Below are 461,373 nucleotides of genomic sequence, written 5' to 3' on the forward strand. Positions count from 1 at the left end.
GTTGAAGGTATACCGTAAGGAGTGCTGGACTGTATTCAAGTGAGAATGCCGGTATGAGTAACGAAAAGACAAGTGAGAATCTTGTCCGCCGAAAGCCTAAGGGTTCCTGAGGAAGGCTCGTCCACTCAGGGTAAGTCGGGACCTAACGCGAGGCCGAAAGGCGTAGTGGAAGGACAACAGGTTCAAATTCCTGTACCACCGTAAACCGTTATGAGCAATGGGATGACGCAGAAGGGCAGTGACGCGGACTGATGGAATAGTCCGTCCAAGCAGTGAGGCTGATGAGTAGGCAAATCCGCTCATCGTTAAGGCTGGGCTGTGATGGGGAGCGAAAATTACAGTAGCGAAGGTCATGCACTCCGGCTGCCGAGAAAAGTCTCTAGCCAGGTGAAGGTGCCCGTACCGCAAACCGACACAGGTAGGCGAGCAGAGCATGCTAAGGCGCGCGGAAGAACTCTCGTTAAGGAACTCGGCAAAATGACCCCGTAACTTCGGGAGAAGGGGTACCTCGGTAGGGTGAATAGCCCGAGGGGGTCGCAGTGAAAAGGCCCAAGCGACTGTTTAGCAAAAACACAGGTCTGTGCGAAGCCGTAAGGCGAAGTATACGGGCTGACGCCTGCCCGGTGCTGGAAGGTTAAGGGGAGCGGTTAGGAGCAATCCGAAGCTGTGAACCGAAGCCCCAGTAAACGGCGGCCGTAACTATAACGGTCCTAAGGTAGCGAAATTCCTTGTCAGGTAAATTCTGACCCGCACGAATGGCGTAACGACTTGGGCGCTGTCTCAACGAGAGATCCGGTGAAATTTTAATACCTGTGAAGATGCAGGTTACCCGCGACAAGACGGAAAGACCCCATGGAGCTTTACTGTAACTTGATATTGAACTTTGGTACGATCTGTACAGGATAGGTGGGAGCCGTAGAAGCATGAGCGCCAGCTTGTGTGGAGGCGACGTTGGGATACCACCCTGATCGTATCGGAGTTCTAACCTAGGACCATGAAACTGGTTCGGGGACCGTGTCAGGTGGACAGTTTGACTGGGGCGGTCGCCTCCTAAAATGTAACGGAGGCGCCCAAAGGTTCCCTCAGAATGGTTGGAAATCATTCGGAGAGTGCAAAGGCATAAGGGAGCTTGACTGCGAGACCTACAAGTCGAGCAGGGACGAAAGTCGGGCTTAGTGATCCGGTGGTACCGAATGGAAGGGCCATCGCTCAACGGATAAAAGCTACCCTGGGGATAACAGGCTTATCTCCCCCAAGAGTCCACATCGACGGGGAGGTTTGGCACCTCGATGTCGGCTCATCGCATCCTGGGGCTGAAGTAGGTCCCAAGGGTTGGGCTGTTCGCCCATTAAAGCGGTACGCGAGCTGGGTTCAGAACGTCGTGAGACAGTTCGGTCCCTATCTGTCGCGGGCGCAGGAAATTTGAGAGGAGCTGTCCTTAGTACGAGAGGACCGGGATGGACGTACCGCTGGTGTACCAGTTGTTCCGCCAGGAGCACCGCTGGGTAGCCAAGTACGGACGGGATAAGCGCTGAAAGCATCTAAGCGCGAAGCCCCCCTCAAGATGAGATTTCCCAATTAGTAAGACCCCTTGAAGACGACGAGGTTGATAGGTTCGGGGTGGAAGCGCAGCAATGCGTGCAGCTGACGAATACTAATCGGTCGAGGGCTTATCCTAATAACACGCTAAAGTTTCATGACTTGTCTTTCGCATCCAGTTTTCAGGGTAGCAATACCTTGTATGTAACGCTTTATATTCCCTGATAGCTCAGTTGGTAGAGCACTCGACTGTTAATCGAGTTGTCACAGGTTCGAGTCCTGTTCGGGGAGCCATTATAGAGAGGTGTCCGAGTGGTCGAAGGAGCACGATTGGAAATCGTGTAGGCTCTAACCGGGTCTCGAGGGTTCGAATCCCTTCCTCTCTGCCATACTTACTTAAAGTATGTTGGTAGAATTTTAAGATGGCCCGTTGGTCAAGTGGTTAAGACACCTCCCTTTCACGGAGGTAACAGGGGTTCGAGTCCCCTACGGGTCACCAAAAAAACTTTTAAAAAACACTTGCAAAACGCTTGAAAAAGTGGTAAGATATAAAAGTCGCTTAAACAACACGGAGGCTTAGCTCAGCTGGGAGAGCATCTGCCTTACAAGCAGAGGGTCGGGGGTTCGATCCCCTCAGCCTCCACCATATTGCTTTTACGATGACGCGGGGTGGAGCAGCCCGGTAGCTCGTCGGGCTCATAACCCGAAGGCCGCAGGTTCAAATCCTGCCCCCGCAACCAAACTTTACCTTCGGAATGATCCGAGAATATGATGTGGAGCTGTGGTGTAGAGGCCTAACATGCCTGCCTGTCACGCAGGAGACCGCGAGTTCGAATCTCGTCAGCTCCGCCATTTAAAACATCTGGCTCGGTAGCTCAGTCGGTAGAGCAGAGGACTGAAAATCCTCGTGTCGGCGGTTCGATTCCGTCCCGAGCCACCATTAAGATGATTGGTAAACATAAGATTGTACCATGCCGTTGTAGCTCAATTGGTAGAGCAACTGACTTGTAATCAGTAGGTTGGGGGTTCAAGTCCTCTCGACGGCACCATTCATGGAGGATTAGCGAAGTGGCTAAACGCGGCAGACTGTAAATCTGTTCCTTCGGGTTCGGTGGTTCGAATCCATCATCCTCCACCAGTTTACCTTAGGGGCATAGTTTAAGGGTAGAACAACGGTCTCCAAAACCGTTGGTGTGGGTTCAATTCCTGCTGCCCCTGCCAATCAAAACTGAACAATATAATATGGCGGTCGTGGCGAAGTGGTTAACGCATCGGTTTGTGGATCCGACATTCGGGGGTTCAATTCCCCTCGTCCGCCCCATTATTGTTCAAACTAAAAAATACTTAATTGTTGGGGATTAGCCAAGCGGTAAGGCAACGGACTTTGACTCCGTCATTCTCAGGTTCGATCCCTGAATCCCCAGCCATTCTTTTGCGGACGTGGCTCAGTGGTAGAGCATCGCCTTGCCAAGGCGAGGGTCGCGAGTTCGAATCTCGTCGTCCGCTCCATCTTTATGGCGCCATAGCCAAGTGGTAAGGCAGAGCTCTGCAAAAGCTCTACCCCCAGTTCGAGTCTGGGTGGCGCCTCCACAATTTCATAGTGTGTGCCCTTAGCTCAGCTGGATAGAGCGTTTGACTACGAATCAAAAGGCCAGGAGTTCGAATCTCTTAGGGCACGCCATTATTCTTTAAAACGCCGGCGTGGCGGAATGGCAGACGCGCGCGACTCAAAATCGTGAGGGAAACCGTGGAGGTTCGAGTCCTCTCGCCGGCATATAAGAAACGAAGGTTTTACGGTGATTTAAACGCTGATTGCGCGCATGTGCAGTCGGCGTTTTGCGTTTAATAATGCGCGATAATAAAGCGCGGTGATATTACGCAACGCGCACGACTATAATCGTATTTTACCGTATTCTCCAGCGTATCCCTCGACGAATATCTCGACGGAGGAATTACGAAATGGCTAGACGAAAGAATGCGTTAGATCAAACGGACTTGTTACCGAATCACGCGCCTATATATGCGGTGGACGATTGGGATAGTGCTGTCGATTTATTTTTACGCGACGGGAAGATACGTAATATCAGTAAGCATACAATCGGGTTTTACCGTCAGGAACTCGGTAAGTTTAAGCGGATACTCGACGAACAAAAAATATCTACCGATCCGAATAAGATTACAGAGGAAATAATTAAAACGAACGTCATCCTATACCTTCTTGATGACGAGCAGAAGGCAACGTCAATTAACTGTGTGCTGAGAGCCATTCGGACTCTGTTTAATTTTCTTGTAAAGGAAAGCTATTTACTACGCTCTCCGATGACTCGGGTAAAGCTGCTGAGTCAAAAGAATACTATTATCAAAGCTTTTTCTACTGAGCAGATACACCGCCTTTTTGCGCAGCCTGATCAAAAGACTTTCGTTGGAGTGCGCGATCTTACGATAATGATGATATTTATGGAAACGGGAATACGTCTGCGTGAGCTTGAGGATCTGACATTAGATGATATTGTATGGCGTGAAGGTACCGTACTAGTGAACGGTAAGAATAATAGTCAGCGGCTCGTGCCTATCCAAGCGCTGATGAAGAAACAGCTTTCGAAGTATGTAGCATTACGCGGTCAACTCGAACACAACTCTCTTTTTGTGACGATCGATAATACACCGATAACCAAACGTCAAGTACAGGAACAGATCGCGTTTTACGGGCGCAGAGCCGGTCTTACAGACGTCCGTTGCAGTCCTCACACCTTCCGCCATACGTTCGCTAAAATGAGCGTACAGAACGGCGCAGACGTGTTTGCGCTTCAGGCCGTATTGGGACACGCTACGCTTGATCAAGTACGCACGTACGTTAATTTATTCAGCTACGAAATACACAATAAACACCGCAAATTTAGCCCGATTGAAAAAATGTTTTAATTGGAAAAACTGCGTCCTTCTGCGATAATATACGTATTACCTAAAAAGGAAATCGCAGGAGGATTACGCAATGCTAGAAGCCATCCGGTTATTATCCGTTGTAGCAGTAATTATGTTCGTAGTAGCGATATTTGTTCCGAAGTATATTCCGCAATACACACGCCAAAAGAAGATAGGGATAGTAATTTCCGCAGTTTTTGTTTTCCTACTTTCAAGCGCCATTATTATTTACGACGGTAAGCCAGAAACAAAATCGGCTTCAACCGCGCCAGTGTACAAGCAACAGCCCGTAAGTCCAAGCCCTAGCCCGTTATCTGTAATGTTCGCATCGCCAGGCGAAGCTACCGCATCTAGCACGCCGGCTCCAACGCCTAAGCTGCCGAGTGTTGGCGAAAAAGCAACGGTAGGTAAATTCGACTTAACAATTAACGGACTGAAGACGGCCGCTGAGTTTCGCGGAGAAACAACGGAGGGACAGTTCGTTATTGTGACCGTATCGATTACGAACAATGACAGCGATCCTCGCGACATTAGCTCGAATATGTTCAAATTATCTGATGGAGACGGCAAAACATACGGAACTTTTGACGGTATTTTCTTTACGCGCCAAGGTGAAACGGAAGACCTCGTATACGAAACGGTTAATCCAGGCCTTACCCGTAAGCGCATAGTCGTATTCGAGACTCCGAAAGACATAAGCGGGCTTCGATTATCCATTGCGGACGGAGTAGCGCTCAAAGCAACGACAACGATTGATTATTCGCTAGAATAACGCACGCCAAACAGCGGTCATTCCTTACGGGGAGTGGCCGCCTTTTTTTATTTTACGAAAAGTGTGCGAAAGTGAATCGGCGAACGACTACGTAAGTATAAGGCGAAATGAATTTGGGGAGGGCGCATATGGCAAGTCCACAGAAAGAAGCGCTATTTGCGTTAATCGACGAAATGATTGACGCAGAGGTAGACGTAACTAAGCTTCGGCAGCACTATCCTGAGTTGAAATGTAACGCGATCCAGAAAAGGTTCGTACGGACTTTCGGGAGTTATCACCAAGGACTCGTCGAGTACGGACTATGCGCTAGTAATGGGGTACCTACAGACGTAGAGATTGCACGCTGCTTCGAGATTACGGAAGATTACGCCGTCATTACGAATGAGTATCAAGCAGCGTCTCTACGCAACCTGTACGCGTTAACCGAGGTGGAATTCGTTCGCCTCAGTCGACCGATCGTTGACGCTTTGTGGACTGACGCGATAGACGAGATGTACCGCGATCATTTTCCGTTTGAAACGATTTCTGCGGAAGGTTTGGCGCAACAGTTTCCCCACTTACGGAAGCACATCGAAAGGAGGTACGGAGCCTTCAAAAAGTTATTATCGGCATACAAAACACCGTACGATCGCTTCATTAGTCGTGAACATTGCGGTAAGGCTGCGCGAATGGGACGCGATTTTGAGCGTAAGCTGGGCGTAATACTAACTGCTATATACGGACAAACTGCCGTAGACGAAGATTTCCGCTTCAACGGTTGTTTACCGGATTTTGTAGTAAACGGCCGTGTCTGGATCGACGCTAAACTAAGCCGTGATACTGTACGCGACAAACGCTGCAAGACGATCGAAAAATACAGACCGTACGCGAAATCTTTACGTATTTATTACGCCCGTGGATCACTTGAGCCGCTAAACATTTCCGGAGTTGCTATTCAGCACGTATCCGTCCTTTACCCTTTACTTAAACGTGCAGGAAGGCACGAATTAGTTGAGGATATGGAATCATTCGTAGAGCGAGTGCAGACGGAATCGAGATATTGGCGCGTTGCTTGACGAAAGGAGTTAACGCAAATGAGCGGTATATTCGTAAAGCTCTACGTGGACGCGGTACGCTCCGGCATGATAGCGGATATGGGCGCGGAGAAGCTACAAACATTGCTTGTACTCGCATCGTACATGGACGCTCACGGCCGCTGTTATCCGACGCAATGGGCGATCGCTGAAGCGCTAGGCGTGGCGCGTGAGACGGCTAACAGGCGGGTAGCCGCGTTGTTACGTTATAGATGGCGCGGAAGTCCGATTGTGACGGCGGAAAGGCGGCGCGATCCTACTGTACAGACGTGGGCTAATACGGTGTATACGATATTGCCGGAGAGTCATATGCGGATATTCGATACGTCGTAAACGTCACATGGCTACCGTCACACGGCAAACGTCACACTAACTAGAACCATAGTAACTAGAACTATAATAACTAGAACCATAAACATATCGGCGCGATAAATCACACCGAAACGATAACATATAAGGAGTAGATATCGCGTATACAAGACGACGCAAGGAGGATTGTACAAGGAACGATAGTGACGCGTTAGTATCCAACTAAGTTCGCGTTGACTTTCTAAAGTCTACGTGAACAAACGCTATAAACGAAAACGCTAAAAGAACGCTAATAAGGAGGCGATATCTTGACGAATAATACACGCGATTGGGCGGATGATAAACGCACATGCGAAGTGGCTACGGCAGGACCTTGGGAAGCGCGGAGCTGGGCGACTGATGGCGCGGATAAATATTTCGTAACACAAGCGGTATCAGGCGGAAAGGAAGTCGCAACTGCGTGGAAGGGGCTGCGTTACATGGGAGCGCCGATGATAACGGACGAAGAAGCTGCGGCTAATGCGTGCTTTATAGCGTCGGCACGTACCGGCTGGCCCGCTGCACTTGCGGAGATAGACCGCTTGCATGACGAAGTAGGATCATGGTACGCCAAAACGATAGCGGAAGCGGTGCGAGCAGATACTGCGGAGCAACGCGTGCGGGACTTGGAGGCGGAGGTAGAGCGGTTACGTAAGGGGTTCCGGCGTATTACTACGTTAGCAAAAGCGCCAGATGACCCGCTAGTCCGCGTTCTACTCATGGCAGATATCGCGAAGAACACGTCAGCGAGCGAAGGAGGGACGCGCGATGACGAAGAGTAAAAAGCCCGCAGCTAAACGTATCACCGCCGAGCAGCGTAAAGACTGGCGCAACCTACCGACGGTCGACTGGAACGTACGTACCTTCCACGTCTATTTCGCGGATATGAACGCCGAGATATTCGGAGCCGCGCCTTACTTGCCAATGCGCAATTGGGCGTTTGAGCAGGCGCAAATCAAGCGGGCGATAGAGGCGTATGGACCGGACATTCTCCGCGCGGCATTCGACGAAGCGTTCCGTACGTATAGGCCAACGCGGGAATATCCGTTATTGACGGCAGGCTTTGCGTGCAGCTATCGGATTAACGCGATTATACCGGCGCTGATGGCGGAAAGAGCGGATAAGGAACGAGCTGCGGCGGAGAAGGCGAACGCTGAAGAAGCGGATTATAGTGGAATGGAGGCGTGGTTGTAGTGGCGGATAAGATGCGGAAATATCCGGTTGTCAGCGAGCGTGGTAACGCGTATGAAGCGACAGTCGAACGCCTTAACTACGGATGGGTTACGTGCTGGGAAGTAACCGTTTATGCGTACGTAAGGAAGCGCGGTCTATTCGGTCGAATGAAGACGAAGCGCGAGCGCATTTATCAAACGCGTTATAGCGACATTCGAATCGAATTTACGTACGTAGTTCAGTTCGCGATTCGTGATTACGAAGAAGACTTGGAACGTGAATATCGGTTACGGAAGTTGCGGGAGATAGTCGAATTTAATAAGTAAAGGGGCGGATATGATGGCGGCAAAGGACACGTTATCGAAAGCGGTATGCGATAAATGCGGACAAATCGAGAGTAACTACTATCTACGGTCTAAACACGGTTACTCCGCCGAATCATGCGGAGGGACTTTCGTTAAGAAGGACGTTGAGCGCGAAGTAATTAGCGGAGAGTTTACGGTTGAAAGTTCGTCAGGGAATCGCGTTAGCCTTAAGCATACGAGGTCCGTACGTCCGACTTCATTCGTGTACTTATCGGACGTCCGATCGGCGCGTTGAAGTTGACGGAAACCAGGCGCGGCCAGGAACCGAGCTGGAAGGCGGAAGAGTTATGACGTTAGGTGACGCGCTAAGAGCGCTTGACGCGGGCAAGTCCGTTGTATCAAACGTAGGGAAGACGTATAGGCGTGAAGATGTTGCGCCAATTAACTGGATCGGAGAATACGCGGCTAGCTTCAGGAGCGCGGGAATGACGGAGGGCGAGCGGAGAGGTACGTTTAAGAATGCGGATCAATGATCAAAGTTCCGTATTTGTCTAGTGTTTTATCCGTGCGGCCAAGTAGAAAGTCGGTCGTTACTCCGTAAAAGTCAGCAAATGCAATAACTGTCTTAAGCTTTGTTGATTTAGCGTATCCGGTTTCGATATTGCTGTAAGTAGAAGTTGATAGTTTTACGCCCTCCGCTACTTCTGCCTGCAATAAATCGTGCCTTTCGCGGAGAAGTTTTACGCGGCTAGCTAGTGTTTTTTCGTACGACAAAATTAATTCATCCTTTCTGTTGACAATACGGAAAATCCGTAGTACGATAATACCGTAATCAGATACGGAATAACCGTAGTCACTAATACACCTTACGTACTGTATTATACCACAGTTATGATACGTATGCTAAGAATACGCAACATAATCCTTCGCAACAAACTGCCTCATCTCCGCAGTATCCCGCACGAACAACGGAAACAGCGCCCGCTGCTCTGACGTTCACCAATCCACGTAACAACCTCCGCAAAGTAATCGGTAGCCTGGCGTATCCTCTACGCAGAGCTGACGAAAATTGTACGCACCCCAAACGTACAAAACTGGCGCGAGGCTTTTCGCGTCTGAGTATACGCTAAATTACGAAGGAGCTGACGAAATGACTTACGTAAGCGGTTTTGATTTAGTACAAGCTCGCGCTGAGTGTCGTGCGAATCTTACGAAAATTAAGAGCTTAGTTCGGAATGTGACGATTAACTTTAGCGCAGCTAAGCGCGTAGAACCGTTCCCTTACATCTCGCCGCCTATCGTTATGTGCGGAAAAAGCGCATGGACTGGACGTAGAGACAAAGCTAATTAGAAAGAAGCCAAGAGGTGATATATTGATAACAGCAAAAAGCTACTTTAGCGGAGCTGGTGGTATGGATTTAGGGATGTCCGACGCTGGAATTGAAGTCATCGAATCATACGAAATTGACCGTGCTGCCTGTGGTACACTTCGCGCTAATTTTAGTCACAAGGTAAACGAAAGTGACATTACACAAATCACGGTACTGGACCAGCAAGATGCCGATGTTTATATCGGTACATTCCCTTGCACGAAATACAGTACTATAGCCGACATTCACGGGACTCGAACAGGCGATGACTTATTTCTACACTTTTTCCGACACGTCGCATTGGCGCAGCCAGAGGCGTATGTCATCGAAAATGTCCCTGGCATGAGAAAGTTTCAGGTTGTCATGGAGTGTCTGACGAAGTTGCCGAATTACTACGTCCGCGTGGAGTGTCCGGTAAATGCGAATATGTGGCTTCCGCAGGAACGTAAGCGCCTGATTGTAATTGGAACAAAGAAGCCGTTCGATACACTACGTTACCCGGAAGGCTCACCAGTATCGATGCGGGATATCATCGACGTTGGGGCAGAAGTATACACGCCGGATTATGTTCAGAAGAGATTGGACGGTAATTATCGGGACAAACCAATCATAACAGATTTAGACGGCAAGGCGCCTACATGCGTCGCGCATTACGCAAAAGATCGTTCCACACGTTTGATTGACGACGGCAAAAGCGTACGGCCTTACTCGGTGCGTGAGTACGCAAGATTACAAGGCTTCCCGGACTGGTTCCACTTTGCAGGGACGGACAACGACGCATACAGGCAAATCGGAAATGCCGTAGCTGTACCAATGGGTAGGTGGATCGGTAATGAACTTAGGCGATACTTTAGCGCGTAGTCAAGTATATTCAATCAACGAAAGGACTGACGCTATATGAACGCAGTATTAACGAAAACACACGCAATTAAACCGACGCTTTCCCAATCGCTAAAACTCGGCGCTCACCTCAAACACGTACGTGACGCTGGCCTAGCGGACGCAATCGGAGGCTTCAACGAATGGATTGCGCTATGCGGCCTAACGCGGCAGCGGGCCGACCGCCTTATCGTGTTATGTGAGCGCGTTAACGGGAGACGCCTGTAATGACTACGGAAGCCAAACGCGATAAGCACGCTGCCGAGTACGCGAAAACTCCGCATTTGATGCTGCTCGATCTAGCGGAGATAGCGGCGGGTAACGATCGGCTGCGGCGCATGTGGCTCGGGAATTATTTCCGTGTTGCTGACGAAAGAAAACGTAGAAATCGTAAATTTGCGAGAGGAGCGAACGCAGTATGAAACGTAAAGAAGTAGTAGAGAAGTGGTGTACGTTGAGAGCGAGCGAGCATGACGCGTGGGTTGCCTCCGCTGTTATGGGTGCGGAAGTCATTGGAGGCAATGTTGAGAAAATACCGGAGGGGTTCCGGCCTGTACCGCGCTATACAGCGAGTATCTCCGAAGCCTGGAAGGTTGTTGAGAAAGTGCGTGAAGACTGGATTCTTCAGCTACTGGATGGAGCGGGTTGGTGGAGCGTAGTCTTACTAAGTGACTGCGAAGATCGCTCTGACATCGACCCAGTCAACCTACCCACCGCATCTGAGGCGATATGTCTCGCAGCTTTAATCGCAAAACTAACGAAGGAGTGACGAAGTTATGGCGCAAATTAACCGCGATAAAACCGCCTGCTTTACCGGTCACCGTCCGAATAAAATCGGCGGCTACAACGAAAACAATCCGCAACGCAGGGCGATTAAGCAGCGGCTACGTACGGAAATCATCAACGCGATACTTGCCGGTTACGATACGTTCATCAGCGGGCTGGCTCTCGGCATCGATACGGACGCGGCAGAAATCGTAATCGAGCTGCGTGAAACGGATTATCCGGAGATTAAGCTTATCGGCGCGGTACCGTTCGCGGGCCAGGAAAAAGCGTGGCCGTCCGCTTCCCAAGAACGATGGCGGCGAATCGTTGAACGCTGTGATACCGTTCACTACGTCAGCGATTGCGGATTCGCTTCGTGGAAAATGCAGCGCCGGAACGAATGGATGGTCGATTACGCTTCACTAGTTATCGCGGTATGGGACGGTACGAGCGGCGGAACCGGTAACTGCGTAGAGTATGCGCGCAAAGTAACGCATCAGCCGCGAGTCCTACAGATTAATCCGAAGGAGGGAACTAAGTGACCGTTAAATACGAAGACTTACCAAAAGGGTTGTACGCAGCATACAATCTACTGACTTCTGAAGTAGTCGGTTTCGTTAGAGCTTATGATAATATGGCGGCGCACGGTTTAGCTGTGAAGCACTACGGCGCAAATATCAACGTACGCTCCGTAATAAAAGTCGTCGAACAGGAGTGATTACGATTACACACGCAGACAAATGCCTTCTTCAGGCGCAATGTTCGGCGGCTGGCTCCGTAAGCTGCTCGCGCCTATGTACGTCATATATCGCGATGCACGGACTTAACGGCGCAGGCGGGCGATCAGCGGCGGCTAATGTTCCGAGCGCGTATCGTTCAGTGACTTTAGCTACGAGTAAAGCGCGGATAAGTCAGCCGGAGATACACGTATTAGCAGACCGATACGCGTCTACGTTCGGCCGCCAATTCGGACCAGATGCGGACGGTAATACGCAAATTAAATCGCTTTACCTCTATAGCAGCGAACCAGGAACGGGCAAGACTACAACAGCGGTCGCGCTACTTAATGCGTACTTGATCGCGCATTATATCGGCAGTATTAAGCGCGGACAGGCACCGGTAGAGCGGCCCGCATATTTTCTTGATGTGACCGAATGGCAGGCGGATTATAACGCGTTTAACAGACCACGCGTCCCGGAAGAAGTAGCAGCGCCCGCCGCCGTCCGTTTTTACGCAGCTCAACGTATAGCGGCGACTGTTCCGTTCCTTGTTATGGATGAAATCGGTGTACGTGACGCGACCGACGCATTTCGCACCGACTTGCATACGGTAATTAACGGACGAGTGTCAAATGAGCTTCCAACCGTATATACATCCAATATTACGCTCAAGGAAACCGTAGCGTTATTTGACAAGCGAGTGGCTGACCGGATGCGTGACCAGTGCGGAGAATTAACGTATAAAGGCGAAAGTAAGCGCGGTATGCGTTAATATGTGGAGCTGCGATTTAAGGAGATATCGTGAGAATGACGGAGTTGTGGATAACCTAACCAATATAATACTTACAGAAAAAAGTTGGGAATATCCCTTCTCACTAGGAAGATAACTGTAACGAGTACGGTGAAAGCCGTATAAAAATCGGTTATTAGCGTCATTAATTAATTTCCGCATTTTGGAGCGATTCGCGTTTTGCGGAAGTTGCGAAAAATTCCCGGCGAAAATATAATACGGAGGAGGCGGAACACATGAGCGTTACCGAAACGCTTTTATCGAAAATCATTGACGCTAACGACGTTCCGGCACTGGATAGATTCGCGATTACTGCGGACATGTTCCAGACGCAAACGGAACGCGAAGCGCACGATTTCATACGCAAGTACAGCGCAGAGAATCGCGGCCAATCTCCGTCATACGCAACGCTCGTTTCGAACGTGCCGGACTTTACTTATATTCCGGCAGTTACGGATTCGTACGAATACCTGGCGCGTAAGCTTAAAGAGACGTACGGCAAGCGTGCGGTAGCGGACTACTTCGAGAGCGGTGAGATTAACGCGCGGTTCCAGGACGTAGGCAAGACGCTGACGCTCGACGATTTCGTCGGTGTACTGACCGCCAAGCTTGAAGAGATACGCGTACGAGCGTCTGTCCGAAATGTAATCGGAATCGACGTAAAAGCTGGCGCGGCTAAGTTTCTCGCGGAATACCAGGCGCGTGCTGCCGGTTTATCAAGCCGCATATGGGCGTCGAAGTTTCCATCCGTTAATGAAGCGCTTGGTGGCGGTTACTATTCGTCGAACATGTACGTCGTGTACGCGAGGTCTGGACGCGGTAAGTCGATTCTTACGATGGAGGAGGCGATAGAGTTTGCGTTTCAAGGCGCGTTCGTACTCGTATGGGCGCTAGAAATGGGTTGGTTCGAGTGGATGGCGCGATTCTTCTCGTCAGTTAGCGCACGCGACGGAATGACTACGGCGACGGTCGACGGTATTGACTATACAGCGGGCTTCAATAACCGCGATCTTCAAGCAGCTCGCCTTGACGCGGAATATGAAGCGGCGTTCACGCAGTTTATTACGGAAGTTAACGAGATCGTGCCTGGCCGAATCATTCTCCGATCGACGGACGAAGAAGGCTTTACCGAACGCAATTTAGCGGGCCTGTGCGCGGACATTATCGAGACGAAAGCGGACGTTGTTATCGTTGATCCGTTCTATTACCTCGATTACGAAGCGAACACGTCGAAAACGGCAGGCGGAGACGCTGCGGCAACATCGCGTAAATTGCGTATCATGACGGGCGCGCTCGGTGTATTGACATTAGCAATAACGCAAGCGGACGAAGACGCATCCGAGAAGAACGAAGATGGAGTCCGCGAGTTGAAGCCGCCTAAGCGATCGGAGGTTAAGAAGACGAAAGCGCTACTCGAAGACGCGGCCGCACTCATCGGAATTGATACGCTAGCCCATGAAGGACGCGGCGTTATTGAGATCGGAAAGGGACGCAGCGGCGGTGAGGATACGCGCATTGAAATCGTGTATTTGCCGAATTGGGGGATCGTCCGCGAACCGGACCATACGGACCAGGCTGCGCAATTTTCGGGAACGTTCTAATGCAGCGGTATTTACACTAGCGAAATACGAACGTATGTGCTACTATATTCTCGTGAGGAGGGAGCGATAATACCGCATGATAGACGTACGAGCCGAGCTTGAGGAGTACGAATTTAACGCAGCAACGTGGACGGATACGCGCTTACTCGCAGCTTCGCCGTTTAGATACGACCGTCATCCGTCCTTTTACGTAATCCTGGACGCTGATGACGAGGCTTACGGATGTTGGGGCGATAGCGGCGCGAATGATCCGGAATGGCAACGCGGCGGCTTCGTAATGTTGCTCGCATTTCTACGCAATGAAACATCGGAAGAGGCGCGCGAATACCTTGACACTAAGTACGGCAGCGGACCGGAGATTGACTCGGCCGAGATTACGCTACGGCTGCCGAAGCTGAAGGAGGACAAGCCTCGGATAACGCGGATTGACGAACGGATACTCGACGAATATAAGTTCCGCCATCCGTATCTAGAGCGGCGAGGCATTTCCGAACCGGTTCAGCGGCTTATGAACGTGGGATATGATCGCGATAGGCAGGCGATTACATTACCGTGGTATAACGCTGATGGGACGTTGGGTAACGTGAAGTACCGGCGCATCGACAGTAAAACGTTTTGGTACACTAAGGGCGGCCGACCTATACGCGAAATGTTGTACGGGATTCACATTGCGTACGGACAGAAGCTGCGGAAAGCTGCGCTAGTTGAGGCAGAGATCGACGCGCAAACGTTAATGAGCGCAGGCATATTCACGATCGCTACGGGCGGCAGCGCGTTTACGGAGGCCAAGCGGGATTTATTATTGCGGTCGCCTATCGAAGAGGTGACGTTATGGCGAGATAATGACGCGGCCGGTCGCAAATGGCGTAATAAGGTAGCAACGGAATTGAACGGGCATATTGACGTGAAATTGGCGTTAATGCGCGGAAAATATAAGGACGTAAACGAATGCGCTTGTAACGGAGGCAATATTCGACAATTCAAAACGCGTAATTGTCGAAATTTATCGGTAAATTTACATTGCTGTCAGGCGTAGGAACTAGTACAATATGGGAACGGCTGTGTCGTTTCTACAGAACGTAGAATTTCACGGTAGGCCGAGCGCTTATTTCGGCTTAATCTCGTAAAGGTCGCGCGGACTGATATCCAACGCATCAGCTAAACGTATTGCGACGAGTAAAGACATGTTCTTGCGGCGATTAGTCGCGTAGAACGATATAATCCCCTCATCTACGCCGGATCGTTCGGCGAGCTGGCGTTGTGTCCAGTTGCGTTCTACGAGTAAGTCTTTAATAAGGCAGCGGCCGACCGAAATCGGCATCGCGCAAACCCTCCGTAAAACATTTATAAAATTATTTTACCGCAATTGTGCAGAATCTAAACGGCTAACGACTAAGTATATGTAAGGATGATAACTGATAACGAGGTGACGCGATTGAGTAACGTAAAACTAAATATGCTACACGCTAAATACCTAAGTTGCAGCGTTGAAGAAAAGAACGATATCTTTTCCGAAATCTACGCAGCTACTACTAAACAGCGTGAAATGAACAGGGACAAGATTGTTTCCCAAGGCTACGGAGATCATGACGACGCGCTAACGTTGTTTGATAACGTAATCTGGGATATGGTAAGCGACGCGAGAATTACAGATTTCGAACGGACGTTAAACGCAAGGCTGCGAAAGAGAAGGATTGATGCTCTAAGAAGTAACGTACGCAGGAGATCGCGGCAACGATCGCTTGATACGATGATGGATGACGGAGATATCTCAGACGCTAACTTGCGAAGTGATTACGCAATTGAAACCGAAGTTTTAACGAAAGAAGCCGACCACCGGCAAGTGATCGACTCTATCGTTGACCCATCCCAGGTCGATACCGTTACGACGCTAATCGTAACCGCATTTCCCGAATACAAATCCATTGCGGCGCTCGCTAAAGCGCTAGGATTGCACCACGAGGTTGTTAAACGTAAGTTGCACGCTTTGTCACGCAGATACGACGCTAATCGTTTCGGTGACTATCGCGATTACCTCGCCGTCTAACATTACCATTATACCACACGTCTTGAAACTTGAAAAATAAGTAAATTTTAACGTTTGCTCTGGCGAGTAGGCATATCGCCAAAAACGACCGTTACAATCCACACTATAGGTCTGTCCATTGGTGTTGTTGGTTAAATATTACATTGCCAATAATACCTCAACAAAAAGATACTGTCAATATCTTTTCAGTAAATAAACGGAGGTTACACGTATGATTAACGTAAAAATACGCAAGTCAGACGCAAATTGTTCACATATTGCGCGCCTTCATCTCGATTATAACGGAGCGCTTCCACTATATATGGATTCGGCCGATCTTATACCGCGCCATCTTTACGTAAAGGCGGTGCGCGTCGGATGAGTAACAACGTAATAGCTGCGATCGATCCGGCTGCGGGAACGCACTTTACCGGCAAAATCTTCGTAACGCCGCACGCACTGGATGAAGCCGTTAAGGATTTCGGCGTCGAACGGGCTAAAGCGCCTATGTACGTAATGGACAACTTACGCCGCGCCGCTTTTATAGCGCATATCGTAAACGAGGACGGTCGACCTTCGCGCTTGTTCGGGTATAGGCGCATGGCATTCGTCGTCGCGCCGGATACTGCAACTGTAATTACGGTTTATCCGCGTCATAATGTGAATCCGACGCTTGCAGAATCGGTTCAGCGCGTGCTAATCCGCTCGCTGAAGGCTGCCGCCCGTAAGGAGCGCGCCGAGTCAAAGCGCACCGCCGTAGCAATAGCGACACTAAACGTAGAATATGCGGAATGTGAGCTGCGAAAAGTACGGTCAAACTCCGTTAAAACAATCGAATCTATGACGGTTCGGCAAACGGAAATTAAACGAGAAATTAACGTTATGGAACGCGACCTACTCGAATTGCGCCGCGAGAATACGAATCTGGCGAATAGTATCATCGTCTATCTGTAGGAGATTTACGCGGGACTTGATCCTGCGTCGTCTAGGCGGTATTAATGCGGTTCAGACCGTTAATACCGTCCAGCGGACGCAGGATAGGCGCGATCCGAAAATAACCCGAAAAGGAACGTGATTGAATGAGTCAATTTACGAAACGTGGTTCGGCGGCAGTAGAGTCCGCAACAGCAGAGAAGGACGCAACAACTTCGTTACATGTACCGTTCCCGTCCGGCACTACGTTGAAAGTACGCATCAAGTCGGCCGAGGACAGCGCGGAATACTATGCACACGGTATCTTCGGAAAGGTAAATACGTTTGTACCGAAAGTACCCGCTGAGCGTAACGCAAAAGGTTACGTAACCGCTAATCATTCCGTATGGGATCGTGCGGCCGACTTGTTGTATGCCGACGCGAAAGCTGCGAAGGACGGCGGCGACGAGAAAGGCGCGGAAGAAATCCGCAAACAAGCGTACTTGCTTAAGTCGAAAGCGCGCTACCTCGTAGGCTTCGGAAATCTCGAAACAGGCGAAGACGGCTTTGTTGACTTGACGCCGAAACAGGCGAAAGGTGTATTTGCGGCCATCAATAAGTACGCGAAACGTCTCGATAAGATCGCGTTCGAGCTGACGAAATCCGGATCATCTACGGATACGGCCGTAACTTTGTCGCCTATTATCGACATGGACGAAGACCTGACGGACGTTGAACGTGAGAACTTCGCTAAGACAGGTGAGTCTCCGTTCGATTTCGCAGCTTTCGAAGGTTTCCTCTTTGAAGCGGACGAAGCGGAGCAAACGAAGAACCTCGTAATTGCCGGTTTCGATATCGCACGCCTCGGCCTGTCGATCGGAGCGGCAGCAGCTTCAAGCGCGCCAGCCACGGACGAATCCGCGCCAATCTCGGACACAGACGCTCCACCGGTCAATTTCTAACGCGTTGGTCGCGTTGATCACACGAAAATCAGCTCGTCAAATACGAAAGGGGAACGAATATGAACCGATTTAACTCGAAGCTTAACCGTATCAACCGCGCGTCTAACAAAGCCCTAGCACAGTTTACGTCAACTATGCGCAGCCTTATCCGCCAAAACGAGAAGCTTGACGCAGTAATCGACGAATCGGACGCGGAGATCAACGCGCTAGAAGAAACGCGCAACCTCGCCGTCATCGCACGCAACGAGAATCGCGCGGTCATTAAGTGGATTGATGCGCTCGTTAACGGAAGTGTCGCGGAATGATGAATTTCGGACCTCCGCTGTGGTATATCGTGCTTTTCGTAGTCGTCTTCTTAGCCTTAGCCGCGCTTATTATATTCGGCTTGGCAGCGGCAATCACGTTTATAACCGGTTGGGATATCGGATTCTGGCGTACGGCTTTGCTTTACTTACTAATCGTTCTGTACGTAAACTGGACGCGCCGATAGCTCAAGTAAACGAAGGGAGGCGCACTTAATGGCGGCTAATAAACGCGTAATATTCCTCGGCATCAACGTAAAGAGTGCGGCCAGCTTGCCGAAAGTTGGCGCGTATCTCAACGCGTTTCTGGCTGCGGTAGAGGAACACGCGAGGCCTGCGGACATTGAGCTGACGGTTAACGTGGGCGGTTACGTAAAGGCTCCGCCGCCGCCCGTCAATATCACGACGATTAATCACGGAGATTCTGATTACGACGAGGAGGACGTAACTTGAGCGCGACAGCAACGTTAGAAAGACCGCAAACAACCGCCGGAGGTAGCGGAAACAGACCGCCTACGGACGTCACTGTAACGACAGGTTTCGGAAAGGAGCGCGATTAACACGGCACATATAACGGAAATTACGGGAAAGTATTCGGAAATGGCCGCAAGACTGGCGTTGCTGGCAAACGGATGGACGCCGCATACGTCGGAAACAGACGAGGCTTACGACATTTTGGCTACGGAGCCGCTGACGGGCCGACACGTTAAGGTGCAAGTTAAGACGATTCGACGGCGCACGGACAGAGAGCGCAGTAACGGTATCGCGGACTTAGTCGTATATGCGCGGAAAGGGAACGGAACAACGTACGACCGCGCCGACGCTGATTACATTATTGGCGTGTGGGCGGAGAATGGCGAGATACCGCGCGTGTATATGTTCGAAAATCGGATGCAAACGGAGTATTGGGCGTCAGAGGCTCGCGCATCTGAACGTTGGGTAGAGCTGTCTATCGCGCTAGATCGGAGCATGGCCGATGGAACAACGTGATTCAGCAGAAGCGGCGGTAGTAGCTGATTGCGCGCAATGTCGCGGCGAGATTTACGTCGGCGACGATGTTAGGCGGATAGACGATAGCGGCGATTATGTACATGCCGGTTGGGGACGGGACTGTGCGGAAAAATACGCCATGGAACGCGTCTACGATGCGGAAGGCGTAATAAACGATAAGGGAGCGATTTATTAATGGCGAAAATTAACGTGGTAATTCCGGCAACAAACGTAGAGTACGAAGGTGTAACTTACGAGCAAGTTAACCGTAAGGCGCAGGCGGGCGATATCGTACGTCATGACGCGATCGGCTATAGCTTTCTTCCGAAAGGTGCGTTCTATGGCGTATTTATTGACGAGGGCGGTGACGCTGCAATTCGAGATGAAGACGGCGACCTTAGCGGAATCAACGGTGATTTTACCGTATTCGCGCCAATTAAAACCGCCGAGTCAGCGCCAAAAACGGACGAAATCACGTACGAAGGCGCAACGTACCGCAAAGTCTACCGTTCGGCGCGTAAAGGTGACGTAATCGTGTTCGAAGAGGCTCCGTCCTTCACGCTCACCTCGGGCAAGACGTATCCGGTAACCCGCCTCGATTACGACTATGACGCGCAGATTACCAACGACAACGGAGGTGAGTACGATACGTGCGGCGACTCGTTCGAAGTCTACGAAAAAGTGACGGAGCCAATCGTTTATACGGAGGTCAAACGTAAAGCTGCGGAAGGCGAGCGTATTCGTATTGTTGATACGAAAGATAGTCGCTGGAAGAACGGTGACGAGTTCGTAGTTGCGCGATTAGATGCTGCGGGCAGCGTATTCGTAGACCATCAGCTAGGCCTCGATAACAAGCAGGCCACCGTGTGGCATCGCGAATACGTCGTACTCGAACCGGTCACTAAAGCGGAACCAAAGTCGGAGCCTGCGCGTCCTGAACGCTTGAAAGTCGGTGAGTATGCGAAGGTTACGGAAAAAGACGGTTCGAGCTTCCATAACATAGGTGATATCGTCAAGATTACGGAAGATGACAACAGTTGGATTCCGTTCAAGTTGGAGCATCTTGACGGTAAATACGCAGGCTGGACGGAAGAGGGCGTACTTGTCCGCGCTACTGACGAAGAAGTCGCAGCAGCTCGTAAATACAACGTTGGCGATTACGTCCGAGTTACGAAGCGCGGCTGCGGTCACAACTATGACGTAGGTGAAATCGTTAAGGTTACGCATAAACATTTCGGAAGCAGCTTCTGCGGAATCAAAGCGTCTACCGGAGCGGAAGGTAACACAATGCTTCCGGAACACGTAGAGTCGGCGACCGAAGCGGACTTCAACGCGATTTACGATCCGCGCAGACAATTCGCGGCTGGCGATAAGGTGCGGTTGGTTAGCGGTGGCGATGTATACCCGTTGATTGGTTTCGGGAATGGCGTTGTTTACGAAGTGAAAAACGCGTTATACCCTACGCACGGTGGTAACCGTATCGAAATTTCGGGCGGAAAATACGACGGTTACGCACTTCCGGAACAGCTCGTTAAACTTACGGAGGAAGAAGCGGCCGAACTCGAAAAGGCTGCGGAAATTAAACGTAAATGGGACGCAATCGGGCGCAAGGTTGACGAGTATAAGGACGGAGATATCGTGCGATTTACACAGAGTACGGGAGCTGACGGATACCCTAACGATTCAATCGTTATTATCAGCGACGTGGAAGGCGAAGATTTCCGTTTTGGCGGAATCGGCAATCGACAATTTCTCGGTGACACTACGTGGTGCGTACTCATTACGCCGGTAGAACAACGCTTTGACCGTTAGGAGGCGGCTAACACGGAGATTAAACTAACGTTAAACACACGCAATAAAGACGTTGAAGCCGCCACAGATAATGCAGTCAAAGCGGCCGTGTCACGCAAGAAAGCGGCTGAACCGGAGACGGCAACGCAGGCTTTCGACCGTATCGGAGCGATGTCGTTATCCGATAAGGAGCGCGCACAATACGCAGCAGCTCGCCAGGCGCACGAGGATGGACGAATAGGCAACGTTCGATCCGATAATGCGAGGTGGACGAAGGCGGACGTATTGGCGGCAGGCGCGCGGATATTGCGTGAGAAGTCGGAGAACGAGAGGGGCGCGAGGATTGCGGAAGTTCTCGCGTCCAAGCCTCCGAATTACTTCATCTTAACGCGTGACTCCGAGTTGCCCGCGTTTGTGGAGCGGTTGCGCACCGAATGTCAGCGGCAAATGGCAGAATGGCGCGACCGCTTCCGGATTCTCGGCGTCGATACGATGACGGCGGGCGACTTTGAGGGAACCGGCGTTGATACGTATATCGACTTATCGATCGGCTTCAGCGTGTGGCTTCCGTTACTGGACGAAGGCTACTATCTTCCGTACGGACACGTCGACATGCGCGGTGTTCCAGGCTTCGAGTTCCTGACGGACGACAGCGCATTTAAGGCGTCAGATTCGCAGCTCACGCGTTCAGTGGTTATCGCGGCCATATCGCCGTATTTATCGCGGAGCAACCACGGTAAAACGTTTCATATGGGATCGGCGCGTTACGACTTACACGTCGCGATTAAGGACGGCTACGAAGTGAGAGGCTGCGTTTGGGACACACTCGACGCGATGAACTTAATGAACGAGCATGAGGCAGCGTACGGTTTGAAACCGTTAATCGCGAAGTACGGACCGCTATTCGGCGTTAATGGTCCGATATATACGTTCGAGGATATGTTCGGCAACCGAAGTCCGGCGCCATTTAACGTAGAACTCGTCGGCATATACGCGATTAAGGACGTACTCTACGGCTGGCGCATGTTTGAGTGGCAATACGCACAAATGGCGCTAGCGGCCAGCGCAGACGGACGCGGCAAACTCCTCGAATGCTACGCGTTAATTGACTCGAAGCTGCCGGAGACTGACGTATTCATGGCGCGCTGCGGCTTCGAGATCGATACGGAGGGATTGGCGCGTTTGGCAGCCGACTTTAAACCGAAGCTAGAGGCGGCGCGGGCGGCCGTGTTCGAGTCGTACGGAATTGACGCAGATTTCGTCCGTAAGATGGATCGCGTCATCAATGCGAAGAAAATTGCGGATTGGATAGTGGCGCAAACGAAGCGCATCGCGAAGCACGCCGAAACACAGGCGAAATGGCGCGCACAGGCTGCGGAAGATGAAGCGGCAGGAAAGACGCACCTTAAACGCTATAAGGACGCAGTCGAACGTATAAGGGCGCTAGAGGCGGAAGCATTATCGCCAGCCGACGAAGAACATGCGCCGTTATATACGGATGAGTTTTCGATTACGAACGGAAATCATCTCGCGTATCTCATTTACGACTACCTCGGCGTACGTGACCGGACAGGCCAGTTTAAACGCGGTAAGGTGCGTTCTACGGCGGCTGATGTTTTGGACGCGTATTACGAAGAGGAAGAAGCGCTGAAGCCGTTGGCGACCGTTGCTGCGTACGAGAAGTTGCTTAATACGTACGTCGAAAAGATACCGGCTGCGGTCGAAGGTGACGGGCGGTTGCATAGCGACTGGAAGGCTGGTGGCACGTCTACGGGACGCTACAGTTCAAGTGGTTATAGAGGACGGCCGGTCGATATATTAAGCGAATTTGAAACGGAGGAATAGCTGTGTATTATACATTCATTCAGAATAATTCCGGAGGTTACTTCGATAGTAACTCTGACGTATGCGAATACGTAATTATCGAAGCAAATAACGCTAAACATGCTAATGACCGCGCTACAGAAATCGGCCTATACTTTGACGGAGCTGGCGACTGCCCTTGCTGCGGTAATCGTTGGGACGAACAATGGGATGACGCAGAAGGAACCGAAACGCCGCTCATCTACCGCGAGTCTGTCTACGAATTATTTAAAGGGATTTTTAGAGCGAAATGTATCATACACCGTCTTGATGGCAGTAAAGAGGCGGTTGAATTTAAGTGAGCCTTGTAGTAACTGACGCCAATTACCACGAAATCGTCCGTAAGCTCATCGCAGACGAGCAGAAAATACCGAAGGGAACCAACTGTCAAAATTTACCGTCGAAAGGCGCAGGCACGCTCGTCCGTAACTGCTTCGTCCCACGCGCTGGCTCTACGTTCGTCGGCGCTGACTTAGGCGCGATCGAACCGAGGATACAGGCGCATATCATGTATACGCGTTATGGCGATAATTCCATGCGTCAGATATTTCTAGAAGGAGGTAAGCTCTACGAAGCAATGGCGATGAAGACGTTCGGTTTCCCGCTGGAAAACTGCGTAGACGGCGCGTACGATCCGACCGGCACATTTCAGCCTCGTAAGATGATGAAAACCGGTCAACTAGCGGTATCGTATGACCAATCGCAGAAATCCTTCGCGAAAAAAATGAACGTAAGTGAAGAGGTAGCGGAGTTCTTCTTCCGTAACTTCGACGAAACGTTCCCGTCATTCCGCTTAATGGTAGCCGACATACGTAACTTCATGCGCAAGAACGGCTACGTTGAGACGCTATTCCATCGTAAGCGCCGCTTTCCGGATTACGCTTCGGTAGCGGCCGCCCAACAACGGAATGAACAGCGTTTAATCCGTCTATACACCGAACGCAAGCAGCTCAACGCAAAGTCGCCGCAATCACCGCGCGATGCTCAACGGTTACTCGCGGTACAGGATGAAATCGACGTACTTGCGGAGAAGCGCGGCCTTATCGGCTATTGGGAGCGGGCGGCCTTTAACGCGGTCATTCAAGGAACCGGCGCGGATATCCTGAAGATGAATGGTAATCGGAACGCGCGGGTATGTAAGGAACGCGGGTGGGAGTTTAACGCATCCATCCACGACGAAATTAAGAACAGCGTACCGAACGCGGACTTGACTCCGGATACGATTGCGCTAATTGACGACATCATGACGCAGACGGTCGAGCTGAGTGTTCCGCTTGTGACCGACATCGTCATCGAACCACGCTGGATGCAGGAGTACGCGCCATCCGAATGGGACTTCGCAGCCTGTCGTCCGAAAGCGGAGTATGCGAATAAATACGAATAATAGACGAGGAGCGTGCGAAATATGAGCGTTAAGATGACGGTGCGTGAACTGCTCGATTTATGGCGCGAAGATGATTTCGTAATAAACGGAGTAACGTACACAATTGTTGAATGTGGCGATTGGGACGGAGCAGGCGAGAAATACCAATCACTCTACGTCATCTTCACGAACGGTGAGCGGAACTATCGCGGTACTATTACGCGCTCCGGATCGTACTTTAGCGATTGGCATTACGAAGATTACGGAGACGCAGATATCGAAGAGGTCCGCAAAGTAGAGCGAACATATACGGTTGAAGAATGGAGGGCGGTCTAGTGGGCTATTGTACGCATTACAGCGTCGCTATTCTTCCTGACTCGGAAGTTATCCGCCACATAATCGAAAATGACGATAACCTTTACGCAATACACGAAGACGCGGATTCCTACAAATGGTACGACCATGAGTCGGACATGCGCAATTTCTCCGCGAAGTTTCCCGACTATACGTTCCAGTTGAGCGGAGAAGGCGAGGACTCAGGCGATATCTGGCGTAAATATTTCTGTAACGGTAAAATGCAGCATTGTCCCGCGCAGATTACGTATGAACCGTTTGACGAATCGAAATTACAATAGGAGGCGGTTAGTTGAGTCATTTCACACGCATTGGAAACGTAGCCCAAACGCAATCAGAACGGTCACTCGCAGAAAAAATCGCAGCCGATTTCCGTACGTTCCTCGACGCATGGCATTCGCGTCCTGAGACGTACGACAACGCACTCGACGCGCAGATTCACCGCTGGTACACGGAAGTCCTAACAAACAAGGCGCGCCAGGTATGGCCTCCGCGCAATATTCCGTATTTTAGTCCGTCAGCAGCCAATGCCGATGCACGCGGCTTATACGAAAAGTTACGCGGCGCTAAACGTGATGGCGGCGGCCAACCTCCGTATCAAGGACGTTGGACGCGTATTGGTACGGCGATAGGTGATATTATTCAACGCGATATTTTGTTTGCGGAGAAGCATACGGAGAGTCCACGCTTCACTTTTGAGCGGAATGAGCGCGGCGAGCCGATGTTCGAGGATTTCGCCAAAAAGTCGGCGATTCTGACGCATCGCGGTAAGACTTTCGCACTCTACGGAACAGGTGACGGGATCATGCGCTATGTTGCGGAAGATGGCTCCGTTATCCGCGTCGGACTCGAAGTGAAATCGAAGCAAACTACGGCGGCCCAAACGTCCGATTACAGCACGCGGAACGGTCCGAAGGAGGATCACGTTAAGCAATGCGTCTGCTATTCGTTGATGTACGGGACGGTGGCCGAACCGCTCGATTATTACGTCATCCTCTACGTTAACGGCTCGAAGAAGTCGTGGCAAATGAGCGCCGAGGATTACGCGAAGAATCCGGACATTAAAGTATTCGGTATCGAAATCACGAACGATATGCGGCGCGAAGTGCTTGACCGTTTCGCGAATATCGTCGAAGCGGCAGACGCTGGCGAACCTCCTGCGCTTGATATCGGTAACTGGACGTTCAACAACTTCAAGCGCGCGATTGCTTCGACAATATCGGACGAAGAGTACACGCAGATTGAACGTCAAGTAGCCGCGATTCAGCGGTCCGGCCTGAAGGATTTCGAGAAGCGGAATTATGCGGAAGCGTTCGGCCAATTAACGGAGTTACGAAGGGAGACGCGATAAATGGAGAAGGCGCAGATTATTAAGGACTACGTTACGGCAGCGGCGTTCATCGCGTTATCTGAAGATAGCGGTATTGACATTGACGATATTGTTACGCCGGAAATCGCAGCGAAATTAGAAACGTACTTTCTGCGTGAACTCAATGGCGACGCGGATAGCGAAGAAGCCGGTACTATTCTCGTACGTGAATCACTGCGCGAGGCTGTCGAACGGTTGCTGAAGGAGGTGACTCAACCTGGCGAAAAATAAACCGGCCATTACGCGTTATCTCGGGCTTGACTTATCGTTATCGCCAGGCCTCGCCGTCATCGACGTTAAAGAGCGCATTCCCACGCTCATTTACGCAGGCTCGGTCGCTACCTCGACGGATGATAACGATGCGGTTCGCGCTTCAATAGTAGAGTCATTCGTAGCGCACAACGTTTACAGATTCCGACCATTCGACCGTATCTTGCGCGAGGACTTTACGTCTGGACGCAATAAGCGCGCAACGCAGACGATATTTAGCGCATGGGCAGCGGCGGACAAAGCGCTCCATACGTACGGATATGCCGCTGAAGACGGCAAGCCTGCGTTGAGTCCGACGTCGGTTAAGAAGCTCGTAACCGGCAATGGAAAGGCGGAAAAGGACGTAGTAGCTGCGCACGTCCGGCGGCTGCTCCGGCTGGCTGCGGAATATCCGTTCGCGAAAGGATACGACGATTCTGACGCGGCCGCCGTGATACTGGCGTACTTACTACGAGAGGGGCTGATCGACGTTGGGTAAAGCGGACCGCAAGCGGTGGGACGGAAATGTTCGGTCAATGGCTATTATTGCGAAGCCTGATGCGGAGATTACCGAGGATGACCGCGAGTTTTTACGCCAGAACTACACGTCAGCGGGCGGCCTTCTTCCGAATGCGTATAGTGGCGGCGCGTTCTTCACTCCGACGCACGTAGCGCGCTTCATAGTCGAGGCGTTACGTGGTCTATGTGGCGGGACGTTTCCGGAAGGATCGCGTTGGCTTGAACCGTCATGCGGTAGCGGCGTATTCCTCGAACACATACCGGCCGCCGCGAATACAACCGCGCTAGAGTTAGACGAAACATCGGCGCGTGTATCATCGCTGCTTTATCCGTCAGTTAGCGTAATTCAAGGCGATGCACTCACGCACGGCCTACGCAATTATTACGACTTCGTTATCGGAAATCCTCCGTATGGCGTTTCAATTGACGTCGATGCGGGAGATTTACCGGACGATTTCGTAACGTTGAGGGCGGCGAAAGGACGAGCGAAAGGGAAGTCGGAGTTGGCGTTTATTGAACTCGCGGTCAAAGCGGCAAAGCCTGGCGGTTACATCGCGTTTGTATTACCGCACGGAATCAATTACGCCAACTACGCGGAAAAGCTGCGCGACCTATTGTATAGAACGTGCTGGCACGTAGCGACAATCGGACTGCCTGGCGAGACGTTCGCACACGTTGGGACGACGATCGAGACGCAAATACTTATTGTTCGCAAAGCGCCGCCCGGTACTCCGCTTATTCCTGCCGTGACTACGCGTTGGGGATCGAATTTCAAACGAGGAGGATACGAAGATATAACGCAATTTGACGCTAAGTTCCTCGCAGGCCAGCCGCCAGCTTACTTCGCAAAAATAACGGACATCGGCTACGACAAACACGGCAAGTCAACGGATAAGTGGGGCGGCGGCTTAACGCAGCTCGACGAATTACTGGCGGATTTTATAGACGGTAACCTGACGCGTGAGAACTTGTATCCGCATATACCTTCGTGGCATAGCGTCAAGGATGTATCCGCGTTCATGTTCTCGCACGGTAACGGGGGCTGCGACGGTCAAAGAGACGCGAGCGCGACGTACAGCGACGGGCCTTACCGCTGGAATGAATTAACGCTCGGAGCTGGTGTCGAAATAGAATGGCGCGGCGAGATGGTAAGTACGTTTGATTTCGGCTGGCAAGATCGCGTAGTAGCGGAATGCTAATCGTCTACTATTCGCTGACCGGAAACGTGGTACGTTTCGTTGCCAAAACGAAGCGGCGCGCGCTTCAGCTTCCGTTAGACGAACGCATTAACGAGCCGTACGTAATCGTAACACCGACAACCGGCTTCGGCTGCGTACCGGCGCAAGTTGAGCGATTCTTGGGCGAAAATAGCGCGCTTCTTCGCGGAGTTGCTGCGTCCGGCAACGTCAACTGGGGCGCGAATTACGGTAAAGCAGCCGACATCATAGCCGCGAAATATCACGTTCCGATTATCGGCCGCTTCGAACTGGCAGGGACGGACGAAGACGTACGCAAATTTAACGAAGGAGTTGACGCTTTATCACGAAGTCACATATCGAACTAAATAATGAAATCATGCAACGCGGAGCTGACGGTTATTACCAACTGGAAAAAGACACGGAGGCTGTCGCGGTATTTATGGAGGAGGTTTCCGCTAACACGAAGAAATTCGATGAGACTACCGAGCGCTTACAGTGGCTAATCGATAACGATTATTACGAAGACGTAATCGAAATGTACGGCGATGCGGAAGCGGCTGAAATCGTCCACCTATGCGAATCCTACGACTTCCGCTTCGCTTCGTATATGGCCGCGTCCAAGTTTTACAAGGATTACGCGCTGAAGACGGACGACAAGGCGCAGTATCTCGAATCTTACGCGGAGCATGTCGCCATTGTCGCGTTATATCTCGGTCAAGGCGATTACGAACGCGCTGAACGGCTGGCTCGCGCAATGATGGAGCAGCGGCTGCAACCGGCCACGCCGACGTTTATGAACGCGGGGAGAGCGAGGCGCGGCGAAATGGTATCGTGCTTCTTACTCGAAATGGACGATTCGTTAAACTCGATCAACTACGTACTCGGAACGTGTATGCAACTATCGAAAATCGGCGGAGGAGTCGCGGTGAATCTATCGAAGCTGCGCGGTCGCGGTGAACCGATTAAGGGCGTAGATGGCGCGGCTAAAGGCGTTATGCCGGTGCTGAAGCTGATGGAGGACGCCTTCTCCTATGCGGATCAAATGGGACAAAGAAAAGGGAGCGGCGCGGGCTACTACAACATATTCGGATGGGATGTCGTAGAGTTTCTCGATTGCAAAAAAATTAACGCGGACGAAAAAGCGCGCATCAAAACGCTATCAATCGGCCTTATTATTCCCGCGAAATTTTACGAGCTGGCGGCGGGCGGCGAGGATTTGTACGTATTTGGCGGCCACTCCGTTTATAAGGCGTACGGCACGCATCTCGACGATATGGACATGACGGAGATGTACGACGTTCTTCTCGCGAATCCAGCCGTCAAGAAGCGTACGCAAATGAGTGCGCGCGATATGATGACGCTAATTGCATCTACGCAGCTTCAGTCCGGTTACCCGTATATATGCAACGTTGATAACGCGAATAAAGACCATGCGCTGGCTGCGGTTGGCTCCGTAAAAATGTCAAATCTTTGTACGGAAATTTTTAACTTGCAAGAAACGTCCTCAATCGCAGACATCGGCGAAGAAGGAACGGTTTATCGCCGCGACATCTCGTGTAATCTGGCGTCGCTCAACATCGTCAACGTTATGGAATCGGGCAAACTCCGCGAATCCGTACACGAAGGAACCGAAGCGCTGACGGTCGTATCGGATTTATCGCGCATCCCTAACGCTCCAGGCGTACGCAAAGCGAATGAAGAGCTGCATTCCGTTGGTCTTGGCGCCATGAACCTGAACGGCTATCTCGCGAAGAATAAGATTCCGTATGAGTCGGAAGAGGCGCGCGATTTCGCCCGTACGTTCTTTGCCGCGATGAACTTCTACTCGTTGGAAGCTTCGATGCTTATTGCGAAGGAACGCGGCGAGACGTTCAAGGATTTCGATAAGTCGACGTATGCGGACGGCACTTACTTCGAGCGATATCTAACGGAGAGTTTCGCGCCGAGAACGGAGCGCGTGCGTGAGCTTTTCGCGGGATTCAAGTTGCTTACGCCTGCGGACTGGTACCAATTGCGCCTTGACGTAGCCCATTTCGGACTTTACCATGCGTACAGGCTCGCGATTGCGCCGACGCAGTCTATATCGTATATCCAGAACGCTACCAGCTCCGTTATGCCGATCGTGGAGCATATCGAGACGCGGACGTATGCGAACTCGACGACGTATTACCCAATGCCTTTCCTAAGCGCTGAAACGCAATGGTTCTATAAATCCGCGTACAATATCGATCAATTTAAGCTCATCGATTTAATTGCGGAGATTCAGCCGCACTGTGACCAAGGCATATCGACGATTATCCACGTAAACAGCGACGTTAATACGCGAACGCTCGGGCGGATTTACGCTTACGCGAATCATCGCGGGCTTAAGTCGCTTTATTATACACGGACGAAGCGTCTATCCGTCGAGGAGTGTACTTCATGCGCAGTCTAAACGAAGGAGCCAACGTAAATATGACGATGAACGCAGTTAACTGGAATAAGCCGGAGGATTACGTAAACGTCTTCTGGCAGCAGAACTTAGCGCAATTCTGGACGGACGAAGAGTTCCCCGTTTCGGACGATATCGGCGACTGGCAGGCGTTGACCGAACCGGAGCGCCGCGCCTATAAACGCGTACTCGCGGGCTTAACCGGATTGGACACGCAGCAAGGCGGTGAGGGCATGCCGCTTATCGCAATACATACGGAGGACTTGCGTAAACGCGCGGTCCTTACGTTTATGGCGATGATGGAGCAGATTCACGCGAAGTCGTATTCGACGATATTCACGACGCTCACGACTGCGGAAGATACGCGGTATTTGCTCGAAGATTGGGCGCCGAATCAGCGCAACCTCGTATATAAGGCGCAGCGGATCGGCGACTATTACCGTAAGCTTCTGCGTCCGAATGCGTCACTGTATGACGTATACATGGCGTGCGTAGCGTCCGTCTTCCTCGAATCGTACCTGTTTTACTCCGGATTTTACTATCCGCTGTACTTGACGGGGCGCGGCCTCATGACGGCGAGCGGCGAAATCATCCGTAAAATCCTCATCGACGAGAGTATTCACGGTGTATTTGTCGGCTTCATCGCGCAGGAGCTGCGTGAGCTACTTACGGAAGCTGAACGCGAACGGGCCGCCGAAGAAACGGATATCTTACTCGCGGATTTACACGCGAATGAGGCGGAGTATACGCGCGAAATTTACGGTGAGATCGGACTAGTTGACGATGTGCTGCGGTTTGTCGAGTATAACGCTAATAAAGCGCTGATGAATCTCGGCCTTGACGCGGCATTTTCGCCAGCTCCGTTCAGTGCGATCGTCGAGAACGGCTTATCGACCAGTACGCAGCATCACGATTTCTTTTCGAAAAAGGGCGACGGTTATGTAATTGCGCTTAATTCCGATCCGATGACGGATGAGGATTTCGTATTTTCTTCGTAAATAGTAACGTTAATAATCCGCTGCCTATTCGTAGGTTAGCGGATTTTTTTTTATTTTACGGAAAGTGTGCAGAACGGAAAGTGGCGTCGACTAGGTATACGTAAGGCGCAGTTGAGCGCGAAACAAACGAAGGAGGCGACGCTGTTTGAAACACGTGTTGATCGTTGAAGTAACCACGAAGGACGTTTTTGATGCGGAAATGGAGGAGATATACGCTGTGTTAACGCCGGAGCAGCGAGCGGAGCGCATTGGCGTAATGAAAGCGGAAGTAGTTCAACTATTCGCGGATGAATTAGATAGCGAAGAAATCACCGTAACTGTCCGCGTTGAAGAAATCCCAGAAGAGGTGACGCCAAATGAACGTTAAAATCCGCTTACTCACGCCAGCCGCGAAAGTCCCGACGTACGCAACCGACGGAGCCGCAGCGTTCGACCTGTACGCAGCCGAGGACGTAATCATCGCGCCAGGCGAGACGGCTAAAGTTCCGCTGGGCCTAGCGATCGAGATTCCGACTGGCTACGAAATGCAGATTCGGCCGCGCTCCGGTATTACGCTTAACACGAAGCTGCGCGTAGCTAATTCGCCTGCGACTATCGATTCGGATTATCGCGGGGAAGTAGCGGTGTTGCTTGATAACTTAGAACCGCGCTCGACTAGCGCTAGCCGCGTCGTTCTTTCGCTGAACGGTGGCTACGCAATATGGGACATCGGAGAACGATGTCAGATCGGAACATACCTCATCCGCGCTGGTGACCGCATCGCGCAAGGAGTTATCGCGCCAGTTACTCGCGTTTCATTCGCGGAAACAGACGAAGAATTAACGCAAACGGAACGCGGTAATGGCGGTTTTGGACATACCGGAACAGGAACGGAGGCGGAGAAGTGACCGTTGAAGTAATCGAAGCAATCGGTAAGTTTATCGTAATACCGCTAGTCATTGCCGCGATTATCGGCATCATCGCCTGGTCGCTGCGTGATTAAAATGAAGGAGGACGCCAATTGAACGGAAATAAAATCGACGTACTTGATAACGGATATGTCCGCCTAGTCGACGTAATGGGATCGGACTTGACGGTCGTAAACGCAGCTCGCGTTTCTTACGCGAAAGAATCGACCGAACTTACGGACCGCGACCGCCGGTTAATCGCGTTTCTAGCGCGCGAAGGCCATACGTCACCTTTCCGCCACGCAATCTTGCAATACGAAGTGTATGCGCCGTTGATGGTCGCGCGCCAGTGGTGGAAGTACGTTATAGGTTCCGCGCATTACGAAGGTACTGGCGATAGCTTGGACGCGTGGAACGAAAGTAGCCGTCGCTACATTACGGAGGAGCCGGTATTTTATATACCGCAGGCGGACGAGTGGCGCAGCGCTCCGGACAATTCGAAACAAGGCAGCGGCGGCAGTGTCGCGTTTGAAATCGGGCAAGAGGCGATGGAACGGTTAATAGGCCTCGTCGATCGCGGAGTACGGAATTACGAATGGGCGTTGTCGGTCGGTATTTGTCCGGAGCAGGCGCGCCTATTCCTTCCAGCTTACGGAATGTACGTCCGTTGGTATTGGACGGCTTCAGTCCAGTCGGTCGCGCATTTCCTATCGCAACGGCTCGCACATGACGCACAGGCGGAGATTCAAGCGTACGCGAAGGCGATCTTAACGTTTGTTGAAGCGAAGTTTCCCGTCGCAATCAACGAGTTATTAACGAAAGGGGACGATTTAGTATGAAGACGGCAGAGTTGTTGGCGCAGAAGCGCGCCGAGGTAGCGGAGTTAGAGGAAAAGCTGCGCCAAGAAGAAATCGGCAGCATCGCGATCGTTCTCGAAGTAGGTTGGCATTCGGACGTTGCTCCGGGAATGCTCGTCAGAATCACGAATATAGACGACGATGATGAGACGGGCGAGTATCGAGGCGACTGTGTCGAAACTGGCGAATGGGACAGGTTCCAACGTCAGGATATCCGAATCGTAACGCAAGAAGAGGCGCGTGCTCATTTGTATGCGGAAGCTGATCGGATGCTCGCGGAAGCATTTCCTAAAACGGAAGGGAGCCGATAATATGGCGCAATTAAACGGAATTACAGCGGTATCTGATAACGAAATTATTTACGAAGGGCTGACGTACAAAGCGCATTCCGGCGCGGTACAGGCTGGCGACATTGCGCGATGGGACGGTATTGATTACTCGGCTAAGCCCGCCGGGGCCTATTTCCGAATCATTGAACTGGATTCCGATGATGACGGCATATTTACAGACAGCGAAGCTGACGTGGATTATATTTCGACGCATGACGCAGATTGGACGATCTTCCGTCTCGCCACCACAACCGCGCAGCTTCTCGACGCCAAACGTAAGGCAGTCGAAACTCTTACGGAAGAGATTTCGCAGCTCGAAGCGAAACTGTCCGAAGAAAATACGCTGAAGGTCGGGGACTATGCGCGGTTTGTATCTGGCGACGAATATGCCGTAGGAACTATCGTAGTCGTTAATCTTATCGACGAACTCGAACCGCACTGGCCGTATGGCGTTCGCTCCATTCTCGCAACTAACGAATGCCGTCCGGAAGATTCCGTAAAGCGCGCCCAAATCGAACGCCTCACGCCCGCCGAAGCTCGCGCTGCCCTTCTCACGCAGATTGACGAACTCATTCCGTCGGAGTCCTTATAGTTAACGTAATCAACGCGCTCATAACGCTAGCGATCGTAGCGGCGCAGCTTAGCGGAGTCCAGCCGAAAGTAGCCACGCCAGAACCGCCCGTAATCGCGGAAGTAGTGGCCGCTAAGAAATCGGAATGGCGAACGTACCTAGCGACGGCATACACGGCGCGCTGCACCGGATGCACGGGCGTAACCAAGTCCGGAATTGACGTAAGACACACGCAATTCGACGAAAATGGACGCCGCATAGTCGCAGTTGATCCGCGTGTCATTCCGCTTGGTACAGCGCTGGAAATACGGCTAGCGGACGGTACGGTTATTGAAGCGGTTGCGGAGGATATTGGCGGCAGCATCAAGGGCGCGCGTATTGACGTGCTGCACGCAACGAAGAAGCAGGCGGACAAGTTCGGGAAGCAGGACGTAGAGGTACGTGTTAGTGGCTCGTAATTAACGAAAAGGGAGCGGATTAAATGGCGAACATTAAACGTAAAGCTAACGTAGGAGATCGCATTAAAATCGCGGACGCTAGTTCCTCTTTCGGCGCTTACGGAGTCGGCGAGGATTTCTCCGTTACGAAAGTCGATAGTATCGGCGTTAATGTTGATAAACACGCGGAAGTTTGGGGTTCGAATGGAATTTACGTTCCTCATGGCAAGTATGACGTAATCGAAAACGCTAAGGAGGCGGTTGTATTGGACGAAAAAATTACGGTACTTCCTGACGAAAAGCTTGGCGGTATTCAACGCGAGTACAACGAGGTTAAACGCAAGGCGGCGGTTGGTGAATGTATTAAAATTGTGGCAGCGGTGAACGCGTTAGGTCATTACGCTAACGGCGACGTGTTTACCGTTACTGAGTCGAGAAGAGGTTCGGCGCGCTTTAATGTTAAGCCTACGCCCACGTGTCAAGACGGTGTGTTCTTCGCATTCGACCACGAATACGTCGTACTTGAGCCGACCGATATCGTACGCATTGACGGCGAGCGCTTCCGTATGGTCGATCGCAAAGCGGCGGTGGGCGAGCGTATTATTGTTACGGACATTGGCGGTAAGTCTTACGCGAGTGGCGGTTATTTCTTCCGGCTCGGAGACGTAGCTGTTGCGCTGTATGGCGGCGATAATGATATTTGCGCAAATTTTCACGGCGGCGAACGGTGGGTAGCTAATTGCGCATATAACGTACTCGAACCGTTAGCAACCGTCGCTACTCCGACAGTGACTACCGGAATCCCACTCACTGAATTGTCCGCGAAGGTAAGCGCACTCGAAACGCAAGTAAGCGGCCTAACCGATGCGCTCGCGAAAATGACCGTCCAGCTCCGCGTTGTACGTGAGGACATCGTCCTTATCGAAGAGGGCGTAACAGCGGACATTAAGCGGTTGGACGCGACGAGCGGAATCGTTAGTTATACGCCTACAGTAACGCGTGACGATATCGTTGAGCGCGCGAAGGCTGATATTGACGGACTGCGCGGCGGCAGTCGGGAATGCGGAAAGTACGTCTATAACCACTACGGAGTTAATGCGGACTTTATCGTTAATCGCGAAAAGAGAACGGTCGTATGCCTTTTGCGCGGCTACCAAAGCGGTGATATTTACGCGAAGGGCATCGCCAAATGTGCGCCAGGCGACGTATTTAACTCGCATATCGGACGCGCTATCGCGTTGCGCCGTGCGCTTGGACTCGAAGTACCAGCGGAGTATTACAACGCGCCGAAGCCGACGGAGGTTCGCGTAGGTGATGTCGTAGAGTACGAAAACGCATCGTTGGAGGTGCTTCCTAGCGGGGACTACCGCGCACTTTGGCCGAGCGGTACGGCTACGGTAGATAGTTACGTAGCTAGACACGCGGTGTTAGTAGACGATTCACGCGAAGCACACGAATCTAGCGAAGAGGTGACGAAGTAATGGCGGTTTCTAACGCGCTACCTAATATCGCGCTCACTGGCGGACTCCGCGCGGGCAAGGATGCCGTTGCCGCCTACCTCACACAAAAATACGGTTACACGCGGTTCGCGTTTGGCGACGGCATCCGCGAAGTAACACGCCGCTTGTATCCGGAAATGTACGCTAACGGCGAAAAGCCCCGCGCTTTATTGCAGGGCTTCGGTCAAATGGCGCGCGAGTTCGATCAAAACGTATGGATTAACGATATGTACCGGAGGATTGAGGTCGCGCAAATAGACTGCGATAACGATAACGGAAACTACTCGTATCCATTCCGCGCCGTAATCTCCGACCTACGCCAGCCTAACGAATACGCCCGCTGTCGCGCCGAAGGTTACGCAATCATCCGTGTAAATGCTCCGGATAGCTTACGCATTCAACGCGCAGTAGACAGCGCCGATACGTTCCAACTTTCGGATATGACGCATGATACGGAAAGTCACGCTAATGGCTTTGCGGTAGATTACGAGGTGGAGAACGGCGGCACATTGGCGGACTTATACGCGAAGATTGACGAGATTATGGCGGAGATTAACGGAAGTAACGCGTAAAATAGGCAATTACGCGTTTTCCGTTCTCCTCGGCCGTCCTCTTCTGCGGACAGGTTCGGTTGTAGCTGGCGCCTTTGTCGCTGCTTCCTCCGCTATAAACACGAGCCAGCCGTCTTGTGACGCAGTATATGCGTAACGCAAACTTTCCGCGCTGAGCTGCGTTTTACGAAAGAAGCGCGCTGACGAAATATAACCGCGCTTGTCGATATTGGCTGCGGTAGGATCGGACGGCGTTGCCTGACGTATAGCAATCGCGCGGTTCTCCGCATCATAGCCGAGCGCAACGCGATTGCCTGCGTTCAACGCAAACATGTCGATTATATCCGCAGACAGGCGCAATCGCCGCTGCTTATCCGTCGCAACGTACAGGTTGACGAGCGGAATTTCCTCAATGTTAAAACGTTTATCCATGCGGATGTTCCTCCGATCATTTAACGTACTTTTGACGAGTATTATACGCTTAATTTAATGCAAATTCAACGTAAAGGGAGCGATTTTTATAGCGTTCAAATATATCGAGTTATTCGCGGGCATTGGCGGCTTTAGGCAGGCGTTAGATACGTTAGGAGGCGAGTGCGTTTTCGCGAGCGAGCGTACAAGGCGCTGTATAGCGGAGCGCCAGAATTACACGGAGATATCACGCAAATTGATGCTGCGAATATACCGGATCATGACATTCTAGTTGGCGGCTTCCCGTGCCAGGCGTTCAGCGTCGCGGGTCAGCGTAAAGGCTTCGAGGAGGCGCGCGGAACGCTATTCTTCGAAATTGCCCGCATTGCGAGCGCAAAACAGCCGCGCTTGATGCTGCTAGAAAACGTTAAGGGCTTGTTATCGCATGACGGCGGCAAAACGTTCGAGACGATGTGTGTTGTACTCAACGATATTGGATACGCAATAGATTTCCGCGTCCTGAATAGTAAGCACTACGGCGTACCGCAGAACCGCGAGCGTATATTCATCGCTTGCAGCCGTGATGCGGAACATTCTGATTGGATCGTGAGTGGTAGCGGTGTTGAAGCGAAAGCGAAGCGGCGGGCGCAAGAATTGGGCATTCGGACGTTTAATTTCGATTGGCCTACGAATGATACCGTGACAAAACGGCTGCGCGACGTGCTGGAGGACGGTGTAGACGAACGGTACTACTTGTCGGAGGAAAAGACGGCGAAGTTGGTAGAGCAGCTTGAGGAGCGTGGAAGTGCGTCAGATTCCGGCGATTGCGAAATGGTCGGTCATGTAAGCGGAATTAACGGTCACGACATATGTAGGCGCGTGTACTCGCCGACCGGCGTAGCGCCGACAATCCCGACTGGATCGAGCGGGGACACTACACCGAAAATAGCGGAGCTTCAACAATATTCGAACGGCACCGGCTTGGCGTCTACTGTATACGCCAACTACGCGAAGGGTACGTCGCCTGGCGATATCGGTAAGGGTCGGCGTACACACGTCTTGGAAGTGCGCCCAGTCCTCACACCGGATCGAGCAGAGAAGCGCCAAAACGGACGACGCTTCAAAGAAGACGGAGAAGAGGCGTTTACACTTACGGCGCAGGACAAGCACGGTATTGCAATCGGGACATACCCGCGCTATCGTATCCGCAAGCTCACGCCACTCGAATGCTGGCGACTGCAAGGATTCTCGGACGCTGCTCATGATGCAGTTAAAGCAGCGGGTGTATCCGACTCGCAGCGGTATAAGCAGGCGGGTAATGCCGTGACGGTGACGGTAATCAGCGCAATAGGCAAGCGTTTGATTCCGTTATTACTCGAATCTAATACGAAGGTGGCGGTTTAGTGGGCGGAACAAACGTAGATTTAACGCAAGATACACGCAAATATCAGCAGAAATACGCGCTTAACTCGGCGGAGGGCGTTAAGGCGCTACTTCGTGACCGGCACCGGATAGCAGCGCGCCGATTCAAGGGAGACACGGCTGCGTCCGACATTATTATCGACCTACACAGCGCGATCGAAAGCAGCGGCATGACGGATCGGCAAGCGGAAGCAATTGCGTTGGTTTACGGGCTGGACGTGACACAAGCAGAGGCAGCGCGCGTTATGGGAATCGCGCAAAAGAACGTTAGCGAACACTTAGATGGCGCGGCAGAAGCGATTAGCGCTGTATACACGCGGTGGAATTACGAAGAGATTACGGTAGAAATCGAACCAGTTGACGAAGGAGCTGACGCAGAATAGTGGATATTACGCAGATTGTATACGAGATTGAGTCGAACACTAAGCAGCGGAAGGTACACGAAAGCCTGCGTTACGCTTACGAAGGACAGACGTATGATTTAGGCGACCGCAGGCAGCGTATGGCGCTTATCGACGTTGTAACGAGGGCGTACGTGCTTGGCGCGGTTAAAGTTGATACGGCGCTGCTAGAACGCCTAACAGACGCGATACTAGACGAGGAATTGACGGACACGCATCCGGATAAAGTTACGAATACGGAATACCCGTTCATGTCCGATTGGCAGCTCGACTTAAGACGCGATAAAGAAACCGGCCTAAAGGCTGCGGAGGAAATCGGCACAGACGGTCGCGATTATCGTAAGCCAACGAAGCGCCGACGCACTAGTTACGAGAATTGGCGCGTTGACCGTGACGCGAAAGGCGGTAACACCGAGCGTCAGGCGCAGTATAAGCGTGATACAGCGGCGAGCGCGCTTACGGTATACAACGTTAACGAAACCGGCGGCGAGCTTACGGAGCAGTTCGTAGCGGCTCAAAACGTAGCAAAAGCGTGGCGCGAACGTCTCAGCTCCGTATATACGTAACTACTCGGCCGCGATAACCTCGTTTACGAAAAACCACTCGCCGTCTACTCGCACGCGTTTGTTGATAGCGTCAATGCGCTCAATTACGCCGATGACGCGCGTGTCTTCGTAACGGTCAAATAGAACGAGCGTAATCGAGATTTTATGTTCGTATGATTCCGATATTCTTGCGTAGATGACTTCGCGCTCATCTTCGTAGAGTATCGGTTTCTCTTTTTCCGCTAGTTCGCGGTAATGGTCGAGTATGCGTTCGCGATGCTCCGATATTATCATACGGCTGCTTTCCCATATACCGTTATCGCTTAATTTCTTACTCATGCGGAATCACCTCGCGCTTATTATACGCGAACAAACGTTCCTTCGTCAATTCTCTTCAACGACGATGAATAAGTCCTCGATAGTTAATCCGAGTGCGCGCGATATAGCGACTAAATGGGCGGATTCGTGGCGCGAGTTCTTGTCGAAGCGTGATATTGAGCCTTGCGGAACGCCGGACATTTCGGACAGCGTGTTTTGCGTCAGGCCGCGTTCGGTTAGGATTTTTCCGAGCTGTGGAGTAACGGCGTATTTCATGTATAATCACCTCGAACTTTATTATACGATATCGAATATTTTTCGTCAAGTCTATTGACAAACGTAATACGATATCGTATAATAAGAATATAAGGAGGTGAGGGAAATGCAAGATTGGATGAACTTTTCAATGTCGGTTATGAACTTAGTAACAGCCGCAATCGTATTGACTACGGCGTTACTAACAAGACCGAAAAAGAAAAAAGGTACAAAACGACGCGCCCCACGCAAACGTTAATGTACCGAGGGAGGGGACGAAAGTCCTCTTCCTACAAATCCAATCTTAACATATTCAAGCCGTACAATACAATAATAGGAGGTTACCGCCATGCTACAAACCGTTACATTCGTTATATCTGCCGCTGCGTTAGTCATCTCCGTCATCGCACTAGTCACCACGATTAAACGCCGCAAGTAACCGCATAAGCATCCGTACAGCTAAATTGCGCGTCTAGCGGTAGTTAGCGGCCGCCATAATCGGTATTTTACTAACTACCGCTATCTCGCGTAAGTAAACGTACAATTATCGCGCATAAACCATTCATCGCCTATTCTAACGGTTTCGTCCGTTACTTCCTCGATACGTCCGCTGCCGATCAATTCACCGTCCTGGAACGCGAGTATGGCGGTTTGGTCGATGGCGGCCGTATGGAAGTGTACCGGCGCTGTTAATTCGCGGAATCCCTTGTGCTTCTTCGTCATATTTCGTCACCTCTACGAAAATAATTCGCTAAATTTACGGAAAATCCTCCGTTTAGGGGTATATTTTACGCCCTCAGTTACCTATACGTTATAGACGATACTAAACGCTATCTCATTCGCGAGATGGCGTATTTTTTGCGTTTTCAAATACGAAAAGAGAGCGGTGATTGTGCGTGATTAAATACAGTTTCGGACGAGATACCGCGTATTCCGCAAAAATAATACTCGAACAGATCGGTTACGATTTCGCGGAGCTTCAAACGCTTTCTGCCGATGATAAATTCGATTTCTCTATCGCTGTGATTCCGGAGATTCAACGATGGTTTTCTGAGCTGCGTTCGTCCATCGAGTCACCAACGGTAGCACGCTTTATCGCTCATGCACTCGACTTTCGCGAGGAGGTAGCACCGAATGAATAACGGAATCGCGAAACACTACGACGACGAGACCGGCCGTACGCTCCTAGTCGTTGACGAAGCGGAATACAGCGTAATGAGTCACGAACAACTTTCCGCGATTCAGGACGCAAAGAGGCGTAAGGCTGCGATGGAAACGGTAGGAGGCGGGCGTAATTACGTTGTCGCTTATCACGTCCCTGTACGCAAGCTGAACGATATTCTTAGCCTCAACGAGATTGGAGCGGTCATGAAGCTGATTCCGTATATGCGGTTCGACCGTAACGGCGAGCTTCGGTACGCGGCTAAACGTATGGGCATCGAAGAGATAGCGCGTGCAATCGGTAAGGCTCGCCGCTGGACGGTTACGCTCGTTAGCGGACTTGTTACGGCTGGCGTACTAATTGCGGAGAAAGACGGCAAGCGAAACGTTTATAACGTCTCTGAGGCGTACCATACGATCGGACGCGCGATTAAAGGCACGACATTCACGCGGATATACCAAACGAAGACGCGGACAGATATCGCTAAAGTTTCGATTCAGGCAGCGGGCTTCTTATACAAGATGATTCCGTATATTCACTACGAATATATGTATCTTTGCTGTAATCCGAACGTTAGGCACAGCGATGAAATTCGTCATTTATCGCAAGCAAGATTCGCTTCGGAGGTCGGAGTCGATGACGAAACAGCAAGCCGCTGTATGCGTGAGCTTATCGTAGCAGGCTTCGTAATGAGGTCGGAAGCGTTCGGCGCGAAGATTATACGCATGAATCCAGACGTTATGTATCGGAAGAAGCCACGTGCTGAAAACGATGAATACACGGAGTTCGTACGTAACGAGTTTAAGCAGGCGCTGAGAGCGGAAGAGTGCGGAGATAAAGGCGTTGTAGAGGTTGATGACGCGGCTTATCCGTATTAAAAACGTCCCATATACTGCACAGCAAACGGCTATTTCATCCCATATACTGCATAGTTGCGAAGTGGCTTAACGCTTAGAGCCACGCGGGATTGCGGCGTTTTTACGCGTTTCGTCCTCTTATTCTTAGGGATAGCGCGGCATCAACGCCGCTTACGTAATACGGAGGTTCGCGCAGGCTTTGAAGCCAACGGGAACGTTAACGCGTCGTCACTACGTTCCTAGCGACATTTCGGTTTGACAAAAGCGTGCCAAACCTCATGTACTAATACATTTTGGACGCGATATCTTTTGTCGCGGACAAGGCAAGGAGCGCAGCGACGCGGCAGGCTCTTAAGCTCCCGTAGGCTTTCTAAAGCCACCGTGAGCAAACGTACAAGAATGGAGCTGATACGATTGTTAACGTTAGTAACCGCTATCCTATTCGTTCACATTGCGCTAGTAACCGTAGCTTTTATTTGCACGCTGAAGTCTCCGTATAGAGCGGAGATATTCACGGACGTTTGTAGTATTGCGTTTGTTTGCGCATGTCCTACGTTAGTAATAGCGCTGTACGTAATTAGCAGACGCTGTCCTGGCGGAATTTTATAGCGGAAATAGAGGCGATGTAAAGTTCGTAAATGTGCGTGATTTTACCGCTATATAATGTAGCGAAAATATACGGTAGCTTTACGTAGCTTTACACCGCTGCGTATACGAGGGGCTTCCGCACTTGCAGGCGCCTCTCTCCGGACGAGGCTCCGAAATCTCACGGGGTAGCGGAGGCACTGGCGCCTGCATAACGATGCATAAAACGTGCATAAACGGTGTATAAAACGTTTCTGAGCGATTCGGCAGACGAGCGAAAACGTAAGAATCCAGTAACGGCGCGGGTTTGCGGCGATTAGACTTGTGTCCATAATATGAGTTTTGTACATATGCCAACGCGTTAATGCGGTGAATTGGCGCGATCCCCCAAGGCCCTAGCGCCGCCACCCGGATCAACCGTACGGAACTCGCGCACAATTTTTTGAACTCGGAGGGTAACGAAAGGAGGGACGTAAATGTCAACGAAAAAGCAAGCGTTAGAGGCTCGGCTAGATGGACGCCAACGAACCGCAGCTCTCGCGTGTGCGGAGCGTGAGTTTGCGCCAGAAGATGAGCGGAAGTCTTACGACGAAATCGCGGAAGAAGTCGGAATCACACGCCAAGCACTGTATCTATGGCGTACGCAGAACAAAACGTTTATTGATTACGTTAACGCGGTCGCTGACGACTTCCTCGCGGCTAAACGACCGATCGTATATCGTCGCCTTATGCAGCTCATCGACAGTTCGCAGCCTTCCGTTAAGGCGCTAGACCTGTTTATGCGGCGTGAGGGCTTGATTACGGCGCAAGTATCCGTAGAAACAAAAGACGCATCAGCACCGAAGACTGACGCTGAAATCGCGCAAGAGATCGAAGAAATCGACGCTTTACTCGCGGAAGAATAACGAAGGAGGTGCGCTATGGCGTACGTTGACGGTAATTGGCTCGACCGTGACGAACGGACCAAGCGCATCGAACTCGTAAAGGAGCGCGGCAGGAAGCTTCATGCGCTGATTAAGGCGGGCAAGGCTGCGGAATATCACGTAGAGAGTTACCGGCAGTCAGTCGCGGAGCTACGGCAGCTCATCCGTATCCACCGCGCGGAAGTTGATGTCGCCTATTTCGCGTATGAATACACGTCAGACGGCGGCAATCCGGAGAACGAAGATAACGTAATTCGTAACGCGGAGGACGGTACACCACACGATGGTATCGAAGACATTGCGCCAATTCACCGCGAGTTCTTCGACCTATGCGATTACGTAAACAACGAAGAACGCAACGCGCGGTTAGCGATCGCAGCAGCTCGCGGACACAGTAAGTCCGGCGTGTTCTCGAATGGAATGCCGCTTCATCAGCTTGTGTTCAGAAAGCGCCGGTACATTCTCGTTATTTCGGAGACGGACGGGCTCGCAAAGAAGCTTATCGGATGGGTAAATAAGCAACTTAAGTTTAACGCGAAATTGCGGGCGGACTTCGGACCGCTTTTGCACGAACGAAACACGCAGAATGAACGCGATAATGAAGAAGCTTTCCTAACGCTATCAGGTGCGCTTGTCGAAGCGTCATCGTCTGGTAAACAGCTTCGGGGTAAGCGTCACGGCTCGTACAGGCCCGACCTGGTTATCGTAGACGATCCGTCATCCGCGAATAACGAAGGTACGAAGGAAGCGCGTGAGAAGCTCGTACACTGGTTTAATTCCGTCGTCGTACCTATTGGGACGAAGGCGACCGCGATTGTACTCGTCGGTACGATGGTTAGCGCGACCGGCCTACTTAATCACGTACTGAAGCGTAAGGATTTCAAATCCTCGTTTCACGGCGCGGTTATAAGCGAACCGGATAATCCGAAGTTGTGGGACGATTACCTCGAACTATACGGACGCAGTGAGAGCCAGGCGGAAGTAGACGAGTTTTACGAAGCCAACAAAGACGCGTTGGAGTCCGGCGTTAAACTCGCGTGGCCGTGGCGTTGGTCGTACCGCGCTTTGATGCACGAAAAATTCAACATGGGAACACGCGCATACAATTCGGAGTTTCGTAACCTAGCGTTTTCGGAAGACGAGCAGTATTTCTTTCCGGAACAATACGGTTACTACCGATTCGAATACGTAGGCGGTCGCAAGTTCATCCGTTACGAGGAAATGCGTATTCCAGTCGAGGAACTTACAATTAGCGGGGCGTGGGACATTGCGCAAGGTAAGAACGCGCGGAGCTGTTACAACGCGGTATTGACGGTCGGCCGCTACGAAAAGACCGGCCACATCTTCGTGCTTGACGAGTATGCGTCGAAAGAGCAGCCGCACGTTTATATCGACCTCATCGTCAGCCGCATAAAAGAGTGGAAGCACCACGTATTCAGCGTCGAGACGATTAACGCGCAGCACGAATTTTATCGGCAGCTACAGGAAGCTTTACGAAGAGAGGGCGCGCCACGAACGAGGCTCAACGATATCAAATCGCACAAATCCGGCAAGGAGGAGCGCATTGAATCGTTGGAGCCTCTTTGTCATAACAAAACGCTGATATTCAACCGATCGCATACGATGCTGCTCGACCAAATGGCGCAGTATCCGCACGGAGATTACGTTGATTCAGCCGATGCGCTTCAGCTCGCGGTCGAGAACGTAGCTCGCGCGAAGAAAGTAGTACGCGAAAAGCCCGCGATATTCTACCGCTAATTGAACGAAAGGAGGACGCAAACCAACTATGACACGCAAATTTTACACTGGCGCACAGTATCCGCCAGCAGCCGATATCGAACGAATCAGCAAGTATTATCGCGGGAAAGCGATATTTGCCGGACGCCAAGCGGAGATATACGACCGCGCAACGGAGCTACTTAAAGGCACGCCGCACGAACCGCAGCTCAAATCGCTGTTCATCGCGGTTAACTTAATCGACGTATTGCTCACGAAGCCAGCCGATTTAATGGTTACGGAGCCGCCCACGTTCGATAGCGGTAAGGCGGGCGACAGCGCGGAGCAGACGCGGCTAAACGCAATCGTCGAAGAGAACGACTTAACGCAGCTCATTCACGAATTAGTTATCGGGGCTGGCTATCGCGGCGATTCGTTCGTTAAAACGTACTATGCTTCGCGCGCGGACGTAAGTGAGACGGAAGAGCTACGTAAGGAATATGCAGACATCACGCTTCCAGCAGCTCCGAAAGAACCGATTATCGAATCCGTAGACGCGGCGATCGTATTTCCGGAGTTATCGCGGGGCAGCCGTAAGAAGTTCCACGCAATTAATATCGCGTGGATTGAGTGGGTTGAAACGTATTCGATACTCGGCGGTAAGTCCGAGCGTCCGTATCTCAACGTCGAGCGCCACGTACCAGGCTACATCGTGTATGAGCGTTATGAAGCGTCAGAGTCAAGCGTCGTCAATACGTACGGCTATCCAGTTATGACGTTTAACATTGGTGAACGAGTGTCGACGAGCCGCGAAAGTAACATCGAAGCATCCGGCGTACCGCAACTGCTCGTACATCACATCCCGTACAAGACGACAGACGACGATTGGCGCGGAATTAGCGGAGTCGAGAAGGTTGAGTCCGTATTGGCCGCGATTAACGACCGGCTCGTACAGATCGACTACATCCTATGGAAACACAGCGATCCTATCGCGTATGGTCCGGATATCGATGGAGACGATGGCGTACGTTGGGGCGGCAAGTATATTCCCGTTAATAAGGACGAGGTTGCGCCAGGTTACATGGTGTGGGAAGGCCAATTGGAGGCAGCGTTTAAGGAACTCGATATCCTACTCGGCATCCTCTACCAAATGAGCGAAACACCGCAATGGTTGTTTGGCACGACGCTCTCGGCGGACAAAGGTGGTAGTGGCACGTCACACACGGACGGCGGCGCAATCAAAGCGCGCTTCATGCCGATCTTGACGAAGGTGACACGTATTCGTAATCACGTTGACCGCGCGATCCGTGACGCACTATGGACGGCGATGCAGCTCGAAAACGTAGCGAACGATGGCGTAGAAGGCTACGAAGCGTACGAAGCCGTATATCCGACGATTACCTGGCGCGATGGCATACCGAAGGACGACAAGGCCGAAGCGGAGGTTTACTCGATCCGTACTGGCGGTCAAGCGACAATCGACGTTAAGTCTGCCATTAAGCGGTTGGATGGCGTTAACGACACGCAGGCCGAACAGGTGCTTGCGCAAATAGGCGCGGACGACGAGCGCATTAACGGAACCGTAGAATCAACGGTGTTTAACGATGAGTGACATAGAGAAGGACGTAGCGGAGATTACGAAGCTTTACACCGACGCGGTTAAGGACGTTAAAGCCGAAATGGATCGCGTAGACGTCGCGAATCTTACACGCAAATCTGGCGACGGATTATTTAAGAAGCTCGGCAGCATCTTCGGACGCACACGGACCGGCGCCGCCGATTGGATTACGCGGACAATACCAAACGCAATTAAGTCCGGCATCGATCGGGCGTTAAACGCGCTCGGTATCGGCAGCATCAACCGTACGCCGCTTAATCGCGCTAATCAGGCGGCAGGCGCAGCGTTTAAGGACGACACATATGCGGACTTGCTCGCCGTCACGCAAAACATGGAGCGGCGTACGAAAGCGGCCATCCGTAAAGCGATAGCGGACGTTATGCGCGAACAAATGGCGGCAGGAGTTAACGGACGGAAGACGATTAACGCTGCGACAATCGCCCGTATTCGCGCGGACCTCGGAGCTGCGGCCGATAGCGCGATCGTGGACGCAGGTGGGCGGCGCTGGAAAGTTGGAACGTACGTCGATATGGTTACGCGTACGAAGCTTATGCAGGCGCAGATTAACGGAACAATTAATGAGGCGCTAGGACGCGGAGTCATGTACGCGACGATATCGAGCCATGGCGCGAAGGATGCTTGCGCGAAATGGGAAGGCCGGACGATTAAGCTTACGCCGGACGCTCCGGGTGATTATCCGTATATCGGTGACTTGCCGAGGCGCGAGATATTCCACCCGAATTGCAAGCACGTAATAACGCCGATAAGAAAACCGTAATAACGAGAGGGGACGAGTAATGGCGAAAGCACTAAAGGCATTCAGCGGAACAGCAACGAGTACAATCAGCATGCCTAAGATAATGAACGAACTCGTAATTTGCAATGATGGCGCAGCTAACTTGACGTTTACGGTAAGTGGAGAGACGTTCACGCTGCGTCCTGGTTACACGTTTGACGAAGAGTTAGAGCCGTTTAAAGAAATCACGGTAACAGCAACGGACGCTTACTTCGGCTATGCGCGCCGTCAAGGAGCTGAAACACGGTGAGTAGACGCGGACTAACGAAGAAGCCGGGCAGCGGCGGGAGTAGTGGCGGAGTGTCGACCGCTCAACTAGCGAACTTAGTTTACGGACAAGCATTGCGCGAGCAGGCGCAGCAAAGTAAGGGCGACGGCATCGGCATCGGGAACAAAGCGTCATTCGCGATTACGTTCGATGACTCAACGTATTGGCTAAAGCAGGACATGATCACGGAAATGCGATCGCGGAAATTGCCGTTTACAATGGGACTAATCGCTAATCCAGCGAATGACAACAATCAAGGCGTCACAACAGCGGACTTGCAAAAGTGGAGCTGGCGCTGGGGCATGGAAACGTGGTCGCACGGTTACGACCATAACACGCCAAATAACGTATCAGACTTGGAGCGCGAGGTAATCCAGTCGAAAACAACGATTGAAACGACGCACAAGTTGAAATGCCAAGGGTTTATTCAAGTAGGCGCAACGCCATCAGGCGCGTACAACAATCTCGATAAAGACAAGCTGCTGACGAATATAAAAAGCGATGCGGGACGGATTATTTACGAGAATCACGCGCATTATTCTGCGTACATCGGCTCAATTACGCGTCGACCGCCTACCGGCAACTACTTCGGAGGCTCACGCTATACGGTTACGGCAATGCCGCCAGGCAAGACGAGCGCGCAACATCTTGCGGATACACTCGCGCAAATTGATCTTTGCGTCAAGAACGGATGGCAGCTCGCGCTTCTTATTCATCCGCAGCAAATTGACCGAACTAACGCAGGCTCGACGAATCAAATGTATTGGACGCACGTAATGCAAATTCTTGACGCGCTAGTCGCCGCACGCGATGCGGGAACAGCCGAGATTCTGACGCTATCCGGACTTTACTACGTCAATAAATCGAGTGTCCGCCAGAATTTAGCGACGGATAACGGCATTACCTTCGCAGGCGTATCGCAAGCAACTCCAGGCTTTTGGTCCGTTACTGACGCGTCATATTGGGGAGATAAGACGTTCCATGCTGCCGATCCCGTTTGGGGTACGCCGAGCTTCGAGCAGTCTAATTTATACGACGTTAACGGAAATAAGAGCCTCGTTGGACGTATTAACAACCTATTCGCGTTCGCAGGCGAGACGTTTGAGATTCGCTGCCGAGTGCGGTCGACAACGGCGCAACAACAGCGCATTAAGCTTCAACTAACGGGATCGTCCGGCTTGTTCCTCGATATTCAAGCGGGATCGACGAACGAAAACTTGTGGGGCGAATTTTACGCGCAACCAGGCGAAGGCTCCTTTTTACGCGTTCCGTTTACATTACCGTTTGATACGACGTTCTTGACAATCGCACTCGGACGCGGAAATGGCGCTGCGAACTCAGGTAACGGTTTGGCTTGGACGGATTTCCAAATCGTCAAAATTTAACGCAATTGTCCGATACGCCTATGACGCTAAACTGCGCGGCTGTATTAAACGATAGCCGACGGGCTTTAAACGGTTGGAGGACGTAAAATGAACGATATTAAACGTAAATATAGCTTGCCACTAAACCTTCAGTTATTTGCGGAGGGCGACGACGATTCAGGCGCGGATGACGATAAGCCGAAGAAGCTCGAATTTACGCAGGAAGAACTAGACGCGCTAATTGGTCGCGAAAAGGGCCGCGTGAAAAGTAAATACGCCGATTATGACGAACTGAAGGCGGAGCGTGACCGTTTGAAAGCTGAAGAGGACGCGCGTAAAGCTGCGGAATTGACGGAGACGGAGCGGTTGCAGGCGGAGAAAGCCGAAGCGGAACGCAAAGCGGTAGAGGCGTCCGAGCGCGGCGACAAAGCGCTGAAGGCCGCTAACGACCAAGTTATTCGCGCAGAGTTCCGCTTGCTTGCGAAAGAGGCTGGCGTAAGGGCTGATGCGATAGATGACGCGTACAGGCTTGCGGACTTGAGCGGTGCGTCCGTAGACGATGACGGTAATGTAACCGGCGTTGATGACGTTGTGACTGCGTTGCTGGCCGCGAAACCGTATTTGGCCGCCGAGGCGAAGAAGGAGCCGCGTTCAATTGGCGGAGGTTCTGGCGGTAATGAAGAGAACGCGAAGAAAACGAAGGAACAACTTATCGCGGAAGCTGGCGAGAAAGCGCGTAAATCTGGCCGTATTGAAGACCGCATGGCTTACGCCGCGCTTAAAGACGAACTGAATAACTAATCCAGGGGCCGGGCAATTGGGCCTTTTTGTTTTGCCCAAAAACCAACATAAAGGGGATATTTAAAAATGGCTAAGGTATATAACGCATCTCTAATCGGTAAACGTGAATCGGTAGTAGACGAAATCCTGCTTCTTAATCCGCATCAAACTCCGTTGCTTAACGCGCTAGGTTTCTCGGAAGCAGTAACCGCAGTCGAGCACGTATGGTTCGAAGACGAAATGTTCGCGGATGAGACGGTAACAAGCGCGTCGGCTCTCGTAGGTGCTACGGACGTTGTAGTCGTATCCGTTGAACCTTTCCGCGTAGGTCACGTAATCAAAATCGGCGAGGAACTGCTATACGTATCCGCGATTAACTCCGGTACTAAGACGTTGACGGTAACGCGCGGTTACGCATCAACCACGGCTGCGGCTATCGCTTCTGGCGCGAAAGTCGAAGTTCTATTCGTCGAAGGTCAAGAAGGAGCTGACGCACGTTCTGCACGGTTCAAACCGCGTGTACGTAAGTCGAACTTGACACAAATTTTCGACGACTCGATCGAGATTTCCGGTACAGCGCAGGCCGTTGCTCAATACGGGATCGACAACCAATATGAGTACGAGAAGCAGAAGAAGCAACTCGAACTTGCGCTTCAACTTGAAAAGGCGCTAATTAACGGCGTGCAGTACGAATCCGGACAAATCCGCCAAATGAAAGGTATTCGCCAGTTTATCCAAACAAACGTAACCAACGTAAGTGGTGCGCTTGCCCTGACGCATATTAATACTCTGGCGCAGCAAGTTTACGACGCTGGCGGCTTCGCGACTGGCGGTGACTACCAAATCATGGTCGCAGCTAGACAAAAAATCGCATTGTCCGCGCTTGAGGCGGATAAAGTCGTATTGACTCGTGCTGAAAATAAACGCGGTCGTGTAGCAGATTTCATCGTTACGGATTTCGGAGAATTTGAAATCGTATTGAATCAGAATCTAGCTGCGGACGAACTGTTCCTGACTGACGCTAATCGCATGGCTATCAAACCGCTTAGAACGCGCGAGTTTGGACATACGTACCTCGGTGCAAAAGGCGACTACACGACCGGGATGATTGTCGGTGAGTACACGTTGCAATTTGAACAAGAGAAGGCGCACGGTCGACTGAAAGGCCTGTCGTAATATGCCAAAATACGCATCGCCGCGCTATCCTGAACTCGGATTTTACGTTGACGGGAGCTTCTGCAGATTTTGCGGAGGCTTCTTCGTTGCGGAGTCCGAGGCGGAAATCGCGGTACTAGACGAATTGGCGGACGTTGTTCGCGTTGACGAACCGGAGGAAGTAACAGCGGATAAAGCGGAGAAGCCTGTTAAGGCGCCTGCCTCGCGTAAATCCTCCGTAAAATAACAAACGGAGGAGGGCGCGGAATGGCGGCAAATGTAACGGAAGCAGACGAATATATCGGTGCGAATTGTATCGTTATTGAGGATTGGACGGACGCGGACGAAGCGAGTAAAGGACGCATACTGAACGTCGCTGGACGGACGCTAGCCCGTAAATATCCGAAATATACGATACCCGACGCGGCGGCTTACGAGTTTGCCAACGTACTCGCAACGGCTTATAACGACACGAATAAACTAGCGCGCCAGGGCATTGAGGACTTTGCGCTCAACCTTACGGTAACAGTCGGATTTAAGGCGGACTTAGTCGTCGGACCTGACGCCGACCTTGCGGCACTGATTCCGCAAGTAGCGCTCGATCTTATAGGCGCGGAGAACGGCGTCGTTATCTCGAAGCGCGGCGTTAAATGGACGGTGTTGTAATGGCGATCCTACCGCTGAAGCAGACGGTTACAATTACGAAAGCTGGCGTATCGGACGGTTGGGGACGCACAGCGGCGGCCGAAGTGATTACGTTAAAAGCTCGCGTTGAAGAGACGACGAAAGTAGTCACGAATCAAGCCGGAGAGGAGGCGGTCGCCGATATGCGGATATTGCTCGATAAATTAGCGGCCATTGCGTACGACGACGTAATAACGTATGTAAACGAATTAGGCGTAACGATCGAACGCAGACCGATTAAGATACGGCCTATTCGCATGTTCAGTGGCCGCGCTATCTTGACGGAGGTGTACGTATAATGGGCGCGAGTAACAGAATAACGGTCAATATCGATGGCCGCCGAAACATCGTACAGCGCGTTCTTGGCGCGTTCTTCAGGCGTTGGGACCAACGGTTAGACGACGCGTTGGATGAAGGCGCAGTCGTTGCGGCGCACGACGTTATGGACGAGTGGAAGCGGAAGGCGGTTGACGTGGCTCCGCTCGATAAGGGACATTTGCGGCGCAGCATCAAAGTCGATACGGCCAAGGACGGGGATAACGTTACTGGTACGATATCGGCTAGCGTAATCGAGACGCACGGTGCGCGTAAACGTGACTATGCCGCGTACTTACACGACGAGTATCCGATTAAGCATGGCGATAGGTTCCGTAATCCGACGACGCCCGGAACGATTCCACGATTCATAAGCGAACCGTTGGAACGTGAGGGCGCGAATTGGGCGGCGCAAATGGAAGACGATATAAAAGCGGAGCTGCGGCGAAGGGGGTTCCGAATTGGGCGTCGTTAATGAACTCGAATCGATAGAAACTTTCGTCAAAGCCACGTTTCCTGACGCGATGACCGAGAAGCAGATTGTACCGCGCGAACCTTACAGCGGTCTATTCGTCATTCGGTTAATTAACGATGGGCGAACGACTGAGACGTTTCAGCATTACCGCGCTGACCGTGATTATCAGGTTATATACTTCGGCGCACAGGTGGCGGACGTCCTGGCGAAGATGGACGCGCTAAGCACGGCACTGTACGACCGTAATTTAATACCGATTAACGCCTCATCGCGATATATACGTGTTGGGGCGTTTTCTTTTGCGCAACCGTTCGAGACGGACGGCGATTTATTCGCGTCAATTGGCGTTTTGCGCGCGCAGGTACGCGAAAGGCGGACGCAAGCAGACGTGCCATTAATCGCGGAAGTTCGAACGGAAATTACTACGAAAATATAAGGGGGCTTTACATTGGCGGGAGGCACATGGATTCCTACGTCTCTACCTACGCGACCAGGCGTCTACATCAACTTTGTACAGGCGGCAGTAGCAGCAATCACGGGCGGTGAGCGCGGCGTCGTTGCGTTATCACTTAGTACGTACGCAGGTACGGCAGTAGAGGAACGTTATTACGAAGTTGAGACGGTAGCTGACGCAGAAGCGCTATTCGGCGTTGATAATATCGGTCCGATTACGCTCGCGTTTCAAGGCGGAGCTGCATCCGTACTTGTTTATACGCTGCCAGACGAAGCGGTAACAGCGGATTACACGGCGATGCGTGCGGGCTTTGATACGCAATTCTTCAACGTCTTCGTCGCGCATGAATACGACGTTACGGAGCAAGCAGCGCTGAAAACATGGACGATCGCTAATCGCGCAGACGGTAAGCAGTACGCACTTGTCATTGGAGGCGACGCGACAACTGACGCTGATCCGGCGCTCGGAAACGCACGCTCCTTACTTAACGAAGACGACTACATCGTCAACGTAATTAACGGAGCGGTTATCGGCGACACTTCATACAGTTCGTCCGAATACGCGCCATTTATCGCAGGTCTTATCGCAGGCACAGCGATTAACGCGTCGATTACTTACGCAACTACTACGGCTAATGACGTGACGAAGCGCCTGTCCAACGCGCAAACAAACGCAGCTCTAGCAGCGGGTAGTCTCGTGTTAACCAACGATGGCAAGCGCGTAAAGATCGAGCAAGGCATTACGACTTCCGGCGCTAAGATTCGCAGTATCCGCGCAAGGCAGGCGGTTATTGACGACATTCAGACGACTGCAAACGAATCATACATCGGTAAGTTACCGAATGACGATGACGGTCGGGCAGCGTTAATTGCGTCGGTTACGAAATACCTCGAAACGCTCGCGGATAACGGCGTCCTGTCCGATCCTGTTGTCGCGCTTGACCCGAACAATCCGTCGACTGGCGATAAAGTGTTCCTCGCGATTTCGTACGTTGAGATTGATTCGATGGAACGTATTTTCATGACCATTAACGTATAAGGAGGCGAAGAAAAATGACGATGGACCCAACGAAAGTAATAAGCGGACGATTCGGCAAGTTATTCGACGCGGACGGTAATTGGCTTACGAACGTTACGACCGTTAACGCGACGATTAACTTCGATAAAGAGGATATCAAAATCGCGGGCACGCGCTGGATCGGTAAAAAGGTAACGGGCGTAAGCGGTAGCGGCGACTTCAGCGGTTACCTTGTTACAAGCGAGTTGATCGAGAAAATCGGCCAAGGTACGGATGATGCGAAGTCCGCGCTTGTGACGGAGCTGATTTATTCCGTTACCGATCCGGATAACGGCGGCACGTATCGCGTACGTCTTAAAGGCGTAACGTTCGATAGCATTCCGCTGATTACGTCGGACGTCGGCTCGATGGTCGAGAACGAGTTTCCGTTCACATTTACCGGCCATCAAATCATGACGCCGCTACGTAGTAACTAACGCTTAATGCACGCAATAAAAACGGAGTAGTACGCAATCAAACGCGGCTACTCCGTTTTAATTTAACTAAACGGAGGAATTACGAATGAAAACGAAATCTAACGCACTTCAGGCGCTGCTTGGCGCTAATAAATACGTTACACGCGACGTCCCGATGGCGCGGCTAGGCGTTAATTTTACGGTTAAGGCGGTTGACCGCGATGTTATCGAGCGAGCGCGCCAGGAATCGACGTTCGGCAACGGTAAGGGCGGCAAGGAACTGAATGCGGATATGTTTGCGGCAAATCTCATCGTTAAAACGTGCGCGGAACCGGACTTTTCCGACGCAGCCTTGATCGAACATTACGGAGCTGAAGACGCAGCCGATTGCGTGAGTAAGGCGCTATTGGACGGCGAGATTAAACGCCTATTCCAGAACGCGCTAGAAGTTAACGGTTACGGCGACGCGGAGGTCGACTTCCCAAACTAATTCGCGGCGACGATGAGGCGTTTTTGCTGCACGTCATATTCCAGCGGCACCATATTCCGCCTCACGTCGTGTATCAGCTTGATAAACGCGAAAAACGCTTTATGTACGAATCCATGCGCTACCAACTCGAAGAAGAAGCGCGCGAACGACGTAAAGCAGAAAGGAGATAACGCATGGCATTCGATTTAACGGCACATTTACGCATAGTCGACCAGGCTACGCGTCCTTTGCGTGGGATTACGTCTGCGCTGATGGGAACGGTCGGCAAGTTCGGGGCGCTTTCCGCTGCGGCGATCGGCGTATCTGGAGCGTTTGCGGGCATTTCCGTAGTAACGGACTCATTCAAGAAGGCGATGGACTTCGAGGCGCAGCTGTCGACGATTCAAGCGTTGACGGGCGCTACTGGCGAAGAGATGGCGGAAATGCAATCGCTCGCGTTGAAGATGGGCGCCAGCACGAAATATAACGCGATGGAAGCGGCGCAGGGTATCGAGGAGTTGTTAAAGTCCGGTTTATCGCCAGCAACCGTAAAGGCAGGCGGTCTAGAAGCGGCGCTCAACTTGGCGACTGCGGGCGGACTCGGATTAGCGGACGCGGCGGAGATTATGTCGACCGCGCTTAATGCGTATAAGGACGATAATATGAGTGCGGCGGACGCGGCTAATATACTAGCCGGTACGGCTAACGCTTCGGCTACTGGCGTAATGGACTTGCGGTACTCACTTGCGGCAGTTTCGGCGGTTGCGAGCGGGATCGGCATGTCGTTCCAGGATACGAATATCGCGATGGGCTTGTTCGCCAATAACGGACTCAAAGGTTCGGATGCGGGTACGTCGCTGAAGACGATGCTGATGAATCTATCGCCTGCTACGAAAGCCGCTCGGAGTGCGATGAAGGAACTTGGCATCATTACGAAGCAAGGAACGAATACGTTCTTTGACGCGAACGGCGAGTTAAAGGATCTAGCGAGTATTTCCGGTATCCTTCAGAAGGCGCTGAGCAAACTCAACAAGCAACAGCAGCAGGATTATTTGCGGGAGTTGTTCGGTTCTGACGCGATACGCGCCGGTAACATCTTGCTTAAAGAGGGCGCGGAAGGTGTTGCGAAGTTTCAGAAGGAAATGTCGAAGGTAACCGCGCTGGACGTTGCGAAGAAGAAGATGGACAACGCAGCGGGAGCGGTCGAACAATTTAACGGCGCATTGGAAACTTTGCAAATTTCTGCGCTTATGCCGACTATGCCGATAATTAAAGACTTCGCAATATCAGCCGCTAACATGGTCGAAAAGTACTCGCCAGCAATTACGGCGGCTGTACAGAAGGCGGTTGATAACGGTAAGAAGTATATTTTCGATAACTTCACGAATAATCCCGCTTTTAACCGGTTGCCTACGTTCAAGAGTAAGGTGGAATTCGTATTTGATACGGTACAGGCCTCGTTTGACGCATGGTGGGGCAGCTCAGGCCAATCCGCTTTTGAAGGCTACTCCGAAAAGATTACGAAGACACTCGTAGATTCACTCGAAGGCTCGTCCGAACAAATCGCAAGCGTCGGGCTAAGCATCGGAAAAAGCCTGATGACCGGTATTATGGACGGCATGCGCGAGTCGGAATACTTCGGATGGCTTATTAAGACGATTGATTTCGGCATGGCGTTTGATCAAGGCATGACTGACGTAAGTAAGGGTTTTTGGGACTTGGCGCTTTACCAGGAGTTAGGCGCAGGCGACGCAAAAGCCGCTAGGCGAGCGGAGAAAGAGCGAATTCAAGCGGAGTACTCAGCGTCACCTAAAGTTAGCCTTAATCCGATTGGCGGATTCAATTCCGGCGGATTGTCTGACCTGAAGAACGCCTATGCAACGAAGAATCCGTTCACGCAGCCAATGCCTGTTACGAATAATACGACAGTCACCGTAAATATGGGCGGCGCTACGATCCGCGAAGAGGCGGATATCGGTAAAATCGCGCGCAGTTTGTATACGATGATTTCTGACGCTAACAATGCGAACGCGAAGCCAGGCGGAAAACGGTTAGGAGGGGCTAGCGAATACTAATGGCGAAGAATCCGATACAGTTTCACCTCAGTTTTAATAACGGAGCTGAGCGTCTTCAGCTTCCGGTCAATCCCGAATCAATTTCCGTCTCTACTTCGCACGGTTACACGGACTTGGACGCAGCTCAGTTCGGCGAGTACACCGTCATCGGCCAGCGCCGACAAACGGAGTTCCGCTTCAGCTCGTTTTTCCCGCGTGACTACAACGCTACTTATTGCGCATATTCACCGTTACCTAAGCCGTGGAATTGCGTACACAAGATTCAACGCTGGATGCGGTCGGGCGAGCCGCTGCGTTTAACGGTAACAGGGACACCAATCAATCTCGCGGTAACGGTGCGCGATTTTACCTACGAACCGGAGCGCGGCGGCAATCCTGGCGATATCTATTTCGACTTATCCCTGCGCGAGTACCGGTTCGTAAGTTACCGCAAACTCGGTTACGCTGACGATAAGACGACGGTTACAACGGCGAGCGTAGGCCGAGCGGACACTGGCGAAAAGGTATCGAATTACACCGTAGCACGTGGCGATTCGCTGTTCAAAATCAGCGCGAAATCGGAAGTGTACGGAAACGGCGATAAATGGCGCGATATATACAACGCGAATAAGAAGCTAATCGGAGCGAATCCGAATATGATAACGCTCGGCCAAAAGTTGGTGATTCCGCGATGAATGTACCGCAGGACTTGCGCGTCCTCTATAACGGAGGCAATGGCGATATCTACATCGAAGAAATCACGCAGTCAGTCGAATGGTCAGGCGACGTTAAGCAGGCGTACCGTACGCTTCAGGTGACGCTTACTAATACGCTTGACGGCGTGAAACCTATCGCGGAGTTCCAGCTCGGCAAAGACCTCCGCTTGTTTTCGGATGGCATCGAGCTATTTCGCGGATTCATCTTCCGCCGCCAAACGGACCAGTCCGGTTCGATGACGCTTGTTGCGTACGACGAGAACGTATACCTCACAAAAAATGAGGACACGAAGAAGTTTATGAAGATGGCCGCGAGCCAAATTATCCGGAAGCTCTGCGTCGAGTTCGGAATCGCCATCGGCACAATCGCGGAAACGCCGTACGTCATTCCGAAGCTTATCCTGCGTGACATGACGCTATGGGATATGATGACAACGGCGCTGACGGTCACACGCAAACACGGAGGCGGGCGCTATTTCATCTATGCCGCGGACGGAAAACTCCACCTCGCGAAACGGACGGATCGGAAAGCCGCGTATATCATCGAGTCAGCTACGAATTTACTCGAAGCGTCCTATTCGCAGTCAATCGAAGACATGCGAAACCAAGTCCGCATTGTCGGCGGAGACGAAGAGAAAAAGCCAATTATAGCGGTCGCATCCGACCAAGCTTCAATTGAAGGTTACGGACTCATGCAGCATTTCGAGACGGGCGATTCCGACGCAACACAGGCGGAGATTACGAAGCTAGCAGCGGACAGACTCGCGGAACTCAACGTAATCGACGACGAAGCTGTCGTTACTGCGGAAGGCTACGACGACACGTACGCGGGCGTATCCGTTTATGTACACGATGAGATGACGCAGATTGTCGGCAGCTATTACGTGAGTAGCGACGTCCATACGTGGGCAGCCGGTATGCACAAGATGGTACTTACGTTGTCGGCGACGGACGATCTTCCGGAGTTGGAATACACGCCGCCAGCCGAGACGACGAAGAAAAAGACGAAAACTAAGAAGACGGAGGAGGACGCGGAATGAAACCAGAGGGAAGCGTAGCGCAGAAGCTACACGATGTTATACGGCAGATCGGCGCTAACAAGAATACGCAAATTGAACTCGGTACGGTCACGGCCGCGTCGCCAGCGTTTACCGTTCAGATCGACGGAACAAAGCTCGAACTTGATGCGGACGATTGCGTCGTAACAGTACGCGTCGCCGAAAGCGGGCTCGCCGTCGATGATCGCGTTATCCTAACGGAACTATCAGACGGCCAAACTTACGTAATCCTCGATCGATTGGGGGCGTTCTGATGGCGCTGAAGCCGTTTAATACGACGAGCGACCGCGTAATCACAGCAGACGTCACGCCGGAGCCAAGCCGTACTTACGATATCTTCGAGCAGCAATTAACCGCGATGATAGACGGTGAACAAGCGCTCCGCCAGTTTATACGCAAAGCGCTCGTAACGGCGCGCGATCAGCATCTCATATACGACACAGATTACGGTAATGAAATCGAATCGTTAATCGGACAGAACGTTAACAACGAACTATTTGACGCGGAAATCACACGCATCATCCGCGAAGCACTTATATACGATGACCGCATATTAAGCGTCGATGACTTCGTTATAACACGGAGCGCCGACGCTTGTTTTATTACGTTCGCAGTTGAGGCGGTTAACGGCGATATCATAACGGAAGGAGTGACGCTTTAGTGTACGAAGATCAAACGAAGGCCGCGATACTTCAACGAATGCTTGACGCGAGCCCTGCGGAGATAGACAAGCGGCAAGGTTCGGTTACTTACGATTTATTGTCTCCGGCAGCAATCGAAATGGCGCTCGCATACATCGAAATGGACAACGTTCTCAACTTCGGCTTTGTCGATACGACATACGGTCAATATTTAGACTTACGCGCGGCCGAATACGGATTAACGCGTAAGGTATCGGCTAAGTCTACCGGTACATTAACGTTTAGCGGAGCTGGAGGCGTAACGGTGCCGGTCGGAACTCGCGTCCAAACGTCAGCAGCAGGCGAGGAGCCGGTTTATTTTACGACAACCGCATCCGGTACGCTTACGGGACGGCCTGCGACTGTTACTGTTCCAGCGGAAGCTGACGAAGCAAGCGCGTCCGGCAACGTAGCGGCTGGCGCGATTAACACCGTTTTAGGCGGCTTGTCCGGCGTCGTTACCGTTACAAATAACGCAGCCTTTACGGGCGGAGCGGTTGGTGAGACGGAGGAAGAGTTTCGAGCGCGCATCCTCGAACGGGCGGCCAAGCCTGCGACGAGCGGTAACGCGAATCAATACCGTCAGTGGGCGCTTGAGGTTAGTGGAGTTTCGGACGCGCAAGTTATTCCGGTGTGGTCCGGTCCGGGCACGGTTAAGGTCGTATTACTCGCAGCAGATAAGACAGCGCCGGACAGCGGTACAGTGACGGCAGCGGCTTCGTATATCGAAAGTCTGCGTCCGATCGGCGCAACGGTTACGGTAGTAGGCGCGACTGAGATTCCGATTAACGTTTCGGTATCCGTCACACTCGCGCCAGGAGCAACGATAGAAGCCGTTGAAGCGCAAATAACGGAAGGCGTAACGGCTTACCTCGCGTCGATTGCCTTTAACGATAACCTCGTAAGGTATACGCGGATTGCTGCGGTCATTCTCGACCTTCCGCCAGTTGTGGATTACGAAGACTTGACGGTCAACGGCGGCATCTCGAACGTACTGATTAGCGCAGGCCAAGTCGCAGTACCTGGAACGGTGGCGGTAACGGAATGAGGACGCTAACGGAGATTCAACGCGATATGCACGATTATTTGCCGCGCTATTACGAGGATGTTCCGATCGCAACGAATATCATCAACAGGGAAACCGCCGAGGCTGCGCAGATTAATGCGGACATATACGACGTACTGGCGCAGTTTTTCGTTGATACAGCAACTTGGGCTTTACCGCGATGGGAGCGTAACTTCGCGCTGAAGACGGACGAAGCTAAGCCGGTTGAGCAGCGGCGAGCAGCGCTAAAGTCACGTATTCGCGGAGTCGGTACGGTGACTGCGGAGTTAATCGAATCTATCGCAGAGGCTTACGCCAACGGCGAAGTTGAGGTCGTTGAGGATAACGCGAATTATACGGTGAAGCTGACGTTTGTATCCGCGCTTGGTCAGCCGCCTAATTTCGCGGACTTAGAAGCTGCGATAAGAGACGCTATGCCAGCGCACTTGGCCGTCGAGTACGTGTTCTTGTATACAACGTTTGGCGCATTGGAAAATTACGCAGTTACGTTTGGCGATATCGAGACGGCCGGACTTACATTCGCGCAATTAGAAATATGGGAGGGACCGTAATATGCAGACGCTACCAAGCGGCATTAAAAAAATAGAAGCGTCCGATAACGCGACTATCGTTAATTTTAACGTCAACGCGGATTTATTGGACGCGAAGATAGCGGAGTTAAGTGCGTTAGGAACGGAAGTAGACGGAATAGGTGCGGACTTGACTGCGCATAAAGGATCGGGCGGAACGGCTCACGCATTAGCTACGACTGGCTCCGCTGGTTTTCAGAGCGCGGCGGATAAAACGAAGCTTGATACGATCGCAACGGGCGCTAACAACTACACACACCCATCAACGCACCCACCGTCTATCATCGTACAGGACGCGGGCAACCGCTTCGTAACTGACGCGGAAAGGACGACTTGGAACGCGAAGGCGTCAACGGCGGTTGCTTCTGCGGCCGTTAACGGACTCATGAGCGCAACCGATAAAACGAAGCTGGACGGAATCATGGCGGGGGCTGCTTATGTGGCGGGTACGTATACTGGCGATAACACAGCATTACGAGATATAGCACTCCCATTTACGCCTAGCGCCGTTCTTGTCATATTGAGTACGCTGTTCGGTCGGGTAGAGTACTGCGGATTCGCTATTGCAGGAAGTCCGGCATATAACGGAGCGCCTACGTACGGGCCCATCGTGCAGACGGCAACAAACGGCTTTAAGGTCGCTTACCGCGACGTAGGCTCGGTAAACTCACTTTACACGAATACGGCCGGAGCTGTGTATCACTACATCGCGTTCAGATAAGGGGGATAACGTATGATCGTACATGCAAACGGTAGCTACGAAACAGGCGAATGGCTGACGGCTGACACGTACCCGAACGCTTACTATATCGCAGACGATTCGGAACTAGCCGCAAAGGTTCGGACGCTGTATCCGTATTACACGCTCGTTACCGAAAACGGCGCGCTAATTGACGTAACGGAACGCGCCAAAACGCCGGAAGAAGAGGCGGCATTGTTACCGCAGAAATCACCGGAGGAGCTGCGAATCGAATCGCTCGAAGCGGATAACGTCGCGCTTATGACGGCGCTCGCGGACGTATATGAGCAGCTTATAGCGATACAAACAAACGAAGGAGGCGGCGCTTAGTGGCGTACGTATACTGCCGACTAATTAAGCTCGGCTTACGCAAATTGGAGGACGTACCGCAGCGGGATCGTGCCGCAGTCGAGACGTTACTTAACGCAGAGGAGGCGTCCGAATGAGCGGACAGATCATATTAAACGGAGGCGCTGGCGTAGCTGGCGCTTTTATTGCGTTCGCTTTCGGAGGCTGGACGGAGGCTCTCACGTTCTTATTAATCGCGATGGTGGCGGATATTATTACGGGCATCAGCGCTTCATTCAAAGAGGGACGCGGACTCAACTCCGCTATCGGTTCGGTAGGTGGCGCGAAGAAAGGCCTTATGCTTCTCGTCATCATCTTAGCGCACCGTATCGACGTGCTGCTCGGACTCGACAACGTAGCGATAACGGCAGCGACGTATTTCTATATCGCGAATGAGTTAATCTCCATAACGGAGAATTACGGTCGGTTAGGACTTCCCTTACCGGACAAGTTTCGCGAGATGATCGATGTTTTGAAGCGTAAAGGAGGCGTAAAGTAATGGCGACGTTAACACTTTCGGAAGTGAAAGCGAAGTCGGCAGCGCGGTTAAGCGGATTGTTGCCCGTTGTGAAAGCGGCGGCTGAAGCGTTAATTGAGCGGAGTTATAAACGCGGCGTGCCGATCGTTATTACACAAGGGCTACGAACGTATGCGGAGCAGGACGCTTTATACGCGCAGGGGCGTACGAAAGCTGGCTCGATTGTCACGAATGCACGCGCAGGGTACTCGTACCACAATTTCGGCGTAGCGATAGACTTCTCGCTGCTTTCGGAAGACGGCCGCTCCGTTTATTGGGATACGAAGCGAGACGCTGATAAGGACGGCATTGCGGACTGGAACGAAGTTGTAGCGGAAGCTAAGGCGCTAGGATTCGCATGGGGCGGCGATTGGACTTCGTTCAAAGACTATCCGCACTTCGAGATGACATTCGGGCTCTCAACGGCTCAACTACGCGCAAACATCCGTCCGACAGCGGCGCAGACTAGCGCGGTATTAGCGAAGGTTAACGCGATTATGAAGGAGGAACCGGAATTGAAAGTCGAAGATGCGAACGCGATTATCACGTTTCTGAAAGCGGAGTGGGCAGCGGCTAATGCGAAGAAGGACGAGCCGCGCAAGAAAGAAGCGAATAGGCTGGCGAATGTGCTGCGCGTGGCTAGCGGGCAGGAAACGCAGTAACCTGATATATACGAAACATATACGAGGTATCAAAAAAAAGGCGCTTACGTACGACCAAACGGAATGAGTCCGTAAGGTTTACGTAAGCGCCTTTTTCTGCGTTCATCTATTCGCAAGCTATTCCGTCTCGGTCACGATCTAGCTTCGTGCTGTATCCCGGATCACCTTCGTAAAGAGGCGCAGCTCCGGCCGCTCGGACAGCGGAACAATTCTTGTAATATACGAACTCTTCGACGGGTTCTATCGTAGGTTCAGGCGTTGGTTTCTCCGTCGGTTTAACAGTAGGTTTCGCGGTAGCTTCAGGCGATTCCGTCGGTTTAGCGGCTGATGACGCTTTAGCGGACTCTTTCGGCTCCATTACAACGAATTTAATACGCTTACCATCCGGATATTCTTCGAGCTGATTACCGACCCATGATCCGGCCCCGCGATTATCTTTCGGAGTTACATACGCGATATCCGCGCCTTCTCCGCCTTCTGCGCACATAGCCATCGGCCACTCGTCGCGGTCATATCCGTCTTTCGTATCAATGCCGCGTAACGATGCGTCGCGGTTCTCGTCGGCGCCGTTCCGGTCGATCGTACAAATAGCGGAATGGCCTGCGTTAATAGCTGCGATAATGTGGCGCGCCGTCTCCGGATAACGGTTGGACGGAAACGCTAATTCAACGTCAAAGTCTGCATCCGATTTCTGCGCGAGTGGCTCCGCTGTTGGTACGTTACTTGCTACCGGACTTTTCGTAGGTACGGACGCAGCCGTCTGCGCTTTGTCTTCGCTGCTTCCTCCGTTAATGATGCCGCAGACGATAAAGAATCCGATAACTACTCCGATAATTTTACCGCGCGTTGACTTCCTCATACATAATCCCCCTCTGTAATATACGTCACAAATATACTACATATGGCGCATTTTGGCGATATGTGGAAACGATAATTCTTGCGAAATTCGTGCGTATATATTATAGTAGAAGCACGTCAAGGGTGCGTACTATTTTGGGTGCGTACGACTGGTTTACGCCTGATTTACCGTATGATTGCACGTAGTCGTACGGGGAGAAACGAATAATACGCGGTCATAGTGCGTACAAATAGCGTTGTTACGCGGTTCTTTCGATTTAGGCAGACGCGCGCGACTCAAAATCGTGAGGGAAACCGTGGAGGTTCGAGTCCTCTCGCCGGCATTATATAAAAAAGCTCTTAAGGATTTTTAATCCTTAGGAGCTTTTTTATTTGTTTGGAAAGAAGCAGCTGCATACGTTTAAGTTTGACTTATTATATTTTTAGTGCTACTCTTTAGACACAAAAGACCCAAAAACGATAACTGCAAACCATAATGCACTTTAAGTATTATTTTCTCTTTATGAATAGTTTTTTGGTCTTTTGTGTATTTTAATGAAATAAAACAAATTAGATAAAGGAGTTGTTTACAGATGAAAGATACAATTAACAAAGTAGTTGCTTTGGCAATGGGGATTGCTGTTACAGGCAAGGAGCAGGTGGAAAAAACAATTGATGAATTAGTACAGAAAGGGCAGGTTAGTAAAGAAGAATCAAAAACATTAACTGAATCGCTTGTTCAAAAAGGGGAAGAGATGCGCCAGAGGATGGAGGAGCTTGCACAAGAAAGGGTAAAAGCGATTTTAAGTGAAAAACAGATAGCTACAAAAGATGATATTCAGCGAATTGAAAAACGGTTGGATGCTTTGGAACAGCAGCAATGATCGGCAGTGAACAGGAGGCTGGAATAGCTTGCAGCGAGGAAAACGAATCCGTCAATTACAGCGTTATCGAACGATTGCAACTACGATTGCCCGAAGCGGCTTAGGTTATGTATCGGATGGGATAGGCATACAAGAGAAGAATTGGTTTTTACGCAATCCTGAACGGGCAGAACTGCATACTAAAAGTATCGGAGAACGTATCCGTCTGTTATTGGAGGAATTAGGGCCTACTTTTGTAAAGCTGGGGCAACTTGCAAGCACAAGGCCCGATTTAATTCCTGCAAATATTATAGTTGAATTGGAGCGGCTTCAGGACGATGTCCCACCATTTCCTTATGAAGATGTTCAAAGAATTATTGAGGCGGAGCTTGGAGACTCCATTACTAACTTGTTCAGCTCCTTTTCCATTACACCAATTGCAGCAGCCTCCATTGGGCAAGTTCACAAGGCTACTTTAAGGGATGGAACCGAAGTAGTCGTTAAAGTACAGCGTCCAGGCATTCAAAAGCTGGTTGAAACGGATTTAAATATATTGGCTGACGTAGCTAAAGTAAGCGAGGGAGCATTTGAGCTTGCGCAGCATTACCGGCTTAATGAAATTGTCGAGGAATTGAGCAAGGCGCTTCGCCAAGAAATGGACTATTCCATAGAGGCACAGAGCACAGAAAAATTTATGATTAACAGCAAGAAACTGCCTTATATTTTTGTCCCGGTTGTTTATTGGGATTATTGTACGAAGCGTGTGCTTACTACAAGCTATGTTGATGGAATTAAGCTATCAGATCGAAAGCAGCTTGAACAGCTAGGTATAAATACAAAGTTGGTTGCGGAACGGCTGGCAACCGTGATTTTTCACCAAATTCTAATAGATGGGTTCTTTCATGGGGATCCGCATCCTGGCAATGTTATGGCGCTTCCTGATGGCCGGCTGGCATTGCTCGATTTTGGAATGGTAGGGCGACTATCTCCTCATACGAAAAAGCATTTTGCTTCACTCGTCATTGCTTTGCGTAATCAAAGCTCTAAAGGCGTCATCCGGGCGATTTCCTATATGGGTGTTATTCCAGACGAGGTGGATCAGGCCAAATTATATGCCGATGTTGATGAAATGAGAGAAAAGTATTACCAGGTGCCGCTTAATCAAATAAGTTTAGGAACAGCGATCAGGGATTTATTTTCGGTGGCAAATCGGCATCATATTCGAATCCCATCGGAATTGACGCTGTTGGGGAAAGCTTTGCTGACGATGGAGGGTGTAACTGTTGCACTCGATCCGAAAATTAGCATTTTCAATATTGCGGAGCCCTTTGGAAAAAAACTATTTATGGAGCAAATGGACCCAAGAGAAATATGGAAAGGACTGCTCGAGGATGCCCCTGATTATTTCGAGTTGGTGAGTGATATTCCAGCTGCCTTGAAGCAGCTTTCACTCGTTATCCGAAAAGGCAAATTGCGAATGGAAGTGGAGTCTCCCCAATTGGATACGTTGATGAAGAAAATGGATCGCATCAGCAACCAGTTATCCTTCAGCATCGTTCTACTTGCGCTCAGCCTCGTTATGGTCGGCTTAATTGTTGGAGCCGCACTCAATCACTCGCAATCGCTATTTTGGGGTTTGCCGGTTATTGAGATAGGCTTCGCAGTGACCTTGGCGATGTTTGTATATGTTATATACGCCATAATACGTTCAGGACGCTTCTGAATGCAGTGTCTGAACGATATGAGCAAAATCAGCTTTCGGCTTTCTGAGGGCGATTGTTGACGTTAAAATGAAGGAGTGATAGCATTAATAGTGTTTGTTGAAAGTGGAGGTAGGTTTATGGGGCTTACAAAACGCCGATTGCAATTTTTGAACCAACTGATGGAGCTTTACCAACGTACTCGATTACCTATACACTATGAAACTTTGGCTAAAGCTTTAGGCGTAAGCAAGTGGACAGCCTATGATATGATGAAAGAAATGGAAAAAACGGGCTTTGTATCGCGAAGCTATGAGGTAAACGATAAAGAAACGGGAAGGTCGCAGGTTGTTTTTGCGCCTACTGTCAAGGCGGCAGAATTGTTTCGCCAGGAGCGCTCTGACTTAGTAAATCCAGGCGACTGGGAAGCAACCGCCAATAAAATTAAGCAATTGCTAAACAGTATAAATCATATGAGTATTAATGAGCTGCTTCGAAAAATAGTAGATGAGATTCCTAGCAAAACAACGAATATTGAATTTTGCGGTTATATTACTGGACTGCTGTTAGCCTATTTAAGAAAGCTCGGAGGTAAGTCAGAGAAGCTTATTCATATTGTTGTCAATAAAACGCCGAGTGACCAGACAAGGCTGCTTCTATTTGTCGGCACCGTTATGGGGACGATTATTCAGACGGTTCAAGAAGAGCTTAGTCACGAGATTGCGGATCTGGTTACGGAATTTGTAGATATGATTCATAAGCTGGCGAGCAACGAGCAGCGTATGCTGGCTGATTTTGTAAAGGAGGCGTTCGCTTAATACGAGCTGCCTCCATTTTTTTGGTCTTTTGTAGAAAAAAAATTAGTAGTGCAGGATACAGGCTGGCGACAAAAGGAATAAGGTAACGGCTAGCGGCCTATCGTTAATAATCCAGCTGACGTTAGCTTAGACCGCCCATAACGGGATGTGGAACGTAAGGCTCCTCCAAGGCGGCAATTTCCTCAGCCGTTAATTTAACATCCAGGGCGGCTACAGCATCCGTCAAATGATGGGGCTTCGTTGCACCGACGATTGGAGCGGTAATCGAGTCTTTTTGCAGCAACCAGGCAAGCGCGACCTGCGCTCTAGGAAGTTCTCGTTTTTCGGCGATTTCAGCTACTTTATCTACAATTTTTCGATCGGCTTCTGCGGTTTGGACATACAAGGTTTTGCCGAACTCATCTGTCCTTGAGCGTTCGCTCTCCTGCTCCCAATCCCGAGTCAGGCGGCCGCGGGCAAGCGGGCTCCACGGAATGACACCGATCCCGTCTGCTTTGCAAAGGGGCAGCATTTCCCGTTCTTCTTCGCGGTAAAGCAGATTGACATAGTTTTGCATCGAGACGAAGCGGGTCCAGCCGTTCCGCTCCGCAGCCTGCTGCATTTTCATAAACTGCCAGGCATACATGGAGGAGGCGCCAATATAGCGGGCTTTTCCGGCCTTTACAACATCGTGGAGCGCTTCCATCGTTTCTTCAATCGGCGTACCATTGTCAAAGCGATGGATTTGATACAAATCGATATAATCGGTGCCAAGCCGCTGCAAGCTGTGATCAACCTCCGCCATAATGGCTTTGCGCGAGAGGCCTGCTCCATTGGCGCCGGGACGCATGCGGCCGTGAACCTTGGTTGCGATTACGACGTCGTCGCGGCTAGCGAAATCTTTTAAAGCCCGGCCGACGATTTCCTCGCTTGTCCCATCTGAATAAACGTTAGCCGTATCAAAAAAATTAAAGCCCAGCTCAAGCGCCTGCTTAATGTAAGTTCTGCTCGCATCCTCACCTAAAGACCAAGGATGCATCCCGCGATCAGGAGCCCCATAGGTCATACAGCCAAGCGCAAGCCGTGATATTTCAAGGCCTGTTCGTCCAAGTTTCGTATATTCCATGTTCTATTAAGCCCCTTTCGGATTAGAAAATCACTCGATTTGAAAAAAAACCATTTTCCATAAGAGGCGTTGTTGCGCAGCTCTAGTGGAAAATGGTCTTTTGCGAATTGATTTAGAAATGATTCCAATGTGTAACGTCATTAACATCCAGACGGGTAGTCGGGTGGCCAGCCTCGGATGCTTTGCCAAGGGCAATCAGCATGACATTCGTATATTGGTCAGGCACATTCATCAGCTCGCGGAACTTCGCTACGTCGTAGCCAGCCATCGGTACGGTATCGAAGCCTTTGGCACGCGCAGCCAGCATCAGCTGCATTGACACAAGACCGCCGTCAACGAGTACAGAGGAGAGCAGACGTTCAGCAGGAGCATTAGAATAGAAGCCTGTCATATTCGTTCTGAGCTTGTCGGCAGCTTCACGAGTCATATAGCCAGCTTCAATTGATTTTTCATAGATGCGCTCGGCATGTTTATAAAACTCCAAATCGGCCATAACGGCAATGACAGCAGAAGAAGTTACAATTTGCTCTTGGTTGAAAGCAATAGGAAGCAGCTTTTGCTTCGTTTCCTGATCCGTAATAACTAGAAAACGCCAAGGCTGCAGGTTGCTTCCGGATGGCGCAAGAACCGCATCAGCGATAATATCGTGAATTTCTTCCTGCGTCATTTTAACAGTTGGATCATATTTGCGAACCGAACGGCGCTCGCGGATAACCGTGCTGAATGAACTTTCAGAATTAGACAAGAGTGACACTCCTCTTCGCAGATCAAATGCGTTCATCATTCGGCATGAAACTGCCAAAAGAGAACGATGAACTGTACTATTTTTATGTACAGTATAATTGTCGGCAGAGCCGATTGTCAATTGTTATTCTAAGCCGTTCTCTTCACGGATTTTGTACAAGCCATGAACGAGCGGATCTGCTGGGTCGCGATTCATTAAATGAAGCGTGAGCAAGTAGGCGAAAGGCATCGCACATACATTGTTGCCATCCGTAATTGCAGGGAATCCGGCTTCGATAACCGGGCCAATTTGCTCATTCATGTCCAAATCGACATAAACCTGCTCAGGACTGAACTCTTCCCGAACCGACTTCGCGCAATGCGGCACGATATATTCGTCGAACAGCTTCTTGGTGTCATCTTCGGTTTGGGGAGGCGTCTGAAGCGGCTTGCTGTTACCGCTGTCAATCATATCGATATAGAAGGAAGCGAGCCATTGGCTTGCCCTCTCAGCATCCTTATGCTTTTCAAGCAGTTCATTAATAAAGAAGCCGCAAGCATATTCCTTATCGGTATCCGCCTCTTTCAAGCGGTAGGCAAACAAAGGCCCGTAGTTGGGATTGTTAATAATCTGTCCCTCAACCTGATAAGCATCAAACTCGGCTTGAAGCATTTGGAGCGTGCGAGCATATACCGCCAAAATAATTTGTTTCGCTTCTTGCTCTTGTGGGTTCTCGCTTTGTTGTTCCTCTTCGCTTACTTCGTTTTCTGTGGTCATAATTGACCTCCTTCCCAGTTCCTATTTTACCATTTCTAAGAGTTTGGTTTCCACTTATTGTTGTGCCAAATGATCAGGCGTTTGTTTCCAGTTGCGGTAAGCGCGCGGAGAAACGCCATAAACCTTGCTAAACTGCACTGCAAAGTGATTATAGTTTTGATAGCCTACGTCAAAAGCGATTTCAGAAGCGCTCCGTTTCGTATGCTCCAGCAGCAGGGCTGCTTGACGAACACGCATCCGGTTATGCATATCGATGATCGAATAGCCGGTTGAAGCTTTGAATAGATGGGATAATCTGGATGGAGAGAGCCCGATCGTATGAGCCAGCTCTCCAATAGAAAGCGGCTGAGTCATATGAACGGCGAGCAAATGCATCGCTTCTTCAATACGGGCATCCGCTGTGCTGTTTATCTGCTGGGCCAGCAGCAGCAAAATTTCGCGCAGCGCATTTTCGCATAAAGATTCGCCATATAGGCTGCTTGCCAGCGAGTCGGTCAATATCCGCCGAAAAGCCCGATAAATTCGTTTGCCCGCTGAGGGCTGGCGAATCGGACAGGAAATCAGATTGGTGGCGGGGAGCAGACCCGTTTCAGCTATCACATCGGGAAAATGAACCCACACAAACTGCCACGTGTTGCCCGCCGCTGTTCCATATTCATGCATGCAGCCTGGCCGAATGAGCGTCAGCTCGCCCGGCAAGCAGCGCTGGCGCGAAGCATCGGTCAGTGCAAAGCCTTCGCCTTGCAGCGTATAAAACATTAGCCAGTCGCTTCTGCCGTGAGGCCGCACCGTATGATAATGATCGTTTTCCGAAAAATGGCCTGCAAAAATAACGGACTGCTCGGCAGCATCCTTGCTCTGGCGTCTGTCCCAATCGTTTCGCTTCATGGCGGCTCCATCCTTTCCAAAACAGCTTTGCAGAATACAATTAGTTTACCTTTTTGCTGCCGTCTTGGCTATTGCTCTGAAAACCAGCTAGTAGAGCGCAAATAAAGTGGGGAAAAAAAGTGGCATAAACGCTCTTATTTTTAAAATAGCATAATTGATGTAGTTTTCAGTATGATTGTTCATTCCTCCATGAAGCGTTCTCGCCCTATACTTGTTTTATCAAGCAGCACCCATTAAACCTTAAAAATCAGGCACGACACAGTGCCGCTATGTGAAAAAGGAGCGAGGCCATATGACATTTGGTGCCCTGACATTAACGGCTGAACAGCTGGAGCAATACCGTCGTGACGGGTATGTAATCGTCAAAAATTTATTCAGCGAGCAGGAGCTTGCCGAAATCGATTCCACCTTTGAAGGGATTAGCAAGCAGAGCGTTCCCGGTTATTTTGAGCCTGATCTGAGCGAGGAGGCGACCGATCCGCTGAAGCGTTATCCTCGGGTCATGCATCCCCACCGCTTCAATGAGACGGCAAAAAAGTATATGCTGCACCAGCCGGTGATGGATGTATTGAGGGATTTATATGAAGAAGAGCCTATCGCCGCGCAAAGCATGTTCTATTACAAGCCGCCTGGCTCGCGGGGGCAGGCGCTGCATCAGGATAATTTTTATTTAAAGGTGGAGCCGGGCAATTGTATTGCGGCATGGACGGCGATTGATGCGGCGGATGAGGAAAATGGCGGCATGCTTGTCGTGCCGAAGACGCATGATTATGAGCTGTCCTGCCCGGAGGAGGCGGATGTGACGGAGTCGTTTACACGGCATTTTGTAAAACCGCCGAAGGATAATAAGCCGGTTCCAGCAAGGATGGAGCGGGGAGATACATTGTTTTTTAACGGCAATCTTATTCATGGGTCGTACCGCAACAAAACAAAGGATCGGTTTCGGCGCGCTTTTATATGCCATTATGCGAATGAATCTGCGACGCATATTAGCCATTTTTACCGCCCGCTGTTTCGTGCAGATGGCAGCATGATCGATCGGGAGAACAATCCGGACGGGGGGCCGTGCGGCATTGAATATGAAGCCAATTACCCGCATTGACCGGAAGCTGAGCGTTCAGATGTCCTGGTGGGGCATGGAGCAGGTGCCTGATTTTGCTGCCGATACGACAGCGGAGAAAATAAGGCGCATTGCAGGCGCCGGATTCGACGGCATAAATGGTTTTATTCCAGAGCCGGAGCATGTGGCGGAGTGGAAAGAGCTGCTGCCGCAGCATCAGCTTGAGCTTAGTGTTAATGCGTATCCTGCAAGCGCAGCGGAAATGGAGAGCTTTTTGGAAAAAGCGGTGCGCTTTGGCGGCATTTCTTTCATTAACGCACAGGTCATGACGCCATTCGTAACGGGAACAGAAGCCGAAAGCTTGCTTGGCGCGATTAAAAAGCTGTCCCGTCAAGCGGGCATTCCGGTTTATGTCGAGACCCATCGGGGAACGATTACGCAGGATTTAATTCGCACTGCACGCTATGTGCGAAATTTGGGGCAGCTGGATCTGACGATTGATTTTTCCCATTATGTGCTGGCTGGCGAAATGCGGAGCGTTCGGCCTGAGGCCGAGGAACTGCTCCAGGAACTGCTCGTGCATACGAGCAGTATTCATGCCCGCGTGTCGAATGGGGAGCAAATCCAAATCGGCATGGAGCATGAAGAGGCGAAGGCGATGCTGCCGCTTTTTGAGCGCTGGTGGCGCAAAGGGATGGAGCAATGGCTCCTGCGTTCGCAGACAGGGGACAGCTTTCCGTTCGTCTGCGAGCTGGGGCCGCCGCCTTATGCGATGACCTGTCACACAGGAGAGGACAGAGGTGAGGGGACAACAGTTGAGCTAAGCGACCGCTGGCGTGAATCGCTGCTGTATGCCGAGCGGGCGCGCAGATTGTGGGATTCCTTAGCTTGAGCCTAGGGTGCGGCGTGTTGTTGCAGCAATATAATGAAAAAGCGTCGGTACAAGTAGAAATACTTGCTGTACTGACGCTTTTTGTATGCTGTTTAATGACCTTATTGTTAACAATGAAGAAGTTGAATCATATGTTTGCTTGTGAAGTGCGTCGATATAATAAATAGCAGAGAACCTATCGCCTGCTTTTCGAGAAATATGCTACATGGATAGATTGGTTTCCAAAAGCGGCTTATTAGGATCGGCGATGCTCAGTTGCGTAATATGCTCAAGGTGCGAGTACAAGTACAAGTACAAGTACAAGTACAAGTACAAGTACAAGTACAGGTGCAAGTACAAGTGCGAGTGCAAGTGCAAGTGCAAGTGTAAGTACAAGTACAAGTACAAGTACAAGTACAAGTACAAGTACAAGTACAGGTGCAAATGCAGGTGCAGGTGCAGGTCCAGGTCCAGTTAGAGTTAGAGTTAGAGTTAGAGGTTGTTATTTCGAATAACAGTCCTCCTTCGGTAAAATGGATCACTCTGAACTTTGTTCGAGGACTGTAGATCCGCTATTTCTGCGATTTTGTTCATTTGGGAGCGCATGCGGACAGGAAAGTCGTTATTGCCTGAATAATCGAGTAAATACTAGCAATTTGCAGCTATTAACTGCTCCTGAGTCCGCGAGCACCTTCATAAACCGTTGATTTTAAAAAATAGCGGCCCCTGAGTCCGAGTCCGCCGGAAGTCAGGATGATAGCGTGTCCTGCTTATTTTTTAATTAAAAGCGAAGCTTGTAAGTACGGGCACGCAGTTGACCGCTTGCTATGTCCATTATTTGAAGCTTAACAAGTTCATGCAGGATACGTCTGGCCTGTCGGTCACTTACCCTAAGATGGCTGGCGAGTTCCAAAGGGGATATTGGACGCAAAAGGCGGCGAGCAAACCGAACGGTTTCGGCTTCAAGCCAGGATAATGTTGAAGGAACGTCGGTGGCAATAAATTTCCCGATAAAAGCTAGAACGAGCTGCTGGCACTGTTTTGGCTCATCGACGATAGAAGGATAAGCAATCGGAAGAAACGTCCACCCATCCAGTGACAGCAGGCAATGGCGTCGGCATAAATCTTTAAAGCGTCTTACATCAAGATCTCTGGCATGAGGGCCATACCCTTGAATTTCTATTCCGCCTTTTGCGCCACCGGGCATATAGGCAAGATCCAGATAACGGTAGCCATTGCTGAAATCACGCACCTCCCACTCAGGAAGCAAGTGATTAAAATGACCGACAGCGGGAAACCACACGTGCCGAAGGAACTCTTGCGTACCATGACCGAGCCCTTTATGAAGAAGCTCCAGCCTGCGAGGGTTGGTTTCATTTTCAAGATTATTCTGCATCCAATCATGATATTGCTGCTCAAAACGCGGCATTGTGTTTTCCTCCTTTTTGCTTGAATTAGATTTGTTAATTGGTAACTCTACGCATTAAAAACAAAAGCCGCCTCCATACAGACCATCCCAATTACTCAATCAGGATGTTCAATGTATGGAAGCGGCGTGTTCTTCACGATCTATATGCTGTTATTATATCGTGAGCCTTTCAAATGAACAATCCATCATTTTTCCTCAATCACGGTTTCTTCAAGCTCGGGCCATAACCGCATCATTTGCTCGACATTCCAAAATGCTGCTTCAGCAGCCTTTCATAGTCCCCCATATCGATCTGCTCTTTTGTTAAAACGCCGTCCTTCCATTGCGTGAAAGAAGTGTCGGTCAAAGTTACGCTTCCATCATCTGTTATTTGTGTAATCAATGGCTGCTTATTAAATCGGGATTCGGGATGCTCAAATACAATTTGGCGGATGTCATTACATTCCGTTAAGTCAGCCAGCTGTTTTTGAGAATCGAAGGCATAGCCGACTTTCCAATCGGTATCTTTATGCTTCAGCTTCATTTCAAGAAGGTAGTCTCCATGCTCGCTATCTTCTTTTTTTATGCGAAATTGGCCGTTGCTTGACGTTAGCGTTTCGCCTGTTAAAGGAACAGGCTTTAACGGCAAATTTCCTCCAAAGCCCGAATCTAAAAGATAGGTTTGCTCCTCATAAGTAAGCAAAATCGTTAAATGCGTCCTTCCCAGCGTGAAATACGCTTGCGTATCATGATTGTAGACAACCCCGCGCGCCAAAACCGCGTTAAATCCATTTTCGATCAAAAAAAGATAAAGCAGCGCATTTATTTCATAGCAAAGCCCGCCTTCTTGATCCTTTAGAATTTTTTGAACGACGTATTCTTTCGTTATAACAGCGCTGCTTTTTCTAATTATATTTAAATTTTCAAAAGGCACGGTTTTTGCCAGTCTCTCAAGCACGTAGGCTAAGCGATCGAAAGTAATAACCTCGCTTTCTGGAATCCCTACTTTTTTGCGAAATAAAGCGTTCAGTTCACTCATCGTCCACGCCTCCAAAAGGTTTCTCAAGCCGCAGCGCAGCTTGGAAATGTGGGATTAGGCTCACGAGCCTTAATCCGTTATTTGAAGGATAAACCGAAATCGCAGCCTGAACAATGTGGAATGCTGAAAACTGTATGGATACAGTTTTTTCTGGATTCGCAATGTGCCATAACTGTCCCTATACTTATAGGTTAATAGATGGAGCGTAAGCTTAGAACACGTTGGCAAGGAACTCGCTGACTACTTGATAAAAACGATACGGATCATCCGAATGGACACCGTGGCCACATGGTTCAAAAATTTCAAGCTTTGTGTTTGGTCTTCGCGATACCATCCGTTCGGCTTGGTCTGCGTTTAATACGAAGCTTTTTTTACCATGAATAAGTAAAATAGGACAACGGGAAGCTAGCCAGTCGTCCCACCAAACCCCATTCAAGTTTTGCTGAGAAATGACCATTCCTTTTAAATCGCAGCGGAAGCCCCAGCCTCTTTCATCCTCAAACACGCTTTCTGAGAAGTAATCAATTGCCTTAATGCCAGCATGCTCAAGCGATTTTCTCAGTTCCTGCAGGGATGAGGAGCGCGTGGGGAGTGCCTCGGCAAAGGACAAGTCGGCGTTAATTTCGACACCGATGTCCTCGACAATAACAGCATGGACAAGCTCAGGGTAGCGTGCGGCAAACTGATAAGCGTTAACTCCGCCTAAGGAATGGCCCAATAGGGTGACCGGTTGTCCGCCAAGCTCTATGCGAATCAGGTTCAGAATATCCTCCAAATAGCTTTCCCTTGAATAATCCTTATCCTGAGGATGCTCACTCCAGCCATGCCCACGTTGGTCTAAACCGATAACTCGCCAATCCGTGCATTTGGACGCCAGCTCCGAATAGGTTCTAGCATCATTCATATGCCCGTGCAAAGTGAGCAGGATATGGCGGCTCTCTCCGCCAAAGTCGAGATAAGAGAGCGTATGATTGCCCGATTTGAAATATTTTCTTGCCGCCGTATCCATGTCCTGAAAATGTTGCATGCTATTTCCTCCTCGTATTTTTTTGGATAGCAGTCCACTTGATTTCACATCAACGATAACAGATAATAGTGACAACTATTGTCATAATTAAATAATCGGAGTGTTCGAATGGCTAAATCCAAAAGACTTATGGAATTAATGATGGCTGTCAATCACAAACGCAAGTTTACCGTAAAGGAGCTTTCTCAAGAGTTTGGCGTCTCGCAAAGAACGATATTAAGGGATTTGCAGGAATTGAGCGAATTAGGGGTACCGTTATATTCGGAGGTGGGGCCTCATGGCGGCTACCGTGTGCTGAAGGAAAGAATATTGCCGCCGATTGCCTTCTCCGAGGAGGAAGCCGTCGCAATCTTTTTCTCCATTCATGCCCTTCGCCACTATTCATCGCTTCCATTTGAAGCCGATGCTTCTTCGGCATTGCGAAAGTTTTACCACTATATGGCCCAGGATACCCGGGAACGTATTGATCAAATGAAGAGCCGTGTTGATTTTGTATCTCCTGCGAGGCAGGCCCAATCCCCGTATTTATCGATGCTGCTCGATGCAGCTATCCAGCAGCAAGTGCTGCTCATTGATTACGAGTCCTCGGAAAAACGATCAAGCCGCGAGGTACAGCCAATTGGCATCTATACAAGGAACGGTTTATGGTACTGTCTCGCCTATTGCTTCCAGAGCGATGATTTCCGTTTGTTTCGCTGTGACCGAATGGTTGCTGTGGTAGCTTCAACAGTAGAACCGCGGGATTTTAGGCATGTTCACCTTGAAAATAGGCAAGCGAAGGGCGTAATAGAGCAGGATGCTGTGGCACTTTATGCCGAACTTACGAAAGAGGGGGTGCAGATGTGCGAGGCGGAGCCTTGGCCGGTGCCCAAGCTTCACATTCGAAGCGATGGAACCGGCTGGCTGGAGGGCAGTATCCCGAGATGTGACCTGCTGTTTTTTGCCAAGTTTTTCATCAGCTTGGGACATGTTGTGACGATTAAAAATTCGCCAGAGCTGTTGGATTGTATAAAAAGAACCTTATCTGAGCTGATGGCCAAATATGATTAAAATGAGCTTTCCTAGTTCAACTTATATAGCCAGTAACCAGAACAAGTTCAACCGGTTTTTGAAGGGTCGCACTCAATCAGCCCCTGAAGCATGGCAAGCCTCCATTATATGTTTACGAGACAGGCCTCTGTCGTTAGGGCCTGTTCCTGTCGGATGATACACTTTGGTGCACAGCTCGATGCTTTCTCGGCGAATAACTTGCAGCGCTTGTCCGAGCACCGCTTCTGCCCTCGTCTCCGAATAAACATCCGCTGTGTCGAACGTCGTAATTCCCGCATCCCATGCAGACAGGAGCGCTGCGTTCCGGCAGGACCAGCTTACGGGCTTGGCACAGCAAACATCTATCATCTATTGGATTGACGATGCAGGAAGGCGATTATTATAATTGAGCTATGATAACCCCAATATTGGCTACAAAACTATATATACCGGTGCCGCGCTCGAACGCTGTACTGCGCCCCCGTCTAATTGAACGGCTAAATGCAGGCTTGCACCGCAAGCTGACGGTCATCTCGGCTTCCGCGGGCTTTGGCAAAACAACGCTCGCCAGTGAATGGGTCAGAAGCTGCGGAAGGCCCGCATGCTGGCTGTCACTGGATGAAGGGGACGACGATCCGCTCGCTTTTATGCTTTATTTGCATGCTGCTTTGATGACGGTCGCGCCGAATTATGGCGTTGGCCTGCTAAAGCTGCTCCAAGCTCCCCAGCCTCTGCCCATTGAAACGTTGGTCAAGGCGCTGCTGAGCGAAATCGCCTCGATTACTCACCCATTCCTGGTTGTACTTGATGATTTTCATAAATTAGAAAATAAGTCGATTTATCAAGCGATCACTCTTCTTCTTGAACACTTGCCGCCACCTATGCATCTTGTAATTGTCACCCGTGAGCTTCATCACTTGCCTATGGCCCGCCTGCGTGTGCGGGACCAGCTAACCGAGGTGCGCGCTGCCGATTTGCGCTTTACGCTGCCCGAGGCAAGCGAATTTTTTGAACAGGCGATGGGGCTGAGCCTGACGACCGAACAAATGGCCATGCTGGAGAAGCGCACAGAAGGCTGGGTGGCAGGAATGCAGCTCGCTGGACTATCCATGCAGGGGCAAACGGATACGTCCGGCTTTACTGGCTCATTTACGGGCAGCCATCCGTTTGTGCTGGATTATTTGGTTGAAGAAGTGCTGCAGCAGCAGCCTGCAGCCATTCAGCATTTTTTGCTGGGCACCTCCATGCTCGACCGTTTTTGCGGCCCGCTTTGCGATGCTGTGCTTCGCCCAGAAAACGGGGAAAGGGGCTCATTTTTCGAAACCAATCCCGAAGCCGATTCCCAAGCAAATGGGCAAACGACTTTAGAATATTTGGAGCGTGCTAATCTGTTTATCGTCCCGCTGGACAACGAGCGGCGCTGGTATCGCTATCATCATCTGTTCGGCGATTTGCTGCGGCAGCGGCTTGCCCAGGAGCAGCAAAGTAGCTCTTCTGTGGGTGCGGCAAGCGAGGGCGTAAATGAATCGCATCGGCGGGCAAGCAAATGGTATGAGCTTAACGGCTTTGTACTCGAAGCCTTTCACCATGCAGCAACCGCTCAGGACATTGAAGGTGCTGCGAGACTGCTGGAGGGAGATGGCGTCTCCCTTATTTTTCGAGGGATGGTCACTCCTGCGCTGAAATGGCTGGATTCGCTGCCGGAGAAGGAGTTTGCGGCACGTCCCTCCCTATTCGTGCTCTATGCTTCGGCACTGCTGATGACGGGACAATTAAGCGGTGTTGAACAGAAGCTGTTAGCTGCTGAACAGCTTTTGCAAGCAGATGCCCGCCAAGATGCGAAAACCCGTGATTGGATCGGTCATACAGCATCGATTCGCGCCACGCTTGCGGTGAGCAAGCACCAGCCAGACATGATTTTGGCTCATTCTCGGCGTGCGCTCGACTATTTGCATCCAGATAATCACCCTGTTCGCACTGCTACGACGTGGACGCTCGGCTATGCGTATCAGCTTCAGGGAGAATATGGCGCTGCGGGCAGGGCTTATGCTGAAGCGTTGGCCAGCAGCAAGCGGATCGGGCATGTCATCATTTCGTTTATGGCGGCGATTGGCCTTGCAAGCATTCAAGAAGCGGAAAATTTGCTTGATACGGCGGCAGGGACTTATCGTCATGCGCTTGAATTGGCGGGAGAGCCGCCGCTGCCCGCAGCAGGCGTAGCCTATTTGGGCTTAGCCCGCATTTATTACCAATGGAACGAGCTGAATACCGCTGAGCAGTATGCCCAAATAGCCCTTCCACTTACGCAGCAGCTGGAGCATACAGACCGTGCCATTGAGGTCGAGGTATTTCTTGTACGCTTGCTGCTGGCGAGAGGAGACGTCGGCGGTGCGGCTGCACTGCTGGCAAAGGCGGAGCATGCAGCACGCCAGCATCAGCATTTTTTGCAAATGCCGGCCATTGCAGAGGCGCAGGTGCTAGTGCTGCTTCGCCAAGGCAGCACCGAAGCGGCCGCCCGGCTAGCGGCAAAAAATAAGCTTGCGATCAGCGAGGCAAAGTGTGAATTAGCCCAAGGAAATCCAGCCGCTGCGCTTGCGATTTTGAAGCTGTGGCGGGAGCACGCAGAAGCGAAGGAGCTGCCGTATGAACGGCTCAAGGCAAGTGCGGCACAAGCCGTCGCTTGGTATGAACATGGCGATAAGGCCAAAGCCACGGCCATGTTGACCGAAGCGCTGGTGCTTGCTGAGCCCGGCGGCTTCGTTCGAGTTTTTGTCGATGAAGGGCTGCCTATACTCAAGCTGCTGCGGGAGGTCGTTGTCCGAGGAACTGGCTCAAGCTATCGGAGTCAGGTACTGGCTGCTTGTGAAGCCGAGGCGAATATAGGCAAACTAAGCCAGGCAATTCCGTCAGGCCAAGAAGGCAAGGAAAGCAAAGAACGGCTGAAACACGCCTCTGAGCCGCTTATTGAGCCATTAACTGGAAGAGAGCTGGAGGTGCTGCAATTGATTGAGCAAGGGCTCTCGAACCGCCAGATCAGCGAGCGGCTTTTTCTCGCCCTAAGCTCAGTCAAAGGCCATAACCGCAACATATTCGACAAGCTGCAGGTCAAGCGGCGAACTGAAGCGGTAGCCCGCGCCCGCGAGTTAGGACTATTTTAATGAAAAATAAAATCGTTTGGTGTAATGCCGCTATAGCAGCTAACTATTTTTCAATAGGCGCTCGGCAAGCGATGGGAACCAGCGCTGGATAGTCTTTAGCCATTTCACTTTGCCAATCGGCACCTCCAAGCGATTATTTTGAAAATAATCCATAAATTGCGAGGCTAACTCATCTGGCGATATTTTGTTTTTCCCTCTGCCTTTTGTCATTGCCGTATCAACGATAGGCGGGATGATTTCGAATACTTTTACGTTCGTATTTTCCAGCTGATAGCGGAGGGATTGGGAAAATAGATGCAGCCCCGCCTTCGTCGCGCAATAAACGGGAGCAGATTTTTTCGGAACGAGGCCTAAACCAGATGAAACGTTAACAATTGCGGCCTCATGCTGGCGGGCAAGCAGCGGCAGCAGCTTGGAGGCAAGAACAATATAACTGCTCGATTAAAGCCCGTCCCAGCCGTTCCCAACAAATATGACGGTCATACAACGATTGAAAATCCTTATACGGAATAATTATTAATTCGCTATCCATCAATGCCTGTATGGAAAAAAAAGCAGGGACAATCTCCAGCAAAGAGCTGTAAGCCGCGATAAAATCATTGTTAGCGCAAAAGCTTTTATTGAACTCCACTCCGTCAGGCGTTGTATAATACAATCGAAACAGTCCGCTGACGCATATACCGATGCAGTCTGCCTGTTCTCCTTCTCGAATAAAATGGCTGTTTTTTGCAATGGATTTGTGCACGGCTAACCGCTTGAAGGCTTGCTCTTCCTCTTCAGGAATAGGCGAAATTTGTTGCAGCCTGGTAAATATAGATTCCCACCTATGCGTCATAAAGAAATGGCTCCTTGCTAAAATGGAATGATTGTATACAGCGATCATATAAAGCTATAAAGAGATAAATGGTTTTATGCTTTCTTTTAATGAGGTGGATGGACGACCGATTAGCTGCTCCAAATCGTTGGAGGTGGATGAAGCATCGATTTTGCGGAGAAAGCCGTATATCCAATTTTGGATGGTGGCGTCTTGCTGCAAGGAAACAGGCCTGCGGGCAAGCTCGGCCATCGCAGCAGTCAAATCGCTGAACGACCATGGGCTGGATGCCGTAAGCTCGTAGGTTTTGTTCAAATGGCCGGGTTCAGCAAGAACGGCCGCAGCAGCTAGAGCAATATCTTGCCGCGGAATGGAATTAAACAGCCAATCTCCGGGAGGCACACGCAATTCTCCGCGTTCAATAGCCGTCTTTAAATCAAGGGTGCCAATAAAATCGATATACAAGGCATTCCGTAAAAAAGTATAGGGGATACCTGTGGCTTGAATGGCATGCTCGGTAGCTAAATGCAAGTGAGGGAGCGGAATCGAGCTTTTTTCCGGAAAAGCAAAGCTGGTATAGAGCAGCTGCTCGACCTTTGATTTTTTGGCTGCTTCAATGACATGGGTATGCTGGCGCATACGAATCGTATCATCAGGATGGGAGCTTGAAATGAATAGCAGCTTGGATGCGCCTGCGAAGGCGGATTCAAGAGAGTCGGGGCGATCATAATCGCAGTAACGTACCATAATCCCCAGCTCCTCATAGGGCATGGCTGTTTCGCGAGATCGAACGCATGCAATGATCTGGTTCATTGGAACTTTGTGAAGCAGTTGATTTAAAATGAGAGTCCCCAGCTTGCCGCTTGCTCCTGTTATGACGATTGACAAAAATACCACCCTCTCCTATAGAAAGTTAAGCCCTTAACTAAATGGGCGAAAAGAGCGTTAGCCCTTTTTCAACTTCGTTAATAAAGCTAAAAGCTGATGTAATTCATGCTCCTCCAGCGCTTGCATTTTTTCGGCAATTCCTTGCCGGTTCTCGGGCAAATATTGCAGCAGCAGGCTCTGCCCCTCATTGGTTATCGAGATGACGGATTTTCGGCCATCCTTGGGATGAGGCTCCCGGCGAATGTACCCATCGCTCTCCATTGGTATGAGCAGCAGGCTGATATTCGATTTGGTGACGCCGATTTTGGCTGCAAGCTTGGAGGGAAGGATGGTGCCCCCTGCTTTCATGATTTCAACTAAAAGGCGCATCCTGGCTCCATTAAGTCCTTTGGATTGCCAATATTTCTCCGATACCTCGACTAGCCTCGCCGTTGTTTCAACCAATGAAAAAAACACCGAATTATGAAGCGGCAAATCGAGTACATATTGCTGCAAGTCTTTCATAGAATCACCTTCACGGAATATGGTTAAGTACTTAACTAAATACAACGTACTATATTGAAGGATAGATGTCAATAAAAGAAGAATCAGGCTAGTTGGTTGTACAACCGTACCGCCCAGCGTTATTTTAGATACCCTACTTAAGTAGCTACATGACGGATTACCATGCATCTATACTTAGGTCATATAAATGCACGCAGGAGGATGCCTATATGAAACCGTTGAATGCAACGAATACGATGAAAGCTGTATTTTGCACAAAGTATGGAGCACCGGAGGTTTTACAGGTTAAGGAAGTAGATAAGCCGGCTCCGCAGGACGATGAAATTTTAATCAAGGTGCATGCGACCTCTGTTACATCAGGGGATTGCCGAGTCCGCGGCTTTAAAAGCCCATTTTTATATCGGCTCCCCATGCGGCTCTTCCTCGGAATAACTAAACCAAGACAGCCGATTTTAGGCGTGGAGCTTACGGGAGTAGTTGCAGCGGTCGGCAAAGACGTCAAAAAGTTCAACATTGGCGATTCCGTCTATGCGTTCACGGGCATGCGTTTTGGCGCCTACGCCGAATATGTCTGCCTCTCGGAAAAGGACTTGGTCACGCATAAGCCAGCCAATATTTCTTATGAAGAAGCTGCTGCTGTTCTATTCGGCGGAACGACGGCGCTGCATTTTTTTCGCAAGGGGCCTTTGCAAAGCGGCCAGAAGGTGCTGATTTATGGAGCATCCGGGTCAGTAGGCGCTTCCGCAGTCCAGCTTGCCAAGCATTTTGGAGCAGACGTTACGGGCGTATGCAGCACCTCTAATGTGAAATGGGTAGGGGCACTCGGCGCAGATCATGTTATTGATTATACACTGCAGAATTTTGGGGAAACAGGCGAGCGTTACGATATCATCTTTGATGCGGTAGGCAAAACTACGAAATCCCATGCCCGCAAGGCGCTGGCGCCGAATGGGAAATTTTTAACGGTCGATGGACAGGGCATCGCGAAGGTGTCTGTGGAGGATTTGCTATTTCTGAAGGAGCTGATTGAGCGTGGCGAGCTCAAGGGCGTGATAGACCGGAGCTACACGCTGGAGCAAATCGCAGATGCGCATCGCTATGTGGATCAAGGGCATAAAAAAGGCAATGTGGTCATTGCCGTGCACTAGGCGGATTAGCAAGCTTTCCGTGAGTACTAATCGCACGTAACACATAAAAAAAATCGTTTTTTCACAGCTGGGGGCGAACGCATCCCTTGTGCGAGAAAACGATTTTTTGGCTTGAGCCAACCTTTGGACATCCAACATCCGAAAACCTGTCGTTAATTACTGAGAGCACGCTCCTTGTTCCCATTCAACGCTACAAAAGCGGCAAACAACAGCAGCACAACTCCGGTAAACATAAACCCTTGAAGCGTATTGAAGGGCAGCCAGCCTAACAAGGAAGAGCCTACAACTACACCTAACGAGAAACAGGCATAAAAATAACCGTACGCTTTACCGCGCAGCTCTGCTGGCGTTGCATTAATCAGCATCGTATTAATCGATGGAAACAGGAAGGCAAAGCCGATCCCATATAGACCGAGCACGCCATAAAGAGTAAGTGTCGTCGTCGATTGGCTAATGAGCAGCTGGCTTAATCCCATTAAGCCTATGCCGAGCGCCAGCGTTTTGGCTGGGGCAACGCGGTCAAAAATACGATTGGTCGGAAGGACAAAGATGAGTACGGCAATAATGCCAAACGTGCTCATTAAAGTGCCGCTTAACCTCGAATCATATCCTAAAGCCTGCACGTGCAAAGGCAGCAAATAAGCGATAACGCCTTGGGAAAACATTAAGAAGAAAGCACCGCCATATGCTTTGATCACGCCAGCATTAAAAATCGAGCCTGCTGGCGAAGAGGCAGCATCGTGCTTCTCTTTTTTGGCCATTTTATATTTGCTGAGAAAAATGGCCGATAAGATGGCAAGGGCAAAGCCCATCACGGCGACGCAGGTGAACACGAAGGGCACCGACGTTTTGCTAGCCATAATGCCGCTGAAAGCAGGCCCGATAATGGCGGCCAGCCCAACGAAGGTGCCGGTGAAAGCGACTTTTTTCCCTTGCTGGCCATTAATCGTCGTGTTTGCCGAAAAGGTAAATGCTGCGGGAACAATTAATCCGGCAACAAAACCATGAATGATTCGAACGATGATCAATAATAACGGCTCTTCTACAAAATGATAGAGCAGTAGAGCGCTGCTGGATAGCACCAGCCCCATCATTAAAATCTTGAAGGGCCCGATCCGGTCCGTCATAATCCCCGATAAAATATTGCCGAGCGTATTGGATAATGAATACAGCCCAATGACAAAGCCTACAATAAATGAGCTGGCGCCGACGGAGGCTGCGAACGTACTCATGACCGGAAGCTGGGAAAATAAATCGAAAAAGGAAAAAAACACAATGCTGTATACGAGCACCGCGTAGTTGAAAGTCCGTAAGCTATAATTCGCCTGCACCTTCTTCAGCTTCCGATCCAGCACAAAGTTGCCGAATGGCACAAAAGCGGCGATGGCAGCTGCGGCAGACCAAAGCAGGCTCCACTTCACCCGAATTGCGGCATAAAGGATAGCTGCTGCATATAAACAGAATATCCCCCCGTGAATGCTCCCTACTATCGTTACCGCTTTATCGAACCCCCAAATATATTTCAAGGGCATCGCGATGCCTAGCAACACTAATAAAGAAATACCATCTAGCAAACCGGCTATACGTAAAAAATAAATTGGATGTGACCGCACTTGTTACGCTCCTCATTTATATTTTGAAAGGAATACTCTATTCTATCACTTTATGAGGGCAGTGAAATAGGATAGACACTAAAGATTCAAAATTGGAAAAGAGGAGCGCAAGAGGCAACTCAAAGCGGGTCAACGCTGCCTCCGCTCCAAATCATCCACATAATTTTTGGCTTCCTTGAGGCCAACACCGCTTATTTCCCGGTATTCCTTAATCGCTTGAATCCTTTTTTCTGTGGCGATCAGCATAAGCAATCGTTCATCTATATTTGCCGCTTGATTGGCAGGCGGCCTATCCGGCGATGGGAGGGGCGTCGTTCGATTTGGCTGAGAAAGCGAGGGCATTCCCTCCCGGCTGTTCGCGCATTGAAGCTCCGATTTGATTTCATTAAGCTGCCTTTGCAGGCCGATTACTTTCAGCAGAAGCAGAAGAGACAGAATTAAAGCGCTGACAGCAATGATCTCTACAGTGTCCACTTGAAATCCCTCCTTCTTAATAGGATGGTTCATTATAACACAACATTTGGCCTGCTCATGCTTTAAATAAGGGGGCTGTGCTTAGCATATTTCACTTGCATTATAATCCACTTATTGGGTAAAGCTAACTTCGATTATTCTCAAATATTTGCAGCGTAAGGGGGTGGCCATCATGGCGAATGACACGAAGCTGTTCGAAGAGCTTCACCATAATGTGAAGGAATTGAGAGAGCGGATCGGGCATAGCCCGGACGTGGTCATTCGCTCGTTCATGATGGGCCGTTTGGGTTTTCAGGCTGCGCTAATCTATATCGATGGCTTGGTCGACAAGCCGATGATTCATGAGCAAGTGCTCAAGCCGCTTTTGCATCTGGAGAAAAACGCTGCCGGATATGACAGAAGGGCGACGGTAGCCGAGGCGATTATTTCGGCAGGCGAGGTGAAGGAGCAAACTCTACTTGATGCTTGTGTCATGGAGGTGTTGTCTGGCAACACCGTATTGTTTTTGGATGGGACAGATACGGCGCTCGTCATTGACACTCATGGCTGGGAGCGCCGCTCGATTGAGGAGCCGGTTTCGGAAGCGGTCGTGCGCGGCCCGCGGGACGGCTTCACCGAAACGTTGCGCAGCAATACAGCCATGCTCCGCCGCCGTATCAAAGACCCGAGCTTCACGATGGACATGTACAAAATCGGCAGGCGCTCCCAGACCGATATCGCTTTACTGTACATTAAAGGGCTCACAGATGAAGCGCTGGTGGAAGAAACCAGAAGCAGGCTGAAGCAAATTGATATTGATGAGGTGCTGGAATCCGGTTATATCGAGCAGCTCGTTGAAGACAATGTGATGTCGCCATTTCCTCAGGTGCAAAATACCGAACGGCCTGACCGGGTGGCGGGTGCTTTAATGGAAGGACGGGTTGCTATTCTTGTCGATGGAACCCCGATTGCCCTCATTGTGCCCGTAACGTTTGCGATGATGATGAGCTCGCCAGAGGATTATTATGAGCGCTGGCTGCCTTCCTCGCTCATTCGGCTGCTGCGTTATGGAGCGGCTTTTATCGCTCTGTTCCTGCCTTCGCTGTATATTGCTCTTATTTCCTATAACCATGGACTCATTCCAACCAAGCTGGCCATATCGATTGCGGCAGGCAGAGAGGGCGTGCCATTTCCCTCAATTGTAGAAGCGCTCATTATGGAAATTACGCTTGAAATTTTGCGCGAGGCGGGGCTGCGGCTGCCAAAGCCGATTGGACAAGCGGTTGGCATCGTCGGAGGACTTGTCATTGGTCAAGCCGCGGTACAGGCTGCAATTGTCAGTCCGATTATGGTTATCGTCGTGGCGCTGACGGCGATATCCTCGTTTGCTTTTCCACAGTATGGGGCGGGTCTGGCGATTCGCATTTTGCGCTTTGGCATGATGATGGCGGCTGCGGTATTGGGCCTTTATGGGGTCATTTTATTTTATATTTTGATTACCGTTCATATGATCAGGCTTAAAAGCTTCGGCGTTCCTTACCTCTCGCCGTTTGTGCCAGCGCGCCCTTCGCAGTGGAAGGACCTTTTCCTCCGCTTTCCGCTCCATATGTTGAAACGGCGTCCCGCCATGGTCAGCCCTCAGGACGATAAGCGGCAGAAATAGAGACAAGGGGAATGCAGCATGAAGACAAAGGATAGGAGCAAGGAAGCGATTACCGCTACTCAAGCCGCAATGATGACGGCAAAAGCAATGATCGGCACAGGCATTCTTGTGCTGCCGCAAAGCATTGGCAAAAGTGTGGGAACGCCTGACGGATGGCTGTCTGTTCTGCTTAGCGGCATGTTGGCTATGATGTTCGGCTTCATTATTGTAAAGCTTAGCCAGCGCTTTCCCGGCAGAACCTATTATCAATACAGCCAGGAAATTGTGGGTAAGTGGATCGGCTCCTGCGTTGGGGCTATGATGTGCCTGTATTATATTTTTTCCTCCGGCTACTTGCTGCGTGTCATGGGGGAGGTTGTGCGCATGTATTTGCTGGATAAAACGCCGATCACCATTATCATGCTGACGTTTATGGGGGTTGCCATTTATATGACGACAGCGGGGATTAATGCGATCGCGCAGCTTATCGAGATTTTTTTGCCGATTATTGTCCTGATTATGGTTGTTTTTATTATTTTTAGCTTCGGTGACTTTGAGCTGGACAATTTGCGTCCGATATTGGGGGAAGGCATTGCGCCGCTGCTGAAAGGAATTGAGCCATCGATTTTATCCTACAGCGGGTTTGAAGTGATGCTGTTTGTGACGGCCTTCATGACGGATGCCAACAAGGCGCTCAAGGCGACCTTCGCCGGAATCGGCTTGACGGCGGTGTTATATACGCTGATTGTTGCGGTTGCGATTGGCTCCTTAACGGTGGAGGAGGTGCAGACTGTAACGTGGCCAACGATGTCAGTCGCGATGAATATTGAGCTGCCCGGCGGATTTTTCGAGCGATTCGAGTCTTTGTTTACCGTCTTGTGGGTTATATCGATGTTTACAGCCTTCGTGATGTACCATTATGGAGGAAGCTTGGGGTTTGGACAGCTAACGGGCAAAAATTTTCAGCTATATGCCTATTTGTCTTTGCCTTGTATTTTTTTGATTGCCATTTGGCCGAGCAATTTGAACAAGCTGTTTAAGCTTGGCGACTATATTGGTTATGCTTCGTTTTTCATGTTCGGCACCATTCCCATTATTTTTTTAATAGTGGCGGCGGTGAGGAGGGTGGGGCATGGAACTAAAAATAAGCGCGCGTAATAGGTCTGTTGTGCTGCTCATGCTCGTCATTCCTTTGCTGCTGACGGGCTGCTGGGATCGTAATGAAATTGAGGAAACGGGCATTGCGCTTGGAGTTGGCATTGATTTTCCCGATGGACAAGAGGAAGGGGCCAGGCCAATTATCGCCATGACCCATCAATTTGCCTTGCCCAACCAGTTTTCGGAGAGCACCAGCAGCAAGGTGCAGAAGGATTATGTCAATATGTCCAGTGCTGGGCCAATCGTCTTCGATAACATTCGAGCGCTGTCAACCCGATCTGCAAGACCACCTAATTATGAGCATTTGCAAGTCATTGTGATTAGCGAGAAAGCGGCTCGGGAGCTAGATTTGAAAAATGTCATTAACTTTTTTCTGCGCAATACCGAAACTAGGCGTTCCATCCGCGTCGTCATTTCCCATGGAAAGGCGAGCGATATTTATCAACAGCAGAAGAGTACGAAAACCCCGGCTCTGGAGCTGCGCGAGCTAACGGACAATTATCGCAAGACGCTGCGTATCCCTCCGGCGCTAACGCTTGGCAATATGTCGGAGCATTTGACCGGCCAGTCCAGCTTTGTCATGCAAGGCGCAGCCAACTCGCCAGAAGGGGTGAAGCTCACGAGCGCAGCAGTCATTAGGGGTACGACAGCCCGGATGATCGGCTTTCTCAGTGAAATCGAGACGGTGGGGCTGAACTGGCTGCTTGGCAACAATCACTCTAATGGCATTGTGGAGGGGATTGAGCCGGACAGCGGCGCCATGCTTGGTTATGAGGTACGGAAGATGACGTCCAGCATTCAGCCAATCGTCCAGGGGAACGAAATTTCTTTTCAGGTGAAGATTAAGACAACGGGCAAGCTGCGAGAGGATTGGGCATTTCCTGGCGACGCATTTGATGTTGATTTCATCGATCGTGCAGAGAAGGCTACGGCGGCCATGATTAAGCAAATGGCGGAAAAAGCGCTCGCCAAGACGCAGCGCCAGTACAAGGTTGATGTAGCGGGTTTCGGCAAGCGCCTCAGCATTAAGAAGCCGGCGGTATGGAAACGGGTGAAGGATGGCTGGGAGGATCGCTTTAGCCGAGTGCCTGTTTCTATTGAGGTGGAAGTTGATATTCAGGAGTTTGGTACAAGAGGAACGAAGCGAAATTAGACTGCGTTGAAGACTAGGAGGATATAGTCGACAGCGCGGTATTTACATTGTAAGAAATAGAATGAAAATATAAATTCCCCTATTTCTTTATGGTAGAATTGTCAAGAATAATGCTATTTAGCTTATGTAATGGTGCCTAAAGCGCTAGAATCTATCATTATTTTTAGCGATACAGTTATAGCGATATTATAGAAGGGGATTTTTACGGCCATGGACAATGGAGCAACTGTGACGTTCAAGGAAGTGAAGCCAGGCTTTAACTCTGCCCTTGCCTTGGACACGGGCGGCATGCAGCAGGGTTTATTGGCTAGGACGATTCTAAAACGTTTCATAATAACGACTAGGCAAAAGGCATCTGTATCTTGCAGGTGTCTTTTGCTGTTTTGAGATGAACTGAAACGTCCAGCAGGGCAGGAAATAAGATGAATGATGTCGAATCATTTTAAAGGCTTGATTGGATCTGTAAGTGCTTGTGCAGCTGAATGATTCCTCTCATTTTATATTGTATAAACTTAATATCGTACAAATTTGCAACGCTTGGTGTCCCGAGCGTTTTTTTTGCATGCAAAAGAAAAACATGCGCGAAGCAGCGCCTTTTTTCCCTATGCCCATAAATTTTCAAGGCTATAGCTATTTTTTTATATAATCGGGATAATAGTGGTTAGTATAATAGAAGGTCCATAAATAGATCATATCGGGGGGCTGTTAGGATGATTCATGTTGAGTTGGAGTGGGCGGAGTCTCATTTTCCACTATATGCGGCTGCCAGCATCCATTCGCTGTACAGCACTTCAAATATGCCCATATATAAAATAAACGAGAATGCAGCCTCGCTCCTGGGAATTGCCAGCGGGAAAGGCACGCTTATGATGAACGATCAGACGTATGAGCTGACAGAGGGCAGTGTTATCGTCCTCCCAGCCCAAAGCCACGTCGCTTTAGTAACTAGCTCGGTGCAGCCGCTGCATGCCTATAAGCTGGTCATTGGCACCATCGAGCAGCAGCGCTCTTTATCTGCGGGTGCCGTCGTACGGAAAAGCGAAATCGCTGGCGGCCTGAATAGCCTTTTTATTCTCCATGCGCCAGCCGTTGTCTCGCAGATGGAGGAGCTGTATGTCCATCGACTGCCTGCACATGAGGTACGTCATATGCAAAATCAAATTTTATTTCACCAAATTCTGCTGTACTTGCTGGAGCAGATGGACGCCAAATATGCTACGAGCGACAAACCGTCAATGGAGCGAAGCGTCGCATATTTAGAAAACCATTTTAATGAAAAAATAACACGTGAGCAGCTCGCGGCAATGGCTGGGGTAAGTCCGTCGCATTATTCGACCTTGTTTAAGCAGCTTAACGGCTTTTCGCCTAATGAATATTTGTCACGGCTGCGCGTCCACCGCGCCAAGGAGCTGTTAATTACCGGTTCCGGCACGCTTAGGGAAATTGCGCTTAAAGTAGGCTATCATGATGAGTTTTATTTGAGCCGGCGCTTCAAACAGCAGACGGGTGCTGCTCCTTCAGGATACAGCCGAGACTCCTTGCAGCATGTAGCCGTGCTGCTCCTTCCTTACGCCAGCCATTTAATGCTGCTTGGTCTGGAGCCTGCCGTTACGATTACAGAAAGCAGCGAATTTGTGAGTACCGCAAATATGCCGCCCCCGCAAACGATGCGCTTCATCCATGCCGAGAGCTCGCCTGAACAGGTGAAATCGGTATTGCTGGACGCCAAGGTGGAGCTCATTATTGCCGCGAAGCAGCATTTGCAGCAGTATGGGCTTAGGCCTGAGCAACTGAGAGCGATAGCGCCTGTCGTAGAAATTTCGTGGATGGACATGGGGTGGAAGGAGCATTTGCGGCTCATAGCCCAAGCGGTTCAGCGAGTGAGTGTGGCCGAGCAGTGGCTGCATACGTTTGAGCAGGAGGAGCAGGAGGCGCGTGCTCTCGTCCAGCAAAGCCCCGCCGCGCGCGAGATCATTACCATACTGGTCATTAAGCCGGAGCGGCTGCTCATATACGGGGCGCGGAATGTAGGGTATGTGCTGTATCAATCTCTAGGCCTGCGGCCGCCTACCCGAATTGCGGAGGAAATGGACAAGCTGGGAGAGCAATTTCATTCTGTGCCGATTGAGGCAGCGGAGCTTGCTGAATATGCGGGGGACCGGATCATCGTCATTGCGTTTCCAGATGAGAAGGGCTCAACGCTCCATGCGCAGAAAACGTTTGAGTCGCCGTATTGGCTCAGCCTTCCCGCAGTGAAGCAAAAGAAAGTCCATGTGCTGGATAAGGACGAATGGGTGCCATACAACCCGATTTCGATTAGGCTGCAGCTTGGACGTGCGGTAGCTTTATTTACGGGCAGCCAATAGTCCAAGCTATTTTTCAAACAAAAAGGCATGGCTTGGCGCATAGGTGGCCTCTATAATGATGAAAGCAAATGCGAATGATTTTCATAATCACAAGGTGAAACGGCTGTCGCCGTCCATTGATGGTGCAGCGCGTTTACCTATATTTCAAGCGTAAACGGACGAAACCCGTTCTCTGGCGGCAAAGCTACCGTTACGCGGTGAAATATAGAGAAAGGATAGAAAAATTATATGCATTTTTATATTTTCAAAAAGGGAGAGAGTCATCTTATGAAAAAGCTTTTTATTCCGCTTCTACTTCTTATGGCGGTTGCACTTAGCGCTTGCGGCGGAAATCAAGCAGGCAATGCCGGAGCTGCAGGCAATGCGGGAAACAGCAGCAATACGGGCAATACGAGCGCGTCAGCTGCACCTTCGGCAGAGGCGGAATCTGCAACGTTTACGTATCAATCCGAGAATGGTCCAGTCGAGGTGCCGACAAATCCGCAGCGCGTCGTCGTGCTGACGAGATTTTTGACGGGCAACGTCATGGCTCTGGATGTACCTTTAGTCGGTGCGGATGAAATGTCCAAGGCGAACCCGAATTTTGAAGAGAGGCTAAAGGATGTTGAGGCGGTTTCCGATGAAAGTGTTGAAAAAATCATCGAGCTGCAGCCTGATCTGATTATCGGGCTTTCCGACATTAAAAATATTGATAAATTCAAGCAAATCGCGCCTACGGTTACTTTTACTTACAACAAGGTCGATTATTTGACGCAGCAGCTTGAAATCGGCAAATTGCTCAATAAAGAAAAAGAAGCGCAAGCCTGGGTCGATGATTTTTCCGCAAGAACGAAAAAAGCGGGCGAAGAAATTAGAGCGAAGGTCGGCGACAATGTGACGGTTTCGGTTATCGAAACGTTCAATAAGCAGCTGTACGTTTACGGCTACAATTTTGGCCGCGGCACTGAGCTGCTTTATGGCGATCTTGGTCTTGGCATGCCGGAAAAAGTGAAGGAAGGCACGAAAACGGACGGTTATTTCGCCGTATCGACGGAAGTTCTGAAGGATTATATGGGCGATTACGTCATTTTCAGTAAAAATGCGGATGAAGACAACTCATTCCAAAATACCGAAATTTACAAAAGCGTCCCTGCCGTCGTCAACAACCACGTATTCGAGGTCGATGCGAAAGGGTTTTATTTCAACGATCCATTGAGCTTGGAATATCAGCTTGAGTTTTTCAGAAAAAGCTTTCTCGGACAATAATCCTATCCCATTTGAAGAAAAGATGAGATTGAATTGAAAAAGAAACAAGGCGCAATTTCGTTTTCCTGGAAGCTGGCCGGCAGCGCACTGCTGCTGGTCGTTTGCTTCATTCTTTCGCTTCTATTAGGAGCGAAGGAAATTCATTTGCAGGACTTATGGCTCGCCATCGCAACCGATTCCAAGGCCGACAATCTTCTCGTCCTGCGTGAAATTCGGGTGCCGCGCGAGCTGGCCGCTATTCTGGTTGGAGCGGCTTTTGCTGTATCTGGCGCGATCATGCAAGGAATAACCCGCAATCCGCTCGCTGATCCGGGCTTGCTAGGCTTAACCTCGGGTGCGAACATGGGTCTGGCGCTGACCTTTATATTTTTGCCAGGGTTAGGTTACTTCGGCATGATGATTGCCTGCTTTTTAGGCGCGGCTTTGGGGGCCGCTTTAGTGCTCATCCTTAGCTCTATGCGCCGGGGCAGCCTTTCTCCAATGCGGATCGTGCTGGCGGGCGCGGCGATTTCAGCTTTTCTCTACGCCATTTCAAGCGGTATCAGTCTGGCTTTCAAAATATCCAAGGATGTGTCCATGTGGACGGCTGGCGGCTTGATTGGCACGACTTGGGGACAGCTTCAAGCGATCGCTCCGGTTATTTTGATCGGCATGCTGGTGGCGCTTATGCTCTCGAGCCAGCTGACGATTTTGAGCCTAAGCGATGATGTGGCGGTTGGTCTCGGGCAAAAGCTTGTACAAATCAAAGCGATTTTGTTTGTTCTTATCATTATGCTTACGGGGGCGGCGGTTGCGCTGGTTGGGAACATTGCTTTCGTAGGCTTAATGATTCCCCATATCGTTCGCTTGGTCGTTGGAACCGACTATCGGTATATTATGCCGATTTCGGTATTTACAGGCGCTTCCTTTATGCTGCTTGCCGATACGCTTGCCCGTACCATTAATGCGCCTTATGAGACGCCAATGGCCGCGATTGTGGCGATGGTGGGCTTGCCTTTTTTCCTGATTGTCGTGCGTAAAGGAGGCAAAGCTTTCTCATGATTCCACGTACACTAGCTCGTAAACAACGTTTGATTTTGCTTGTCGGCTTAGGCTTAATAGCCGTGGTTGCGGTTGTGAGCATGGGCTTAGGCTATGCTTCCCTGTCCTTTGACAGGCTGCTTCCCGTTTTGCTTGGGCAAGGCACATTTAAAGAGGAGTTTGTGCTGTTTTCGGTACGGCTGCCGCGCATCTTTATTACCTTGCTTTCAGGAATGGCGCTCGCTTTATCCGGTTCAATTTTGCAAAGCGTAACTCGCAACGAACTGGCGGACCCGGGCATCATCGGCATTAATTCAGGCGCAGGCGTAGGCATTGCGATTTTCTTTCTATATGTTCCGGTGAGCGTCGGATCGTTTGTGTATGTTTTGCCGTTAGTTGCCTTTATCGGGGCATTGCTTACGGCTGCATTAATTTATGCTTTCTCGTACAGCAGAAGCCGCGGTCTTGATCCGATACGTCTGGTGCTGGTCGGCGTCGGTTTTTCTCTGGCGCTGTCTGGTATTATGATTGTCATCATTTCCGCAGCGGAACGCTCCAAGGTCGATTTTATATCCAAGTGGCTGGCAGGAAACATATGGGGAACGGATTGGCCATTTATTTGGGCACTGCTACCTTGGCTCATCCTGCTTATTCCATTCACTCTGTATAAAGCTCAGCGGCTCAATCTGCTCAGCTTGAACGAGGAGTCGGCGCGGGGTGTCGGCTTGAATCTTGAACGTGAGCGTCTCATGCTGATTGTCACTGCCGTAGCCTCTGCTGCTGCTGCGGTATCAGTGACGGGCGGCATCGCCTTCGTGGGGCTAATGGCTCCGCATATTGCAAAGACGCTGGTTGGGCCGCGCAATCAGCTGTTTATTCCGGTCGCTGTGCTGCTCGGAGGGCTGCTGCTGCTGCTCTCGGATACGATTGGCCGCAACATTGTCGATCCTGATGGTATCCCGGCTGGCATCATGGTATCGTTGATCGGCGTACCGTATTTTGCATATTTGCTTTTGAAAAAATAGCGTGGCTTCAGCACGAAAAGCCCTGCCCCATGTGGAAGAAGTTCCACTGGAGCAGGGCTTTTTCTGCATGAATCTATTCAAATTTATTTACACGTTCATCTTCAAAATTTCTTCAATGATAATAGCTGGATCGGTAAACATGACGAGATGGCCGGAATGGGGAGCTTCGACAAATTTGCCGCCCGGCAAGGAAGCTGCGGTTTCGCGATGGGCAGCTGTAATAGCTGTTCTTATTTTTTGTTCCGAGCGTATCGGCTTCCTTTGACCATATAATGCAGCTTTCGTCCATCGCCAGTGTTGGCATATGCACTTGTTCCAAATGAATGTGGGGGTGTAGGGATCATGTCCATGAATACCTCCATTTAGTGAGCCGATTCCATTTGCGAAAAGTAGGATAGGGCTGACCGCATTAGCTGAGCAGCTTCATTTCCTTCGCCTGAGCGACTGCTTTTGTGCGCCGGTTGACCTTGAGTTTAGCAAAAATATTTTTCACATGCACCTTTACCGTGCTTAGGGCGATAATGAGATGCTCAGCAATCTCTTTGTTGGATAGGCCAGAGGCGAGCAGGGCAAGCACCTCAAGCTCGCGCTCCGTAAGCGGCTCGGCGATCATGTCCGGCAGTGGCTGCACAGCTGATTCCTTGCTGCTTTGAGATTCGGGCTGCTCCGGCAAGCTTTGCAGAACACACATTAATAAGCCGTATGATGCCATAGCGAGCAGTACCGGTGTGCGATCAGCTGTGAACACGCCGCTTGCCAGCTTATTTTCAAGATAAAGCACGCCGAGCATGGTGCCATGAACAGAAACGGGGATGCATATAACCGATTGGGGCTGATGCTTTGCCATGTAAGGGTTATGGATGAGCCAACTCTCTTCTGTTCCAGCATAATGAACCTTCTCCTGTGTCCGAAGGACATAACGGATAATGCCTTCCGGTAGCAAGGAGCTGTCATTCAGCTCGAAAGGGCAAGGGGCATTCGGATTCTCCAAGGCGGCATAGACCTGAACATAAAGGGCATCGTTGCTGCCTGTAAGCAAGGCCCCTTTGCTTGCACCGGCATGCTTCAATATCGTTTTCATAATTTCGGCAAGCACGGCGTCCATATCGAGCGGGTTCGCGATTGCTTCTGTGGTTTGTAATATAGCGGCAAGATCAAGGCTTTCCGTTGACAGCGTTTCGCTGCTGCGGAAGCTGATTGAGGCGGCTGGCTGTTCTTTTTTACTACCGTCTGCCTCTACAGCTGTGGTGAAAAAGGATATTCGAGGAGAAGCGCTGCCTGCCAGCTGCTGCTCTTGCCGCTGCAAGCCTAGCAATTGCTCCTCTAATTGCTCTGATTTTACGTAAACCTCCCACTGTCTATACCCCTCGAGTGCGGTCTGTAAATAAAATAAAGCGATCTTGTTCATGGATCTAGCCGTGTAGAAACTTGCTGCGAGCTCCGCTGCCAGGCTTATTGCCTGTTTGTCGCCCAACTCCCTGGCTTGGCGCAGCGCTTTATCATAAAGCTCCTCAGCCAGGCTTTGCTCATTGCAAGCGCGAGCATATTCAGCATGAAGAATGTCGGAACGGGCCTGATAAAAATCCGGGCTCCATGCAGCCCATTTTCGATAACGCCCAAGATTGCGAAGCAAGTTTTTTCTAATAATACGATGCCTGCGCAGCTCAGGATAGACTGCAATAATAGCTAACGATTCATAAAACAGGCATTCGGGCAAATGAGGCAAATGAGTGGCGTAGGCTTCATGCGTTTTTGCTTGATGGGCCCACCCAATTGCATCCTCATAGCGTCCCAGAAGAAAGCATAGCTGCGTTTTATAGGTGCAGAATTGAAATAAGGTTGTCGCTGCGGTTTCCTCTTGCCTGATTTGCTTTAAAAAATGCTCCTCATCAAAGTCAGCTCCGCTGAATGAATCTGGTGCAGCCGTTCGCCCCTGCAGGGCGAGAAAAAACTGCTGATAGAGGAAAAAATTTTGGCGCACAAATTCATCCTTCGTTGTATCCAGCACGACCATATATTCGGCTATTTTGCGGTTTACATCGCTTAATGGGGCTCGCGCATACAAGGCGTTGATGTGGGCGCCAATCGCATAGCTGGCAAAGACGTAATCGCCGGAGTCCATGCCGTAGCGCATCGCTTGAGACACGTAGGCTTCGCCCTCACCGGCTTTCCCGGCAAATTGGCACAGCACGCCGCCGTATATCGTATAGGTTGTGCTTTTAATGGAAGGACTGTTGTAAATCTCGGATAGCTCAACGCCGATTTTTCCAATCGCGTACCCCTTGTCGAACTGGCCCCTAGTATTGCCTAAAATCATTCCGTAGGCCGAATAGACAGCTGCCGACACCGGCGTATTTCCATGCTTAAGCGACAGCTGAATGGCCCGGCAAATGAGCTGGAAGTAAATCTTTTTATCCGTAAAAAAGGTAGAGGGCACTACAGCAAAAATCAAATTCATTGCCGCAATGTAGTCCGGGTCCGTCATTTCCTTAAGCTGGAGCAGCTTGTCGTAGCGGTTGCGCAGCAGCTGTTCTATACGAATGCCTTCTAGCATCAGCATGAAGCTGCCGGGATTAGGGTCAATAATAATTTGAAGCTCCCTCAGACTTTGCAGGCCAAGCGCAGTGCCTTCCGAATACTTGCCCTGATTGATGAACTGCATAATTCGAATCATAAATACTCGGCTTCGTTCGGCTGGGCCGCGCGCATAGCTGAGCAGCAGCTCAAGATCGCTGTCTGATTGCGCATGATTGCCGCACATATATTCACATTCCGCCTTCTGGGCGTACAAATTAAAGCAAAGCTCAAAGGACGAGTTCCAGCCCTCCATGCCAAGCAGCAAAGCCCCCTTGTGAAAATATTGGACAGCTACATCAAAGGCAGAGGAAGCTTTAGCGCGGCTCCCTGCCTCTAGATTAAGCTGCGCGAGCTCAAGCCGCTCCTCCTTGTCCGCAATTAAAACAGCGCCTCTGTTCATATGGTTAACGGCCTCGAAGGCATGCTTGCCGTCTTCCATGCTAATAGCGTCTCCGGCAGCTGCTTCTGCCTGGTGCTGCCGGTTCAGAAAACGCCCGATGTGCAGATGCAGCGCCTGCTTGGCTGAATTCTCCAGCTGGCCGTAAATCAGCTTCTGGATGCTGTCATGGGCAAAGCGGTAAAGCCCCTTGTGAACGGGCAAAATAATGCCTTCGCCTTCAATGGCCGACCATTGCGCGGCTAGCGCTACGCTATTCTGATTAGCAGCCTGGGCTATGAATTGCGGGGAAAAGGAGCTGCCTACACATGCGGCAGTCTGGAGCAGCTGCTGCGCTTCGGGCGCAAGACGGCTCATTCGGTAGGCCATCAGCTCTTGAATGGAAAAGCCCGGCTCGCGTTCAAGCATCTGCTCCCAATCCCACTGCCAGCCATGCTTGTCAGCGCTGTATCTCAGGGTGCCGTCATCCTGCATGCGGAGCAGAATTTGCTTGAAATGAAACGGGTTGCCGCCGGATTTATGGTACAGCAGCTCCGTCAAGTCCATCGTGGTGCTGGCCGGGCTGTTAAGCGTCTCCATTACAAAGCGGTTCATATGCGCCATGTCGAGCGGCTCTAAATGTAGATGGCGGACGACCGCCTGCTTGGAAACACTGCCATCCGGCTCATAGCCGGGAAGCGTGCGCGCATCGGTTTCCCTATGGCGATAAGCGCAGACGAACAGCAAATACTGGCATTCCGGATCGCATACCAGGGCATGAATGAGCTGAAGAGACGACGAGTTTGCCCATTGCAAATCATCAATAAACAGCACGATGGGATGCTCCTTGGAAGCTAGCGCTTGAACAAATTTGCGGAAAGCATAAATAAACCGTTTATGCGATTCATAGGGCGGCAGAACCTCCACGGCTGGCGCTTCGCCAAGCAGCACGGCCGCCTCGGGAATAATCGCGGTTATAATGCCTATGCTCGTTCCTAGAGCCTCTCGCAGCCGCATGCTCCAAAGCTCGGCTTTGTCCTTGTGTTCGCCAAGCAGGTGGCGAATAAGACCGCGAAAGGCTTGGATGATTGGATAATAGGGGCTTTCATTGGCGAGCTGCTCGAATTTGCCGGTTATGTAGAAAAATTCGCCTGCTTGCGGCTGGTTTCGAAACATTTTATCCATGAGGCTCGTTTTTCCGATGCCGGCCTCCCCTGATATATACACCAATTCCGTAGAGCCGAAGCAGACGGAATAGAGGGCTTGGGTGAGCACGGAAAGCTCATACTCCCTGCCGTGAAAGCCAGGCTCCAGTATAAAGGAGGGAGGCGAGTGGCCGATATTATTTAAGTCTGCCTGCAGCAGAAGCGCACTGGAATAGCGTTTATCCGGATTTTTTTCCAGCAGCTTCATAATGATAGCCTCCAGCCCTTCAGGCCATTCCATATGCGAATTAGTCATGGGAGGGACGCTTTTTACCAAATGCAGGTATACCCATTCGAGCGGATTATCCGCTTCAAAGGGCAAACGTCCGGTGAGCATTTCGTAAAAAATAACGCCAAGCGAATAAAGATCGCTCCGCTCGTCGACCGTTCGCAGCATCCGGCCGGTATTTTCCGGCGAGCAGTAGGGCAGCGTCAAGTCGTTTGCCAGCTGCCCGTCAGGGCGAACATAGCGTTTGTCCGTCCGTTGAACAGCTAATCCGGCATCCGGCACGGACGATTGATTATGAGCGGGAAAAACATGAATTCGCTCCGGCCGCAAGTCGAGATGAATGATATGCTGTTGATGAAGCTCCGCTACACTTGCAGCAAGGGAGCTTGCCAAAGGCAGAAATTGCTCTGGAGGCATCCCGCTCCATTCAGCTAAATAATACCTCAGGGAAAGCTCAGGGATAGGCAAATCCGGCCCCGCAGGGCCAAAAGCATTCTCAAAGTTCATTGCGGACATGACCAAAACACCTCTAGCATCAAATTACTCTTTCATTCCTACTATTATAATAAATGGAAGCCTGTTTCCGCTCGTTTTAAATGAAAAATACTTCTTTATAGGTATAGGGTTAGCCCCTCGTTTTGTATTAATTTAAATAGAGAATTGAACAGCAGAAAGGCACGGGTGGGCGTCAATATGGAAAATGCATTAATTGTTCTGGTTACCATCTCAATTATAGCGGTTGTTGTTTTTGTTAAGGTGTGGTGGGATGGCAATGGCATGAGTTGGAGATTCATCAAGTGGTATTTCGGTATTTTTCTGATTTTGGCGGTAGCGGGCAGCACCGTGACTTTTTTTATGAGCAAGGGCCTATCTTAGAGCAATCGGGCAGGTTAACATAATGGTAGAATCAGGTTATGGAAAAAAGCTGCGAGATGCATGTAAGAATTGGTTAAAAGATAAGCTCTAATAAATAGTCTATTACGGGGGATTGCAATGATCACATGGAATTGGAACAAGCGCTGGATTGCCCTATTGCTGGCAGCGGTATTATTGATGGAGCTTTCAGCAGTCAGGCCGGCGCAAGCGGCGGGAGCGGCTGTATTGGATCAGGAGAGTGCAAGCTATTCGGGATATGTATGGACAAATGCTGATTATCCGCGATATCAAACCTTTACGCCGGCTATAACGGGCTATCTGGATGCCATTGAGCTTAATATTACGGCAACAAACAGCCCTGATCTCCTCATCATTAAAGTTTATAAGGATGATGATCTTACGACACCACTTGCATCCGCTCAAACATCGTCTATCGGAACAGGCTGGTCATCTGTTGATTTTTCCGGAACATCGGCTTATTTGACGAGAGAAACCATGTATCGAATGGTTGTATCTACAGAAAATGCTGGATCATCCGGAATTGGGTGGAATATAAGTTCGACTGATTCCTATACCAGAGGCTATTCGATCGTTAACGGACACGATTTTACTTTCAGGACGTATATGATTGGCGACTATTCGCTCTCCCCAGCCTTAAGCACCGTTTCGGCTGGTCAATCGAGCCTGACCGCAGATGGAGCAAGCCGTACAACCGTAACTGTGCAGATGAAGGATAAGCAGGGTACGAATCTAGCGGCGGGTGGAGAAAACGTGACCATCTCGTCTACACGGGGCACGGTCAGCATGGTTACGGATAATGGCGATGGCACCTATACGGCGACGCTGACGTCTTCGACTACAGCGGGGACGGCGACTGTGAGCGTGACAGTAGGAAGCCAATCGCTCACATCGACGGCGAGCGTGCAGTTTGAAGCGGGAGCGGCGTCGGCTGCGACGAGTATAGTGGAAGTAGCGAACGCCTCCCTGACGGCCGACGGTGTAAGTCAGACGATGGTGAGCATCAGGCTGAAGGACATGTATGGCAATGCGTTAACAAGCGGAGGAGGGTCGGTCACGGCATTAGCGACGGCTGGCTCAGTCAGCAGCCTTATGGATAACGGCAACGGCACGTATACAGCAACGCTGACGGCGCCGACGAGGGCGGGAACGGGAATTATTATCGCTACGGTGCAAGGCCAGACGATCACATCGCAGCCGAGCGTGGAGTTTGTGCCGGGAGCGGCATCGACGGCAACGAGTACAGTAGAGGCGAGCCCAGCAACGCTGACGGCTGACGGAGCGAGCCAATCGACCGTCAGCATTACGCTAAAGGATGCGTATGGCAATGCGTTGACAAGCGGAGGAGCGACCGTCACGGTATCTGCGACGACGGGCACGGTGGGCGCCGTCACGGACAACGGTGACGGCACGTATACGGCGACGCTGACAGCTCCGACGACGGTGGGAACGGCAACCGTCAGTGCGACGGTAGGAGGCCAGTCGATCACAGCGACAGCGAGCGTGCAGTTTGTGCCGGGAGCGGCATCGACGGCGACGAGCACAGTGGAAGCAGCGGATGCGTCCTTGACCGCTAATGGCGCGAGCCAGACCACGATCAGCGTAAAGCTTAAAAATGCGCATGGCAATGCACTGACTAGCGGAGGATCGGCGGTCGCGGTATCGACGACGGCGGGGACGGTAGGCGCCGTTACGGACAATGGCGATGGCACTTATACGGCGATGCTGACGGCGTCAACAACTGCGAGGAACGCTATAGTCAGCGCCAGCGTTGGCGGGCAGGTCATAGCGGCAACGGCAAGCGTCTCCTTTTTACCGGGAGCTCCCTCCGTATTAACTAGCAGAATTCTAGTGTCGGATGGGACTTTAACCGCTGACGGAGCAAGCCAGACAACGATTCGTGTAAGGCTGAGCGACGCACAGGAGAATAGCTTGACAACCGGCGGAGCGACGGTAGCCATTGCTGCAACGCTAGGAACGGTTAGCGCGGTAACGGATAACGGTGACGGCACGTATACAGCAACGCTGACTGCCCCGACTGCGTTAGGCAATGCGATCGTGAGCGCAACCGTTAACGGGCAGACGCTACAGACGACGGAAGAAATCGAATTTGTCGTTGGGGAGATGAGCCCCGCCCAATCAACCGTCACCGCGAGCGAGGCAGTCGTTCGGGCAGATGGCGGCAGCGTCCTGATCTCCGTAAAGCTGATGGATGACTTTAACCATCCGCTTGAAGGGCAAACGATGCGGCTTCAGGCAAGAGGCGGGCATTCCATCATTGCTCAGCCTGCTGCAGTAACGGGTGCAGATGGAATAGCAAGCTTCACAGTGAGCAATACGACCGCAGAGGACGTTACTTATTTTGCCCAGGAAGAGGCAAGCGGAGTTGAACTGGATCAAACGGCAGAGGTGTCGTTCGTCTACGATCAATCTCCAACGATTGCTCTGCAAGCTGATCCCTCAGCGGCAACCTTTGGGACGGTGACCGTACATGCGACGGCAGCGGCTTTCGGGGAATTCAACCGCATCGCTTCGATAAAATGGGCGGAAGGAAGCCGTTCCGTCTCCTATTTTGCAACAGCTGGCGAGGTCATGACGAGCCAATTTACCGTACAGGCGAACGGAGTGTATACCGTCTATGCGCTAGATGCTTCGGGCAATGCCGCTGTGGCTACGATTGATATTCAAAATATCGTACCGTTAAGCAGCAATGCGAATTTGTCTGGGTGGGAGCTAGAGGGAGCCGGAGGGGCAGTGAGCTTCCGGTTTGATCCGGCCATTGCGAATTATACGGTCCAAGCAGGCCACTCGACAGCTGGTTTGAAAATGAAGCTGACCTTATTGGACGCCTACTCCAAAGTTTACGTAAACGGTACGCAGGTTGCGAGCGGCGTACAAACCGGGGAATATTCGCTTGCTGCGGGAAACAATACGTTTGAGGTTCAGGTCGAGGCACAGGACGGCACGATTAAAAAGTATGAGTTGAACGTTATTCGTGCCGTACCGCCTGCTCCTAATACGGGAGGCGCTTCAAGTACGCCTGCCGCATCGGCAGACACGCCGGTTGTCATCCAAATTAATGAAAAAGACATTGAAGGGGCTGCCTTCCTTAAGCTTGGCACCGATAAAACCAAAACCATTTATGCCCATTTGGATGCCGCTATACTCAGCAAAGTGCTGGGTTCTGCCACTGCTTCGGAAAAACAAAATATTTCAATATCTATTGCTGCGGAAGCAGACGTAGTTGAAGTACAGCTTTCAGCTGACGCTGCGCAAGCTCTCATCAAAGCCGCTGCGGTTGTGACGCTTAAAACGATATATGGAGAGCACCGGCTGCCTATAGCTGAGCTGGCCAAACAGCAGCCTGAATGGAGCGCCGCGGCGAAAGTGCGCATTACTATTGGGCTGGAGAAGGGGAGTGCTGCAGCAAGCCTGCAAAAAGCAGCAGAAACAGGCGGTTTGCAACTAATTGGCAGCCCCGTATATTTTAAAGTGGAGACGATTGGAACTAGCGGCATTAGTAGGGTCTCCAGCTTCAGCCGTTATGTGGAAAACGTCGTTTATCTGCCTGCAAATGCAGCTATCACGGCTACAACGGCTGCCCTGTGGGATGAGAAGCTGGGTCTGCGCCCCGTTCCTACTTCCTTTATAGCGAAGGATGGACGAAAATTGGCCGTTATTCACAGCTTGACGGGCGGTGCCTTTGTGCTCGTCACCCATACGTCTGCATTAACCGATATTAAAAATCATTGGGCGGCTGCCGAAATTGAAACTATGTACAGCAGAATGATTGTAAACGGTCAGGCTGGCAATCAATTTAAGCCAGACTCCGCCATTACCCGTGCCGAAGTCGCAGCCTTGCTTGCCAGGGCGCTAGGCTTGCCGAGCGCTGGAAGCCGTACCGATTTTCATGACGTTAGCGATGCAAATTGGTACAGTAGTGCCGTGGCGGCCGTACAAACTTATGGCATTATGGATGGCTATAAAGACGGAACGTTTCGGCCAAATGAAGAAGTTTCCAGACAGGAAGCCATCGTAATGGCCGTTCGTGCGCTGAAGCTGGCGGGTGCAGAAAGCGATTCAGCAGGCGCTGCAGAAGTGGACTTATCCGCATATGGCGATCATTCGAAAATTGGCAGCTGGGCGGAGGAGGCTATGCAGATAGCGATATTAAAAGGTTTGGTGAAGGGCTATGGAAATGAGCTGCAGCCGCAAAAACCACTGACTCGCGCCGAAATGACCGTACTCATTTATCGAATGCTCATGCAAGCGGGGCTCATTCAGTAGAGGCGGCTAAAAGGTAAGATCAACCTTGGGAAGCTACTGGAAAGGAGTGATTTTAACTATACGATACACAAGGAAGAGCGTTATTATATTTGCCCCTATAGGGGTGTAATATAATAACGCTCCCCATACTCACTTTGTATGGACGGCGAAAACCGTTTACGCTTGATACCCCTTTAATCATTTCTACGTAAAAAATGGTCAGCAGCGTTTGTACAAATGCTGCGGCATCCCCGATTAGTCTATGAATTCGGCAGGCTTGTCATTAAATTTATAGCCGACGCCGCGAATGGTGCGGATATAATGCGGCTTTGCCGGATTTTTCTCCAGTTTTTTTCGCAAATTATAAATATGTACCATGACCGTATGCGTATCTCCCATATGGACATCATCCCAGAGCAGCGAAAACAGCTGCTCGTTTTTGTATACCCGGTTTGGATTTTTAGCGAGATGGAACAGCAGCTTGAATTCCTTGGCTGATAGGGAAACGGGTTTGTTGTCCACAAGCACAAGGTGGGTGGCGGGATCAATGAGCAATTGATCAAACTTTAACGTTTTGTCGGTTACTTCTTCGTGTTTATGCAGCAAATTGCTTCTGCGGATATGCGCTTTAACTCTGGCGATTAGCTCAATCGGGCTAAACGGCTTTGAAATGAAGTCATCCCCTCCAAGGCCCAGCCCCAGCACTTTATCAATATCCTCGTCCTTGCAGCTGACGAACAAAATCGGCACATTGCTCGTTTTGCGAATTTCGCTGCAAATTTGAAAACCGTCCATGCCCGGCAGCAGCACATCAAGCAGCACCAGATCAGGAGCATGCTCCTGCGCCGCTTTAAGCGCATCGACGCCATTGTAGGCCGACAGCGTATGAAACCCTTCCCTTTTCAGAGACATGGTCAGCAATTCATTAATTTCATGATCATCATCCACGATCAAAATCGTATTTTTAGAAGACATATGATAGCCATTCTCCTCTTGTATAGCTTGCTGGTTGCGAGCGAGCAGATTTCTCTTCTCTCGCAGCGGCATACCCTGCCGAAAGTCTCAAAATTATCCTATTTTAAGTATCTCATGTTCGCAAAAATATGTCGATTGGATAAATCAGATTTTAAATGAAATTGAGGTTATCTTGACTTTGAATTGATGGTTTAACATTTTGGGCTATTTTATAATGTAGGGCAGTAGGACTTGATAGGTATAAAGGTTTAGTCAGGTTTAGTTTTGAAGGGAGATAGCCTAGTGAATGTTATTGGGGGAACACGCCGAAAGGGGCTGTTATGGAAAATCGCACTGCTCGGAATCGCGCTGACGATAAGCGGATGCGCTTCGTCCTCCGAACCGGATCAAGCTCGGGAGCGGGCGCTTAGCGGCTCGTCTAACGAGGTGGTCATTGGAGTGGTATGGCCATTTGAGCAGCAGAACGATCAATTTCATGAAGGGCTTCAATTGGCGCTTGAGCAAATCAATCAGGAAGGCATTCTGGGCGGGAAGAAAATCAAGCTGATGGAAATGGATGATGAAGCCTCTACGACAAAAGGCATGGCGATTGCACAGCAATTTGCGGATAATCCAGCTGTCAGTGCGGTCATCGGTCATCGTGGTTCTTCCGTCACGGTACCAGCGTCACGCATTTATGCGCATGCGGGCATTGTGCTGCTGACGCCGGCATCAACATCACCGAAGCTCACTGATGTGAACAGCTCTTATATTTTCCGCAATATTCCTAATGATAATCAGCTTGGACAGGCGCTTGCCATGTACGCTGGTGGAACGAAGCACCGTAATATAGCGATTTATTATACGGATGACGAGTATGGTAGAGGACTGGCGAATGCTTTCGAAGATCAGGCATCCCAGTCTGGGCTGCGCGTCGTTGACCGTTTGTCAGGCTATAAGGATACGGCTGATATTTTGCGCATTGTCGATAAGTGGAAAACGCTCGATAGCGATCTTATTATGGTGGCCGCGAGGGCAAGCGAAGGAATCTCCTTCGTAAAAGCCATTCGCGCAGCTGGCATGGATATTCCCGTCATTGGCGGCGATGCGCTGGATTCGGCGGAATTTGCCAAAGCGGGTGAAGCGGTGGAAGGAACGATTGTCGCTTCCGTATATTATGAGCTTGGACCTTCCGAGCTTAATCAAAGCTTCCGGCAGCAGTATATCGACAAATATGGGAAGGAGCCGGGCAAATGGGCGGCGCAGGCCTATGATTCGCTCAAGCTGCTTGCTGACGGCATCGAGAAAGCGGGCTCCCGCAGCCCGAAAGCGATATCTGCCGCGCTGTCTGAGCTCAAGGGCTGGGAAGGGGTCACAGGCCAGCATTCCTTTGATGCCCATGGCGACGTTCAGGGCATGAGCATCGTCATGAAAAAGCTGGAGGCAGGAACCTTCAAGCGTCTGGATGAGGTGCTCCTTCCGAATCCATTGTAAGGCAGTGTTAGGCTTCAACACTTGGGAGGTAGCGATGAATAATCATGTTTTTCGTAAAGTGGCACTTGAGCGGTTGTCTTCCCCGGAGCAGCTCGACAATTTGGTTCGGGTAACCTCGCCTCGCGGCTGGCTTATGCTCACGGGTGTAGGTTTGCTCATTGTCGCCGCCTTGTATTGGGGGATATTCGGCACGATGACCGTCAAAGCGGATGGGCCGGGCGTGCTTATTCGCCCAGGCGGACTGAAAACGGTTCATGCCTCTGCGGCTGGAGCGATGTCTGATATTCGTGTGGTCGAAAATGACACGGTGAAGCAAGGCGAGGTCATTGGCCGGATGGAGCAGCCGGAGCTGCTGGAGCAAATGAAGCAGACTAAGCTTGCGATTGCGAGCCTTGAAGGGGCGACAGCTGAAGACAGGGCCGGCCGTGTAGCGGAGCTTAAAAGCCTGAAGCAGCAGCTCGAGCAGCAGCAGCTCGGCTATGAATACAGCACAAGAGTGATAAGTCCGTACACGGGCAAAGTGAAAGAGGTATTGGTGAAGACGGGCAATTACATTGGGGATGGCTCCGATATTATCAGGCTCGAAACGTATGGCGTGCAGACGGATGAGCTGATTGCCGTGCTGTATGTGCCGGTCAGTCAGGGCCGGCAGCTGCTTCCGGGCATGGAGGTGCGCGTCTCGCCAGGCTCGATTAACCGCGAAGAGTTTGGCTCGCTGATTGGGCAGGTCGTCTCGGTATCCGAGTTTCCAGTAACGGTGCAGGGAATGATGTCTACGCTCGGCAATGAAGGTCTTGTACAGCAAATGGCGTCGCAGGGCGTATCGCTTGAAATTCGCGTCAATCTCTCCCCTAACTCCGAGATGGCAAGCGGCTACAGCTGGACGACAGAGCAAGGTCCGCCCGTTCGGCTAAGCAGCGGCATGATGGTCGATGGTTCCATCACCGTCAGCTCGCAGCGCCCGATTGCGACCGTCATTCCATATTTTAAATAAAAAAAGCATGGTGAAAAAGGCGCAGCGGAATGAAAAGATTAGGCAGAGAAACGCGGGGTGTTCGCTTTTAGCCTTGAATTTCCCCGTACGCGGGTTTATTCATAGAAATTCAAGGCTAATGGCGATCAGTTGCCCAATCTTTTCATGCAGCGCAGCCCTTCTTCACCAAGCCTAACGGAGGAGAGCGGATTCGTGGCCTCAAAAAGAGTAAAGACGCCAACCGTATTGCAAATGGAGGCCGTAGAGTGCGGAGCGGCTTCACTTGCTATCGTGCTCGGTTATTATAAGAGCTTCATTCCGCTTGAGGAGCTGCGGATTGCCTGCGGTGTCTCCCGGGATGGAAGCAAGGCCAGCAATGTGCTTAAAGCAGCGCGCCAATATGGCATGGAAGCGAAAGGGTATCGCAAAAATCCGGAAGACTTAAAAACGATGGAATGGCCGCTGATCATCCACTGGAATTTCAATCATTTCCTTGTACTGGAGGGCATTCAAAACGATCGTGTGTTTTTGAATGATCCGGTCACGGGTCCCCGTGAAATTACATTCGAGGAGTTTGACCAATCCTTTACCGGCGTTGCGATTGCAATTAAGCCATCCCCTACATATGTCCGTCAAGGGAAAGCGCCAAGTGTGCTGAGCTCGCTGTCCAGCCGAATCAAAGGGTCGGAAAAGGCGCTCATCTTCGCCATAGTGGCTGGATTATTTCTCGTATTGCCGGGCCTAGTTATTCCGGTGTTCAGTAAGGTGTTTATTGACCAAGTATTGCTGGGCAATTTGAAAAATTGGCTGTTCCCGCTGCTTATCGGCATGGGGCTGACCGCTTTGCTCCGGGCGTTCCTGACGTGGCTGCAGCGCTATTACTTGCTCAGGCTGGAAATGAAGCTTGCTCTAAGCTCATCCAGCCGTTTTTTCTGGCATGTGCTGCGGCTGCCGATTGAGTTTTTCTCCCAGCGGTTTAGTGGAGATATTGCGGCAAGGGTTGCCATTAACGACCGCGTTGCCCAACTGCTGTCCGGGCAGCTTGCTGTAGCGGCGCTCAACTGCGTCATGATTGTGTTTTATTTGCTGCTGATGCTGCAATACAGCGTAGCATTGACTGGCATCGCTATCGGGGCTTCCCTGCTTAACCTTGTCTTCATGCGGTTTATTACTCGCAAACGCAACGACCAAAATTTGCGCCTGCTGCAGGAGGCCGGCAAGATGCAAGGCGTATCCATGAATGGCCTTCAAGTCATTGAGACGTTGAAATCGAACAGCTCCGAGGCGGATTTTTTCGTCAAGTGGTCGGGCTATCAGGCGAAGCTGCTCAATTCTACCCAGCAGTTTGGGGTATCGAACCAGTTTCTAATGGCTATTCCTGCTTTGCTGACGAGTCTAAGCGCCATTGCGATTTTGTTTCTCGGCGGCTTTCAGGTTATGGATGGGGCGCTGACCATCGGCTCGCTGGTTGCCTTTCAAAGTCTTGCCGCAAGCTTCAGTCAGCCGGTCAACGAAATGGTTGCGCTGGCGGGCACGATTCAAGAAGCGGGAGGAAGCATGAAACGGCTGGATGATGTGCTGCAATATCCGATTGATAGGCAAATGCAGCAAAATCAGGAGCAGGCTTCTGAGTCGCCTGATATGGCGAAGCTATCGGGGCAAATCGAAATTAGCAATTTGACATACGGCTACAGCAAGCTGGAAGGTCCGCTGATTGACCGGTTTAATTTATCGATTCAGCCGGGAATGAAGGTCGCATTGGTTGGCGGCTCCGGCAGCGGAAAATCGACGATTGCGAAGCTGATTGCCGGCATTTATGAGCCGTGGGACGGGGATATCCGCTTCGACGGGTTAAAACGCGATGAAATTTCCCGCAATCGGATGGGCAATTCGCTTGCCGTTGTCGATCAGGACATTGTGCTGCTGGAAGGAACGATTAAAGAGAATATTACGTTTTGGGATTCTACCATACCGGAGATAGACGTCGTTCGGGCTGCAAAGGATGCGGTGATCCATGATCATATAGCGGAGCGCAGCGGCGGTTATGAGCATATGATTTCGGAAAATGGCGGCAATTTCAGCGGGGGACAGCGCCAGCGTCTGGAAATTGCAAGGGCGCTGGCTGGCAATCCATCGATTGTTATTTTGGATGAGGCGACAAGCGCGCTGGATCCGGCAACGGAGAAAAAGGTAGACGATAGTCTGAGGCGCAGAGGCTTGACCTGCATTACAGTGGCCCACCGGCTCAGCACTATTCGGGACGCGGATGAAATCGTTGTGCTGGAGCGCGGAAAGATCATCGAACGGGGCACGCATACTTCTCTTATGGAACGAAATGGCTATTATACCCGTCTCATCCAAAATCAGTAGACATGGTGCGAAAAGGAGGTGGAAAAGTGGCTGTAGCAATAAAATCCAACCTGCATTCATTTTTTGAAGGGTACGGTACTTGTCATGAGGTGGAAGGCAACAGGCCGATTCTAATAACCGATCAAAATGATGTATGGTATGTCGATTCCGGTTATGTGGATATTTTCGCCGTGACCGTTGAGCTTGAAAATGGCGGGACGAGAAACAAGCGGCGCTATTTATTCAGTTTGGAGGAAGGGGCTCTCCTATTCGGTTTTGAGGATGATGCAGGAGTAGAGAAAGCGGGCTTGCTGCTGACAGCATCCTTGGGTACGAAAGTATTCCAAATGAACCGGGATATATTCATGAGCCATAGAGCGGAATACAGGCTGAACGACGAGCAGCTTGCCCCTTTAATTGATCAATGGGTAGGCTGCTGGTCAGCAGCGCTGAGTGTACGAAATGCACCGCCGGAGTTTGAGCTGCTGGAGCAAAGCGAGCATCTTGTGCTGGCAGAAGGTCAAACCTGGCGGTCTCTGCAAACGGTATGGGTGAAAATACGTGACGGCGTCGTCTACTGGGTATCCGAACATCCGATTACAGCGGAGGAGCCTTATTACATACCCGTGACCTCCTCCAGCTGGCTGGAAACGAGGCAGGCTGCGGAGCTCGAATTGCGGAGCACGCTCGTTTGGCTGCAAAATGACCAGCAGCTGCAAGGCTTATATGCGTTTCATCAATTCATCGCAAGCCGCTTGGCTGTGCTGTTGACGAAGGAGCGGCTGCAGGAGCATGAACGCCTGCTCCGGCGAACAGAGCATGACGATTCGCTAATGGATCATGCGCTCAAGCGATTGCTTGCCGTTACAGGACCGGAAGATCAGCGAGCTGCTGCTTTCCATTCAACCGATCCGCTGTTTATGGCCTGCCGCATCGTCGGCGAATATGCCAGCATCGTCATCAGGCCGGTGGGCAGAAAGCTAAAAAAACAGTCGCAGCGTTCACCTATTCAAGAACTGGCTGAATCCTCTGGCGTCCGCTCCCGCAAGGTCGTACTCAAAGGGGAATGGTGGAAGGAGGATAACGGGCCGCTGGTCGCGTTCATGGAATTATCCCGTGAGCCCGTCGCCCTGATTCCGGCTTCTGCCGGCTCCTACACGTGGGAAAATCCGCTTAGCGGCGAAAAAGGCATCGTTCATGCCGATATGGCGGCTGGCCTCGAGCCGATGGCTTATATGTTTTATCGGACCTTTCCAGCTCGTGTGCTCGGCATAAAAGACATTTTGCAGTTTGGCACGCATCATTCGATTCGGCGGGACCTCATTATGGTTCTGCTCATGGGTGCGTTAGCCGGCTTGCTCGGCATTATGCTGCCGGTTGCTACCGGCATATTGGTAGATACGATTATTCCGGAATCGTATCGCGGACCGCTCGTCCAGATGGCGCTGATTCTCGTCTCTGCCGTCCTGTCGATTGCCTTGTTCCGGCTGGCGGGGTCGCTCGCTTCGATGCGAATGGAGGGACGGGTAGAAAGCACGATTCAGGCGGCAATTTGGGATCGGCTGCTGAATTTGCCGGTATCCTTTTTCCGCAACTATACCGCTGGTGATTTGGCATCGAGAGCGAGCAGCATAAATACGATCAGGCAGCTTTTATCAGGGGCGGTTTTGGGCTCGCTGCTGACGGGTGTATTTTCTATTTTTCAATATGCGCTGCTGTTTCGTTACAGCCCGAGTCTTGCTTTGGTGGCCGGGGGCCTTGTGCTCATTTCCATGACGTTTACGGTTACCATTGGCTTGCTGCAAATTCGTTACCAGCGTAGGCTGCTGGATATTCAAGGCCGTATTTCCGGCACGGTGCTCCAGCTGCTGAACGGCATTAGCAAATTTCGGATGGCGGCGGCGGAAAACCGCGCTTTCTTCTTATGGGCAAGAGCGTTTGCGGAGCAAAAGAAATTGTCCTTCAAGGTTAGAATGCTGGATAACTACTCCAGCGTGTTTCAATCCTTTTTCCCCTTGGCCACCTCCATGGTGCTGTTTTATTTGGTCGTTTCCAGCAATTCCGCGCTGTCGGCGGGACAATTTATCGCTTTCTTCTCCGCCTTCTCCAGCTTTCTAATGGCGATGCTGGCGATGGCTTCCGCGCTGCTGTCGGTCGTGCATATCGTGCCGCTGTATGAGCGGGCGAAGCCGATTTTAAAGACGCTGCCCGAAATGCATGATCAGCTGGAAGATCCGGGCGAAGTGAGCGGGTCGATTGAAATTCGCCATATCCAGTTTCGCTATGCTGAGGATCAGCCGCTCGTGCTGAATGATCTGTCGATGAACATTAAAGCAGGGCAGTATGTCGCCTTCGTCGGCGCTTCCGGCTGCGGCAAGTCCACGCTTATGCGGCTATTGCTTGGTTTTGAGCAGCCTCAGGGCGGCTCGGTTTATTTTGACGGACAGGATTTGCGCTCGCTTGATGTGGGATTGCTGAGGAGCCAGTTTGGCGTTGTTTTGCAAAACAGCAAGCTGATGTCCGGCGATATTTTCACCAATATTATTGGAACCTCCGATTTGACGCTTCAGGATGCTTGGGAAGCAGCGGAGATGGCGGGCTTTGATGACGATATCCGCAGCATGCCGATGGCGATGCATACGGTAATATCCGAAGGCGGAGGCACGCTTTCCGGCGGGCAGCGCCAGCGCCTAATGATTGCTAGGGCGATTGCCAAGCGGCCGAAAATTCTCTTTTTTGACGAGGCTACGAGTGCGCTGGACAACCGGACGCAAAGCATCGTCAGCCAAAGCTTGACCAAATTGCAGGTGACGAGGATCGTCATTGCCCATCGTTTGAGCACGATTACGCAGGCTGATCACATTTATGTGTTTGACAAAGGGCGGATTATTCAATCCGGCACTTATGAGGAGCTGCTGCAGCAGAAGGGCTTGTTCGCGGAGCTTGCCAGCCGCCAATTGGCGTAACAATTGAACTAAAATTGACTGAAAGTTGAAGGCAGCTTGAAGCTGGGCTTTTATTCTAAAAGGTGTAAGTACAAATGGAGAATATGGGAGGAATTGAAACATGAGCTGGACGCAGGAGCAGTTTAATGAAACGGTGCACGCCGTCATTGCGAAAGCGAATTCGGATGCAGAGTTTCGCGCACTTGCAGTAAGCGATATTTATGCAGCCATCAAAGCGGCAACCGGGCATGAAGTACCGCAGCAATTTAAAATCAATATCGTCGACGCAACAGGCTATCACAGCACAATCGTATTGCCAGAAGTGCGCAGAGCGGCAGACGAGCTGACAGAAACGGAGCTTGAAGCCGTTGCTGGCGGCAGCAAAACAGGGTTCCCAGAGGGTGTTACGCCATTCATTGAACCCCCTTTTCGTGATGCAGCCCACCCCGTTGGCCCAATTACATCACTTCCTGTGAATGGCGGCATCATTACAAAATAATAGAAGCAATATTTGAACTAAAATTGAACGAGAGTTGAGAGCAGATTGAAGCTAGGCTGTTATTCTAATACCTGTAAGAAACAAAACTACATTATTGGAGGAATTAAATCATGAGTTGGAATGAACAGCAAGTTACGGATACGGTAAATGCAGTAATCACGAAAGCGGCTTCGGATGCAGAATTCCGCGCGCTTGCAGTAAGCGACATCTACGCAGCAATTAAATCAGCAACAGGACATGAAGTTCCACAAGAATTTAAAATCAACATCGTTGATGGAACGGGCTACCACGCGACAATCGTACTTCCAGAAGTACGCGGCGCGGCTGATGAGCTGACAGAAACAGAACTCGAATCCGTTGCTGGCGGCAGCAAGCAGGGCGCTAACGACTTCTTCAATGGCGTAGGCTCGATTGCTGAAAATGCAGCTAACACGGCTATCCGCGTTGGCGAAAATATCGGTAATGCAACAGCTGACCAAATCAGAAACGCTTAATTCCATTATTTCTTTCATACTTAAATAAAGCTTGCATTGGAGTGATATCCGCCGCTGAGGCACGATGTCGCTCCAAATTTATAGAGAAGCGATGAGAGGGACAGCTGCTAGCCAACGATTGCCCGCGGTTTCCAGCGGAAGCTGCTTCGTCGCAATGCCTAACAAGAGGGTGCTTGTGTGTCGGTTGTGTCTGTTCTGTCATTCAAATGGGTCAAGTCTTTCTGGATGATTATGCTGTGCATGGTGTCGGGTATAGCTACTGGCCTCTATGCGCCAAATATCGCTCATTCGGTAGCGGATTTCGGCGATCTTTATTTATCCTTTCTTAAAATGTGTGTCATTCCGATTATGATGACCGCCATTATTTCCAGCATCGGCAGCTTATTCATCAAAAGCGGCGCCATGAAAACGATTGGACGCATGTGCCTCGTCTATGCCGCTGCACTCGTCATTTCCGGCGTATGCGGGCTGGTATTTGGGGAAATCGGACATCCGGGGGCCGGATTGCCGGAGCAATCGAAGCAGGTGCTTGGTGCGATCGTCAACGACTCCAGTACAAATGGGGCAGCAGTGGAAGAGGAGAAATCCCAAGGCATTTTATTGTTTTTGCTCGACATGATACCATCGAATATTTTTACAGCACTGATGGAAAACAATACGCTGCAAATTTTGTTCTTCTCCGTTATCGTCGGCGTAGCTGTCGGCATGATGCGAACGAGGCAAGGGGAAGATGTGCTGCAGCTGGCGGACGTTTTGTTTCGTGCTTTTCAAAAGGCGATTTCCTGGTCGATGTACGCGCTGCCGTTTGCTTTGTTTTGCATGATGGCTGGTCAGTTTGCCACGTTGAACTTGGACATTTTGCCCGCCATGCTCAAGCTGATCATGATGTTTTATCTCGTTAGCATCGTTTTAATTATCGTCTCTGTCGCCGTATTATCATTGCAATTGCGCCAGCCTGTCAAGGTGGTCATCGGCGCTTTAAAGGAGTCGCTTATTTTAGCATTTGGCACGCGAAACAGCATTGCTACCGTTCCATCCTGCATGCATGCTTTAAGCAAAGAGCTGAATTTGCAGCCGCACGCGATTCAACTGGTTGTACCGATCGGCATGATTATGTGCCGTTACAGCATGGTGCTTGTCTATACGCTAGGCATTGCATTTACCGCTCAATTGTATGAATACGACTTTACGATGATGCAGTGGATGCTGGTGCTGGTCGGAGCTGTATTGACTTCTATCGCAGGAGCAGGTTCGCCGGGCGTCGTATCGATTGGCATGATTGCGATTATAGCAGGGATGCTGAAGCTTCCGGCTGAAGTGACGATCATTTTATTGCTGGCGATTAACCCGATTATCGATCCCATTATTACGGCGGCTAATGTATCTATTAACTGCGCTACGGCTTCACTTCTGTCAGCCAGAAAGGAACCTCATGTACAAGATAAAGAGATTAGCGCCTAATGACAGATTGAAATACAAGCCGCTCATGTTTCAGTGGCTTTATTTGCAATTGGAGCAGAGCGAGAGGAGCGGTCAAGGGCAAAGCCGCTTTATGCTGATTGGGGCGGAAATGGGAGATGAGCCGGCAGGCTTGGCTGTGCTGGAGCTGCGGGAAGGGGCAGGGGCGCAGCATGCGATATTGCAATGCCTGTTCGTAGCGAAGCCATGGCGCAGGAAGGGGATTGCCTCCTCCATAATGAGAGAAGTGCGAAGCCTATGCCTTGAGAATCAAATGGCAAGCCTTGAAGTTTATTATTATTCCGGAAAGTCTTCTACGGAGACGATAGAAACGTGGCTGCAAAAAGAAGGCTGGACACAGCCGTTATGCGACGCGGTTGTTTTCCATATAAATAGCGATATCGCCCGCGCAAGCTGGCTGCGGGAACGTGCTTTGCCAAGCGGCTTGGAGCTATTTCTATGGGCGGATAAGAAGGAACAGGAGCTTAAACAATCGATTGAAGCAGCAGCAGCTGTCTTTCCAGATTTTCTGTCGCCATTCAAAACCTTTGCGCCTTTGGAGCCGAGCAACAGCCTTGGGCTAATGTCGGAGCAGGGGATTAAGGGCTGGTCGATGACGTATCGGTTGACCGAGGATACGATATTGTATGATGCGGTCTACATAGCACCCGAATATCAGCAGGTAGGCTTAGCTTTCCACATGCTGGCGAGGTCGATCCGGCTTCAATTGGAAGCGGGCATTCCTTACGGCATTTTTACAGTGAACCGAGGGACCCCTGTCATGATGAAGCTCGCGCAGCAATGGCTTGCGCCTTATTCATGGAAGACGAGCGAGAAGCGGATTAGTTATTTGCCATTGAAGTAGGGATTTGGGGGAATGAACATGAAGGACAATGAACGCACCCATCGTATTGCGGTAACAGGTATAGGCGTATTGTGCGCGCTGGGCAATGAGCCTCAGGCCGTCTTTGAGCGAATGTTCGCGTCAGAGACAGGAATTGGGACAGTTACCCGTTTTAAGACGGATACATTGTTAAGCTCGCTTGCCGGACAATTGGACGAATCGTGGCGGGAGGCGGCACTTGCACATACGGCAGAACAGTCGATGGACTGGTGTGCGCGGTATGCGATTGCGGCTGCCAGGCAGGCGCTCCATAGCAGCGGCCTTGCCATTGAACAAGGAGATGCCGCAGCGCAAGCATATGCAGTGGATTCAGCAGATGGTGCTGCATCTGAAACTGCTGCTGCGCATCAGATCCCAGCCTCAAGAATTGGGCTGTCGCTTGGAACGTGCAACGGTGGCATATTATCGCTGGAGAAGCAGTGGGATTTGTCGGCGCTGGATGTGGAAAATACAGCTAATTATCCGTTTTACCAGCAGGGGGATGATACTGCGCGGCTGCTGGGCGTGCAGGGACCGGTGGCGACGTTAAATACGGCATGTGCCGCTAGTGGCAATGCAATCGGCTATGCCAGCGATATGATTCGCTGGGGATATGCCGATGTCATGCTCGCAGGCGGTTCAGATCCGCTGTCGCATAGTGTATATGCCGGATTTAATGTACTCCGGGCGCTTAATCCGCTGCCATCCTCGCCGTTTGGCAGCCGCTTTGGCCTTAATCTGGGCGAGGGAGCGGCATTTGTCGTGCTGGAGCGGCTCGATGCCGCCGCTGCGCGCGGAGCGACCATCTATGCGGAGCTATGCGCCTATGGGCTGAGCAATGATGCCCATCATATGACGGCGCCGCATCCGGAAGGCGCAGGGATGCAGCGGGCGGTAGATATGGCCCTGAGCCTTGCGCAGGTGGCCAAACAGGATATTGAATACGTGAACGCGCATGGCACCGGAACGCAGGCGAACGACCGCGCGGAAATAAGCGGTTTGAAACGCAGCTTTGGCGAGCAGCTTACCATTCCGGTCAGCTCAAGCAAAGCGTATTTTGGGCACAGCCTAGGGACCGCTGCTGCCCTTGAGCTTGTCACTTCGCTTTATGCGATCAAGCAAGGCTATGTGCCGGCAACGCTGCATTTTGACACGGCGCGCGAAGGCTGCGAAGAGGCGGACATTATTCAGCACAGCATGCGCCCGATGCGTCCAAAGTATATCGTCAGCAATAATGCCGCCTTTGGCGGACACAACGTTTCATTAGTACTGCGGACGGATGATTTGAATGATGCAGCGCTGCTGCATACGGAAAGCATAGCCCCGCTCGCCAAGCGGCGGGTTGTCATTACCGGGCTTGGTGCTGTTGGCGGCGGCCATATTCATCAGGGCAGCATCCTGAATGGGCTTGCAGATGACGCTTCCTCAGAAGCAGTCGGCGCATCCTCTTTTTCCCTGAAGGAATATGACAAAAGCAAATATGAGCGCCGAATGAATCAGCTGTCGCAAAATACGATCGGAGCAGCCCTTGCTGCACTGGGGGACGCGCAAATAAACGAGGCGGAGAAGGAAGAGCTCGGCTTTATTTTTGGCACAGCCCGGGGCAGTACAGATAGCATTTCGCAATATTTGGAGTCGGTATTTGTGAAAGGGCCGGAATATGCGAGCAGCATTTATTTTCCGCATACGGTCATTAATTCAATTGCCGGGCAGACGGCGGAGAAGCTGAAGCTGCTGGGCTTCAACAGCTCATTCAGCACAGGAGGCAATGAGGGCCTGACGGCAGCGCTGTATGCTGCTGGAAAAATCCGCGAGCGTACGTTGTCCTCCTGCCTTATTGGAGCGGGAGATGAACGCTCGGCGCTGTCGAGCGACATAGACCGTGCGAAAGGCTTGCAGGCGAGCCGCTTTCGGATGGTAGAGGGCAGCGTCTGCATGGTGCTTTGTGGCCTGGAGCAGGCGAGGCAAAGGCAGTCCGGCATTTATGCGGAATTAAGCGGCTTTGGCACCGCCTTTGGAACAGCGGCAAATGCTTCCCAGCAGGAAGCGACGCTTTGCAAAGCGGTAACCGAAGCATTAAATGAAGCGGGAATGGGCATTACGCAGCTTGATCTGATTTTGCTGAATACGGTCGGCAGGCCTGACGAAACAGAAGGCGAGCATCGCGCATTATCTTCATTGGCCGCCCATGGCCAGACACCGCCCATTATCAGCTTTAATGAAAGCGCCGGGTTTGGCGAATCCTACAGCTCGATGCTGCACCTTGCTGCGGCTGCGGAGCTTGTGAGCGGTAAAGCCGCAAGTGAGATGGCGAGTGGCGCTTATGTCCATCTGGGTATGCCGCAGCAAATGGCTCAGCTTCAGCATGTGTTAGCGATAAGCTCGACGGTCAACGGCAGCTACTGCGCGGCAGTTGTTAGCGCATGGAACGATTGACAGGCGCTTGCATGAGGCACTATTTCACGCTGCAAAAAAGGTTAATACACAAGGAGGCGCATACGTATGAGCGCAGAGCAGATTTTAGACATGGAAACGATTAAACAGACGGTTAAGCAGCAGCTGCTAATTGACAGGCTTAAGCTTGAGGATATAACGGCGGAGGAAATTACTGACGATATGATTTTATTCGGCGATGGGCTGGGCCTGGATTCGGTAGAAGCGTTCGAGGTTATGGTAGGCATGGAGGAATTGTACGGGGTAATGGTGGAGCAAATTCCGGCCGATGAATTAAAAATCCATTTGAAAAATGTCCAGTCCATAGCCGAGCTGATTATGGCAAGCCAGCAGAAGGGGACCGAAGGGCCATGATCTTTCGTGATCACGTCATCTTGATTACTGGCGTAACACGCGGCATTGGCCGGTCCATCGCCCTGCGATTTCTTGCAGAAGGAGCTGTCGTTGCCGGCATATATGTGCGGGATGATGAAGCGGCGGAGCAGCTGCGGGGCGATGCGGAGGAAGCTGGCGGACGGATTAGTTTGTACAAAGGCTCTGTCAGCGATCATCATTTTGTAGCAAATGTAATGAAGGACGTTTTCGATACGTATGGCCGTCTGGATGTGCTGGTCAACAATGCAGGACGTACGAATGACCAAATGGCGCTATTTATGGAAGAGCAGCAGTGGAATGAGGTGCTGGATACGAATTTTATCGGCACCTGCTGCTGCTCGCAGGAGGCGGTCAGCTATATGCTGCGCCTGGGGAAGGGCGCCATTATTAATATGGTGTCCGTCAGCGGCATTTACGGACGCGAAGCCCAGACGAATTACGCCGCTTCCAAAGGCGCGATTATGGGCTTAACGAAGCTGTATGCCCGGCTTTACGCCTCGCGGAACATTCAAGTGAGCGCCGTTGCGCCAGGCATGATTGAGACCGAAATGGCCCAAGGGGTGCCAGCGGAGAAAATGGCTGATTTTTTAAAGCATACGGCAGCCGGGAGGCTTGGCTCAGCTGAGGAGGTGGCCGAAGCGGTTATGTATTTGGCGGGACCTCTAGCAAGCTATCATGCAGGTCAAACGTTGAAAATAGATGGCGGCTTTTTGCGTTAAGCTGGATTGGGTTAGAAGGGGGAATTGATGATGAAAACCGCATTTTTGCATCATGCCGAAAGTGCTTCGGGCACAGCGATAGCGCTATATTTGCTGCAGCGGGGCATCCGGGTTGCGGCGAGCTTCCAGACGCCTGAGCAGGCGGAGCGGTTTACGGCAGAGCTGACGCCTCCGTTGCAGGAGCAATGTCAGACGATTGTTGCACCAGACGTTCAAATGAAAGCTGTCGAGTCGGCGATAGCGGGCATAGCCGAGCAGATGCAAGGGCTTGACCTGTATATTCATGGCCATGATTGGGTGGACGAGCTGGAGGCGCTGCTGCATGATCCCGCCGAGTTCGCCTTGAAAAGCTACAGCCTTCTGAGCGAGCTGTTTTTGTACAGCCGGGCGGCAGGAAGCGTGATGGCCCGCAAGCAGCGGGGGCAGATCATCGTGCCGATGCTGGCAGATTCGCTGCATTACGACGGCTTCCCTTCATCCCCGGTATATAACCAGGGAGCGCTCGCTTTTGTCAAAAGCTTCGCCAAGGAGCTGGCGCCGTTCCGCGTAACTGTAAATGCACTGACATTTGGGTATTTTCGCAAGGAGAAGCAAGCAGCTGCTGGCCGAAGTAATCGCAAGCCGTTTGATATTTATGCATTAAAACCGCCAGTGCCGGAATTGGAAGAGCTCGCCCACGGGCTCGGCCTGCTTCTTGATTATGGTCATGGCATGAGCGGTCAAAATACGACATGGGGTTACGGTGTTCAGTCTGTTCTCTAGCAAGGACATGAGAGCGCGGCTTAAGGTAACCTTTGAAAGAGGCGGGGCATATGGGATATCAGCAGCAGGCCGAGAACGATCAGAAAAAGGAAAATGGGCAGGCTGATGAGCTGTTGGAGGAAGAGCTGGAAGAGGTTGTTGGAGGCTTGGCGACCGTCTCGATTCCACGCTGCAAGCTTTGCCATGTTCGTATCGCTGTGTATGACATGACCGTATGCGCAGTATGCTTTCGCACAACTCAAGTTTCGCATGGAGGGGAGGATGGCCAGCAATGATCGGCAAATACGATCGCTTGGCCTTCTGCTTGTTTTTGGTGTTGGTAATAGGCTTTATTACAGCATCATGTGCAAGCATGTCACAGCAGGCCTATCAATTGAAATCAGACAAACAAGCTCATGCAGCAAGTCCAGCCGCCTCCAGCCCATCTCCCGCAAGTTCTGCCGTTCCGGCTGCTAAAGCGGGGGTGGGGGAGAATGCTGGAAGCAAGGCGGAGCTTCCGGTTTATACAGAGGAGCAATTAAAGGCTTACCCGGAGGACATCCGGGACATTTTGAGCAGAGGCAAGCTGAGGGTAGCCCTCTATAAGGAGGACCGCTATCCATTTTTTTATGTAGATGATCAGGGAGTGCTTCGCGGAAGCGATGTTGAGCTTGCAAACGACATCGCTCTTAAGCTTGGTGTACAAGCAGCATTTATACGTACGGCTGATTCTTTTAATGAAGTGATTAATCAAGTATCCCTAGGGGAGGCGGATATCGGCGTTTCCAAGCTGAGCATTACCTTGGAGCGGGCGAAGCGGGTATTATTTTCCGATGCCTATTTGAATTTGAAACAAGCGCTGTTAATTAACCGTATGCAGCTTGCCGCAATTACTGAAAAAGGCGATGCTGCTGATCCGCTTGCCCTCATCCAAGGCCGCGGGGAGCAGGTGGGCATTGTCGGAGGCACCTCTTATGCGGGCTTTGCCCAGGAGCTTTTTCCAAATCAAAGCCAGGCGAGCTATCCGAATTCGGCCGAGCTGTTTGATGGCGTAAGGCAAGGGGATGTGCTGGCAGTCGTCTATGATGCCTTTGAAATTTCCCGTTATTTGAAAAAATACCCTTCGTATTCGCTCCAGCTGCAATTCGTGCAATTGGACGATCACGATGATGATATTGCCATTGCCGTCGATCCGCAGCGCTATCATCTCCACCAGTGGATAAACACCTATCTCCATATGGAGCAGAAGGAAATTCAAAAACGGCTTGAAAACTTTGATATATAAGAGAAACGGCTGTCGCCGTCCTTTGACGGCAAAGCGATGTTTCGCGTTGAAATATAAGCCATTACAAGTATGAAACTTATAGATTTTTATTTTTCAAAAAAATGATATGGTATGATGCATAGGCGAGCGTTACTGCTCCGGCCATCATATTTTGCAATAAAAAGGGGTAATCAGCGGTGAAGCTTTCATGAAGAAACGTGTGCCTTTCCTCTATTTTTTCGTTCCGATAGCGCTGGCTGCATTTATATTCATAATACTGATGACTTTTAATTCTGCTTTGGATAAGAATAAACCAGAAGCGAGTAGGGGGAAGCTGTCGATTACAGCACAGGATCAGATTGCGGGTAATGGCAGCTCGCTCGATGGCGAGTGGGAATTTTACTGGAATCAGCTGTTGGAGCCTGATGATTTTACAGCGGGGAACGCCAGCGAGGCTGGCTACATAAAAGTGCCCAGCTCATGGAGCAAGCATGAAGTTGACGGACAAAAGCACACAAGCAAGGGCTATGCCACCTATCATCTTGTCGTACAATTGCCGAAGACGGACATCGAGCTGGGCCTGGTTGCTAAAGGGATAACATCCGCCCACCGCATGTGGATCAATGGCAAGCTCGTTTCTGAAAGCGGAGTTGTAGGCCGAAGCGAGGCGGAGGCGACACCCTATATGATGCCGTCAGTGCTTCGGTTGGAGGCAGGGCAGACGCAGGCAGACATTGTCGTTCAAGTGTCCAACTACACGCAGCGCAAAGCAGGCCTGTTTGCTTCTTTAACTTTGGGAGAATACGACAGCCTGGATCAATATATGAGAAAAAAGCTCGTATTTGAGAGTATGCTAATTGGCTGCATGCTCATTATGGGACTCTACCACATCGTTTTATTTATCCTCTTGCGTAAAAATTGGGAATCTTTATTTTTTGGCCTTATTTGTGTTTTGCTGGCTATGAAAAACAGCTCCCAATCCCAATACACGTTATCCGTCTTATTTCAAAGCTTAAACGATAATGTTTTAGTGAAAATTGAATATTTAGGCTTTCTCGGGAGCGCCCCGCTATTTGTGCTGTTTTTCTATTACAGCTTTCCAGGCCAAGTGACAAAACGGATGCGAAATATACTATGGATTCCGGGCGGGCTGCTTACCTTGTTTATTATGGTGACGCCGGTTCAAGTGTTTACAAAGCTGGCAATTGTCATGCAGGTTTATGCGATTGTGATTGGCTTTGTGCTCATTCAGTATGTATTTAAGGCTGCCATTGGCAGGCTGTCAGGCGCAAATTTGATGCTGACGGGCACCGTCGTCTTTTTTATTACGGTCGTCAACGATATTTTGATGAGCAATGACACGATTAGAACGGGCATCTATTTTCCATATGGGCTGCTGTTTTTAATTATTTGCTTATCCATTATTGTGTCGATCAAATTTTCCAATGCGATAAAAACGAATGAACGCCTATCCGCCCGCCTGCTCGATTTGGATAAGGTGAAGGATGAGTTTTTGGCCAACACCTCCCATGAGCTCCGCACGCCGCTGAACGGCATAATCGGGCTGGCGCAGTCGCTGCTTTACAGCATGCATGATCGGATGGAGGACAGCCAGCGTGTGCATTTGAATATGATTGTATCGAGCGGGCAGCGCATGTCCTATTTGATTAATGATATTTTGGATTACGCTCTATTAAAAAATAATGATATGCGCCTTCATATTGCGAAAATCGATTTGCATCAGCTGGCGCAGGTTGTGCTGACCGTCGTCAAGCCGCTGGTGACGGGCAGAGATTTAGTGCTCCTTAATCAAATTGGCACGGATTTTCCGCCGATTTATGCCGATGAAAACCGGATGCAGCAAATTTTGTTTAATTTAATAGGCAATGCGATCAAGTATACGCCATCGGGGTATGTGACGATAAGTGCACAGCATTACCGCGACTATGTGGAAATTCACGTCGAGGATACCGGCATCGGCATAGCAGAAGACAAATTTGAAATCATTTTCAACCCGTTTGAGAAGCTTGAATCCATTGATGATACGGGAGCCGGTCTTGGACTTAAAATTACGAAGCAGCTTGTCGAACTGCATGGCGGGGAAATTACAGTATGGTCGAAGGTGGGACAGGGCTCTCTATTCAGCTTCACGATTCTTCATCAGCCGGTTAATCGTTCGGCTGGATCGTTGATGGCGCAGAAGGAGACGGGCAGGCAGGCGTTCATGGCTGATAAGAAGCATCAAGCTGCTGAATCGATGGCAGCATCCTTATATGCTCCAGCAGGGGATAGAAGCGATGCAGAGCTGTCTGTGCAGCGTCCTTATCGCGTGCTTATTGTGGACGATGAACCGGTGAATTTGCAAGTGGTCATTCAACAGCTGGCGCCGCTGCCATGCGTATTCGAGACCGCCACTAGCGGCGCTGAGGTGCTGGCGCGCATGGATGAGCTGCATGAGGTCGATTTGGTTATTGCCGATTTAATGATGGTTGGCATGTCCGGCTATGAGCTGTGCGGTCTGATTAGAGAAACGTACAATTTAATTGAGCTGCCTATTTTAATTATGACAGCCAGCAGCAGGGATCATACGATTAAAGCCTGCTTCAGCGCAGGAGCAAATGATTATATTTCGAAGCCGATTGGGCGCAATGAGCTCGTAAGCCGCGTTCGCACGCTGCTGCTGTTAAAGAGGTCCGTTCAGGAAGTGAGCCTGAATGCGCAGCAGCTTGCAGAGCTAAACGAGCAGCTTTCTGAGCTGAACACGAATCTGGAGCAACGCATTCATGAGCGAACGGTGGAATTGGAGCGCAAAAACAAAGATTTAAGCCGGCTGGAGCTGTCACGCAGGCGGCTGCTCAGCGATATTTCCCATGAGCTTCGTACGCCGATGACAGCGATTCAAGGCTATGTAGAAGCGATCGTATCTGGACTTGTGGAGCAGGAAGCGGATAAAAAAAGATATTTGCAGATGGTTTTGGTCAAAGCGCTCGGTCTAAACCGTTTAATCCATGATTTATTCGAGCTGTCGCGCCTGGAATCAGGCAAATCCGAAATGATCTTTCTCATGATGACGCTTCAGGAGCTGGTGGCGAAAATCGAGGATAAATTCATGCTCGATGTCGTGCGCGCCGGGCTGCAATATGATTTTCAGCTGTCATTCGATGCAGCAAAGCTGGCTGAATACCATGTCGTGGTGGACATGGACCGTATTACGCAGGTGCTGACCAACCTCGTATTTAATGCGATTCAGCACACGGGGGCGGAAGGGCAAATTCGCATACATTGTGCGATCGAAGAATGGGCAGGCGATGGCGATTCCGCCGGCCAGCTCACCATACGTGTTCAGGATAATGGGGCAGGCATGCAGAAGGAGTCGCTGCCGTTTGTATTTGACCGCTTCTTTCGGGAAAAGCATGATCGGCAGGCGGTTCAGGGGAGCGGAATTGGCCTTGCGATTGCCAAAGAAATCGTCCACTATCATGAGGGGGAAATTCATGTGGAGAGCACGCTGGGAGTAGGAAGCACCTTCTATTTCACGCTTCCGCTGTACGTTTTTGAATAGCGGGCGGAACGAGCTTTTTATTAAAATATCAGCATAAATAAGTATCACACTTAACATAGGCTTATACTTCACCCTCGATACGTTAGCTTTGCCGCCAGAAGACGGTTTCAGCCGTTTACGCTTAATTCTGTGAAAATGTTAATCCTATAGACCTATTTAGCTGTGTTATAATTTTGCCCAGAGAAAGAATGCTGGGAGATTGCTCCAGCTAGGGCCGTATTTTAGCTGAGGCGCTGCGACGGTTTGCTGTCATCGCTTCAAATGAAATACGTCCACAATATTCTGGGAGGTACGTATGATTAAAGAAAGCAGGCCGGTTAAACGGCTAATATTCGCTATGGTTTTGGGAATGCTTCTGCTATGCATCGGGCCCTTGGCAAGCGCTTCGGCTGCGGATGACGCGAAGATTAAACTCGACGGCAAGCAAGTAGTGCTGAATGATTCTACGTTTATTCTGGATGGAAGATTATATGTGCCTGTGGCCCGCATCGCTGAATTGTTCAGTGCCAAGTCGAGCTGGGATAGCGACAATGAGGAAGTAACGATAAACACGGCATTGAATGATAAAATCGTACTTGGAAACGAAGTGCCCGTTGTCTATTTCAACGATGAGCGTTATGTGATGGATGCGGCTCCCGTTTTCAAGGAAGGAAGATTGTATGCGCCCCTGCGCCAGTTTGCCGAAATGCTGCATGCCGATTTGCAAGTGAATGCACAGTCAGGCGATATTGAGCTTGCTACTGTGAAGCCAGCAGTAGTAACAGACAAATACGGGATAGACGAGATTAGCAAGGAAACGCGCAGCAGCAAGACGGAGCTGCTTAAGCGCAACGGACTGGATAGCAAGACCAAGCTTAAAGCAGGTACGAAGCTGAAGGTGGTCATTCCTTCGATTTTCGATCACGCAGCGGACCCGTTTACAGAAGCAGATTTGACGCTGCTTGCCAAGATTACAATGGTTGAATCAGGCTATGAGTCGTATCAAGGGCAGCTTGCCTTGGCGAATGTTATTTTGAACAGAGTGAAGGACTCCCGTTTTCCGAATACGATTCGTGAAGTGATTTATTCCGGCAGACAGTTCCCGCCAGCCCACAATGGCCTCCTTGATAAAAGCAAGCCCAATGAAGGCTCCCTGCGCGCAGCTAAGGAAGCGCTCAACGGCAAGAACAATGTGCAAAATGCCATCTACTTCTTTAACCCCAATGTATCCCAAGGCGCGTTCTGGGATAGCCTGGAAGTTATTGCGACAATCGGCAATCATAGCTTCGCAAAATAGGAACGACACATATAGAGAAGTCCGTTATGGCGTAATGAGCCGTAACGGACTTTTTTGAAATATAGGAAAGGATATGATGTTTCCATCCTTTCTCTATATTTCTCGGACTGAAACGCGCCGCGCCGCCAAAGGAAGGCGCCAGCCGTTTCACCTTGCTGTATGGACCTAAGAAGCTGGCTTGGGATTCAAACGTTTATAGTCAGCTTCTTGCTCGGCAGTTGCTTTAGGAATATCCATGCCTTTTTCCCAAATGATGAGACGGTCGCTGTTATTTTTGCCTTGGTAGTAAATGATTGTTTTTTCTTGAGCAGGGTCGGGACTATTCGGGGCTGACCAATATTCGGGCAATACCTCAAGCTTTTTGTCTTGTTCAGAAAAGAAACGCCTGCGCTCATAGATTTGGTGTACTTCCCTATTGGTATCGCTTAGCGAACGAACGTTGCTTAAATAGCCATTCACATTAGCTGTAATTCGGAAATGAATGGAACCATCCTTCATTTGATAGACATCGCTGATCGAGATATCACTGCTGGCTATAGGAAATTTTCTCGGGCTGAAAAAATAGTAGGCAGTCAATAAAACAATAACAGCGATACAAACGCTGATACCAGCTATAATCCACTGTCTTCGTTTGATTTTTTTTAGAAAATTGATCTGCTTCTGTGGAGCCGCCTGAAAGCCCTCCGTCTCCGTCATCATGCTGTCGAGCACCTGCCTGCAATCGCTGCAGGAAGCGAGATGCTGTTGGATGGCTTCATTCGTGTCTTCGCTTGTCAGCCCTTCGATATAGTTGGGCAGCAAATCCTGCACAATATGGCAATTTAATTGTTGTCCCATTATACGCTCCCTTTCATCATTTTTTGTTTGCCCCGGTAAAAGGTTACTCTGGCCCAAGCTTCGCTTTTTTCCAAAATTTCTCCGATCTCGGCAAAGCTTAATTCGCCGGAAAGCCGCAAGTACATCACTTCTTTCGTCGTTTCATCCAATTGATGCAGCATGCGAAACAAGGAGAGCTTATCTTCCTTATGTAAAATATCTGCTTCGACCTGCTGCCCCATAGAAACAGGAACATCACATGCCTCCAAGGAGACGGATGGCATTTTTTTGTTTTTATTAAGCTCCCTATACCACGCGCGCTTAGCGATTTGGCATAACCAGACCGACATTTTGCAATCGCCGCGAAAGTTGTGGATCCCCTTCATCGCTTGAAAAAACGTCTCCTGCGTCAGCTCCTCCGACAAATCGGCATTTTGCGTCAAGCTGTACAAATATTTATAAACCGTTTGCGCGTACGTGCTATAGAGCTGCTCCATGCTTTCCATTTCTACACCTCCTACCCTATAAGTGCGTGAACATTGGATTTCGTTACAGCTGCTCTGCAATATTTTTTTAAACCGGTTGAAAGCATAACTATGATAATTTAGTTTACTGTATCACAGTGGAAAAGGCTGGATTTTTATTGGAAACCGCTTTAAAATAGAGTTGTAAAATGAAACTGTGTTTCACTATGCGAAACAGGAGGCAGAATATATGGCTTATCATTTTTATGGTATTGATCATGTTCAGCTGGCAGCCCCGGAAGGCTGCGAAACAGAGGCAAGGAGCTTTTTTAACGGCATATTGGGGTGGACGGAAATTCCAAAGCCGGAAATGCTGAAAAAACGTGGCGGGGTCTGGTTTGAATGCGGCACCCATCAAGTACACATTGGGGTACAGCGGGATTTTGTTCCGGCAACGAAAGCCCATCCTGCCTTTCACGTACAGAGCCTGGATGAATTGCGCGAGCATTTGCTTCAGCATCATATCCAGATAATCGACGACGAGGCCAGAGCAGATGAAGGGGGCAAACGCTTCTATTTAAACGATCCATTTGGTAACCGCCTTGAGTTTCTAGAGTGGCTCTCCTAAGCGATTAATAAGCCGAAGGCAGGCGTCTATACGCAAAAGCCCCTATCCGAGGATGAACCCGGACAGAGGCTTAGCAATCAAAACGCATATGCATTCAGTATATGGAAGAGGCAGCTCTACGCTTTAATAGAGGCGATATGCAGCTGCTTATTGCGTTCTTTGAAGCGCACATTATGGGAGGACACGTAGGCGTATTGATCCGCTTCCGGCTCCATATACAGTTTGGCGCTGTTCAGGGCAAGCACAGCATCGGTAAACGTTCCGGCAATCAGCCTGACCTTGCTGTCATAATGGACGCAGTCGCCAGCTGCGAAAATGCCCGGCACATTCGTCGCCAGACGGTTGCTGACGTTGATTGCCCATTCGCCCAGCTCAATGCCCCACTCTGCAATCGGGCCGTAGTCGCTCGTATAGCCATGGTTGACGACTACCGCATCAACATCAAGCACCTCGGATTCGCCCGTCTCGGCATGGGTAATCGTAACGCTGTGAATCGTCTCCCCTTGCCCGTTCAGCTGGCTGACGAAATAAGGCGTGCGTACATCAGCAGTTGCCATCATATCCGCGACATGCTTCTCCATCGCTTTGAATTGGTCGCGGCGGTGAATAACGATAACCTCTGCTCCAATGCCTGTAAGCTCATTTGCCCAATCGACGGCGGAATTGCCGCCGCCTGAGATCAGCACTCTTTTTCCACGGAAGGAGATCAGCTCTTGAATGGTGTAATGCAGATTCGTCACCTCGTAGCGGTCAGCACCCTGAATATCAAGCTTCTGAATTTGCGTGATGCCGCGGCCTACGGTCACAATGACCGTACGCGATAGATGCTGCTCGCCAGTTGTCGAGGTAAGAAGGAAGTTGCCATCCTCTTGCTTAACGACGCCGACGATTTTTTGGTTGAACACAAGGGTAGGGTCAAACGTGCGAGCCTGCTGCTCCAGCCAAGCAATCAGCTTGTCGCAGCGCATCGGTGGAATGCCGCCGACGTCCCAAATCATTTTCTCCGGGTATGTGTGCAGAAAGCCGCCAAGCTCATTTTGAGCTTCAATCAGCTTTGTTTTTAAATCGCGCATTCCGCTATAGAAAGCAGTGTACATGCCCGCAGGGCCTCCACCAATAATCGTTACATCAAATAATTCCAAGGATTCAGACATTTGAGCTAGCCTCCAATTATAATGAAAATCATTATCAACTCACTATTTTCTATAGTAAAGGAGAATAAGGGGGGCGTCAACAATTGGCATATGGCAAAAAAGAAATTTTTTCCGAGTAGTGCTCTGGTCAGAATCCGGTCAGAATCCGTTCAGAGCTATTTGCTATGATTTATGTAGGATGCTGATATCAATAAAGCGGAGGGGAATTTATGGCACTGCAATATTCCTTAATGTTTGAGGAGCGGTCGTTGACACAGTCGATGGTGACAAAGGTTTTTAAGCAACTGGGCTTTGTGACCGAGCAACTGGTTCCGCTTGCGGGTGGTTTTCGGGTGGATGAGTTTAATGAAAGAATCGGGTTCTCGATGACGGTTATCGATACGCTCGATATGTCATTTGGATGGGATTCCGACTATTTGGAAGACGAATTTATGTACCAGCAGCATGTGAGCTTTAAGCTGTACAATTCGTACGATACAGAGCCGGAGGCTTGCGAGCTGATGCTCCAAATGGTGTTCAGCCTACTTGATATGGCGGGCTCGGATGCCCTCCTGACATTTAGCGATTCGGAAATTTTTTACCGGAAAAATAACGCCTTCTACGTCAATAATGATTTTGGCTTCTGGGAGCATGACAGCGTGAAAGCTTTAATCGGTACGATGGAGTATCAGCCGTTTAGATCGTTTGTCCATATATAAGCTGTTCATATAAGTTTGAATAATAAATAATAATAGAAGAAAGACGATTGCCCCTGCTAAAAAAGGAGAGGCAATCGTCTTTTTCTTCATTTAAGACTCCGCACCTACAACGTCTTCGCAATATCGACCAGCGATTGCGACATATCGTTAATTTCATCCATGGAGGCGTTCACTTCCTCGGTCAGGGCGGCCTGTGTCTGCGTTAAGCTAGCCATGTTGTGAATGTGCTGGAGAATTTCCTCGATATAATCCTTCATCGTGTTCAAGCTGTTTTCAATATTGACTGTTGCATCGGCGCTGTGGACGGCAAGCTTGCGCACTTCATTGGCAACGACAGAGAAGCCTTGGCCCATCTCGCCGGCACGCGCTGCTTCAATCGCAGCATTGAGGCCCAATAGATTCGTCTGATTGGCGATTTCTTTAATGAAATTAGAAATGTTTTTCGTTTCATCGGCACTATTTTTGGCATGATTGGCAGCTTCGGTCGATTGCTCTTGGGCAACGGCGAGCTCCTGAGCCTGGGTCGTTACATTGTTAATGCCTTTGACCATATCCATAATCGATTGCGAAAGCTGCTCGGTTTTCTCATTCAACAGCTTGACGACATCATCTTTATTTTTCTCATATGTAATATCCCGAATCGTGCCAGCAACGCGCAGTGGTACGCCCTTCGAGTCCCGAATCGTTTCGCCGCCTGCATGGAACCAGCGATATTCGCCATTTTTCAGCTTTAAGCGGTAGTCCAGATCATACGGCGTTTTACCGCTGTAATCGTTCATATGATCCGCAAATCCTTTCACCGTCCGTTCGGCATCGTCAGGATGCAGCCTGCTGCTCCAACTGCTGAATACGTTAGGGAAGTCGCTCTCATCTTGAAAGCCGAGCGTTTTGCGAAATTGGGGCGACCACCAAAATTCATTATTTGGATTAACCACGTCGCCAGCTACAACCGTCATATCCCAAGGAGCTTCGACTAAAGCGCGGTTGATCAGATCGTAGCGAGTAACGAGAGCGGCAGTCTCCTGATCCTTCATTTTCTTGTCATGGATATCGAATAAAGCGCCAGCAACGCGAAGCGGAACGCCCTTCGAGTCTCTTACCGTCGTGCCCGTCGCACGGAACCAGCGATATTGGCCGTTTTTCAGCAGCAAGCGGTATTCCAAATCGTAAGGGACTGTCCCCGTTCGATCGTTCAAGTGGTCGGCAAAGGCAGCGAGTACCCAATCATGATCATCTTTGTGCAGCTTGGACGACCAACTGTCCAGTATATTCGGGAAATCTGCCTCATTGTGATAGCCTAGCATTTTGCGCAGCGCATCGCTCCAAATAAACGTGTTTTTCGGATTGACCGGATCTCCGGCAATGACCTGCATATCCCATAGTCCAACTTGGATAGCCTCCGTTACAAGCTGTAAACGAAGCTCCGCATCTGCGGCCTGCTGGGTCACCATCTGAAGGGCGGCATTAAAATGCTCTACAATGGCTTTCGTTGCGTCTGAATGGACAGCAGGCAGGGCCAATGGAGAAAAATCATGCTGTGAAAATAGCTCGGAGCGTTTTTTGGCTTCTTCTAGCAAGGCTGTCATGGCCTTGGATTGAGCATCCTTGAGAAACATATGGTTGTCCCCCTTTTCATTTGCGAAACTTTTCTATAAAGTCCCAGGTTATCTCCACGATAACACTTAAAAAGCTATATTTCTACAGCATTCGACAAACTTTCATAGGTTTAAATGGCGTCTTTTTTCCTGAATGGCAAAAACGAAGGATAACCGTCCGCTAGACGGCACTTCGAAGGAAGAATGACAGCTGCTAAACTCATAGATTATGATTCAAAGAAAAGCCTTTCAATGGTAATATAGGAGTAATTAGTAGATTATTTTGGGAGGATTTCGGCCTATGAGGTTTGGGCAATCGATTAAAACGAAGCTGATCATCGGCTTTATGGGCGTTATGCTCCCCATTGTCGTATACATGCTCATCAATAATATGTATGCGAAAACAATTGTTCGGGAGAAGGTTTCGGAAACGTATCGCAATACGCTAGATATTTTTGGCGGGCAGATGGATCATAACCTGGAAGAGATCAATGAATATTTGTATCAGATGTCGGTGCTGGATTCCGATGTTGGCCTCCTCACCTCGTTTCCGATGGACAGCGACTGGTATATGCTCACCAAGGTGCAGATCGATTCTAAGCTGAATCGGGACGTTGGCGTGTACAGCCTGCTGGACAGCATTTTCGTCTATCACGAGCATGACATCATATTTGGCACAGACAATGCGGTTTATGAGGATGCGCGGCAAATCATTAAGCAAAATATGGTGCAGATGACGAAGGGAGGACAAGCGCTGCTCAATGACCCCGAAACGTGGGAGGTCAAATACGACGAACGTATTCCCGGGCATTATTTTCTCATTAACTTTATTGAAGTCAGAGATGGGCTTTACGTTGGCGGCATCATTCGAGTGATGGATTTGGAGCGGCTGCTGGCGATTCAATGGAGCGATGGCGACATCGGGAACAACGGCATTTATTTGCGTGAAGGCGATCAGTCCGCCCAGGCGCTGACGGAGCAAGCGCCGCGGCTTCTGAATGGGCAGCTGGCTCCTAGGGCGGAGTCGCCCAATTCGGTCGTCGATCCCGATACGAAGCAATCGTATTTGGTGCTGAACCGCAACAGCAGCTTGGCGAATATCTCCTACAGGGTGCTGGTTCCAGAGCAGACGCTGCTGAAAAGCCTCATTTTTTTCCAAAATGCAGCTTTGCTGGCGCCGTTTGGTTTTCTGCTGCTATTGGGCATTTATTTGCTGTTTATGCGCAATATGCTGTTTAAGCCGCTGCGCGAGCTCATGCTCGGAATGAAAAAAATCGCCATCGGCCAGCTCGATGTCCGCCTTGCGGCGAAGCAGTCGGGGCAATCGCTGGAATTCGCTTTTCTCGGCAACACCTTCAACAAAATGGCGGAGCAAATTACGACGCTCAAAATCGACGTTTACGAGGAGCAGCTGCGCGTCAAGCAGGGGGAGCTGCGGCAGCTTCAAGCGCAAATCAACCCGCATTTTTATATGAACAGCCTGAACATTGTTTATAATTTAGCGGCGCTTGGCGATACGGAATCGGTGAAAAAAATGTCCCTGCATCTTGCCGATTATTTCCGCTTTATTATGCGGTCGAACCGCGACATGATCATGCTCAGCGAGGAGCTGGATCATATCGACAACTATATTACGATTCAGAAAATGCGCTTCCCGGACAAGCTGCAATTTACATATGACGTGCCGGAATTTGTAAGAAACTATAAGGTCGCGGCGCTGACGGTGCAGCCTTTTGTGGAAAATGCCATTATTCATGGGTTCAAAAACCGCCGCAAGCCATTCATCATACATATTGGGGTAGAGGCGCAAAAGGATGGCGGATTTTATTTGACGATTACCGATAACGGAACGGGCTTCTCGGAACCGATGCTGGACAAGCTGCAGCGCAAAATTCCGCTTATCGAAGGCGAGACGAGCAGGCTCGGCATTATGAATGTCATCCATCGGCTGCAATTAATTTATGGCGAACGGGCAGCTATTACGTTTAAAAATGTAGAAGAAGGCGGCGCTGCCGTTACCATTCGATTCCCGGTAGGGGAAGAGGAGCTAATTTCGAATGTATAATTTGCTAGTAGTAGATGATGAGGATATTGCCGTTCGCGGCATTGTGCAGGGCATTAATTGGTCGGATGTGCCGATAGGCCAGCTGTTTACCGCCTGCGATGCGGAGGAAGCCAAAGAAGTGCTGCTGCAGGAAAAGGTGCACATTGTGCTGTCGGATATTGATATGCCTGATTTGAATGGCATTCAGCTATTGGAGTGGGTCAATGAGCATTCTCCTTCCTCGGTCACCGTGTTTTTGACAGGCCATGCGGATTTTAAATATGCGCAGCAGGCGGTGCAGCTGGATTGCTTCGATTATTTGCTGAAGCCGGTCGATCATGAGGTGCTGAAGACCTGCATCCATAACGCGATTGAGAAGGTTGTGGAGCTGGAGGAGCTTGAAGAAATCCGCAGCACCTACAGCCATTATTATGAGCAGTGGAACAAGCAGCGGCCTGCGCTTATTGAGCGTTTTTGGCAGGATATGCTGCATTACCGGGTTTCGGCTGCCCCTGTGCATCTGGATTCTTCGATGGAAACGTACGGCATACCGCTGCGTGCGGATAGTGAAATACGTGCGGTGCTGATCAGCATTGAGCATTGGCGGGAGGAATGGTCGGCGCGCGATGAGGAAATTATGACCTACGGGGTGAAAAATGCCGCGGCCGAGCTCGTGCTGGGCGGCAAGCCCGGGCATATTGTGCACGACGGAAACGGCATTTTGTACGCTCTCTTCTATAGTAATGAGGAGGACGAGCAGGCGATTGCCGCTCGCTGCAAAAATTTCATCCAGCAGGCACGGGGCTTGCTGCATTGCCAGCTGTCTTGCTATATCGGCGCCGCGACGGTGGCCCAGCAGCTTCGCGGCAGCGTGCAGCGGCTGTTTGATCTGGAGCGCAGCAACGTAAATGCGGCCTGCGCCGTTATACACGAAAGCAGCCACAGTATTCAGACATCGAGCGTATCGACAGCTTCACAGCCGCTGCCCTTCACCGATTGGGCGATGCTGCTTGCACCGGGCAAGCGGGCAGAACTGCTGCTGCGCATTGACGAGCATTTTGATCATTTGCAGCACAACAACGGCGATTATACGCAGCTGGCTTCGTTTTATTTCGGCTTTATGAATATGGTATTCCAGTGGCTAAGCAAGCAGGGGGTCGCCATAACCGACGTATTCGCAAAGCGCGAATGGGAGGCAGGCGAGCAAGTGATGAAGTCGCTGCCGCGCATGCGCAGCTGGACGCATCAAGTATGCATGCAGCTAACGGACTATGCCGGAACGGCGGGCAAGGACGTATCGCAGGTCGTAGCCAAGGTGCAGCGTTATATGGAGGAGCATTTGGATGAGCAGTTCAGCCGCGAGCATGCGGCGGAAGCCGTCTATTTGAATCCGGCGTATTTGTCCCGGTTGTTTCGACGGGAAACGGGGCATTCGCTGACAGATTATCTCGTCAGAATGCGCATCGCCCGCGCCCGGGAAGAGCTGGAGAAGACGAATACGAAAATCAGCGATATCGCGGTCATGATCGGCTATTCGAACTTTTCCCATTTTTCCAAGCTGTTTAAGAAAGAGACGGGTCTCACCCCGCAGGAATACCGCAAAAAGGTGCAGCACATTTAGAAGCGTGGTGAAAAAGCGAAGCGGAATGAAAAGGTTGAGCTGGAGAAGCGGCAGCGTTCGCTTAAAGCTTTCCGCAGGAAAGCATCATCGTAAGCCTATCTTTTCATGCAGTGGAGCCTCTTTTTCACCACGCTTCTAAAATAAGTCATTATAGCGTTAATACAGTCACGGAGCCGATAGATGAGAGGCTCCGTTTTTCATTACAATTTAAACATAGAGAGGGATGGAGAAAGGATGAAAATATGACGCTCGCTACCAACATGAGAAGATATTGGATCTTCTATGTCATGATGGCTCCCGGAGTATTGTTTTTGATTTTCAACAACTATATTCCGATGCTAGGAACCGTCATCGCATTCAAAAACGTCAATTATGCCGATGGGATCATTAATAGTCCTTGGGTCTGGTTCGACAATTTCAAGTATTTGTTTAAAACATCAGACGCCTGGATTATTACGAGAAACACGCTGCTTTACAACATTTCGTTCATTATTCTGAATATGATTGTGCCGGTCGCATTTGCGATTATGCTCAATGAGATGAAAAACAAGCTGATGGCTAAGTTTCATCAAGCCGTCATTTTCCTTGCTTATTTTTTATCGATGGTCGTAGTCAGCTATTTGGTATACGGATTCCTGCATGATACGCATGGCTTCGTCAATACCTCCATTATGAAATGGCTGGGACTAGAGCCGCTCCAATGGTATTTCGAGACGAAAATATGGCCGTTCCTGCTGCCAATTATTAATACGTGGAAAAATGTCGGCTATTACACCGTGCTTTATTTGGCGGCTATTATTGGCATTGACGACGAATATTACGAAGCGGCAACGATAGACGGCGCCAGCAAATGGCAGCAAATCAAAAGTGTGACGATTCCGCTGCTTATGCCAACTATTATCGTACTGACGCTGCTGCAAATTGGACGGGTATTTTATGCGGATTTCGGTTTGTTCTTCCAAGTGCCGCGCGAGTCGGGTCCTTTGTTCCCGGTAACGAACGTTATCGACACGTACGTTTACCGCACCTTTATTGCAATGGGCGATATTGGCTTATCGTCAGCAGCGGGGCTGTATCAATCATTGGTCGGCTTCATACTCGTATTCCTGTCGAACTGGTTCGTTCGCCGAATCGACAAGGACAGCGCATTGTTTTAGAGTATGGATAAAAATGGGAGGAAACAAACCTTATGCAAACTGAAATGAGCAAATCGGGCTCGAACCCGTTCAACGCGATTTCGCCTACAGCGAACACGATCATCAACATTGGCTTTATGCTGTATACAATCGCTTGCCTGCTGCCGATTCTTCTAATCGTCATGGTATCGCTATCGAATGAGCAGGATGTGCTGACGAAAGGCTACAGCTTCATTCCAAGTCAAATCGATTTTACCGCTTATAAGTTTCTCTTTACCGATTGGCAGCAAATTTTGCGCTCTTACGGCGTTACGATTTTCGTAACGATTGCCGGTACCATTCTCAGCCTCATTATTATGGCGCTGTATGCGTATCCGATTTCGCGGACGGACTTTCCGCACCGCAAGTTTTTCACCTTCTTTATTTTCTTCACGATGCTGTTCAACGGCGGGCTGGTGCCTTGGTATCTTGTCTACGTGAACATGCTGAATTTGAGGGACAACATTTGGGCGCTTGTGCTGCCGCTGCTCGTCTCTGCGTTTTTCGTGCTCGTCATTCGCACGTTTTTCCAGTCGACGATTCCCGTAGCCATTCTCGAAGCAGCCAAAATCGACGGAGCGAGCGAGATGCTGATTTTCTTCCGTATCGTCACGCCGCTTTCACTGCCGGTGCTGGCAACCGTTGCGCTTTTCAGCACCGTCAACTACTGGAACGATTGGTTCCTCAGCCTCGTCTTTATTACCGATGACAAGACGCTGAGCATCCAATATCTTATGTACAAAATGCTGCTCAACATTCAGTTTCTGGCGAGCAACAGCAACGCGGCATCGGCCATTGCCGCAGCGGGAGGCCAAGTCTCCTTCCCGAATGAAACAGTGCGTATGGCTATGGCGATTATGGGTATTGGGCCGATCGTGTTCGCTTATCCGTTCTTCCAGAAGTATTTTGTAAAGGGTTTGACCGTCGGCGCTGTAAAAGGCTGACGGCGGGCTCTGCCTGCTAAGGGCTTTAACCGGATCAATGCCGGTGCAAGCATAGATTTATCATTTTTGGGGAGGTCAATGGGGATATGATTAGAACAAATAAGGGAGTGCTTGGCGTTACCACCACGATGCTCACTTTTGCTTTATTGCTGAATGCTTGTTCTGGCGGCAGTGGTGCGGCGAATGGAAATGCTTCACCAAGCAATGCAGGAGAAGCAGCGGCAAGCCCAGCTGCATCCGAGGCGGCAACACCAGCTGACAATGGAGCTGCGGGCTTGGAGCCGTATACGATTAAACTCGTGTACACAGGAGCACCACAGGCAGATGAAGCGAAAGTGGAAGCGAAGCTTAATGAATATTTGAAGGATAAAATCAATGCTTCCATTGATTTAATGCCCATCGATTGGGGTCCGTGGGATGATAAAATCAATCTCATGATCGCTTCGCGCCAAAAGGTTGATATTATTTTCACCGCACAATGGAATAAGCATGCCGTTAACGTTGCAAAAGGCGCATTCCTCGATTTGGGCGATCTGCTCAAGGAAAATGGCCAAGATATTTTGAAAACGCTTGATCCTGTATTTTTGGAAGGCGCGAAAATCAACGGCAAAAACTACGGCGTTCCAACGAATAAAGAGCTTGCAGCGCAAGGCGGCATCATTTACCGCAAAGACATTGCCGATGAGCTTGGCATCGATATGACGGCCGTAAAAACGATTGCTGATCTTGACAACGTATACAAAGTTGTAAAAGAGAAGCATCCGGAATTGACTCCGCTTTATTTGAAAGACGGCGAGACGTTCAACTCGCATTATTTCGGCAATTATGACGCGCTGGGCGATACGTCGATCCCGGGCATTATTTTGAAAGATGAAGATGGCACGACGGTTAAAGCGAACTATGATGTAGCGCGTTATGTCGATACGCTTAAGCTGACTCGCGACTATTTCAAAAAAGGCTACATTAACAGCGACGCAGCAACGAACCAAACGATGAACTACGATGCTATGAAAGCAGGCAATGTATTCTCGATGACTTCGTCGCTGAAGCCAGGCAAAGATAAAGAGCTTGAGAACCAGACAGGAATGACTGGCAAGCTTGCTCAGCTGGAACTGAACACGAAGACGATTGCGACTTCGGAAACAGCTGGCTCGATGCTAGGTATTTCCTCCACTTCGGAGGATCCTGCCCGCGCTATGATGTTCATCAATCTGCTTCACTCGGACAAATATGTCAACAATCTGCTTAACTTTGGTATCGAGAATGACCATTATACGAAGGTTAGCGATGAAGTGATTAAGTCCACTGATAATACGAAAAACTACAACCCAGGCGCAGCTTGGATGTTCGGCAGCCAGTTCCTGAACTATGTATGGGAAACTGAGGACCCGAACAAGTGGGAAAAATTCAGAGAGTTTAACCAAAATGCCAAAGTTTCTCCTGGCCTTGGCTTCGTCTTCGACGGCGAGTCTCTGAAAGCGGAGATCGGCGCAGTTGTCAACGTCGACAAACAATATTTGACGGCACTTGAAACAGGCTCGGTCGATGTGGATAAAGTACTGCCGGAATATACAGCGAAGCTGAAATCCGCAGGCATCGAGAAAATCATTGCTGAGAAGCAAAGCCAGTTTGACAAGTTTTTAGCTAGCAAATAAAGGCGAAACGGCCGAAAGCCGTCCTCTGGCGGCGCGGCGCGTTTCAGTTCGAGACATATAGAGAAAGGATAGCATTACGATATCCTGTTCTATATATTAAAAAATACCGGTAGACAACGTAATTCAAGCGAGCGGGCAGCCTCCTCAGGTAGAGGGGGCTGCCCGCTTGTTTTCACATAAAAAACCGCACTAAGACTGCGGTACGGCATGCCTCCCCGACCAAGGTCCAGTGCAAAAACAGCCGCAGGTCCATTTTAGAAACATGCAAAACAACCTACAATAAGTACATAAGCAACACCGCAACAAACGAAGCAAACGAAGCAAATGAAACAAGCGAAACAAAGCAAGAAGCACAAGGAACTAACAAACGATTGGGTTTGCGGCATTTCACAATTCACAACACGGAAGGCGGTGACAAACAAATGGCAAATCAAAAACTGCTTGGTGTTATCCTGGCGATAGTAGGAAGCTTCATCGTTCTTAAATTTCTCGGCGTACATCTTGGTGGATTAATCGGCTTCCTGTTCCCTTTCATTCTGATCGGCCTAGGTGTTCTTGGCTGGAGCAACAATAAGAAATGGATCGGCGGCATTCTCATAACGATCGGTGCACTCGGTGTTTTCTCAAAATTTTCAGGCTTGATCCTGCTGGTCTTGGCCGTTGGACTCGTCGTTTACGGCGTTTCGCTTCTGAAAAAAAGCAGCTATCGCGGTTACTAATCAAATATAGATGGAGATTAAGGAGGGAAGCCAATGAGCATTATGCGTAGAGTTCGCGACATCACGGTCGCCACACTAAATGAACGATTGGAAAAAGCAGAGGACCCCGTTAAGCTGATTGACCAGTTTCTCTGGTCGACAAGGGAAGACATTTTGCAGGCGGAACGCTTATATGAGCAATATACAGGGCACACCAACCACTTGAAGATCCAATGGCTGCAAGCTGAGCAGCAGAAGGAGAAGCGTGAGCAGCAAGCGATGACTGCTTTGAAGGCAGGCGAGGAGCAGCTGGCAAGGCTGGCGCTTCACGAGAAGGCAAGCAGCGAGGAGCGCGCAGCGCAATACCGCGATTTGTACGAGCAAAGCAGGTTGAATACGCTCGGCCTTGAAGAGCAGCTTCGTGAAATGCGCAGTGAATACCAATCGGTTTATGATAGACGTGAATATTATGCAGCAAGAATGGAATCGCTAAGGTTGCAGCAGCGAATGAATGCACGGTTTAGCGGAATTGGCGAGCAAGGCGCACAGCCGGGCAGCATGTTCAGAAGGCTCGAAGACAGCATCAGCAACATGGAGCTGGAAGCGAAGAGCCTGCATGATTTGCGCCGGATGGGCAGAGAATTCGCTACCGAAGCAGGCCATTCGATTCAATCGGCAATCGAGCAAGAGTTGGAGCAGCTCAAAAGGAAGCTGCAGAAGGAGGGCTGATTGATTTGAAGAAACTATACCGTTCGTCACGAGACAGCAAACTATTCGGCTTATGCGGCGGGATTGCCGAAGCCTACAATATAGATGCAACTCTGCTCAGAATTTTACTCATCGTAGTGACCATATTCTCGAGCGGAATCGTTATTTTTATCTACTTACTGGCTGGTCTGGTCGTTCCGAAGGAGCCGCCTTATTACAACAATGGCGGATTTGGAAATGGATTCGGCAACGGTTACGGCAATGGCGGTCAAGGATCGCAAGGCAATGGCTACGGCTATGGCAGCGGCGGTGCTGGTGGAAACCAAAACTTCGGTTCGCAATTCCAAGGCTCGTTCACGAAAGGGCCACAGCAGCAATGGAACGGTCAAACTGGTCAGACGCCGCCAAACCCATCCTCGTCGCAATTTGACAGCATGTTTGAGGATTTGGAGAAAAAGGCACTACGTAAAGAAATCGATGAATTACGCGCAAAATTAGCCAAACACGAGAAGGGAGAGTTATAATTATGGGAATCTTCAAAAGAATGAAAGATATGACGAAAGCATCGGTGAATGAGGTATTGGACAAAATGGAGGATCCGGTTGTGATGCTCAATCAGTACCTGCGTGACATGGAAGCGGAAATTCATTCGGCAGAGGTTACAGTAGCGAAGCAAATCGCCAACGAGCGCCGCATGAAGCAGCGTTTGGAGGAAGCTGTTCGCAGCACGGCTGACCGTGAGTCGAAAGCAGAAGCGGCTATCCGCAATGACCAGGAGCAGCTTGCCCGCAAATTGCTGGAAGAGAAATTGTTCTTCGATCAAAAAGTAATTGAGTACACGGATCTGTATGCTCAATCCAAATCGCAAGCAGAGGAGCTGACTCAGCAGCTGCACGCGCTGAAAGACGAGTTTTATCAGCTTCGCAACAAACGCAATGAGCTGGCTTCCCGTGCTCAAGTCGCGAAAGCGCAAAAGCATATTGCTCAATTGACGACTACGAATACCATTGATAAAGGCACAGCTTCCAGAGGCTTCAACCGTATGGAAGAGAAAATTTTGCAAATGGAAGCGGAAGCGGATGTATTGCGCACACCGTATTCCTACAGCGGTACGGCTGCACCATTTAATGCAGTAGAAGCCGAAAAACAGCTTAAAGTGGATGAGCAGCTGGATGCGCTCAAAAACAAGCTGAAGCTGGATAAAGCACCGCAGGAATAATACAACCCGCAGGATGAGAAGAGAGCGGACCGGGCAACCGGTCTGCTCCTTCTTGCTTGTCGTTTAAGGAGTGAGCAGGTTGGCCGAAGAGAAGCCCTTGCAAGGAGATCAGCCTATTACGCAGCAGCAACAGGATCAAAGGCCGCCGTTATCAGGCCCAAGCCATCATCAGCAGAAACTGGGCGGCCAGCGCAATGGGCGGGACGCAGCCAATCGGCGCAAAAACTTAACGGAGTCGCTCCTATGGCTTCTTATTATACTTAGCCTCGCAGTCATTATGCTGCAAGGCATCGGTTATGTGAATTTATTTACGCTGCAGGCGAAATGGGCGGTTATTGGGCTTGCGATTACTGGAGCAGCAATGGCAATTGTTGCTTTGAACAATTATTTGCAAAATTCGAAGCTGCGTGAGGTCATTAAGCGGTTGACCGAGCAGCAGCGCAAACGCAGCTATCCGGTGACGATTGATTCAGCTGAGCATGATGAGCACTCCGAAAGCATACAACGGGAAGAGCAGGATGATGTATGGACGGAGAAGGTTAAATTTTCTGCGGTTATTGAAGAACGCCAGCGGCTTGCGCGCGAGCTTCACGATGCGGTCAGCCAGCAGCTATTCGCAATTTCGATGACGGCGACGGCGGTCAGCCGGACGATTGAGCGCGATTGGGAACGAGCGCGCCGGCAGGTGCAGCTGATTGAAGAGATGGCCTCCGTGGCCCAGTCGGAGATGAGAGCGCTGCTGCTCCATTTGCGGCCCGTACACCTCGATGGCAAAAACCTCGCTCAAGCACTGACGCTGCTCGTTGGAGAGCTTAAGGAAAAAGTGCCGATGACAATTGATTTGTCGTTGGATGATTCCATAACGATGAAGCCGGCGGCGGAGGATCATTTGTTCCGCATTGCGCAGGAGGCATTGTCCAATACACTTAGACATGCCAAAGCGGATACAATGGACATAAAGCTTTATCGGGAGGATGGAGCGGTATGCATGCTGCTTCAGGATAGCGGTGTAGGCTTTGATTTGGAGCAGAAGAAGAAAACCTCCTATGGCTTGCTCACGATGGAGGAGCGGGTTAATGAGCTGCGCGGCAAGCTGTATATGTCATCACGCCCTGGGGAGGGCACGCTGATTCATATTACGGTGCCGCTGGACATAAATGGGTAAACACTGAAAAGGACGAAAGTGGGGGAGCCGTGTGGAGTCGATGGAACAATTAGCTGCACCCGTAAAAGTGCTGCTGGTAGATGATCACGAGATGGTGAGAATCGGCCTTGCTGCCGTATTGGATACGGAAGAAGGCATAGAAGTAGTCGGAGAAGCAAGCAACGGGTATGACGGTATTCGTATGGCCCAATCGTATAAGCCGGATGTTGTGCTGATGGATTTGGTGATGGATGGCATGGATGGCGTGGAGACAACAGCGAAGCTGCTGGAATTGTACCCGGATTGCAAGGTCATCGTTCTGACGAGCTATCTCGATGACAGCAAGTTGTATCCGGTCATTGAAGCCGGTGCGTTCAGTTATTTATTGAAAACATCGAGAGCGAACGAAATCGCGGATGCGATCCGAGCGGCCGCACGCGGGCAATCGGTGCTGGAATCGCAAGTAGCGGCGAAGATGATGAGCCGCATGCGCCAGCCTAAGCAGCCCGTCGTAGCTCCGCTGCATGATGATTTGACCGACCGCGAGATGGATGTGCTGAAGCGGGTCGCACAGGGGATGTCGAATCAGGAAATCGCGGATGAGCTGTTCATTGGGGTGAAAACCGTAAAGTTTCATATTACGAACATTTTCAATAAGCTTAACGTAGATGACCGGACACAGGCTGCCATATACGCACATAAGCAAGGAATTGCCGAATAGGAGGCAATTTCCTTGCTTATTTTTTTGAATTTATTTGGAAAGGTATTGGTTAGCCTTCATCGTTCAGCAGCAGGCCGCTTGGGGGAAGCGGATAATGCATTTTCATTGAGCTGTAGTAAGTGGCGTATGGCTGCGTACGCTCGGCACTATTTTTCAAGAGATCGGTTGTCCGGATTTCGTCGCCGCCGAGCGACAACGCCTGCAGCAGCGTCGTCATTAGTCCGTAGGGGCCTAGAAGCTGGCGATACAAATGCTGGCCTGACAGCGGGTACTCGCGGTAGATAGAAGCGGCAATGGCAGGACGCAGCATCCAGCGGCTTGTGATGTCGTCCCGAATAAAGCCGACCAGCTCCGCCGCATGATGGTTCATGGCCTGCTGCGCACGATCCCACAGCGATGGCTTAATGTAGCGGGCTACCTGTACAAAAGCTTGCTGCAGGCGATTCATGACGCCCGTCAGCTTCGTCAGCTGTTCGACAAGGCAGCGCTCGTTGAAATCATTGCGGATTTTGAGAGCAATGACCTGCACCTCTTTGTGGGCTTGTCTATATTGTTCGAGCCAGACGGCCGCATGGCCGGCAGCTTCGCGATAAGGATCATTCCAGTCAAAATCATGCTCGGGAGGCCGTTGAAACTCCATGTCCCTGTAGGGATAACTGGCGTAAGGCGTGATGCGCTGTATAGGCTCGAAGATGGCTCTCCGGTTCGTACGTTCGATAGGGCGGATGGACATTTCAATAACCTCCTTCAATCGGTTTTCTGTAGTTAGCATAAAGGATGACAGCTGCAAATACTGCTGAAAATCGCTGTCGAAAGCTGGCTTATTAAATAAGCAGGAACAAAAAGGCAATTAGGGCCAGGTCAATGGCGAACGCGCCGCCATACGGCCAGTTGTACCCCGGGTTATAATTATAGTAGTAGGGATCATAAGGATAAGCTTGGGTTTGAGCGACTTTTTCTTTGGCTGTTTTGCTTGCTTTGCCTTTCTTTTTGCCTTTGGCCTTATCGGCTTTAGGGGATTCGGCTTCGGCCAGCATCTGTGCGCCCGGTTGTTCATTCAGCGTAAGCTTGCCGCCTCGGCAGTGGCTTAACACCCCGAAATGCCTTGCGCCGTCATGGGTCACAATACAAACAGGCATTCCGCAAAATCGCGATATGACGCCTTCTTCAAGCGGATAAATTTGTTCCATGTACGAGTTACCTCCTATTGGGCTTTATGCTTTTGCAAGCAGTATATTCACCTACAGGCGGTTGTGTATGGATGTTTACCCAGATGAGCGAAGAAAGCAGCCTATCTACTGTAAATTCCCCTTTTTCTGCCTAATTCAAACAGCAATCGCGTTTTTAAATAAGCGGCAAGCTTAAATGTAAGGCTAGAGGCTCAAAGGATCACAGGCAAAAATAAATATATCGCTCCTGTTCTTTTATGGAATTTCATGTAAAATGGAAGCGTTATCCATGATTTGGAAGGCTATGTAGACCAAGGAGGCTGATGTGTTCGATGGCAAAGCTGAACAGGTACACGGAACCGGATAAAATAAAGCGGCGCAGCCGAATCGGCGTGCTGGCAGCAGCAATGGTATTGCTTTTTGGCGCGGTATGGGCGCTCGTTAATCAGGACAAGCTGACAACAGAGGGGAAAGCGGAGGGCAGCTTGCTTCAGCATGATGTTAAGCAAATGTGGAGCTGGAGCGATGGGCTGCTGGAGACCGGAGCGCCCGGGGCAGGCTGGACGCTGCGCTGGTATGCGAGCGGAGAGGCAGCTAAACTGCGGGAGCAGCTGTTTCCACGCTACGAGGGCGATGCGGAAGGGGAACTGAGCACGCTGCTGCCGGAAGCAGGCGGCAAGCTGTCTATGAGCGTGACGGCGTCAGCCGGGCAAGGGAAACAGCAGATGCTGCTGCTTTTTTCCACCGAATCAAGCAAACAAGCAGATCAGCATAAGCTGCTTTCAGCTATAGACCATATCGAGTCTGCTATGAGAAGGACAAATATTTCTTATGATGGAGGAATAACCATCAGAGGCTTGACAGAATATAATAATGTGGCAGAGAGGCTTGCGCAGCTTGCAGCCGCCGAACAGGTGGACCGGTACGATGATGCCGGGACGGTGAGCGAAAGCTTTTTTACTGGCGGGCTTAAAGCTTCTGTAAAGACTGGCGGCAAGGAGGCGAATATGCAGGTTGCGGTGCATAAAGGAACGGATACGGGACAGCTGGAGGTCGTCATTGGAATCCCGCTGATTTCGGGAGATTACAGCGCCTCGCAATAGATGAAATATTGTGATGGAATCAGGAGAAATAACGATCGTTATTAGTTTTTTTTATGGTGGATTGCGTAGCAGTTTCAGGATTAATATGTTAAACTACATACCATGCAAAGACGTATAAAAATTCATAGGAAAGAATGAGGAATATGGAGCAAAATACGAATCCCGAAACGCTATCGCCGCAAGGCGCCGTATATTATTTGTTTGGAGCAACAGGCGATTTAGCTAAGCGCAAATTGTTCCCTGCCCTGTTCAGCTTATATAAAGAAGGAAAATTGTCTGAAAAATTTGCGGTCGTAGGCCTTGCCCGCAGACCTCGCACGAATGAGCAGTTCCGTTCGGACGTTTATGATTCCATTGTGGAATTTTGCCGTTACAAGGCGGATGATGCCGAGCTATGGAATCGTTTTGCCGAGCATTTCGAATATATGTCGCTGGATATTAATACGGTGGACGGCTTCCGCGAGCTGAGCAAGCTCTCGGAGCAGCTGGAAGCTAAATTTGATATTCCAGGCAACCGCTTATTCTACTTGGCACTTGCGCCTGCGCTGTTCGGACCGGTGTCCTTCAACCTGCGAGACGGCGGGCTGCTGGAGTGCAAGGGCTGGAGCCGTGTCGTTATTGAGAAGCCTTTCGGCTACGATCTTCCATCCGCACAAAAGCTGAATGACCAGCTGAGCCAAGTGTTCAAGGAAGAGGAAATTTTCCGCATTGACCACTACTTGGGTAAAGAAATGGTGCAAAATATTCAGGTTATCCGTTTTGCTAATGCATTTTTTGAGCCGTTGTGGAATAATAATCATATCGCCAATGTGCAAATTACGCTGTCGGAAACGGTTGGCGTAGAGGATCGCGGCGGCTATTATGACAAATCCGGTGCATTAAGAGACATGGGCCAAAACCATATGCTCCAAATGCTCACGATGATTGCAATGGAGCCGCCTAGCCGTCTGCATGGCGAAGATATTCGCGATGAGAAGGTGAAAGTGCTGCGCTCGCTGCGCAATTACAAAACCAGCGATGAGGTTCGCGAGAACGTCGTTCGCGCCCAATACAGCGAAGGCTCGGCTCGCGGCAAGGAATTGGCCGGCTATCGCCAAGAGGATTCCGTTAATCCGGAATCGACGACGGAAACGTATTTCGCAGCTAAAGTAGCGGTGGATAACTTCCGTTGGGCTGGCGTTCCGTTCTATATCCGTACAGGCAAACGCCTGCCGGTGAAGACGACTGAGGTTGTTATTGAATTCAAGTCGATGCCGCAAAACGTTCTGTTCGCGCAGCGTCATGATCTTGCGCCGAATTTGCTCGTCATCCGGGTTAACCCGATGGAGGGCATCTACATTAAAGTCAACGCCAAGACACCTGGTGCCGACAATTCGGTACAGCCTGTGGCAATGGAATTTTGCCAAAGCTGCCAAATCGGCCTGAACACGCCTGAAGCGTATGAGCGCCTGATCCACGATGCGGTACGCGGCGATTCTACGTACTTCACCCGCTGGGACGAAGTAGCACAAGCATGGGAGTTTGTTGACAAAATCGCTCAAGCATGGGGCGAGGACAAGAAGGATCTGCAAGCTTATCCTGCTGGCTCATGGGGTCCGGAAGCGGCAGATAAGCTGCTTGCTGAGGATGGCTTCCACTGGTGGCCAGTCAATGGACAGGACGAAGACAAAGTGATCTGGATTACGAACAGCGGCAAGTAAGGAGCTGCGAGGAAATTAGCGGTGTTTTATTTCGTCGCAGTTTCTAAGCGGCAAGCTGATCGTCAATTTCGCATAATTTCAAATGAAGATATTCCACAGCGCACCGCCTTTAGGCCGTGCGCTGTATGAATGAAGGGAAGGCAAGCAATGAGCAAAACGCTAAGCAATGAATTGCAGCTGGAAGTCGATAAGCGCCGCACCTTTGCGATTATCTCTCACCCGGATGCGGGAAAAACGACGCTGACCGAGAAGCTCCTCCTGTTCGGAGGAGCTATTCGTCTGGCAGGCTCCGTTAAGGCGCGGAAAGCAAGCCGCCATGCGACCTCCGACTGGATGGAAATTGAGAAGCAGCGGGGGATCTCCGTTACTTCCAGCGTCATGCAATTCGATTACGACGGCCATCGGGTCAACATTTTGGATACGCCGGGCCACCAGGATTTCAGTGAGGATACGTACCGGACGCTGACAGCAGCGGATAGCGCGGTCATGCTGATTGACGTTGCCAAAGGTGTCGAGGCACAGACGATCAAGCTGTTCCAAGTTTGCCGTAAACGCGGCATTCCGATTTTCACCTTCATCAACAAGCTGGACCGTGAAGGACAAAGTCCGTTTGAGCTGATGGAGGAGCTGGAGCGTGTGCTTGGCATCCGTTCGGTTCCAATGAACTGGCCGATTGGCATGGGCCGCGAGCTTTGCGGGGTTTATGACCGGATGAAAAACCAGGTCGAGCTGTTCCAAGGCAATGACCACAGCACGATCGAAGTTCGGAAAACAGATGATTACAACGATCCGATTATTCGCGAGATGGCAGGCGACTATTTGCATGATCAGCTCGTGCAGGATCTTGAGCTGCTTGATGTAGCTGGCGATCAGTTCGATATCGAGAAAGTTCGCGCAGGCGAGCTGACACCGATTTTCTTCGGCAGTGCGGTTAACAATTTCGGCGTCCAAACGTTTCTGGATAACTTCCTTGAGCTGGCGCCAAAACCGACTGAGCGCATGAGTACATCGGGCCCGGTTGAACCGACGAATGAGAAGTTTTCGGGCTATGTCTTTAAAATTCAAGCGAATATGAACCCGGCCCACCGCGACCGGATTGCTTTTTTGCGCATTTGCTCCGGGCGCTTTGAGCGCGGGATGAGCGTTCGCCATGTCCGTGCGGGCAAAGATATCAAGCTGGCGCAGCCGCAGCAGTTTTTGGCGCAGGATCGCGACATAGTGGAGACGGCTTATCCGGGCGATATTATCGGCTTGTTCGATCCGGGCATTTTCCGGATTGGCGATTCGCTGTCGCAAAACTCGGAAGTCGTATTTGACGAGCTGCCGACGTTTTCGCCAGAGATTTTTGCTAAAGTAACGGTTAAAAATGCCTTGAAGCATAAGCAGTATCAAAAAGGTGTTGACCAGCTGACGGAGGAAGGCACGATTCAGGTGTTCCGTTCGGTTGGCGGCTTTGATGAAACGATTTTGGGCGTCGTTGGGCATTTGCAGTTTGAGGTGTTCGAATATCGGATGCGTGCGGAATATGGCGTCGAAATCCAATTGCACCGCATGACATTCCAGTTCGCACGCTGGATTGTAGATGACAAGATTGACCCGGCGAAATTCCGGATTAACTCCACGCTCGTTCAAGATAAGAAGGGCAATTATGTCGTCTTATTCGAGAATGAATATGCGATGAGAACGGCGATGGACAAAAATCCTACGTCGAAATTTCTTGAGACAGCGCCTTAATCGCGCTGGAAACGCCAGAGCAGGCAAGCAGCTCTGGCGTTTTTTTTGAAAGATAAGCATTTATATGTTTCTCCCTTATTAATGGCTTATATTTCTCGGCCTGAAACGCGCTGCACTGCTAAAGGACGGCGACAGCCGTTTCACCTTGTGGAAAAGCATTGTCAAACGTAGTCGAATTGGAATACAATAGGAGAGTATATATGAAGGATGCTTGTATTTGTTTTCCTTGCATGGTGACAATTGCATCGAAGTGGGGGGTTGAAGGAAAATGAGCAATGTAAAAACGTTATTGTTGATTACAGGAATTTTTGAAATTATTATTGGAGTCCCAGTTATGGGCGGGCTAATTGTAATAGGGCTTTCTTATATTCCGTTGGTTGTAATGCTGGCTCTGCATATTGTGACCTTGGTGCTGGCCTCGCAGCATAATGCTGATAAACATGGCAGCATTTTGGGTATTGTGACGTCCGTTATTGCGGTTATTCCGATTGTGGGCATGATCATGCATCTAATTACAGGCGTTTTGCTGCTTGTGAGCGCATCGAGAGCAGACCAAAATCAATCGTATTCTCCGCCGCCGCCACCTTCGAGTTTCTAAGGAAGTTTTTATAAACAGCGTATGTAAACAGCAAAGAGCAGTGCAGACCTTCCGAGGTTCAGTACTGCTCTTTGCTGTTTATGTTTTTATTTTTAGTATTGACGAGCTTCCACTTTCATGAAATAATGTACGCGTGTACATTGATTGAATTTGCTTGAGAATCAGGAGGATGCTCGCTTTGGTTAGTAGAAAAGAAGTTGCGTCACTTGCGGGCGTATCCGAAGCCACAGTATCCAGAGTGCTTAATAAGGTAGGGCCTATCAGGGAAGAAACCCGGCTTCGAGTAGAGGACGCGGCAAAGCAGCTTGGTTATGTGCCAAGTGCGCTGGCGCAGCAGTTTGCTAGAAGCCGCAGCGGCAATTTGGGCGTTATCCTGCCATTTGTGCCAAAAGTTCATTTGTTTTCTACGTATTATTTTGCAGAAATTTTGAGCGGCATTGGCGAGGCGGCTAAGCAATATGGGTATGATGTGCTGTTAATCTTTCGGGAGCCTAGCGGCTCGCGTGATTATGCCAGGCTGTTTCTGGCACAGAAGATTGATGCCTGCATTGTGCTAGGCGCTCAAAATGTGCCGGAAGAGAAGAAAGCGCTTGCGGAGCTTCAGGAGAAGGGTTATCCGTTCTGCCTCGTTAACCAGCGATTCGCGGAGGAAGGATATTTGTCCATCGATGCGGATCATCATGCGGGGAGCTACGAGGCCGTCAAGCATTTGATCGACGGCGGGAGCCGCAGAATTGCTTTTCTCAATGGGCCAGATGTGTTTTCAAGCAGTATGGACCGAATGACCGGCTACAAACAGGCGCTTGCATATGCGGGACTTGCTTACGATCCGTCATTGACGCTGCTGGGCAATTACAGCCGCAAGAGCGGAGTTGAAGCTGCGGAAGCTGTCGCAGCGCTCATCCGCAGCGGCCAGGCGGATGCGGTTTTTGCCGCTAATGACCGGATGGCTATTGGCCTGATGGATGGCTTGCGCGCGTATGGTATCGAGGCTGGGATTGATGTGAAGCTCGTCGGCTATGACGATTCGGAAGGCTCGGTTATTGTGAGCCCGAAGCTGACGACGGTAGCGGTACCTTTTTACGAAATGGGAAGAAGGGCAGCTCAGCGGCTGCTCGCGCCAGAGAAGGAATTGCTGGAGCAGGCGGAGGAAGGGCTGCTGCCTGTGCATTTGATTAAGCGGGAAACATCTTCATAAATCGGGAGGCGGAGATTGATATGGGGAAAGTACGTGTGGGAATGGTCGGCTATAAGTTTATGGGAAAAGCGCACAGCAATGCGTATCGGGCTTTGCCGATGTTTTTTCCGAAGACGCCAGCGCTGCCAGAGATGAAAGCGATCTGCGGGCGCAACGCCGAGGCGCTGGAGCAAGCTAGAAGCCAGTTCGGCTGGGAAAGCGCCGAGACGGATTGGCGCAAGCTGATAGAGCGCAGCGACATCGATGTGATTGATATTAATGCGCCAAGCGATGCGCATAAGGAAATTGCGCTGGCGGCTGCCGCAGCTGGGAAGCATCTGTTCTGCGAAAAGCCGCTGGCACTCAATGTAGCAGATGCGAAGGAAATGCTCGATGCGGCAGAAGAGGCTGGCATCAAGCATATGGTCGGCTTTAACTATCGGTTCGCACCAGCGGTGCAGCTGGCGAAGAAGCTCGTCAGCGATGGCCGATTGGGCGAAATCTACCATTTCCGTGCGGTATTTCTTCAGGATTGGATCATTGATCCGTCATTCCCGCTCGTCTGGCGCTTGCAGAAGGAAGTTGCCGGCTCAGGCTCGCATGGCGACCTTGGCGCTCATCTAATCGACTTGGCGCGCTTTCTTGTTGGCGAGTTTGACGAGGTAATCGGCATGAGCGAAACGTTCATCAAAGAGCGCCCGCTGCCATCAGAAATGACCGGGCTAAGCGCCAAAGGGGACGCTTCCGGTGCCCGCGGCAAAGTAACGGTGGATGATGCGACGCTGTTTATGACCCGTTTTGAAAATGGTGCGCTCGGCAGCTTCGAAGCGACGCGCTTCGCGGCAGGTCACCGTTCTACGAATGCTTTCGAAATTAACGGAAGCAAGGGCAGCGTCAAATTCGATTTCGAGCGTCTGAATGAGCTGGAGGTTTATTTTACCGACGATGCTGAGGACGTTCAGGGCTTCCGCCGCGTGCTTGCGACCGATCCGGCTCATGCTTATATGGATGCCTGGTGGCCGGCGGGACATACGATTGGCTATGAGCATACATTCACACATGAAATGCAGGAGCTGATGCTGGCGATTCACGAGGATCGTCAACCGGTGCCGAATTTCCACGATGGCCTTCGGTGCCAAGAGGTGCTTGAGGCAGTTGAGCAGTCCATTACAGAGCGCCGCTGGGTCAAGCTGGCGGAGTACAAATAGAGGAGATGCGATAAGACGATGAGCAAACCGAAGGCATTAATCGTATGGGGCGGCTGGGACGGACATCAGCCTAAAGAGGTAGCGGCTATTTTTGAAGCAGTGCTTGCAGGAGAAGGTTTCGAGGTTGAGGTTTCAGATACGCTGGAGGCTTTTGAGGATGGCGAGAAGCTGAAGGCGCTGGACCTGATCGTTCCGGTATGGACGATGGGAGCGATTACAGGCGATCAGCTGAAAAATGTGTCCGAAGCGGTTCAAAGCGGCGTCGGCCTTGCCGGCTGCCACGGCGGCATGTGCGATTCCTTCCGCGAAAGCGTAGAATGGCAGTTCATGACGGGCGGGCAGTGGGTATCGCATCCCGGCAATGACGGCGTGGAATATGTGGTCAATGTGACCAACACGTCCAGCCTGCTGACCGATGGCATTGAGGATTTTACAGTAAGCAGCGAGCAGTATTATATGCATGTGGACCCAGCGGTTGAAGTGCTGGCGACGACGCGCTTCCCTGTTGCCGACGGTCCTCATGCGCTAAATAAAGCGGTTGATATGCCGGTTGCTTGGACGAAGCGCTGGGGCGTAGGCCGCGTCTACTATAATTCGCTTGGGCACCAAGCTAATATTGTGGACATTCCAGTTGTTAAAGAAATGATGAGACGCGGGTTTAACTGGTGTGCGGAAGGCAAAGCAGCTGCGGCAGGCAGAGACGGAGGCAAACATGAGTAAAGTCAAGGTTGGGATCATCGGGACAGGAAATATTAGCCGTATTTATTTGGAAAATGGTTCAAAATTCAGCTCCATGGAAATTGTCGCCTGTGCGGATCTCGATGTAGAACGCGCCAAGGAGAAAGGCGCGGAGTATGGCATTCGCGGCTGCTCGGTCGATGAGCTGCTTGCGGACCCCGAAGTGCAGCTGGTCATCAATCTAACGATTCCAGCCGCACATGCCCCAGTGTGCTTGCAGGCGCTGGAAGCTGGCAAGCATGTGTATGTGGAGAAGCCGCTCGCCGTTACGCGCGAGGAGGGCAAGCAGGTGCTGGAGCTGGCAGCAGCGAAAGGGCTGCTCGTAGGCAGCGCGCCTGATACGTTCCTTGGCGGGGGACTCCAGACGTGCATTAAAATCATTGAAGACGGCTGGATTGGCACGCCCATCGGCGCTACCGCTTTTATGATGTCCGGCGGACATGAGAGCTGGCATCCGGCTCCCGAGTTTTATTACCAGCAAGGCGGCGGCCCAATGTTCGATATGGGACCTTATTATTTGACGGCGCTAATTGCCATGCTGGGACCGATTGCCCGAGTAACGGGCTCGACTCGCATTACCTTCCCGGAGAGAACGATTACGAGCGCTCCGAAGCATGGGCAAAAAATCGAAGTTGAAGTGCCGACGCATGTGGCCGGCATTATGGAATTTGCCGCTGGGCCAATTGCGACTTTGCTGACCAGCTTTGATGTGAAGGGCGGCTCCACGCTGCCATTCATTGAGGTGTACGGCAGCCAAGGCACGCTGCAGGTTACGAACCCGAACAATTTCGGCGGGGAAATCAAGCTGCGCCGCGGCGGGGCTTCGGAATGGTCGACGATTCCACTTGCTTACGGCCATTCGGAAAATGGCAGAGGCATTGGCGCAGCTGACATGGCGCAAGCCATTTTGACGGGCCGCAAGCACCGGGCAAACGGCGAGCTTGCTTACCATGTGCTGGAAGCGATGCATGGCTTCCATGATGCGGCGGAGCAAGGCAAGCATTATGTGATGCAAAGCAGCTGCGAGAAGCCAACGGTATTTCCGCTCGGTTTGGCGGAATATACACTGGACAAATAGGCTGGCAATAGATAGTTGGAGCAGGCTCGTTAATCCGCGTAAATCGCGGGTTGGCGGGCTTTTTTTTATAGATGCAAGCCGTTGGATTAGCAAGGGGAGGTGCTGCCCGGGGTTAACGCGCTATTTTTTACAAGTAGCTCTCGTTTGTCTTGCACCATCCGCTTCCAGTTTCCGGCTCATTTGAGGTATGATAGAGCTATTGGATTTAGCAATTGGTGCACTAGATGGAGGAGGAGAGTGAAACGTGTATAACCCTTATGAGCTTAGAAAAGCAAGCTTGATCGCCGAGCTTTCGGCTGCTGGAATCGAGGCTGCGCTCGTTACGTCGCCGGGCAGTATTTTTTATTTGACAGGCTTTCATAGTGACCCGCATGAGCGTTTTATGGGACTGCTCATTAACCCGAAGGAGTCGACGTATACGCTGTTTGTCCCGGCTTTGGATCAGGAGAGTGCGAGCGAGGCGGCGATGGTATCAAAGCTGGTCGCGATATCGGATACGGACAATGCCTACGAGCTGCTGGGCAAAGAAGCAGATAACAGTGCGGCTGCAATCGGCATAGAAAAGCGGCACTTGAATGTGGCAACCTATGAACAGCTGGCAGGAGTATTCCCTAAGGCCGCATTCCGGGATGTGGAGCCGCTGCTGATGCGCTTGCGCCTTCGCAAGTCGGCGGAGGAAATCGAGCTTGTCAGCGCCGCAGTCGTAATTGCGGAGAAGGTGCTAAAGGAAGCGGCAGCCAAGGCGGCTGTTGGCGTGTCGGAGCTTGAGCTGAACGCCGAGATAGAATATCGGCTTCGGGTGCTGGGCGGCGATAAGCCTGCATTTGAGACGAGTGTGCTCGGCGGCGCTCGCTCCGCATTGCCGCATGGGCGGTCGGGCGAATACCGGCTGAAGGAAAATGATTTTCTGCTCATTGATATGGGCGTGTACAAGGGAGGTTATTGCTCGGACATTACGCGCACCTTTGTGATCGGTGAAGGTACAGCCGAGCAGGCGCGTATTTATGACGCGGTGCTGGCGGCGAACCGTCAAGGGATCGCGGCAGCAGAAGCTGGCAAGGCGCTTGCCGCAGTCGATCGCGCTGCCCGCGAAGCCATTACTTCGCGAGGCTATGGCGAATATTTCACCCACCGCGTGGGGCATGGCTTCGGCATTGATATTCATGAGCTGCCTTCCGTTCACGGGAGCAATGAATCGCTGATTGAGACGGGGCTGCTGTTCACCGTAGAGCCGGGCATTTATGTGCCGGGGCTTGGCGGCGTCCGCATCGAGGACGATATTTATATCGGTGACGATGGCAAGCCGCAGGTGCTGACGAGCTTTCCGAAGGAGCTGCAGCAATTATAGTCTGCGTTAAAGCCGGAGTATGAACTGGTTTATACGAGCCTCTTGCCATGTTGAATGGCAGGAGGTTTTTTGTTATTTTTCACCGGGGGATTGAACTGGCAATTGCTCTTGCAATTGAACTTGCACATGGACGGGACAACCCCTTTGTTATTGCTCGCAAAAATGGTATGTTAAGCTTTAATAAAGCTTGTCTGACAGCTTAGTAGCTTCTACATAATCACTTTATATTTTTGGCAAAATTATAAAGGGGAGCGTGCAAGATGAAGACAGAGATGCGGCAATCGGTTGTAATGGTTAAAGGGAAGCTCGTGCTGCCGGATGCAGTAGCGGAAGGGGCAGTTATCGTTAGGAACGGCATCATGGAGGAAGTGCTGCTTGGCGCAGAGCAGGTACAGAGCTGGCTTGCGCAGCAAGGCGGCGTTGCTGAAAATGTTGGTGAGCGCGAACATGATGGACGAGGTGTAGGAAATAGCGGCTCCGCAGCGCTTGAAATCATTGAAGAGGATAGCTGTTATGTGCTGCCCGGACTCATTGATATACACTGTGATGCGATTGAAAAAGAGGTGCAGCCGAGACCTAATACGCTGTTCCCGCTAAGCATGTCCCTGCTGGAGTTTGAACGCAAGCTTCCGCTGCATGGCATAACGACGATGTACCATTCGCTATCGCTTGGCGTTGGGCTTAGTCTGAGGGGCGAGCATTTGCTGACGCAGATGGTGGAGCTCATTCGCAGCTACCGCGAGCAACGCTCTGTCGTGCGCAATCTAATTCATTTGAGATACGAGATTTCGTATTTGCCGGGTTTGCCCATCGTGAAGCGCTATGTGGATGAAGGTGCGATTGATTATTTGTCTTTCATGGACCATTCGCCAGGCCAAGGGCAGTACAGGCAGCCAGGCTCGTTTGAGCGTTATGTGATGAAAAATCAATCGGTCAGCATCGATGAAGTAAACGCCATCGTAGCAGAGCTGATGGAAAATAGGCGCCAAATTGACTGGTCCGGATTAGAGGAGCTTGGCAAGCTGGCCGTGCAGCGGGGCATTTCGGTCGCTTCGCATGATGATGATTCGAGCGAGCGGGTCGATCAATTGAAGGGCTGTGGCGTCAGTATTTCGGAATTTCCGATTACGCTGGAAACGGCTCTATATGCGGTGCAGCAGGGCTTGCATGTATGTGTAGGGGCGCCTAATATTGTGCGCGGCGGCTCGCATGACAAAAACCTATCGGCAGCTGAGGCGATTGGGATGGGCGCGGCAGACATCATTTGCTCAGATTATCATCCGTCGGCGCTGCTGCATGCGATTTTCAAGCTGGCGGATGAAGGAATAGCCGCATTGCCCGCAGCAGTTCGCACAGCTACGCTCGCTCCAGCTGAAGCGCTGGGTATAGCAAGTGAAGTTGGCTCGCTGGAACAGGGCAAAGCGGCAGACCTTGTTATCGTTGATCGGTATGAAGGCCATCCATGGGTCAAACGGACAATCGTTGGCGGCAAAACAGTGTATACCGCGTTGACCCGTTAAAGCAAGCTAATTCGTGGCGGGCTGGGCGAAACGTGCTAGCTGCGTATGCAGCGCCGTTACCAGACGGGCTTGTTCCTGTTCTTCGATTTGCTTCCAAATCATTTCGAACAAAACCCCGAGTCCGGGTAGCGCACGCTCGTCATTGCCAATCGAGCTTTCAATCACTTCAGTTAATTCATTGAGCGGCTTATCTTGTACCCGCCTTATAATGGCTTGACGCAAATCCAGATTATCCAACCGGATTCCCTCCAAGTCGTCGTTATTACGCGCAACCGCAGTGGCCCTGCGCATGGTAAGCGAGGCCGCTAAAAACCTGCTAATTGGCGTGCCTGATTAATATGTCCGCAGCAGCAGTTTTTCATTCTGCACGGGTGCGTGTGTTATAATGGTCGATAGCAGATTTTCGTACATATAGGAAGGGAGAGTTGCCGTTTGCCGAAAAAACAATACGCCGTTATTGGCATAGGCCGCTTCGGTCTTAGCGTCGCATCATCGCTCACCGAAATGGGCTTTGAGGTGCTGGCGATTGATACGAGCGAGGATCGCGTACAGGACGCGGTCAATCATGTGACGCATGCCGTCATTGCCGACTCCACCGACGAGGAAGCGATGCGGGCGCTGGGCCTTCGCAATTTTGATGTCGTGGTCGTGGCGATTGGGCAGGATATTCAGTCGAGCATTTTGACAACCCTCATCTTGAAGGATATGGGGGTTGGCGTCATTATCGTCAAGGCGCAAAATGAGCTGCACGGCAAAGTGCTTAGCAAAATCGGCGCAGACAAGGTTGTATATCCGGAGCGGGATATGGGGCTGCGCGTGGCGCATCATTTGATCTCGCCTAACATTTTGGACTACATTGAAATTTCCGAGGATTACAGCATCATTGAGATTAAAGCGCCTGAAGCGATGATTGGCAAAAGCTTAAAGCAGCTCGACATTCGCGCCAAGTTCAAATGCAACGTCATGGCGATCAAGACGGGTTCAAATATGAACATTGCGCCATATGCGGATGATCTCATTCGTGATATCGATATTTTAGTTATTGTAGGGAAAAATTCAGACTTATCCAATTTGGAAATTGCCTATTCGGAAGGTTGACTAATAAATATGAACAATCATAGCCTTTTAACCTCGATTCAAAATGACCGTGTCAAGCAGTGGGCTTCCCTGCTGGATAAAAAATACCGCGACCGCCTCGGCAAGTTTATAATTGAAGGCGTTCATTTGGTGCAGGAAGCTTTCGCCGCTGGAGCGGCAATCGAAGCAGTCATGTACGATGCGGAGCGCGGCTTGCCGGAGGAGCTGCGGGAGCTGGCGGAGCAGGATGGCCGCGGAAGCGGATATGCGGGCAGCGCTGCGGAGAACGCGGGAATAGGCGCGAGCGTCGAATGGATTCAGGCGGCGCGGCCGGTTATGGCAAAATGCTCGGGGACGGATACGCCGCCACCGGTGTTTGCTGTTGTGCGCAAGCTGGAAGCGGCGGATGATGCTTTATTTTCAGCTAACGGATTGGTCGTTGTACTGGATGGCGTAAGAGACCCTGGCAACGTTGGGACGATTATTCGCAGCGCGGATGCGGTGGGAGCTAATGGCGTCGTGCTGGGCAAAGGCTGCGCTGATCTGTACAATCCGAAGACGGTGCGCTCCACGATGGGCTCGCTATTTCATTTGCCGATTATAGAGGCGGACTTGACGGAGCTGCTGCCTGCGGCGCAGGATTGCGGCTTTGCGCTGGTCGGGACGAGCCTCGAAGCGTCGCATACTTGCTATTCGTATGATTGGACAGCACCGACATGGCTGCTGCTCGGCAATGAGTCGGAAGGGCTGTCTGCAAGCTCGCTTGATGCAGCCGATGAGACAGTCATTATTCCAATGCACGGACGGGCGGAATCGCTGAATGTGGCGATGGCGGCGACCGTGCTGCTGCATGAGGCGATGAGGCAGAGACGGTATAACTAAACAAGAATTCTTATCAAAATTAAAATTAAACTTCCCTGACTAAAATTAATTGTATCCCCAACCACCAAAGACTGGAAGCTGGTTGCCGATTTTCTCGGGCCATTTCTCCAGTCTTTTTCTCTCCTCTTAAAGCAACACAGCAGGGGTTCCCCGTGCTAATGCTGAATAAGTAAACAAGCAGAAACCCAGGCTAATCAAGACTTTTGGATCATTGGGGTCAGTTTTACTCAGGCATTTCCCAGGCTCTGATCCAGCCATTATAACTGCTGATCCCTGCTTTTCTCAGGCACTTCTCTATCCCTTCAGGGACACGAATTATTAGTCGTTTTCGTTCACAATTGAACCAGTTTTCTTTCAGTTTTTCGCTCCTTTTCTCTACGTTTTTGGGACAGTAATTTTTATTTTTCTACAAAGTAATTCGACAAGAAAGGATTTCTAAAGAAAACAACCGAGGAAAACAGCAAGATAAAGCAAAGAAATACGTTCTAAAATTCAAATGACCTGGTGTTTAGTTCATTTTTTGTAAGGATTAACCGTCAGTTATTTGTATTTTGCGAAATAGTTAGGGCATAAAAGCCGAGGATTTTCGAGGTAGAACACTGGAGGGCTTAAATGAGGAAGTTTTTTATTACGGACATACATGGCGACTATCGGGGGTTTAAGTTGTTGATAGAGCATGCAGAGGTGGATTTTGAAAAGGATCAGCTCGTGGTTGGCGGCGACATGATTAATCGAGGCAAGGATAGCGGCAAAGTGATGAAGTCAATCAAGTTGCTTTGTGAACAGTATCCGAACAATGTTCATGCCGTCATTGGCAACCATGAGGAGATGATGGGCTGGTATTTTCAGCGAGGGGACAAATTATGGCTCAGTCACGGGGGTCATGATACGATTTCGGACTTCAAAAAGACATTTCCCAACGAAGAGGAGCGGCAAGCCCACATCAATTGGGCGTTTTCCTTACCAATGTACTTTGAGGATGATGAGTTTGTATATACACATGCTGGATTGAACTCATATGAGCCGCTGGACTCGCAGAGTCGGGACATACTTTGGATGACTGAAGGTGAATTCTACTCGCTTCCAAAAGAATCGCTTTTAATTACTACCGTCGAAAAACCTATAATCCATGGTCATACCCCTGTCGAAAGAATCTATTTTGACGGTATAAGAATGAACTGCGATATGGGGTCGAATACCTATTGTGTAGAGGATGAACGGGGAGTAGGGCTTATAAATCTATCAGATATGGTTTATTTTGTATATAAGCAAGCACAGAAGAAGATAGAAGAGCGAAAGATACTGTATTATTAAGTCGGAGAATTGTCTTATTTTGTCTCCAATGGGGTGTGGCATGGTACAATATGACTATACCACTTTAAGAGACGTAGGAGATTAATGAAAATGGTTACATGGATTATAAAGATAAAGAGATACTTCCAAAAACAAAAAGCACTAAAGCTTATCCCAAAAATCGAGATGTATTTGCTACTTATGCAAGAAAAATATAAAAAAATTGCAATCGAATCAAATCAAGTAGCGGACCGATATGTACCAAATTCTTACTTTCAAGAACTACTTAGTAAATGTGATTTGGATCGAGCTTATTTAGAAGGGGATTCTCCCTTTCGGATAGCCCCTGGCTTTGAACAGCAATTTAACAAGCTTACTCCTTTAATTGCCACATTACCGCAATACAACGAGCTTTGTCAGTTGCATACATCCACTCGAAATCAATTCCAAGTGCAATATAGAAGTATTCAAGCTCGCAAGGCTGAAATGGCAAAGCGGGTAGAGCGCATCAATGTTAAAGTGCATTATTTTTTTGAAGAACTCGCTGTATTAAAGCAAGATTACATTGCTGAGTCCGCCAAAACCAATTTTGTCAATCAACACAAGGAACCGTTATTCTTTTATGAGCATGCTGTTCCAAGCGAAATCGAGGAATCTGTAGTCCTATCTTATTTGGCATTAATGAGGGATTTCGATAAGAAAGTGGTTTCGTGGAATCAGGAATATGTGCAAAGTGAGTTAATGAACAGCAAAGAGTTTTTTGACGATATTGATGGAAAATCGCTCGATGAACAACAGCGGATTGCTGTTTTAACCGATGAGGACAATAACTTGGTGCTGGCTGGTGCCGGTAGTGGTAAGACGTTAACCATATCTGGTAAAGTGAAATTTCTAACCGAAAACAAAGGGATATCCCCTGATGAAATCTTGCTCATCTCATTCACCAACAAAGCGGCGGAGGAGATGCAGGAGCGAATTGTTGGAAGGCTTGGTGTAAAGGTTGATGTCAAGACGTTCCACAAACTTGGCATGGGGATTATTGCATGGGACTCCGATGCAAAGCCTGATGTTTTGAATGACAACAAGCAGATTATCCAAGATTATTTTCGCTCTGTTATTCACTCGAATCCAATGGAACTTGAAAAAATCGTGACGTTCTTCGGGGTATATCTAAACATTCCAAAGGATCTTCAACAGTTTGATAGCTTAGGGGAATTTCATGAGAATCAAAAAAGTCTAGATTTCGAATCCTTAAAAGGAAAACTGCAAAAAGTAACTAAAATCTTACAGTCATTTAAGGGCGAGACAATGAAGAGCCTGGAGGAAACACTTGTTGCGAACTTTCTCTTTCTTAATGGCATTGAGTACATATACGAAAACGATTATGAATATCCAACGGCTTCGACATATTATCGGCAGTATAAGCCTGATTTTTATCTGCCTGACTATGGAATCTATATCGAACACTTTGGAATTACGAAGGATTTCCGAACTCCGTGGCTTAGCAATATTGAGGAAGAAAAGTATTTAGAAGGTGTTCGGTGGAAAAGGGCTTTGCACAAAGAAAAGAACACTGTATTGATTGAATCGTACTCGTATTACAACAAGAACGGTGTATTGTTTGAAAAGTTGGAAGAAAACCTGCGGAAGCACGGGGTTCAGTTTGAAAAAATTGATGTAAAAGCTGTTTATGAGGCAATTTGTATCAAAGAAAATGATTTTTATTTTGAGGAATTTATTAAGCTTGTCAGTAGCTTTATTAATCTCTTCAAGTCAAACGGTTTTAAAAAAGAGCATTTCTCTCAATTTACTGATGAGAATCAGCAATTGTTAGGTCACAACACTTTTCTGAAAACTCGTAATCAGACTTTCTTGTCTTTGGTAGAACCTATTTATGAGTATTATCAGGACACTTTGGGGAAACAAAATAAAATAGATTTTAATGACATGATTAATACCGCTACTGAAATCGCCAAAGGCAAGAAGGCTACTTTCCATTATAAGTACATCATAATAGATGAATACCAGGACATATCTCAGGGCCGCTACCAGCTAATCAAGACGATTAAGGATAAGACTAATGCAAAGGTGGTCTGTGTTGGCGATGATTGGCAATCCATTTATCGTTTTGCGGGTAGTGATGTGCAGCTCTTTACAAAATTCGGTGAAAATTTTGGAAAGTTCGAGTTGCTTCGAATTGAGCGAACCTACCGAAATTCACAACAATTAATTAATATCGCTGGAAGCTTTGTTATGAAGAATATGAAACAGTATAGAAAAAACTTGGTCTCTGGCAAATACAATACGCAACCGATCCGAGTTATTGGCTACGACCAAAATATGGTTGAGGTGATAAAAGCGATTCTTGACGAGATTATTGACAAAGGTGGGCAGAAGCAGGAGATCATGCTTCTGGGGAGAAATAACTTTGACATCAATTTCTTAAAGGGCCAGACAGATTTTAGAGTTATTGAGAAAGAAAAGGTGTTGACAAGAGTGGAGTACCAAAAACACAAATCAGTTAAAATTAACTTTATGTCCACTCATAAATCAAAAGGCTTAGAAGCGGATCAAGTCATTTTAATCAACGCAAAAAATAACTTACTCGGATTTCCAAACCGCATTTCGGATGATCCCGTATTGTCTTGGGTGCTCACCGATCAAGATGCTTTTGAATTTGCAGAGGAACGAAGATTGTTTTATGTAGCATTAACGCGTACAAAAAACAACTTGTACATTATGGCTCCTGAAAAGGATACATCAATTTTCATAAAAGAATTGACTAAAGACTATGGGACACAATTCGAAACAACCTTTATCCAAAATTCGATTACCAATAACCCAAGATGTCTCAAATGTAAAACGGGATTATTAGTCGAAAGAAAAAATAAACTTCAGAAAAATTTCTTGGGTTGTAGTCATTATCCGCAATGCAAGCAAACTCATAGCGATGTTTGTTTGCTCAATAATCAGGTAATGTGTAGTCGGTGCAATGGCTACATGGCAAGGCGGACGAGCAAAGGTGAGGAGTTTTATGGCTGTACGAATTTCCCGCATTGTAGAAATACAATGAATATCGGAAAATCTTATCACAGAGTAAAACAGATAAGATAAGACTATAGGGGCAGAGCTTACCTATTATCCTATTTTCACTGCGCTGGGGGCTGATTATGGTCGAAATCTCAATGAAAGAACTTGAAGAAGTAGGATACATCAAGCTTAATATTCCTGGAATGATTGAAGAAGATCTGATAGCTATATCTGAACAAATAGGTATACCTATTAAAACAAGGTTGGGGGCAAATGTTATTGACCGCCTTTCCCCTAAAGAAAAGAAAGATGCACATAAAAATTCGCTGAGTGGAAATCACGGGCTTAATAGCTTTCCTATTCACACGGACACGGCTTACTTTAAAATACCAGCCAGATATATATTATTATATTCGGTCAATCCAGGTTCTGGAGGCAGACCTACCCTCTTGTATGATGCAAATAAGTTCTTCAATTACGATAAAGAACTTCGTTTTGAATTAACCAACGTGTTATATAAGGTCGTTAATGGCAGATATAGTTTTCTAACAACAATTTATAATTACTATCAAAGCAATTACTATTTTAGGTTAGATAGAGATTGTATGAAAGCAACGTCATCAGTTGGAAACGAACTGCTAACTAAAATTGATAGCATAATTTACCCGAGGGATCTCAATGAAGTGATATGGAACTGCGGAGATCTTTTGATTTTTGATAACTGGAGAATTCTGCATGGTAGAGGACAGAGTAATGTAATAGATAACGACAGAGTACTTCTCAGAATATCGATTAAGGAGAGACAATAGTGGGGATTGAATATTTGGATCTATACAATAAATCTAAGCTTTTTATTAAAAAAGGCATCTCTAATAGAAACGAATCCGACATGTCAGAATTTTTGCTTTGGGCCAGTTTATCCTTGGAACTGTTAGGAAAAGCCACACTGGCATTTATTCATCCATCATTGGTAGTAGATCCAAACGATCCCAAAGGTTTATTAGTCGCATGTGGCTATAGGAAGCATGATGATTTCAAAACGATTCAAGCAAAAACAGTTTTTGAACGACTGCATGTAACTCTTTCAATTCCAAAATTCGATCATAAAAAGAAGGAATTTTGCATGTCGTTGGCAAATAAAAGGAATGCAGAACTGCATTCAGGATTGTTACCTTTTGATGGTCTTAGGTTAGATTTAATATTACCTCATTTTTGGGAAATCTGTGTGATTCTACTTGATTTTCAAGAAAAAAAATTAGAAGAATGGATAGGGCATGATGAAGCAATACGAGCATCAAAAATTATTGAAGATCATTCGGCTATACTTAAAACTGTTGTTGAATCAAGGGTTGAAGCTTGTCGAAATAAGTATAGTGAAAAGTATAAGTTTGACAAACCACATATTACTTATGACGTAAATGATGATGAGGAACTGATACTTTGCCCAGCATGCAATAATGATGCTTTAGCATATGGTGAACTAAATGATAAGGTATACGAAGGAGAAAGCCAAGATAACCCATGGCATTCGGTGTACTCTTATATCTATGATACGACTGAAATTCATTGTAGATATTGTGATTTGAAGTTAATTGGTTATGAAGAAGTGGAAATTGTGATCGAAGATCCTGTTTTTTCTAAGACTGTCGAAGAAGAGCCAGATTATGATTACGATTATGGAAATGACTAAATTTTTTTGTGGAGTAAGGCTTATAAATCAGTGAATTTGTGAGTATTTTTCTCAGGTTTTACGATATCCGAGCTGGCAGAGTATTCAGGCGTATCAAAACAGGCCATTTCACAATATGAGAATGGTAAAACCAAGCCTACTTTAGAAACACTTATAAAAACCACATTAAAAGAAATTCGTGCCAACAAAGGTGATCATGTTCTAATTGGAAAATTACAACCGATATTTGAACTTGACATATTAGATCTAACAAAAAGAATAGAAATTAAAACTAAAAGCATATTTAAAAAAGACTATAATCATAATGACAATTGGGTTAATGAATTCATATCTAATTTCATTGTAGAGATTAGTAAACCAATTAATGAGAATGAAAAAAACATAGAATATGTAGCAACGCAATTATTATCTGAATACATTAGAAAATTAGGTTTTGATGGGATTAAATTTTAGAGCAGTATTGCTTCAGGTACTAATAATTATGTTTTATTTTGTGGTCCCAATACAGATATTTTGCGTGATTCGTACGAATTTGAATATTATACGTAAGCAGGGATTGCCCGTCCAAATCCCGAATATTTAAACAAGCAGAACCCCCAGGCTACTCAAGTCTTTTGGGGTAAGCAAAGACGGTGTTACTCAGGCATTTCCTAGGCTCTTACCCAGCCATTATTACAGGGACATTACCTTAATGGTTATAGCTTAAATCTATATCCAGGCATAAATTATTTGTATCATGCTATATTCATGAAAATATGCAATCTTACTCATATAGGCGTTTACGATGTAGGGAAATTATGAAAAGCACTCTGTCTAGTGGGTATAAATTAAAAAAGTGAGAACAGGTGTCTGATCGGCGAGCGTGCTTGTCGTTCTGACTTAAAAGGGAAGTTCGGTGCAATACCGATGCGGTCCCGCCACTGTAACGGAGGAGCAGGCAGCTCAACCAGCCACTGGTCTAGATTGATCGGGAAGGCCGCTGCCGAGTGACGATTCCGGAGCCAGGAGACCTGCCAGTTCTGACAACACTGCTGTACCTACGGGGAGATAGGGAGGTGTTAGATGAACCGTCATAATGCACTGTTATGAAGGCGTCTTTCCCTATGTATCTTTCAAAGGGAGGACGCCTTTTATTGTTTCCAGCAGATTTGACCAAAGAAAATTCATGTAGCTCGTGATGTGGATTTCCGTGGTATTGAGCTCGGGAAAGACTGTGTCTTCTACAACGATGCAGCGAGGCTAATGAAACTAGCAGCGTGGATGAAGGTTCTTGGGCAGCGCATGAGAAGAAGGAAATCATCTTTGGCATCAAGTTCACCGGACACTATTGGTTTTCGTTGGCACCATCTCTTCCGTGATTACCTTATAAGCCGGTTACAGGGTGACCGTGACTTTCTTCAGATCCTTGTAGGACACGTAGCGAGTGGAATTGCGGATTTGATAATTGCTTGAACGGGTGAAACGGGCCATAATTCGGAAGTAAAGGAGTATTCTAATGACCTTGCAGCAATTAAAATATATTCTGACCATCGTTAGAAGCGGCTCCATAAGCGAAGCGGCAAAAAGGCTGTTTATTTCGCAGCCGAGCTTGTCCAACGCGGTGAAAGAAATCGAGATGGAAGCCGGTATTGAGATTTTCCTTCGATCGTCCAAGGGAATCGTGCTATCAAGCGACGGAGCGGAGTTTTTATCCTACGCTAGGCAAGTCGTGGAGCAAGCCGAGCTTCTCGAGCAGCGGTACATGAATCGTAAGCCTTCGAAGAAGCTGTTCTCGATCTCAACACAGCATTACGCCTTCTCTGTGCAGGCTTTCGTCGGACTGCTGAAGGAGCTTAATGTGGATGAGTACGAGTGCACACTGCGCGAAACACGCACTCACGAGATTATCGAAGACGTACGGAATATGAGAAGCGAGCTCGGAATCATCTATATGAGCGACTTCAACCGCAAGGTGATTCAGAAGATATTAAAGGACAACGAGCTGCGATTTCACCCGCTGTTCCAAGCGGAAGCGCACGTATTCATTAGTGAGGAGCATCCACTTGCCTCCAAGGCGCTGCTGGACATCGAAGATTTGGATGACTTCCCGTGTTTGGCCTTTGAGCAAGGCGAATATAATTCCTTTTACTACGCGGAGGAAATACTCAGCACACGAACGTACAAGAAGAAAATACTGGTCAGTGACCGCGCCACGCTATTCAACCTGCTGATTGGACTCAATGGCTATACCATTAGCTCGGGCGTACTGAATAAGGATCTTAACGGGGAGCAAATCAAATCCGTAAGGCTTCGTACGGATGAGAGCATACAGGTAGGTTACATCGTGAATCAGAAGGCGAGCTTGAGCCAGCTGGCCGCCGCCTACGTTCTGAAGCTCAAAACGGTCATTACGGATTTCGGCTATCCGATCATAAACCAAGAGGATGGGCTCGCTTGAGCCCATCCTCTTGTAGGTTATTACAATGTTGCTCTTACTTCTTTGGCTGCTTGGACAAGGTTCTTCAAGCTGGCCCACGTTTCAGTGACACCGCGAGTTTTAAGTCCGCAGTCCGGGTTAACCCATAGCTTGGAGACCTCTATCTTGCCGAGCATGCGATCGAGTCCTTGTTTAAGCTCTTCGACGCTTGGGATCCGAGGCGAATGGATGTCGTATACGCCTGGGCCGACTTCTGTACGGAAGCCGCACTCTTTGATTGCGTCGATGATGGCCAAGTCTGAGCGCGACGCTTCGAACGTAATGACGTCGGCGTCCATCGCATCGATATCGCGAATGATATCGTTGAACTGGCTGTAGCACATATGAGTATGAATTTGCGTTTCGGCTTTGACGCCGCTATGCACGAGTCTGAAGGCAGGAATCGCCCAGCTCAAGTACTCGCTCTGCCAGTCGGAATGACGTAACGGAAGCTTCTCTCTTAATGCGGCTTCGTCGATTTGGATAATTTCGATGTCATTAGCTTCGAGATCGAGTACTTCGTCGCGAATCGCAAGACCGATCTGAAGAGCGCTTTCCTTCAGGCTGATATCTTCGCGAGGGAACGACCAATTCAGGATCGTTACCGGACCCGTCAACATTCCTTTGACCAGCTTGTTGGTACGGCTCTTAGCGAACGCCGAGTATTCTACAGTAATCGGCTTGCTGCGGCTAATGTCGCCCCATATAACCGGGGGTTTTACGCAGCGTGTTCCGTAAGACTGCACCCAAGCGTTCTCAGTGAAGATAAAGCCATCCAAGCATTCGCCAAAGTATTCGACCATGTCGTTTCGCTCGTATTCGCCATGAACAATGACATCAATTCCGATTTCTTCCTGCTGTACGATGCATTCTGCGATTCGGTCAAAGTTGAATTGCTTATACTGTTGCTCGGTGATGTTGCCTTTCTTGAAGGCTGCACGGTTCGCGCGGACGTCAGCCGTCTGAGGGAACGAACCAATCGTCGTCGTAGGTAACGGCGGTAGATTGAATTTCGCTTTCTGAATCGTTTCCCGCTCGGCGAAAGCAGGAAGTCTCGTGAAGTCGGCGTCCGTCAATTCCGCGACTCTCTTTTGCACCGAGTTGTCGTTCGTGAGGCGCGATGCACGGAACAGCTCCTCATTCTCCGTATAAAAAGCAGATGCTTCATGGCTCGCTTGCTCCAGGATCGACTTGAGTTCTGCAAGCTCGCGCAGCTTTTCTTCCGCGAACGCGAAATATTGCTTATTCGCCGCCGTAAGCTTCGTTTCGTGCTTAATCGTGTATGGGACATGAAGCAGCGAGCATGAAGTGCCGAGCACGATTTGGCTTGCATGCTTGCCGATCTCGTGAACGAGGGCAATTGTCTGCTTATATTGGTTTTTCCAGATGTTTTTGCCGTTGATTACGCCGGCGAACAGCACCTTGTCATTTGCGAAGCCATGCGTGCGCACGAGGTCCAAAGACTGCTTGCCCTCGACGAAGTCGATCCCGATTCCGTCAAACGGCAGCGCTTGAAGAACCTGATAGCAGTCGCGAACGTCTCCAAAATACGTTTGCGCGACAACTTTTACACTACCTTTAGCGGACAGGATACCGTTATAAAGCTCTGTGAACAGCGCGATATCATCCGCCGTCAAATCCGATACCAGTGCAGGTTCATCCAGTTGAAGCCATGCTGCGCCGAGAGTATTCAATTGGTTAAGGACAGCCGTATAAGCTTCGATAATCGCAGGCACGAAATCCTTTGCTTTCTTCGATCCGGTGAATCTCGCGAGCTTGAGCAGGGTGAATGCTCCGATTAGCACAGGCTTGGTTGCGATGCCGAGCTGTTTTGCTTCCGTAAATTCGTCGAACAGCTTCGATCCGGCTAAACGGATGCTTGTCGTGTCATCGATTTCGGGCACCATATAGTGATAGTTCGTGTTGAACCATTTTTTCATCGCCAGCGCTTTAACGTCGCCTTTTTCGCCTTGATAGCCTCTCGCCATTGCAAAATACGTCTCCAGCGGGCTTAGGCCAAGTTCTTGGTATCTTTGCGGAACGATCCCAAGCAAGCAAGCCGTGTCGAGCAGTCCGTCGTAGAAGGAAAAATCGTTGGATGGAATGAAATCGACGCCGTTCTCCTGCTGAAGCTTCCAGTTTGCCGATCTAAGCTGAGCCGCCGTTTGTTGCAGTTCTTCGACGGGAAGTACGCCTTTGAAGTATTTTTCAGATGCGAATTTAAGCTCTCTGAGCGCGCCGACACGTGGATAACCGATAATGTATGTTTTCAATTGTAACAGCTCCTTGAGTAAATGTTGGCTTTAGTATAGAGCGCGGAAGCTGCTATCGGGAAACACAAAAAAACTATGCCTTGGCATAGTTTTTGTCTATGGTTAAAACGAACAGTTAGTGAAATCAATATATTGATTTAAAATTGAAAAAAATCCGATAATTAAACTATATCTGCCATATGGTGTTCGGTGGAGCCTGCGTTGTGATCGCGCGGCAGTTGAAAGTCCCGCTCGTGCACAAGATCGAGTTGCGCACGAGCGGAAGATTATGAGGCTCAAATATAGGGGCTGTTTTTTTATTTACCTTGAGCTAAACTAACCATTAGCTTCTTTTACTTAATTTCTTAAATGCCGTGTATTCCTTATTGGACTTAATAAAACGTAATATCTTTTCGGCACATTCTATTGGGTTCATCTCTTCTGTATTTACTTCGAGGTCATATTCATTAATGCAATATACTTTGCTGAACTGTGAAGCTGCTAGTCCAATATTTCTATCTCCTCTTGCTTGCTCCCTTCTTATGAGTTCTTCTTTCGAGCATATTACACCTATAAATAACGTAGGCTGGTCGAAAAATAAATCAAGAGACTCATTAAACCGCTTGTCATTGTCGATTACAGTATCTACTATTACATTCAAGCCCATTTCTGAAAACAATTTAATTGTCGAATAGTACATTGAGAGTATGGGGGCAAACATGATTTCTGCGATAACTTGCTCATCTACTTCTCTTGTAGGTTCAATATCTGAAAATTTATTTCGAAAAAAATCCTTGATAAAATCATCTATTGATAAATGATGAAAAAGAATCTCTTTCTGATTCATCAGTTCAATAGAAATGCTAGTTTTTCCTGAACTTGAAGTTCCGTTCATCAACACAATGATGCCTTGCTTCAAACGAAGTTGGCATTTCTCCGAAGAGACCTTCCTCCTTCCGATTTTACAGCCCAATCCACAAAAATGCCCCTGTATAAAATTAAAAATGCCCCTTTGATTAATTGCGATTTTTAACGTATATTTTCGTGTAATTGGATATAAAGCTGTTCCAGTTTTTGTCCAGGTGCTCTTCGGTAGCGTCCATGCACCGCGGCATGTACAATAATAGATAGACAAAGCGTTTGACCTGGAAGGGCTAGGGGATGGAGCATATGAAATGGATGCGAAGGGCAAGGATAAAAGTAAAAAACATGAGGTTTCAATACAAATTATTAATGGGCTACTTGCTGGCCTGTGTTATTCCTTTAGTGTTTGTAAGCGTTATCATATTTCGCCAATCGGCGGGGGCGCTGGAGGATTCCTCTCAAGAATTTGCTTCTCTTTACACGTCGCAGCTCAAGACGACATTAAACGAATTTCTCGAGGAATACGACAAGGTCACCAAGTCGGTATTGGTCGACAATGAATTGATCTACAGAATTGGAGATAAGCGAAGCTTGCCAATGGATGAATTAATCGTTCAAAAAATGGAGGTTCAGCGGCTATTAATGCGCGTGGCCTTGCTCAAACCAGAAATTAGTACCGTGATGCTGATCAGCCGGGATACCAATGTCTATCAATATACGACTACAACTAGCAGAGTGGTAGAGGATATTTTGTTGTCCCGTGAATGGTATAAACAGCTCAGCAGCACAAAGGATACTTTTTTTATTACCGGGCTGCATGATCGTTCTTATTACGAGGATAAGGGGGCAGGAGCTGTAATAACGGTTGGACGGGTATTGTTCAGTTCGGACGGAGCGTATGCAGGCCTTCTTCTCATAGATTTGGACCCGTTTACCTTGCTGCGGCTTGATCATGAATTTGTTTTGGCTCGGGACAAATATGGCATGAGCGTCATCATAAACAATAGCCAAAATGAAATCGTCTATCATTCCGATGCGGCCAGCGGGCGATTATCCTGGCAGCAAGTGCTTGAATCCGGTACAGAGCTTCTGCAGGATCATGGCAGCGATGACAGCATTATTTTAACGGGCAGCACCACGCAGGGGAATTTGCTTATTCGAACCGAAATCCCCCGCTCGAAGCTGCTGCACAACATTAATCAAATCAAGGGAGTGACGGTGTCGGTCATTCTGATGAGCTGTCTCGTCATCACTCTTATATCGTTTAGTTTGAGCTATAAGATTACGAAGCCTATTAAAGCCCTCCGCAGAAGCATGAAGCAGGCAGAGGTAGGCCAATATTTGCCCATAGAGAAAGAGCAGGCTAACGATGAGATTGGCAGCTTGGTGCACAGCTACAACAAAATGATTATAACGATTCGAACCTTAATCAATGATGTATATATTGCGGAGATCAAGCAGCGGCAGGCCAAATTCATGGCGCTCCAGAATCAGATCAATCCCCACATTCTTTATAATACGTTGGAATCTATCCGTATGAAGGCGCTCGTTAAAGGGGACGAGGAAACCTCGAATATGATAAAAATTTTGGCGCGCATGTTTCGGCTGGCTTTAAGCAAAGAAGGCAAGCACCATTGCGTGAAGCATGAATTGGAATATACCACTAACTATATAGAGCTGCAAAATATCCGATTCGATAACAGGTTCAGACTGGATATCAAAATGCCCGAAGAGATGCTGAATTGCAGCATCATTCCCCTCATTTTTCAGCCCATTGTTGAAAATAGCATTAATCATGGTTTTGAGGACTACAGCCGGATAATCCATATCGAGATTGAAGGCATCTGGACGGACGAAGGGGAAATGCTCATTCGGTTAAAGGATGATGCAGCCGGCATTTCATTGGAGAAGCAAGAAGAGCTGCGTGCCTTGTTGGAGTATGCTGAATCGGACAAATATAAATTAGGTGGAGCTGATGAATCGGAGGGGAACGGGATAGGCCTCAAAAATATAGCTGAGCGTATTAAACTCCATTATGGCGCGGATTACTATTTAACGATTCGCCAGAGGCTTGGTCGGGGAACGATCGTCGAAATATTAATTCCTAAACGGTAGGATGTTGTTCGGCAGTAAAATAGAAGGAGAGGGGTTTTGGCATGAAGCTGGTCTTGGTTGATGACGAGAAAGGCATTGTGGATGGCATCAAACTCTTAATAAACCGGTATATCCCGGAATGTGAAGTGGTCGGCGTAGCCTATAATGGCTTGGAAGGTGGAAGCTTAATCCAGGAATTGCAGCCGGACATTGTGATTACGGATATTCGGATGCCGCAAGTTAGCGGCCTCGACATGATTAAAGGGCTGAAAGACAAGGGCAGCCAGACTACATTTATTCTCTTAAGCGGATATGCCGACTTTGAATATGCACGGAGGGGCATGCATTTAGGCGTACAATCCTATATCAATAAACCGGTCGAGGAAGAGGAGCTTCAAAGCTGCGTTCATCAAGCCATGAAAGCGATTCGTGCGGATCGGGCTAAGCGGCAGGAAGTAGCTGACTTGAAGCAGGAGGTCCATCATCTTATTCAAGAGAATGCTCTGCGGGATATTCTTGATGTCGGCAGCGATAATAAGGAGCTTATGGAAGAGTGGCTTGAAATGGCGCAAATCCCGACAAAGGGAAACGGGTTCGCAGGGGTTGCGCTTGAATTTGATCGAAAATTCGATGCTCTAAAGGAAGCCGGTCTACAGCAAGTGCTCTGTCAAATAGATCAGGCTCTTGAACAGTATGATGGAGTGTATCGGTTTCGTTATACAAGTGCGCAGGTTGCCGTGGTAGTTGCTCACGCGGGGCCTATCCGCTATACGGAGCTGCTTCATGCGGTGCAGCGTCTCAAAGAGGAAATAAACCTAAAGCTGGGGCTTTCTATGACCATCGGTGTTGGAACGATTCAGGAAAGGGCCGCTGGCATCAGCCAGTCTTTTGAAGAAGCCCGCTATGCGCTAAGCTATAAAGTCGTCAAGGGAGCGGACACGGTAATACCATTCACTGATATTACAAATTTGTCAGGACGGATTCAATCTGTTCCAGAAGAGAGCATCGCCAAGCTGGAAGCGGCCCTTGAGAACATGGATGAAAAGGAATGTGTCAGCATCATACACGATATTTTTCGCTTGATCGATTCCGAACCAAGCATGACCCCCGCTGATTTACAGATGCATTGTGTGAACATCCTGTTAGCGAGCATTCGGAAAATGTCCTTTCAGCAGCTGCAGCAAAATGATTTTTTGGGCCGCCATATTTTGTCATTGGACGGTATATCCCGATTTCGGACCTTAGAATGCTTGGAGGAATGGATGGTTCAAGCCATTAAAAAAATAATCGAGTTCAAGCTGGAGCATAACATACCTAAGAAGAAGGATATCATTGCAGAGGTGAAGGAATATGTATCTGCCCATTATAATGAACCGATTACACTTGCGGATTTGTCTGCGCGTTTTTTTATCAGCCCTTATTATTTAAGCCAGTTTTTCAAACAAAAGACGGGAGAAACCTATGTAAGCTTTTTGAGCCGAATTCGCATTGGCAAAGCCAAGGAGCTTCTTGAAAGGACCGATCTAAAGGTGTATGAAATTTGCCAAAGGGTAGGTTACTCGGATACGCAGCATTTTGCACGGCTTTTTGAAAAACTAACGGGCTGCAAACCAAGTGAATATCGCAAGCGGCTGCCAAGCAGCTAGCCTTATTTAGCCACTCCCTGCAGGAGTGGTTTTCTATTTTCCTTAAAAATGCCCTTGTTTATCCTTAAAAATGCCCAATTGAGAGACGCAATCCCTAGTTGTATATTATTCATGTAAGCGAATACAACAACGAGATATGGGGGGTGATCAGTTGAAAGAAGTTGCATTTTATCGAATGAAGGTGTATTGGCCGTTGTATGTGATGGCGATTCCGGGAATCGTTTTTCTCATTATATTTAAATATATTCCACTGGCCGGCGCTGTAATCGCCTTCAAGGACTATTCGGTGTTTCAAGGGCTGATAGATAGTCCTTGGGTAGGCTTCAAGCACTTTGAGACTTTGCTGGAGCATCCTGACTTTGCCCGAGTGTTCGGAAACACGCTGATATTAGGTTTTCTCAAGCTCACACTGGTTTTCCCGGTGCCGGTTCTTCTGGCGCTGATGATCAATGAAATTCGAAAATCGGCGCTCAAGAAAGGAATACAGACCGCTTTGTATATTCCGCATTTTTTATCTTGGGTTATCGTTGCCGGTATCGTTTTTGATTTTTTTTCATTAAGCGGATTGTTTAACATCGTTATCGGCTGGTTCGGTTTTGAACCTCTGCTGGCGATGCAGGAAAGCGAATATTTCCGGCCCATTTATGTGCTTTCATCCATGTGGAGGGATGCCGGCTGGGGTACCGTTGTGTATATAGCGGCAATCAGTGCGATTGACCCTCAGCTGTACGAATCGGCGATGATGGATGGGGCGTCCAAATTCCGGCAAATTCGCCATATCACCTTCCCGCTGCTGCTGCCTACCGTACTGGTACTGTTCCTGCTTGAAATCGGCAACTTTTTGGATCTTGGCTTTGATCAGGTCTATAATCTAATCACTCCGATGACCTACAACGTAGGAGATATTCTGGATACTTACGTGTTCCGGACCGGCATTCAGCAAGCGCAGTACAGCTTTGCAACGGCGGTTGGTTTATTCCAGTCGATTATCGGACTGATACTGGTGTATATATTCAATCGAATGTCGAAGAAAGTATCGGATGGGGGGCTCTGGTAGACATGTTCGAATCGAGAAGCGAAAAAATATTTGTATCAGGCATTACGATCGTTCTCATCCTCTTGTCCGTCATCGCTCTCATCCCGCTGTTGTCTGTCATATCTACCTCGCTTAGCTCCAAAAACGCTGTAGATATGAATTTGGTCACCTTATGGCCGAAGCAGTTTACCTTCGACTCGTGGAGCTATATTATTGATCGTCCTGACCTATGGAAATCGTTTTTTCTAACCTTGGTCACGACGTTGATTGGAACGGTTTTGGCGCTGCTGATGACCGCGCTGCTTGCTTACCCGCTTTCGAAGTCGGAGTTCCGCTGGGGGCCCGTAATCATGATCAGCGTCGTAATCGCCATGATCTTCAAAGCCCCTATCGTACCTTATTTCCTGACGATTCGCGGCATAGGACTTTATGATAATCCGTTGGTGCTAATCATCCCGCATATTCTGAATCCCTTTAATTTGATTATCATGCGAACGTTTTTTAAACAATTTTCGAAGGAGCTGGAGGAAGCGGCCTTGCTTGAAGGCTGTGGATATTTCCGGATGCTGTTTCAATTGGTGCTTCCACTGTCCAAAGCAGTCCTTGCGACACTGGCTTTGTTCTATGGCGTGGTGTTGTGGAATCAATTCCAGCATCCGCTCCTTTTCCTGCAAAATACCGACTGGTTTCCGCTGCAAATCAAGATTCGGCAGTTTATTACAGACGATAATGTCATTATGGCGGGCGCTGCATCAACGGTTGATCTGAACTACAACGAGCGAACCTTAAGAGCAGCTACCGTTATCTTCGCTATCCTTCCGATCATTATGGTGTATCCTTTCTTACAGAAGTATTTTGTTAAAGGGGCTATGATCGGTTCGGTGAAAGGCTAGTCATCCTTTTAGGTTTTTAGGCGAACAGCCTTAAACATATTACGGAAAGATATGGGGGAAAACACATGAACGTTAAAAAAATGGGGTTAACGATAGCGGCGGGAATTTTGGCTGTTACGGTTATAAACGGCTGCGGCGGCAACACGAATACTTCGAATGATGCTGCCCAGAGTCAAACGAGCAGTACAGATGGGGTTGTCGATATTGAAGTATGGGGCACCAACATCGGTTACAAGCCGATCACTAAAGGCAGCCAGCTGTATGAATTTTATAAGGAAAAGCTTGGCGTAGGCGTCATCCATCCTTATGTGGAGTGGAACGGTGGAACGAATTACCTGAATCAGCTGAATTTGAAGATTGCCGCCAATGAAATGCCAGATTTGTTTACTCCCCAACAGGGCATGGAAGACAGCTTGGCTAAAAATGGCGCAATTGCCGACCTGACGGAGCTATTGCCGCAATATGCCCCGAATCTTTGGGAAACGATACCAACTGAAATGTGGGATGTTGTCAAGGCTAACGATCCAACCGGTCAGGGGAAAATTTATTACATCCCTGGCTCGGTCGACTATGGGAGATATGCGGGGATGATTCGTCAGGATTGGCTCGACAAGCTGAACCTGCCGATGCCGACAACACAAGACGAGTACATCAAAGTACTTGAGGCGTTCCGGGATCAGGACCCTAACGGCAACGGCCAGAAGGATGAGATTCCAACTGGCGGCCGTCAAGATGCTCGCTGGATGGACCACTTGTTCGCCATGTACGGTGTGGCCATGTTTGAAGGGTACCCGGAGTGGGATCTGTACGATGGCGAGCTTACTTATTCAGCCGTAACACCGAATATGAAAGACGCTTTAGCGTTCATCGCCAAGCTGTATAAGGACGGCTTATTGGATAAGGAGACGCTTCTGAACGACAAGGCAAAGTGGGATGGAAAAATTACGTCCAATAAAGCCGGGAACTACTTCCACTGGGTGGAGCAGCTCAATCTCAATTTGGAAAACCTGAAAAAAAATACGGGTGTGGAAGCAGAATTTTCCGTGCTCCCCGTACCTAAAGTGGAAGGTTATGAGGGCTTTTACACAGCGAAGAGATTTGCTCCCCCGCAATGGGTCGTGAAGAACAATAAAGATGAAGAGAAACTAATGGCTACCTTAAAGCTGCTGAACAATATGTATGACAAAAATAATTTTAAAGCGCTATACCTCGGCGTAGAAGGCATGCACTATACAATGAAGGACGGCAAAGCCGTCAAGCTTCCGGACGATAAGAGTACGCAGGAAAATCTAGTTCTTAATCCATATTCAAGCTCGTCGACCCTTGATTTTACCATTGATCTCTTCGAAAGCACCGCATCGGAAGAGAGTAAATGGATCGTCGATCAGGTGACTAGCAATATGCAGGAAGCTCAAAAGTATGCCAAGGTCATAGCCGGCGATGGCATGTCTGCCAGTGTATACGAGGGTTATCCGGATATTAACAATCGGACGCTGTTCGTGGAATATGCAGCCAAAATTATTCTTGGACAATACCCAATTAGCAAATTCGATGAATTCGTAGACAAGTGGAACAAATCGGGTGGAGAAGAAGTGACGAAGCGTGCCAGAGACTGGTATGCCAAAGTAAAGAAGTAATCCAGTAAAAAATTAATCCACTAAAGATAAAGGATTTGAATCAGGAGGGAGGCTAGGATGAGCAATCTTTTGAAGGAAGTGCTTGAAGGTCGGGAACATAATTATATCCTTCCCTTCCTCTGGCAGCATGGCGAGAAGGAGCAAGCGATTCGCGAAGAGATGGCACGTATTCATGAGGCTGGAATCGGTGCTGTTTGTGTAGAGGCACGGCCTCATCCGGATTTCCTTGGGCCGAAGTGGTGGGCGGACATAGACATCATTATGGATGAAGCTCGAAAGCGCGGCATGAAGGTGTGGCTGCTCGATGACGACCATTTTCCAACCGGACATGCGGCAGGCAAAGTGAAGGAGGCTCCAGAGGAGCTTCATCGCAAGTTTCTGGGTGAACGTTTTATCGATACCATCGGTCCTGCCAAAGGTACCTCTCTGCTGCTGGATACCTTACTGATGAGCGGGCTTCGGCCCACCATTTCGCACAGCCAATACGCAACCGGCAAAAACAAGCTTATTTCAGTAGTCGCTGTTCGTCGAGCATCAACCAATGAAACGTTAACCAGTGAATGCATAGACTTAACTGACCTAGTGCATGACGGCATTCTGTATTGGGATATTCCTGAAGGCTATTGGCGGGTATTTATCGTTTCAGAAAACAAGGATGGCGGCAGCAAGGCGCAGGAGGATTATCTAAACCCGCTCGTCCGGGATTCGGTTCGGATTTTGCTTGATACGGTTTATGAGGCTTTTTATAATCGGTATCACGCAGATTTTGGAAAGACATTTGCTGGCTTTTTTTCAGACGAACCCGGGTTCTACAACGATAAGACGACCTTTGATTTTAATTCGAAACTGGGAAAACAAGGCGTGTCCCTGCCTTGGAGCAATGAAATGCCGGCCCTGCTTGAACAAGCGTTGGGGAAGGATTACCGTAAGCAGCTGCATCTCCTCTGGCATGAGGCGGGGGAAAAGTCGAGTAGGGTTCGGTATGCTTATATGAATATCGTCAGCAAGCTTTACGGGGAAAGCTTCTGCAGCCAGGTCGGAGAGTGGTGCAGAGCCCACGGGGTCGAATACATTGGACATGTGCTGGAAGATAACAACGTTCATGCAAGGCTTGGCTCCGGAGCAGGCCACTTCTTCCGCTCGCTTTGGGGGCAGGACATGTCGGGTCTCGATGTGGTACTGTGGCAGATCGTTCCAGGCTTTGATGAAATGTCTTTTCGTTGGCCGGCAGGGGAGACAGACAGTGAATTTTTCCACTATGGCCTCGCAAAGCTAGGGGTGTCGCTGGGGCATATCGATCCGAAAAAAAAGGGACGGACGATGTGCGAATTGTATGGAGCCTATGGATGGGCAGAAGGGCTAAAGCTGATGAAATGGCTCACTGACCATATGCTCGTTCGCGGCGTCAATTATTTTGTTCCACATGCATTCAGTCAAAAAACGTTTCCGGATCCAGATTGCCCGCCGCATTTGTATGCAGGCGGGAAAAATCCGCAATACCGCTATTATAAGCATCTGAATCATTATATGAACCGGATAAGCCACCTGATTTCAGGCGGGCGGCATGTGGCGACCGCAGCAGTCGTTTATCATGCTGAAGCCGAATGGTCGGGGGAGGCGATGTATTTTCATAAGCCAGTCAAGCAATTGATGCAAAATCAGATCGATTGTGACGTTGTTCCCGTTGATATTCTTGTGGAGGCGGCGAGTGTAAAGGATAGCAGGCTGCTGATTAATCAGGAAGATTATCGTTGCCTTATCGTTCCTTATGCAGAGGCGCTGCCAGCGGCAATGCTCCGGTGTTTGGTCCAGCTTGCCGATCAAGGTGTTGCCATCCGCTTTGTTGATGGCTGGCCTGCACGTTCGAGCGAAGGAAGTGACGTGTCTGCCGAGTTAACCAGTCTTGCTCATCATCGGAACGTAAAGCTTGTCGCATTAGACCAATTAGCCCAACAATTGATGGCTGATGGATATTACGATATGAAAGCGGCAAGTTACGAGCCCTATCTGCGGAATTATCATTATGTTCATGAAAATTTGGCTGTATTCATGTTTTTTAACGAGCACCCGCATCAAAGCATTCATACAGAAATCGTTTTGCCTGTCCAAGGCGAAATATATGCCTATGATGCCTTTCTAAATCGGTTGACCCAATGCAAGGCGAATAGGGAGACTGGAGCGGTGCAGCTTGAGCTTCATCCCTATGAATCGATTGTTCTTCTTCATGGAGCCGATTTTGGAGACTTCGCCGTGCTTCCAGAGCAGCGGACCGTAACTGGAATGGATATAGCAGGTGAATGGACGATTTCCACCGCTGATGCTGAGCATTATCCTTCGTTCAAGGAATGGGGGAGACGGACGGTTTTAACAAACATGAGCAAGCCAGATTATTTGCCGCGATTTTCTGGCACCTTTCGTTATGAAACGGAGTTTGAATGTACGCAGCAGGGGAATCAAGCCTTATTAAAGCTTGGGGAAGTCTATGAAACGGCAGAAGTATGGGTAAACGGAGAGCAAGCTGGCGTGCGTATATGTCCACCCTACCAGCTAGAAATCGGCGGTCTGCTGAAAAAAGGGAAAAATAAGCTTGTCATTGAAGTTACGAATACGCTCGTGAAGGACCAGCGCGACTACTTGTCGGCTTTCTCCCAGCAGGAACCGAGCGGGTTAATTGGGCCTGTATGGTTGGAAGTGTCAGAAGATTAAATTATTCAATGAAGAAATCTATATTCTTGCAGAAGGAGTCGCCTGGCATAACAGGCGGCTTCTGCTTTTTTTTCGACGACAGCATATTCGTCACTCTGATGCGTGTAGGTTTGTTTCGCCCATTCCAGTAGCAGGGACAGTTCTCACTCAGCCGTCTCCCTGCTTTTGTCTTCCTTAAAATGAGAAACGTGGACACCTCATGAGTGTCCACGTTTTTTTGTCGCGATTAAATCAATTTTGAACCGGGGCCGCTTTTGATTGGTTTTGAGATTCATAAAGTATGGATTCAGCAATCGGTATGACGGGGCGATGTTAGTTGAATTTAGTATATATGCTCAGGGGTGGCACTCACCTTTATTACAGTACCTGTACTAAAAGTGCGTACTTACATATTTATAGTGCAATCTTTATACTCAGAGAATGAAATAAATAATTTCTATATACCTAGAAATATTGAAACTTAAGAAAGAGGGATAATTTTATGTCAAATGTCTGGAAAATTTACTTATTAGCCGCTGTTAGCTTTTTGGTTGGAACATCCGAGTATATCATAGCAGGTATTCTCGACTCAGTTGCAACAGACGTTAATGTCTCCGTCGCTGCTGCTGGTCAGCTCATTACTGTTTTTTCACTCGCCTATGCTTTTGGAACACCTTTCCTTATCGCATTTACAGCACGAATGGAGCAGCGCAAGCTTTTAGTTTATTCGCTTGGCGTATTTGTAGTTGGAAATATTATCGCCGTGGTTTTACCCGGCTTTGGATTTCTTATTGTCTCACGCGTTATTCTTGCACTAAGCATGGGAGTATTCGTTGTAACCTCCTTTACTGTCGCTACCAAGATGACTCCGCCTGATAAACAAGGAAGTGCAATTGCAACGCTCCTTATGGGCTTTAGCACCTCGTTGATTATCGGTGTTCCGCTAGGCAGAGTTATTGCTTCCGTTTATGATTGGAGATTAATCTTCGGAGGAATCGGTGCACTTAGTATTCTTGCGATGATCGTTATACTCCTAGTCATCCCGCGCTCAAATGGCGATGAAGCGGTTCCCTTGCGCAAACAGCTTGCTTTAATTAAGCAACCGAAAATAATGGCAGCCCTAATGATCACTTTCTTATGGATTTCTGGTTATTCTATTGTCTACACCTACATTTCTCCCTTCCTGCTGTCAGTTACAGGTATGAACAGTAAAACAGTCATCATTGCTTTATTCGCTTTCGGGATTGCCAGCTTATTCGGCTCAAAGTTTGGCGGCTATAGTACAGATAAATGGGGATTCCCTCGTACTTTATTTGTCAGTATGGTACTGCATGCAGCAGCCTTAGTTCTACTGTCATTATCAGGCCAATGGCCTGCTATCGCTTTCCTTGTGCTCATATTTTGGGCTCTCTCCGCTTGGTCAACAAGTCCAACTCAGCAATATCACTTAATGACGCTTGCTCCGGCGGCTTCAGGCATTATGGTGAGTATGAATACTTCAGTTTTACAGCTTGCTATGGGTGCTGGTGCAGGAATTGGAGGCGTTGTCGTGGAACAAGCTTCCTTAGCTTTAATTAGTTGGATTGGAGCTGCGGTTGTTGCCATCGCTGCAATAACCGTTAGGGTATACTTACGAGTAACCCGCTCTAAAGCTCCATCAGAACTTAGAAAGATATAGAAAGATATAGAAAAACGAATATCTAAAAGATTGGTGCTTAACCAACTGCAAGAGTCAACGTGCACAAAATCGCTCAAGCGATCCAGTTGTTTATCTGGCAATACGACCGTACGCTCGTGATCGAGCAGCTTGCAAAAAAAGAAGTATCTCCCTGTTCAGGAGATACTTCTTTGTAATATAAACAAAACAACTATGCCTACCGCTGTACAGCCTCCAGAGCTGGCGAGCTGTTTTTCTCTCCCCACTCGCACATCATATTTAACAATGGAATGAGAGAAAGGCCGCTTTCAGATAATGAATATTCAACTTTTGGAGGTATTTGGGGAAATTCCTTGCGTATGATGAGCCCGTCTGCCTCCAGCTCTTTTAACATGATGCTTTGCGTTTTAAAGGAAATGGTACCGATAGATCGTTTCAGCTCATTAAACCGCATTACCTTATTTTCAGACAGCCAATACATAATAATCATTTTATATTTACCGCCTATTAAGGACAACGTGTATCCAAAGCCAGTTTCTTTTAGTTTCACGCCAGTTGGAATATAGGTTCCGCTCATAAGTTACACTCTCCTTTTGGTAAGTAAATGGTATAAATATGCATACTTTATAATACATCATTATGCAATCTTATTGAATGGATGTAAATCGCTAGCGCGAACGCGGAGGGTAAGTGTTGGCCAAAACAGGAAACGGGTAGTTTTTTGGATGACCAATTACCATCCCCTCATACCCACCCCGTAAATTCCAATATCGACGCCTTGGCCGATTGTGCTTCGGATTTAGCCCCTTTGCGCCATTCTTTTGGAGATGCTCCCATAAGCTTGGAGAAGCAGCGATTGAAGCTGGAAATGGAATGAAAGCCGACCTGCTCGGAAATCGAGAGGATGGAAAAATCGGAGCTTTTCAACAGCTTGCAGCCCTCTTCGATCCGGGTGCTGTTCAGGAAATCAAGAGGGGCGGTGCCCATGATCTCATGGAATTTTCTGCGGAAATGGGTGGTGCTTAAGTGGCATAGATCGGCCAAAAAATCGATAGTCATGGAGGTCATATAGTTTGTCGTAATATATTCCAGCGCTGGAGAGATGACAAAATTGCCCGTCGGACCTTGCTCTGTTTCTTGTTCGGCCAGCATTTCATTCGTGGAATGAATTCTAATGAGCTCGATGTAAAGGGATAGCAATAAGCCGTAGGCACTTTCCTGATAATAGGGCTTCTGCTGCTTCAATTCCTCTACAATTGACGTAGCAAGGGAATAAACGTTGGGATACTGCTCCTTATTTAAAATACAGTGCTTTCCCTGCATCCTCCACAGGTTCGGCTCAAAGCTGCTGTAAGCATTTTTAAAGGACTGCTGAAACAGATCCTCTGGTGAAAAAAAGAGATAGGACCATAGACTGGCTGTATGAGGCGAGCTATACGTGGTGTGGGGGAGATATCGGGGAAGGAAGGTCACATCGCCTGCCTTGAAAGGGACCGTTTCCCCTTTAATCTCCATGCTGCCGCTATCTGAATAGCAGATCCCGATTTCCAAATGGTTGTGGAAATGAAGATGCTCGCTTTTGATATCCGAAATTCGCCAGCGTTCCCCGCTTAACAGCAGGACAGGGAAGTTGATCGGCAAGCTGTAGTGGCGGTATTCGATGACGGGCTGCTTTTTTCTAGGCATATTCCACACTCCCGTTCCCATTATGTGAATTTGAGTTGATTATAGGTGAAAGCACTGCCGAATTCAATGAGCGAACAAAAATAAATGATCGAAATTGCCCATTTTTTCTACGAATATGCTTAGATATAGACTATTTTACTGCTTACAATAGAGATTATAAAGCGTTTACAATAACTTGGATGGCTCTCAAGCGCCTTTGGGAGACATGTGCGAAGGAGAGGGGTATTTAATATGCTTCAAATTACTTATGACAGGGAAGAGATTTTAAGCGTGATCGACAAAGTGACGAGAAAAACGCTAGCCATGGATTTAACATGGGACTGGCCTTGCGGAGTCGCTTATTATGGGGTATCCCGAGCTTACCAGGCAACAGGAAATAAAGAGTATTTGGATGCGCTTATCGGTTGGGCGGATGAATATATCGAGCTGGGCTTGCCGAGCTGGACGGTCAACACCTGTGCGATGGGCCATGTGCTGATTACATTGTATGAAGAGACTGGCAACCAGAAATATTGGGATATTGTCATGAGCAAGGTGGATTATCTCCAAAATAGTGCACTGAGGTTCGGAGATCATGTGCTGCAGCATACGGTGTCCGTGTCCAACGATTTTCCGGAGCAGGCTTGGGCGGACACGCTGTTTATGGCGGCATTTTTCCTGCTGCGGGTAGGCAGCAAGCTGCAAGACCAGGCGATGATTCAGGATGCCCTGAATCAATATTACTGGCATATTAAATACCTGCAAAACCCTAGCACGGGCCTGTGGTACCATGGCTACAATAATGTGAAGCAGGATCATATGTCGGGGTTTTACTGGGCGAGAGCAAATGCCTGGGGTGCTTATACGATGTCGCAGGTTAAGCCGCTGCTAAAAGAATGGTATTTGTATCCGCAGTGTATGGATGTGGAGTGCTCGCTCCGGGACCAGTTGGCCGCACTGAAGCTTGTGCAGACGGAGAACGGCTTGTGGCGGACCTTGCTCGATGACGTGGAATCCTATGAGGAGGTCTCGGCGTCCTGCGGAATTGCGGCGGCGATGATCAATAACGGCAATCCGCTGCACACCAAATATGTGCAGAAAGCCCTCAATGGCATCATGGAAAACATTAGCGAGGATGGACGGGTACTGTCTGTATCTGGAGGAACGGCAGTCATGAAGGACCGGGAAGGGTACCGCAATATTCCAAAAGACTGGATTCAGGGCTGGGGACAAGGCTTAGCACTCGCTTTTCTATCCGATATGCTTAAATAGGAGGGAATCCATTTGTCGAAACAAACGAAGGGGGCCTTTACCCTGCCTGGCGAAGCAGGTTATGAGGCACTGACTCTGGAATTAGCGGAGCGCTGGGGCGCCGATGTCATCCGTGACAGTGACGGCACGAAGCTGTCTGATGAAATTATTAACGCAGGCTACGGTATATATTCTACGATCTGTATTGTTAGAGACCATAATGAGTGGGCATCGCAAAATTTGGATAAGCTGCAGCAGTGTTTTTTAATTACGAATCCGAAGGTAGCGGTGCAGGATTATTTATCCGTTTATGTGATGGAGGATTTCTTCGCTGAGCAGTTCAGAGTCAATGATTCCAAAGAGGCGTTTAAGTACTGGCAGGTTATTGACCGGACGACTGGGGAAGAGGTTCCGAGAGAGCAGTGGAATTTTGACCGCGAATCGGGGAATGTGGTGCTTACCGGAATTGTGCCTTGGCATAAATATACGGTCAGCTTCATGGCCTACCGGATCTGGGAAGAAATCTCGATGTACAATCACACCACGAATAACTGGAACAAAGAGCATCTGATGCAGATTGATCCGATGTATCTGGAAACGCAGCAGTATATGCTGGACTGGATGGAAAACTGGTGCGCCCAGCATAAGGAAACAACGGTAGTCCGCTTCACCTCCTTATTTTATAATTTTGCCTGGATCTGGGGCAGCAGCGAGCGCAATCGCCATCTGTTCTCGGATTGGGGTTCCTATGATTTTACGGTGAGTGCCAAAGCGCTTGATTTGTTCGCCAAAAAGTATGGCTATTCGCTGACGGCCGAGGATTTTGTAAATGGCGGCAAATACCGTGTCAGCCATATTCCGGCAGAGCAGCGCAAGCTCGACTGGATGGCATTTATTAATGATTTTGTCATTGGCTTCAGCAAACAGCTGATTGATATTGTGCATAAGCACGGCAAGCTGGCCTACGTCTTCTATGATGACAGCTGGGTGGGCATGGAGCCATATAATGACCGCTTTCCGGAGTTTGGCTTTGACGGCATGATTAAATGCGTATTCTCGGGTTATGAAGCACGGATGTGTTCAGGGGTAAAGGTGGACACGCATGAAATCCGGCTGCATCCTTATTTGTTCCCGGTCGGATTAGGCGGACTGCCTACCTTTATGGAGGGCGGCGATCCTACGCTGGATGCCAAGAAGTACTGGATTAATATCCGCCGCGCCCTGCTCAGAGAGCCAATTGATCGAATCGGATTGGGCGGATACTTGCATTTGGTAGAGCCTTACCCGGACTTCTGCGATTATATCGAGAAGATTGCCAATGAATTCAGGGAGATCAAAGAGCTGCATCAGCAAGGCAAGCCTTATCAAATCAAGACGAAGGTTGCTGTTCTGCACAGCTGGGGCAAGCTGAGATCGTGGACGCTGTCCGGCCATTTCCATGAGACCTACATGCATGATCTGATTCATATTAACGAGGCGTTATCTGGCTTGCCGGTTGAGGTCGGATTCATCGATTTTGAGGATATTCTTCAGGGCGAGCTGCAAAACTATGATGTGGTAATCAATGCCGGTTCGGCGGGTTCAGCATGGAGCGGCGGAACGCACTGGAACGATAGCAAATGCGTGGACATCCTGACCAAGTGGGTGTACGAGGGTGGTACGTTTATCGGGGTTAACCAGCCTTCGGCGGTTGAAGGGCATGACAGCTTTTTCAGAATGGCCCATATTCTCGGCGTGGATGAGGATACCGGCGCCAGAGTCGTTCATGGCAAATGGGCTTATGAGGCTTGTGACGAGCACGGACTGGTGCCTGTTGGGGCAAGCATAGCCGCTAAGAAGGGCATCTATCTTACCGACGGATCAGCTGCGGTTGCGCATGAAACGGACGGACAAATCACGCTGTCTACGCATGCTTTTGGCAAAGGCAAGGGAATCTACCTTTCTTCGTTCGAATTCAGCTTAGAAAATTCCCGATTGCTGCTGAACCTGATCCGCTATGCCGGCAATGAGCGGAATGAACCGAAATATATGACGGATAACTTATATACAGAGTGTGCTTATTATCCGGAAAGTAAAATACTCGTTGTAATTAACAACAGCGATCAGCTTCAAAGCACGACAATTGGTACGGAATATGGGCAGCAGACGATTGAATTAGCTCCGTATGACACAGCGATTATGACGCTTGGCGGGTAAACTGCTTCAAATCGTGGACAGGTACATTTAATTCGTGCCAAATAAGCAAAAAGGTAAAAAGGCAACTCATTATGAGCTGCCTTTTTACCTTTTTCCGATTTGCGTTATTCCGAACCTAAAACTCTTAATTGATTCACATAAGGATCAGCGGTACCCTGCAATTCGCAATTCTGTTTTTTTAGAATTTGAATATACTCCACGATTTCTTTAGAAATCCGCTCGCCCATGCAGATAACAGGGATGCCGGGCGGATAAGCCATGACCATCTCGCCGGCAATTTCTCCAATTGAATCTTCTAGCGCAACAACCTTTTTGGGGCTATAAAAAGCATTTCGCGGGGAAACGATCATCTCTGGGCTTTTAGGAATGGCAACCACATTTTTAGAATCGACCTTCTCTGTCTTGGAGGAAATGTCTCTAAGCGCTTGGACCAGCGTCTCAAGGTTTTCTTTGGAATCCCCAATGCTGACAATAGCTAATAGATTATGCATGTCAGACAGCTCAAGCTGGATATTATACTCTTTTCTCAAGAGGGTTTCTACTTGATAGCCGGTATAACCAAGACCTGCAACATGGATGCTTAATTTCGTTTCATCAAAATCAAAGCAGCCCGGCGTGCCAATCAGATCTTGTCCGAAGGCGTACAAGCCTTCTATTTTGTTAATTTCATCTCTAGCCCACCTTGCCAGCCATAAGGTTTCTTCGAGCATATCGCTCCCGGCGGTAGCCATTTGCTTGCGGGCCAGATCGAGTGAGCACATGAGCAGGTAGGAGGCGCTAGTTGTAAAAGTCAGGCTTAACACCTGTTTCACTCTTTCGGGCAAAATGATGTCGCTTCTTAAAAGCAGTACGGAGCTTTGCGTCATGGAGCCTGCCGTTTTGTGCATGCTGGCAGCACTCATATCTGCTCCCACCTCCATGGCCGTCAAAGGGAAGTCATCATGGAAAGACATATGGGCACCGTGCGCCTCATCGACCAAAACAGCCATATCATGGCGGTGCGCGATTCTAACGATGGCCTTCAAGTCCGAAACCGCGCCATAATAAGTCGGATTAACTACAAAAACAGCTTTCGCATGAGGATGCTCTTTAATCGTCTTTTTTAAGCTTTCTTCCGAAATGCCCATAGCTATACCAAGCTGATCATTGATTTCAGGCTGTATATATACAGGAATGGCCCCGCTTAAAAAGATTCCACCGATCGTGGATTTATGGGCATTCCGTGGAATAATGATTTTATCACCCGGTTCGCAAGCGCTCATAATCATAGCTTGCACACCAGCTGAGGTACCGTTAACTAGAAAAAAAGCATTTTGCGCGCCGAAAGCATTCGCCATGAGCTTTTCTGCTTCCAGAATTACGCCTGTAGGGTTATTCGCAAAGTCCAAATCCTCCATGCCATTAACGTCCATTTGCAGCATTCGCTCGCCTACATAATCGCTTAATTCCTTTAAGCCGCGCCCTTGCTTATGCCCCGGTACGTGAAACGGGACCACCTTATCATCTACATATTTTTTAACCGCATCGAATAAGGGTGTCCGTCTTTGATCCAATCTTGTCAACATTCATTCCTCCAGCAGATTAATAGGTATAAATTTGAAAAAAGATAAAGATTATTTAGTATAACATATTGTTAGGATATGATACGCGAAATGTCTGGTTGTCGAGTACTGTCATTTCTAGCCCTTGTAGAAATAGGGGGAAACGATAGAGTAAAGCAAGAAAACAAGAGAAAGCAGCAGAAATATAAGGTGTAAAAAAAAGGTAATTGAGACCAAGCGTCTATTCTATAATAATGGTAAAAATGGTAATTTTATATACATGACTGGCCAGTCTAATATATGAGAATGTAGGGGAGAGACGTTTAATTATGAAGAAAAAACTAATCGCTATGTTAAGTACTTTTATTCTAGTTGCCGTGCTTGTACTTCCAGCAAGTGCAAGTGCCGCTGTGTATGTTCCACCGTTTGAGCCTGATAGTGCAAGCAATCCGCACATATTTAGTGCTGGAGATTGGTCTTTTCCTACCTTAACGCCTGGGGATAGAGATTATTTTAAGTTTACGAATACATTTTCGTATACTAGGACGTATACGCTAGTTGTGGAAAGCCCCGTTGGCTTTAACTATGTTCCAGCCTCTATAAATGCAACTGGTGTGCTGCTGATTAACCCAGTGGTACAACAATATGGCTATTATCGCTACGACATTGTGTGTAATCCAGGCGCCGTAGTCAATATTGAAGTTGAGGCACAAGTTAGTGGTTATTCACCGAATACTTATTTTATTCTTATCGCTTAATATGAACGGAACCATTTAAAGCTCAGTAGACAAAGACAGAAATGAATATGTCGAAAGCATTGGAGATTTGAAGCCTGCTGGCAGCGGGCTAAGAGTCTCTTTTTTTTAACTGTAAATTTCTATATTTGGTATACTGAAATAGTTGGAAGATTATGCATGTTGGGCTATGGAAAAAACAGTGGAAAATCGGAAACATCGGATTTTATCAAAGTCATGAATACAGAGGCATGATCAGAAATCGTCTAATCGATATGAATTAAGGAGGTTCGAAGATGATTGAGACATTTGAGAAAATTGCACGCAAGGAAATAGAAAAACAATCCTTCGAGCTAACGAAACAGTATTTATCCGTACATAAGTTGGTTTATGAGAATGGTAAACCTAAAATAGCAGATGTGATAATGAATGACGGAGAACAATCCGCTGAAGTATATTTTTCGATTGCTGATGAAGCATATTATTTCGTGGTTTATTTAGATACTTCACCTGAAGTAACAGTAAGATTTATGGGAATGAGTGCTGGAAACCGTGTATATTTATCAGTTTCAGCTAACGTAGCTAATTTGGAAAAATTATTGAAGGGAATTAATCTGGTACCCTCAAAAACATGGCAGAAAGGAACTCAAATTTCATATAGAAATACGAATAGATTCCATGAAGATAGCGGGTTTACTTTCCAATTAGAAGATAAGAAAACGGGTGAAGTTGAAGAGAAATTAGCAAATTTAATAAATAAATTAGAAACATCGAATTTGATTCAAATTATTGAATCAGAAGAAATTCATAAAGTGGTTCGGGTTGTTTACTACGGCTACAAAGAACAGATGTGGGGAATTAATCTAAAACCAAAAATTATTGAAAAACTATCCAAGCTAAATGCTTCATTAGATATAGATTTATATGCAAGCGGACCGGATTTGGAGTAATTCAAATGAATTTGTCTTAAAACTTCATTCAATTAGGTTCATTACAGAAAATATTTGAGGATGATTATAAACGTTCTGGAAAGGATGGCAACATTGGAATGTTTTTGCCAATTCTAATGAGTCAACGGGAGAAAAATCGTGCTTTATAACTCATTAAAGGAAGAGGGACTGGGGCAAGAACCAGGTGATGCAAAGAGTATAATAAGCAATTTATTAACTATAGGATTAAACGATAATGAAGCTAAAGAACAATACGAAGCAGAATTAACATTTTCTAAAGAATTTAGTAGTCAATCATGGTTAACATATGACAAATATGATGATTTCTTTTGGCACAGTAACGAGAATTTGAAAGTGACTTGAAGAAAGGGAATCAGGCAGACAAAATTGCATCACTTCAGTGTGGCCGCGTCCTGCCCCTTGGGCCTTCAATTGGTGAGATGGATCCGTACATAAATGGGTATATGAGAATAATGCGAGGAGTTAAAGAAATTGTGCGAATGGTAATTCAAGGATGTTGTCTGTTGCTGCTTATTTCATTAGTAGCCTGTACGTCAGAGAATGAAAAGTATATTCCAGCCCGAAAGACGCCTAATGGGTTTCACAAGGAATTTTATACAAATACGATCGAAATATTAAATTTGATCGACGCAAAGATGAGAGTAGAAACAGCTTATACGCAAGAAGAGCGTAAGGACATTTTGGCTTATTTTATTAAACCTTCAGAATCGGATGAAGAGCTCTTATTTAAAGCTGATTTTAGCAGCCTAGATGGGATTGCCCAAAAGTATTTTGAAAAACTGAGTGAAAATGACAAAGCAGAAATGGAACGATTAAAGGATATGTATGATGACAGTTTGGAAGAAGTTTTAAAGGATTTAAATTTAACGTAGTCGGGGAGGACAATAACTTCTGATAACACTGTATAGACATTTTAACAACAGTTCAAGAAGGCTGATGCAATATAGGGCTGGGGCTTTTCGTGAATTAAAGAACGTTATATGTAACCAATGCACACCATAATGATCAGTTATTATAGAGGGGTATTATATGAAAAAATTCCGTGGTATACGTCGGCATTATCGAAAGATAGAAAAACTGATTGTTAGCCATCAATTTCATTTTGATGATGAATCGTGGTATAACCACTGGCATATGCACCTTGACTGGAAAGGAATAACGGATGAAAGTATCGGGCATAGAAAAAGTCATTTTAAATATTACCTAAATATTTTAGATCATATTGAAGAGCAATCAAACGGGAGTGAAATCGACTTTCAAGCTTGGATATATATTAATTCTGAATTTGGTTCGAGTGATGCAGTATTTATGCATACAAAAAATCCGTATAGTAAGTTTCCGGTACAATTATTAGAAATCGAATGGGATATTGAAGTGCCTGAACTTTTAAAGGGATTGATTAAGAGCAATGAATATGTAATAGGAAGAGCTAAATATGAAGCTTCTTATAGTTATTACATTTATAAAATAGGGATTGGAATTTCATTGAAGTAACTCAGGGAGGTTGAGCGGTGGGGACCGAGTGGTACGACATGATCGCTAGAAGAAATGGCGGTTATAAAAACAATGCGTTATTTACCATTGAAGGAATTTCCGCGGAACAGATCTTTGAAGAGAGACTGAGGGGCATATTGCCAAATTTTAATGTGAGAAAACCTTGATTTTACTGAGATTTTCTAAATTGACCGCTATTTATGTGGAAAGAGGAACCCTTGAAACAACAATATGTTGGTTTATGCTAAAACACGTTTTTTTATGGTTTAGAATGATATAAATTAAAAATGAAAACAAAGAAAAGTCCTGATCGTATTGTTCGATCGGGACTTTTTTTATTATTTAGAGCTGCATGTTTAAAGGCTATCGAATTTTAATTATTTAACCTTTTAAACAACATAATTCTATGCAACGCTAGTAAGTTTATGTACTGTTTTCTAATATTTCATTCAACTGGAGTGATCGGTTGTAAAATCAATTTAAATGTGATATCATTAGCGTGCTAAATAAAAATATACAAAATGCAAAGGTGTGACGTTATGGTCGATGATGAAATTCGACAACTTTTAGATAAAATAGCTGCTCAAACACGAAGAGACTATGCCAATATGTTACGCGAACTCCATTTACATGTAGGGCAAGATAATATGTTGTGTCTTCTATGGAAAGGTGACGGAATAACACAGTTACAGCTTTGCGAAAGTTTAAACTGTGAGCCTTCAACTGTCACAAATATGTTGAATACACTCGAAAAAAATGGAATAGTATATCGACAACGGGATTCCACGGATGCAAGAATAAGCAGAGTTTATTTAACTGCCAAAGGATCACAATTAGAAGAACCAGTCAAGAAAATTTGGTACACTCAACAAGAAAAATTACTGCAAAGCATCTTGCCTGAGGAACGACTATTACTAAGAAGACTTATGAAACAAATGGAGGATAATCTTTTGTAATCCTCTTTTTTTACAATAAAGATTAGCAGGCTAATTAAATGACGGGAAGGTGTTTTGAAAATGACTACATCGCACGTACCAGGGAAAATAAAATTATCTATTTTGGATATTGCAACAATTACAAATAATAAGTCTGCTACTGAGACATTCAAAGACTCATTGGATCGTGTACAACTGGCTGAGCAATTAGGATATACCCGTTATTGGTTTGCAGAGCATCATAATTCTGAAAATCAGGTGAGTACGTCTCCAGAAATCATGATTGCTTATGCTGGGGCACATACAAAAAAAATTCGTATAGGCGCTGGAGGCATTATGTTGCCTAATCATAGTCCGTTAAAGGTAGTAGAAAATTTTTTAACCTTAGAATCCATGTACCCCAAAAGAATAGATCTTGGAATTGGCAGAGCATCAGGAACAGATGGATTGACTGCATTGGCTTTGCGGCGTTCGCGAGAAGCTATAAACTCGAATGATTTTCCTGAACAATTAAATGAGACGCTTGCTTTTTTCTCAAATAATTTTCCGCCTGATCATCCGTTTAGTCAGATTAGACCGTTTCCCGTTAAAACGGATACACCAGAAATCTTCATGTTAGGCTCAAGTAATGGTGGCGTTCAGTTTGCCATTGAAAAAGGTCTTGGATTTGTATTCGCGTCTTACTTATCGCCCCAACTTGCTGTACCTGTACTACGAGCTTATAAACAAAACTTTAAACCATCTATCTTCTCTTCTATACCTAAAAGTATGATGTCCGTTATTGTTATTACTGCTGAAACTAATGAAGAAGCACAGTATTTAGCAGGTCCGTTAGAGTTGTTTTGGGCCAAGCTCTACGCGAATGGTACAATTTCAACCTTCCCAACGTTAGAGGAGGCCAGCAATCATAAATATTCTCCTGCTGAAGAAGCGGCAAGAAAACAAAATAAAGATCGTTTTGTGATCGGTGGTATAAACAAAGTGAAAGTTAGATTGAGAGAATTGGCTGAACAAGCAATGATTGATGAAATTGTGTTGTTGGATTTCTACCCTGAACTTAGTGCTAGTCTCAAAGGTTATCGATTATTGGCTCATGAATTTTTGCAGTGACGAATCTTGTTGAGCGTTAAATATACAATCTGTTAAAGGGTGGAGGTTATCATAGTGTCAAAAACATGGAAAATATATTCATTAACTTTAATTAGCTTTTTGATAGGAACTTCTGAGTCTGTCATTTCAGGAATTTTAGATAAAATATCTGAAGATGTTGGGGTTTCCGTCAGTGCCGCGGGTCAACTAATTACAGTTTTCTCACTTGCTTACGCCATTGGAACACCCATTTTAATGGCTATAACGGGGCGCATGGAGCGCCGCAAGTTGCTACTTTACGCCATGGTCGTTTTCACAATTAGTAATCTAATTTCCATGGTTCTTCCTAGCTACGGGTATTTTATCGCAGCTCGTATTATTATGGCACTTGGAGCGGGTGTCGCATTTGTAACCTCATTAACGATAGCTTCAAAATTAGCTGAGCCAGGCAAACAGGCCAGCGCATTAGCTACTGTCCTAACGGGCTTCACGGCAGCTCTAATAATAGGGATTCCACTTGGCCGGCTTATATCAACAACGTATAACTGGAAAAGTGTTTTTGGCGGAGTTGGTGTGCTTGGATTGTTTGCTCTAATTATTATTGCATTTGCTATCCCAAGGTATGATGGAGAAGCTTCTATTCCGCTGCGTGAGCAGCTTGTATTGCTGAAATCCCCCAAAATTGCGACCGCATTGAGCGTTACATTCTTTTGGGTCGTTGGATACTCCATTCCATATACGTATATTGCACCCTACCTTCTGCAAGTGACGTCTATAAGTGAGAAATTGCTTAGCATCGCTTTGCTTGCTTTTGGAGTAACGAGTCTCATCGGATCGAAGCTGGGAGGCTTCAGCACGGATAGATGGGGTGTCCAGCGCACGCTAACCGTAGGCCTTCTCGTTCACGTCGTTGCACTTGTTTTTATAAGTTTCAGTGCCAGCAATATTTTAATTGTATTTCCGTTGCTAATGCTGTGGTCATTCGCGACATGGTCGTCCGGTCCAACTCTGCAATATAATTTAATAACGCTCGCCCCAAGTGCATCTGGCATTTTGCTCAGTCTGAATACCTCCATTTCACATCTTGGGATGGCTGTAGGCGCCAGTACTGGTGGACTCATCGTCGCTAAGGTCTCCCTATCCAGCATCACCTGGATTGGCGCATTGAGTGTTCTGCTTGCAGCCGTAGTGGTTATGCTGTGGCACAAGATCCCCAATCGCGAGCAAACTGCTGTGGAAAAACCGCTTGCATAAGCTGCAAACATATTCAATTCTGCATAACCAACTTTTGTAGTTGCGCATGATCACGTACAAGTAAATAGTAAGCTTTACAAGATCGTTATTCGCCTTTAAAATAATCTCTTCTACAAAAGAAGGTTCTCATAGTAATATTTCTTTGGTATTTACAACAACCAAGTAATTTCAATTACTTGGTTGTTTGTATATGCTACGACCAAGACTGACTTACCTTTAAGGATGAACAATTTGATTTAATTTATGACAGAAGAGGGCCAACCTCTATATTAAATCATAGTAGAATCCTTCTTTCTTGGAGGTACGATATTCGGAATTCACTCGGGAGCATTAGACACAGTTAAAAACAGATTAAACAGCAATGGATTCATAAACATTGAAATCGAAGAGTTTAATAGCGCTATTAACTTTTTCCCTAATGAGATTGAATTTGCTAAGTTTATTTCAGGAATACCCGGCAATCCCGATTATACAAAGCCTGAATTACAGAAGGAACTAGAATTGAAGATTCAACAAAATATAATTAACGGAAAACTTGGATTGAGAGATTATAATTACATATGGAAAGCAAACAAACCTTGATGTTGTAAGTGACTTAAAGAAGATGGCGACATTTTGTAAAAACATAGACTATTACGTTTGTAAAATAATCACGTTAAATGCAAGAGGTTGAAAGGTTATCAAAGGGGGTGATTTAACTGGAAAATTGGATAGAACTCGATTCGGAACTTTATCGAGTTGTTTGGGATAAGTTCTCTAAGGATTTCAAATTTACTCCTAGCGGCATTAGAGAAAATTCAACAACATTTATTACACCAGAGCCATTTGTTATTTATGATATTACGCATCTCTATGGTAATGGATTTGAAGTTCGCTATAAAGATTTAGAAAAGTGTATCGTCAATGCCATGCTAGAATGCACGGATGCGTATGAATATATATATGTACTTGATTGGCAACATGATTCTTATCTATTTAACCCGCATTTAGAGAGTCCAAGAAATGAATTTGGTGAATGGCCTATACCGCTTTATCCAAATGGTGACTATTATTTTTTTCTAAACAAGACTATGACATGGGGGTATTTAGGCCACCCATGGGAGAATTCTATTTGTATCTTTGGCAATGAATTTATAAAAGCAGTAGAAAGAGATAAACCTAAACTTTTTAATAAAGTTATCAGACAAAGTTAAAAACAGGAGAGTTATAATAGTTCTTCAAGGTTGCGTACATTATATGCAATCGTGATGAACGAGTAAGGAGGCAATTTCATGGGGGTAATTTTTACAGCTCTAATTCAATATCCTCAAAACATAAATTTTAGAACCTTTTATCAGGATCTTAAAAATCAAGATAACTTTTTTTGCTTAAATCTTTCAAATGACTTTGAAACAAAGGAAAGAGAAACTAGTAGAGAAATTAATGTGTTCATCGAGAAATATATTCAAATAAACTATGGATTCATAGATCTTTCATTTAATAAAGATATGGTTTGTTGTGTTAGGGCAAATCGATACTGGTATCATTTTTTAACCCATTTAGAGACGAGAGATACTTTGAGAAAGATATGTATCGAGTTTGCAAAATATTTTAGAGAAGAAAAAATTGTGTATTTGCCAGATCATTTCGGTTTGGATTATATATTTAGTGATATGGATTGAAACAATATTTTAGAATCACTTGAATTTCGTCTTGGAAAAGATGCTCCAAGCATTGAATCCATATATAAAGAATTTGATGAGCATGTAGAAATTGATGGATATTATATAGAAAGATTATGATTTTGAATACTATTTAGTTCCTTAAATCTATTGAAGTCGTAACTACACGAACGCTATCAGAAACTATCAAATAAAATTTACTCATGAGGGTAACTACAATGAAGCTATTTAGATTACATGAATTAGAAAATTTAAATTACATTGAACTATTTCCTAGACGATACACTGGTGGTGGTTATCTGAAGCCAGAGTCAGTATACTTAACCGATGATGCTTTCAGTTTTATAGTTCCAGCAGTAAAGAGGGGCTTCGAAGGATATGATCCGTTCAACTGTTTTGTTTTAGAAAGAAGTCAATGGAAAATAATTATGAATGAAGTTGAGAAGCAAAAGGAATTCTTAATCAAATATCAAGATGAAAAGTTAGAAGAGTACATTTCAATATTCTATAAAGAAAGAACTCTAAGGGCATGCAAATTAGAAGAGTTTCAAATGATTAGGCAAGAGATAATTTCATTGCTTAAAGATTTTCTTGAGTGGATCGAATCCCAGCTTGAAATCAATGAATTTATTACTTTAATAGGGATTTAATCAATGCTAGCTTATGAAGAGGTCAACAGCATCAGCAATGTATTCACGCTGCGGGTATTCGCTCTTGATCCGGCAGCAGCTTTTGGCATGGAAGTTGAATCAACCAAAGTTTATACTAGTGCGTTGGGTGAAAAAGGGCTGACACTGATTAAATAGTATCAAGAAATATACTCCAAAAGGTGTTGACTGTTTAAATGGAGCTGACTATCGATCAATTTAAACAATTACTTGAAGCTGGTCAAAAGACTTTTTCAGGGATAGAGGTAGAAGAAGGAAGTCTTCGAAAATATAATCTGAGTGGATGCATATTTGTAGAATGTAGTTTTGCCCTTGATTTTTCAAAAGCGGATTTAACAGAATCGGAATGGACAGGAACTATGTTATGTTCGGCTGTGTTTAATAGGGCAAAGAGATATAGCATACAATTCGTTGGAAATTACTATCATTCCGTGATTCTTGAAATAAAAGACTTAGAAAAAATGATATAGGCTAAATACGGGGGAGGGTTATGATGGACAGGGAAGATATTTTATTAGAACGCTTCGGGTTAGAGCCGGACCTGAAATATTTACAAGAAATTAGGTCGTTACTAATCGAAGAAACGAATGATTCTAATACAGAAGAACATGAGTATTTAAAAACGCTCTGTATCTTGCTTTTTACCTTTGGTTATCCCGAGGACACTATCCTAATTTGGAATGCTAAGAGAAAAGATTTTGATGCAGGCTGCTATATTGATGGAGAATTGCTAATGGGTGCAGGACTTAAGGAGACTATTCATTTTTTGAAAGAATTAAATACGACATTAGCTAAAGAGATAATGGAATACATAGAGCAATATGAAACAAATGATGATTACATGACTAGAGAAAAAGTAATTGATTTTTACAGCAAGTATTACAGGTTAACATAAAAGAAAGAGGTGTATGTTGGTAAGCATAAGGAAAAAACAATCATTAATAATGGCGGAATACCGGACACAGATTTCATTGAAGATGATGGAAATAGAATAAAAAGGTATTGGATAAAGAATAACTAAGTTCATTTTTCAACTTGGACAGTACAAATTCGTATATCATTTGACCATTTCCTAATAGACCGTATGATCAGCCTTAGGGCTGTGCATGCGGTCTTCTTTTTATTTCTCCAGCTTAGTCAGCAAGTAAGAATCAAGACAAGCCTAGCGTTCAATTCTGGAAAATGGCGCTGCCGACTCCACTATTTAACCAATGTCTGGAAGGCTCCCCAGAGATTTATGATCTTGTGAAATCAGTTCTTATTATTTTCAACAATTCTGATCAACAATACAGCAATATAGTCCTGATTCTATTTAATTTACTATGATACAATTCAATATAAAGCGCTATCATTTTTAATTATTGATCAATATTGCTGATTCTATTTATAGAAGGGAGATCATTATTGGTGCTATCCATCCATACCCCGACGAATGTTGCTTTGGAGGAAAATGAAGTTTATGTGCGGTCAGAAGCGGATAATTTTCAGGATGAATGGCCTATTCATACTCATAACGGTTATGAAATTCATTATTTTATACAGGGGGATGCGACCTTCTTGATCGGAGATCGAATCTATAAGCCTTCGCCTGGGGATATGTTTGTATTCAGAGGGGCGGTGCCGCACCGGATTAATCCTTCAAGAGAAATCGTGTACAAGCGAAGCTTCGTCAATTTTACAGAATTGCTGCTTTTGGACATGCTCAGCGTTAGCCAACTCGAAAATCTGATGTCTATCTTTCGCCATCCTAATGGATTGTTGGTGCATTGGTCCTTGGAGGAGCGTGAACAGATCAAAAGCATTTTCAAAGGAATCAAGGAGGAGATGGAAGCCAGAAATACAGGCTATAAAATGATGGTCAAAATGAGCCTGACTCAATTGCTGCTGCGCATTTACCGGAAAATGAAAATGGAGCAGTCCGTAAATGATCGTTCATCTCCTTCCCAGAAGCAAACAAGCGTGAGCCGGGTTCTTAACTTTTTGAACCAAAATTACACCGAAAATGTTTCTTTGGATGAGCTGTCCAAAATGCTCCATTTGAACAAATATTACATTTGCCACTCTTTTAAAGAGACGACGGGATACACAGTGAGTAATTACGTGATACGAAAACGGGTGGCCGAGGCCAAAAAGCTGCTGCTGTCTACGGATGAGCCGATTCTGTCCATATCAGAAACGCTGGGCTTCAACACACCTGAATATTTCAGCAGAGCTTTTAAACAATATGTTGGTTCCTCGCCACAGCTATTTCGAAAAAATAAAGTGCTTAACTAAAGCGAAATTCATTAATCATTTCAAAGGAGATGTTTGTATGAAACCAAAAACGAACTTCAAGCTCAGCTTTAGCCTGGTTTTAATGATGTCGCTCATTATGCTATCTGCTTGCGGCAATGCGGATACGAGCACCGGCAGTACCGGTAACACAGGAGGTGCCAAGCAGGCTACTCTGGATTTCTTGTGGTTCTCTGATGGGAATGAAGGAGAAGTGATCAAGGGGATCATCAAGGAATACGAGCAGTCCAATGCCAATGTCAAAATCAATCTGATTGAAGTCGGCTTCAAGGATCTCCAAACAAAATTGAAAACGATGATATCTGGTGGCAAGCCGCCTGCTCTGAGCCGGATTACGGATACGGGATCGTTCGCTAATCAGGCAGTGGATCTTACCCCTTATGTGGAAAGTGCCGACCAGTTCGAGGGTCAATTTATTGATTCGCTTAAGCCTTATTATGTGATTAATGACAAGCTGATCGCTGCCCCGATGGATGTAACAGCGAATGGGCTGATTTATAACAAAACCTTGTTTGATAAAGCGGGCGTTAAAGTACCGACTTCCCCAGAGGAAGTGTGGACGTGGGATGAGTATATCGCTGCGCTGAAAGAGGTAATGGACAAAGGCGGAGCAAGATATGGCATGGTCTGGGATGTTACACCGCATAGATGGTCTACGCTTCTGTATCAGAACGGCGGAAGCATGGTAACCGAAGATGGCAGCGCAGCAGCGATTAACAGCGAAGCCGGAATTCGCAGCATGGAGCTCTTTAAGCAGCTTCATAAAGACGGAATCATGCCGGAATCCGTATGGCTCGGCGGGGAAAATCCTAACAATCTGTTCCGTTCCGGGACGGTAGCTGCCCACTGGGCCGGCAACTGGATGATTAGCAATTACAAGGACATTACTGATTTTGAATGGGGAGTTACCTATATGCCGAAAGGAACACAACGTTCCTCAGTGCCAGGCGGTAAATTTCTCATGGCTTTCAAAGGCAGCGGCAATGAGCAGGAGGCAGCAGCCTTTATTAACTATTTGACGTCCAAAGAAGTGAATTCTAAATACAATCAGGAGTCTCTGTTTATGAGTCCGCGCAAGGACAGCTCTGTGCTGGATTATGAATTCGGCAAGGAAATGTATGAGGTCTTCTCGGATGAACTTAAAAATACTTCGCCGCTTGCAGCCAATGACTGGTCCAGACAGACGCTTATCTCCAAAATTTCGACGGATTTGAAAAATAATATTATTGACGTGCTATCGGATAAAGCAACTGCCCAGGAAGCAATGGACAAGACAGCCAAGCTGATTAACGAGGCTATTGCAAGCCAATAGGCAAGCCTAAGGCGGCAAATCGTATTCATAGAGGGGTGGCGGACCGGTTTCTGTCAGGCCGCCCTTTCATTTTATTCATATGGAAGGGGCAAGCAGATGAGCGGAGGTCAAAGTTTAAACCGTAAAAAGCAGACAGGACAGACGAGAAAGCTCGCCATTGCTCCTTATCTGTTCATTCTTCCCAACCTCCTGATATTTGGTGTTTTTATCGTAATTCCCTCTTTATTGGGCTTGTTTTATTCTTTCCATGTTTATGATGGCTTGAATCCAATGAAGTTCAATGGGCTCGGCAACTATATCAAGATTATTGGGGATAAGGAATTTTGGACGACGATAGGACGAACGGGGCTTTATGCAGCGATTGTTGTTCCGCTCATTTATGCAGTGGCACTAGGTATTGCTACGCTGCTTGCACGCGAGATTAAAATGCGCGGCTTGTTCAGAGCCATATTTTATTGGCCGACGATGATTTCTTTTATCATAGTAGGTTTGACCTGGAAGTGGATTTTTGGAGATTCATTTGGCATTTTGAACCACATGCTTACTCTAATCGGAGTGGAGCCAGTCGGTTTTTTAACCTCGCCATTTTGGGCCAATGCGGCTGTTATTATTGCGACTGTATGGTCACGGGCCGGCTTTTTCATGGTCATTTTCATAGCGGGCTTGCAGGCGATACCTACGGATTATTACGAGGCTGCCCGCTTGGATGGGGCAACGGGAATAAAGGTGTTCCGCCATATTACACTCCCGCTCTTGAAGCCAACGAGTTTGCTCGTATTTATGCTGTCGCTGATTGATGCGTTCAAAGCGTTCCCGCTTATGTTTGCGCTTACAGGCGGCGGGCCGGGCAAAGAAACGACCTATATTGTTCAATATATTTATGAGATTGGCTTTACGAAGCAGGAGCTTGGCTTGGCTAGTGCGATGTCTGTGATGTTATTTGTCATTATCGGCGGGTTTTCTGCCCTGCAATTCCGTATGTCCAAAGGAGGCGCTGTCTAATGGAGCTTAGGCCACTAACCAAAATCGCCATCTACAGTTTGTTAAGTGCAGCAGCATTATTTTGGCTGCTGCCAGTATTATGGGTCGTCATTTCCGCTCTAAAAACGAATAGCGATTTGTACAGTTATCCTCCCAAGCTATGGCCGCAGCCTGTAACCTTCGAGCATTTCAAGGAGGCGTTCAGCAAAGGCGATTTTGGCTTGTATTTCAAAAATAGTACGATCGTGACGCTCACTTCAACGCTGCTGCTGCTGCTGATTAATTCCATGGCAGGCTTTGCATTGGCCAAGTACCGCTTTCGCGGGAGCTCGATCATTTTGATCGGTTTTATCTCCACCCTGATGATTCCAATCGAGGTCATTATGATTCCGATCTTCAAGGTGCTGAGCGCACTTGGCATGTATAACAGCATGCTGGCGATTATTATCCCGCCTGCGGCTACCCCGACAGGGGTGTTCCTGATGCGGCAGTATTTGCTGACGGTACCGGATGAGCTGCTGGAAGCTGCACGGATGGATGGAGCAGGCGAGTGGAAAATTTACTGGAGCATTATTCTTCCCATCGCCAAGCCTATTCTTGCTGTGCTGGCGATCTTCTCCTTCATGTGGAGATGGGATGATTTCCTATGGCCGCTCATTGCAATTAGTGATCCAGCAAAATACACGATCCAGCTGGCACTGTCTAATTTTATTGGAGAATACAGCGTAGATTGGGGAAGCTTGCTTGCCATGTCCGTCATTACGATGATTCCAGTGCTTGTCGTATTTATCGTTTTCCAGCGCTATTTTGTTAGCGGCATGATTACTTCAGGTATGAAAGGATGATTAGAATGTCTGACACCATCAGTGGCGGAATTGACGCCTTGCGTTATAAGCCCATGAAATTAGGGCAAAATCAAATGATTAATCATTGGTTGATTAACGGAATTTACACACAGCCTGTTAAATTTGTTCCAACAACGATGGAGGGGGATATTAATGATTGGCTCATAGAGGGCTTTGCCATTCATGAAAATCCTTGCCGCAAGGAATTTGTAGACAATCGGAGAATGCAGCCCCCGGGTCGCTTCTTCGATCAATGGAGCAAGTTTCCAATGCCAGGGGACAGGATGCAGGGAATAGAGGGAGAGATGTCTTGGGAGCTGTATTCGCCTTGGAATAATCCGAGGGTGGAGAAATCAGGCTTTTGGTTCGTCCCGACCCATCTTCGCAGCTATGCGGCGACACGGCTTGTATCGCCTGCTAGCCATACCGCCTCGCTACGGGTGAGAACCTACGGCAGCTTGGCGCTGTGGATTAATGGACAGCTGGCGGCAGACTTTGCCCCGCTCACTCGGAACAAGGAGCAGGAAATCGTCATTGAAGCAGAGCTTGCAGCCGGAATCAATGAAATTTATGCCTGCTGGGAGGATCTTGCCGAACGGGATACGATGTATGCTTTCGCAGTGGAATATCTAGGCGGCGAGGAATTGGCTATTTCCTTGCCTATCGCTCCCGATCTGGTTCAGCTCGTGCAATCGGCAGAGCAAGCTCTTGAACAGGCCTATTTTCCTACGGATATTTTTAAAGGGGAGGAAATCAAGCTGCGGCTTCCGCTCCCCTTTCCTGACATCGTTACAGAGGCAGAGATTCAGTATGGCAATTTTTTTGATGGGACGGAAAATAAAACGATACGCATAGCTGAGGGTGAAGCTGATCTGACCTTGGCACATACGAATGAGATCGGCCATCATTACGTTTATTTCACTCTAACCATTTCAGTCTCTAACGTTGTACTTACGAAGAAGTTCGGTTGTCAATCCTATGATACAACCTATGATGAGGCTGCGCAGAATGCTGCAGATATAGAAGCTCGCAAATCCCTAGCCCTTCGTTGTATGGCCGAGAAGGGGAGTCCAAATATACACAAGGCGATCGCCATGCTGAAAACAGGAGGCGATTTCCAGGCAGTAGAGAAGATTTTGCTGGATGGCGTGGAAGGGATAGAACAACGGAAGGATTGCAGCGACTTCTACCTGGTCGGACTATTCCGTCTTTGGAGAGATGAGCGAAATAGCGGTTTGTTTACCGAAGCGTTCTGGAATCGGGTGAAAGCAAGCATTTTGGGCTATCGCTATTGGATTGATGAGCCGGGCGATGATGTGATGTGGTTTTTCAGTGAAAACCATGCCCTATTGTTTCATACCAATGAGCTGCTGGCGGGCCAGCTGTTCGGGGAGGAAACGTTCGGCAACAGCGGGGAATCCGGTACAGTACACCGCCAAAAAGCAGAGCAGAGGCTTGCGTTATGGTTTGAGCGCTTTTTTGACGAAGGACTGGCAGAATGGAATTCCAGCGCCTATATTCCGATTGATGCGGTAGGGCTGCTGCATATTTATGAATTTGCCCATAGTGACCAGCTCCGGGAGCAAGCGAAACAGGCTATGGACCTCTTATTCTATTATATTACCGTCCAAATGCATCAAGGAGTCATGACTACGACCTTCGGCCGCAGCTATGAGAAGGAATTGTTGGGCCATTATGCAGCGGGAACGACCTCCATGTGCTGGATTGGATACGGAGTCGGCAATGTAAACAATTATTCCATTAGCAATGTCGCCCTGTGTTTATCGGATTATATGCCTCCGGCAGCGTATCAAGAGCATTTGCTCCTTGGGGACAAACAGCAATTGGTGTTTACCAATCAGCAGGGCAAGGGCGGTTATGCCAAGCTCTATCACTATCGCACTGCGGAGTACACCTTATCCTCCATTATTCGGTTTCGTCCAGGCAAACAAGGCTATCAGGAGCATGTCAATCATTTATCATTGTCTCCTGAGGCGCAAATTTGGGTGAATCATCCGGCAGAAATCTATAAGCATGGAGACGGCAGGCCTTGTTTTTGGGCAGGAAATGGCATATTGCCCGACGTCGTTCAGCATGAGAGCATAGCGCTCATGATTTTTGACATTCCGACTAATCAAAGCTCAGATTGGACACATGCTTATTTTCCTTCCTATTCCTTTACGGAATGGACAAGGGAGGGGAACTGGCATTTTGCCCGTCTGGATAAAGGATATGCAGCCATATATGCGGCTAATGGGGCAGCTATGGAGACAGCTGGAGTGACGAAAGAGCGTGAGCTCATCTCGCACGGCTTGCGCAACGCCTGGATAATAAGGGCAGGCAGCGAGCAGCAGTTCGGGAGCTTCAGCCATTTCAAAAACCAAATGTTAGCTGCAAGCCCGCAATTCGACAGCCAAACCTTGTCGTTTACTCTAGCAGACCCGATATATGGTCAAATTCAATGGGGAATGAATAAGCCTTTCCTTATAGATGGGGAGGAAATTATGCACGGCGGTTATGGAGTTAGTGGACAATTGCAGCTGCTGGACATGGGGAACTGAGCCTGGGGCAACAAAGCAAAGGAGCGAATACGAATATGCTGAACAGAACGATGCTGCTGGAGAAAATAAGCAAGGTATCCCATGCGATGGAGTCCATGGAAAATACAGCAATGGATGAGCAATTTCCGATTGGCCTAATTGATATTCATTTATGGGAATGGCCGCAAGGTGTCGGTCTATATGGCTTGCTTCAGCTTTATGAGGCAACGAAGGATGCCAAGGTGCTGGAATTTCTGGAGTCCTGGTACAATGCCAGGCTGATGGAAGGATTGCCAGAAAAAAATGTGAATACATGCGCCCCGCTCCTTACGCTGATTTCGCTCTGTGAGATTACCGGGAACAAGGAATATGAACGTGTCTGTGAGGAATGGAGCGGCTGGATTATGGAAGGGCTGCTGCGCACGGGAGATGGCGCGTTTCAGCATATGATAACGGGAGATGCCAATGACGGCCAAATTTTAATAGATACCCTTTTTATGACGGTTCTATTTTTGGCGAAGGCAGGGGTTTACTTTAACAAGCCTGAGTTTGTGGAAGAAGCTAAACGACAGTTTCTTGTGCATATCAAATATTTGTATAATAAGAAAACCGGATTATTCTATCACGGTTGGGATTTTAACGAAAATCATAATTATGGTGCTGTCCATTGGGGCAGAGGCAATGCGTGGTACACGGCGGGAGTTATTGATTTCCTTAATATTGTGCCGCTAGAAGAAGGGCTGAAAGCCTATTTGCTGGATACGGCGACTGCTCAAATTAGAGCTCTGAGCAAGCTTCAGGAAGCGGATGGCATGTGGCATACTGTGCTGGATGACCCTGACTCTTACAAAGAAACCTCGGCTACAGCAGCATTTGGCTACGGCATTCTTAAGGGAATTCGGTATGGCTACGTGGATGAAGCCTATCGTCAGACAGGCTTGAAGGCGCTTGAAGCTGTATTGCGGCACATTGATGAAAAAGGAATCGTACAGCAGGTGTCCTACGGAACTCCTGTCGGCCAGAATGCCCAGTTCTATAAGGACATTCCACTTAGCCCGATGGGCTACGGACAGGCGCTCGCCTTGTTCATCCTGATAGAGGGCTTGAACGCTACTGATGCCGAATAATAGCAAGGCTTCTTGTGGGGAGGATATGGGAATGAAAGTTCCTGTATCCTCCCCTTTTATGTGATTTTATAGTAATATTATTCCAAGTCGTGTGGTGTAATTCAGACGGGGGAATAGCAATGAAACCAAATCATAATAAGGCATCTTCCTATATTGGAATAGCAGGAATAGTTCTAGTGATTATTTTTGTAGTGTTTATATACGCTCCTGACTTAGGATATATAAATGATAATACATTTTTTTATATAAATTTTTTGTTACTAATAATCATTTTTTTGTGGAGTTTAGTTTCTCTTGTTAGTTTAGTTAGAACAAGCGTTAAGTTGAGAATATTACAAGCGAACTATGAAGATAAAGAAATTAATGAGGATTACTTCATCTACAACACAAAGCTGCTTAGAACAGGGATACGAATGAATACCATATTTTTAATAATGGTGGTAATAGGAATCTTTTTTATCGTAAAGCTCTTTATACAAGTCGCAAGCTCAACATGATAAAAGTTAATAAGCAGGGTGCTGCTGCATATTTTAAGCATTTTGAGGAAGTCGAAGGAACCATTTAACGCTGTAATTACTCTGTGGGCTGACGTTCTGTGGCTGGGAAAAGAAGAGAAGCAAGGGATCAGAATCAGCGGACGTGGCATCGACTAATCGCTTCGCGGCTAATCTCTACCGTTGAATTAAGTCGATTAGATATCATGAATACGAAAGCGTTAGATGACAGAGCGAGAAGTCTTATTTTGGAGGAACTCAATGGAGGTATTTATTAAAGAGAATGGTACAGCTCATGAGGATTTAATCTTAAGCTTTAAAGAAATGGACTTATTAGTCATTTCTGATACCTATTATTTTGAGATAGAGGATACGATACAACCTGAAAGGGATAGTTCCTGTAAGATAGCTGCATCGTTAAAAAGTCTATTATCATACTGGATTGAAAACATAATTAACCTCGGTAGTAAAGAAGAACGCTACTTACCAATTGACTTCTCAGATCAATATACAGGATGTTTTAAAATCAGAAAAGTTAGTACTCAGCAAATAGAAATTTCTTATGGTTATTCTTTAAGGGAGGGATGGAGCGTCTGTCCATCAGATCCCAAAGAATATGCTATATCAATCCATGATTATAAAGAAACCTCAAGTAAATTATTAATAGGACAGGATGAATTAATAGAGCAAATAGTACGATCTCAAGAACGGTTGTAAGTAGTTAATCGTATCCACGGCAGCCCATCGAGCTTAAGGTGGTATAGCACCCAAAATACAGGAACGTTTTCTGAAAGGTACGAAAGGCAGGTTGAAAATAAATGAGGAAAGAATTTAATTCGACGATCATTGAATTGATAAATGGGGACATTACAAAATCTGAAGTAGATTGTATTGTCAATGCTGCAAACACTAGTTTGCTGGGCGGTGGGGGCGTAGATGGTGCCATTCACCGTGCTGGTGGAAGTGAAATACTTGAACAATGCAAACAAATAAGAGCCAGACAAGGCGGTTGTGCTGTAGGAGAAGCCGTTATAACGACGGCTGGTAAGTTGAGTGCGAAATATGTCATACATACTGTAGGGCCGGTATGGAATGACGGAAAAAATAATGAGGAAGAAAAACTACAGAATTGCTACATAAATACTTTAGAACTTGCATGTAAGCATAATATAAGAAGCATAGCTTTTCCTAACATAAGTACTGGGATATATCGATTTCCCAAAAACGTTGCAGCTCAAATTGCGCTGAAGTCAGTCAAAAATTATGTTGAACTGCATTCAGCTATAGATAAAATACAGTTCGTTTGTTTTGATGAAGAAAACTATCAGATTTATCAGGAGATGCTTGAAGAATTGTGTAAGTAGGTTCAAGAAGACGGATACTTCGTGTATACAGTTATATTAGGCAAAATTACTGGAGCTTATTAGTGAAATTATTATATAATCTTTTTTTCAATCCAAGGAGAACAATCTGATGGAATACGTTTACTTACTGCAACATAGTTACGAAATTGATGAATTTGACGAAACAAAAATAATCGGAATTTACTTTTAAAAGGCTAATGGAGAAGGTGCAATTGAGAATTTTAAAAGTCTAAATAAGAAAATTAGAAGTGAGTGAAAGCATGGAAGATAGATATGTTACTTGCAGAAGCATAGGTAATTACGGCCACGCAATAAGCAAAGGAAAAACCTATAAAATTATAAATGAAGATGAGGAAAAGTATAGAGTAAAAGGAAACCATGGAAGAGCAGTATGGATTGCGAAACCGTATTTTATCGAAGGTATGGCTTCAATTCCATTATTAGAAAGCTGGAAATTTGATGATGAGATTAATGATTTTGATTTAGTGGAAGTTACGCTTACTTTTACTGATGGAAGCAAACGATGGTGTCTTGTAACAACTCCACAAAAGCTAGTAAAACATTTTTGCCGTGATAATCTTGATCCGCCAGGCTTTAATATACAACATTTAATCATTAACAAGAAATTAGATATAATTGACGTTGACAAGATTTTGAAACATTTGGATGAACAAGATGGATTAATAATTGCCAGTAAACCCTTGTGTGAGAGCTGATTTTAAAAAAGCAAAGGCATCGCATAGTATCGTATTCAAGCTGCGGATTTTGGAGTTTGGTTTAATGGATAAAGGAGAGGTGTACTGGATGAAAGCATATATACAGGCAAACAAGAACGGAGAGTTCTATAATGTGAATGCTTTTATTGCTAACGAAGGTTTTACGTCATTAGGATGGGAGACCATTAAGTTTAGTGATATAGCAGAAATCAAAGAAAATAATCCTGAAGATTTAGTAGTTGGCGGAATTGGTAACGTGAGAAAGCGTCTTGAGTTTTTAGGTGTAGAAAGGAATCAAGGAGAAATCGATTATCCGACTTCCTTGTCTCGTTATTTTGGCCGAAAAATATGGACGACAACTACTCAGGAGCTTTTTGAAAATAAACAGAACTGGAATGTTTTTATAAAGCCAAAAGACATGACAAAAAAATTTGCGGGAACCGTTGTAAGAGAATATAAAGATTTTATCGGATTAGTTGAAGAAAATGTGGATACGACTATCTGGTGTTCGGAAGTTGTTGATTTTGCAACAGAATGGCGTTGTTTTATACGTTACGGACAAATACTTGATATTAGATATTATAAAGGTGCTTGGGATTCAAAATTGGATTTAAATATTATAAAAAATGCGGTTTCGGATTTTATTGATGCGCCAGCCGCATATGGTATGGATTTTGGCATTGATCAAGAAGGGAATATGAAGCTGGTAGAAATAAACGATGGGCATTCGCTGGGGAGTTATGGCATCAGTCCTCTGAACTATGCGAAATTTCTCTCTGCCAGATGGTCAGAATTAACGGGGACAACAGATTATTTAAGAAGCTTATAGGTTAGGGGGAAAGGAGAGAGAGGTAAAGCTGTGAATATATATGGGCATATTAAACATGCTACAGAAGAGTTAGAACCCGTATTTTCCGAGAAAAATAAGATCGATAATGATGCGATTATCACTGCGATCAGAAGCTCATGGATTTATATTCACAAATATATTAAAAACATAAATCCTACGTGGACAAACCCTTTTAATAATAGACTCAATTGCATAAAAGCATTGGAAATAATGATTACGAAAGATATGTTAACGGACACGTCACGGGCTTATGAAAGGCTTAAAAATGAACGAATCGTTAAGAGTTATATGACGATTTATATGGGACTCATGCAATCATTATTAGTTTTTAATAAGCCATTTGAAGAATCCTGTGATAGATGTCAAGGAGCCCTGTATTACTATACTAACTTAACAGAGAATATTCTAATTAAAGAATGTAACACTTGTTCAGCTTGGTATGATAGTCATACGGGCGAGAATCTTCAAGGAAACAGAGCAAGCATATTACGACCAACAACAAAATTCGAATTAATATATGCAAAATTATATAATCCATAAATTCATTTTTTCAGGGGGCTAAATATGTTCAAATCAATTATAGATCAGGATTCCTACCTTTCATTTTTAGAAAATCGACATGCTGAACAATTGTTTGAGTTAATTGATAATAGTCGAGACAGCATTAGCGAATGGCTTGATTTTCCCAATCATACACACGAGATAAATGATACAAGGAAATTTATTGAACGAACATTAAGTTCATTTGCAGCTAATAACGGCTACTGGGTTGGAATTTGGCACAAAGGAAAACTCGCAGGATCAATTGGTTATTTATATTTTGATTGGCATAGCAAGAAGACGGAAATCGGATATTGGTTATCGCAAGATTTTGAAGGGTTAGGTTTAGCTACTAAGGCGTGTTCGTTATTTATGAAGCATGCTTTTGAAGAGCTTAAATTAAACAAAGTAGAAATTTGCATGGCTACCAGCAATATTAGGAGCAGAGCCGTTCCAGAGCGTCTAGGGTTTAAGGAAGAAGGAACCGTTCGATGCTTCGAATTTTTAAACGGCAAATATTTAGATCGAGTAACTTATGGAATGATTGGGGAAGAGTGGAGTGGAAGTACCAAAGACTAAAAAGTTTGTGAGTGCAAGAGCGTTAAGGAAAGGCACATATAACATTCTAAAAACAGATGGGCTGATAATTTATGTCTAATGAAGAAAATAAAATTCCAGATCATCATAGCCCCCTCCGGCATATATTAGGCGAAGCACATGGAATTCCACATCAATCTATTGACTCACTAGAAACGGCTAAAAATTATGAAAATGCATACCTAGTAATGGAAGGTGATTATGGAGGAGAAATATATTTAGTATGCCCTGTAAAAATAATAAGGTGCAGCTCGCAAACGCTTAGCAGGCTTTTAGAAGATATAGATCGATTATATTGGGAAGATGAAGATGGAAGAGGTATCTATTTTGAACTTTTTAATATCGGTGATATAGTTTCTGGCGGTATGGGAGGGGGAGTAGCGACTAATAGGCTTTGGGTGCATGAAGAATTACTTAGTATAGAAAATGAAATTTCTAAAGTCATATATGGAAAGAAAATAAGAATAACTGGTAAGAGGAAATAGAAAAGTATTATTTCATCAATTACTTCATATCTAACAAGGCTTATTAGAGAAGGACAAACGCTATTTTTCAACCTGCTGCACAGCCCGACGCTTAAATCCGTCATAGCATGCAGCAGGTCATCTACCGTAAGAGCTTACGCTCATCCTTCAAAATTAAATAATATTTTTATCCATCGCCTTGACGATCAAGGTTGCGAACAAGCTGTTCGACCAGGCGAACCATTCGCGGGAAAAGTCTGCCGGATTATCCGGGTGGAAGCCCTCGTGCATAAAGCCTGTATCTGCATCCGTATCGATCAGCACCTGAATCAGTTCTTTAATTTCCTCTTCATTATCGGAGGTCAGAGCCTGCATCGAGAGAGCCATATGCCATACATAGCCGCCAGGAGTATGGGGACTGCCTATGCCTTTGGCATGCTTGCCTTCAAAATAAAACGGATTGTCGAAGCTGAGGGCAAAGCGGCGCGTATTTTGATAAACAGGATCGTCCGTGCCTACATAACCGATATAAGGGATGGAAATCAGTCCCGGTGTCCCCGCGTCATCCATCAGGCAATAATTGCCGAAGCCATCCGTTTCATACGCGTAGATAGAACCATGAGTGGGGTGGTTCACGATACCGTAATGGCGGATGCCAAAATCGATCTCTCTGCGCAGTTTTTCCGCCCGCTCTGCCAGACGCTCATCCTTATAAATCTCGGTTGCAATTTCGATAATATGGCCCAGCACAACGACAGCGAACATATTCGAAGGGATGTTATAGGCAAACACATTGGCATCATCGCTTGGGCGAAAGCCCGACCAGGTCATTCCCGTGTAATTAGCAGGCATTCCACGCCCTTCGTTCGGCAGCGTTTCGGTTTCTTGCTTGGTCTGCCTGATGAAATGATAGTTGGAACGCTCATGATGGCGCTGCTCGGTGATCATGACTTCAACGATAGAGGTGAGGGCCTGATAGCATTCATTGGTGAAAATGTCGGTTTGTCCAGCTTCCTTCCAATAGGAGTACATCAACTGAACGGGAAAACAAAGCGAGTCCAGCTCGTATTTGCGCTCCCACATCCATGGATTTAAATTACAGTCGTCGCTGTCGCGATAATGGCGATCGTTAGCTGTTTCATTAAAAGCATTGGTGTACGGATCAATATTGATATAGAAGATTTGTCTGGCAATCAGCCCGCCGATGATGCGCTGCAGCTGCTCGTCGTTTTTGGCAAACGGAATATAGTGGCGTACCTGCTCAGTAGAATCGCGCAGCCACATGGCCGGGATGTCGCCGGTGAATACGAATGTCGTACCGTCATCCAATAGTTTGGTTGTCGTTTCCAAGGTGTTAGGGAACGTATTACGGAATAATTGCTGCAGCTTAGGATGATGGGCCAGACGCTTGTCGGCTTCCTCCAGAAAAGCTGTAATCGATTTTGGCAGTGTCATTTTATTGTCCTCCTGAAAGTTGGTCATGTCCGAGCTCGACTTACCCAACAGGATGGCATATGGCCGCCAGAACGGCAATATGTATCATTTGCAGCATAGAAATCCGGTTCAAAAACAACACAAAAGCGCTTACAGCCCTTTGTTGCAAGCGTGTTAAATTTGCTTTTGTACAGTGGTCAAACCCAGTAGTAGTGCGGGTTTGGCCTTTTTTGCGCGCTTGCTTCAAATACGACATATATTATCCTGCCCAGGCCGCCGCCTATAATTTGTAGCAGAGCGGTACAGGAACAGGAAAGGGGCATCAGTAAATGAACGGTAAAGCACAGCAGGCTATACGGCCGCCTTCACTGCGACCATCAAGCGGGATCGCCAAGCGAATGAAGCAAAACTGGGAGTTGTACTTATTTATATTTCCCGCGTTTGTTTATTTTGCGGTATTCCACTATGCACCGATGTACGGAATTCAAATTGCCTTCAAAAATTTTATTCCGTCCAAAGGTATTTTCGGCAGTGAGTGGGTCGGCTTTCAGCATTTTGAACGTTTCTTTAATTCGCATTATTTTTGGGATTTGCTCTGGAATACGCTCAGTATCAGTTTCTATGAGCTGGCCATCGGATTTCCGCTGCCAATCATTTTGGCATTGGCGTTCAATGAAATCCGCAACGGCTATTTCAAGAAAAGTGTGCAAACGATTACTTACGCGCCACATTTTATATCTATCGTAGTCATGACCGGGATGATTATTTCATTTCTATCCCCGACGAGCGGCATGCTTATCCGCGGACTTGAGGCACTTGGCATCGATGCGCCGCAGTTTCTAAATGATCCTGCTTGGTTTAAGACGGTCTATGTCATTTCCGGCGTCTGGCAAAATACAGGCTGGGGAACGATCATTTATTTGGCGGCGCTGTCAGCAGTTGATCCGCAGCTACATGAAGCGGCCATTGTCGATGGAGCAAGCCGGTTCAAAAGGCTGCTGCACATTAACCTGCCAACCATTATCCCGACCATTACGATTTTGCTGATATTGAATACCGGCAATATTTTGGGCGTTGGCTACGAGAAAATTTTATTGCTGCAAAACTCATTGAATCTGGAAAGCTCGGATGTCATTTCGACCTTCGTTTATCGGTCAGGTCTCGTAAGCGCACAATACAGCTTCTCCACTGCCGTAGGGTTGTTCAATTCAATTGTGAATGCCCTCATGCTGATTACAGTGAACCAAATTGCCAAACGTACGAGTGCAACAAGCTTATGGTAAAGGAAAGGAGAGGTTTAAAATGGTGAAGTCAATGAGGGAATCCACCTCGGACAGGCTGTTTCTGGCAGCAAACTATATTTATTTGGCCCTTGCGCTCATTGTTGTGCTGTATCCGCTTATCTATATCGTCAGCGCTTCCATCAGTACGCCAAAGTTCGTTAATTCGGGGGAAATGTGGCTGCTGCCTAAAGGTCTGACGCTGGATGGCTATAAGCTTGTTTTTTCGAATCCAAAAATATGGAACGGCTATGGCAACACCATTGTCTATACGGTAGTCGGGACATTGCTGAACTTGGCAATTACATTGCCGGCAGCCTATGCCCTGAGCCGCTCCGACTTTGTTGGCCGCAACTTTTTTATGGCGATGTTTCTCATTACGATGTTTTTTAATGGCGGCTTAATTCCGCTCTATCTGACAGTCAAAAATCTGGGGCTGATCAATTCAATGGGGGCGTTGATTTTGCCTGTTGCCGCCTCCGTATGGAATATCATTGTCGCCAGAACCTTCTTCCACTCCACGATTCCGAAGGAGCTGCAGGAGGCTGCGCATATGGATGGCTGTACCAATCTGCGGCTGTTTTTCCAAATCGTGCTGCCGCTGTCCGCTCCGATAATTGCCGTTATGGCCTTGTTCTATGGCGTCGGTCACTGGAACAGCTATTTTCCGGCGCTTATTTATCTGAATGACGAAATGAAATATCCTCTGCAAATGGTGCTGCGCCAAATACTGGTGCTGCAGGAGATGTCGGCGGAAACGACCGGAGCAGCCATCAGCGGCGATATTGCCCAGGCAATGAACAACAAAGCTGAAATTGCCTCCTTGGTCAAATATTCCGTTATTATCGTTTCGACTTTGCCGGTTGTCGCTTTGTATCCGTTTTTGCAGCGCTATTTCGTTCAAGGGGTCATGATTGGCTCCGTCAAAGGTTAGGATCTCCGTCACATTTCATCACAGGATGGTAATAGATGCATGCGGGTAGCGGCATGATGTGTAGGAGGCCAGCTATTTCGCAATCATTTGTTATAGCGTTATGATTATAAAAAAGGGAGGATTTACGATGCAGAAGATGAAGAGAGGCGCGTCGGTGCTGCTATCTGCCGCTCTGGCGGCAGGCTTGCTGGCAGGCTGCGGAACATCGAATGAGAAGCAGCAGACAGAGGTTGAAACAGAGGTAGCCAAGGAAGGATTTCCAATTGTAAACGAGCAGATTTCGCTAACGCTGACAGCGCCTGATGTCGGTATTCAGAATTGGAAGGATATGGCCGTGCTTCAGGAGATGGAGAAGCTCACGAACATTAAGATGGAATTTAACAATGCGCCGAAGGAAAGCTTCGATACGAAGAAAAACCTTATTTTCTCCAGCGGCGAATATCCAGATGTGTTTTATGCTGCGGGGCTTACTCCTGCCGAGCAGATGAATTACGGCGAGCAGGAAATTTTGGTTCCGCTTGAGGACTTGATTGAAAACTATGCTCCCAACTTCAAAAAAGTGCTGGAGGATTATCCAGAGGTGCGCAAGTCCATTACAGCTCCAGACGGTCATATTTACTCCATGCCGGTTATCGAGTTCAATCAGCCATGGTACCGCAATCCGCTATGGTACAACGGCGATTTTCTGAAAGCGCTCGGCTATGATAAATTGCCGGAAACAACAGAGGAGCTGTATACGTTCCTCAAACGCGTAAAGGAAGAGGACCCGAACAAAAACGGAAAAGCCGACGAGGTGCCATTGTCCTCTGTCAATCTGCGCGATATTCGCACCTGGCTGCTTGGCGCCTATGGCATTTATGAGGAAGAAATTTTTGTAGACGACAGCGATGTCGTTCATTACACGCCGATTGAGGATGGCTATAAGGAGTATCTAATCTTCCTGAATCGTCTGTGGGCGGAGGATTTGCTTGATCATGAGACGTTCTCGCAGACGGCGGAGCAGAAAAAAGCAAAAGCCCAAAATAATCAGGTCGCGCTGTTCTCTGATTGGCATGCCTATATGACTTTGGGCGGCGAACCGAGCACGGAAGACCCGATGTTCCTGCCAGTCAAGAGCGATATGGTGGACAAGGCAGTCATTGCCAAGAGCAAGGGTGTAACGACAGGAGCTTTTGCCATTTCCAAAACGAATGCTCACCCTGAAGCTTCCATGCGCTGGGTGGACTACATTTATAGCTATGATGGCGCATTGATGTTCAATAAAGGGCCAGAGGGCGTTTTGTGGGAGTATACCGATCGCGACAAGCTGATCAAGAAATATTTGCCGGTTCCGGGCGGCGGAGACCGTGAAGATTACCGGGCAACGCTGACGCCAAACTACGGCATTCCAGCGCCGACCATTTCGATTCCAGAAATTCAGCTGGGGTTGACTACGGAATTTGATGAGTGGGTAGCGAACGAATCCAAGACCAAGCTATTGGACAATGGCTCGCGAATTCCATACCCGACGCTGTTCCTGACAGCAGAGGAACAGGCGGAGGTAACGACGCTGACCTCGGATTTGACAACGTATGTACGCCAAATGGAGGCGAAGTTTATTACGGGCGCCGATACGTTCGACAATTGGGACAAATACATCGCCACTGTAACCAAAATGGGCGGCGATCGCATGAGCCAAATCTATCAGGGCGCTTATGACAGATGGAAGCAAAGCTAAAGCTAGCATTTAATTGCCATTCCATGGGGAACTAGGTTACTAGATAAAAAGCCATTCAAGAGGAATTGCTCCCGCCGGCTGCGGCTTTATCCGCAGCCGGCGGATAGCATGAAATCCGATGGTTAGGAGAGGTGTGCTTTCAGGTGGACAAAGACAACAGGCAGGCTGAAGCGGGGAGGAAAGCACAGAACCTGCTAGCTCGCATGACGATCCCCGAAAAAATCGGCCAATTGATACAGCCCTTTGGCTGGAAATGTTATGAGAAGCAAGAGGATGGAAGCATTCGTCTGACGGACGAGTTCAAGGAGCAGCTGCGGCAAGGAGCGGTTGGTTCGCTGTACGGCGTGCTGCGGGCAGATCCATGGACAGAAGTAACACTTGCCACAGGACTGTCTCCCGAGCAGGGGGCTAGGGCAATCAATGAAATTCAGGAATATGCGATGCAGCATTCCCGCCTCGGAATTCCGGTATTGTTCGGCGAGGAATGCTCGCATGGACATATGGCGATTGGAGCAACGGTATTCCCTGTACCCATTCTGCTTGGATGCTCATGGAATATAGAGCTGTACAAGGAGATGTGCCGTGCAGTTGCTGTGGAAACCCGCAGTCAGGGAGGTGCCGTTACCTACTCTCCGGTGCTTGATGTTGTCCGCGACCCGCGTTGGGGCCGGACAGAGGAATGCTTTGGCGAGGACCCTTATCTGATAGCCGAGTTTGCAGTTGCGGCAGTTGAAGGCTTGCAGGGCGAGGATCTTGCTGACGAGAACAGCCTGCTTGCAACGCTCAAGCATTTTGCAGGTTATGGCAGCACTGAAGGCGGGCGCAATGCGCAGCCGGCGCATATGGGGCTGCGCGAGCTGCATGAGGTGGATTTGCTGCCTTTCCGCAAGGCGGTTGAAGCCGGAGCGCGCTCTATTATGACGGCCTACAACGAGATTGACGGCATTCCATGCACCAGCAGTCCTTATCTGCTGAACGAGGTGCTGCGGCAGGAGTGGGGATTTGACGGCTTCGTCATTACCGATTGCGGTGCGCTGGGGATGCTTGTGAACGGACATAATGTTGCGGCAAGCGGCGAGGAAGCGGTTAAGCTGGCGCTGGAGTCTGGAACGGACATGGAGATGTCTGGGGAAATGTTCAATAAACATTTGCTGAGTGCCATCGAGCAGGGGCTATTGAACGAGGAGACGCTGGACAAAGCGGTTCTGCGAGTGCTGAGCTTAAAGTTTGAGCTGGGATTGTTTGATCGCCCTACGGTTGATCCAGTAAAGGCGTCGCAGGTCATTGGCAGTCTGGAGCATAAGCAGCTGGCTCGCAAAATAGCGGCTGAAGGCATCGTACTGCTGAAAAATGAACGGCAAACGTTGCCGCTGAATAAAAATATCGGCAAGGTTGCGGTAATTGGCCCCAATGCCAATGCTCCATATAATCAGTTGGGGGATTATACGTCTCCCCAGGAGGAAGGCCAAATAGCGACCCTTCTGGACGGTGTGCGGGCTGCGCTGGGTGGAGATAGGGAACGCGTTCTATATGCGCCCGGCTGCCGCATCAAGGAAGAGGCGCGGGAAGGCTTTGCAACGGCTATTGATTGTGCGCGGCAGGCTGATACGATTATTGTTGCGATTGGAGGCTCAAGCGCGAGGGACTTTGGCGAGGGAACCATCGATCTGGTAACGGGAGCGGCTGTTGTAACTGACAATGCTCAAAGCGAAATGGAATGCGGAGAAGGCATCGACAGAATGACGCTGAACCTGCTCGGCTCACAGCTGGAGCTGGTGAAGGAATTGCGCAAGCTGGACAAGCCGCTTATCGTCGTTTATATAAATGGCCGTCCGATTGTCGAGCCGTGGATTGTCGAGCATGCCGATGCCATTGTTGAGGCCTGGTATCCGGGACAAGAGGGCGGGCATGCTCTCGCGGATATTTTGTTTGGGGATGTGAATCCGTCCGGCAAGCTGACAGTGAGCATTCCTAGGCATGTGGGGCAATTGCCCGTCTATTATTACAAGCGCCGTACACGGGGCAAACGTTATTTGGAAATGGATTTTGAAGCGCAATATCCTTTTGGCTATGGTCTTAGCTATACAAGCTTTGAATATTCACAGCTGCGGATCGAGGATGCAGGTGCAGACGAAGAAGGCTATGCCGCGGCTGTAGTGGACGTGCGCAACAGCGGACAAATGGCGGGGCAAGAGGTTGTGCAGTTATATATTACAGATCATGCCGCCTCGGTTACGCGCCCCCAAAAACTGCTCAAGGGCTTCCGCAAAATTTGGCTGGAACCGGGAGAAAGCAAGCAGGTACGCTTCGTTATTGGACGCGAACAGCTGGAATTTGTCGGCCAGCAATTGCAGCGAGTAGTCGAGGCTGGCGATTTTACGATTATGATCGGGTCAAGCAGCCAGCATTATCTGGAGGCGCCGCTGCGCGTCAGCTCGGAGGCGAGATGATTACGAAACCAGTCCATCGTTTTGTCCGCTGGCTGGAGCAGCGGCAATGGCTAGAGCGCATTCAGCTGACCCATTGGGAGTTGCAAAAGCTGCGCTATATTGCCCCTGGCGTCTATGAGCCTATTTCGGAAGGCTGGGCTTTGACTGAGCTTGCCCAGCTCAATGAGGGGCACGGCACAACCTATATGCTGCGCAAACAGGCTGTCTTGCCAGAGAGCTGGGAGGCGGGAGAAGCCGTCCTTCTGTATGATGGAGGCGGCGAAGGCCTGCTGCGACTGGGCGGATCGCCCTATCACGGTCTGGATAACAACCATTGGTTTGTGCCGCTGCCGAAGACTTATCAACCAGGCGTAGAGCTGGATATGGAGATTGAGCTGTATGATCCAATTCCCGAGCCCGTAGATCCGCTTAACGGGCAATCCAAACAAAAGCCGCCGATCAGCGGGGTTTCGATTACGCTGGCACGGATCAATTGGCCGGTATATCACCTGCTGCATACGGTGCGCATAGTTCAGGAGGCAGCTGCGCTGCTGCCGGATGGGAATGTGCAACGTTCACGGCTTGTCGAGGCATTGGAGGCAGCTATTGCCTGTCTGTATGAGCCGGGAGGCGATTCTTTCATTAATCTGTCTGCTTGTCGGGAGACGGAGGCAAGGCTGAGAAAGGTTTTGGAGGAGACGCAGCAAGCGGGCGGCAATAGCGGCATAATGCATATGGTCGGCCAATCGCATATCGATATTGCCTGGTTATGGCCAATCAAGGAAACCGTTCGCAAGGCCAGCCGCACCTTCTCCACCATCTGCGCGCTAATGAATCAATATCCGGACTTTAATTACTCGCAAAGCCAGCCAATACTGTATGCGTTCGTAAAGCAGAACTATCCGGAGCTGTATGAAAACATCAAGGCACGGATTGCCGAAGGACGTTGGGAGCTTGTTGGCGGCATGTGGGTGGAGCCGGATTTGAATATCCCAAGCGGCGAGTCGCTGGTTCGCCAAATTTTGATCGGCCAAAGGTTTTATGAGGAGGAGTTCGGCCAGCGCTCCGCAATTGAGTGGCTTCCCGATACCTTCGGCTACTGCGCATCGCTTCCACAGCTGCTTAAGCAGGCAGGAGTCGACTATTTTATGACGAGCAAGCTGGGGTGGAATGATACGAATGAATTCCCGCATACGCTGTTCAACTGGGTTGGCATTGACGGCACCGGCATTGTCGCCTATCAAAATCATGGTTTGAACGAGCATACTCGTCCACAAGAGGTTCAGGAGCATTGGCAGGCCTTTAAAGAGAAGGAGAGGCACGACGAGCTAATGCTGCTGTATGGGCACGGCGACGGTGGCGGCGGAGTTACGCATGAAATGCTGGAGTACATCGAGCGCTCCGCCTATATCCCCGGACAGCCGCAGGCGAAATATTCGACAGCGCGGCAGTTTTTTGACCGCATAGGCAGCAGCGGTGTCAAGCTGCCCGACTGGCATGGCGACTTGTATTTGGAGCTGCACCGGGGTACCTACACGACACATGCCAAGAACAAGCGAAGCAACCGTCAGGCCGAGCAGCTTTATCGCGCTGCGGAAGTGTGGCTAAGCCTCTCTGGCATGCTGGACCCGCAGCACCAAAGCCAAGCTGGGAAGCGGCTGGAGGAAGGCTGGAAGCTGCTGCTGCTTAATCAATTTCATGATATTATTCCGGGCACCTCCATCCCAGAGGTGTACGAAACGTCGGCCAAGCAGTATGAGGAGATTATGAGGCTCGGCAATGAAGCCCTGGAGGAAGCGATGGGGATGCTGGCCGGCCGAATGCAAACGGAAAGCGATGGGGCGGCCTATGTTGCTTTCAATAGCCTGGGCTGGGCCCGGGATGGAATGGCGTACATTCCGCTCCAGCCGGGAATGCAGCAGATGGCGGCTTATGATGCGAATGGCGAGCTGCCCTGCCGAGTAGAAGCTCCGCTGGAGCCGGGAGAAGCCGGGCAGCTTGCTGTGCAAACGGGCATGATTCCTGCATTCGGCTGCAAAACGTTCTGGCTGCGCCCGGTGAAGGGCGCTCCCCAGGCTGTACGGTCTGATTTGGAACCATGCATCGCTGGGCACAACGATGAGCGGTCTGGTCAATCCGATAATTCTTCAGCAGGCAGCACTGGCATCGGCGTATTTGAAACCGATTATTATACGATTGAACTGGATGCGGAAGGGCTTATCAGCCGCTTGTACGACAAGCCTTGCGATCGCGAGCTGCTGCAGGCAGGAAGGCTCGGCAACGAATTACAGCTATTCCATGATACGCCGCTGCTGTGGGATGCGTGGGACATTGCTCCAGATTATGAGAGCAAGCGCGCAAATGAGCAGCAGTTATTGGGCTGGCGCAAACTAGAGCATAACACTAACCGTATCGTAATTGAGCTGAATTGGCAGCTGAGCCAGTCGCGTATCAGGCAGCAGATGATAATTCCAATTCATGACCGCTGCATCGAGTTCCGTACTTATGTCGATTGGCAGGAAAATCATAAGCTGCTCAAGGTTGCCTTCCCGCTTGGGATCGTAAGCGGCAAAGCGGCTTATGAAATTCCATTTGGGGCATTGGAGCGCACGACCCATCACAACAACAGCTGGGAGCAGGCGCAATATGAAGTATGCGGACATCGCTGGGCAGATTTGTCCGAGCATGGGTATGGCGTAAGCTTATTGAATGATTGCAAGTACGGCTATGACATCAAGGACGCCGTTCTGCGGCTGTCGCTGCTGCGTGCGCCGAGCTGGCCGGACGCGGGAGCCGATCGGGGCGAGCATGTGTTCACTTATGCGCTGTATCCTCATGAAGGCAGCTGGCAGCAGGCGCAAACGGTTCGTGTAGCAGCAGGGCTCAATGAGCCGTTGCGGGCGATTAAGGCAGATTCCACTTGCAATACTGCCTTCGCTTCCCATCCCGCTACCGATGCAGTCAATAAAAGCTTGGGCTTTGAGCATTCCTGGATTGACTTGGCAAGCGATCAGGTTATTCTGGATACGGTGAAGCCTGCGCAGGACGGATCAGGCATCGTGCTGCGGATGTATGAAGCAGCGGGCGGGCGCTCAAAAGCGGTCATTCGTTTATCCGCGAGGCTGCTCGCTTCCGGTGAGCGGTTTGCCGTCACAGAAGTCAATATTCTGGAGGATCACCTGGCGGATTTGACTATGAGCGGCGACAAGCTCCAGCTCAGCTTCCAACCTTTTGAGATCAAAACGATTAAAATAACAACATCATTATGACTTGGCGTCCTCCCGGAAAGCGGTATTGCATCAATACGGCCAGAAGGGAGAGCGCCTTGGCAGGAGGAGAATGAACATGCAAATTACGAGGCATCCGAACAACCCCATCGTTGTGCCGGGAGGATATGACTGGCGAAAGGTAACGGTTTTTAATCCGGCTGTCATTATTGATAACGATAAATTTTATATGATCGAAAGAACGGCGGAGTCGCTTACGCCATGCAAAAACTTTTTGGGCTTGCTGGAGAGCGAGGATGGCGTAAACTTTACCCATGTGAAGGATGAGCCGATTGTAACGCCGGATATGCTTGGTTTTCCTTATGGCAGCGTACAGGACCCGCGTCTGGTCAAAATTGACGGCACCTTCTATCTGAACTATGCGCTTCGCCCGTGCGCGATGAGCTATTACCCGACCGGTGCCGGCGTGCCTGCCAGATCCATTCCCGAGTATCCGGACGGATGGGGAGAGCAGGAGGGCCACTGGCTGACTCGCTCATCCATTCTCAAATCGCAAAATTTGCTGGATTGGGAGTTTGTATCCGATACGACGCCGCTGGATATTAACGATCGCGACAATATTTTGTTCCCGGAGAAAATTAATGGCAAGTTCGTGCTGCTTCGCCGCCCGGAAGAATATGTAGGCGAGCAGTACGGGACAGAAAAAGCGGCCATGTGGATTACCTATTCCGAGGATCTCATCCATTGGGAGGAGCCAAAGCTGCTCATTAAAGGGGAAAATCCGGAGTGGGAATCCCGCAAAATCGGCGGCTCCACGCCTCCAATCAAGACCGACAAAGGCTGGCTAGTGCTGTATCATGGCGTGGACGAGGAGATCGTTTACCGCGTTGGCGCAGTGCTGCTCGATCTGGAAAACCCGGAGAAGGTAATCGCGCGCACCCGCCATTTTATTATGGAGCCGGAAGCTTATTATGAGAAGTTTGGCTTTCAAATTCCTAACGTCATTTTCCCGACAGGCAATGTCGTCAAAGACGGGCTATTATATATTTATTATGGCGTAACCGACACGGCGATTGCACTGGCCACAGTGCCGCTGGATGACTTGGTAGAATATATTCTAAACGAGCCGGCGCAATAACAGAGGTAGTAGGGGCAAGTGATCCGGCTTCAGCCATTCACTTGCCCCTGGCCTGTTTGGGCGTCTAATAGGAAGGGGTGTTGCTCTGGCAATGCTGCTTGCGGAACTGTCCCGGCGTCAGCCCGCTGTCCTTCTTGAACTTGCGGATAAAGTTGGGGGCGTCCAAATAGCCTACCCGCTCGATAATAATTTGAAGCGGATCGTTGGTAGCGATAAGCAGTCTTTTCACTTCGTTCATGCGCAGCTGCCAAATATAATGGGTGAAGTTCATGCCCGTCTTTTCTTTGAAGCTGCGGCTAAGATAAGAGGTTGATACAGCAAAACGCAGGGCAATATGCTCCAGGCTCAGCGTATAATCAGCATAGTTCTGATCGACGTAGGCAACCAGATCATCAATTAATGAGGGCTGGCTGGTTTCCGTCTGATGGTTGACCTGCCTGCAAACCTCGCCAGCCAGCATAGCCAGCTTGCTCTCGAATTCCTCCAGCGTGTCGAAGGAAGTAAGCGCAGGCACGCGGCCGAACACGCCCTGCATGCCCAAATCGGCTGCGACCCGCAAAATAGTGTTGAGTATGTCGAAGCAAATAAGACGCAAGATGGGGACGGAAAGCGACTCCTGCTTAATTTCCTGCACCATGCCGGCCAGCATGGACTGTGCTAGCGGCTCGTTGCCCTGCTTCAGGCTTTGCTCCAGTTTGAGAATCGTTTTTTTGGACAGCCAGAACGTTTCCTGCGACACGGCTTGCTCATTTTGGAGCTGGTCAAAGAAGGTAATGGCCGGCTCTCCCGGCTTCCGATAATCAAGGGCGGTGGAAGCCTCGATAAAGGATTGGTTGATCTTTGACAAGCTTGGATATATCGTGCCCACGCCTATATGCGGCAGCGTATCTGTCTGCTCCTGCAGCATCGCCCGAATGGCTTCAAAAAGGCGGTTAATCGTAGCCTGCTGCTGCTCGTAGCTTTGGTCCGGCAGCAGCACCATAAGCGCAAAGCGGTCGCGGACGGAAAATTCTACGCCGTATACTTGAACGCCCAGCTCCGGAAATGACAGTTGGCTGAGCAGCTCCAGCTGCAGCATATGATCCGGCTGATCCGGCTCGTCTTCAGCCGGAGAGTTCCATGAGAGCACAGCCGAGAAATAAGCGCCTCCGGCATCCGGCGGCTCAAGACCCGTTTCTTTAATCATCCGTTCGATCTCGGGATCGTTTGGTTTGCCGTGCTTCAGCAGCAGCATCAGGCACTGATTGCGGACGAACGGCGTCTGCCAGTGAATACGCGCTTTATAGTCGCGAAAGGTCTGGGTGATCCATTCCCATTCGTTGCGCACCTTGAGCGCTTCATCGCGGCCGCCCGTTTGAAGACGGGCAAAGTCAATCAGATTTTTGATTGGATGATACTGGCGTCGCGCTAAAATAATGGCCGCCACAATGCCGGTCAGAGCTGCGATAGCGAATACAAGCATAATTAACGTCTTGATGTGAACGACACTCTCAAAAAACTGGTAGGTCGGCATAGTGGTAGCGTAGCTCCAGCCGTTTTCGGTGGATTTGACCACAACGACGGATTGCGCTTCCCCGTCCAGACGGATGCCGTGTATGCCTGTCTCCAACGCTGCAATGTCGATCAGCGCTTCTCTTGAGAGCGATGTGCCGTTCGTATTGGAGGTCAGCACCTCGCCCGTGGGAGACAGAATGTAGCTGTTGCCCTTGTACTGATTGAGTATGGTGTCCATCAGACCGGTAAGCTTGGCTTCCTTGAGCAGGAACATGACCGTGCCATAGGGGTAAGGGTCATTGGGCTTGATCGGGATGAGCAAGGTGAGCAGTGCTTCCTCCCTTGAATAAATGGAGACAGGCTCGGCGGGACGAATGAGCGGAACGCCAGAATCGTTAAGCGCTTTCATTAAGCTCGCGCTGCTCCAATTATGATATTTGTACACCCGGTTGAAGAGGGTTGCTGGACTGGTCATGCCTTCGTAGGAATAGATTTCATTCCGGTCATGGTAATAGAGAAAGAGCTGCTCCACAATGCTGCTGTTGGCTGTGTAGCTGGCGAGCGTATTAATGCCTTCCCGGCTGTGATAAGGATCGCTCATCATGTAGGGGGTTAAATGCTCGTCATAGGATATGCGGCTGGCGATTTCATAGAGATCGGACATATGTCCATCGATCGTCAGCTTGACCTGCGTCAATTGATTGAGATTGGCCCGTTCAATTTCAGAGCGCAAATTGTAGGCTGCATTTTCATAAATAAAGATCGTTACCACTGTAAGCGGAACCAAAAACATGACAATGTATGAAGCCGCATATTTGAACAGAAGCCGCGACTTGTATTGGCTCCAATATTTGCTGATGTACTGAGTCAGTGTATTTGCTTTTATTTTGAAATAACGCACAAGAACGCCCCTTTTTCTTCATCCTTGTAAACATTATAACGTTATATTTATTTTGATGCTAGATTGTGTTAAGCTGTTTTTGAAAAAAAGTTAGACAGCAGCTTTTCGATCGGGCATAGGGTTGATAAGCCAGAGAGGGGCAGAGATAAAGTGAAGGATTTTATTTTGCATAATGTCAGGCTATTGTCTGGGGAGAAGGCTGCCATCGTAGTCAACGGCGGGCGCATTATTGATATAGCGCCGCAGCTCCCGGCAGATGCGGCAGGTTGCAGAATGGATGGCAAGGGGGCCTACGTTTCCAGCGGCTGGATTGACTTGCACGTTCACGCGGATGCCGCGCTGGAGCCGTACGGAGATGACATTGACGAAATTGGCATACTTCAGGGCGTTGCCACCATTGTGGATGCGGGAAGCTGCGGAGCCGATCGCATTGGCGGTCTGTATGCAGCAAGCCAGAAAGCGCAAACCCGTGTGCTTGCCCTGCTGAATGTATCGCATATTGGCCTGACGCGGACGGATGAGCTCTCGCAGCTCGCTTGGTTAAATGAACAGCTGCTGCGTGAAGCGGTGGAGCGGTATGGCAAGTTTATCGTAGGCCTGAAGGCGAGGGTCAGCAGCAGCGTAGTCAAAGAGCAGGGAATTGAACCGCTTCGTCTGGCTCGCGGCTTCGCTGACCGCGTGGACCTGCCTCTCATGCTGCACATCGGCTCGGGACCGCCAGCTATTACAGAAATTTTGCCCTATTTGCGCGGCAATGATGTGATCACGCATGCTTTCAACGGCAAGGCCAACGGCTTGTTCGACGAGCAGGGGCAAGCGATTCCCGAGCTTGTCGCCGCAAGGGAGCGCGGAGTGCTGCTGGATGTAGGCCATGGCACGGCAAGCTTTTCGTTCAAGGTAGCGGAACGGGCACGCGCGGCGGGCATTTCACCGGACACGATCAGTACGGATATGTATCGCGGCAACCGGCTGCATGGACCGGTGTACAGCATGGCGCATACGCTTGATAAATTTCTGCTCCTTGGCTATTCGCTTGAGGAAACGATTGCCCGGGTGACAAGCAGCCCGGCAAGCTGGCTGAAGCGTCCGGAGCTTGGGCGGATACAGAAGGGTGACCTAGCCAATTTAACGGTTTTTTCAGTGCAAGAAGAAAAGGTGGCGCTGACAGACTCGGAGGGTGAGAAACGTCTGGGGACGCAGCATATTAGGCCGGAAGGGGTAGTAGTAAATGGCAATTACATTGCAATCTAAATATGGGCTTAAGCGGGTGGTGAATGCTAGCGGACGCATGAGCATCCTTGGCGTATCCGCGCCGACGGATAGCGTAATGGAGGCGATGAAGCAAGGCGGGCAGAGCTATGTGGAAATCGCAGAGCTCGTAAAGCGTTCCGGCGAGCATATCGCTTCCGTTATGGGGGCAGAGGGAGCGGTCGTCGTTAATTCGGCTTCAAGCGGCATTGCTTTGTCTGTTGCGGCTGTCGTAACAAGAGGATCGGAGCGTGCCTCCCTTCGGCTGCATCAGGATGCCATTGTGAAAAATGAAATTATAATGTTCAAGGGCCATAATGTCCAATACGGAGTGCCGGTTGAAACGATGGTTTATTTAGGCGGCGGGCACCTGGTAGAGGCCGGCTACGCAAACGAAGGGCGAGCGGACCATCTGGAGCAGGCGATTGGCGAGCGCACCGCAGCTATTCTGTTTGTCAAATCCCATCATTGCGTGCAAAAAAATATGATTGGCCTGGCAGAAGCACAGCAAGTCGCCAAGCGCCATGGGATACCGCTCATTGTGGATGCAGCGGCGGAGGAGGATTTGCACAGCTACGTTAAGCTTGCGGATTTGGTCATCTACAGCGGCTCCAAGGCTATAGAAGGGCCAACCTCGGGTATTGTGGCAGGCCGCAGCCCTTATGTGGACTGGGTTCGAATGCAGCTTCACGGAATCGGGCGCAGCATGAAGGTGGGCAAGGAAGTTTTTTTTGGACTGCTGGCCGCACTTGACGAGTATGTGGCCAAGGAGGATAAAAGCGAGCAGGAGAAGCAGGCTCTTAAGCAGCTGATGATGCTGTCGAATTTGCCGGGAGTATCTGTTGATATCGTACAGGATGAGGCTGGACGTTCCATCTTCCGAGGCAGAATTCGGCTGGATGCGTCTGTCGCGGGCCTTAGCGCAGGCGAGGTCAATGATCAGCTTCGTGAAGGGGAAATTGCGGTATACACGCGGGATTATGGCGTGCGCCAAGGGTATTTTGATCTGGACCCGCGCTCCCTTCAGGGAGATGATCTTGCGGTAATCATTGAACGGATACAACAAATTGTAGGAGGGGCATCACATGTCTAAGCTGGAGAAACGTCTATATAAAAACAGGGCGGCGCTTAATGTGCTGACTGGATCATTGGAAAATACAAAGCAGGTTTTCGCTGCGGCTGAAGGGCATGTCGTCGTTGGGATTTTGTCCAAAAGCTATCGTACGGTCGAAGCGGCTGTAGAGGCTATGCGTACCCATGGATCGCACATTGAGGATGCGGTATCCATTGGTCTAGGAGCGGGAGACAACCGCCAGGCGGCGGTTGTAGCGGAGATCGTTCGGGAATATGAGGGCGCGCACATTAATCAGATTTTCCCAGCGGTAGGGGCTACTAGAGCTAACCTCAGGGAGCGTGCGGGCTGGATCAATGCGCTGGTATCACCATGCGGCAAGGCAGGCTACGTTAATATTTCGACTGGCGTTCATAGTGCGCCACTGGAGCAGAAGGCGATTGTGCCTGTAGAATCAGCCATTGCGCTGGTACGCGATATGGGCGGAAATGCATTGAAATATTATCCGATGCATGGGCTGCGCTATGAGGATGAATATCGTGCAGTAGCCGCGGCCTGCGCCGAGGCGAATTTTGCGCTTGAGCCTACAGGCGGCATTGATTTGGACAATTTTAGTGCGATATTGGAAATTGCGCTGAAGGCCGGTGTGCCTCAAGTCATCCCGCATGTGTACACTTCGATTATTGACCCGGCTACTGGCGAGACAAGACCTGAACAGGTGAGGCAGCTGCTAGACTCTCTCAAGCAATTGGTAGATAAATATGAGTAAAATGGCTGCGTTCGGCGAGGTCATGATGCGGCTTGAAACGCCTGGCTACAGTACGCTTGCGCAGGAAAATCAGCTGAAATATTCCTTCTCGGGCAGCGGTGTCAATGTGTTATCGGCTATGTCCCGGTTTGGCCATGAGGCATATCTCATTTCGGCCTTGCCTGACAATGCGCTGGGAGAGGCGGCCGTAGCCAATTTGCGCAAGCTGGGATTATCGACCCGCCATATTATGCGTTCAGGACAGTATATGGGCATGTACTTCTTGGAGAAGGGGTTTGGCGCAAGGGCAAGCAAGGTAACGTATACGGACCGATTGGGCAGCAGCTTCAATACGGCTTCATTTAGCGATGAGCAGTTGGCGGCAGCCGTTGCAGAGGTGGACGTCATCCATTTTTGCGGCATTACGCTGGCGATGAACGATCAGGTGCGCAGCAGCATGATGCGTCTTGCTCGGGAAGCCAAGCGACAGGGGCGGAAAATTGTATTTGATTGCAATTATCGGCCGACGCTGTGGGGGAAGGATGGCTATGAGCGCGCAAAACCTCATTACGAGCAGCTGCTTGAGCTTGCGGATGTGGTGATGATGAACGAAAAGGACGCCATGTTTGTGCTTGGCATGCAGGCAGCTGCGCTCGAGCGGGAGCAGCAGTTGAAGGAGTTGCTTCCGGCCGTGGCGAAACAATATGATATTGAGACTATAGCGGGCACTCATCGCCGCATTAACGGGGACAATACGCATTCGCTAAAGGGATTTATATTCAGCAAGGAGCGTCTTATTATGGGCAGAGAGCACAGCTTTTCTGTTCATGATCGCGTAGGTGCGGGCGATGCTTATGCCAGCGGTATTATAGACGGCCTGCTGCGCGGGCTTCCTTTGGAGCAGGTAGTTGAATTTGCGGCTGCTGCTGCAAGGCTGGCCCATACGATTCAGGGAGATACGCCGCTGTCGACGCGCGAGGATATTGAGAAGGCTGTCCATAACGAGACAGGTGATGTGGAAAGGTAGGGGACATCTGGTGTCCATTTCGCGAAAAAAGGGTCCGCTCTATTTGCAAATTAAAAAAATTATAAAAGATCGGATCTTGCACGGCGTGTACCCGCTTGGGACTAACATCCCTGCGGAGCCGCAGTTGGAGCAGGAGTTTCAGGTAAGCAAGATGACGGTGCGCAATGCGATTCGCGAGCTGTCCACCGAAGGCTATGTTGAAAAAAAGAGCGGGGTAGGCACAATTGTGCTGCGCAATACGTCGCCCTCCAAATTATCCAAGGGCAAGCGCTTCACAGAGCTGCTGGTGGAGCAAGGGCATCGCATGGAGAAACGGCTGCTCGGAGCAGGGATGGTTCATACGCAGGCAGATTCTGAACTGCTGGAGCTGTTCGGCGAGAGCTGTCAGCGTATTGACCGGCTGTATTTGCTGGATGAGCAGCCGTATATTCATTTTCAGCATTACATTACGCCAGGCGTAGGACTGATGCAGGCCGAAAATGTTGAAGGCGCCTTATTCTCTTCCTTATATGAATGGCTGGAGGAGAAAAAAATCGCGCTGGAGAGCTTCCATGATCGCTTCCTAGTAGAAGCGGCAGCGGCAGAGAGCGCCGCCATTCTCGGGCTGGCTCCGGGAACGCCTGTGCTCAAGCGGCTGCGGCGCTCTCATGATAGCGAAGGCAACCTCATCGAATACAGCATCGGAATTTACAACACTCAGCTGCATCCTTATTTGGTCAGCTACGACGCTTGAGTAGAAGCTGGAGCATGGACAAGTTCCATACATTGAACAGCAAGCTAGCTGCACAAGGAAGAGCTATCGTAAAGCATATTTGCTTCGCGAGAGAGCTCTTCTTTTTTATATGACGGAAAGTTGTCCTGGACGCAAGTGCGACGGGGCTCTTTTTTATGCTATAAATTTCTATATTTGCTATACTGAAAGGGATTGGAAGATTGTTCTTGCGCAAATTAAAGAAGCGATAACAGGGTGATTATATGTATGACTATGTATGTGTATATTCGGATCAGCATTATAGTATAACAATTAGAACAGAAGTTATTGAAGCTTTTTTTGTTGAGACATTACATTTTGAACGAACCAGCCGATTAAAATTTTCTAAAATGATTTGCGGAGAGTTGGTTACTGCAAAAGGCATTTTTGCCAATCAGAATGGAAGCTATGCTTTTGATACATTAGATGATGTTAAGGAAATCAATTTGATTGAAATAGACATCCCCCAAGCAAGTACCGGGCAAATGGAAGACGCAATCGAAGAAATCGTTTATGCAATAGCCGAAGAATTTTCATGGATCGTGGATTTGCGGGAATGATGATGAAATGGAAGGGAGCTGCCTCTATGCTTGTCGTTCACTGGTCGCCAGTTAATAACACAAAAAATATTTTGAAAAATGGCATTACAAAAAGTCAAAACGGGGTGTTTCAATAGAGATGGGAAGCGATATAACGGTTTTATTTTCAGAGTGCAAGAGCAGGATTTGCCAGCCTATTTTAATCATTTTATAGGGGCTACAACGGGAGAGAAATTTGAGAAGCCTATAACAACGCTAGCACAGCTAGGGGAACAAATGAAAGAGACAATTGTTTGGCGAATTGGCGAGAGATCGCTATGGCATACAGAAGAGAGGTTTAGAGCCGATATCGACTTTTTAAAGCTGGGAAAAGAAGAAATCAAAAAACAGCCCTTAGTGTATAAGGAGACGTTAACGGATGCTGCTTTCATGGCATATATACTTGAGGACTATCAAATTGTATTAACAAAATCAATCGAGGCGAACCGAATCATTCGGGTTATACCGCCAACAGAGCAGTTCGGTACAATATTATATAAAAACAAGAAGCATAGATATGATAAAAGGCATTTAAAGGAAGCCCAGCGCTTCGATTAATGGCTCATATTTGGAGCATAAGGAGTTTTTATGGAAATTGAAATCAATATGTTTCTCATCATAGGCATTTTTATCGTGCTGATAGCGGGGTTTGTTCAAGGGTTAACCAGCTTCGGTTTCGCGTTAGTGACTATGCCTTTTTTGGTGAAAATGATTCCGCTGCAAGAGGTCGTTCCGATCGTTGTCATCCTCAGTCTATGCACAAATATTATCGTACTCCTCAATAGCTGGCAGCATGTCGCTATTCGAAAAATATGGATATTAATCTTATCGAGCCTATTGGCTGCGCCACTAGGAACCTTGTTGCTCGTTTATCTCAGTGCAGACCTTCTTAAGGGCTTCACGGGAATATTAATTATTGCTTTTGCCGTCTTATTGTTATCAGGGAAATCCTTCCCCATTCGTAATGATAAAATGGCTTTTATACCGATCGGCATGACAAGTGGCTTATTAAATGGAAGCATCTCGCTCAGCGGCCCTCCAGTTGCGCTGTTTTTGTCCAATCAGGGATACAGCAAAAATGAATTTAGAGCCAACATAACCGTTTATGGCGTTATTTTAAACATGATTACAATAGGTACATTTTTTTATAGCGGCCTAATGACACCAAAAGTGATGATGTACACATCGCTATTTGTTCCAAGCGTGTTGATCGGCGTTTTTATTGGCATTATAGCAATCAAAAGGTTAGACGACCAGCTGTTTAAAAAGCTGACCTTGTGGCTCATCATCCTCTCAGGGGTGTGGACGATTCTGGGTTCGCTGAAGCTCGTGTAGAGCCTATGAAACCATCAGAAAATAAAGTGATATTATAGCGGAGATTATTAGAGGATTGATTGGAAGCAGCCGTAAAGGCTTCTATTTCACCTGATATTAAATACGGAGGAGCACTTAATGATGAACATGGACAATATATACTTAATAACCGATATTCCGGGGTATTCTCCTCAGATCAGTCGACTGATTTCCATGATGAATTATGCAAGATTTACTACACTAGAGGCAGTGAAGGATTTATCGAAGGATCAGCTTGATTTTTTACTGGATGCTGAAAGCAATTCAATTGGTGCTTTATTATTACATTTTGCTGCGGTTGAATATGCCTATCAGGTAGAGACGTTTGAGAATAGAGAGTTAAATGAAGAAGAAATTAGAGTTTGGGGCCCTGCACTTGATTTAGGTAAAGAAGGACAAGAAAAGATAAAAGGGAATGACTTACTATTTTATCTTACTAAAATGGAGCAAGTAAGAAATAGAACATTGGACTTTTTGAAATCAGTTAATGATGACTGGCTATATATGGAGGAGCAATTTTGGTACAACAAACAAGCTAACCATTATTTTATGTGGTTTCATGTATTTGAAGATGAAATCAATCATAGGGGCCAAATCAGAATGATTAGGAAAAGATTGAATGTATAGCGAAGAAGATTTGGTCAGCATCAACAAAAGTCAAATATTAAGCTACTGATTGAACCGTAAAGGTTTCAGGAGAGGATGAAAATATATGTTGACTGAGGGCTTTACGCACTGTCTTCAAATTTTTCCAAGCTCTGATATGAACAAGACAGCAGCCTTTTATGAATTAATTGGATTTAGAGCCGTTCATTATCTTGATTCAGAGGAAGCGCATATTTGTTTATATAGGGATCAAATAGAAATCGTGTTAACAAAATCGACTAAAGAAGTTATCGCACCTAATCGAGAAATTCATGGTTATGGATATGATGCTTATTTTATAACCAATAACCAAGAGGAAATGGAGAATGAGTTTAGAACATTAGGAGTTAAGATCGTTCGACCTTTGTCAACGACGGACTATAGCAACAAGGAATTTGTATTTGAGGATATAGATAGAAGATGGATTGCTGTTGGGAACAAACAGTAGAGAAGAGGGTTATAAAAAATATATGAATGGAGTTTTCGAAGAGTGTATGAGCATTATGCGTAATTACTGCAAATCTTGATGGGAGAGTCGATGGAGAAATGGATCATATTCGGTTTCCTATAGGTCAGTTTAAACCAGTGATTAATCCAACAGATGAAGAACGGGTTTTCCTCATCAATCGAATACCAGAAATCATAAAGACGTTAAGAATGATTTTGAGTAATATGGAGCCTGCTCAAATTAACATTCCATACCGCCAAGATGGCTGGACAGTAAAGCAAATCGTTCATCATCTTGCTGATAATGATATGAATGCTTACTTAAGATTTAAGAGGGCGCTAACTGAAGAGGGACCGATGGCGAACTCTTATCGGGAAGATTTATGGGCAGAATTAAGCGACTATAAAAATATACCTATTGAAGACTCTTTATTACTAATTGAAATCCTTCATAAACGATTTCTGATCTTACTTAACCATTCAACAACTGAAGATTTCAGGCGAATCTTGAAAACTCAAGCGCTAGGCGAAGTAACATTAGATATAGCCCTTCAAAGATTTATATGGCATAACGAACATCACATAGCTCAAATCCAATCTTCTATTAAAAAGAATGAATATTAAGCTAAATCAGATTTTGTAAGTACAACATTAGCTGAAATTATTTTAAAATGGAATGCACCGAGTTAGAAAACAATATACGAGAATAAAGACTTCCTTTTTAAAGCTGAAACAGCACTTTTGGATTGGGTTACAGGGGATAGAGCAACCATCGATATTACATCGGCCAGTGATTTTAAAGATAAACGAAATAAATTAATAGAAGTGGCAACCAAATGGATAGAAGCGACAAAAGATAGTTGAACAAGCAAAGGACAGAAAGGGCGGAAATCATTTGATTACGGTTAAGACTCAGATTGAGATTTCTGCTCCTATTCAGCTATTCAGGTTTGTTTTGACTTGGCAAGAGATATAGGCGTACACACAAAAACAGTCTGGAAACACACAAATGAAAAAGCCATTATGGAAGCTGCCTCAGAGCCGATCGGATTAGGCCAAACCGTAACTTTTGAAGCCACTCATTTCTTAGTAAGGCAAAGATTGACCTCGAAAATGACGGAATATCAAGAACCTGTTTTATTTGTCGATGACATGCAAAAGGGAGCGTTTAAGAGCTTAAGGCATGTGCACGAATTCAAACAATTAGCTGATAAGACTATAATGACGGATACGCTGTATTTTGAAGCCCCATTTGGGATGCTTGGAAAAGCAGTTGAAAGACTTATACTTAAGAAGTATATGAGAAAGTTTTTGGAGCATCGGAATCAACAATTAAAGATATGGATCGAACAACGTTAGGCGAAATCTGTGCAAGCAACAAGGAGAAAACATGAAACCAATAAATGACCTACAAACTAGACCGTCAAGTCGCTTTGATGAATATGATCCTGATCAGGATGGAAATAAAAACACCAAATTTGCTGATATCATTATTGATGGAAGATCACTCTACCAAATGCTCAAAAAGCATGATATGGTTCCAGCTCTTGGTTGGGGAAGCGAAGAGAACCAGAGGCAAATGATTGATTATTTTCTATTGAAAAAAGAGCATGAATATATGTATTCAAGATACCCCATACTAGTCTGCCCTTGGTGCGGGGATGAAGAGTGTGGTTTTATTTCTGTTAGAATCGAAAGGGAAGATGATATTGTTGTATGGAAAGATTTCAGAAAAGAGCCGGACGATCAACGTATTCAACTAGGGCCTTATTATTTCAAGTGGGATAAATATGAGAAAGCCATTAATGATGCTTTTGGGACTGCTGGATTTCAATGATAGAGGAAGGTAATTATTATGTGCAGATACGCCATGTATGGACCATATAAAGATATCTATGCTTGTTTTAGCTGTAGAAAAGTATTCAAGCAAACGTCGAATCAAGAACTTAGCAAAGCCGAAATAGGGAATAGAGAATATAAATGTCCGCAATGCAGCGAAATCATGAAGGATATGGGGCATGACTTCCAGGCTCCTAAAAAAGATGATAGTAAGCAATGGATGAAAATAGAGATACTATATCGTCATGGATTTACGTTTCACTCCTGCGGTTGTGGCGTAGGATATAGACCCGCAAAGTTATCTGAAGTAGAACAATTTTTGGAGAAAAATAGAGTGTTTAAGTCCGCTGGAGAAGCGTTATTAAACCGTCTAACGATGAAGCAATCTTATGTAAAGGCGAGGTAAGCATACAATTGATAAACGAATTAAAACAATGGGCGATAAAATATAACATTGAAAAAACAAGCCTTGCTAACTTTTGGCCGTGCCCAAGTCGGAGAACGTATATTCAGTTATAATTAAAATAATATATCCCAAAAAAGCAGGAAGCCTTGTCATACAGGGCCTTCTGCTTTTTTTTGTTTTATGAGCACGTTGCTTAAAGACTCATTTTCGGATCAACGTGCTTGTAACCATATAAATAAAAACAGGAATACATATCCTTATTATCCAATAATATGTTACGTATTGAGGAGGGAGACAGTTGTTTCCTTTGGTTGGTCATGCCTGCAAGAGCCGATCCTTCATTACAACGCAAGCTGGACTGATGAAGAAGGGAGGGACGGACGGGGATTTTTATATCGTTGACTATGAGTAATTATGGTAACTGTTCTGCTTGTTGCGCAACCAAATAACATTAGCGGAGGTTTAGACATGCTTGCAAAAATGAAGAAATACAGCATTTGCAGTTTAGCTTTTGTTTTGCTGACTGCAATGGTTTTTACGGGATGGAGTGCTAGGGCATCGGCAGCAACACCCATTACATCTGATTTCAGGTCATTGCAGGCTTCGCAAATCGTTTCCGAAATGGGCGCAGGATGGAACTTGGGCAATCAGCTTGAGGCAACGGTGAACGGTACACCCAGCGAGACAGCCTGGGGCAATCCTGTCATTACAACAGAGCTGATCAAAAAGGTGAAGGCAGCAGGCTTCAAGACGATTCGCATCCCCGTCTCCTACTTGAACCATATTGGAAGCGCTCCCAACTATACGATTAATACCGCATGGCTGGACCGAGTGAAAACGGTCGTGGACTATGCCTATAATGAAGGTCTATATGTTGTTATTAATATTCATGGCGATGGCTTTAATTCCATCCAGGGTGGATGGTTACTGGTAAATAGCGGAAATCAGGCAGCTATCAAGGAGAAATATGAACGTGTTTGGCAGCAAATTTCCAACAAGTTTATTAACTATGACGAGCGGCTTATTTTCGAATCGATGAATGAAGTGTTTGACGGTACTTACGGGAATCCGAATTCCGCATACTACGCCAATCTTAACGCATACAATCAAATTTTCGTGGATACGGTCCGGAAGACTGGGGGCAATAACAGTGCCAGATGGTTGCTGATTCCAGGCTGGAATACGAATATTGACTATACCGTTGGCAATTATGGCTTCGTCCTCCCAACGGACACGTACAGATCCTCCACAATCCCGATCTCGGAGAAAAGGATTATGATTTCGGTGCATTATTATTCACCTTGGGATTTTGCAGGCGAGGAAAATGGCAATATTACGCAATGGGGAGCGACTGCCACGAATCCTTCCAAAAAGTCTACTTGGGGACAGGAGGATTATCTGAACGCGCAGTTTAATTCCGTCTATAATAAGTTTGTGACTCAAGGCTACCCTGCTGTAATTGGCGAATTTGGCTCGATTGACAAAACCGCATATGATTCTACAAACAATGTGTACCGCGCCGCATTCGCCAAAGCCGTTACGTCAACCGCCAAGACATACAAAATGGTCCCTGTATACTGGGATAACGGCTACAATGGCCAGCACGGATTTGCGCTGTTTAATCGTTCCAACAACACCGTAACACAGCAAGGCATTATTAATGCAATTATGCAAGGCATCCAATAACTGCTCATTGAACGGAATCGGTGAAATTGGCGTGTTCCTTGCAAAAGGAGCGCGTCGTTTTTTATTATTTGATGAATGAAAGAGAGAAGCTGATTGTTATTATGGACGATATCACCTTTGAACCGTTAAAATGGAATGTATACCTCTCATACGGTTTTGATTATGTTGTATCCTATACTCCAAATAAGATCGGATAATATAAACTGCTCTTCATATTGGAAGGCGAAGCTTAGACGATTTCTTTACTCTTGAATGAGGCTATTTAAATCAATCAACAACGAAAGGGTGAGCAGCCATGTTATGCATTTCTGTCGAAAACATTCAAACGCTCAATAATAAAAATATACCAACAAACGAAAAGGATGGTTCTTGATTGAAAATTAAAAATAGCAGTAATGTACCTGTACGATTTTTCATTAATGACGATATGAAGCTTGAGAAAAATGCGTTGGCAGAGCTCGATCAGCTCCTAACGGTGAATGAATCGGTTGAAATGCTGAAGCAGCAGCAGACCGGCTATTTTTCCAATGCGGATGCCAAGATCGAAGAAGTTGCGATTACGCCGGACTTCCATAAAGGAAGCGGTATCCCGATTGGCACAACCCTCCTTACAAAAGGCTTCGTCATTCCCCAAGCTGTAGGCAACGATATTAACTGCGGCATGCGGCTGTACACGACTTCGCTTCAGGAGGACGACATTCGTTCTAATCTCAAAAAAATTGAAGCCGACATTCGCCACATTTTCTTCGAAGGCGGCCGTAACATCCCGATGACAAGATCGCAGCGCGAAGCGATTTTCAAAGAAGGCTTAATGGGCGTTTTGGCATCGCAGCAAGGGAGCAGCCGCCAGGGCCTGTGGGATTTTTATGATGCAAGGCAGCAAGAGCAAGACCTTGCCAGAGTCAATCGTTCCGGCTCGTTCATTGCAGGCGAAGTAGACGGACTCGACAGCTTTCTGGGCAGCTCGGAGCTTACCTATGACAGCCAGATTGGCTCCATTGGCGGCGGGAACCATTTTGTCGAGATACAAAAGGTAGTAAATATTCGCAATCATGCCTTGGCTAATGAGTGGAACATTAAGCATGGCCAAGTGGTCGTGATGATTCATACAGGCTCCGTATCAATTGGACATCATGCAGGTATAAACATAAAGGAAATGCTGAAAGGCATTTATCCCTCATCATTAAAGCATCCGAGCAATGGCATCTATGTGCTGCCGCAATCTGAGCGCTATGCGCTGCAATGGAAGCGTTATTGGAACCTCCTTCATAATGCGGCTAATTTTGCTTTTGCGAATCGCTTGTTTTTGGGACTGATGCTGCAAAAAGCATTGCATCAAAGCTTGAAATCGTTCGATTATAAATTGCTGTACGATGCGCCGCATAATTTTGTTTGGGAAGAAACGATCGATGGCAGCGCGGGCTTTATCCACCGCAAAGGGGCGTGCACAGCGAAGTCGGCAGAACAAATGATGAATACGCCTTTCCAATATACGGGGGAGCCTGTATTCATTCCGGGATCGATGGGCGCAAAAAGCTATATTCTTGCAGGACTCGGCAATCGGGATAGTCTGTTCAGTGCCAGCCACGGAGCGGGCAGAAGCCTTTCCCGAGGCGACTCGATCAAGGTGGATGATGCTTTATTTCGCGAATTTATTGCCAAGTTTAATGTGGTCACGCCGATTGATCCGAACCGCAACGATATTAAGTCGAGGCCGGATATTTTGAAGAAGTGGGAAGAGGAATTGAAGAAAGAAGCTCCTTATGCCTACAAGGATATCAATGCCATTATTGAATCCCATGAAGAGCACGGCATGGCCCAAGTTGTAGCCGAAGTAGAGCCGATTTTAACGATTAAAGGCTAGTTTTGAGCCGCAAAAAACCGCCTGTCAAATGTCTTATGACAATGACAAGCGGTTTTTTAATGTTACAAGATGTTACGAGGTGTTACAAGGTGTTGCTAGGTGTTGCATATGCTGCAAATCCAAGCTTTAAACAGCCCGGGCAATCAGCGCAGCCAGCACCTTTGCCCCTTTTGCCGTCAGATGAACACCATCCTGTGAAAAATAGTCGTCCTTGCCCGAGCTGGCCGCGTGCCAGTCAACGAGAACCATATTTTTATTATCTCTAGTGGCTTTGGCTAGAGCATCGTTGACGATTTGCTCCCAAGGCCTCGGAACCCTCGTGTTCACCAATATAATTTTTTTATGCTCCTTAAGCAGCTCGGAAATTCGCGCAAGTTGCTTGCTTGCGAAAGCGCCATTCGTTCCCAGCTCAATAATAACGGTGTCGCCAAGCTTGCCGTGTTTCTGGAGCTGCTCAAGAATGGGCGGAGCTTGGGACATTTGTCGGCCAATTTGACCGTCTATCGCTATGCCCGGAACGAGTTTTTCCAAAGCGCTCTGAATGTCGAGCATGACGGAATCGCCAATTGCGGTTACCATCGTTTCAGCCTGTGAAGGCTGCACCTCATGCTCAGGCGCCCGATTGCCTCCGTCCTCACCTGACTCGCTCGGTTTAACAGACGGGCTCGGCTTGGTGCTTGCATGGGTAATCGCTTCGCCGCTTCCTTCAGGGCTTTCCACTGTACTTGGCTCCCTGCCTGGCGACGGCGTCTGCCCGGGTGCGCCCGTGCTGGGCTCGCTCGGTGCAACGCCCGTACCAGCCGAAGAGCTCCCCTGCCCAGCAGGCTCCGTCTCCGAACCATCGGCATTCCCTGCGGCATAATTCCCCGACGCCTGGACATGTGAGATCGGTTTATTGCTCCAGATCGACGCTAACCCATCCATTCGCAGCGCAAACGACATCGTGACGACTATGCAGACACTGAAGAAAGCGATAAAGGCTCTTCGATAGGAATGGGCGGCCATCCAACTGGGGAATTGCTTGAACAGCCTGCTAATGCTTCCTTGACGAAGGGGCTGCTCAACATATTTGTAGGATACGGTGGCAAGCACAAGCATCAACGCAACCTGCAAGCTTAGGCGCATAACCGAAACATCACCGGTATCAACAGCCGGGCTCGTCAAAATCACGACCGGATAATGCCATAAATATAGCCCGTAAGAGCGAACGCCGACAAACCGAAGCGGCGGAATCGAAAGCAAACGGCCAATTCGGCTGGCTGGATGCGCCGCTGTCATAATGAGCAGCATGGACACAACGGACAGCAGCAGCATGCCCCCCAGATATAAGAAGGGCTGATATTCGTTCGTATACCAAAAAGCTAGCAGCGTTAGGAGCAGCGCCGTTCCTCCAATGATATCCAGCGTAAGGCGCGCTTCATTGGATACGCGAGGTTTAAGCTTATGAAATGGCCATATTAAAGCTAGCACCGCCCCCATTAGCAGGCCGAACATCCGCGTATCGGTTCCATAATAAACACGGCTAGGATCGCTATCAGGCTGGTAGAGCCATGCCATAGCAGCAGCCGAAAGGGCAGCCATCGCAAGTATGCCTAGCAGCAGCGCACGGCGCTTTTTCAAAAAACACAGCCCTGCTAGAAGCATAAGCGGCCAGACCAAATAAAACTGTTCTTCTACAGCAAGCGACCATAAATGGCCGAGCGGCGAGGCGGGGCCAAAGCTTTCGAAATAAGAAACGTTATGTAAAATGAGCCACCAATTGCTCACATATAGCAGTACGCCGGGCAAATCGGTTAAAAAAGGAGACCAATGCGGATAAGCAAACAGCAAGGTCGCTGACCCGGTGACCGCGATCATAAACAGCATGCCGGGAAGCAGTCTTTTTGCCCTGCGGGTCCAAAAAGCTTTCAAATCTATTTTTCCATGTCGTTCTAGCTCATGCATTAATATACTAGTAATCAAATAACCGGATAGGACAAAAAAGATGCCTACACCGAGCAGTCCGCCCGGCATCCATCCGGGATGAAGATGATACACAATAACCGCAATTACGGCGATTGCTCGGATTCCGTCAAGCCCAGCCCTGTACGTTTTGTTTCCTGCTTGCTCGTCTGCATTTCGTGCCATATGTCCTTGTGACTGCCTGCGGTTGTCCATTTTGCCTCTTACCTGCCTATGTCTAATTTTGTTGCACAACATTTGAATCGAATGAGGGCTGTTACCTTTATTATCATAATGATTATAAAAAAATGCAAAGGATAAAAAGTTACAAATCAGGTATTGAAATTGTGATCTTTTACCATGCAACTATTTAGACATAAGATTCGTTTTGGTGGATGAAGGGTATTAAGAAGACAGAATCATAATGTGTATTACACCACCTACGAAGCAGGAGGACATTCATAATGAAAACATCCAAACGATCGATCTCCAGAGGGAAAAGCATGATGGCAGCAGCGGCTATTGCAATTGGTTTGGCTACGGTACTGCCGAGCGCGCAAGCTGCGGATCAGTCAGCAGGTCAGGATTTGTTCGGCGGCAAGCCAGCAGGCGACAGCGCGTACCATTTTAGCGATATTCAATTTTTAAATGCAACGACGGGAAGGGCGGCCGGAAATGGCTTTCTAATCGGGACATCCGATTCAGGCTCCCATTGGCAGTCGATTTATAAAGGAACGTGGCAGTTCGCACAGCTCGACTTCATCTCCAATACGACGGGCTGGGCGCTAGCTAAATCTGCAAGCAATGGGCCGAATGCTTTACTGTATACGACGGATGGCGGAAGCAAATTTACGAAGCTGCCTACAGGCAAGCTTCAGCTGCAGCGTATTCATTTTATAGATAAAAATAACGGCTTTGGTTATACGAATGCCTTTGCCTATAAAACGAAGGATGGCGGGAAAAGCTGGGCGAAAATCGCAACCCCGGCAAACACGCGCTATGCGGAGTTTGTGAATGACAAGCAAGGCTGGGCGCTGGTTATCCTGCCGGGACTCGGCTATAACTTGTCGAGAACGACGGACGGAGGCGTGACGTGGACAACCTCGCTCCATGTGAAGGCGGACGAGCTGAGCGGCGGCAAAATCGTTGCTGATGGCACTCAAGTATGGGCGCAATTTAATGGCGGAGCTGGCATGTCGCAGCAATCCTATTCGGTATACGCTTCGGCTAACAACGGTGCAAGCTGGCGCAAAGTCATTAGCCAAAGCACAGCGGGCGGCGGCAACGCGCCAGGCGAAGCAAAGGGGCTCGTGTCGCAAGGACCGGCATCACCGGGCGGACATCCGAGCGACCTTGAGCTTGTCGGTGGAACAGCGATTTTGAGCGCTTATTCCCCAGCGGCGCAGCGCATTGGTATCGGACGTTCCTCCAATGGCGGGCAAACCTGGTTTGCGCCGTCCGATACGGTCGGTTATGCCAATACGATCTCGTTTACGAGCACCTATGTCGGGTTTATGGCGGACACGAGCGTGAACTCCCCAGCAATCTACAGCACGGTGGACGGCGGGAAAACCTGGTATACGAAGCTTGAAATTCCGACTAAGCCATAAGCAGCAGAGCCTATTTAGCATTTGCAAAATGGCGAATTTCATAACACAGCCGGTTGCCGAACAGCATCATTAGGCAGCGCCCGTTTGGACAAACAAACCTCTTGGCAAATCGCCAAGAGGTTATTTTTTTGTTCTTCTCTTGGTACGTGGATTCCAATTCAAACATAAATTTACACATTTCCACCATAAATCTGTATTCAACAACTTATGAAAACGCTTTATTATTTGTGAAGAACGTGAACACGCATGCCAATAAAAACAAGGAGGTTCAACTTTCATGGTTTTTTTGCGCAATAAGCTTTTACGAGATATCATAGCAAGCACGATGGTGCTGTTGCTGTGCTTCTCTGTTGTGTCCCCGGTGTTTGCAGCGGATGAGAATGCCATTTATAAAAATGCGGTGGCTGCTGTAGCAGAAGCTGCCGTATCAGAAACGGCTGGCCCAACAGCTGAAGAAGGGGTCACTGAAGCTATAACTCTTGATGAAACAGCTCATGCAGAAGCGACAGCTGCAGCAGTGCCAGATGGCCTGCTGCTTCATTACAACTTTGATGATACAGCAGGCAGTACGGTGAAAGACCGCTCATTGAACGGATATGACGGCTTATTGGCAGGAGGAGCGGCCTTCACGGCAGATGGCAAAATAAATGGAGCCATTGATTTATTTGGCACGGATGGTTATGTTAAGCTGCCCGATGGTTTGCTTTCGTCCACCCATGATATGACTATCGCCACTTGGGTGAAGGCGGACAGCTTGGGAACGTGGGCGCGAGTGTTTGATTTTGGCACCAGCACGACGAATTGGATGTTCCTGACTTTAAAAAATAATGCAGGTGTGGCGCATTTCGCGGCATTACCGCAAGGGAACGGGGAAAATGCTTTGGCTGGCCCGGCTTTTCCGGCATCCAGCTCATGGCAGCATGTAGCGGTTGTCATTTCCGGCAACACGTATACGATGTTTATCAATGGCATTCAAGTGGCCACCGTAAGCAATATGCAAAATGACCCCTCCGAGCTTGGCTTTACGACGAACAATTATATTGGCAAATCCCAATTTGCGGCAGATCCTTATTTTGACGGGAAAATCGACGATTTCCGCATCTATGACCGCGCATTATCGGCAAGCGAGCTTGTCTCTCTAGTTGGGGAGGCGTTAAGCGATATCGAAATCATTGCTTATGATAAAAACTGGCTGGAGCTGGGCGATACGACACAGCAGACGAAGGATTTGACCCTTCCCGCGGCAGGTCCAGGGGGGACGGCTATTACTTGGGCTTCTTCTGATCCGGCAACGGTGAGCGCAGAGGGAAAGGTAACGCGCCCGGAAGCAGGACAAGGCGATAAGACGGTCATCCTGACAGCGACGATTGCGAAAGGGGCGGAGCAGGATACAAAATCTTTTACCATCATAGTATGGGAGCTGGATTCGGCATCCTACACCTTGAATATTAATGGAAGAGAGGCGGCTCATGAGGTGAGCCCGACGTTATACGGCATTTTTTATGAAGATATCAACTATGCGGCGGACGGCGGATTATATGGGGAAATGGTGCAAAATCGCTCCTTTGAATTCGGCACTTCTCTGTACGCTTGGAGCAAAACCGCTTATGGCGGCGCTGCGGGCGAGCTGACGACCGCAACGGATAGAGCGCTGAACGCCAGCAATCCGCGATTCGCACGCCTGACGATTACGAATGCGGGCAGTGCTGCCGGGGCAGGCGCTGGGCTAGCGAATGCAGGCTATTCCGGCCTAGCTGTAGCAAGCGGCGAAACGTATCATTTCAGCGTGTATGCAAGGAGCGCAAGTCCTTTGACAAAACCGTTAGTTGCACAGCTTAGAGGACAAAATGACGCGGTTTATGGCTCCTGCGAGGTGACCGGCATTACAGCTGATTGGCAGAAGCTTGGCTGTGCCATTCAATCGAGTGCCGCCAGCTCGAACGCCAAGCTCGTCGTTATCGGAATGGAGCAGGCGGTCATTGATTTGGATATGGTGTCGCTGTTCCCGGAGAAGACGTGGCAAAATCGCACAAACGGGCTGCGCTACGATCTAGCCGAAATGCTGGACAATTTAAATCCGGGCTTTCTCCGTTTTCCGGGCGGCTGCATCGTGGAAGGCGGCTCTCTTGAAAACCGTTACAGATGGAAAAATACAATAGGCGACGTAGCAGAGCGCCAAGTCCAGCGCAATCAATGGGCGGCCAATTATTATCAATCGTTCGGACTCGGCTTCCATGAATATTTCCAGCTGTCTGAGGATATTGGCGCCGAGCCTTTGCCGATTATTTTCATCGGTCAGGTGTCCTGTCACGGCAATCCGCCGAAAGTGCCGATGAACGAGCTTGACCCATATATTCAAGACGCGCTTGATCTCATTGAATACGCGAATGGGCCGGTTGAATCCACTTGGGGGGCCGTACGCGCTGCAAACGGTCATCCTGAGCCTTTTCAGATGAAATATCTTGGAGTGGGCAATGAATTGTGGGGCCAGGATTACTTGGACCGGTATGAAGTGTTTTATGATGCGATAAAAGCAAAATATCCCGATATTCAGCTGGTGCTGAGCGCGGGCGCTTTTCCAGAAGATTCGATGTTCCATTATGCCTATGATTGGCTTGGAAGCAATGGCAATAAAGCGGATTTGGTCGATGAGCATATGTATCAGAGTCCGCAGTGGTTTTACAATAATGTCAATCGGTATGACCACTACAGCCGCAGCGGGCCGAAGGTTTTTGTAGGCGAATATGCAGCGCACGGAACGGGCAAAAAAAACAACATGGAAAGCGCCCTTGCCGAAGCGGCGTTTATGACGGGGCTTGAGCGAAATTCGGACGTTGTAGCGATGTCTTCGTTCGCGCCTTTATTTGCAAGGCAAGGCAATACGCAGTGGACGACCGATTTAATTTGGTTTGACAACAGCCAGGCGTACGGAACGCCGAACTATTACGTGCAGCAGTTGTTCAGCCGCCATGTCGGCCAGCAGCTTATGCCATCCCAGCTTCAGAAAAATAAAAGCTATAGCAGCAGCACCGTTCAAGGCTCGATTGCATTGGGCGCTTGGAGCACAAGTGTAGAGTATGATGATGTAACGGTTACGGCTAACGACGGCACGATTTTGCTGCAAAATGATTTCAGCGATCCGTCGACGCTTTCGCAGTGGAGCAGCTTCAAGGGCGCTTGGTCAATGGACAGCGGCGTGCTGAAGCAATCCTCCACAAGTACAACGGATGCGCGGCTTCTGTTGAAGGATGGCCAGCAATGGAGCAATTACACGCTGCAATTGAAAGCGAAGAAGGCGGCGGGCTCCGAAGGCTTCCTGATCGGATTTGGCGCCAAGGATACCGACAACTATTATTGGTGGAATCTTGGCGGCTGGTCGAACACGTTGACTGTAATTGAGCAGGCGGTTGGCGGCACCAAGTCGAACGTCAGCAATTCCTTGAACAGCGGAGTAGAAGCCAATCGTTGGTATGATATTAAAATCGAATTGCAGGGCTCGCTCATCCGCTGTTATTTGGATGGCGTGTTGGTGCATGAGGTGGATCGGGACCCCGGCCCGCTTTACAGCGTGACGACGAAGGATGAGAAAACAGGTGATCTGATCGTCAAGGTCGTGAATATTGGCGGCAGCGAGCAAACCTCAATCGTAAATGTGGATGCTGATTATATCGACGGCAGCGCGACCGTGCTGGAGCTGAAGGCGGCATCGGCTGCGGCGGAGAATTCATTTGCCATGCCGGAAAATGTAATGCCTGAGGTGAAGGAGGTTGCCGGAATAGGCCAATCCTTTACTTATGATTTTCCCGCCTATTCGGTCACTGTATTGAGACTGAGAACGGTGCCTGGAGCAGTCATAACAGCGATTCAGCCTGTACAGGTTAAAGCTGCTGTTGGAGCGGTGCCGCTGCTCCCCGCTTCCGTATCCGTCAGCAAGAGCGACGGCAGCGAGCAGCATGCAAACGTGCAATGGGGAAAAATAGATGAGGAGCAAATGAGCAAAACAGGCCTTTTCAAAGTAAAAGGCGAGGTGGCCGGCACCTACTTGACGGCGGAGGCAACCGTTCTTGTTGCGGAAGAGGACGGGGGCCCGACGCCGACGCCAACTCCGACACCGGAGCCAACGCCAACGCCGTCGCCTGAGCCGTCTGCAAGTACAACGCCGCAGCCGACGCCAAGTGCGACACCATCGCCAGGCGAGACGCCGCAGCCAACCGCGAGTGCGACACCGACGCCAAGCGCAACGCCGAATCCGACATCTAGCCCGTCGGGCGGTTCGAGCTCATCGCAGCCAACTGCGACACCTGTGGTGACGGGAGGCGGCAAGCAGCTGGTGGAGGTGGATGAAAAAACGGTGAAGGCCGCGCAGGAAAGCGCCATTGATGGCAAAATCAAGCTTAAGATCAATTCAAATGCTGAGGCAAATGAATGGCAAGTGAAAATCCCGCTTACGCGATTATTAGAAGCTGGAAGCACAGAGAAAGCCAAGTGGCTCGAAATCGATACAGGCTTTGCCATTGTAACGTTATCCTTGAAACGGCTTGAGAATAATAAAGGCACAGCGCCAAAAACCTTGACTCTTACCATAACGAAAGCGGATATTTCCAAGCTGCCTGCCGCGACGCAGCAGCAACTGGCGGGTGCAGTCGTCTATGACTTCCAGCTGGAAGTGAATGGGGTGAAGGTCAGCGATTTTGATGGGCGAGAGGATATTGTTGTAGCTATACCATATTCCTTGCAGCCTGGTGAAAATCCGCATCAAGTCATTATTTGCTATATAACGGATAGTGGAGCGCTGGAAGCTGTGAAAAATAGCAACTATGATTCGATAAGCGGCAGCGTGGTGTTTAAGCCCAAGCATTTCAGCAAATATGCTGTCATGTACAAGAAAGCCGGCTTCAACGATGTAACGAAAGCATGGCAGCAGCAAGCGATTGGTGCGATAGCTGCCCGCGATATCATCAGCGGGACGGGCGGAGGACAATTTAAACCGGAAGCTGTCGTGACGAGAGCGGAATTTATCGCCATGCTGATGAATGGACTGGATTTGACGGAGGCGAATGCTCTAACACCGCTGAGTGATGTCCAGCAAGGCGCATGGTATTATGACGCCGTTGCCACAGCCTATAAACTCGGGATCGTTAAAGGAAAATCAGACGGCAGCTTTGGGGTGCATGACAAAATTACAAGACAAGATATGGCGGTCATGGCCTATCAGGCAACGAAATATGCGGAGCTCGAGTTAGCTGAGGAAGCAGCAGCACCATTTTCAGACCAGCATGCCATTTCGGTATACGCCAAAAAAGGTGTTGCTGCCATGCAAGCGGCTGGAATCGTGAGCGGCATGGGCCAAAATGAATTTGCTCCACAGGCCGCGGCTACACGGGCACAGGCAGCAGTAATGATCTACAAGCTTCTGGGCTTGCAAGGCGAATAACTAAAAAAAGGATCTCCTTTCCCTGCTGGATAGCAGTTGGAATGGAGATCCTTTTTTGCTGCTCTATATTGCTGCTTGCTGCGAGTACTAAATACCGCCTATTTTCCGGCCTGCGCGAAATTGCTTGTACCAAAAATAAACGGTGCAGCCGATGCAATAACCTAGCAAGGCGGCGCTGGCGGCTAGCAGCAGCATAACGGAGAATGCATACGCTGCAATGTCCCAGCCAAACGCTGCGGTTGCGAGCGCCAACGTAAGGAAAAGCACAGCCAGCACATTGTTGAAGCGCTGCAGCTCAGCCGCTTGCGTCTCCGTGCCAGTCTCTTTTATAAACAGCTTCGCGATCCGTACAAATAAATTAAGCTTCCCCGCAGAAGCAAGTCCGACCACTTGGATCATCCATAATATCCCCAATAACAAAGGTTGATTGAAGAAAAAGGAGAGAAGAACAAAAGCAACGATTCCAACTTGGTTCGCTTTTACATAGCGCATCGGCACTTCACGCATCATCGTTCACCTCTAATTCCAATTTATTTACTTGGTATTATTGTATGCCGTAGTTGAAATTTGAGCAACACAAATATTTTGTATCGTCGTCTAAAGGGAACAAGCTTTAAAACGGGCTATAAAGGTGCTATGCTTTGATCTGGCCCGCAGCATTAATATCCATGAGGAATCGGCTTCTCAGACGAGAGAACGCGCGATTGGCAGCGAAATGATTTTTGAAATGTTGATATACTTAATGCATGAAAAAACGCATGAAAAAAACATTGTACTTTTGCATCGCCGTGTGTTAAATTAATTTATGACCAATTGACCGAAAATGAATTTTAGTCAATTTTGATCGTTAAGTTGAGCAATAAACGGTTGAAACGCTTTTTGCAAGGGAGGTTATGGGGATGGCGATTGATCGCAAAACATTGATTTTGGAAGCGGCGGCGCAGTCGTTTGCACAGTTTGGCTATAAGGCGACGACGATGGATCTCGTTTCGAAAATCGCAAATGTAGGCAAAGGGACGATTTACACCTTTTTCAAGACGAAGGAAGAGCTGTTTGAGGAAATTCTCGGCAAAGCCTTTGCAGAGCTGCAAAGCATTATGTGCGAGGGGACGAAGCAGGACGCGGCTTTTAGCGACAATTTGTTTAATGTGCTTGATTCGATTCTCGATTTCCGCTCCGACCATGAGCTGGCAGTGAAGCTTTCGCAGGAGGTTCGAGACATTGGAACGGTGCAGGCGCTTGAGGGCATTCGCCGAATGGAGCAGTTTGCGCTGGATTTTCTGAAGCAGCAGCTTGAACGGGCGATTGACAATGGCGAGGTGAAGCCTTGCAATCCGGCGATTGCCGCGTTTATGATTTTTCGGCTGTACATTGGATTGACGTCCGATTGGAATAAGCTGAGCGAGCCGCTAAGCAAGGATGAGATTAAGCAAAATATGCTTTCCTTTATCGCCTATGGCATTGTCGCCGATCCGGTAAAGTAATGGGCAAAGTCAAAGCAACATGGCGATGCCTATTTTTTTGAGAAAAACTGACCAATATACCGAAATGGTCATTGGTTCAACATATAAGCAGCATAGATCGGCATATTGAAAAAGGACGTGTTCGCGATGGGTGTATTTCAAGTATTTTGGAAGGAAATCAAGCTGCTCGGCAAGAAGCCGATGGTGCTGCTGACGTTAGCGGGGGTTGCTTTGCTGCCGATGCTGTACAGCAGTTTTCTAGTAGAAGGCTCGTGGGACCCTTACGGACAGACGAGCAAGCTGCCAGTAGCGGTTGTTAATCTTGACCAAGGGGCAGACTATGAAGGCAAGCAGCTGCATATTGGCGAAGATTTCGTCGATGAGCTGGGGAAAAATACGGACTTTAGCTGGTCATTCGTTACGCAGGATCAGGCAAAGGCCGGCATGAGCAATAATCATTATTATATGACGATAACGATTCCTGAGCAGTTTTCGCAGGATGCGGCGACGCTGACAGAGGCTGAGCCGAAGCAGGCGGAAATTATTTTTGAACCGAATAGCGATTATAACTTTGTAGGCGCACAAATCGGCAGCACGGCAATGAAAGAGCTGAAGTCGAAGCTGTCCGTGCAAATAACGGAAGCCTATACGCGCAGCATGTTTGAGCAAATCGATAAAATTTCCGATGGGCTTGGAAAAGCAGGCTCCGGCGCAACGGAGCTGCAAGATGGGGCCGGCAAGCTGGGCGAAGGCATTACGACGCTGAAAACGAATTTGAACAAGCTGGCGAGCGGCACAGCGGACGTTCAGTCAGGTGTGAAGCAGCTTGCGAGTGGAGCGGGCGACCTTGCCAAAGGCGCAGGCACTCTGAAGTCGGGAACTGCGACTTTGTCGAGCGGGCTTAGCGAGCTGTCAGCAGCCGCTGACAAGCTCGACGCTGGGGCAAGCAGCGCAGGCGATGGCGCTGCGAAGCTTGAAGCTGGCTTGCAAGCGGCAAGCGTTGGAAGCGGGAAGCTGTCCGATGGCTTGACGGCTTCGGAGAAGGCCAGCGCGCAGGTTGCGGCCGGCGCAAGCCAGGTCGCTGATGGTTTGGAGCAGCTCGTGGCGAGCAGCCCGGAGCTGCAGAGCAATGAGCAGCTGGCCAAGCTGCTGGCGGCCAGCCGCCAGGTGGCAACCGGAAGCGAGCAGCTTCACGACGGACAGAAGCAATTGCTGGCAGGCAGCACGGACCTTGCGAAAGGACAGAAGCAGCTGCTGGATGGAGCAGCTAAGCTTAGCAGCGGGCAGCAGGAGCTGGCTCAAGGGCTGCATACCTTCAGCACCAAGATGAAGGAAGCTGCGGCCGGCGGCCAGAAAACAGCAGAAGGCGCTTCAAGTCTGCAGGCTGGAGCTGCCAAGCTGCAAACAGGACTTGGCAAGCTGAACGGCGGCGTTAGCGAATTGGCCGACGGCTCGAAGAAGCTTGACGATGGCGCAGGCCAGCTTGCCGACGGCTCCGTAAAGCTTGTTGACGGATCGGGCGAGCTTGCAAGCCAATTAAATGAAGCGGCTAGTAAATCATCAGAAGTGCAGTCAGGAGACAGCACGGTTAGCATGTTTGCTGCTCCAGTCAAAATGACGGAAAACACCGATCATAAGCTAAGCCATTATGGGCTGGGCATTACGCCTTATTTCCTGTCACTGGCGCTGTTTATGGGTGCACTCGTATTTACGACGGTGTTCTCTCTAAGAAATTCTGGCATAGCAAATGCAACACCAATGCAGCGTTTTGCCAGCCGGACGCTGACGTTTACGATGGTCAGCCTCGTGCAGTCGGTCATTGCCGACACGGTTCTGCTCTACGTCCTCAAGCTCGAAGTTCATAGCAAGCCATTATTTTTCCTATTCACGATTATTACTAGCTTGACCTTTACATGGATTGTCCAAATGCTCGTCACATGGCTTGACAACCCGGGCCGCTTTGCGGTCATCGTGCTGATGATCTTGCAGCTGACCTCAAGCGCAGGAACGTTTCCGCTGGAGATGCTGCCTGACTGGATGCAGAAGGTGAACCCTTGGCTGCCAATGACACACAGCATTATTGGCTTCAAGGCGATTGTAGCAAGCGGAGATTATGGGGTTATGCGCGAGCAAATGTTGATTTTAGGCATTTTTGCGATTATTGCGCTCGCCTTGACCTTCCTGTATTTTTATCGCCAGACTGGAAAAAATGAAAAATTACAAGCCATTACCGCTTAATGAAGCAGCAGAATGAATGAAGAGGAACAATCGGAAAGAACCTCCTCTTTCATTCATCACGCAAATGCGTTAATATAATCTTAACATTTATCATTCAGGAAGCGGCCATCACGTGTTGATGGCTTCTTTTTTTTAAATATTCACCTTGATTATATTAACTTGGAATGCGAGAGAGTGAGTGAGGCTTATGCAACAACAGCTATTTGGGGAAAATAAGCAGCGGTCGCCTTTTTTGCTTGTTTATGCAGCGCTGCTGATCAAGCTGGCTTTATTTCGCTATTTTATTTTTGATACGATTGCGATTAGAGATGTGGCGATGGATGGCCTAGGCTTGCTAGGCGTATTATTGCTGTTCGAGCTGATTGCCCCTGGCAAGCGCAAAGGCGCTCTTTTTTTATTCGTTAATGCGGTGCTGTCGCTGCTGCTGTTTGCCTCGACGGTTTATTTTGACTATTACGGCTCGGTGCCGACGTATAATGTGTTGAAATCGATAAATCAAGTCGGCCAAGTACGGGCAAGCGTTCAGACGCTAATCCAGCCTGTCTATTTTACTTATTTTCTTGATGTGGCCATTTGGCTGGCGGTATATGCGGTGAGGCGATTTCGTACGCGCAAAGTGTATGAATACAAACGTATGGGCCGAGTATCGGTGCTGCTTGTCGTGCTGATCGTTAGTACATCATTTCTCAGCCGCCAGGTTTATATGGATCAGACGATTGCTAATGAACTGGAGCGGGCTAAAAATCTTGGTTTTATCGGCTTTCAGGCATCTGCCGCTTGGCAGGCCAGCACGGAAGCCATCGAAACCGAAACCGGCAGCCTGCCGGAAACGATTGCTGAGATTGACCAGCTGCAAGCGAGCTATCCTTATGCTAAAGCTGAAGCAAATAAGGATGCGAAGGGCAAGCAAACAGCGAAGCAGCCTGTGCAATTTGGTACGGCAGCAGGCAAAAATCTCATTGTGCTGCAAATGGAAGCTTTCCAAAACTTTCCGATTCATCTTAAGGTGGACGGCCAGGAAATTACGCCGACTCTCAATCAGCTGGCAGATGAGGGCTATTATTTTCCTCATGTGTATCAGCAAATCGGCCAGGGCAATACGTCGGATGCCGAATTTATGTCGAATACGTCGATTTATCCGGTTGGCAGCGAAGCGATGTCCAAAGGCTACGGGGACCGGGCGTTTCCAAGCCTCCCGAAGCTATTGCAGGAGCAAGGCTATGATACAGCTACCTTCCATATTAATAATGTGACGTTCTGGGATCGCGATAAGCTGTATCCGGCACTTGGTTTTGATGCTTATTATGATAAGCCTTATTATACGGATGACCATTTTAATGATTTTGGCGCGTCGGACGAGGAGCTTTATCGGGTCGGGGTCCAAAAGCTTGCAGAGATGAAGCAGCCGTTTTATGCGCAGTTCGTTACAGCATCCAGCCATTTTCCCTTTAAAGTGCCAGCTGACCGCGTAACGCTAACGCTGCCGGATTCGCTTGCAGGAACGCAGCTAGGCGACTATTTGACGGCGATTCATTATACCGATTATGCCATAGGTACTTTGATTAGCAAGCTTAAGGAACAGGGGTTGTGGGACAATACGGTGCTGGTTATGTACGGCGACCACTTCGGACTGCAGCCTGACAAAATCGATCCAGAGCAATTTAAGACGGAGCTTGGCATGACGTATGATGCGCGGCTCAGCCGCTTTAATATTCCGTTTATCGTCCATGTTCCAGGCGGTGTCAAGGGCGGCAAAGGGCAAGTAGTCGAGCAGGTCGGCGGACAACTGGATATGATGCCGACGATTGCTAATTTGCTTGGTCTGAGGCCGGAGGAATCGGGTGCTACGCTGTTTGGCCATGATCTGCTGAACATTGATCGGAACGTGCTGGGGATGCGTTATTATTTGCCGAGCGGATCATTTTTCAACAATGATATTTTGTTCGTTCCCGGCAAAGGCTTTGAGGACGGCACTGCCGTATCGCTTGATACGATGGAGCCGGTTGCGAATTTTGAGCAATACCGCAGCGATTATGATTATATTATGAAGCTGATGAGCCTATCTGATAAATACGTGCGAATGCTGCCAAAGCGTGAGCTTGAGGCGTATTAATAAGATGATATGGGTTAGAAAAATATAGTTTTTGTTGAAAAAAAGCTCCGCCTATTGGCGGAGCTTTTCACGATTACGATTCAAATTTTTCCACTTTTCAATGGCTTCGCTAACTTCTTTATCGCGTTGTTCGTCTTTCGGTCCGGGTAGAGTCGGGGAGACTTCATAAACATTAAAACGAGTGTCTGCTACATCTGTGCGTCCTCTGCCAGAGCTTTTTACATAGTTGTTACTGTTCATTTGAAATCCACCACCTTTAATTCAAGTATAACCTAATCAGGTTATGCCCAGCAACATTAGGAATAAACATGCGACTGCTGCCCATAGAGACTGCGCCATATTCATTGACGTAATGATGCATCATCTATATTCATTTTAGTTATGTAAATTGGAATACGGTAGCCTGTCTCGTTTTCAAAAAGCATAAAACCACCTCTAGAATTATCAGAAATAGCTGGATTTTCAGAATGAATTTCTCAAATGTTTAGCAATCTTTCTTTAAATGAATAAGACAAAAAATACCTCCAACATTGCTGGAGGTGCTTTTTGTAGCTTATTTAAAAAAAGAAAACGGCAGGACAGGAAGGCAGCTATTCCCGCGAAAAGCCTTCCTCTTCCAAATACTCGACAGCCTCTTCGTAAGTTTCGAAGGCCATCTCCAAATTCATGCCGTCGTAAATCATCCAAGTATCTTCCTCGAATCTCACTTGAAGCGTCTGCGCGTCATCGTTAGCCCATTGCTGATCGGAATTGGCCTTTTGTCTTCTGCGCTGTGCTCTGGTAAGCGGCACTTCAGGCTTGAACGATAGCGATTTGATCGCTTCGGCAATCAATGTGCGAAGCTCGGATTCATCCAGGCTGCGAATGTTGACAAGGCCCTTGTCGTCGATGTCATAGCCGCCGAGCAGGGCGGCGTAAACGAAGCCGTTGCCGTTCGGGTGAAGGTGGTAAACGACATTTTTGCGGTCGTATACGCTGCCTGAATATTGAAAATTAACGCGTCCGAGCGACACATCGCTGCGCTCAAGCTCGGGAAAGGACGTAATGATTTCAAGCTTTTGTTCAAAAGTTAGCATAATTTCCTCCATCGTTGAATCCATTTTACTTTAGCGTAAAGGGCGCTGGCTACAGATGCGCCTTGTTGACCTGCTCGTTGCGTACCATTTGCTCCAGCTTGTCAACGAGAGCCTGATGCTCAGGCGGCAGCTTCCGCAAGCCGAATAAACGTTTGGCTTTGTTTTGCTTCAGCGTCTTCAGCATATACAGCTTCTCCCGATAGGTGAACATGGGTACCAGCCTCCAATCCAATTGCACCATAAGTTCCTCCATTATATAGGCTTCACCGTCAGGATGAAAGCTATAACCTGAACAATCAAGCTTTTTAGCAAGGGCAAGGGTAAGGGCAAGGCGGGTGGGGAGGGTCTTCTTCTTTTTTTGCCAAGCCAAGCATAAGCTTGAATACGGAGTGGGACGATCCTTATGGCGGGAGGCGATAGAAGCATGGCAAGATGGGGGCGAAAATGGGGACTGCTTCAGCTGTTGAACCGCAATCGCAAGCTATCCTGGTCTGGCTTGCCGCTGCGGCGGGTGAAAACAGTGAGCTGGAGCAGCCGTGGAAGCGTTAGCGAAAATCCAGGCAGCCGCAGCGGCAAAAGCTGGGGAAATGGCAAACTAACTGGCGCAAGCCTTAGCCGCCCCAAAGGCTGGGGCAGCGGCAAGCTGACTGGCGCAAGCATAGGCCGGCCAAAAAGCTGGGGCAGCGGAAGCCGTCCTAGCTCCGGCAAGAGCCGCCCCAAAAGCTGGGGAATGGGCAAGCCGCTGTTTGGCAAAGGCAGCAGCTCTAGCGGTTTTGTAGCAAAATCGCCGTCAGGGCGTGCCGCTTCCAGGCCAGCTGCTTATGATGCTTTTCAGCCTGGGCAGTCACAGTCGTCCGGCGGGGGAAGCTGGGGCTCAAAGCCGAAGTCGCCCATGCGAAAGCTCAAAATATGGGCGGTCATCATTGTGCTAACGCTGCTCATTGGCGGCATTCAGTCTTTTATATACGTAGATAGGCATTTGCGCGAGCCGCTTACTAAAGTTGCCCAGCTGCGAATAAAGCAAGTAGCAACGCAGGCAATTAATAAAGCGACGACGGAGCAGGTGGCCAGCCAGTCCGAGTTCGAGAAGCTGGTCGATTGGAAAATGAACAGCAACGGCAAAGTATCGGGGTTTATGCTGAACTATAACGAGCATACGAAAATTAGGGCACAGACGATTGAAACGGTGCAATCGACGCTTGAGCATCTTAAGGAAATTCCCGAGCATATTCCTATAGGCAATGCGCTGGGCAGTCCGCTTATTGCGTCATATGGTCCACGTGTCCCGGTCAAGTTTGAGCCAGTCGGCGCGGTTAAAGTAGATCTCAGCACACGCCAGCAAAATGCAGGCATCAATATGATTTTAATCGAGGTGTATATTCATATTGTCGCGGAGGTGGCCATCATTATTCCGTTCGAAACGGAGCCGCAAATGGTGGAGACGGAAATTCCGATTTCCTATTTGCTCGTCGTTGGCGACGTCCCGATGTATTATTACGACAACAAAGGCAATCCAGTTGGCAGCTCTGCCCCTGGAGCCCCTAATATTGCTCTGCCGCTGTCAAAAGGAAGCGGCGTGACGCAGCCATCGGATGGCAGCATGCTGGAGGAGCAGCTTGATGCACCGGTGCTGCCTGCGCCGAGTGCAGAGAATGAGAGCGAGCATTAGAAGCAGACGCAGGGAGCCTGAAATACGGAAGCTGAAAAAAGGAAAGCCACTGATGCAACTGTCGCATTAGTGGCTCATTAGTGATTTTTTAGTTAAAAGCTGAATTACATGTACAGCATGAAGAAATTCAATTCATGTCCGTTTTGCTTCAAGTAGTTGTAAAGCTGCGAACGGTGATGGAACGTATGGGTTGTGACCTCAATCAGCCATTTGATCTGCACCATGCCATGCTCCAAGTAATAAGCTTTCGAAGATTTAGTCAGCAGCTCATCCTCGCTTAAGGAAAGGATATACTGCTTGAACAATGCCAGGTTAGCTTGAAAACGCTGAATTAGCTCGTCCGGGCTGGCGATGCCAGCGGCACCATTTTCAACCTCTGCCACTTCCTGCTCTGTCTTTTCCTGCAAAATAGCAAGATCGGTAGCGGGAATAGCTGCCAAATGATGAACAAGCTCCATCAGCGAACGCATATTGTCTTGCGGACGAAAGTCCCACTCGGTTGGCTGGATTTGGGCAATTAAGGAGCAGCTTGTCCGAACGGACAGTTCCAGCTCCTCCAGCAAATGATCTCTAACTGCAAATGTTCCTGACATCATATATCGTCTCCTTGTTTGATCGATTATTTTTTATTGCTGCTCATAGCGGGCAGCGAGCTGGCATACTCGTTGATAGATAGCTGCCCGCAGCTCCGGCGGTTGTGTCACTTCGGCATCCATGCCGAGATAGGTGAAAAACTGAACGGCCCAATCCCATTCGGACATGGGCAAATCCATCTCAAGCTTCCAAAGCTGGCTATCGACCTGCTTGACCAGCTGTCCAAAGTGAGGGTCCTGCTCAGCGAGCAAAGCTCCCCTATACGTTAATTGGGCAGCGATGTGTACGAGCTTCACAGCGTTATTTTCAGCAGGTGCAGCCTTGTCCAAGTACTCGGAAGCCGCTAGCGGCGGCTCAATGGGCTCCAATTCCACAAAACGGTCGACACGGAACGTGCGCTGTTCCTCATGCACGACGGAATAAGCTTCGCAATACCAGAAGCCATGGGCTGTGTAGAGCCGAAGGGGCAGCAGCTCAAGCGACCTTTGATGCTGCTCGGAACGGTAGAAGGCGCGAATCCAGATCGACGTTCCTGCATATTTCAGCAGTTTCTCCAGCAGCGGCGTTTTGTAATTCCGATCGGGAATGGCAATCTCCAATCGATCCAGGATCGGTTCTATATGCTGCAAAATATGCTCCGGCATCGTGGCTCGAATTTTATCAGTAGCTGTAAATCGTGCTTGGTTAAAAGGGGTGTCGGCCATTTTGGTCATGGCATTCAACGAAAATAATACAGCGAGCGCTTCCTGTGAATCGAAATGCAGCGGCGGCAGCTTATAGCCCTCCATTAATCGGAAGCCTCCCGCAGGTCCCGATAGGGCATATAGCGGTATTCCCATCTCGGCTAGCGCCTGCATATCGCGAAGAATCGTTCGCTTGGATACTTCAAGCTTGCTGGCCAAAGCCTGCGCTGTCTCGGGCCGCTGCTGCAAAGCCATCATAATGGCAATGAGGCGATCATTCCTTTTCAAACGTGGCCTCCCTCCCTTTTTAACCCAGTATAGCATGCCATTAGTGACAACATGTTTGTCATCATTAAATCGGGCTGCTCACGAAAAATGAAGGCTGCGGACCATGAAAAAACCGCTAGTCGCCAGCCAGAGGCCAGCAATTAGCGGTACATAGTGGAGCTGGGCTGCTATTTACCCTTTCTTCATGCGCCGCAGTTCCTCGCGCTCCCATGCTTTCAGCAGCGGATACGGGTCGAAGGACCATTCGATCAGGCCGCGGTCACGGTAAATGCCGTAATGCAGATGGGGAGGGAATTTGCCTTGGGTTCCCGGTTTGCCATAGCCGGAGCTTCCAACCCAGCCGATCACTTGCCCCGGCTTGACGACGGTTCCGGCGGCGAGCGATTTATCGAACCCGGATAGGTGCGCGTAATAATGGTAATAATTGTTGAGATCACGGATGCCAATGCGCCAGCCGCCGAATGGGTTCCAGCCCTTCACCTCGACAATGCCGTAGCAGGTGCTTTTGACAGAGAGGCCGTGGCCAGCGAACAGATCGGTGCCTTCATGGCTGCGTCTGCCGCCCCAGCTGCGGGCGTTGCCCCAAGTGCTTTTATAAGAATAGTTATTCCCGACTGGGAGCGGAAAAGCATGCTCAAATAGATCTAGTCGCCCAAACGTTTCATAAATGCGTGTAAACTGCTGGATGCGCTGGACAGATCGGCTGTTATGATAATATTCCCATAGTCCGATAGCCAAATCGTCCTCCGTCGTTCCATGCTGCAAAATTTTGCTAGCGATCGCATACAGCAAATCAAAATCATTGTTGCGTTCCGCTTGCCCGTCGCCATCGCCGTCCCGGCCAATGCCGTTGAACCAGCGAATGGAAAGCGGCGATACGTCGGCTTTATTCGGATTCAGCAGGCCGCTCCATTGATCCTCTTCAATAAAGACGCCAACGGTTTGGCCTAGAAGCGGCCGCGTTTTGGGGCGTGCGCTGGACAGCGTGCGCTCATATTGATCAATAGCGGCAAGCTGGGGCCAAGATATGCCCGTCATCAAGCTTAATTTGTCGTACAACGTTTGCCGGGTAGCGAAAACTTCGGCAGCTTTGGGCGTGGTCTGCGCGGAATGCACTGGCAAAAGGCTTTCATCCTGGTGCTCTGCAGGTCGGGCCGCCGCAAGGACTTGCCCGGAGTGCCCGGTTAATAGGCAGGCGGAAAGTGTGAGTGCTGCTGCAAATCGCACGGTCTGTTTCAAGCTGTCCATCCTTTCTGTAGCTGTATGGCTTAATGGTTAGGTTTTGCAAATCATTGGTTTTTATGCGAAGCATGCACACTCGTCATCCATCGTAAATCTGTATGGCTTTTATCTGAAATTCGAATGAATCTAATGTGCGATAACGTGCTACATTGGGAAGAAACATGCTATAATAGCGAAAGTGATACGGCCAGGGCTTATCTTGAGACGGAACCATTAGAGCGTTTGAAGATACGACCTTGTTAAATGGAGTGAAAGCAGGGATGCCGGATGAAACCAACCAAACAAACAGAAAAACTGCCGAAGCCCGATTGGCTTCGCATTAAATTAACGACTGACGGCAATTACGCCGAAATAAAAGACATGATGCGCACCAAGACGCTGCATACCGTATGCGAGGAAGCGCGCTGTCCAAATATTTATGAATGCTGGGCGAATCGTACAGCAACCTTTATGATATTAGGCGACATTTGTACGAGGGCTTGCCGCTTCTGCGCGGTGAAGACAGGTATGCCGACGGAGCTTGATACACAGGAGCCGGAACGCGTTGCTGAAGCAGCTGAGCAGATGGGATTGCGCCACTGCGTCGTAACATCCGTAGCCCGTGATGATTTGAAGGATGGCGGCGCGTCTATTTTTGCCGGAACGATCCAAGCCATTCGCGAGCGCGTTATGTTTTGCCGCGTCGAGGTGCTTATTCCGGACTTCCTTGGCAATGAAGCTGCGCTTCAAGTGGTCATGGATGCAAAGCCGGATATTTTGAACCATAATATTGAGACGGTAGAGCGCCTTTCTGACCGTGTGCGTGCCCGGGCCAAATATGCCCGTTCATTGGAGCTTCTCAAACGCGCGAAGGCGATGAATCCGAAAATTCCGACGAAGTCGAGCATTATGCTAGGCCTTGGCGAAACGTTTGAAGAGATTTTGAAAACGATGGATGATTTGCGTGCTGTCGATTGCAATATTTTGACGTTAGGTCAATATTTGCAGCCAACGCCAAACCATCTGCCGTTAGTTCGCTACGTGCATCCAGATGAATTCGCCGCTTTGAAGGAAGAAGGATTGAAGCGCGGATTCCGGCATGTCGAGTCTGGCCCGCTCGTTCGCAGCTCTTATCATGCGCATGAGCAGACGGATTCTGCTGTCGCCGCTGAGGAGCGCGAGCTGAGCAGCGTATAAAGCTTGAACTGAAGCTTCGAGAGGTGGGAAGTCGTCTTGATTCAAATCGGTGGTAAAATCTATGAGCTTGTTCATGAGAACAGAAATGGCTGGAATCAAGAGGCCTTTCGTGCCCGCTACAGCGAGGTGCTGGAGCGGTATGATTATATCGTGGGCGACTGGGGCTATAGCCAGCTGCGCCTGAAAGGTTTTTTTAAAGACAACCATATGAAGTCAACTCGTGATACGATGTTCTCGTATGCATCGGATTACATTAATGAATATTGCAACTTCGGCTGCCCTTACTTTGTGCTGGAGAAGACCGGAAGCGTGAAGCAGTCTCCCGAGCTTGAGGAAGTGGACGAGGAAGATGCGCTGACGGCTGATCTCAATGACAAGCTGTTCACGGCGCTGGAGGAAGCTTTTCAGTCGGTGGGGCAGGAGGAAGACGGCCAAGTTGTGCAGGCTGCTGCTCCGGCAGCCAAGTCTTCTGGGGAAGCACGCGCTCTGAATCAGGGCCAGAAGCCAAGCCAGCAAGGCCAGAGCCATAATTCGCGCGGCGGCTCTGCCAATCGCAGCGAGGATTCTTCGCAGCGCAGCGGAGGCAAGCAGCGTGAGCGCCGCAGCTACCGGCCGAATGGCGGCAGTGGCGGAGGCGGAGAACGTGCTGATCGCAGCGGCGGCAAGAAGCCGCCGAGAGGACTTGCGGCAAGCAAGGAAATCGCGGCTTCCGCTGAAAGCAATGAGGGGGCGCCATCTCAGCCGCAGCGCCAGAAATCGCCATATCGCGGCAAAAACCGCCCAGCGAAAACGAATCATTCCGAGCCAACCGCAGAATAAGCCGAGGCAGGCTCCTATAACAGAAAGAAGAACCCTCGCTACTATGAGGGTTCTTCTTTTGCAGTTGTATCAAAAGAGCTGTCCTTCGGTCGATGACCGATAAGGACAGCTCTTTTGGCGGAATTTGCTCTGATTTACACTTCGTGCATATCGACGAAAGCGTCGCGGACCCGGTTCCAGAACGGGAATGGGCGATAGCGCGCAAAGCTGACCTTGCGGCTCGACACATTGCAGCGTATCGATAAAATGTCGCTGCGCAAAATGCTGAGCTGGTCGATGGTCAGCAGCATCCGCTGGTTTTTCTTCGAGATGATGTCGCAGTGGTGATGCTGCGGCAGCAGCAGCGAAGAGCCCAGCGTTCGGAAGACGCGATTGTTAATGGAAGCAATTTCGGCAATTTGTATCGATGCAATGGACGGATGGACGATTGCGCCCCCGACGCTTTTATTATAGGCGGTACTGCCGGAAGGCGTCGAAATGACGATACCATCGCCACGGAACATTTCGAAAGGCTCATCATTGACATTGATTTGGGCGACGAGCGTGCCGTCTACCCCTTTAAGCGTGAACTCGTTCAGCGCCATATAATGAAATTTTCCCTCGGCCGTCTCGACCTCGATTTCCGCGAGCGGATAGCGGACGATGCTAAGCTCCTTCTCGGCCATTAAAGCGACGAGCTCAGGCAGCTCATTTTTTTGCCAATCGGCGTAAAAGCCCAAATGTCCGGTATGTACCCCTACGAAGGCGACATCCATAATGCGATCAACATATTTGTGAAAAGCTTGCAGCAGCGTACCGTCTCCGCCGATGGATACGACAATTTCAGGTGCGTCGTCATTTCGAATGAAGCCGCGCTCCGCCGCCAGTGTATGGAACTGTTCCGCCAGTGACTGGGATATGGAATCGCCTCTGTCGATAACGGCATATTTCAAGGAATGCAGCCCCTTTTCAAATCTTCTGGTTACGTTCCCTTAAATGATATCGGAATACAGCCGTAAATTCAATGCGAGAAGCACATTTCATCCGATAAATCTGGGTATTAGGGCCCGAGCCAGCCCCATAACGCATAAACGAGCCCTAATGCGATAAAACCGTGCAGCAGCCTTGCGAGCATAAGCGGCTTGTAGCGCATATCGGTTTTGCTGACGAGGCTGGCCACCTGGGCGTGGACGGACAAACCTCCCCATGACAGCACCCATGCTGCGATTGCCGTTTGATGCAGCAGACCTGTGCCAGCTTCGCCGGCGGCGCGGGCGCCAAGGGTTACTTCGAACAGGCCGAATATGGCGGCATCGGCAAGCGCTGGCGGAAGCCCGAACAGCTCAAACAGCTGCCGCAGCATGGCAGCAAGCATGGTGATCAAGCCTGCTGACGTCAGCATTTCCATAATGACGGAGAAAAAAACAACGAGGCCGCCTACGACGATCATTAGTCGCAGCGCAGACTGAATCGCCTCTTGCAGCAGCTGGCCGAGGCCCCGTCCATCGAGCAGGCGAGCCTCGTGCATCGCCTTCAGCGCGTCTGCAAGGCGCGAACGGCGCAACGTGCGCAAGTGTAGAGAGTGCTGTGAGTGCTGTGAGTGCTTCGAAGACGTTGTCGTATGCAGCGGCTGATGGCGTGCCGAAACGGGCTTTGCGCCGGAATCGGACATGCCGCTGCTGCGCCGTGCTTCGGTAATCGGCGCATGCGGATCGTGGAAGCGCATGAGCAGGCCGATGATGAGCGCACCGCCATAATGGGCTGCCGCGAGCACGGGTGCCAGAGCGACATTGTGGAAGAAGCCGACTGATACGGCGCCGATTAGGAAGATGGGATCGGACGTCGTCGTAAAGGCGACAAGCCGTTCTCCCTCTGTGCGGTTGATGAGCTGCTGCTCATAGAGCTTGGCTGTCAGCCTGGCCCCAACCGGATAGCCGGATATATAGCCCATCGCCACCACGAAGCTGCCAATACCGGGAAGCTTGAACAGCGGGCGCATGAGCGGGTCCAGCAGCTTGCCGAAAAAATGGACGATGCCAAAGCCAAGCAGCAGCTCGGAAATGACGAAGAAGGGGAAAAGGGCAGGAAACAGCACCTGCCACCATATCGATAAGCCTCGCAGGGCAGATTCCAGCGCTTCATTGGGAAATACGGCCATTAACAGGGTGAGGAACACAGCAGCTAATCCTGTTAGGGCAGCGGGATGCGAGAGCGTGCGCAGCATGGTCAAGACCTCCCCTCAATATGACGCTTCACAGTCAAAGGGACTTGTCCCGGAAAATAGGCAAGCAGCCCGCAGCTCTGGCAGAAGTCCTTTGATCATCTTTATGCAGAAACTAGGACATCCATCACTTGCAAAGGAGGAAAAGCCTATAAAAATATTTTTAGTCCCGGAAAGAAAACGCTTGCAAAAAGGGTAGACGCGGGATTATTTTATGGTACAATGGAATTACCTTTGAATGCTTGGAGTGATGAGAATGAGTATAATCGCTGGCATCCTCGTCTGTGCTTTCGTCTATGTAATTAGGGAATCGCTTACAGCACCAGGAGAAGAGGACTACGAAGGCTACCACTAAATTAAACCTAATCCTTTTACAAAGCCCGCATAGCTATATGCGGGCCTTTTTTCATATAACAAATTATACAGCTACATTGTGCAGCTCAACATTGAAGGGCTGCGTAGGTGCAACTCTGCTCCAGGCAGGGCTACTCCAAATAACGCTCAACTTCAAGCGACGCAAGCAGCAAGGGGCCTATACCCATATAATGGTCAGATACGACCGCTTCAGAAATGTAATAATCGAAGGAGCCATTGCGATCTTTGCTGAGCCCCGCGCCATGGCAAATTTGATGAAGGTGGATGCCTTGGCTATCCTCCGTGACCAAATGGCGGATAATCCCTTCGTACCCTTTCAGCATGGCACCGCGCAAGCCGGACTCCAGATAACGTAGACGCAAGCCTTTAGCCATCGCGTAGACGAACATGATCGAACCTGTCGCCTCCAAATAATTGCCTTTACGCTTTCCTTGATCAAGCACCTGATACCATAAGCCGCTGTCTTTATCCTGCACGTCAACAAGCGCAAGGCACATCCGTTGAAAAATGCCGATAATCGTACCGCGTTTCGGGTGATCGATCGGGAAATGCTCCAGACAATCAACCAAAGCCATCGCATACCAGCCCATGGCCCGGCTCCAAAAATGCGAAGACAGGCCGGTATGCGAGTCTGCCCATTCCTGCTCCCCGGATTCATCCCAACCATGATACAGCAGCCCCGTGCGCTTGTCGCGGGTTTTACGTTCGACAAGCAGCAGTTGATGCGCGACCTCATTCATCAGCTCCGGACGGTCGAACACTTTCGCATATTCGGCCAGAAAAGGGGAGGCCATATACAGCCCATCGAGCCACATTTGGAATGGGTATACTTTCTTATGCCAGAAGCCGCCCTCGGAGGTGCGGGGCTGGCTAATCAATTGGGCAGCCAGTGTATCGGCAGCTTTCGAGTAGCGTTGTTCACCCGTGTTCTCATATTGAAAAAATAAATTTTTGCCCTGATTGATTTGATCCAGGTTGTATTCCTCCAGCGTATAGGAGCGAATCGTTCCGTCTTCTGCAATATAGTGATCCATATGGAGCTGCATGAAATGATAATATCGTTTTTCGTTCAGTTGAATGCCCGCGCGGGCCATCGCCATCAGCAGCATGCCGGGAACATAGGCCCAACGCTCCATTGGATAATGGTGAAAGCCGTCTGGGCCGCATTGGCTCATGATGGTTTCGGCTACTTTACCCGCCCATCCTGTCAAATGAACCTGTTGTTGCTCCATCATCGTTACGATCCCCTCCTGCAATTGTCGTTTGCTCCAGCAGCTGGGTTCGCAGCCAGGCGTAAGCAGCATCTCCGTGAATTTCATGTCCTCCATCAAAAAAGACAGCTTGCACAGCATCTGGCGCCCCGGCGGCGCTATATATGCTGCGCAGCTCAGCGTATGCCTGCCGTGCAGACTGCTGCGGGAATAAGTGGTCAACAGCCCCTGCTTCCAGAAAAAGGCCTCGCGGCGCAATGAGCCCGAGCAGCTCAGGCATTTCCGCTTCCAGCAGCACGCCCGGAATATAATTGTCCAGGCAGTGATTGCGTGCCAAAATGCTGCTTTCAAACAGGCTTGCATAACCGCTGACTACGGCGCAGCGGATTCTGTCGTCCATAGCGGCCGTAAAACCCGCAACAAGACCGCCGCCGGAAATGCCCATAATTGCGATGTTAGTGGATTCCACATCGCTGCGTTCCTGCAAATAATCGATGACTCTCGAGGTCTCATAGACGCGCAAGCCTGCAAGTGTGCGCCCTGTAAGCAGCAAATGCACAGCTAGCATGAAGCAGGAGTTTTTTGCAGGCGAGTCTGCGGCCTTATCCTCATCCAGCCTGCGGTCGCCGAAGCCGAGCAGCTCAGGGGCTGCGACCACATACCCTTCTTTTACAAGCGCTATGGCAAAATCTTTATGCAAGCCCGAAGCGCCGGAGCGTTCCGAGCCATCTGGTTCAAGCCCGACGATTTCCCGGCTGCCGTATCCGTGGCCGTGGCAGGCAATGACAGCCGGAGAGGGCTGCGCCGCGGGATTATCCGGCAGCAGCACATACATGGCCATCCGCAGTCCGTCTACAGTGGCGATTTCCACACGTTCCCGTATATAGCCATCGCATTGTGTTCGTTCCAACAAGCGCGGCTCCAGAGGCTGATGCTCGTGCAGAGCATAATGGCCTAGCAGTTGTCCAAACGAAGCCTTTACTGTCTCCCGGCGCTGCTCGGGATTCGCAGCAGAACGGGCGGAATGTCTATTAGCAGCTGCCTGCTGGACAAGCGATTGCAAATAATGCTCAAGCTTTAAGGACATGCTGTTGCCCTCCCTCTTTAATCGTTCGATTGATCAGTAGCCTTCGGGATGCCAGCCATCAAGGATGGCAATGATGCGATAGTTGGCCGCCTCGTCTGCTTCAAGCTGCCTGGACCAAGAAACGCGCGCTCTTGCAGCTGCTCCTTCGCCAAAGCTGCCAAACTCTTCATAGCGGCTTGTAGCTTCACGATCCGGCTGCCCCCAGTTATGCCAGCCTTCAGGTGTGATCGAGCCGTCTATCGATGTGCGGATGAATGCAACATGGGCATAGGGCCGCCATGGCCTGCCTAAATAAACATCCACGACTCCTTCGGCTCCGGTAATTTTGCAATCGAGGAATACATAGCCGAACGCGGCATCCTCGGGTGTCGAGGCAGCCGTAATATAGCCTCGGGAGCGTTTGTTATGCAAGTGGCAGCTTTCAAATACGGCCGTCGCTGCCCCGAAAATATAATCGACATCGCCTTCAATGTAGCACTCGCTGTAATATTGCTTGCCTTTGCCCGTATACAGCGTATCCTGATCGCCCAGCAGCCTGACGCGGCGGAATACAGCTTGATCCGAATCGACGAACGCGGCTACAGCCTGGCCTGTGCCAGGCCCCGAGGCGTTGCGAATCGTCACATTTTCCGCAGTGAATGCTTCTGCCCAAACATTTAAAGTGCCTGAACGAAACGTTCCGAGCGGCTCCCCGTCCGGTCCCAGCGTATGGGCATTGTCTGACCAAGTAATAATCGTTTTCTCGCTGTCTTCCCCGAGCAGCAGTATAGGCGGGGCAGAGGCTGGAATCGTGATCTTTTCCTCATAAATTCCCGGTCTGATGCGAATCGTGACCGCTTCGGCACAATCCGCCGGAATAGAGTCAATGGCCGCCTGCAAGCGGCTGTAATCAGCATGGTCTTCTTTGGATACGGTAATCAGCATAGCGAGCGCTCCTTTCAAATAAGCGAAGTTTTATCTATAATGGGAGGTATTATTGTGAACCTTGTTTCCATACGGAGGAATGCCCATGACCGCGTCTGCGTCCGATAGCCTCAATCCGAAATATCATATGGAAGACGGCAAGCTGAGCATTCAGCATATGAAGCGCAAAGGCGCCACCGCGATGCCTCGTCCACACAGCCATGCATCGGTCGAGCTGTACTACCTGCTGGATGGCGAGCGTGTCTATTTTGTGGACGGGCAGGTGGTTACCGTGCATAAAGGCGAGCTTATTATGATTGCCGGGCATGAAATTCATGCGACGGCCAGCTCCGAGGTAGCGGAATTTGAGCGAATCCTCATTAATTATGACCCTGCCATTTTGCCGCGAGCATTGCAAACGCTGGAGCTGCTGCTTCATGGACGAGGGTTTCGCGTCTTCCCGCTTTCGCTGCGCGAGCAGGGGGAAACGGAACGCCTCCTTAACAAAATGCTGGATGAAAGCCGGCAGGAAAAGCCTTTTTACGAATCCTATTGCCTATCCTTGCTGGCGGAGCTGATCATTTTGCTAGGCCGCTTCGAGAATACGGCAAGCCGGTCAAATCCTTCTCGTTACTCGCTGCATAATAAAGTGTCTGAAATCGCGACTTATGTGCGTGAGCATTATCGTGAAGCCGTGACGCTGGAGGATACGGCGAAGCATTTTTACTTGAGCAGCTCCTATCTCAGCCGAATCTTTCATAAGCTTACCGGCTTCCGCTTTCGGGAATACATCATTCACATCCGGGTTCGTGAAGCGCAGCAGCTGCTTGGCGGCTCCCGCCAAAAAATTCAGGAAATCGCGTTAGCTGTAGGCTTCGAGCATTTATCCCATTTCAATAAGACGTTTAAAAAAGCGACCGGCCTTACACCTATGGAGTACCGCAAGCAGGCAAAAAACGGACAAGCTCCGCCGCATCAGCCTTTTTAAGGGAGGTGCTTTGCTTGCGAGCTGCTATTGCCGTCCTTTTATACGCCAATGCTACTCAACGATCGAATGGTTACATTGATACAGCTGAACCTCGGGGAGCGTTGACGTATGCAGCTTCAATTTCTCCAGCTTTAAATGATCGGCATAGCGGGCGATTACCCCGTTAACCGCTGTTGCCTCGAGCCCATCAACCGTTAAGCCGCTTAGCGGCAGCTCGGGAAGCCCGTTAATGAGCAAAGCTGTTGCAGCGCCGTGGCAGGTCAGCTCGCGCAGTGTAATATTGCGGAAGACGGGCGTTTCCTCTGTCACCTCAACAAGCTGCTCATCGCAGCCCTCCGAGCCTTCCACCCCGGCATAAAAGAAATGAAACGAAATGGCCTCGCGCACAATATCTGCCATTTGAATTCTTTCCATGACAATATCTTCAACTACGCCGCCGCGGCCGCGAACGCTTTTGAAGCGCAAGCCAATATCCGTGCTGATGAACTGGCAGTCAGATGCATACACGGCTTTGACGCCGCCGGACATTTCGCTTCCAATTACAATGCCGCCATGGCCATGGTAGACGGTGCAATGCCGGATCGTTACGAATTCGCAGGGCAGTGCCCGATTTCTGGCCTCCTCGCCCTTGCCCGACTTCAAGCATATAGCGTCATCGCCAACGTCGAAGGTGCAATGCTCGATGAGCGAGTGGCGGCAGGATTCCAGATCAAGGCCATCTCCATTTTGGGAATGCCAAGGGTTGCGAACGTTCAGCCGCCGGATCGTTACCTGCTCGCAGTTGTACAGGTGCAAGCACCAGGCGGGCGAATTTTGAAACGTTGGCCCATCAAGCCGTACCCTAGAGCAGCCGCGCAGACTAAGCAGGGTGGGACGGAGATAGGCTCTTGCTGGTAAATAGGCCTCGCAAGCCGTTACACCACGCTGGCGCAGTTCATGAGCAAGTGCTTCTCCTTCCATCGCCTCAAGCGACGGCCACCACATATTTCCTTCATCATTAACGGCTCCGCCGGATTGAAGCAGTCCATTCCATTGCTCATTCGTCAGCTTAAAGCGTTTGACGGGACGCCAGCCTTGTCCGCCCCCGTCGAAAATGCCCCCGCCCGTAATCGCAATGTCTTCCAGATTTTCGCCATCGAGCGGCGCTTGGCAGCGAACAGCCGATTCTCCCTCAAAATGCGAGGCCACAAGCGGATACAGGTCAGCCTTTGGCTCGAACAATACCAGTGCGCCTTGCTGCGCATGAAGCTCGATTCGGCTATGCAGGCGCAGAGGCCCAGTCCGCCATAAGCCAGGCGGAATGATTACGCGGCCGCCTCCCGCAGCGGAGCAGGCATCGATCGCCTGCTGGAACGAAGCGGTACACAGCGTCAGGCTGCCCGGCACAGCTCCAAATTCCGTTACGAGGAAGCTTTTGTCTGGAATAGCCGGCAATGCCGGAAGCGGATATCGCATCTTTTCCGTAGTATCCATTCGTCAAGCCTCCTGCCTAATCTGCAATCGGTTCGTAGCTGAACCAGTCGAAATCCGCATAATGTGTGCGATCTGCACGGGCGGAAGCAGCATACATCCCCATATAGGCGCCCGTAAAACCTCCGGCCTTATCGGTGCTGAGTAGGGTACCATCTGCTGCTTCGCCAAGCGGCTGCCAATTTGGCGACCCGGCTTCACGCCAGAAGAAGCTATAGCTTTGGCCATGCGCCTCGGCCTTCAATTCCAGATTGTTTCCGCTGTAAGGAATGGCGGCGAGCACGGTTTCTTCCCCTTGTCTCCGCTCGGTAAGGCGAATTTCCGAGCTTCCTTCATAGCTGCCGTATTCTGCGCGGAACTGGAAGTCGGCATTTTGCAGCAGGACGATACCGGCGGCATCGCCAGCTTGCTCTGGCGCAAAGTTCATGGTGGTCTGAGCACGGAAATTCATATGCTGCTGTCTGCGTCCGACGAAGGACGGGTTGCTGTCAGCAGCGATGGAGTCCGGCTTTAGCTTAAGGCGCAATGAGCCCGGATTTTCTGTGAGACTCCAGAAATCGCCGCGAGGGGTGCGAATAAAGTTCCAGATCGGCGAGAGCTCCGGCTGGTCGAAGTCATCGCGCGCCGGCAGCTGCGGCCATGGCGTTTCCGGCAAGCTTGGAGCCAAAGCCTCCAACTCCAAAATTCCTTTGCCGGGATTGACGACCGGCCATTCCCGCTCCCAAACAACGGGCACAAGGAACGTTTCACGCCCCAAATTGCGGAAGTAGCCGCCATAAGGCCTGGAAGCGAGACAAAGCATCCACCAGTCTCCATGCTGCGTTTCAATCAGCTCGCCATGGCCGACGTTGACGATCGGATAGCTGCGGCCCAGATGGCGATGAGTGAGAATCGGATTGCCCTTATACCCCTCATAGGGACCGGCTGCCGATTCGCTGCGCGCAATCGTAATCGCATGGGTATGGCCAGTTCCTCCCTCAGCGATCAGCAAATAGTACCAGCTGCCGATTTTGTACAAGTGAGGGCCTTCTTGGGCGTGGGCCACCTTCAGTGCGCCTTGCCAGATGCTCGTCTTCGGTCCGACCAGCTTCCCGCTTTCCAAATCCAGCTCTTGCAGCCAAATGTCCATATGCTTTGGATAAAGCTGGCCTTCTGGGGGGAAGCGGTTTCCGGTATAATAAACCTTGCCGTCTTCATCAAAAAACAAGGAAGGGTCTATCCCCGGCGCATCCTCCAGCCATACGGGGTCCGACCAGCTTCCGGCGGGATCGGTTGCGGTGACATAGAAGTTATGGCATTCCTTGTCGTTGTCTACAAAGGTCGTAATCATATAATAGGTCCCGTTATGATAGCGCAGCGTTGGCGCCCAAATGCCCCTTGATGGAGCAATTGCATCCAAATTGAGCTGGGAAGGACGATCAAGCACATGTCCAATTTGCCGCCAATTGACCAGATCCTTGCTGTGAAAAATCGGAACTCCGGGGAAAAACTCAAAGCTTGATGTAACCAAATAATAGTCTTCTCCGACGCGTATCGCTGACGGATCGGGATAAAAGCCGGGTAGAACAGGGTTTTGGAATGTGCGCATGCTGTTTGCCTCCTAGCAGTAAATAAAATGTAAGCCCATACAAGTATAGATCAAAAAAACATCATAATCTTGAAACTTTCATGCCCAATTTCGTGTTTTTTATATATTCTTGTCATATTTGTGCTAGTTTCAGCTGATAAGGCAGTTAACTTTCCTCGAAGAAATGTGTATAGTGGAAACTATAAAGGGGCGATAGCGATGGCTGGAGAGAAGCAACTGCAAGTCCGTTTTTTTATGAGCTTAGCGCTGATTTCGATTTGCTCGGTGCTCGTTCTGTCCACGGTGCTGTTTTTCTGGTTCCGGGAAAAAACGATAGACAATGTCAATAAAGCGAACGAGACCGTCCTCCTCAATACAGAGACGGTATTTATGAAATATATGGACATGGTGCAAAATTACACGATGGACTTTTACCATAATCCGAACATCTATACCGTTATGCAGAGCGGAGACAACAGTTGGAGCGAACAGCTGTATAGTGCGCTTAGCCAAATTCGCGGCACGCTGACGATCAACAATTTTATTGAAAACGCTTATATTTTGGGGCCGGGCGCTCCCGTCATGATGTTCGAGAACAATCCGCTTGGCAAGGCGGCAAAGCAGGAGCTGTTCGAGCGTGTTCGGGACAGCGAAATTAGGCAATCCCCGTTTGTGTGGAATGCGACGCTGAATAATGGGCAAAACGAAACGATGATGACCATTTTTTATAATGATCGGGCTTTCAGCAGCAGCGAATACAATGGTGCCATCGCGATGACGATCAACCTGAGGAAGCTGCAGGAAAACTTATTTAATACGAGCAATGAAGGAGATACACGCTATGCGGTTCTAAATGCAGACCGCATCGTGCTCATGCAGAGCAACTCTTCGGAGGAAGCGTTCGATAGCAGGCTGCTGCAGCAAATTGTGTCTGTACAAAGCAAGGAGGGCACGCTTGTATGGAAAACAGACGGCGGGGACAAAAAACTGATTACGTATCATCAGTCGCAAAATGGAGGGCTGTGGTTTATTTCGGAAACCTCTTATAAAAATAGCGTCCGCGACATCGCAAGCGCCCGCAATCTAATGGTCGGGCTTTGCCTTGTGCTGATAGCTGCTGCTTCAGCTATTGCTGCCTTTGTGTCCTATCGCATGTATAAGCCAATCGGTACATTGTTTGGGACGATACGCAATTTGTCCGACGATCGGCTTGCGTTCCCGCATGGTGGCGGTTTTGATGAAGCGAACCGGGAGCTTGAGAAAATTGGGCATCGGGTCAAGGCGCTCAAGCAGGAAAATGAAGACAGCGCGCTGCTGCGCTGGCTAACGTCGCCTTACCGTGCTGACGAGCATGTGCCTTCTGCACTGCCGCCGATTAATCAGACAGGCGACAATGGGACATTTTGCGTGGCTGTGCTGCATATCGGTTTGTCCAGCGGAGATGGCAGCCTGCCTGCGACTAAGTGGAGAGAACATATCCGCGGCTTGCCAGAGCTGGCTGAGCAGCTGTTTGCTGGGACGGGCACCTGCCGCGGCTTCTTCCCGCATCATGAAGCCGCCGTTCTCATTGTCAGCGAGACGGAGAACGGCAGCTTTGGAGATTATGTGACGTTTCGCGAACGATGGGAACAGCTATGCGGCTCCATAAGGCAGTGGGATGGGGTTGCATGCTCCATTGGCATAAGCCGTCTATCTGCCGATTCCTTGCAGCTGAAGCAAATGTACGACGAAGCCAGCAACAGCCTTCAATATATAAAGCTGCATGAGCATTTGTCTCTCAGCTTCGCAGATGACATCATTCATTTGAACAGCAGCTCCGTTCCTGACAGCACGCTTGAATTTGTGCTTCAAGCGGTCAGAAGCCAAGAGCGCGAGCTGCTGCCAAAAGCGGTCGAGCGTTTGCTTGCAGTCGCATGCAGCTACAAAGTAGAGCAGGCGACGGTTGCGTTGTCCAGACTGGCTTCAGACCTTCAGAAAATAGCGGAAACCGGCCTTGCCGAAAGCATGCCGCGGCATACGGATTTCCTGGATCATTATCAGCGCATCTGGCGTATGCGAAGCTATACGGAGCTGCGAGCATGGCTGGAGCAGTTATGCTTTGAGGCATATGAGAAGCTGAATGAAGTAAATACGGTACAAACCCGCAATTTGGCTAGCGAAGCCATTGCTTATATTCGCAGCCATTTCGGTGACCAGACGCTTTCCTTGAACGGTCTTGCAGAGAAGCTGACGATTAGTCCGCCTTACTTAAGCCGCCTGATTACAGAAGCGACGGGCAGCAGCTTTCCCGATTTTGTCAATCTGGTTAGATTGGAGCATGCCCGCAGCATCCTCATTGCCGAGCTTGAACTCGACATCCGTGAAATTGCTGAAAAATCAGGCTATAACAGCAGCACCTATTTTACAACGCTATTCAAAAAACGCTATGGCGTAACGCCATCCAAATGGCGCCTGAATTATATTTTGCAGAAGGAAAATTGACGATTAAGGCAGGGCGAGCAAACGGAAAAAAGGGCATATTAAGCGGTCCTTCCTCAATCGAGGAAGGGCCGCTTTTTCTATTTCAGTCTTGCTGTCCGCCTTGGAAAGCCGCGTTTCTAGCGGCTTTTTTTTATTTTTTAAGGGATTTCACTTTTTTTAAGCCTGCTTATTTCGCGCTGTTTAAGCGTTTTCATTTATTTGTGATTGCGCTTTCATTTTGAGCGGGGCTATAGTGGACCCACAGACCGAAACTAAAACCAGAGGGAGTGAAACATCATGTCAGACGAAGCTATTCAGCTTAGCAAAGCAGTAGGCGGAAGGCGACGGTTCAAGTCGCTGCGCAATGACAGTTCGCTGTTTTTGCTTGCGCTGCCTGGCGTTATTGTACTTGTACTATTCGCCTATCTGCCCATGAGCGGGCTCATACTCGTATTCAAAAACTACAATTTCAATGGCGGCATATTCGGCAGTCCTTGGGCAGGCTTCGCAAACTTTGAATTTTTCTTCTCAAGCATGGACAATGCGATCCGCGCCACGCGCAATACCGTCATGCTGAACGTATTGTACATGCTTACAGGCACGTTCTTCTCAGTAGCCATCGCGATCGTGCTGAATGAGCTCAGAGGCAAGCTTTTTATCAAAATTACGCAAAGCGTCATGTTTTTTCCTTATTTTATTTCCTGGATCGTCATTGGGGCGATATTGTTTTCCTTCCTCGACTTTGACAAGGGGGTCATGAACCGCCTGCTCGAGGGAGTGGGTATGCAGCCTGTTGACTGGTACTCCAATCCGTGGCTGTTCGTAGTTGTGCTCGTACTTGCAAATATTTGGAAAAGCGCGGGCTATGGCGCCATCATTTATTATGCGGTGCTGCAAGGCATCGATCCTTCTTATTATGAGGCCGCGCGAATAGATGGCGCCTCGCGCATACAGCTGATTACGCGCATTACGCTGCCTCTGCTGATTCCGTCGATCATACTGCTTACTTTGCTTGGAATCGGGGGGATGCTCAAGGGCGATCTCAGCATGATTATGGGCGTCACCTTCCTGAACCCGCTGCTGCTTCCGACTACCGACATTATCGACGTGTATGTATACCGTACAGCCATCCGCTCCGGCGAATTCGGCTTCGCTTCAGCTATTACGCTTTATCAGTCCGTCTTCGGGTTTCTGCTCGTGCTGATCGCAAACAAGCTGGCTGGATGGTATGACAAGGAAAGCAAACTATTTTAGGAGACATGTGATATGGCTAATCAAGAAAACAAAACGCTTATTATATTCTTTTATGCCTGCATCAGCCTATTCGCCCTTATTTGCCTGGTTCCATTCGTATTAGCCGTCTCAGGCTCGTTTTCGACGGAGTCAAGGCTTGCGGCAGAGGGTTATTCCTTTCTGCCCCGAGGCTTCAGCCTAGACACGTATGCCTTTATGTTTGGCTCGAAGGCGGAGCAAATTTTGCAAGCGTATTTGACGTCCGCAGTCGTTACGGTGCTTGGCACAGCGTCCGCCGTGCTCGTTACGACAGCCTACGCCTACGTTATATCGGTGAAGGGCTTCCGCTACCGCAACTTTTTCGCCTTTATGGCTTATTTCACGATGCTGTTCAGTGGCGGCACGCTGCCTTGGTATATTTTGGCTACGAAATATTATCATCTGGACAATACGCTTGCTGGCCTGTTCGTTCCTTACTTGCTCAACGTGTTTCTTATGTATTTGCAAGCCAATTATTTCAAAAGCATTCCGCATGAAATTATTGAATCCGCTCAAATCGACGGTGCGGGCCACATTCATATCTTTTTCCGTATTATGCTGCCGCTTGGACAGGTTGGCCTTGTGACGATCTCCCTATTTTATGCGCTGCAGTTCTGGAATGATTTCTACTTGCCGCTGCTGCTTGTTTCGGAGGAGAGGCTGTATACGATCCAATATATGATGTACAACATGATGGCTAACATTCAATATTTGGCTTCTGGAAACAGCGCGCAAATTGGCGGCGCTATCGTTGCCCCTCCTCTGGAGACGGCCAAGATGGCGATGACCTGTCTGACCGTGCTGCCGATCGCGATTTTGTATCCGTTCCTCCAGCGTTATTTTGTAAGGGGAATCATCGTCGGTTCCGTCAAGGGCTGATACGGCTTTTTGCGGTTGTACATGGTATGATGGACGAATTCCTTTATATTAGATCAGCGTCCATGTTGCCATTGAACAATATACAAACATAAAAACAATACAGGAGGGTTCACACATGGTAAAGAAACGCGTATGGTCAGCTCTGCTCTTGGCAGCGCTGCTGCTTGTCACCGCCTGCGGCACGGGAAGCAATAACGGGAATGAATCTGCATCGCCTGCTACTGGCACAAATAATGAAGGCGCTGGCAGCGGGCTTAAGCCGGCCAAGCTCAAAATCGTCCTTTACGGCGACGAGTCGAACCGCATGAAGGAGCTTTCCAAAGCAGAATTTAAGGACCTGATCAAAAAAGAAATCAACGCCGACATTGAATTTCAGTTTCTGCCATGGACAGAATACGGCGGCGGCAAAACCGATTTGATGCTGTCTACCGGCGAGGATTTTGCAACCTATACGGATACGAATTATATGGTCAAGTCCGTAGCGAAAGGGCTGTATACCGATTTGACGCCATTTATGGAGCAAGCGGCGGGCGATTTGATGAAATCGATTGATGGCAATTCCTTTACGGCCTTCCAGCTTGACGGCAAGCAGTATGCGGTTCCGGTAGGCAATAAGCCAAACTCGGGGGAGTTCTACAGCGTGCTGGCGCGCCAGGATTTGCTGGAGGAGGTTGGAATGACCAGCCTTTCATCATTGGCGGAGCTGGAGCAATTTTATGACAAAGTCCATGCAAAGCATCCTGAGCTGATTGGCTTTGCAAGCACGGACGCCCGCAGATTGCTGATGTACGAATACACGGACAAAAATTTGTTCTGGCAAAATGATATGCTCGCTATTGATGAATCATCCAAGGATGACAAAGTGATCAGCTGGTTTGAGAGCGAGGAGTTCAAAGCGTATGCCGCGATAATGAAGGGCTGGTACCAGAAGGGCATTATTCCTAAATATGCAGCGACTAATCTGCCTCAATTGCAATCCGATTGGAACTCCGGCAAGGCGATGTTCTGGGCTGGAACGGCAGCGCGTCCGTTTGAAGGCGCGGCTTCGATAACGCAGGCTGTTCCGACAGCGAAGCTTGCCAACTATTTCTTGAGCAAGGATCAGCCAAAGATTAGCCGTGGCACGTATAGCACCGCATGGTTTGTATCGGCTAATGCGGCTGATCCTGAACGTTATGTGATGTTCTTCAATTTGCTTCAGAAAAATCAGGAGCTGTACGATTTGTTCGCGTATGGCATCAAGGATAAGGACTACACGCTTGATGAGAACGGCAGACTGACACGCACCACAACTGATTCGCTTATACCGGATTGGCTGCTGATGAATAAAAACTTTATGCGCTTCGACAATACGGTTCCGGAAGATTTTATTGCCCAGTATAAAGCATGGGACGATGATGCTATTATTTCGAAGGGTGCAGGCTTCAACTTTGATAATACGCCAGTCAAAAACGAGGAAACCAAAATCAATGGCGTATTCTCGGAGCTGTTGTCGCCAATTGCCAGCGGCTTCCTGGACTACGATACGTATTTCCCGAAAGCCTTGGAGAAGCTGAAAGCCGCAGGCTTTGACAAATACATGGCGGAATACCAGAAGCAATTTTCCGCATGGTACGCTGCCAAGCCGTAAGGCAGCCTGTCTTATTGGAAGCAGTCGTACAGTGCAAGGCAAGGCGAGTTAGGAAAGAGAAAAGGCGGTACAGCTGCTTACCCGAGCGCTGTACCGCCTTTTTTATGCGCAGCCTGCTTTAAGGACTTGCCAACTGCCCTGACTCCAAGCGCCGCCGATTCATGAATACCAAGGATATTGCAATTACCGTAAGGATAAGGCCAAGCACTCGCAATCCCCCGGCGTTGAACGTACCTCCCATTACGATGCTTATCAGTAAGGAAGAGAGAATGGTCCCCAAATATCTTGATGTATTAAATAACCCGGAAGCTACACCAATGATTTCTTTAGGAGAGCTTTGGAATAAAGCGGCTTGCATGCCGACATTATTCAGCCCGTTGCTAACACCGAATGCGGCTAAAGCGAAACACACACTAATAACGGGCGAAGAAGCATTCAAGGTCACGATCCAAATGGACCCCAGTGCCATCAGGATTCCAGATACTAGCAATGCGGGGCGAGGACCTGATTTATCGATCCATCGTCCTGCTATTGGAGAAACGACGAGCGAGCATAAACCCAAGCTTAGCATGAGGATGCCTGTATGGAATTCATTGATATGGCGCACCATTTGCAAGTAGGATGGAAGCCCGAAAAAGATCGAGTAAAAAAGCAGGTTAACGAGCATAAATTGGACATTGACCCAAGTCATCGCAGGATATTTGGCGAATGTGCGCAAAGGAATAAAAGGGGATGCTGCCTTTAGCTCGTGCCGTACGAAAGCGACAAGCAGCGCAAGTCCAGCCAGCAAGGCAATGACATTCCAAGCGGAGACGTGCCCTACTGATTTTGCTGACAGCAAGCCAACGAGCAGCGCAACCAGACCTGCTGTGAAGAGCACAATCCCCGGCGCATCCATCAAAGCAAACCATTTACGGAAGGACATGTCCCGTGTAACGGTTGTTGGCAGCTGGTCATTTGGAATCGTCCTCCAAGCGAAGAGAAAGCTCGCTACTACGAACGGAATATTGACGAAGAAAATCGCATGCCAATCCCACCAGTGAATCAAAACTCCGCCAATAAAGGGGCCAAAGGCCGCCGCTCCTGAAAGGAATATGGACATAACGGACAGCGCAGTCGCTGGTTTCTCCGTAATATGAATCCGTACAATGGCCATGCCAACCGCAACCATCATGCTTGTTCCAATTGCTTGTACAATGCGAAACACAAGGAGCAGCCCAAAGCTTTGCGATAGTGGAGCTAATAAAGAAGCAACGAAGGCTACAACAAGCCCCGTAAGAAATATTTTTTTGCGACCGAATAAATCGCTGGCTTTTCCCATCACAGGCTGAGCGACAGCACTCGCAATGTAGAATACAAAAATAATCCATGAAACATCTGTAAATGCAAGGCGGTATACATCCTGCAGCCTTGCAATAGCAACAGCAATCATTGAGGAATTTAACGGGTTCAAAAGTACGCCCAGTCCAACGGAAATCAACAACCATCTGTTGCGAACATTCATTTTTGGTCACCCCCAACATGTATTATTGCCATCGTACTTGAAATTGCTTATTCATTCCAACGCATTTTATGTTATGATTTCATTCACTTGAAGGAATGAGTGAATGAATGGAGGGCGGAAATGGAACTTCTTCAATTGCAATATTTTATCACAGTGGCTCGATTGGAACATATGACTGAAGCAGCCCAAAGCTTGCACGTTACGCAATCGTCATTAAGCAAAACGATTCAACGCTTGGAGGAAAATCTAGGAGTCCCTTTATTCGATCGAGTCGGAAGGAAGCTGCGGCTCAATGCGTACGGAAACCGATTCCTTCAGCGTGCAGAAAGGGCTTTATTTGAATTGGAACAAGGCAAGCAGGAGCTTAGCGATTTATCGAGCCCGGAGCATGGCGCCTTGAAATTGGCGGTGACCGCCGCAAGTACGCTGCCCCATATCCTTCGCGAGTTCCGAAAAAAGCGGCCCAATCTCCAATACCATGTGCAAATGCTGACTACGCAGGAAATGGCAACGCTTCTGCATAGAGGAGAGGTTGATTTTTGCTTGTCATCCCCTCCTATAGCTGGAGATGACATTGAATGTGAAATCGTGTTCATGGACCCCATCCTCGTAGCGGTTCCAGTGGGGCATCGGCTGGCAGACCGAAGCAGCATATCCTTAACAGAGCTAAGGAATGAATCGTTCGTCGGTGTGAAAAAAGGTTATGGGACCCGCGATTTAGTGGACTCTGTATGCGAATCGGTTGGATTTGCCCCTCACTATGTGTATGAGGGCAATGAACCTGCAAGGCTAAGCGCACTGGTGGAAGCCGAGATTGGCATCGCCTTCATACCAAGCACGGCAAGGAATTCACGGGAAGCTATCAACTATGTCCAAGTAGAAAATCACGAATTGGTACGGGAGATCGCTTTATTGCGGCACAGGACTCGGTACCTTTCCCGGGCTGCGCTGGAATTCCGCGAGGTTGTTATCGAGTACTTTCGGGGGCTGTCCGAACAGCCGATTGAATCAGGTGATTGATCACGAATTCGCCGTTTTTAGAGGGGGATAACAAAATAAAAGCAAGCTTATTTATATTATAATAGTCTTATGGCCCATTACGAACCGGGACTATTAGGTTGGAAGCAAGGTGATATGAAGAAAAAAGGTTGAGACAGCCAAATTTTTCTGTGATATAATACTAAATACCTACAAATTGGAGCTGAAAATGACGATGAATAGGAATATAAGCCTCTATGAAGCACTTGGTGGAGATAGGTCTTTAAGGCTTATTGTAGAGTCGTTCTACCCAAAGGTACAGGCGCATCCTCTACTCGGTCCATTGTTTCCGGAAGATATTAATCCGGTGATGGAGAAGCAGCATATGTTTCTCACCCAGTTTTTTGGAGGGCCGACGTTATTCTCCGATGCTTTCGGGCATCCGATGATGCGTGCACGGCATATGCCATTCGAAATTACGCCTGCGCGTGCTGAAGCTTGGCTAGATTGCATGAACAGAGCGCTTCAGGAAGTAGGCATTGAAGACGAGCTAAGACAATTTGTTATCGAAAGACTATCAGGACCTGCCCATCATTTTGTAAACACACCAGAATAGGAGATGTGGTCTGTATGGAACCGCTATATGAAACGAAAGTACAATGCATTTGCTGTGAGACAAGTTTTATAACCTCGCGCGTGCGTCCTAGTTTTAAGAAAGCGGTGAAGTCAGACACAGACTTCTGCGGTTATTATAAAGCGGATATAAATCCCGATTATTATGTCGTTCGCGTATGCCCGACTTGCGGCTATGCATCGACAGAGAATGGCACAGAACGGCTGAGCGATAAACAGAAGCTGAGCTATTATGAAAATGTCGGCTCGCGCTGGGTTACTCGTGAGTTCAGCGGTGAGCGCTCGCTGCAGCAGGCTATGGCGACGTACAAGCTGGCGCTGTTGTCGGCCCAATCGGTGGGCGAATCCCCGCGTGTGATCGCTGGCATTTTGCATCACATTGCATGGTTGTACCGCTATGAGGGCAACCATGCCGAGGAGCAGCGTTTTCTGAGATTTGCGCTGCAAGCGTATGTGAAAGTTTTTGAAGGGGAAGGCGCGGAGCTCAATGGCGCTAAGCTGATGTATTTGATTGGCGAGCTGAACAGGCGCATCGGCGAACGCGCAGAGGCTGTACGCTGGTTCTCGCGCATCGTCAATGACAAGCGCATTATGGATGCCGCGATGATTCGGGCAAGCCGCGAGCAATGGCAGCTCATTCGCGAGGAACAGGAAGCGAGCAGAATGCTGGAGCAAGAGCCGCATGGCGAGCTGACATCTGCCTAATACGCTTCAAGCAAGCACGAAGCAGTCTGGAACGAATAAAGAAGCTTCCGCATTTCCGCTGTAAGCAGCGGTTGTGGAAGCTTCTTTTTTTTTGCTATGAGGCAAGCGGCTATTAATCCGAGGCTTCCTTTAGTTGAACGGGAGCAAGATGCTTTGGACAAGCGGCAGGCGCTCTCTTTTTCAATAAAGGCTTGGTAGGTCTGTCCGCGCTAAGTTAGCCGCCCAGCTTGCGCAAGCGCTCGGTTGCCAGCAAATAGTCGCCATCTACATCAATGATCGTTACTCGGTTGTGGCAGCAGGGAAAAACCAGCAGCTTTTTTTTGCCTTGCTGGATGAGCGGGATTTCCTTGGGACGAATCGGGATTAGCACATTGCTGGCCTGGCAAAACGGGCAATCATGTACATAGATGTCATTCATCATGATGTCGTAGGGCCAGGTGTTCTCAAACGGAATCATACAGGCTTGTCTCCTGAAGCTTCATCTTTTGACGGGGTCGCAGCGGCTGTGTTGGCTTCAGCTTCGGCTTTGGCGAGCTCGCCGAGCTTTTGCAGCAAAATATGTTTTGGCATATGCATTAAGTGCTCAATCGGGATGCCGAGCTGCTTGGACAGCTTGATTGCGGTATCCGCTGAAATTTGTAAAGGCTGGGACATGGTAGAAATCCTCCAATCTGTATATAATTAAGTTATACACCGCCTCCGAAGAATGCGCAAATGAAAAGCGAATCTTACGGGCGGTTTTTAATGAACTATAAGCATTTATAAGTTTCACTAATAGGCTTATATTTCATTGCGGAACGACAGCTTTGCCGCCGAAGGACCGCTTCAGCCGTTTACGCTTGGTTGATTTAGCCGTTAAGGAAGATTGGGCAAGGAGAGGAGATAGACGAATGTCAGTTGGTCATTATTCATTAACATGGAATTTGGACTCGATTTATGCAGGAGGAGCGGGCTCGGAGGCTTTTGCAGCGGAGCTGGCTGCGGTGCAGCAGGAACTGTCGGAGCTTGAAGGGCTGCTTGCAGCACCGCAGGAGGGAGCCGCTTATTTAAACAAGATAACGGAGCTTGTGCAGTCGGTTTTGCTGCGGATGCGCCAGTCGGATTCATTCGTCGCTTGTTTGACCGCGCAAAATATGAAGGATAAAGCTGCAACTGCCTTGAATGATCGCATCAAGACGCTGAATGCGGCCTTCCAAGGCGCATTGACGCGCTATGATAATGTGCTGCGCAGCGTTGATGATGCAAGCTGGACAGCGTGGGTCAGCGAGGGACCAGCGGCTGAGATTGCATTCAGCTTGACGGAGCGCCGCGAGCAAGCGAAGGAGAAGCTGTCTCCAGAGCTGGAGTCTTTAATCGAAGATATGGCGGTAGACGGCTATCATGGCTGGGGAGATTTGTACAATCTCGTCGTATCGCGGGCGAAATTCAATGATATCGGCGCGGATGGCGAGAAGCGCGAGCTGTCGGCAGGACAGATGTTCAATAAGCTGTCAGCGAGTGACCGTTCGGTTCGGCAGGCGGCTTTTGCCGAGTGGGAACGGGAATGGGGCGAGCAGGCTGATCTGTGTGCAGACGCCTTGAACCGGATTTCCGGCTTCCGCCTGAAATTGTATGGCAAGCGGGGCTGGCACTCAGCGCTCAAGGAGCCGCTGCAAATGAACCGGATGAGCGAGAAGACGATCGGGGCTATGTGGTCGGCAATCAACGAGGGCAAGCCGGAACTGGTTAAATATATGCAGCGCAAAGCGAAGCTGCTTGGTGTCGAGCAAATGGATTGGCACGATATGTACGCGTCCATCGGTACGGCAGAGAAGGTCGTCAGCTATGACGAGGGCGCGGCGCAAATTTTAGAGCAGTTTGCGAAGTTCAGCCCGGAGCTGGCCGCTTTTTCAGAAAAAGCATTTGTAGACCAATGGATCGAGGTCGAGGATCGTCCGGGCAAGCGTCCTGGCGGCTTCTGTACTTCATTGCCGAAAAGCAAAGAGACAAGAATTTTTATGACGTATTCGGGTACCGCATCGAATGTGTCGACACTTGCGCATGAGCTGGGACATGCTTACCATCAGCATGTGATGAATGATTTGCCAGCCTATTCGCAGGAATATGCGATGAATGTGGCCGAAACAGCCTCGACGTTCGCAGAGCTGATCGTATCGGATTCTGCGCTTAAGGCAGCAACGGACAAAGATGAGAAAATCGCTCTGCTGGAAGAAAAATTGAGCAGCGCGGTATCCTTTTTCATGGATATCCATGCGCGGTTTTTGTTCGAGACGCGTTTCTATGAGCGTCGTGCCGAAGGCATGCTGACCGTAGAGGAGCTCAACAAGCTGATGGAGGAAGCACAGCGTGAAGCGTTCTGCGGCGCATTCGGACAGGTGCATCCGCTGTTCTGGGCCTCGAAGCTGCATTTCTACTTCACAGATGTGCCTTTCTACAACTTCCCGTATACGTTCGGCTACTTGTTCAGCGCGGGCATTTACGCACGGGCCGTGAAGGAAGGGGCAGCTTTTGCCGACCGCTATGTGGCGCTGCTGCAAGATACCGGCCGCATGACGGTTGAGGATTTGGCCCAAAAGCATTTGGGCGTCAATTTGGAGGAGCCCGATTTCTGGCGGGAGGCGGTCGCGTTGACGACGGCCGATGTAAAGCTGTTTCTGGAGATGACAGAGGAATAATATAGATCGCTTATTATTGAAGAAAAAGAAGCCAGCAGAGCCGGGAAAAGCTTCCCGAGGCCTGCTGGCTTCTTAGGTTTAGGCTTAAATTTAGGCTTCCGCGCCAATGAGCTGCTTCAGGAGCTTTTGATCTGCTTCGTTGAAAGCTGATCCGAGGCTTGTCTCCGCAGGGCGCATAATGCTCGTTTGGTATTTTTTGCTGGCTTGGATCAGATGCTGGGCTTCATGAATGTCCAAGGCTATTGAGGCGGGGGACCCTGCTAGCAGAACGATTCTCGAACCAAGCCGTAAAGCTTCATCGCAGTCATGGGTGACGAGGAGCACGGTGGGTTTGTCCTTCTCCCAAAGCTTGAGCAGAAGCTGCTGCATGTTTAGCCTTGCGGCCGGATCAAGACTTTGAAACGGCTCATCCATCAGCAGCAAATCAGGACTGGCGGCGAATGCCCGCACGAGCGAAACACGCTGCCGCATGCCGCCACTGAGCTGGTGGGGGTAGTGATGGATGGCAGCCGCAAGTCCTGCTTCGCGAAGCAGCTCCATGACCTTATCGCGCGTGCAGCTGTTTTTAGCAGGCTTGGCGCTGTTTGGAGCTAGCACCCAAAGTACATTTTCGAGCACCGTTTTGCCGGGCAGCAAACGCGGCTCCTGGAACACGCAGCTAATGCGGTGCTTGTTAATGCTGCTATTGCTAATACTGCTGCTATCGCGAATCACCTGGCCTTGCTCGGGCTTCTCCAAGCCTGCTGCACAGCGAAGTAGCGATGTTTTGCCAATGCCGGAGGCGCCCATCAGGCAGGTGATTTTTCCCTCGCCCAATGGCAGGGAAAAATCTTGGAAAACGGTTTTGCCGCCAAAGGTCAGCTTGATGTTGTCGAATTGCATCAGCGTTTCTCCTTCTAGATCCTATTAATCGGCAGCTGCCGGTTCTTTGCGATGGAGCAGCTTTCGTGCGATCTGCTCCATTGAAAGGCCGAGCAGGGCAATGACGAGCGTCCATGCCATAACGTCCGGCATTTCCAAATAAATTCGCGCCGTATTCATCGACGCGCCGATCCCTGTATGACCGCTAATAAGCTCCGCCATGACGACGGTTTTCCAGCCCATACCGAGGTTGACCATAACAGCGGCCGACCAGAAGGGCTTCAATGCGGGCATATAAATGCCAGCAATTCGTTTGCCTGTGCCTACTTGGTACACAGCGGCCATTTCCAGCAGCTCGCGCGGAGCCTGCCTGACCCCTTCGACCGTATTGAAAAAGAAAACAGGAACAAGCGCAATCGTGACGATTAGCACCTGTGCCCCGCCATTCGTGCCCAGCCACATGATGGCTAACAGCATCCAAGACACAGGCGGTACCGCCTGAAGCAGTGAAATGGCGGGGCGAATATATGCCTGTACGCTGTCCCGCCATCCGGCAGCCACGCCTAGCCCGGCTCCAAGCAGGAAGGCGAGCGCGAAGCCTGCGGCAAAACGGGCGATGGTACGCTTGAGCGGCTCCCACAGCGCTCCTTCGGCAACGAGTGCTGCCAATGCTTGCAGCGTTTCGATGGGACCGGGCAAAATGACCGGCGGATACAAACGCGCCGCCCCCGCCCAAACGAGCAGCAGGAGCAATGCGGCGCTTATTGGCCGCAAGCCATTACGGCGCGTAGTAGAAGCCATCATCCGGCAGCTTGCCCCCGACCGACTCTGGCGCCATTTTCAGCAATATATCAAAGTAGCGATCCGTTTCTTGACGTGATTCCGCAGCTGTCTTGAAGGAAAGTGAAATTTTGCCCATGGCCTGCGTCAAAACAGCTTCCGGCATGCCGAAGGCTTCGGCAGCCGAAGTTAAATTAGCACCTGGCTGAATGGCTTCCTCGAGCGCTGCTTGATACTGGCTTTGGAAGGCGGCAATGGCCTCTTTATTGGTTTTGGCCCATTCGCTATTCACGAATACGCCGGTTTGCGGCAAGCTTTCGCCAAATGCTTTGTGCCATTCCGCATCATAATCGACTACCTCGGACAGCTTGCCTTCCAGCTTCATGCGCAGTCCGCTAAGGACTGGCTCCGGCAGCACGGCATGCTTGATCGTACCCGCAGCAAGCTGCTGCATCATATCCGGAATCGTCGAATAGGCGAGCTCAATATCCGAAGCAAGGGCTGCTTCGCTAATCAAATATTTTGTTAAGGTGTCGGGAGGGCCGCCTTGGCCGGGAATATAGACGGTTTCGCCTGCGAGATCGGCGAGCGTTTGTTTTTCCGTATCCGTCGATATGAGGTACATGGAGCCCCATGTATTGACTTGAATGAGCTGAACCGGCAAGCCTTTGGCATAAAGATTGCTGCCCACATTAAGCGGAGCTGCAATAAAAGCGGCATCGCCATTTTGGACGCGGGCGAGCAGCTGCTCAATCGTATCCCATGTTTCTATTTTAAGCGCAATCGTATCCGCAGGCTTGTCCGCTGCAAGAAGTGCTGGAATGAGCGAAGGCGCCTTTGGCGTTAGAAAGGTGACAGCCTGTGCTTCCTGTGCTGGTGCTGCTGTTGCCTGCTGCTGTGCAGAGGTTTCTGTCGATGTTTCCGCTGACGCCGTTGCATTCGAAGCAGGGCTTGAAGCCTGGGGCTCCTTCTCGCTGCTGGAACAGCCGGCAATAATCATGGATACAGCAAGTGTGCCTGCCATTAGCAGTCTGCTGATCTGGTGACGAAATGTACCCATTCGTTTGTCCAACTCCTTAAGTGTTTGTGTGGATTTGTTAAGAATCATTCTCAATTATAGAGGGTGGAGGAGAATGCACCATCCCATAAATGTGGGATTCACATGCTCCTAAGGGGCAAGGGGCGTCATATAGGGGTCATTTTTCACTAAAAGGGGATTTATGAGCATTATATCGTTCTCTTTCATCCGCTATCAGAAACACTAATAGGAATATGACGTCTTATATATTGTGCATCATATTTATATGTGTTATATTAATTGCGGATAATGACCATTCAATATGATGCCTATCTTATAGATAGATATGGTCGAGAGGGGGAGAAAACGTTATACAGCTATCATCCAGGCAGTTAGAGCTTATTGAGCTGGTAAAGAAGCATGCGCCTGTTACCGGAGAGCAACTTGCAGATTATATAGGCGTGAGCCGCCCTACTCTGCGCTCGGATTTTTCGCTGCTCGTGATGCTGGGGCTTCTTGATGCCAAGCCGAAAGTCGGTTATTTCCTAGGCAATGCCTACCGCGGCGTGGATAATTCGGAAACGAGGCAGCGTTTTGATCATATGAAGGTTGCCGAAATACAAGGAGTACCAGTGAACATACCGGATACGCTTTCCGTTCATGATGCTGTCATTACTCTGTTTACCGAAAATGCGGATACGCTGCTGATTGTTAATGAAGAGAAAAAATTTGTCGGCATCGTAACGCCCAAGGATTTGCTAAAAATTACGCTAGGCAATGCGGGAGCTGCATCCATCCCTGTAAGCATGGTTATGACGCGTTTTCCGAATATCGTGACGCTTTCCAGCGATGATTCGGTGGCGGATGCGATTCGCAAAATGATTTTACATCAAGTGGACTGTTTGCCGGTTATTACGTCGGTGGACGAGTCCGGTCAAGGTCCCGAGGTTACCGGTTGGGTGTCCAAATCCAATATTATTCGTCTGATGTCGGACATCGCAGCAGCAGAGGAACTGGGGGAACAAGGTTTATGACAGAAGAAATCATATACGTGTGCTCCGATGCGGTGGGCGAGACAGCAGAGGCTGTGGCGAAAGCTACACTGCGGCAGTTTTCTTCGGAGCATGTCAAAATTAAACGTTATGGCCATATGAAGACGGAGGATGAGGTTATTCAGGTTGTTGCTGAAGCAGCCCGCACCGGCGGCTTTATCAGCTATACCCTCGTACAGCCGGAGCTGCGCGAGCTCATGAAGGAAGAAGCTTTACGCTGGGGTGTACGCGCAGTCGATGTGATGGGACCGATGATGCAAGCCTACGTGGATACCTTTGGCAGCTTTCCGAAGCGCAAGCCAGGCTTGCTCCATTCAATGGATGATGAATATTATCGCCGTATGGAAGCGATTGAGTTTGCAGTCAAATACGATGACGGCAAAGATGCAAGAGGATTTATGCAGGCCCAAGTGGTGCTGATCGGGGCATCGCGGACGTCGAAGACGCCGCTTAGCGTATTCTTGTCCCACAAAGGCATTAAGGCTGCGAATTTGCCGCTGATGCCGGAGGTGAAGCCGCCTGCTGAATTGTATCCGCTGCCAGGCCGCCTTATTGTTGGCTTGACGATGCAGCCAGAGCAGCTGCTGCACATTCGCTCCGAGCGTCTGAAGACGCTGGGCTTGCCGGGTTCGGCCCAATACGCTTCCATGGAACGCATCATGGAGGAGCTTAATCATGCGTCACGCGTCATGGAGGAGCTTGGCTGTCCTGTCATCGATGTCACGAGCCGGGCTATTGAGGAAACTGCTGGCATTATTATAGAAATGATGAACAGCTAGAAGCTTGGTGAAAAAGGCGTAGCGGAATGAAAAGAATGAGCTGGAGAAGCGTTAGCGTTCGTTTTTACCCTTGAAATTTTACCCATTGTAGGCTATTCACAAAAATTCAAGGGTAATGGCGATCAGAAGCCATTCTTTTCATGCAGCGCAGCCTTTTTCCACCACACATCCAGGGTTGCTGATTGAAGAGGTATAGATGACGAAAAGTTGGCAATACGAAGGAGAGGGAGATTACAGATGCTGGAACGCGAATTATCTTTGGAGCTTATACGAGTAACGGAGCTTGCCGCACTTGCGGCTTCTCCATGGATGGGACGCGGTGACAAGCATAGCGCAGACGGCGCGGCAACGGAAGCGATGCGCAGCATGTTCGACACCGTATCGATCCGTGGAACCGTTGTAATCGGCGAAGGTGAAATGGATGAGGCACCGATGCTGTATATCGGAGAGCAGGTCGGCAGCATGAACGGTCCTGAGGTTGACGTGGCAGTAGACCCGCTGGAGGGAACTGAAATCGTTGCCAAAGGATTGAATAACGCGATGGCTGTCCTTGCTGTAGCGCCGAAGGGCCAGTTGCTGCATGCGCCTGACATGTATATGGAGAAGCTAGCAGTTGGTCCTGCACTTGCCGGGAAGCTGTCGCTGCGCGATCCCATAGTGACAACGCTTGAAAAAGCGGCCCTCGCCCTTGATAAGCCAGTATCTGACCTCACCGTCATGATTCTCGACAGAGAGCGTCATGCAGATACCATTCAAGAGCTGCGCAAAGCAGGCGTGCGAATCAAGTTTCTGTCAGATGGAGACGTAGCAGGCGCGATGGCACCGTCCTTTCCTGAAGCGGGTATTGATTTGTATGTAGGCTCTGGCGGCGCGCCTGAAGGTGTGCTGGCAGCTGCCGCACTCAAATGTCTGGGCGGAGAAATTCAAGGCCGTCTCATGCCGGAAAATGAAGAGCAGTATGAGCGCTGCATTTCTATGGGGCTGTCTGATCCTCGCAAAATTTTGTATATCAACGATATGGTCGGCACGGATGATGTGATTTTCGCTGCTACTGGCGTTACGCCAGGCGAATTTATGGGCGGAGTTCGTTATTTGCCCGATCAGCGGGCGGAAACACATTCCATCGTCATGCGAGCCAAAACACGTACAATCCGTTACGTGAAGTCGCTTCATTACTTACCGAACAAACCACTTTTGCGATAGGGTGCTTTTATGGAAATGGAATTTTTCACTAAGAACGATAGGTTTGCCTTTGATGTTCGCAGAAGCATTTTGCTTAGTGCTTATATGGAGCAGTGGGGCATGCCCGAATATCGGGTAATGATGTCCAAGATGGAGAGCGGCGTCTATATTGAAATGTACCTTTTTCCTGATAGGGGAGGGGTTTCAAGATTTGTGACAATAGGCTTGTCCAATACGGTTTACAAGTCCGGGCAGCCCGCAGCCTGTGAATGGATGATGGCACTTCCATCGGATTTGGGCGGAGAGAAGGCCGAACGGATTTTTAATTATTTTGCCGATTTAATCGCTCATCATATCGAAAGCGCCACCGACTTGTCCGTACCTCTCGTTATGGGCTCAAGTGCTCTAGCGCCGGAGAACTGGCATGCGAAAGCATTGTTGCTTGATGAGCTGCGCGGTGAAAGCGATAGCTTGGAGGAGCTGCAGGTCGGCAGCGAAGTTTTTCCACTCTTATGGGCCGTCCCGATTACCGAAAAAGAAGCAGCGATCATTTTGGAAAAAGGAATTGAGGATTTCGACGAAATCTTTGAAAAGTCAGATTATTCTATAATTGATCCTTGCCGTCCGTAATCTAGCATTAGATCAGACAGGAAATGAAATGGATAATAACAGTTTAGAATAGAAGAGAGGAAGTTAGCGTATGAGTCGTACTTTTGTAATGGTGAAACCAGATGGGGTTAAACGCGGCCTAATTGGCCATATCGTAGCAAAGTTTGAGGGAAAAGGGTTTGAGATTGTGCAGGCCAAGCTGATGAATGTAGATGTTGCCCTTGCCAAGCAGCATTATGTGGAGCACGTCGAAAAGCCATTTTTCGGCGAATTGGTAGATTTCATTACTTCCGGCAAAGTGTTTGCGATGATTTTGGAAGGACCGGATGCGGTGCAAAATGCAAGAAACATCATTGGCAAAACCAATCCGAAGGAAGCCCAGCCCGGAACGATTCGCGGCGATTACGCGTTAACCGTAGAAAGCAACATCATACATGGCTCTGACTCAGATGAAAGCGCTGCTCGCGAAATCAGGTTATTTTTTCAACAATAGAGATCGGCAATAAGGAGGGTGAAGCATGAAGTTTTTTCTTGATACAGCAAATGTAGAAGAAATTAAACGGATTACGAAGCTGGGCTTGGTGGATGGCGTCACGACGAATCCTTCGCTTATTGCCAAAGAAGGCCGCGATCATCAGGAAGTTATTCAGGAAATTGCCAGCCTCGTAAGCGGACCGGTCAGCGCCGAAGTGATTGGCACGAAAGCGGATGAAATGCTGGAGGAAGCTTTTCAAATTGCCGAATGGGCGCCTAACGTTGTAATTAAGCTGCCCATGACGGAGGATGGCTTGTATGCCACGAATGCGCTGGCGGCCAAAGGCATCAAGACGAATGTGACGCTCATTTTCTCGGCGGCTCAAGGCTTGATGGCGGCCAAAGCAGGCGCTACCTACATTAGCCCGTTCGTCGGCCGCTTGGACGATATCGGCGTGGATGGCCTGAACCTGATTTCGGATCTAAACACGATTATTAAAAATTACAGCTTGCCTGCAGAAATCATCGTAGCGAGCATTCGCAACATTGGGCATTTGGAGCGCGCCGCTGCGCTTGGCGCTCATATTGCGACGATTCCAGGCTCGCTGCTGCCTTCGCTGTGGAAGCATCCGCTGACGGATATCGGCATTGAGAAGTTTCTCGCCGACTATCGAAGCTCGCAAGCGAAATAAGCTGCTCGCTGTCCTAGTATTAGCGCAAGCCGCCGGTCATGGTTCATGGCCTGGCGGCTTTTCTTTTGCCGCTAACCCGCTCCCTAATGTATGATAGAAGCAGATGGACGAACCTACGCTTGAAAGCCTAAGCGAATAGGGAAAAAGGAGAAAACAAGGAGGCAATTGGAGATGGAGATCAGAGCACTGGAAGCTAAACATTTTGAGGAAAGATTGAAGCTGTCCGAGTATGCCTTTCAATTTAAGCTTTCACCAAGCCAGCGGGAGCAGGACGAGCAAAAATTCCGCCCGGAGCAGGAGCTTGGCGCATTTGATGAGCAAGGGCAGCTGCTTTCGGCGCTTACTTTGCTGCCGCTCGAAATATGGGTGCAAGGCAAGCCGTTCGCTATGGGCGGGCTCGCGGGAGTGGCGACATGGCCAGAGGCGAGAAGGCTTGGCTGTGTAAGCGATTTGCTGAAGCGCTCGCTTGAGTTAATGAAGGGCGCGGGGCAGACGGTAAGCATGCTGCATCCGTTTGCGTTTGCCTTCTATCGGAAATTCGGCTGGGAGATGACGGTGGAACGCAAGGCGTATACGATTGCAGCGGGCCAGCTTCCTCTGCGTAAAGCGACAAGCGGACGAATGCAGCGGCTGGCAGAGGTGGATAGTGCGCTGCTGGATCAGGTGTACGCCAAGTTTGTATCGCGGTATACAGGGACGCTTGTTAGAACATCCGAGTGGTGGGCTCAACGGATACTCAACAAGCCGGGCCATACAGCCGTATATTATAATGCGGACGATGAGGTGGCAGGATATGTGAGCTATCAAATCGAAAACCGTAAAATGACGATTCACGAGCTGGCTGTACCAACAGAGGAAGCTCGCACTGCGATATGGACCTTCATTAGCAATCATGACTCCATGCTGGATGAAGTTACTGTGACGGTGGCGAGCGATGATCCACTGCCATTTCTGCTGCCGGACCCGAGAATCAAGCAGGAGCTGCAGTCTTATTTTATGACGCGGATTGTGGATGCGGAAGCTTTCGTGAGCGAGTATCCCTTCGCTTCCGGCGAGCAGGAAGAAGCATTGGAGCTTGACCTTACAGATGCGCACGCCGAATGGAACAACGGACAATTCCGGTTAACATTTGATGCAGCCGGGTCGGCACGTTTGACGAGAACTGGCGAAGAACAGCCGGGCAGCAAGCAAGCGCAGGCTGTTCCGCAGCTAGCCTTAGATATCCAGACCCTGTCAGCGCTGCTGCTTGGTGGCCGTAAAGCCTCCTGGCTTGCAGAAGCGGGACGGATAACGGGCGATACGGAAGCTGCTGCGCTGCTCGAACGCCGGATACCACAGCACAAGACGTTTTTGATGGACTTTTTTTAAGAGGAGTACCGCAGCATTTACCATAGTTAGTTAGGACGGCAAACAGGGCATGGGACGATATTCGTTCCCATGCCCTGTTTTTTGACGTGGATAATTATAAGCCTTCATTAATAAATAGGAGACGTGGCGATCAGATTAGGGATCAATATACAGGTGTGGTTAACGCTGCTTCAACACGATTATTCCCATCTACCACTTTTGGCCAAAGCCATTAGTCTCAGGACCTTCTATCTACTTTTATATACATATTGTATCGAATTTTGTCTGCAAATCTACCTCGTTATATTTTAAGCTTTTCCTCATCTTCCCTTCAGGAATAAATGTATAAATTCCGCATATAAGTTAGTTTAATTTATGAAAAAGGCCCATTTTCCCTAGAGAATACGGAGTTTTTTAGTGAAAACGCTCTCTTTGTTCGGATTGCGCTTTCAGTTACGTTTTGACGCAATTTTATGAAAATATGTGAAAAAGCTATTGACATGATACGTATTGTATCGTAAAGTTAGGGTTGTAAAAATACATAATGTATCATGCATCGGACGTTAGACGTTGTAGAAATATAGAGAAAGGGTGGATGAGTGACGTCAGTATGTCAGCTAATGAGATGGCTCGACTCTAAGAGACAAGTTTCAGCTTTTTCGAAATAGACAAAGAAATTCGGATAGCCTGTGGAGGGATAAAAGTGGAGTTGAAACAATATATGAAAATCATCCGAAAAAAAATAGGGCTGGTTGCGGTCATTGTTCTTATCGCCTGTGCAGCAGCAGCGGTAAAAAGCTTCTTTTTTACGACCCCTATCTATCAAGCCCATGCCAGGCTGCTCGTCAATCAAACCGCCCTGCCTGACGGCCAATTCTCCCCAAGTGTAGGAACGCTGCAAACGAATATTATGATGATCAACTCGTACAAGGTCATCATAAAATCAGAGACGATACTCAGTCAGGTAACGCAGCGCTATCCCGAGCTGAACATTACACCTGCACAGCTGGCTGGGCGAATATCCGTCTCCTCGGCTGAAAATTCGCAGGTCATGGATTTGCTGATTCGCGATCAATCGTATGTACGGGCCGCGCAAATGGTCAATGCGGTATCCACTGTGTTCAAGGAACAAATTCCCCTCATTATGAAGGTCGACAACGTTACAGTTCTGGATAAGGCGAATGAAGCGGCCGCTGCGTATCCCATTAACAACAATCCCATTTTCGTCATTCTGGTTAGCTTTGTAGCAGCGCTTATGCTGGCGATTGGACTTGTGTTTCTGATTGAGTATTTGGATGACACGTTTAAGATGGAGTCCGAGGTTGAAGCGGTGCTGGGTATTCCGGTCATTGCCTCTGTACCGAAGATGACGAAGGAAGATGTCCGTCCTTCCCGCAAACGTGTATTGAATAACCAAGGGGTAGGTGAAGGGCAGCATGCGACGATTAACCAGTGAGACGAATTTAGTAGCGTTAACGAATCCCAATTCTCCCATTTCGGAAGTTTACCGAACGCTTCGCACCAACATCCAATATGCCGAAATCGACACGCCCAAGCAAATTTTAATGATTGCCTCCTCTCAGCCGGATGAAGGAAAGACGACGACGATTACCAATCTGGCGGTCACGATTGCCCAAGAGGAACGCAAGGTGCTGTTGGTTGATGCCGATATGCGCAAGCCGTCCCTGCATCAGGTGTTCGACAAGCCGAATCGCATCGGCCTCAGCAGTGCCATTTCCAATCAATTTTCGTGGCAGGAGGCGGTCATGGATACGATGGTCGAGCATTTATCGGTCATTACATCCGGCCCGATTCCTCCGAATCCTTCCGAGATGCTTGGCTCAAATAGGATGAAAGCACTCGTGCAGGAGTGGAAAGAGCATTATGACGTGATTTTATTCGATACTCCGCCGGTGCTCGCTGTAACCGATGCCCTTATCGTAAGCGCGTTTTGCGATGGCGTCGTGCTGGTTGTGCTGGCAGGCAAGGTGAAGAAGGAAATGGTCAAAAAGATGAAGGCGAATCTTGATCGCGTTCAGGCGCAAATTGTCGGAGTCGTCATGAATAAAATCAATCCGAAGGACAGCGAGGATATTCAGCTGCAATATTATGAAACAGCAAAATCTTAAGCTGCAAGCCATAGCTTGTTTTTCAAAAAGGTAAACGAATGAGGGAGCCCCCGGCTCAGGTCATGCCTATAACACCTTTATCAGGGTAGGTACTCGGTCACGCTGTGGGTCAAGCGACCTTAGACATGATTGTCGAGGGTGTGATGTGAGGAAGGGTTAAATGCCCTGTTAAAAATAATAGTTATTGCCTTTTGTTATATAGCAGTCAGGTGAAACGGGAGCATCACTGCGTAAAAGGTTTGGCTTACGATCGCTATTGCTCTTGAATGTTCTTGAAATTACTGCTTCAGCGGTAGAAATTCAAGAGCAAAAGCGAACGCTGTAGCTTCTCCAGCTCAAACCTTTTACTCCGCTTGCCCTCTTCACCTGCCTTCTAAAATAAGAGGCAATAACTAGCATTTTTAACTTCTAAGAATGGCATTCATAGATAAAGAATAAATAGGGATAGGGTGATGGAAGATGAAGAAGGTCAAAAAAGCAATCATACCTGCAGCAGGGCTCGGAACACGTTTCCTGCCAGCAACGAAAGCTATGCCGAAGGAAATGCTGCCAATTGTGGATAAGCCAACGATCCAGTACATCGTCGAAGAGGCGGTGGCGTCAGGCATTGAAGACATCATTATTGTAACGGGCAAGGGCAAGCGGGCGATTGAAGACCATTTTGACCATGCGTTCGAACTGGAGAACAACTTGTTCAGCAAAGGCAAGTTCGACCTATTGGATGAAGTCAGGCGCTCCTCCAATGTTGACATTCATTATATCCGGCAGAAGGAAGCAAAGGGGCTTGGCCACGCCGTATGGTGTGCACGCAATTTTATCGGCAATGAGCCGTTTGCGGTGCTGCTCGGAGATGACATCGTCCAAGCGGAAGTGCCTTGCGTGAAGCAGCTCATCGAGCAATATGAAAAAACGCAAAAATCAGTAATTGGCGTCCAGACGGTGGCCGATGATCAGACGGATCGTTACGGCATCGTAGACATTTTAGAAAAATTTGACCGCCTCTATGAGGTGAACCATTTTGTGGAAAAGCCGGCGAGAGGCCAGGCGCCATCGAACTTGGCTATTATGGGGCGATACATATTAACCCCTGAAATATTTGGCTTTCTGGAAAAGCAGGAAGAGGGCGTCAGCGGCGAGATCCAGCTTACAGACGCGATTCAGAAGCTCAATGAGCATCAGGGCGTTTATGCTTATGATTTCGAAGGCATTCGGTACGATGTCGGCGAAAAGCTCGGTTTTATTAAAACGACACTTGATTTCGCCTTGCAAAATCAAGAGCTTCGCGGCCAGCTGCTATCCGTTCTGGAGGACATTTTGGTCAGAGAGCAGCTGATTAAAGCAAACTAGCGCCGCACGCTTGCTATTTTTCCAAGTATTGAAATCGTTATTCTACTATTTAATCGAGGTGATTGCGAATGCCCCCATCCCCGCAGCGCAATGATGCCAGGGCCGTATTGGAAGGCGGTTTTAATGCAAGCTATGAAAAAAGAAAGTCGCTACGCCTCTATTTAATGGCAAAGCGGGCAGTGGATATTATCGGGGCAGCTACAGGCATTATGATATTATCGCCGATTCTGATTCTCGTGGCTGTTCTCATCAAGCTGGAGGACCCGCGCGGCAAAATCTTCTTTTACCAGACGAGGGTTGGACGTAATGAACGCACGTTTAAGATGTATAAATTCCGCTCCATGGTGTCCAATGCCGAAGAGATGCTGGAGGACTTGCTTAGCCAAAATGAAGTAGAAGGCGCGATGTTCAAAATGAAGGAAGACCCGCGCATTACGAAGATTGGCCGTTTTATACGAAAAACGAGCATTGATGAGCTGCCGCAGTTTTGGAACGTGCTGCGCGGAGATATGTCGCTTGTCGGTCCTCGTCCGCCGCTGCCGCGGGAAGTCGAAAGCTACAGCAGCTATGACAAGCTGCGGCTGCGCGTTACGCCTGGCTGTACCGGTTTATGGCAGGTGAGCGGCCGAAATGAACTGAATTTTCATGAAATGGTGGAGCTTGACCTCCAATATATTAAGCAAAGAAGCATTATTTTTGATATTAAAATTATTTTGCTGACTGTTAAGGTGATGTTCGGCTCAAAGGATGCATATTAGGGGCGGGGCTATTAAACCCATATTGTGAAAAGGCTGCATGAAAAAGAAGCTTCGCTGCATGAAAAGCCTGGCTTCCGATCGCCATTGACCCTCAATTTCTTCAATTAAAACCGCATCTGCGGTGGAAATTTCGGGTCAAAAACGAACGCTAACGCTTCTCCAGTCCAGGCTTTTCATTCCGCTTCGTCTTTTTCAACCTCCATTTCAAGAATACAAGGTCTAAAAGCACAGCCCGCTAAAAGGGAGAGGAATAAAGGGATGGAACTAGGAGCTAAAATTTATGTGGCTGGACATCGCGGGCTTGTGGGCTCGGCTATTGTCAGAGCCCTTCACGAGCAAGGCTATCAAAATCTGGTCTGCCGCACTAGCGCGGAGCTGGATTTGCGCAAAAAGGATGAGGTGCTCGCTTTTTTTGAGCAAGAAGCCTTCGACTATGTGTTTCTCGCTGCGGCTAAAGTGGGCGGCATCGTGGCAAACAACGATTACCCAGCCGATTTTATTCGCGATAATTTGCTCATTCAAACGAATGTGATTGATGCCGCTTATCAAACGCGCGTTGGCAAGCTGCTGTTTCTAGGATCTACCTGCATATATCCAAAATTTGCTCCGCAGCCGCTGAAAGAGGAATATTTGCTGACAGGCGAGCTGGAGCCAACGAATGCGCCTTATGCGATTGCCAAAATCGCCGGCATCCAAATGTGCCAATCGTATAACCGGCAATACGGTACAACCTACATTTCAGCTATGCCAACGAACCTCTACGGGCCCAACGACAACTTCGATCTAAAAACTTCGCATGTGCTGCCCGCCCTTATTCGTAAATTTCATGAAGCTAAGCAATCCGGCCAGCCATCGGTGGAAGTATGGGGCTCCGGCAATCCGAAACGCGAGTTTCTTCACTCCGATGATTTGGCGGATGCCTGCATCTACTTAATGCGCCATTATGAAGGCAATGACATCGTCAATATTGGCGTAGGAGAAGATATTTCAATTAAAGAGCTCGCCGAGCTGATCGGTTCTATCGTGGGATATGAAGGCGAAATTACATTCAATACTACCGTTGCTGACGGAACGCCGCGCAAGCTGGTCGATGTATCCAAGCTGAACAGGCTCGGCTGGAAATCCAGCATTACACTGGAAGAAGGTCTGCGATCGGTATATGCCGCGTATCAGAAGGAAGCTCTAGTAAACCACTAATGCAGTAAAAAGTTTCATGAAAAAAAGCGCAGCGAAATGAAAGGATGGAGCTGGAGAAGCGTCAGCGTTCGTTTTTACCCTTGAAATTCCCCCTTTAGGGATCATTTGAAGAAATTCAAGGGTAATGACGATCGTAAGCCCATCCTTTCATGCAGCGCAGCTTCTTTTTCATCACGCTATCAAACCTGCATTTATACAATAATCCCTTTGGAGGAATGAAAATGAAGAGAGCGCTAGTAACTGGTGTAACCGGGCAGGACGGATCATATTTGGCAGAATTTTTGCTGGAAAAAGGCTACAAGGTGTATGGCATGAGAAGAAGAACAAGCACGCCAAACTATGAAAATGTCGCACATATTAAAAATCAGATCGAATGGATTTCCGGCGATTTGACGGATCTTGCTTCTTTGATCGAAGCGGTACGCATTTCCGATCCGGATGAGGTATATAACTTGGCGGCTCAATCGTTCGTAGCCGCTTCTTGGCCACAGCCGCTCGCTACCGCGCAGCTGACGGCGCTTGCGGTTACCAATATGCTGGAAGCCGTGCGCATCGTTAAGCCGGAAGCGCGTTTCTATCAAGCATCCAGCAGCGAAATGTATGGCAAGGTGCAAGAGACGCCGCAAAAGGAAACGACTCCTTTTTATCCGCGCAGTCCCTATGGCGTTGCCAAAGTATATGGCCACTGGATTACGGTCAATTACCGCGAAAGCTTTAATATGTTCGCCTGCTCGGGCATTTTGTTCAACCATGAATCGCCTCGGCGCGGCCTGGAGTTCGTAACGCGCAAAGTAACGGACGCCGTAGCCCGCATTAAGCTCGGTGTGCAAAATGAGCTGCGCATGGGCAATTTGGATGCGCTGCGCGATTGGGGCTACGCAGGAGATTATATTAAAGCAATGTGGCTGATGCTCCAGCAGGATGAAGCGGATGATTTCGTTATTTCGACGGGGGAAATGCACACGGTTCGCGAGCTGCTGGAGGTTGCGTTTTCCTATGTGGGGCTTGATTACAGCAAATATGTCGTCATTGATCCTGAATTTGTACGTCCGGCAGAAGTCGATCTGCTGCTGGGTGATTGCACAAAAGCGAAAGAGCAGCTTGGCTGGGAGCTGGAGGTTGGTTTTCAGCAGTTGATTCATATGATGGTAGATGAGGATTTGAAACGGGTTCGTGCAGAAACAGCCTATAACAACAGCTTGATTGGCGCAGCAGGAGCAGGCGTTTAATAAAAAGCAGAACAGGGCGGCAGAGCAAATCTGCCGCTCTTTATTTTTGAAGAAAGCTGGAGTGAGTGATGATTAAAATTAAACCGGTAATCGAGCATGAAGGCATTTGCCGGCATTGCGGCGTTGTTCTTGCCAACGAACGAGTGCTGTGGCAGGGCATTCATGTATGCGTGGAAGCGTGCTGCCCTGCCTGCGGCGGCGAATATGTGGAGGATTTGAAAGTGGGTCATGCGACGACTTATCCTTATTTAATTGACCGGGCGTCGTACACGCTCAGTGGCCATGAGGAATCCAAAGGCTGGCTCGGCAATCCGCTGCTTCATAGCCTCCAGCATCCAGCTGCTGATGAACAGGCCAGGCTTGAGGTAGAGATTAGAGAGGCTTGCCGTGATGTGGTCATCATTAACTGCATCGACTTTCTCTACGGTCATTCCCTGCTCAAGCTGTTGAACGCTGAACGTGAACGTATCGAAAATCCGGACATTGGCATCATCGTCCTCGTGCAGTCGTTTATGAAATGGATGGTACCGGATTATGCAGCTGAGGTGTGGACGGTCAATGTGCCGCTCTCCAAGGCGCAGCAGTTTTATCCACAGCTGGATGAGCAAATTTCAGCGCAATGCGAGCGTTTTGAGCAGGTTTTCGTCAGCAGAGCGTATTCGCATCCGAGCCGGTTCAATATTGAGCATTTTACGAAAATGCGTCCGTTTCAGATGGAGGAGCCCCAGCCTGGGCCGACGCGAATTACTTTTATTTGGCGTGAGGACCGGGTATGGCTCGATAATCCTTATGTCATTAAAGCGGCGAAGCGCTATAAGCTGCTGCGCATGCTGCTTAAGCCGATTATTTGGTCGCAGCGCAACAAGATCGTCAAGCTTTTCAGCAAAATTAGAAAGCAGGAGAAGGACGTCAAGTTCAGCGTAGTCGGCCTTGGACGCTCCTTCGCTTTTCCGGATTGGATTGATGATTGCCGTGTAAGCAAATTCAATCTGGAAGCGGAGCTGAAGGCTTGCGAGATTTATGCATCCAGCGCGGTCATTGTCGGGGTGCACGGTTCCAATATGCTGCTGCCCTCCGCGCTTGGCGGCATGGTTGTTAATTTAATGCCGGCGGACAAATGGGGCAATTTCGCCCAGGATATTTTGTTCACGGAAGAGAATAATCGCATTTCGGCGTATATGTACCGTTTTCTGCCTTTGGAAACGAAAATTAAGGTGCTGGGCAAAATCATTTCCAGCCAAATATCCGGCTTTACACATTATCACGATCAAATGAAGGAAGACATTATGATGAGTAGGAATGGGTAGGCTTATGGGCAAAATAAAGCAAATCTTGCAAGCGAAGGACCATCCGTTCTGGGTCATTATCCAGCAGTTTGTGACGAAGGTGCTGACGGGCGTCAAGTTTCTCATTATTGCCCGCATGCTCGGTCCGGCTGAGATGGGTTTGGTCAGCATTGCGCTCGTGAGCCTTTCGATTATTGAGCTGCTCACGCAGCTTGGCGTCATGGAAGGGATCATTCAGAGGAAAGAAGACTTGAACCATCAGCAGAAAAATGCGCTTTGGACGATGATGCTGGCAAGAGGCGTAGGCATCAGCCTCGTACTGCTCATAACCGCGCCTTATATTGCGCAGTTGTTCGGCGAGGGGCGTGCGACGTCCTTGCTGCTGCTGGCAGCGGGCGTTCCGCTCGCAACCAATGCAGTCAGCATTAAATGGTATGAGCGAATGCGCCATAAGGATTTTCGCTCGACGGGCATTTTGCAGCTGATTACGATTATGCTGGATTTAAGCTTATCCGTCATGCTCGTCGTTGTGCTGAATTCGCCAATTGGCGTCATCGCCGGCCAGCTTATCGCCCAGTTGTTCCGCTGTACGGCTTCCTTCGTCTGGTTCAAGGATATGCCGAAGCTGAGCCGCGATATGGGCAGCATCGCCGATATACGCAAATACGGCAAATGGATTTGGGCAAACAGCATTTCGACGCTTGTTCTCTACCAATTGGATAAGGTTATTGCCTCCCGCTTTCTGGGAACGACGATGCTCGGTCTATACCAGACGTCGCAGAAGCTCAGCCAAATGAGCATCAGCGATGCGTCTTATGCGCTAGGGCAATATTTTTTTCCGGTGCTTTCCAAGCTTAATCGGGAGGATCATAGCCAGCTAAAGGTGCAGTTTATGCAAATGCTGCTGCTTATCCTATCTTTTTCGGCTGTAACCTCTGCGTATTTTTATTTGAATGTAGAATGGCTCGTCGAGCTGCTGCTTGGTAAGGAGTGGCTGGATATCGCTCCGCTGCTGGGGCTTATGCTTGTAACGGCCAGTCTTGCAGGCGTCATGAATGTTGCCGTTGTTCTCCTTCGCGCAGTAGGCAAGCCGAGGATTGTTACCTTAACCTCATATGTACAGCTGGCCATTTATGTGCCGCTGGCGATTGTTGGCGTCGTTTATTTTCAAGTGTATGGACTAATTGCTGCGAGTTTGATTGGTACGCTGGTTACGACGCTGGTGCTGCTGGTTTATTCCTTTATGACGCTGAAAGCGGCGCCGCGCAAGCAAGATTTCAAAAAAACGATCTTTCCCATTGCTGTGCTGCTTGTATTTTATGCCCTGCATGTATGGGCAGGGGGAATGGGCCTATTAATTGCTTCAACGCTCATTTATGTTGCGCTTGTTATTACGATCGCCAAGAGTCTCAAAGGCGCTGAGCCGGAGAAAAAACAGCTTGCTTTAGGCGCTTAAGCTTCTACTTTTACTTCTTTTTCGGGTATCCATATTAACTCCAACAATAGAGGTGCGCTTATGCAAAACAGCCTGATTAAAAGCGCCGGCAGCTTCAATATCGCTATCTTCCTGATTGCTCTTCTGCCCGTCACCAACATTATTAAAGGCGGGTCGGGGACAGTCTCACCCGTTATGGATATTACGCTGTTAAGCTACATTGCGCTGTATATCATTTGTTTTTTCAAGGTCTTGTTCCACCATGCACCTATCCATTTTGTGAAAAGCGACTTTATTACGTTGTTCTGGAGCGCGGTAGTCCTTATAAGCGTGCTGTATTCGGAATACACCGTGTTTGCAATTGGCAAAATGTCGCGATTTATTTTGTTTAGTGTCGGGCTGATGCTCATTTCCCGAATTGTGATGCAGACGAAGGAAGATATCGACAAGCTGCTAGCGTATATTTTGTACAGCTGGTTTGGAGTTGAGTTGTATATCATCATTGACTTTGTGCTGTCGGGTGCGCCTCTCGGGCGTTATGCCTTCTTTAATGTGCATCCGCTGCCGATGGCGATGACGGGTGTTGTTGTGCTGCTGCTTGCTTTTATTCAGCTATTGCAGCAAAAAATAAACAGCCTGCTGGCGATTATTATTATTTCCTCGAGCTTAATGTGCATCATTATTAGTGCCTCACGTGGGCCGCTTGTGGCGCTGCTGCTTACGCTAGTTATGCTGCTGCCGCTAATCTTGCGCAAATTAAAGCTCAAGCTGCTCGTTACGCTTGGTTTTTCGGTTGTGCTGCTGTCGCAGCTGCCGTTTGTTAAAAACCAATTTGATTATTTCTACAATCGCCTGATGAATTCAGCCGGAGATGATGACCAGTCGGGGATGAGGCGTTATTTTATCCAGGACCTGTATATGGACTCTTTTTACGATAATCCGCTGCTGGGGGCGGGCATTAACGGCGTTACGCCTGTCGTGTCCTCTCACAATATGTTTATTGATGTGCTTGGCGAAAATGGCGGTGTGCTGTTCCTCATTTTGGTCGTGATGGTCGCGCTGTTTATTATTGATTTTATTAAGACGATTTGGGTAGCGGCCGATTATACGAAAATTATTCTGGTCTCGCTATTGATGCTGAATTTATGGAGTTTGCAGTTCAGTTGGAGCTATACGGAAAATAAATATTTTTTCGTTATTTTGGCGGCGTATTTTACGTACGGCCGGATAATGAAGTCTACAAAAAAAAGTGCAGGCTCAGGTGCTGCCCCAGATCCACAGTCAGACCAGACGCAGCCAGCAATTTCGAATAATAGTTTGAACAAGAGCCTAGGCTTGAACAAAAATTTGGGCCTAAATCTGCGTGCTATAAATTCAGCTGTACTTCAGAAAAAGGGAGATTGATATGAACAAGGTACTTCTTCTAACCAATACGATTGCGCCCTATCGCATACCCGTATTAAACAAGCTGCATCGTGATGACAATACGAGCCTGACGGTCTGGTATTTGGAGGAGAAGGAGCAGAATCGCAAGTGGGATATTGATTATGGCGAAATCGAATATGCGTACAAATGTCTGCCGGGCGTCCATGCTTTTATTCAAAAGCTGGATATGGGCGTTCATATTAATCCCGGCATTTTTTGGCGGCTGATGAAGCATAATCCCGATGTCGTTATCACCTCCGGCTACGATTCGCCTGGCTATTGGTCAGCGCTGTTTTACAGCAAGCTGTTCCGGAAGAAATTTATCGTCTGGTGGGGCAGCACGCTGGAAAGCAGCCGCGTACAGAATAAACTGGTGAACACGGTGCGCAAAGTGTTTTTCAAGCTAACGGATTCCTTTATTACATATGGGACACAGTCAGCAGAATGCCTGGAGTATTACGGCGTCAGCAAGGATAAAATCGTCATTGGCTACAATACGGTGGACATTCGATTTTTTCATAAAAAATATACCGAGCATAAGCAGAGCAAGCTGCGCAGCGATGAGGGGCCGATCAAGCTGCTTTTCATTGGACAGTTGATTGAACGCAAAGGTCTCGCGCAAATTATTGATGCCATCCAGCAGACGCATAGCGATGCGGCCTGGCAGCTGACCATTGTCGGCTCCGGTCCGGATGAGCAGAAGCTCAAGGCACGTGTAGAGCAATATGGGCTAACGGGGCAGATCAGCTTCGAAGGCTATAAGCAGAAAAATGAGCTGATTGGATATTTGGTGGAAGCCGATTGCCTGATTTTCCCTTCCTTAATCGAGGTGTGGGGGCTCGTCGTCAACGAGGCGTTAAGCACGAATACGTTTGTCCTGGCGTCCAAATACGCGGGAGCAACGAAGGACATTATCGTCGATAAGCAAAATGGCCTCATTATTGATCCGCTTGATCCGCAAAACTTAAAGGAATCGATGGACTGGGTGTTCGCAAACAAACGGTATATTCAGTCGAGCTGGAAGCTGAAGTTTGGGCTGTGGCGCAAAATGCACCCGAATTATTATGCCAGAGCCGTATCATCTGCCGTAAACCGGGCTTTGTCAACGGAGGGATAGAAAGTGGAAAATATTCTTTATATTCAGCCGTATGCAAGCCATGTCGGCGGTGTGGATACGGTGCTGCTGCAGCTGGTTCAAGGTCTGGATCAGGCGAAATACAAGCCTTATGTGGTGCTGCCGGAATGGAGCCCTTATGTGGAGAAATATGAGGCGAGCGGAGCAACGGTGCTGTTCGCAGCTCTTGCCGTCTTCGGCAAGCCGACCGATGCGCTTTATTATTTTCGCAATATGGTTATGCTTGTAAAATCGATGCGGGCACTGCGAAAAATCGTCAAGCAGTATCAAATTAAGCTTATTCATTCGCATAAAATGGAAGTCATTGGCGGCAATATTGTCGGTAAAATGCTCGGTATTCCTACGCTGCAAACCGTTCATGAGCTGCCTAGAAAGCCGCTGATCGCCTATAAATTTGTCGGCTATCTGGACCATCTGTTCAATGACCGCATTATCGTCTTATGCGAACGCAGCAAAATCATGTTTCAGTGGGGCGGCCATACGTCAAAGAAGCTGATCAAAATACATAATGGCATTGAGGTGATCGCGCCCTCCGCGACCCCCGCGCTTAGTGAAACGGCCCACAGCCAGCTGCGCGAGGAGCTGAATTTGGCCGAGACAGACCGCATCGTCATTACGGTGGCAAGGCTGTCGCCGATGAAAGGCATTGAATATTTGCTCAAGGCTGCGCACTTGATGAAGAGGAAGAAAGTCGAGCAAAACCTGCATTTTGTCATCGTAGGCGATGTTGCCTTCGATACGGATCAGGAATATAAGCAAGGCTTGCTTGCTATGGCCCTGCAATATAAGCTCGACAATGTGCATTTCCTCGGCATGCGCAGGGATGTTGCCGATTTGCTGCAGCAGGCGGATTTGTTCGTGCTGCCGTCAGTCTATGATATTTTTCCGACGGTGCTGCTGGAAGCGATGGCGGCTTCGCTGCCGATCGTAGCGACCGATGTTGGCGGCGTGCCAGAAATGCTGAATGGGGCGAACGGCCTGCTTGTGCCGCCGCAGGATGAGCTGGCGCTTCAAAAGGCGATAACGAGCATTTTTGAACAAAATTACAAGCTGATGGGGGAAGAAGGCTATTCGCTGCTCCAGCAATCCTTCACCCGGGAGCAATATGTGAAACGAACGACGGCGGTTTATGAGGAGTTGTTGAACATCGGATGAAAAATCTCATTCGCTTGGACCAGTATGAGCAGGCTGGCTATTCAAGGGGCAGAAGCGGCGCTTATGTTTTGTTATGGTGGCTCATTCAAGGCACGCTGTTCCGGTTTTCCCTGCACAATATGTATGCGTGGCGAAGCTTTCTGCTTCGTCTGTTTGGCGCGAATATCGGCAAGGACGTCTTAATTCGCTCAACGGCCAAGTTCACGTATCCCTGGAAGGTCAGCATTGGCGATTTTTCCTGGATCGGTGATCATGTCCAGTTTTATAGCTTGGATGAAATTGTAGTGGGCAGCCACTGCGTCATTTCGCAAAATGCTTATTTATGCACAGGCAGCCATAAAATCAATGATCCAGCTTTTTCGCTGGAGGTTCGGCCGATTGTTATTAAAGACGGCGCTTGGGTGGCGAGCGATGTATTCGTTTATCCCGGTGTCATCCTGCATGAAATGGCCGTTGCGGCAGCAAGAAGCACGGTGCTGAAAAGCATCCCGGCCAATGAAATTCATGCCGGTTATCCGGCGCAATATTTAAGAGAGCGATTCGCGAAAGAGGTCATGGCATGAAGCCTAATATCGTATTCGTAATAAATTATTTTTATCCGGATTTCGCTTCTACGGGGCAGCTGCTGACGGAGCTGTGCTTATATTTGCAGGATGATTTCAACATCACGGTCATCGCGGCGCAGTCCGAGCAGGGCGAGAAGGAAGCGGAAGCTGCGGGTGACAAACGGCGGGTCGTCTATGACCAGTTAGAGGACATTCAAATTATTCGCATTCGTCTGCCTAAGGTAGATAAAAGGAACAAGCTGAGTAGGCTGCGTTATATCGCATCCTACTTTTTTCATGCCAATATTCAGCTGCTGAAGCAGAAAAAGGTTCATTTTATTTATACGATATCGCAGCCGCCGATTTTGGGCGGATTGATCGGAACCATTGGCAAGACGCTTAAGCGCTCCAAGCATATTTACAACATTCAGGATTTCAACCCTGAGCAGGCAGCAGCCGCAGGCTATATGAACAATAAAGCGGTGCTCGGGCTGGCGCGCTGGGTGGACACCCTGAACTGCAAATACGCCGATCATATCATTACGGTTGGCTATGACATGCAGGATACCCTTCTTAAACGTTTTGCCAGCCGGAGAGTGACGGACAATACGGTCATTAACAACTGGACGAATGAAGAGGAAATTATTCCGCTATCCAAGGAGCATCCACAGGTTCAAGCGTTTCTTCGCGAGCATGATTGGCAAAATAAATTCGTTATTATGTATTCAGGAAATTTAGGCCTGTATTATGACTTGGAAAATTTGGTTGAGCTTGCGAGCCGGTTTCGGGATTACCCGAATGTTATTTTCGCCTTCATCGGCGAAGGCGCTGTAAAGAAGCAGATGCAGGATTATGTGCAGCGGGAGCGGCTCGCGAACGTTGCCTTTTTGCCTTTTCAGCCGAAGGAGCAGCTCAGGTATTCGCTTAATGCGGCGGATGTGCATCTCGTCGTGAACCAGAAGGGCATCAAGGGCGTGTCGGTTCCGAGCAAAATTTATGGTGTCATGGCTGCAGGCAAGCCGGTTCTAGGTGTATTGGAGCAGGGCAGCGAGGCGCACCGGATTATTGAAGAGAGCGGCTGCGGCATCGTGGCGGAGCCGCAGCAGTACACGGAAATTGCGCGAAAGCTGAATGCGATGATTGAGCTTGGCGGCGCGGAGCTGGAGGAGCTGGGGCTCAGTGGCCGGGATTATTTGGAGGCGCATTTGCGCAAGGAAATATCGCTTAATAAGTATCGCAAGCTGCTGCTTTCAATATAAGAATGGGAGGAATCCATGATGAAGCTGGTATTATTGTCCGGAGGTTCAGGCAAGCGTCTATGGCCGTTATCGAATGATGCGAGATCGAAGCAATTTCTGAAGGTGCTGGAAAATGAGAACCAGGAAATGGTTTCCATGGTGCAGCGTGTATGGGGACAAATTAATGAAAATGGCTTGGGCGATTCCAGTTATATTGCGACGAGCCAGGCCCAAATCGAAATGATGCAGACCCAAATTTCACTGGACGTTCCGCTCATTATCGAGCCGGATCGGCGGGATACATTCGCGGCGATAGCGCTGGCCGCCACCTATCTATATTCCCATGCGGGAGTAGGGCTGGATGAGGCAGTGGCGATTTTGCCCGTTGATCCCTATGTGGAAAGCCATTTTTTTGAAGCGGTAAAGCAACTGGAGGAGGTTCTGAACCGCTCGGATGCCGAGATTGCGCTCATTGGCGTGAAACCAACGTATCCGTCGTCCAAATACGGCTATATTATACCGGAAAAGGCTGCTTCAACAGCAGCGGGTACGGCGATGCCAAGCAAGGCAGACGGTGAATATGTTGCGGTCAGCCACTTCCGGGAAAAACCGACGGAGGAAATCGCTGAGCGGCTTATTGCCGACAATGCCTTCTGGAATTGTGGCGTTTTTGCCTTCAAGCTGGGTTATGTGATTGAGCTGCTGGCGAGCAGAGGGCTGCCGATTCAATATGAGGAGCTTGCGAAGCAATACCAGCTGCTGCCGAAAATCAGCTTTGATTATGAAGTAGTCGAGAAGGCGTCGAGCATCGTCGTTCTGCCTTATGAGGGCTACTGGAAAGACCTTGGCACGTGGAATACGCTGACCGAAGAAATGCAGAACAAGCAAATAGGCAGAGGCATTATCAGCGAGGATTGCATTAACACGCATCTGATTAATGAAATCGATATCCCCGTTTCCATTCTCGGCTTGTCAAATGTTGTAGTCGCGGTGAGTCCCGATGGCATATTGGTGACCGATAAAAGCGCGAGTCCGCGCATTAAAGATTTTATCAGCTCCGACCAGGGGCCGATGTATATCGAGCGCCAATGGGGCTGGATCAGAGTGCTTGACGACCGCACTTATGAGGATGGCCGCTGTGTATCTACGAAGCGCGTAGGCATTCAGCTCGGCAAAAACCTCAGCTATCGCCTGCATTCGGCGCGCGAGGAAGTGTGGACCATCGTCAAAGGCAGCGGCGAGTTTATTCAAAATGGCAATTTTATGCGCGTCGGTGCGGGCAATGTGCTGCATATTCCGATGAAGATGCTGCACAGCATCCGTGCATTGACGGAGCTTGAGATTATAGTCGTGCAAAGCGGCATGGCTGAGGAGCGCAATCAGGTTGTGGAAATTTATCATACCTGGGACGAAGTGTCCGAGCATTGCATTAAGGTATAACCATGCCTGGCGCTCGCGGCACGAACGGCCGTTTAACAACGATTGGCTATTATATTTCGGATTATGGCTATGGCCACGCAACGCGCAGCATTGCGCTTATTCGAACGCTGCTGCTTTATTCGCCGCGGCGTTACCGGCTCATAATCTGCTCGGGCAAAACGCTTTCCTTTATTCAGGCTTCATTAGCGGAATACAGCGCTGAATATAGCCCGGAACGGATAGAGTTCCGCAGCTGTTCATCGGATCTTGGCTATGTGCTTGGCGGAGGAACAGGCTCGGTTGAGCCTGATCAGGAAAGGTTCAAGCTAGGTTATGAGCAATATATGGCTGGGTTCTCAGCTGAGGTAAGGCGAGAAGCCGATTTTATGATGAGTGAGCGGCTGGATATGGTCATTTCGGATATTTCTCCGATTCCGATTGCTGCAGCCTCGCTTGCAGGAGTGAAATCGGTGGGCATATCCAACTTCACCTGGCATACCGCATATGCGGCTTTTGTGGAGCGGGAGCAGTTGGCGCCGCTGCGCCAGGCGTATGAACAGCTGGACTATTTTATTCCGCTTGCCGGATCGGGTACTGAGGAACGGAAATGGGCAGCGGGTGGCGGGCCGGAGGCAGGCTTTTATTGCCGAACGCCGCAAGCGGCTGAGGTGCAGCGGATCGTGCGGGAGCTGAATCCGGACGGCGGCAAAACGATCGTTTATTTTGCCCTAGGCATGGGAATAGAGACAGAAGCGCTGGACTCGCTTTCTCTGTGGAACGATCAGTCCTATGTATTTATCGTATCGGAAAATATGCGGGTGAATGGGCCGAATATTTTCCGAATTCCGCAAGGCTACACCGAATCGCAAAATTACGCGGCGGCGGCGGATCTCATCATTTCGAAGCCAGGCTGGGGTGTAGTCGGAGAGGCGGTCTCGCTAGGGAAGCCATTGATTGTGCTGGCCAGGACATCCATGACGGAGGATCGGAATACGATTCTAGCATTGCAGGGCAAGCATCCGCATATGCTGGTAACTTGGCAGGCACTAAGAGAGCTGAGCCTACAGCAAAGCTTATCGCAGCTAACAATGGAAGGATGGAGCCGTGGCGCTTCTATCGCCATGAATGAGCGGTGTAAATACCAGATTGTTCAATGGATTGAGCAAATTGCCGATGAAACGAATGCCGATCGTACCTATCGCACCTCGGTTTAGCATTTAGTATATAAAGCAGCAGCCCGATCAGGCGTCGAGGCTGCAAATGGAGAGGAGTGGGCAGCATGAAGCTTGCTGTAATTGGAACGGGTTATGTAGGTTTAGTATCGGGCGTATGCTTCTCGGAACTGGGCAACGATGTCATCTGCGTTGACCACCTGAAGGAGAAGGTTGCCTTGTTGAATAAAGGGGAGGTGCCGATTTATGAGCCGGGCTTGAAAGAGCTCATAGCGAGCAATAAATCGGCGGGACGCTTGCAATTTACGACGGATTTGCCAGAAGCGGTGAGGAAATCCGACATTATTATTATTGCGGTAGGGACGCCATCGCTCCCAAGCGGCAAAGCGAATTTGAACTACATTGAGCAGGCTGCCCGCGAAATCGGCCTGGCGATGAATGGCTTTAAAATTATTGCGACCAAAAGCACGGTGCCAGTCGGCACGAATGAGCATATTCAAACGATTATAGCGAGCCAGACGGCTTTTCCGTTCGAGGTCGCGTCCGTCCCTGAATTTCTCCGGGAAGGCACGGCGGTTCAAGATACGCTGCACCCGGACCGCATTGTCATTGGCACATCAGGGGAGACGGCACGCAAGTATTTAACAGAACTGCATAGGCCGCTCACCGAGCACATTATGAGCACCGATATTCGCAGCGCCGAAATGATTAAATATGCCTCCAATGCTTTCCTCGCTGCCAAAATTTCCTTCATTAATGAAATTGCCAACATTTGCGAGAAGGTGGGCGCCGATGTGACCGAGGTAGCGGAAGGAATGGGTTATGATCAGCGAATTGGTTCTTCATTCTTGAAAGCCGGAATAGGCTACGGGGGTTCCTGTTTCCCTAAGGATACGCAGGCGCTTATTCAAATTGCCGGACAAATGGATTATGACTTTAAGCTGCTTAAATCGGTCGTAGATGTGAATCGCGACCAGCGCTTTAACGTCATTCGCAAGCTGGAAGCCTCGCTTGGCGATTTGGCGGGCCGCACCGTTGCGATTTGGGGCTTGGCATTCAAGCCGGAAACGGATGATGTGCGCGATGCCCCAGCCTTTGAAATTATTGATGCGCTGGTAAAGCGAGGCGCAAATGTCAAAGCCTACGATCCGATAGCGACGGCTAATTTTCGCCAACAATTTGGCGAATCGGGCGTTGTTTATTGCGCTGAGCCGGAAGAAGCGGCGATTCAGGCGGATGCGCTGTGTATTTTGACCGAATGGAAGGAATTTCGCGACATTAAACCGCTAACTATCCAAGCCTGGCTGAGAACGCCTAATCTCATTGATGGGCGCAACATTTATAGTGAGCATGAACTAGCCAATACGCAGCTCATTTATTATTCGGTGGGCCGCCCCAATATGAACCATGGAGTAAAAGAACAAAAACCATTATTGTCGCTGTGAAAAATGGTGAAGCATAGGAAAAAAACGCATAATTATTTTAATAAAAATGATACAAAATGTATCTTTATATGCTATAATAAATACAGTTAGTATCAAGAAGAAAAGAGGTACCGCATGAGCGCAATCGCCGCTATTTATCAGAAGGATTCCGAAGCTCCCGTTTCCGTAGAAGCGGGGTTGCGCCTAATGCAAGCCTTGCAAAAATATCCAGCTGATGCCGTCGATACTTGGCATGACGGCCGCGTTTTCCTAGGCTGCCATGCCCAGTGGATTACGCCTGAATCGGTCGAACAGCCGCAGCCCTTTCACTCAGCTGGGCTGGGGCTAACGATTACGGCTGACGCTATGATCGATAATCGTCCATTTCTGTGGGAGCAGCTGCTTATCGACCGCGAGCGGCGAGCCAGCATGCCGGATAGCGAGCTGATTATGCTGGCCTATGCCAAATGGGGAGAGGAAGCGCCGCGTTATTTAATAGGCGACTATGCCTTCATCATTTGGGATCAGCGTAAATCCCAGCTGTTCGGTGCGACCGATCTTTTCGGCAGCCGTACGCTGTATAGCCACTCTGATGCTCAGCAAAGCTCCTTTTGCACGACCATTGCTCCGCTGCTTGCCGCCCATCATGTGGAGAAAAAGCTGAATGAAAGCTGGCTCGCCGATTATTTGGCAGTTGCTATTGTCCATGAGTCGAGCGACCTCTTCGCAACGCCCTATGAGCATATTCGCCAAGTGCCGCCGGGGCATGCTTTTCGCCTAAAGGACGGACGGCTCGATTTTTGGCAGCACAGCAAGGTCGAGCTCCCGGAGCAGCTGCGGTTGAAGCGGCGTGAGGAGTATACGGAGGCTTTCCAGGAGGTTTTTCAGGAAGCGGTCAGTGCCCGGATGAGGACGTTTCGGAAGGTAGGCGCGACGCTTAGCGGCGGCCTCGATTCCGGCTCGGTCGTCAGCTTCGCGGCAAAAACGCTGCAAAAGCAGCAAAAGCAGCTGCATACCTTCAGTTATGTGCCGGAGCCGGATTTTCAGGATTGGACGTCCAGGCGGCATATGGCAGACGAACGTCCCTTTATCCAGGAAACCGTAGGGTTTGTCGGCAATATTGCCGATCAATATTTGGATATGCAGGGCCGCAGTCCATTGTCGGAAGCGGATGAATGGCTGGAAATGCTGGAAATTCCCTTTAAATTTGTAGAAAATTCATTTTGGATTAAAGGGGTTTACGAACAGTCGCATCAGCAGGGAATGGGCATTTTGCTCACGGGAGCAATGGGGAACCATTCGATCTCGTGGGGACCTGCCATCGATTATTATTCCTTGCTACTTAAGCGGCTGCAATGGCTGCGGCTATACCGGGAAGTGACGATGTTCGGCAAGCGCAAGGCAGTCGGGCGCAAACGGATTATGTATTATGTTGGAAAAAATGCTTTTCCAAAGCTATTTCCCCAAGAGCAGGAGCAAGGGCATCAGGAGATGCCGCTCATGATCAATCCGGCTTTTGCCAAGCGGATGAACGTCTTTGCCAGATTGAAGGAGCGGCAGGCAGGAGCTGGCAGCGTTTTTGAAAAGGATGCGATTAAAGCGCAGCCAGGGCCTTTTCAGGATATGGCGATGACCAATATGAGCGGTACGCAGCGCACGAAGCTATCGCTTAACTACGCGCTGTGGGAACGGGACCCGACCAGCGATCCGCGGGTTGTGAAGTTTTGCTTGTCTGTTCCGATTGAGCAATTCGTTCATGATGGCTATGACCGTGCTTTAATCCGCGAGTCTACGGCGAATTATTTGCCTGATCAAATTCGGTTAAACCAGCGGGTGCGAGGCATTCAAGCGGCAGATTGGGTTCATCGAATGACGCCGGTATGGCCTGCTTTTGTAGAGGAACTGATGCAATATTGCAAGGATCCGTATCTTGCGCAGTTTTTCAATGTAGAGCAGATGAGGGCTTCGCTGGAGCAGGTGGGCTTAGTGCCTAAGCCGGAATACGCGGTTGATCTGAACAGCCGTTATTTATTGCATTGCCTCGTAGCCTGTCGATTTGTCCGGCAGTTCAATTTGAAAGGAGGTGAATAAACATGGAAAAACAACAATGGCAAGCTCCGGTTCTTGAAACGCTGCAAGTAAGCGAGACGATGGCTGGCATAGGTACACGTTACATTGATTTTGTAAAAGCGGGGGACTTTGACGTTACTGATGACCCAACTCCGTACCCTATCGATCCAGGCATTTCCTTTTCCTAGAAATAAATCCATTATACTTATGCAGTAAAAGTGATCAACAAGGTCCTTATACAGCAGAGCATCATTGTACAAGGACTTTGTTGATTTTGTTCAAAGGATAGGAGAGTGTAGGTTTCACCTTGTTTTTGATTGATGGCTTGAAGCAACGCGATTTTATTCATATAAGGGTGAACGCGATGATATTAACGGAGAAAACAGCAATCTACGACGCTTTCGGCCTGCGAATCAGGAGTGAAATCGAGCTTCCTGAGCTGCTTGCGGCGGCAAATTCGGAAGCGTTTTCAGATGTTGAAATAGAGCTGGCTAAGCCAGAATTTACGTGGCCGATTTGGGATCAAACGCAGGATCATTATGCTGTTCACGGCGCAAAATTGTTTTTTTATATTCACGAGGTCGCAAGCTTCTGCATTCAAGAGGGCAAACGGATTATTGTGGCGCCATGCGAAAACATGGATGAGGGCAGGCTTCGGCTTTACCTGCTCGGAACATGCATAGGAGCACTGCTCCTGCAGAGAAAGCAACTGCCGCTGCATGGGAGTGCCGTAGCCATAGACGGCAAGGCCTATGCATTCGTAGGAGACTCGGGGGCAGGAAAATCGACACTGGCCGCAGCTTTTATAGACCGGGGTTATCCATTGCTAAGCGATGATGTAATTGCCTTAAAGGAACCGGAGGCTGGCGCACATGGCGCGGCCATAGTCATGCCCTCCTATCCGCAGCAAAAGCTGTGGCAGCAAAGTGTCGAGCAGCTGGGAAGAACGGGCCAGCCTTACAAGCCGCTTGCCTATTCCGTATCCAAATTCGCTGTTCCGTTATCTGCCAGCTTCCTATCCTCTCCACTTCCACTCGCCGCCGTATTTGAGCTTTCGCGCACAGAAGCAAATGCGGTATCGCTATCACAGCTGCATTCGTTAGCGAAGCTGCCTGTATTGCAAAACCACACCTTCCGGCATTTTCTAATCGCGCCTTTAAAGCTTCAAAATTGGCATTTTTCTGCCACAGTCCGGCTTGCGGCAAGCGTGCAGGCTTATCAATTGCAGCGTCCCATAGAAGGTGCATTCTCCGCTTATGAAATGGTTGATCTAATCCTAGCAGCGACTCAGAAAGGACGTGAGGCAAATGTCTAAACAGACTAAACCGTTTCTGCAGCCTGAACAAAGGATTCAGCGGGCAGAAGGCCATTTGGCTGCCGATATGGATGGAGACAAAGTGCTGCTAAGCCTGTCTTCGGGCAAATATTATAACATGGGCAAGCTGGGCGGCATCATTTGGGAACGGACGGTTTCGCCCGTGACACGGCGCGACATTGTGGACCAATTGCTCAAAGAGTATGAAGTAGAGCCAGCGGTATGCGACCAGCAGGTGGCAGACTTTTTACAGGACCTGTATGCGGAAGGGCTGCTTGAGCCTGTCTCGAATGCAGGCGCGCAGGATGGCGGAACAGAAGATACGGCGGGTTAGCGAATAGTTCAAGGGAAGGGCGGTTCGATCGTTTTGCTTAAAAAATGGAGCCATTTCATCGCGCTGCCGCCTCGCAGCAAGTTGCTTCTGTTCGAAGCCTATACGCTGCTCGCCTGGGCACGCCTTCTCAAGCTGATTCCTTTCGCTAAAGTTGCCCCTACGCTAGGTGTTCCGATGAAGGAGACGCCCTATGAACGGGTTGCGGAGCATGAGCAGATGCTTGGTGAGGTGTCGAAAGCGATACGGCAGATGAGCCGTTACACTTGGTGGGAAAGCGAGTGTCTCGTTAAGGGAATCGCCGCGATGAAGCTGCTGAAACGCAGAAACATAGCGAGCACGCTCTATTTGGGCACCGCCAAGGATGCATCTGGCAAAATGATTGCCCATGCTTGGCTTCGCAGCGGCCCCTACTACATAACGGGCGTGGAGGAAATGGGACGTTTCACCGTCGTTGGATTGTTCGGTAATCAGATGAAGCGGAAGAAGGAGCATCGCTATGGATAAAACGTATGAATGGGAAGTGGCCAACCTTCCGCTTGAATTGCAATTTATGCTCGATTGCCTGAAGCCGGATGCCGATCCGGCAATTATTGGCCGCCGCTGGGCAGGCAGCAGGCTGAACGGGGAGAAGATTATCGACTTGGCGCGGCATCACCGCTTATATCCAAGCCTCTATATAAAACTGAAGCAGCTTGCGAAGCCGGAGCTGCCGAAGTCGGTGCTGCTGACGCTCCAGCAGGATTATTACGCCAATACGCTGATGATGCTGAGGCTCAGCGCCGAGATGAAGCGAGTGGTAGCGGCTTTGGCAGATCGCGGCATCCGCTCCTTGCAATTGAAAGGGCCCGTTATTGCTCATGAGCTGTACGGCGATATTTCCCAGCGCACAAGCAAGGACCTGGATATTTTGGTTCCAATAGAGGATGTTGACCGGGCCGAGGCGGTGCTCGAAGAGCTTGGTTATTATGATCGTGACCCGGCTCCGCGTTTGTTTAATGATTTGAAGTGGAAAACGCATCATAGCTGCTTCGAGCATACGGTTAATCAGACGCAAATTGAGCTGCACTGGCGACTCAGCCCTGATGCGGTGAAGGAAGTGTCCTTCGAGCAGCTATGGGCACAGCGCAGAATCTATGAGCAGACAGGTAGCCCGATTCCCTATTTGGGGCCGGAGCATCTGTTTCATTATCTCGTCAGCCATGGCGCCAGACATGGCTGGTTCCGGCTGCGCTGGCTGCATGATATTGCCCAGCTTGCTTCTGCCTGCGAGGATGGCGGCGATTCGCTGATGGAGGATACCCGTAAAAACGGAGGGGCGGCGGCTGTAGGGCAGGCGCTTATTTTGGCGCGGGAGCTGTTTGGGGTGAAGCCTCCCCAAGAGCTGCTGCCGTTGGCCGACAGCCCGCTTGCGCATAGGCTCGTCCGCTGCATTTTTCCATTTATTCAGGAGACCGTTACGATCAGCCCGATTCCAGAGGAGAAAAAGATGGCGCTGCTTTATAAGCGTTATACGTATATGCTGCTGACAAGCCGGGAGAAGCTGACCCACTTCATTGGCAAGCTATATCCGAGTGCCTGGGATGCACAGACGTTGCCTTTGCCTAAGGGACTGCATTTTCTTTATTTTCCGCTGCGGCCGTTTCTGTATTTTTATCGAAGGCTCAAGCAGCCTCGCAAAAGGGTGAGTATATGAAACCGATTATGCTCTACATGAAAAAGCTGCATCAGTTTGCAGGGAAAAAGCTGTACCTGAACATGCTGGGCATTATGATCGTCAGCTCGCTTGAGGGCGTAGGGCTGCTCATCTTAATACCGCTGCTGGGCATCATCGGTTTAATTAATGTTCAAAGCGTAAACCTGCCAGTCGTACCGCAAGTCAGCCACTGGCTTGGCGAGCTGCCGCAGGAGCTGCTGCTGGTAGCTGTTCTGGCTCTCTTCATGGGCATAAACGTCGGGCAGGGCCTGCTGCAAAGACAGCTGACGAATCAGGGCTTTGCCCTGCTTCAAAGCTTTGTAACGAAATTGCGGATGGATATTTATCAGGCGCTGCTGCAATCGAACTGGGCTTTTTTTCTCGGCAAACGCAAGTCGGACTTCAATCATATTTTGTCTTCCGAGCTTTCCCGGGTTAATCAGGGGATGCAGCTCTCGCTGCGTTTGGTTACGACGGGTATTTTTACAATTGTGCAAATCGCTCTGGCGTTTTATTTGTCGTACCAGCTAACGCTGCTTATTTTAATTTGCGGAGGCCTGCTCAGCTTGTTCTCACGTAAATATACACGAGGGGCAAGGTCGCTTGGCACCCGATTGACTGAGCTGTCGCAGAGCTATGTGGCGGGCATAACGGACCATTTCAATGGCATTAAGGAGATCAAAAGCAATCGGCTGGAGGAAAGCCATTTGTCCTGGTTCAGCAAGCTGACGCAGCAAATGGAGCACAATAATGTGCAGTTTGTGAAGCTGCAATCCAATAGCCAGCTCATCTTTAAAAGTATTTCAGCATTGATGATTGCGGGCTGCGTATTTTTATCGGTGCAGGTTCTGCAGGTTGGGGTAGCCCAGCTCACATTAATTGTGCTGATTTTTACAAGGCTGTGGCCAAAGCTGACGCTCATTCAAGCCTCTATGGAGCAAATCGTGCTGACGCTCCCGGCGTTCAAGAGCTTGAATGACTTGATGGAGGAATGTGGCGTTGCTGAGGAGCTGCAGCTGAATGAGCCTGTTGCGCGGACAGAACGTACAGAGCGGACAGAGCCTGATGCGCTGAAGCTTGCGCATGAGCTGGTCTGCCAAGATGTGTATTATCGCTACCGGGAGCAGGATAAGACGTATGCGCTGAAGCATATTAATTTGCGTATTCCAGCGAACAGCATGACGGCTATCGTCGGCAAGTCTGGGGCGGGAAAAAGCACGCTAATCGATACGTTGATCGGGCTGATCGTACCCCAGCATGGAGCGGTGCTGCTTGACGGTGCCCCGCTGGACGACAGCAATCGCTTTGCTTACCGCAGTGCGGTCAGCTATGTCTCGCAGGACCCGTTTCTTTTTAATGCCAGCATTCGTGAAAATTTAAAGCTCGTATTGCCGGAGGCAACGGAGGAGCAATTGTGGGAGGCGCTCGCTTTTTCGGCGTCTGATGCCTTCGTTCGCGCGCTGCCGCGGGGATTGGACACGATCGTGGGTGATCGCGGAGTACGGCTGTCTGGCGGGGAACGGCAGCGCATCGTATTGGCGCGGGCGATGCTCAGGAACCCATCGATCCTCGTACTGGATGAGGCGACCAGCTCGCTCGACAGCGAAAATGAGCTGAAAATTCAGCAGGCGCTTGAGCAGCTGAAGGGCAAATTAACGATTATTGTCATTGCCCACCGTCTGTCGACGATTCGTGACGCCGACCAGGTTATCGTTTTGGAAGAGGGTAGAATCATCCAGCAAGGCGGCTATAATCAGCTGTATCGCGAGTCCAAGGGGACGTTCAGCAAGCTGCTGGAGTATCAAGCGGGCGGGCCGGGTTGACCTTCATCAGAAGCTGACCGAGTAAATATATTACGCATAACGACAAGCGCTATATAAGCTTCTTTAACTGTCTTTTTAGCCTGTTGGGCTGGCTGACAGTAGAAAAGAAAGCTTATATAGCGCTTATTTGTGCTTGTGGAATTAAGGACATACGATCAGATTGACAAACTGCGGTGGACTGAGTGTTATGGCAGCGCCGGATGTGGAAGCGGTAAATACGCTGTCAAACGTAATTCGATTGGTTTTGTAATCGACGGCTAGCACATATTTGACGCTGTCTCCTACGAGTAAATATTGACCCCGGCCTATATTGGCGACGCTGGTAACGTTTGTCGCAATGGCGGAACCATTAGTTACCGTGCAGGTAAGCGGTTTAGTTGGCGCTTTGCCATACATGCCAGGCTGTACGCAAATTTTTTCATACACCTGTCCACTGACAATTGCCGTGCTTTGAATACGGTCATGCTTATGCCAGATTCGGGCTGTGTAGGTGGCGGAAGGAACCGCAGCGGCAAATTGATTCGAAAGCAGCGGCCTGCTGTTGATACGATCCCCTTCCCATACCGCGCAGCGCCCATGAAAATAAAAATCATTTCCCGTCGTCCCGGTTGTTAGATGAGGCGTGCCGACATCGACAAAATCGTTGTTTCGTACAATAATGGTACCGCCTGCAGCAAGGCCCATGTCCTCGCCCGTATATTTTTTTCCGCTTTTAAGCGGGATATAGTCGCTGGCGAGGTTGCCGGGACGAAGCTCGATGCCTTTGGTGCATTGGTTAAAATGGTTGTCTTCAACCGTCGTATAAGGGGAGTTGCGCACGGACAGGCCAAGCGTACAATTATGCAGCCGATTGGAACGAATCAAGGTGCCGCTTACCCGGAATGTATCCAGCGTAATGGCTTCACCGGTGCAATTTTTAATGATATTTCCTTCAATGGAGGATTTCTCTACCTCGGTATGCTCTTTTGGGCTGCCTGCCCACAAAATCCCCGTTTGAAAATAATCGATTCGGTTGCCGCGAATATCAGCATTCAGCAGGGATTCACTATTATCGACGATAATCGCAGGGCCGGGCGCAAGATTTGGAAACTTTACTTTTTCCCGGATAATATCATTGTTGACGACACGGCAGTTCGGGATTTTGATATGAATGGCTCCGTCAATCGTATGATTGTTTCTTCCAGGATTCACAATGCGATTGTTGAAAATATCAATGCCAACCTGATCCGAAGGCAATGGCGAATGCGGCTCCGTTTTGAAAGGATTCACCCTCGTCACGATAGCTCCGACTGAAGATCCCGCTCCATCTGCATTGCCTCCCGGCTTTTGCGCCGCATATTCAATATAGTTGTTGGATACGACGATGCTGTTTGTGCCTCGAATATAAATGGCCTGCTCCCATGATGCGTAGAGGCGATTCAGGTCAATTTGAATATTTCCTCTATACGTTTCCGCCGTCAGCGGATCGGCATAGCTCCCCCTATACACCTGTATGGAGCATTGCGCACCCAAAATAATATTGCGTGAAATGATACACGGATTCTCGTCATACGTTTGTGCAAGCGCATCAATGCCGAGATCGAGTCCCATGACCTCCATGTAATTGTCGGATATCATGAAATTGCTGGCTTTGCGGGGTTCAGGCGAAGCTCCTAAGTGCCCGAAAACAATGGCTCCCGTGTAAGCATACGTTCCAAAAGGCTGGTAAGTCCCGTCAAGCATGGATGCAATAGTTTTTCCAGTATCGGAATAAAAGGAATTGTCTTTAATGACAAAATTGCTGCAGCCGCGATAAATAATGCCCTGGGAAAATTTTCTGAATACGCAGTCTTTGACATTCCAGTCATGGGAGTGATAAGCATCAATACAGGAGTTATTTTTGGAAGGGGAGAAGCCTGTTTTAATATCTTTAAGGAGTCTGGTACCGTGGTCGATGGCTTCAAATTCCATGCCTCTAATGGACCAGGTTTTCGTGTTTTCTGGGGCGTATACAAGAGTAAAGCCCATGCCACTGGGATTGGCATTGTCCATTCTCCGAAGCTTAGCCTTATAGCCGAACCAGTGGGAGTTTGATTTTTTGACAATGGAGGCGCTGATGGCGAACTCTCCAGCGAAAACGACGGTAGCCGTGCTGGTGCTTGCTATATCCTCCGCATTTTGAATGGCCAAATAGTCATTGGTTACGTTATCAGCTTTCGCGCCAAACCATTGGGGATAAATCGTGTCAATTTTTATATAGCCAGCAATCTTTCCGCCCAATGTCAGATCGAAAATCCAATCGAAAGCGTCCGCATCGACAGGGCCATTTACCGTAAGCGTTATATTTTTTTTAGGACGAAAGCGGGCATTTTGATCGAAGACTAGCCTTTTAGTGGCGGGTATCGACACGTTGGAGTGGAGCGCATATATTCCTTTTGGGACTATGATGGTATCGGAATCCTCCGCAATAGCGCTGAGAAGAGCGGCTGAGCTATCCGTTGCTCCTGTAGGGTCAGCATCTTTCCAAAGGAGATTCGTGCCGCGCTTTGCAAATTCCGCATCAATCGATTCAAAGTTCACATTCATCTCTGTACGCGCCACGCCATCTGTACCAATGCAATCCGATAAACTCAAATTAGGTGTTTTATTCGTAGTCACAGGTTTATTCGCCTCCTTTGTTTATAATAAGAATTTTGGGGCGTTAACGTCCTAGGTCATTGCCCGAATCTAATATTATTTTTGTATTACAAGGTGAGTTTTATAGGTTTGATTGTTTAAGTTATGCGCTTATGTCCTTGTTCTTTACTCTCGATGAAATGAAATATACGATCAAAGGATGGCCAGCACCTTGCTGGGGATTTCTAGAAAAAAAGCAGTTGACAGTACATACTTAAACGTGATAAATTTTTCTCAATCTTAAATCGGATAACTACGGAAGCACCGTAAAGGACCGCAGGTAAACTGCGCCTTTACGGTGCTTTTTTGCGTTGTCTGAACTCAGATTGCAGGTTGTAGCAGTGCCTCGGAAGGAGGAATGAATGGTGCGTTATCAACTAGCTGTTGCAGTAAGTGAGCTGGAGTATGCAAGAAGGCTTGCAGAATATGTGAGGGATAGTCCCTTCGGCGAGCAGTGGCAGCTTACAGCTTTTACGAATCCAGCCTCTCTCATCCAGTTTCTCAAGGGAGGTTATGCCGTCGATTTGATTGCGGCCCAGCCTGCCATGCTGGCTGCGGCATCTCCGCACCTGCCCGCTGGAGTGCCAGTGGCGGCATTCGTAGCTGCCAAGGGGCAATATGCCCAGTATGATGCGGAGCTGCAGCAATTTCAGCCGCTCCCGGAATTATTGCAGAGCTTGGCGGCTTTGCATGGTGCAGTCCGGTCGAGCGCAAGTAGTGCAAGCAATGAGGGTGGAGCGTCAGTTATTGCAATCGGCTCGGCATCAGGGGGAGTTGGCAAGACTGCGCTTGCGCTCAAGCTGGCGAATACAGCTGCCAAGCATGGCTGCCGCGTCTTTTATTTGACGCTGGAGCGCTGGAGCGCCCTTGAGGTGTGGCTAGGAGCGGGGGACCAGCGCATGCTGCCCGAGGGAGAAGGCATGTCACAGCTGCTTTATCATCTGAAGGCTGAGCCAGATAAGGCAGGAGCGTGGCTTGCGCAGCATCGAAAGCGCCACCCGGCGCTGAAAGCCGATTTTATTTTGCCCTGCGACAACGAAGAGGATCGTTACAGCCTATTGCCGGCGGATGCAGCGGCGATGGTGGAGCTGCTGCGAGCTTCAATGCAATATGATCTCATTTTAATCGATTTGCAGGATGGGATGGGGGAGATCGAGCTGCAAATTTGCAGGCAGAGCAGCTTGGTTTTGTGGCTGGTTACAGATGATCCATCCGTTCAGCGGAAGACAGAGCTGGCGCTTGGCTACGCAGAACGCAGGTGGAAAGAAGATTTCCAGTCGCTTAGCCGCAGCATCCGACTTGTTGTTAACCGCCGTATTGCATCAGTGGCAGGTGATGAAGCAGAGGGGAGGCCTCCACATATGTTTACGATTAAGCTGCGAAATGGTAGCCGTTCGATTGCCGCAGCGCTGCCTGAAGCTGCTGAAGGGCGTTCATCGCCGGAGGCAGTTGCTGCATCGCCATTGTATAAAGCTGCCGTGGAGCGGTTGTTTCAGCAATTGGCAAGCGAGGGAGGTATTCGGATTGCTAACCGATGAGCTGGTGCTTGTATTAAGAAACCAGATTAGGTCGCAGCTTGATTTCAGCGGTGCTGTAACGGATGAAGAGCTGACGCGAAGCGTGGAACAGACGGTATTTAACTATTGCAGCAGCGGACATCCGCTTACAGCGGCGGAGAAAGTCCAGTTGGTGCAGAGACTGTTTCATTCCTTTCGGGGCTTGGACATATTGCAGCCGCTGATGGATGATCCGACAGTTACTGAAATTATGATTAACCATCACGGCGAAATTTTTATTGAACGAAGCGGAACGATGACGCAGCTGCCAGCTGCCTTTGAAAGCAAAGAGCGGTTGGAGGACTTGATTCAGGCTGTCGTTGCAGGTGTCAATCGTGTTGTAAACGAGTCTTCGCCCATCGTGGATGCCCGTCTCAAGGATGGCTCTCGCGTTCATGTTGTGCTGCCACCAGTAGCTTTGCGCGGGCCAGCGATGACGATTCGCAAATTTCCTGAGCGCCCGATGACAATGGAGCTGCTTGTTGCGGCGGGAGCTTTAACCGCAGAAGCAGCAAGCTTCCTGCAGCAGCTGACCGCAGCGCAATACAATATTTTTATTAGCGGAGGGACAGGGACGGGCAAGACGACCTTTCTGAATGCGTTGTCGCAGTTCATTCCTGCTGATGAGCGAGTTGTAACGATTGAAGATTCAGCTGAGCTGCAAATTCGCAGCGTTGCCAATCTGGTGTCGCTGGAGACGCGCAATGCCAACACCGAGGGCAAAGGTGAAATTACGGTTCGCGATCTCATTCGCGCATCGCTGCGGATGCGTCCGAATCGAATCATCGTTGGCGAGGTGCGCGGAGCGGAAACGCTGGATATGCTGCAAGCGATGAATACCGGGCACTCGGGTATGTCAACAGGTCACAGCAACGGTGCGCGCGACATGATGGCAAGGCTCGAGACGATGGCTCTAGGGGCAGCTGATTTGCCCGTTCAAGTCATTCGGAAGCAAATCGTTTCAGCTCTGGATATTGTCATTCATCTATCGCGGTTTCGCGACCGTTCGCGGCGTGTAACGGAAATAGGCGAAATTGCCGGCATAGATGGCGGGGAAATCGAGATTCGCCCCTTGTTCCGTTTTGAGGAGGAGGGCGAGAAGGATGGCAAGGTGCTAGGAGCTTTAAAGCGTACCGTTCATTCACTCCTTCACCGGGACAAGCTGCAAATGGCAGGTTTATCACTGGAGGGGGACCGTTATGGAGATACCGGGGAATGCCAGAAATGCGAGGAAAGCTGAGAAAGCCAAGAAAACGGAAAAAGCGGAAAAAGCGGAAAAAGCGGAAAGAGCGGAAAGAGCGGAAAGAGCGGAGAAAACAGAGAAAACGGAGAAAACAGGGAAAGCCAAGAATACAGGGAAGGTCGGGCAATCGCTGCTCACTAGAGTGCTTTTCTGGTGCGGGCTTGAGCTTCAAAGCGGCAAAGGTGAGGAAGGGAATGGGAGTAATACGAGCTGGCAGCCAGCCAAGACCGGATATTTAACAAATTATGATAGGTATGTGCTGTCTTATCGCGAGTTCGCAGTGGCGGCAATTATCGGTTATGCAGCTTTTTTTATAGCATTGTATACGGTGTATCATTCTCTTCTTGTTTGCCTTTCCGCAGCTGGATTTGGATTTTGCGCACCACGTTATTACAAAGCTTCATTAATTTCGCGACGCAAGGAGCGGCTGAAGCTGCAATTCAAGGAGGCGCTTTATTCGCTGACATCCTGTCTTGCAGCAGGAAGATCAGTGGAAAATGCTTTTATTGCCACGCTGGATGATTTAAAGCTGTTATATCCTGATCCAAGAACGGAGCTGCTGCTTGAGTTTCAAATCGTGAAGCACCGTCTTGAGCATGCGGAGCCGTTGGAGCAGGCACTGCGGAGTTTAGCGGTCCGCTCCCATGTAGAGGATATCGTACAGTTCGTTGATGTGTTTGCAGCTTGCAAGCGTTCGGGTGGCGATTTGGTAGAGGTGATGAAGCGTACGGCGCAGACGATTGGCGAAAAACTGGAAATCCAGCAGGACATTATGGTGCTGCTGGCACAAAAACGCTTTGAGGCACGCATTATGATGGCGATTCCCTTTATATTTCTTGGTTTTTTGAACCTAATGGCTCCAGATTATATGGCGCCTCTATATGGAGGCATGGGCTATCTGCTGCTGACGATTGGTCTTGGTGCATTGTTAGTATGCTTTTGGTTTATCCATAAAATAATGAGCATTCGAGTATAGGAGCGGGCGCAAATGACAGCAATTCCGATTGTGCTCATGGTGGCATGGCTATTTATTATCGGTGGGAAGCGACTCCGAATGATTCTGGCTGCATCCCGCCAAATAAAAAGCAAGCAGAATGCTTTAAAGTATTTGCTTTTCATTGAGCCGTTCAGCGAACTATTGGAAAGAAGCCGCTTGTATGAATACATGGCACTTTCACTTAGCAGCTATCACGCTAAGCTCGTAATTTTACGGGGAATTCGGTGGCAGCTGCAGCAGACGAAAGAGCTGCTCGGAGGTGCTGCTGGTTACGGATATGCCGCGATGATAGGCTGCGCTTGGCTAGCTTGTGCAGCAGGCGAACCGCTTCTGCTGGCAATGGGTGCGCTGCTTGGATTGCTGCTGCCTGTGCGCCAGCTGCTGGAAGCAGGGAAGCTGATCAAGCAGCGCAAGCAGGAAATTATTTTGGAGCTGCCGGAAATGATCAGCAAGCTGATGCTTTTGGTGGGGGCAGGCGAAACCGCCTTGCAGGCGCTGGGACGCTGTCTTGAAGGCAAGGATACTGCTCAGCATCCGCTGTATAAAGAATGGAACAAAGTCGTATATTCGCTGCACAATGGCGAGTCGTTTAGTACGGCAGCAGAGAAATTCAATCGAAGCTGCGCGGTGCAGGAGGTTTCGATTTTTACGACGGTGCTGCTGCTGAATTATCGCCGGGGCGGGGAGCATTTTGTGCTGGCGCTGCGGGAGCTGTCTTATACGCTGTGGGAGAAGCGAAAGGCGGTTGCGCGTGCGCGCGGCGAGGAGGCATCCTCCAAGCTCGTTTTTCCGCTAGTTGGCATTTTGCTCGTGTTGATGGTTTTTATCGCTGCTCCTGCCATGCTGTTAATGTCTTAAGCGTTATCGGGGCAATTGAAAATAGAGAGGAAGCTGAAATGATGACAACAGTAAAAAAAGCATGGAAACGATTCTGGAAATCAGAGAGCGGCTTAGGCACGCTGGAAATTATTTTAATTATTGCCGTCGTTATCATTATTGCATTGCTGTTCAAGGATTGGATTATAGAACTTATTGAGCGTTTAATGGGCAAGGCCGATGACCAAGCAGATAAAATTTTCTCTTAGGCCGCTGGTTCGCAAGTGGCTGCTCGGGGAGCAGGGAAGCTTTACGCTGGAATCAACGCTTGTGTTCCCGCTGCTGCTCACTGTTATTTTATTGTTTCTCCTGCTTGGGATGTACATGTACCAGAAGACCGTACTTTATTATTCGGCTTCCGTTACGACGGAGCGGACGGCCTTTGGTTGGGATAACAGCTTCCGTAATCCGCGGACGGGCCTGCTGCCTGAAGGGGAATACGACAGCCTATACTGGCGAATGAATGAGGATCGGATGCTTAGCTCTTTGTTTGGCTTAGGCGAAGAATCAGCGGATGTGCAGCTGGCTTTGCCTTTGCACGGGGCGGCAGGAGATATCTTGCCTGAACAAAAAATGGCTGCTGCCTCAGGGTGGATAAATGCTGAGCGAGGGCTTCCTTTTGAGGGGAGCATTGGCTACCATCGTACGGTCATTCAGCGCCATATTGAGACGAAGCTTTTACAGCCTGTGTCGCTGGAGCCGCTTGAGCGTGTATTAGGCATTGGGGAGCCTAAGACGATTGCTTCCAGTCCGGTTACCGATCCTGTCGATTTTATTCGCGGCGTTGATTTGGTTAGGTATTATACGGCTAAGTTTGCTGGAAGCCCTCCGGGCAGCGGGAAGGATCAGGCTAGTCAGGTACTATCCTCCTACAGCAAACAAAATAGCAATAGCAAAGCCAAAGGCCTGTTGAATGGAGGCGAAAAATGAAAGCAAGTCGATCTGTTAGATTGAGTCAGCATTTAGCCAGGAAAAGCTGCTTATGCAAACGGCTGTGGCGGCGTGACGGTGCAGTCACTATATTTTCCGCTATGGTGCTGTCGTCGCTTTTGCTGTTCATGTCGATTCTTATTGATTACGCCAGAATAGCATCTCTCCATAAAATAACTGAGGATGCCGCGAGAGCAGGTGCAAGATCTGTATTATCAGCCTTCGACAGTCAGCTTTATGAGCAATACGGATTATTTGGGCGAGGAGGGACAAGTGCAGATACCATTTATAGCGAGGTTGTAAAAGCGAATGTGGAGCGTAGTGTAACATCCGCTGCCTTTTCAAGGCCAATTGATGCCAAAGTAGTTCATTCACATACGGATCAGGCAGCGGTATTGGGCAGCCATAAGGTATTTGAAAGACAGGTGCTGGAAGAGATGAAATATAAAGCACCGATTGATTTTACGCTGGAGGTGGCTTCAAAGTTTGCTCCCATGGCGGGGGCGATGAAGGAATCTGCGGTGACAGTGGACTTGCTGGAGCAGCTGCGCAAACTGTATGACAAACGGCAAGCCAGCCTTGATCGTATATTAGCTTTGCAAAAGCAGTCTGCTGAGAAACTGGGAACAAGCTCCTTGAAGGCGCTGCTGCCGTATGGGGGGCTGGATTCCTCAAGTGCAGAGGAGGACACAGCATCATCACTTGCCGGGCGTTATGAAGATTATGCTGGCTGGGTTATCGTTGACGAGCAATTAATAGCCGCAGGCAAAGCGCCCAAATATACGCAGGAAAGAGCGGAATATAAATCAGAAGCAATTGCACTGATTAATGAGCTCAAGAAACGAACGGCCAAGGTGATGAGCGAACATATAAAGCTGCAGAGCACGGCAAAGGAACAGCTGGAGCAAGCAAGGCTGTTGAACGGGGAAATGCGGCTAATAGAAAGCAAGGAGAGACAGTCTCCTGCTTATAGCGGGTATGACCGCGTTTCTGGCAAACCAGTAGTAGGCTCTGATGCCTATACTTTGCCGTCTGTAACGGCCTCTGAATTGCAGGATATACAAAAGACAGCAGATCAGCTGATTTTACCAGATGCTTGGTTTACTGAATATAGTGCTGAACTGGACGATCAGGCACAGTTGTATACAGCATTTCATAATGAAGCGAGTGGATTCACCTCAGCTTTAACGCTGCTGCTTGACTCAGTAGATCGTTACACAACACTGCTCCGTACGGGAACAACGAAGATGATTGCGTTATATGGACAATATGAAGGTCTGTATGTCCATCCAGGCTCCATCGTTGCCAAGCGCCAGCAGGAGCTAGCCAATGGAGGGCTTGAGAAGCAGCGCAAAGAGCAAGAAAAGCAGCTAGGTTCGTTATGGAAACAGGCCGGCAATATGCTGGGGGGCTTTCAAAGCGTGGCTGGTTCAGAAGAGCAGCAGGCATTATTTAATCAGCTGGAAGAGCGCTACAAAGGAAATTTGCAATTTAATACAGTCGCAGCACAAGGTTTAAATGCTGAAACTAAAGCATTCAGCGAGGATGCCCATGCGCAGGCTGAAGCTTCTGCGGAGCTTTCTAATGGCTTGTTCGGCGGAGTAGCCGATATGCTGGAGCAGGCTAGAGATACTGTATATTTGGGCGAATATGTATTGCAGCGATATTCGGTTTTTGCCCCGCAGCAATTGAAGATGATGCTTGAAAATGGGGATACCGCTGAGCTTTCGCGGGCGCTGGCCTTTCATAATCAAGAAGCCGAATATGTCATTTATGGTTTTCATAATCGCATAGGCAATGTGGCCGCAGCTTATGGCGAACTGTTTAGCGTGCGTATGGCTATTCGTACTATGGAAGGCTTATCTACTTGCCGCTCTGCTGGACATCCCCTCTTGATTTTATCGTGTTCGCTTATTTACGGCTTGGAGAAGACGATGGAAGATATGCTCGACTTTGCTGATCGAGGATCGGCCCCATTATCTAAATATGCAAATGTGGAAATTTCGTACACGGATTATTTGCGGCTTTTTATGCTTCTGCATGGCGGAGCTAATAGAGAAGCATCCGTATCCAGAATGATTGCAGTCATTGAGCAAAATAGCGGGGTTACTCTATCGGGCGTTTCCACAGCTGTGACAGGAGAGGTACGAATATCTGCACAGCTGTGGTTTTTGCCTGGCGTTATGCAGCTGCTAGGAAGCTACGGATTATTGCAGGGAAGGGTGACGAATGGCCGCTATGAAACGACGCAGACGATTGGCTGGTCATACTGATTGCCGAGAGGGAGAGCGCGGCAGCATCGTTATGGAAGCAGCGCTGGTTATGCCAATGCTTCTGCTTGTGCTGATGGTATTCATTATTTTTATACGCATGAGTACGTTACAAATAGCGCTTCAATCAGCAGCCTCTCAATCCGCCCGGCAAATTGCCGCGCATATATATCCTGTAGAGTTAGCCTATCAGAGAGCTTCCGCATCAAAACCGGAATTTAGTGCCGCACATATGCCGCTGGCAGATTGGAGCGCGGCGGCATCTAATGCTGCTAAGTGGCTGCCTGATCCGGCAGGGGCACTAGCATCCTCTGCATTAAGCGGCGATTGGAAGCCGCTTATAGATATGGCTGCAACGGAAATTGGACGAGGAGCGATAGAGCCGCTGCTCCGTCAAAATGCAGACGAGGCTGTGCTGGAGACAGCTAGAATCAAGCTTTCAAGGCTGGCGCTGCCGGATTTGAAAAATAAGCAGCAGCCTTATTTGATTATTGAAGCGGAATATGAGTTTCCAATGCAGCTTCCTTTCATGAAGCAGAAGCTTATTTTAAGAGAGCAGGCTTCAGAGCGGGTATGGATCAGCGACGCTGCGGCGGCGCAAGATACAGCAACGCAAAATGATCCTGAACATATTCCTATTCAGATCATATCGATATCGCCTGTGCCGCTAAGGCCGGGCCACAAAGCAACCGCTATTGTGCTTACAAAGCCGGGAGTGACTGCTTCATTAAAGGTGATGTACAAAAGTGGGCAAAGCCAGGCCAAGCATCTAGGCGAGGCGACAGCGGGCAGCGACGGAATTGTCCAGTGGACCTGGCTCGTATCGGGCAATACGACGCCAGGCATGTGGGAGCTGACAGCAGCAGTGGGCGATCAGCAAGCATCCATGCATTTTCAGGTTGAGAAGAAATCAAATTAGTAGTGTGTGCAAGCCTATAGGCTTGCAAATAGAAAGGGGCAGAGTTTTATGCTCACCTTACCGTTTGCAGCGGCAGCCGTGCTGCTCATCGCTGCATTACTGACAGATTTGCGTTCCATGCTTATCCCTAACCGCTTGACCGTGTCTTTTTTTGCGGCAGGCTGCTTATATCAGACAATCTCTGGCGGCTGGAGCGGATTGTGGACGGGGCTACTCGGAGCTGTTGCAGGGTTTGTCCCGTTGTTCATTTTGCATTTGGCGAGAGGAATTGGCGCAGGGGATGTTAAGCTATTTGCTGCACTGGGTGTGTGGGTTGGCACAAGTATGGTGCTGCAAATGATGATGTATGCCATTTTATATGCAGGCTTAATTGGCGTGCTGCTAGTCTTGTTTAATAGGCCATTTAGCAGGAGGATGTTGAGTGGCTTGCTGCTGCTATTGCAACGAAGCACTGGGCCGAGACGCAAGGAGCTTGGAGGCTGGGCAGCGGGGGGAACCACCTTCCCATTTATGCTTGCAGTCGTACCCGGGGCAATAACAGCGTGGCTCATGATTACATAAGCCCAGCAGCGTATTTGTTTAACTCAGTTCAGCTGTTCATAAATTAATAGAGCTGCAAGCTAAGGGGGAGAAGCGATGGGGAACTTTATTGTAGATTATGCGATGAATCGTGGACATGAGCTAATTATGGATCGCGAGGGAGGCATACGCAGACAAGAGCTTGAAGAAGTAGAGCTGCAAATGCTGCAAGGCAGCTCTATTCCACATCTGCTGCCCATTGAATGGTTCGAGCTGAATGGGCTTATTACGTTTAGCTATCGCATAAGCGGCAAAAAATTGCTGCTTCATCGCTTGCAGATACAATCGCTGACGATGGAGAAGTTTTATGCCGTACTGCTAGGTATTATAGAAGCGCTAGATGAGTGCCATCATTATATGCTTCGTCCTGAAGGCTGCCTGCTGGAAGAGTCCTATCTATTTGTTGGCGAGCAGCTAAGTGATATTTTTCTCGTTTATATGCCTCTAAAATCGATAAATTCAGGCCAGTCTGCTCCTAACTGTATGCACTCCCTGCTAGCACTGGCAATACGATGGTCTTCTTATATAGAAGAAATAAATGGCGAGGAGTTTCAGTATCTATTGCATTTGTTAAGCAGAGAAGATGCAACGATCAGCACGATTCGTTCTCAATTGCTGGAACGCATTAGCAAAATGTATGAGGGTATATATCGCCTTCATGGCTCCGCGCCAAGCACAAGCAGGCCAAATCCAGCTAGCAGTACTAGTAATGCTATCAATGCTAATATTGCTAGCAGTCCTTATATTGCTGGCAATATGAGGCCGGACAAGGTCGGCGATTACAGCAGCTCTAATCATTATGGAGAAGCTGGCGAGTTCGGCCGTGATAGCGACAATATTAAAAAAAGCGAAACGAATCTGCAAGAGTCTTTAAATGATCGTTTTTTTGCCGACGGAGATTGGGATATAGAAGTCGAACCTCTGCCTCAATATAACTTTACTGAGGAGGAGACTGCGCCAGCTCGGAAAGGAAAATGGCTGATAAGCGCGATGATTTTTGTAGCAGTAGCATGTATATGGCGCTATATTTATTTAGCGGCCCCTTCCAGCAGTTTGCTGTTCATATGTCTAGGTTTATCGCTTATTGGTGTTGCCGGACTGCTAGCCCTATGGCTCAAAAAAAGCATAGTAGCTGAATCAGAATTAGTAGAAGAAGATAACCTAAGGGAAGATAGAAACAAAGAAGAGTTTAGCCGCTCACGTTTTAGAAGAGCCAATGAAAATGGAGAAGAAGGTGTTCAACATTCTAGCTCATCTATTGATTTGGAAGTAGCTGTGCCCCCGTTTAAAAAGAGCGTGTCATCCCAAACGGGGTCAACTAGAAGAGAGGAAGCAACGGTGCTTCTAGGGCAGCATAACAAAAAAACCACTGCCGATAGCGGATTCTCACTCCAGAGGGAGTGGGAAGGGCAAGGGCAGAGGCTTATTTGGGAGAAAGGCCGATTTACAATTGGCCGTATTGGTGAACAGGTCAGCTATGGTGACGAAGCGCAGGGAATATCACGGCTTCACCTTGAATGTAATAGAGACGATAAAGGCTGCTTCATCAAAGATCTTGGCTCTCGAAATGGAAGCATGCTGAACGGGCAAACAATGATTGCTTACAAAACCTATCCTTTTTCAGTAGGGGACATCGTCCAGCTAGCTGGGGTAAATGGTCCTAAATATGAATTGAAGCAAGGAAGCTGATGGAAGGCGCAGGCTTAGGGCTTTTTATACATATGCTCCATGGCGCTCTCGACAGTCGGATAACGGAAAACAAATCCATTGTCCAAGGCGACTCGTGGAAGTGCCCGCTGGCCATCAAGGAGCAGTGTTGCAAGCTCGCCGACCACAGCCTTCATGACAAAAGCAGGAACCGGGAACCAGTGGGGCCGATGCATCGCTTTGCCAATCGCTCTTCCAAAGCTGTCATTCGTAACAGGCTCTGGAGCTGAAGCGTTAACAGGCCCGTTCACCTTTGGCTGATCCACGCAAAAGATAATGAGACGGACAATGTCCTCCAGATGAATCCAAGATATCCATTGCTGCCCGCTGCCCATTCGTCCACCGCCAAATAACTTATAGGGCAGTGCCATTAATGGGAAAGCACCGCCGGTTTTGTTCAGGACGACGCCTACTCTTAGCTTAATGAGACGTTCTACCTTAATTGCGTCAGCAGCTTTTTCCCATTGCTTGACCACTTCAGACAAAAAGTCTGTTACGGCAGTCGGGCTGTACTCATCAAAGGTTTCGGTAGTTGACAGCCCATAGGCTGAAATGCCTGAAGCATTAACGACAACCTTCGGTTTGCCTTTTAGAGCTTGGACGATTTGGGCGATGCGTGCGGTAGCAGTTAGTCTGGAGCTTAGAATCCGCTGCTTGGCCTGGGCGGTCCATCGTTGATTGATGGATTCGCCAGCAAGGTTAATGATGGCGTCAATGCCCTCCAGCTTTTGAGGATGCTCGGCAAGCTCGCTCCATGTTACATAATGGAGGCCTTTTCCTACAGGCGAGTTTGGGCTACGTCCAGAGCGCGAAATAATCCATACTTCATCACGCCGCTCCAGAAGAGCCTTGACCAATGCTTGTCCGACAAAACCAGTACCACCAGCTACCGCGATCCGCATGCATCCACCAGCTTTCGATTATTGTTTCTCGATTTTCTCCGCCCACATTTGTGTGAAGCCGTCTAAATCTTTTTCAACATATTGGTATTTAATTTTACTTTTCTCTGGCAGCGAATTAATGACATCAAGCAGTTCATCATTAATTTGCAAAACGATGGTGCCGCTTGGCGTATCTACTTCAATGGAGTGGGTATCGATAAGGCCATTGAATACACCTTCACCAGTTTTCAAATCTGGGTTGGCGGTCGGTGTGTCTGTGCTGCTTTCTGGCGACGCTTCGCCAGGCTCTGTTACGCTTCCGCCATCACTCGGTGATGGTGCCGCGCTTTCCTCTGGTGTCGGCGATACGGTAGCTGGCTGCTCATCCGTGGCAACCGGGCTGCTGGATGCAGCGGGAGCGTTATTGCTATTGCTTGAGCAAGCGGCGGTTGCGAGCATAATTGCTACTAATAGGGAGCTCGTCACCATCAAGCTGCTTTTTTTGGTTTTATTATTTTTTGTCATTGTGAAGCACCTCCTGGCAATATAAACGAAATCTGATCGCAATAGGTTCCAAAAAAAGAGATCAGAGCGAGCCCTCGCCGTGCTCGTACATGTTCTTACACGGACGAAAGACTCGTTAAACAGCCAGCGCCAGGCTAATCGTTAATGGATAGAACTAAGAAACGCTATTTGTTGAGCAAATGCTTGAATGGGCTGTAATCAATGCCTTGCTTCTCGAGAAAGGTAACGAGTACTTTGTAGTCTCTTTTGGGGGTAGCCCGTATGTATCCTTCTACACAATGTGCCCTTGTGACCTCTTTGGCTTCATATTCAATAGCCACTTGACCGATCTTGGCAGCTATGGAGTGTTTCGCTATATCTCGGAACGCAGATGGGACAGGCGCGACCAGCTCATCAAGAAAAAGCTTCGACTCCTGGGTCCACATGCTGCGGCTTCTGTCCACCCAATAATTTTGCCAATCGAGCTTTGACTTGCCATCCCGCTGAGGGAGCACCTTCAAAAACTTGCGGAACATAAAGAAACCGCCGATTGCCATGAATACGACCATGACGATTGCCCAGAAAATGATGAAATACATAAACCAATCAGGAGCTGATTTCATATCCAATTTTCACCTCATGGATGAATTATAGCGTATTCCTAGATTTATTTCGACATTCCTTGTAAAATCCTTGATTTATAAGGGGTTTAAGGGGCTGATTTCTCATTCAGCCCCAGCACTAGCCCCAACAGCCCCAGTTAGAGTCTCCGTAAAAATAACCACAGCTCTATTTTCAAGCTCTTTGTAAGAGTGACCGTATACCTTATAAACCATTTCTACAGTATTGCCTAATCGGTCTGCTATGGTCTTAGGTGGAACACCATTGTTAATCAAAACCGTGGCGTGAGTATGCCTAAAACCGTGCGGCGAGATACGAGTGATACTAATCTTTTCAACTTTCATCTTTTTATACGTATATTGCAGGGTATGTTTCATGACCTCTGTGTATATTTTAGTTGCCCCTGCATGGGTTATAAAAATGTGATCTGATTGCTCCAATCTTAAACCGAACCTGAATTTTGTCTCAATACACCATTTTTTATAAGCAGTCAATTGGTCTATTACAATTTTGTCAACCGGAAGCGTATGTAAGTTGATCGATCAAGCTCCTCTAATTTGAATCGACCAAGTAAGGGCTTCATGTGTTTTTTTATAGTCTGTTTCCTTACAACACAAGTGGAAATTGCCCAGCTATCGCTATACATTTCATACCAGATATCTAGCCATTGCCCTACTGTTATTTGGCTATATTGGACTTTTTTTAGATTACCGTTAGCAACATCAACCTTTGCTTGCAATAATGCTCTTTCGGCTTCTTTTCCATTAACATCATGATATTTATAGCGATAACGGTATCGTGCTTCGCCGTTTTTTAATGTGTATTTCTGTACTTCTTTTTCTTCTTTCTTTTTCATTTTCATCCTAAAAGCATAGGTTCTGAAACAACCGACTGTTTGCGTTATCGTTGGCAGTCTTGGACGGATGCAATTGTATCTCCAAGTGTAGGCTCTATTGCTGGTCTTGCACTTACTGCCAATGCGTTGCTTGTTAACCTGAGATACCCTACGCAGATGCGGATTGCACCTACCGTAACGGTTACAAACAATAATGTACTAAACCAAGTGCGTAAGACATCGGATGGAGCGGCAATTGCAATAAGCTCCTATACTACATTGACGTCCAACAAAGGATTTTTACTATTAAGCGTAGCGGGGACGCCATTTACTGTTGGTCAGTATTATGACTTTGATCTTGTGGCGGATGCCGAACTTTAAAAGACATCATTGTTCAACAAAACTTAGTTGTGATAACATATTCACAAATAGGGGGGGTCTTGTGATAGCATCAATCATCATAGCGTTTATGACATTGTTTTGCCAAAACTTTAATCAATTACCCACATATAATCCAGAGTATACAGTCTCATATGATACAATTAATGGAGTGGGGGCTATTGCCAGTTTACCAGACTCTTATGATCCGAAGATTGAAAATAAGTTTGTGATCTTTTTTCACGGTAATTCTGGACCATCGAAGATGCTTTGGGATCATGAATATGTGAGATCAATCAATGTTGAATTACTTAAAGCGGGTTATGTGGTGATTGGATCTGATTATTCTCTTGTACAAAATTGGGGCAATCCTCAGTCTGTAAAAGAAACAAAGGAATTGATTGACTTTTACCAAGCTAAATATAATCTGGAAGATCAGCCATATGTTTACTTGAGTAGCATGGGTGGGCTTACTGGTCTGAATTCTATAACACAAGGTGTTATTAAACCGAAAGCAGTGATTGGTTTATTCCCTGCAATTAACTTGAGATATTTGCAGCAGAACAAATTCGTTGATCAAATAGACCTTGCGTATGGAATTAAATACGGCGATAGTCCAGGTAACAAATTGGATGGATATGATCCATTAAGTGATAATGATGGAAACTTGTTTAAAGATATTCCGTTTAAAATCTGGAGTTCAAAAGATGATACGATCATCGAGCATCAGCACCATACACAAGCATTTAGTGATAAAATAAATGCGATTGGTGGTAATGTAGAAGTAATCGAAGTAACTGGTGAACATGGCGATCTATCTCATTACAGACCAAAAGATGTAGTCAAGTTTTTCGATAAATATTAAGGCAAAAAGAGTCTATCCTTGATAGACTCTTTTTTTATCTACTGAGGAGGTTACCATGTGAGAACACTAACACTATATCAGGACCAACGAATTCTGGATGATCATATGCGGCTTTTCTTCTGCCTTTGAGCAGCCAAAGGAAAATGACATTCTACTGTTGGAGGATGGGCCGCGGCATTTCCAAGAGGTGTTTTCTCAGCCGCTGACAAACGGTCAGGGACTCTACACTTATAAATGGGATGGCAGAGCAAAATAGTCGAGCGAACGGTCGAGGAGCTGGCAACGGATGCGCCAGAGCCGGCAACAACAATTACGCCAGAGCAGCAGCGGCTAATCGATTTGGAACTTACCATGGCTGATCTTATCGCAGGAGGTGGGCTGTAATGCCGATGCCGGATTATAAAGTTAGGGTGATGACTAATGCATGTATCACTCGCTATGACAAGGGAGAGCGAGGCATAGCTGATATCGTGGACAGTTATGGGCTGCCGTCAGCGGATGCGGAGCTGGTATTAATGGAGATTGCGGTCAAGCGGCCGGAATAAACTACAAGAATGTAAATCATGATTTACGATGTACTTAATGTCGTACTTTATAGCGAGTTTTTAATACGTATTTTGTATGACAACTGTATGACAAGATTTACAACTATGTGTTATAATACAGACAAGTTAAGCGTAAAATGAAAAAAAGGGGACGATTCGCGGTCGCCCCCTCATGCACGATACTTGGGTGGGAATCCTCCAGCCTAGCGAAAAATAACCCGTTACCCTTGCGAGAACTTGGGCGGGTTATTTTCGTTTATGCAGATAAGTAAGTAATGCCAGCAAGAACATGCCAAGCATAATCACTTCCGTCAACGAAAAATTCATAAGCATCACCCCCGATCTGGAGGCGATACTACCCACCCAAGTAAATCGTACCGAATTATTATTCCATATTTTTACAAATGTATTAATAGAATCATATAACTTTAAGCCGTATGGGATTTCAGCCCTACGGCTTTTACTATTTTAGGAGGTAAACGGGATGATGACAGGTAAAACGATCTTTGGGGTAATAGGTGCCGTAGTGGTGCCAGCCTTTAAATATATGTATGGGGCAGGGGATGCAGTGGTATCGGCAATGGTTGCACTCACGTTTTTTATTGTAATGGATTGGATTAGCGGCATCCGAGCTGCAAAACAGGATTACAGCTATAGCAGCAAATATGGGATTGACGGCATTTTTAGGACTTTGTTTATGCTGCTGCTACCAGCTGGCGGCCATTTGTTGGATAGCATGTTTGGTCTGCCTGGTATCCTGTTCGGGGCGCTCACAGCTGGGCTCCTGTATCATGTAATCCAGTCTATGGTAGCTAACTCATTGCGAGCTGGCTGGGGACAATAGCTGCCACTCAATGTCTTTGAGACACTTCTCAAGTGGGTAGGGTCGGTGCTGGACAAAAAAATAAACAGAGCTGCCGAACGCGGCGGCGTTGTGGGAGGCAAGTCTGATGACGATACCCTATAAAATTTACCACATACCAAAAGGGACTGCCTGTAATCGCCGTCCTGCTCTACCAATGACTGCGACGACAATAACTATCCATAACACCGGCAATGTCAGCAGCACGGCAGCAAATGAGCGTGCTTGGCTCACAAACGCCAGCAATGACCGAACAGCATCATACCATATCGTCGTGGATTAGCTGGGGGCGATAGAGTATCTGCCGCTGACCGAAAACGCATGGCACAGCGGAGACGGCAGCAAAGCGACAAGCGGCAATAGGGCAAGCATCGGTATCGAGATTTGCGAAAGCGGCAATTACAGCAAGGTGTTAGATAACGCCGTCGAGCTGGTAGCCGACATGCTTAAGCAGCGCGGCTGGGGCGTAGAGCGGCTGCGGCGCCACTACGACTGGTCAGGCAAGATATGCCCGCACCTGATGTATGATGGCGGAAAATGGACAGGCTGGACAACGTTTAAAAATAGAGTGGCAGTTAAGCTACAGGAGGTTGAGCCAGAAATGAAAGCAGAGAACGCGAACGCGATTATCAAGAAGTATTTACAGCCTGACTGGGCAGCAGCGCATAAAAAGGGTGATGCAGCAGGTAAAGAGGAAACGCACCGGGTAGCTAATGAATTGCGGAAAGCCAGCGGTCAGAAAGAGCAATAAAATATTTCGCACCTTTCTAAGAGGCCCTACCGACTATTAATGTTGGTAGGGCCTTTTTTTTGTCCGTAACGTGTCCGTTCAATGTCCGTTCATTGTCCGATTAAGTTACGAAAGGAGTTAAAATAGACTATATAGTAATGATGTAATTCAGGAAGATAATCCCATCGAAATAATTGACAGAATTGTACAAGTGATATTACATTCGATAAAAGCCTGGTTATAGGTCTGGAGGCTAATACATTACTAAAAGAGGGCTCTATGAAACTAGTCAAAGTTTTTACAGAAGTGCGTTTCGAAAATGCGATTTTATTTAAAGATGCAAGAACGATAAATTCCCTCATAAAAGAGCTGAAAAATATTTTCTCGATATCGGATGATAGCCATATGAATGAGGGGATAATTGCATTTTATTAACCGTCAAGACACATACAATGTTTCGTTCATAACAACAGGGTAGTTATTGATTGTGACACACCTAAAGACTTTTCTCATTTCAATTCTGTAGCAAGTAAAGTAATTCCTAATGTTATTAGGAAGTTTGAAGTCGAGAAAACCGACCACATAGGGGTTAGGGCGCATTTTGTTGATGAATCGATTAAGGATGCTAAGCAGTCATCTCTTAAAGTTCTGAATAAGTTCTTTAAAGATGTCGGGTTTCTTAAACGAAATACTGATACTCCATTGTTGCAGCCTAATCTTGGATTTATGATTGAGGATAACTCCGAGTTTTTCTTGAATGTATCAATTGCTCATCACCAAATTGGCACTGGAAAAATGGCCAATTCGGGAAAAGTTGAGTTGGAAATTCAATCGACTTCTCCATTAGTTGATTTAGACATATTTACTTCAGTCCCCAAGGAACATCATCAAATTAATGGAGTGTTGAAATACTGCTGTGACCGTCTGCCGAAATACGTACCTTTAATATGGGAGGTTTGAATGTGACTTCATCACTAATGAGACAGACTAACCCCTCTGTATATAAGTACACAGAATCGGGAACAGTTGTTAACGAGCTAAACATGAATACTGGAAGGTTCACAAAAGGACTCACTCGACATGAAGAGTATAATCTACCTAACCTGTTTTTAGAAGTTCAGGAAATGGGTATTAGTTCTATTATGATTGATACTGCATATGGTACAATTAGTATATCACTAATAAATGTCGAAGAAGAAATTAGGAGGGTGATTAGTGTGATGGATAAAAAACATCTCCTCTATAGGTACTACACATTTATTTGGATACTTTGCACAGCTGCCTTAGCGGTTTTTTCAACATCTGCCATTTCTGGATTACTCGGTCCGTTGAGCTCAATTGCTGGTATTGTATTATCAATAACGGGTATAATTGGAGCGTATCTAGATTGGAAGGATAAGGTTCGTAAAGATGCTTATTAATATAGGGGTTTCAGCTCTACCTGATGGGGATGGAGGCTTGCCTAGCCTTGCTAATACGGTAGCTAAAAAGACAACTTTCACAAAAGGTACTGGCCTAATGTTTTTAGTGTGTCTAGCCATACTTGCTTTTATATTGGCGTACTCCAAGATACCCTTTATCCAACAGAGTGTTTCTTTAGATAAAGAGGATTTGAGATTTACTTTTATAACGACTGTATGTTTTATGATTGTTTTCGCAGGATTATATATGCTTCCAGAAATAATACAAAATTTAAAGATATAAGGTAGAAAAGAGCCGTATGGGAAAGCATCCCTGCGGCTCTTCTCGTTCCCTCTGGTTTAAAAATTATGCTATATTAAACTTGGTTACCATAATCCTTATACCAGAGAGAGGGATAAAAATGAATAAAAAAAGCAATAATTTTGAATTGGTGCAAGACTATCAGTTGAGGAATTTAGCCGAGAAATTAATCGAGTGTGTCATTATTACCGTTAACGGAGTACAAATGAAGGGGATAATCTTATTTTATGATCGATACTGCATTGTACTTCAGAATCATAAAGGTATTAATTGTATGATATATAAACATGCTATATCCACGATAAAATTCTAATAATCTAGTTTAGGATAGTTCAATTATTTTTAGTGTGATGTTATAAATTGAAAAAGAGCCGTGGGAGAAAGCGTCCCTGCGGCTCTTTTTTTGTTACCAGTCCTCGTATTGTTCTACACGTTCGATGTCCTTAATTTCAAACCAGTCATCCTCTACCCTAAACGCGCCTTTCAGCTCAGCTATGGCGTTCACAATACCTTCGACACGCCTTTCATCCCAGGGATCGTACTTTTTGTATTACGCGATGCTTAAATGACGTTCTCAGGGTTATAGATATCAATTCTTTTTCCTGATCATCCAATTCGATGCGTTCTCTTCGGTGGCGTTCCTTCACCAATTGTAAATATCCGGCTTTGTGCTCAGGCAAAATCATTCAGCTGCTTTCCCACAATCCGTTATCTTCAAGCTTCTTGCTCATAACCAACGCCTCCTTGTTGGTTATATTATATGCAAACATATGTTCTTGAATCAATTGCGAAAAATCCCTGACAACCCTGCTAAGATAATTACTCGTATTCTTGTCAATTTCCGTCAGCGTCTACCCGTATTTTTAAAAAATGCAGCCCCAATTTAGCCCCAATTCAGTGCATGTTGATGCATGAGTTTGCGTCCACCCTAAAGTGGGGGTTTATGGTAAACCCTTTATTAGCAAGGATCTAGGCGAATTGGACAACTTGTTTGCGTAGTTTGCTCCTTACTAGATTTATTTCGACATTCCTTGTAAAATAGGTGTGATAAACCGAAAGGGGCGTTATATAACGATGTTGAAAATCGGTTCCCATGTTTCATTTTCGGACAAAGGGCTGCAGACCGCAGCAACGGAGGCCATTTCTTATGGCTCCAGCACATTCATGATTTATACCGGCGCACCGCAGAATACGCGAAGAAAGCCGATAGACACGCTATATATTGAAGAAGGCAAAGCTTTGATGCAAACAGCAGGTATTGATGAGATTGTTGTTCATGCACCGTATATTGTCAATCTCGGCTCCTACAAGGACAGCACTTATAATCTGGCTGTTGAATTTTTGAAGGAGGAAATCCGCCGTACCGCTGCTATTGGTGTGCAGAACATCGTGTTGCACCCAGGCGCTTATACCGACAAGGATGCTGAATATGGCATTGGCCGGATCGCCGAAGGGTTGAATGCGGTGCTGGAAGGCACGAAGGAAACGAATGTTAATATTGCGCTTGAGACGATGGCCGGCAAAGGCACGGAAATTGGCCGCAGCTTTGAAGAGCTGGCAGCGATTATTGATAAGGTGCAAAGCAACAATCGCTTGACCATTTGTATGGATACTTGCCATATGCATGATGCGGGCTACGATCTTGTTGATGATTTGGACGGCGTGCTGGACAAGTTTGACAAGCTGGTAGGGCTTAACCGAGTTGCAGTAGTTCACGTGAATGACAGCAAAAATCCGCGCGGAGCGGCAAAGGACCGCCATACGCCGATAGGCTCGGGATATTTGGGCTATGATGCCATCCAATCCATTGTCCATCATGAGGCACTTAAAGGGCGTCCATTCGTATTGGAGACGCCATGGATTGGCAAGGATGCGAAAACGGAGCGTCCGATGTACGAAGTAGAAATCGCCTTGCTTCGCGGAGAAGTCCAGCAGCGGTTTGGCGACAGCTTTCTGGAGGATGTTGCGAAGCTCCAGCAGTTTTTTGCTCCGCAAGGCATTGACCGTGCATTCGTGCTATCGACATGGGAGCTGCTTAAGGCGGATGCCAAAGCAAGAAAAGCTGATCCGCGCGAACCAATGGAGCGGATTTACGACCTCATTATTGAAGGCGGCGTATTGTCGCCAGCACTGACAGAAGAGCAAATTAATCAACGGATTACAGCATGGTTTGCAGGCAATGCTGTGCTCTAAAAATAATGATTTATAATTGATGAATAGAATGAAGATAATAGTTGAAGGAAGGAAGTTTGAAATACATGTCATCACCATCTATATCGCAGCAGCCGTCCGCCAAGAGCGGACGGGCTCGCATGCTCATTTCCTGCCCAGACCGTTCGGGCATCGTGGCAGCCGTTTCCCATTTTCTATATGAGCATGGGGCGAATATTGTGCAGTCCGACCAGTACACCATGAACCCGGAGGGCGGAATGTTTTTTATCCGCTTTGAGTTCGATTTGGCGGACCTCGACAAGGAACTCCCCGTATTAGTAGAGGATTTTGCCCGCGTTGCCGACCGTTTCGATATGAAATGGCATACGTTCCGTGCAAGCCGCAAAAAACGCCTGGCGATTTTCGTTTCCAAAGAAGATCATTGCCTGATGGAACTGCTGTGGCAGTGGAAAGCCGGCGATCTTGACGCCGATATTGCCATGGTTGTCAGCAATCATCCGGATATGCGCGAAATGGTTGAAGGCTTCGGCATTCCTTACCACCACATCCCGGTCACTGCCGATACGAAAGCAGAAGCGGAGCGCAAGCAGATGGAGGTCGTTGCGGATAAAGCAGACATTATTGTGCTTGCCCGTTATATGCAAATTATTTCGCCGAAATTTATCGAGCAATTTCCGAATCGCATTATTAATATCCATCATTCCTTTTTGCCTGCTTTTGTTGGCGGCAAGCCGTATGCGCAAGCTTACCAGCGCGGCGTGAAAATTATCGGCGCTACGGCGCATTATGTAACAGAGGAGCTGGATGGCGGTCCGATTATCGAGCAGGATGTGCAGCGGGTCAGCCACAGGGACAATGTGGACGACTTGAAGCGGATTGGACGCACGATTGAGCGTGTCGTTCTTGCCCGTGCAGTTAAATGGCATATTGAGGACCGGATTATCGTTCATCATAACAAGACTGTCGTATTTAATTAGGATTTTCGCGGTTATTTATCAATATTTTTTAATAGGCAAACTGCTCTGGCGGGTGTTACAATGTTCAAAGCCATTGTGTTCAATTGCGCACCACCTATAAGCATGTTGAAAAATGCGGGCTTTCCGCAGGAAAGTTCTTTTTCAAAATATAAGAATTTATAAGTTTTACACTTATAAATGGGCTTATATTGCACCCGCGGAACGAAACGCGCCGCGCCACCAGAGGACGGCGAGAGCCGTTTCACCTTGAAATATAGGAAAGGATATGTTCTCATCCATTCTCTATATTTCTCGGAATGAAACGCGCCGCGCCGCCAGAGGACGGCGAAAGCCGTTTCACCTTGCCATGCTTCTAAAGAGAGAGAGCAACACTTAAAACAAGAAGACCAGAATGGATTTTAGGAGGAAACAAGCTAATGACAGTTACTCAAAAATCAGTTGACCAGCTTTCGATTGATACGATCCGTACGCTTGCGATCGATGCGATTGAGAAAGCAAAATCTGGACACCCAGGCATGCCTATGGGTGCAGCTCCAATGGGTTATCAGCTTTTCGCTAAAAACATGGTTCACAATCCGGCTAACCCGAGTTGGGTAAACCGCGACCGTTTCGTACTTTCCGCAGGGCATGGCTCCATGCTGCTTTACAGCCTGCTGCACCTGTCCGGCTACGATCTTCCAATTGAGGAACTGAAAAACTTCCGTCAATGGGGCTCCCTGACTCCGGGTCACCCTGAGTTTGGCCACACAGCTGGCGTTGACGCAACGACTGGTCCACTGGGACAAGGCGTGGCTATGGGTGTTGGGATGGCGCTTGCAGAAGCGCAGCTTGCCGCTACTTACAATAAAGAAGGCTTTAACGTAATCGACCATTATACTTATGCCATTTGTGGCGACGGCGATTTGATGGAAGGTATTTCGCATGAAGCGGCTTCCATGGCTGGTCACATGCAGCTGGGCAAACTGGTTGTCCTATATGATTCGAATGATATTTCCCTTGATGGCGAGCTGAGCCTGTCCTTCTCGGAGAGCGTTCAAAAGCGTTTTGAAGGTTACGGCTGGCAAGTGCTGCGCGTAGAAGACGGCAACGATCTGGATGCTTTGTCCAAAGCGGTTGCAGAAGCGCAAACAGACCATGCAAAACCGACTTTGATCGAAGTGAAGACGGTTATCGGTTACGGCAGCCCGAACAAAGGCGGCAAAGGCGGACATGCTGGTCCTCACGGATCGCCGCTGGGTGCTGAAGAAACGAAGCTGACTAAGCAGTTCTACGGATGGGAAGAAGACAATCAATTTTTCGTGCCAGACGAAGTTCGCGCACACTTCGCAGAAGTGAAGAAGCAAGGCGAAGAGTCCAATGCGAAATGGGATGCTTTGTTTGCTGAATACAAAAAAGCGAATCCTGAGCTTGCGGCTCAATTCGAAATCGCAACTTCCGGTTCATTGCCAGCTGGCTGGGATGCAGATCTTCCGGTTTACACAACAGAAGACAAGCCTGTATCGACTCGCGTAGCTTCCGGTAATGCCCTGAACGGCCTAGCGAAAAATGTTCCTAGCCTTGTTGGCGGCTCCGCTGACCTTGAAAGCTCGACGATGACTCACCTGAAAGGCTTGCCAGTGTTCAAGCCAGGCAGCTACGATGGCCGCAATATTTATTTCGGCGTTCGTGAGTTTGGTATGGCAGCTGCAATGAACGGTATTGCCCTTCATACAGGTCTGAAAGTATTTGGCGGTACGTTCTTCGTATTTACCGACTACTTGCGTCCAGCTATTCGTCTGGCAGCACTGATGAAGCTTCCTGTTGTATACGTACTTACGCATGACAGTATTGCTGTGGGCGAAGACGGTCCTACACATGAGCCAATCGAGCAGCTTGCTTCGATCCGCATCATTCCTGACCTGACCGTTATCCGTCCCGCTGACGGCAACGAAACTTCCGCAGCATGGGCTTATGCGCTGGAGAACACAAGCAATCCAGTAGCGCTTGTTCTGACTCGCCAAAACCTGCCGATTCTTGAAGGTTCTGTAGATAATGCTCGCGATGGCATCCGCCGCGGCGGATACGTTGTATCTGATGCAAAAGACGGCAAGCCGCAAGCGCAAATCATTGCTACAGGCTCCGAGGTTCAGCTGGCTGTTGCTGCTCAGAAAGCTCTTGCAGAAGAAGGCATTCAAGTTCGCGTTATCAGCCTTCCGAGCTGGGATCTGTTCGAGAAGCAAGACAAAGCTTACAGAGATTCTGTATTGCTTCCTGAAGTTAAAGCTCGTGTTGCTATCGAAATGGCTTCCCCATTCGGCTGGGAGCGTTATGTTGGCGATCAAGGCACGATTATCGGTATCGACCGTTTCGGCGCTTCGGCTCCTGGCGACCGCGTCATTGCTGAATATGGTTTTACGGTTGAGAACGTAGTAAGCAAAGTGAAATCCGTACTTTAATTTTCGAAATAGAAGGAGATTATACCCGCCATGTCTCAATTTGAAAATGTAACGGTCGTCAAAGAAGCTAACGTTTATTTTGACGGTAAAGTAACAAGCCGCGCAGTATTGTTCGCGGACGGAACGAAAAAAACGCTCGGCATTATGCTGCCAGGCGACTACGAGTTCGGTACGGACTGCGTAGAAATTATGGAAATTCTTGCTGGTGATTTGAAAGTGCTGCTTCCAGGCGAGACGGAGTGGCTGCACATTCAAGGCAAAGGCGAGTTCACTGTGCCTGCCAACACGAAATTCAAGCTTCAAGTTGCGACGGTAGCGGACTACTGCTGCTCGTACATTTACGAATAAGAATCACAAATCAAGAAAAGGGCTGCTTCGCATATGCGGAGCAGCCCTTTTCGTCGTGCATTTTTCTTTATTGTCATTTATAGTCATTTATGATCTTACATGGACATTCATCATTGTCGTTCATAATTGTCCATCACCGTTCCTTTTCACTCATCACCGTTCCGCCACCCTCCTCCATCCTTTTCATTCCATCTTGCTCATCATTATTATCCTAACGGGACGTTTCCTTAACTATGCAACATGAATCCTAAAACATTGTTATATCTCCGCGTTGCTCCAGAAAGCTACAATAGCTTCTGTAACCGCTAACAATAAACAAGAAGATGGTTAAATGGAGGGGAAGCTATTGAAACAAAGAGCGATGCGGAGGTGGAATTTCAAGCTTGTTTGGCCGTTGCACGTCATGCTCATTCCGGGAATTGTCCTTGTTCTGATCTTTTCATATTTGCCGATGCTCGGACTCGTTATGGCCTTTCAGGATTATAAGCCCCAGCTTGGATTTTTGGATTCCGAATGGATCGGCATGGAAAATTTCAAGCTGATGTTTGAATATCCGGATGCAAGGCAAGTGATATGGAATACGCTGCTGATCGCGGGCATCAAAATTGTAGCGCATCTCATTGTTCCATTTGTTTTTGCGCTGCTGCTCAATGAAGTGCGTAAAATGCTGTTTAAACGGTTTGTGCAAACGCTGGTCTATTTGCCCCACTTTTTATCCTGGGTCATTCTTGGGGGCATTTTGCTCGATATGCTCTCTACAGATGGCGGACTTGTCAATCAGCTGCTTGCGGTGTTTGGGATCGAGCCGGTTTTTTTCCTTGGAGATGGGAATTGGTTTAGATTGACGGTCATTGTCAGCGACGTATGGAAGGATTTCGGCTTCTCGACCATTATCTTTCTAGCAGCGCTTGCGGGCGTTAATCCTGAATATTATGAAGCGGCGCTTATAGATGGAGCGAATCGCTGGCGCCAGACCCTTTCGATAACGATCCCGTCTATTTTGCCCATTACGATTGTGGTTGGGATCTTATCGCTCGGCAACATTTTGAATGCCGGCTTCGATCAGATTTTTAATCTATACAACCCGCTTGTGTATGAAAAAGGAGATATTATCGACACCTATGTTTACAGAGTAGGCTTGCTAGGCGGCGATTTTGGCTTTGGCACAGCGGTAGGAGTGTTCAAATCGCTAGTGAGCTTTATTTTGATTATTATTTCATACAGGCTTGCCTACAAGCTGGCCAATTATCGTATTTTTTAAGGGGGGAGCGGCATGTTTCATCGTTCAATTTCGTATCGTGTTTTCTCTACATTCAACGTTGCTTTTCTAGCCCTGTTGTCCTTCATGTGTATAGCACCGCTCCTTCATGTGCTTGCGGTATCGTTCAGTACCGCGGCGGCAGCCGATGCCAATTTGGTAAAGCTGTGGCCGATCGGTTTTTCCCTAGATGCCTATAAGTCTACCTTGACGAATGTTTTTTTTATCGGCTCTTTTGGAAATTCAATCATTCGGACAGTGCTTGGCACAGCGATTGCGCTTTCCTTGTCGATTCTGATTGGCTATGCCTTGTCTAAAGAGAGTTCTGAATTCAGGGGCAGAAATATATATGCCTGGTTTTTCGTATTTACAATGCTGTTTAGCGGCGGATTGATTCCCGGTTATATTGTCGTACAAAAGCTGGGGCTGCTCAATACGGTATGGGCACTTGTGCTTCCGGGAGCCGTTAGCGTTTATAATACGATTTTATTGATGAATTTTTTTCGCACATCGGTGCCGAAAGCGCTGGAGGAAGCGGCGTTTATCGATGGAGCGGGCCACTTTCGCGCATTATGGCAAATTTATTTGCCGATATCGCTCCCATCACTGGCAACGATTGGCCTCTTTACAATGGTCGGTCATTGGAATGCTTGGTTTGATGGACTTATTTACATGACGCACGCCGAAAAGTATCCTATGTCTACGCTTTTGCAGACGATTGTAGTCCAGCGGGACTTAAGCAGCATGAGCGTCAATGCGGATGAAATGAAGGAGCTGTCGAACCGGACGGTGAAAACGGCGCAAATTTTTATTGCTACGCTGCCCATTATTATCGTGTATCCGTTTCTGCAAAAATTTTTCGTTAAAGGGATTGTGCTCGGTTCCGTGAAGGAATAGAGCCATTAAATAGGGGGATTATCTATGATGAATAAAAGCTGGAGAAAAACGACCGCATTATTGAGCGCATTAATGCTGGGCATGACTGCTTTGACCGCCTGCTCATCGGCAGTAAATGAGGAAGCGTCAAATAACGCTTCACAGCCGCAAGCTGTGGAAGCCGCAGCTGAAGCGATGAAAGCGGGCAAATACGAGGAGCCGCTTAAAATCAATATCGTTCGCCAAATGACCACTGATGTGAAGTTTCGCGCCGGGGAGGATATCAACAATAATCCTCATGTCCAGTGGGCCAAGGATACGTTCAATATCGATCTCAATTATTTATGGACGGCTGACAGCAGTGCGATTGATACGAAAATCCGCTTGATTTTGTCCGCAAACGAGGATCTTCCAGATATTATTCAATACCGGGGCTCCCAGGATGTTATAGACGCCTTAATTGATTCCGGCAAGTTCGCTGACGTTGGCGACCTGTTTGACAAGTATGCGGGCGATGCTTACAAATCAGCGATGGCGGAAGACGAAACAGTCTGGTATCCTTATGTTCGTGATGGCAAACGGTACGCGATTCCGATTCTCGATTACTCCAACAATAATGATACCGTTTTATGGATCAGAGATGATTGGATGAAAAAGCTTAATTTGAAGGCGCCGCAAACGATCGAAGAGATGGAAAAAATGATGGAGCTGTTCACGAATGCCGATCCAGACGGCAATGGCAAGAAGGACACCGTAGGGCTGGCTGTTGGCTTGAAAAATGGCATGAACACATGGGGACTCGCTGATGCGGATTTCCTGTTCGGAGCATACGGTGCGATGCCGGGGCAGTGGAATTTGGACGCCGCGACAGGCAAGCTTGCATACGGCTCGATTGCGCCCGAAGTGAAGACGGTGCTTGGGAAGCTGAAGGAGTGGATGGAGAAGGGCTACATCCACAAGGAAGCGGGATTGCATGATGAGGGCAAGGCGGCTGAATTATTTTCATCAGGCAAGGCGGGAATCGTTGTTGCTCCGTATTGGGCAGGAGGCTGGCCGCTGCCAGCGGTTAAAGAGGTGGATAAAAATGCCGACTACAGCGCATATCCGCTGCCTGCTGGACCGAATGGGAAAATTGGCCGCAGCAAATCGGGTACGGGCAATGGCGTTATTTTAATTAATAAGGACTTCAAGCATCCGGAAGCTTTTTTTATGTATGCCAATCTGTTATATGAACAGCAGGGCAATCCGCAGTCGGGAAGTCCGTTTGAATACGGCTTTAAAGAAGGCTATGATTTTATGCTTCAGGATGGGCAGCCAGTCTGGGATGAAGCTAAGTTTCCGGCAGATAAGCCGCTTATGAATGTTGAGAAATATACCCTTCTGTTTGATGGGGCCCGCATCCCTTCTCTGGTTATGGAGACGATGAACGATTTGGCAAGCGGCAAGGAGCCGGTTACAGCGTTCGAGCAGAAGCAGTCCAGAGGGCTGGATAAAAATATTACCGCGGGTGCTGTCAACTACAGCCAGCGGGAATATGCGATGCCTAATCTGTACATTGGCTCTCCGACCAAAACCTACAAGAAGCGTTGGGATTTCCTGAGCAAAAGCGAGAAGGAAACGTTTAATAAAATCATTTATGGCGGCAGCCCGATCGATTCCTTTGACACGTTCGTCACACAGTGGAAGGCTTCTGCTGGGGACACCATTACCGAAGAGGTTAATGAATGGTATGCCGCTGTTCAAAAATAAGTCATCCAACAATCTAACATCAGGCAAACAACAGAAGCGTCCGTTCCCTTAAGGAGGGGAATAGGGCGCTTTTCTTGCTCAGGGAGGAAGGCTCCGTAATGGAGAAATCAAATATTTTCAAAAAAATATTAGCCATTATGGGGCTACTGCTCATCCCTATTGTCGGTTTGTATTCCTATTCGAACCAAATAAGCATTCATGTTGTAGAAGAGCAAATCAGGCAAAACAGCGGGGATAAGCTTTCTTTTTTTGTACAGCAGATAGATGCCGAATTCGATCAATATATGATCTCAGTCAATAATTTAGGAATTGAGCCGCTAGTACGCGCCTTTATATCGCTGACCCCCTCCAGCACGGATTCAGAGCTGTTTGAGGCAAAGCTGAGCGTGCAGGAGGATTTGGAGATTAAAGGGAAGGCAGGCATCCTGGAGCGTGCTTATACGTTATTTGCGCCCCTTTCTGGAGAAGTAGTCAGTACGCATAACTCTATTTCCTACAAGCAAAAGTTTGTCGATATGGTCCACAAAGGCGGGCTCAAGCCTTTCATCTGGACTTATTCCGCAGAGGATAATAGCCGTATACCGAACGCTTTCGTCTATCGAATTGTGGAGCCGCTGTTCGTTTATGAGGATTTGGAGCAAGCCGATCTGGTAGGCGAAATTCGGGTCGATACGAGAGATATTACGGATATGCTGACCCGGTTTAAGGCGGATAGCCCCGGCGACCCTTTTTTATATCATGAAAATGAAGCGCCCATCGTTGCGCGTACAGCGGACATGAAGCGAATTAATGAACTGCTGCCTCTGTTTGAGAAAAATAAGGAGGATGTCAAGCAAGGGACTTTTCTAGCCTCGCTGCAAAACGAACAGTATATGATTCTTTATGCCAAGTCGGAGGCTACAGGCTGGTATTTAATCGAATACATGCCGCTGGAGAACATTTTAACCCCGATAACCTCTAGCCGAAATTGGTTTTGGCTATCGCTGAGTTTAATCTTGCTTATTAGCGTGTTATCTGCATTTTTGCTTTATCGTAATGTGCAGGTTCCGATTCGGGAGCTGTTTTTGGCCGCCAAGCGACTGCGCAGGGGCGATTACTCCGTACGTGTTGGCAGCCGCAAGCATGATGAATTCGGTTATTTATTTGAACAGTTCAATTTAATGAGCGAGCAAATCCAGCATTTAATCAACAGCATCTATGCGGAGAAGCTGCATGCCAGAGAAGCTACGCTGAAGCAGCTGCAATCGCAAATTAATCCGCATTTCCTATACAATTGCTTATTTTTCATTAAAAATATGACGCGCATTGGCGAGCGGGACGCGGTAATGGCAATGGCGGTCAAGCTTGGCGACTATTACCGCTATACAACGCATGTAGATCAGCAGGAAACGGCGCTGCGCGAGGAAATCAAGCTGATCCACAACTATTTGTCGATTCAAAATATGAGAATGGACCGCATCGACTTTCAAATAAAAATTCCGGATGCGATGCTGGAGCTCAAGCTGCCGAGGCTAATCGTGCAGCCAATTATTGAGAACGCCATTATTCATGGCATAGAGCCTAGAGAAGGGGCAGGCATGATTAGGGTCATGGGTTTAAGCGGCGAGCAGGGATATGAAATCATTTGTGAAGATGATGGTGTGGGTCTCAGTGAGCAGGAGCTGCGGCGGCTGCGGCAGAAAATCAGCTCTAATGCGGTGCTGGACGAGAGCTGCGGCCTGCGCAACGTCCATCAGCGGCTTGTTCATAAATACGGCGGGACGTCGGGCCTCACGTTGGAGCAGTCCGCTGAAGGGGGCCTTCGCGCAACGATACGGTGGAGTGCTCTTCCAAGCGAACGCGAGTGAGAGCGAGCGGTAGGGTGTAAGTGGGCGAATGAAGGCTGCACAGGACGCTGTAAGTATGTCGGGAGAAAAAAGGAGATTCGGCCATGTACCAGCTTTTGATCGTTGATGATGAGCGTTCCGTAGTTGAAGGGGTTGCGGCAACACTGCTTGAATACGGTATGGCCGGCATTGAGATTCATAAAGCTTTTTCAGCTTCGGATGCGCTGGCCATTATGCGCAAATGCGCCATTGATCTGATGATTACGGATATACGGATGCCGGGCATTTCCGGTTTGGAACTGATGGAGCGCGTGCGCAAATCGTCAGGCTCGACCGCTGTTATTTTGCTGACCGGCTATGCCGAATTTGAATATGCCAAGCAAGCGCTGACTAGCGGCGCCTCTAATTATTTGCTCAAGCCGGTCAATGACGAGGATTTGATTAGCGCAGTTAAGAAGGCGCTGTTGACTGTACAGAAGGAAAAGGAAGCAGCCATTTCGCGTGATAACACACAGCGGGCATTACGGGAAAATTTGCCGCTGCTGCAGCGGAATTTGCTGATTGATTTGCTCGAAAATCGGGTGATCCCACCAGCTGCTTTAGAAAAGAGGCTCCAGAAGCTCGCGCTTCCTTTCTCGCTGGAGCATGCTGCCAGTTTGCTGCTCATCCGTTTGGAGGAGCCTTTTTTCCAATATGGGCACAATGATCGGGCTTTGCTCGAATATGCGGTCGGCAATATTGCCGAGGAGGTGCTCAGCGATTTTTATCAAATATGGATGTGCAGCGATTCCCGTGACTATTTGGCCGTTGTGGTTCAGGCTTTGGATGGAAACAGCGGCATCGCTGGCGCAATGGCGGAGCAGGAGCTTATGCGTCGCTGCCTATATTTACAGGAGCAAGTGCAGCGATATTTGAATGGGTCAATCTCGATTGTCATTAGTGCTTGGGGAGCGTTTCCCGATCAGTTGTCATCCTCCTATCATCTGGCGCTGACAGCTTATCTCAAGCATATTGGCGCTGGGAGGGGATTGTTTCTCTCGCTCGGCGAGCAGCGTGTGCTGGCGCCGGTACGCACATTCAAGCATTTGTATGAGCCGCCGCTGCTGCCGGATCTGCTGGAGTCGGGGAGATGGGATTCCTTTATGGAGAAGCTGGGCTTGATTTTCGATGAGCTTGAGACCGATTTTGACGGCTCTGCGGAGCATTCATTGGAGGTTTATTGTGCCGTTACAGGCACACTTAGCTTTATTGCCCATAAAAGCGGGTATGGCTTGTTTGATTTTTTGGAAATAGAAGAGCAGCATATGATGGTATTCGAGTCTTTAAGACAGCAGCGGCGGCTGCGGGATAAGCTGATGCGATTGGCGGAAAACATACGCAGCGCGCTTGAGACCGAGGCCATGGGCAGCCAATCCAGGCTCATTAAGAAGGTGCAGCGATTCATTGACGAGCAGCTGGCTCATACGATTTCCTTGACGATGATCGCAGAGCATGTTTTTTTGCATCCCGTGTATCTCTCTCAAGTGTATAAGGCGGCAACCGATGAAAGCTTGAGCGACTATATACAGCGAATACGCATGGAGAAATCAGCCTATTGGCTCCGCAACTCAAAGCTGAAAATCTATGAAATCGGCAGTAAAGTCGGCTACCAGAATGCGCCTTATTTTATCAAAGTATTCAAGAAGGTGTACGGCATGACCCCGCAAGATTATCGGGAGCTTCATTCGGTATAAGCAGCCAACGCGCATCGGTTGAGTACCGACGCGCGTTGGCTGCTTATAGCTAGTACATAATCTCGGCTACGCGTCTGCTTTCACAGCAATCGGCTTTACGAAAAAGATAACGCCAACGGCTCCGATAATCGCGAGTGCTCCTGCCGTCAGGAAGGCGCTGGTGAAATGTCCCGTATACTGTACGATGAACCCTGTAACAGTGGGTGCGATAATACCTGAAATGTTTGCCAAAGCATGAACAAAACCTGTAACGCCACCCACTTTATCGCCTTTGACATTGTCGGATATAATCGACCAGTAAGAGGTGGAGGTCATATACATAAAGAAGATTCCGCAAGCCATTAAAGAAACGGCGCTGACTGGCGTTTGAACGAGTCCAGCAAAAGCGATACAAATCGAGGAAAGAATTAAACCGCTTACAAGAACGATTTTGCGAGAAAATAATAATTTATTAGTTTTGCGATATAAATAGTCGGATAATACGCCGCTTAATAATAGTCCACAAAAGCCTACCAGCCATGGAATAGTGGAAGCGATACTCATTTCCTTAATGCTCAGCCCTTTATCCATGGATAGATAGCTAGGGAACCAGGTCATAAAGAAATAGAGAATGTAGTTGAATCCGAAAAAGGCTAGCGCTGTGAAAAGAATAGTAGGTTGTTTTATAAAATAAGATAGCGATACTTTCTCCGCTTTGCCGCCATTAGAAGCTGTAAAAGCAGCAGTGGGCTCTTGCATTTCAGCTATTTCTTCCTGGGTTGCTTTTGGATGCTGGGAAGGCTTGTCTGTGACCAGCTTCATCCAGAACACTGTCCAGACTAGACCTATTACCGCAAGTACGATAAAAGAAAGCTTCCAGTGCCAGTACAAGGCGATGACGCCGACGATCGGTCCGGCTATGGCTCCGCCTAGCGGATTTCCAGAGAACGAAATGCCGACAGCTCTAGCGCGCTGCTTGGCAGGAACCCAGTTGCTGATTGTTTTATTAGTTGCCGAGCCCAAAGGCCCTTCACCCAGCCCGAACAGCATCCGGATAATAAAGAGGGACACAAAGTTGAATGCCGCAATGGTCAGTCCACAGAAGATGGACCAGATGGTCATAGAGGCTCCGAATATTTTTCTAGGGCCATAAATATCGGAAAGGTATCCGCCAACAAAATTAAACAGCGCGTAGCCAATAGAGAAGCTGCTGAAAATAAAACCGAGCTGGATGCTGTCGATTCCATACTCCTCTGTAATGAACGGCGCCGCTACGGAGAAGGCAGCACGGTCAACATAGTTGATCACTCCTGCGAGGAATAGCATAAGGACCACGAACCAACGAATCTTTTTGAACATAGTGGCTCTCCCCTAACTGGTTGAAGTAATTACTTATACACCGGAATAAGCCATAAAACCGCCATCTACTGGCACCGTAATGCCGGTAACGAAGCCGGACTTTGTCTCATCGACAAGCCAGAGCAGGGTGCCGAGGAGATCCTCTGGTTTTCCGAAGCGGCGCATCGGAGTATGGGCAATAATTTTGGTGGAACGCTCGGTCAGCGATCCATCCGCTTGAAGCAGCAGATTGCGGTTTTGATCGGTCAGGAAAAAGCCAGGTGCGATGGCATTTACCCGGATGCCTGCATCGGCCAGATGAACGGCGAGCCACTGGGTCACATTATCGATTGCGGCCTTTGCTGCACTATAGGCCGGAACTTTGGTTGCCGGTGTTGGAGCAGCCATGGAGGAAATATTAATGATAGTAGCCCCCGGGCGCTGAAGCATCGATTTTCCGAAAATTTGCGAAGGGATCCACGAGCCCAATAAGTTTAAATCTACAACATAGCTGAACCCTTCGGGCGTGATATCGAAAAAGCTGGTGACATCCTTATTGTCGACATCCTCCTGACGGAACGTTTCAAAGGTCGTATTGCCTTTCGGGTGTCCGCCTCCTGCACCATTAATGAGAATGTCGCACGGGCCAAATGCCTCTTCAACCTGCTGCCGGGCATGCTCAACGCTGGCAGCATCAGTCACATCGCAGCCGACCGCGATAGCGGTTCCGCCTGCTTCGCGAATGCGTTCGGCCACGGCCAGTCCTTTCGCCTCGGTCCGGTTCAAGATGGCAACACGGACACCATGACGGGCTAGCTCCTCTGCCATCGCTCCGCACAAAATGCCGCTGCCCCCTGTAATGACGGCTACCCGTCCTTGCAATAGCGTTTGTTGCTCTTCCATCGCTTATTCCTCCAATGAGTCAAATTTAGAGCAGGCCCCTCAGAAAATGATGCGCGCCAGTCGCCGCTTCTAAAGGGCTTGGCAAGCTAAGGCATTCGACGGAAAGGGCGCCATTGTATCCGATCTCTTTTAAGGCGCTTATCGTTTCGCTAAAATCATAATGCCCTTTGCCAGGATACTGCCTGTTGCTGTCGGCGATATGCACATGGCCGATTCGTTTGCCAGCCTTCTTAATATTATTGCCAATCGAATCTTCCTCCATATTCATATGAAAGGTATCGATATGAATTTTTAGCTTTTCGGAATGAAAATGGTCTACGAAAAGGATGCTATCCTCAATTGTGTTTAAGAAATCGCTTTCATAACGATTGACAGCTTCTACGACAAGCGTCACTTCAGCCTGCTCAGCAGCAGCAATACAAGTGAGCATTGCTTCATTCAGCAGCTGATGGTAATGCTGCCCATCGCCGTTGTCTTTGATAATGCCTTTGATAAGGCCGATAATAACGACGCAATCCAGCTTGCTGGCAAAGTGGATAAACGCGAGCATGCGCTTAATCGCTTCTTTGCGGACGTCAGCATCCGCGTGGGTCAGGGTAATGCGGTCCCTTAAAAAAGCTAGCCCTGTGCCGATGGAAGAAACAAAGACGCCATGCCGCGAGCATGCAGCTTGTATAGCCTCTAAATCTACTTCACTAGGGTCGGCGATATGCAGCTCTACCGCATCGTAGCCAATTTCCGCAGCCTTTTTGATGGAGGCTTCAAAATTCCCGCGAAGCACGAAGGGGGCTGCTTGTGACGCTTCTTGAACTATCGTAACGGCTAACTTCATCATGATCGCCCCTTATACCTTGATAATGGCTTTTATGACGCCGCTGCTAGGGTCCAGCCAATCGTTGAATGAAGTAATGGCTTGATCGAAATCAGCTTGATGTGTAATAAAGGAATCGGCATCCAGTTTATTTTGCCGCAAGCAATCAATAACATGATCGAATTCCTCAGCGGTTGCAGCCCGACTGCCAAGCAGCGTCAGTTCCTTCTTATGAAAATCCGGATCATTAAACGTAATATCGCCTTGTACCAGGCTTACAAAAACAACATTGCCGCCGTGAGCCGCGTATTTGAACGCATTCATCATCGATTGGGCATTGCCGGTTGCATCTATGACCGATGTCGGCAAATCGCCTCCTGTTATGCGCTCAAGCTCTTGCACCACATCGTCTCCGGCGTTCACGACATGGTCAACCTCCGCCCATTTGCGGCAGAACGCCAGCCTCTCGGCATTTATATCAAGAGCGATGACTTTGGCGCCTGCCAGCTTAGCAAACTTCATTACCGCAAGCCCGATTGGCCCCGCGCCCAGCACGAGCACCCACTCATCCGCCTTAACGCCTGCACGGTTCACGCCATGAAGGCCGATGCTCATCGGCTCAATGATGACCGTCTGCTCAAGCGTCAGGCCATCTGCTTTTTTCAAATGATGGATGGGAACTGAAATATATTCCCGCATGGCGCCATCCACATGGCAGCCGATGACCTTAAGCTCATTGCAGGCATTGGGCTTGCCACGACGGGAAGCGATGCTGTTCTCATTGAATAAGTAGGGGATAACGGTCACATTATCGCCCTTCTGGATGCCGTAGGCATTATGTTCAATCTCAACGACTTCGGCTGCAATTTCATGGCCAAGAATGCGGGGATATTCGAAATAAGGCTGCTTGCCCCGATAAGCATGATAGTCGGTTCCGCAAACCCCGATATAATGAACCTTGAGCAAAGCTTCGCCTTGCCCGCGTACAGGCACTTCTGTATCAATAAGATCGAATTGTTCCGGTTTTGTGCATATAATGGTTTTCATCTGAATCCCTCCATGCGGTCGGTTAAATGAACATCTCTTTATACTTTTCAAAAAAGAGCTCGCGTTCCTTCTCCAGCATCCTTAAATGCTCTCTAAGCAGCTGTCCGCTCAACTCGGCATCGTTGCTTTTAATCGCTGCAAAAATCTTCTCGTGGTATTCGATGGCAGCTTTCTCATGATGAGCTTCCTGCAGCTCCAAATAACGCACCCGATTTAAATGTGCCCTCATGTCGTTGACAATAGCCAGCAGCGTCTGATTGCCCGATAGCTTAATAATGGCGTTATGAAAATCTTCATCCAGCTGCATGAACCGGATATAATCCTGATCGACGACAGATTCCTTTTGTTCCTCAATAATGGAGGAAATCGCTCTATCTGCCTGCTTGAAAACATCCTCAGAGCTGTCCCACAGCTCGGCAACTTTGACAAAAGCGTTATATTCCAAACTTTCCCGAACGAACTGTGCGTCTTTGACCTTCTGGGTCGACAAGTCGGCAATACGCGCCCCGCGCTGCGGCAAAATGCTGATCAGCTCTTCCTGCGCCAGCATGAAGAAGGCTTGTCTGACGGGCGTGCGGCTTAGACCAAACTCTGTTGCAAAATTATTTTCATATACCATCTCGCCGGGCTTTAATTGAAGGGTCACAATCCGGCTCCTAATTTCCTGATAAATAACCTCGGCTAGTGTTTGTCTTTCTGGAAGCTTCAAACGGCTTGACATCATTATTTCCTCCTCATTGCATGCTTTACCTGATAGCTCAGTATAAAGCTATTTGCTTCCGCCCGTAAATGTTTTGCGGACAAGAGAGGAATTTGATTCATAAGCTTTCAGGGCGCTGCGGTCAAAAATAATGCCATGTCCCGGAGTGGGAGGAGGCGTGCCGACGCCATTAACGACTTCAATCGGATTTTCCAGCAGGCGAAGCTCGGTTAAAGAGCCGCCGGTAACATTTTCAAGCATATAGCTGTTTTGAACGCCGCACAGCAGCTGCAGGGAAAGCTCCATCATGAAATGCGGCGCCATCAAGCGGCCAAAGGCGTTCGACAGATGGGCGATTTTATGCCACTCGGTAATACCGCCTACAAACGCGACGTCAGCTTGAACGATATCGACGGCATCTGCTTTCAAATATTCAAGAAACTGATTTTTGCTGTAGAGGCTCTCACCGAGTGCAATCGGCGTTTTTAACGAGCGCTTTAAATTCGAATGGCCTTGAATGTCTTGATATAGCAGGGGCTCCTCGATCCAGCCCAGATTTAATTCGTCCAGCTTGGCGCCATTCTGGATAGCTTCTGCGGCATTCCATTTTTGATTTAAATCGACGAGCACCTTGCCGGTCTTGCCCAGCTTTTCCTGCACCCGGACGATTCGCTCGATATCTTCGTTAATATCGTCCTTGCCGATTTTAATTTTTACCGTGCGATAGCCTTGAGCCACATAATCGTCCACACGGGCAAGCAGGTCTTCGATCTTATCGGTGCGGCTGAGATTGATTTCGCTAATATACGCAGGAATGGAAGGGCGAGCTCCGCCAAGCAGCTTGTATAGCGGTTGTCCGTAGAATTTGCCCATCAAGTCCCATACGGCAATATCAATCGCAGCAATCGCCATCGAATTGACCCCGAGCCCGAGCCTGCGGGATTGCCTGGTCAGCTTATTCCAAATTTCTTCATAATTAAGCGGGTCCATACCGACAACCAAATTGGCCAAATAATCCTCGATGAGCCCCTTGATGACGGTTCCTCCGATATCCACGCTGTAGCTGATGCCAGTTCCAATGAGCCCCGAGTCCGTATGCAAATCCACAAGCACGAATTCCAGGCTTTGCACCTTATTGGTAGCATCTTCCCATGGGACGCTAGGAGGAAGACGGTAAACGCTTGCATAAACGCCGGTAATTTTCAACGAGCATCTTCCCTTTCTGAGTGTCATTCATTTCTGCAGCTTTAGGATACTAATAAACTTGGATACTAGTCAACAATTTTTTTTAAATGAGCCGCCATCAAGGAAGGAAAAAATGAGGAAAACAGCAGAAAAAAGCCCGGCTGCACTTAGAGATCCCCTCATGCCATGCTCGAGCTTCATATGTGTCAACTTTTCTAATTCATAACCAGAATTCGATTTTTTGTGACATAAACGTCTGAAAAATCTTCCTTTGGCATGGCATAATCGGGAAGGAAGCTTTTGTTTTCCGCTTGAAATATAGGAAAGAATGATTTTTCATCCTTTCTCTATATTTCGCGGACTGAAACGCGCTACGCCGCCAGAGGACGGCGATAGCCGTTTCACCTTGAAATATAGGAAAGTATATGATTTTTCATCCTTTCTCTATATTTCGCGGACTGAAACGCGCTACGCCGCCAGAGGATGGCGATAGCCGTTTCACCTTGAAGATGAAGCATATTTGTAGGAGGAAGAAGCGATGAATAAAAGGGAACAGGAGCAGTCGCTTAAACTGCTGCCGGACAAAAACTATACGCCGCTGATTGCGATTTTGACCGTTGTGATCGTAGGGCTGGTGACGGTGCTGTTTTTTCTGCCGGCTTATGACGGGGAGCTTGGATTTAATGTGAAGCTGCTGCCGCTGCTCAATGCGATTTTTAACTGCTTTACGTTTATTGCTCTGGTCGTCGCTTTAGTTGCGATTATCAAAAAGAACATCAAGCTGCATCGCCGTTTTATTGGAGCGGCATTCGTTTCGACGACCTTGTTTCTGGTGTCCTATGTGACCTACCACTATTTGACGGAATCGACGAAATACGGCGGCGAAGGGGCGTTGAAAAGCATTTATTTCTTCGTGCTGATCACGCATATTTTGCTGGCAATCGTCGTTGTGCCGCTGGCGCTCATTTCTGTAGCCAGAGGCCTTTCGATGCAGGTGGAGCGCCACCGCAAAATCGCGAGATGGACGATGCCCATCTGGCTCTACGTCAGCTTTACGGGCGTTGTCGTGTACTTAATGATTTCGCCGTACTATTAAGGTGGAGCGGAAGGCCGCTTTGCCATGCAAAAATAAAACCGGGTACAGCCTGTCTCATTAAAGGACAAGCTGTACCCGGTTTTATAGTCAGATGGGCACTCGAATGGCATTCGCTATTCATGCTCATCCATTCCTATCGCTTCGCGCTTAAACATTGCTTAGCAAGGCAGGCCTAGCACGTACGGCAAGCCTAGCTTAGGCACTTACCGCAAGCCTAAAGGCTGCCGCCGCCGAGCTTGCGCCCGATATACTGCTCGTAGGCTTGCGCTACGGCGCACATATCCAGCTCGCTCAGCCCCATCGACTCGCCGACCTGGAACATGCTCTTCGCCGACTCCAGCAGCGGGGTAGGCACACGCAGGCTGTCTGACAGCACGGAGGACAGTTTGAGGTCCTTGAGCATCAGCTCCAGTGAAAATTGCACATCGTAGTTGGCATTGATCAGCTTAGGGCCTTTCAGCTCAGCGGATTTGCTCGATGCGCTGCCGGCCTGCACCAGCTCCAGAAACGCATTGCTGTCGAGCCCGCCGCTTGCGGCAATCGCCATGCCTTCTGTCAGGGCCACAACGTTGATGCCGACAATTGTATTATGCGCCAGCTTGGCGATGGAGCCGCTGCCATTTAGTCCCATATAGATGAGCTTGCCGCCCATTGCCAGCAAAATGTCGTCATTGGCGTCGAGCACCGCCTTGCTGCCGCCAATCATAAATACAAGCGTTCCCGCATCGGCTGCCGGCTTGCTGCCTGTAACCGGAGCATCCAGGAACGAGGCGCCTTTCTGTTCTGCGGTTGCTGCAAGCTCGCGCGCCAAGCTTGGCGAGATGGTGCTGCTATCGATAAGCACAGTACCAGAACGGACTTCGCTGAAAATCCCATTTTCACCATAATAAACGTCCCGCACTGCTTGATCATTGCTGATCATCGTAATGACCACGTCATTGCCAGCGGCTGCTTCAGCCGGGGTCAAGGCTTCTGTGGCGCCAAGCTCGATAAGCGCTGCCGCTTTTCCGGGTGTGCGGTTGTACACGGTGACGCCGTAGCCCTTGCGCAGCAGGTTCGCCGCCATTCCCATACCCATTACACCAAGTCCGATAAATGCTACTGTTTTCATCAAAAGGTTCCTCCCATGGCTAGCGTTTTCCTTTCATTATACGGTTTCTTCACCAAGATTTCATTGTTATAAGCTTGTTTTTATAGTTTAAATCCGATATTGTAGATTTTGACGCTATATATGATGTTGATTATCAGTGGGGGAGCTTGAGCCTCGCCGTTAGTCGTACAATATTTTGAAAACGGCTGAGATGCTGTTTATATTCCTAAGGAGGCTTATTTGTTTATGAGTAAAACGGTACATTTCGATTACAGCAAAGCACTAACTTTTATTGGGCAAAATGAGATCGACAACTTGACGCAGCAAGTTCGCCTTGCGCATGACCAACTACATAATGGCACGGGTACAGGCTCTGACTACCTGGGCTGGATTGACCTACCTGAAAACTATGACAAAGAAGAATTCGCCCGCATCAAGCAAGCGGCTGAAAAAATTAAATCGGACTCCGAAGTGCTGATCGTGATCGGCATCGGCGGTTCTTACCTGGGCGCGCGCGCAGCGATCGAAATGCTGTCGCATTCCTTCTATAACCTGCTGCCGCATGAGCAGCGCAATACGCCGCAAGTGCTTTTTGCCGGCAACAACATCAGCTCGACTTACGTGACGCATTTGACGCAGCTGCTTGAAGGCCGCGACTGGTCGATCAACGTCATCTCCAAATCCGGCACAACGACTGAGCCAGCAATTGCTTTCCGTCTGTTCCGTGAACTGCTGGAGAAAAAATACGGCAAGGAAGCTGCCCGCAAGCGCATTTATGCAACGACGGACAAACAGCAAGGCGCGCTCAAGAAGCTCGCATCCGAAGAAGGCTACGAGTCGTTCATCATTCCGGATGACGTTGGCGGCCGTTATTCCGTATTGACAGCTGTAGGCTTGCTGCCAATCGCAGCAGCTGGCGTTGATATTGATGCAATCATGAAAGGCGCGGCCGACGCTGCCAAAGAATACAGCAACCCGAATCTGGCTGAAAATGAAGCCTACCAATACGCGGCTGCCCGCAACTCGCTGTATCGCAAAGGCAAAACAACTGAAATTCTCGTGAACTACGAGCCTTCGCTTCACTTCGTATCGGAGTGGTGGAAGCAGCTGTTTGGCGAGAGCGAAGGTAAAGACTACAAAGGGATTTACCCTTCCTCCGTTGATTTCTCGACAGACCTTCACTCGATGGGCCAGTTCATCCAAGAGGGCAACCGGAACATTTTCGAAACCGTTATTCAAGTGAAAGAAGTGTCCGAGCACATTTCCATCGGCCATGACGATGCGGATCTGGACGGCCTGAACTTCCTGACGGGCAAAACGATGGATTTCGTCAACAAAAAAGCATTCGAAGGCACTTTGCTTGCACATACAGACGGACAAGTTCCTAACTTTATCGTCAACATTGCGGATTTCTCGCCATATACCTTCGGCTACCTCGTTTATTTCTTCGAGAAGGCTTGCGGCATCAGCGGCTACCTGCTCGGCGTAAATCCATTTGACCAACCGGGCGTAGAAGCATACAAGAAAAACATGTTCGCGCTGCTGGGCAAACCGGGCTACGAGAAGGAGAAAGCGGAGCTGGAAGCGCGCCTGTAGGCGTCGTTTCAGGCAGCATTCCTGATGAAGCTTGAACGTTACCGAACGGTTAGGCAGCAGGCCCATGCCGAAATTGTCATTAAGCGCTCGCGATTTATTGGCCATGCCAAGCCGGTAGAGACCGAGGAAGAAGCGGTGCAGTTTATTGACGAAATCAAGCGGCTGCACAAAACCGCGACGCATAACTGTTCCGCCTATATGGTGGGGGAGCGCGACCAATTCCAGAAGCAGTCTGACGACGGCGAGCCAAGCGGCACGGCGGGCAAGCCGATTTTGGAGGTCATTAAGCACAAGGGGCTCAAAAATATCGCCGTCGTCGTCACCCGCTATTTTGGCGGGACGATGCTGGGCGCCGGAGGGCTCGTCCGCGCTTATACGGACGGTGCAGTTGCCGGAATCGAAGCAGCCGATGAGATCGTCAACGTCCTGCACCGCGAGGTGCGGGTTTCCGTTGACTATACCTGGTATGGCAAGCTGGAGAACGAGCTGCACGGCCGCGGCATACGCGTAGGCGGCACGGCGTTTACCGACCGCGTCATCGTCAGCTGTTTGCCGGTGGAGCCGGAGGCGGAAGCTTTTATCGCGTGGATGACGGATTTGACGCAGGGCCAAGCCGAGATCGAAGCAGGCGATAGCGTCTATTATATTGAGGGCGAATAAAACAAAATCGCCTTGATTTCCATTTTTTTAAAAAAAGCGCCTTATTCATAAACCCATCTGATGGGGATAATGAATAAGGCGTTTTTGCCGTTATTTGACGCGGCTCAAAGCCGAAATGATTAGCACTTAATAAAGTATATAACGAAGGCGCAAAGCTTTGTAAGAATCAGGCTAATGAGATTTATATCCATAGGGTGGGCTTATTTCTGCTGTCTTGTATTTTTTGCAAAAAATCGTCTGTCTATATAATAAGCTGCCAGCAAGGAAAGAAGCATAATGAAGGCAGGGACGGCGAATGCCTCAAACGAAAAGGAAGACCCTTGCAGGTTTAGATGCTCAGTCGCGCGGTATTCCAGACGTTTGGTGGCGAATTGGGCTGTACGCACATCTTCTTGCTTTGCCAAGTCTTCAAAGGCAGGCTCCATAGCAAACTGTTCAGCTTTGCCTTCATGCAGCATGAGCAGTGGCGTGTCCTTGTTGCTGGAGATCCAGCGTTCAATGTCCTGCTCTGCTTCAGTCCGGGCTTCTGATCCGACAACGATCATTTTATCCAGCTTCGGCGCATGATTAATTGCGTTTCTGGCAACCAGAGTTAACTGATGTTTGGTGATGATTGGCTCATTAAAACGGGATACCGTTATCGTCTTCGTCGTCCCGGATGCCGAATAAGTGTCGAATGCCGCTGACAATGCCAATTCATCAACACCGTTGTATAATAGGACGCCCGCTTTAACTTTATGCCACTGATAAGCATTGTTCACTACATATGTTAAATCACTAAGTCCTGTTGAGAAAGGATCCATTTCCGGATTTTGCACATAGGCGTAGGATGGATAATTCATTTCGTCAGCTACCTTTGCGGCTGCGGGCTCTCCCAATTGCTGCGAGATCACATACAACGTTGCATCGATACCGGATGTAAGACCTGCCGAGGACACGATATGATCGACAGGGACATAGCGCTGATTCTTCTTCCAGTCAATATCGGGATACGTCTTAATCAGCCTGCCAATATCACCCCAGTGTGTCGTAGCAGATTTGCCACTCAGCAAGCCGGTGTCAGCCAAGTTCTCCGCTCCATTGCAGATGGATAGCAAGATCGTTTGGTCGCTTGCATGCTTTTTTATCCATTCGCGAACGGGGGCATATTTATTTTCGTCCAACATGGGCATGAATGGAATGACTATGATATCCGGACTTCCATTCAGCAAATGGTCCATTTCTTCGAATGAATAATGCGGCACAACATCAAGGCCCCCTGTTAATGACTTGATACCACGGTCGGGTGCAACTCCGTACACATTATAGGCTTCCGTCATCGCGAACATTTCATAGGGTACTAGGAAATCAAAAACCTCGGTAACTTCCGCAGAGAGAAGAACAGCTACTGTAGGCTTGCCCGAATCGTAAGGGAGGGCCTTAACATTTTGCAGAGAAGGAGTGTTTTTATCGTAAAGCGACATGACATCATTCATTGTATACACATAGCCGGCAGCTCCGGCAACTCCTACAGGTACAACTAACAAGCACAAGCAAACGATAATTCTCAGAACGACTTTCATTATTTACTCTCCTTTGTTTCACGATATTTGGATGAAATCGTATGTTTTTTCCTCCTACAGTAGAATATCAGGAATCGGCTGCTTCGGATTCGGTCCCGGGTTGGGAGAGCAGCCAGACTAGGGGCAAAATGGCTCCCAGCCTATAGTCCAGACATCAAAATTGGCAATAACTCGAAGGAGCTATTTTCGGAGGAATCCTTTTGAGACATCGGAATCGAAGAAATCAAAGGCAGCAGCGATCGGAAGCCAAACCTTTCACGCAGTGCAGACCCCATTTCCAGCAATCCATTGAACTCCACAAATAAAAGGCCAATTTAGCATTGACTTGGACTAATATGATCTGCTAAATTGATAATACCAAGTTTGTTAATAGGGATTATCTTTTTTGAAATTTTTACTTTTCGCTTTTCGTCTGTGGTTTCACCTACGACACGAGTCGATGGTCTGGAGGGTAATGTCAACGTGAATGCTATGTTTCGAAACAAATGGTGGAGCTTCGGCTTCCGAAGTACGGTTATGCTTTATTTTATTATCCTGATTATTATTCCGATATTCGGCATTTACACGCAATCGCTGTCGCTTGGCTGGCAGCCATTCTGGGAGAGCGTAAGCGATCCTCTGGCGTGGAAAGCAGTACTGCTCACCGTCAGGCTTGCCGTTATTGCGACGATAATCAACATATTTCTCGGAACGATGATTGGCTGGGTGCTTATTCGCTACAAATTTCCCGGGAAAAGATTTCTTAACTCGCTCGTCGATTTGCCTTTTGCTTTGCCGACGGCGGTTGCTGGGCTGATGATTTTGCTGCTGCTGGGCCCTCGCAGCTTTGTTGGCGGACTGGCGACGAAGCTGGGCTTCGATATCGTATTCCATGAACCAGCAATTATAATCGCGATGGTGTTCGTCACCTTCCCATTTGTCATCCGCGCTGTACAGCCTTTGCTGGAGGAGCTGGATCGCTCGGAGGAAGAAGCGGCTTATACGATGGGAGCATCGAAGGCGCTGACGTTTTTTCGCATTATTTTACCGTCGATGGTTCCGGGGATCATTAGCGGAGCGATCCTGGCGTTCTCGCGCGGCATAGCCGAGTTTGGGGCAGTTGTGCTTGTAGCGGGCAACATTCCTGGCAAAACGCTCATTGCATCGGTTTATATTTTCGGGGAAATCGAAAGCGATAATCCGCAAGGAGCGGCGGCGGTTTCCGTTATTTTGCTCACCTTGTCCTTCGTCATTTTGTGGACGGTTAACCTGATTCAATCCAGGAGGCCGGGCCAATGAGAAAACTATGGATTACGCTCACTTATGTCGTATTTATACTTCTACTTATCATACCGCTTGTCGAAATCGTGCGCGGGTCCTGGGCAGAGGGCTGGAGCGGCTTTACTGAAGGGCTGCTAAGGCAGCAATCGCTTCATGCCCTTAAGATGACTGCATTAATCGTCGTTATTGTAACCGCATTAAATACGCTGTTTGGCGTCATGCTTGCGCTTTATCTGGTACGGGCAAAATGGATTGGGCCGCGTATCAAGCGCCTGCTGAACAGCTTGGTCGATCTGCCGTTTGCGGTATCGCCTGTTATCGGCGGTTTGATGATCGTCCTTATACTTGGGCCAAGTACAGTTATCGGAACTTTTTTTGAAGCGTCGGGTTTTAAAATCGTCTATGCCTTGCCAGGCATGGTGCTCGCAACGCTGTTCGTCACCTTCCCGCTTATGGTGCGCGAGGTGCTGCCCGTATTGCAGGAAATCGGTGCCCAGCAGGAAGAGGCGGCGTCTACGCTTGGCGCATACTCGTGGTATACGTTTTGGCAGGTGACATGGCCGTCGATTCGTTGGGGCGTCATTTACGGTGTTGTGCTTACGGTAGCCCGCTCGCTTGGCGAATTCGGAGCCGTGCTCGTCGTATCCGGCAATATTATGAATAAGACGCAGACGGCAACGACGCTGGTGTATCAGGATGTGGAAAATTTTAATGTTGTAGCTGCGAACGGGGTTGCGCTCGTGCTTGCGGCGTTCTCGGTTGGATTGCTGCTATTAATGGAATGGGCCAAGAAACGAAAGGAAGTGCATTAAGCCATGCATATTGAAGTCCGTAATTTAAACAAAAGCTTCGGGGATTTTCATGCGGTGCAGGATGTCAGCTTCGATATTAAGAAGGGCCAGCTCATTGGCCTGCTCGGGCCGAGCGGCGGCGGCAAAACGTCGATTCTCCGCATGCTGGCAGGGCTTGAGTCGCCTTCCTCTGGCGACATTGTGTTCCATGGCAAGCGCGTCAATGATTTGCCGCCGCAGGAGCGCGGAATCGGTTTTGTATTCCAGAATTATGCGTTGTTCAAGCATATGACCGTTTATGATAATATCGCTTTCGGGCTCAAGGTCAAAAAGCAAACGAAAGAACAAATCCGCGAGCGTGTTATGACGCTTGTTGAGCTTACAGGGCTGAAGGGCTTTGAGCACCGTTATGCGCATCAGCTATCGGGAGGCCAGCGTCAGCGTGTTGCCTTTGCTAGAGCGCTTGCGCCTGAGCCGCAGCTGCTGCTGCTCGACGAGCCATTCGCAGCGATTGATGCGAAAATCCGTACAGAGCTGCGCACTTGGCTCAAGGAAATGATAGAGCGCGTCGGCATTACATCGATTTTTGTCACGCATGACCAGGATGAGGCGATTGAGGTTGCCGATGAAATTATGATTATCAGCAAGGGAAAGCTGGAGCAGAAGGGCTCTCCTTGGGCGATTTATAAAGATCCGCAGACGCCATTCGTAGCGAGCTTCATCGGGGAGTCAACGATTGTCGAGGATGTTGGCGCACTGAAGGGCTTTGACTCTGCCGCTGGCAAACCTGGTACGAAGGCACTTATCCGTCCCGAATATATTGAAATCGGCAAGCCAGGCGAAATTCGCCTTGCATCTGCCGCGCTGGAAGCAAGCGTCAAGCATATTCATTTCCGCGGCAGCGAGTGGCTGGTCGAGCTAGAGGTAGGCTCGGTTAAGCTCGTCACTTACCGTTCGCTGGAGAAGGATGTGCTGCAGCCGGGCGACCGCGTACATGTGCTGGTACATCGGGCATATTTGTTCAATGATCAAGAGAGCTGGATTCAGGAAAACAGCCTGAAGGAAGATCCAATGCCAATTCATATCTAATAGCTTGGGTTAGAAAACATCGAGCAGAAAGAGTTGTATGCCATTATGAATGCTATTCAGACAACAAGCCGCCGTTTGCTCGCCCTGCTGCTTGCCATCACCCTGCTGCTTGTAGCAGCGGGCTGTGGCGACGCGCAGGAGAGTGATCCGGCGGTGGAATCTTCCGTTCCAAACGGCGATGTCACGCTTGTCATTGGTGCATACTCCATAGTGAAGGATGCTTTCGCCGAAATTTTGCCGCAGTTCCAGGCTTACTGGCTGCAGCAAACGGGACAAAAGGTTGTATTTCAGGAATCCTATGAAGCCTCTGGGACGCAAGCGCGGGCCATTATAGGCGGATTTAATGCTGACGTTGCCGTGCTGGCGATGGAAGGCGACGTGAACAAAATCGCCGATGCGGGACTTATCAACCCGAATTGGAAGGAGCAAGCGGACGGCGAATTCGTGACCAAGTCGATTGTGGTGCTTGGCACGCGTGAGGGCAATCCGCTGAACATTCAGGATTGGTCCGATCTCACTCGCAGCGGAGTCAAGGTTGTTTATCCGAACCCGAAAACCTCAGGCGGCGCCCAATGGGATATTAATGCGATTTATGGCGCGGGATTGAAGCAGTCGGAGGTAGAGACAGGCACCAAGGACCCGGCCTATGCCAAAAACTTCCTTAAGGCCGTCCATGCCAACGTGGAATCGCTCGATAAAAGCGGCCGTGCTTCTATGGCGGCGTTTGAATACGGTGTAGGCGACGTTATCGTGACGTATGAGAATGAGCTGCTGGCCCGTATTAAGCAGGGCAAGGACTATCATATCGTCGTGCCGAAAAGCACCATCTTGATTGAAAACCCGGCAACGGTTGTAGACACAAATGTAGACAAGCATGGCACCCGCGAGGTGGCCGAAGCATTCATCCATTATTTGCACAGCGATGAAGCCCAGCGTGTTCTTGTCGATTACGGTTTCCGTCCCGTTAATGAAACGGTTGCCAAGGAGACGGCGAACAAATACGTAGTTCCTGAGCAGCTGTTCGACATCAGCTACCTCGGCGGCTGGCCCGAGGTAAAGAAGACGCTCTATTCCAAAAAGGGCATCTGGTACCAAGTGCTCGCGGGTATTTAATTCCAATCAAAAGCTCAGTTGCACGTAACAATGAAATTAGACATTGTAATAAATCTTGTAACAAATCTTGTAACAACAAACAAACCGTGGATTTGGCTATTGAATGAGCCAGGTCCACGGTTTGTTTGATTGCCCCCAAAAAATCGGTAAACGCTTTAAGGTTGTATAGGTGAGCGAAGAATCCCATTTCACCTATATCTATCCCTTACGAGTTTAAAACGAATTTTTCAAATACGTGACGAACACCCTCATCATTGTTACTAAGCGTCACATAATTCGCAACCTCTTTCAGCGCCGGAATCGCATTAGCCATCGCTACGCCAAGTCCAGCCGCTTCGATCATCTCGTGATCATTCCACGCATCGCCGATTGCAATCGTTTGATCCATCGTGCAGCCAAGATGCTCAGCCATAAAACGCAGCGCATGTCCTTTTGTTCCTTCTTTATGCATAAACTCTAAATAATGAGCTTTGGATTTCGTAATATGCACGCGGTCGCCGATAAGCGCCTTGAGCTGCTCAGCAATTTCATCGAGATAGTCCGGCTCATCAATAATCAGCATTTTCGTATTTGGCTGCTCCAGCAGCTCCTCGAAATCCGGTGCTACTGTATAAGGGATTTTGGAAAGCCGCGAATACATGAGCGCCTTCTCATTTGCTTCCTTCACAAACAGCTGGTCATCGACATAAAGCTGCAAATGCAGGCCATGTTTTTCTGTAAAAGCATACAGCTCCTTGGCCGCATCGGTAGGCACGCTGCGCTCATACAGCACCTTGCCGTCCAGCAGCGTTTTTACCAGCGACCCCTGATACGTAATGATGGGCACATTGAGCTGGATTTGCTCAGCGATCTGTCTGGCGGAAGCGTACATTCTTCCAGTAGCCAGCGTCACCGTTACGCCTTTCGCGATAGCTTCCTCCATGGCGCGTTTCGTTCCTTCAGTTACAACGAGTTCATCGTTCAACAGCGTATCATCTACATCAATTGCAATTAATTTATACATAATGGCAATATGTTCCCCTCTCCAAGCCTCTTTATCGTGTACATAAGCTAGGTTGATTGTAGCGAAAAATCGCCATTCGTACAAGCGATCAACCGCTTTTCTTGTATAATAGAGGGGGTTGTTAAAGAATGGATAGGGAGAGGATGGGCAAGGATGAAGCTAAGATGGGGGATTTTAAGCGGTGCGAGCATTGCTATACATACGATGATTCCAGCCATTCAGCAGGCGGAGCGAGGCGAGGCAGTGGCAATTGCAAGCCGCAGCTTGGAACGGGCCGTTGAAGCAGCAGAGCGGTTGGGCATTGAAAAAGCGTACGGCTCCTACGAGGAGCTGCTCGCTGATCCAAATATCGATGCGGTCTACATTCCGCTGCCGAACCATTTACATAAGGAATGGGCCATTAAAGCGGCTAGAGCTGGCAAGCATGTGCTTTGCGAGAAGCCATTTGCAGTCACGGCAGCGGATGCGCGGGAAATGGCGGAGGAAGCACAGACGGCGGGCATCGTCATGGCGGAAGCTTTTATGTATCGCCATCACCCGCGCTATGAGCAGATTAAAGCGATTATTGCTTCTGGCGAAATTGGCGATTTGCGCGTTATAACAGGCTCGTTCACCTTCAATAATGCAGCGGACACAGGCAATGTTCGCTACAACGCGGAATGGGGCGGAGGCTCCTTGTATGACATCGGCTGCTACCTCATAAGTGCAGCGCGGCTTATTTTGGACGGCGAGCCGGTAGCAGCCAGCGTCCATGGTTTATTTTCAAAGGAGCATGGCGGGGTAGATATGATGGCTTCCGGCATTTTGGAGTTCGCCAATGACGTAAGCCTCGTGTTTGACTGCGGCATGTGGGCGGCTTACCGCAACCGCTTGGAAATTCTCGGAACGAAAGGGCGGATTGAGCTGCCGAACGCTTTTGGGCCGGGGGACGAGGATTATTTTATCGTACATACGGAGGAAGGCCAGCGAAGGGAAGGGCCTTTCAACCTGAACACTTATGTGATGCAAATCAACAGAATCGCACAGATTGCCGCAGGCGAGGCGCAGCCGCTATTTGGTCCTGAGGATGCGATAGCGGGGACGGCGGTTATTGAAGCCTGTTTGACCTCGGCACGAGAGAAGCGGCGGGTTCTTTTGTGAAAATTTGCTCCATCCCCCTTCAATAAGATACAGTAAAGAAAGCGGATGAGAGTTAAACTTGGGGAGATGACGAGTTGAGGTATTTTACACATGCTGCTGCACGGCGCAGAGTGCTGTTAATTGGCTTAGTTGGGGCTATTTTATTTATGGTTGCCGGGTTCGCAGTGGGATGGCTCTGGATGGGGCATCGTTATCCGATGCTGAAGGAGCCGGCATTTCAGAACTTTGCGGTATCCTACAATACCATTATGGATAAATATTTAAATGGAGCGGATGGCGAGGATTTGATCAATGGCGCCTCTGAGGGAATGGTAGCATCGCTGGAAGATCCATACTCCCGCTATTTGATCGAGGAGCAGGGCGATGCCTATACGCAAGGGTATGAAGGCGAATTTTCCGGAATAGGGGCCGAGGTGCGCGAGCAGGATGGCCAATTCGTTATTTCTGGGCTGACACCGGGAGCGCCAGCAGAGCGCGGAGGCGTCAAGTCTGGAGATATCATTATGGCGGTTGACGGCAAGGAATCGAAGGATTCTAAATTTCAGGATCTTATCGGGCTTATGCGCGGCAAGTCGGGTACCGAGGTGACGCTGACGCTGCAACGCCCGGGCCAGACGGAGCCTATCGAGATTACGCTTAAGCGTGAGGCGATTCCGGTTTACACCGTAACCTCGGAAATGTTGGAGGCTGGTATCGGCCATATTACGATTAGCCGCTTCGCCCAGAAGACGGCTACGGAATTTGATGAAGCGGTAACGAAGCTGAAGGAGCAGGGCATGACCAAGCTGCTGCTGGATCTTCGTTCTAATCCGGGCGGCCTGCTGCAGCCGACGATTGCCATTGGCAGCAAGCTCATTCCGAAGGGGAAAGTGATTCTGGAAGTCGTTTATAAGGAAGAAAGCAACCCGATTGTATATAAATCGACGCAAAAGGAAGAATGGACGATCCCTATCGTTGTGCTGGTGAACGGCCAGTCGGCAAGCGCCAGCGAGGTGTTGACCGCCGCGCTTAAGGAGTCGGCGGGAGCAACGGTCGTTGGCGAGAAAACGTATGGCAAAGGCGTCGTACAAGCATTTGAGCAGTTTAGAGACGGCTCGGTGCTCAGCTTGACCGAGGCGCAGTGGAAAACGCCTGCTGGCACGTGGATTCACAAAGTTGGCGTCATGCCAAATGAGGTTGTCGGCCTGCCTGCATTTGCAAGCTTGCGTCCGCTTCCGGTCGGCAGCGAGCTGAAAAACGGCAGCTACGGCGAAGACGTCAAGACGCTGCAATCGATGCTGAAGGAGCTCGGCTATGCGCCCGTTGGCAAAGACGGCCTGTTCGATGATGAGACGGAGGCGGCGATGCGCGCTTTTCAGAAGGCAGAGAAACTGGACGTTACCGGCTCGCTTAATGACAAGACGGCGTATCAAATCGTCGAGCTGCTCAAGGGAAAGCTGGAGAAGGAAGATACCCAACTGCAGCGAGGCGTAGAATTATTGAAAAAATAAGCTTGGCCGCTGCCCCGCGGCTATTGACAACGGTAATGATTATTACTATCATTTGATAGGGAGCCTTTTGGATCGAGCAGACGATTGCGTGTGTACACAAAAGTGCCAACCGTAATCAGACGGCCATTGCGGCAGCGGGGTGACACACCTATTGAAGATCAAATATTGCACCAAAAATTTCAAAAACGGGACGAAGCCGGTATACAAGGCGATGAAGGATAAGTTTCCCGACATCAAGATGAAGAAGTCCGATTGTCTCGGAAATTGCAAAACATGCAGGCATGAATGTTTTGCCGTGGTGAAGTCTAAGGTGGTCAGCGCTCCGTCAGCCGAGAAGCTTTATAAGGAATTGAAAAAATTAATTGGATAAATATAGGGTGGGCGGCTTTTGCCGCCCTCCTTTTTTGTGTTAAGATAGAGGCAACTCCGAAAAAGAAGAGGTGCATAAGTGATGAATGATCAATTAGCTGAAGCTTTAAACGAACAAATGAACTTTGAATTTTATTCGGCGCATGTGTATCTTGCAATGGCAGCCTACTGTTCTGGCGAAAGTCTGGACGGGTTTGCGAATTTCTTTATTATCCAGGCTGAGGAAGAGCGTTTCCATGGCATGAAAATATATAAATTCCTAAACGACCGCAACCGTCGTGCTACTTTGTCTGCTCTGCATGAGCCTAAGAACGAATATACGTCGATGCTCGATGCTTTCGAGCGTGCTTATGCGCATGAACAACAAAACACACGCAAATTCTACAACCTTGCTGACCTTGCGCTCAGCGAGCGCGAGCATGCGACGATCTACTTCCTGAAATGGTTCATCGATGAGCAGGTAGAAGAGGAGTCCTTGTTCGATGGCATCATTTCGAAGCTGAAGCGCATTGATAAAGACAGCAACGCGTTTTATATGCTGGATGCTGAATTTGCGCAGCGCACGTTCACGCCTCCTGCGGAATAAGCGAAGCATGCTGCACGGTTAATGGTTTCTAGCATTGTCCGCTGCACACTGTTTATAACGTACTGCACATGAAGAAGAGGGATTGGCACTTACGCCAATCCCTCTTTTTGCTTAACTATAGGAAAGAATATGATGATTTCATCCATTCTCTATATTTCTCGAAATGAAACGCGCAGCGCCGTTAAAAGGCGGCGACAGCCGTTTCACCTTGCCCATACAGCTGAATAAATGAATCGACTAAGTCCGGGTCAAACTGGGTACCGCGCATTTCTTTAATGTAAGCGAGCGCTTGCTCCTCTGACCATTTTTCCTTGTAGGGGCGTTTGCTGGTAAGGGCGTCGAACACATCAACGATGCTTACGATGCGCGCTTCAATGGGAATAGCTTCTCCCGCAAGCTTATGCGGGTAGCCCTTGCCATCCCACCGTTCATGATGGTGCAAAATAATATGCTTGCTCGCCGTCAGCTCGCTAGTAAACAGCTCGTCATTAAACTCGTTGAAAATCTTCTCAATAATGTCGACGCCAATAAACGTGTGCATCTCAATAATGGTGCGTTCATAGTCAGCGAGCGGACCGGGCTTATATAAAATCCCCTCGGGAATGCCCGATTTTCCGATATCATGCAAAATGCTCGCCGAGGCGATGCGGCTGAGCCGTTCTTCGTTCCAGCCTAGCTGCATCCGCTCATTATGATAACGTACAAGCTCCTCCGTAAGAGCCCTCACCCGCACAAGATGCGACTCGATGCCGGGATCGCGAATTTCACAGGAAATGGCGAGCACCTTAAGCAGCGAGCTTTGAATATGCCCAATCCGTTCCTGAGGCATATAGAAGCCGCTAGGAAGCTGCTCCAATTCACGGAAAATACCGATATAATACCAGCTCTCATCAACACATAAAGGTGTAATCGTAATGGAGGAATGCCATAGCTGTCCATCCTTGCGGCGGTTAATGAACACGCCAGACCATGGCCGCTTTGCCTTTAAAGCTTCCTTCATGCTTTCATGAATATGCACGGGGGTAAGGCTGGTGCGAACAATACCGGCTGTTTTACCTAAAATTTCTCTGCGGTTGTAGCCGGTTATCGCTTCATAACTCGTATTGATTTCTAATATCTGATGCTGATCATCCGTAATAATAACGGCATCACCTAATTGCAAAAAGGTTCTAAGCTGATCGTTCATCCGGTGGCCACCCCATTTATAGGCATATATTTATTTAAAATATTTATCTAAGGTATTTATTTAAAAGCATTGAGCAAAAAAGAAGATACGGGCGCCGGTTTGCCGCGATAATAGCCGGGCGAGCTGATGTACAGCTCTTCCTTGGCCCGCGTGACGGCGACATAAGCGAGCCGCCGCTCTTCCTCCAGCGCAGCCTCGGCGACGTCATCCCCGGTCTGGATGGCGCTCCGGTCGCTATTTTTGCTCGCGGACAGCGCGGAGCTGTGCGGCAAAATGCCATCGGATGCTCCGCTGACGAACACGACGGGAAATTCCAGCCCCTTTGATTTGTGGATCGTCATAAAATGGACGGCGTCAGCGCCGCGGCTCGCCAGCTTGAGCTGCCTCATCTCCTGGAGCTTCAGTGCGATCTCGTCCACGAATGCCAAAAACTCGGTGATCGTCGCAAATCGTTTGGCGGCGGTTTCAAGCTCGTCGAGCGTTTCCTTCAAAGCGTCCTTATGCTCGGTAAGCGTCTGGCTTTTATCGGCTTGAATATAATGGTCATAAAAGCCTTCGCGCAGCAGGCGAATCGCCTGCTCGGGCTTTAGCTTAGGCAAGGAGCGAATGAGCCGCAGCCGCTCTTTGATTTTTTCCTGGTGAAACTCCTTAATGCCAGGGAAGCGGACGAGATGGATGAGCGGCCATTTTTTGGCTTGCTGCTTCTCTTCGTTCCAGATGAATGCCATCGCCTGCTCCGGCTTGACATAAAGCGTGGCCAGAATGTTTTGCATTGCGTCAAAATGGCGCCGATCGATCGCCAGCCGCAAATGGGCAATGATTGGCTTCACGACCCATTGTTCATAAAAGGACTCGCCCCCGCCGTAATCAATAAACGGAATTTGGCGTATGACCAGCTGATCGAAGATGGCGCGGCTGCTGCTCGCCGTACGAAACAGAATCGCAAAATCCTCATAGCTGCGTTTTCCTTGGCTCTGCGCTTCCGTAATTTTATTAACAATCAGCTGCGCTTCATCGTCGGTGTTGCCTGGCCGTGCAAATGTTGGGGAGAGGCTTTGCGTCTTGGCCACTTTGAGCGATTTGGGGCGGCGCTGCTTGTTGCTGCTAATAATCGCATTGCCCAGCCCGACAATGGCAGCCCCAGAGCGATAGTTAATATCGAGCACGACATTTTTGCTGGCCGGATATTGCTGCTCGAAATTTAATATATAATCGTTGCGCGCCCCGTTAAATGAATAGATCGTCTGGTCATCATCGCCAACGACCATCAAATTGCCATGCTGCTTAACGAGCAGCTTAATCAGCTCATACTGCACCTTATTCGTATCCTGAAACTCATCGATCATGACGTAGCGGAAGCGGCGCTGGAGCATTTCGAGCAGATTCTGATCGGTCGTTAGCAGCCGATATGCGGCAAGCAGCATATCATCATAGTCGATCAGCTGCTGCTCCGACTTCCACTGCTCGTAGCATTCAAACAAAATTTTCAGTTGTTTGTCCTCTTCTGTTTTGGCTGGCAGCTCATGAAGCTCCAGCATTTCCAGCTTGTAGGCCGAAAATAACGTAATGAGCGTCTCCGGCTGGTACGTCTCATGCAAATTCCGTTCTCGAAGCAGCCGTTTGAAAAAAATTTGCTTGCGGCCGCTGTCGCCTAAAATCGCCTGCCTCATGCCCCTCCTGCGGAGCAGCTGCAAGCAGAACGAATGGAACGTTCTGGCTTCTACCGCAGCAGCAGCACTTTCAGAAATGCCGGGCAGTGTGGCGATGCGGGACTTCATTTCCTCTGCCGCTTTTTTGGAAAATGTCATGAGCAGCAGCTGGGAAGCCATCACGCTGCGGACAGACAGCAAATAAGCCGTTCGGCAGACGAGAACGGAGGTTTTGCCGGAGCCGGCTCCAGCGAGCGTGAGCAGCGGCCCATCGGTATGGCGGACAGCGGCAATTTGCGCCTCATTGAGCTGAATGCCGTGCTGCTCCAGCGAGCGAAAAAAAACAGCATCGCTTTCGCCGCGTCCGACAAGCTGCTTGCTCGTATCCGCTGCCGCCTGTTTTGCCCGTGGCATTATGTTTGTTGTTACGCCGTAAGGTCTGGGATAATATTTTGTACGTGTTTGTTCCATATGTATAATCACCTGTGCTTGATTATAGCATGGCTTAATGGATTAGGATAAACTAATTAAAGAATAACAATAGGAGTTGAGCTAGATGATTGTGCCAGCGAGAAAAGAAGATGTACAGCAAATTATGCCGCTTCTGCATGCAGCAATTGGCGATATCGCCTGTACGCTGACGGGCGTTAAAGACGAGCAGGAAGCGATGAATATATTAGCGGATTTTTATGTGGAAAAAGGAAACAGGATCAGCTACGAGCATGTGCTTGTCGCTTGGGAGGGGGAGGCCATCACGGGCATGGCGCTCGGCTATGGCGGTGATGCTGCTGCGAAGCTGGATGCTCCGCTGCTTTCGCGCATACTTCAGAACCCCGCTCATGCCGGCTATCAAATTATGACGGAGGCAAGGCCCGGCGAATATTATTTGGATTCCGTGGCGGTAAATCCCGCCTATCAAGGAAAGGGGATTGCGCGGGCTTTGATCGGAGCGCTGGAAAATAAGGCGAAGGATGAGGGCTGGCCGCGTCTATCGCTCATTGCGCTGGATGATAACGAGAAGGCGACAGCGCTCTATAGTCGGATGGGCTATGCCGAGGATGGGGAGCTGGAGCTCGCAGGGCACCGCTACCTTCGAATGGTAAAGCAGCTGATGCAATAATGGATTGCGAAGTAGAGAGCAAACAGGTACTATAGCCATATGGCAAATATTCCATTCATTTACTAACTTGCTAGAAGCAGCTATGGAGGCATAACAGATGAAAGACATTAGCATTCGTATAGTAGAGCCACTGGATGAAACCTTGCACCAACTGATTCAATTGCTAGACGAGGAGCTGCTGGAGCGATATCCGTCGGAAGAGGTGCATGGGCTGGATTTTACCGATCCGGGCATTACAGACACTGTATTTATTGTCGCTTTTTCCGGGGACGAGCCAGTCGGTTGCGGAGCCATTCGGCCGCTGGATGCCCAATATACGGAGCTGAAACGCTTTTTCGTGCATAAAGGAAGCCGGAAGCGCGGCATTGCTGCCGCCATGCTTTCCTTTTTGGAAAATGAGGCGCAGCTGCGCGGCTTTGCCGGCATTAGGCTGGAGACGGGGCCAGAGCAGCCCGAGTCGTTGAAGTTTTACGAAAAGCATGGCTACGTATTTATCGGGAAATTTGGCGAATATGTCGATTATGAGCTGAGCATGTGTTATGAGAAGCGCTTCGGCGCATAAAGAAGGGGCGAACATGATGAACGTATTTGAAGGATGCAGCAGGCAAAGCTTAAGCAAGGAGCTGTCCTGGATTAATGAGCCGAAGAGCTGGGAGGTGAATGAGCACCAGCAGTTGGTCGTGCAAGCGCCGCCGATGGGCGATTTTTTCATCGATCCGGCAGGAGGCAATACGAAAAACTCCGCTCCTTTTCTTTACACATTAGTTGAAGGCGATTTCTATGCCGTCACTCGTGTTGCGGTTGATATGAAGCAGACGTACGATTCCGGCTGCTTGATGATTATGGCAGGCGAAGATCACTGGGCCAAGCTTTGCTCGGAGTTTTTCGACGATATGCCGTCCATTCTCAGCGTTGTGACACGCGGCGCATCCGATGATTGTGTTTCCAGCGATGCCCAGATCGTTCGGCCTTTTTTGCGTATTGCCCGGGCTGGCAATAGCTTTGCATTCCATTATTCGATGGATGGCGTCAAATGGAAAATGGTCCGTTATTTTGGAATGGACGTTCCCGCAACGATTAAAGTTGGCGTCGTTGCCCAATCGCCGATTGGCGAAGGCAGTACCGCAACATTTGATTATTTAAAAATCAGCACAAACGTAATTGGCGACATTCGCAGCGTCAATTAACGGATTGCAACTTGAGCAGCAAGCAGGGGGTTATTTCATGCCCATGCTGCTGAACAGGAAGGCAATGAGCTCGGTGGGGCCAGGCATGTCGGGGAAAAAAACGAGCAAAATTGCCAAAGCTGCCGTTATTGCCGTTATGGCGATTGCCGTCGTTTTTTCCCGGCGCCCGTTGTCCTGCCCGCGATTTTCTCCATATATAATAAGGACGGAGACGAACAGAATACCTGTTATAAACAGCACCTTCATCGAGAGCCCTCCTGTATGTTTTGTTGCAATTATTCATTGGATTGGCCCGGTATCCCTTGCGGATCACCGGATTTTCCTGTGCGCAAAATACGAGCCTCTACATGGATTGTCGTTTTTATTTTGGGCAGGTCGCTTTCCCACTGGGCCCTTTTTGCTTTCCATTTGTGCGGGAAATGATTGCGGTACGCATTCGCATAGCCGAAAAAATCGGTTTTCAGCTTTTGCTGGGTTAATTGCAGTGCGGCTTCCGCCCGCTGCTTAAACTGTTCTTCAAACAAAGCCTGAATTTTTTCTACATTCGGCGGTGGCAGCAGCGACAGATCAGTTGTATTCAAGATGACGTCGCCTTTTGTTTTAATGTTGACCTTCATCGTCCAGTTTCCGTCAGCAAAGCCCGGAACAAACTCCGTACGAATGAATTGCGGTTTGATAGTGACAGCCGCCTGCTTGTTGGTTTTGTCCGGGTTAACTGTCAAAACGATATTGTCCAGTTGATTCAGCATCATAAGCACGCCAAGGCTCATCGGCTCGGTTACGACGCGAATTTCCCGGTCATCCTTAATCAAGGCCAGTCCAAATACAAAGGGCATCGTAGCTTTCTTATTTTGTCCAGGCGCGGGTGGAGCAATTTTCAGCCTGGATAGTACGGCTGATTTGTTTAGACCTTCCAGCGTTTGGGCTAAATCAAGCACCGTCATTTTGGTACCCAGCTTCATATTGCCCATTTCACGCAAAGCTTCCGCCGAGCTTCGCTCAAGAGGAGGCAGCAGGGAGAGGATATCCTCTGCTTTAGTCTCGCTAATATAAACATAGGCATGTTCGCGAAATTGGGAGAAGCGCAGCAGAAAATCCAAGTACTCGCGAATGCCGAGCTTTGCTGTCTTTTCTCCTATGACTATGGCCTCGCAATGTCCCCAGAAAACGTGGCGGGAAATTTTGCGCTGCAGCCGGCTCATCGCATCTGCAATATTAATCCCTTCTGCGGTTTGCACCATCGTAACGCCGCTCGGAGACCCTTCACTGCCACCGGTCCCTCCGGTCGCGCTGCTGCCGCTTTGGCGTGGAATAAATATTTGAATCGAAAGATGGACTTTGCCATCTTTGGTTCGGTCAATGCCGGTTGCCAGCACCATTGCCAAGTCATTAATTTCCACGCGATCCCAGCAGCCTTGCAAAAGCGTCACACTGCATGCCGCCAGAAGCAGAAGTGCGATTTTGCGCCGCAGATTGTGCAGCTTGCTGCTTTTCATGAGGCGGCCTTCTTTTTGCGGGTCAGCTTGTTTTTGATGAGACTAGCCAGCAGCAGCAGTAAGGGCAGGATGAACAGGCTCACAATCGTATACGTATTGCCGGATACGCTGATCAAGTTGGCGATATCCGCTTGGCTTCTGGCCGACCAGTAAGCTAAAACGGTGCAAAGAAAGGCAAGCGGCATAACGACGGAGCGATAGTGCTTCAATTTAAGCCAGTCGGCAACGGTAATCGAATAAACGTACAGAAAGACAGAGATTTTTATAAAAATGCCTGAAATCCAAATCGCGATGACGAGCGATTCCAAATGCTGCATAAAATCGGCAATTGTTATGTAGCGGGCGGCAATCATCACCGGATAAATAAAGCTGGAGGTCAAATCGCCCATTAGGAATAAGCACACCAGATTGGTGACCACCATCGTGATGGTGACGAACAGTACCGATAACATGCTTTTTCTCATCGCTTTCTCACGGTCGCTAACGTAGGGAAGCAGAAACGCTATCAAAATATATTCGCTGAACCAAGCAGCCGGCGCGAGCGCGCCTTTAATAGAAGGGCCAATTCCATTCTCCGCAATGGGCAGCAGCTCGGAAGGATGGAGCTGGCCGATCAGCAAAACAAACACAAAGGCTGCGAGAAAAATAAAAACGGCTGTGAAAACCTGCGCGCTTCTCCCAATAACCTCAATGCCGAGGCGGGCATTGATTGCACAGACGAGCACCATCGAGCCGGTTACAATGAACTGCGGCGTCATCGGCAGCGCATTGCTAATAATAAACTCGCCATATTGGCGAATGATGATGCCCGTTAGATGAGGCCAAAATAAAATATAAAACAAGCCAACCAGGAAGCCCGGAATCGCTCCTAGCAGGCTGAAGCTTGTTCGAATCAGGGTGCTGTCTGGTTTCAGCCGATTGAGCTTGACCGCCACCCATACGGTCAGCATGCCAAACAAGCCCGCCCAAATCGGGGAGATCCACATATCCTGATGGGCATGGGTCATCGTAATGCTGGGAACAGACAAAATGGATGTGGCGAGAATCGACGGATAGAGCAAGATTGCCAGCTGTGAAGATGATATTTTTCCAGTTTCAAGCATGGGAGCTTCAGCCTCCTCCGTTATAATGTAGGGCAGGTATTGGCCACTGCCGGTTATTTTTTGTTTCCGCTTGGGCTGCTGCGCCCGGAATGCCGTTCTTTTCGGGCTTCGTTCATCCAAGCGGGAGCACGCCAGATAACGTCGCGAATGGTCCCCATTGAAGCTGGCGTAACAGGTGACAAGTAGGGAACGCCGAAGGAGCGCAAACTTGATAAATGGATGACGATCAAAATCAGTCCAAGCATCATGCCGATCAGCCCCAGCGTTCCTGCCAGCAGCATAATTGGAAACCGCAGCAATCGGGAGGAAATGCCGGCGGCATAACGCGGAATCATAAACGATGCGATACCGGTTGTAGCCACGACAATAACCATTGGCGCAGAGACGATGCCTGCCGATGTGGCAGCCTGTCCGATGATGAGCGCGCCTACGATGCTGACGGCAGCGCCCACCTGTCTCGGGAGCCTCACCCCAGCCTCCCGCAGCGCTTCGAAGGCGATTTCCATAATCAGTGCTTCAATTAGCGCCGGAAAAGGGATTTCTTCCCTTGCCTTGGCGATGCTGAGCAGCAGCACCGTCGGAATCATTTCCTGATGGTACGTTGTAATCGCCACATAAGCTGATGGAAGGAGCAGGGACAGCAGAAAAAAAACATAACGCAGCCAGCGTACAAAGGTGCTCATAATAAAATGCTGATAGTAGTCCTCGACAGACTGCAGCATGGAAAATAAGGTCACGGGAGCAATGAGGGCAAATGGCGTCCCATCAATTAGAATAGCGAAGCGCCCTTCCAGCAAATTGGCGCAGACGACGTCCGGCCTTTCGGTCGCAATCATTTGTGGAAACGGCGAATAAGGCGAGTCGGCAATCCATTCCTCAATATATTCGCTTTCCAAAATGCCATCGGTGTCAATTGCGGCAAGCCGCTTCAACGCCTCATCGACGGTGGCGGGATTTGCGGCTCCCTCCAAGTAGAGAATTGCGATATCGGTTCGTGTATACTCGCCGATCGTCATCGTGAGCAGCTTCATTTTCGGACTTTTCATTTTGCGGCGCAGCAGTGACAGATTAATGGACAGCACTTCATTAAACGATTCGCGAGGGCCGCGAACGGTAGATTCCGCTGAAGGCTCCTCAATGCTGCGATGCTCGATTTTTTGCAAGCCGAACGACAGCGCCTCCTCGCTGCCATCGATGAAGAGCAACGGCATGCCATTGCTAATGATATCGATAGCGTCCTCCAGCGTGCGCACTGTATTGGCAGCGGCGATGGGCAGAAGGTTTAGCAGCTGTGCAGGGGTCGCAGCCGTCAAGCGGCCGGCATTGCTCGCAAGCGGTCGCAAAATGAACATATTCAGCTGCTCATCATCGCACATACTGATATGAAATATGAGCATGGCTTCAGCAAGCTCCCCGATCCGCAAGGAATGGAAGGAGAGGTCAGCGCAGTCTGCATACACACGCCGCAGCTCTGTTATATTTTCATCTAATCGCTGTGAGAGCGGCTGCTGCTCGTCGGGCTGGTGCTTGTCCGATTGCTGCCAATCGGCCCTCGCTGTTTTGTGATTCCAATTGCTGCGTTTGAATCCGCGCATGGCAGTACCCCGCTTCCAGAAGATAGAACAAGTCCGTACCCTTAGCGTTTCCAGCACGTTCCTTTCCTATGTAAGGAAACAAATATTTTCAGAAGTGATGAATTATTATGGCGAAGTGTTGAAAAAAATGCAGCCTTGAATTATAATTGATAATGATAATCATTATATATGGATGAGCGATCATTCAGCAGTGCCAATAGGCCGGGAAGGTGGGAAATGATAAAGCATATGAGAAACTCGATACGGATGGGCTTTCAAGAAGAGGATACACACTTTAGGCATAACACCGAATCTGTTGCAGGAGGAAGAAGCAAGCTTGGGCAGACGGTTGAATATATGAAACGCCATTATCACAAACCAATTACACGGGACATGCTCGCCAGCATGGTCGGCATTACGCCGGAGCATTACTCCCGCGCCTTCAAGAAGCATATGGGCATCAGCCCGATCGATTATTTAATCGCCATTCGCATTGACCGGGCTAAAGGGCTATTGAAGGAGACGAATGCGACGGTGCGCAGCATCGCTCGCCAGGTCGGCTATGAGGACCCTTATTATTTCAGCCGCCGCTTCAAGCAGGAGGTTGGTGTAGCACCATCCGCCTATGCGGTGCCTGGATATAGCGCAGGATTATAATTCATAGATGAAACATGCCGGGGCTTAATAGACCCGGCATGTTTTTTTATTGGATTTACAGCTCAGAATCGAGGGAAAGCAAAGGAGATGCTTCGCGATTAAAGCGCTCCATAAAAAGCTCAATTAGGCGGTTTGGCTGCTTAGAATGCACCTTGAGCCAGCCAATTTCAAATGGGCGCTGCTGCAAATCCTCCACTTCAATGAGCACAAGGTTTCCATTATGAATTTGATCATCTTGAAGAAAGGAGTAGTCATGCCCGACGGTAATGGCGAGATTTTGGCTCAAGGCGGAGGCGATGGCATTCGATTGGTCCGTGCGGAACAAGATCGGAATGGGCCCGCATAGCTCTCCCAAATCAACGATAAATTGATCAATAAATTCATCACTGTACAAAACGAAGTTATAGTGCAGCAGTTCACGCGCTGCAACTTTCTTTTTCGCTGCCAAGGGGCTGTGCTTGCTTGCGCAAATAACGATCTTCCCCTCCCGCAGAGGGTGGAACTCTAGGCCATTGCCGTTGAAATCCAGATCATCTTTTGATTTAACGATGAGCCCGGCATGAGTTTTGTGATTGCGGACATCTTTTAGAATGTCGCCTGAGTTTTTTTCTGACAGCTCAAATTTAATTAGCGGGTAGTCTTTTTTTATACTGGATAAAGTATGGATGAGCAGAGGCATGCCGCCAGGGATGACGGTCAAGAGCAGCTCCCCGCTCAGCTTCAATTGCTGGTTGCGAGCGTCTTCCTTCATGGCATGGACGGTATTTACAATTTGCAGGCATTTATCAAGAATGGTTGCAGCTTCAGCTGTAGGGAAAGCGCCGAGACGGGAGCGGCTGAAAAGCTTAATATCCAGCTCCTCCTCCAGCCTTGTAACGGCTTGGCTAATCGTGGATTGCGTCACCATCAAATGCTCGGCGGCCACAGTTATCGATTTGTATTTCGCAACCTCTGCGACATAAATAAGCTGGTCGATGTTCATAGGATCTCCTGTCCGGCTTTCATTAGGCGGTTGTTTTATATTAATTTTGTTAAAGATACCTGTAATTTAATTCATTATAAATGATGGGAAAAGGCGTGTACAATAATGAAAGAAAGCGCATTATTTTAATTATTTATTATGGAGGAATGAACATGGTATATACGAATCGGTTTAAAGACAAAGTGGCGGTCGTAACGGGCGGAGCTTCCGGCATCGGATATGGCATTGTGGCGAGATTGCTTGCTGAGGGAGCATACGTCGTTGCAGCAGATGTCAATGAACAGCGTCTGAAGGAGCTTGAGGCGCAGCTCGGCGAGCGTTTTGTTGGCTTGAAAACAGATGTGACCAATGAATCCCAGGTAGAGGCGCTAGCGGCAACGGCCGTGGAGCGTTTTGGCAGCTTGAATCTTGCATTTAATGTAGCTGGGGCGGCCAAAGCTGGCGTTATTACCGAGCTGTCAGAAGCAGATTGGGACTTTACCGTTGACCTATGTTTGAAGGGCGTATTTCTTTCCATGAAGCATGAAGCGCGCCAAATGAAAAAATTTGGCGGCGGGGCAATCGTAAACATTGCTTCGCTCAATTCGCATGTGCCTATGTTTGCAGGTGCGGCGTACACTTCTGCGAAGGCTGGCGTTGAGATGCTTACCCGCAATGGCGCTCTTGAGATGGCACGCGACCACATCCGCGTCAATGCCATTTTGCCAGGGCTGGTGGATTCGCCTCTTACCGCCTCGCTGCTTGAAAACAGCGATATTCATGCCGCATATATGGAGCGAATCCCATTTAAAAAAGCAGCACAGCCTGAAGAGATGGCTGGACCCTCCTTATTCCTTGCCAGCGAGGATGCTGCTTACGTATCAGGCGCAAGCTTGCTGGTGGATGGAGCTTGGGGCACGAGCGGCTATCCGGATATGAGTCGTTTCATGTAAGCAAAATACGATTATTAAAGAAATAAAAGCTGGCATCCGTGGAGCTCGTGTTCTGCTGGATGGCAGCTTTTTTTGTATGGCTCTTCCAATATAGTATACTGGAGCATAAGAGACAGCAGGTTTAGACGAAATGGATTGCGGCAATAAGAGTTGAGTTTGATTACTTCATGGATAGGAGGAATTAAGATGGATTTGGGTATGCAAGGGAAACGCGCTATTGTGACGGGGGGAAGCAAGGGAATTGGGCTTGCCACCGCGCTGCGGCTGGCGGCTGAGGGAGCGGAAGTAGCGATAGTTGCCAGACAGGAGGGATCGCTGCAAGAAGCAGCAGAACGGATTGAGCAAGCAACAGGCAAAAAGCCATTGATCATCTCCGCCGATGTATCGGTCGAGGCTGACGTACAGCGGGCAGTTGCCGAGGTGGTCATGCAGCTTGGCGGTATTGATATTCTCGTTAACAATGCTGGAACGTCGGCAGCGCTTCCGTTCGATAAGGTTGAGCCGGATGCGTGGGCAGCCGATCTTGACCTTAAGCTGTATGCGGCCATTCATTTCGCGCGAGCGGCACTTCCTTATCTCCGCGAGGCAGGAGGCGGCTCCATCGTAAATGTGACGGCTATCGGCGGCAAGACGCCAGCAGGCTCCTCGCTGCCTACTTCCGTAAGCCGGGCGGCTGGCCTTGCGCTGACGAAAGCGATGAGCAAGGATTTGGCGGGTGATGGCATCCGTGTAAATGCTGTCTGTATCGGCCTCATTCGCAGCGATCAAATTGAACGCATGTGGAAACGAACCGCTCCCGAACTATCGTGGGAGGAGTTTGCGGCGAGCCCGAAACATGATATTCCGCTTAGACGGATCGGCAATCCAGAGGAAGCTGCGAATGTCATCGCTTTTCTCGTCTCGGAAGCGGCTTCCTTCGTCACGGGAACTTCCGTCAATATTGACGGCGGCAAGGCAGCGGTGCTGTAGCTTCATTTGAAAAATAAACCCGGCATCCGCCATTTTCTTTCCTTTATGCATGCAAGCAGAGGCGCCAGCTGCGACTTGTTTTGTCGCAGCTGGCGCCTCTATACTTCTGCTGCTGCGGCAATCGTCTGGTTGCGGCCCGCATTTTTTGCTTGGTACAGTGCTTGGTCCGCTTTCTGGAGCAGCTCCTCGGGGCTGGTGCCATGCAGCGGATACTGGGCAACCCCCTGTGAAATCGTTACGCGCCCAACGACCGGATCTACGCCTTCCTCGACCGCAATCCGCAGCTGCTCGGCGACTAAATAAGCTTCGGGCAGCGCCGTCTGTTGAAGCAAGATAACAAGCTCCTCCCCGCCGTAGCGGTAGCCGATATCCTCTGGCCGAATGGCATGAATGACCGTTTGCGCCAGCTGCCTGAGTACCGCATCGCCTGCTTGATGCCCAAATTTATCGTTGACCCGCTTGAAGCGGTCAATATCGATAATAATAATGGAGAAGGGCAGCTTCTCTTCCATCCACAACGTCAAAAATTTGATTAAGGTGCGCCTATTCATGAGCCCCGTTAAAGGGTCCGTTTCCGCATCCTTCGTTAATTGATGATGCTGAGCCTGAATAAGCGATCCAACATTGATCGTTGATTTAATAAGCAAATCCGTTTCCCGAATCCAGTGGTTTTTGCGCCAGGTGCTAAGCTCGCCTGCATCCCCAAGCTGGCTGACGAACTGCGAGAGCTTTAGAAACGGATTGGCAATGCGCCGCGCCAATATAATGACCGCGAATATAAGCAGCAGCAGCGGGATCGCAATTGTGACGGCAGCATTTTTGAAATGGTAAACGAGCTGGTCCTTAATGCTTTGCATAGGAGTGGCTGCTACGATGCCCCAGCCATTTTCCTTAACACTAGCATATCCAACGAGCAGCTCGCTGCCGTTTATGCTGGTAATCATTTCGCTGCCGCTTTGCCCAGCCATCAGCTTTTTCACAACCATATTTTTGCTTATGTTTTTGCCAATGAGCATGGGATCAGGGTGAAAGAGCAGATTGCCCTGCTGATCTACAATATAAAAATAAGACTCCAAAAAATCATTCGTATTTTTCTCGAAAATCGTATTCATAACATTATTTTTCTTCAAATAAATGCTGCCGCCAATAAAACCCTCGTATTGCTGGTTTTTGTCATACAGCGGCTCGCTCACCATAATAAATAAATTGCCCGTCCGTTCATCAAAAAAAGGGTCCGATATGCTCGATCGCCTGGATGCCAGCGCTTGCTTCAAGGAGGCTGACGTAATCGGCTCATTGATTAAGCTGCTTATTTCCTCTGTAGCTCCTCTTATAATTCCGTGTTTATCCACGACTACGATAGAATTGAAAAAATTGCTGCTATGCTTCATTAAATTTAAATCCTCATTCATCCGCTGAACTTGATCGGGCTCGTCCCACATGCCCTCCTGTTCGATTTGCACACTGTATTTCAAGCTTAGCCGTATCGTTTTGGTTAGCGCGTCAAGCGTATCGCTCATTTTGCTCGCTTTGGAGAAATTGGTGGATAAGGCCGTACGTTCCATTAAAAGCTTGCTGGACCGGAAGGACGAAAGCAGCACGAGGATAATCGTGACCAAGACGCATAAAAAAACGAGGCCGCTAAGTACGGTTGCCAAGCTGATTTTACGCTTTTTGTACGCCGAGAGAGGGGCTTTCATCGTAATGACTTCCTTTCGTTTCGCTGAAGTATGTCAAAGGAAAACGTTGTATAAAGTGAAGTAGCGAATTCGTTCTATCGCCTGAAAGCTTTCTAACTTCCTATAAAAGTAATTATATGTAATATCAGGGATAATGAAAGAGGAAAATTTAATAGCGTTGTAGCTATGAAATGCCGCTTCTATTGTTATTATCGGTTTTGTGCTAAAATTGGATTTGTGAAATGACTAGCTGATGCTGCTAAATGCACTAATTTGAAAACATATTAATGAAATGGGAGCATGTTGTGAATAAATTCTGAATGGAAGTGAAGCAGGAGAAAATAGCTCGTACCGTTGTGGACAAGCTAGGCTGGTGATTTATATTATACAGCGTGGGCTGTGTTTCAAACAGTAGCAGTGCTAAAGAAAACAATGCCTGCTGCAACGACCTGTTGGCTGCCCAGCATCGCTTTTGGAAGCCGGTAGGGCAGTGTTTTTGCTGTCCAAAGCTAGTATGCTTGCTTTTTTGATATATCTATAATAAAATTAAGATGATAATGATTACAAATTGAGAAATGACAAGCCGCAGAACGATGCAAAGGAGGCTCATGAGCGATGAGCGAACTGGACATTCAAATGGATAAAATTAACCAGCAGCTGAAAGCGAAGGGCTACAAGCTGACGCATCAGCGCGCAATGACTTTAAGAGTGCTGCTGGAGAACGAGCAGGACCATCTCAGCGCAGAGGACGTATATATGCTGGTCAAGAAGTCATACCCGGAAATCGGGCTGGCGACCGTTTATCGGACGCTTGAGCTGCTGACCGAGCTGCATATTGTAGAAAAAATGAACTTTGGCGATGGCGTTGCCCGCTTCGACTTGCGCGACGCCAGCCAAGAACATATGCATCACCATCTGATCTGCGCCAAGTGCGGCGTGCTGAAGGAAATTCAGGAGGATTGGCTGCTTGAGCTGGAGCAGCGCGTACAGCGCGAATTCGGCTTCACGGTTACCGACCACCGATTGGATTTTACCGGCATGTTCCAAGGCTGCAACACCGGCGATTGCAAGCGAGGCAAAGATACGAAAGCGAGTTAATTGCTCATTTTTTGGAGAAATGCATGCATAGAAGCCAGCCATTGGGCTGAAAAACGCTGAATCCACCAAATAAAGGTGATTCAGCGTTTTTTTTTACGGCATATTTTTATTTGGTATTGATAATAAGGCTTAGTAAACCGTTATATAGGTATAGGACTTGCGGCTTAAACTACCAGTTAAGAAGGTGACAAATACATGAAGACTATATTGGTAGATAACGAGCCTCTTACGCTCAAGCTCCTGGAAGAGGAGTTAGGCAAAATTGGGGGCATCGATGTTGTGGGAAGTTTTTCCAATCCTGAGCTGGCGCTTCAGCATATTTTAGCCGATCCTCCGATCGCTTTATTTTTAGATATCGATATGCAGGAGTATGGCGGGATGCAGCTTGCGGAGCAAGTGGTGCAGCAATTTCCGGAAGTTATGCTTATTTTCCTGACTGAGCAAGAGAAATATGCGGTGAAAGCATTCGAGCTTAGCGCTCATGATTATATAATGAAGCCATTCAGCCATGAGCGGTTGTGCATGACGGTTGAACGGCTATTAAAGCGGGCCCGGATTGCTCCTCCAGCTGTATTGCCGGCTGCTGGACCAGCTAAAATGATTCACTGCTTTAGATCGCTGCGTATTGGGCCGAAGGGCGATGAGAGCGCTACGCTCAAATGGAAAACCTTGAAGGCGCAGGAGCTTTTCGCCTATTTGCTGGAGCATCGCGGGAAGCTGATTCGCAAGCAAGATTTGTTGGATCAGCTGTGGCCGGAAATCGAATGGCGAAAAGGCACCTCCCAGCTGTATACAGCAATTTATCAAATTCGGCGAATCATGCGCGAAGAGGGTGTCGGCATCCGGATCGTTAACCGTGATGAGGGCTACACGCTCGATTTGAATGGCGTACTGCTGGATACGGAGGAGTGGGAACGGAAAATCAAGAGAATCCCTCCGTTAACAGATGAAACATTGGAACAGCATCAGCAGATGCTGGAAATGTATCCTGGCGACTACTTGCTGGAATATTCGTATGAATGGGCTGAAAGGGAGCGTCGTCGGCTTCGCACCGTATGGCTGCGCCATGCCCAGCACATTGCCCAGCATTATGATTCCATTGGCAATGAGGCCAAGGCGGCCCAGCAGTATTTGCTTATTCAAAAACAGCTGCCCTCCGAGGAGCAGATTTATTTTGATCTGATGCGCTTGTATGACCGAATGAATGAGCGGTTTGCTGTACAGCGGCAATACGAACAGCTGCTGAAGATGCTAAGGCAGGAGTTTGATGCCGAACCGCTGACATCGGTGCAGCAATGGTACGATCAATGGCAATACAAGCATAGCCAGCGATTGTCGGCGCAATAAGCGAAAGGCCATTGCATAGCTGCTCCGTCTATGCGAAGGATTTTTAATCGTGCAGTATTCTGGTCTAAATTTACTGAAAATTCAAATATTTACCAACTGAAAAGAGGGAAAGAAATGGGGCATCTCCATGGCACCTATGATAGCTCACTGATTATTTTCTCCTACATTATTGCAGCACTAGCGTCGTTTGCAGCTTTGGATCTGGCCGAGAAGGTCGGCATTTCCGGTGGCCGCAAGCGCTGGCTGGGCATTACGATTGGCGCCGTTATTTTGGGAATGGGCATTTGGTCGATGCATTTCGTCGGCATGATGGCCTTCTCCCTGCCAATCGTCGTAGCCTATGACCTGATCGTTGTACTGCTTTCCCTTCTCGCTGTCATTGTGGCCGCATTCACTGCGCTGTATGTCATTGGAAGGGATGAATTGAAAATCGGCAGGCTGCTGGCAGGAGGTTTGCTGCTGGCCACCGGCGTGTCGGTTATGCATTTTGTAGGCATGGAGGCTATGCTGATTGAGATTCATTATGATCCGCTGTTGTTTCTGCTTTCTATTTTTATTGCGTTTGCCGCATCTGTTACCGCTTTATGGCTCGTATTTTATTTCCGCAAAACGAGCAAGCAGGCCATGCTTTGGAAAAAGCTTCTCGCTGGGATGATCATGGGAGCGGCCATTGCGGGCATGCATTACACAGGGATGATGGCGGCAACGTTCAGCTCGGAAATCAAAACGGCGATCTTTTTTGAGATGGTGCTGGCTACCAAGCTGCTTGCTTATGTCATTATTGCTGGAACGCTGATTACATGCATGATGTCGCTAGTGGTTCTGTTTATCTCCAAACGGCTGGAGAGCAAGGAAACGCAGCTCGATGAGCATGAGAAGTGGTACAAGTCATTGTTTGACAACAATCTAGATGGCATTCTTTCAGTTAATATTCAAGGCCAAATTATTGGCTTTAACCCCATGGCACTGGAAATCTCAGGTCTGAAAAGCGAGCAGCTGCTCAATCAGCCTATAAATTTGTTTTTGCCCTATATTACGCCAGACCAGCTTGACCATACAGTAGCGATGTTTACGAAAGCTTTTCAGGGCGAGGCCCAGCGTTATACCTCTGCCATTTTGCGAAATGGGAAGGAGCGCGTAGATATTAGCGTTGTAAGTGCTCCGGTTGTTGTAGGCGGTGCAGTTGTAGGTATTTATGTCATCGCCAAAGATATTTCAGAGGAGAAGCAGGCGGAGGAAAAGGTAAGGTATTTGGCGTTTCACGATGAGCTGACAGGCTTGCCGAATCGCAGAATGTTCAATCAAGTGCTCGATGAAGAAATTGAGAGACCGAAGCGGGCAAGCGAGGGAGCAAGGGAAGACGATTCTATTTTCGCTGTAATGGTGCTCGATATCGATCGATTCAAAATGATTAATGACTCGCTCGGCCATTCTTATGGCGACCTGTTTCTTCAAGAAATGGGCGACCGAATCAGCAGAAGCGTGGAAGGTTATAATGTGCTGCTTGCCCGAATGGGCGGTGATGAATTCACCCTGCTGGTGCCTCATTCTGATTCAGGCATTGTGACGGAAATTGCCGGGAAAATTATTCATGCGATCCAGCTTCCCTATCGTCTCAAGGAAAGCGACTTTTATGTCTCGGCCAGCATCGGCATCGCCTTATATCCGCAGCATGGGACGGATACGAGCCAATTGCTAAAAAATGCAGATACGGCGATGTACGAAGTGAAGAAAAAAGGGAAAAATGGTTTTCAGTATTATTCAGCCGAACTCAACGACAAGCTGCGCAATAAAATCGAGCTGGAAGGCGACTTGCGAAAAGCGGTGGAGCTGGGTGAGCTTGAGCTGTATTACCAGCCCCAGATAAGAGCCGAGGATGAGCGCATGATTGGAGTCGAGGCACTCGTCCGCTGGAACCATCCAACGAAAGGCGTGCTCTCTCCAGGCATATTTATTCCGATTGCGGAGGAGACGGGCATTATTTACGAGCTGGGGACTTGGGTGCTCCGGGAAGCCTGCCGCCAAATGCGCAAATGGCATTTAGCGGGCGGGCCGCTCATCCCTGTGTCGGTCAATTTATCCTCGCAGCAATTCCATCAGCCTTATTTGGCCGAATACGTGAAGGATATTTTGCGGGAGACGGGGCTTGAGCCGCATTTTCTGGAGCTGGAAATTACCGAAAGCATGATGATGGACGCCTCGGTATCGACAGCCATTTTGAACCAGCTCAATGATTTTGGCGTGCGAATTAGTCTCGATGATTTTGGAACGGGCTACAGCTCGCTTAGCTATTTGAAGATGTTCCCGATTCACAAGGTGAAAATCGATCGTTCCTTTATTCGCGATATTACGGAAAATGACAACGATAAGGCGATTGTATCCACCATTATTTCCATGGCCCAGCATTTAAATATGGAGGTTATTGCCGAAGGCATTGAAACGAAAGCCCAGCTGGACATTTTAACTGACAAGGACTGCGAGAAAATACAAGGCTATTATTTCAGCCGTCCTTTGTCCGCTATTGATGTAGAAGAGGAATTTTTCATACCTGGTCGCCAAGAGAAAACAGCATTTCATTCCTGATTCAACAGACAGCGGAGGTGATAAGGTGGACTATTGGAAGAAATCTTTGCCGAATATGTACAAGCAGTTTCCTGAGCCGATTATTACAATCGGAGAAAATGGCGTCATTCTTCATATGAATGAGGCTGCTAAACAATATCAGCGGGGGACTATCCGCGATTTGCTTCCGGGAGCCAGATTGTCAGAGCTGAGACGAATAACGAAGGAGGAGGGCGCAAGGCTTGAGCAATATTTGAACCGGCCAGATGGCACCTGTTCCGAGCGTCATTTTTTATATTTTGACGATTCGGAAGGGGGAGTTATCAGTTGGGAGCTGTACAAGCTCCCTTATGATGCCAGCAACAGCAGCTTAGGCAGCCATCTTCTCATTCGGGATCGTTCGGAATCCATTAGGCAGCAGATGGAAAGCGAGGCTATTAGGGCGCGTTACAACGAGCTGCTGGATATATACTTAGATCCGATTGTCATTCATCAGGACTCAAAAATTGTTTTCATCAACCATGTGGCTGAGCAGACGATTGGCGGGAGCAGTGAACAGCTGCTTGGCCAGGATATTTTTCGGTTTATCCATCCGAGCGATTGGGACAATGTAGCGGAGCGCATAAAAATGATGTATAAGACGAAGCAGCGTACCAATATTAAAGAAATTCAGCTTGTTAGCTTTCGCGATGAGGTTTTTGAGGTTGAAACGATGAGCAAAATGATTGACCATAACGGCCGTCCAGCCGTACTGACGATCATCCGTGATAATAGCGCCCGTAAAAAAGCGGAGCGTGATATGATTCACCAGGCTTTTCATGATTCTTTAAGCGGTTTGCCAAATCGCACCCATTTCAACCAGCAGCTGTCGAAAATGATTGAGCGAAGCAGTGAAAGTCTTAGCGACGGGAGCAAGCAGGTTTCCCGTTTTGCCGTTATGGTACTTGACCTTGACCGTTTCAAAAATATTAACGATTCACTTGGACATGCCTACGGGGATGTGTTCCTGAAGGAGATGGGCAGTCGTATTCAATCTTGTGTAAGAGACAGTGAAACTTTAGTAGCCCGAATGGGAGGAGATGAATTTACGTTATTAATTAGTCGCTTTCAGGATGAGCAGCAGCTTGGTCTGCTCGCAGGAAGGATTACCGCTGCTATTCAGCAGCCCTACCGACTGAAGGACAGCGATTTTTATACGACGGTCAGCATTGGAATTGCCGTCTATCCAGACAATGGACAGGATACGGTACAACTGCTCAAAAATGCCGATACCGCGATGTATGAAGTGAAGCGCAACGGTAAAAACGGGTATCAGTTTTATTCCTATGAATTTAATGAGCAGCTGCAGCTCAGGCTGGAACTGGAGAGCGAGCTGCGCAAGGCAATGGAGCGCGAGGAGTTTCGATTGTACTACCAGCCGCAAATTTGCTCCATTGACAATAAGATGATTGGCGTCGAAGCGCTGATTAGGTGGGAGCATCCAATAAAAGGCATAATCTCGCCTGGTGTATTTATTCCGGTAGCTGAGGAAAGCGACTTAATTTACAGCATTGGCGAGTGGACGATGCGCGAGGCTTGCAGGCAGATGAAGAAGTGGCATGATGAGGGCGTTTTTTTCGCATCGGTATCCGTCAATTTATCGGCAAGACAGTTTCTTCAGCCAAATCTGGTTCAGCAAATTCATGTTATTTTAGAAGAAACGGGGCTTGATCCGAGCTTTCTAGTGCTGGAAATTACCGAGAGCATGATGATGGACGCCTCGCATTCCATTGGAATATTAAATGAATTAAATAGCTGCGGTGTTAAAATCAGCCTCGATGATTTCGGGACGGGCTACAGCTCGCTTAGCTACTTAAAGCATTATCCAATATATAAGCTGAAAATTGACCGTTCCTTCATCATAGATATTACAACGGATGAGAGCGATCAAGCGATTGTCGCCACGATTATTTCCATGGCCAAGCATTTAAAGCTGGAAGTGATCGCGGAAGGGATTGAAACGAAGGAGCAGCTCGATTTTCTAACCAGTCATGACTGCAAGGAAATTCAAGGCTACTATTATTGCCGTCCGCTGCCGGCTCAGGTGCTGGAGGAAAAGTATTTAGCGATCCAAGAGGAAAATGATGGCATATGGGGTGACCTGAAGCATTAACGGCAGTTTGGTTGCGGCAGCGTTTAATCCAATTGAAGGTCCGCTTTAGCTTGTAGGACACACTTCTGGCAGACGCATGACTGATTGCGCTGTGCAGGCGGAATTTGTTCAAGCAGACTTTGTGGAACGCGCTCCCGGAAGCACCAGCAGGAGTGGGGCACTTGCCCTGCTTCTATGGCGCAGCCGTTGGGCCCGCCGCATAATGGGCATTTTATCAAGGCGGTAACCCCCTTTCCTCTAAGGGTAAAAAAAATTTCAATAAAACACTTGATAATAATAATCATTATTGGTAAAATACATAAAGAAAGAAGGGACCGCAACATCCCTTCCATCAGATCAGTTATTTCGTTTCGAAAGTTCGGCAATCTGTTTCGCTAGCTTCGTGTGCAGCATCTCTGCTATTGCTGACGATATAGATTGATGAAGCGCTGCATTTGTTGTCATCTACCCAATGACGGCAAGAGTCGACTTCGCACAATACGTCTTTAGCCATTACTATCACCTCCCATGGTTAGTAGTCGGTGCACAAATATAAAGCTTATTGACCTCTTATTGGCGTAAGGGGTTATTTGTGCTTTGTAGATAGTTACCCGTCTATCTTACCAAATGAAACCATCATTTACAACCTGTCCACTCCTGCAGCTGGACTGATTTATCAGGAGCTGAAAGGCTTGCCCTCTATGTAATAAGCATTCTCGCTGTAGGTGCGAAAGGCGATTTCTGCTTCCCCCAACTCAAGCCTTTCCATGTATCGGTGAACAATAGCGGCAAAGCGGTCCCGAACCTCCTGTCCGCGTTCAAACCAGCCAATTTCAATAAAAGGAAACGAACGATCATCGGCAAGTCCTCCATAAATGGACGTGGTTGCGAGGCATTCTATTGTGAAATTGTCTACTCCGCAATCACAGAGGACAGCGAGCTCTTGAACAAGCTCAGGAGCGATACTGCGCAAGCTAGGTGCAGGCACACCGCGAAATAATAAGTGAGGCATATGAAAGTTCTCCTTCTAATTCATCATTTAAAATTGCATAACTTGCAGTCTACTATAAAGCAAGTTATCTTTATCTTAACAGAAATTCCTATTTAGCGGGGGTTCATTGCAAGGAAAGGATGTTGGACAAAGATGGCAATAACGGTGGCTGAAGTCGTTGCTAGGCAGCGGCAATGGTTCGAGAGCGGCAAGACACGCTCGGTTGAGGCGCGCATTCAGAAGCTTGAAAAGCTGCGCGAGGTAATGCAAAAGCATGAGCAGAAGCTGCTTGCGGCTTTAAAGACGGATTTGAATAAATCGGAGTTTGACGCGTATGCAATGGAGCTTGGCCTCATCTATACGGAGTTTAGGCATACGATTAAGCATTTACGAGGCTGGGCGAAGCCAAAGCGCATTAAGACGGCTATGACGCATATTGGCAGTACGAGCAAAGTCATTTCGGAGCCTTATGGCGTTGCAGCCGTTATTGCACCATGGAACTATCCGGTCCAGCTGGCGCTTGTTCCGCTTATTGGAGCGATTGCAGCAGGCAATACCGTCATTTTGAAGCCTTCAGAGCTGGCGCCGAATGTAGCGGGCTCCCTGGCAGCGATCCTGGCAGAAGCCTTTGAGCCGGAGTGGGCTGCGACGGTACTTGGCGATGCCGAGGTTAGCACGGAGCTGCTGGCAGAGAAGCTCGATTATATCTTTTTTACCGGGAGCGTTGGCGTTGGCAAAATCGTAATGACGGCAGCTGCCAAGCATTTGACGCCGGTTACGCTGGAGCTGGGCGGCAAGAGCCCCTGCATCGTGCATAAAGATGCGAATTTGGCGCTTGCAGCGAAGCGGATTGCATTTGGCAAGTTTACAAACGCTGGACAAACCTGTGTTGCACCGGATTACTTATACGTTCATCAAGAAGTAAAGGAACGCTTCGTCAAGCTGCTGAAGACTGCGATTGAAGAGCTGTATGGCAGCGAGCCTCTCCATAATGACAGCTACACGCATATTATTAGCGATCGGCACTTCGCGAGGCTTGCCAGCTTTATGAATGACGGGCGCATTATAATTGGCGGAGACAAGGACGCTGCGCGCCGGGTCATTGCGCCAACGGTACTGGAAGATGTGGATTGGCAGGCGCCAGTTATGCAGGAAGAAATTTTTGGCCCCTTGCTTCCGCTTATGGCGTTTCATTCGATTGAGGAGGTTATGTCGGCCGTTGCCGCGCGTTCGCATCCGTTAGCGCTGTATTTGTTTACAGAGAGTACGGAGGTGCAGCGCCGGATTACGAGGGAGCTGTCGTTTGGAGGCGGCTGCATCAATGACACTTTAATGCATATGGCATCGCCGCATTTGCCGATTGGCGGAGTGGGGGACAGCGGCATGGGCAGCTATCACGGGGAGAAAACCTTTTATACGTTCTCTCATCAGAAAAGCTTGCTAAAGCAAACAACGCGCTTCGATATGCCTTTCCGCTACCCGACGTCCAAGTGGGGCAAGAAGCTGATACGCAAGCTGCTCAGATAATTGCAATTGTAAAGCCTCCTGAATTTTAGGAGGTTTTTTTTATACAACGAAAACGGTACTATTCTAAAGCGATTTGCAAAATAATGTTTTCTCTAGTCGAAAACGTTAGGGGAAACCGGTTTTAGAAGCTATCCAATATTCGGAAAGCAACCAGTAAGCTTAAATTTTGTAATTACTGTATGGTAACCCTCCCTATATAAAATTTATGGAAAACAAAGTAGAATATACGAACGAACAATAGGATGGAAAAGAGGCCGTAACGTGAAGCTAACTCCAGAGCAATTTTGAGAATCAGCTAAAATTGCAGCAAGCCCCTGTCAAGTGGCGGCTTATTCAAGTAGTTTCGATAAAGTTACGATAGAAAGGAATGTGTCTCTTGAAGAAGCTAGGACAGTTAAATACGCTGCGCAACCAAATATTAATTGGATTTATGCTGGTTATGGTTATCGTGCTGGCATCGGTCGGCTACTTTACGTATGGCCAGGTTTCCGTGCTCTTGCGAAACAGTGCGGAGAAGCATATTCAACAGACCGCCGTTCAAGCTATGGGGAAGCTTGATGTGCTTCTGGGACAAATCGATACGCTTACCGCGCAGGTGGCTACGAATGCGTCTATCCAGCGATTATTGACACAGGAAATATTTGGTAATAAAATTCACTTTGAAGAGCGTCAGTCGCTGCAGCAGGAAGCGCGGAAATATGAAGCGTATGTCACGGGGATCCGAGCGTTTGAAATGTACAGCAGCGATTATAGAAGGCTGTTTCCGCTAGATGACATTAGTCTGGAAAGCCGGGTACCGAAGGAGTGGATTGACCAAGCGGATAACGGCAAAGGTCGCTTGGTATGGCTTGGCTTTGACCCACAGGATGCAAACGTTGTCATTGCTATTCGCCATATTCGCTTAGTGGACCGTTCCTTCATCCATGCTGGCTATTTGGTCGTTTATATTGAAAAAAGCTATTTTGAGCTTACAAATGCCGTAGCTGAAAATGAGAATGAAACACGGGAGCATATGGCTTTATTTGATGGAGCGGGCCAAGAAATTTTTTCGGATTTAGCTGTGGATGCCAGTGAGGAAAATATTCTTGATCATGGCGAAGAAGCGATTACGGTGGGCGATGAATCGTATATTGCGATTGAGCAGCAATCGAAGGAAACGGGGTGGAAGCTGGCGATATTGACACCTGTAAATTATGCAACGGCAGGCATTTCAGTTCTACGGACTGCTATTCTTGTATCTGGTGCGGTCGGGGGATTGTTGTTTCTGGTATTGAGCTTTATTTTGTCAACGATGATTACCAGACCGATATTAAACTTGATTAAAGCGATGCGGGGTGCTAGATTTGGCACGTTGAAGGCGAACCCGAACACCTCCTCAACCATGGAGATCAATGAGCTCAATCATACATATAACCAAATGGTAGATTCCTTGAACGAACTCATTGAGGTCGTCTACCAAAAGGAAATAATACAAAGTCGAGCAGAACTGAAAGCGCTGCAAGCCCAAATTAATCCTCATTTTCTGTTTAACACATTGGAAGCATTCTATTGGGAGCTTGATGATAAAGGGGAAGAGGACCTTGCGAAAGTCGTACTCGCCATGTCAGGCTTGTTTCGTTATGTAATCAACCGAACCGAGGATGATGAGTGGGTTACGATAGGTGATGAATTGGAACATGCGGAGCGTTATTTAAGAATTATGGAGATGCGAATGGTGGACAGACTGTCGTGGCGAATAGAGGCGGCAGAGGCGTGCAGGACTGTACCCGTGCCCAAACTATTAATCCAGCCGCTCGTAGAGAACGCTATCTTGCATGGAGTCGAGCAGCGAGTCGGGCCGGGGACGGTCGTCCTCCGTGCCGAGCCTTCAAGTCGGGAAGGGTTTATGCGAGTAACGGTAACGGACGATGGACCGGGCATGGATGCCGCCGCATTGGAGTCTCTCCAGGCATTCATGAAAGAAGGTTATGTGAGCAGCAATAAAGGTACAGGTGTTGGCGTGTCAAATGTGGAGCGAAGATTGAGGCTTTATTATCATGCGGCTGGAAGCGGGCTGTGCATTGAGAGCGAGCTTGGCCGCGGAACGTCCGTTACGTTTGATATACCTTATAGATTGGAGGGGAATGAAAAAGATGAAGACTATCTTAGTCGTGGATGATGAACCTAGAACAAGGCAGGGGATTCGTAAAACGCTGGAAGCGTGGTCCTGCGGCCGGCATCGGATCGAAATGGCATCCAGCGGAGTGGAAGCTTTAGCTTGGCTGCAGCAAAATGAAGCTCATCTGCTCGTAACCGATATTAGAATGCCAGAGGTGGGTGGCCTGGAGCTGGTCGAACGATTAGGCAATCTGACACCTCCCCCTGTAGTTATCATTATTTCCGGGCATCCTGAATTCGATTACGCTCAGAAAGCGCTCCAGCTTGGGGTCGTCTCTTATTTGCTAAAGCCATTAGTTAAAGAAAAATTAGTGCAAGCAGTCGAGCTGGCTTTGAAGAGGGAAGAAGAGATAAGCAGGATGGTAAGAATGGAGAAACTTTTTGACCCCAAATTACTGGGGACGGTGCAAGAGGAGAAGCAGTACAGCATTCAAGTGCGTGAAGCGATGCGCCATATTGATGATCATCTGAGCAAGCAGGTAACCATGCGTGCAGTTGCAGATCATTTGCATTTGAATGCCAGCTACTTCAGCGTTCTATTTAAAGAGCAGACAGGTCTAACCTTCAGCGATTATTTAAGCCGCAGACGAGTGCAGCGGGCTAAGGAGCTGCTGGTCAATACGAGAGACTCTATAGCAGAAATTTCAGAGCAGGTGGGCTACCAAACAGCAAAATATTTTGTCAAAGTGTTTCGTTCCATAGAGGGCACTAGTCCAGGGCAGTACCGTCAAAGCGTCTCTAATTCAGAAAAAAGTATCCAATAATTATGGTATTACTCCCAATGCTTATGTCCTTACGGCTTGCGAACAGTGTTGCTACAATCTAATAAAGCGGATTTAATACGCTTACATTAGAATTAAAGGGGATGTAAACGTGTTCAAGAAAAAAGGATTGATGCTCTTATTGGCGTTTTGTCTGGTTCTGGTAGCAGCTGGCTGCGGCACAAACAGTAATGAAAGCAGCGGCGGCAGTAAGGAGACCGCAGGCGAGAGCGGCGAGCAGGTTACGATTAACTTTATGCATTTATGGCCAGAGGGTGTGTCAGCAGGCCAAAACAAAATCGTAAATCAAATAATAAAAGCCTATCAGGATGAGCATAAGAATGTGACGATCAAGCAAGAAGTGCTGGATAACGAGCAATATAAAAACAAGCTGAAGGTGCTTTCGGCATCCAATAAACTGCCGGATGTCGGTGTAACGTGGGCGGCCGGGTTCTTGCAGCCGTACGTGGAAGGAAAGCTGTTTACACCTGTAGACGACTTGCTTAGCGGCGAGCTGAACGGCAAGTTCGTATCCGGTACGACAGAGGCATATGCGATTGATGGTAAAACGTATGCGCTCCCACTTGAATTCAACATTGCTCCGGTTTACTATAATAAATCCATATTCGAGAAATACAAGCTTGAAATCCCGCAAACCTACGAGGATTTAAAGGCTGTTGCAAAAACACTTTCTGAAAATGGAATCGCGCCGATTGCGCTTGGCAACAAGGACCGTTGGACGGGTTCGCTTTGGTATATGTACCTAGCTGATCGAATCGCCGGACAGCAGACATTATCCGGTGCGATAAACGGCGAAGGAGCCTTTACAGACGAAGGGTTGCTGCAAGCCGCGACTGAAGTACAGACACTGGTAGACAGCCATGCATTCGTGAAGGGTTTCAACGGTTTGTCCAATGAGGAAGCAAAGTCGGAGTTTCTGAATGGCAAAGCTGCTATGTATATGATGGGCACATGGGAGCTGCCAAACTTTACGACAAATGAAGATATCCCGAAAGAATTCCGTGATAGTGTTGGTTTCTTTAAATTCCCGAAAGTTGAGGGCGGAAAAGGTGACATTAACAGCTGGGTAGGCGGTCCGGGTGTCGGTCTATTCGTATCCGAAAATTCTGCGGTAAAAGAGGAAGCGAAAGCATTCATCGAATACTTTGTAACCCAGTGGGGAGAGCAAGCGGTGACGGGTGCGGGCGTTATTCCTGCGACTAAAGTGGATACATCCAGCATGGAGCTGCCGCAGCTTTACATTGATTTATTTAACGAAATGAATCAAGCAAGCAGCATTACCTTGTTTGCAGATGTTCAAATGCAGGCGAGTGCAGCCGAAACTCATCTGAATATGATTCAAGCTCTGTTTGGAAAGGCAGTGACACCTGAGAAATTCTCGGAAGAGCATGATAAAGCCATTTCCGAAGGGAAATAATCGCCCCTGAGATTGATCGGTGGAAGACATAGCTGCGGGCATGGCTCCACTATGTCTTCCGCCCATTCATTATGAAGGAAAGGAGTCGGCCCATTTGGACAAAGTGCTTTCTAACAAAAAAATAATTGCTTTATACGTGCTGCCGTCTCTGTTATTAATATTAGCTATTGTATACATTCCGATTGTTTTAACCGCTTATTATGGCTTGAACAAATGGAATGGCATTGGGGCGATGACCTTTGTAGGGTTGGATAATTACCTCGCGTTGTTTAAGGATGCAACTTTCTGGAACAGCGCGTGGCATTCTCTGCTGCTTGCCGTTTTCTCGGGAATAAGCCTTCTGCTCTACCTTATAGTAGCAATGGTGTTAGCCGCGCGAATTAACGGAGCTAATCTATTTCGCAAAATCTATCTCATCCCTATGCTTCTATCATCGGTAGCGATTGCGCAGCTCTGGCTCAGAATCTATCATCCAACTAACGGCGTGCTGAACAGCATGCTGGAATCACTTGGTTTTGCCAATCCTCCCGCATGGCTCGCTGAGCCATCGCTCGTATTGTATGCCTTATTTATTCCGATTTTGTGGCAGTATGCGGGTTTTTATATTTTGATTTATTATGCGGCTCTAAAAAACATCCCGGCGTCACTTGAGGAAGCAGCCAAAATTGACGGAGCGAATGCCCTGCAAATTGCTTGGATGATTAAGCTGCCGCTTGTGATGGAAGTAATTAAAGTAACGATTGTACTGGCTGTTGTGGGTTCATTGAAATATTTTGATTTAATCTTTGTTATGACAGATGGCGGTCCCAATGGGGCAAGCGAAGTTATGGCCTCGTACATGTATCATGAAGCGTTTCGAGCCTACGATTTTGGATATGGCAGCGCAATCGGCTTTTTTCTGCTCGTTATTTGTTTGGCTGTCACTTGGGTCATTCGCAAATTAACGGCCTCAAAGGATACGATCCAATACTCGTAAGGAGGAAGACTTCATGGTTACTAGAAATATAAAAATCCGGAATGAGCTGCCGGAATTAAAACCGGGGATCGGCATCAAGCTGGGGTATAGCGTTCTATATGCCGTTTTGATTGTGGTAGCCGCGCTGCAGCTATTTCCTCTTGTCTGGCTGTTGTTTTTCTCTCTTAAAAACAATCAGGAGGTATTCAATCTCCCGCCCTTGTCCCTGCCGATGAAGCCTCGATGGGAGAACTATGAGAAGGTTTGGAGCGCCGGGAACATTGATGTTTATTTTTTCAACAGCGTCTGGATCACCATTTCAGCTACGGTTATTACTGTGATGCTGGGCAGTTTAGTCACTTATGCCGTCACAAGAATGAAGTGGAAGGGCAGCTCGCTAGTCCTGGGCCTATTCATGGTGGCCATGATGATTCCGGTTCATTCCACGCTAATTCCGCTGTTCAGCCTGTTTAATAAAGCGGGGCTGACGGACCATCCCCTGTCTCTGATTTTATCTTATGTTGCTTTTAACATGCCGATAACGATCATGATTTTGCTGGGGTTCTACTATGCGCTGCCGCGCGAGGTGGAGGAAGCCGCTATCATTGACGGCTGCTCGGTCAACCGGATGTTCTTCCGGATTATTTTCCCGATGACAAGCTCCGTGCTTGCTACAACGGCGATCATCAACATGATTTATAACTGGAATGAATTTATTTTTGTTAACACGTTTATTAGCTCTGATTCTTATAAAACGTTGACTGTCGGCGTGCAAAATTTTATCGGTCAGTATACGACGGATTGGGGGGCCATTGGAGCCACTCTCATGATTAGCATTCTTCCGATTTTGATTACGTTTCTGTTCCTTAGCAATCGTATTGTTGAAGGGATTGCGGCAGGTTCGGTTAAAGGGTAAGCGATTAATTAATTATTAGACCTAACTTTTCATGTAGGTCTTTTTTTGTTTTTTAAATATTGTAAAAGGGGATGTATTATTTTTTTGGTAATCTCCATTTTGTCCATTGCTTTAAAAAGGGGGCTGCGATAAACTGGGAATGTTGATAATTATAATCATTATCAGCGTTGGATTATTTTTCAATTAGTCTTGCCATTATGATAGAAGAGGAATGATGACATGCTTCGCCGTTTTTTTGAATATTACCGACCTTATAAAGGGTTGTTCATACTGGACTTCTCCTGCGCGGTTTTTGCAGCCTTGCTGGAGCTGGTGTTTCCGCTTGCCTTGAACCGGGTCGTAGATGATTTGCTGCCTTCGGGCAATTGGAAATGGATTTTATGGGCCTGTGTAGGCTTGATTGGCATTTATATTGTAAGTGCGTTTCTCCATTATGTGGTGACGTATTGGGGGCATAAGCTGGGCATTCAGATTGAGTCGGATATGCGCAGCAGGCTGTTTAACCACATTCAGAAGCTATCATTCCGTTTCTTCGACAATAATAAGACGGGGCATCTTGTCTCTCGTATGACGAATGACCTGATGGATATCGGGGAAATTGCCCACCACGGGCCGGAGGATATGTTTATTGCAGTTATGACGCTGTTTGGCGCATTCGGGCTCATGCTGACCATTAACTGGAAGCTGGCGGTGCTGACCTTTATTATTATTCCGCTGATGGTCTACCTGTCGCTGTATTTCAGCCGCAAAATGTCCAAGGCGTTCCGTCGGATGTTTTCCGATATTGCCGACTATAATGCCCGCGTTGAAAATACAGTAAGCGGCATTCGCGTCGTTCAAGCTTTCTCCAACGAGAAGCATGAAGTGAATCAATTTGAAGTGAACAATGGCCGTTTTCTGCAAACGAAGCTGGTCGCTTACCGCGTTATGGCTTGGAACTCATCGATCAGCTACATACTGATGAAATTCGTTTCCTTGTTTGTACTCGCTTGCGGTACATGGTTCGTTATTCAAGGTCAAATGACGTTCGGGGAATTTATGGCATTTGTCCTGCTTTCGAATGTGTTTCTAGGCCCAATTGAAAAAATCAACTCGGTTATTGAGACGTATCCGAAGGGAATTGCCGGCTTCAAGCGTTATTTGGAGCTGCTCGAGACGGAGCCGGACATTGAGGATGCGCCGGATGCGAAGCCGATTAGCCGCCTGGAAGGAGAAATCACATTCCGCGATGTTTCCTTCGGTTATGAGGAAGGCAAATCGATTTTGAATCATATTGATTTGACTGTGAAAACAGGAGAGACGGTAGCTCTTGTTGGACCATCGGGAGCCGGCAAAACGACGATATGCAGCCTGCTGCCGCGCTTCTATGAGGTGACGGGCGGGGCGATTGAGATTGATGGCCTCGATATTCGGAAAATTAAGCTCGATTCGCTGCGCGGCCAAATCGGTATCGTCCAGCAGGATGTGTTCTTGTTTGATGGCACGATTCGTGAAAATATCGCTTACGGCAAGCTGAATGCCACTGAGGACGAAATTTGGGAGGCGGCTCGCAGAGCGCAGCTGGAGGAGCTTATTCTTTCGCAGGGCCAAGGCCTTGATACGCTTATCGGCGAACGCGGCGTCAAATTGTCTGGCGGACAGAAGCAGCGTCTTTCCATTGCCCGCATGTTCCTGAAAAATCCGCCGATCCTTATTCTTGATGAAGCGACCTCGGCGCTTGATACGGCTACGGAAGCAGCGATTCAGCAGGCGCTGGCTGAGCTGTCCAAAGGGCGCACGACGCTCGTTATTGCGCATCGCCTGGCGACGATCAAGAACGCTGACCGCATCGTGGTCGTTACGGAGGAAGGCATTAAAGAGCAGGGCAGCCATGATGAGCTGCTGGCCATTAAAGGTGTATATAACCGCCTGCATAAAGCGCAGTTTGGCGCTTAGCAGAGGCTGCTAGATATTAACTAGACAATACAAACTGGACACTACTAACTAGACACTAACAGCGTAAGTGGATGGAAAAAAGGCTCAGCATGAGGGAATTAATCTCATGCTGAGCCTTTTGCAATTCATATCAAGGTTGACAAACCGCAGCTTGTGATTATGGCTGAGGCAGCAGGAATTATTTTTTCCTAATGGCTGGCAGTTGATCAAGCAGACGCTCCATTGTAATCGGGTCTGAGAAATTCCATTTCGTCGGCATGTAGATGACTTGACCATTTTTCACTGCGGGAATGGACTTCCAAATCGCGCTTTGTGCATAGGATTCGGAAGCAGCGCGCGCTGCATCGTCCTCATCCGTCAGGACGAACAGCCAGTCGCCGGCAAAATCAGGCAGCAGCTCATTCGATATGTTGGCGAATCGTTCATTTGCGTCAATCAGGTTCTTCTGTATTTCTGGGGCTGGCGTATAGCCAAGCGTATGGTACAGCGTAGCCGCGAAGCTTTTATCGCCCATGACATAGAAGTCTTTGCCAAGCAAAAGGAAGACAGATGCGCTTTCTCCCGTTTGGACGTTAAGCTTGGCCACAACCTCTTTAACTTTTGCCTCATAGGAAGCAATCCACTCCTCAGCCTCCTGCTGCTTGCCTACAATATCGCCAAGCATGCGGAGGCGCTCTCTTTAATAATGCCCAGTGCTGCGCCAATAGGCGTTACGCCGAGTGCCAGCATGTCGCCAACATCGCTCCCTGTATAAATAATGCGCTTCGCTTCTGCCGGAATTTCAACCGTATGGCCCTTCGAGTCCGTGTACGTGCGTGTTTGCGGCGCAGCATCAGTGGCTGCTTCTGCACTTGGCTGAGCGGATGCCGCGGAGCTTGCCGCAGGGCTTTCGGCAATAGAGTTATTTGCTCCACATGCGGACAAGAGCATTCCCATCATTAGAGCAAAACTTGCCGCAGTCGTGATAACATTTCTAGTTGATTTCAATTTGGTAGCCCCATTTTATTTTAACTTTAGAAAATGAGAATCATTATCGAATACAACTTATCATAAGGGAGGCTGCAAATACGTTCAATGGACAAACAGCAATAAATGCTTGGGACAAAATCAAGCGCCGCTTCCTCTTAATAAGGGATCATCGATTTTTTTAATGCCAAAATAGAAAAGCTCTATTGGCTTTTATTCGGCAATCGATGGTAAACTCGTTTCAATCATTATTAAATACGACAAAACCACTAGGAATAATAAAATTAAAAGCAGGCAACCAACAGGAGGGAACAATCTTGACAACAACTAAAAAGAGACAATTGAAGCTAGGCGCCATTTTGCACGGAGTAGGCGGCAACATTGCCGGATGGAGACACCCGGACGCACAGCCTGATGCCAGTGTTAATTTTGAATTTTACAAGCAGCAGGCACAGAAGGCGGAAGCTGGCAAGTTTGATTTTGTGTTTATTGCCGATGGCTTATATATTAATGAAAAATCAATTCCCCATTTTCTAAACCGTTTTGAACCATTGACCGTTTTATCTGCGCTTGGCGCCGTCACATCGAAAATTGGTCTAGTCGGCACGCTCTCTACTTCCTATAGCGAGCCTTTCACCGTAGCGAGACAATTTGGCTCGCTTGATCATATTAGCGGCGGCCGTGCAGGCTGGAACATTGTGACTTCGCCGCTTGAAGGCTCGGCAAAAAACTTCGGCAAGACCGAGCATCCCGACCATCCGACCCGTTACCGGATTGCGAATGAATATTTGGACGTGACCCGGGGGCTGTGGGATTCGTGGGAGGATGACGCGTTTGTTCGCGATAAAGAAAGCGGCCAGTTTTTTGACCCGGAGAAGCTGCACACCTTGAACCATAAAGGCGAGTTTTTCTCGGTACAGGGACCGCTGAACATTTCGAGATCGAAGCAGGGCCATCCGGTTATTTTTCAAGCAGGCTCGTCGGAGGATGGCAAAAACTTCGCTTCCAAAGTAGCGGATGCGGTATTTGCCCATTTTGAATCCATCGGGCAGGGCAAGCAGTTTTATGATGATGTAAAGGGCCGTGCGGCTGCGCATGGACGCTCGTCGGACGAGATTGCGATTTTGCCAGGCATTGCGCCAATCATTGGCGATACGGATGAAGAGGCGGAACGCAAATATCAGGAGCTGGCGCAGCTTGTCAATATTGAGAAGGCGCTCGATTATTTGGGACGTTATTTCGAGCACCATGACTTCTCGCAATATCCGCTAGATGAGCCGTTCCCTGAGCTGGGCGGCATTGGTCAAAACAGCTTCCGCAGCACGACGGACCGCATTAAGCGGCAAGCGAAGGAAGGCGGCTTGACGCTTCGCCAAGTGGCGCTTCAAGAAACGACGCCGCGGCCGACGTTCATTGGCACTCCCGTTAAAGTGGCGGATCAAATCCAGCAATGGTTTGAGCAGGGCGCGGTAGACGGCTTTATTGTTGGAGCATCTATCCCGACGGGTCTGACGGAGTTCATTGACCAGGTTGTGCCGATTTTGCAGGAGCGCGGCCTGTTCCGCGAGGAATATGAGCATGACACGCTGCGCGGACATCTCGGCGTGCCTGTGCCGGAAAACCGTTATGCCAAAACCAAGGTGACGACCGTTTAGGGAGGATGAGAGATATGAGCACAGCATTAAATAAACGAGTCATTTGGATGAAAATGGCAAGCATGGCGTTAGCGGTTACTCTCGTGCTGGCAGGATGCAGCGGGGGGACGGGCAAAAACAGCGCGGCGGCTGGCGGAAGCGGTACTGGCGAGGCGCCAGCCGCTTCGGCGGAGCAGAGCAGCACGCCTGCTCCAGGCGGAGAACTGAGCTATGCCCTTGCGACCTCTCCCGATCAGCTTGATCCGCATCGCAGCGGCCTTGCCGTTGCGGTCAGGGTCATTCGTACGCTTTACGACACGTTGGTCGTCCAGCTTCCAGGCGGAGAGATCAAGCCTTGGCTGGCAACGGAATGGTCGGTGTCGGAGGATGGCAAAGCATACACGTTCAAGCTTCGCCAGGATGTAAAGTTTCAGGACGGCACACCTTTCAACGCTGAAGCGGTGAAATATAGTTTTGACCGGATCATTGATCCGGAGACGAAAGCTGCGAATGCATTAGCACTCGTTAGGCCCTATGAATCCTCGGAGGTCATTGACGAGTATACGGTCAAATTGAACCTATCCGAGCCGTCGCAGGCGTTCTTGGGCAATGTAAGCCAAGCGCTGCTCAGCATCGTGTCGCCGACGGCGGCGAAGAAGGACGGCGATCAATTCACCAAGCATCCCGTCGGAACAGGGCCCTTCAAGTTTGTGAAATGGGATGAAAATTCGGAAATCGTCGTAGAGAAAAACCCCGATTACAACTGGGCGCCAGAAACGGTCAGCCAGCAGGGCGCGCCGAATTTGGATAAAATCATTTTCAAAATTGTGCCTGAGGAGGCTACGCGGATTGGAAGCGTACAAAGCGGGCAAGTGCTTGCCGCTGAGACGGTACCCCCGCAAAATATTCTCTCCTTAAAAAATGATGCGAACAGCCAGCTATATCAAGCCAACACCGTTGGCCTGCCTTATACGCTGTTCATTAATCATAGCAAGGCGCCATGGAATGAACTGAAGGCTCGGCAGGCGCTGCAGCTTGGCATCAATGTCGAGGCAATTGTCAAAACGCTGTATCTCGGAACTTATGAACAGGCGTGGTCGCCGCTGTCACCGGGCATTTTCGGCTATGACGCTTCGCTGGAAGGCGGCGTAAAGCCGGATATCGAGAAAGCGAAGCAGCTGCTTGACGAGCTGGGCTGGAAAGCAGGGGCCGATGGCATCAGGGAAAAGGACGGCAAGAAGCTGACGCTCCATTATGTCGATGGCTCGCCAAACCGCGAGAAGCGCAATGATATCGCCGCTATTGTGCAGCAGCAGCTTAAGCCGCTGGGCATTCAGGTAGATGTGGAAATTACGAAGGATGTCGCAACCGTCGTTTATGGGAACAATAACTATGACCTATATGGCAACAGCCAAGTGAATTCTGATCCTAACGCGCTTTATTCCATCTATCACACAACAGCGCCGGGGTCCCGTCAAAACTTGCCGAATTTAGCCGATCCTGAGCTCGATAAACTGCTTGAGGCTGGCGCAATCGAGAAGGACCAGACGAAACGTGAAGCAATCTATAAGGAAGCACAGCAGCTTATTATTAATAAGGCCGTCATTATTCCGATTTATGTGTTCCCTTATACAGTAGCCGCCTCGAAAAAGGTGCAAGGATTAGCTTTTGACTCGCTGGGCTATCCGATCTTTAATGATGTGTATATAACCAAGTAATCATATCGCAATTTTATAATAAAAGTAGGAAAGGAGCGGAGATGCAGCATGTTAAAAGCGGTAAGCGTTCGGCTTTATACGTCCTTGCTGGTGCTGGTCGGCACGATGGTGCTCGTCTTTTGTATCGTCAATGTGCTGCCCGGCGACCCTGCGCTCCTTATTCTTGATCCGTCTTCGGCCACACCGGAGATGATTGCTAACCTGCGGGAGCAGCTTGGGCTAAACCAGCCGTTCTATGAGCGGTTTGGCGAATATTTTCTGCATGTGCTCCAGGGCGATTTTGGAAAATCAATCGTAAATTCGGAGCCGGTACTGCCGAAGATCGTCGAGCACTTTCCCGCCACGCTTGCTTTGACGGCGTTAAGCTCGCTTCTTGCGGTCATCATCGGCGTCACGCTAGGCGTGCTGTCGGCCATTCATCGCAATCGCTGGATTGACATCGTCGCGCGAATCGTTGGTTTATTCGGCATTTCGATGCCGACATTTTGGTCGGGCATTTTACTTATTCTTATTTTTTCGGTGCAGCTGGGCTGGTTTCCGGCTATGGGCTCGGATGGCTTCAGCACGCTGGTGCTCCCCGCCATTACGCTGGGCTTCGTTGGTTCAGGCTTTATCGTGCGGATGGTTCGCAATAGCATGCTTGAAGTCATAAATGAGCCGTTTATCGTCACGCTGCGGGCGAAGGGGCTGCCAGGGCGCTTCATCATGTATAAACATGCGCTGCGAAATGCGCTAATTCCGGCATTGACGATGGTTGGCGTTATTATTGGCGATTTGATGGCCGGAACGGTCGTTATTGAAACGGTGTTCTCGCGCCAAGGCATTGGGCGAATTATTGCCGATGCGATTATGGCAAAGGATTTGCCAGTCGTGCAGGGCGTTATTTTTTTCTCGGCGATCGTGTATATTGTTGTGAATTTGCTTGTGGACATTTCCTATACGTTGATCGATCCGCGCGTAAGGCGTACCCAGTAGCGCAGGTAGAAAGGGGCAAAAGATTCATATGAAGCAAGCCGTCATTGGCAAACAGATATGGCAAGAGAGCAGGGCAGAAGGTGCTGCGAAAACCCGCAAATTAATAAGGCTGGCGCCTGCGGACCTGCTGATTTATGCCGCAGCGCTTATCGTATTGTTTATTATCAGCTGTGCTTTATTTCCGAGCTTGATTGCTCCCTATTCGCCTACGTTGATGGATACGGATCAAATCATGCAACCGCCAAGCCTTCAGCATGTGTTCGGGACCGACTATTTTGGACGTGACGTATTCAGCGTTGTCGTGCATGGCAGCCGGGATTCCTTGCTGATCGGTTTCGTATCGGTGCTTGTCGGCTGTGTGACGGGCGGAGCGATTGGAGCGATAGCGGGATACATTGGCGGCGTAGTCGATGCTGTATTTATGCGGATGATCGACGTGCTGATGACGATTCCGGGCGTGCTGCTGGCGCTTGCGATTGCAGCGGCGCTGGGGCCAAGCCTGATGAATGTCGTGCTGGCTGTTGCGGCGGCATCGATACCCGGTTACGCGCGTGTGATGCGCGGGCAAATCATGAGCATTAAAGGCCGGCCCTTCATTACCGCCTCCCGCTCAATTGGAACGTCCAGCCTATCGATCTTTGTAAGGCATGTGCTGCCGAATTCTTTATCGCCGATGTTTGTCATGGCGGCAATCGGCATTGGCACGGCGATTTTGACCGGAGCAGGCCTTAACTTTCTAGGACTTGGCACGATAAAAGAAATTCCAGACTGGGGGGCGCTGCTCTCTCAGGGCCGCGGCTATTTGACCGTAGCTTGGTGGATTTGCACCTTCCCGGGCCTTGCCATCACGCTGTTTGTTCTCTCCATTAACATATTGGGTGACAAGGTTCGCGATCAATTAGATCCAAAGCAAAGCAGAGCATAAGACAGGATGAGACAGCAGAGACGCCGGGCTTGATAGAAGGAAGGCGGAAGGAGGCAGCGTAAATGAGCCAATTGCTTACGATGGAGCATCTGACGGTTGATTTTAAGACGAAACGGGGCTTGCTTAGAGCCATTACAGACGTTTCGCTTCATATTGCGCCTGGGGAAACGGTATGTCTCGTTGGCGAATCCGGCAGCGGCAAAACGATTACGTCCAAAGCCATCATGCGCCTGATCGACTATGAGAACGGCGTTATTGCCGGAGGCAGCATGAGGCTCGGTGATGCGGATCTCGTCGCGATGCCGGAGAAGGAGCTGCGCGCGCTGCGGGGCAAGCGGATGGCGATGGTTTTTCAAGAGCCGATGGCGGCGTTTGATCCGATTTTTACAATTGGGAGCCAAATTACCGAGGTTATTGAACGCCATCAGCGTGGCAAAAAGCGCGAGGCGTGGGAACGCGCTGTCCATTTGCTGCGCCGGGTCGGCATTCCTGAGCCGGAGGCGCGGATGAAGCAGTATCCGGGCGAGCTGTCGGGAGGCATGCTGCAGCGGGCTATGATCGCCATGGCGCTCGCTTGCGGGCCAGAGCTGCTGATTGCGGATGAGCCTACGACGGCTCTGGATGTGACGATACAGGCACAAATTCTTCATTTGCTGCAAGAGCTTAAAGAAGAATTTAATATGGGGATTTTGCTAGTCACGCATGATATGGGCATTGCCGCCGAGATGGCGGATCGCATTATCGTCATGTATGCTGGGCAGGTTGTCGAGCAAGCGACCGCAGCCGAGCTATTCGGGCAGCCGCATCATCCGTATACGAGAGGGCTGCTGCAATCGATTACGACGATGGACAGCGACCGCAGCGTCAAGCTTCATTCCATCGAGGGCTCTATCCCGAGCTTATCGGAGCTGCCGTCCGGCTGCCGTTTTCACCCGCGCTGCTCCTACGCGACGGATAGATGCCGCAGCGAAAGCCCGCCGCTGCTTGCGATAGGCGAACGTCTGAGCGCATGCTGGCATGCCGAGCAGCTCGTTCAATCCGCAGAATGGGCAGCTAGTGCCGGGCTAACCAATGCAATAACCGCTGAGTCTCCGATTGTGGCTCTCCAAGAGGCTGGCCAGCAAGGCGAAAATCTGTTCGAGGTAAGCGGGCTAAGTAAATTTTATCCGATCCAGAGAGGCTTGCTGCATCGTTCAGGCCCGCAGGTCAGAGCGGTGGACAACGTTTCGTTTTCTATAAAAAAAGGGGAAACCTTTGGCCTCGTCGGGGAGTCTGGCAGCGGCAAATCGACGCTTGGGCGGGTCATTTTGCAATTGGAGCAGGCGACGGCTGGCAGCGTTAAGTTTCAGGGCAGGGAGCTGACCGGGCAAAGCAGCTCGGAGCTGCGGCAGGCGCGGCGCGATATGCAAATTGTTTTTCAGGACCCGTATGGCTCGGTTAATCCGCGCTGGCGCATCGGCGACATTATCGGCGAGCCGCTGCGCGTCCATGACAATGCTGCCAGCAAGGAAAGAAAAGCGCGCGTAGAGGAGCTCATGGAGCTAGTCGGGCTGAAAGCAGACTGGTACAGCCGCTATCCGCATGAATTTTCCGGCGGGCAGCGCCAGCGTATTGGAATTGCCCGTGCCATCGCGCTTAATCCAAGCTTTATTCTCGCGGATGAAGCGGTATCGGCGCTTGATGTGTCGGTGCAGGCGCAAATCGTCAATCTCATGCAGCATTTGCAGCAAAAAATGAATCTGACCTATTTGTTTATCGCCCATGGGCTGAATATCGTCAGACATATTTCCGACCGGATCGGCGTCATGTATTTGGGCAAGCTGGTCGAAATTGCGCCCAGCGAGGAACTGTTTCTCCGCCCAGCGCATCCGTATACGCAAGGATTAATTGCTTCCATCCCCCAGCCCGGCCCCGGGCGAACGCGAACATTTCGCGCGATTGAAGGAGAAATCCCCTCTCCGGCCAATCCGCCATCCGGCTGCCGCTTTCATACGCGCTGCCCTATGGCAACGGAGCGCTGCAGGGAGGCGGAGCCCGAACTGCAGCTTATTGGCAGCGAGCATTATGCCGCTTGCCACTATGTATTAGGTTAATATTTATAAAGGAGGCTGTAACGATGTCCGCAGCAAAAAAGGTAATTGTATGGAGCAAAACAGGCTGCCAGTATTGTGGCACAGTGAAACAATTTTTGGAGCAAAACAACCAGCCCTATGAAAATATCGATATTGAAGGCAAAGATTATTTGCGCGACGTCCTTGAAGCCAAATACGGCATCCGCCACGTTCCTGTAGTAGAAATCGGCAGCGACGGCGTCTACACCGCCGTTACGGACTGGGATTTGGAAAAAATCAAGGCACTGATCTCACCTGCCCCAGTAGCAGGCTAAGCGCTTCGAAATCGTGCGAAGCCCACTGCCCGTCAACTCAGATGTAGCTTGTTACAGCTGAGTTGACGGTCTAGGGGCAGAGACGGGAAGAAGCGCTAACAGCTCCTCTAGGGTGTATATGCAAACCGGAGCATGCAATTGCTGCCAAGAGCATAGAGCTCTTGTCGCTCCCTTTTTATTGGAGGACTGAGTTTCCGCTATTCTGGATTTTGAATCGATTTCAGGCCGTAAGCGGACAGGAAAACCGTTATGGTCCTCCTTGGGGCCGTCAAAATGGCTAAAGGCAGCATAATAGCGGCTCCTGAGTCCGCATCCTATGCGAAAACCCTTGATTCTGTTGAAATAGCGGCTGCTTTGTCCGCCGAGTCAAAAAATATTTAGAGTTCCTAACCATAACTTTTTGAAGGTTTAAGAGGGAAAGACTGTCCATCAGTAGGTTTATGTTACTGACGGATGGTTTTTCCTTTTTCTTTATTGTAGCTGAACAGGGAGAGGGGGGAAGGAGCGGAGAGAAAGGTTGGCACTGGAGGAAAGCATCTTCGTAAGCATGGACTATTGTTTTCGGATTTCTACCTCAGCGAGGAATAATATAAGAAATCCGAAAACAACAGCGGCTGGAAGCGGGGCCTTTCTCGCAGCAGCGATCATCGCACCTGACCCCCGAAAATGGTTCAACATATAATTTTCTTCCCCCTGATTTTTCCATGATATAAAAACCAATTTTAAGGGTATAAATACCAGCCTTAAATAGAGTAAAATAGTTTAGATAACGAACTTGGCGCAGGCAAATTTCGAACCGCACAAATGTTTGCGCTTACAGAAACAGGAACTTTATGATGGAAAGGGTGGAATTTATATTGGTTATTCGGATATTTGGCAGCTTGCTGACAGCAGCGGCATTAACGGCCTCTTTAGTGGGAAGCGCAGCAGCTGCGGCTCCGGCCCCAGCTCCAGCGGCAGACAAAAACAGCAGCAAAACGGCACCACAGCAGCCCGCTTATGATTGGGGAAGGGCGAAGGTCGTGGGTGGCGGCTTTGTGCCCGGCATTGTGTATAATCCTTCCGAGAAGGATTTAATTTATGCGCGGACGGACATTGGCGGCGCGTATCGCTTCGATCCCGCGACGCAAAGCTGGATTCAGCTCTTGGATTTTGTCGGCTTCGAGGAATGGAGCATGCTGGGCGTAGAAAGCATCGCGACGGACCCTGTGGAGACGAATCGGGTTTATGCGGCGGTAGGCACGTATACGAACGATTGGACAGATACGCCGGGCATGATTTTGCGCTCGACGGACAAAGGAAACAGCTGGCAGCGGACAGTGCTCCCGTTCAAGCTTGGCGGCAATATGCCGGGGCGCTCGATGGGCGAGCGACTGGTCATCGATCCGAATGATAACCGGATTTTGTATCTCGGGGCGCGCAGCGGCAATGGTCTGTGGCGCAGTACGGATTACGGAGAGACCTGGAGCAAGGTGGACAGCTTTACAGCGAGCGGCAACGTAAAGGATTATTTTGACGATATCGTTGGCGTGGCTTGGATTACGTTCGATCAAGCGACGGGCTCGAAGGGCAAAAAGTCGCAAACGATTTATGTAGGCGTAGCTGACAATGAGCAAAGCATATACCGCAGCACGGACGGCGGGGAAACATGGGAAGCAGTAGCGGGGCAGCCGAAGCAAGGTTTTGTGCCGCATCATGGGGTGTTGGACGGCAAAGGCCATCTATACGTTACATATAATGAATTTGTCGGCCCTTATGATGGCGGCAAAGGCGCTGTGTGGAAGCTGGATACCACAACCGGCGTATGGACCGATATTAGCCCTACCGGAAATACGGACAATCCGTATGGCGGACTGGCAGTAGATGCGCGGCAGCCGAATACGCTAATGGTAGCGACGATGAACAAATGGTGGCCGGATGATGTCATTTACCGCAGCACGAATGGCGGCGCGACATGGGAGCCTTTCTGGACGCTCGATTTTTCGGAAAATCCGAACCGGGAAAATCGTTTTACGATTGAATATGCGGATTCCCCTTGGCTGGATTGGGGCGAGAAAAAAGAGCTTCCCGAAATTGCGCCGAAGCTTGGCTGGATGATTGGCGATTTGGAAATTGATCCATTCAATTCGGACAATATGATGTACGGCACGGGCGCAACGCTGTTCGGCGCGAGCAACTTAACGGATTTTGATAAAGACAAAAAGGTCGATATTACCGTCATGGCAGACGGTATTGAAGAAACAGCTGTGCTTGGCCTCATCAGCCCGCCGTCAGGGGCGCCATTGCTGAGCGCGATGGGCGATATTGGCGGCTTCCGCCATGAAAGCCTGGACCAAGCGCCGGAGATGATTACGAGCCCGTATATCGGTACGAGCACGGATATTGATTTTGCCGAGCTGAAGCCAGATATCGTCGTGCGTGTCGGCCATGCGGAAGGGACAGCAGCAAGAATGGGCGTTTCCACAGATAACGGCAAAACGTGGACGCCGGCAGCGAACGCCTGGACAGCGGCGGATGAGGACAAAACAAGCGGCGGTTTTGCTGCTGTAAGCGCAGACGGCAGTGCTATCGTATGGAGCCCGAGCAGCGCGGATGAACAGACAGCGCGGCCAGTCAGCTACTCCACCGATTTAGGAAAAACGTGGACGGCATCGAAGGGCTTGCCTGAAAAGGCTCGCGTATCGGCAGATCGGGTAAATCCGAAGCTCTTCTACGGCTTCGCCGCGGGTGCGTTCTACGTCAGCAAGGATGGCGGAGCGACTTTCACGGCATCGAAGGCGACAGGCTTGCCGCAAGTAATTACAAGCAACTTCAAGGCGATGCCAGGCAAAGAAGGCGACATTTGGATCGCTGGAGCCAAAGACAATAAAAAAGTCGAAAGCGCCTATGGCTTATGGCATTCGGCCGATGCAGGCAAGACGTTTGCGAAGGTTGTAGGCGTGGAGGAAGCGGCAACGATTGGTTTTGGCAAAGCGGCACCGGGAAAAACAAATATGACGCTTTATTCCTACGCGAAGATCGGCGGCACATATGGCATTTTCCGCTCGAAGGACCTCGGCAAAAACTGGGTTCGCATCAATGATGACCAGCATCAATTCGGTTCCGCTAATACGGCGATTACAGGCGATCCAAGGGTCTACGGCCGTGTGTATATGGCGACGAATGGACTGGGGATTGTCGTTGGCGAATTGAAGGATGGCATTAGCTATGAATTCACCGATTTGAGCGGCGTGTATGCGGAAGCGCAGCAGGCGATTGCTTTTTTATATGGCAAGGGCGTTATAACAGGGAAAAATGATACGGAGTTCCAGCCGGGTGCGCAGGTAACTAGAGCAGAGTTCGTCAAGCTGCTGGTGGGTACGCTCGGACTTGTGCCAGAGGGCACATCAAGCTTTGCGGATGTAACTGCAAGCGCATGGTATGCGCCATATATTGCCGCAGCTGAGAAAGCGGGCATTACAGCGCTTCTGGCGCAAGCAAGCGGCGGAGAAGGCAGCTTATTTGAGCCGAACGAGCCGATTACACGGCAGGATATGGCGGTAATGCTTGCGAGCGGCTGGAAAGCGACAGGCCAGACGCTGCCGGAGCTGCCTGCTGGCAGCGTGCCAGTGTTCACCGATAGTCAGACCATTGCTGCTTATGCGAAGGATACAGTAGCGCTGGTGGGACAAGCGGGATTAATGAAAGGCAAGCCGGACGGCAGCTTCGGCGCGATTGATCCGACCAACCGTGCGGATGCGACGGTCGTTATCTATAGGCTTCATACGCTATTCTCGCAAGCTCAGGCAGCAAAAACAGAGTAATAAATAAAGGGCTGGCTCGCAAGCAGATGTATATGCTTGCGGGCCAGCCCTATTTTTCAACAGCCTTCTATTCGTCTGCTTCGTGCCAATGCTCCTGGCAGAAGGCAAGCACAAGCTGCTCTTCCTCGTCTTCCAGCTCAAAATCCAAAATGCGCTCGGTCTCGCGCTCGATAATTTCGTGCTTGGCAATTTTGGCTTGGTCGCCATCCTTGGCAAATACAGCACGTACATAAAGCCCTTTAGGCGAATAAATATCGTCGTCCTCGGCTGCTTCAATATCGATAATAAACTCGTAGCGTTTACCGGTTAAAATGCCGAAAGGGTCTTTAATATATTGCACGCTGTAGCTGGAAATTTCAATCATCGTATCATCCTTTGATGTGGTTTTCCCTCCATTATAGCAGAGTTGCTTCGCGAAGGCAGGCTTTCCTATGTATAAGCTGGATTTATTAGCTCGGTTTATGTGCTTTGTCGGTATTGTCGCCTTTAGGCGGCAGGACGGAGATAGCGATTACAAGTTGTGCCAAATAACGGCGGAGCTTCATCACATGGACCCCCTCGCATAATCATATACAAGCTTGTAGCTATTATTAATCGCGTTGTCGAAATTTGAAACAGAAGTATTCCAATTTATTGGAATAACAGTTTGTCATTTGGGCATTCGCGGCTGCTGCTTGGCTCGGTTGTTGCTTCCTCTGCCACAAATAGCCTAATATAAACGTAATCACACATGCTGGATTAAGGATGTGGGCAGGAGCGGAGAGACAGGGAGGGACAGCGATGAATGAGTCCATATTAATTGTAGAGGATGAGCAGAAAATCGCACGGGTGCTGGAAATTGAGCTGGAAGCGGAAGGTTATCGCGTTTCCAAGGCGAATGACGGCTTGCAGGCGCTTGAGCTGTACCGCACAGGCGAATGGGATCTAGTATTGCTTGACGTTATGCTTCCAGGCATTAGCGGCATCGAAATTTTACGGCGAATCCGGGCGACCGATGCTGCGACGCCTGTTATTTTGCTGACGGCGAAAAGCTCCGTAGAGGACAAGGTGTCGGGGCTTGATTTGGGCGCTAACGATTATATGACGAAGCCTTTTCAAATTGAGGAGCTGCTGGCGAGAATTCGGGCGGCACTTAGACAGCGCTTGATTCCCTCAGAGGCAGGCGGCGTACAATTAGTGGACGGGACATGGCTGCTGGCTGGCGATTTAAAGCTGAATGAGACGACGCGCGAAGTTATTCGTTCGGGCAAAAGCATCGAGCTGACGCCGCGTGAATTTGATCTGCTCAGCTATCTGCTGAAGCATCAGCGCCAAGTGCTGGGGCGCGAGCAAATAGTTGAGGCAGTCTGGGGCTACGACTACTACGGCGACACGAACGTTGTTGATGTGTACATTCGCTATGTGCGCAAAAAGGTCGATACAGGCTTTGCCAGCGAGCTCATCCATACGGTGCGCGGAGTCGGCTACGTGCTCAAGGAAGCGCAATGAAGCTGCGCAGCCGGATACATCTTTATTCCTCTGCCTTGTTCGCGGTTTTGCTCGTAGCTATGAACCTGTCCGTTTATGCGCTATTCAGCAAATTGACGATGACAAGCCAAATGGAGCGGGTGGAGGCAGAAGCGCTGAAAATTTCCGAAGGCATGCTGAAGTCGGCCGGGACGGTTCCGATCGCAGATTTGCTGCGTGCATATGTGCCCCTGAATGGCATGCTGCGCATGGTGACAGCCGAAGGGGCGGACAAGCTGCTGGTCACTGCGCCAAGCGAGCAGCAGCTTAGCGAGCGGGAAGCTGTTTATGCAGCGGAGAAGCGAATTGAAAGCATTGATTTCAAGGGGAATAGCTACGCGCTTGTATCGATTCCCGTCATTTGGACGGATGGCGCGGTCGTCAATATTCAGGTGACGGAAAGTGTGCAGGACACGGCAGACCAGCTGAAGGTGCTGCAAATTGTTTTGCTGGCGGTAACAGCCATCGCAATGATTCCTGTTGTGGCTTCAGGGCGCCTGCTCGGAAGCATCATCGTGCGTCCCATCGCCCATATGACGCATACGATGCGGGCGATCCAGCGCAGCGGCACGTTTATCAAAATCCAGCCGGAAGGCCAGTCGCAGGATGAGCTTGCGGAAATGGGAGCGACCTTCAATGAGATGATCGCCTTGCTGGAAACGAATTTTGAGAAGCAGGAGCAGTTTGTTTCGAATGCCTCCCATGAGCTGAAAACGCCGCTTACGGTCATTGAAAGCTACGCGAGCTTATTGAAGCGCCGGGGGCTGGATCGCCCCGACCTGTTCGTCGAATCGATCGATGCGATTCACTCCGAGGCGGTGCGAATGAAGGAGATGACCGAACAGCTGCTAATGCTGGCCCGCAACAAGGAGCAGTGGAACTTAACGATGGAGAGCGTTGATCTGGCGCAGCTCGCAAGCGAGTCGTCCAAAGCCTTCCAGAAGGCATATGGACGGGATATTCAGGTACGGCTCGCCAGCGCAAGCAGCAGTGGCAGCGAAAGCAGTGGCGGCAAGGTGGATCGGGCAGGCTTAGAGGCAGCGGAGTTTCCGCCATCTTCGGAGGTCGGAGCGGATGGCGGGATACCGGGTATTTACGGGTATGCCGATGCGAATAAGCTGCGCCAATTGCTGTTCATCCTGCTGGATAATGCGCGCAAATACAGCAGCGCTGCGATTACGCTGGAAGTTGGCGCGAGCAGCGATTACAGCGTGATCCGGGTCATAGACCGGGGCATCGGCATTCCGCAGGCCGCGCTGTCTAAAGTATTCGACCGGTTTTACCGGGTCGATGAGGCAAGAAGCCGCCAGGACGTTGGCGGCGCCGGTCTTGGCCTCGCGTTGGCGAAGGAAATCGCCGCAGCTATTGGCGCAAGCCTAACGCTTGCAAGCGAGGAAGGCGTCGGAACGACGGCGACGATTAAAGTGAAAAGAACGGAAGCTGAAAAATAACAGCTATCCGATGCTAGAAGCAGCCCGAAGCAGTCCGGAGGGGCTGCTTTCTTTTTTTTATATAGGAAAGGATATGATTTCTCATACTCTCTATATATCTCGGACTGAAACGCGCCGCGCCGCCAGAGGATGGCGAAGCCGTTTCACCTTGAAATATAGGAAAGGATATTCTAATGCAATCCTTTCTCTCTATTTCTCGGACTGAAACGCGCTGCGCCGCCAAAGGAAGGCGCCAGCCGTTTCACCTTGTCTAAACGGGTAAACAAAGGAATGGATAAAAAAAAGATTGATATACGTATATGTATGCGATATATTACATACAAGAAAGGAAGATGCGTATGCCTATTCCGAGCCATTTTACAACACCGATAAAAATTTCAGCGAAGGAACGAGCGCTTTCCCAAATTCAGCGATGGATTATTGATGGTACCTTGCTTCCCGGAGAGAAGATTGGCGATGCAGAGCTGGCGGAAGCTTTAGGGGTCAGCAGGACGCCCGTCCGCGAAGCTTTGCAAATTCTTGAAGTGCAGAAGCTCGTGGAGGTGTATCCGGGCAACTATACGAAGGTCAAGAGTTTGGAGAAATCCGATATTTTGAAAATGTATTCGACGCTGGCCTCCTTGCACGCATTAGCGGCAGAGACGGCTGCCAGCGTCATTGTGCCCGAACAAATTGAGCAGCTGAAGCAGTTGAATGCCGAATTCTCAGCGGCGATTGAACAGGGGCTGCCCTTTCAGGCGATGGAGCTGGACGAGCAGTTTCATAATGTGATCGTGGAGGCCGCAGATAATGAATACCTGGCCTCTTACAGCGCTTCGCTTCAGGTACATATTCGCCGCTTTAAATATGTGTTTCTAAAACAGCCTGTTCAGGCGACGCATGTATCAGCCGAAGAACATCAGGCAATTATTGAAGCTATGGAGGCTGGCGACCCTGAACGGGCGTCTGCCATGATGAAGCAAAATTTATTGCGCCCTATGCGCGAGCTTTATGCCATTATTTAACCAACGATGAGGGGATGGATGGACATGTCCGAGAAGGAAGATTTGCGTGGACGCAGCAAGGATATAAGCGAAGGGGTAAACCGGATGCCGAACCGGGCCATGCTGCGGGCAGTAGGGTTTCAGGATGAGGATTTCAAAAAACCGATGGTGGGCGTCGCCAGCACATGGAGCGAAGTAACGCCTTGCAACATTCATATCGACCAGCTGGCGCGGGAAGCGAAGGCGGGGGTCAAGCAGCATGGCGGGGCTCCGCTTATTTTTAATACGATTACGGTGTCGGATGGCATTTCGATGGGACATGAGGGGATGCTGTTCTCGCTGCCGAGCCGGGAAACGATTGCCGATTCCATTGAACTGGTCGTTAATGCTGAGCGGTTTGACGGGCTGGTGGCGATTGGCGGCTGTGACAAAAATACTCCGGCTTGCCTGATGGCCATTGGACGGATGAACCTTCCGTCTGTTTATGTATATGGCGGCACGATTCAGCCAGGCAAGCTGCATGGCAAGGATGTTGATATCGTTACTGCCTTTGAAGCAGTAGGGAAATATCAGGAAGGACAGCTGACGGATGAGGAGCTGCATGAGGTAGAATGCAGCGTATGTCCAGGTGCTGGCGCATGCGGCGGAATGTACACGGCGAATACGATGGCTTCGGCGGCAGAAGCGATGGGCATGGCGCTCCCCGGCTCCTCCTCCACGCCAGCCATTGCCCCGAATAAATCGGTGGAATGTACGGAAGCGGGCAAAGCGGTTATTGAGCTGCTGAGAAAAAATATTCGGCCCCGCGATATTATGACGCTGAAAGCTTTCGAAAATGCGATTACCGTCGTGATGGCGCTCGGCGGTTCAACGAATGCGCTGCTTCATCTGCTGGCGATTGCGCATTCGGCTGGCGTGAAGCTGACGCTGGATGATTTTGAACGGGTGCGCAGCCGCGTTCCCCATCTGGCTGACTTGAAGCCAAGCGGCAAATATGTGATGCAGGATTTGAACAATATCGGCGGTGTGCCGGGCGTGATGAAGCTGCTGCTTGAAAAAGGGCTGCTGCACGGAGACTGCATGACCGTAACGGGCAAGACGCTTGCAGAAAACTTGGCCGAAGCCGAGCCGTTGGAAAGCGGACAAGATGTCATTCGTTCCTTCGAGCAGCCATTAAAGCCGACAGGACCTTTGGTTGTATTGAAAGGCAATTTGGCGCCTGAAGGGGCAGTAGCTAAAATGTCGGGCCTTAAAAAGATGCGTTTTAGCGGCCCAGCCCGAGTATACGACAGCGAGCAAGAGGCTGCCGATGCGATTGCGCGTGATGACATCAAAAAAGGCGATGTGCTCGTCATTCGATACGTCGGGCCGAAGGGCGGACCCGGCATGCCGGAAATGCTCTCCATTACGGCGATGATTAGCGGAAAAGGGCTCGGCGGCGAAGTTGCGCTTATGACCGATGGCCGCTTCTCGGGCGGCTCGCACGGTTTTGTTGTCGGACACGTCACGCCTGAGGCTCAGGTTGGCGGGCCAATCGGCTTGCTGCAAGAGGGGGATATCATCACGATCGACAGCGAGACGCAGGAAATGAACATGGAAATTTCGCCGCAGGAATTTGAGGCGAGACTTGCGAAGTGGGTACAGCCGCCGCTCAAAGTAAGAACAGGCGTGCTGGGCAAATATGCCCGGCTCGTATCCTCCGCTTCAAAAGGCGCGGTAACCGATCTGGATTTGTAAACAGCATGGACCAGGTTGTAGTTCTCACCAAATTCTAATCCACAGGTTATATAATAGGTTGTAATACAGCATGCCTTTCGAGCTATGAGCTTGAAAGGCATGTTTCTGATCTAGATGGGGTGTAACGATGGGACAACAGCGAAAGAAACTGATGCTTGGCATAACGATAGCTTGTATGGTCATTATCTGTATTGCCGGAGGATTATGGTGGCAATCCGCTGCTGACGCGCGGCCTTCCATTACGGAGGAGCAAGCGAGCGAGCAGGTTCTTCAGCAATATGTTGGGAAAATCGTTAGCGCTAAGCTGGGCGATAACGTCTATGAAGTTAAGCTGCAGGCTGATAAAGGCATATATGATGTCGCTGTCGATGCGAAAGGCGGAGGCATCGTTTCAATAAAGCTAATAGATGGCGGGCTGCCTGCTGCCGGGGAAACACCTCCCGTTTCCTCATCCAATCAGCCAACTGATCCCTCAGCTTCGGAGCAAGCGGCAGAGCCGACGCCGGGCCAGAGCCCAGTGGCAACGCCGAGCCAGGAGCCAAGCACAAGTCCAGCGCCAAATCCCAGCCCAGAGCCAAGTTTAAGTCCGGGACCAAATCCAAGCCCAGGGCAAAGCTCAAGTCCAGCAACGAATTCAAGCCCAAAACCAAGTCTGAAGCCGAGTGACGGAAACGGCAACGGAGGAAAAACGCCAGCGGCGTCACCTGCCAAGCAGGGCATATCTCCAGATGAAGCGGAAGCGATTGCGCTCAAGCAAATTAAAGGCAAGGTGGAGGACATCGAGCTGAAAAGCTCCGACCGCAGCCGGTATTATTTAGTCGAAATCGATACGCCAGACGACCGCGAGGCAACGGTACAGGTGCATGCTGTAACGGGAGCCATTATGTCGATCACATGGGATGAGGACGACGACGATCGAGAAGACGATTAAGTTTAAATGAGCGCCAGCTCAGCTTTTTATCATCAAATTCTAATGTTGCTGTCATGGTCATCTCATTTGCCGCAGGTAAAGTAAAGGTGAGACAAGCGAGAGGCATTTGAAAATGGGAGGAACATGATGATGAATAAAAAAATCTGGATAGGCGTTGTATCGGTAACTTTGGCGCTCGGCGCAATGGGCGGTGCAGCCACAGCTGCTTCAAATACGAAAACCTTAATCGGCAAAGCCGAAGCGAAAAAAATCGCCTTGAAGCATGTAGAAGGCCGTATTGACGGGGTAGACCTGGAGCGGAATCAAACGGGTATTTTTTATGAGGTGGAAGTCGAGCGCGGAGCCTATCAGAATGAAGTCGATGTGCATATTGATGCTTACAGCGGCAAGCTGTTAGGCATTTATGACAGCGACGATGATGACGACGACCGCCGTGCAGCTCAAGCGACAGCTGGAGCAGGAACAGCGTCGAACGCAGGGACGGTGAATCAGCCAGCAGCGAGCCCGTCAACAAGTACGGGAACGGCAGCTTTAAAGACGGCTGAGCAAGCCGGAGCCATTGCGGTTGCTAAAGTTGGAGGAACGGTAGTCAAGGTAGAACGCGATCGTGAAGATGGCAAAATCATTTACGAGGTCGATTTGCGCATCACTGGCGGCAAAGCTGAAGTAGAAGTCGATGCAGCAACGGGAAAAGTGCTGTCCGTGGATAAAGATTACCACGATGATGATGACTACGATGACGATGATCATTATGATGGGGATTAAGCAATAGGCTAATCCCTCAAACAAAAAAAGAGGCAGCCTTGGACGAGAAAGCTAAGTCCCAGGCTGCCTTTTTTTGAGTTAGCCTATCCCGTTTCGCGGGCTTTCACGCAGCATTGGAATTGTCAGCGATGGATACGCCAAGTAAAATGGAGTAGTTAATAAGCGTAAGGAGTGAGTTAGTTGAAAATTTCAGAAATAAGCTATGAGAATAATCAAAAAGAAATATCGAGATTGCTGGAATTGCACAGCGAAGCCGCTAACATGAATATTCCTCCCTATAAACGCGAAGTTATCTCCCTCGCTGCTTATGAAAATGATACATATATTGGCGGCGTTACCGGCGATATGGTTTGGAATATCTTGAATGTACACCTTTTGGCGGTCGATCCCTCTTACAGGGGAAATGGATTGGGTGGAGCCCTTCTGAATGAAATTGAAGCCCTGGCACGGCAACGCGGCTGCAAGGTTAGCGAGTTAACTACAATGAGTTGGCAAGCTCCGCATTTTTATCAAAAACAAGGATACGAAATTTTTGGTGAAATGAAGGATTGCCCTAACGAAGGCCATACTAAGTTTTATTTAAAGAAAAATCTTTAAGGCTCAAATAGTCATAGGCATGCCATTATTCAGCCGATATTTATATTTTGCTTGGTCATTGCATCATGAAAAAGGGAAGGGAGCATAAGCCGATGCTCCCTTCCCTTCTTATAGCAGGCGCAAAGCTGCTTATGCAGCTTTAGCGCTGTTTTCTCGGTGCTTGCCCAGCTTGCGGGGCTGGAGCTGCATTTTTAAACGGATTAAGAAACAGCTTGGGAATGCCCGTATCAAAACGGAGCAGCTTGCCGGTGTGCGGATGCTCGAAAGCAAGCACGCGCGCATGGAGGCCGAGTCTGCCGATAGGCTTGAGCCTTGCTCCATATTTTTTATCCCCGGTAATCGGATGGCCGATGTCCTCCATATGGACGCGGATCTGATTTTTGCGGCCAGTCTCCAAATGCACTTCCAATAAGGAGAAGCTGTCGTTGGCCTGAATCATCTTATAGTGGGTTACGGCATGCTGTCCGTCATTCGGATGGGAGCTGGAATACATTTTCAGCGTGCTGCTTTCCTTGAGCCACGATTGGATCGTGCCTTCGGGCTTGCGTACTTTGCCTTCGACAAGCGCTACATAGGAGCGTTCCTTGACGGCTTCCTGCCAGTTGTTTTGGAGCGATTGCTGCACCTTCTCGGTTTTGGCAAACATCATGACACCCGAGGTGTCACGGTCCAAGCGATGCACGACGAAAATCCGATTTTTCGGATCAAAGGTTCGAACATGCGCCGTTAGCTGGCGGTAAGCGGTAACCTCCTGCTCGTCCTTGGAGGAAGCGATGGACAGCAGTCCCGCGTCCTTCTGTACGACGATAATGGCGTCGTCCTCATGCAAAATAGTGAGACCCATCAGTGGCGGCGCTTCTACCGCTTTTTCTGTATTTATGCTAACCGTCTGCCCGACTTCGAGCGGAAAATTATATTTCGTTTGTACGCGCTTATCGACCGATACTTGCCCGCGCGCCAAAACTGATTTTACCGAATTGCGTCCCATGCTGGCCAAGTGGATCAATAAAAAAGCCAGCAGCTCGGACGGTTCATTGACCGTGAATTGCTTGGCCTGCGCGGCTTTACGCGGCTTGCCGCCTTCATTATGCTTCCTAGACATGCTTAAATACCCCCTGCTTGTTCACTGCTGCTATCACTATACCACGGTTGGATGGAATAATTCTATGTAGGGCGGTTGAAAAATGGCGGATGGGCCCGCTTACGGCCTGAATTCGGGTTGAAAGCGTGAATAGCGGAACATCTGTCCGGCAAAAAAAGTGAGTGGAGTGAGGAGCGGTGAAGGGAAATAGACGGATTTAATTTGAAACAATTTCTATTAAAAGAGGACCCATTTGAGAAAGCTGTTGAAGGTTTTTGGTTATATGCAAATAGTTGGCTAGCGGATGAGCCAGAAGAATTTTTTGCTGCTTTTAGAACATTCGATCTATCATCAATCCAGTTAGAAAGAGAGAAGATAGCATATGTGATTCATTATCGTTTTAATGAACCGATTGAATTTGTTCAAACAACCTTGAATGTATATTTAAACGGCAAGTATACTGCTTTCTATCATTTCCTTCAGAAATTAGATGGGGAAGGGATGGATGATTCAATAAGTTTCAAAATCTAATAGTCATCTTATAACCGACAAAAGCGCAGTGGTCCTGTATTGGCAGGACGCTGCGCTTTTGTATGCTTTAGTGAGCAAGTTAGTTGAAGCCGAGCTTATGACTGCTCCGCAGCAGGCTTAACCAGCTTACCAGCGAGACCCGTGCTTGCAGCAGCAGAAGTAGGCTCGGCTTTCGCGGTTACAGCTGCTTCCGGCGCGCCATCTGGATGAAATTCATTTTCCATCTTGGCGACGACGACGGTTGCGACGCCATTGCCGATCAGGTTCGTGATGGCGCGGGCCTCGGACATGAAGCGGTCAACGCCGAGCAGCAGCGCCATGCCAGCAACAGGAATGCTCGGGAAAGCGGCAAGCGTCGCCGCGAGCGTAATAAAACCGGAGCCCGTAACGCCTGCGGCTCCCTTGGATGTCAGCATCAGTATGCCGAGCAGCGTAATTTGCTGCCAAAGCGACATCTCAACGCCTGAGGCCTGAGCGACGAACATCGCGGCCATGGACAAATAAATTGCCGTACCGTCAAGGTTGAACGAGTACCCGGTTGGAACGACGAGCCCAACGACGGGCTTGGAGCAGCCGTATTTTTCAAGCTTATCCATCATGCGCGGCAGCGCCGATTCGGAGGACGAAGTGCCAAGCACGAGAAAAATTTCATCCTTGATATAACGGATAAAGCTGAAAATGCTAAAGCCATAAAAACGGGCAATCGAGCCAAGCACTATGATGATGAACAGCGCCATCGTCATATAGACGGACCCCATCAGCTTGCCCAGCGAGGTCAGCGAGCCAATGCCGAACTTGCCGATTGTGTATGACATAGCGCCGAAAGCAGCAAGCGGCGAAAGCTTCATAATCATATTGACGATGCCGAAAAAGCCATGCGACAGCTTGTCAAACAGCTGGATTACGGGTTTTGCAGACTCGCCCATTGCCGTGAGCGACAAGCCGAACAAAATCGCGAATAGAAGAATCGGCAGCAAGTCGCCGCCAGCCATGGCCGAAATGACGTTATCCGGAATAATGCCGAGAATAAAATCCACCATGCTATGGCTGGACTGGGCAGCTGCGTCGGTGTACTTCGTAATGTCGCCGCTCGCCTTGCTGGCATCAATGCCTGCGCCCGGCTTCACGATATTGACGACGAGGAGACCGATCGCAAGCGCTAGCGTCGTCACAATTTCAAAATAGAGCAGCGCTTTGCCGCCGATGCGGCCGACTTTTTTCATATCGCCCATATTGGCAATGCCGTTTACGACGGTGAAAAAGACGATGGGCGCAATAACCATTTTGATCAGCTTAATAAATCCATCGGCAAGCACTTTCATTTTCTCGCCAAACTCCGGGAAGAAATGGCCGAATAAAATACCAACAACGATAGCACACACGACTTGGACGGTTAGGTTTTTCAGGTTGAATTTCAGCTTCATGAGGAGGTCCCCACTTTCTTTTATCAAAATGAAAACGCTTTACTTTCGTTTGCGTCCTCATTGTAAAAGAAGGTGAGCCCCTGTCACAAGCATACGGTCATATTGTTCGTTTTGGTTATTTTGGTCGCGCGATTTCATTCATCAGCGGTTCCCCGATAATCTCGCGGTATTGGTCATAAATCGGCAGAAAAGCCTGTACCCATTGCTCACGCTCCTGCGGGGTTAGCGTATGAATGTCAATATCCTTCAATGGCTTGAGCTGGCGAAGCTGCTGCTCCTGCATGGCTGCTGTATTTTGCTTCATCCACTCGGTTGTTTCTGCAAGCGCGCTTTGCAGCTCGGCCTGAATGCCCGGGGGGAGCCCGTCCCAGAAGCTTTCGTTAAACATGACGCCATAGCCGAGATAGCCATGATTGCTAATCGTCATATAATGCTGTGTCTGGTAAAGCTGCTTCGTAAAAATGTTGGAAATCGTATTTTCCTGTCCATCTACAGTGCCTTTTTTTAAGCTTGCAAATACTTCGTTGAAGGGAATTTTGCTTGTAGTGGCTCCTAGTGCCTGAAACTGGCTGACCAGCACGTCGCTTGGCAATATGCGAAAATTCAGCCCTTTAAAATCCGCGGGAACCCGCAGTGGACGGACGCTGTCGGTCATTTGCTTAAAGCCGTTGCTCCAGAAGGCAGCACCCTTTATATGATGCCGCTCCATTGAGGCAAATAAAAGCTCGCCTAATGTGCCATCAAGCGCCGAATCGACGGCCCGCTGATCAGCGAAAGCAAACGGCAGGTCCATAATGAGCCAAGCGGGGTCAATGACGCTGAGATTGGAGTAGGCTGGCGCAATCATTTGGATATCACCACGTTTGAGTGCCGCGACCTCCGTATCCTCGGTATACAGCATGCCGTTTGGAAATACTTGAATTTCAACGGCGTCATTGGTCTTTTCTTTGACGAGCTTGGCGAAATGGCTTGCCGCCAGCCCTTTCGGTGTATTTTCCGCGACCACATGGCTGAATTTAATGACGATCCGCTCTTTTAGTCCTGTCTGTTCTTCATCATAGGGCAGGGAACGAGTCGCCTCGGGACGAAAGCCGAACAAAATGGCCGCCAGCAAACCAACAGCAATAAAGCTGATCATGCCGATTGCGGTTTTCATATTTGAACTACCTCCCTGTGGCCAATTTAGCAGCGTTTGCCGCAGTTGCTATTTTACCCTCATTATTTCACAATAGAGAAAAAACGTAAAATACGGAGGAGAAGCGATGCTTAGCCGCCTGCGAATTTATTGGAAAATGATTTTGCTATCGTTTGGACTCGTTCTCCTCTCGCTGCTTATTGGTGGCATTGTTGTGATTGGCAGCGTCACCCGGATGAAGGAGGACGAGCTTAAGCAGCGGCTGTTGATTACGGCCCGCACTGTTGCCGAGCTGCCGAGCATTAAAAATCAAATCAATGAACCGGATAGCGCAAGCTGGATTGCGCCCGTTGCAGACAATATCCGCATCATCAACAATGTGGCGTATGTCGTCGTACTGGACATGAATCGGACGCGGCTATCGCATCCATTGGCGGCGAGGATCGGCGGCAAGTTTGAATCGGCGGATGCGGACGCGGCGTTTGCCGAGCACACGTATATGTCCAAGGTGAAAGGGGAGGCGGGTGTTGCGCTGCGCGCTTATGTCCCGGTCATGAATGAGGCGCATGAGCAGGTAGGCGTCGTCGTGGCCGGCGGGCTGCTGCCAGGGCTGGCGAAGCTGATTGAGGAGCAGCAAAGCTCGATTGCGCTTACGCTGCTGATCGCTTTATTGTTTGGGATTTTCGGGTCTGCGCTGCTTGCCCGCCACATTAAGCGGCAAATGTACAATTTGGAGCCGCATGAAATTGCCCGCATGTATGGGGAGCGCTCGGCAGCTTTTCAGGCGATGCATGAAGGGGTCATTGCGATTGACCGCCTTGAGCGGATTACGATTTTTAATGAGCGGGCGAGGCAGATTTTCAGCGTATCCCGTGACGTAGTGGGCTTGTCAATCCGTGAAGTGCTGCCGGATACGCGGCTGCCGGAAATTATGGAGCTGGAGCGTCCCGTGTTCAATCAGGAGCTGCGAGTGGGCAATGCGCTCATATGGAGCAATCGCATTCCGATTCGTGAGCAAGGAAAAATAATCGGGGCCATCGCGATTTTTCAAGATCGGACCGAGGTGGCCCGTATGGCAGAGGAATTGACGGGTGTGCAGGAGTTCGTCGATGCGCTGCGGGTGCAAAATCATGAGCATAGCAACAAGCTGCATACGATTGCGGGACTGCTTCAACTGGATAAAAAGGAACAGGCACTGCAGTATGTATACGACATTTCCGGTGAGCAGGAGGAGCTGACGCAGTTTCTGCATCAGCATATTGCGGATGACAGCCTGGCAGGCCTGCTGCTTGGCAAAATCAGCCGGGGCAAGGAGCTGGGCATTCAGGTCAAGCTTGATCCTCATATGGAGGTAAAGCAGTTTCCCATTATGCTGGATCAGCATGATATGGTGCTGCTTATCGGCAATTTGATTGAAAATGCTTTTGACGCGCTGGCAAAAGCGGATCGAACAAATAAGGAAATTTATGTTAGTATGGAGCAGGATGAAGAGCTGCTGTCCATTCTAGTTGAAGACAATGGCTGCGGCATGACAGAAGAGGTGCAGTCGCGTGTGCTGGAGCGGGGCTTTACGACGAAAGGCAGCGATAATCGCGGCATTGGACTGTATTTGGTAGGCAGCATCGTCCATAAGGGCGATGGAGAGCTGCGCATTCAGTCGGAGCTAGGAAGCGGCACGGTTATAGAGCTAACATTTCCGATGGGAGGAGCTGGCGGGTGAACGTGAAGGCGGAGAACAAGGACAAGGTGCAGGACGGACGTTTTTTTAAAGTGGTGCTAATCGAAGATGATCCTATGGTGCAGGAGGTTAACCGCCAGTTTGTTGAGCAAGTAGACGGCTTTCAGGTCGTTGGCATTGCGGGGAACGGAGCAGAAGGCTTGCGTCTCATTCGTGAGCTTGCGCCGGATCTGGTGTTTCTTGATGTTTTTATGCCAGCGCTGGACGGAAGGGCTGCGCTGCGGGAGCTGCGCTCAGCGGCAATGCCCGTTGATGTTATTGTGGTAACGGCGGCGAAAGATCCGGAGACGATTCGCGAAATGCTGCGCGGAGGCGCGATGGATTATATAATTAAGCCGTTCAAGCTGGAACGGATTCGCCAAACACTAGAGCGTTATCGCGATCGCCATGAAAGCTTGTTGTCAGCAGAAAAGGCTGTGAGCCAAGATGATCTGGATCGCATGCTGCTTGGTGGGGAAACCTGGGCGCAAGGACAGAAGCCGGGTTATGGGGAGCAGGAAACTGGGCCGGCAGAACAAGCCTCATTTGCTGGGCTGGATGAGCAGCAAAGCAGCCTGCCTAAGGGGCTAAATGCGGCCACATTGCGGCAAATCGTCGAGGCCATGCATCGCTTGGAGGGCGGGGTTTCGGCGGAGGAAGCAGCCGAGGGCATCGGCATTGCTAGAGTAACGGCAAGGCGCTACTTGGATTTTTTGGAGAAGAGCGGTTATGTGAAGCTGGAAATCAACTATGGCGGAGTAGGACGCCCGATCAATCGCTACGTATTGCAGCAAAAACCAAAATGACCAAAATCAACAATATGGCCAAAAGCTTCCCACGTTTTCATGTAACCGTTAACATGAAGGCAAATAGCAAGCGCTCAAGCGTTTGATGGGAGTGTGGTCAGGGTGGCAGTGCCGGCAACGGGAAGCACGAATATCGTATTGCGTTTGGAAATGGACAAGGAAACGTCAACCTTCGGGCGGATTGCTACGGCAATTGGCGAAGCGGGCGGCGACATTGTAGCAGTTGACGTCAGCGGTACAAGCAAAACATCAACGATTCGCGATGTGACGGTCAATATAACGGATACGCAGCGCAAAGAGCTAATTGTAAGCGTATTAAATAAATCGCCAGGCGTAAAGGTGCTTCAAGTATCGGACCAGACCTTCCTTATGCATCTGGGAGGCAAAATCGAAGTCACGCCAAAAATGACGATTAAAACGCGCGATGATCTGTCACGGGTATATACGCCGGGCGTCGCCAATATTTGCATGGCGATACATGAAAGCCCGAAGCGGGCCCACTCGCTCACGATAAAAAGAAATACGATAGCCGTCGTATCGGACGGAACCGCCGTATTAGGGCTCGGCAATATCGGGCCGCTCGCGGCGATGCCGGTCATGGAGGGCAAGGCGATGCTGTTCAAGCAGCTCGCAGGAGTGGATGCTTTTCCGATCTGCCTCGATACACAGGATACGGAAGAGATTATTGCGACGATTAAGCGCATTGCCCCTACATTCGGCGGTATTAATCTTGAGGATATTTCGTCGCCGCGCTGCTTTGAAATTGAAAGGCGTCTTATTGAGGAACTGGACATCCCGGTGTTCCACGATGATCAGCATGGCACAGCGGTGGTGCTGCTTGCAGGCCTTATTAATGCGGTCAAGCTGGCAGGCAAGCAGCTTGCGGACTGCAAGATCGTGCTATGCGGCGTTGGCGCAGCAGGAATTGCCTGCACAAAAATTTTGCTCGCGGCAGGTGTGCGGAACATCATCGGGGTTGACCGTGATGGCGCACTTGTCGCTGGCAGCAGCTACGAGCATGAAGCATGGAGATGGTATGCGGAGCATACGAATCCAAGCCGGGAGCAGGGCAAGCTGAGCGAAGTCATTGCGGGTGCAGATATTTTTATCGGCGTATCCGGGCCGGGCGTGCTGAAGGCGGAGGATGTTCGCAAAATGGCGAAGGATGCCATTGTGTTCGCGATGGCGAATCCAACGCCGGAAATAACGCCAGAGGAAGCGGAAGGCCTTGTGCGCGTCATTGCGACGGGCCGGTCGGATTACCCAAATCAGATCAATAATGTATTATGCTTTCCCGGATTGTTCCGTGGCGTATTGGACTGCCGGGCGTCGCGGGTGACAGAGGAGATGAAGCTCGCTGCCGCAGAGGCGATTGCTGCGGTGGTTACCGAGGATGAGCTGAATGAATATTACATCATTCCGAGCATATTTAATCCGCATGTGGCGGATCGCGTCAAAGAGGCAGTCATTGAAGCAGCTTATGCTTCGGGCGTTGCCCGCAGGCGAGAGCGCAAGCTGTAGTTTGAAATTGGCGAGGGTGCTGGATATGGGACAAAGAAATATTTAGATTTGTATATAGATTGAAAAGTAGGAATGCTTCGGGGCTATTTATAGGCCTGAGGCATTCTTTTTTTTGAAAGATAGAAGAGTATATGATTTTTCGATTCTTTCGCTATCTTTCACCCTCGAAACGGAGGTTTTTCCGCCAGAGGATGGCGACAGCCGTCTACGCTTGACGTGTAAGGCAAGAGGATTCGCCGCGGGACTCTGCTTTATTTTTGAGTGAAAAGGTTAAAAGAAATGTAAGAAAAATCACTTTCAAAAACAAACAAAAGTAATACAATATAAACAAAGATATTGAACGCGAAAAAGGGGGACACGCAAATGGAATTTACCTTATTACATCCTTCCGATCAACTGGTCATGATGATGGAGCGCATTTACGGTTATGGCATGACGACGACTTCAGGCGGCAATTTATCGATTTTGGACGATAACGGTGATCTTTGGATTACGCCTGCGGGCATCGACAAGGGAGAGCTGACGCGGCAGGACATCGTTTGTGTGAAGGCGGACGGTACGATTGCGGGCAATCATCGGCCATCGAGCGAATACCCGTTTCATCAAATGATTTATCGCAGAAGGCCGGAAATTCGGGCGGTTGTTCATGCGCATCCTCCAGCGCTGGTGGCCTTCAGCATGGTGCGTAAAGTGCCTAATGTCCGCCTGCTGCCGAATGATTATTTGATCTGTGGCGAGGTAGGCATGGCGAAATACGGCTTGCCGGGAAGCGCGGAGCTGGGTGAAAATATAGCGGACGTATTCAGCGAAGGGCTGAACACGATTATGCTGGAAAATCACGGCGTCGTGGTAGGCGGCCGCGATTTATTTGAAGCTTTTCAAAGATTCGAGACGCTGGAATATTGCGCCCGGATGGAAATACAGGCGAACCGGATTGGGACGCCAGTAACGCTGCGGGGCGAACAGCTCGCGGATACGCGCGAGGTGCTGCTGGAGGAGTTTGTACCGGATTTTTACAGCAGTGAGGAGAAGGAAGCACGCCGGGAGATGTGCAAGCTCATTAAGCGTTCTTACGATCAGCGGCTGTTTACGAGCACGCAGGGCACCTTTTCCCATCGGGTCGGTGAAAATTCCTTCATTATTACGCCGTATGATCAGGACCGTAAATATGTGGAGCCAGCGGATCTCGTACGCATCGACGGCGGGAAGAAAGAGGCGGGCAAGGTGCCAAGCCGCTCAGTACAGTTTCATCAGCATATTTATGAGACGCAGCCTCATGTAAACTCGGTTATTATTGCGCATCCGCCTAATATTATGGCGTTTGCGGTGACAGAGGAGCTGCTGGATTCGCGGACGATTCCGGAAAGCTATATTTTGCTGCGGAATATTCCTAAGCTTCCTCATGGGGATTTGTATACGAAGCCGCAGGAGGCAGCGCAGCTTTTCCAAGAGAACACGCCCATCGTCATTGCCAAAAATGACTGCGTCATCGTCACCGGGCAAAGCCTGCTGAACGCCTTCGACCGCCTGGAGGTCGCCGAATACAGCGCGAAAGCGACCATATCAGCGAAAAACATTGGAGCTATTGTGCATATGGAGCAGTCGAGGATTGCGGAGCTGGAGCAGGCTTTTGGGTTGAAGGAGTAGGCTAGTTGGTAGATAGACATGACATAGTAGAAATTGCCCAGTCCATGAATTTGTGGAGTGGGCTTTTTTTTGAATAGTTAGATCTAGGGGACTTAATATAAAATCTGAAAGTGATTAAAGTATTATTTCAAACTTTTAGATAGATATATATTATGTTAAATTATAAGCTGCATGAAAAATTTAATTTTCTATAATAGTCAGTTAAGTAGTAGGCAGGAGGCATTTATGAGCTGAACTTTATTTTTCTAGACGTATTACAGAATGAGACGAGCCGATTGTATATGGATAATTTTATTATTTTACTAGGAGAGGGCTAAAATGTTGAATTTATTCCAAGTAGTATATCAAAGAGAGAGACAAAAAGATTTTAAATTTGTTATAAGCTTGATCGTATCTATTGCTATTTTATTTGTTTCTCAAAATTCTATTTATGCGGCTTCTTCTTATTATGAGTACGATGATTCCAACAGATTAATAGCTATATATACAATGGATGGTAATAAGCAATATAAAATCACTTATAATTATGATGCTGCTGGTAATCTGATTTCTAAAAGTAAAGCAGAAGTATCCTCTATATTGGCACCTAAAGAAACTAGTTATTCTAATGTGTCCTATGAGATCATTGTAAATGGTATTGATTCCAATGCTACAAATGTTCGTTTTAAAACGTCGACTTCACAAGATCCTGCTCCAGTTTGGAGAGATGGGGAAAAAGTGACAGGCGGTATCTGGAAAATTACAATACCTTTCAATGAGCATGTTGGGATTGGTCTTTATACGACAGATATTTATGTAGGAAATACACTTTGGAATTCAAGCAGCACAACAGTCAAGCAAACGACCAGTATCCGAATTCCAACTGAACCTAACCTGGCAGCAAAAGGTTATGAGGTATATGTAGACGGAGTAGGCGATAGAGTAACCAAAGTTCAATTCCCCACGTGGACAATTCTAAATGGACAAGATGATTTGGTATGGAGTGAGGGCGTGAAGGTTTCGCAAGGCACATGGAAAGTTTGGATCCCATTTAGCGAGCACAATTATGAAAATGGTATCTATGTTACTCATATTTATACTTATGATACTGTTGGTAACAAATTGGGGATTTCCAATTTCACAGTTGAAGTGAAAGAAGATGTAGCAGCCCCCATAGAAACGAGTAGTTCCAATGCTTCGTATGACATTTTTGCCTATGGCGTAGATGCTGGAGCAACAACTGTATGGTTCCCTACATGGTCGACACAGGATCAGAGCGCGGTGTGGCATGAAGGTGAAAAAATTCAAAATGGTGTTTGGAAAGCAACTATTCCTTTTAGCCAGCATATTGGAATAGGTCTATATACAACACATATTTACGTTGGAAATACATTCTGGAAAGTAAGTACTACTACAGTCAAGCACACGACGAGTATACGAATTCCAGCTGAAGCCAGTCTTGCAGCAGGCGGTTACGAGGTGTATGTAGATGGCGTAGGAGAGATGGCCAAGAGAGTTAGTTTCCCAACATGGACCAATTTAAACGGGCAAGACGATTTAGTGTGGAGTGAAGGAGAAAAAGTAGCTGAAGGTACATGGAAAGTTTGGATTCCGTTCAGTGAACACAATTATGAAAAAGGTAGTTATAATACACATATTTATACATATGATGCTGCTGGTAACAAATTGGGGATTGCAAATCGTGTAGTTGAAGTGAAGGAAGGTGTGGCAGCCCCGGATGAAACGAGCAGTTCCAATGCTTCTTATGACATTATTGCTTATGGGATTGATGCCGCAGCAACAAATGTAAAGTTCTCAACATGGTCAGCGCAGGATCAGAATGCTATTTCACATGAGGGTGCCAAAATTCAAGCTGGCGTATGGAAGGTGACCATTCCTTTCGGTCAGCATGTCGGAATTGGTCTCTACACAACAAATATTTACGTAGATAATGTACTTTGGAAAATGAGCAGCACAACAGTTAAACATACGACTAGCTTGCGAATGCCAAAAGAAGTAAATTTGGCAGTAGGCGGTTATGAGATAAATGTGGATGGTGTAGGGGATCGGGTAACAAGAGTCCGTTTTCCAACGTGGACTAATCTGAATGGACAGGATGATTTAGTATGGAGTGAAGGGGAGAAGGTAAAACAAGGCACATGGAAAGTGTGGATTCCATTTAATCAACATAATAATGAAAAAGGTAGCTATATTACACATGTTTATACGTATGATGCTGCTGGTAATAATTTGGGGATAGAAAATGGTAGTGTAATGGTAAAGTGATAATCAATCGATAGATAGTTGAAATACATTTGAAAAATTTAAGGATTTATGGATTAGTGAAGGTGCTGAATGGCTTAGCAATAGCAGAAAAAAACCGCAGAACTGCTCTTAAAGGAACAACTCCGGAGAATAAATATTAGGATATAAATAAAGAACTTTGACCTTGGGAAAAAACCAAGGTCATTTTTTTGATTCTGTGAAATAGTTTGTGTAAGTTCCAAACCTACTATAATGGATGTAATGGATGTAATGGATAGGTTGAGAGAATTTGTTCCGCCAGTAATAGTTGAGCCGACTTTTAATGAAATCCTGCATGAATTAGATTTTGCACTGAATCATGGTGCTGTAGCAGACGATGGGCTAAGGAATACAAAGAGCCTGCAGCATCTGAGTATGATAAAAAAATAAAACTAGCCCTATTTCAGAAAGCGAGAACGATGATCTGATAGCTTGCTTATATTCAAAAAATACATACACTTGATACAGCCATGGGCTATTACTATTTGTCGAATTAATGAAGTTAACGACTATAAATTCATTTGAAAAATAAAAAAAATTATATCAAACTTAGTTTTCGACATATTAGAGCAATATTCGACAAAATCTCCTGATGAATAAAATAATGTAATCATGTTATATTAATCTTTGGGTCTTTTAGAGAGGGAAGAATATACCATGTTATAGAATTTGAAAGGTGTAGAAATGATATTCTATTACTGCAGGTGGAGGTTTCATATGTTCAGAAATTTATTTAACATCCGATTAACGATATTTTTATTGCTTATCCTTTTAACTTTAACAACAATTCCTACGGGAGTTTTTGCTAATCAACAAAGTAAAGTTAATGAAGCTTTATTAACACGTAATAATGAGAACTTGCTTGTCAATTCAGACTTTGAGGTAACAGGAACAAATGGAATAGCAAAAAACTGGGAGAGCTATGGCACTGCTAATTTCAGTTTAGTCAGTAATCCTGTGTCGAGTGGAGGACAAGCTCAAAAGATAACAGTATCCAATTTAGCAATAGGTTATTTTGTTTCTGTCAATCAGGCTTTAGAGGTTATCCCTGGTACTCCGTTTGTATTGAGCGGAAGGTTTAATATAGAAGCTTTATCCAATGCAAAAGTTCAACTCCAAGCTGATTTTTATAATCGCGAATCCTACCTTTCATCAACTGTTCTTGATTTGTCTCAAACGAACACAGGTGGCTATGTGACGCTATCTGGTCATGATATCATTCCTGAAAAAGCCTCTATTGTGCGTGTACATGCCCTAATTCGATCAACGGGAAGCAATGGAGCAGGTACCATCTATGCAGACGCTATTAAACTCGCTTACACAAGCGAGGGGAATTTAGTCGCAAATTCTGATTTTAAACAGTCAGGAGCGAGCAATTCATTAGCAGATGCATGGGCAAGCGTGTTTTCAGCCACTTCACAATTTTCTTTAGTAACAGACCCCGTATTAAATGGGAAAAAGGTTCAAAAAATAGCTGTAACTCAGCTGCCAAAAAATGAGTTCGTGAGCGTTTATCAAAAGATGAAGGTAACGCCCAAACAGTCCTTTAATATAAGCAGCAGAATTTCCGTGGAATCATTGACAAATGCTAAGGTGCAGCTTTTTGCAGAATTTATGAATGGAAGCCGTTATGTAGGTAGCAAAGCGATGGATTTGGATGTAAAGACATCTGGAGCTTACTGGACATTATCAGGTTTTGGCGAGGTGCCCGAAGAAGCAATAACCATGACCCTTCATGTTCTAATCAGAGGGCTGGATAATAACGCTGCAGGCGTCATTTATATCGACAATGTTAGCTTTGAATACGCAGCTGAGGAAAATCAATTGAAAAATGGAAGTTTTGAATTACTGGACTCGGGAAATATGAATACCGGAATGAATGCTTCCAGTTGGTCTTACACTTGGGGCGCTCAATCTTCCTTTGAGCTGGTTACAGCTCCCGAAGAAGTAACGGATCAACTTCGAGCTCAGAAAATAACGGTGTCAAAATTGCCTAATAATGAATTTATTGGAATTCATCAATTGCTCAAAGTAACACCGGGCCAGTCCTATTCAGTAAGTGGTCGTTTTAAAATCGATGCTCTTCAACATGCTAAAGTACAGCTGTTTTTGGATTTTTCGAGTGTTAATTCGTATGTGTCTACCGATATCGTAGATATTCCCGCAACAACTTTCGGTGAATACATTCATGTTTCAACGATGGGAGTGGTTCCGCAAAATGCGGCGTTTGTTCGCGTATACGCCATTATTCGTTCGCAAGGCTCCAATGGAGCAGGAACATTTTTTGTAGACGACATGAGATTTAGTCAGGAATCCAACCTCTTGCGAAATGCAAATTTTGAACGGGAAAAATCCGGGGAAAATGTTGCACAGGATTGGAAGCTCGTGAAGCCTGTAAGTTCGATTGAGGTTAATCAGGTAATTAAAAATCAGTCCCAGCCTGATGGACAAATGAATGTTTATTCCAGTTCAGGCTTGCTTAATTATTCGACCCAAGCAAAAAATGAAAAACGATTAAACACCTTTTATAAATATGATTTAAATGGGAACTTGATTAAAAAGCTTAGCTTGTTAGCAAACAATAGTCGTACTCTAATTTATCAAGGGAGTAAGTCGCAGAAGGTAGCCGGCTCTTGGATTCCTAAAAATGAATTTTATAGCATTTCTCAAACCTTCATAGTTAAACCGAATCTATCCTTTAAAGTGTCAGGTCATGTCAATGTGGAAATGCTTCATAACTCAAAGCTGCAATTGTATATTGATTTCTATGATTTTTCCGGGAACTACGTTTCGAGCAATATAACCGATGCTGTACTAACGAATGGGCAGTATATGTTGCTAGAAAATCAAGGGCAAACGCCTAACCAAGCTAGTTTTGCAAAGCTGCATTTCTTACTAAGAGCCACTGAAGCAGATGCTGCGGGGATTTTTTATGTGGATAAAGCAGCATTTTATTATAGCTAGTTGAAAAAGATGTTCTATACAAAAAATAGATGGCGGGGTATAGAAATGAGCTTAGGAACATCACGTATTTACTTGAAAATTTTAATTATTGTTTTAGTATTAATGACTATTTCTAATCTTGCTTATGCGGGCTCTTCCTATGTTTATGACAGCAATGGAAGACTTATTTCTGAAGTGAGAGACAATGGTGAAAAAGTAGATTATGTCTACGATCAGAACGGGAATTTAATTTTAAAGGAATACACCGGCAGAAATTCAGACTATGTATTTACCAAAGAACAGGGTCTAAACGATTGGTATTATCAGATTTGGGACGGGACAAGTTTGGAGAATATGACCTGGAACAACAGCCTTTCGAGATGGGAGGGCAAAACTGCTTGGGAAATTATTGGGAGTGACTGGATTCATCCCGGAGTGAATGATATTGCTTTAACATGGCAGGCTCCGCAAAGCGGAGCTGTGAATATAGGAGGAAATATAAAAAAGTATCAAAACAACTGGACTGGTGACGGTGTAAATATAAAGGTCTTGAAAAATAACACCCAAGTATGGCCAGTAACTGGTTGGAAGCATATAGCTGCAAATGAAGCTGTAGGCATTAATCTTAATGTGAATATTAACGTAATAGCAGGTGATAACGTATCTTTTATTTTAAATAAAAATGAAACAATCAGTAACGATGGCACAGTTTGGAAACCGACAATCAGGTATGTTGAGAAGGCTTCAGAAGGATTTAGTTTCGAACAAGGGAAAAATAACTGGTCATACCAGATTGCCACTGCAGATGGTTATAAAGATATGGTTTGGAACACAACGGATTCCTTGTGGAGAGGAGATAATCGTTGGGAAATTATATCACAAGAATGGATGCATCCCCAAGTAAATGATGCGGCTCTCAAATGGAAGGCGCCACAAACTGGCGTTATACATATTTCAGGAAATATAAGAAAACATCCCGTTAACTTAGAGGGGGATGGAGTCAATTTTAAAATTATGAAAAATGATACGCAAATATGGCCCCAATCTGGCTGGGTTCATCTTGAAGGCAATGATGGGATTGGTAAAAATTTAAACTTAAACGTAAGTGTGAATAAAGGGGAACAAATCTATTTTATTTTAAATAAATATGGAAATGTGGTCTCCGATGCTACCATCGTTAATCCTAAAATTACGTATGCAGAAAAGCCATCAGCTTCCTATGGATCCGAACAAGGCAAACACAATTGGTATTACCAAACATGGGATGGAACAGCATATAAAAATATGGTATGGGATAGCACGTTGTCCAGATGGAAGGGAGATCACGCTTGGAGCTTAATTACTAAAGGCTGGATTCACCCTCATACTAATGACACGGTCTTTAAATGGGTGGCTCCGAATACAGGAACGATTAGAATTAAAAGTAATGTGAAAAAACACCCTATCAACCTCTTAGGAGACGGTGTGAATGCTAAAATTTTGAAAAACAACACGCAAATTTGGCCAGACTCAGGTTGGAAACGTATTGAGGGTAATGATGGCAAGGGAGCTTCAGTTATTAAAGAACTGGAAGTCACTCAAGGAGACTCCATCTATTTCAGGCTTAATCAGAATGGTGATTTTTCAAATGACGGCACAATATGGGACCCGATTATTGCTTACTTGTCTACTAAGGCTGAAGTTGATCCGCCAATTGTTACTCCTACTGAACCCGCAGAAAATTTGTATCTAGATTTTGAAGACGGGACCGTTCAAAACTGGATTGCCCAAGGGGAAGGAGTAGTACTTTCCAACACACAAGAGCTGGCATACGGTGGAGCAAGCAGCTTGAAAGTTTCTAATCGAACGTTAGGCTGGCACGGTCCGATGTTAAATATAACAAACTATATTGTTCCTCTGCAGAGTTATCAGATTAAAGCATTTGTAAGATTGCCGCAAGGCACTCCGCCAGCGCAAGTCATGATGACGATACGCCGGACGCTGCCAGATGGAAACAGCTATTACGACAATATTAGTACCAAAATGGTTACTTCAAGCGGATGGGCAACTTTTGAAGGGTTATACCAGCTGAATGAACCGGCTACAAGTATGTATTTATACTTAGAAAGTGCAAGTCCTACTGCTTCTTTCTTATTGGATAATGTAAGCATTGAAGCATATTCGGCTGAGCCAGCTCCGCTTGTTCACGACTTTGAAGATGGGACAACACACGGCTGGTATGCTCAAGGCGAAGGTGTGCTGGTTGCTAACACACAAGAGGCGGCAAGCAGTGGAAGCCATAGCTTAAAAATCAGTAATCGATCGGCTACTTGGCAAGGCCCTGCTTTGGATCTAACCAGTTATATGAAGAAAGGGCAGACATATATCCTATCAGGCAAGCTGCGTTTGCCACAAGGCGTAACGGCCAGTGACATTTTATTGACTATGAATCGTACGGATGAAAATGGCTTGCATTATTACGACAATGTGAGTGCCAGTCATGTAACAGTAGATGGCTGGGTGGACTTCGAAGGCATCTATACTTTTACTGGAACAGTGGCCGGTTTAAATATTTACATGGAGAGTCCTAATGCGACTGCTAGCTTTTATTTGGATGATTTCAAAGTGGCGAAATATGTAGAAGCTGCACCTGTGGTGAGTCATGATTTTGAAGATGAAACGCTACAAGGGTGGGTTGCACAAGGTGAAAGTGTTGTGCTTCAAAATACTGGTGAGATAGCAAATAGCGGCCAGCGAAGCTTGAAAGTATCTGATCGGACAGCACAATGGCAAGGGCCGCTGCTTGATTTGACAAGCCTGCTGAAGCCCAATACGAAGTATCGAATTAAGGCAGCAGTCAGGTTGCCGCAAGGCACGGTTGCATCGGACCTCTTGTTCACCATTCATCGTGAAGCTCAAGATGGTTCCCATTCCTATGATAATGTTAGCGTAAGCTCAGTAACGGCTAACGAGTGGACGATGATTAATGGAACCTATGAATATAGTGGTGGTGCAGCAAAAAATCTATCCTTATACGTAGAAAGCAACAATGCAACGAGCAGCTTTTTTATCGATGATTTTATTATTTTACTAGATAAATAGAGGAGATCGATCAACTTGAAGAAGGTCATAAGTTATCTATTAGTCATTAGTTTATTATTATCTATTTTTTCGGATATGGGGAGTCCAGTTGCCTATGCCAATTTAGAAACCGATGGAGCTTCAGTAACGGTAGAAGATTCGGTATATATTCCCGGAACGAATCCGCTAGTAGATGAAGAATTGTCTGTCGACGAGTCAGTATATGAGAAAAAATGGGGTATTTTTTCAGAGGAGCAAGTAGAGATCATTACCCAGCAGTATACGCTGGATATGAAGAAACTGGCGGTGTATTTCTATACAGAGCTAACGCCTCTATTAGAGACTGAGCAGTTTTTTGAAGTTTTAGATATGACAGCAGAAGATCTTCCGGTATTAATAAATAAACTTACAGAAGCACAGCAAGTGTTATTAAGGGAACTAACTCCAGTTACGATGAAGCAATATGATTATGATCACAATTATGAGGAAGTACTAGCTCAACAGAACGTTAAAGTTGAAGCCCCATTTATTGAAGCGAACGGAAATCCAATATTGGAGGCCATTGTAGATCAGTATGAAAGTGCAACGGCTTCTACTTACAGTAGTAAAGCTAAAAAGAGTGGCAAAGTATCAACGGCGAGCACAGGAAATAGCTTTCGTTTTACCGAAAAAAATAGTGAATATAAATATAAAGCCAATACCGACTCCAATGTAGATCCGATTTATAAAACAGCTAATCAAAGAGATGTTGATTTATATTTGCCTGGAAGAAATGGGATGGATTTCAGTTTGGTTCGTAGTTACAGTTCGTTGAACGCTAAAATCATGCAGCCTAGTTTAGACGGAGATCTGTCTAATCCAGTATGCCATCCAGATAATGCCACTTTTCAAACTGGTTTAACGGATTGCATGGGCAATTTTCCTTACCCAAGCTATTATGATTATGGTTTTGGAGACAATCTAGGTTTTATTGCAACGGGCTGGTCACTCAATATTCCTAAAATGACGGAGGGAACGATTAGTGCTACAATTGCCTCGACCTTAACGAGTAGCAATATCAACTTCTATAATCGTGCTACCTATTCTACAACAGATACGATTACCTTTGATTTAGATGATGGATCATCATATGAGTTCAGAGGTAATGATAACACACCTTACAATCATCCATACAGTAATGTTACTTATTTCTATAATGGAACGGGCTATAGTTTGGTACTAGATGATAAAATCACATATACGTTTAACAGGGATGGACAAATTTTAACAAAAAGTAATCGTCTTGGTGATCAAATAACCTATGATTATCAACAACATGCCAATAGAATCATCATTACAGACACTATCGGAAGAAAAATTCAGACGGATGGTCCATTAGGTGTGCCTCCATACGGTACCCAAGGTTTCACTGTAACGGATCCACAAGGAAATCTAACGCACAAAATTAAGTATAATATGGAGACAGATAATCCTGTTATGCAAGCAAGGACTTATGTTTTCGGGACTGCTCAAGAATATCAAAATGATGAGAATCCAAGAAGTGTTTTTTTTAGTAAGCTTACGAGTGTGGTTGATGTTCTAGCGAATAAGACGTTGAAAACGTACACTTATCAGACACCGGGTCTCGTAACCCGAGCAGATTTTAACTTTGAAGATGATTATATGTATCTTATGGAAAATGGAAAACCTGTCCTTGATTTTTTAAATGGAGCAGAATCCAGTTTAATCATCGAACGGGATAATGAAGTTCATGGTGAAATTAATTATCTTTTGTTGGACACAATTACGGATAATAGTGGTTTAGAAATCAAATATAAATATCGTCCATATGAGTGGGATTGGTTTAAAGAGGGAAATGGTTATAAAAGAGAGCAAAAAAGAGGGACAATGCGATTGTATCTCGATCCATGGAACCTTACCTATATTGGGTATCACCCGGTAACGAATGTGTATTATAGCTATACCAATAAAGCTGGACAAAAAAAGTTTCTTACACAGAATGTGGCTATATTTTCAAGTTATGCACAGGAAATATGGACGACACCTAAAACGGGTGGCATTGTAGAAAATTTTCGATTGAAAAATAGTAATGAGTTCCGTCGTCCTGAATTTGCAGTGTCTATTTCTCTGGCTTTAGGAGAGTATAGCGAAAGTAGTACTACTGTTTATCGACCATCAGGAAAAGGTTCATTCGTACCTGTAAACGAAATGAAAGGGCAGCTTAGCTTTTTCAACTATTTGAATTTCCAGGAGGAAGGTAGCACATATGGTGTTTCTTTCTTTGAAAATCAAGCTTATCAATATGACCCTGGAAAAAACAAACCGTATTTAACCAAAGTATTTGGAAATGATAATAAGTTAGACATAAGTAAATTCTTGAGATCGGGTAATGATCGTACATTGCCAGCCAATTTGGATAAATACGCAACGCTTTATCGCACGGAATATGATGCGTTTGGATATGTGATCTATCAGGAAGACCCTTATGGAAACAAAATGGAGATGGCCTATGGCGGGCCCTACCATCAAATAAGTTCACAGAAACAAACGGCAGCAGATGGTTTAACGAAGTCAGAAATAACTTTTACTTATAACCCGGATGGCACGCTCCTTCGAACAACGCAGCTTGGTAGCTATCGCGATCCAGCTTCGCCATCAGTTGTCCGTCAGGATCAAGCGGTTACGGACTATTTGAATTACAATAGTTCAAAGCAGCCTACCCGTATTCGCACAACAAGCTCGGGTAGTCAATATGATCAACAACCAACTGAAACAATTGTGGATATGCAATATGATGCAAGTAATTTACATGTGATTAAAGAAACGACGAATGTCACTTTAGGTAAGGGAAAGGCAGCTACGCCGCTAGTTGTTCTTTATGAATATGACAATAAGGATCAGCTCAAAAAACAGACTTTTCCTGATGGTAGTACAGCAACGTATAGTTATGATCCAAGTGGTCGGATGGCTTCAGAAAGCTATACACCGTCTGCTGCTAATCCTGGTGCGGTTAGAACGACGAATTACACGTACGATGACGCACAGCGTTTAGTTGTACAGATGAAGCCTGATGGGGAGAAGGTAAATACGTATTACACGCCTTATGGTGATATAGAAAAACAGGAACAAATAATAGGGAATACATTGCGTGTACTTGTATTGAATAAAACGAACTCGACAGGCAAACTATTAGAAAGCACATTGCCATACGGCTCTGTAGATAAAGAAGTAAAATATTCATATGGTGAAAATGGTCAAATCAGTAAAGTAACGGATCCTATAGGGCAAGTGACAGATTATTATTACTCTAATGTTACGACTAAGGATGATGGCTCTGCTTATTACCTGCAAAACACTACAAAAGTGGTAGGTCCAGATGGGAAAGAAACCTGGAATTATCAGGATCGCTTAGGTAGAGTGATAAAGCAAGTGGAGAAAGCGGGAGCAAAGACGAGAACAGTGTTAAACACATACACTCCGCTTGGAGCCTTATCGCAGACTCAAGTCATTGCAGATGGTGTGACGCAAACAACACAGTATGGTTATGATACCGCAGGTAATTTGATTTATTTGAAAGATAACAACAACCAAGTCAATCGTTATGTGTATAATAGCATGGGTCAACTGATTGCTACTTATACCAATGATAAGCTGCAAAAGCAAAGCGAATATAACGAAGTTGGTTGGCAATTGACGAAGACGAATGCAGAAGGTAAGAAAGAAAGCTTCCAGTATACGAATACGGGATTGTTGGATGTACGTACTGATGAAATGAATCAAAAGCATCAATATTCGTATACGCCATATGATGAAATAAATCGACTATCCGTAAAGGATTCGGCTGGAACAGAAACTTACTGGGAGCAATATAGCTATGATCCGGCTACGCGTCTTCCACTGACTACGAATACTAAAGATGGAGAAACGCTAGGTTATCAATATGATCTATGGAAACGTTTGAGCAGTCAAACGGTGGCAGGTCGACAGTATAAACTGGAGTATGACGAATTTGACCGTATGACGGCGTTGAGTTATCCAGATAATCAAAAAGTAGCATATACGTACGATGTGCTAGATCGACTGTTGACGGTAACAACACCGGATATGGGCACGGTAGGGTATAACTATACGGTAGGTCAAAATGAGCATACGAATACTTTGACTTATCCGAATGGTGTAACGCAACAAAGAAAAACCAATGCTTTTGGAGAATTGAAGTCATACAATCAAACCTCACTAGGGAACGTATCGAACTGGAATGAAACCTTTGGATATGATGGTTTTAGTAACATTACCAGCATTAACCGAAACGGCTTGACCCAGGCATTCAGTTATGATGCGCTTAATCGAATTAAAGAGGAGAATACTGCAGAAGGCCAACGTACGTATACGTATGATGATCGTGGCAATCGTTTGACGGTGAGTGGGAATTCACCTGATTTATCGGAGGAAACGACAACTTATACGTATAACGCCTTGGACATGCTTAAATCGTATTCCTCATCAGAGGGTACACAGGCTGCTTATTCGTATTACGCAGATGGTCTTCGAGCAACAAAGAAAGTAAATGGGAAAACTACTCGATACGTCTATTTAGATGGTCATATCATTGAAGAGCTTGACGGAAATGGAAATGTAAAGGCTCGAAGTGTATGGGGTAATGAGTTGCTGTATCGTCATGACTATGAATCAGGGAAAGAAGGGTATTACTCGTATAATGGTCATGGGGACGTAGTGAGGATTACGAATGATAGTGGTATGGCCATTAATACTTATGATTATGACATTTGGGGGAATCTTCTTTCACAAACGGAAGGTATGTCTAATCCGTTCAAGTACACGGGAGAAGTATATGATGAGGAAAGTGGGCTTTACTATCTTCGTGCAAGATATTATGATCCGAGTATTGGACGGTTTATTAATGAGGATACTTATGAAGGGGAGATCAATAACCCTCTTTCCTTAAATTTATATTCTTATGTGTATAATAATCCATTAAAGTATCGTGATCCTAGTGGTAATATTGCATGTGAAGGAGCTTATGTCTGCTCTGGTGATGCTGTGTTTACTAAAAACAATAAAAGTGAATACTGGAAAGCTGTAATAGATTTCTACTTATCTACCAACCCTGCAACTATGGCAGCATATGCCAATTATCAGTTTTTTAGTAATGACATCCCTGTGTTATTAGATCCGGATGGTTCTAAATTTTATAAGGCTGTAATAATAGTTGGATTTATACCTGATGGAAGAATAGTAAGTCAAAGTGGAAGAATGTTTGTTACTATTATGAGAGAAGGAAAAGAAATTCTTTCTGAAGTAAGTTCTTCTGTTATATGGAAAAATTATCTTAAACATGATTATAGAACTCTTAAAGGTTATAAGAAAATGACATGGAGTGATATTAGATCAACAACAAAAAATGGTGCTGCAATGTATAAACCGGGTATAGATATTGAATCGTTGGAACGATATGCCTGGGAAAATGGTACTCCAACAACTAACGGAAAAACATGGAAAGTCATGAAGTTTAGCGAAGTCATAGGTGCTACGCTAGGTAAGGATACTAAATATATGAGAATAGAATCAACAAATGGAGATACTATTCATGGTCATCCAATTACGGAAGAAGAATATAAAAAACTTTTAAAGTAAAGTGGGTATAAGAATTGTTTGAGCAAATTGATTTTAAATCAGGCGATGTCATTCTTAATGATTTTGATTTTAATGAAGGTGTCGCCCTAGACCAACAAATTTGGTCTTTCAAAGAGGATATATTACAAGTTAGGTATGATAATAAATTTGTTTTAGATTTAGGTTGGTATCCAGAATTCAACTTAGACGATGGTAGTTTTAAATTAATTATAGTGGAAATTGATGATTGGTTAAATCCTCTTTTTATAAAAAGAACAAAGTCACTGAATGAAATCTATGAATATATAAAAGAAGCTATTTTATTTGTTGAAAAATTGAAATAACGATTCTATTCGCAAAATGATTAAAATCCTATTTACTACTTAGGTCTTCCTCGGAGTACAGAGAGACCTAAGTAGTAACAATAAAAAAATTACTTACTTCATTTTATAAAACCAGCTAATTAGTTCCTCCACTATCGGCTCAATTTCACTCAATATTCTTGTTTCCCTTTCCAATTCTGGTTTATGTCAATCATTATTATTAATTAATCGTTACTACTTAGATACCCTCTATGAAACAAATGTTAAACTAACAGTAAATTAACGAACTAAAAGAGGGCGCCGCGTGAAGTTAGATTCGGAACAAATCCTGCAATCAGCAAGGGAGATAAGGAGACAGTTGCATTCATCATGATGCTGACCCAAAACATTGAGAAGCAGGAACAGCGAATTGAACAGTTAGAAACAAGAGTAAAAGAGTTAGAAAGACAACTCGGTCATAACTCCAAAAACTGACCTTGCCTCGAATAGATAGATACATAGAAAACCTCAATAATATAAGTTTAGGGATTTATTATGGGCAACGGAAGAAATTTGATAAAGCATTTAAAGAACAGAATATGCTGCGCATATTGGCTGGGGAATCAACCATGAAAGAAGTGGTTGATAAAATGGATGTAAACAACTTAAAAGTAATATAATGTAATTAAAGATATAAACGTAATGGAGAAGATGCGTTTCTAGGCAGCGGCCACCTTAAGGCTGAAGATGATGAGATTCGTAAACTTAGGAAGCAGCTGGCAGACCTGAAAGAAGAGAATGACATCCCAATAAAGGCGGCGTCCTACTTTGCGAAAAATCAGAAATAATGAGGTTCAAGTTTGTCATTGAACACCGCTTCGAGTTACGGATTGCGAAGATGTGACAGACCTTGAGTGTTACAAGAAGCGGCTATTTTGCTCATATTAGGCGACCAGAAAGTAAGCGAAGAAAAGGGAGCCTAGATCTATTTGAGACGATAAAAGATATCCGTAAAAATGCCGCAGAATCTATGGATCTCCGCAGATTACGAAGATCTTACCAACGGAGAAGAAGGTCAGTCGTGGCCGTGTGGCGCGGTTAATGCGAGCAAACGGAATCCGATTGAAAGAGGTAAAGAAACAAAAATAAAAAACCTATTAAAGTAACAATTTTCCAGTTGCGAAAACATCTTAAATCAAGACTTTACAACGAGCAAGTTTAACGAGAAATGGTTGAGTGACATTACTTATATAGCGACAGCGGAAGGGCAACTTTATCATGCCGGCGTATTGGACTTACACGGCCGCAAACTCATTGATTGGGCAATGGATAGTCGTATGAAAACAGAGCTTGTCTATGCTGATCTAAAGTAATCCATTTGTCCCACCGGTGCATCCAAAGGACACATTGTACATTCTGATCGCGGTGTTCAATACACCAGTAAAGGCTACCAGAAGCTTCTGATGAAGCATGGATTTATCTGCAGCATGAGCCGCAAAGGCAACTATTACGACAATTCTCCTATGGAGTCTTTTTGGGGAAATTTGAAGATGGAGTGGCTCAATGATTACGCATTCAAGACGCGAGCGGAGACCAAAAAGGCTGTTTTTGAGTACATCGAACTCTTTTACAACCGTAGGAGACATGAGGTATCTATTAGACTAATTGGTGTCATCGAGGCTTTCTATGTGTCTACTTGTTCAGAACAAGGCCAAACCATGCTCCCCTCATTCCAATAGACAACCAACAACAGAAAATGGTACCATGAGAGTATCTGTTTGGCTAGGGCCCGCCTTCATTTTGGTGATTCTATCAATTGTAGTCAGGACTCAATCTATCAATAAAATACGCCCCAGGTAATCGACTAAAATTTGGAGGAAATACATACGTGAAAACAAAACTAGCAAAAACGCTGCTAGCCCCGTTGCTCGTTACTGGCTTGCTGCTGTCGCCGCTCGCTGGAACGACTGCGACGGCTTCAGCTGCAAGCGCTGTTACGACAGCAGCGTCGACGACGCAGGCGATTAAAGTCTATATCGATGGCAGCAAGCTTTCGCTACCAGCCGCTCCTTATGTGAAAAACGGCGTGACGTTCGTGCCGATGCGTCAGATTTTCACGGCGCTGGGCGCTTCCATCACTTGGGTAGAGAAGACACAGACGATTATCGTACGCAAAAACACAACGACGGTATCGCTGACCGTAGGCAAGAAAGAAGCGGTTGTCGACGGGAAGACCGTTAAGCTTGATGCAGCCCCAGCCGTGAAAAATGGCACCACCTTCGTGCCGGCCCGTTTCGTAGCCGAGGCGCTTGGCGCCAAAGTGAAATGGGATAATGCGGCGCAAGCCGTGCGCATTACCTCCATAGAACAGCAGTGGGCAGAAGCTTACGAGGAGTACGAGGAAACGCCTGAGGATGACCGTACCAAGCTGACTCCTAAGGAAATCGTTGAGCAAAACGACGAAAGCGTCGTGCTGATCACAACGAATAAAGCGCTTGGCAGCGGCGTCGTTATCGGCGATCGTTGGATTTTGACTAACAATCACGTCATTGAGGATGCGAGCTCGGCAACGATTACGTCGATCTATGGCGATGAATACAAGGTTCAAGGCGTTGTTGTGAACCGCCCAAGCTCAGACCTTGCGATTATTCAGACGGATGAGTCGCTGTATTTGGAGCCAGTAAGCGTAGGCTATACGGTTCCGGAGAAAGGTGATAAAGTTGTAGCCATTGGCAGTCCGCTCGGTATCCAGAACACGGTATCTGACGGTCTGGTAAGTAACATTTCGTACGAGGATGGCCTCACATATATCCAGACAAGTGCGCCAATCGACCACGGCAGCTCCGGCGGAGCGCTGTTCGATGAATACGGCGATCTGGTCGGCATTACGACAGCAGGCTATACATCGCAGGCCGACCTGAACTTTGCTGTATCGGTTGCCCACGCAAGTCTCTTGATGGGATTGCTGCCGGAAAGCCCGCAGGAGGATGTGAAGTTCCTGCCAGCGATTTTGCCCGATACGCTGAAAGGCGCTTCGATGGAAACGATCACAGCGCTGATGAAGAAAGAATTTGGCTCCGTTTCGACAGGCGATGGCACAGCAAGCTTCAGCAATTGGGAAGTGAAGCGGGATTCGCAGGGCTGGATCGTGCTGACGGCTGATATTGATCCGCGCTTTTACACCTATTATGGCGGTTCTTCCGCTAACGATATTCGCAGCTGGGCCATTAACCTGGGCCATGAGCTGAACCGTATGCTTCCGGGCGAGACGATTCAAGTTATCATCTCCTTCGATCGTACATTCGGCTTCCAGCCGCGCGGCTTTGCAGAAAATGAAGTGACAGCGCTTGGCGACAACAAGTGGAAGGTTCGCTTCCCGGTTCTCGATATGCAGCTGAAAGACCAGCTTTATATTAGCATGAAAGACTAGCACTTATTATTTAATTCCTTCATCTTAATCTTCACAGCTAAATGATCGGGCTGTTGGCGGGAGCGTAAGCGACCACCGACAGCCTTTTCTTTTGTGCGGGAACCCTCATCTGTAGTACAATGATAGACAATAGTGACAAAACAATGAGCGAGGTAACGAGATGAAGGTTGTACTTTCCACATTAAACGCAAAATTTATTCACACATCGCTTGCGCTGCGCTGCCTGAAAGCCTACAGCGGCGAGCAATTCGATATTGATATTGCCGAATACACGATTAAAGATCCCGTTATGAACATTGTGTCGGATATTTACTCCCGCCAGCCGGATGTAGTCGGCTTCTCCTGCTACATTTGGAACATTGAAGAGACGATCACGGTCATCAATATGCTGCGCAAGGTCAGTCCGCAGGTGAAAATCATACTCGGCGGACCGGAAGTAAGCTACGACACCGATCATTGGATGGAGCGCATTCCCGAGGTTGATTTTATCGTCGTCGGCGAAGGCGAGGAGACGTTCCATCATCTGCTGACTGAGATCGAGGGCGCGGGCAAATACCATATGGTGTTTGGACTCGCCTATCGTAAGCAGCGCGAGGGCTATATTGAAGCGTTAGTTAACCCGGGCCGTCCGAAGCTGGATTTGGCTACGCTGCCGTCGCCGCATCGGTTTGCCGAGGATGTGCCGCATTTGGCCAGCCGCGTCGTTTATTTTGAGACGAGCCGGGGCTGTCCGTTCAGCTGCCAGTTCTGCCTCTCCAGTATTGAGGTAGGCGTGCGTTATTTTGACAAGGAGCGGACGAAGGCGGATATTTTGTATTTGATTGATGCCGGAGCGAAGCTGATTAAATTCGTCGATCGGACGTTTAATATTAAGCGGGATTACGCGCTGGAAATTTTTCAGTTTTTGATCGAAAATCATAACGGCTGCGTCTTCCAATTTGAAATTACGGCAGATATTATGCGCCCTGAGGTGCTGGACTATTTGGCTGAGCATGCGCCTCCAGGCGTGTTCCGCTTCGAAATTGGCGTGCAGTCGACGAATGATCCGACGAATGAGGCGGTTCAGCGCAGACAGAACTGGTCCAAGCTCGTGCGGACGGTGACGAAGGTGAAGGAATCGGGCAAAATCGACCAGCATCTCGACTTAATCGCCGGATTGCCGCTCGAAAACTACGATACGTTCAAAGGCACCTTTAACGATGTGTTTGCGCTCGGCCCTGAAGAAATGCAGCTCGGATTTCTGAAAATGCTGCGCGGCACAGGGCTGCGCAATGACGCTGACAAATGGGGCTACATCTACATGGACCGTGCGCCTTACGAAATGCTCGGCAATGACCTAATGCCTTTCGGCGACATTGTGCGGATGAAGCGGGTCGAGGATGTGCTGGAGAAATATTGGAATGCGCACCGGATGGACCGTACGCTCATGTATTTGGTGGAGCAGGTTTTCCCGTCGCCATTCGATTTCTTCCAGGACTTTGGCGACTATTGGGAGGAGCGGGGCTGGCAGAAAATCGGGCATCAGCTGGAGGACTTATTTTCCCGGCTATGGTCGTTCCTGAACAGCTATCAGCATGAGCAGCAATCGGCTGGCGAAGCTGGGCCGGATATGGACGTCATTATGGGGTTGATGAAATATGACTATTTCCTCAACCATAAATATAAGCCGCGCAAAACGTGGTGGGAATTCACGATGGACAAAGCCGTATGGGGAAGCCATATGCGCAGCCTCGTCGAGCGGCCGGAGAAGGTGTCGGATTCGTTTGCAGCGCTCGGCATGTCGGAGAAGGAGCTGCATAAGCATGCCGTCATCGAGCGGCTGCCATTTGATCTGGAAGCGTATTTTGCGGACGGCTCGATCCAGAAAAATACGCATACGCTGCTCGTTGTCCTCTATGCCATGGAGGCTGGCAGCAGCAAGCCGACGCCAAAGCCGTACATGCTAAAGCTGCATAATGATGCGGTAACCGCGTAAACATGCAGTTCATGTCATGTAAAATGACGTGAACTGCATTTTTTTATTGACAAACAAAATGCCGCCACCTATATTAATCGTAAAACGATGATTTTATGTTAGGTTTTGACAAGGAAAGATCAGATACTGTTGAATGAGGGATACTATTGGTTCAATCTATTGATCGCGCGATGCAAATTATTCAGCTGCTCATGTCGGACAACAGCCGCATTGGCTGGGCGATATCAGATATTTCGGAACGGGTAGGCTTGCCACTAAGTACGACGCATAGACTAATTAGCACATTGGTAAAGCATGAGCTCGTTGTTCAGCTTCCGGAGACGAAACGTTATCGGCCGGGGCTAAAGTGGATGGAAGTCGGCTTGCAGCAGGTTGAGCAGATGGAATTGCGCACGGCAGCTAGGCCGATAATGGAACGTCTGGCAGCTGAAGGGAAAGAAACGGTTTTCTTAAGCATCCCTTACGGCAAGTTTTCGATGGGAATCGATAAAGTAGACGGTAAGGTGAAGCTCCGGGTTGTAGAAGGCTTGGGCGAGCGGATTGCGATGCATATTGGCGCGCCGAATAAAGTGATGTTGGCCAATATGAAACTGGCTGAAGCGGAAGCGATTTTGATTCGGCTGATGGATGACCAAGAGAAGCGCAAGCAGTTGCTATCGGCTTTGCCCGGCATCAAGAAGGCGGGATATGCGGTCAGCTACGCTGAGCTTACGGAAGGTACGGCGGCGATTGCAGCTCCAATTATCGGCTTCGGGCGAAAGGTAGTGGGAGCCCTTGGGATCGGCGTCACGACGGACCAGCTGACAGAGGAGCGTTTGGATTTTCTCAGCAAGCAGGTTATAGAAAGGGCACACGAAATTACGGCAACGATTGGCGGTTAAATACGCTAAACCGTTATTTTAGGGGAAGGCGTTTGATCGCCGATTTCCTAGCCCTCTTTTTCCAATTGTCAAAAGTAAATAAAGGATTAGACTCGCCGCAGCGATCGGAAGTCGGTCTATATGGAGGGCAAAAAACGCCGGTGACCTTAAGCAGGTGACCGGCGTTTCCCTATTTGCTTTTCGGCATTTTGCTCTCATCCATGTACAGCAGGTTCCATCGGTGGCCGTCCAGGTCGGCAAATGCTGCGCCGTACATCCAGCCGTCATTTTCACCAGGCTTGCTAAAGATGCTTCCTCCGGCTAACTCTACTTTTTGAATAAAGCCATCTACTTCCTCTCTGCTTTTAGCGCCAATGGAAAATATGACTTCTGCGCTTTGGGAAGTATCTGCTTTTTTTGATCCTGTAAATTTCTCAAACGCCGCATCCGGGAATAGCAAAATCGTTGTTTGGCCTATGGCCAGCTTGGCTCTCTCGTTACCAACGTTCTCCGCACGAAATCCAATCTCATTGAAAAAGGTAGTTGACCTCACAACATCTTTGACCGGCAGGTTAATCCAAATCTCCTGTGACATGAGTGTAGCCTCCTGTAATATATTTTCAACCACTCCTACTATACTCTATCTCTGGCAGCAGAAGCGAATCAAGGCTGCCGCTGTAAACGCCAGCTATACGTTGTCCCGCCTCATAAGCCATTGGGCTGGCTGCCCATGAATGGACGAAACAGTCGGATATTCATCAAGCTTTTGTTGTGATGATGGATTTAGTGCCTGTCTGCATTCATATCTTATTCCATAAGCACATTTCGGCTATGCCACAGTCGGAGCCTGCTGCCATTCAAGCATGAAGCGGCGGGACATGGCCTAGAAGGAGGGGAACGCATGGCGGTCATGCGTGATATGCTGTTGTATTTGTCCAAAAACCGATTAGCCAATCGGATGGCGCAGCGCTTTGGGCTTCGCCTTGGCGCAGAACGCTTCGTAGCGGGAGAGACGCTTGCCGCCGCGATGAAGAAGGCAGCCGCGCTTAACGAAAGCGGCCTCGTCGTGACGCTTGACCATCTTGGCGAATTTACC

Annotated in this window: 427 protein-coding genes, 16 tRNA genes, 1 rRNA gene, 4 pseudogenes and 1 riboswitch (2 of these 449 running past the window's edge); of the genes and pseudogenes, 354 read left to right on the forward strand and 94 right to left on the reverse strand. The window is 48.7% G+C overall.

Features of this window, described 5'->3' with window-relative positions; all coding sequences use genetic code 11:
• From BBD42_RS15330 to BBD42_RS15450, 25 genes are all read left to right on the forward strand, one after another.
• Nucleotides 1–1,678, forward strand: a 23S ribosomal RNA gene (locus tag BBD42_RS15330) (it extends 1,256 nt beyond the left edge of the window).
• A gap of 79 nt (nt 1,679–1,757) precedes the next feature.
• Nucleotides 1,758–1,833: transfer RNA gene (locus BBD42_RS15335), tRNA-Asn, on the forward strand.
• A 4-nt stretch (nt 1,834–1,837) separates the two neighbouring features.
• A tRNA-Ser gene (locus BBD42_RS15340) sits at nt 1,838–1,928 on the forward strand.
• 35 nt (nt 1,929–1,963) lie between these two features.
• A tRNA-Glu gene (locus BBD42_RS15345) sits at nt 1,964–2,038 on the forward strand.
• 71 nt (nt 2,039–2,109) lie between these two features.
• Nucleotides 2,110–2,185, forward strand: a tRNA-Val gene (locus tag BBD42_RS15350).
• Between the two features lie 17 nt (nt 2,186–2,202).
• Nucleotides 2,203–2,279 (forward strand) — tRNA-Met (locus BBD42_RS15355).
• A gap of 35 nt (nt 2,280–2,314) precedes the next feature.
• Nucleotides 2,315–2,391 (forward strand) — tRNA-Asp (locus BBD42_RS15360).
• Nucleotides 2,392–2,403: 12 nt separating this feature from the next.
• A tRNA-Phe gene (locus tag BBD42_RS15365) sits at nt 2,404–2,479 on the forward strand.
• Between the two features lie 33 nt (nt 2,480–2,512).
• Nucleotides 2,513–2,588 (forward strand) — tRNA-Thr (locus BBD42_RS15370).
• A 5-nt stretch (nt 2,589–2,593) separates the two neighbouring features.
• Nucleotides 2,594–2,677: transfer RNA gene (locus BBD42_RS15375), tRNA-Tyr, on the forward strand.
• Between the two features lie 9 nt (nt 2,678–2,686).
• A tRNA-Trp gene (locus BBD42_RS15380) sits at nt 2,687–2,760 on the forward strand.
• Nucleotides 2,761–2,784: 24 nt separating this feature from the next.
• Nucleotides 2,785–2,860, forward strand: a tRNA-His gene (locus BBD42_RS15385).
• Between the two features lie 31 nt (nt 2,861–2,891).
• Nucleotides 2,892–2,966, forward strand: a tRNA-Gln gene (locus tag BBD42_RS15390).
• Nucleotides 2,967–2,973: 7 nt separating this feature from the next.
• Nucleotides 2,974–3,048, forward strand: a tRNA-Gly gene (locus BBD42_RS15395).
• A 7-nt stretch (nt 3,049–3,055) separates the two neighbouring features.
• Nucleotides 3,056–3,129 (forward strand) — tRNA-Cys (locus tag BBD42_RS15400).
• 14 nt (nt 3,130–3,143) lie between these two features.
• Nucleotides 3,144–3,220: transfer RNA gene (locus BBD42_RS15405), tRNA-Arg, on the forward strand.
• 14 nt (nt 3,221–3,234) lie between these two features.
• A tRNA-Leu gene (locus BBD42_RS15410) sits at nt 3,235–3,313 on the forward strand.
• Between the two features lie 185 nt (nt 3,314–3,498).
• The gene (locus BBD42_RS15415; protein WP_099518853.1) at nt 3,499–4,461 is read left to right on the forward strand and encodes a tyrosine-type recombinase/integrase; all 963 of its coding nucleotides are present in this window, start codon (nt 3,499–3,501) and stop codon (nt 4,459–4,461) included.
• A gap of 70 nt (nt 4,462–4,531) precedes the next feature.
• On the forward strand, nt 4,532–5,233 hold the full coding sequence (locus BBD42_RS15420) for a DUF4352 domain-containing protein (protein ID WP_099518854.1): 702 nt from the start codon (nt 4,532–4,534) through the stop codon (nt 5,231–5,233).
• A 128-nt stretch (nt 5,234–5,361) separates the two neighbouring features.
• Complete coding sequence (locus BBD42_RS15425) at nt 5,362–6,288, forward strand: hypothetical protein (RefSeq protein ID WP_099518855.1); 927 nt, start codon at nt 5,362–5,364, stop codon at nt 6,286–6,288.
• Between the two features lie 18 nt (nt 6,289–6,306).
• Nucleotides 6,307–6,639 carry a helix-turn-helix domain-containing protein gene (locus BBD42_RS15430; protein WP_099518856.1) on the forward strand — a complete coding sequence of 111 codons (333 nt, stop codon included), beginning with the start codon at nt 6,307–6,309 and terminating at the stop codon, nt 6,637–6,639.
• A 284-nt stretch (nt 6,640–6,923) separates the two neighbouring features.
• The gene (locus BBD42_RS15435; RefSeq protein ID WP_099518857.1) at nt 6,924–7,436 is read left to right on the forward strand and encodes a hypothetical protein; all 513 of its coding nucleotides are present in this window, start codon (nt 6,924–6,926) and stop codon (nt 7,434–7,436) included.
• Complete coding sequence (locus BBD42_RS15440; RefSeq protein ID WP_099518858.1) at nt 7,423–7,848, forward strand: hypothetical protein; 426 nt, start codon at nt 7,423–7,425, stop codon at nt 7,846–7,848. Before BBD42_RS15435 ends, BBD42_RS15440 begins: the two co-directional genes overlap by 14 nt.
• Nucleotides 7,848–8,153: a hypothetical protein gene (locus tag BBD42_RS15445; RefSeq protein WP_099518859.1), complete on the forward strand. Its 306-nt coding sequence runs from the start codon at nt 7,848–7,850 to the stop codon at nt 8,151–8,153. The genes BBD42_RS15440 and BBD42_RS15445 overlap by 1 nt, the downstream gene beginning before the upstream one ends.
• 326 nt (nt 8,154–8,479) lie before the next feature.
• The gene (locus tag BBD42_RS15450) at nt 8,480–8,665 is read left to right on the forward strand and encodes a hypothetical protein (RefSeq protein WP_099518860.1); all 186 of its coding nucleotides are present in this window, start codon (nt 8,480–8,482) and stop codon (nt 8,663–8,665) included.
• Here BBD42_RS15450 and BBD42_RS15455 read toward each other — a convergent pair.
• Nucleotides 8,646–8,906 carry a helix-turn-helix domain-containing protein gene (locus tag BBD42_RS15455; protein ID WP_172455508.1) on the reverse strand — a complete coding sequence of 87 codons (261 nt, stop codon included), beginning with the start codon at nt 8,904–8,906 and terminating at the stop codon, nt 8,646–8,648. The genes BBD42_RS15450 and BBD42_RS15455 overlap by 20 nt on opposite strands.
• 599 nt (nt 8,907–9,505) lie before the next feature.
• Between BBD42_RS15455 and BBD42_RS15465 the strand changes: the two genes are divergently transcribed.
• The 8 genes from BBD42_RS15465 to BBD42_RS15505 all read left to right on the forward strand — a co-directional run bounded on the left by BBD42_RS15465 (nt 9,506) and on the right by BBD42_RS15505 (nt 15,292).
• Complete coding sequence (locus BBD42_RS15465; RefSeq protein WP_099518863.1) at nt 9,506–10,363, forward strand: DNA cytosine methyltransferase; 858 nt, start codon at nt 9,506–9,508, stop codon at nt 10,361–10,363.
• Nucleotides 10,364–10,608: 245 nt separating this feature from the next.
• Nucleotides 10,609–10,803 (forward strand): hypothetical protein, encoded by a 195-nt coding sequence (locus tag BBD42_RS15475; protein WP_099518865.1) that lies wholly within the window; start codon nt 10,609–10,611, stop codon nt 10,801–10,803.
• The gene (locus tag BBD42_RS15480; RefSeq protein ID WP_099518866.1) at nt 10,800–11,150 is read left to right on the forward strand and encodes a BC1872 family protein; all 351 of its coding nucleotides are present in this window, start codon (nt 10,800–10,802) and stop codon (nt 11,148–11,150) included. Before BBD42_RS15475 ends, BBD42_RS15480 begins: the two co-directional genes overlap by 4 nt.
• 7 nt (nt 11,151–11,157) lie before the next feature.
• Nucleotides 11,158–11,688 carry an SLOG family protein gene (locus tag BBD42_RS15485; RefSeq protein ID WP_099518867.1) on the forward strand — a complete coding sequence of 177 codons (531 nt, stop codon included), beginning with the start codon at nt 11,158–11,160 and terminating at the stop codon, nt 11,686–11,688.
• The gene (locus tag BBD42_RS15490; RefSeq protein WP_099518868.1) at nt 11,685–11,864 is read left to right on the forward strand and encodes a hypothetical protein; all 180 of its coding nucleotides are present in this window, start codon (nt 11,685–11,687) and stop codon (nt 11,862–11,864) included. The genes BBD42_RS15485 and BBD42_RS15490 overlap by 4 nt, the downstream gene beginning before the upstream one ends.
• Complete coding sequence (locus BBD42_RS15495) at nt 11,861–12,637, forward strand: P-loop NTPase family protein (protein ID WP_348272601.1); 777 nt, start codon at nt 11,861–11,863, stop codon at nt 12,635–12,637. The genes BBD42_RS15490 and BBD42_RS15495 overlap by 4 nt, the downstream gene beginning before the upstream one ends.
• Before the next feature lie 254 nt (nt 12,638–12,891).
• Nucleotides 12,892–14,256, forward strand: coding sequence for a DnaB-like helicase C-terminal domain-containing protein (locus tag BBD42_RS15500; protein WP_099518869.1), 1,365 nt, complete (start codon nt 12,892–12,894; stop codon nt 14,254–14,256).
• Between the two features lie 76 nt (nt 14,257–14,332).
• Nucleotides 14,333–15,292 (forward strand): toprim domain-containing protein, encoded by a 960-nt coding sequence (locus BBD42_RS15505; RefSeq protein ID WP_099518870.1) that lies wholly within the window; start codon nt 14,333–14,335, stop codon nt 15,290–15,292.
• Nucleotides 15,293–15,361: 69 nt separating this feature from the next.
• Here the strand turns inward: BBD42_RS15505 and BBD42_RS15510 are convergent, their stop codons facing one another.
• Nucleotides 15,362–15,577, reverse strand: a complete 216-nt coding sequence (locus BBD42_RS15510; protein ID WP_099518871.1) for a helix-turn-helix domain-containing protein — start codon at nt 15,575–15,577, stop codon at nt 15,362–15,364.
• Between the two features lie 114 nt (nt 15,578–15,691).
• Here BBD42_RS15510 and BBD42_RS15515 point away from each other — a divergent pair, with 114 nt between their 5' ends.
• From BBD42_RS15515 to BBD42_RS15655, 30 genes are all read left to right on the forward strand, one after another.
• Entirely contained in the window at nt 15,692–16,303 is a 612-nt protein-coding gene (locus BBD42_RS15515; protein WP_099518872.1) for a hypothetical protein, read from the forward strand.
• A 211-nt stretch (nt 16,304–16,514) separates the two neighbouring features.
• Nucleotides 16,515–16,664 (forward strand): hypothetical protein, encoded by a 150-nt coding sequence (locus BBD42_RS31805; protein WP_172455509.1) that lies wholly within the window; start codon nt 16,515–16,517, stop codon nt 16,662–16,664.
• Nucleotides 16,661–17,236, forward strand: a complete 576-nt coding sequence (locus BBD42_RS15520; RefSeq protein WP_099518873.1) for a hypothetical protein — start codon at nt 16,661–16,663, stop codon at nt 17,234–17,236. The genes BBD42_RS31805 and BBD42_RS15520 overlap by 4 nt, the downstream gene beginning before the upstream one ends.
• 125 nt (nt 17,237–17,361) lie before the next feature.
• Nucleotides 17,362–18,156, forward strand: coding sequence for a hypothetical protein (locus BBD42_RS15525; RefSeq protein ID WP_216364940.1), 795 nt, complete (start codon nt 17,362–17,364; stop codon nt 18,154–18,156).
• Between the two features lie 59 nt (nt 18,157–18,215).
• Nucleotides 18,216–18,461 (forward strand): hypothetical protein, encoded by a 246-nt coding sequence (locus BBD42_RS15530; protein ID WP_099518874.1) that lies wholly within the window; start codon nt 18,216–18,218, stop codon nt 18,459–18,461.
• Nucleotides 18,458–18,646, forward strand: a complete 189-nt coding sequence (locus tag BBD42_RS15535; RefSeq protein ID WP_099518875.1) for a hypothetical protein — start codon at nt 18,458–18,460, stop codon at nt 18,644–18,646. Before BBD42_RS15530 ends, BBD42_RS15535 begins: the two co-directional genes overlap by 4 nt.
• Nucleotides 18,647–18,674: 28 nt before the next feature.
• Nucleotides 18,675–18,911: a hypothetical protein gene (locus tag BBD42_RS15540; RefSeq protein WP_099518876.1), complete on the forward strand. Its 237-nt coding sequence runs from the start codon at nt 18,675–18,677 to the stop codon at nt 18,909–18,911.
• Nucleotides 18,912–19,058: 147 nt separating this feature from the next.
• Entirely contained in the window at nt 19,059–19,448 is a 390-nt protein-coding gene (locus BBD42_RS15545) for a hypothetical protein (protein WP_099518877.1), read from the forward strand.
• Nucleotides 19,435–19,644 carry a hypothetical protein gene (locus BBD42_RS15550; RefSeq protein ID WP_099518878.1) on the forward strand — a complete coding sequence of 70 codons (210 nt, stop codon included), beginning with the start codon at nt 19,435–19,437 and terminating at the stop codon, nt 19,642–19,644. Before BBD42_RS15545 ends, BBD42_RS15550 begins: the two co-directional genes overlap by 14 nt.
• Nucleotides 19,644–21,260 (forward strand): hypothetical protein, encoded by a 1,617-nt coding sequence (locus BBD42_RS15555; RefSeq protein WP_099518879.1) that lies wholly within the window; start codon nt 19,644–19,646, stop codon nt 21,258–21,260. Before BBD42_RS15550 ends, BBD42_RS15555 begins: the two co-directional genes overlap by 1 nt.
• A gap of 393 nt (nt 21,261–21,653) precedes the next feature.
• A complete protein-coding gene (locus BBD42_RS15560) occupies nt 21,654–23,084 on the forward strand; it encodes a DNA polymerase (RefSeq protein ID WP_237163525.1) in 1,431 nt (476 codons plus the stop codon).
• Between the two features lie 2 nt (nt 23,085–23,086).
• The gene (locus tag BBD42_RS15565; RefSeq protein ID WP_099518880.1) at nt 23,087–23,404 is read left to right on the forward strand and encodes a DUF7296 family protein; all 318 of its coding nucleotides are present in this window, start codon (nt 23,087–23,089) and stop codon (nt 23,402–23,404) included.
• Nucleotides 23,401–24,486 carry a DNA polymerase gene (locus BBD42_RS15570; protein WP_099518881.1) on the forward strand — a complete coding sequence of 362 codons (1,086 nt, stop codon included), beginning with the start codon at nt 23,401–23,403 and terminating at the stop codon, nt 24,484–24,486. The genes BBD42_RS15565 and BBD42_RS15570 overlap by 4 nt, the downstream gene beginning before the upstream one ends.
• Nucleotides 24,487–24,507: 21 nt before the next feature.
• On the forward strand, nt 24,508–24,801 hold the full coding sequence (locus BBD42_RS15575; protein ID WP_099518882.1) for a hypothetical protein: 294 nt from the start codon (nt 24,508–24,510) through the stop codon (nt 24,799–24,801).
• On the forward strand, nt 24,801–25,100 hold the full coding sequence (locus tag BBD42_RS15580; protein ID WP_099518883.1) for a hypothetical protein: 300 nt from the start codon (nt 24,801–24,803) through the stop codon (nt 25,098–25,100). Before BBD42_RS15575 ends, BBD42_RS15580 begins: the two co-directional genes overlap by 1 nt.
• An 11-nt stretch (nt 25,101–25,111) precedes the next feature.
• The gene (locus BBD42_RS15585) at nt 25,112–26,170 is read left to right on the forward strand and encodes a hypothetical protein (protein WP_099518884.1); all 1,059 of its coding nucleotides are present in this window, start codon (nt 25,112–25,114) and stop codon (nt 26,168–26,170) included.
• Nucleotides 26,171–26,419 carry a hypothetical protein gene (locus BBD42_RS15590; RefSeq protein ID WP_099518885.1) on the forward strand — a complete coding sequence of 83 codons (249 nt, stop codon included), beginning with the start codon at nt 26,171–26,173 and terminating at the stop codon, nt 26,417–26,419. It abuts the gene before it with no gap.
• 88 nt (nt 26,420–26,507) lie between these two features.
• Nucleotides 26,508–26,936, forward strand: a complete 429-nt coding sequence (locus BBD42_RS15595; RefSeq protein WP_237163526.1) for a crossover junction endodeoxyribonuclease RuvC — start codon at nt 26,508–26,510, stop codon at nt 26,934–26,936.
• A gap of 37 nt (nt 26,937–26,973) precedes the next feature.
• Nucleotides 26,974–28,155 carry an HsdM family class I SAM-dependent methyltransferase gene (locus BBD42_RS15600; RefSeq protein ID WP_237163527.1) on the forward strand — a complete coding sequence of 394 codons (1,182 nt, stop codon included), beginning with the start codon at nt 26,974–26,976 and terminating at the stop codon, nt 28,153–28,155.
• Nucleotides 28,149–28,520, forward strand: coding sequence for a class Ib ribonucleoside-diphosphate reductase assembly flavoprotein NrdI (gene nrdI, locus BBD42_RS15605; RefSeq protein ID WP_099518888.1), 372 nt, complete (start codon nt 28,149–28,151; stop codon nt 28,518–28,520). The genes BBD42_RS15600 and nrdI overlap by 7 nt, the downstream gene beginning before the upstream one ends.
• A gap of 11 nt (nt 28,521–28,531) precedes the next feature.
• The gene (gene nrdE / locus BBD42_RS15610) at nt 28,532–30,589 is read left to right on the forward strand and encodes a class 1b ribonucleoside-diphosphate reductase subunit alpha (RefSeq protein WP_099518889.1); all 2,058 of its coding nucleotides are present in this window, start codon (nt 28,532–28,534) and stop codon (nt 30,587–30,589) included.
• Between the two features lie 26 nt (nt 30,590–30,615).
• Nucleotides 30,616–31,584, forward strand: a complete 969-nt coding sequence (gene nrdF, locus BBD42_RS15615; protein ID WP_099521627.1) for a class 1b ribonucleoside-diphosphate reductase subunit beta — start codon at nt 30,616–30,618, stop codon at nt 31,582–31,584.
• Nucleotides 31,585–31,729: 145 nt separating this feature from the next.
• Nucleotides 31,730–31,951 (forward strand): hypothetical protein, encoded by a 222-nt coding sequence (locus BBD42_RS15620; RefSeq protein ID WP_099518890.1) that lies wholly within the window; start codon nt 31,730–31,732, stop codon nt 31,949–31,951.
• The gene (locus BBD42_RS15625) at nt 31,941–32,471 is read left to right on the forward strand and encodes a dUTP diphosphatase (RefSeq protein ID WP_099518891.1); all 531 of its coding nucleotides are present in this window, start codon (nt 31,941–31,943) and stop codon (nt 32,469–32,471) included. Before BBD42_RS15620 ends, BBD42_RS15625 begins: the two co-directional genes overlap by 11 nt.
• 170 nt (nt 32,472–32,641) lie before the next feature.
• A complete protein-coding gene (thyX, locus tag BBD42_RS15630; protein ID WP_099521628.1) occupies nt 32,642–33,310 on the forward strand; it encodes an FAD-dependent thymidylate synthase in 669 nt (222 codons plus the stop codon).
• Nucleotides 33,307–33,639 (forward strand): hypothetical protein, encoded by a 333-nt coding sequence (locus tag BBD42_RS15635; protein ID WP_099518892.1) that lies wholly within the window; start codon nt 33,307–33,309, stop codon nt 33,637–33,639. Before thyX ends, BBD42_RS15635 begins: the two co-directional genes overlap by 4 nt.
• 1 nt (nt 33,640) lies before the next feature.
• Nucleotides 33,641–34,249 (forward strand): hypothetical protein, encoded by a 609-nt coding sequence (locus BBD42_RS15640; protein ID WP_099518893.1) that lies wholly within the window; start codon nt 33,641–33,643, stop codon nt 34,247–34,249.
• A 104-nt stretch (nt 34,250–34,353) separates the two neighbouring features.
• Entirely contained in the window at nt 34,354–34,686 is a 333-nt protein-coding gene (locus BBD42_RS15645) for a 3D domain-containing protein (RefSeq protein ID WP_172455510.1), read from the forward strand.
• Nucleotides 34,687–34,709: 23 nt separating this feature from the next.
• Nucleotides 34,710–36,146: a hypothetical protein gene (locus BBD42_RS15650; RefSeq protein WP_099518895.1), complete on the forward strand. Its 1,437-nt coding sequence runs from the start codon at nt 34,710–34,712 to the stop codon at nt 36,144–36,146.
• The gene (locus tag BBD42_RS15655; RefSeq protein ID WP_099518896.1) at nt 36,146–36,736 is read left to right on the forward strand and encodes a nucleoside/nucleotide kinase family protein; all 591 of its coding nucleotides are present in this window, start codon (nt 36,146–36,148) and stop codon (nt 36,734–36,736) included. Before BBD42_RS15650 ends, BBD42_RS15655 begins: the two co-directional genes overlap by 1 nt.
• 9 nt (nt 36,737–36,745) lie before the next feature.
• Here BBD42_RS15655 and BBD42_RS15660 read toward each other — a convergent pair whose 3' ends face one another.
• Nucleotides 36,746–37,147 (reverse strand): hypothetical protein, encoded by a 402-nt coding sequence (locus tag BBD42_RS15660; RefSeq protein WP_099518897.1) that lies wholly within the window; start codon nt 37,145–37,147, stop codon nt 36,746–36,748.
• 121 nt (nt 37,148–37,268) lie between these two features.
• Between BBD42_RS15660 and dcm the strand changes: the two are divergent.
• The 3 genes and pseudogenes from dcm (at nt 37,269) to BBD42_RS15675 (ending at nt 39,515) form a co-directional block, all read left to right on the forward strand.
• A pseudogene (gene dcm, locus BBD42_RS15665) lies at nt 37,269–38,530 on the forward strand (DNA (cytosine-5-)-methyltransferase).
• Nucleotides 38,530–38,931, forward strand: a complete 402-nt coding sequence (locus BBD42_RS15670; protein ID WP_099518898.1) for a sigma factor-like helix-turn-helix DNA-binding protein — start codon at nt 38,530–38,532, stop codon at nt 38,929–38,931. The pseudogene dcm and the gene BBD42_RS15670 overlap by 1 nt, the downstream one beginning before the upstream one ends.
• The gene (locus BBD42_RS15675; RefSeq protein ID WP_099518899.1) at nt 38,931–39,515 is read left to right on the forward strand and encodes a hypothetical protein; all 585 of its coding nucleotides are present in this window, start codon (nt 38,931–38,933) and stop codon (nt 39,513–39,515) included. Before BBD42_RS15670 ends, BBD42_RS15675 begins: the two co-directional genes overlap by 1 nt.
• Here the strand turns inward: BBD42_RS15675 and BBD42_RS15680 are convergent, their stop codons facing one another.
• Together BBD42_RS15680 and BBD42_RS15685 are read right to left on the reverse strand one after the other, a co-directional pair.
• Nucleotides 39,516–39,833 (reverse strand): YolD-like family protein, encoded by a 318-nt coding sequence (locus BBD42_RS15680; RefSeq protein ID WP_099518900.1) that lies wholly within the window; start codon nt 39,831–39,833, stop codon nt 39,516–39,518.
• 45 nt (nt 39,834–39,878) lie between these two features.
• Complete coding sequence (locus tag BBD42_RS15685) at nt 39,879–40,088, reverse strand: helix-turn-helix domain-containing protein (protein WP_099518901.1); 210 nt, start codon at nt 40,086–40,088, stop codon at nt 39,879–39,881.
• A 106-nt stretch (nt 40,089–40,194) separates the two neighbouring features.
• On the opposite strand from BBD42_RS15685, the gene BBD42_RS32570 reads away from it, so the two are divergent.
• Nucleotides 40,195–40,326, forward strand: a complete 132-nt coding sequence (locus BBD42_RS32570; protein WP_257790770.1) for a hypothetical protein — start codon at nt 40,195–40,197, stop codon at nt 40,324–40,326.
• Nucleotides 40,327–40,586: 260 nt separating this feature from the next.
• Here the strand turns inward: BBD42_RS32570 and BBD42_RS15690 are convergent, their stop codons facing one another.
• Nucleotides 40,587–40,790, reverse strand: a complete 204-nt coding sequence (locus BBD42_RS15690; RefSeq protein ID WP_099518902.1) for a GNAT family N-acetyltransferase — start codon at nt 40,788–40,790, stop codon at nt 40,587–40,589.
• A 173-nt stretch (nt 40,791–40,963) separates the two neighbouring features.
• Between BBD42_RS15690 and BBD42_RS15695 the strand changes: the two genes are divergently transcribed.
• From BBD42_RS15695 to BBD42_RS15835, 30 genes are all read left to right on the forward strand, one after another.
• Nucleotides 40,964–41,209 (forward strand): hypothetical protein, encoded by a 246-nt coding sequence (locus tag BBD42_RS15695; RefSeq protein ID WP_150131557.1) that lies wholly within the window; start codon nt 40,964–40,966, stop codon nt 41,207–41,209.
• Entirely contained in the window at nt 41,202–42,107 is a 906-nt protein-coding gene (locus BBD42_RS15700; protein ID WP_099518904.1) for a hypothetical protein, read from the forward strand. The genes BBD42_RS15695 and BBD42_RS15700 overlap by 8 nt, the downstream gene beginning before the upstream one ends.
• A 1,040-nt stretch (nt 42,108–43,147) precedes the next feature.
• Nucleotides 43,148–43,576, forward strand: a complete 429-nt coding sequence (locus BBD42_RS15705; protein ID WP_099518905.1) for a phBC6A51 family helix-turn-helix protein — start codon at nt 43,148–43,150, stop codon at nt 43,574–43,576.
• Nucleotides 43,577–43,591: 15 nt separating this feature from the next.
• Nucleotides 43,592–45,352, forward strand: coding sequence for a phage terminase large subunit (gene terL, locus BBD42_RS15710; RefSeq protein WP_099518906.1), 1,761 nt, complete (start codon nt 43,592–43,594; stop codon nt 45,350–45,352).
• Between the two features lie 28 nt (nt 45,353–45,380).
• On the forward strand, nt 45,381–46,922 hold the full coding sequence (locus BBD42_RS15715; protein ID WP_099518907.1) for a phage portal protein: 1,542 nt from the start codon (nt 45,381–45,383) through the stop codon (nt 46,920–46,922).
• Nucleotides 46,915–47,706: a phage minor capsid protein gene (locus BBD42_RS15720; protein ID WP_099518908.1), complete on the forward strand. Its 792-nt coding sequence runs from the start codon at nt 46,915–46,917 to the stop codon at nt 47,704–47,706. The genes BBD42_RS15715 and BBD42_RS15720 overlap by 8 nt, the downstream gene beginning before the upstream one ends.
• 19 nt (nt 47,707–47,725) lie before the next feature.
• Nucleotides 47,726–47,974 (forward strand): hypothetical protein, encoded by a 249-nt coding sequence (locus BBD42_RS15725; RefSeq protein WP_099518909.1) that lies wholly within the window; start codon nt 47,726–47,728, stop codon nt 47,972–47,974.
• On the forward strand, nt 47,971–49,377 hold the full coding sequence (locus BBD42_RS15730) for a polysaccharide deacetylase family protein (RefSeq protein WP_099518910.1): 1,407 nt from the start codon (nt 47,971–47,973) through the stop codon (nt 49,375–49,377). The genes BBD42_RS15725 and BBD42_RS15730 overlap by 4 nt, the downstream gene beginning before the upstream one ends.
• 87 nt (nt 49,378–49,464) lie before the next feature.
• Nucleotides 49,465–50,157 carry a phage scaffolding protein gene (locus BBD42_RS15735; RefSeq protein ID WP_216364828.1) on the forward strand — a complete coding sequence of 231 codons (693 nt, stop codon included), beginning with the start codon at nt 49,465–49,467 and terminating at the stop codon, nt 50,155–50,157.
• 66 nt (nt 50,158–50,223) lie between these two features.
• Nucleotides 50,224–51,312: an SU10 major capsid protein gene (locus BBD42_RS15740; RefSeq protein WP_099518911.1), complete on the forward strand. Its 1,089-nt coding sequence runs from the start codon at nt 50,224–50,226 to the stop codon at nt 51,310–51,312.
• A gap of 1 nt (nt 51,313) precedes the next feature.
• The gene (locus BBD42_RS15745) at nt 51,314–51,538 is read left to right on the forward strand and encodes an NUDIX hydrolase (protein ID WP_099518912.1); all 225 of its coding nucleotides are present in this window, start codon (nt 51,314–51,316) and stop codon (nt 51,536–51,538) included.
• A 20-nt stretch (nt 51,539–51,558) separates the two neighbouring features.
• Nucleotides 51,559–51,957, forward strand: a complete 399-nt coding sequence (locus BBD42_RS15750; RefSeq protein WP_099518913.1) for a hypothetical protein — start codon at nt 51,559–51,561, stop codon at nt 51,955–51,957.
• Complete coding sequence (locus BBD42_RS15755) at nt 51,957–52,274, forward strand: hypothetical protein (protein ID WP_099518914.1); 318 nt, start codon at nt 51,957–51,959, stop codon at nt 52,272–52,274. Before BBD42_RS15750 ends, BBD42_RS15755 begins: the two co-directional genes overlap by 1 nt.
• The gene (locus tag BBD42_RS15760; protein WP_099518915.1) at nt 52,274–52,765 is read left to right on the forward strand and encodes an HK97 gp10 family phage protein; all 492 of its coding nucleotides are present in this window, start codon (nt 52,274–52,276) and stop codon (nt 52,763–52,765) included. Before BBD42_RS15755 ends, BBD42_RS15760 begins: the two co-directional genes overlap by 1 nt.
• Entirely contained in the window at nt 52,752–53,201 is a 450-nt protein-coding gene (locus tag BBD42_RS15765) for a hypothetical protein (RefSeq protein ID WP_099518916.1), read from the forward strand. Before BBD42_RS15760 ends, BBD42_RS15765 begins: the two co-directional genes overlap by 14 nt.
• A 12-nt stretch (nt 53,202–53,213) precedes the next feature.
• Nucleotides 53,214–54,257: a phage tail sheath subtilisin-like domain-containing protein gene (locus BBD42_RS15770; RefSeq protein WP_099518917.1), complete on the forward strand. Its 1,044-nt coding sequence runs from the start codon at nt 53,214–53,216 to the stop codon at nt 54,255–54,257.
• Between the two features lie 14 nt (nt 54,258–54,271).
• Nucleotides 54,272–54,712, forward strand: coding sequence for a phage tail tube protein (locus tag BBD42_RS15775; protein WP_099518918.1), 441 nt, complete (start codon nt 54,272–54,274; stop codon nt 54,710–54,712).
• An 85-nt stretch (nt 54,713–54,797) separates the two neighbouring features.
• Nucleotides 54,798–55,181: a phage tail assembly chaperone gene (locus BBD42_RS15780; protein WP_099518919.1), complete on the forward strand. Its 384-nt coding sequence runs from the start codon at nt 54,798–54,800 to the stop codon at nt 55,179–55,181.
• Between the two features lie 173 nt (nt 55,182–55,354).
• Complete coding sequence (locus tag BBD42_RS15785) at nt 55,355–57,235, forward strand: phage tail tape measure protein (RefSeq protein ID WP_099518920.1); 1,881 nt, start codon at nt 55,355–55,357, stop codon at nt 57,233–57,235.
• Nucleotides 57,235–57,909: a LysM peptidoglycan-binding domain-containing protein gene (locus BBD42_RS15790; protein ID WP_099518921.1), complete on the forward strand. Its 675-nt coding sequence runs from the start codon at nt 57,235–57,237 to the stop codon at nt 57,907–57,909. The genes BBD42_RS15785 and BBD42_RS15790 overlap by 1 nt, the downstream gene beginning before the upstream one ends.
• Nucleotides 57,906–58,970, forward strand: coding sequence for an XkdQ/YqbQ family protein (locus BBD42_RS15795; RefSeq protein ID WP_237163111.1), 1,065 nt, complete (start codon nt 57,906–57,908; stop codon nt 58,968–58,970). Before BBD42_RS15790 ends, BBD42_RS15795 begins: the two co-directional genes overlap by 4 nt.
• Nucleotides 58,967–59,242, forward strand: coding sequence for a hypothetical protein (locus tag BBD42_RS15800; RefSeq protein ID WP_099518922.1), 276 nt, complete (start codon nt 58,967–58,969; stop codon nt 59,240–59,242). The genes BBD42_RS15795 and BBD42_RS15800 overlap by 4 nt, the downstream gene beginning before the upstream one ends.
• Nucleotides 59,242–59,649: a DUF2634 domain-containing protein gene (locus BBD42_RS15805; RefSeq protein ID WP_099518923.1), complete on the forward strand. Its 408-nt coding sequence runs from the start codon at nt 59,242–59,244 to the stop codon at nt 59,647–59,649. Before BBD42_RS15800 ends, BBD42_RS15805 begins: the two co-directional genes overlap by 1 nt.
• Nucleotides 59,649–60,716 carry a baseplate J/gp47 family protein gene (locus BBD42_RS15810; RefSeq protein ID WP_099518924.1) on the forward strand — a complete coding sequence of 356 codons (1,068 nt, stop codon included), beginning with the start codon at nt 59,649–59,651 and terminating at the stop codon, nt 60,714–60,716. The genes BBD42_RS15805 and BBD42_RS15810 overlap by 1 nt, the downstream gene beginning before the upstream one ends.
• Nucleotides 60,713–61,285, forward strand: a complete 573-nt coding sequence (locus tag BBD42_RS15815) for a putative phage tail protein (RefSeq protein WP_237163112.1) — start codon at nt 60,713–60,715, stop codon at nt 61,283–61,285. Before BBD42_RS15810 ends, BBD42_RS15815 begins: the two co-directional genes overlap by 4 nt.
• A 1-nt stretch (nt 61,286) precedes the next feature.
• Nucleotides 61,287–62,024 carry a hypothetical protein gene (locus BBD42_RS15820; RefSeq protein WP_099518925.1) on the forward strand — a complete coding sequence of 246 codons (738 nt, stop codon included), beginning with the start codon at nt 61,287–61,289 and terminating at the stop codon, nt 62,022–62,024.
• 12 nt (nt 62,025–62,036) lie between these two features.
• Entirely contained in the window at nt 62,037–62,372 is a 336-nt protein-coding gene (locus BBD42_RS15825) for a hypothetical protein (RefSeq protein ID WP_099518926.1), read from the forward strand.
• On the forward strand, nt 62,372–62,488 hold the full coding sequence (locus tag BBD42_RS32520; protein WP_252120218.1) for a CD1375 family protein: 117 nt from the start codon (nt 62,372–62,374) through the stop codon (nt 62,486–62,488). The genes BBD42_RS15825 and BBD42_RS32520 overlap by 1 nt, the downstream gene beginning before the upstream one ends.
• The gene (locus BBD42_RS15830; protein ID WP_099518927.1) at nt 62,485–62,889 is read left to right on the forward strand and encodes a phage holin family protein; all 405 of its coding nucleotides are present in this window, start codon (nt 62,485–62,487) and stop codon (nt 62,887–62,889) included. The genes BBD42_RS32520 and BBD42_RS15830 overlap by 4 nt, the downstream gene beginning before the upstream one ends.
• Complete coding sequence (locus BBD42_RS15835) at nt 62,889–63,569, forward strand: M15 family metallopeptidase (protein ID WP_099518928.1); 681 nt, start codon at nt 62,889–62,891, stop codon at nt 63,567–63,569. Before BBD42_RS15830 ends, BBD42_RS15835 begins: the two co-directional genes overlap by 1 nt.
• 106 nt (nt 63,570–63,675) lie before the next feature.
• On the opposite strand, the gene BBD42_RS32250 is transcribed toward BBD42_RS15835, so the two are convergent.
• Complete coding sequence (locus tag BBD42_RS32250) at nt 63,676–63,927, reverse strand: excalibur calcium-binding domain-containing protein (RefSeq protein ID WP_237163528.1); 252 nt, start codon at nt 63,925–63,927, stop codon at nt 63,676–63,678.
• Nucleotides 63,928–64,428 (reverse strand): annotated as a pseudogene (locus BBD42_RS32670) (excalibur calcium-binding domain-containing protein); the annotation flags it as partial. It lies immediately after the preceding gene.
• A gap of 571 nt (nt 64,429–64,999) precedes the next feature.
• On the opposite strand from BBD42_RS32670, the gene BBD42_RS15845 reads away from it, so the two are divergent.
• The 3 genes from BBD42_RS15845 to BBD42_RS15855 all read left to right on the forward strand — a co-directional run bounded on the left by BBD42_RS15845 (nt 65,000) and on the right by BBD42_RS15855 (nt 67,787).
• Nucleotides 65,000–65,290: a phasin family protein gene (locus tag BBD42_RS15845; protein WP_099518930.1), complete on the forward strand. Its 291-nt coding sequence runs from the start codon at nt 65,000–65,002 to the stop codon at nt 65,288–65,290.
• Nucleotides 65,291–65,318: 28 nt separating this feature from the next.
• Nucleotides 65,319–66,992 carry an ABC1 kinase family protein gene (locus BBD42_RS15850; protein WP_099518931.1) on the forward strand — a complete coding sequence of 558 codons (1,674 nt, stop codon included), beginning with the start codon at nt 65,319–65,321 and terminating at the stop codon, nt 66,990–66,992.
• Between the two features lie 117 nt (nt 66,993–67,109).
• Entirely contained in the window at nt 67,110–67,787 is a 678-nt protein-coding gene (locus tag BBD42_RS15855; protein ID WP_099518932.1) for a MarR family transcriptional regulator, read from the forward strand.
• Nucleotides 67,788–67,908: 121 nt separating this feature from the next.
• Here the strand turns inward: BBD42_RS15855 and BBD42_RS15860 are convergent, their stop codons facing one another.
• The 4 genes from BBD42_RS15860 to BBD42_RS15875 all read right to left on the reverse strand — a co-directional run bounded on the left by BBD42_RS15860 (nt 67,909) and on the right by BBD42_RS15875 (nt 71,281).
• Nucleotides 67,909–68,892, reverse strand: a complete 984-nt coding sequence (locus BBD42_RS15860) for an aldo/keto reductase (protein ID WP_099518933.1) — start codon at nt 68,890–68,892, stop codon at nt 67,909–67,911.
• 112 nt (nt 68,893–69,004) lie between these two features.
• Nucleotides 69,005–69,673 carry a nitroreductase family protein gene (locus BBD42_RS15865; protein WP_099521631.1) on the reverse strand — a complete coding sequence of 223 codons (669 nt, stop codon included), beginning with the start codon at nt 69,671–69,673 and terminating at the stop codon, nt 69,005–69,007.
• A gap of 87 nt (nt 69,674–69,760) precedes the next feature.
• Entirely contained in the window at nt 69,761–70,393 is a 633-nt protein-coding gene (locus BBD42_RS15870) for a hypothetical protein (RefSeq protein ID WP_099518934.1), read from the reverse strand.
• Nucleotides 70,394–70,447: 54 nt separating this feature from the next.
• On the reverse strand, nt 70,448–71,281 hold the full coding sequence (locus BBD42_RS15875) for a helix-turn-helix domain-containing protein (protein WP_099518935.1): 834 nt from the start codon (nt 71,279–71,281) through the stop codon (nt 70,448–70,450).
• Between the two features lie 292 nt (nt 71,282–71,573).
• Between BBD42_RS15875 and BBD42_RS15880 the strand changes: the two genes are divergently transcribed.
• Entirely contained in the window at nt 71,574–72,383 is an 810-nt protein-coding gene (locus BBD42_RS15880) for a phytanoyl-CoA dioxygenase family protein (protein WP_099518936.1), read from the forward strand.
• On the forward strand, nt 72,361–73,233 hold the full coding sequence (locus BBD42_RS15885; RefSeq protein WP_237163529.1) for a sugar phosphate isomerase/epimerase family protein: 873 nt from the start codon (nt 72,361–72,363) through the stop codon (nt 73,231–73,233). Before BBD42_RS15880 ends, BBD42_RS15885 begins: the two co-directional genes overlap by 23 nt.
• A 760-nt stretch (nt 73,234–73,993) precedes the next feature.
• Here BBD42_RS15885 and BBD42_RS15890 read toward each other — a convergent pair.
• From BBD42_RS15890 to BBD42_RS15900, 3 genes are all read right to left on the reverse strand, one after another.
• Complete coding sequence (locus BBD42_RS15890; RefSeq protein ID WP_099518937.1) at nt 73,994–74,641, reverse strand: transcriptional regulator; 648 nt, start codon at nt 74,639–74,641, stop codon at nt 73,994–73,996.
• Between the two features lie 232 nt (nt 74,642–74,873).
• Nucleotides 74,874–75,659 carry an arylamine N-acetyltransferase family protein gene (locus tag BBD42_RS15895; RefSeq protein WP_099518938.1) on the reverse strand — a complete coding sequence of 262 codons (786 nt, stop codon included), beginning with the start codon at nt 75,657–75,659 and terminating at the stop codon, nt 74,874–74,876.
• Between the two features lie 211 nt (nt 75,660–75,870).
• Nucleotides 75,871–76,686 (reverse strand): alpha/beta fold hydrolase, encoded by an 816-nt coding sequence (locus BBD42_RS15900; RefSeq protein WP_099518939.1) that lies wholly within the window; start codon nt 76,684–76,686, stop codon nt 75,871–75,873.
• 108 nt (nt 76,687–76,794) lie between these two features.
• Here BBD42_RS15900 and BBD42_RS15905 point away from each other — a divergent pair, with 108 nt between their 5' ends.
• Entirely contained in the window at nt 76,795–77,736 is a 942-nt protein-coding gene (locus BBD42_RS15905; protein WP_099518940.1) for a helix-turn-helix transcriptional regulator, read from the forward strand.
• Nucleotides 77,737–77,820: 84 nt separating this feature from the next.
• On the opposite strand, the pseudogene BBD42_RS15910 reads toward BBD42_RS15905, so the two are convergent.
• Nucleotides 77,821–78,021, reverse strand: a pseudogene (locus tag BBD42_RS15910) (aldo/keto reductase); the annotation flags it as partial.
• Nucleotides 78,022–78,143: 122 nt separating this feature from the next.
• Between BBD42_RS15910 and BBD42_RS15915 the strand changes: the two are divergent.
• Complete coding sequence (locus tag BBD42_RS15915) at nt 78,144–80,873, forward strand: winged helix-turn-helix domain-containing protein (protein WP_348272564.1); 2,730 nt, start codon at nt 78,144–78,146, stop codon at nt 80,871–80,873.
• Between the two features lie 39 nt (nt 80,874–80,912).
• Here BBD42_RS15915 and BBD42_RS32260 read toward each other — a convergent pair whose 3' ends face one another.
• The 5 genes and pseudogenes from BBD42_RS32260 to BBD42_RS15935 all read right to left on the reverse strand — a co-directional run bounded on the left by BBD42_RS32260 (nt 80,913) and on the right by BBD42_RS15935 (nt 83,079).
• A complete protein-coding gene (locus BBD42_RS32260) occupies nt 80,913–81,083 on the reverse strand; it encodes a hypothetical protein (protein WP_237163113.1) in 171 nt (56 codons plus the stop codon).
• Between the two features lie 33 nt (nt 81,084–81,116).
• Nucleotides 81,117–81,302, reverse strand: a pseudogene (locus BBD42_RS32265) (SDR family NAD(P)-dependent oxidoreductase); the annotation flags it as partial.
• Nucleotides 81,256–81,708: a Crp/Fnr family transcriptional regulator gene (locus BBD42_RS15925; protein WP_172455511.1), complete on the reverse strand. Its 453-nt coding sequence runs from the start codon at nt 81,706–81,708 to the stop codon at nt 81,256–81,258. The pseudogene BBD42_RS32265 and the gene BBD42_RS15925, both read right to left, overlap by 47 nt.
• 54 nt (nt 81,709–81,762) lie before the next feature.
• A complete protein-coding gene (locus BBD42_RS15930; protein WP_099518944.1) occupies nt 81,763–82,575 on the reverse strand; it encodes an NAD(P)H-binding protein in 813 nt (270 codons plus the stop codon).
• A gap of 57 nt (nt 82,576–82,632) precedes the next feature.
• Nucleotides 82,633–83,079 carry a MarR family winged helix-turn-helix transcriptional regulator gene (locus BBD42_RS15935; protein WP_099518945.1) on the reverse strand — a complete coding sequence of 149 codons (447 nt, stop codon included), beginning with the start codon at nt 83,077–83,079 and terminating at the stop codon, nt 82,633–82,635.
• 236 nt (nt 83,080–83,315) lie between these two features.
• Here BBD42_RS15935 and BBD42_RS15940 point away from each other — a divergent pair, with 236 nt between their 5' ends.
• Complete coding sequence (locus BBD42_RS15940; protein WP_099521633.1) at nt 83,316–84,227, forward strand: NAD(P)-dependent alcohol dehydrogenase; 912 nt, start codon at nt 83,316–83,318, stop codon at nt 84,225–84,227.
• Nucleotides 84,228–84,379: 152 nt separating this feature from the next.
• Here the strand turns inward: BBD42_RS15940 and BBD42_RS15945 are convergent, their stop codons facing one another.
• Together BBD42_RS15945 and BBD42_RS15950 are read right to left on the reverse strand one after the other, a co-directional pair.
• Nucleotides 84,380–85,840 (reverse strand): MFS transporter, encoded by a 1,461-nt coding sequence (locus BBD42_RS15945; RefSeq protein ID WP_099518946.1) that lies wholly within the window; start codon nt 85,838–85,840, stop codon nt 84,380–84,382.
• 129 nt (nt 85,841–85,969) lie between these two features.
• A complete protein-coding gene (locus BBD42_RS15950; protein ID WP_172455512.1) occupies nt 85,970–86,314 on the reverse strand; it encodes a ribosomal protein L7/L12 in 345 nt (114 codons plus the stop codon).
• A 172-nt stretch (nt 86,315–86,486) separates the two neighbouring features.
• Here BBD42_RS15950 and BBD42_RS15955 point away from each other — a divergent pair, with 172 nt between their 5' ends.
• The 8 genes from BBD42_RS15955 (at nt 86,487) to BBD42_RS15990 (ending at nt 96,167) form a co-directional block, all read left to right on the forward strand.
• Complete coding sequence (locus tag BBD42_RS15955; protein WP_099518948.1) at nt 86,487–87,956, forward strand: spore germination protein; 1,470 nt, start codon at nt 86,487–86,489, stop codon at nt 87,954–87,956.
• 18 nt (nt 87,957–87,974) lie between these two features.
• Complete coding sequence (locus BBD42_RS15960; protein WP_099518949.1) at nt 87,975–89,093, forward strand: GerAB/ArcD/ProY family transporter; 1,119 nt, start codon at nt 87,975–87,977, stop codon at nt 89,091–89,093.
• Nucleotides 89,068–90,246, forward strand: coding sequence for a Ger(x)C family spore germination protein (locus BBD42_RS15965; RefSeq protein WP_099518950.1), 1,179 nt, complete (start codon nt 89,068–89,070; stop codon nt 90,244–90,246). The genes BBD42_RS15960 and BBD42_RS15965 overlap by 26 nt, the downstream gene beginning before the upstream one ends.
• Before the next feature lie 710 nt (nt 90,247–90,956).
• The gene (locus tag BBD42_RS15970; protein WP_099518951.1) at nt 90,957–92,612 is read left to right on the forward strand and encodes a helix-turn-helix domain-containing protein; all 1,656 of its coding nucleotides are present in this window, start codon (nt 90,957–90,959) and stop codon (nt 92,610–92,612) included.
• 267 nt (nt 92,613–92,879) lie between these two features.
• Nucleotides 92,880–93,857 carry an iron-hydroxamate ABC transporter substrate-binding protein gene (locus tag BBD42_RS15975; RefSeq protein WP_099518952.1) on the forward strand — a complete coding sequence of 326 codons (978 nt, stop codon included), beginning with the start codon at nt 92,880–92,882 and terminating at the stop codon, nt 93,855–93,857.
• Nucleotides 93,858–93,890: 33 nt separating this feature from the next.
• The gene (locus BBD42_RS15980; protein ID WP_099518953.1) at nt 93,891–94,898 is read left to right on the forward strand and encodes a FecCD family ABC transporter permease; all 1,008 of its coding nucleotides are present in this window, start codon (nt 93,891–93,893) and stop codon (nt 94,896–94,898) included.
• Complete coding sequence (locus BBD42_RS15985) at nt 94,895–95,902, forward strand: FecCD family ABC transporter permease (RefSeq protein WP_099518954.1); 1,008 nt, start codon at nt 94,895–94,897, stop codon at nt 95,900–95,902. Before BBD42_RS15980 ends, BBD42_RS15985 begins: the two co-directional genes overlap by 4 nt.
• 67 nt (nt 95,903–95,969) lie before the next feature.
• On the forward strand, nt 95,970–96,167 hold the full coding sequence (locus tag BBD42_RS15990; RefSeq protein ID WP_099518955.1) for a hypothetical protein: 198 nt from the start codon (nt 95,970–95,972) through the stop codon (nt 96,165–96,167).
• A 144-nt stretch (nt 96,168–96,311) separates the two neighbouring features.
• Here the strand turns inward: BBD42_RS15990 and BBD42_RS15995 are convergent, their stop codons facing one another.
• Nucleotides 96,312–100,805 (reverse strand): AAA family ATPase, encoded by a 4,494-nt coding sequence (locus BBD42_RS15995; protein WP_099518956.1) that lies wholly within the window; start codon nt 100,803–100,805, stop codon nt 96,312–96,314.
• Nucleotides 100,806–100,982: 177 nt separating this feature from the next.
• Here BBD42_RS15995 and BBD42_RS16000 point away from each other — a divergent pair, with 177 nt between their 5' ends.
• Nucleotides 100,983–101,165, forward strand: a complete 183-nt coding sequence (locus BBD42_RS16000; RefSeq protein WP_099518957.1) for a hypothetical protein — start codon at nt 100,983–100,985, stop codon at nt 101,163–101,165.
• A gap of 117 nt (nt 101,166–101,282) precedes the next feature.
• Complete coding sequence (locus BBD42_RS16005; protein WP_099518958.1) at nt 101,283–105,470, forward strand: invasin domain 3-containing protein; 4,188 nt, start codon at nt 101,283–101,285, stop codon at nt 105,468–105,470.
• A gap of 234 nt (nt 105,471–105,704) precedes the next feature.
• Here BBD42_RS16005 and BBD42_RS16010 read toward each other — a convergent pair whose 3' ends face one another.
• Nucleotides 105,705–106,424 carry a response regulator transcription factor gene (locus BBD42_RS16010; RefSeq protein ID WP_099518959.1) on the reverse strand — a complete coding sequence of 240 codons (720 nt, stop codon included), beginning with the start codon at nt 106,422–106,424 and terminating at the stop codon, nt 105,705–105,707.
• A gap of 282 nt (nt 106,425–106,706) precedes the next feature.
• Here BBD42_RS16010 and BBD42_RS16015 point away from each other — a divergent pair, with 282 nt between their 5' ends.
• The 16 genes from BBD42_RS16015 to BBD42_RS16090 all read left to right on the forward strand — a co-directional run bounded on the left by BBD42_RS16015 (nt 106,707) and on the right by BBD42_RS16090 (nt 127,889).
• On the forward strand, nt 106,707–107,897 hold the full coding sequence (locus BBD42_RS16015) for an ABC transporter substrate-binding protein (protein WP_172455513.1): 1,191 nt from the start codon (nt 106,707–106,709) through the stop codon (nt 107,895–107,897).
• A gap of 34 nt (nt 107,898–107,931) precedes the next feature.
• Nucleotides 107,932–108,891 carry an NHLP bacteriocin system secretion protein gene (locus BBD42_RS16020; protein ID WP_172455514.1) on the forward strand — a complete coding sequence of 320 codons (960 nt, stop codon included), beginning with the start codon at nt 107,932–107,934 and terminating at the stop codon, nt 108,889–108,891.
• Between the two features lie 192 nt (nt 108,892–109,083).
• Entirely contained in the window at nt 109,084–111,240 is a 2,157-nt protein-coding gene (locus tag BBD42_RS16025; protein ID WP_216364829.1) for an NHLP family bacteriocin export ABC transporter peptidase/permease/ATPase subunit, read from the forward strand.
• A gap of 26 nt (nt 111,241–111,266) precedes the next feature.
• The gene (locus tag BBD42_RS16030; protein ID WP_172455515.1) at nt 111,267–114,185 is read left to right on the forward strand and encodes an NHLP bacteriocin export ABC transporter permease/ATPase subunit; all 2,919 of its coding nucleotides are present in this window, start codon (nt 111,267–111,269) and stop codon (nt 114,183–114,185) included.
• Nucleotides 114,186–114,285: 100 nt separating this feature from the next.
• The gene (locus tag BBD42_RS16035) at nt 114,286–114,663 is read left to right on the forward strand and encodes a hypothetical protein (protein WP_099518964.1); all 378 of its coding nucleotides are present in this window, start codon (nt 114,286–114,288) and stop codon (nt 114,661–114,663) included.
• A 110-nt stretch (nt 114,664–114,773) separates the two neighbouring features.
• Nucleotides 114,774–115,157, forward strand: a complete 384-nt coding sequence (locus BBD42_RS16040) for a hypothetical protein (protein WP_099518965.1) — start codon at nt 114,774–114,776, stop codon at nt 115,155–115,157.
• A 177-nt stretch (nt 115,158–115,334) separates the two neighbouring features.
• A complete protein-coding gene (locus BBD42_RS16045; protein WP_099518966.1) occupies nt 115,335–116,618 on the forward strand; it encodes a dicarboxylate/amino acid:cation symporter in 1,284 nt (427 codons plus the stop codon).
• Entirely contained in the window at nt 116,590–117,480 is an 891-nt protein-coding gene (locus BBD42_RS16050) for a GNAT family N-acetyltransferase (protein ID WP_172455516.1), read from the forward strand. The genes BBD42_RS16045 and BBD42_RS16050 overlap by 29 nt, the downstream gene beginning before the upstream one ends.
• A gap of 18 nt (nt 117,481–117,498) precedes the next feature.
• Nucleotides 117,499–119,934, forward strand: coding sequence for a beta-ketoacyl synthase N-terminal-like domain-containing protein (locus tag BBD42_RS16055; protein ID WP_172455517.1), 2,436 nt, complete (start codon nt 117,499–117,501; stop codon nt 119,932–119,934).
• Between the two features lie 66 nt (nt 119,935–120,000).
• Nucleotides 120,001–120,306 carry a phosphopantetheine-binding protein gene (locus tag BBD42_RS16060; protein WP_216364831.1) on the forward strand — a complete coding sequence of 102 codons (306 nt, stop codon included), beginning with the start codon at nt 120,001–120,003 and terminating at the stop codon, nt 120,304–120,306.
• Nucleotides 120,303–121,046: an SDR family oxidoreductase gene (locus BBD42_RS16065; RefSeq protein ID WP_099518969.1), complete on the forward strand. Its 744-nt coding sequence runs from the start codon at nt 120,303–120,305 to the stop codon at nt 121,044–121,046. The genes BBD42_RS16060 and BBD42_RS16065 overlap by 4 nt, the downstream gene beginning before the upstream one ends.
• Nucleotides 121,047–121,073: 27 nt before the next feature.
• Complete coding sequence (locus BBD42_RS16070; protein ID WP_099518970.1) at nt 121,074–121,808, forward strand: SDR family NAD(P)-dependent oxidoreductase; 735 nt, start codon at nt 121,074–121,076, stop codon at nt 121,806–121,808.
• Nucleotides 121,809–121,858: 50 nt separating this feature from the next.
• Nucleotides 121,859–122,083 carry a hypothetical protein gene (locus BBD42_RS16075; RefSeq protein ID WP_099518971.1) on the forward strand — a complete coding sequence of 75 codons (225 nt, stop codon included), beginning with the start codon at nt 121,859–121,861 and terminating at the stop codon, nt 122,081–122,083.
• Complete coding sequence (locus tag BBD42_RS16080; protein WP_172455518.1) at nt 122,080–123,072, forward strand: ABC transporter substrate-binding protein; 993 nt, start codon at nt 122,080–122,082, stop codon at nt 123,070–123,072. Before BBD42_RS16075 ends, BBD42_RS16080 begins: the two co-directional genes overlap by 4 nt.
• A gap of 187 nt (nt 123,073–123,259) precedes the next feature.
• A complete protein-coding gene (locus BBD42_RS16085; protein ID WP_099518973.1) occupies nt 123,260–126,613 on the forward strand; it encodes an ATP-binding protein in 3,354 nt (1,117 codons plus the stop codon).
• Nucleotides 126,614–126,908: 295 nt separating this feature from the next.
• A complete protein-coding gene (locus BBD42_RS16090; RefSeq protein WP_099518974.1) occupies nt 126,909–127,889 on the forward strand; it encodes a cell wall hydrolase in 981 nt (326 codons plus the stop codon).
• Nucleotides 127,890–128,054: 165 nt separating this feature from the next.
• Here BBD42_RS16090 and BBD42_RS16095 read toward each other — a convergent pair whose 3' ends face one another.
• Both BBD42_RS16095 and BBD42_RS16100 read right to left on the reverse strand, forming a co-directional pair.
• Nucleotides 128,055–128,726, reverse strand: a complete 672-nt coding sequence (locus BBD42_RS16095) for a zf-HC2 domain-containing protein (protein ID WP_099518975.1) — start codon at nt 128,724–128,726, stop codon at nt 128,055–128,057.
• Nucleotides 128,726–129,211 (reverse strand): RNA polymerase sigma factor, encoded by a 486-nt coding sequence (locus BBD42_RS16100; RefSeq protein WP_099518976.1) that lies wholly within the window; start codon nt 129,209–129,211, stop codon nt 128,726–128,728. The genes BBD42_RS16095 and BBD42_RS16100 overlap by 1 nt, the downstream gene beginning before the upstream one ends.
• Nucleotides 129,212–129,419: 208 nt before the next feature.
• On the opposite strand from BBD42_RS16100, the gene BBD42_RS16105 reads away from it, so the two are divergent.
• Nucleotides 129,420–129,797 (forward strand): VOC family protein, encoded by a 378-nt coding sequence (locus BBD42_RS16105; protein WP_099518977.1) that lies wholly within the window; start codon nt 129,420–129,422, stop codon nt 129,795–129,797.
• A 116-nt stretch (nt 129,798–129,913) separates the two neighbouring features.
• On the opposite strand, the gene BBD42_RS16110 is transcribed toward BBD42_RS16105, so the two are convergent.
• Entirely contained in the window at nt 129,914–130,951 is a 1,038-nt protein-coding gene (locus tag BBD42_RS16110; protein ID WP_099518978.1) for an NAD(P)/FAD-dependent oxidoreductase, read from the reverse strand.
• A 209-nt stretch (nt 130,952–131,160) separates the two neighbouring features.
• Here BBD42_RS16110 and BBD42_RS16115 point away from each other — a divergent pair, with 209 nt between their 5' ends.
• Entirely contained in the window at nt 131,161–131,649 is a 489-nt protein-coding gene (locus BBD42_RS16115) for a SitI3 family protein (RefSeq protein WP_099518979.1), read from the forward strand.
• Between the two features lie 104 nt (nt 131,650–131,753).
• Here the strand turns inward: BBD42_RS16115 and BBD42_RS32675 are convergent, their stop codons facing one another.
• The gene (locus tag BBD42_RS32675; RefSeq protein WP_099518980.1) at nt 131,754–133,265 is read right to left on the reverse strand and encodes a methyl-accepting chemotaxis protein; all 1,512 of its coding nucleotides are present in this window, start codon (nt 133,263–133,265) and stop codon (nt 131,754–131,756) included.
• A 280-nt stretch (nt 133,266–133,545) separates the two neighbouring features.
• On the opposite strand from BBD42_RS32675, the gene BBD42_RS16125 reads away from it, so the two are divergent.
• The 11 genes from BBD42_RS16125 (at nt 133,546) to BBD42_RS16175 (ending at nt 145,173) form a co-directional block, all read left to right on the forward strand.
• Nucleotides 133,546–135,309, forward strand: coding sequence for a sensor histidine kinase (locus BBD42_RS16125; RefSeq protein ID WP_099518981.1), 1,764 nt, complete (start codon nt 133,546–133,548; stop codon nt 135,307–135,309).
• Entirely contained in the window at nt 135,302–136,909 is a 1,608-nt protein-coding gene (locus tag BBD42_RS16130; RefSeq protein ID WP_099518982.1) for a helix-turn-helix domain-containing protein, read from the forward strand. Before BBD42_RS16125 ends, BBD42_RS16130 begins: the two co-directional genes overlap by 8 nt.
• 242 nt (nt 136,910–137,151) lie before the next feature.
• Complete coding sequence (locus BBD42_RS16135) at nt 137,152–138,066, forward strand: ABC transporter permease (RefSeq protein ID WP_237163114.1); 915 nt, start codon at nt 137,152–137,154, stop codon at nt 138,064–138,066.
• A gap of 32 nt (nt 138,067–138,098) precedes the next feature.
• The gene (locus BBD42_RS16140) at nt 138,099–139,028 is read left to right on the forward strand and encodes a carbohydrate ABC transporter permease (RefSeq protein WP_056040981.1); all 930 of its coding nucleotides are present in this window, start codon (nt 138,099–138,101) and stop codon (nt 139,026–139,028) included.
• Nucleotides 139,029–139,114: 86 nt separating this feature from the next.
• Complete coding sequence (locus tag BBD42_RS16145; RefSeq protein ID WP_099518983.1) at nt 139,115–140,683, forward strand: ABC transporter substrate-binding protein; 1,569 nt, start codon at nt 139,115–139,117, stop codon at nt 140,681–140,683.
• A 422-nt stretch (nt 140,684–141,105) separates the two neighbouring features.
• A complete protein-coding gene (locus tag BBD42_RS16150) occupies nt 141,106–141,402 on the forward strand; it encodes a LiaF transmembrane domain-containing protein (protein ID WP_056040985.1) in 297 nt (98 codons plus the stop codon).
• A gap of 33 nt (nt 141,403–141,435) precedes the next feature.
• Nucleotides 141,436–142,110: a PspA/IM30 family protein gene (locus BBD42_RS16155; protein ID WP_046232873.1), complete on the forward strand. Its 675-nt coding sequence runs from the start codon at nt 141,436–141,438 to the stop codon at nt 142,108–142,110.
• A gap of 5 nt (nt 142,111–142,115) precedes the next feature.
• Nucleotides 142,116–142,613: a PspC domain-containing protein gene (locus BBD42_RS16160; protein ID WP_063892659.1), complete on the forward strand. Its 498-nt coding sequence runs from the start codon at nt 142,116–142,118 to the stop codon at nt 142,611–142,613.
• A gap of 2 nt (nt 142,614–142,615) precedes the next feature.
• Nucleotides 142,616–143,308 (forward strand): PspA/IM30 family protein, encoded by a 693-nt coding sequence (locus BBD42_RS16165; protein WP_056040988.1) that lies wholly within the window; start codon nt 142,616–142,618, stop codon nt 143,306–143,308.
• 79 nt (nt 143,309–143,387) lie between these two features.
• Nucleotides 143,388–144,473 carry a sensor histidine kinase gene (locus BBD42_RS16170; RefSeq protein WP_237163115.1) on the forward strand — a complete coding sequence of 362 codons (1,086 nt, stop codon included), beginning with the start codon at nt 143,388–143,390 and terminating at the stop codon, nt 144,471–144,473.
• A 40-nt stretch (nt 144,474–144,513) separates the two neighbouring features.
• Nucleotides 144,514–145,173 carry a response regulator gene (locus tag BBD42_RS16175; protein WP_056040989.1) on the forward strand — a complete coding sequence of 220 codons (660 nt, stop codon included), beginning with the start codon at nt 144,514–144,516 and terminating at the stop codon, nt 145,171–145,173.
• Between the two features lie 49 nt (nt 145,174–145,222).
• Here the strand turns inward: BBD42_RS16175 and BBD42_RS16180 are convergent, their stop codons facing one another.
• Complete coding sequence (locus tag BBD42_RS16180) at nt 145,223–145,906, reverse strand: hypothetical protein (protein ID WP_099518984.1); 684 nt, start codon at nt 145,904–145,906, stop codon at nt 145,223–145,225.
• Between the two features lie 91 nt (nt 145,907–145,997).
• Entirely contained in the window at nt 145,998–146,363 is a 366-nt protein-coding gene (locus BBD42_RS16185; RefSeq protein ID WP_099518985.1) for a hypothetical protein, read from the reverse strand.
• Nucleotides 146,364–146,674: 311 nt separating this feature from the next.
• Between BBD42_RS16185 and BBD42_RS16190 the strand changes: the two genes are divergently transcribed.
• The 10 genes from BBD42_RS16190 (at nt 146,675) to BBD42_RS16235 (ending at nt 158,546) form a co-directional block, all read left to right on the forward strand.
• Complete coding sequence (locus BBD42_RS16190; protein WP_172455519.1) at nt 146,675–147,445, forward strand: YwmB family TATA-box binding protein; 771 nt, start codon at nt 146,675–146,677, stop codon at nt 147,443–147,445.
• Nucleotides 147,446–147,588: 143 nt separating this feature from the next.
• A complete protein-coding gene (gene zwf / locus BBD42_RS16195) occupies nt 147,589–149,145 on the forward strand; it encodes a glucose-6-phosphate dehydrogenase (RefSeq protein ID WP_099518987.1) in 1,557 nt (518 codons plus the stop codon).
• A 147-nt stretch (nt 149,146–149,292) separates the two neighbouring features.
• The gene (locus BBD42_RS16200; protein WP_099518988.1) at nt 149,293–150,879 is read left to right on the forward strand and encodes a peptide chain release factor 3; all 1,587 of its coding nucleotides are present in this window, start codon (nt 149,293–149,295) and stop codon (nt 150,877–150,879) included.
• Nucleotides 150,880–151,147: 268 nt separating this feature from the next.
• Nucleotides 151,148–151,477, forward strand: a complete 330-nt coding sequence (locus BBD42_RS16205) for a hypothetical protein (RefSeq protein WP_099518989.1) — start codon at nt 151,148–151,150, stop codon at nt 151,475–151,477.
• A gap of 169 nt (nt 151,478–151,646) precedes the next feature.
• The gene (locus BBD42_RS16210; RefSeq protein ID WP_099518990.1) at nt 151,647–152,675 is read left to right on the forward strand and encodes a LacI family DNA-binding transcriptional regulator; all 1,029 of its coding nucleotides are present in this window, start codon (nt 151,647–151,649) and stop codon (nt 152,673–152,675) included.
• A gap of 20 nt (nt 152,676–152,695) precedes the next feature.
• Nucleotides 152,696–153,862: a Gfo/Idh/MocA family protein gene (locus tag BBD42_RS16215; protein WP_099518991.1), complete on the forward strand. Its 1,167-nt coding sequence runs from the start codon at nt 152,696–152,698 to the stop codon at nt 153,860–153,862.
• Nucleotides 153,863–153,880: 18 nt separating this feature from the next.
• Nucleotides 153,881–154,582: a ThuA domain-containing protein gene (locus BBD42_RS16220; RefSeq protein WP_099518992.1), complete on the forward strand. Its 702-nt coding sequence runs from the start codon at nt 153,881–153,883 to the stop codon at nt 154,580–154,582.
• On the forward strand, nt 154,575–155,678 hold the full coding sequence (locus BBD42_RS16225) for a Gfo/Idh/MocA family protein (protein WP_099518993.1): 1,104 nt from the start codon (nt 154,575–154,577) through the stop codon (nt 155,676–155,678). Before BBD42_RS16220 ends, BBD42_RS16225 begins: the two co-directional genes overlap by 8 nt.
• Nucleotides 155,679–155,922: 244 nt before the next feature.
• A complete protein-coding gene (locus tag BBD42_RS16230; RefSeq protein ID WP_099518994.1) occupies nt 155,923–157,026 on the forward strand; it encodes a M24 family metallopeptidase in 1,104 nt (367 codons plus the stop codon).
• Nucleotides 157,027–157,286: 260 nt separating this feature from the next.
• Entirely contained in the window at nt 157,287–158,546 is a 1,260-nt protein-coding gene (locus tag BBD42_RS16235; RefSeq protein ID WP_237163116.1) for an alpha-D-ribose 1-methylphosphonate 5-triphosphate diphosphatase, read from the forward strand.
• Nucleotides 158,547–158,552: 6 nt separating this feature from the next.
• On the opposite strand, the gene sspI is transcribed toward BBD42_RS16235, so the two are convergent.
• Nucleotides 158,553–158,783, reverse strand: coding sequence for a small acid-soluble spore protein SspI (gene sspI / locus BBD42_RS16240; protein WP_237163117.1), 231 nt, complete (start codon nt 158,781–158,783; stop codon nt 158,553–158,555).
• Between the two features lie 195 nt (nt 158,784–158,978).
• Here sspI and BBD42_RS16245 point away from each other — a divergent pair, with 195 nt between their 5' ends.
• The 8 genes from BBD42_RS16245 to BBD42_RS16285 all read left to right on the forward strand — a co-directional run bounded on the left by BBD42_RS16245 (nt 158,979) and on the right by BBD42_RS16285 (nt 168,955).
• Complete coding sequence (locus BBD42_RS16245; protein WP_056041014.1) at nt 158,979–159,644, forward strand: potassium channel family protein; 666 nt, start codon at nt 158,979–158,981, stop codon at nt 159,642–159,644.
• Nucleotides 159,645–159,653: 9 nt separating this feature from the next.
• Nucleotides 159,654–160,505, forward strand: coding sequence for a TrmH family RNA methyltransferase (locus BBD42_RS16250; protein ID WP_099518996.1), 852 nt, complete (start codon nt 159,654–159,656; stop codon nt 160,503–160,505).
• A 612-nt stretch (nt 160,506–161,117) separates the two neighbouring features.
• Nucleotides 161,118–161,819, forward strand: coding sequence for a metallophosphoesterase (locus tag BBD42_RS16255; RefSeq protein ID WP_099518997.1), 702 nt, complete (start codon nt 161,118–161,120; stop codon nt 161,817–161,819).
• Nucleotides 161,820–161,909: 90 nt separating this feature from the next.
• Entirely contained in the window at nt 161,910–164,912 is a 3,003-nt protein-coding gene (locus BBD42_RS16260; protein ID WP_172455520.1) for a UvrD-helicase domain-containing protein, read from the forward strand.
• Between the two features lie 56 nt (nt 164,913–164,968).
• Nucleotides 164,969–165,637, forward strand: a complete 669-nt coding sequence (locus BBD42_RS16265; protein WP_099518999.1) for a Fe(II)-2OG oxygenase family protein — start codon at nt 164,969–164,971, stop codon at nt 165,635–165,637.
• Nucleotides 165,637–166,518, forward strand: a complete 882-nt coding sequence (locus BBD42_RS16270; protein WP_099519000.1) for a hypothetical protein — start codon at nt 165,637–165,639, stop codon at nt 166,516–166,518. The genes BBD42_RS16265 and BBD42_RS16270 overlap by 1 nt, the downstream gene beginning before the upstream one ends.
• A gap of 72 nt (nt 166,519–166,590) precedes the next feature.
• Entirely contained in the window at nt 166,591–166,971 is a 381-nt protein-coding gene (locus BBD42_RS16275; RefSeq protein ID WP_237163531.1) for a helix-turn-helix domain-containing protein, read from the forward strand.
• 373 nt (nt 166,972–167,344) lie between these two features.
• A riboswitch (cobalamin riboswitch) is annotated at nt 167,345–167,550 on the forward strand.
• A gap of 463 nt (nt 167,551–168,013) precedes the next feature.
• Nucleotides 168,014–168,955 carry a LysR family transcriptional regulator gene (locus BBD42_RS16285; RefSeq protein ID WP_099519001.1) on the forward strand — a complete coding sequence of 314 codons (942 nt, stop codon included), beginning with the start codon at nt 168,014–168,016 and terminating at the stop codon, nt 168,953–168,955.
• Nucleotides 168,956–168,975: 20 nt separating this feature from the next.
• On the opposite strand, the gene metE is transcribed toward BBD42_RS16285, so the two are convergent.
• Together metE and BBD42_RS16295 are read right to left on the reverse strand one after the other, a co-directional pair.
• Entirely contained in the window at nt 168,976–171,246 is a 2,271-nt protein-coding gene (gene metE, locus BBD42_RS16290; RefSeq protein ID WP_099519002.1) for a 5-methyltetrahydropteroyltriglutamate--homocysteine S-methyltransferase, read from the reverse strand.
• A 322-nt stretch (nt 171,247–171,568) separates the two neighbouring features.
• Nucleotides 171,569–172,144 carry a chloramphenicol phosphotransferase CPT family protein gene (locus BBD42_RS16295; protein ID WP_099519003.1) on the reverse strand — a complete coding sequence of 192 codons (576 nt, stop codon included), beginning with the start codon at nt 172,142–172,144 and terminating at the stop codon, nt 171,569–171,571.
• A gap of 290 nt (nt 172,145–172,434) precedes the next feature.
• Here BBD42_RS16295 and BBD42_RS16300 point away from each other — a divergent pair, with 290 nt between their 5' ends.
• The 7 genes from BBD42_RS16300 to BBD42_RS16330 all read left to right on the forward strand — a co-directional run bounded on the left by BBD42_RS16300 (nt 172,435) and on the right by BBD42_RS16330 (nt 183,758).
• Nucleotides 172,435–174,204, forward strand: a complete 1,770-nt coding sequence (locus BBD42_RS16300) for a cache domain-containing sensor histidine kinase (RefSeq protein WP_237163118.1) — start codon at nt 172,435–172,437, stop codon at nt 174,202–174,204.
• A gap of 41 nt (nt 174,205–174,245) precedes the next feature.
• Nucleotides 174,246–175,829, forward strand: coding sequence for a helix-turn-helix domain-containing protein (locus tag BBD42_RS16305; protein ID WP_099519005.1), 1,584 nt, complete (start codon nt 174,246–174,248; stop codon nt 175,827–175,829).
• A 151-nt stretch (nt 175,830–175,980) separates the two neighbouring features.
• Complete coding sequence (locus BBD42_RS16310; protein WP_099519006.1) at nt 175,981–176,886, forward strand: ABC transporter permease; 906 nt, start codon at nt 175,981–175,983, stop codon at nt 176,884–176,886.
• A 2-nt stretch (nt 176,887–176,888) separates the two neighbouring features.
• Entirely contained in the window at nt 176,889–177,758 is an 870-nt protein-coding gene (locus tag BBD42_RS16315; protein WP_056041051.1) for a carbohydrate ABC transporter permease, read from the forward strand.
• A 65-nt stretch (nt 177,759–177,823) separates the two neighbouring features.
• On the forward strand, nt 177,824–179,395 hold the full coding sequence (locus BBD42_RS16320) for a type 2 periplasmic-binding domain-containing protein (RefSeq protein WP_099519007.1): 1,572 nt from the start codon (nt 177,824–177,826) through the stop codon (nt 179,393–179,395).
• A gap of 57 nt (nt 179,396–179,452) precedes the next feature.
• A complete protein-coding gene (locus BBD42_RS16325; RefSeq protein WP_099519008.1) occupies nt 179,453–182,101 on the forward strand; it encodes a glycosylhydrolase-like jelly roll fold domain-containing protein in 2,649 nt (882 codons plus the stop codon).
• A gap of 481 nt (nt 182,102–182,582) precedes the next feature.
• Nucleotides 182,583–183,758 carry an MFS transporter gene (locus tag BBD42_RS16330; protein ID WP_099519009.1) on the forward strand — a complete coding sequence of 392 codons (1,176 nt, stop codon included), beginning with the start codon at nt 182,583–182,585 and terminating at the stop codon, nt 183,756–183,758.
• Nucleotides 183,759–183,954: 196 nt separating this feature from the next.
• Here BBD42_RS16330 and BBD42_RS16335 read toward each other — a convergent pair whose 3' ends face one another.
• A complete protein-coding gene (locus tag BBD42_RS16335) occupies nt 183,955–184,314 on the reverse strand; it encodes a winged helix-turn-helix transcriptional regulator (protein WP_099519010.1) in 360 nt (119 codons plus the stop codon).
• Between the two features lie 167 nt (nt 184,315–184,481).
• Entirely contained in the window at nt 184,482–185,423 is a 942-nt protein-coding gene (locus tag BBD42_RS16340) for a helix-turn-helix domain-containing protein (RefSeq protein WP_099519011.1), read from the reverse strand.
• Nucleotides 185,424–185,654: 231 nt separating this feature from the next.
• On the opposite strand from BBD42_RS16340, the gene BBD42_RS16345 reads away from it, so the two are divergent.
• Nucleotides 185,655–186,674 (forward strand): glycoside hydrolase family 88/105 protein, encoded by a 1,020-nt coding sequence (locus BBD42_RS16345; RefSeq protein WP_099519012.1) that lies wholly within the window; start codon nt 185,655–185,657, stop codon nt 186,672–186,674.
• A 12-nt stretch (nt 186,675–186,686) separates the two neighbouring features.
• Nucleotides 186,687–188,849, forward strand: coding sequence for a 1,3-beta-galactosyl-N-acetylhexosamine phosphorylase (gnpA, locus tag BBD42_RS16350; RefSeq protein ID WP_099519013.1), 2,163 nt, complete (start codon nt 186,687–186,689; stop codon nt 188,847–188,849).
• A gap of 104 nt (nt 188,850–188,953) precedes the next feature.
• On the opposite strand, the gene BBD42_RS16355 is transcribed toward gnpA, so the two are convergent.
• Nucleotides 188,954–190,414, reverse strand: a complete 1,461-nt coding sequence (locus tag BBD42_RS16355; protein WP_099519014.1) for an aminotransferase class I/II-fold pyridoxal phosphate-dependent enzyme — start codon at nt 190,412–190,414, stop codon at nt 188,954–188,956.
• A gap of 305 nt (nt 190,415–190,719) precedes the next feature.
• Between BBD42_RS16355 and BBD42_RS16360 the strand changes: the two genes are divergently transcribed.
• The 29 genes from BBD42_RS16360 to BBD42_RS16500 all read left to right on the forward strand — a co-directional run bounded on the left by BBD42_RS16360 (nt 190,720) and on the right by BBD42_RS16500 (nt 213,339).
• Nucleotides 190,720–191,148: a hypothetical protein gene (locus BBD42_RS16360; protein ID WP_099519015.1), complete on the forward strand. Its 429-nt coding sequence runs from the start codon at nt 190,720–190,722 to the stop codon at nt 191,146–191,148.
• Between the two features lie 272 nt (nt 191,149–191,420).
• Nucleotides 191,421–192,074: a DUF4279 domain-containing protein gene (locus BBD42_RS16365; protein WP_099519016.1), complete on the forward strand. Its 654-nt coding sequence runs from the start codon at nt 191,421–191,423 to the stop codon at nt 192,072–192,074.
• 138 nt (nt 192,075–192,212) lie between these two features.
• Entirely contained in the window at nt 192,213–192,437 is a 225-nt protein-coding gene (locus tag BBD42_RS16370; RefSeq protein WP_237163119.1) for a hypothetical protein, read from the forward strand.
• A 131-nt stretch (nt 192,438–192,568) separates the two neighbouring features.
• Nucleotides 192,569–192,967 (forward strand): hypothetical protein, encoded by a 399-nt coding sequence (locus BBD42_RS16375; RefSeq protein WP_150131558.1) that lies wholly within the window; start codon nt 192,569–192,571, stop codon nt 192,965–192,967.
• A 157-nt stretch (nt 192,968–193,124) separates the two neighbouring features.
• Nucleotides 193,125–193,589 (forward strand): hypothetical protein, encoded by a 465-nt coding sequence (locus BBD42_RS16380; RefSeq protein WP_099519018.1) that lies wholly within the window; start codon nt 193,125–193,127, stop codon nt 193,587–193,589.
• 539 nt (nt 193,590–194,128) lie between these two features.
• Nucleotides 194,129–194,545, forward strand: a complete 417-nt coding sequence (locus BBD42_RS16390; protein ID WP_099519019.1) for a MarR family winged helix-turn-helix transcriptional regulator — start codon at nt 194,129–194,131, stop codon at nt 194,543–194,545.
• A gap of 60 nt (nt 194,546–194,605) precedes the next feature.
• Nucleotides 194,606–195,634 (forward strand): LLM class flavin-dependent oxidoreductase, encoded by a 1,029-nt coding sequence (locus tag BBD42_RS16395; RefSeq protein ID WP_099519020.1) that lies wholly within the window; start codon nt 194,606–194,608, stop codon nt 195,632–195,634.
• A gap of 54 nt (nt 195,635–195,688) precedes the next feature.
• Nucleotides 195,689–196,867 carry an MFS transporter gene (locus BBD42_RS16400; RefSeq protein WP_099519021.1) on the forward strand — a complete coding sequence of 393 codons (1,179 nt, stop codon included), beginning with the start codon at nt 195,689–195,691 and terminating at the stop codon, nt 196,865–196,867.
• A 710-nt stretch (nt 196,868–197,577) separates the two neighbouring features.
• Entirely contained in the window at nt 197,578–198,060 is a 483-nt protein-coding gene (locus BBD42_RS16405; RefSeq protein WP_237163532.1) for a DUF2716 domain-containing protein, read from the forward strand.
• Nucleotides 198,061–198,138: 78 nt separating this feature from the next.
• A complete protein-coding gene (locus BBD42_RS16410; RefSeq protein ID WP_099519023.1) occupies nt 198,139–198,528 on the forward strand; it encodes a hypothetical protein in 390 nt (129 codons plus the stop codon).
• 218 nt (nt 198,529–198,746) lie between these two features.
• Nucleotides 198,747–199,178 carry a hypothetical protein gene (locus tag BBD42_RS16415; protein ID WP_099519024.1) on the forward strand — a complete coding sequence of 144 codons (432 nt, stop codon included), beginning with the start codon at nt 198,747–198,749 and terminating at the stop codon, nt 199,176–199,178.
• 3 nt (nt 199,179–199,181) lie between these two features.
• Nucleotides 199,182–199,334, forward strand: a complete 153-nt coding sequence (locus BBD42_RS31810; RefSeq protein ID WP_172455521.1) for a hypothetical protein — start codon at nt 199,182–199,184, stop codon at nt 199,332–199,334.
• A gap of 38 nt (nt 199,335–199,372) precedes the next feature.
• Complete coding sequence (locus tag BBD42_RS16420; RefSeq protein ID WP_099519025.1) at nt 199,373–199,666, forward strand: pentapeptide repeat-containing protein; 294 nt, start codon at nt 199,373–199,375, stop codon at nt 199,664–199,666.
• A gap of 20 nt (nt 199,667–199,686) precedes the next feature.
• Nucleotides 199,687–200,091 carry a hypothetical protein gene (locus BBD42_RS16425; RefSeq protein WP_150131559.1) on the forward strand — a complete coding sequence of 135 codons (405 nt, stop codon included), beginning with the start codon at nt 199,687–199,689 and terminating at the stop codon, nt 200,089–200,091.
• 512 nt (nt 200,092–200,603) lie between these two features.
• A complete protein-coding gene (locus tag BBD42_RS16435; RefSeq protein ID WP_099521639.1) occupies nt 200,604–201,470 on the forward strand; it encodes an AraC family transcriptional regulator in 867 nt (288 codons plus the stop codon).
• 37 nt (nt 201,471–201,507) lie between these two features.
• Nucleotides 201,508–202,800, forward strand: a complete 1,293-nt coding sequence (locus BBD42_RS16440; protein ID WP_099519027.1) for an ABC transporter substrate-binding protein — start codon at nt 201,508–201,510, stop codon at nt 202,798–202,800.
• A gap of 96 nt (nt 202,801–202,896) precedes the next feature.
• Entirely contained in the window at nt 202,897–203,802 is a 906-nt protein-coding gene (locus tag BBD42_RS16445; RefSeq protein ID WP_099519028.1) for a carbohydrate ABC transporter permease, read from the forward strand.
• Entirely contained in the window at nt 203,802–204,626 is an 825-nt protein-coding gene (locus BBD42_RS16450) for a carbohydrate ABC transporter permease (RefSeq protein ID WP_099519029.1), read from the forward strand. Before BBD42_RS16445 ends, BBD42_RS16450 begins: the two co-directional genes overlap by 1 nt.
• 5 nt (nt 204,627–204,631) lie before the next feature.
• Nucleotides 204,632–207,187 carry a hypothetical protein gene (locus BBD42_RS16455; protein ID WP_099519030.1) on the forward strand — a complete coding sequence of 852 codons (2,556 nt, stop codon included), beginning with the start codon at nt 204,632–204,634 and terminating at the stop codon, nt 207,185–207,187.
• A gap of 35 nt (nt 207,188–207,222) precedes the next feature.
• Nucleotides 207,223–208,293 carry a beta-galactosidase BglB gene (bglB, locus tag BBD42_RS16460; RefSeq protein WP_099519031.1) on the forward strand — a complete coding sequence of 357 codons (1,071 nt, stop codon included), beginning with the start codon at nt 207,223–207,225 and terminating at the stop codon, nt 208,291–208,293.
• Between the two features lie 119 nt (nt 208,294–208,412).
• Complete coding sequence (locus BBD42_RS16465; protein WP_099519032.1) at nt 208,413–208,790, forward strand: hypothetical protein; 378 nt, start codon at nt 208,413–208,415, stop codon at nt 208,788–208,790.
• 258 nt (nt 208,791–209,048) lie between these two features.
• Nucleotides 209,049–209,504, forward strand: coding sequence for a hypothetical protein (locus BBD42_RS16470; protein WP_099519033.1), 456 nt, complete (start codon nt 209,049–209,051; stop codon nt 209,502–209,504).
• Between the two features lie 101 nt (nt 209,505–209,605).
• Entirely contained in the window at nt 209,606–210,151 is a 546-nt protein-coding gene (locus tag BBD42_RS16475) for an O-acetyl-ADP-ribose deacetylase (RefSeq protein WP_099519034.1), read from the forward strand.
• A gap of 109 nt (nt 210,152–210,260) precedes the next feature.
• Nucleotides 210,261–210,341: a DUF7336 domain-containing protein gene (locus BBD42_RS32865; protein WP_481855977.1), complete on the forward strand. Its 81-nt coding sequence runs from the start codon at nt 210,261–210,263 to the stop codon at nt 210,339–210,341.
• A 70-nt stretch (nt 210,342–210,411) separates the two neighbouring features.
• Nucleotides 210,412–210,867 carry a hypothetical protein gene (locus BBD42_RS16480; RefSeq protein WP_099519035.1) on the forward strand — a complete coding sequence of 152 codons (456 nt, stop codon included), beginning with the start codon at nt 210,412–210,414 and terminating at the stop codon, nt 210,865–210,867.
• Between the two features lie 64 nt (nt 210,868–210,931).
• On the forward strand, nt 210,932–211,696 hold the full coding sequence (locus tag BBD42_RS16485) for an ATP-grasp domain-containing protein (protein ID WP_237163120.1): 765 nt from the start codon (nt 210,932–210,934) through the stop codon (nt 211,694–211,696).
• A gap of 30 nt (nt 211,697–211,726) precedes the next feature.
• A complete protein-coding gene (locus BBD42_RS16490) occupies nt 211,727–212,257 on the forward strand; it encodes a hypothetical protein (RefSeq protein WP_099519036.1) in 531 nt (176 codons plus the stop codon).
• A 24-nt stretch (nt 212,258–212,281) separates the two neighbouring features.
• Nucleotides 212,282–212,836, forward strand: a complete 555-nt coding sequence (locus tag BBD42_RS16495) for a GNAT family N-acetyltransferase (RefSeq protein ID WP_099519037.1) — start codon at nt 212,282–212,284, stop codon at nt 212,834–212,836.
• Nucleotides 212,837–212,907: 71 nt separating this feature from the next.
• Nucleotides 212,908–213,339, forward strand: a complete 432-nt coding sequence (locus tag BBD42_RS16500; protein WP_099519038.1) for a hypothetical protein — start codon at nt 212,908–212,910, stop codon at nt 213,337–213,339.
• A 153-nt stretch (nt 213,340–213,492) separates the two neighbouring features.
• On the opposite strand, the gene BBD42_RS16505 is transcribed toward BBD42_RS16500, so the two are convergent.
• The gene (locus BBD42_RS16505) at nt 213,493–214,773 is read right to left on the reverse strand and encodes a glycoside hydrolase family 125 protein (RefSeq protein WP_172455522.1); all 1,281 of its coding nucleotides are present in this window, start codon (nt 214,771–214,773) and stop codon (nt 213,493–213,495) included.
• 308 nt (nt 214,774–215,081) lie between these two features.
• Between BBD42_RS16505 and BBD42_RS16510 the strand changes: the two genes are divergently transcribed.
• From BBD42_RS16510 to BBD42_RS16535, 6 genes are all read left to right on the forward strand, one after another.
• A complete protein-coding gene (locus BBD42_RS16510) occupies nt 215,082–216,035 on the forward strand; it encodes an ABC transporter permease (protein WP_099519040.1) in 954 nt (317 codons plus the stop codon).
• Between the two features lie 19 nt (nt 216,036–216,054).
• Nucleotides 216,055–216,966 (forward strand): carbohydrate ABC transporter permease, encoded by a 912-nt coding sequence (locus BBD42_RS16515; protein WP_099519041.1) that lies wholly within the window; start codon nt 216,055–216,057, stop codon nt 216,964–216,966.
• A 127-nt stretch (nt 216,967–217,093) separates the two neighbouring features.
• On the forward strand, nt 217,094–218,683 hold the full coding sequence (locus tag BBD42_RS16520) for an extracellular solute-binding protein (RefSeq protein WP_099521641.1): 1,590 nt from the start codon (nt 217,094–217,096) through the stop codon (nt 218,681–218,683).
• Nucleotides 218,684–218,886: 203 nt separating this feature from the next.
• Nucleotides 218,887–221,133, forward strand: a complete 2,247-nt coding sequence (locus tag BBD42_RS16525; protein WP_099521642.1) for a glycoside hydrolase family 3 N-terminal domain-containing protein — start codon at nt 218,887–218,889, stop codon at nt 221,131–221,133.
• Nucleotides 221,130–224,381: an alpha-mannosidase gene (locus tag BBD42_RS16530; protein ID WP_099519042.1), complete on the forward strand. Its 3,252-nt coding sequence runs from the start codon at nt 221,130–221,132 to the stop codon at nt 224,379–224,381. Before BBD42_RS16525 ends, BBD42_RS16530 begins: the two co-directional genes overlap by 4 nt.
• A gap of 76 nt (nt 224,382–224,457) precedes the next feature.
• Nucleotides 224,458–225,477: a glycoside hydrolase family 130 protein gene (locus BBD42_RS16535; RefSeq protein WP_099519043.1), complete on the forward strand. Its 1,020-nt coding sequence runs from the start codon at nt 224,458–224,460 to the stop codon at nt 225,475–225,477.
• Between the two features lie 64 nt (nt 225,478–225,541).
• Here BBD42_RS16535 and BBD42_RS16540 read toward each other — a convergent pair whose 3' ends face one another.
• A complete protein-coding gene (locus tag BBD42_RS16540; RefSeq protein ID WP_099519044.1) occupies nt 225,542–227,872 on the reverse strand; it encodes a helix-turn-helix domain-containing protein in 2,331 nt (776 codons plus the stop codon).
• A 150-nt stretch (nt 227,873–228,022) separates the two neighbouring features.
• On the opposite strand from BBD42_RS16540, the gene BBD42_RS16545 reads away from it, so the two are divergent.
• The 16 genes from BBD42_RS16545 to BBD42_RS16620 all read left to right on the forward strand — a co-directional run bounded on the left by BBD42_RS16545 (nt 228,023) and on the right by BBD42_RS16620 (nt 241,536).
• Nucleotides 228,023–229,123: an amidohydrolase/deacetylase family metallohydrolase gene (locus tag BBD42_RS16545; RefSeq protein ID WP_099519045.1), complete on the forward strand. Its 1,101-nt coding sequence runs from the start codon at nt 228,023–228,025 to the stop codon at nt 229,121–229,123.
• On the forward strand, nt 229,101–230,213 hold the full coding sequence (locus BBD42_RS16550; RefSeq protein ID WP_099519046.1) for a DgaE family pyridoxal phosphate-dependent ammonia lyase: 1,113 nt from the start codon (nt 229,101–229,103) through the stop codon (nt 230,211–230,213). The genes BBD42_RS16545 and BBD42_RS16550 overlap by 23 nt, the downstream gene beginning before the upstream one ends.
• Nucleotides 230,206–230,961, forward strand: coding sequence for a 2-dehydro-3-deoxy-phosphogluconate aldolase (dagF, locus tag BBD42_RS16555; RefSeq protein ID WP_099519047.1), 756 nt, complete (start codon nt 230,206–230,208; stop codon nt 230,959–230,961). Before BBD42_RS16550 ends, dagF begins: the two co-directional genes overlap by 8 nt.
• Nucleotides 230,954–231,967 (forward strand): sugar kinase, encoded by a 1,014-nt coding sequence (locus BBD42_RS16560; protein ID WP_099519048.1) that lies wholly within the window; start codon nt 230,954–230,956, stop codon nt 231,965–231,967. Before dagF ends, BBD42_RS16560 begins: the two co-directional genes overlap by 8 nt.
• Nucleotides 231,968–231,977: 10 nt before the next feature.
• Nucleotides 231,978–232,700 (forward strand): GntR family transcriptional regulator, encoded by a 723-nt coding sequence (locus BBD42_RS16565; RefSeq protein WP_099519049.1) that lies wholly within the window; start codon nt 231,978–231,980, stop codon nt 232,698–232,700.
• A 242-nt stretch (nt 232,701–232,942) separates the two neighbouring features.
• Nucleotides 232,943–233,278 (forward strand): hypothetical protein, encoded by a 336-nt coding sequence (locus BBD42_RS16570; RefSeq protein ID WP_099519050.1) that lies wholly within the window; start codon nt 232,943–232,945, stop codon nt 233,276–233,278.
• 78 nt (nt 233,279–233,356) lie between these two features.
• Nucleotides 233,357–233,854: a hypothetical protein gene (locus BBD42_RS16575; RefSeq protein WP_099519051.1), complete on the forward strand. Its 498-nt coding sequence runs from the start codon at nt 233,357–233,359 to the stop codon at nt 233,852–233,854.
• A gap of 30 nt (nt 233,855–233,884) precedes the next feature.
• Nucleotides 233,885–234,631: a sulfite exporter TauE/SafE family protein gene (locus BBD42_RS16580; RefSeq protein ID WP_099519052.1), complete on the forward strand. Its 747-nt coding sequence runs from the start codon at nt 233,885–233,887 to the stop codon at nt 234,629–234,631.
• A gap of 117 nt (nt 234,632–234,748) precedes the next feature.
• Nucleotides 234,749–235,276: a DinB family protein gene (locus BBD42_RS16585; RefSeq protein ID WP_099519053.1), complete on the forward strand. Its 528-nt coding sequence runs from the start codon at nt 234,749–234,751 to the stop codon at nt 235,274–235,276.
• Nucleotides 235,277–235,364: 88 nt separating this feature from the next.
• The gene (locus BBD42_RS16590; RefSeq protein ID WP_172455721.1) at nt 235,365–235,742 is read left to right on the forward strand and encodes a VOC family protein; all 378 of its coding nucleotides are present in this window, start codon (nt 235,365–235,367) and stop codon (nt 235,740–235,742) included.
• Between the two features lie 98 nt (nt 235,743–235,840).
• On the forward strand, nt 235,841–236,365 hold the full coding sequence (locus BBD42_RS16595) for a YfiT family bacillithiol transferase (RefSeq protein ID WP_099519055.1): 525 nt from the start codon (nt 235,841–235,843) through the stop codon (nt 236,363–236,365).
• 336 nt (nt 236,366–236,701) lie between these two features.
• On the forward strand, nt 236,702–237,100 hold the full coding sequence (locus tag BBD42_RS16600; protein ID WP_237163121.1) for an SRPBCC family protein: 399 nt from the start codon (nt 236,702–236,704) through the stop codon (nt 237,098–237,100).
• Nucleotides 237,101–237,131: 31 nt separating this feature from the next.
• Nucleotides 237,132–237,578 (forward strand): oxidoreductase, encoded by a 447-nt coding sequence (locus BBD42_RS16605; protein ID WP_099519056.1) that lies wholly within the window; start codon nt 237,132–237,134, stop codon nt 237,576–237,578.
• An 18-nt stretch (nt 237,579–237,596) separates the two neighbouring features.
• On the forward strand, nt 237,597–237,986 hold the full coding sequence (locus BBD42_RS16610; RefSeq protein WP_099519057.1) for a hypothetical protein: 390 nt from the start codon (nt 237,597–237,599) through the stop codon (nt 237,984–237,986).
• 468 nt (nt 237,987–238,454) lie between these two features.
• On the forward strand, nt 238,455–239,672 hold the full coding sequence (locus BBD42_RS16615) for a glycoside hydrolase family 5 protein (RefSeq protein ID WP_172455523.1): 1,218 nt from the start codon (nt 238,455–238,457) through the stop codon (nt 239,670–239,672).
• A 373-nt stretch (nt 239,673–240,045) separates the two neighbouring features.
• Nucleotides 240,046–241,536, forward strand: coding sequence for an RtcB family protein (locus BBD42_RS16620; RefSeq protein WP_237163122.1), 1,491 nt, complete (start codon nt 240,046–240,048; stop codon nt 241,534–241,536).
• 126 nt (nt 241,537–241,662) lie between these two features.
• Here BBD42_RS16620 and BBD42_RS16625 read toward each other — a convergent pair whose 3' ends face one another.
• The gene (locus BBD42_RS16625) at nt 241,663–243,693 is read right to left on the reverse strand and encodes an acyltransferase family protein (RefSeq protein WP_237163123.1); all 2,031 of its coding nucleotides are present in this window, start codon (nt 243,691–243,693) and stop codon (nt 241,663–241,665) included.
• Nucleotides 243,694–243,941: 248 nt separating this feature from the next.
• Between BBD42_RS16625 and BBD42_RS16630 the strand changes: the two genes are divergently transcribed.
• Complete coding sequence (locus BBD42_RS16630; protein ID WP_099519059.1) at nt 243,942–245,087, forward strand: hypothetical protein; 1,146 nt, start codon at nt 243,942–243,944, stop codon at nt 245,085–245,087.
• A 277-nt stretch (nt 245,088–245,364) separates the two neighbouring features.
• Nucleotides 245,365–250,521 (forward strand): S-layer homology domain-containing protein, encoded by a 5,157-nt coding sequence (locus tag BBD42_RS16635; protein WP_099519060.1) that lies wholly within the window; start codon nt 245,365–245,367, stop codon nt 250,519–250,521.
• 87 nt (nt 250,522–250,608) lie between these two features.
• Here BBD42_RS16635 and BBD42_RS16640 read toward each other — a convergent pair whose 3' ends face one another.
• Nucleotides 250,609–251,031 (reverse strand): DUF4395 domain-containing protein, encoded by a 423-nt coding sequence (locus BBD42_RS16640; RefSeq protein WP_237163124.1) that lies wholly within the window; start codon nt 251,029–251,031, stop codon nt 250,609–250,611.
• A gap of 389 nt (nt 251,032–251,420) precedes the next feature.
• On the opposite strand from BBD42_RS16640, the gene BBD42_RS16645 reads away from it, so the two are divergent.
• The 3 genes from BBD42_RS16645 to BBD42_RS16655 all read left to right on the forward strand — a co-directional run bounded on the left by BBD42_RS16645 (nt 251,421) and on the right by BBD42_RS16655 (nt 256,335).
• The gene (locus tag BBD42_RS16645) at nt 251,421–252,005 is read left to right on the forward strand and encodes a TetR/AcrR family transcriptional regulator (protein WP_099519061.1); all 585 of its coding nucleotides are present in this window, start codon (nt 251,421–251,423) and stop codon (nt 252,003–252,005) included.
• 126 nt (nt 252,006–252,131) lie between these two features.
• The gene (locus BBD42_RS16650; RefSeq protein ID WP_099519062.1) at nt 252,132–254,222 is read left to right on the forward strand and encodes a YhgE/Pip domain-containing protein; all 2,091 of its coding nucleotides are present in this window, start codon (nt 252,132–252,134) and stop codon (nt 254,220–254,222) included.
• 187 nt (nt 254,223–254,409) lie between these two features.
• Nucleotides 254,410–256,335 carry an LTA synthase family protein gene (locus tag BBD42_RS16655; RefSeq protein ID WP_099519063.1) on the forward strand — a complete coding sequence of 642 codons (1,926 nt, stop codon included), beginning with the start codon at nt 254,410–254,412 and terminating at the stop codon, nt 256,333–256,335.
• Nucleotides 256,336–256,386: 51 nt separating this feature from the next.
• Here BBD42_RS16655 and BBD42_RS16660 read toward each other — a convergent pair whose 3' ends face one another.
• The 3 genes from BBD42_RS16660 to BBD42_RS31565 all read right to left on the reverse strand — a co-directional run bounded on the left by BBD42_RS16660 (nt 256,387) and on the right by BBD42_RS31565 (nt 257,652).
• Nucleotides 256,387–256,575: a hypothetical protein gene (locus tag BBD42_RS16660; protein ID WP_099519064.1), complete on the reverse strand. Its 189-nt coding sequence runs from the start codon at nt 256,573–256,575 to the stop codon at nt 256,387–256,389.
• A 350-nt stretch (nt 256,576–256,925) separates the two neighbouring features.
• A complete protein-coding gene (locus BBD42_RS16665; protein ID WP_099519065.1) occupies nt 256,926–257,411 on the reverse strand; it encodes a hypothetical protein in 486 nt (161 codons plus the stop codon).
• Nucleotides 257,412–257,460: 49 nt separating this feature from the next.
• Entirely contained in the window at nt 257,461–257,652 is a 192-nt protein-coding gene (locus tag BBD42_RS31565) for a hypothetical protein (protein ID WP_150131560.1), read from the reverse strand.
• A 183-nt stretch (nt 257,653–257,835) separates the two neighbouring features.
• Between BBD42_RS31565 and yunB the strand changes: the two genes are divergently transcribed.
• Complete coding sequence (gene yunB, locus BBD42_RS32740; protein ID WP_348272566.1) at nt 257,836–259,080, forward strand: sporulation protein YunB; 1,245 nt, start codon at nt 257,836–257,838, stop codon at nt 259,078–259,080.
• Between the two features lie 104 nt (nt 259,081–259,184).
• Here yunB and BBD42_RS16675 read toward each other — a convergent pair whose 3' ends face one another.
• From BBD42_RS16675 to BBD42_RS16685, 3 genes are all read right to left on the reverse strand, one after another.
• Nucleotides 259,185–259,673 (reverse strand): DinB family protein, encoded by a 489-nt coding sequence (locus BBD42_RS16675; RefSeq protein ID WP_099519066.1) that lies wholly within the window; start codon nt 259,671–259,673, stop codon nt 259,185–259,187.
• A gap of 33 nt (nt 259,674–259,706) precedes the next feature.
• Nucleotides 259,707–260,645 (reverse strand): helix-turn-helix transcriptional regulator, encoded by a 939-nt coding sequence (locus tag BBD42_RS16680; RefSeq protein WP_237163125.1) that lies wholly within the window; start codon nt 260,643–260,645, stop codon nt 259,707–259,709.
• A 171-nt stretch (nt 260,646–260,816) separates the two neighbouring features.
• The gene (locus BBD42_RS16685) at nt 260,817–261,893 is read right to left on the reverse strand and encodes a M23 family metallopeptidase (RefSeq protein WP_099519068.1); all 1,077 of its coding nucleotides are present in this window, start codon (nt 261,891–261,893) and stop codon (nt 260,817–260,819) included.
• A gap of 261 nt (nt 261,894–262,154) precedes the next feature.
• Between BBD42_RS16685 and lipA the strand changes: the two genes are divergently transcribed.
• Nucleotides 262,155–263,063, forward strand: a complete 909-nt coding sequence (lipA, locus tag BBD42_RS16690) for a lipoyl synthase (RefSeq protein ID WP_099519069.1) — start codon at nt 262,155–262,157, stop codon at nt 263,061–263,063.
• A gap of 36 nt (nt 263,064–263,099) precedes the next feature.
• A complete protein-coding gene (locus tag BBD42_RS16695) occupies nt 263,100–263,882 on the forward strand; it encodes a YutD family protein (RefSeq protein WP_099519070.1) in 783 nt (260 codons plus the stop codon).
• A 134-nt stretch (nt 263,883–264,016) separates the two neighbouring features.
• Here BBD42_RS16695 and BBD42_RS16700 read toward each other — a convergent pair whose 3' ends face one another.
• The 5 genes from BBD42_RS16700 to BBD42_RS16725 form a co-directional block, all read right to left on the reverse strand.
• Nucleotides 264,017–264,814, reverse strand: a complete 798-nt coding sequence (locus BBD42_RS16700; protein WP_099519071.1) for an NAD kinase — start codon at nt 264,812–264,814, stop codon at nt 264,017–264,019.
• Between the two features lie 107 nt (nt 264,815–264,921).
• A complete protein-coding gene (gene ylbJ, locus BBD42_RS16705; protein WP_099519072.1) occupies nt 264,922–266,085 on the reverse strand; it encodes a sporulation integral membrane protein YlbJ in 1,164 nt (387 codons plus the stop codon).
• A gap of 482 nt (nt 266,086–266,567) precedes the next feature.
• The gene (locus BBD42_RS16715) at nt 266,568–267,692 is read right to left on the reverse strand and encodes a glycoside hydrolase family 88/105 protein (RefSeq protein WP_481855878.1); all 1,125 of its coding nucleotides are present in this window, start codon (nt 267,690–267,692) and stop codon (nt 266,568–266,570) included.
• Nucleotides 267,649–268,755 (reverse strand): dienelactone hydrolase family protein, encoded by a 1,107-nt coding sequence (locus tag BBD42_RS16720; RefSeq protein ID WP_099519074.1) that lies wholly within the window; start codon nt 268,753–268,755, stop codon nt 267,649–267,651. Before BBD42_RS16720 ends, BBD42_RS16715 begins: the two co-directional genes overlap by 44 nt.
• Before the next feature lie 33 nt (nt 268,756–268,788).
• Nucleotides 268,789–269,679, reverse strand: a complete 891-nt coding sequence (locus BBD42_RS16725) for a pectinesterase family protein (RefSeq protein ID WP_099519075.1) — start codon at nt 269,677–269,679, stop codon at nt 268,789–268,791.
• 85 nt (nt 269,680–269,764) lie between these two features.
• On the opposite strand from BBD42_RS16725, the gene BBD42_RS16730 reads away from it, so the two are divergent.
• A complete protein-coding gene (locus BBD42_RS16730) occupies nt 269,765–270,646 on the forward strand; it encodes a helix-turn-helix transcriptional regulator (protein ID WP_099519076.1) in 882 nt (293 codons plus the stop codon).
• A gap of 51 nt (nt 270,647–270,697) precedes the next feature.
• On the opposite strand, the gene BBD42_RS16735 is transcribed toward BBD42_RS16730, so the two are convergent.
• Nucleotides 270,698–272,119 (reverse strand): glycoside hydrolase family 28 protein, encoded by a 1,422-nt coding sequence (locus BBD42_RS16735; RefSeq protein WP_099519077.1) that lies wholly within the window; start codon nt 272,117–272,119, stop codon nt 270,698–270,700.
• A 16-nt stretch (nt 272,120–272,135) separates the two neighbouring features.
• Complete coding sequence (locus tag BBD42_RS16740) at nt 272,136–273,704, reverse strand: glycoside hydrolase family 43 protein (protein WP_099519078.1); 1,569 nt, start codon at nt 273,702–273,704, stop codon at nt 272,136–272,138.
• Between the two features lie 198 nt (nt 273,705–273,902).
• Between BBD42_RS16740 and BBD42_RS16745 the strand changes: the two genes are divergently transcribed.
• From BBD42_RS16745 to BBD42_RS16765, 4 genes are all read left to right on the forward strand, one after another.
• Entirely contained in the window at nt 273,903–276,164 is a 2,262-nt protein-coding gene (locus BBD42_RS16745; protein ID WP_099519079.1) for an AraC family transcriptional regulator, read from the forward strand.
• A gap of 276 nt (nt 276,165–276,440) precedes the next feature.
• Nucleotides 276,441–277,397, forward strand: coding sequence for an ABC transporter permease (locus BBD42_RS16755; protein WP_099519081.1), 957 nt, complete (start codon nt 276,441–276,443; stop codon nt 277,395–277,397).
• 12 nt (nt 277,398–277,409) lie between these two features.
• Nucleotides 277,410–278,294, forward strand: coding sequence for a carbohydrate ABC transporter permease (locus BBD42_RS16760; protein WP_099519082.1), 885 nt, complete (start codon nt 277,410–277,412; stop codon nt 278,292–278,294).
• A 115-nt stretch (nt 278,295–278,409) separates the two neighbouring features.
• Nucleotides 278,410–279,924, forward strand: coding sequence for a DUF3502 domain-containing protein (locus BBD42_RS16765; RefSeq protein WP_099519083.1), 1,515 nt, complete (start codon nt 278,410–278,412; stop codon nt 279,922–279,924).
• Nucleotides 279,925–280,042: 118 nt separating this feature from the next.
• On the opposite strand, the gene BBD42_RS16770 is transcribed toward BBD42_RS16765, so the two are convergent.
• A complete protein-coding gene (locus BBD42_RS16770) occupies nt 280,043–281,428 on the reverse strand; it encodes an MFS transporter (RefSeq protein WP_099519084.1) in 1,386 nt (461 codons plus the stop codon).
• Nucleotides 281,429–281,548: 120 nt separating this feature from the next.
• Here BBD42_RS16770 and BBD42_RS16775 point away from each other — a divergent pair, with 120 nt between their 5' ends.
• From BBD42_RS16775 to BBD42_RS16785, 3 genes are all read left to right on the forward strand, one after another.
• Nucleotides 281,549–282,448, forward strand: coding sequence for a LysR family transcriptional regulator (locus BBD42_RS16775; protein WP_099519085.1), 900 nt, complete (start codon nt 281,549–281,551; stop codon nt 282,446–282,448).
• A gap of 193 nt (nt 282,449–282,641) precedes the next feature.
• The gene (locus BBD42_RS16780; protein ID WP_172455524.1) at nt 282,642–283,022 is read left to right on the forward strand and encodes a globin domain-containing protein; all 381 of its coding nucleotides are present in this window, start codon (nt 282,642–282,644) and stop codon (nt 283,020–283,022) included.
• A gap of 14 nt (nt 283,023–283,036) precedes the next feature.
• Nucleotides 283,037–283,744 carry a DUF2225 domain-containing protein gene (locus BBD42_RS16785; RefSeq protein WP_099519087.1) on the forward strand — a complete coding sequence of 236 codons (708 nt, stop codon included), beginning with the start codon at nt 283,037–283,039 and terminating at the stop codon, nt 283,742–283,744.
• Nucleotides 283,745–283,958: 214 nt separating this feature from the next.
• Here BBD42_RS16785 and BBD42_RS16790 read toward each other — a convergent pair whose 3' ends face one another.
• Nucleotides 283,959–284,201, reverse strand: a complete 243-nt coding sequence (locus BBD42_RS16790) for a hypothetical protein (protein ID WP_099519088.1) — start codon at nt 284,199–284,201, stop codon at nt 283,959–283,961.
• A complete protein-coding gene (locus tag BBD42_RS16795; RefSeq protein ID WP_099519089.1) occupies nt 284,198–284,398 on the reverse strand; it encodes a YycC family protein in 201 nt (66 codons plus the stop codon). The genes BBD42_RS16790 and BBD42_RS16795 overlap by 4 nt, the downstream gene beginning before the upstream one ends.
• A gap of 236 nt (nt 284,399–284,634) precedes the next feature.
• Here BBD42_RS16795 and BBD42_RS16800 point away from each other — a divergent pair, with 236 nt between their 5' ends.
• Complete coding sequence (locus tag BBD42_RS16800) at nt 284,635–286,419, forward strand: M3 family oligoendopeptidase (protein ID WP_099519090.1); 1,785 nt, start codon at nt 284,635–284,637, stop codon at nt 286,417–286,419.
• 90 nt (nt 286,420–286,509) lie between these two features.
• On the opposite strand, the gene BBD42_RS16805 is transcribed toward BBD42_RS16800, so the two are convergent.
• From BBD42_RS16805 to BBD42_RS16815, 3 genes are read right to left on the reverse strand one after another with little or no spacing between them, the layout of a single operon-like run.
• Nucleotides 286,510–287,301 carry an ABC transporter ATP-binding protein gene (locus BBD42_RS16805; protein WP_099519091.1) on the reverse strand — a complete coding sequence of 264 codons (792 nt, stop codon included), beginning with the start codon at nt 287,299–287,301 and terminating at the stop codon, nt 286,510–286,512.
• Nucleotides 287,302–287,325: 24 nt separating this feature from the next.
• Nucleotides 287,326–288,084: an ABC transporter permease gene (locus tag BBD42_RS16810; RefSeq protein WP_099519092.1), complete on the reverse strand. Its 759-nt coding sequence runs from the start codon at nt 288,082–288,084 to the stop codon at nt 287,326–287,328.
• A complete protein-coding gene (locus BBD42_RS16815) occupies nt 288,059–289,120 on the reverse strand; it encodes an ABC transporter substrate-binding protein (protein ID WP_099519093.1) in 1,062 nt (353 codons plus the stop codon). The genes BBD42_RS16810 and BBD42_RS16815 overlap by 26 nt, the downstream gene beginning before the upstream one ends.
• Before the next feature lie 365 nt (nt 289,121–289,485).
• On the opposite strand from BBD42_RS16815, the gene BBD42_RS16820 reads away from it, so the two are divergent.
• The 30 genes from BBD42_RS16820 to BBD42_RS16960 all read left to right on the forward strand — a co-directional run bounded on the left by BBD42_RS16820 (nt 289,486) and on the right by BBD42_RS16960 (nt 321,342).
• On the forward strand, nt 289,486–290,112 hold the full coding sequence (locus BBD42_RS16820) for a helix-turn-helix transcriptional regulator (RefSeq protein ID WP_348272606.1): 627 nt from the start codon (nt 289,486–289,488) through the stop codon (nt 290,110–290,112).
• Complete coding sequence (locus BBD42_RS16825) at nt 290,109–290,909, forward strand: pyruvate, water dikinase regulatory protein (RefSeq protein ID WP_099519094.1); 801 nt, start codon at nt 290,109–290,111, stop codon at nt 290,907–290,909. Before BBD42_RS16820 ends, BBD42_RS16825 begins: the two co-directional genes overlap by 4 nt.
• A 240-nt stretch (nt 290,910–291,149) precedes the next feature.
• Nucleotides 291,150–292,112: a class II fructose-bisphosphatase gene (glpX, locus tag BBD42_RS16830; RefSeq protein WP_099521648.1), complete on the forward strand. Its 963-nt coding sequence runs from the start codon at nt 291,150–291,152 to the stop codon at nt 292,110–292,112.
• Nucleotides 292,113–292,121: 9 nt separating this feature from the next.
• Nucleotides 292,122–292,721, forward strand: coding sequence for a suppressor of fused domain protein (locus BBD42_RS16835; RefSeq protein WP_099519095.1), 600 nt, complete (start codon nt 292,122–292,124; stop codon nt 292,719–292,721).
• 70 nt (nt 292,722–292,791) lie between these two features.
• The gene (gene ndk / locus BBD42_RS16840) at nt 292,792–293,193 is read left to right on the forward strand and encodes a nucleoside-diphosphate kinase (RefSeq protein WP_099519096.1); all 402 of its coding nucleotides are present in this window, start codon (nt 292,792–292,794) and stop codon (nt 293,191–293,193) included.
• A 25-nt stretch (nt 293,194–293,218) separates the two neighbouring features.
• Nucleotides 293,219–293,866 carry a fructose-6-phosphate aldolase gene (gene fsa, locus BBD42_RS16845; protein WP_099519097.1) on the forward strand — a complete coding sequence of 216 codons (648 nt, stop codon included), beginning with the start codon at nt 293,219–293,221 and terminating at the stop codon, nt 293,864–293,866.
• A 171-nt stretch (nt 293,867–294,037) separates the two neighbouring features.
• Nucleotides 294,038–295,234 carry a GNAT family N-acetyltransferase gene (locus BBD42_RS16850; protein WP_099519098.1) on the forward strand — a complete coding sequence of 399 codons (1,197 nt, stop codon included), beginning with the start codon at nt 294,038–294,040 and terminating at the stop codon, nt 295,232–295,234.
• Between the two features lie 682 nt (nt 295,235–295,916).
• Nucleotides 295,917–296,669: a YveK family protein gene (locus BBD42_RS16855; RefSeq protein ID WP_099519099.1), complete on the forward strand. Its 753-nt coding sequence runs from the start codon at nt 295,917–295,919 to the stop codon at nt 296,667–296,669.
• Nucleotides 296,650–297,342: a CpsD/CapB family tyrosine-protein kinase gene (locus tag BBD42_RS16860; protein WP_056041288.1), complete on the forward strand. Its 693-nt coding sequence runs from the start codon at nt 296,650–296,652 to the stop codon at nt 297,340–297,342. The genes BBD42_RS16855 and BBD42_RS16860 overlap by 20 nt, the downstream gene beginning before the upstream one ends.
• Nucleotides 297,343–297,801: 459 nt before the next feature.
• The gene (gene galU / locus BBD42_RS16865; RefSeq protein ID WP_099519100.1) at nt 297,802–298,689 is read left to right on the forward strand and encodes a UTP--glucose-1-phosphate uridylyltransferase GalU; all 888 of its coding nucleotides are present in this window, start codon (nt 297,802–297,804) and stop codon (nt 298,687–298,689) included.
• Between the two features lie 68 nt (nt 298,690–298,757).
• Nucleotides 298,758–299,447: a sugar transferase gene (locus BBD42_RS16870; protein WP_099519101.1), complete on the forward strand. Its 690-nt coding sequence runs from the start codon at nt 298,758–298,760 to the stop codon at nt 299,445–299,447.
• 258 nt (nt 299,448–299,705) lie between these two features.
• Nucleotides 299,706–300,644, forward strand: coding sequence for a GDP-L-fucose synthase family protein (locus BBD42_RS16875; RefSeq protein ID WP_099519102.1), 939 nt, complete (start codon nt 299,706–299,708; stop codon nt 300,642–300,644).
• Nucleotides 300,645–300,865: 221 nt separating this feature from the next.
• Nucleotides 300,866–301,873 carry a GDP-mannose 4,6-dehydratase gene (gmd, locus tag BBD42_RS16880; RefSeq protein WP_099519103.1) on the forward strand — a complete coding sequence of 336 codons (1,008 nt, stop codon included), beginning with the start codon at nt 300,866–300,868 and terminating at the stop codon, nt 301,871–301,873.
• Nucleotides 301,874–301,941: 68 nt separating this feature from the next.
• Nucleotides 301,942–303,180, forward strand: coding sequence for a hypothetical protein (locus BBD42_RS16885; RefSeq protein WP_099519104.1), 1,239 nt, complete (start codon nt 301,942–301,944; stop codon nt 303,178–303,180).
• 4 nt (nt 303,181–303,184) lie between these two features.
• Nucleotides 303,185–304,615 (forward strand): oligosaccharide flippase family protein, encoded by a 1,431-nt coding sequence (locus tag BBD42_RS16890; RefSeq protein WP_172455525.1) that lies wholly within the window; start codon nt 303,185–303,187, stop codon nt 304,613–304,615.
• A 60-nt stretch (nt 304,616–304,675) separates the two neighbouring features.
• Nucleotides 304,676–305,998 (forward strand): O-antigen ligase family protein, encoded by a 1,323-nt coding sequence (locus BBD42_RS16895; RefSeq protein ID WP_099519106.1) that lies wholly within the window; start codon nt 304,676–304,678, stop codon nt 305,996–305,998.
• A 1-nt stretch (nt 305,999) separates the two neighbouring features.
• Nucleotides 306,000–307,136, forward strand: coding sequence for a glycosyltransferase family 4 protein (locus BBD42_RS16900; protein ID WP_099519107.1), 1,137 nt, complete (start codon nt 306,000–306,002; stop codon nt 307,134–307,136).
• A 3-nt stretch (nt 307,137–307,139) separates the two neighbouring features.
• Nucleotides 307,140–308,309, forward strand: coding sequence for a glycosyltransferase family 4 protein (locus BBD42_RS16905; protein WP_099519108.1), 1,170 nt, complete (start codon nt 307,140–307,142; stop codon nt 308,307–308,309).
• Nucleotides 308,306–308,872 carry a WcaF family extracellular polysaccharide biosynthesis acetyltransferase gene (locus BBD42_RS16910; protein WP_099519109.1) on the forward strand — a complete coding sequence of 189 codons (567 nt, stop codon included), beginning with the start codon at nt 308,306–308,308 and terminating at the stop codon, nt 308,870–308,872. The genes BBD42_RS16905 and BBD42_RS16910 overlap by 4 nt, the downstream gene beginning before the upstream one ends.
• Nucleotides 308,869–310,113, forward strand: a complete 1,245-nt coding sequence (locus BBD42_RS16915; RefSeq protein WP_099519110.1) for a glycosyltransferase family 4 protein — start codon at nt 308,869–308,871, stop codon at nt 310,111–310,113. The genes BBD42_RS16910 and BBD42_RS16915 overlap by 4 nt, the downstream gene beginning before the upstream one ends.
• Before the next feature lie 18 nt (nt 310,114–310,131).
• Nucleotides 310,132–311,532 (forward strand): sugar phosphate nucleotidyltransferase, encoded by a 1,401-nt coding sequence (locus BBD42_RS16920; RefSeq protein WP_099519111.1) that lies wholly within the window; start codon nt 310,132–310,134, stop codon nt 311,530–311,532.
• A gap of 2 nt (nt 311,533–311,534) precedes the next feature.
• A complete protein-coding gene (locus BBD42_RS16925; RefSeq protein ID WP_099519112.1) occupies nt 311,535–312,725 on the forward strand; it encodes a glycosyltransferase in 1,191 nt (396 codons plus the stop codon).
• A gap of 65 nt (nt 312,726–312,790) precedes the next feature.
• Nucleotides 312,791–314,128, forward strand: a complete 1,338-nt coding sequence (locus BBD42_RS16930; protein WP_099519113.1) for a UDP-glucose dehydrogenase family protein — start codon at nt 312,791–312,793, stop codon at nt 314,126–314,128.
• Nucleotides 314,129–314,242: 114 nt separating this feature from the next.
• Nucleotides 314,243–316,198: an asparagine synthase-related protein gene (locus BBD42_RS16935; protein WP_099519114.1), complete on the forward strand. Its 1,956-nt coding sequence runs from the start codon at nt 314,243–314,245 to the stop codon at nt 316,196–316,198.
• Nucleotides 316,199–316,200: 2 nt separating this feature from the next.
• Nucleotides 316,201–316,365, forward strand: coding sequence for a paeninodin family lasso peptide (locus tag BBD42_RS31570; protein WP_150131562.1), 165 nt, complete (start codon nt 316,201–316,203; stop codon nt 316,363–316,365).
• Nucleotides 316,366–316,541: 176 nt separating this feature from the next.
• Entirely contained in the window at nt 316,542–317,492 is a 951-nt protein-coding gene (locus BBD42_RS16940) for an aldolase (RefSeq protein WP_150131563.1), read from the forward strand.
• Nucleotides 317,485–317,826: a lasso peptide biosynthesis PqqD family chaperone gene (locus BBD42_RS16945; protein WP_150131564.1), complete on the forward strand. Its 342-nt coding sequence runs from the start codon at nt 317,485–317,487 to the stop codon at nt 317,824–317,826. Before BBD42_RS16940 ends, BBD42_RS16945 begins: the two co-directional genes overlap by 8 nt.
• A gap of 27 nt (nt 317,827–317,853) precedes the next feature.
• Nucleotides 317,854–318,330, forward strand: a complete 477-nt coding sequence (locus BBD42_RS16950) for a lasso peptide biosynthesis B2 protein (protein ID WP_099519116.1) — start codon at nt 317,854–317,856, stop codon at nt 318,328–318,330.
• A complete protein-coding gene (locus BBD42_RS16955) occupies nt 318,323–319,519 on the forward strand; it encodes a nucleotidyltransferase domain-containing protein (protein WP_099519117.1) in 1,197 nt (398 codons plus the stop codon). Before BBD42_RS16950 ends, BBD42_RS16955 begins: the two co-directional genes overlap by 8 nt.
• Nucleotides 319,516–321,342 carry an ABC transporter ATP-binding protein gene (locus tag BBD42_RS16960; RefSeq protein ID WP_099519118.1) on the forward strand — a complete coding sequence of 609 codons (1,827 nt, stop codon included), beginning with the start codon at nt 319,516–319,518 and terminating at the stop codon, nt 321,340–321,342. The genes BBD42_RS16955 and BBD42_RS16960 overlap by 4 nt, the downstream gene beginning before the upstream one ends.
• A gap of 141 nt (nt 321,343–321,483) precedes the next feature.
• Here BBD42_RS16960 and BBD42_RS16965 read toward each other — a convergent pair whose 3' ends face one another.
• Nucleotides 321,484–323,979 carry a right-handed parallel beta-helix repeat-containing protein gene (locus BBD42_RS16965; protein WP_099519119.1) on the reverse strand — a complete coding sequence of 832 codons (2,496 nt, stop codon included), beginning with the start codon at nt 323,977–323,979 and terminating at the stop codon, nt 321,484–321,486.
• 380 nt (nt 323,980–324,359) lie between these two features.
• On the opposite strand from BBD42_RS16965, the gene BBD42_RS32285 reads away from it, so the two are divergent.
• From BBD42_RS32285 to BBD42_RS17010, 10 genes are all read left to right on the forward strand, one after another.
• Complete coding sequence (locus tag BBD42_RS32285; RefSeq protein WP_237163127.1) at nt 324,360–325,535, forward strand: P-loop NTPase family protein; 1,176 nt, start codon at nt 324,360–324,362, stop codon at nt 325,533–325,535.
• On the forward strand, nt 325,522–326,793 hold the full coding sequence (locus BBD42_RS16970) for a TadA family conjugal transfer-associated ATPase (RefSeq protein WP_237163128.1): 1,272 nt from the start codon (nt 325,522–325,524) through the stop codon (nt 326,791–326,793). The genes BBD42_RS32285 and BBD42_RS16970 overlap by 14 nt, the downstream gene beginning before the upstream one ends.
• A complete protein-coding gene (locus BBD42_RS16975) occupies nt 326,753–327,772 on the forward strand; it encodes a type II secretion system F family protein (protein WP_216364836.1) in 1,020 nt (339 codons plus the stop codon). The genes BBD42_RS16970 and BBD42_RS16975 overlap by 41 nt, the downstream gene beginning before the upstream one ends.
• Before the next feature lie 12 nt (nt 327,773–327,784).
• A complete protein-coding gene (locus BBD42_RS16980; RefSeq protein ID WP_099519121.1) occupies nt 327,785–328,651 on the forward strand; it encodes a type II secretion system F family protein in 867 nt (288 codons plus the stop codon).
• Between the two features lie 38 nt (nt 328,652–328,689).
• Nucleotides 328,690–328,878: a Flp1 family type IVb pilin gene (locus BBD42_RS16985; RefSeq protein WP_056041332.1), complete on the forward strand. Its 189-nt coding sequence runs from the start codon at nt 328,690–328,692 to the stop codon at nt 328,876–328,878.
• Nucleotides 328,850–329,599, forward strand: a complete 750-nt coding sequence (locus BBD42_RS16990) for a TadE/TadG family type IV pilus assembly protein (RefSeq protein WP_099519122.1) — start codon at nt 328,850–328,852, stop codon at nt 329,597–329,599. Before BBD42_RS16985 ends, BBD42_RS16990 begins: the two co-directional genes overlap by 29 nt.
• Nucleotides 329,596–331,872, forward strand: coding sequence for a TadE/TadG family type IV pilus assembly protein (locus BBD42_RS16995; protein WP_099519123.1), 2,277 nt, complete (start codon nt 329,596–329,598; stop codon nt 331,870–331,872). Before BBD42_RS16990 ends, BBD42_RS16995 begins: the two co-directional genes overlap by 4 nt.
• Nucleotides 331,829–332,788, forward strand: a complete 960-nt coding sequence (locus tag BBD42_RS17000; protein ID WP_099519124.1) for a TadE/TadG family type IV pilus assembly protein — start codon at nt 331,829–331,831, stop codon at nt 332,786–332,788. Before BBD42_RS16995 ends, BBD42_RS17000 begins: the two co-directional genes overlap by 44 nt.
• Nucleotides 332,789–332,836: 48 nt before the next feature.
• Nucleotides 332,837–333,349: an A24 family peptidase gene (locus BBD42_RS17005; RefSeq protein ID WP_099519125.1), complete on the forward strand. Its 513-nt coding sequence runs from the start codon at nt 332,837–332,839 to the stop codon at nt 333,347–333,349.
• 75 nt (nt 333,350–333,424) lie between these two features.
• On the forward strand, nt 333,425–335,056 hold the full coding sequence (locus BBD42_RS17010; RefSeq protein WP_099519126.1) for a DUF6382 and FHA domain-containing protein: 1,632 nt from the start codon (nt 333,425–333,427) through the stop codon (nt 335,054–335,056).
• 14 nt (nt 335,057–335,070) lie between these two features.
• Here the strand turns inward: BBD42_RS17010 and BBD42_RS17015 are convergent, their stop codons facing one another.
• The 5 genes from BBD42_RS17015 to BBD42_RS17035 all read right to left on the reverse strand — a co-directional run bounded on the left by BBD42_RS17015 (nt 335,071) and on the right by BBD42_RS17035 (nt 337,936).
• On the reverse strand, nt 335,071–335,976 hold the full coding sequence (locus BBD42_RS17015; protein ID WP_099519127.1) for a TIGR01777 family oxidoreductase: 906 nt from the start codon (nt 335,974–335,976) through the stop codon (nt 335,071–335,073).
• An 18-nt stretch (nt 335,977–335,994) separates the two neighbouring features.
• Nucleotides 335,995–336,480: a hypothetical protein gene (locus BBD42_RS17020; protein WP_099519128.1), complete on the reverse strand. Its 486-nt coding sequence runs from the start codon at nt 336,478–336,480 to the stop codon at nt 335,995–335,997.
• A gap of 164 nt (nt 336,481–336,644) precedes the next feature.
• Complete coding sequence (locus BBD42_RS17025; RefSeq protein WP_056041344.1) at nt 336,645–337,082, reverse strand: DUF2621 family protein; 438 nt, start codon at nt 337,080–337,082, stop codon at nt 336,645–336,647.
• Between the two features lie 102 nt (nt 337,083–337,184).
• Nucleotides 337,185–337,520 (reverse strand): tyrosine-type recombinase/integrase, encoded by a 336-nt coding sequence (locus BBD42_RS17030; protein ID WP_237163129.1) that lies wholly within the window; start codon nt 337,518–337,520, stop codon nt 337,185–337,187.
• Between the two features lie 62 nt (nt 337,521–337,582).
• Nucleotides 337,583–337,936 carry a tyrosine-type recombinase/integrase gene (locus BBD42_RS17035; RefSeq protein WP_172455527.1) on the reverse strand — a complete coding sequence of 118 codons (354 nt, stop codon included), beginning with the start codon at nt 337,934–337,936 and terminating at the stop codon, nt 337,583–337,585.
• A 421-nt stretch (nt 337,937–338,357) separates the two neighbouring features.
• On the opposite strand from BBD42_RS17035, the gene BBD42_RS17040 reads away from it, so the two are divergent.
• The 7 genes from BBD42_RS17040 (at nt 338,358) to BBD42_RS32870 (ending at nt 343,330) form a co-directional block, all read left to right on the forward strand.
• A complete protein-coding gene (locus tag BBD42_RS17040) occupies nt 338,358–339,158 on the forward strand; it encodes a hypothetical protein (protein WP_099519131.1) in 801 nt (266 codons plus the stop codon).
• A gap of 234 nt (nt 339,159–339,392) precedes the next feature.
• Nucleotides 339,393–339,542, forward strand: a complete 150-nt coding sequence (locus tag BBD42_RS31815; protein WP_172455528.1) for a hypothetical protein — start codon at nt 339,393–339,395, stop codon at nt 339,540–339,542.
• Nucleotides 339,542–339,703, forward strand: a complete 162-nt coding sequence (locus BBD42_RS31820; RefSeq protein ID WP_172455529.1) for a hypothetical protein — start codon at nt 339,542–339,544, stop codon at nt 339,701–339,703. Before BBD42_RS31815 ends, BBD42_RS31820 begins: the two co-directional genes overlap by 1 nt.
• A gap of 484 nt (nt 339,704–340,187) precedes the next feature.
• Nucleotides 340,188–340,547 carry a phage holin family protein gene (locus BBD42_RS17045; RefSeq protein ID WP_099519132.1) on the forward strand — a complete coding sequence of 120 codons (360 nt, stop codon included), beginning with the start codon at nt 340,188–340,190 and terminating at the stop codon, nt 340,545–340,547.
• A 325-nt stretch (nt 340,548–340,872) separates the two neighbouring features.
• Entirely contained in the window at nt 340,873–341,316 is a 444-nt protein-coding gene (locus BBD42_RS17050; RefSeq protein ID WP_237163533.1) for a peptidoglycan recognition protein family protein, read from the forward strand.
• A 941-nt stretch (nt 341,317–342,257) separates the two neighbouring features.
• A complete protein-coding gene (locus tag BBD42_RS17055) occupies nt 342,258–342,716 on the forward strand; it encodes a hypothetical protein (RefSeq protein ID WP_099519133.1) in 459 nt (152 codons plus the stop codon).
• A gap of 401 nt (nt 342,717–343,117) precedes the next feature.
• Nucleotides 343,118–343,330 carry an RNA chaperone Hfq gene (locus BBD42_RS32870; protein ID WP_172455530.1) on the forward strand — a complete coding sequence of 71 codons (213 nt, stop codon included), beginning with the start codon at nt 343,118–343,120 and terminating at the stop codon, nt 343,328–343,330.
• Between the two features lie 211 nt (nt 343,331–343,541).
• Here BBD42_RS32870 and BBD42_RS17070 read toward each other — a convergent pair whose 3' ends face one another.
• Entirely contained in the window at nt 343,542–343,703 is a 162-nt protein-coding gene (locus tag BBD42_RS17070) for a YolD-like family protein (protein ID WP_237163130.1), read from the reverse strand.
• A 388-nt stretch (nt 343,704–344,091) separates the two neighbouring features.
• On the opposite strand from BBD42_RS17070, the gene BBD42_RS17075 reads away from it, so the two are divergent.
• The 9 genes from BBD42_RS17075 (at nt 344,092) to BBD42_RS17115 (ending at nt 356,391) form a co-directional block, all read left to right on the forward strand.
• Nucleotides 344,092–345,210: a deoxyribonuclease IV gene (locus BBD42_RS17075; protein WP_099519136.1), complete on the forward strand. Its 1,119-nt coding sequence runs from the start codon at nt 344,092–344,094 to the stop codon at nt 345,208–345,210.
• 65 nt (nt 345,211–345,275) lie between these two features.
• The gene (purU, locus tag BBD42_RS17080) at nt 345,276–346,166 is read left to right on the forward strand and encodes a formyltetrahydrofolate deformylase (protein ID WP_056041348.1); all 891 of its coding nucleotides are present in this window, start codon (nt 345,276–345,278) and stop codon (nt 346,164–346,166) included.
• A gap of 416 nt (nt 346,167–346,582) precedes the next feature.
• The gene (tkt, locus tag BBD42_RS17085; protein WP_099519137.1) at nt 346,583–348,601 is read left to right on the forward strand and encodes a transketolase; all 2,019 of its coding nucleotides are present in this window, start codon (nt 346,583–346,585) and stop codon (nt 348,599–348,601) included.
• Nucleotides 348,602–348,631: 30 nt separating this feature from the next.
• Nucleotides 348,632–348,949 carry a pyrimidine/purine nucleoside phosphorylase gene (ppnP, locus tag BBD42_RS17090; protein ID WP_046233271.1) on the forward strand — a complete coding sequence of 106 codons (318 nt, stop codon included), beginning with the start codon at nt 348,632–348,634 and terminating at the stop codon, nt 348,947–348,949.
• A 331-nt stretch (nt 348,950–349,280) separates the two neighbouring features.
• Nucleotides 349,281–350,210, forward strand: a complete 930-nt coding sequence (locus tag BBD42_RS17095) for an ABC transporter permease (protein WP_099519138.1) — start codon at nt 349,281–349,283, stop codon at nt 350,208–350,210.
• A 12-nt stretch (nt 350,211–350,222) separates the two neighbouring features.
• Complete coding sequence (locus tag BBD42_RS17100) at nt 350,223–351,104, forward strand: carbohydrate ABC transporter permease (protein ID WP_056041352.1); 882 nt, start codon at nt 350,223–350,225, stop codon at nt 351,102–351,104.
• 24 nt (nt 351,105–351,128) lie between these two features.
• On the forward strand, nt 351,129–352,832 hold the full coding sequence (locus tag BBD42_RS17105) for an extracellular solute-binding protein (protein ID WP_237163131.1): 1,704 nt from the start codon (nt 351,129–351,131) through the stop codon (nt 352,830–352,832).
• 98 nt (nt 352,833–352,930) lie between these two features.
• Complete coding sequence (locus BBD42_RS17110; RefSeq protein ID WP_099519139.1) at nt 352,931–354,679, forward strand: sensor histidine kinase; 1,749 nt, start codon at nt 352,931–352,933, stop codon at nt 354,677–354,679.
• An 83-nt stretch (nt 354,680–354,762) separates the two neighbouring features.
• On the forward strand, nt 354,763–356,391 hold the full coding sequence (locus BBD42_RS17115; RefSeq protein ID WP_099519140.1) for a response regulator: 1,629 nt from the start codon (nt 354,763–354,765) through the stop codon (nt 356,389–356,391).
• Nucleotides 356,392–356,457: 66 nt separating this feature from the next.
• Here BBD42_RS17115 and BBD42_RS17120 read toward each other — a convergent pair whose 3' ends face one another.
• Genes BBD42_RS17120 through BBD42_RS17145 form a run of 6 tightly spaced genes read right to left on the reverse strand, consistent with a single transcriptional unit; the run spans nt 356,458 to nt 362,375 of the window.
• Entirely contained in the window at nt 356,458–357,729 is a 1,272-nt protein-coding gene (locus tag BBD42_RS17120; protein ID WP_099519141.1) for an MFS transporter, read from the reverse strand.
• Nucleotides 357,730–357,762: 33 nt separating this feature from the next.
• On the reverse strand, nt 357,763–358,611 hold the full coding sequence (locus tag BBD42_RS17125) for an SDR family oxidoreductase (protein WP_099519142.1): 849 nt from the start codon (nt 358,609–358,611) through the stop codon (nt 357,763–357,765).
• A gap of 25 nt (nt 358,612–358,636) precedes the next feature.
• Nucleotides 358,637–359,446: a sugar phosphate isomerase/epimerase family protein gene (locus BBD42_RS17130; RefSeq protein ID WP_099519143.1), complete on the reverse strand. Its 810-nt coding sequence runs from the start codon at nt 359,444–359,446 to the stop codon at nt 358,637–358,639.
• Between the two features lie 9 nt (nt 359,447–359,455).
• A complete protein-coding gene (locus BBD42_RS17135) occupies nt 359,456–360,469 on the reverse strand; it encodes a zinc-binding alcohol dehydrogenase family protein (RefSeq protein ID WP_099519144.1) in 1,014 nt (337 codons plus the stop codon).
• Nucleotides 360,470–360,491: 22 nt separating this feature from the next.
• Complete coding sequence (locus BBD42_RS17140) at nt 360,492–361,193, reverse strand: GntR family transcriptional regulator (RefSeq protein WP_099519145.1); 702 nt, start codon at nt 361,191–361,193, stop codon at nt 360,492–360,494.
• 45 nt (nt 361,194–361,238) lie between these two features.
• Nucleotides 361,239–362,375, reverse strand: coding sequence for a mandelate racemase/muconate lactonizing enzyme family protein (locus tag BBD42_RS17145; RefSeq protein ID WP_172455531.1), 1,137 nt, complete (start codon nt 362,373–362,375; stop codon nt 361,239–361,241).
• A 517-nt stretch (nt 362,376–362,892) separates the two neighbouring features.
• Between BBD42_RS17145 and BBD42_RS17150 the strand changes: the two genes are divergently transcribed.
• Nucleotides 362,893–363,450 (forward strand): DUF420 domain-containing protein, encoded by a 558-nt coding sequence (locus BBD42_RS17150; RefSeq protein WP_099519147.1) that lies wholly within the window; start codon nt 362,893–362,895, stop codon nt 363,448–363,450.
• A gap of 214 nt (nt 363,451–363,664) precedes the next feature.
• On the opposite strand, the gene BBD42_RS17155 is transcribed toward BBD42_RS17150, so the two are convergent.
• The gene (locus BBD42_RS17155; RefSeq protein ID WP_099519148.1) at nt 363,665–364,561 is read right to left on the reverse strand and encodes an NAD(P)-dependent oxidoreductase; all 897 of its coding nucleotides are present in this window, start codon (nt 364,559–364,561) and stop codon (nt 363,665–363,667) included.
• Nucleotides 364,562–364,786: 225 nt separating this feature from the next.
• Here BBD42_RS17155 and BBD42_RS17160 point away from each other — a divergent pair, with 225 nt between their 5' ends.
• Nucleotides 364,787–366,136: a glucose-6-phosphate isomerase gene (locus BBD42_RS17160; RefSeq protein ID WP_099519149.1), complete on the forward strand. Its 1,350-nt coding sequence runs from the start codon at nt 364,787–364,789 to the stop codon at nt 366,134–366,136.
• A 24-nt stretch (nt 366,137–366,160) separates the two neighbouring features.
• Nucleotides 366,161–366,796 (forward strand): YigZ family protein, encoded by a 636-nt coding sequence (locus BBD42_RS17165; RefSeq protein WP_099519150.1) that lies wholly within the window; start codon nt 366,161–366,163, stop codon nt 366,794–366,796.
• A 200-nt stretch (nt 366,797–366,996) separates the two neighbouring features.
• Here BBD42_RS17165 and BBD42_RS17170 read toward each other — a convergent pair whose 3' ends face one another.
• Entirely contained in the window at nt 366,997–368,358 is a 1,362-nt protein-coding gene (locus BBD42_RS17170; RefSeq protein WP_099519151.1) for a DJ-1/PfpI family protein, read from the reverse strand.
• Nucleotides 368,359–368,820: 462 nt separating this feature from the next.
• Here BBD42_RS17170 and cysT point away from each other — a divergent pair, with 462 nt between their 5' ends.
• Genes cysT through BBD42_RS17190 form a run of 4 tightly spaced genes read left to right on the forward strand, consistent with a single transcriptional unit; the run spans nt 368,821 to nt 372,611 of the window.
• Nucleotides 368,821–369,636: a sulfate ABC transporter permease subunit CysT gene (gene cysT / locus BBD42_RS17175; RefSeq protein WP_481855879.1), complete on the forward strand. Its 816-nt coding sequence runs from the start codon at nt 368,821–368,823 to the stop codon at nt 369,634–369,636.
• Nucleotides 369,633–370,430 carry a sulfate ABC transporter permease subunit gene (locus tag BBD42_RS17180; protein ID WP_056041368.1) on the forward strand — a complete coding sequence of 266 codons (798 nt, stop codon included), beginning with the start codon at nt 369,633–369,635 and terminating at the stop codon, nt 370,428–370,430. The genes cysT and BBD42_RS17180 overlap by 4 nt, the downstream gene beginning before the upstream one ends.
• A gap of 3 nt (nt 370,431–370,433) precedes the next feature.
• Nucleotides 370,434–371,498, forward strand: a complete 1,065-nt coding sequence (locus BBD42_RS17185; protein WP_099519152.1) for a sulfate/molybdate ABC transporter ATP-binding protein — start codon at nt 370,434–370,436, stop codon at nt 371,496–371,498.
• 45 nt (nt 371,499–371,543) lie between these two features.
• Nucleotides 371,544–372,611 (forward strand): sulfate ABC transporter substrate-binding protein, encoded by a 1,068-nt coding sequence (locus BBD42_RS17190; protein WP_099519153.1) that lies wholly within the window; start codon nt 371,544–371,546, stop codon nt 372,609–372,611.
• Between the two features lie 205 nt (nt 372,612–372,816).
• Here the strand turns inward: BBD42_RS17190 and BBD42_RS17195 are convergent, their stop codons facing one another.
• Nucleotides 372,817–373,614, reverse strand: coding sequence for a Cof-type HAD-IIB family hydrolase (locus tag BBD42_RS17195; RefSeq protein WP_099519154.1), 798 nt, complete (start codon nt 373,612–373,614; stop codon nt 372,817–372,819).
• Nucleotides 373,615–373,767: 153 nt separating this feature from the next.
• Between BBD42_RS17195 and BBD42_RS17200 the strand changes: the two genes are divergently transcribed.
• The 4 genes from BBD42_RS17200 to BBD42_RS17215 all read left to right on the forward strand — a co-directional run bounded on the left by BBD42_RS17200 (nt 373,768) and on the right by BBD42_RS17215 (nt 377,199).
• A complete protein-coding gene (locus BBD42_RS17200; protein WP_099519155.1) occupies nt 373,768–374,754 on the forward strand; it encodes a Gfo/Idh/MocA family protein in 987 nt (328 codons plus the stop codon).
• A 74-nt stretch (nt 374,755–374,828) separates the two neighbouring features.
• Nucleotides 374,829–376,244, forward strand: a complete 1,416-nt coding sequence (locus tag BBD42_RS17205; protein WP_099519156.1) for a S41 family peptidase — start codon at nt 374,829–374,831, stop codon at nt 376,242–376,244.
• A 211-nt stretch (nt 376,245–376,455) separates the two neighbouring features.
• On the forward strand, nt 376,456–376,614 hold the full coding sequence (locus BBD42_RS17210) for a DUF1450 domain-containing protein (protein WP_235533300.1): 159 nt from the start codon (nt 376,456–376,458) through the stop codon (nt 376,612–376,614).
• 81 nt (nt 376,615–376,695) lie between these two features.
• Entirely contained in the window at nt 376,696–377,199 is a 504-nt protein-coding gene (locus BBD42_RS17215) for a ferritin (RefSeq protein ID WP_099519157.1), read from the forward strand.
• Nucleotides 377,200–377,380: 181 nt separating this feature from the next.
• Here BBD42_RS17215 and BBD42_RS17220 read toward each other — a convergent pair whose 3' ends face one another.
• Nucleotides 377,381–378,385: an HD-GYP domain-containing protein gene (locus BBD42_RS17220; protein WP_099519158.1), complete on the reverse strand. Its 1,005-nt coding sequence runs from the start codon at nt 378,383–378,385 to the stop codon at nt 377,381–377,383.
• Between the two features lie 56 nt (nt 378,386–378,441).
• A complete protein-coding gene (locus BBD42_RS17225) occupies nt 378,442–380,505 on the reverse strand; it encodes an ATP-dependent helicase (RefSeq protein WP_099519159.1) in 2,064 nt (687 codons plus the stop codon).
• An 85-nt stretch (nt 380,506–380,590) separates the two neighbouring features.
• On the opposite strand from BBD42_RS17225, the gene BBD42_RS17230 reads away from it, so the two are divergent.
• The 3 genes from BBD42_RS17230 to BBD42_RS17240 all read left to right on the forward strand — a co-directional run bounded on the left by BBD42_RS17230 (nt 380,591) and on the right by BBD42_RS17240 (nt 382,341).
• The gene (locus tag BBD42_RS17230) at nt 380,591–381,154 is read left to right on the forward strand and encodes a GNAT family N-acetyltransferase (protein WP_099519160.1); all 564 of its coding nucleotides are present in this window, start codon (nt 380,591–380,593) and stop codon (nt 381,152–381,154) included.
• Nucleotides 381,155–381,251: 97 nt separating this feature from the next.
• Entirely contained in the window at nt 381,252–381,716 is a 465-nt protein-coding gene (locus BBD42_RS17235; protein ID WP_099519161.1) for a GNAT family N-acetyltransferase, read from the forward strand.
• Nucleotides 381,717–381,729: 13 nt separating this feature from the next.
• Nucleotides 381,730–382,341: a DUF1349 domain-containing protein gene (locus BBD42_RS17240; RefSeq protein ID WP_237163132.1), complete on the forward strand. Its 612-nt coding sequence runs from the start codon at nt 381,730–381,732 to the stop codon at nt 382,339–382,341.
• Nucleotides 382,342–382,371: 30 nt separating this feature from the next.
• Here BBD42_RS17240 and BBD42_RS17245 read toward each other — a convergent pair whose 3' ends face one another.
• Genes BBD42_RS17245 through BBD42_RS17260 form a run of 4 tightly spaced genes read right to left on the reverse strand, consistent with a single transcriptional unit; the run spans nt 382,372 to nt 386,535 of the window.
• Complete coding sequence (locus tag BBD42_RS17245; protein WP_099519162.1) at nt 382,372–382,587, reverse strand: hypothetical protein; 216 nt, start codon at nt 382,585–382,587, stop codon at nt 382,372–382,374.
• 29 nt (nt 382,588–382,616) lie between these two features.
• Complete coding sequence (locus BBD42_RS17250; protein ID WP_099519163.1) at nt 382,617–383,837, reverse strand: Ger(x)C family spore germination protein; 1,221 nt, start codon at nt 383,835–383,837, stop codon at nt 382,617–382,619.
• Nucleotides 383,834–384,940 (reverse strand): GerAB/ArcD/ProY family transporter, encoded by a 1,107-nt coding sequence (locus BBD42_RS17255; protein ID WP_099519164.1) that lies wholly within the window; start codon nt 384,938–384,940, stop codon nt 383,834–383,836. Before BBD42_RS17255 ends, BBD42_RS17250 begins: the two co-directional genes overlap by 4 nt.
• A 53-nt stretch (nt 384,941–384,993) precedes the next feature.
• Nucleotides 384,994–386,535, reverse strand: a complete 1,542-nt coding sequence (locus BBD42_RS17260; RefSeq protein ID WP_099519165.1) for a spore germination protein — start codon at nt 386,533–386,535, stop codon at nt 384,994–384,996.
• A 216-nt stretch (nt 386,536–386,751) separates the two neighbouring features.
• Here BBD42_RS17260 and BBD42_RS17265 point away from each other — a divergent pair, with 216 nt between their 5' ends.
• The gene (locus BBD42_RS17265; RefSeq protein ID WP_162241938.1) at nt 386,752–387,171 is read left to right on the forward strand and encodes a helix-turn-helix domain-containing protein; all 420 of its coding nucleotides are present in this window, start codon (nt 386,752–386,754) and stop codon (nt 387,169–387,171) included.
• Between the two features lie 55 nt (nt 387,172–387,226).
• Here BBD42_RS17265 and BBD42_RS17270 read toward each other — a convergent pair whose 3' ends face one another.
• Entirely contained in the window at nt 387,227–388,153 is a 927-nt protein-coding gene (locus BBD42_RS17270; protein ID WP_099519166.1) for a LysR family transcriptional regulator, read from the reverse strand.
• Nucleotides 388,154–388,305: 152 nt separating this feature from the next.
• On the opposite strand from BBD42_RS17270, the gene BBD42_RS17275 reads away from it, so the two are divergent.
• Together BBD42_RS17275 and BBD42_RS17280 are read left to right on the forward strand one after the other, a co-directional pair.
• Complete coding sequence (locus BBD42_RS17275) at nt 388,306–389,085, forward strand: SDR family NAD(P)-dependent oxidoreductase (protein ID WP_172455532.1); 780 nt, start codon at nt 388,306–388,308, stop codon at nt 389,083–389,085.
• Between the two features lie 186 nt (nt 389,086–389,271).
• Nucleotides 389,272–390,054: an SDR family NAD(P)-dependent oxidoreductase gene (locus BBD42_RS17280; protein WP_099519167.1), complete on the forward strand. Its 783-nt coding sequence runs from the start codon at nt 389,272–389,274 to the stop codon at nt 390,052–390,054.
• 98 nt (nt 390,055–390,152) lie between these two features.
• Here the strand turns inward: BBD42_RS17280 and BBD42_RS17285 are convergent, their stop codons facing one another.
• Nucleotides 390,153–391,754, reverse strand: coding sequence for a sensor domain-containing diguanylate cyclase (locus BBD42_RS17285; protein WP_099519168.1), 1,602 nt, complete (start codon nt 391,752–391,754; stop codon nt 390,153–390,155).
• A gap of 594 nt (nt 391,755–392,348) precedes the next feature.
• Here BBD42_RS17285 and fur point away from each other — a divergent pair.
• From fur to BBD42_RS17305, 4 genes are all read left to right on the forward strand, one after another.
• Nucleotides 392,349–392,831, forward strand: a complete 483-nt coding sequence (gene fur / locus BBD42_RS17290) for a ferric iron uptake transcriptional regulator (RefSeq protein WP_099519169.1) — start codon at nt 392,349–392,351, stop codon at nt 392,829–392,831.
• Between the two features lie 195 nt (nt 392,832–393,026).
• Nucleotides 393,027–394,178, forward strand: a complete 1,152-nt coding sequence (locus BBD42_RS17295) for a response regulator (protein ID WP_099519170.1) — start codon at nt 393,027–393,029, stop codon at nt 394,176–394,178.
• A gap of 114 nt (nt 394,179–394,292) precedes the next feature.
• The gene (locus tag BBD42_RS17300) at nt 394,293–396,761 is read left to right on the forward strand and encodes a bifunctional diguanylate cyclase/phosphodiesterase (RefSeq protein ID WP_099519171.1); all 2,469 of its coding nucleotides are present in this window, start codon (nt 394,293–394,295) and stop codon (nt 396,759–396,761) included.
• Nucleotides 396,762–396,786: 25 nt separating this feature from the next.
• Nucleotides 396,787–398,892, forward strand: a complete 2,106-nt coding sequence (locus tag BBD42_RS17305; RefSeq protein WP_216364838.1) for a putative bifunctional diguanylate cyclase/phosphodiesterase — start codon at nt 396,787–396,789, stop codon at nt 398,890–398,892.
• Nucleotides 398,893–398,915: 23 nt separating this feature from the next.
• Here the strand turns inward: BBD42_RS17305 and BBD42_RS17310 are convergent, their stop codons facing one another.
• The 3 genes from BBD42_RS17310 to BBD42_RS17320 all read right to left on the reverse strand — a co-directional run bounded on the left by BBD42_RS17310 (nt 398,916) and on the right by BBD42_RS17320 (nt 399,883).
• On the reverse strand, nt 398,916–399,224 hold the full coding sequence (locus tag BBD42_RS17310) for a cysteine-rich CWC family protein (RefSeq protein ID WP_348272568.1): 309 nt from the start codon (nt 399,222–399,224) through the stop codon (nt 398,916–398,918).
• An 8-nt stretch (nt 399,225–399,232) separates the two neighbouring features.
• A complete protein-coding gene (locus BBD42_RS17315) occupies nt 399,233–399,385 on the reverse strand; it encodes a DUF1540 domain-containing protein (protein ID WP_074905010.1) in 153 nt (50 codons plus the stop codon).
• Between the two features lie 162 nt (nt 399,386–399,547).
• Nucleotides 399,548–399,883 (reverse strand): DUF1904 family protein, encoded by a 336-nt coding sequence (locus BBD42_RS17320; RefSeq protein ID WP_099519172.1) that lies wholly within the window; start codon nt 399,881–399,883, stop codon nt 399,548–399,550.
• A 132-nt stretch (nt 399,884–400,015) separates the two neighbouring features.
• Between BBD42_RS17320 and BBD42_RS17325 the strand changes: the two genes are divergently transcribed.
• From BBD42_RS17325 to BBD42_RS17355, 7 genes are all read left to right on the forward strand, one after another.
• The gene (locus BBD42_RS17325; RefSeq protein WP_099519173.1) at nt 400,016–401,389 is read left to right on the forward strand and encodes an aldehyde dehydrogenase; all 1,374 of its coding nucleotides are present in this window, start codon (nt 400,016–400,018) and stop codon (nt 401,387–401,389) included.
• A gap of 367 nt (nt 401,390–401,756) precedes the next feature.
• Complete coding sequence (locus tag BBD42_RS17330) at nt 401,757–403,547, forward strand: sensor histidine kinase (RefSeq protein WP_481855880.1); 1,791 nt, start codon at nt 401,757–401,759, stop codon at nt 403,545–403,547.
• On the forward strand, nt 403,522–404,310 hold the full coding sequence (locus BBD42_RS17335; RefSeq protein ID WP_099519175.1) for a response regulator transcription factor: 789 nt from the start codon (nt 403,522–403,524) through the stop codon (nt 404,308–404,310). Before BBD42_RS17330 ends, BBD42_RS17335 begins: the two co-directional genes overlap by 26 nt.
• 109 nt (nt 404,311–404,419) lie before the next feature.
• Nucleotides 404,420–405,745, forward strand: coding sequence for an ABC transporter substrate-binding protein (locus BBD42_RS17340; protein WP_099519176.1), 1,326 nt, complete (start codon nt 404,420–404,422; stop codon nt 405,743–405,745).
• A 94-nt stretch (nt 405,746–405,839) separates the two neighbouring features.
• A complete protein-coding gene (locus BBD42_RS17345; protein WP_099519177.1) occupies nt 405,840–406,721 on the forward strand; it encodes a carbohydrate ABC transporter permease in 882 nt (293 codons plus the stop codon).
• Nucleotides 406,722–406,734: 13 nt separating this feature from the next.
• The gene (locus BBD42_RS17350; RefSeq protein WP_099519178.1) at nt 406,735–407,616 is read left to right on the forward strand and encodes a carbohydrate ABC transporter permease; all 882 of its coding nucleotides are present in this window, start codon (nt 406,735–406,737) and stop codon (nt 407,614–407,616) included.
• A gap of 219 nt (nt 407,617–407,835) precedes the next feature.
• A complete protein-coding gene (locus tag BBD42_RS17355; RefSeq protein ID WP_099519179.1) occupies nt 407,836–409,551 on the forward strand; it encodes an ABC transporter ATP-binding protein in 1,716 nt (571 codons plus the stop codon).
• 178 nt (nt 409,552–409,729) lie between these two features.
• Here BBD42_RS17355 and BBD42_RS17360 read toward each other — a convergent pair whose 3' ends face one another.
• Nucleotides 409,730–410,215 carry an ABC transporter substrate-binding protein gene (locus tag BBD42_RS17360; RefSeq protein WP_099519180.1) on the reverse strand — a complete coding sequence of 162 codons (486 nt, stop codon included), beginning with the start codon at nt 410,213–410,215 and terminating at the stop codon, nt 409,730–409,732.
• Nucleotides 410,197–410,538: an ABC transporter substrate-binding protein gene (locus BBD42_RS17365; RefSeq protein WP_150131565.1), complete on the reverse strand. Its 342-nt coding sequence runs from the start codon at nt 410,536–410,538 to the stop codon at nt 410,197–410,199. The genes BBD42_RS17360 and BBD42_RS17365 overlap by 19 nt, the downstream gene beginning before the upstream one ends.
• Before the next feature lie 296 nt (nt 410,539–410,834).
• Between BBD42_RS17365 and BBD42_RS17370 the strand changes: the two genes are divergently transcribed.
• The 7 genes from BBD42_RS17370 (at nt 410,835) to BBD42_RS17400 (ending at nt 421,958) form a co-directional block, all read left to right on the forward strand.
• Complete coding sequence (locus BBD42_RS17370) at nt 410,835–412,172, forward strand: LLM class flavin-dependent oxidoreductase (RefSeq protein WP_237163133.1); 1,338 nt, start codon at nt 410,835–410,837, stop codon at nt 412,170–412,172.
• A 14-nt stretch (nt 412,173–412,186) separates the two neighbouring features.
• Nucleotides 412,187–413,869 carry an ABC transporter substrate-binding protein gene (locus BBD42_RS17375; RefSeq protein WP_481855881.1) on the forward strand — a complete coding sequence of 561 codons (1,683 nt, stop codon included), beginning with the start codon at nt 412,187–412,189 and terminating at the stop codon, nt 413,867–413,869.
• 48 nt (nt 413,870–413,917) lie between these two features.
• Nucleotides 413,918–414,844, forward strand: a complete 927-nt coding sequence (locus BBD42_RS17380; RefSeq protein ID WP_099519183.1) for an ABC transporter permease — start codon at nt 413,918–413,920, stop codon at nt 414,842–414,844.
• Nucleotides 414,845–414,872: 28 nt separating this feature from the next.
• Nucleotides 414,873–415,769, forward strand: a complete 897-nt coding sequence (locus BBD42_RS17385; protein ID WP_099519184.1) for an ABC transporter permease — start codon at nt 414,873–414,875, stop codon at nt 415,767–415,769.
• A gap of 62 nt (nt 415,770–415,831) precedes the next feature.
• Complete coding sequence (locus BBD42_RS32680) at nt 415,832–417,862, forward strand: ABC transporter ATP-binding protein (RefSeq protein WP_099519185.1); 2,031 nt, start codon at nt 415,832–415,834, stop codon at nt 417,860–417,862.
• Between the two features lie 23 nt (nt 417,863–417,885).
• On the forward strand, nt 417,886–418,155 hold the full coding sequence (locus tag BBD42_RS17395) for a glutaredoxin family protein (protein WP_056041432.1): 270 nt from the start codon (nt 417,886–417,888) through the stop codon (nt 418,153–418,155).
• An 857-nt stretch (nt 418,156–419,012) separates the two neighbouring features.
• Entirely contained in the window at nt 419,013–421,958 is a 2,946-nt protein-coding gene (locus BBD42_RS17400; RefSeq protein WP_348272569.1) for an S-layer homology domain-containing protein, read from the forward strand.
• A gap of 67 nt (nt 421,959–422,025) precedes the next feature.
• Here BBD42_RS17400 and BBD42_RS17405 read toward each other — a convergent pair whose 3' ends face one another.
• Complete coding sequence (locus BBD42_RS17405; protein ID WP_099519187.1) at nt 422,026–422,322, reverse strand: DUF6509 family protein; 297 nt, start codon at nt 422,320–422,322, stop codon at nt 422,026–422,028.
• 416 nt (nt 422,323–422,738) lie between these two features.
• Here BBD42_RS17405 and BBD42_RS17410 point away from each other — a divergent pair, with 416 nt between their 5' ends.
• From BBD42_RS17410 to BBD42_RS17440, 7 genes are all read left to right on the forward strand, one after another.
• Nucleotides 422,739–423,446 carry a response regulator transcription factor gene (locus tag BBD42_RS17410; RefSeq protein WP_099519188.1) on the forward strand — a complete coding sequence of 236 codons (708 nt, stop codon included), beginning with the start codon at nt 422,739–422,741 and terminating at the stop codon, nt 423,444–423,446.
• The gene (locus tag BBD42_RS17415) at nt 423,443–424,915 is read left to right on the forward strand and encodes a sensor histidine kinase (protein WP_099519189.1); all 1,473 of its coding nucleotides are present in this window, start codon (nt 423,443–423,445) and stop codon (nt 424,913–424,915) included. The genes BBD42_RS17410 and BBD42_RS17415 overlap by 4 nt, the downstream gene beginning before the upstream one ends.
• Nucleotides 424,916–425,253: 338 nt before the next feature.
• Entirely contained in the window at nt 425,254–425,919 is a 666-nt protein-coding gene (locus tag BBD42_RS17420; protein ID WP_099519190.1) for a GntR family transcriptional regulator, read from the forward strand.
• Nucleotides 425,920–425,943: 24 nt separating this feature from the next.
• The gene (gene ilvD, locus BBD42_RS17425) at nt 425,944–427,635 is read left to right on the forward strand and encodes a dihydroxy-acid dehydratase (protein ID WP_099519191.1); all 1,692 of its coding nucleotides are present in this window, start codon (nt 425,944–425,946) and stop codon (nt 427,633–427,635) included.
• A gap of 127 nt (nt 427,636–427,762) precedes the next feature.
• Complete coding sequence (locus tag BBD42_RS17430; protein ID WP_099519192.1) at nt 427,763–428,566, forward strand: PepSY domain-containing protein; 804 nt, start codon at nt 427,763–427,765, stop codon at nt 428,564–428,566.
• A 123-nt stretch (nt 428,567–428,689) separates the two neighbouring features.
• Nucleotides 428,690–429,331 (forward strand): PepSY domain-containing protein, encoded by a 642-nt coding sequence (locus BBD42_RS17435; RefSeq protein ID WP_099519193.1) that lies wholly within the window; start codon nt 428,690–428,692, stop codon nt 429,329–429,331.
• Between the two features lie 180 nt (nt 429,332–429,511).
• Nucleotides 429,512–429,928: a GNAT family N-acetyltransferase gene (locus tag BBD42_RS17440; RefSeq protein WP_099519194.1), complete on the forward strand. Its 417-nt coding sequence runs from the start codon at nt 429,512–429,514 to the stop codon at nt 429,926–429,928.
• A 139-nt stretch (nt 429,929–430,067) separates the two neighbouring features.
• Here the strand turns inward: BBD42_RS17440 and BBD42_RS17445 are convergent, their stop codons facing one another.
• On the reverse strand, nt 430,068–431,030 hold the full coding sequence (locus BBD42_RS17445) for an RluA family pseudouridine synthase (RefSeq protein ID WP_099519195.1): 963 nt from the start codon (nt 431,028–431,030) through the stop codon (nt 430,068–430,070).
• Between the two features lie 201 nt (nt 431,031–431,231).
• On the opposite strand from BBD42_RS17445, the gene BBD42_RS17450 reads away from it, so the two are divergent.
• Nucleotides 431,232–431,540, forward strand: coding sequence for a hypothetical protein (locus tag BBD42_RS17450; protein ID WP_099519196.1), 309 nt, complete (start codon nt 431,232–431,234; stop codon nt 431,538–431,540).
• Nucleotides 431,541–431,635: 95 nt separating this feature from the next.
• On the opposite strand, the gene BBD42_RS17455 is transcribed toward BBD42_RS17450, so the two are convergent.
• Together BBD42_RS17455 and BBD42_RS17460 are read right to left on the reverse strand one after the other, a co-directional pair.
• Entirely contained in the window at nt 431,636–432,964 is a 1,329-nt protein-coding gene (locus BBD42_RS17455) for a dicarboxylate/amino acid:cation symporter (RefSeq protein WP_216364843.1), read from the reverse strand.
• Between the two features lie 115 nt (nt 432,965–433,079).
• Complete coding sequence (locus BBD42_RS17460) at nt 433,080–434,120, reverse strand: DctP family TRAP transporter solute-binding subunit (RefSeq protein ID WP_099519197.1); 1,041 nt, start codon at nt 434,118–434,120, stop codon at nt 433,080–433,082.
• Nucleotides 434,121–434,226: 106 nt separating this feature from the next.
• On the opposite strand from BBD42_RS17460, the gene BBD42_RS17465 reads away from it, so the two are divergent.
• From BBD42_RS17465 to BBD42_RS17535, 15 genes are all read left to right on the forward strand, one after another.
• The gene (locus BBD42_RS17465; protein ID WP_099519198.1) at nt 434,227–435,819 is read left to right on the forward strand and encodes an ATP-binding protein; all 1,593 of its coding nucleotides are present in this window, start codon (nt 434,227–434,229) and stop codon (nt 435,817–435,819) included.
• A gap of 74 nt (nt 435,820–435,893) precedes the next feature.
• Nucleotides 435,894–436,622, forward strand: a complete 729-nt coding sequence (locus BBD42_RS17470) for a response regulator (protein ID WP_099521659.1) — start codon at nt 435,894–435,896, stop codon at nt 436,620–436,622.
• Between the two features lie 102 nt (nt 436,623–436,724).
• Entirely contained in the window at nt 436,725–438,143 is a 1,419-nt protein-coding gene (locus BBD42_RS17475) for an NAD-dependent malic enzyme (RefSeq protein ID WP_172455533.1), read from the forward strand.
• A gap of 363 nt (nt 438,144–438,506) precedes the next feature.
• The gene (locus tag BBD42_RS17480) at nt 438,507–439,790 is read left to right on the forward strand and encodes a class II aldolase/adducin family protein (protein WP_099519199.1); all 1,284 of its coding nucleotides are present in this window, start codon (nt 438,507–438,509) and stop codon (nt 439,788–439,790) included.
• Between the two features lie 318 nt (nt 439,791–440,108).
• Nucleotides 440,109–442,055: a GBS Bsp-like repeat-containing protein gene (locus BBD42_RS17485; RefSeq protein ID WP_099519200.1), complete on the forward strand. Its 1,947-nt coding sequence runs from the start codon at nt 440,109–440,111 to the stop codon at nt 442,053–442,055.
• 735 nt (nt 442,056–442,790) lie between these two features.
• On the forward strand, nt 442,791–445,037 hold the full coding sequence (locus BBD42_RS17490) for a carbohydrate binding domain-containing protein (RefSeq protein ID WP_099519201.1): 2,247 nt from the start codon (nt 442,791–442,793) through the stop codon (nt 445,035–445,037).
• Between the two features lie 45 nt (nt 445,038–445,082).
• Nucleotides 445,083–448,097, forward strand: coding sequence for a carbohydrate binding domain-containing protein (locus BBD42_RS17495; protein WP_172455534.1), 3,015 nt, complete (start codon nt 445,083–445,085; stop codon nt 448,095–448,097).
• 15 nt (nt 448,098–448,112) lie between these two features.
• Nucleotides 448,113–453,731 (forward strand): RHS repeat domain-containing protein, encoded by a 5,619-nt coding sequence (locus BBD42_RS17500; RefSeq protein ID WP_099519203.1) that lies wholly within the window; start codon nt 448,113–448,115, stop codon nt 453,729–453,731.
• 14 nt (nt 453,732–453,745) lie between these two features.
• Nucleotides 453,746–454,054 carry a hypothetical protein gene (locus BBD42_RS17505; protein WP_099519204.1) on the forward strand — a complete coding sequence of 103 codons (309 nt, stop codon included), beginning with the start codon at nt 453,746–453,748 and terminating at the stop codon, nt 454,052–454,054.
• Between the two features lie 1,011 nt (nt 454,055–455,065).
• Nucleotides 455,066–455,161, forward strand: coding sequence for a hypothetical protein (locus BBD42_RS32875; protein ID WP_481855978.1), 96 nt, complete (start codon nt 455,066–455,068; stop codon nt 455,159–455,161).
• Nucleotides 455,162–455,244: 83 nt separating this feature from the next.
• The gene (locus BBD42_RS32880) at nt 455,245–455,385 is read left to right on the forward strand and encodes a hypothetical protein (protein WP_481855882.1); all 141 of its coding nucleotides are present in this window, start codon (nt 455,245–455,247) and stop codon (nt 455,383–455,385) included.
• Between the two features lie 150 nt (nt 455,386–455,535).
• The gene (locus BBD42_RS32885) at nt 455,536–455,751 is read left to right on the forward strand and encodes an IS3 family transposase (RefSeq protein ID WP_481855979.1); all 216 of its coding nucleotides are present in this window, start codon (nt 455,536–455,538) and stop codon (nt 455,749–455,751) included.
• A 149-nt stretch (nt 455,752–455,900) separates the two neighbouring features.
• Entirely contained in the window at nt 455,901–457,442 is a 1,542-nt protein-coding gene (locus tag BBD42_RS17525; RefSeq protein WP_099519207.1) for a stalk domain-containing protein, read from the forward strand.
• A gap of 160 nt (nt 457,443–457,602) precedes the next feature.
• Complete coding sequence (locus tag BBD42_RS17530; RefSeq protein WP_099519208.1) at nt 457,603–459,417, forward strand: B12-binding domain-containing radical SAM protein; 1,815 nt, start codon at nt 457,603–457,605, stop codon at nt 459,415–459,417.
• Nucleotides 459,418–459,563: 146 nt separating this feature from the next.
• A complete protein-coding gene (locus BBD42_RS17535) occupies nt 459,564–460,298 on the forward strand; it encodes an IclR family transcriptional regulator (RefSeq protein WP_099519209.1) in 735 nt (244 codons plus the stop codon).
• A gap of 169 nt (nt 460,299–460,467) precedes the next feature.
• Here the strand turns inward: BBD42_RS17535 and BBD42_RS17540 are convergent, their stop codons facing one another.
• Complete coding sequence (locus BBD42_RS17540) at nt 460,468–460,872, reverse strand: VOC family protein (protein WP_099519210.1); 405 nt, start codon at nt 460,870–460,872, stop codon at nt 460,468–460,470.
• Nucleotides 460,873–461,178: 306 nt separating this feature from the next.
• Between BBD42_RS17540 and BBD42_RS17545 the strand changes: the two genes are divergently transcribed.
• Nucleotides 461,179–461,373 carry the 5' end (the start) of a proline dehydrogenase family protein gene (locus BBD42_RS17545; RefSeq protein WP_237163134.1) on the forward strand. The gene runs 723 nt beyond the window's last position, so 195 of the gene's 918 nt are visible here — the first part of the coding sequence; it begins with the start codon at nt 461,179–461,181; the stop codon falls past the right edge of the window.

The organism is Paenibacillus sp. BIHB 4019 (assembly GCF_002741035.1).
Taxonomy (GTDB): domain Bacteria; phylum Bacillota; class Bacilli; order Paenibacillales; family Paenibacillaceae; genus Pristimantibacillus.

Coding starts and splice junctions, on each gene's coding strand:
- BBD42_RS16530 (WP_099519042.1), top strand. CDS start 221,130: ATGATTACGAAACCAGTCCATCGTTTTGTCCGCTGGCTGGAGCAGCGG.
- BBD42_RS17310 (WP_348272568.1), bottom strand. CDS start 399,224: ATGGAAGGGATGTTGCGGTCCCTTCTTTCTTTATGTATTTTACCAATA.
- BBD42_RS16515 (WP_099519041.1), top strand. CDS start 216,055: ATGGTGAAGTCAATGAGGGAATCCACCTCGGACAGGCTGTTTCTGGCA.
- BBD42_RS16035 (WP_099518964.1), top strand. CDS start 114,286: ATGAGCTGGACGCAGGAGCAGTTTAATGAAACGGTGCACGCCGTCATT.
- BBD42_RS16080 (WP_172455518.1), top strand. CDS start 122,080: ATGATCGGCAAATACGATCGCTTGGCCTTCTGCTTGTTTTTGGTGTTG.
- BBD42_RS16235 (WP_237163116.1), top strand. CDS start 157,287: ATGAAGACAGAGATGCGGCAATCGGTTGTAATGGTTAAAGGGAAGCTC.
- BBD42_RS16685 (WP_099519068.1), bottom strand. CDS start 261,893: ATGGACAGCTTGAAACAGACCGTGCGATTTGCAGCAGCACTCACACTT.
- BBD42_RS15705 (WP_099518905.1), top strand. CDS start 43,148: ATGTCAACGAAAAAGCAAGCGTTAGAGGCTCGGCTAGATGGACGCCAA.
- nrdF (WP_099521627.1), top strand. CDS start 30,616: ATGAACGCAGTTAACTGGAATAAGCCGGAGGATTACGTAAACGTCTTC.
- BBD42_RS16725 (WP_099519075.1), bottom strand. CDS start 269,679: ATGCTGATTACCGTATCCAAAGAAGACCATGCTGATTACAGCCGCTTG.
- BBD42_RS17105 (WP_237163131.1), top strand. CDS start 351,129: ATGATGAATAAAAGCTGGAGAAAAACGACCGCATTATTGAGCGCATTA.
- BBD42_RS16785 (WP_099519087.1), top strand. CDS start 283,037: ATGGAACCGCTATATGAAACGAAAGTACAATGCATTTGCTGTGAGACA.
- BBD42_RS16780 (WP_172455524.1), top strand. CDS start 282,642: ATGAATAGGAATATAAGCCTCTATGAAGCACTTGGTGGAGATAGGTCT.
- BBD42_RS15975 (WP_099518952.1), top strand. CDS start 92,880: ATGAAAAAGCTTTTTATTCCGCTTCTACTTCTTATGGCGGTTGCACTT.
- BBD42_RS15735 (WP_216364828.1), top strand. CDS start 49,465: ATGAACGATATTAAACGTAAATATAGCTTGCCACTAAACCTTCAGTTA.
- BBD42_RS17420 (WP_099519190.1), top strand. CDS start 425,254: ATGCCTATTCCGAGCCATTTTACAACACCGATAAAAATTTCAGCGAAG.
- BBD42_RS16910 (WP_099519109.1), top strand. CDS start 308,306: ATGAAAAATCTCATTCGCTTGGACCAGTATGAGCAGGCTGGCTATTCA.
- BBD42_RS15860 (WP_099518933.1), bottom strand. CDS start 68,892: ATGGAATATACGAAACTTGGACGAACAGGCCTTGAAATATCACGGCTT.
- BBD42_RS16640 (WP_237163124.1), bottom strand. CDS start 251,031: ATGATGCGTGAAGTGCCGATGCGCTATGTAAAAGCGAACCAAGTTGGA.
- lipA (WP_099519069.1), top strand. CDS start 262,155: ATGAAACCAACCAAACAAACAGAAAAACTGCCGAAGCCCGATTGGCTT.
- BBD42_RS16285 (WP_099519001.1), top strand. CDS start 168,014: ATGACCTTGCAGCAATTAAAATATATTCTGACCATCGTTAGAAGCGGC.
- BBD42_RS17530 (WP_099519208.1), top strand. CDS start 457,603: ATGAAGGTTGTACTTTCCACATTAAACGCAAAATTTATTCACACATCG.
- BBD42_RS16340 (WP_099519011.1), bottom strand. CDS start 185,423: ATGCCTAGAAAAAAGCAGCCCGTCATCGAATACCGCCACTACAGCTTG.
- BBD42_RS15575 (WP_099518882.1), top strand. CDS start 24,508: ATGAGCGTTAAGATGACGGTGCGTGAACTGCTCGATTTATGGCGCGAA.
- gmd (WP_099519103.1), top strand. CDS start 300,866: ATGAAGAGAGCGCTAGTAACTGGTGTAACCGGGCAGGACGGATCATAT.
- BBD42_RS15600 (WP_237163527.1), top strand. CDS start 26,974: ATGGCTATTATTGCGAAGCCTGATGCGGAGATTACCGAGGATGACCGC.
- BBD42_RS15720 (WP_099518908.1), top strand. CDS start 46,915: ATGAGTGACATAGAGAAGGACGTAGCGGAGATTACGAAGCTTTACACC.
- nrdI (WP_099518888.1), top strand. CDS start 28,149: ATGCTAATCGTCTACTATTCGCTGACCGGAAACGTGGTACGTTTCGTT.
- BBD42_RS17110 (WP_099519139.1), top strand. CDS start 352,931: ATGGAGAAATCAAATATTTTCAAAAAAATATTAGCCATTATGGGGCTA.
- BBD42_RS16635 (WP_099519060.1), top strand. CDS start 245,365: ATGGTTTTTTTGCGCAATAAGCTTTTACGAGATATCATAGCAAGCACG.
- BBD42_RS17025 (WP_056041344.1), bottom strand. CDS start 337,082: ATGAAATCAGCTCCTGATTGGTTTATGTATTTCATCATTTTCTGGGCA.
- BBD42_RS16130 (WP_099518982.1), top strand. CDS start 135,302: ATGTATAATTTGCTAGTAGTAGATGATGAGGATATTGCCGTTCGCGGC.
- BBD42_RS16800 (WP_099519090.1), top strand. CDS start 284,635: ATGTCAGTTGGTCATTATTCATTAACATGGAATTTGGACTCGATTTAT.
- ndk (WP_099519096.1), top strand. CDS start 292,792: ATGAGTCGTACTTTTGTAATGGTGAAACCAGATGGGGTTAAACGCGGC.
- BBD42_RS17445 (WP_099519195.1), bottom strand. CDS start 431,030: ATGTCTAGGAAGCATAATGAAGGCGGCAAGCCGCGTAAAGCCGCGCAG.
- BBD42_RS16945 (WP_150131564.1), top strand. CDS start 317,485: ATGTCTAAACAGACTAAACCGTTTCTGCAGCCTGAACAAAGGATTCAG.
- BBD42_RS32285 (WP_237163127.1), top strand. CDS start 324,360: ATGGTGCGTTATCAACTAGCTGTTGCAGTAAGTGAGCTGGAGTATGCA.
- BBD42_RS17270 (WP_099519166.1), bottom strand. CDS start 388,153: ATGAACATCGACCAGCTTATTTATGTCGCAGAGGTTGCGAAATACAAA.
- BBD42_RS16665 (WP_099519065.1), bottom strand. CDS start 257,411: ATGCTAACTTTTGAACAAAAGCTTGAAATCATTACGTCCTTTCCCGAG.
- BBD42_RS16765 (WP_099519083.1), top strand. CDS start 278,410: ATGGTAAAGAAACGCGTATGGTCAGCTCTGCTCTTGGCAGCGCTGCTG.
- BBD42_RS15965 (WP_099518950.1), top strand. CDS start 89,068: ATGGAACTAAAAATAAGCGCGCGTAATAGGTCTGTTGTGCTGCTCATG.
- BBD42_RS15905 (WP_099518940.1), top strand. CDS start 76,795: ATGGCTAAATCCAAAAGACTTATGGAATTAATGATGGCTGTCAATCAC.
- BBD42_RS15500 (WP_099518869.1), top strand. CDS start 12,892: ATGAGCGTTACCGAAACGCTTTTATCGAAAATCATTGACGCTAACGAC.
- BBD42_RS15450 (WP_099518860.1), top strand. CDS start 8,480: ATGACGTTAGGTGACGCGCTAAGAGCGCTTGACGCGGGCAAGTCCGTT.
- BBD42_RS15520 (WP_099518873.1), top strand. CDS start 16,661: ATGAGTAACAACGTAATAGCTGCGATCGATCCGGCTGCGGGAACGCAC.
- BBD42_RS16615 (WP_172455523.1), top strand. CDS start 238,455: ATGCTTGCAAAAATGAAGAAATACAGCATTTGCAGTTTAGCTTTTGTT.
- BBD42_RS15990 (WP_099518955.1), top strand. CDS start 95,970: ATGAATCTATTCAAATTTATTTACACGTTCATCTTCAAAATTTCTTCA.
- BBD42_RS17415 (WP_099519189.1), top strand. CDS start 423,443: ATGAAGCTGCGCAGCCGGATACATCTTTATTCCTCTGCCTTGTTCGCG.
- BBD42_RS15655 (WP_099518896.1), top strand. CDS start 36,146: ATGGCGGTTTCTAACGCGCTACCTAATATCGCGCTCACTGGCGGACTC.
- BBD42_RS16110 (WP_099518978.1), bottom strand. CDS start 130,951: ATGTCTGAATCCTTGGAATTATTTGATGTAACGATTATTGGTGGAGGC.
- BBD42_RS15415 (WP_099518853.1), top strand. CDS start 3,499: ATGGCTAGACGAAAGAATGCGTTAGATCAAACGGACTTGTTACCGAAT.
- BBD42_RS16440 (WP_099519027.1), top strand. CDS start 201,508: ATGAAACCAAAAACGAACTTCAAGCTCAGCTTTAGCCTGGTTTTAATG.
- BBD42_RS15530 (WP_099518874.1), top strand. CDS start 18,216: ATGAACCGATTTAACTCGAAGCTTAACCGTATCAACCGCGCGTCTAAC.
- BBD42_RS15425 (WP_099518855.1), top strand. CDS start 5,362: ATGGCAAGTCCACAGAAAGAAGCGCTATTTGCGTTAATCGACGAAATG.
- BBD42_RS16090 (WP_099518974.1), top strand. CDS start 126,909: ATGATTAAAGAAAGCAGGCCGGTTAAACGGCTAATATTCGCTATGGTT.
- BBD42_RS16655 (WP_099519063.1), top strand. CDS start 254,410: ATGCAACAACAGCTATTTGGGGAAAATAAGCAGCGGTCGCCTTTTTTG.
- BBD42_RS17260 (WP_099519165.1), bottom strand. CDS start 386,535: ATGCGCGGATTCAAACGCAGCAATTGGAATCACAAAACAGCGAGGGCC.
- BBD42_RS16650 (WP_099519062.1), top strand. CDS start 252,132: ATGGGTGTATTTCAAGTATTTTGGAAGGAAATCAAGCTGCTCGGCAAG.
- BBD42_RS17435 (WP_099519193.1), top strand. CDS start 428,690: ATGATGATGAATAAAAAAATCTGGATAGGCGTTGTATCGGTAACTTTG.
- BBD42_RS16835 (WP_099519095.1), top strand. CDS start 292,122: ATGGAAATGGAATTTTTCACTAAGAACGATAGGTTTGCCTTTGATGTT.
- BBD42_RS15535 (WP_099518875.1), top strand. CDS start 18,458: ATGATGAATTTCGGACCTCCGCTGTGGTATATCGTGCTTTTCGTAGTC.
- BBD42_RS16215 (WP_099518991.1), top strand. CDS start 152,696: ATGGGGAAAGTACGTGTGGGAATGGTCGGCTATAAGTTTATGGGAAAA.
- BBD42_RS15830 (WP_099518927.1), top strand. CDS start 62,485: ATGAGCGGACAGATCATATTAAACGGAGGCGCTGGCGTAGCTGGCGCT.
- BBD42_RS16595 (WP_099519055.1), top strand. CDS start 235,841: ATGGATCATATTCGGTTTCCTATAGGTCAGTTTAAACCAGTGATTAAT.
- BBD42_RS16925 (WP_099519112.1), top strand. CDS start 311,535: ATGCCTGGCGCTCGCGGCACGAACGGCCGTTTAACAACGATTGGCTAT.
- BBD42_RS16265 (WP_099518999.1), top strand. CDS start 164,969: ATGGTCGAAATCTCAATGAAAGAACTTGAAGAAGTAGGATACATCAAG.
- BBD42_RS17460 (WP_099519197.1), bottom strand. CDS start 434,120: ATGAAAACCGCAATCGGCATGATCAGCTTTATTGCTGTTGGTTTGCTG.
- BBD42_RS31820 (WP_172455529.1), top strand. CDS start 339,542: ATGCCGATGCCGGATTATAAAGTTAGGGTGATGACTAATGCATGTATC.
- BBD42_RS16995 (WP_099519123.1), top strand. CDS start 329,596: ATGAAAGCAAGTCGATCTGTTAGATTGAGTCAGCATTTAGCCAGGAAA.
- BBD42_RS17140 (WP_099519145.1), bottom strand. CDS start 361,193: ATGATGTCAAGCCGTTTGAAGCTTCCAGAAAGACAAACACTAGCCGAG.
- BBD42_RS17135 (WP_099519144.1), bottom strand. CDS start 360,469: ATGAAAACCATTATATGCACAAAACCGGAACAATTCGATCTTATTGAT.
- BBD42_RS16320 (WP_099519007.1), top strand. CDS start 177,824: ATGAACGTTAAAAAAATGGGGTTAACGATAGCGGCGGGAATTTTGGCT.
- BBD42_RS17035 (WP_172455527.1), bottom strand. CDS start 337,936: ATGAAAAAGAAAGAAGAAAAAGAAGTACAGAAATACACATTAAAAAAC.
- BBD42_RS16890 (WP_172455525.1), top strand. CDS start 303,185: ATGGGCAAAATAAAGCAAATCTTGCAAGCGAAGGACCATCCGTTCTGG.
- BBD42_RS16065 (WP_099518969.1), top strand. CDS start 120,303: ATGATCTTTCGTGATCACGTCATCTTGATTACTGGCGTAACACGCGGC.
- BBD42_RS17495 (WP_172455534.1), top strand. CDS start 445,083: ATGAGCTTAGGAACATCACGTATTTACTTGAAAATTTTAATTATTGTT.
- BBD42_RS17195 (WP_099519154.1), bottom strand. CDS start 373,614: ATGTATAAATTAATTGCAATTGATGTAGATGATACGCTGTTGAACGAT.
- BBD42_RS16990 (WP_099519122.1), top strand. CDS start 328,850: ATGACCAAGCAGATAAAATTTTCTCTTAGGCCGCTGGTTCGCAAGTGG.
- BBD42_RS32250 (WP_237163528.1), bottom strand. CDS start 63,927: ATGGAGCCGAAAGAGTCCGCTAAAGCGTCATCAGCCGCTAAACCGACG.
- BBD42_RS15785 (WP_099518920.1), top strand. CDS start 55,355: ATGGCATTCGATTTAACGGCACATTTACGCATAGTCGACCAGGCTACG.
- BBD42_RS32870 (WP_172455530.1), top strand. CDS start 343,118: ATGAATAAAAAAAGCAATAATTTTGAATTGGTGCAAGACTATCAGTTG.
- BBD42_RS32680 (WP_099519185.1), top strand. CDS start 415,832: ATGAGCCAATTGCTTACGATGGAGCATCTGACGGTTGATTTTAAGACG.
- BBD42_RS16380 (WP_099519018.1), top strand. CDS start 193,125: ATGAAAAAATTCCGTGGTATACGTCGGCATTATCGAAAGATAGAAAAA.
- BBD42_RS16050 (WP_172455516.1), top strand. CDS start 116,590: ATGTACAAGATAAAGAGATTAGCGCCTAATGACAGATTGAAATACAAG.
- BBD42_RS17255 (WP_099519164.1), bottom strand. CDS start 384,940: ATGCTTGAAACTGGAAAAATATCATCTTCACAGCTGGCAATCTTGCTC.
- BBD42_RS16260 (WP_172455520.1), top strand. CDS start 161,910: ATGGTTACATGGATTATAAAGATAAAGAGATACTTCCAAAAACAAAAA.
- BBD42_RS16560 (WP_099519048.1), top strand. CDS start 230,954: ATGAGTAAAATGGCTGCGTTCGGCGAGGTCATGATGCGGCTTGAAACG.
- BBD42_RS15795 (WP_237163111.1), top strand. CDS start 57,906: ATGAATGTACCGCAGGACTTGCGCGTCCTCTATAACGGAGGCAATGGC.
- BBD42_RS16720 (WP_099519074.1), bottom strand. CDS start 268,755: ATGTCCTTAAAGCTTGAGCATTATTTGCAATCGCTTGTCCAGCAGGCA.
- BBD42_RS16390 (WP_099519019.1), top strand. CDS start 194,129: ATGGTCGATGATGAAATTCGACAACTTTTAGATAAAATAGCTGCTCAA.
- BBD42_RS17000 (WP_099519124.1), top strand. CDS start 331,829: ATGGCCGCTATGAAACGACGCAGACGATTGGCTGGTCATACTGATTGC.
- BBD42_RS16505 (WP_172455522.1), bottom strand. CDS start 214,773: ATGACACTGCCAAAATCGATTACAGCTTTTCTGGAGGAAGCCGACAAG.
- BBD42_RS16760 (WP_099519082.1), top strand. CDS start 277,410: ATGGCTAATCAAGAAAACAAAACGCTTATTATATTCTTTTATGCCTGC.
- BBD42_RS17540 (WP_099519210.1), bottom strand. CDS start 460,872: ATGTCACAGGAGATTTGGATTAACCTGCCGGTCAAAGATGTTGTGAGG.
- BBD42_RS17130 (WP_099519143.1), bottom strand. CDS start 359,446: ATGATGAAGTTAGCCGTTACGATAGTTCAAGAAGCGTCACAAGCAGCC.
- BBD42_RS15750 (WP_099518913.1), top strand. CDS start 51,559: ATGGCGGCAAATGTAACGGAAGCAGACGAATATATCGGTGCGAATTGT.
- BBD42_RS16810 (WP_099519092.1), bottom strand. CDS start 288,084: ATGATGGCTTCTACTACGCGCCGTAATGGCTTGCGGCCAATAAGCGCC.
- BBD42_RS16355 (WP_099519014.1), bottom strand. CDS start 190,414: ATGTTGACAAGATTGGATCAAAGACGGACACCCTTATTCGATGCGGTT.
- BBD42_RS15505 (WP_099518870.1), top strand. CDS start 14,333: ATGATAGACGTACGAGCCGAGCTTGAGGAGTACGAATTTAACGCAGCA.
- BBD42_RS16175 (WP_056040989.1), top strand. CDS start 144,514: ATGGAACAATTAGCTGCACCCGTAAAAGTGCTGCTGGTAGATGATCAC.
- BBD42_RS31810 (WP_172455521.1), top strand. CDS start 199,182: ATGCTAGCTTATGAAGAGGTCAACAGCATCAGCAATGTATTCACGCTG.
- BBD42_RS15680 (WP_099518900.1), bottom strand. CDS start 39,833: ATGAGTAAGAAATTAAGCGATAACGGTATATGGGAAAGCAGCCGTATG.
- BBD42_RS16070 (WP_099518970.1), top strand. CDS start 121,074: ATGATGAAAACCGCATTTTTGCATCATGCCGAAAGTGCTTCGGGCACA.
- BBD42_RS15895 (WP_099518938.1), bottom strand. CDS start 75,659: ATGAGTGAACTGAACGCTTTATTTCGCAAAAAAGTAGGGATTCCAGAA.
- BBD42_RS16735 (WP_099519077.1), bottom strand. CDS start 272,119: ATGGATACTACGGAAAAGATGCGATATCCGCTTCCGGCATTGCCGGCT.
- BBD42_RS15825 (WP_099518926.1), top strand. CDS start 62,037: ATGATCGTACATGCAAACGGTAGCTACGAAACAGGCGAATGGCTGACG.
- BBD42_RS15650 (WP_099518895.1), top strand. CDS start 34,710: ATGGCGAACATTAAACGTAAAGCTAACGTAGGAGATCGCATTAAAATC.
- BBD42_RS16000 (WP_099518957.1), top strand. CDS start 100,983: ATGGAAAATGCATTAATTGTTCTGGTTACCATCTCAATTATAGCGGTT.
- BBD42_RS16625 (WP_237163123.1), bottom strand. CDS start 243,693: ATGGACAACCGCAGGCAGTCACAAGGACATATGGCACGAAATGCAGAC.
- BBD42_RS17075 (WP_099519136.1), top strand. CDS start 344,092: ATGTTGAAAATCGGTTCCCATGTTTCATTTTCGGACAAAGGGCTGCAG.
- BBD42_RS15955 (WP_099518948.1), top strand. CDS start 86,487: ATGGCGAATGACACGAAGCTGTTCGAAGAGCTTCACCATAATGTGAAG.
- BBD42_RS15985 (WP_099518954.1), top strand. CDS start 94,895: ATGATTCCACGTACACTAGCTCGTAAACAACGTTTGATTTTGCTTGTC.
- BBD42_RS17380 (WP_099519183.1), top strand. CDS start 413,918: ATGTTAAAAGCGGTAAGCGTTCGGCTTTATACGTCCTTGCTGGTGCTG.
- BBD42_RS16825 (WP_099519094.1), top strand. CDS start 290,109: ATGACAGAAGAAATCATATACGTGTGCTCCGATGCGGTGGGCGAGACA.
- BBD42_RS16755 (WP_099519081.1), top strand. CDS start 276,441: ATGTCAGACGAAGCTATTCAGCTTAGCAAAGCAGTAGGCGGAAGGCGA.
- BBD42_RS17150 (WP_099519147.1), top strand. CDS start 362,893: ATGAATAAAAGGGAACAGGAGCAGTCGCTTAAACTGCTGCCGGACAAA.
- BBD42_RS17045 (WP_099519132.1), top strand. CDS start 340,188: ATGATGACAGGTAAAACGATCTTTGGGGTAATAGGTGCCGTAGTGGTG.
- BBD42_RS17240 (WP_237163132.1), top strand. CDS start 381,730: ATGATGAACGTATTTGAAGGATGCAGCAGGCAAAGCTTAAGCAAGGAG.
- BBD42_RS16200 (WP_099518988.1), top strand. CDS start 149,293: ATGAGCAAAACGCTAAGCAATGAATTGCAGCTGGAAGTCGATAAGCGC.
- BBD42_RS17170 (WP_099519151.1), bottom strand. CDS start 368,358: ATGAAAGTCGTTCTGAGAATTATCGTTTGCTTGTGCTTGTTAGTTGTA.
- BBD42_RS17005 (WP_099519125.1), top strand. CDS start 332,837: ATGCTCACCTTACCGTTTGCAGCGGCAGCCGTGCTGCTCATCGCTGCA.
- BBD42_RS15800 (WP_099518922.1), top strand. CDS start 58,967: ATGAAACCAGAGGGAAGCGTAGCGCAGAAGCTACACGATGTTATACGG.
- BBD42_RS16920 (WP_099519111.1), top strand. CDS start 310,132: ATGAAGCTGGTATTATTGTCCGGAGGTTCAGGCAAGCGTCTATGGCCG.
- BBD42_RS16300 (WP_237163118.1), top strand. CDS start 172,435: ATGAGGTTTCAATACAAATTATTAATGGGCTACTTGCTGGCCTGTGTT.
- BBD42_RS16360 (WP_099519015.1), top strand. CDS start 190,720: ATGAAGAAAAAACTAATCGCTATGTTAAGTACTTTTATTCTAGTTGCC.
- BBD42_RS15805 (WP_099518923.1), top strand. CDS start 59,242: ATGGCGCTGAAGCCGTTTAATACGACGAGCGACCGCGTAATCACAGCA.
- BBD42_RS16480 (WP_099519035.1), top strand. CDS start 210,412: ATGGAAGATAGATATGTTACTTGCAGAAGCATAGGTAATTACGGCCAC.
- BBD42_RS16740 (WP_099519078.1), bottom strand. CDS start 273,704: ATGCGCACATTCCAAAACCCTGTTCTACCCGGCTTTTATCCCGATCCG.
- BBD42_RS16895 (WP_099519106.1), top strand. CDS start 304,676: ATGCAAAACAGCCTGATTAAAAGCGCCGGCAGCTTCAATATCGCTATC.
- BBD42_RS16860 (WP_056041288.1), top strand. CDS start 296,650: ATGCGACGATTAACCAGTGAGACGAATTTAGTAGCGTTAACGAATCCC.
- BBD42_RS16040 (WP_099518965.1), top strand. CDS start 114,774: ATGAGTTGGAATGAACAGCAAGTTACGGATACGGTAAATGCAGTAATC.
- BBD42_RS15995 (WP_099518956.1), bottom strand. CDS start 100,805: ATGTCCGCAATGAACTTTGAGAATGCTTTTGGCCCTGCGGGGCCGGAT.
- BBD42_RS15835 (WP_099518928.1), top strand. CDS start 62,889: ATGGCGACGTTAACACTTTCGGAAGTGAAAGCGAAGTCGGCAGCGCGG.
- BBD42_RS16060 (WP_216364831.1), top strand. CDS start 120,001: ATGAGCGCAGAGCAGATTTTAGACATGGAAACGATTAAACAGACGGTT.
- BBD42_RS16930 (WP_099519113.1), top strand. CDS start 312,791: ATGAAGCTTGCTGTAATTGGAACGGGTTATGTAGGTTTAGTATCGGGC.
- BBD42_RS17225 (WP_099519159.1), bottom strand. CDS start 380,505: ATGGAACAAACACGTACAAAATATTATCCCAGACCTTACGGCGTAACA.
- bglB (WP_099519031.1), top strand. CDS start 207,223: ATGCTGAACAGAACGATGCTGCTGGAGAAAATAAGCAAGGTATCCCAT.
- BBD42_RS16210 (WP_099518990.1), top strand. CDS start 151,647: ATGCTCGCTTTGGTTAGTAGAAAAGAAGTTGCGTCACTTGCGGGCGTA.
- BBD42_RS17385 (WP_099519184.1), top strand. CDS start 414,873: ATGAAGCAAGCCGTCATTGGCAAACAGATATGGCAAGAGAGCAGGGCA.
- BBD42_RS16140 (WP_056040981.1), top strand. CDS start 138,099: ATGCAAACTGAAATGAGCAAATCGGGCTCGAACCCGTTCAACGCGATT.
- BBD42_RS32675 (WP_099518980.1), bottom strand. CDS start 133,265: ATGTTTCTCAAGGATGCTCAATCCAAGGCCATGACAGCCTTGCTAGAA.
- BBD42_RS31565 (WP_150131560.1), bottom strand. CDS start 257,652: ATGGTGCAATTGGATTGGAGGCTGGTACCCATGTTCACCTATCGGGAG.
- BBD42_RS15820 (WP_099518925.1), top strand. CDS start 61,287: ATGCAGACGCTACCAAGCGGCATTAAAAAAATAGAAGCGTCCGATAAC.
- BBD42_RS16075 (WP_099518971.1), top strand. CDS start 121,859: ATGGGATATCAGCAGCAGGCCGAGAACGATCAGAAAAAGGAAAATGGG.
- BBD42_RS15740 (WP_099518911.1), top strand. CDS start 50,224: ATGGCTAAGGTATATAACGCATCTCTAATCGGTAAACGTGAATCGGTA.
- BBD42_RS17315 (WP_074905010.1), bottom strand. CDS start 399,385: ATGGCTAAAGACGTATTGTGCGAAGTCGACTCTTGCCGTCATTGGGTA.
- BBD42_RS17245 (WP_099519162.1), bottom strand. CDS start 382,587: ATGAAGGTGCTGTTTATAACAGGTATTCTGTTCGTCTCCGTCCTTATT.
- BBD42_RS15900 (WP_099518939.1), bottom strand. CDS start 76,686: ATGCAACATTTTCAGGACATGGATACGGCGGCAAGAAAATATTTCAAA.
- BBD42_RS16805 (WP_099519091.1), bottom strand. CDS start 287,301: ATGCAATTCGACAACATCAAGCTGACCTTTGGCGGCAAAACCGTTTTC.
- BBD42_RS17210 (WP_235533300.1), top strand. CDS start 376,456: ATGAAGGATAAGTTTCCCGACATCAAGATGAAGAAGTCCGATTGTCTC.
- BBD42_RS16225 (WP_099518993.1), top strand. CDS start 154,575: ATGAGTAAAGTCAAGGTTGGGATCATCGGGACAGGAAATATTAGCCGT.
- BBD42_RS17480 (WP_099519199.1), top strand. CDS start 438,507: ATGGAATTTACCTTATTACATCCTTCCGATCAACTGGTCATGATGATG.
- BBD42_RS17180 (WP_056041368.1), top strand. CDS start 369,633: ATGAGAAAACTATGGATTACGCTCACTTATGTCGTATTTATACTTCTA.
- BBD42_RS16520 (WP_099521641.1), top strand. CDS start 217,094: ATGCAGAAGATGAAGAGAGGCGCGTCGGTGCTGCTATCTGCCGCTCTG.
- BBD42_RS15970 (WP_099518951.1), top strand. CDS start 90,957: ATGATTCATGTTGAGTTGGAGTGGGCGGAGTCTCATTTTCCACTATAT.
- BBD42_RS16570 (WP_099519050.1), top strand. CDS start 232,943: ATGTATGACTATGTATGTGTATATTCGGATCAGCATTATAGTATAACA.
- BBD42_RS16395 (WP_099519020.1), top strand. CDS start 194,606: ATGACTACATCGCACGTACCAGGGAAAATAAAATTATCTATTTTGGAT.
- BBD42_RS16085 (WP_099518973.1), top strand. CDS start 123,260: ATGAAGAAACGTGTGCCTTTCCTCTATTTTTTCGTTCCGATAGCGCTG.
- BBD42_RS15550 (WP_099518878.1), top strand. CDS start 19,435: ATGGAACAACGTGATTCAGCAGAAGCGGCGGTAGTAGCTGATTGCGCG.
- BBD42_RS17230 (WP_099519160.1), top strand. CDS start 380,591: ATGATTGTGCCAGCGAGAAAAGAAGATGTACAGCAAATTATGCCGCTT.
- BBD42_RS16420 (WP_099519025.1), top strand. CDS start 199,373: ATGGAGCTGACTATCGATCAATTTAAACAATTACTTGAAGCTGGTCAA.
- BBD42_RS16575 (WP_099519051.1), top strand. CDS start 233,357: ATGGCATTACAAAAAGTCAAAACGGGGTGTTTCAATAGAGATGGGAAG.
- BBD42_RS16715 (WP_481855878.1), bottom strand. CDS start 267,692: ATGATGGAGCAACAACAGGTTCATTTGACAGGATGGGCGGGTAAAGTA.
- BBD42_RS17015 (WP_099519127.1), bottom strand. CDS start 335,976: ATGCGGATCGCGGTAGCTGGTGGTACTGGTTTTGTCGGACAAGCATTG.
- BBD42_RS17165 (WP_099519150.1), top strand. CDS start 366,161: ATGAAGCTTGAACGTTACCGAACGGTTAGGCAGCAGGCCCATGCCGAA.
- BBD42_RS17325 (WP_099519173.1), top strand. CDS start 400,016: ATGGCAATAACGGTGGCTGAAGTCGTTGCTAGGCAGCGGCAATGGTTC.
- BBD42_RS17485 (WP_099519200.1), top strand. CDS start 440,109: ATGTTGAATTTATTCCAAGTAGTATATCAAAGAGAGAGACAAAAAGAT.
- BBD42_RS15885 (WP_237163529.1), top strand. CDS start 72,361: ATGAAGCCAATTACCCGCATTGACCGGAAGCTGAGCGTTCAGATGTCC.
- BBD42_RS17200 (WP_099519155.1), top strand. CDS start 373,768: ATGAAGCTAAGATGGGGGATTTTAAGCGGTGCGAGCATTGCTATACAT.
- fur (WP_099519169.1), top strand. CDS start 392,349: ATGAGCGAACTGGACATTCAAATGGATAAAATTAACCAGCAGCTGAAA.
- BBD42_RS17265 (WP_162241938.1), top strand. CDS start 386,752: ATGATAAAGCATATGAGAAACTCGATACGGATGGGCTTTCAAGAAGAG.
- BBD42_RS16660 (WP_099519064.1), bottom strand. CDS start 256,575: ATGAACAGTAACAACTATGTAAAAAGCTCTGGCAGAGGACGCACAGAT.
- BBD42_RS16145 (WP_099518983.1), top strand. CDS start 139,115: ATGATTAGAACAAATAAGGGAGTGCTTGGCGTTACCACCACGATGCTC.
- BBD42_RS15760 (WP_099518915.1), top strand. CDS start 52,274: ATGGGCGCGAGTAACAGAATAACGGTCAATATCGATGGCCGCCGAAAC.
- BBD42_RS16585 (WP_099519053.1), top strand. CDS start 234,749: ATGATGAACATGGACAATATATACTTAATAACCGATATTCCGGGGTAT.
- BBD42_RS16525 (WP_099521642.1), top strand. CDS start 218,887: ATGACGATCCCCGAAAAAATCGGCCAATTGATACAGCCCTTTGGCTGG.
- fsa (WP_099519097.1), top strand. CDS start 293,219: ATGAAGTTTTTTCTTGATACAGCAAATGTAGAAGAAATTAAACGGATT.
- BBD42_RS16955 (WP_099519117.1), top strand. CDS start 318,323: ATGGATAAAACGTATGAATGGGAAGTGGCCAACCTTCCGCTTGAATTG.
- BBD42_RS17335 (WP_099519175.1), top strand. CDS start 403,522: ATGAAGACTATCTTAGTCGTGGATGATGAACCTAGAACAAGGCAGGGG.
- BBD42_RS17355 (WP_099519179.1), top strand. CDS start 407,836: ATGCTTCGCCGTTTTTTTGAATATTACCGACCTTATAAAGGGTTGTTC.
- BBD42_RS16365 (WP_099519016.1), top strand. CDS start 191,421: ATGATTGAGACATTTGAGAAAATTGCACGCAAGGAAATAGAAAAACAA.
- BBD42_RS17220 (WP_099519158.1), bottom strand. CDS start 378,385: ATGAACGATCAGCTTAGAACCTTTTTGCAATTAGGTGATGCCGTTATT.
- BBD42_RS17455 (WP_216364843.1), bottom strand. CDS start 432,964: ATGAAGCTGAAATTCAACCTGAAAAACCTAACCGTCCAAGTCGTGTGT.
- BBD42_RS16180 (WP_099518984.1), bottom strand. CDS start 145,906: ATGTCCATCCGCCCTATCGAACGTACGAACCGGAGAGCCATCTTCGAG.
- BBD42_RS32260 (WP_237163113.1), bottom strand. CDS start 81,083: ATGACAAAAGGCAGAGGGAAAAACAAAATATCGCCAGATGAGTTAGCC.
- BBD42_RS15420 (WP_099518854.1), top strand. CDS start 4,532: ATGCTAGAAGCCATCCGGTTATTATCCGTTGTAGCAGTAATTATGTTC.
- BBD42_RS17155 (WP_099519148.1), bottom strand. CDS start 364,561: ATGAAAACAGTAGCATTTATCGGACTTGGTGTAATGGGTATGGGAATG.
- BBD42_RS16345 (WP_099519012.1), top strand. CDS start 185,655: ATGCTTCAAATTACTTATGACAGGGAAGAGATTTTAAGCGTGATCGAC.
- BBD42_RS16425 (WP_150131559.1), top strand. CDS start 199,687: ATGATGGACAGGGAAGATATTTTATTAGAACGCTTCGGGTTAGAGCCG.
- BBD42_RS15545 (WP_099518877.1), top strand. CDS start 19,059: ATGGCCGCAAGACTGGCGTTGCTGGCAAACGGATGGACGCCGCATACG.
- BBD42_RS16475 (WP_099519034.1), top strand. CDS start 209,606: ATGAGGAAAGAATTTAATTCGACGATCATTGAATTGATAAATGGGGAC.
- tkt (WP_099519137.1), top strand. CDS start 346,583: ATGACAGTTACTCAAAAATCAGTTGACCAGCTTTCGATTGATACGATC.
- BBD42_RS16150 (WP_056040985.1), top strand. CDS start 141,106: ATGGCAAATCAAAAACTGCTTGGTGTTATCCTGGCGATAGTAGGAAGC.
- BBD42_RS17375 (WP_481855881.1), top strand. CDS start 412,187: ATGAGCACAGCATTAAATAAACGAGTCATTTGGATGAAAATGGCAAGC.
- BBD42_RS17185 (WP_099519152.1), top strand. CDS start 370,434: ATGCATATTGAAGTCCGTAATTTAAACAAAAGCTTCGGGGATTTTCAT.
- BBD42_RS15880 (WP_099518936.1), top strand. CDS start 71,574: ATGACATTTGGTGCCCTGACATTAACGGCTGAACAGCTGGAGCAATAC.
- BBD42_RS16010 (WP_099518959.1), bottom strand. CDS start 106,424: ATGTCTTCTAAAAATACGATTTTGATCGTGGATGATGATCATGAAATT.
- BBD42_RS15725 (WP_099518909.1), top strand. CDS start 47,726: ATGGCGAAAGCACTAAAGGCATTCAGCGGAACAGCAACGAGTACAATC.
- ylbJ (WP_099519072.1), bottom strand. CDS start 266,085: ATGCTGCGCACGCTCTCGCATCCCGCTGCCCTAACAGGATTAGCTGCT.
- BBD42_RS16960 (WP_099519118.1), top strand. CDS start 319,516: ATGAAACCGATTATGCTCTACATGAAAAAGCTGCATCAGTTTGCAGGG.
- BBD42_RS15775 (WP_099518918.1), top strand. CDS start 54,272: ATGACGATGGACCCAACGAAAGTAATAAGCGGACGATTCGGCAAGTTA.
- BBD42_RS17190 (WP_099519153.1), top strand. CDS start 371,544: ATGAATGCTATTCAGACAACAAGCCGCCGTTTGCTCGCCCTGCTGCTT.
- BBD42_RS16980 (WP_099519121.1), top strand. CDS start 327,785: ATGACAGCAATTCCGATTGTGCTCATGGTGGCATGGCTATTTATTATC.
- BBD42_RS31805 (WP_172455509.1), top strand. CDS start 16,515: ATGATTAACGTAAAAATACGCAAGTCAGACGCAAATTGTTCACATATT.
- zwf (WP_099518987.1), top strand. CDS start 147,589: ATGGAGCAAAATACGAATCCCGAAACGCTATCGCCGCAAGGCGCCGTA.
- BBD42_RS17010 (WP_099519126.1), top strand. CDS start 333,425: ATGGGGAACTTTATTGTAGATTATGCGATGAATCGTGGACATGAGCTA.
- BBD42_RS16135 (WP_237163114.1), top strand. CDS start 137,152: ATGACGCTCGCTACCAACATGAGAAGATATTGGATCTTCTATGTCATG.
- BBD42_RS16410 (WP_099519023.1), top strand. CDS start 198,139: ATGGGGGTAATTTTTACAGCTCTAATTCAATATCCTCAAAACATAAAT.
- BBD42_RS16850 (WP_099519098.1), top strand. CDS start 294,038: ATGGAGATCAGAGCACTGGAAGCTAAACATTTTGAGGAAAGATTGAAG.
- BBD42_RS15635 (WP_099518892.1), top strand. CDS start 33,307: ATGAAGACGGCAGAGTTGTTGGCGCAGAAGCGCGCCGAGGTAGCGGAG.
- BBD42_RS17360 (WP_099519180.1), bottom strand. CDS start 410,215: ATGCTTGGCGATATTGTAGGCAAGCAGCAGGAGGCTGAGGAGTGGATT.
- BBD42_RS16885 (WP_099519104.1), top strand. CDS start 301,942: ATGATTAAAATTAAACCGGTAATCGAGCATGAAGGCATTTGCCGGCAT.
- BBD42_RS16100 (WP_099518976.1), bottom strand. CDS start 129,211: ATGGAAAGCATGGAGCAGCTCTATAGCACGTACGCGCAAACGGTTTAT.
- BBD42_RS16250 (WP_099518996.1), top strand. CDS start 159,654: ATGAACAATCATAGCCTTTTAACCTCGATTCAAAATGACCGTGTCAAG.
- BBD42_RS17120 (WP_099519141.1), bottom strand. CDS start 357,729: ATGTTCAAAAAGATTCGTTGGTTCGTGGTCCTTATGCTATTCCTCGCA.
- BBD42_RS15960 (WP_099518949.1), top strand. CDS start 87,975: ATGAAGACAAAGGATAGGAGCAAGGAAGCGATTACCGCTACTCAAGCC.
- BBD42_RS15845 (WP_099518930.1), top strand. CDS start 65,000: ATGAAAGATACAATTAACAAAGTAGTTGCTTTGGCAATGGGGATTGCT.
- BBD42_RS15935 (WP_099518945.1), bottom strand. CDS start 83,079: ATGAAAGACTTGCAGCAATATGTACTCGATTTGCCGCTTCATAATTCG.
- BBD42_RS16645 (WP_099519061.1), top strand. CDS start 251,421: ATGGCGATTGATCGCAAAACATTGATTTTGGAAGCGGCGGCGCAGTCG.
- BBD42_RS16815 (WP_099519093.1), bottom strand. CDS start 289,120: ATGGGTACATTTCGTCACCAGATCAGCAGACTGCTAATGGCAGGCACA.
- BBD42_RS16900 (WP_099519107.1), top strand. CDS start 306,000: ATGAACAAGGTACTTCTTCTAACCAATACGATTGCGCCCTATCGCATA.
- BBD42_RS15525 (WP_216364940.1), top strand. CDS start 17,362: ATGAGTCAATTTACGAAACGTGGTTCGGCGGCAGTAGAGTCCGCAACA.
- BBD42_RS17100 (WP_056041352.1), top strand. CDS start 350,223: ATGTTTCATCGTTCAATTTCGTATCGTGTTTTCTCTACATTCAACGTT.
- BBD42_RS16675 (WP_099519066.1), bottom strand. CDS start 259,673: ATGTCAGGAACATTTGCAGTTAGAGATCATTTGCTGGAGGAGCTGGAA.
- BBD42_RS15780 (WP_099518919.1), top strand. CDS start 54,798: ATGAAAACGAAATCTAACGCACTTCAGGCGCTGCTTGGCGCTAATAAA.
- thyX (WP_099521628.1), top strand. CDS start 32,642: ATGGGATCGGACTTGACGGTCGTAAACGCAGCTCGCGTTTCTTACGCG.
- BBD42_RS17350 (WP_099519178.1), top strand. CDS start 406,735: ATGGTTACTAGAAATATAAAAATCCGGAATGAGCTGCCGGAATTAAAA.
- BBD42_RS16915 (WP_099519110.1), top strand. CDS start 308,869: ATGAAGCCTAATATCGTATTCGTAATAAATTATTTTTATCCGGATTTC.
- BBD42_RS15475 (WP_099518865.1), top strand. CDS start 10,609: ATGACTACGGAAGCCAAACGCGATAAGCACGCTGCCGAGTACGCGAAA.
- BBD42_RS31815 (WP_172455528.1), top strand. CDS start 339,393: ATGGGATGGCAGAGCAAAATAGTCGAGCGAACGGTCGAGGAGCTGGCA.
- BBD42_RS32885 (WP_481855979.1), top strand. CDS start 455,536: ATGGAGTCTTTTTGGGGAAATTTGAAGATGGAGTGGCTCAATGATTAC.
- BBD42_RS17070 (WP_237163130.1), bottom strand. CDS start 343,703: ATGATTTTGCCTGAGCACAAAGCCGGATATTTACAATTGGTGAAGGAA.
- BBD42_RS16115 (WP_099518979.1), top strand. CDS start 131,161: ATGGCACTGCAATATTCCTTAATGTTTGAGGAGCGGTCGTTGACACAG.
- BBD42_RS15660 (WP_099518897.1), bottom strand. CDS start 37,147: ATGGATAAACGTTTTAACATTGAGGAAATTCCGCTCGTCAACCTGTAC.
- BBD42_RS17275 (WP_172455532.1), top strand. CDS start 388,306: ATGGTATATACGAATCGGTTTAAAGACAAAGTGGCGGTCGTAACGGGC.
- BBD42_RS31570 (WP_150131562.1), top strand. CDS start 316,201: ATGGAAAAACAACAATGGCAAGCTCCGGTTCTTGAAACGCTGCAAGTA.
- BBD42_RS17490 (WP_099519201.1), top strand. CDS start 442,791: ATGTTCAGAAATTTATTTAACATCCGATTAACGATATTTTTATTGCTT.
- purU (WP_056041348.1), top strand. CDS start 345,276: ATGTCATCACCATCTATATCGCAGCAGCCGTCCGCCAAGAGCGGACGG.
- BBD42_RS16500 (WP_099519038.1), top strand. CDS start 212,908: ATGTCTAATGAAGAAAATAAAATTCCAGATCATCATAGCCCCCTCCGG.
- BBD42_RS17115 (WP_099519140.1), top strand. CDS start 354,763: ATGTACCAGCTTTTGATCGTTGATGATGAGCGTTCCGTAGTTGAAGGG.
- BBD42_RS17250 (WP_099519163.1), bottom strand. CDS start 383,837: ATGAAAAGCAGCAAGCTGCACAATCTGCGGCGCAAAATCGCACTTCTG.
- BBD42_RS17465 (WP_099519198.1), top strand. CDS start 434,227: ATGCTTAGCCGCCTGCGAATTTATTGGAAAATGATTTTGCTATCGTTT.
- BBD42_RS15715 (WP_099518907.1), top strand. CDS start 45,381: ATGACACGCAAATTTTACACTGGCGCACAGTATCCGCCAGCAGCCGAT.
- BBD42_RS15890 (WP_099518937.1), bottom strand. CDS start 74,641: ATGCCGCGTTTTGAGCAGCAATATCATGATTGGATGCAGAATAATCTT.
- BBD42_RS17470 (WP_099521659.1), top strand. CDS start 435,894: ATGGTGCAGGAGGTTAACCGCCAGTTTGTTGAGCAAGTAGACGGCTTT.
- BBD42_RS15640 (WP_099518893.1), top strand. CDS start 33,641: ATGGCGCAATTAAACGGAATTACAGCGGTATCTGATAACGAAATTATT.
- dagF (WP_099519047.1), top strand. CDS start 230,206: ATGTCTAAGCTGGAGAAACGTCTATATAAAAACAGGGCGGCGCTTAAT.
- BBD42_RS15555 (WP_099518879.1), top strand. CDS start 19,644: ATGGCGAAAATTAACGTGGTAATTCCGGCAACAAACGTAGAGTACGAA.
- BBD42_RS16605 (WP_099519056.1), top strand. CDS start 237,132: ATGAAACCAATAAATGACCTACAAACTAGACCGTCAAGTCGCTTTGAT.
- BBD42_RS15940 (WP_099521633.1), top strand. CDS start 83,316: ATGAAAGCTGTATTTTGCACAAAGTATGGAGCACCGGAGGTTTTACAG.
- BBD42_RS16875 (WP_099519102.1), top strand. CDS start 299,706: ATGGAACTAGGAGCTAAAATTTATGTGGCTGGACATCGCGGGCTTGTG.
- BBD42_RS16005 (WP_099518958.1), top strand. CDS start 101,283: ATGATCACATGGAATTGGAACAAGCGCTGGATTGCCCTATTGCTGGCA.
- BBD42_RS16335 (WP_099519010.1), bottom strand. CDS start 184,314: ATGAGCGGAACCTATATTCCAACTGGCGTGAAACTAAAAGAAACTGGC.
- BBD42_RS17020 (WP_099519128.1), bottom strand. CDS start 336,480: ATGACAAAAAATAATAAAACCAAAAAAAGCAGCTTGATGGTGACGAGC.
- BBD42_RS15755 (WP_099518914.1), top strand. CDS start 51,957: ATGGCGATCCTACCGCTGAAGCAGACGGTTACAATTACGAAAGCTGGC.
- BBD42_RS16305 (WP_099519005.1), top strand. CDS start 174,246: ATGAAGCTGGTCTTGGTTGATGACGAGAAAGGCATTGTGGATGGCATC.
- terL (WP_099518906.1), top strand. CDS start 43,592: ATGGCGTACGTTGACGGTAATTGGCTCGACCGTGACGAACGGACCAAG.
- BBD42_RS17295 (WP_099519170.1), top strand. CDS start 393,027: ATGAAGACTATATTGGTAGATAACGAGCCTCTTACGCTCAAGCTCCTG.
- BBD42_RS16495 (WP_099519037.1), top strand. CDS start 212,282: ATGTTCAAATCAATTATAGATCAGGATTCCTACCTTTCATTTTTAGAA.
- BBD42_RS16580 (WP_099519052.1), top strand. CDS start 233,885: ATGGAAATTGAAATCAATATGTTTCTCATCATAGGCATTTTTATCGTG.
- BBD42_RS16935 (WP_099519114.1), top strand. CDS start 314,243: ATGAGCGCAATCGCCGCTATTTATCAGAAGGATTCCGAAGCTCCCGTT.
- BBD42_RS15745 (WP_099518912.1), top strand. CDS start 51,314: ATGCCAAAATACGCATCGCCGCGCTATCCTGAACTCGGATTTTACGTT.
- BBD42_RS16105 (WP_099518977.1), top strand. CDS start 129,420: ATGGCTTATCATTTTTATGGTATTGATCATGTTCAGCTGGCAGCCCCG.
- BBD42_RS17300 (WP_099519171.1), top strand. CDS start 394,293: ATGGGGCATCTCCATGGCACCTATGATAGCTCACTGATTATTTTCTCC.
- BBD42_RS16055 (WP_172455517.1), top strand. CDS start 117,499: ATGAAGGACAATGAACGCACCCATCGTATTGCGGTAACAGGTATAGGC.
- BBD42_RS17095 (WP_099519138.1), top strand. CDS start 349,281: ATGGAGGGGAAGCTATTGAAACAAAGAGCGATGCGGAGGTGGAATTTC.
- BBD42_RS16485 (WP_237163120.1), top strand. CDS start 210,932: ATGGATAAAGGAGAGGTGTACTGGATGAAAGCATATATACAGGCAAAC.
- BBD42_RS15925 (WP_172455511.1), bottom strand. CDS start 81,708: ATGACGCATAGGTGGGAATCTATATTTACCAGGCTGCAACAAATTTCG.
- BBD42_RS16185 (WP_099518985.1), bottom strand. CDS start 146,363: ATGGAACAAATTTATCCGCTTGAAGAAGGCGTCATATCGCGATTTTGC.
- BBD42_RS16870 (WP_099519101.1), top strand. CDS start 298,758: ATGCCCCCATCCCCGCAGCGCAATGATGCCAGGGCCGTATTGGAAGGC.
- BBD42_RS16510 (WP_099519040.1), top strand. CDS start 215,082: ATGAACGGTAAAGCACAGCAGGCTATACGGCCGCCTTCACTGCGACCA.
- BBD42_RS15485 (WP_099518867.1), top strand. CDS start 11,158: ATGGCGCAAATTAACCGCGATAAAACCGCCTGCTTTACCGGTCACCGT.
- BBD42_RS16020 (WP_172455514.1), top strand. CDS start 107,932: ATGAATAATCATGTTTTTCGTAAAGTGGCACTTGAGCGGTTGTCTTCC.
- BBD42_RS17235 (WP_099519161.1), top strand. CDS start 381,252: ATGAAAGACATTAGCATTCGTATAGTAGAGCCACTGGATGAAACCTTG.
- BBD42_RS16315 (WP_056041051.1), top strand. CDS start 176,889: ATGTTCGAATCGAGAAGCGAAAAAATATTTGTATCAGGCATTACGATC.
- BBD42_RS15870 (WP_099518934.1), bottom strand. CDS start 70,393: ATGACCACAGAAAACGAAGTAAGCGAAGAGGAACAACAAAGCGAGAAC.
- BBD42_RS16325 (WP_099519008.1), top strand. CDS start 179,453: ATGAGCAATCTTTTGAAGGAAGTGCTTGAAGGTCGGGAACATAATTAT.
- BBD42_RS16205 (WP_099518989.1), top strand. CDS start 151,148: ATGAGCAATGTAAAAACGTTATTGTTGATTACAGGAATTTTTGAAATT.
- galU (WP_099519100.1), top strand. CDS start 297,802: ATGAAGAAGGTCAAAAAAGCAATCATACCTGCAGCAGGGCTCGGAACA.
- BBD42_RS15625 (WP_099518891.1), top strand. CDS start 31,941: ATGAACGTTAAAATCCGCTTACTCACGCCAGCCGCGAAAGTCCCGACG.
- BBD42_RS16535 (WP_099519043.1), top strand. CDS start 224,458: ATGCAAATTACGAGGCATCCGAACAACCCCATCGTTGTGCCGGGAGGA.
- BBD42_RS15440 (WP_099518858.1), top strand. CDS start 7,423: ATGACGAAGAGTAAAAAGCCCGCAGCTAAACGTATCACCGCCGAGCAG.
- BBD42_RS17285 (WP_099519168.1), bottom strand. CDS start 391,754: ATGAAAGCCCCTCTCTCGGCGTACAAAAAGCGTAAAATCAGCTTGGCA.
- BBD42_RS16630 (WP_099519059.1), top strand. CDS start 243,942: ATGAAAACATCCAAACGATCGATCTCCAGAGGGAAAAGCATGATGGCA.
- BBD42_RS16255 (WP_099518997.1), top strand. CDS start 161,118: ATGAGGAAGTTTTTTATTACGGACATACATGGCGACTATCGGGGGTTT.
- BBD42_RS16985 (WP_056041332.1), top strand. CDS start 328,690: ATGATGACAACAGTAAAAAAAGCATGGAAACGATTCTGGAAATCAGAG.
- BBD42_RS16795 (WP_099519089.1), bottom strand. CDS start 284,398: ATGTCCCAGCCTTTACAAATTTCAGCGGATACCGCAATCAAGCTGTCC.
- BBD42_RS16610 (WP_099519057.1), top strand. CDS start 237,597: ATGTGCAGATACGCCATGTATGGACCATATAAAGATATCTATGCTTGT.
- BBD42_RS17160 (WP_099519149.1), top strand. CDS start 364,787: ATGAGTAAAACGGTACATTTCGATTACAGCAAAGCACTAACTTTTATT.
- BBD42_RS15685 (WP_099518901.1), bottom strand. CDS start 40,088: ATGAAATACGCCGTTACTCCACAGCTCGGAAAAATCCTAACCGAACGC.
- BBD42_RS15875 (WP_099518935.1), bottom strand. CDS start 71,281: ATGAAGCGAAACGATTGGGACAGACGCCAGAGCAAGGATGCTGCCGAG.
- BBD42_RS15690 (WP_099518902.1), bottom strand. CDS start 40,790: ATGACGAAGAAGCACAAGGGATTCCGCGAATTAACAGCGCCGGTACAC.
- BBD42_RS16745 (WP_099519079.1), top strand. CDS start 273,903: ATGGCTGGAGAGAAGCAACTGCAAGTCCGTTTTTTTATGAGCTTAGCG.
- ilvD (WP_099519191.1), top strand. CDS start 425,944: ATGTCCGAGAAGGAAGATTTGCGTGGACGCAGCAAGGATATAAGCGAA.
- BBD42_RS16470 (WP_099519033.1), top strand. CDS start 209,049: ATGGAGGTATTTATTAAAGAGAATGGTACAGCTCATGAGGATTTAATC.
- BBD42_RS16155 (WP_046232873.1), top strand. CDS start 141,436: ATGAGCATTATGCGTAGAGTTCGCGACATCACGGTCGCCACACTAAAT.
- BBD42_RS16165 (WP_056040988.1), top strand. CDS start 142,616: ATGGGAATCTTCAAAAGAATGAAAGATATGACGAAAGCATCGGTGAAT.
- BBD42_RS15855 (WP_099518932.1), top strand. CDS start 67,110: ATGGGGCTTACAAAACGCCGATTGCAATTTTTGAACCAACTGATGGAG.
- BBD42_RS32865 (WP_481855977.1), top strand. CDS start 210,261: ATGGAATACGTTTACTTACTGCAACATAGTTACGAAATTGATGAATTT.
- BBD42_RS16125 (WP_099518981.1), top strand. CDS start 133,546: ATGAGGTTTGGGCAATCGATTAAAACGAAGCTGATCATCGGCTTTATG.
- yunB (WP_348272566.1), top strand. CDS start 257,836: ATGGCAAGATGGGGGCGAAAATGGGGACTGCTTCAGCTGTTGAACCGC.
- BBD42_RS16975 (WP_216364836.1), top strand. CDS start 326,753: ATGGAGATACCGGGGAATGCCAGAAATGCGAGGAAAGCTGAGAAAGCC.
- BBD42_RS16190 (WP_172455519.1), top strand. CDS start 146,675: ATGGCAAAGCTGAACAGGTACACGGAACCGGATAAAATAAAGCGGCGC.
- BBD42_RS16770 (WP_099519084.1), bottom strand. CDS start 281,428: ATGAATGTTCGCAACAGATGGTTGTTGATTTCCGTTGGACTGGGCGTA.
- BBD42_RS15510 (WP_099518871.1), bottom strand. CDS start 15,577: ATGCCGATTTCGGTCGGCCGCTGCCTTATTAAAGACTTACTCGTAGAA.
- BBD42_RS16455 (WP_099519030.1), top strand. CDS start 204,632: ATGTCTGACACCATCAGTGGCGGAATTGACGCCTTGCGTTATAAGCCC.
- BBD42_RS15480 (WP_099518866.1), top strand. CDS start 10,800: ATGAAACGTAAAGAAGTAGTAGAGAAGTGGTGTACGTTGAGAGCGAGC.
- ppnP (WP_046233271.1), top strand. CDS start 348,632: ATGTCTCAATTTGAAAATGTAACGGTCGTCAAAGAAGCTAACGTTTAT.
- BBD42_RS16450 (WP_099519029.1), top strand. CDS start 203,802: ATGGAGCTTAGGCCACTAACCAAAATCGCCATCTACAGTTTGTTAAGT.
- BBD42_RS16940 (WP_150131563.1), top strand. CDS start 316,542: ATGATATTAACGGAGAAAACAGCAATCTACGACGCTTTCGGCCTGCGA.
- BBD42_RS16220 (WP_099518992.1), top strand. CDS start 153,881: ATGAGCAAACCGAAGGCATTAATCGTATGGGGCGGCTGGGACGGACAT.
- BBD42_RS17405 (WP_099519187.1), bottom strand. CDS start 422,322: ATGATTGAAATTTCCAGCTACAGCGTGCAATATATTAAAGACCCTTTC.
- BBD42_RS17430 (WP_099519192.1), top strand. CDS start 427,763: ATGGGACAACAGCGAAAGAAACTGATGCTTGGCATAACGATAGCTTGT.
- BBD42_RS15430 (WP_099518856.1), top strand. CDS start 6,307: ATGAGCGGTATATTCGTAAAGCTCTACGTGGACGCGGTACGCTCCGGC.
- BBD42_RS15700 (WP_099518904.1), top strand. CDS start 41,202: ATGAATAACGGAATCGCGAAACACTACGACGACGAGACCGGCCGTACG.
- BBD42_RS16415 (WP_099519024.1), top strand. CDS start 198,747: ATGAAGCTATTTAGATTACATGAATTAGAAAATTTAAATTACATTGAA.
- BBD42_RS16445 (WP_099519028.1), top strand. CDS start 202,897: ATGAGCGGAGGTCAAAGTTTAAACCGTAAAAAGCAGACAGGACAGACG.
- BBD42_RS16095 (WP_099518975.1), bottom strand. CDS start 128,726: ATGGGACAACAATTAAATTGCCATATTGTGCAGGATTTGCTGCCCAAC.
- BBD42_RS17280 (WP_099519167.1), top strand. CDS start 389,272: ATGGATTTGGGTATGCAAGGGAAACGCGCTATTGTGACGGGGGGAAGC.
- BBD42_RS15815 (WP_237163112.1), top strand. CDS start 60,713: ATGAGGACGCTAACGGAGATTCAACGCGATATGCACGATTATTTGCCG.
- BBD42_RS17330 (WP_481855880.1), top strand. CDS start 401,757: ATGTGTCTCTTGAAGAAGCTAGGACAGTTAAATACGCTGCGCAACCAA.
- BBD42_RS16730 (WP_099519076.1), top strand. CDS start 269,765: ATGACCGCGTCTGCGTCCGATAGCCTCAATCCGAAATATCATATGGAA.
- BBD42_RS17410 (WP_099519188.1), top strand. CDS start 422,739: ATGAATGAGTCCATATTAATTGTAGAGGATGAGCAGAAAATCGCACGG.
- BBD42_RS17320 (WP_099519172.1), bottom strand. CDS start 399,883: ATGCCTCACTTATTATTTCGCGGTGTGCCTGCACCTAGCTTGCGCAGT.
- BBD42_RS16790 (WP_099519088.1), bottom strand. CDS start 284,201: ATGATTCCGTTTGAGAACACCTGGCCCTACGACATCATGATGAATGAC.
- nrdE (WP_099518889.1), top strand. CDS start 28,532: ATGCAACGCGGAGCTGACGGTTATTACCAACTGGAAAAAGACACGGAG.
- BBD42_RS15865 (WP_099521631.1), bottom strand. CDS start 69,673: ATGAACGCATTTGATCTGCGAAGAGGAGTGTCACTCTTGTCTAATTCT.
- BBD42_RS15590 (WP_099518885.1), top strand. CDS start 26,171: ATGGAGAAGGCGCAGATTATTAAGGACTACGTTACGGCAGCGGCGTTC.
- BBD42_RS16550 (WP_099519046.1), top strand. CDS start 229,101: ATGGCAATTACATTGCAATCTAAATATGGGCTTAAGCGGGTGGTGAAT.
- BBD42_RS32570 (WP_257790770.1), top strand. CDS start 40,195: ATGCAAGATTGGATGAACTTTTCAATGTCGGTTATGAACTTAGTAACA.
- BBD42_RS16775 (WP_099519085.1), top strand. CDS start 281,549: ATGGAACTTCTTCAATTGCAATATTTTATCACAGTGGCTCGATTGGAA.
- BBD42_RS16465 (WP_099519032.1), top strand. CDS start 208,413: ATGAAACCAAATCATAATAAGGCATCTTCCTATATTGGAATAGCAGGA.
- BBD42_RS15790 (WP_099518921.1), top strand. CDS start 57,235: ATGGCGAAGAATCCGATACAGTTTCACCTCAGTTTTAATAACGGAGCT.
- BBD42_RS16330 (WP_099519009.1), top strand. CDS start 182,583: ATGTCAAATGTCTGGAAAATTTACTTATTAGCCGCTGTTAGCTTTTTG.
- BBD42_RS17215 (WP_099519157.1), top strand. CDS start 376,696: ATGAATGATCAATTAGCTGAAGCTTTAAACGAACAAATGAACTTTGAA.
- BBD42_RS17395 (WP_056041432.1), top strand. CDS start 417,886: ATGTCCGCAGCAAAAAAGGTAATTGTATGGAGCAAAACAGGCTGCCAG.
- BBD42_RS17125 (WP_099519142.1), bottom strand. CDS start 358,611: ATGGAAGAGCAACAAACGCTATTGCAAGGACGGGTAGCCGTCATTACA.
- BBD42_RS15540 (WP_099518876.1), top strand. CDS start 18,675: ATGGCGGCTAATAAACGCGTAATATTCCTCGGCATCAACGTAAAGAGT.